The sequence below is a fragment of the Catenuloplanes indicus genome (assembly GCF_030813715.1).
Lineage (GTDB): Bacteria > Actinomycetota > Actinomycetes > Mycobacteriales > Micromonosporaceae > Catenuloplanes > Catenuloplanes indicus.
Map to the genome: position 1 here is coordinate 5,536,687 of NZ_JAUSUZ010000001.1, position 456,777 is coordinate 5,993,463.

Annotated in this window: 402 protein-coding genes, 5 tRNA genes and 13 pseudogenes (2 of these 420 cut by a window edge); 233 read left to right on the plus strand and 187 right to left on the minus strand. The window is 72.3% G+C overall.

Translation table 11 applies throughout. The annotated features are described in order from the left end of the window. The 4 genes in view from J2S42_RS25075 to J2S42_RS25090 are tightly spaced (at most 28 nt apart) and all read left to right on the plus strand, a layout consistent with a single transcriptional unit that may run on beyond the window. Positions 1 to 556, plus strand: the 3' portion of a protein-coding gene (locus J2S42_RS25075) for a hypothetical protein (protein ID WP_307242867.1). Its footprint begins 674 nt before the window's first position; only the last 556 of its 1,230 coding nucleotides appear in the window; the start codon falls outside the window, past its left edge; it ends in the stop codon at positions 554 to 556. A 14-nt stretch (positions 557 to 570) separates the two neighbouring features. Then, positions 571 to 1,422 (plus strand): PHP domain-containing protein, encoded by an 852-nt coding sequence (locus tag J2S42_RS25080; RefSeq protein WP_307242869.1) that lies wholly within the window; start codon positions 571 to 573, stop codon positions 1,420 to 1,422. A 28-nt stretch (positions 1,423 to 1,450) separates the two neighbouring features. Next, positions 1,451 to 2,071 carry a MarC family protein gene (locus tag J2S42_RS25085; RefSeq protein ID WP_307242871.1) on the plus strand — a complete coding sequence of 207 codons (621 nt, stop codon included), beginning with the start codon at positions 1,451 to 1,453 and terminating at the stop codon, positions 2,069 to 2,071. A 21-nt stretch (positions 2,072 to 2,092) separates the two neighbouring features. Then, complete coding sequence (locus tag J2S42_RS25090) at positions 2,093 to 3,028, plus strand: RecB family exonuclease (RefSeq protein ID WP_370879429.1); 936 nt, start codon at positions 2,093 to 2,095, stop codon at positions 3,026 to 3,028. Positions 3,029 to 3,583: 555 nt separating this feature from the next. Here the strand turns inward: J2S42_RS25090 and J2S42_RS25095 are convergent. Further along, positions 3,584 to 4,011 (minus strand): annotated as a pseudogene (locus J2S42_RS25095) (Fur family transcriptional regulator). Positions 4,012 to 4,170: 159 nt separating this feature from the next. Between J2S42_RS25095 and J2S42_RS25100 the strand changes: the two are divergent. After that, on the plus strand, positions 4,171 to 4,638 hold the full coding sequence (locus tag J2S42_RS25100) for a DUF2231 domain-containing protein (RefSeq protein WP_307242873.1): 468 nt from the start codon (positions 4,171 to 4,173) through the stop codon (positions 4,636 to 4,638). Here the strand turns inward: J2S42_RS25100 and J2S42_RS25105 are convergent. Beyond that, positions 4,635 to 4,922 carry a translation initiation factor 2 gene (locus tag J2S42_RS25105; protein WP_307242875.1) on the minus strand — a complete coding sequence of 96 codons (288 nt, stop codon included), beginning with the start codon at positions 4,920 to 4,922 and terminating at the stop codon, positions 4,635 to 4,637. The two genes, J2S42_RS25100 and J2S42_RS25105, sit on opposite strands and share 4 nt — an antisense overlap. 82 nt (positions 4,923 to 5,004) lie before the next feature. Between J2S42_RS25105 and J2S42_RS25110 the strand changes: the two genes are divergently transcribed. Next, the gene (locus J2S42_RS25110; RefSeq protein WP_307242877.1) at positions 5,005 to 5,187 is read left to right on the plus strand and encodes a hypothetical protein; all 183 of its coding nucleotides are present in this window, start codon (positions 5,005 to 5,007) and stop codon (positions 5,185 to 5,187) included. 83 nt (positions 5,188 to 5,270) lie between these two features. On the opposite strand, the gene J2S42_RS25115 is transcribed toward J2S42_RS25110, so the two are convergent. Both J2S42_RS25115 and J2S42_RS25120 read right to left on the minus strand, forming a co-directional pair. Then, the gene (locus J2S42_RS25115; RefSeq protein ID WP_307242878.1) at positions 5,271 to 5,597 is read right to left on the minus strand and encodes an FmdB family zinc ribbon protein; all 327 of its coding nucleotides are present in this window, start codon (positions 5,595 to 5,597) and stop codon (positions 5,271 to 5,273) included. A gap of 95 nt (positions 5,598 to 5,692) precedes the next feature. Next, a complete protein-coding gene (locus J2S42_RS25120) occupies positions 5,693 to 6,307 on the minus strand; it encodes a 5-formyltetrahydrofolate cyclo-ligase (RefSeq protein ID WP_307242880.1) in 615 nt (204 codons plus the stop codon). Between the two features lie 86 nt (positions 6,308 to 6,393). Here J2S42_RS25120 and J2S42_RS25125 point away from each other — a divergent pair, with 86 nt between their 5' ends. The 11 genes from J2S42_RS25125 (at position 6,394) to J2S42_RS25175 (ending at position 19,993) form a co-directional block, all read left to right on the plus strand. Beyond that, complete coding sequence (locus tag J2S42_RS25125) at positions 6,394 to 8,547, plus strand: GGDEF domain-containing protein (protein ID WP_307242881.1); 2,154 nt, start codon at positions 6,394 to 6,396, stop codon at positions 8,545 to 8,547. Between the two features lie 51 nt (positions 8,548 to 8,598). Next, positions 8,599 to 9,528 (plus strand): UTP--glucose-1-phosphate uridylyltransferase, encoded by a 930-nt coding sequence (locus J2S42_RS25130; RefSeq protein ID WP_307242882.1) that lies wholly within the window; start codon positions 8,599 to 8,601, stop codon positions 9,526 to 9,528. Next, positions 9,525 to 10,847 carry a molybdopterin molybdotransferase MoeA gene (locus J2S42_RS25135; protein WP_307242883.1) on the plus strand — a complete coding sequence of 441 codons (1,323 nt, stop codon included), beginning with the start codon at positions 9,525 to 9,527 and terminating at the stop codon, positions 10,845 to 10,847. The genes J2S42_RS25130 and J2S42_RS25135 overlap by 4 nt, the downstream gene beginning before the upstream one ends. A 37-nt stretch (positions 10,848 to 10,884) precedes the next feature. Continuing rightward, positions 10,885 to 11,496, plus strand: coding sequence for a GNAT family N-acetyltransferase (locus J2S42_RS25140; RefSeq protein WP_307249005.1), 612 nt, complete (start codon positions 10,885 to 10,887; stop codon positions 11,494 to 11,496). Positions 11,497 to 11,613: 117 nt separating this feature from the next. Continuing rightward, positions 11,614 to 12,525, plus strand: coding sequence for a divisome protein SepX/GlpR (sepX, locus tag J2S42_RS25145; RefSeq protein WP_307242885.1), 912 nt, complete (start codon positions 11,614 to 11,616; stop codon positions 12,523 to 12,525). Positions 12,526 to 12,607: 82 nt separating this feature from the next. Further along, positions 12,608 to 12,681 (plus strand) — tRNA-Ala (locus J2S42_RS25150). A 1,004-nt stretch (positions 12,682 to 13,685) separates the two neighbouring features. Next, complete coding sequence (locus tag J2S42_RS25155) at positions 13,686 to 15,002, plus strand: glycosyltransferase (RefSeq protein ID WP_307242887.1); 1,317 nt, start codon at positions 13,686 to 13,688, stop codon at positions 15,000 to 15,002. Beyond that, on the plus strand, positions 14,999 to 16,792 hold the full coding sequence (locus tag J2S42_RS25160) for a right-handed parallel beta-helix repeat-containing protein (protein ID WP_307242889.1): 1,794 nt from the start codon (positions 14,999 to 15,001) through the stop codon (positions 16,790 to 16,792). The genes J2S42_RS25155 and J2S42_RS25160 overlap by 4 nt, the downstream gene beginning before the upstream one ends. Continuing rightward, positions 16,789 to 17,895, plus strand: coding sequence for a right-handed parallel beta-helix repeat-containing protein (locus tag J2S42_RS25165; protein ID WP_307242890.1), 1,107 nt, complete (start codon positions 16,789 to 16,791; stop codon positions 17,893 to 17,895). The genes J2S42_RS25160 and J2S42_RS25165 overlap by 4 nt, the downstream gene beginning before the upstream one ends. Before the next feature lie 26 nt (positions 17,896 to 17,921). Next, positions 17,922 to 19,244, plus strand: coding sequence for a UDP-glucose dehydrogenase family protein (locus tag J2S42_RS25170; RefSeq protein WP_307242892.1), 1,323 nt, complete (start codon positions 17,922 to 17,924; stop codon positions 19,242 to 19,244). Positions 19,245 to 19,354: 110 nt separating this feature from the next. Next, on the plus strand, positions 19,355 to 19,993 hold the full coding sequence (locus tag J2S42_RS25175; RefSeq protein WP_307242894.1) for a pyridoxamine 5'-phosphate oxidase family protein: 639 nt from the start codon (positions 19,355 to 19,357) through the stop codon (positions 19,991 to 19,993). On the opposite strand, the gene J2S42_RS25180 is transcribed toward J2S42_RS25175, so the two are convergent. From J2S42_RS25180 to J2S42_RS25195, 4 genes are all read right to left on the minus strand, one after another. After that, complete coding sequence (locus tag J2S42_RS25180) at positions 19,978 to 21,705, minus strand: M16 family metallopeptidase (RefSeq protein WP_307242896.1); 1,728 nt, start codon at positions 21,703 to 21,705, stop codon at positions 19,978 to 19,980. The genes J2S42_RS25175 and J2S42_RS25180 overlap by 16 nt on opposite strands. Beyond that, complete coding sequence (locus J2S42_RS25185) at positions 21,702 to 22,673, minus strand: SRPBCC family protein (protein ID WP_307242898.1); 972 nt, start codon at positions 22,671 to 22,673, stop codon at positions 21,702 to 21,704. The genes J2S42_RS25180 and J2S42_RS25185 overlap by 4 nt, the downstream gene beginning before the upstream one ends. Positions 22,674 to 22,769: 96 nt before the next feature. Continuing rightward, a complete protein-coding gene (locus J2S42_RS25190) occupies positions 22,770 to 23,282 on the minus strand; it encodes a hypothetical protein (protein ID WP_307242900.1) in 513 nt (170 codons plus the stop codon). Positions 23,283 to 23,371: 89 nt separating this feature from the next. Beyond that, entirely contained in the window at positions 23,372 to 25,120 is a 1,749-nt protein-coding gene (locus tag J2S42_RS25195; protein WP_307242902.1) for a peptidase M16 family protein, read from the minus strand. 161 nt (positions 25,121 to 25,281) lie between these two features. Between J2S42_RS25195 and J2S42_RS25200 the strand changes: the two are divergent. Both J2S42_RS25200 and J2S42_RS25205 read left to right on the plus strand, forming a co-directional pair. Next, positions 25,282 to 26,088 (plus strand): annotated as a pseudogene (locus tag J2S42_RS25200) (dolichyl-phosphate beta-glucosyltransferase); the annotation flags it as partial. A 37-nt stretch (positions 26,089 to 26,125) separates the two neighbouring features. After that, positions 26,126 to 28,159 carry a glycosyltransferase family 39 protein gene (locus tag J2S42_RS25205; protein WP_307242903.1) on the plus strand — a complete coding sequence of 678 codons (2,034 nt, stop codon included), beginning with the start codon at positions 26,126 to 26,128 and terminating at the stop codon, positions 28,157 to 28,159. A 103-nt stretch (positions 28,160 to 28,262) separates the two neighbouring features. Here the strand turns inward: J2S42_RS25205 and J2S42_RS25210 are convergent, their stop codons facing one another. Beyond that, entirely contained in the window at positions 28,263 to 29,498 is a 1,236-nt protein-coding gene (locus J2S42_RS25210; protein ID WP_307242905.1) for a pyridoxal phosphate-dependent aminotransferase, read from the minus strand. 625 nt (positions 29,499 to 30,123) lie between these two features. Between J2S42_RS25210 and J2S42_RS25215 the strand changes: the two genes are divergently transcribed. Next, complete coding sequence (locus J2S42_RS25215; protein ID WP_307242907.1) at positions 30,124 to 30,450, plus strand: MerR family transcriptional regulator; 327 nt, start codon at positions 30,124 to 30,126, stop codon at positions 30,448 to 30,450. A 185-nt stretch (positions 30,451 to 30,635) separates the two neighbouring features. On the opposite strand, the gene J2S42_RS25220 is transcribed toward J2S42_RS25215, so the two are convergent. Continuing rightward, a complete protein-coding gene (locus J2S42_RS25220) occupies positions 30,636 to 31,667 on the minus strand; it encodes a LacI family DNA-binding transcriptional regulator (RefSeq protein ID WP_307242909.1) in 1,032 nt (343 codons plus the stop codon). Positions 31,668 to 32,068: 401 nt separating this feature from the next. On the opposite strand from J2S42_RS25220, the gene J2S42_RS25225 reads away from it, so the two are divergent. From J2S42_RS25225 to J2S42_RS25260, 8 genes are all read left to right on the plus strand, one after another. Then, the gene (locus tag J2S42_RS25225) at positions 32,069 to 33,067 is read left to right on the plus strand and encodes an ABC transporter substrate-binding protein (RefSeq protein ID WP_307242911.1); all 999 of its coding nucleotides are present in this window, start codon (positions 32,069 to 32,071) and stop codon (positions 33,065 to 33,067) included. Between the two features lie 80 nt (positions 33,068 to 33,147). Continuing rightward, on the plus strand, positions 33,148 to 34,683 hold the full coding sequence (locus J2S42_RS25230; protein ID WP_307242913.1) for a sugar ABC transporter ATP-binding protein: 1,536 nt from the start codon (positions 33,148 to 33,150) through the stop codon (positions 34,681 to 34,683). Beyond that, positions 34,680 to 35,741 (plus strand): ABC transporter permease, encoded by a 1,062-nt coding sequence (locus J2S42_RS25235; protein ID WP_307242914.1) that lies wholly within the window; start codon positions 34,680 to 34,682, stop codon positions 35,739 to 35,741. Before J2S42_RS25230 ends, J2S42_RS25235 begins: the two co-directional genes overlap by 4 nt. Beyond that, a complete protein-coding gene (gene yjfF / locus J2S42_RS25240; RefSeq protein ID WP_307242916.1) occupies positions 35,738 to 36,733 on the plus strand; it encodes a galactofuranose ABC transporter, permease protein YjfF in 996 nt (331 codons plus the stop codon). Before J2S42_RS25235 ends, yjfF begins: the two co-directional genes overlap by 4 nt. Before the next feature lie 139 nt (positions 36,734 to 36,872). Continuing rightward, positions 36,873 to 37,886, plus strand: a complete 1,014-nt coding sequence (locus J2S42_RS25245; protein ID WP_307242918.1) for a LacI family DNA-binding transcriptional regulator — start codon at positions 36,873 to 36,875, stop codon at positions 37,884 to 37,886. A 151-nt stretch (positions 37,887 to 38,037) separates the two neighbouring features. After that, positions 38,038 to 39,483 carry a glycoside hydrolase family 10 protein gene (locus tag J2S42_RS25250; protein ID WP_307242920.1) on the plus strand — a complete coding sequence of 482 codons (1,446 nt, stop codon included), beginning with the start codon at positions 38,038 to 38,040 and terminating at the stop codon, positions 39,481 to 39,483. A gap of 99 nt (positions 39,484 to 39,582) precedes the next feature. Further along, positions 39,583 to 41,043, plus strand: a complete 1,461-nt coding sequence (locus tag J2S42_RS25255) for a glycoside hydrolase family 43 protein (RefSeq protein ID WP_307249007.1) — start codon at positions 39,583 to 39,585, stop codon at positions 41,041 to 41,043. A gap of 76 nt (positions 41,044 to 41,119) precedes the next feature. Further along, the gene (locus J2S42_RS25260) at positions 41,120 to 42,349 is read left to right on the plus strand and encodes a GAF domain-containing sensor histidine kinase (protein WP_307242922.1); all 1,230 of its coding nucleotides are present in this window, start codon (positions 41,120 to 41,122) and stop codon (positions 42,347 to 42,349) included. Between the two features lie 20 nt (positions 42,350 to 42,369). Here the strand turns inward: J2S42_RS25260 and J2S42_RS25265 are convergent, their stop codons facing one another. From J2S42_RS25265 to J2S42_RS25275, 3 genes are all read right to left on the minus strand, one after another. Next, positions 42,370 to 44,589: a bifunctional polysaccharide deacetylase/glycosyltransferase family 2 protein gene (locus tag J2S42_RS25265; protein WP_307242924.1), complete on the minus strand. Its 2,220-nt coding sequence runs from the start codon at positions 44,587 to 44,589 to the stop codon at positions 42,370 to 42,372. 2 nt (positions 44,590 to 44,591) lie between these two features. After that, the gene (locus J2S42_RS25270) at positions 44,592 to 45,968 is read right to left on the minus strand and encodes a hypothetical protein (RefSeq protein WP_307242926.1); all 1,377 of its coding nucleotides are present in this window, start codon (positions 45,966 to 45,968) and stop codon (positions 44,592 to 44,594) included. A gap of 816 nt (positions 45,969 to 46,784) precedes the next feature. Then, positions 46,785 to 48,404 (minus strand): dolichyl-phosphate-mannose--protein mannosyltransferase, encoded by a 1,620-nt coding sequence (locus J2S42_RS25275; protein WP_370879246.1) that lies wholly within the window; start codon positions 48,402 to 48,404, stop codon positions 46,785 to 46,787. A gap of 86 nt (positions 48,405 to 48,490) precedes the next feature. Between J2S42_RS25275 and rsmI the strand changes: the two genes are divergently transcribed. Continuing rightward, entirely contained in the window at positions 48,491 to 49,333 is an 843-nt protein-coding gene (gene rsmI / locus J2S42_RS25280) for a 16S rRNA (cytidine(1402)-2'-O)-methyltransferase (protein WP_307242928.1), read from the plus strand. A gap of 16 nt (positions 49,334 to 49,349) precedes the next feature. Here rsmI and J2S42_RS25285 read toward each other — a convergent pair whose 3' ends face one another. After that, positions 49,350 to 50,660: a hypothetical protein gene (locus tag J2S42_RS25285; protein ID WP_307242929.1), complete on the minus strand. Its 1,311-nt coding sequence runs from the start codon at positions 50,658 to 50,660 to the stop codon at positions 49,350 to 49,352. A 116-nt stretch (positions 50,661 to 50,776) separates the two neighbouring features. Between J2S42_RS25285 and metG the strand changes: the two genes are divergently transcribed. Continuing rightward, positions 50,777 to 52,573, plus strand: coding sequence for a methionine--tRNA ligase (gene metG, locus J2S42_RS25290; RefSeq protein ID WP_307242931.1), 1,797 nt, complete (start codon positions 50,777 to 50,779; stop codon positions 52,571 to 52,573). 4 nt (positions 52,574 to 52,577) lie between these two features. Here metG and J2S42_RS25295 read toward each other — a convergent pair whose 3' ends face one another. Continuing rightward, positions 52,578 to 53,864, minus strand: a complete 1,287-nt coding sequence (locus J2S42_RS25295) for a hypothetical protein (RefSeq protein ID WP_307242932.1) — start codon at positions 53,862 to 53,864, stop codon at positions 52,578 to 52,580. Between the two features lie 141 nt (positions 53,865 to 54,005). Between J2S42_RS25295 and J2S42_RS25300 the strand changes: the two genes are divergently transcribed. Both J2S42_RS25300 and J2S42_RS25305 read left to right on the plus strand, forming a co-directional pair. Continuing rightward, positions 54,006 to 56,018 carry a PAS domain S-box protein gene (locus J2S42_RS25300; RefSeq protein ID WP_307242934.1) on the plus strand — a complete coding sequence of 671 codons (2,013 nt, stop codon included), beginning with the start codon at positions 54,006 to 54,008 and terminating at the stop codon, positions 56,016 to 56,018. A 70-nt stretch (positions 56,019 to 56,088) separates the two neighbouring features. Continuing rightward, positions 56,089 to 56,931: a TatD family hydrolase gene (locus tag J2S42_RS25305; protein ID WP_307249011.1), complete on the plus strand. Its 843-nt coding sequence runs from the start codon at positions 56,089 to 56,091 to the stop codon at positions 56,929 to 56,931. 7 nt (positions 56,932 to 56,938) lie between these two features. Here the strand turns inward: J2S42_RS25305 and J2S42_RS25310 are convergent, their stop codons facing one another. Continuing rightward, a complete protein-coding gene (locus J2S42_RS25310) occupies positions 56,939 to 57,208 on the minus strand; it encodes a hypothetical protein (RefSeq protein WP_307242936.1) in 270 nt (89 codons plus the stop codon). Continuing rightward, the gene (locus J2S42_RS25315) at positions 57,202 to 57,324 is read right to left on the minus strand and encodes a hypothetical protein (protein WP_306835280.1); all 123 of its coding nucleotides are present in this window, start codon (positions 57,322 to 57,324) and stop codon (positions 57,202 to 57,204) included. The genes J2S42_RS25310 and J2S42_RS25315 overlap by 7 nt, the downstream gene beginning before the upstream one ends. Positions 57,325 to 57,819: 495 nt before the next feature. Between J2S42_RS25315 and J2S42_RS25320 the strand changes: the two genes are divergently transcribed. The 7 genes from J2S42_RS25320 to J2S42_RS25350 all read left to right on the plus strand — a co-directional run bounded on the left by J2S42_RS25320 (position 57,820) and on the right by J2S42_RS25350 (position 63,971). After that, positions 57,820 to 58,707, plus strand: a complete 888-nt coding sequence (locus J2S42_RS25320) for a helix-turn-helix domain-containing protein (RefSeq protein ID WP_307242937.1) — start codon at positions 57,820 to 57,822, stop codon at positions 58,705 to 58,707. Further along, on the plus strand, positions 58,703 to 58,888 hold the full coding sequence (locus J2S42_RS25325) for a DUF397 domain-containing protein (protein ID WP_307249013.1): 186 nt from the start codon (positions 58,703 to 58,705) through the stop codon (positions 58,886 to 58,888). The genes J2S42_RS25320 and J2S42_RS25325 overlap by 5 nt, the downstream gene beginning before the upstream one ends. A 104-nt stretch (positions 58,889 to 58,992) precedes the next feature. After that, positions 58,993 to 59,838 (plus strand): 16S rRNA (adenine(1518)-N(6)/adenine(1519)-N(6))-dimethyltransferase RsmA, encoded by an 846-nt coding sequence (gene rsmA, locus J2S42_RS25330; RefSeq protein WP_307242938.1) that lies wholly within the window; start codon positions 58,993 to 58,995, stop codon positions 59,836 to 59,838. Positions 59,839 to 60,009: 171 nt separating this feature from the next. Beyond that, the gene (locus J2S42_RS25335; RefSeq protein ID WP_307242940.1) at positions 60,010 to 60,960 is read left to right on the plus strand and encodes a 4-(cytidine 5'-diphospho)-2-C-methyl-D-erythritol kinase; all 951 of its coding nucleotides are present in this window, start codon (positions 60,010 to 60,012) and stop codon (positions 60,958 to 60,960) included. 17 nt (positions 60,961 to 60,977) lie between these two features. Next, positions 60,978 to 62,774, plus strand: a complete 1,797-nt coding sequence (locus J2S42_RS25340; protein WP_307242942.1) for an ABC-F family ATP-binding cassette domain-containing protein — start codon at positions 60,978 to 60,980, stop codon at positions 62,772 to 62,774. Positions 62,775 to 62,893: 119 nt separating this feature from the next. Beyond that, positions 62,894 to 63,337: a DUF4383 domain-containing protein gene (locus J2S42_RS25345; RefSeq protein WP_307242944.1), complete on the plus strand. Its 444-nt coding sequence runs from the start codon at positions 62,894 to 62,896 to the stop codon at positions 63,335 to 63,337. Between the two features lie 160 nt (positions 63,338 to 63,497). Then, positions 63,498 to 63,971 (plus strand): DUF4383 domain-containing protein, encoded by a 474-nt coding sequence (locus tag J2S42_RS25350; RefSeq protein ID WP_307242946.1) that lies wholly within the window; start codon positions 63,498 to 63,500, stop codon positions 63,969 to 63,971. Positions 63,972 to 64,591: 620 nt separating this feature from the next. Here the strand turns inward: J2S42_RS25350 and J2S42_RS25355 are convergent. Then, complete coding sequence (locus J2S42_RS25355; protein WP_370879248.1) at positions 64,592 to 65,272, minus strand: TetR family transcriptional regulator; 681 nt, start codon at positions 65,270 to 65,272, stop codon at positions 64,592 to 64,594. Between the two features lie 105 nt (positions 65,273 to 65,377). Here J2S42_RS25355 and J2S42_RS25360 point away from each other — a divergent pair. The 11 genes from J2S42_RS25360 to galK all read left to right on the plus strand — a co-directional run bounded on the left by J2S42_RS25360 (position 65,378) and on the right by galK (position 77,030). After that, positions 65,378 to 65,449, plus strand: a tRNA-Gln gene (locus J2S42_RS25360). Between the two features lie 114 nt (positions 65,450 to 65,563). Continuing rightward, positions 65,564 to 67,042, plus strand: a complete 1,479-nt coding sequence (glmU, locus tag J2S42_RS25365; protein ID WP_307242947.1) for a bifunctional UDP-N-acetylglucosamine diphosphorylase/glucosamine-1-phosphate N-acetyltransferase GlmU — start codon at positions 65,564 to 65,566, stop codon at positions 67,040 to 67,042. Positions 67,043 to 67,121: 79 nt separating this feature from the next. Then, the gene (locus J2S42_RS25370) at positions 67,122 to 68,102 is read left to right on the plus strand and encodes a ribose-phosphate diphosphokinase (protein WP_307242949.1); all 981 of its coding nucleotides are present in this window, start codon (positions 67,122 to 67,124) and stop codon (positions 68,100 to 68,102) included. A 401-nt stretch (positions 68,103 to 68,503) separates the two neighbouring features. After that, positions 68,504 to 69,121, plus strand: coding sequence for a 50S ribosomal protein L25/general stress protein Ctc (locus J2S42_RS25375; protein WP_307242950.1), 618 nt, complete (start codon positions 68,504 to 68,506; stop codon positions 69,119 to 69,121). A gap of 83 nt (positions 69,122 to 69,204) precedes the next feature. Beyond that, a complete protein-coding gene (gene pth, locus J2S42_RS25380) occupies positions 69,205 to 69,807 on the plus strand; it encodes an aminoacyl-tRNA hydrolase (protein WP_370879249.1) in 603 nt (200 codons plus the stop codon). Between the two features lie 315 nt (positions 69,808 to 70,122). Continuing rightward, positions 70,123 to 71,649 carry a sugar transferase gene (locus tag J2S42_RS25385; RefSeq protein ID WP_370879431.1) on the plus strand — a complete coding sequence of 509 codons (1,527 nt, stop codon included), beginning with the start codon at positions 70,123 to 70,125 and terminating at the stop codon, positions 71,647 to 71,649. Between the two features lie 41 nt (positions 71,650 to 71,690). Next, positions 71,691 to 72,524 (plus strand): 3'(2'),5'-bisphosphate nucleotidase CysQ, encoded by an 834-nt coding sequence (locus tag J2S42_RS25390; RefSeq protein WP_307242953.1) that lies wholly within the window; start codon positions 71,691 to 71,693, stop codon positions 72,522 to 72,524. Between the two features lie 38 nt (positions 72,525 to 72,562). After that, positions 72,563 to 73,471, plus strand: coding sequence for a sulfate adenylyltransferase subunit CysD (cysD, locus tag J2S42_RS25395; protein ID WP_307242954.1), 909 nt, complete (start codon positions 72,563 to 72,565; stop codon positions 73,469 to 73,471). 3 nt (positions 73,472 to 73,474) lie between these two features. Further along, positions 73,475 to 74,767 carry a sulfate adenylyltransferase subunit CysN gene (gene cysN / locus J2S42_RS25400; RefSeq protein WP_307242956.1) on the plus strand — a complete coding sequence of 431 codons (1,293 nt, stop codon included), beginning with the start codon at positions 73,475 to 73,477 and terminating at the stop codon, positions 74,765 to 74,767. A 134-nt stretch (positions 74,768 to 74,901) separates the two neighbouring features. Further along, a complete protein-coding gene (galE, locus tag J2S42_RS25405) occupies positions 74,902 to 75,879 on the plus strand; it encodes a UDP-glucose 4-epimerase GalE (protein WP_307242958.1) in 978 nt (325 codons plus the stop codon). Continuing rightward, complete coding sequence (gene galK / locus J2S42_RS25410; protein WP_307242960.1) at positions 75,876 to 77,030, plus strand: galactokinase; 1,155 nt, start codon at positions 75,876 to 75,878, stop codon at positions 77,028 to 77,030. The genes galE and galK overlap by 4 nt, the downstream gene beginning before the upstream one ends. A 74-nt stretch (positions 77,031 to 77,104) precedes the next feature. On the opposite strand, the gene J2S42_RS25415 is transcribed toward galK, so the two are convergent. Together J2S42_RS25415 and J2S42_RS25420 are read right to left on the minus strand one after the other, a co-directional pair. Further along, on the minus strand, positions 77,105 to 78,367 hold the full coding sequence (locus J2S42_RS25415) for a WD40/YVTN/BNR-like repeat-containing protein (protein ID WP_307242962.1): 1,263 nt from the start codon (positions 78,365 to 78,367) through the stop codon (positions 77,105 to 77,107). Beyond that, positions 78,357 to 78,995, minus strand: a complete 639-nt coding sequence (locus J2S42_RS25420; RefSeq protein WP_307242963.1) for an RNA polymerase sigma factor — start codon at positions 78,993 to 78,995, stop codon at positions 78,357 to 78,359. Before J2S42_RS25420 ends, J2S42_RS25415 begins: the two co-directional genes overlap by 11 nt. Positions 78,996 to 79,112: 117 nt before the next feature. Here J2S42_RS25420 and trpS point away from each other — a divergent pair, with 117 nt between their 5' ends. Genes trpS through J2S42_RS25440 form a run of 4 tightly spaced genes read left to right on the plus strand, consistent with a single transcriptional unit; the run spans position 79,113 to position 82,002 of the window. Next, positions 79,113 to 80,129, plus strand: a complete 1,017-nt coding sequence (gene trpS, locus J2S42_RS25425) for a tryptophan--tRNA ligase (RefSeq protein WP_307242964.1) — start codon at positions 79,113 to 79,115, stop codon at positions 80,127 to 80,129. After that, complete coding sequence (locus J2S42_RS25430; RefSeq protein WP_307242966.1) at positions 80,130 to 80,654, plus strand: 2'-5' RNA ligase family protein; 525 nt, start codon at positions 80,130 to 80,132, stop codon at positions 80,652 to 80,654. Continuing rightward, positions 80,654 to 81,562 (plus strand): YihY/virulence factor BrkB family protein, encoded by a 909-nt coding sequence (locus J2S42_RS25435; protein WP_307242968.1) that lies wholly within the window; start codon positions 80,654 to 80,656, stop codon positions 81,560 to 81,562. The genes J2S42_RS25430 and J2S42_RS25435 overlap by 1 nt, the downstream gene beginning before the upstream one ends. 8 nt (positions 81,563 to 81,570) lie before the next feature. After that, positions 81,571 to 82,002 carry a hypothetical protein gene (locus tag J2S42_RS25440; RefSeq protein ID WP_307242970.1) on the plus strand — a complete coding sequence of 144 codons (432 nt, stop codon included), beginning with the start codon at positions 81,571 to 81,573 and terminating at the stop codon, positions 82,000 to 82,002. Between the two features lie 5 nt (positions 82,003 to 82,007). On the opposite strand, the gene J2S42_RS25445 is transcribed toward J2S42_RS25440, so the two are convergent. Next, complete coding sequence (locus J2S42_RS25445; RefSeq protein ID WP_307242972.1) at positions 82,008 to 83,063, minus strand: LacI family DNA-binding transcriptional regulator; 1,056 nt, start codon at positions 83,061 to 83,063, stop codon at positions 82,008 to 82,010. 178 nt (positions 83,064 to 83,241) lie between these two features. Between J2S42_RS25445 and J2S42_RS25450 the strand changes: the two are divergent. Continuing rightward, a pseudogene (locus J2S42_RS25450) lies at positions 83,242 to 84,612 on the plus strand (LVIVD repeat-containing protein); the annotation flags it as partial. A 480-nt stretch (positions 84,613 to 85,092) separates the two neighbouring features. Here J2S42_RS25450 and J2S42_RS25455 read toward each other — a convergent pair. Both J2S42_RS25455 and J2S42_RS25460 read right to left on the minus strand, forming a co-directional pair. Further along, the gene (locus J2S42_RS25455; protein WP_307242974.1) at positions 85,093 to 85,359 is read right to left on the minus strand and encodes a CBU_0592 family membrane protein; all 267 of its coding nucleotides are present in this window, start codon (positions 85,357 to 85,359) and stop codon (positions 85,093 to 85,095) included. Positions 85,360 to 85,381: 22 nt separating this feature from the next. Next, the gene (locus J2S42_RS25460) at positions 85,382 to 86,080 is read right to left on the minus strand and encodes a DUF305 domain-containing protein (protein WP_307242976.1); all 699 of its coding nucleotides are present in this window, start codon (positions 86,078 to 86,080) and stop codon (positions 85,382 to 85,384) included. A 435-nt stretch (positions 86,081 to 86,515) separates the two neighbouring features. Here J2S42_RS25460 and J2S42_RS25465 point away from each other — a divergent pair, with 435 nt between their 5' ends. The 7 genes from J2S42_RS25465 (at position 86,516) to J2S42_RS25495 (ending at position 94,613) form a co-directional block, all read left to right on the plus strand. Continuing rightward, positions 86,516 to 87,580 (plus strand): BMP family lipoprotein, encoded by a 1,065-nt coding sequence (locus J2S42_RS25465; protein ID WP_307249018.1) that lies wholly within the window; start codon positions 86,516 to 86,518, stop codon positions 87,578 to 87,580. 231 nt (positions 87,581 to 87,811) lie between these two features. Beyond that, positions 87,812 to 89,266, plus strand: a complete 1,455-nt coding sequence (locus J2S42_RS25470; protein WP_307249020.1) for an ABC transporter ATP-binding protein — start codon at positions 87,812 to 87,814, stop codon at positions 89,264 to 89,266. Continuing rightward, entirely contained in the window at positions 89,263 to 90,477 is a 1,215-nt protein-coding gene (locus J2S42_RS25475; protein WP_307242977.1) for an ABC transporter permease, read from the plus strand. The genes J2S42_RS25470 and J2S42_RS25475 overlap by 4 nt, the downstream gene beginning before the upstream one ends. 2 nt (positions 90,478 to 90,479) lie before the next feature. Beyond that, positions 90,480 to 91,742: an ABC transporter permease gene (locus J2S42_RS25480; RefSeq protein WP_307242979.1), complete on the plus strand. Its 1,263-nt coding sequence runs from the start codon at positions 90,480 to 90,482 to the stop codon at positions 91,740 to 91,742. 73 nt (positions 91,743 to 91,815) lie between these two features. Then, positions 91,816 to 92,517: a cytidine deaminase gene (locus J2S42_RS25485; RefSeq protein WP_307249022.1), complete on the plus strand. Its 702-nt coding sequence runs from the start codon at positions 91,816 to 91,818 to the stop codon at positions 92,515 to 92,517. Beyond that, the gene (locus tag J2S42_RS25490; RefSeq protein ID WP_307242981.1) at positions 92,514 to 93,821 is read left to right on the plus strand and encodes a thymidine phosphorylase; all 1,308 of its coding nucleotides are present in this window, start codon (positions 92,514 to 92,516) and stop codon (positions 93,819 to 93,821) included. The genes J2S42_RS25485 and J2S42_RS25490 overlap by 4 nt, the downstream gene beginning before the upstream one ends. Before the next feature lie 96 nt (positions 93,822 to 93,917). Beyond that, a complete protein-coding gene (locus J2S42_RS25495; protein ID WP_306835247.1) occupies positions 93,918 to 94,613 on the plus strand; it encodes a DUF4272 domain-containing protein in 696 nt (231 codons plus the stop codon). Here J2S42_RS25495 and J2S42_RS25500 read toward each other — a convergent pair. Beyond that, positions 94,605 to 95,435 carry a putative RNA methyltransferase gene (locus J2S42_RS25500; protein ID WP_370879252.1) on the minus strand — a complete coding sequence of 277 codons (831 nt, stop codon included), beginning with the start codon at positions 95,433 to 95,435 and terminating at the stop codon, positions 94,605 to 94,607. The two genes, J2S42_RS25495 and J2S42_RS25500, sit on opposite strands and share 9 nt — an antisense overlap. Before the next feature lie 41 nt (positions 95,436 to 95,476). Here J2S42_RS25500 and J2S42_RS25505 point away from each other — a divergent pair, with 41 nt between their 5' ends. Then, positions 95,477 to 96,565, plus strand: coding sequence for an adenosine deaminase (locus J2S42_RS25505; protein ID WP_307242982.1), 1,089 nt, complete (start codon positions 95,477 to 95,479; stop codon positions 96,563 to 96,565). Between the two features lie 47 nt (positions 96,566 to 96,612). Here the strand turns inward: J2S42_RS25505 and J2S42_RS25510 are convergent, their stop codons facing one another. Then, a complete protein-coding gene (locus J2S42_RS25510; protein ID WP_307242984.1) occupies positions 96,613 to 97,245 on the minus strand; it encodes a uridine kinase family protein in 633 nt (210 codons plus the stop codon). Between the two features lie 172 nt (positions 97,246 to 97,417). Here J2S42_RS25510 and J2S42_RS25515 point away from each other — a divergent pair, with 172 nt between their 5' ends. The 4 genes from J2S42_RS25515 (at position 97,418) to J2S42_RS25530 (ending at position 102,407) form a co-directional block, all read left to right on the plus strand. Beyond that, positions 97,418 to 100,927: a sensor histidine kinase gene (locus J2S42_RS25515; RefSeq protein WP_370879253.1), complete on the plus strand. Its 3,510-nt coding sequence runs from the start codon at positions 97,418 to 97,420 to the stop codon at positions 100,925 to 100,927. Beyond that, the gene (locus J2S42_RS25520; protein WP_033343732.1) at positions 100,924 to 101,328 is read left to right on the plus strand and encodes a roadblock/LC7 domain-containing protein; all 405 of its coding nucleotides are present in this window, start codon (positions 100,924 to 100,926) and stop codon (positions 101,326 to 101,328) included. The genes J2S42_RS25515 and J2S42_RS25520 overlap by 4 nt, the downstream gene beginning before the upstream one ends. Before the next feature lie 112 nt (positions 101,329 to 101,440). Next, positions 101,441 to 101,818, plus strand: coding sequence for a DUF742 domain-containing protein (locus J2S42_RS25525; protein ID WP_307242987.1), 378 nt, complete (start codon positions 101,441 to 101,443; stop codon positions 101,816 to 101,818). A gap of 16 nt (positions 101,819 to 101,834) precedes the next feature. Then, the gene (locus J2S42_RS25530) at positions 101,835 to 102,407 is read left to right on the plus strand and encodes a GTP-binding protein (protein WP_307242989.1); all 573 of its coding nucleotides are present in this window, start codon (positions 101,835 to 101,837) and stop codon (positions 102,405 to 102,407) included. A 117-nt stretch (positions 102,408 to 102,524) separates the two neighbouring features. On the opposite strand, the gene J2S42_RS25535 is transcribed toward J2S42_RS25530, so the two are convergent. The 3 genes from J2S42_RS25535 to J2S42_RS25545 all read right to left on the minus strand — a co-directional run bounded on the left by J2S42_RS25535 (position 102,525) and on the right by J2S42_RS25545 (position 107,337). Next, positions 102,525 to 103,727 (minus strand): ABC transporter substrate-binding protein, encoded by a 1,203-nt coding sequence (locus tag J2S42_RS25535; protein WP_307242992.1) that lies wholly within the window; start codon positions 103,725 to 103,727, stop codon positions 102,525 to 102,527. A gap of 159 nt (positions 103,728 to 103,886) precedes the next feature. Then, positions 103,887 to 106,244 (minus strand): transposase, encoded by a 2,358-nt coding sequence (locus J2S42_RS25540; protein WP_442320092.1) that lies wholly within the window; start codon positions 106,242 to 106,244, stop codon positions 103,887 to 103,889. A gap of 61 nt (positions 106,245 to 106,305) precedes the next feature. Then, positions 106,306 to 107,337, minus strand: a complete 1,032-nt coding sequence (locus tag J2S42_RS25545) for a SatS C-terminal domain-containing protein (protein WP_307242996.1) — start codon at positions 107,335 to 107,337, stop codon at positions 106,306 to 106,308. 98 nt (positions 107,338 to 107,435) lie between these two features. Here J2S42_RS25545 and J2S42_RS25550 point away from each other — a divergent pair, with 98 nt between their 5' ends. Next, positions 107,436 to 107,768 (plus strand): PadR family transcriptional regulator, encoded by a 333-nt coding sequence (locus tag J2S42_RS25550; protein WP_307242997.1) that lies wholly within the window; start codon positions 107,436 to 107,438, stop codon positions 107,766 to 107,768. 149 nt (positions 107,769 to 107,917) lie between these two features. Further along, positions 107,918 to 109,528 carry an MFS transporter gene (locus J2S42_RS25555; protein ID WP_307242999.1) on the plus strand — a complete coding sequence of 537 codons (1,611 nt, stop codon included), beginning with the start codon at positions 107,918 to 107,920 and terminating at the stop codon, positions 109,526 to 109,528. Positions 109,529 to 109,753: 225 nt separating this feature from the next. Here J2S42_RS25555 and J2S42_RS25560 read toward each other — a convergent pair whose 3' ends face one another. The 10 genes and pseudogenes from J2S42_RS25560 to deoC all read right to left on the minus strand — a co-directional run bounded on the left by J2S42_RS25560 (position 109,754) and on the right by deoC (position 121,289). Continuing rightward, positions 109,754 to 110,407, minus strand: a complete 654-nt coding sequence (locus J2S42_RS25560) for a permease prefix domain 1-containing protein (RefSeq protein WP_307243000.1) — start codon at positions 110,405 to 110,407, stop codon at positions 109,754 to 109,756. 4 nt (positions 110,408 to 110,411) lie between these two features. Next, entirely contained in the window at positions 110,412 to 112,301 is a 1,890-nt protein-coding gene (cydC, locus tag J2S42_RS25565; RefSeq protein ID WP_370879432.1) for a thiol reductant ABC exporter subunit CydC, read from the minus strand. A gap of 281 nt (positions 112,302 to 112,582) precedes the next feature. Beyond that, complete coding sequence (gene cydD, locus J2S42_RS25570; RefSeq protein ID WP_307249025.1) at positions 112,583 to 114,244, minus strand: thiol reductant ABC exporter subunit CydD; 1,662 nt, start codon at positions 114,242 to 114,244, stop codon at positions 112,583 to 112,585. A gap of 5 nt (positions 114,245 to 114,249) precedes the next feature. Further along, positions 114,250 to 115,125, minus strand: coding sequence for a cytochrome d ubiquinol oxidase subunit II (locus tag J2S42_RS25575; RefSeq protein WP_307243004.1), 876 nt, complete (start codon positions 115,123 to 115,125; stop codon positions 114,250 to 114,252). A 3-nt stretch (positions 115,126 to 115,128) separates the two neighbouring features. Continuing rightward, a complete protein-coding gene (locus J2S42_RS25580; protein WP_307243006.1) occupies positions 115,129 to 116,376 on the minus strand; it encodes a cytochrome ubiquinol oxidase subunit I in 1,248 nt (415 codons plus the stop codon). Between the two features lie 99 nt (positions 116,377 to 116,475). Beyond that, a complete protein-coding gene (locus tag J2S42_RS25585; protein WP_307243008.1) occupies positions 116,476 to 117,381 on the minus strand; it encodes a M56 family metallopeptidase in 906 nt (301 codons plus the stop codon). A gap of 23 nt (positions 117,382 to 117,404) precedes the next feature. Then, positions 117,405 to 117,746: pseudogene (locus tag J2S42_RS25590) on the minus strand (BlaI/MecI/CopY family transcriptional regulator); the annotation flags it as partial. Positions 117,747 to 118,038: 292 nt separating this feature from the next. Continuing rightward, positions 118,039 to 118,917 (minus strand): aldehyde dehydrogenase family protein, encoded by an 879-nt coding sequence (locus J2S42_RS25595; RefSeq protein WP_307243010.1) that lies wholly within the window; start codon positions 118,915 to 118,917, stop codon positions 118,039 to 118,041. Then, entirely contained in the window at positions 118,910 to 120,346 is a 1,437-nt protein-coding gene (locus J2S42_RS25600; protein WP_307243012.1) for an aldehyde dehydrogenase family protein, read from the minus strand. Before J2S42_RS25600 ends, J2S42_RS25595 begins: the two co-directional genes overlap by 8 nt. 4 nt (positions 120,347 to 120,350) lie before the next feature. Then, on the minus strand, positions 120,351 to 121,289 hold the full coding sequence (gene deoC / locus J2S42_RS25605; RefSeq protein ID WP_307243014.1) for a deoxyribose-phosphate aldolase: 939 nt from the start codon (positions 121,287 to 121,289) through the stop codon (positions 120,351 to 120,353). Positions 121,290 to 121,409: 120 nt separating this feature from the next. Between deoC and J2S42_RS25610 the strand changes: the two genes are divergently transcribed. After that, a complete protein-coding gene (locus J2S42_RS25610) occupies positions 121,410 to 122,837 on the plus strand; it encodes a glycosyltransferase (RefSeq protein WP_307243015.1) in 1,428 nt (475 codons plus the stop codon). Next, positions 122,818 to 123,450, plus strand: a complete 633-nt coding sequence (upp, locus tag J2S42_RS25615; protein WP_307243017.1) for a uracil phosphoribosyltransferase — start codon at positions 122,818 to 122,820, stop codon at positions 123,448 to 123,450. The genes J2S42_RS25610 and upp overlap by 20 nt, the downstream gene beginning before the upstream one ends. 21 nt (positions 123,451 to 123,471) lie before the next feature. Here the strand turns inward: upp and J2S42_RS25620 are convergent, their stop codons facing one another. Further along, a complete protein-coding gene (locus J2S42_RS25620) occupies positions 123,472 to 123,960 on the minus strand; it encodes an NUDIX hydrolase (protein WP_370879254.1) in 489 nt (162 codons plus the stop codon). 59 nt (positions 123,961 to 124,019) lie between these two features. Here J2S42_RS25620 and J2S42_RS25625 point away from each other — a divergent pair, with 59 nt between their 5' ends. Continuing rightward, complete coding sequence (locus tag J2S42_RS25625) at positions 124,020 to 124,700, plus strand: GOLPH3/VPS74 family protein (RefSeq protein WP_307243021.1); 681 nt, start codon at positions 124,020 to 124,022, stop codon at positions 124,698 to 124,700. A gap of 412 nt (positions 124,701 to 125,112) precedes the next feature. On the opposite strand, the gene J2S42_RS25630 is transcribed toward J2S42_RS25625, so the two are convergent. Further along, positions 125,113 to 126,201 (minus strand): PseG/SpsG family protein, encoded by a 1,089-nt coding sequence (locus J2S42_RS25630; protein WP_442320093.1) that lies wholly within the window; start codon positions 126,199 to 126,201, stop codon positions 125,113 to 125,115. Continuing rightward, the gene (locus J2S42_RS25635) at positions 126,198 to 126,944 is read right to left on the minus strand and encodes a cytidylyltransferase domain-containing protein (RefSeq protein WP_307243023.1); all 747 of its coding nucleotides are present in this window, start codon (positions 126,942 to 126,944) and stop codon (positions 126,198 to 126,200) included. The genes J2S42_RS25630 and J2S42_RS25635 overlap by 4 nt, the downstream gene beginning before the upstream one ends. 79 nt (positions 126,945 to 127,023) lie before the next feature. Between J2S42_RS25635 and J2S42_RS25640 the strand changes: the two genes are divergently transcribed. Together J2S42_RS25640 and J2S42_RS25645 are read left to right on the plus strand one after the other, a co-directional pair. Continuing rightward, entirely contained in the window at positions 127,024 to 128,112 is a 1,089-nt protein-coding gene (locus J2S42_RS25640) for a LuxE/PaaK family acyltransferase (RefSeq protein ID WP_307243025.1), read from the plus strand. Further along, a complete protein-coding gene (locus J2S42_RS25645; RefSeq protein WP_307243027.1) occupies positions 128,109 to 129,305 on the plus strand; it encodes an acyl-CoA reductase in 1,197 nt (398 codons plus the stop codon). The genes J2S42_RS25640 and J2S42_RS25645 overlap by 4 nt, the downstream gene beginning before the upstream one ends. A 128-nt stretch (positions 129,306 to 129,433) precedes the next feature. Here J2S42_RS25645 and J2S42_RS25650 read toward each other — a convergent pair whose 3' ends face one another. Both J2S42_RS25650 and J2S42_RS25655 read right to left on the minus strand, forming a co-directional pair. Continuing rightward, on the minus strand, positions 129,434 to 131,299 hold the full coding sequence (locus J2S42_RS25650; protein ID WP_307243028.1) for a hypothetical protein: 1,866 nt from the start codon (positions 131,297 to 131,299) through the stop codon (positions 129,434 to 129,436). Then, on the minus strand, positions 131,299 to 132,135 hold the full coding sequence (locus tag J2S42_RS25655; RefSeq protein WP_307243030.1) for a hypothetical protein: 837 nt from the start codon (positions 132,133 to 132,135) through the stop codon (positions 131,299 to 131,301). Before J2S42_RS25655 ends, J2S42_RS25650 begins: the two co-directional genes overlap by 1 nt. A 120-nt stretch (positions 132,136 to 132,255) precedes the next feature. On the opposite strand from J2S42_RS25655, the gene J2S42_RS25660 reads away from it, so the two are divergent. The 4 genes from J2S42_RS25660 (at position 132,256) to J2S42_RS25675 (ending at position 138,022) form a co-directional block, all read left to right on the plus strand. Continuing rightward, positions 132,256 to 133,173: an aldo/keto reductase gene (locus J2S42_RS25660; RefSeq protein WP_307243032.1), complete on the plus strand. Its 918-nt coding sequence runs from the start codon at positions 132,256 to 132,258 to the stop codon at positions 133,171 to 133,173. Then, complete coding sequence (locus tag J2S42_RS25665) at positions 133,161 to 133,919, plus strand: SDR family oxidoreductase (RefSeq protein ID WP_307243034.1); 759 nt, start codon at positions 133,161 to 133,163, stop codon at positions 133,917 to 133,919. Before J2S42_RS25660 ends, J2S42_RS25665 begins: the two co-directional genes overlap by 13 nt. A 246-nt stretch (positions 133,920 to 134,165) precedes the next feature. Beyond that, positions 134,166 to 136,814 carry a fibronectin type III domain-containing protein gene (locus tag J2S42_RS25670; protein WP_307243036.1) on the plus strand — a complete coding sequence of 883 codons (2,649 nt, stop codon included), beginning with the start codon at positions 134,166 to 134,168 and terminating at the stop codon, positions 136,812 to 136,814. Positions 136,815 to 136,978: 164 nt separating this feature from the next. Next, positions 136,979 to 138,022, plus strand: a complete 1,044-nt coding sequence (locus J2S42_RS25675; protein WP_307243038.1) for an SGNH/GDSL hydrolase family protein — start codon at positions 136,979 to 136,981, stop codon at positions 138,020 to 138,022. 130 nt (positions 138,023 to 138,152) lie between these two features. Here the strand turns inward: J2S42_RS25675 and pseI are convergent, their stop codons facing one another. The 6 genes from pseI to pseB are packed head-to-tail and all read right to left on the minus strand — an operon-like array spanning position 138,153 to position 144,559. Continuing rightward, complete coding sequence (gene pseI, locus J2S42_RS25680) at positions 138,153 to 139,208, minus strand: pseudaminic acid synthase (RefSeq protein ID WP_307243040.1); 1,056 nt, start codon at positions 139,206 to 139,208, stop codon at positions 138,153 to 138,155. Continuing rightward, positions 139,205 to 139,732 (minus strand): GNAT family N-acetyltransferase, encoded by a 528-nt coding sequence (locus J2S42_RS25685; protein ID WP_307243042.1) that lies wholly within the window; start codon positions 139,730 to 139,732, stop codon positions 139,205 to 139,207. Before J2S42_RS25685 ends, pseI begins: the two co-directional genes overlap by 4 nt. A 22-nt stretch (positions 139,733 to 139,754) precedes the next feature. Beyond that, positions 139,755 to 141,524: a class I SAM-dependent methyltransferase gene (locus J2S42_RS25690; RefSeq protein WP_307243044.1), complete on the minus strand. Its 1,770-nt coding sequence runs from the start codon at positions 141,522 to 141,524 to the stop codon at positions 139,755 to 139,757. 7 nt (positions 141,525 to 141,531) lie between these two features. Continuing rightward, on the minus strand, positions 141,532 to 142,455 hold the full coding sequence (locus tag J2S42_RS25695; protein WP_307243046.1) for a hypothetical protein: 924 nt from the start codon (positions 142,453 to 142,455) through the stop codon (positions 141,532 to 141,534). After that, positions 142,455 to 143,579 carry a DegT/DnrJ/EryC1/StrS family aminotransferase gene (locus J2S42_RS25700; protein WP_307243049.1) on the minus strand — a complete coding sequence of 375 codons (1,125 nt, stop codon included), beginning with the start codon at positions 143,577 to 143,579 and terminating at the stop codon, positions 142,455 to 142,457. Before J2S42_RS25700 ends, J2S42_RS25695 begins: the two co-directional genes overlap by 1 nt. Positions 143,580 to 143,581: 2 nt before the next feature. Next, positions 143,582 to 144,559, minus strand: coding sequence for a UDP-N-acetylglucosamine 4,6-dehydratase (inverting) (gene pseB, locus J2S42_RS25705; protein ID WP_307249028.1), 978 nt, complete (start codon positions 144,557 to 144,559; stop codon positions 143,582 to 143,584). A gap of 138 nt (positions 144,560 to 144,697) precedes the next feature. Here pseB and J2S42_RS25710 point away from each other — a divergent pair, with 138 nt between their 5' ends. The 4 genes from J2S42_RS25710 (at position 144,698) to J2S42_RS25725 (ending at position 147,793) form a co-directional block, all read left to right on the plus strand. After that, positions 144,698 to 144,940 (plus strand): acyl carrier protein, encoded by a 243-nt coding sequence (locus tag J2S42_RS25710; protein WP_307243050.1) that lies wholly within the window; start codon positions 144,698 to 144,700, stop codon positions 144,938 to 144,940. Next, complete coding sequence (locus J2S42_RS25715) at positions 144,933 to 145,640, plus strand: SDR family NAD(P)-dependent oxidoreductase (protein ID WP_307243052.1); 708 nt, start codon at positions 144,933 to 144,935, stop codon at positions 145,638 to 145,640. Before J2S42_RS25710 ends, J2S42_RS25715 begins: the two co-directional genes overlap by 8 nt. Before the next feature lie 34 nt (positions 145,641 to 145,674). After that, a complete protein-coding gene (locus tag J2S42_RS25720; RefSeq protein ID WP_307243054.1) occupies positions 145,675 to 147,141 on the plus strand; it encodes an AMP-binding protein in 1,467 nt (488 codons plus the stop codon). A 175-nt stretch (positions 147,142 to 147,316) separates the two neighbouring features. Next, complete coding sequence (locus J2S42_RS25725; protein WP_307242645.1) at positions 147,317 to 147,793, plus strand: CAP domain-containing protein; 477 nt, start codon at positions 147,317 to 147,319, stop codon at positions 147,791 to 147,793. Positions 147,794 to 147,904: 111 nt separating this feature from the next. On the opposite strand, the gene J2S42_RS25730 is transcribed toward J2S42_RS25725, so the two are convergent. Beyond that, positions 147,905 to 149,530, minus strand: a complete 1,626-nt coding sequence (locus tag J2S42_RS25730; RefSeq protein ID WP_307243056.1) for a phospho-sugar mutase — start codon at positions 149,528 to 149,530, stop codon at positions 147,905 to 147,907. Positions 149,531 to 149,588: 58 nt separating this feature from the next. Next, positions 149,589 to 151,562, minus strand: a complete 1,974-nt coding sequence (locus tag J2S42_RS25735; RefSeq protein WP_307243058.1) for a serine/threonine-protein kinase — start codon at positions 151,560 to 151,562, stop codon at positions 149,589 to 149,591. Positions 151,563 to 151,787: 225 nt separating this feature from the next. On the opposite strand from J2S42_RS25735, the gene J2S42_RS25740 reads away from it, so the two are divergent. Together J2S42_RS25740 and J2S42_RS25745 are read left to right on the plus strand one after the other, a co-directional pair. Then, positions 151,788 to 153,368, plus strand: a complete 1,581-nt coding sequence (locus tag J2S42_RS25740) for an acyl-CoA mutase large subunit family protein (protein ID WP_307243060.1) — start codon at positions 151,788 to 151,790, stop codon at positions 153,366 to 153,368. Between the two features lie 236 nt (positions 153,369 to 153,604). Further along, on the plus strand, positions 153,605 to 155,044 hold the full coding sequence (locus tag J2S42_RS25745; protein ID WP_370879255.1) for an amidohydrolase: 1,440 nt from the start codon (positions 153,605 to 153,607) through the stop codon (positions 155,042 to 155,044). Between the two features lie 492 nt (positions 155,045 to 155,536). On the opposite strand, the gene J2S42_RS25750 is transcribed toward J2S42_RS25745, so the two are convergent. Further along, the gene (locus J2S42_RS25750; RefSeq protein WP_307243064.1) at positions 155,537 to 156,526 is read right to left on the minus strand and encodes a DUF4349 domain-containing protein; all 990 of its coding nucleotides are present in this window, start codon (positions 156,524 to 156,526) and stop codon (positions 155,537 to 155,539) included. Between the two features lie 147 nt (positions 156,527 to 156,673). Here J2S42_RS25750 and J2S42_RS25755 point away from each other — a divergent pair, with 147 nt between their 5' ends. From J2S42_RS25755 to J2S42_RS25765, 3 genes and pseudogenes are all read left to right on the plus strand, one after another. Next, the gene (locus J2S42_RS25755) at positions 156,674 to 157,306 is read left to right on the plus strand and encodes an MBL fold metallo-hydrolase (RefSeq protein WP_307243065.1); all 633 of its coding nucleotides are present in this window, start codon (positions 156,674 to 156,676) and stop codon (positions 157,304 to 157,306) included. Continuing rightward, positions 157,303 to 157,881 (plus strand): annotated as a pseudogene (locus J2S42_RS25760) (hypothetical protein); the annotation flags it as partial. The gene J2S42_RS25755 and the pseudogene J2S42_RS25760, both read left to right, overlap by 4 nt. A gap of 704 nt (positions 157,882 to 158,585) precedes the next feature. After that, positions 158,586 to 159,329 carry an SCO6745 family protein gene (locus tag J2S42_RS25765; protein ID WP_307243066.1) on the plus strand — a complete coding sequence of 248 codons (744 nt, stop codon included), beginning with the start codon at positions 158,586 to 158,588 and terminating at the stop codon, positions 159,327 to 159,329. 4 nt (positions 159,330 to 159,333) lie between these two features. Here the strand turns inward: J2S42_RS25765 and J2S42_RS25770 are convergent, their stop codons facing one another. Then, positions 159,334 to 159,792 (minus strand): gamma-glutamylcyclotransferase family protein, encoded by a 459-nt coding sequence (locus tag J2S42_RS25770; protein WP_306835167.1) that lies wholly within the window; start codon positions 159,790 to 159,792, stop codon positions 159,334 to 159,336. A gap of 102 nt (positions 159,793 to 159,894) precedes the next feature. Here J2S42_RS25770 and J2S42_RS25775 point away from each other — a divergent pair, with 102 nt between their 5' ends. Together J2S42_RS25775 and thrS are read left to right on the plus strand one after the other, a co-directional pair. Next, positions 159,895 to 161,310 (plus strand): NAD(P)H-quinone dehydrogenase, encoded by a 1,416-nt coding sequence (locus tag J2S42_RS25775; protein ID WP_307243068.1) that lies wholly within the window; start codon positions 159,895 to 159,897, stop codon positions 161,308 to 161,310. A 432-nt stretch (positions 161,311 to 161,742) separates the two neighbouring features. Beyond that, positions 161,743 to 162,951: a threonine--tRNA ligase gene (thrS, locus tag J2S42_RS25780; RefSeq protein ID WP_307243070.1), complete on the plus strand. Its 1,209-nt coding sequence runs from the start codon at positions 161,743 to 161,745 to the stop codon at positions 162,949 to 162,951. A gap of 72 nt (positions 162,952 to 163,023) precedes the next feature. On the opposite strand, the gene J2S42_RS25785 is transcribed toward thrS, so the two are convergent. Genes J2S42_RS25785 through J2S42_RS25795 form a run of 3 tightly spaced genes read right to left on the minus strand, consistent with a single transcriptional unit; the run spans position 163,024 to position 165,342 of the window. Beyond that, on the minus strand, positions 163,024 to 163,836 hold the full coding sequence (locus J2S42_RS25785; RefSeq protein WP_307243071.1) for an ABC transporter permease: 813 nt from the start codon (positions 163,834 to 163,836) through the stop codon (positions 163,024 to 163,026). Further along, the gene (locus J2S42_RS25790; protein ID WP_307243073.1) at positions 163,833 to 164,900 is read right to left on the minus strand and encodes an ABC transporter ATP-binding protein; all 1,068 of its coding nucleotides are present in this window, start codon (positions 164,898 to 164,900) and stop codon (positions 163,833 to 163,835) included. The genes J2S42_RS25785 and J2S42_RS25790 overlap by 4 nt, the downstream gene beginning before the upstream one ends. Beyond that, on the minus strand, positions 164,881 to 165,342 hold the full coding sequence (locus J2S42_RS25795; protein ID WP_307243075.1) for a MarR family winged helix-turn-helix transcriptional regulator: 462 nt from the start codon (positions 165,340 to 165,342) through the stop codon (positions 164,881 to 164,883). The genes J2S42_RS25790 and J2S42_RS25795 overlap by 20 nt, the downstream gene beginning before the upstream one ends. A 105-nt stretch (positions 165,343 to 165,447) precedes the next feature. On the opposite strand from J2S42_RS25795, the gene J2S42_RS25800 reads away from it, so the two are divergent. Further along, a complete protein-coding gene (locus tag J2S42_RS25800; protein ID WP_307243077.1) occupies positions 165,448 to 165,675 on the plus strand; it encodes a hypothetical protein in 228 nt (75 codons plus the stop codon). 107 nt (positions 165,676 to 165,782) lie between these two features. Here J2S42_RS25800 and J2S42_RS25805 read toward each other — a convergent pair whose 3' ends face one another. After that, positions 165,783 to 167,528: an acetyl/propionyl/methylcrotonyl-CoA carboxylase subunit alpha gene (locus tag J2S42_RS25805; protein ID WP_307243079.1), complete on the minus strand. Its 1,746-nt coding sequence runs from the start codon at positions 167,526 to 167,528 to the stop codon at positions 165,783 to 165,785. A 90-nt stretch (positions 167,529 to 167,618) separates the two neighbouring features. Between J2S42_RS25805 and J2S42_RS25810 the strand changes: the two genes are divergently transcribed. The 4 genes from J2S42_RS25810 (at position 167,619) to J2S42_RS25825 (ending at position 171,303) form a co-directional block, all read left to right on the plus strand. Further along, the gene (locus J2S42_RS25810; RefSeq protein ID WP_307243081.1) at positions 167,619 to 168,230 is read left to right on the plus strand and encodes a PadR family transcriptional regulator; all 612 of its coding nucleotides are present in this window, start codon (positions 167,619 to 167,621) and stop codon (positions 168,228 to 168,230) included. A gap of 98 nt (positions 168,231 to 168,328) precedes the next feature. Beyond that, on the plus strand, positions 168,329 to 169,270 hold the full coding sequence (locus J2S42_RS25815) for an ATP-binding cassette domain-containing protein (RefSeq protein ID WP_307243083.1): 942 nt from the start codon (positions 168,329 to 168,331) through the stop codon (positions 169,268 to 169,270). 3 nt (positions 169,271 to 169,273) lie between these two features. After that, positions 169,274 to 170,038, plus strand: a complete 765-nt coding sequence (locus tag J2S42_RS25820) for an ABC transporter permease (protein ID WP_307243085.1) — start codon at positions 169,274 to 169,276, stop codon at positions 170,036 to 170,038. Positions 170,039 to 170,055: 17 nt separating this feature from the next. Next, positions 170,056 to 171,303: an MFS transporter gene (locus tag J2S42_RS25825; RefSeq protein WP_307243087.1), complete on the plus strand. Its 1,248-nt coding sequence runs from the start codon at positions 170,056 to 170,058 to the stop codon at positions 171,301 to 171,303. A gap of 390 nt (positions 171,304 to 171,693) precedes the next feature. On the opposite strand, the gene J2S42_RS25830 is transcribed toward J2S42_RS25825, so the two are convergent. From J2S42_RS25830 to J2S42_RS42190, 5 genes are all read right to left on the minus strand, one after another. Next, a complete protein-coding gene (locus J2S42_RS25830) occupies positions 171,694 to 172,338 on the minus strand; it encodes a Maf family protein (protein WP_307243088.1) in 645 nt (214 codons plus the stop codon). A gap of 289 nt (positions 172,339 to 172,627) precedes the next feature. Continuing rightward, on the minus strand, positions 172,628 to 173,731 hold the full coding sequence (gene mycP, locus J2S42_RS25835; RefSeq protein ID WP_307243089.1) for a type VII secretion-associated serine protease mycosin: 1,104 nt from the start codon (positions 173,729 to 173,731) through the stop codon (positions 172,628 to 172,630). Continuing rightward, positions 173,728 to 174,921 carry a hypothetical protein gene (locus J2S42_RS25840; protein ID WP_307243091.1) on the minus strand — a complete coding sequence of 398 codons (1,194 nt, stop codon included), beginning with the start codon at positions 174,919 to 174,921 and terminating at the stop codon, positions 173,728 to 173,730. The genes mycP (J2S42_RS25835) and J2S42_RS25840 overlap by 4 nt, the downstream gene beginning before the upstream one ends. 3 nt (positions 174,922 to 174,924) lie before the next feature. Further along, positions 174,925 to 175,332 carry a hypothetical protein gene (locus tag J2S42_RS25845; RefSeq protein ID WP_307243092.1) on the minus strand — a complete coding sequence of 136 codons (408 nt, stop codon included), beginning with the start codon at positions 175,330 to 175,332 and terminating at the stop codon, positions 174,925 to 174,927. 130 nt (positions 175,333 to 175,462) lie between these two features. Next, a complete protein-coding gene (locus tag J2S42_RS42190; protein ID WP_503128933.1) occupies positions 175,463 to 175,588 on the minus strand; it encodes a hypothetical protein in 126 nt (41 codons plus the stop codon). On the opposite strand from J2S42_RS42190, the pseudogene J2S42_RS42195 reads away from it, so the two are divergent. Both J2S42_RS42195 and J2S42_RS25860 read left to right on the plus strand, forming a co-directional pair. Beyond that, positions 175,550 to 176,580, plus strand: a pseudogene (locus tag J2S42_RS42195) (serine/threonine-protein kinase); the annotation flags it as partial. The gene J2S42_RS42190 and the pseudogene J2S42_RS42195 sit on opposite strands and share 39 nt — an antisense overlap. Positions 176,581 to 178,990: 2,410 nt before the next feature. After that, on the plus strand, positions 178,991 to 179,236 hold the full coding sequence (locus J2S42_RS25860; protein WP_307243095.1) for a hypothetical protein: 246 nt from the start codon (positions 178,991 to 178,993) through the stop codon (positions 179,234 to 179,236). A gap of 90 nt (positions 179,237 to 179,326) precedes the next feature. Here the strand turns inward: J2S42_RS25860 and J2S42_RS25865 are convergent, their stop codons facing one another. Further along, complete coding sequence (locus tag J2S42_RS25865) at positions 179,327 to 179,722, minus strand: hypothetical protein (RefSeq protein ID WP_307243097.1); 396 nt, start codon at positions 179,720 to 179,722, stop codon at positions 179,327 to 179,329. 197 nt (positions 179,723 to 179,919) lie between these two features. Between J2S42_RS25865 and J2S42_RS25870 the strand changes: the two genes are divergently transcribed. Then, on the plus strand, positions 179,920 to 180,657 hold the full coding sequence (locus tag J2S42_RS25870) for a M50 family metallopeptidase (protein ID WP_307243098.1): 738 nt from the start codon (positions 179,920 to 179,922) through the stop codon (positions 180,655 to 180,657). A 100-nt stretch (positions 180,658 to 180,757) separates the two neighbouring features. On the opposite strand, the gene J2S42_RS25875 is transcribed toward J2S42_RS25870, so the two are convergent. Then, positions 180,758 to 182,323, minus strand: a complete 1,566-nt coding sequence (locus J2S42_RS25875) for an acyl-CoA carboxylase subunit beta (RefSeq protein ID WP_307243100.1) — start codon at positions 182,321 to 182,323, stop codon at positions 180,758 to 180,760. A 120-nt stretch (positions 182,324 to 182,443) separates the two neighbouring features. Here J2S42_RS25875 and J2S42_RS25880 point away from each other — a divergent pair, with 120 nt between their 5' ends. From J2S42_RS25880 to J2S42_RS25890, 3 genes are all read left to right on the plus strand, one after another. Continuing rightward, a complete protein-coding gene (locus J2S42_RS25880; protein ID WP_307243102.1) occupies positions 182,444 to 186,286 on the plus strand; it encodes a hypothetical protein in 3,843 nt (1,280 codons plus the stop codon). Positions 186,287 to 186,541: 255 nt separating this feature from the next. Beyond that, entirely contained in the window at positions 186,542 to 187,420 is an 879-nt protein-coding gene (locus tag J2S42_RS25885) for a biotin--[acetyl-CoA-carboxylase] ligase (protein WP_307243104.1), read from the plus strand. 117 nt (positions 187,421 to 187,537) lie between these two features. Further along, positions 187,538 to 188,080 (plus strand): PH domain-containing protein, encoded by a 543-nt coding sequence (locus tag J2S42_RS25890; RefSeq protein WP_307243106.1) that lies wholly within the window; start codon positions 187,538 to 187,540, stop codon positions 188,078 to 188,080. Here the strand turns inward: J2S42_RS25890 and J2S42_RS25895 are convergent. From J2S42_RS25895 to J2S42_RS25910, 4 genes are all read right to left on the minus strand, one after another. Continuing rightward, positions 188,077 to 188,568, minus strand: a complete 492-nt coding sequence (locus J2S42_RS25895; RefSeq protein WP_307243107.1) for a MaoC/PaaZ C-terminal domain-containing protein — start codon at positions 188,566 to 188,568, stop codon at positions 188,077 to 188,079. The two genes, J2S42_RS25890 and J2S42_RS25895, sit on opposite strands and share 4 nt — an antisense overlap. 8 nt (positions 188,569 to 188,576) lie before the next feature. Then, positions 188,577 to 189,215: a GtrA family protein gene (locus tag J2S42_RS25900; protein ID WP_307243109.1), complete on the minus strand. Its 639-nt coding sequence runs from the start codon at positions 189,213 to 189,215 to the stop codon at positions 188,577 to 188,579. A gap of 70 nt (positions 189,216 to 189,285) precedes the next feature. After that, positions 189,286 to 189,777 (minus strand): GtrA family protein, encoded by a 492-nt coding sequence (locus J2S42_RS25905; protein ID WP_307243111.1) that lies wholly within the window; start codon positions 189,775 to 189,777, stop codon positions 189,286 to 189,288. A gap of 13 nt (positions 189,778 to 189,790) precedes the next feature. Further along, positions 189,791 to 190,597: a sigma-70 family RNA polymerase sigma factor gene (locus tag J2S42_RS25910; protein WP_307243113.1), complete on the minus strand. Its 807-nt coding sequence runs from the start codon at positions 190,595 to 190,597 to the stop codon at positions 189,791 to 189,793. A gap of 304 nt (positions 190,598 to 190,901) precedes the next feature. On the opposite strand from J2S42_RS25910, the gene J2S42_RS25915 reads away from it, so the two are divergent. Together J2S42_RS25915 and J2S42_RS25920 are read left to right on the plus strand one after the other, a co-directional pair. Then, complete coding sequence (locus J2S42_RS25915; protein WP_307243115.1) at positions 190,902 to 192,692, plus strand: phosphoenolpyruvate carboxykinase (GTP); 1,791 nt, start codon at positions 190,902 to 190,904, stop codon at positions 192,690 to 192,692. A gap of 164 nt (positions 192,693 to 192,856) precedes the next feature. Beyond that, complete coding sequence (locus J2S42_RS25920) at positions 192,857 to 193,627, plus strand: isoprenyl transferase (RefSeq protein WP_307243117.1); 771 nt, start codon at positions 192,857 to 192,859, stop codon at positions 193,625 to 193,627. Positions 193,628 to 193,903: 276 nt separating this feature from the next. Here J2S42_RS25920 and J2S42_RS25925 read toward each other — a convergent pair whose 3' ends face one another. The 3 genes from J2S42_RS25925 to otsB all read right to left on the minus strand — a co-directional run bounded on the left by J2S42_RS25925 (position 193,904) and on the right by otsB (position 196,637). Continuing rightward, a complete protein-coding gene (locus J2S42_RS25925; protein WP_307243119.1) occupies positions 193,904 to 195,166 on the minus strand; it encodes an IS4 family transposase in 1,263 nt (420 codons plus the stop codon). A 175-nt stretch (positions 195,167 to 195,341) separates the two neighbouring features. Next, positions 195,342 to 195,578, minus strand: a complete 237-nt coding sequence (locus J2S42_RS25930) for a hypothetical protein (protein ID WP_307243121.1) — start codon at positions 195,576 to 195,578, stop codon at positions 195,342 to 195,344. A 243-nt stretch (positions 195,579 to 195,821) separates the two neighbouring features. Next, positions 195,822 to 196,637, minus strand: a complete 816-nt coding sequence (gene otsB / locus J2S42_RS25935; RefSeq protein ID WP_307243123.1) for a trehalose-phosphatase — start codon at positions 196,635 to 196,637, stop codon at positions 195,822 to 195,824. A gap of 485 nt (positions 196,638 to 197,122) precedes the next feature. Between otsB and phoH2 the strand changes: the two genes are divergently transcribed. From phoH2 to J2S42_RS25970, 7 genes are all read left to right on the plus strand, one after another. Continuing rightward, on the plus strand, positions 197,123 to 198,394 hold the full coding sequence (gene phoH2, locus J2S42_RS25940) for an RNA 5'-3' helicase PhoH2 (protein ID WP_307249030.1): 1,272 nt from the start codon (positions 197,123 to 197,125) through the stop codon (positions 198,392 to 198,394). 317 nt (positions 198,395 to 198,711) lie between these two features. Beyond that, positions 198,712 to 199,443 (plus strand): aggregation-promoting factor C-terminal-like domain-containing protein, encoded by a 732-nt coding sequence (locus J2S42_RS25945; RefSeq protein ID WP_307243125.1) that lies wholly within the window; start codon positions 198,712 to 198,714, stop codon positions 199,441 to 199,443. Between the two features lie 99 nt (positions 199,444 to 199,542). Beyond that, on the plus strand, positions 199,543 to 200,355 hold the full coding sequence (locus tag J2S42_RS25950; protein WP_307243126.1) for a S1 family peptidase: 813 nt from the start codon (positions 199,543 to 199,545) through the stop codon (positions 200,353 to 200,355). A gap of 67 nt (positions 200,356 to 200,422) precedes the next feature. Then, positions 200,423 to 201,055 (plus strand): rhomboid family intramembrane serine protease, encoded by a 633-nt coding sequence (locus tag J2S42_RS25955; RefSeq protein WP_307243129.1) that lies wholly within the window; start codon positions 200,423 to 200,425, stop codon positions 201,053 to 201,055. An 81-nt stretch (positions 201,056 to 201,136) separates the two neighbouring features. Then, positions 201,137 to 202,270: a tryptophan synthase subunit beta gene (gene trpB / locus J2S42_RS25960; protein ID WP_307243131.1), complete on the plus strand. Its 1,134-nt coding sequence runs from the start codon at positions 201,137 to 201,139 to the stop codon at positions 202,268 to 202,270. After that, complete coding sequence (gene trpA, locus J2S42_RS25965; protein WP_307243133.1) at positions 202,267 to 203,037, plus strand: tryptophan synthase subunit alpha; 771 nt, start codon at positions 202,267 to 202,269, stop codon at positions 203,035 to 203,037. Before trpB ends, trpA begins: the two co-directional genes overlap by 4 nt. A 132-nt stretch (positions 203,038 to 203,169) precedes the next feature. Beyond that, positions 203,170 to 203,919: a GntR family transcriptional regulator gene (locus tag J2S42_RS25970; protein ID WP_307243134.1), complete on the plus strand. Its 750-nt coding sequence runs from the start codon at positions 203,170 to 203,172 to the stop codon at positions 203,917 to 203,919. Between the two features lie 45 nt (positions 203,920 to 203,964). On the opposite strand, the gene glpX is transcribed toward J2S42_RS25970, so the two are convergent. Beyond that, positions 203,965 to 204,984 (minus strand): class II fructose-bisphosphatase, encoded by a 1,020-nt coding sequence (gene glpX, locus J2S42_RS25975; RefSeq protein ID WP_307243135.1) that lies wholly within the window; start codon positions 204,982 to 204,984, stop codon positions 203,965 to 203,967. Between the two features lie 176 nt (positions 204,985 to 205,160). Here glpX and J2S42_RS25980 point away from each other — a divergent pair, with 176 nt between their 5' ends. From J2S42_RS25980 to J2S42_RS25990, 3 genes are all read left to right on the plus strand, one after another. Continuing rightward, positions 205,161 to 205,733, plus strand: a complete 573-nt coding sequence (locus tag J2S42_RS25980; protein ID WP_307243137.1) for a DUF4245 domain-containing protein — start codon at positions 205,161 to 205,163, stop codon at positions 205,731 to 205,733. A gap of 98 nt (positions 205,734 to 205,831) precedes the next feature. Continuing rightward, a complete protein-coding gene (locus J2S42_RS25985) occupies positions 205,832 to 206,650 on the plus strand; it encodes a hypothetical protein (protein WP_307243138.1) in 819 nt (272 codons plus the stop codon). A gap of 13 nt (positions 206,651 to 206,663) precedes the next feature. Then, on the plus strand, positions 206,664 to 207,482 hold the full coding sequence (locus J2S42_RS25990) for a hypothetical protein (RefSeq protein WP_307243140.1): 819 nt from the start codon (positions 206,664 to 206,666) through the stop codon (positions 207,480 to 207,482). Positions 207,483 to 207,919: 437 nt separating this feature from the next. On the opposite strand, the gene J2S42_RS25995 is transcribed toward J2S42_RS25990, so the two are convergent. The 3 genes and pseudogenes from J2S42_RS25995 to J2S42_RS26005 form a co-directional block, all read right to left on the minus strand. Continuing rightward, the gene (locus J2S42_RS25995) at positions 207,920 to 208,135 is read right to left on the minus strand and encodes an exodeoxyribonuclease VII small subunit (protein ID WP_307243143.1); all 216 of its coding nucleotides are present in this window, start codon (positions 208,133 to 208,135) and stop codon (positions 207,920 to 207,922) included. Between the two features lie 458 nt (positions 208,136 to 208,593). After that, a pseudogene (gene xseA, locus J2S42_RS26000) lies at positions 208,594 to 209,766 on the minus strand (exodeoxyribonuclease VII large subunit); the annotation flags it as partial. A 252-nt stretch (positions 209,767 to 210,018) separates the two neighbouring features. After that, on the minus strand, positions 210,019 to 210,528 hold the full coding sequence (locus tag J2S42_RS26005; protein ID WP_307243145.1) for a hypothetical protein: 510 nt from the start codon (positions 210,526 to 210,528) through the stop codon (positions 210,019 to 210,021). Positions 210,529 to 210,614: 86 nt separating this feature from the next. Here J2S42_RS26005 and J2S42_RS26010 point away from each other — a divergent pair, with 86 nt between their 5' ends. After that, positions 210,615 to 211,592 (plus strand): 4-hydroxy-3-methylbut-2-enyl diphosphate reductase, encoded by a 978-nt coding sequence (locus J2S42_RS26010; protein ID WP_307243147.1) that lies wholly within the window; start codon positions 210,615 to 210,617, stop codon positions 211,590 to 211,592. Here the strand turns inward: J2S42_RS26010 and J2S42_RS26015 are convergent. After that, complete coding sequence (locus J2S42_RS26015) at positions 211,549 to 212,721, minus strand: DNA recombination protein RmuC (RefSeq protein WP_307243149.1); 1,173 nt, start codon at positions 212,719 to 212,721, stop codon at positions 211,549 to 211,551. The two genes, J2S42_RS26010 and J2S42_RS26015, sit on opposite strands and share 44 nt — an antisense overlap. 135 nt (positions 212,722 to 212,856) lie before the next feature. On the opposite strand from J2S42_RS26015, the gene J2S42_RS26020 reads away from it, so the two are divergent. Genes J2S42_RS26020 through J2S42_RS26030 form a run of 3 tightly spaced genes read left to right on the plus strand, consistent with a single transcriptional unit; the run spans position 212,857 to position 215,047 of the window. Further along, positions 212,857 to 213,621 carry a DUF2076 domain-containing protein gene (locus J2S42_RS26020; protein ID WP_307243151.1) on the plus strand — a complete coding sequence of 255 codons (765 nt, stop codon included), beginning with the start codon at positions 212,857 to 212,859 and terminating at the stop codon, positions 213,619 to 213,621. A 45-nt stretch (positions 213,622 to 213,666) separates the two neighbouring features. Next, positions 213,667 to 214,395 carry an MOSC domain-containing protein gene (locus J2S42_RS26025; protein WP_307243152.1) on the plus strand — a complete coding sequence of 243 codons (729 nt, stop codon included), beginning with the start codon at positions 213,667 to 213,669 and terminating at the stop codon, positions 214,393 to 214,395. A 46-nt stretch (positions 214,396 to 214,441) separates the two neighbouring features. After that, complete coding sequence (locus J2S42_RS26030) at positions 214,442 to 215,047, plus strand: hypothetical protein (protein ID WP_307243154.1); 606 nt, start codon at positions 214,442 to 214,444, stop codon at positions 215,045 to 215,047. A gap of 23 nt (positions 215,048 to 215,070) precedes the next feature. Here J2S42_RS26030 and valS read toward each other — a convergent pair whose 3' ends face one another. The 3 genes from valS to J2S42_RS26045 are packed head-to-tail and all read right to left on the minus strand — an operon-like array spanning position 215,071 to position 218,600. Further along, positions 215,071 to 217,611: a valine--tRNA ligase gene (valS, locus tag J2S42_RS26035; protein WP_307243155.1), complete on the minus strand. Its 2,541-nt coding sequence runs from the start codon at positions 217,609 to 217,611 to the stop codon at positions 215,071 to 215,073. Positions 217,612 to 217,662: 51 nt separating this feature from the next. Continuing rightward, positions 217,663 to 218,241 carry a hypothetical protein gene (locus J2S42_RS26040; RefSeq protein ID WP_307243156.1) on the minus strand — a complete coding sequence of 193 codons (579 nt, stop codon included), beginning with the start codon at positions 218,239 to 218,241 and terminating at the stop codon, positions 217,663 to 217,665. Then, positions 218,238 to 218,600 carry a sigma-70 family RNA polymerase sigma factor gene (locus J2S42_RS26045; protein WP_307243158.1) on the minus strand — a complete coding sequence of 121 codons (363 nt, stop codon included), beginning with the start codon at positions 218,598 to 218,600 and terminating at the stop codon, positions 218,238 to 218,240. The genes J2S42_RS26040 and J2S42_RS26045 overlap by 4 nt, the downstream gene beginning before the upstream one ends. Before the next feature lie 275 nt (positions 218,601 to 218,875). Here J2S42_RS26045 and J2S42_RS26050 point away from each other — a divergent pair, with 275 nt between their 5' ends. After that, positions 218,876 to 219,643 carry a DUF3152 domain-containing protein gene (locus tag J2S42_RS26050; RefSeq protein ID WP_307243160.1) on the plus strand — a complete coding sequence of 256 codons (768 nt, stop codon included), beginning with the start codon at positions 218,876 to 218,878 and terminating at the stop codon, positions 219,641 to 219,643. Between the two features lie 186 nt (positions 219,644 to 219,829). On the opposite strand, the gene J2S42_RS26055 is transcribed toward J2S42_RS26050, so the two are convergent. The 4 genes and pseudogenes from J2S42_RS26055 to J2S42_RS26070 all read right to left on the minus strand — a co-directional run. Further along, positions 219,830 to 221,683 carry an ABC transporter ATP-binding protein gene (locus J2S42_RS26055; protein WP_307243162.1) on the minus strand — a complete coding sequence of 618 codons (1,854 nt, stop codon included), beginning with the start codon at positions 221,681 to 221,683 and terminating at the stop codon, positions 219,830 to 219,832. A 34-nt stretch (positions 221,684 to 221,717) separates the two neighbouring features. Beyond that, complete coding sequence (locus tag J2S42_RS26060) at positions 221,718 to 223,400, minus strand: ABC transporter ATP-binding protein (RefSeq protein WP_307243164.1); 1,683 nt, start codon at positions 223,398 to 223,400, stop codon at positions 221,718 to 221,720. Positions 223,401 to 223,572: 172 nt separating this feature from the next. After that, complete coding sequence (locus tag J2S42_RS26065) at positions 223,573 to 224,082, minus strand: methylated-DNA--[protein]-cysteine S-methyltransferase (protein WP_307243166.1); 510 nt, start codon at positions 224,080 to 224,082, stop codon at positions 223,573 to 223,575. A gap of 284 nt (positions 224,083 to 224,366) precedes the next feature. Then, a pseudogene (locus J2S42_RS26070) lies at positions 224,367 to 225,893 on the minus strand (AlkA N-terminal domain-containing protein); the annotation flags it as partial. Positions 225,894 to 225,981: 88 nt separating this feature from the next. On the opposite strand from J2S42_RS26070, the gene J2S42_RS26075 reads away from it, so the two are divergent. After that, entirely contained in the window at positions 225,982 to 226,890 is a 909-nt protein-coding gene (locus tag J2S42_RS26075; RefSeq protein WP_307243168.1) for a TIGR03619 family F420-dependent LLM class oxidoreductase, read from the plus strand. Here J2S42_RS26075 and J2S42_RS26080 read toward each other — a convergent pair whose 3' ends face one another. Beyond that, a complete protein-coding gene (locus tag J2S42_RS26080) occupies positions 226,891 to 227,349 on the minus strand; it encodes a VOC family protein (protein ID WP_307243170.1) in 459 nt (152 codons plus the stop codon). An 18-nt stretch (positions 227,350 to 227,367) separates the two neighbouring features. Between J2S42_RS26080 and J2S42_RS26085 the strand changes: the two genes are divergently transcribed. Then, on the plus strand, positions 227,368 to 228,174 hold the full coding sequence (locus J2S42_RS26085; RefSeq protein WP_307243172.1) for an AraC family transcriptional regulator: 807 nt from the start codon (positions 227,368 to 227,370) through the stop codon (positions 228,172 to 228,174). Positions 228,175 to 228,200: 26 nt separating this feature from the next. Beyond that, a complete protein-coding gene (locus J2S42_RS26090) occupies positions 228,201 to 228,587 on the plus strand; it encodes a hypothetical protein (protein ID WP_307243174.1) in 387 nt (128 codons plus the stop codon). Positions 228,588 to 228,645: 58 nt separating this feature from the next. Here J2S42_RS26090 and J2S42_RS26095 read toward each other — a convergent pair whose 3' ends face one another. The 6 genes from J2S42_RS26095 to J2S42_RS26120 all read right to left on the minus strand — a co-directional run bounded on the left by J2S42_RS26095 (position 228,646) and on the right by J2S42_RS26120 (position 232,804). Continuing rightward, positions 228,646 to 228,960 (minus strand): type II toxin-antitoxin system PemK/MazF family toxin, encoded by a 315-nt coding sequence (locus tag J2S42_RS26095; protein ID WP_307243176.1) that lies wholly within the window; start codon positions 228,958 to 228,960, stop codon positions 228,646 to 228,648. Further along, positions 228,957 to 229,208, minus strand: a complete 252-nt coding sequence (locus J2S42_RS26100; protein WP_307243178.1) for a hypothetical protein — start codon at positions 229,206 to 229,208, stop codon at positions 228,957 to 228,959. The genes J2S42_RS26095 and J2S42_RS26100 overlap by 4 nt, the downstream gene beginning before the upstream one ends. Positions 229,209 to 229,240: 32 nt before the next feature. After that, positions 229,241 to 229,996, minus strand: coding sequence for a nucleotidyltransferase domain-containing protein (locus J2S42_RS26105; protein ID WP_307249031.1), 756 nt, complete (start codon positions 229,994 to 229,996; stop codon positions 229,241 to 229,243). A gap of 8 nt (positions 229,997 to 230,004) precedes the next feature. Next, positions 230,005 to 230,934: a nucleotidyltransferase domain-containing protein gene (locus J2S42_RS26110; RefSeq protein WP_307243180.1), complete on the minus strand. Its 930-nt coding sequence runs from the start codon at positions 230,932 to 230,934 to the stop codon at positions 230,005 to 230,007. Positions 230,935 to 230,936: 2 nt separating this feature from the next. Next, on the minus strand, positions 230,937 to 231,584 hold the full coding sequence (locus tag J2S42_RS26115) for a hypothetical protein (protein WP_307243182.1): 648 nt from the start codon (positions 231,582 to 231,584) through the stop codon (positions 230,937 to 230,939). A gap of 74 nt (positions 231,585 to 231,658) precedes the next feature. Further along, positions 231,659 to 232,804, minus strand: coding sequence for an MFS transporter (locus tag J2S42_RS26120; protein ID WP_307243183.1), 1,146 nt, complete (start codon positions 232,802 to 232,804; stop codon positions 231,659 to 231,661). A gap of 46 nt (positions 232,805 to 232,850) precedes the next feature. Between J2S42_RS26120 and ychF the strand changes: the two genes are divergently transcribed. After that, positions 232,851 to 233,936 (plus strand): redox-regulated ATPase YchF, encoded by a 1,086-nt coding sequence (gene ychF / locus J2S42_RS26125; protein ID WP_307243185.1) that lies wholly within the window; start codon positions 232,851 to 232,853, stop codon positions 233,934 to 233,936. Positions 233,937 to 234,013: 77 nt separating this feature from the next. After that, complete coding sequence (locus tag J2S42_RS26130; protein ID WP_370879260.1) at positions 234,014 to 234,751, plus strand: Type 1 glutamine amidotransferase-like domain-containing protein; 738 nt, start codon at positions 234,014 to 234,016, stop codon at positions 234,749 to 234,751. A gap of 9 nt (positions 234,752 to 234,760) precedes the next feature. Here J2S42_RS26130 and J2S42_RS26135 read toward each other — a convergent pair whose 3' ends face one another. Next, positions 234,761 to 235,123 (minus strand): PH domain-containing protein, encoded by a 363-nt coding sequence (locus J2S42_RS26135; protein ID WP_307243187.1) that lies wholly within the window; start codon positions 235,121 to 235,123, stop codon positions 234,761 to 234,763. Between the two features lie 39 nt (positions 235,124 to 235,162). Further along, complete coding sequence (locus J2S42_RS26140) at positions 235,163 to 235,480, minus strand: 4a-hydroxytetrahydrobiopterin dehydratase (RefSeq protein WP_307249036.1); 318 nt, start codon at positions 235,478 to 235,480, stop codon at positions 235,163 to 235,165. A 206-nt stretch (positions 235,481 to 235,686) separates the two neighbouring features. Here J2S42_RS26140 and J2S42_RS26145 point away from each other — a divergent pair, with 206 nt between their 5' ends. Beyond that, positions 235,687 to 236,103 (plus strand): (deoxy)nucleoside triphosphate pyrophosphohydrolase, encoded by a 417-nt coding sequence (locus tag J2S42_RS26145; RefSeq protein ID WP_307243189.1) that lies wholly within the window; start codon positions 235,687 to 235,689, stop codon positions 236,101 to 236,103. Between the two features lie 27 nt (positions 236,104 to 236,130). Here J2S42_RS26145 and J2S42_RS26150 read toward each other — a convergent pair whose 3' ends face one another. The 5 genes from J2S42_RS26150 to J2S42_RS26170 all read right to left on the minus strand — a co-directional run bounded on the left by J2S42_RS26150 (position 236,131) and on the right by J2S42_RS26170 (position 242,939). Next, positions 236,131 to 237,177 carry a succinate dehydrogenase/fumarate reductase iron-sulfur subunit gene (locus tag J2S42_RS26150; RefSeq protein ID WP_307243191.1) on the minus strand — a complete coding sequence of 349 codons (1,047 nt, stop codon included), beginning with the start codon at positions 237,175 to 237,177 and terminating at the stop codon, positions 236,131 to 236,133. A gap of 4 nt (positions 237,178 to 237,181) precedes the next feature. Continuing rightward, on the minus strand, positions 237,182 to 239,077 hold the full coding sequence (locus J2S42_RS26155) for a fumarate reductase/succinate dehydrogenase flavoprotein subunit (protein ID WP_307243193.1): 1,896 nt from the start codon (positions 239,075 to 239,077) through the stop codon (positions 237,182 to 237,184). Between the two features lie 9 nt (positions 239,078 to 239,086). After that, positions 239,087 to 239,869 (minus strand): succinate dehydrogenase subunit SdhC, encoded by a 783-nt coding sequence (gene sdhC / locus J2S42_RS26160; RefSeq protein WP_307243195.1) that lies wholly within the window; start codon positions 239,867 to 239,869, stop codon positions 239,087 to 239,089. Between the two features lie 181 nt (positions 239,870 to 240,050). After that, positions 240,051 to 240,554 carry a hypothetical protein gene (locus J2S42_RS26165; RefSeq protein ID WP_307243197.1) on the minus strand — a complete coding sequence of 168 codons (504 nt, stop codon included), beginning with the start codon at positions 240,552 to 240,554 and terminating at the stop codon, positions 240,051 to 240,053. 288 nt (positions 240,555 to 240,842) lie between these two features. Next, a complete protein-coding gene (locus tag J2S42_RS26170; RefSeq protein ID WP_307243199.1) occupies positions 240,843 to 242,939 on the minus strand; it encodes a S9 family peptidase in 2,097 nt (698 codons plus the stop codon). A gap of 66 nt (positions 242,940 to 243,005) precedes the next feature. Between J2S42_RS26170 and mshB the strand changes: the two genes are divergently transcribed. From mshB to J2S42_RS26190, 4 genes are all read left to right on the plus strand, one after another. Further along, entirely contained in the window at positions 243,006 to 243,917 is a 912-nt protein-coding gene (gene mshB, locus J2S42_RS26175) for an N-acetyl-1-D-myo-inositol-2-amino-2-deoxy-alpha-D-glucopyranoside deacetylase (RefSeq protein ID WP_307243201.1), read from the plus strand. Next, complete coding sequence (locus J2S42_RS26180; protein ID WP_307243203.1) at positions 243,914 to 244,384, plus strand: hypothetical protein; 471 nt, start codon at positions 243,914 to 243,916, stop codon at positions 244,382 to 244,384. The genes mshB and J2S42_RS26180 overlap by 4 nt, the downstream gene beginning before the upstream one ends. 79 nt (positions 244,385 to 244,463) lie before the next feature. After that, a complete protein-coding gene (locus J2S42_RS26185) occupies positions 244,464 to 246,125 on the plus strand; it encodes a VanW family protein (RefSeq protein ID WP_307243205.1) in 1,662 nt (553 codons plus the stop codon). Next, complete coding sequence (locus J2S42_RS26190; RefSeq protein WP_307243206.1) at positions 246,122 to 246,604, plus strand: hypothetical protein; 483 nt, start codon at positions 246,122 to 246,124, stop codon at positions 246,602 to 246,604. Before J2S42_RS26185 ends, J2S42_RS26190 begins: the two co-directional genes overlap by 4 nt. Positions 246,605 to 247,224: 620 nt before the next feature. Here the strand turns inward: J2S42_RS26190 and J2S42_RS26195 are convergent. Further along, positions 247,225 to 248,187 carry a GNAT family N-acetyltransferase gene (locus J2S42_RS26195; protein ID WP_307243208.1) on the minus strand — a complete coding sequence of 321 codons (963 nt, stop codon included), beginning with the start codon at positions 248,185 to 248,187 and terminating at the stop codon, positions 247,225 to 247,227. Positions 248,188 to 248,271: 84 nt separating this feature from the next. On the opposite strand from J2S42_RS26195, the gene fdxA reads away from it, so the two are divergent. Together fdxA and dapC are read left to right on the plus strand one after the other, a co-directional pair. Beyond that, entirely contained in the window at positions 248,272 to 248,598 is a 327-nt protein-coding gene (gene fdxA / locus J2S42_RS26200) for a ferredoxin (RefSeq protein ID WP_307243210.1), read from the plus strand. Further along, a complete protein-coding gene (gene dapC, locus J2S42_RS26205) occupies positions 248,595 to 249,686 on the plus strand; it encodes a succinyldiaminopimelate transaminase (protein ID WP_307249038.1) in 1,092 nt (363 codons plus the stop codon). Before fdxA ends, dapC begins: the two co-directional genes overlap by 4 nt. A gap of 213 nt (positions 249,687 to 249,899) precedes the next feature. Here dapC and J2S42_RS26210 read toward each other — a convergent pair whose 3' ends face one another. From J2S42_RS26210 to J2S42_RS26220, 3 genes are all read right to left on the minus strand, one after another. Next, positions 249,900 to 251,729, minus strand: a complete 1,830-nt coding sequence (locus tag J2S42_RS26210; protein WP_307243211.1) for a PAS domain S-box protein — start codon at positions 251,727 to 251,729, stop codon at positions 249,900 to 249,902. 110 nt (positions 251,730 to 251,839) lie between these two features. Next, positions 251,840 to 252,475 (minus strand): nucleoside/nucleotide kinase family protein, encoded by a 636-nt coding sequence (locus J2S42_RS26215; protein WP_307243213.1) that lies wholly within the window; start codon positions 252,473 to 252,475, stop codon positions 251,840 to 251,842. A gap of 154 nt (positions 252,476 to 252,629) precedes the next feature. Continuing rightward, on the minus strand, positions 252,630 to 253,124 hold the full coding sequence (locus J2S42_RS26220; RefSeq protein WP_307243215.1) for a hypothetical protein: 495 nt from the start codon (positions 253,122 to 253,124) through the stop codon (positions 252,630 to 252,632). Between the two features lie 615 nt (positions 253,125 to 253,739). Here J2S42_RS26220 and J2S42_RS26225 point away from each other — a divergent pair. Further along, positions 253,740 to 253,943: pseudogene (locus tag J2S42_RS26225) on the plus strand (galactose-binding domain-containing protein); the annotation flags it as partial. 187 nt (positions 253,944 to 254,130) lie between these two features. On the opposite strand, the gene J2S42_RS26230 reads toward J2S42_RS26225, so the two are convergent. The 3 genes from J2S42_RS26230 to J2S42_RS26240 are packed head-to-tail and all read right to left on the minus strand — an operon-like array spanning position 254,131 to position 257,195. Continuing rightward, positions 254,131 to 254,952 (minus strand): MerR family transcriptional regulator, encoded by an 822-nt coding sequence (locus J2S42_RS26230; RefSeq protein ID WP_307243219.1) that lies wholly within the window; start codon positions 254,950 to 254,952, stop codon positions 254,131 to 254,133. 45 nt (positions 254,953 to 254,997) lie between these two features. Further along, complete coding sequence (locus tag J2S42_RS26235; protein WP_307243221.1) at positions 254,998 to 255,948, minus strand: serine/threonine-protein kinase; 951 nt, start codon at positions 255,946 to 255,948, stop codon at positions 254,998 to 255,000. A 32-nt stretch (positions 255,949 to 255,980) separates the two neighbouring features. After that, positions 255,981 to 257,195, minus strand: coding sequence for an MFS transporter (locus J2S42_RS26240; RefSeq protein ID WP_307243222.1), 1,215 nt, complete (start codon positions 257,193 to 257,195; stop codon positions 255,981 to 255,983). A 151-nt stretch (positions 257,196 to 257,346) separates the two neighbouring features. Between J2S42_RS26240 and J2S42_RS26245 the strand changes: the two genes are divergently transcribed. The 3 genes from J2S42_RS26245 (at position 257,347) to J2S42_RS26255 (ending at position 259,506) form a co-directional block, all read left to right on the plus strand. Then, positions 257,347 to 258,132, plus strand: a complete 786-nt coding sequence (locus J2S42_RS26245) for an SGNH/GDSL hydrolase family protein (RefSeq protein ID WP_307243224.1) — start codon at positions 257,347 to 257,349, stop codon at positions 258,130 to 258,132. A gap of 48 nt (positions 258,133 to 258,180) precedes the next feature. Next, entirely contained in the window at positions 258,181 to 259,287 is a 1,107-nt protein-coding gene (locus J2S42_RS26250) for an MBL fold metallo-hydrolase (protein WP_307243226.1), read from the plus strand. A gap of 63 nt (positions 259,288 to 259,350) precedes the next feature. Then, complete coding sequence (locus J2S42_RS26255) at positions 259,351 to 259,506, plus strand: hypothetical protein (protein WP_306835066.1); 156 nt, start codon at positions 259,351 to 259,353, stop codon at positions 259,504 to 259,506. A gap of 12 nt (positions 259,507 to 259,518) precedes the next feature. Here the strand turns inward: J2S42_RS26255 and J2S42_RS26260 are convergent, their stop codons facing one another. Next, complete coding sequence (locus tag J2S42_RS26260; protein WP_307243228.1) at positions 259,519 to 260,685, minus strand: hypothetical protein; 1,167 nt, start codon at positions 260,683 to 260,685, stop codon at positions 259,519 to 259,521. A 236-nt stretch (positions 260,686 to 260,921) separates the two neighbouring features. Between J2S42_RS26260 and J2S42_RS26265 the strand changes: the two genes are divergently transcribed. Continuing rightward, positions 260,922 to 261,506 (plus strand): LURP-one-related family protein, encoded by a 585-nt coding sequence (locus J2S42_RS26265; RefSeq protein WP_307243230.1) that lies wholly within the window; start codon positions 260,922 to 260,924, stop codon positions 261,504 to 261,506. Between the two features lie 3 nt (positions 261,507 to 261,509). Here the strand turns inward: J2S42_RS26265 and J2S42_RS26270 are convergent, their stop codons facing one another. From J2S42_RS26270 to dapD, 5 genes are all read right to left on the minus strand, one after another. Continuing rightward, the gene (locus tag J2S42_RS26270) at positions 261,510 to 262,163 is read right to left on the minus strand and encodes a biliverdin-producing heme oxygenase (protein WP_307243232.1); all 654 of its coding nucleotides are present in this window, start codon (positions 262,161 to 262,163) and stop codon (positions 261,510 to 261,512) included. Between the two features lie 87 nt (positions 262,164 to 262,250). Further along, positions 262,251 to 263,183 carry an LLM class flavin-dependent oxidoreductase gene (locus J2S42_RS26275; protein ID WP_307243234.1) on the minus strand — a complete coding sequence of 311 codons (933 nt, stop codon included), beginning with the start codon at positions 263,181 to 263,183 and terminating at the stop codon, positions 262,251 to 262,253. Positions 263,184 to 263,314: 131 nt separating this feature from the next. Beyond that, the gene (locus J2S42_RS26280) at positions 263,315 to 264,121 is read right to left on the minus strand and encodes an RNA polymerase sigma factor SigF (protein ID WP_307243236.1); all 807 of its coding nucleotides are present in this window, start codon (positions 264,119 to 264,121) and stop codon (positions 263,315 to 263,317) included. A 201-nt stretch (positions 264,122 to 264,322) separates the two neighbouring features. Beyond that, a complete protein-coding gene (locus tag J2S42_RS26285; protein ID WP_307243238.1) occupies positions 264,323 to 264,763 on the minus strand; it encodes a phytochrome family protein in 441 nt (146 codons plus the stop codon). A 72-nt stretch (positions 264,764 to 264,835) separates the two neighbouring features. Continuing rightward, entirely contained in the window at positions 264,836 to 265,822 is a 987-nt protein-coding gene (dapD, locus tag J2S42_RS26290) for a 2,3,4,5-tetrahydropyridine-2,6-dicarboxylate N-succinyltransferase (RefSeq protein WP_307243239.1), read from the minus strand. 24 nt (positions 265,823 to 265,846) lie between these two features. Between dapD and dapE the strand changes: the two genes are divergently transcribed. After that, the gene (gene dapE / locus J2S42_RS26295; protein ID WP_307243240.1) at positions 265,847 to 266,917 is read left to right on the plus strand and encodes a succinyl-diaminopimelate desuccinylase; all 1,071 of its coding nucleotides are present in this window, start codon (positions 265,847 to 265,849) and stop codon (positions 266,915 to 266,917) included. Between the two features lie 36 nt (positions 266,918 to 266,953). Here dapE and J2S42_RS26300 read toward each other — a convergent pair whose 3' ends face one another. Beyond that, entirely contained in the window at positions 266,954 to 267,115 is a 162-nt protein-coding gene (locus tag J2S42_RS26300) for a hypothetical protein (protein ID WP_307243242.1), read from the minus strand. Between the two features lie 207 nt (positions 267,116 to 267,322). On the opposite strand from J2S42_RS26300, the gene J2S42_RS26305 reads away from it, so the two are divergent. The 6 genes and pseudogenes from J2S42_RS26305 (at position 267,323) to J2S42_RS26330 (ending at position 276,886) form a co-directional block, all read left to right on the plus strand. After that, complete coding sequence (locus tag J2S42_RS26305; protein ID WP_307243244.1) at positions 267,323 to 268,120, plus strand: LOG family protein; 798 nt, start codon at positions 267,323 to 267,325, stop codon at positions 268,118 to 268,120. Then, a complete protein-coding gene (locus J2S42_RS26310) occupies positions 268,120 to 268,674 on the plus strand; it encodes an LOG family protein (protein WP_307243245.1) in 555 nt (184 codons plus the stop codon). The genes J2S42_RS26305 and J2S42_RS26310 overlap by 1 nt, the downstream gene beginning before the upstream one ends. Positions 268,675 to 269,343: 669 nt before the next feature. Beyond that, positions 269,344 to 270,663 (plus strand): annotated as a pseudogene (locus tag J2S42_RS26315) (UvrD-helicase domain-containing protein); the annotation flags it as partial. A gap of 150 nt (positions 270,664 to 270,813) precedes the next feature. After that, positions 270,814 to 273,099 (plus strand): annotated as a pseudogene (locus J2S42_RS26320) (PD-(D/E)XK nuclease family protein); the annotation flags it as partial. Then, positions 273,096 to 276,521, plus strand: coding sequence for an ATP-dependent helicase (locus J2S42_RS26325; protein WP_307243247.1), 3,426 nt, complete (start codon positions 273,096 to 273,098; stop codon positions 276,519 to 276,521). The pseudogene J2S42_RS26320 and the gene J2S42_RS26325, both read left to right, overlap by 4 nt. 173 nt (positions 276,522 to 276,694) lie before the next feature. Continuing rightward, positions 276,695 to 276,886 carry a hypothetical protein gene (locus J2S42_RS26330; RefSeq protein WP_307243249.1) on the plus strand — a complete coding sequence of 64 codons (192 nt, stop codon included), beginning with the start codon at positions 276,695 to 276,697 and terminating at the stop codon, positions 276,884 to 276,886. 42 nt (positions 276,887 to 276,928) lie between these two features. Here J2S42_RS26330 and J2S42_RS26335 read toward each other — a convergent pair whose 3' ends face one another. From J2S42_RS26335 to J2S42_RS26355, 5 genes are read right to left on the minus strand one after another with little or no spacing between them, the layout of a single operon-like run. Continuing rightward, positions 276,929 to 277,855, minus strand: a complete 927-nt coding sequence (locus J2S42_RS26335) for a sulfite exporter TauE/SafE family protein (RefSeq protein WP_307243250.1) — start codon at positions 277,853 to 277,855, stop codon at positions 276,929 to 276,931. A gap of 15 nt (positions 277,856 to 277,870) precedes the next feature. Beyond that, positions 277,871 to 278,302: an RrF2 family transcriptional regulator gene (locus J2S42_RS26340; protein ID WP_307243252.1), complete on the minus strand. Its 432-nt coding sequence runs from the start codon at positions 278,300 to 278,302 to the stop codon at positions 277,871 to 277,873. Positions 278,303 to 278,313: 11 nt separating this feature from the next. Beyond that, on the minus strand, positions 278,314 to 279,198 hold the full coding sequence (locus J2S42_RS26345) for an ABC transporter permease (RefSeq protein ID WP_307243254.1): 885 nt from the start codon (positions 279,196 to 279,198) through the stop codon (positions 278,314 to 278,316). Beyond that, positions 279,188 to 279,940 carry an ABC transporter ATP-binding protein gene (locus tag J2S42_RS26350; RefSeq protein ID WP_307243256.1) on the minus strand — a complete coding sequence of 251 codons (753 nt, stop codon included), beginning with the start codon at positions 279,938 to 279,940 and terminating at the stop codon, positions 279,188 to 279,190. Before J2S42_RS26350 ends, J2S42_RS26345 begins: the two co-directional genes overlap by 11 nt. Then, positions 279,937 to 280,992, minus strand: a complete 1,056-nt coding sequence (locus J2S42_RS26355) for an ABC transporter substrate-binding protein (protein ID WP_307243258.1) — start codon at positions 280,990 to 280,992, stop codon at positions 279,937 to 279,939. The genes J2S42_RS26350 and J2S42_RS26355 overlap by 4 nt, the downstream gene beginning before the upstream one ends. Positions 280,993 to 281,307: 315 nt before the next feature. Here J2S42_RS26355 and J2S42_RS26360 point away from each other — a divergent pair, with 315 nt between their 5' ends. From J2S42_RS26360 to nudC, 4 genes are read left to right on the plus strand one after another with little or no spacing between them, the layout of a single operon-like run. Further along, on the plus strand, positions 281,308 to 282,015 hold the full coding sequence (locus J2S42_RS26360) for an LLM class flavin-dependent oxidoreductase (RefSeq protein WP_307249041.1): 708 nt from the start codon (positions 281,308 to 281,310) through the stop codon (positions 282,013 to 282,015). Between the two features lie 10 nt (positions 282,016 to 282,025). Continuing rightward, positions 282,026 to 283,336: a M16 family metallopeptidase gene (locus J2S42_RS26365; protein ID WP_307243259.1), complete on the plus strand. Its 1,311-nt coding sequence runs from the start codon at positions 282,026 to 282,028 to the stop codon at positions 283,334 to 283,336. Then, a complete protein-coding gene (locus J2S42_RS26370) occupies positions 283,333 to 284,700 on the plus strand; it encodes a M16 family metallopeptidase (RefSeq protein WP_307243261.1) in 1,368 nt (455 codons plus the stop codon). The genes J2S42_RS26365 and J2S42_RS26370 overlap by 4 nt, the downstream gene beginning before the upstream one ends. Continuing rightward, a complete protein-coding gene (gene nudC, locus J2S42_RS26375) occupies positions 284,697 to 285,632 on the plus strand; it encodes an NAD(+) diphosphatase (protein WP_307243263.1) in 936 nt (311 codons plus the stop codon). The genes J2S42_RS26370 and nudC overlap by 4 nt, the downstream gene beginning before the upstream one ends. On the opposite strand, the pseudogene J2S42_RS26380 reads toward nudC, so the two are convergent. From J2S42_RS26380 to J2S42_RS26390, 3 genes and pseudogenes are all read right to left on the minus strand, one after another. Beyond that, positions 285,602 to 285,929, minus strand: a pseudogene (locus J2S42_RS26380) (hypothetical protein). The gene nudC and the pseudogene J2S42_RS26380 sit on opposite strands and share 31 nt — an antisense overlap. Positions 285,930 to 286,277: 348 nt before the next feature. Continuing rightward, complete coding sequence (locus tag J2S42_RS26385; protein WP_307243265.1) at positions 286,278 to 287,222, minus strand: helix-turn-helix domain-containing protein; 945 nt, start codon at positions 287,220 to 287,222, stop codon at positions 286,278 to 286,280. A gap of 182 nt (positions 287,223 to 287,404) precedes the next feature. After that, positions 287,405 to 287,647: a mycoredoxin gene (locus J2S42_RS26390; RefSeq protein ID WP_307243267.1), complete on the minus strand. Its 243-nt coding sequence runs from the start codon at positions 287,645 to 287,647 to the stop codon at positions 287,405 to 287,407. A gap of 126 nt (positions 287,648 to 287,773) precedes the next feature. Here J2S42_RS26390 and J2S42_RS26395 point away from each other — a divergent pair, with 126 nt between their 5' ends. The 3 genes from J2S42_RS26395 to J2S42_RS26405 all read left to right on the plus strand — a co-directional run bounded on the left by J2S42_RS26395 (position 287,774) and on the right by J2S42_RS26405 (position 290,949). Next, positions 287,774 to 289,906 (plus strand): ATP-dependent DNA helicase UvrD2, encoded by a 2,133-nt coding sequence (locus tag J2S42_RS26395; protein ID WP_307243268.1) that lies wholly within the window; start codon positions 287,774 to 287,776, stop codon positions 289,904 to 289,906. A gap of 143 nt (positions 289,907 to 290,049) precedes the next feature. Beyond that, complete coding sequence (locus tag J2S42_RS26400; RefSeq protein ID WP_307243270.1) at positions 290,050 to 290,418, plus strand: hypothetical protein; 369 nt, start codon at positions 290,050 to 290,052, stop codon at positions 290,416 to 290,418. A gap of 165 nt (positions 290,419 to 290,583) precedes the next feature. Then, the gene (locus tag J2S42_RS26405) at positions 290,584 to 290,949 is read left to right on the plus strand and encodes a WhiB family transcriptional regulator (RefSeq protein ID WP_033340845.1); all 366 of its coding nucleotides are present in this window, start codon (positions 290,584 to 290,586) and stop codon (positions 290,947 to 290,949) included. A gap of 290 nt (positions 290,950 to 291,239) precedes the next feature. Here the strand turns inward: J2S42_RS26405 and J2S42_RS26410 are convergent, their stop codons facing one another. The 3 genes from J2S42_RS26410 to J2S42_RS26420 form a co-directional block, all read right to left on the minus strand. Then, a complete protein-coding gene (locus tag J2S42_RS26410; protein WP_307243272.1) occupies positions 291,240 to 292,586 on the minus strand; it encodes an ABC1 kinase family protein in 1,347 nt (448 codons plus the stop codon). 4 nt (positions 292,587 to 292,590) lie between these two features. Beyond that, the gene (locus J2S42_RS26415) at positions 292,591 to 293,748 is read right to left on the minus strand and encodes a hypothetical protein (RefSeq protein ID WP_307243274.1); all 1,158 of its coding nucleotides are present in this window, start codon (positions 293,746 to 293,748) and stop codon (positions 292,591 to 292,593) included. 202 nt (positions 293,749 to 293,950) lie between these two features. After that, positions 293,951 to 294,121, minus strand: a complete 171-nt coding sequence (locus J2S42_RS26420; protein ID WP_306835039.1) for a DUF5679 domain-containing protein — start codon at positions 294,119 to 294,121, stop codon at positions 293,951 to 293,953. 440 nt (positions 294,122 to 294,561) lie between these two features. Between J2S42_RS26420 and J2S42_RS26425 the strand changes: the two genes are divergently transcribed. Both J2S42_RS26425 and J2S42_RS26430 read left to right on the plus strand, forming a co-directional pair. Continuing rightward, a complete protein-coding gene (locus J2S42_RS26425) occupies positions 294,562 to 295,092 on the plus strand; it encodes a M48 metallopeptidase family protein (protein ID WP_307243275.1) in 531 nt (176 codons plus the stop codon). Between the two features lie 922 nt (positions 295,093 to 296,014). After that, entirely contained in the window at positions 296,015 to 296,611 is a 597-nt protein-coding gene (locus J2S42_RS26430; protein ID WP_307243277.1) for a hypothetical protein, read from the plus strand. Positions 296,612 to 296,619: 8 nt separating this feature from the next. Here the strand turns inward: J2S42_RS26430 and J2S42_RS26435 are convergent, their stop codons facing one another. Then, entirely contained in the window at positions 296,620 to 297,885 is a 1,266-nt protein-coding gene (locus J2S42_RS26435) for a zinc-dependent metalloprotease (protein ID WP_307243279.1), read from the minus strand. A gap of 119 nt (positions 297,886 to 298,004) precedes the next feature. Between J2S42_RS26435 and J2S42_RS26440 the strand changes: the two genes are divergently transcribed. Beyond that, a complete protein-coding gene (locus J2S42_RS26440; RefSeq protein ID WP_307243280.1) occupies positions 298,005 to 299,012 on the plus strand; it encodes a YlbL family protein in 1,008 nt (335 codons plus the stop codon). A gap of 157 nt (positions 299,013 to 299,169) precedes the next feature. Beyond that, complete coding sequence (locus J2S42_RS26445; protein WP_307243282.1) at positions 299,170 to 302,190, plus strand: UPF0182 family membrane protein; 3,021 nt, start codon at positions 299,170 to 299,172, stop codon at positions 302,188 to 302,190. Between the two features lie 65 nt (positions 302,191 to 302,255). Here the strand turns inward: J2S42_RS26445 and J2S42_RS26450 are convergent. Beyond that, positions 302,256 to 303,475 (minus strand): annotated as a pseudogene (locus J2S42_RS26450) (IS30 family transposase). A 104-nt stretch (positions 303,476 to 303,579) separates the two neighbouring features. Here J2S42_RS26450 and J2S42_RS26455 point away from each other — a divergent pair. After that, positions 303,580 to 303,653: transfer RNA gene (locus J2S42_RS26455), tRNA-Met, on the plus strand. Between the two features lie 204 nt (positions 303,654 to 303,857). Further along, positions 303,858 to 304,181 carry an STAS domain-containing protein gene (locus tag J2S42_RS26460; protein WP_307243284.1) on the plus strand — a complete coding sequence of 108 codons (324 nt, stop codon included), beginning with the start codon at positions 303,858 to 303,860 and terminating at the stop codon, positions 304,179 to 304,181. Here the strand turns inward: J2S42_RS26460 and J2S42_RS26465 are convergent. Then, positions 304,178 to 305,881: an ABC transporter ATP-binding protein gene (locus J2S42_RS26465; protein ID WP_307243286.1), complete on the minus strand. Its 1,704-nt coding sequence runs from the start codon at positions 305,879 to 305,881 to the stop codon at positions 304,178 to 304,180. The two genes, J2S42_RS26460 and J2S42_RS26465, sit on opposite strands and share 4 nt — an antisense overlap. Positions 305,882 to 305,937: 56 nt before the next feature. Here J2S42_RS26465 and J2S42_RS26470 point away from each other — a divergent pair, with 56 nt between their 5' ends. The 5 genes from J2S42_RS26470 to J2S42_RS26490 all read left to right on the plus strand — a co-directional run bounded on the left by J2S42_RS26470 (position 305,938) and on the right by J2S42_RS26490 (position 311,775). Further along, complete coding sequence (locus J2S42_RS26470; RefSeq protein ID WP_307243287.1) at positions 305,938 to 306,540, plus strand: TetR/AcrR family transcriptional regulator; 603 nt, start codon at positions 305,938 to 305,940, stop codon at positions 306,538 to 306,540. A 59-nt stretch (positions 306,541 to 306,599) separates the two neighbouring features. Continuing rightward, a complete protein-coding gene (locus tag J2S42_RS26475; protein ID WP_307243289.1) occupies positions 306,600 to 308,213 on the plus strand; it encodes a hypothetical protein in 1,614 nt (537 codons plus the stop codon). Next, entirely contained in the window at positions 308,165 to 309,214 is a 1,050-nt protein-coding gene (locus J2S42_RS26480) for a DUF4132 domain-containing protein (RefSeq protein WP_307243291.1), read from the plus strand. Before J2S42_RS26475 ends, J2S42_RS26480 begins: the two co-directional genes overlap by 49 nt. 192 nt (positions 309,215 to 309,406) lie before the next feature. Further along, the gene (locus J2S42_RS26485) at positions 309,407 to 310,990 is read left to right on the plus strand and encodes an ABC-F family ATP-binding cassette domain-containing protein (protein WP_307243293.1); all 1,584 of its coding nucleotides are present in this window, start codon (positions 309,407 to 309,409) and stop codon (positions 310,988 to 310,990) included. 89 nt (positions 310,991 to 311,079) lie between these two features. Then, entirely contained in the window at positions 311,080 to 311,775 is a 696-nt protein-coding gene (locus J2S42_RS26490) for a M50 family metallopeptidase (protein ID WP_307243294.1), read from the plus strand. Positions 311,776 to 311,878: 103 nt separating this feature from the next. Here J2S42_RS26490 and J2S42_RS26495 read toward each other — a convergent pair whose 3' ends face one another. Further along, entirely contained in the window at positions 311,879 to 314,161 is a 2,283-nt protein-coding gene (locus J2S42_RS26495) for a glycoside hydrolase family 3 N-terminal domain-containing protein (protein ID WP_307243296.1), read from the minus strand. Between the two features lie 139 nt (positions 314,162 to 314,300). Here J2S42_RS26495 and J2S42_RS26500 point away from each other — a divergent pair, with 139 nt between their 5' ends. The 6 genes from J2S42_RS26500 to J2S42_RS26525 all read left to right on the plus strand — a co-directional run bounded on the left by J2S42_RS26500 (position 314,301) and on the right by J2S42_RS26525 (position 320,941). Then, the gene (locus tag J2S42_RS26500) at positions 314,301 to 315,977 is read left to right on the plus strand and encodes a copper resistance CopC/CopD family protein (RefSeq protein ID WP_307243298.1); all 1,677 of its coding nucleotides are present in this window, start codon (positions 314,301 to 314,303) and stop codon (positions 315,975 to 315,977) included. A 111-nt stretch (positions 315,978 to 316,088) separates the two neighbouring features. Continuing rightward, on the plus strand, positions 316,089 to 317,660 hold the full coding sequence (locus tag J2S42_RS26505; RefSeq protein ID WP_307243300.1) for a hypothetical protein: 1,572 nt from the start codon (positions 316,089 to 316,091) through the stop codon (positions 317,658 to 317,660). 333 nt (positions 317,661 to 317,993) lie between these two features. Then, positions 317,994 to 318,476: a MarR family winged helix-turn-helix transcriptional regulator gene (locus J2S42_RS26510; protein WP_307243302.1), complete on the plus strand. Its 483-nt coding sequence runs from the start codon at positions 317,994 to 317,996 to the stop codon at positions 318,474 to 318,476. 77 nt (positions 318,477 to 318,553) lie between these two features. Next, positions 318,554 to 320,044: an MFS transporter gene (locus J2S42_RS26515; protein WP_307243304.1), complete on the plus strand. Its 1,491-nt coding sequence runs from the start codon at positions 318,554 to 318,556 to the stop codon at positions 320,042 to 320,044. Further along, a tRNA-Met gene (locus J2S42_RS26520) sits at positions 320,022 to 320,095 on the plus strand. Before J2S42_RS26515 ends, J2S42_RS26520 begins: the two co-directional genes overlap by 23 nt. 171 nt (positions 320,096 to 320,266) lie before the next feature. After that, positions 320,267 to 320,941, plus strand: coding sequence for a M15 family metallopeptidase (locus tag J2S42_RS26525; protein ID WP_307243306.1), 675 nt, complete (start codon positions 320,267 to 320,269; stop codon positions 320,939 to 320,941). 118 nt (positions 320,942 to 321,059) lie between these two features. On the opposite strand, the gene J2S42_RS26530 is transcribed toward J2S42_RS26525, so the two are convergent. Then, positions 321,060 to 321,133, minus strand: a tRNA-Met gene (locus J2S42_RS26530). A gap of 205 nt (positions 321,134 to 321,338) precedes the next feature. Between J2S42_RS26530 and J2S42_RS26535 the strand changes: the two genes are divergently transcribed. Further along, positions 321,339 to 321,944: an ATP-dependent Clp protease proteolytic subunit gene (locus J2S42_RS26535; RefSeq protein WP_306835011.1), complete on the plus strand. Its 606-nt coding sequence runs from the start codon at positions 321,339 to 321,341 to the stop codon at positions 321,942 to 321,944. 150 nt (positions 321,945 to 322,094) lie between these two features. Here the strand turns inward: J2S42_RS26535 and J2S42_RS26540 are convergent, their stop codons facing one another. The 3 genes from J2S42_RS26540 to J2S42_RS26550 form a co-directional block, all read right to left on the minus strand. Next, positions 322,095 to 322,766 (minus strand): hypothetical protein, encoded by a 672-nt coding sequence (locus tag J2S42_RS26540; RefSeq protein ID WP_307243308.1) that lies wholly within the window; start codon positions 322,764 to 322,766, stop codon positions 322,095 to 322,097. Between the two features lie 79 nt (positions 322,767 to 322,845). Continuing rightward, positions 322,846 to 323,520 carry a response regulator gene (locus tag J2S42_RS26545; RefSeq protein ID WP_307243310.1) on the minus strand — a complete coding sequence of 225 codons (675 nt, stop codon included), beginning with the start codon at positions 323,518 to 323,520 and terminating at the stop codon, positions 322,846 to 322,848. Positions 323,521 to 323,674: 154 nt separating this feature from the next. After that, complete coding sequence (locus J2S42_RS26550) at positions 323,675 to 324,541, minus strand: spermidine synthase (RefSeq protein WP_307243311.1); 867 nt, start codon at positions 324,539 to 324,541, stop codon at positions 323,675 to 323,677. Positions 324,542 to 324,671: 130 nt separating this feature from the next. On the opposite strand from J2S42_RS26550, the gene J2S42_RS26555 reads away from it, so the two are divergent. Both J2S42_RS26555 and J2S42_RS26560 read left to right on the plus strand, forming a co-directional pair. After that, positions 324,672 to 326,210 (plus strand): DUF1800 domain-containing protein, encoded by a 1,539-nt coding sequence (locus tag J2S42_RS26555; protein ID WP_307243313.1) that lies wholly within the window; start codon positions 324,672 to 324,674, stop codon positions 326,208 to 326,210. Positions 326,211 to 326,243: 33 nt separating this feature from the next. Further along, positions 326,244 to 327,473, plus strand: a complete 1,230-nt coding sequence (locus J2S42_RS26560; protein ID WP_307243314.1) for a DUF1501 domain-containing protein — start codon at positions 326,244 to 326,246, stop codon at positions 327,471 to 327,473. Positions 327,474 to 327,611: 138 nt separating this feature from the next. On the opposite strand, the gene malQ is transcribed toward J2S42_RS26560, so the two are convergent. Further along, a complete protein-coding gene (gene malQ / locus J2S42_RS26565) occupies positions 327,612 to 329,576 on the minus strand; it encodes a 4-alpha-glucanotransferase (protein WP_307243316.1) in 1,965 nt (654 codons plus the stop codon). 56 nt (positions 329,577 to 329,632) lie between these two features. After that, positions 329,633 to 330,892 (minus strand): ABC transporter substrate-binding protein, encoded by a 1,260-nt coding sequence (locus J2S42_RS26570; RefSeq protein WP_307243318.1) that lies wholly within the window; start codon positions 330,890 to 330,892, stop codon positions 329,633 to 329,635. A gap of 168 nt (positions 330,893 to 331,060) precedes the next feature. Between J2S42_RS26570 and J2S42_RS26575 the strand changes: the two genes are divergently transcribed. The 3 genes from J2S42_RS26575 to J2S42_RS26585 are packed head-to-tail and all read left to right on the plus strand — an operon-like array spanning position 331,061 to position 333,150. After that, a complete protein-coding gene (locus J2S42_RS26575) occupies positions 331,061 to 331,306 on the plus strand; it encodes a hypothetical protein (protein WP_307243319.1) in 246 nt (81 codons plus the stop codon). 22 nt (positions 331,307 to 331,328) lie between these two features. Next, on the plus strand, positions 331,329 to 332,159 hold the full coding sequence (locus J2S42_RS26580; protein ID WP_307243321.1) for a phosphoribosylaminoimidazolesuccinocarboxamide synthase: 831 nt from the start codon (positions 331,329 to 331,331) through the stop codon (positions 332,157 to 332,159). A 10-nt stretch (positions 332,160 to 332,169) separates the two neighbouring features. Further along, positions 332,170 to 333,150 carry an acetylxylan esterase gene (locus tag J2S42_RS26585; protein WP_307243323.1) on the plus strand — a complete coding sequence of 327 codons (981 nt, stop codon included), beginning with the start codon at positions 332,170 to 332,172 and terminating at the stop codon, positions 333,148 to 333,150. Positions 333,151 to 333,315: 165 nt separating this feature from the next. On the opposite strand, the gene J2S42_RS26590 is transcribed toward J2S42_RS26585, so the two are convergent. Next, the gene (locus tag J2S42_RS26590) at positions 333,316 to 334,617 is read right to left on the minus strand and encodes a glycoside hydrolase family 16 protein (protein ID WP_307243325.1); all 1,302 of its coding nucleotides are present in this window, start codon (positions 334,615 to 334,617) and stop codon (positions 333,316 to 333,318) included. Positions 334,618 to 334,769: 152 nt separating this feature from the next. Between J2S42_RS26590 and J2S42_RS26595 the strand changes: the two genes are divergently transcribed. Continuing rightward, the gene (locus tag J2S42_RS26595; protein ID WP_307243327.1) at positions 334,770 to 335,708 is read left to right on the plus strand and encodes a ribose-phosphate diphosphokinase; all 939 of its coding nucleotides are present in this window, start codon (positions 334,770 to 334,772) and stop codon (positions 335,706 to 335,708) included. Here J2S42_RS26595 and J2S42_RS26600 read toward each other — a convergent pair. After that, entirely contained in the window at positions 335,689 to 336,072 is a 384-nt protein-coding gene (locus J2S42_RS26600) for a hypothetical protein (protein WP_307243329.1), read from the minus strand. The genes J2S42_RS26595 and J2S42_RS26600 overlap by 20 nt on opposite strands. 28 nt (positions 336,073 to 336,100) lie before the next feature. Further along, entirely contained in the window at positions 336,101 to 336,538 is a 438-nt protein-coding gene (locus tag J2S42_RS26605) for an ATP-binding protein (protein WP_307243331.1), read from the minus strand. A gap of 96 nt (positions 336,539 to 336,634) precedes the next feature. Here J2S42_RS26605 and macS point away from each other — a divergent pair, with 96 nt between their 5' ends. The 4 genes from macS to J2S42_RS26625 all read left to right on the plus strand — a co-directional run bounded on the left by macS (position 336,635) and on the right by J2S42_RS26625 (position 340,203). Then, a complete protein-coding gene (gene macS / locus J2S42_RS26610; protein ID WP_307243333.1) occupies positions 336,635 to 337,753 on the plus strand; it encodes a MacS family sensor histidine kinase in 1,119 nt (372 codons plus the stop codon). 211 nt (positions 337,754 to 337,964) lie between these two features. Beyond that, a complete protein-coding gene (locus J2S42_RS26615) occupies positions 337,965 to 338,600 on the plus strand; it encodes a response regulator (RefSeq protein WP_307249042.1) in 636 nt (211 codons plus the stop codon). Between the two features lie 23 nt (positions 338,601 to 338,623). Next, positions 338,624 to 339,490, plus strand: a complete 867-nt coding sequence (gene folP, locus J2S42_RS26620; RefSeq protein ID WP_370879433.1) for a dihydropteroate synthase — start codon at positions 338,624 to 338,626, stop codon at positions 339,488 to 339,490. Further along, positions 339,487 to 340,203, plus strand: coding sequence for a pyrimidine reductase family protein (locus J2S42_RS26625; protein ID WP_307243336.1), 717 nt, complete (start codon positions 339,487 to 339,489; stop codon positions 340,201 to 340,203). Before folP ends, J2S42_RS26625 begins: the two co-directional genes overlap by 4 nt. A gap of 24 nt (positions 340,204 to 340,227) precedes the next feature. Here the strand turns inward: J2S42_RS26625 and J2S42_RS26630 are convergent, their stop codons facing one another. Continuing rightward, positions 340,228 to 341,214 carry an SDR family oxidoreductase gene (locus tag J2S42_RS26630; RefSeq protein ID WP_307243338.1) on the minus strand — a complete coding sequence of 329 codons (987 nt, stop codon included), beginning with the start codon at positions 341,212 to 341,214 and terminating at the stop codon, positions 340,228 to 340,230. A 157-nt stretch (positions 341,215 to 341,371) separates the two neighbouring features. On the opposite strand from J2S42_RS26630, the gene J2S42_RS26635 reads away from it, so the two are divergent. Beyond that, entirely contained in the window at positions 341,372 to 342,523 is a 1,152-nt protein-coding gene (locus tag J2S42_RS26635) for a glycosyltransferase (RefSeq protein WP_307243339.1), read from the plus strand. A 1-nt stretch (position 342,524) separates the two neighbouring features. Here the strand turns inward: J2S42_RS26635 and J2S42_RS26640 are convergent, their stop codons facing one another. From J2S42_RS26640 to aroA, 4 genes are all read right to left on the minus strand, one after another. Continuing rightward, positions 342,525 to 343,421, minus strand: coding sequence for a hypothetical protein (locus tag J2S42_RS26640; protein ID WP_307249044.1), 897 nt, complete (start codon positions 343,419 to 343,421; stop codon positions 342,525 to 342,527). Positions 343,422 to 343,560: 139 nt separating this feature from the next. After that, positions 343,561 to 344,373 (minus strand): histidinol-phosphatase, encoded by an 813-nt coding sequence (hisN, locus tag J2S42_RS26645; protein WP_307243341.1) that lies wholly within the window; start codon positions 344,371 to 344,373, stop codon positions 343,561 to 343,563. A 32-nt stretch (positions 344,374 to 344,405) separates the two neighbouring features. Continuing rightward, positions 344,406 to 345,392 carry a ribosome small subunit-dependent GTPase A gene (rsgA, locus tag J2S42_RS26650; protein ID WP_307249046.1) on the minus strand — a complete coding sequence of 329 codons (987 nt, stop codon included), beginning with the start codon at positions 345,390 to 345,392 and terminating at the stop codon, positions 344,406 to 344,408. A gap of 55 nt (positions 345,393 to 345,447) precedes the next feature. Then, positions 345,448 to 346,737, minus strand: a complete 1,290-nt coding sequence (gene aroA / locus J2S42_RS26655; RefSeq protein WP_307243342.1) for a 3-phosphoshikimate 1-carboxyvinyltransferase — start codon at positions 346,735 to 346,737, stop codon at positions 345,448 to 345,450. Positions 346,738 to 346,842: 105 nt separating this feature from the next. Between aroA and J2S42_RS26660 the strand changes: the two genes are divergently transcribed. From J2S42_RS26660 to rsrA, 5 genes are all read left to right on the plus strand, one after another. Next, positions 346,843 to 347,571, plus strand: a complete 729-nt coding sequence (locus J2S42_RS26660; protein WP_307243344.1) for an SOS response-associated peptidase — start codon at positions 346,843 to 346,845, stop codon at positions 347,569 to 347,571. Between the two features lie 174 nt (positions 347,572 to 347,745). Further along, positions 347,746 to 348,150, plus strand: a complete 405-nt coding sequence (locus tag J2S42_RS26665; RefSeq protein WP_307243346.1) for a WhiB family transcriptional regulator — start codon at positions 347,746 to 347,748, stop codon at positions 348,148 to 348,150. A gap of 60 nt (positions 348,151 to 348,210) precedes the next feature. Next, positions 348,211 to 348,816, plus strand: coding sequence for an alpha/beta hydrolase family protein (locus tag J2S42_RS26670; RefSeq protein ID WP_307243348.1), 606 nt, complete (start codon positions 348,211 to 348,213; stop codon positions 348,814 to 348,816). Between the two features lie 81 nt (positions 348,817 to 348,897). Continuing rightward, positions 348,898 to 349,743: a sigma-70 family RNA polymerase sigma factor gene (locus J2S42_RS26675; RefSeq protein ID WP_307243349.1), complete on the plus strand. Its 846-nt coding sequence runs from the start codon at positions 348,898 to 348,900 to the stop codon at positions 349,741 to 349,743. A 4-nt stretch (positions 349,744 to 349,747) separates the two neighbouring features. Beyond that, complete coding sequence (gene rsrA / locus J2S42_RS26680; RefSeq protein ID WP_307243351.1) at positions 349,748 to 350,032, plus strand: mycothiol system anti-sigma-R factor; 285 nt, start codon at positions 349,748 to 349,750, stop codon at positions 350,030 to 350,032. Positions 350,033 to 350,091: 59 nt separating this feature from the next. Here the strand turns inward: rsrA and J2S42_RS41995 are convergent, their stop codons facing one another. Further along, the gene (locus J2S42_RS41995) at positions 350,092 to 350,166 is read right to left on the minus strand and encodes a 50S ribosomal protein bL37 (protein WP_369700219.1); all 75 of its coding nucleotides are present in this window, start codon (positions 350,164 to 350,166) and stop codon (positions 350,092 to 350,094) included. A 148-nt stretch (positions 350,167 to 350,314) separates the two neighbouring features. On the opposite strand from J2S42_RS41995, the gene J2S42_RS26685 reads away from it, so the two are divergent. After that, entirely contained in the window at positions 350,315 to 350,530 is a 216-nt protein-coding gene (locus J2S42_RS26685; RefSeq protein ID WP_307243353.1) for a biotin/lipoyl-binding carrier protein, read from the plus strand. Here J2S42_RS26685 and J2S42_RS26690 read toward each other — a convergent pair. Then, positions 350,520 to 352,295, minus strand: a complete 1,776-nt coding sequence (locus tag J2S42_RS26690; RefSeq protein ID WP_307249048.1) for a tetratricopeptide repeat protein — start codon at positions 352,293 to 352,295, stop codon at positions 350,520 to 350,522. The two genes, J2S42_RS26685 and J2S42_RS26690, sit on opposite strands and share 11 nt — an antisense overlap. 278 nt (positions 352,296 to 352,573) lie before the next feature. Here J2S42_RS26690 and J2S42_RS26695 point away from each other — a divergent pair, with 278 nt between their 5' ends. Both J2S42_RS26695 and J2S42_RS26700 read left to right on the plus strand, forming a co-directional pair. Then, positions 352,574 to 353,608, plus strand: coding sequence for an SIS domain-containing protein (locus J2S42_RS26695; protein WP_307249050.1), 1,035 nt, complete (start codon positions 352,574 to 352,576; stop codon positions 353,606 to 353,608). A gap of 399 nt (positions 353,609 to 354,007) precedes the next feature. Beyond that, entirely contained in the window at positions 354,008 to 355,582 is a 1,575-nt protein-coding gene (locus J2S42_RS26700; protein WP_307243355.1) for a PAS domain-containing sensor histidine kinase, read from the plus strand. Positions 355,583 to 355,630: 48 nt separating this feature from the next. On the opposite strand, the gene J2S42_RS26705 is transcribed toward J2S42_RS26700, so the two are convergent. The 3 genes from J2S42_RS26705 to eccB form a co-directional block, all read right to left on the minus strand. Further along, positions 355,631 to 356,914, minus strand: coding sequence for a WXG100 family type VII secretion target (locus J2S42_RS26705; RefSeq protein ID WP_307243356.1), 1,284 nt, complete (start codon positions 356,912 to 356,914; stop codon positions 355,631 to 355,633). Then, on the minus strand, positions 356,907 to 357,281 hold the full coding sequence (locus J2S42_RS26710; RefSeq protein ID WP_307243358.1) for a DUF2563 family protein: 375 nt from the start codon (positions 357,279 to 357,281) through the stop codon (positions 356,907 to 356,909). Before J2S42_RS26710 ends, J2S42_RS26705 begins: the two co-directional genes overlap by 8 nt. A 172-nt stretch (positions 357,282 to 357,453) precedes the next feature. Further along, the gene (gene eccB / locus J2S42_RS26715; RefSeq protein ID WP_307243359.1) at positions 357,454 to 358,869 is read right to left on the minus strand and encodes a type VII secretion protein EccB; all 1,416 of its coding nucleotides are present in this window, start codon (positions 358,867 to 358,869) and stop codon (positions 357,454 to 357,456) included. A 139-nt stretch (positions 358,870 to 359,008) separates the two neighbouring features. Here eccB and J2S42_RS26720 point away from each other — a divergent pair, with 139 nt between their 5' ends. Continuing rightward, on the plus strand, positions 359,009 to 360,199 hold the full coding sequence (locus J2S42_RS26720) for a type VII secretion protein EccE (RefSeq protein WP_307243361.1): 1,191 nt from the start codon (positions 359,009 to 359,011) through the stop codon (positions 360,197 to 360,199). After that, positions 360,196 to 360,897 carry a hypothetical protein gene (locus J2S42_RS26725; RefSeq protein ID WP_307243362.1) on the plus strand — a complete coding sequence of 234 codons (702 nt, stop codon included), beginning with the start codon at positions 360,196 to 360,198 and terminating at the stop codon, positions 360,895 to 360,897. The genes J2S42_RS26720 and J2S42_RS26725 overlap by 4 nt, the downstream gene beginning before the upstream one ends. Before the next feature lie 47 nt (positions 360,898 to 360,944). On the opposite strand, the gene eccD is transcribed toward J2S42_RS26725, so the two are convergent. Then, positions 360,945 to 362,306, minus strand: coding sequence for a type VII secretion integral membrane protein EccD (gene eccD, locus J2S42_RS26730; protein WP_307243363.1), 1,362 nt, complete (start codon positions 362,304 to 362,306; stop codon positions 360,945 to 360,947). A gap of 168 nt (positions 362,307 to 362,474) precedes the next feature. Between eccD and eccCa the strand changes: the two genes are divergently transcribed. The 4 genes from eccCa (at position 362,475) to J2S42_RS26750 (ending at position 368,713) form a co-directional block, all read left to right on the plus strand. Further along, positions 362,475 to 366,428: a type VII secretion protein EccCa gene (gene eccCa, locus J2S42_RS26735; protein ID WP_307243365.1), complete on the plus strand. Its 3,954-nt coding sequence runs from the start codon at positions 362,475 to 362,477 to the stop codon at positions 366,426 to 366,428. A 201-nt stretch (positions 366,429 to 366,629) separates the two neighbouring features. Continuing rightward, complete coding sequence (locus J2S42_RS26740) at positions 366,630 to 366,944, plus strand: WXG100 family type VII secretion target (protein WP_307243367.1); 315 nt, start codon at positions 366,630 to 366,632, stop codon at positions 366,942 to 366,944. Between the two features lie 26 nt (positions 366,945 to 366,970). Next, a complete protein-coding gene (locus J2S42_RS26745) occupies positions 366,971 to 367,252 on the plus strand; it encodes a WXG100 family type VII secretion target (RefSeq protein ID WP_307243369.1) in 282 nt (93 codons plus the stop codon). Between the two features lie 108 nt (positions 367,253 to 367,360). Next, positions 367,361 to 368,713 carry a S8 family serine peptidase gene (locus tag J2S42_RS26750; RefSeq protein ID WP_307243371.1) on the plus strand — a complete coding sequence of 451 codons (1,353 nt, stop codon included), beginning with the start codon at positions 367,361 to 367,363 and terminating at the stop codon, positions 368,711 to 368,713. A 41-nt stretch (positions 368,714 to 368,754) separates the two neighbouring features. On the opposite strand, the gene mycP (J2S42_RS26755) is transcribed toward J2S42_RS26750, so the two are convergent. Continuing rightward, the gene (gene mycP / locus J2S42_RS26755; RefSeq protein ID WP_307243372.1) at positions 368,755 to 369,945 is read right to left on the minus strand and encodes a type VII secretion-associated serine protease mycosin; all 1,191 of its coding nucleotides are present in this window, start codon (positions 369,943 to 369,945) and stop codon (positions 368,755 to 368,757) included. Positions 369,946 to 370,323: 378 nt separating this feature from the next. Between mycP (J2S42_RS26755) and J2S42_RS26760 the strand changes: the two genes are divergently transcribed. The 3 genes from J2S42_RS26760 to J2S42_RS26770 all read left to right on the plus strand — a co-directional run bounded on the left by J2S42_RS26760 (position 370,324) and on the right by J2S42_RS26770 (position 373,910). After that, positions 370,324 to 372,024: a nitrite/sulfite reductase gene (locus tag J2S42_RS26760; RefSeq protein ID WP_307243374.1), complete on the plus strand. Its 1,701-nt coding sequence runs from the start codon at positions 370,324 to 370,326 to the stop codon at positions 372,022 to 372,024. Between the two features lie 294 nt (positions 372,025 to 372,318). Next, positions 372,319 to 373,065: a phosphoadenylyl-sulfate reductase gene (locus tag J2S42_RS26765; RefSeq protein WP_370879435.1), complete on the plus strand. Its 747-nt coding sequence runs from the start codon at positions 372,319 to 372,321 to the stop codon at positions 373,063 to 373,065. Beyond that, positions 373,047 to 373,910 carry a sirohydrochlorin chelatase gene (locus J2S42_RS26770; RefSeq protein ID WP_307243377.1) on the plus strand — a complete coding sequence of 288 codons (864 nt, stop codon included), beginning with the start codon at positions 373,047 to 373,049 and terminating at the stop codon, positions 373,908 to 373,910. The genes J2S42_RS26765 and J2S42_RS26770 overlap by 19 nt, the downstream gene beginning before the upstream one ends. Positions 373,911 to 374,131: 221 nt before the next feature. On the opposite strand, the gene J2S42_RS26775 is transcribed toward J2S42_RS26770, so the two are convergent. From J2S42_RS26775 to J2S42_RS26790, 4 genes are all read right to left on the minus strand, one after another. Then, positions 374,132 to 374,386 carry a WhiB family transcriptional regulator gene (locus J2S42_RS26775; protein ID WP_033345527.1) on the minus strand — a complete coding sequence of 85 codons (255 nt, stop codon included), beginning with the start codon at positions 374,384 to 374,386 and terminating at the stop codon, positions 374,132 to 374,134. 973 nt (positions 374,387 to 375,359) lie between these two features. Continuing rightward, positions 375,360 to 376,313, minus strand: a complete 954-nt coding sequence (locus J2S42_RS26780; RefSeq protein ID WP_370879264.1) for a zinc-binding dehydrogenase — start codon at positions 376,311 to 376,313, stop codon at positions 375,360 to 375,362. 97 nt (positions 376,314 to 376,410) lie between these two features. Then, the gene (locus tag J2S42_RS26785; protein WP_307243382.1) at positions 376,411 to 377,550 is read right to left on the minus strand and encodes an NAD(P)-dependent malic enzyme; all 1,140 of its coding nucleotides are present in this window, start codon (positions 377,548 to 377,550) and stop codon (positions 376,411 to 376,413) included. 193 nt (positions 377,551 to 377,743) lie between these two features. After that, the gene (locus J2S42_RS26790; protein ID WP_370879265.1) at positions 377,744 to 378,040 is read right to left on the minus strand and encodes a S26 family signal peptidase; all 297 of its coding nucleotides are present in this window, start codon (positions 378,038 to 378,040) and stop codon (positions 377,744 to 377,746) included. 87 nt (positions 378,041 to 378,127) lie between these two features. Between J2S42_RS26790 and sodN the strand changes: the two genes are divergently transcribed. The 3 genes from sodN (at position 378,128) to J2S42_RS26805 (ending at position 380,290) form a co-directional block, all read left to right on the plus strand. Continuing rightward, positions 378,128 to 378,532: a superoxide dismutase, Ni gene (gene sodN / locus J2S42_RS26795; protein ID WP_306834967.1), complete on the plus strand. Its 405-nt coding sequence runs from the start codon at positions 378,128 to 378,130 to the stop codon at positions 378,530 to 378,532. Positions 378,533 to 378,690: 158 nt separating this feature from the next. Then, positions 378,691 to 379,080, plus strand: a complete 390-nt coding sequence (locus J2S42_RS26800) for an ATP-binding protein (RefSeq protein ID WP_370879436.1) — start codon at positions 378,691 to 378,693, stop codon at positions 379,078 to 379,080. A gap of 289 nt (positions 379,081 to 379,369) precedes the next feature. After that, positions 379,370 to 380,290: an alpha/beta hydrolase family protein gene (locus J2S42_RS26805; RefSeq protein ID WP_307243388.1), complete on the plus strand. Its 921-nt coding sequence runs from the start codon at positions 379,370 to 379,372 to the stop codon at positions 380,288 to 380,290. 11 nt (positions 380,291 to 380,301) lie between these two features. On the opposite strand, the gene J2S42_RS26810 is transcribed toward J2S42_RS26805, so the two are convergent. From J2S42_RS26810 to J2S42_RS26820, 3 genes are read right to left on the minus strand one after another with little or no spacing between them, the layout of a single operon-like run. Then, complete coding sequence (locus J2S42_RS26810; RefSeq protein WP_307243389.1) at positions 380,302 to 380,616, minus strand: DUF2283 domain-containing protein; 315 nt, start codon at positions 380,614 to 380,616, stop codon at positions 380,302 to 380,304. A 14-nt stretch (positions 380,617 to 380,630) separates the two neighbouring features. Next, complete coding sequence (locus J2S42_RS26815) at positions 380,631 to 380,852, minus strand: DUF4258 domain-containing protein (RefSeq protein WP_307243392.1); 222 nt, start codon at positions 380,850 to 380,852, stop codon at positions 380,631 to 380,633. A 4-nt stretch (positions 380,853 to 380,856) separates the two neighbouring features. Then, a complete protein-coding gene (locus tag J2S42_RS26820; RefSeq protein ID WP_307243394.1) occupies positions 380,857 to 381,276 on the minus strand; it encodes a DUF6941 family protein in 420 nt (139 codons plus the stop codon). Between the two features lie 191 nt (positions 381,277 to 381,467). Here J2S42_RS26820 and J2S42_RS26825 point away from each other — a divergent pair, with 191 nt between their 5' ends. Next, positions 381,468 to 381,899: a hypothetical protein gene (locus tag J2S42_RS26825; RefSeq protein ID WP_307243395.1), complete on the plus strand. Its 432-nt coding sequence runs from the start codon at positions 381,468 to 381,470 to the stop codon at positions 381,897 to 381,899. 345 nt (positions 381,900 to 382,244) lie between these two features. Here the strand turns inward: J2S42_RS26825 and J2S42_RS26830 are convergent, their stop codons facing one another. Next, on the minus strand, positions 382,245 to 383,165 hold the full coding sequence (locus J2S42_RS26830; protein ID WP_442320108.1) for an alpha/beta hydrolase family protein: 921 nt from the start codon (positions 383,163 to 383,165) through the stop codon (positions 382,245 to 382,247). Between the two features lie 229 nt (positions 383,166 to 383,394). On the opposite strand from J2S42_RS26830, the gene J2S42_RS26835 reads away from it, so the two are divergent. Next, on the plus strand, positions 383,395 to 383,577 hold the full coding sequence (locus J2S42_RS26835; RefSeq protein ID WP_307243398.1) for a hypothetical protein: 183 nt from the start codon (positions 383,395 to 383,397) through the stop codon (positions 383,575 to 383,577). A gap of 9 nt (positions 383,578 to 383,586) precedes the next feature. Here the strand turns inward: J2S42_RS26835 and J2S42_RS26840 are convergent, their stop codons facing one another. The 4 genes from J2S42_RS26840 to J2S42_RS26855 all read right to left on the minus strand — a co-directional run bounded on the left by J2S42_RS26840 (position 383,587) and on the right by J2S42_RS26855 (position 391,171). After that, positions 383,587 to 384,684, minus strand: coding sequence for an acetate kinase (locus tag J2S42_RS26840; protein ID WP_307243400.1), 1,098 nt, complete (start codon positions 384,682 to 384,684; stop codon positions 383,587 to 383,589). Beyond that, positions 384,681 to 386,759: a phosphate acetyltransferase gene (pta, locus tag J2S42_RS26845; RefSeq protein WP_307243402.1), complete on the minus strand. Its 2,079-nt coding sequence runs from the start codon at positions 386,757 to 386,759 to the stop codon at positions 384,681 to 384,683. Before pta ends, J2S42_RS26840 begins: the two co-directional genes overlap by 4 nt. A 184-nt stretch (positions 386,760 to 386,943) precedes the next feature. Continuing rightward, the gene (locus tag J2S42_RS26850) at positions 386,944 to 387,123 is read right to left on the minus strand and encodes a DUF6104 family protein (RefSeq protein WP_307249052.1); all 180 of its coding nucleotides are present in this window, start codon (positions 387,121 to 387,123) and stop codon (positions 386,944 to 386,946) included. Positions 387,124 to 387,457: 334 nt separating this feature from the next. Beyond that, positions 387,458 to 391,171: a multifunctional oxoglutarate decarboxylase/oxoglutarate dehydrogenase thiamine pyrophosphate-binding subunit/dihydrolipoyllysine-residue succinyltransferase subunit gene (locus J2S42_RS26855; protein ID WP_307243404.1), complete on the minus strand. Its 3,714-nt coding sequence runs from the start codon at positions 391,169 to 391,171 to the stop codon at positions 387,458 to 387,460. Between the two features lie 409 nt (positions 391,172 to 391,580). Here J2S42_RS26855 and J2S42_RS26860 point away from each other — a divergent pair, with 409 nt between their 5' ends. Beyond that, entirely contained in the window at positions 391,581 to 392,648 is a 1,068-nt protein-coding gene (locus J2S42_RS26860) for a lysophospholipid acyltransferase family protein (protein ID WP_307243406.1), read from the plus strand. 152 nt (positions 392,649 to 392,800) lie between these two features. Here the strand turns inward: J2S42_RS26860 and J2S42_RS26865 are convergent, their stop codons facing one another. Next, on the minus strand, positions 392,801 to 393,553 hold the full coding sequence (locus J2S42_RS26865; RefSeq protein ID WP_307243408.1) for a TIGR03086 family metal-binding protein: 753 nt from the start codon (positions 393,551 to 393,553) through the stop codon (positions 392,801 to 392,803). Between the two features lie 152 nt (positions 393,554 to 393,705). Between J2S42_RS26865 and J2S42_RS26870 the strand changes: the two genes are divergently transcribed. The 10 genes from J2S42_RS26870 to J2S42_RS26915 all read left to right on the plus strand — a co-directional run bounded on the left by J2S42_RS26870 (position 393,706) and on the right by J2S42_RS26915 (position 406,621). Further along, complete coding sequence (locus J2S42_RS26870; protein ID WP_307243410.1) at positions 393,706 to 394,344, plus strand: TetR/AcrR family transcriptional regulator; 639 nt, start codon at positions 393,706 to 393,708, stop codon at positions 394,342 to 394,344. A 103-nt stretch (positions 394,345 to 394,447) separates the two neighbouring features. After that, a complete protein-coding gene (locus J2S42_RS26875) occupies positions 394,448 to 395,335 on the plus strand; it encodes a DUF4097 family beta strand repeat-containing protein (RefSeq protein WP_307243412.1) in 888 nt (295 codons plus the stop codon). Then, entirely contained in the window at positions 395,332 to 396,474 is a 1,143-nt protein-coding gene (locus J2S42_RS26880) for a helix-turn-helix transcriptional regulator (protein WP_307243414.1), read from the plus strand. The genes J2S42_RS26875 and J2S42_RS26880 overlap by 4 nt, the downstream gene beginning before the upstream one ends. 424 nt (positions 396,475 to 396,898) lie before the next feature. Next, positions 396,899 to 397,600, plus strand: coding sequence for a response regulator transcription factor (locus J2S42_RS26885; protein WP_307243416.1), 702 nt, complete (start codon positions 396,899 to 396,901; stop codon positions 397,598 to 397,600). A 6-nt stretch (positions 397,601 to 397,606) separates the two neighbouring features. After that, positions 397,607 to 399,229, plus strand: coding sequence for a sensor histidine kinase (locus J2S42_RS26890; protein ID WP_307243418.1), 1,623 nt, complete (start codon positions 397,607 to 397,609; stop codon positions 399,227 to 399,229). Between the two features lie 81 nt (positions 399,230 to 399,310). Further along, positions 399,311 to 400,867: a S1C family serine protease gene (locus J2S42_RS26895; RefSeq protein WP_307243419.1), complete on the plus strand. Its 1,557-nt coding sequence runs from the start codon at positions 399,311 to 399,313 to the stop codon at positions 400,865 to 400,867. A gap of 216 nt (positions 400,868 to 401,083) precedes the next feature. Next, positions 401,084 to 404,287: a M50 family metallopeptidase gene (locus tag J2S42_RS26900; protein WP_307243421.1), complete on the plus strand. Its 3,204-nt coding sequence runs from the start codon at positions 401,084 to 401,086 to the stop codon at positions 404,285 to 404,287. Positions 404,288 to 404,310: 23 nt separating this feature from the next. Then, positions 404,311 to 404,526: a hypothetical protein gene (locus tag J2S42_RS26905; protein ID WP_306834945.1), complete on the plus strand. Its 216-nt coding sequence runs from the start codon at positions 404,311 to 404,313 to the stop codon at positions 404,524 to 404,526. Continuing rightward, complete coding sequence (locus tag J2S42_RS26910) at positions 404,526 to 405,227, plus strand: hypothetical protein (RefSeq protein WP_307243422.1); 702 nt, start codon at positions 404,526 to 404,528, stop codon at positions 405,225 to 405,227. Before J2S42_RS26905 ends, J2S42_RS26910 begins: the two co-directional genes overlap by 1 nt. Before the next feature lie 113 nt (positions 405,228 to 405,340). Then, positions 405,341 to 406,621, plus strand: a complete 1,281-nt coding sequence (locus tag J2S42_RS26915) for an ABC transporter ATP-binding protein (protein WP_307243424.1) — start codon at positions 405,341 to 405,343, stop codon at positions 406,619 to 406,621. A gap of 352 nt (positions 406,622 to 406,973) precedes the next feature. On the opposite strand, the gene J2S42_RS26920 is transcribed toward J2S42_RS26915, so the two are convergent. After that, entirely contained in the window at positions 406,974 to 408,311 is a 1,338-nt protein-coding gene (locus J2S42_RS26920; protein ID WP_307243425.1) for a serine/threonine-protein kinase, read from the minus strand. Between the two features lie 149 nt (positions 408,312 to 408,460). Between J2S42_RS26920 and J2S42_RS26925 the strand changes: the two genes are divergently transcribed. From J2S42_RS26925 to J2S42_RS26945, 5 genes are read left to right on the plus strand one after another with little or no spacing between them, the layout of a single operon-like run. Continuing rightward, a complete protein-coding gene (locus J2S42_RS26925) occupies positions 408,461 to 409,297 on the plus strand; it encodes a patatin-like phospholipase family protein (RefSeq protein WP_307243427.1) in 837 nt (278 codons plus the stop codon). A 5-nt stretch (positions 409,298 to 409,302) separates the two neighbouring features. After that, complete coding sequence (locus J2S42_RS26930) at positions 409,303 to 410,349, plus strand: 1-acyl-sn-glycerol-3-phosphate acyltransferase (RefSeq protein WP_307243428.1); 1,047 nt, start codon at positions 409,303 to 409,305, stop codon at positions 410,347 to 410,349. Positions 410,350 to 410,359: 10 nt separating this feature from the next. Beyond that, a complete protein-coding gene (gene cutA / locus J2S42_RS26935) occupies positions 410,360 to 410,680 on the plus strand; it encodes a divalent-cation tolerance protein CutA (protein ID WP_307243430.1) in 321 nt (106 codons plus the stop codon). Positions 410,681 to 410,728: 48 nt separating this feature from the next. After that, complete coding sequence (locus J2S42_RS26940) at positions 410,729 to 414,424, plus strand: SCO7613 C-terminal domain-containing membrane protein (RefSeq protein WP_307243431.1); 3,696 nt, start codon at positions 410,729 to 410,731, stop codon at positions 414,422 to 414,424. Positions 414,425 to 414,439: 15 nt separating this feature from the next. Continuing rightward, positions 414,440 to 415,129: an HAD family hydrolase gene (locus J2S42_RS26945; protein WP_307243434.1), complete on the plus strand. Its 690-nt coding sequence runs from the start codon at positions 414,440 to 414,442 to the stop codon at positions 415,127 to 415,129. 13 nt (positions 415,130 to 415,142) lie between these two features. On the opposite strand, the gene J2S42_RS26950 is transcribed toward J2S42_RS26945, so the two are convergent. Continuing rightward, on the minus strand, positions 415,143 to 416,291 hold the full coding sequence (locus J2S42_RS26950; RefSeq protein WP_307243436.1) for an FHA domain-containing protein: 1,149 nt from the start codon (positions 416,289 to 416,291) through the stop codon (positions 415,143 to 415,145). A gap of 39 nt (positions 416,292 to 416,330) precedes the next feature. After that, positions 416,331 to 416,633 carry a 4a-hydroxytetrahydrobiopterin dehydratase gene (locus J2S42_RS26955; protein WP_307243437.1) on the minus strand — a complete coding sequence of 101 codons (303 nt, stop codon included), beginning with the start codon at positions 416,631 to 416,633 and terminating at the stop codon, positions 416,331 to 416,333. Between the two features lie 86 nt (positions 416,634 to 416,719). Here J2S42_RS26955 and J2S42_RS26960 point away from each other — a divergent pair, with 86 nt between their 5' ends. Then, complete coding sequence (locus tag J2S42_RS26960) at positions 416,720 to 417,523, plus strand: hypothetical protein (RefSeq protein ID WP_307243439.1); 804 nt, start codon at positions 416,720 to 416,722, stop codon at positions 417,521 to 417,523. 58 nt (positions 417,524 to 417,581) lie between these two features. Here J2S42_RS26960 and rocD read toward each other — a convergent pair whose 3' ends face one another. From rocD to J2S42_RS26980, 4 genes are all read right to left on the minus strand, one after another. Further along, positions 417,582 to 418,802 (minus strand): ornithine--oxo-acid transaminase, encoded by a 1,221-nt coding sequence (gene rocD, locus J2S42_RS26965; RefSeq protein WP_307243441.1) that lies wholly within the window; start codon positions 418,800 to 418,802, stop codon positions 417,582 to 417,584. 1 nt (position 418,803) lies between these two features. Further along, positions 418,804 to 419,607 carry a dimethylargininase gene (gene ddaH, locus J2S42_RS26970; protein ID WP_307243442.1) on the minus strand — a complete coding sequence of 268 codons (804 nt, stop codon included), beginning with the start codon at positions 419,605 to 419,607 and terminating at the stop codon, positions 418,804 to 418,806. Positions 419,608 to 419,857: 250 nt separating this feature from the next. Then, positions 419,858 to 420,436 (minus strand): hypothetical protein, encoded by a 579-nt coding sequence (locus J2S42_RS26975; protein ID WP_307243444.1) that lies wholly within the window; start codon positions 420,434 to 420,436, stop codon positions 419,858 to 419,860. Between the two features lie 201 nt (positions 420,437 to 420,637). Continuing rightward, on the minus strand, positions 420,638 to 422,482 hold the full coding sequence (locus J2S42_RS26980) for a putative bifunctional diguanylate cyclase/phosphodiesterase (protein WP_307243446.1): 1,845 nt from the start codon (positions 422,480 to 422,482) through the stop codon (positions 420,638 to 420,640). A 221-nt stretch (positions 422,483 to 422,703) separates the two neighbouring features. Here J2S42_RS26980 and J2S42_RS26985 point away from each other — a divergent pair, with 221 nt between their 5' ends. The 4 genes from J2S42_RS26985 (at position 422,704) to J2S42_RS42000 (ending at position 426,905) form a co-directional block, all read left to right on the plus strand. Further along, a complete protein-coding gene (locus J2S42_RS26985; RefSeq protein ID WP_307243447.1) occupies positions 422,704 to 423,510 on the plus strand; it encodes an Fpg/Nei family DNA glycosylase in 807 nt (268 codons plus the stop codon). 179 nt (positions 423,511 to 423,689) lie between these two features. Continuing rightward, positions 423,690 to 424,817 carry a carboxylate-amine ligase gene (locus J2S42_RS26990; protein WP_307249054.1) on the plus strand — a complete coding sequence of 376 codons (1,128 nt, stop codon included), beginning with the start codon at positions 423,690 to 423,692 and terminating at the stop codon, positions 424,815 to 424,817. A 13-nt stretch (positions 424,818 to 424,830) separates the two neighbouring features. After that, entirely contained in the window at positions 424,831 to 426,198 is a 1,368-nt protein-coding gene (locus tag J2S42_RS26995) for an FAD-dependent oxidoreductase (protein WP_307249056.1), read from the plus strand. Between the two features lie 23 nt (positions 426,199 to 426,221). Beyond that, a complete protein-coding gene (locus J2S42_RS42000; RefSeq protein ID WP_370879267.1) occupies positions 426,222 to 426,905 on the plus strand; it encodes an SEC-C metal-binding domain-containing protein in 684 nt (227 codons plus the stop codon). Between the two features lie 10 nt (positions 426,906 to 426,915). Here J2S42_RS42000 and J2S42_RS27010 read toward each other — a convergent pair whose 3' ends face one another. Beyond that, positions 426,916 to 427,254, minus strand: coding sequence for an ArsR/SmtB family transcription factor (locus J2S42_RS27010; RefSeq protein WP_307243451.1), 339 nt, complete (start codon positions 427,252 to 427,254; stop codon positions 426,916 to 426,918). A 212-nt stretch (positions 427,255 to 427,466) separates the two neighbouring features. On the opposite strand from J2S42_RS27010, the gene J2S42_RS27015 reads away from it, so the two are divergent. From J2S42_RS27015 to J2S42_RS27035, 5 genes are all read left to right on the plus strand, one after another. After that, entirely contained in the window at positions 427,467 to 427,838 is a 372-nt protein-coding gene (locus J2S42_RS27015) for a hypothetical protein (protein WP_307243452.1), read from the plus strand. A gap of 394 nt (positions 427,839 to 428,232) precedes the next feature. Beyond that, positions 428,233 to 428,634, plus strand: a complete 402-nt coding sequence (locus J2S42_RS27020; RefSeq protein WP_306834920.1) for a roadblock/LC7 domain-containing protein — start codon at positions 428,233 to 428,235, stop codon at positions 428,632 to 428,634. Then, complete coding sequence (locus J2S42_RS27025) at positions 428,624 to 429,199, plus strand: GTP-binding protein (protein WP_307243454.1); 576 nt, start codon at positions 428,624 to 428,626, stop codon at positions 429,197 to 429,199. The genes J2S42_RS27020 and J2S42_RS27025 overlap by 11 nt, the downstream gene beginning before the upstream one ends. 13 nt (positions 429,200 to 429,212) lie before the next feature. Further along, entirely contained in the window at positions 429,213 to 429,515 is a 303-nt protein-coding gene (locus J2S42_RS27030; protein WP_307243456.1) for a DUF6412 domain-containing protein, read from the plus strand. Between the two features lie 87 nt (positions 429,516 to 429,602). Continuing rightward, positions 429,603 to 430,364 carry a YidC/Oxa1 family membrane protein insertase gene (locus tag J2S42_RS27035; RefSeq protein ID WP_307243458.1) on the plus strand — a complete coding sequence of 254 codons (762 nt, stop codon included), beginning with the start codon at positions 429,603 to 429,605 and terminating at the stop codon, positions 430,362 to 430,364. Here the strand turns inward: J2S42_RS27035 and J2S42_RS27040 are convergent. Both J2S42_RS27040 and J2S42_RS27045 read right to left on the minus strand, forming a co-directional pair. Then, positions 430,318 to 430,968, minus strand: coding sequence for a DedA family protein (locus J2S42_RS27040; RefSeq protein ID WP_307243459.1), 651 nt, complete (start codon positions 430,966 to 430,968; stop codon positions 430,318 to 430,320). The genes J2S42_RS27035 and J2S42_RS27040 overlap by 47 nt on opposite strands. 16 nt (positions 430,969 to 430,984) lie before the next feature. Further along, positions 430,985 to 432,001, minus strand: coding sequence for a LacI family DNA-binding transcriptional regulator (locus J2S42_RS27045; protein WP_307243461.1), 1,017 nt, complete (start codon positions 431,999 to 432,001; stop codon positions 430,985 to 430,987). Between the two features lie 107 nt (positions 432,002 to 432,108). Here J2S42_RS27045 and J2S42_RS27050 point away from each other — a divergent pair, with 107 nt between their 5' ends. Beyond that, entirely contained in the window at positions 432,109 to 433,734 is a 1,626-nt protein-coding gene (locus J2S42_RS27050) for an alpha-amylase family protein (RefSeq protein ID WP_307243462.1), read from the plus strand. On the opposite strand, the gene J2S42_RS27055 is transcribed toward J2S42_RS27050, so the two are convergent. Both J2S42_RS27055 and J2S42_RS27060 read right to left on the minus strand, forming a co-directional pair. Then, entirely contained in the window at positions 433,712 to 434,119 is a 408-nt protein-coding gene (locus J2S42_RS27055) for a hypothetical protein (protein WP_307243464.1), read from the minus strand. The genes J2S42_RS27050 and J2S42_RS27055 overlap by 23 nt on opposite strands. 7 nt (positions 434,120 to 434,126) lie before the next feature. After that, positions 434,127 to 434,537, minus strand: coding sequence for a hypothetical protein (locus J2S42_RS27060; protein ID WP_370879269.1), 411 nt, complete (start codon positions 434,535 to 434,537; stop codon positions 434,127 to 434,129). Between J2S42_RS27060 and J2S42_RS27065 the strand changes: the two genes are divergently transcribed. The 3 genes from J2S42_RS27065 to J2S42_RS27075 all read left to right on the plus strand — a co-directional run bounded on the left by J2S42_RS27065 (position 434,536) and on the right by J2S42_RS27075 (position 436,706). Beyond that, on the plus strand, positions 434,536 to 434,880 hold the full coding sequence (locus tag J2S42_RS27065; RefSeq protein ID WP_307243469.1) for a RyR domain-containing protein: 345 nt from the start codon (positions 434,536 to 434,538) through the stop codon (positions 434,878 to 434,880). The genes J2S42_RS27060 and J2S42_RS27065 overlap by 2 nt on opposite strands. Positions 434,881 to 434,944: 64 nt before the next feature. Beyond that, positions 434,945 to 435,709, plus strand: a complete 765-nt coding sequence (locus J2S42_RS27070; protein ID WP_307243471.1) for a hypothetical protein — start codon at positions 434,945 to 434,947, stop codon at positions 435,707 to 435,709. 103 nt (positions 435,710 to 435,812) lie between these two features. Then, complete coding sequence (locus J2S42_RS27075; RefSeq protein WP_307243472.1) at positions 435,813 to 436,706, plus strand: Gfo/Idh/MocA family protein; 894 nt, start codon at positions 435,813 to 435,815, stop codon at positions 436,704 to 436,706. A gap of 460 nt (positions 436,707 to 437,166) precedes the next feature. On the opposite strand, the gene J2S42_RS27080 is transcribed toward J2S42_RS27075, so the two are convergent. The 3 genes from J2S42_RS27080 to J2S42_RS27090 all read right to left on the minus strand — a co-directional run bounded on the left by J2S42_RS27080 (position 437,167) and on the right by J2S42_RS27090 (position 440,491). Continuing rightward, positions 437,167 to 438,939, minus strand: coding sequence for a putative bifunctional diguanylate cyclase/phosphodiesterase (locus J2S42_RS27080; protein ID WP_307243474.1), 1,773 nt, complete (start codon positions 438,937 to 438,939; stop codon positions 437,167 to 437,169). After that, entirely contained in the window at positions 438,936 to 439,745 is an 810-nt protein-coding gene (locus tag J2S42_RS27085; RefSeq protein WP_307243475.1) for an SAM-dependent methyltransferase, read from the minus strand. The genes J2S42_RS27080 and J2S42_RS27085 overlap by 4 nt, the downstream gene beginning before the upstream one ends. Positions 439,746 to 439,912: 167 nt before the next feature. After that, the gene (locus J2S42_RS27090; protein WP_307243477.1) at positions 439,913 to 440,491 is read right to left on the minus strand and encodes a TetR/AcrR family transcriptional regulator; all 579 of its coding nucleotides are present in this window, start codon (positions 440,489 to 440,491) and stop codon (positions 439,913 to 439,915) included. Between the two features lie 237 nt (positions 440,492 to 440,728). Between J2S42_RS27090 and J2S42_RS27095 the strand changes: the two genes are divergently transcribed. Continuing rightward, positions 440,729 to 441,706 carry an alpha/beta hydrolase gene (locus J2S42_RS27095; protein WP_307243478.1) on the plus strand — a complete coding sequence of 326 codons (978 nt, stop codon included), beginning with the start codon at positions 440,729 to 440,731 and terminating at the stop codon, positions 441,704 to 441,706. Here J2S42_RS27095 and J2S42_RS27100 read toward each other — a convergent pair. From J2S42_RS27100 to J2S42_RS27110, 3 genes are all read right to left on the minus strand, one after another. Next, positions 441,695 to 443,047: an Hsp70 family protein gene (locus J2S42_RS27100; RefSeq protein WP_307243480.1), complete on the minus strand. Its 1,353-nt coding sequence runs from the start codon at positions 443,045 to 443,047 to the stop codon at positions 441,695 to 441,697. The two genes, J2S42_RS27095 and J2S42_RS27100, sit on opposite strands and share 12 nt — an antisense overlap. A 4-nt stretch (positions 443,048 to 443,051) precedes the next feature. Beyond that, a complete protein-coding gene (locus J2S42_RS27105; protein ID WP_307243482.1) occupies positions 443,052 to 445,133 on the minus strand; it encodes an Hsp70 family protein in 2,082 nt (693 codons plus the stop codon). A 154-nt stretch (positions 445,134 to 445,287) separates the two neighbouring features. Next, the gene (locus J2S42_RS27110) at positions 445,288 to 445,890 is read right to left on the minus strand and encodes an HAD-IA family hydrolase (RefSeq protein ID WP_307243484.1); all 603 of its coding nucleotides are present in this window, start codon (positions 445,888 to 445,890) and stop codon (positions 445,288 to 445,290) included. 87 nt (positions 445,891 to 445,977) lie between these two features. On the opposite strand from J2S42_RS27110, the gene sigK reads away from it, so the two are divergent. Together sigK and J2S42_RS27120 are read left to right on the plus strand one after the other, a co-directional pair. Continuing rightward, positions 445,978 to 446,580 carry an ECF RNA polymerase sigma factor SigK gene (gene sigK / locus J2S42_RS27115; protein ID WP_307243486.1) on the plus strand — a complete coding sequence of 201 codons (603 nt, stop codon included), beginning with the start codon at positions 445,978 to 445,980 and terminating at the stop codon, positions 446,578 to 446,580. Beyond that, positions 446,577 to 447,305 (plus strand): anti-sigma factor, encoded by a 729-nt coding sequence (locus J2S42_RS27120; RefSeq protein WP_307243488.1) that lies wholly within the window; start codon positions 446,577 to 446,579, stop codon positions 447,303 to 447,305. The genes sigK and J2S42_RS27120 overlap by 4 nt, the downstream gene beginning before the upstream one ends. A gap of 94 nt (positions 447,306 to 447,399) precedes the next feature. Here J2S42_RS27120 and J2S42_RS27125 read toward each other — a convergent pair whose 3' ends face one another. The 3 genes from J2S42_RS27125 to J2S42_RS27135 are packed head-to-tail and all read right to left on the minus strand — an operon-like array spanning position 447,400 to position 449,460. Next, a complete protein-coding gene (locus J2S42_RS27125) occupies positions 447,400 to 448,068 on the minus strand; it encodes a response regulator (RefSeq protein WP_307243489.1) in 669 nt (222 codons plus the stop codon). After that, the gene (locus J2S42_RS27130; RefSeq protein WP_307243491.1) at positions 448,065 to 449,264 is read right to left on the minus strand and encodes a sensor histidine kinase; all 1,200 of its coding nucleotides are present in this window, start codon (positions 449,262 to 449,264) and stop codon (positions 448,065 to 448,067) included. Before J2S42_RS27130 ends, J2S42_RS27125 begins: the two co-directional genes overlap by 4 nt. Next, the gene (locus J2S42_RS27135) at positions 449,254 to 449,460 is read right to left on the minus strand and encodes a DUF8746 domain-containing protein (protein WP_307243492.1); all 207 of its coding nucleotides are present in this window, start codon (positions 449,458 to 449,460) and stop codon (positions 449,254 to 449,256) included. Before J2S42_RS27135 ends, J2S42_RS27130 begins: the two co-directional genes overlap by 11 nt. Positions 449,461 to 449,699: 239 nt before the next feature. Here J2S42_RS27135 and J2S42_RS27140 point away from each other — a divergent pair, with 239 nt between their 5' ends. Then, on the plus strand, positions 449,700 to 450,035 hold the full coding sequence (locus J2S42_RS27140; protein ID WP_307243494.1) for a hypothetical protein: 336 nt from the start codon (positions 449,700 to 449,702) through the stop codon (positions 450,033 to 450,035). Position 450,036: 1 nt separating this feature from the next. On the opposite strand, the gene J2S42_RS27145 is transcribed toward J2S42_RS27140, so the two are convergent. The 6 genes from J2S42_RS27145 to cpaB all read right to left on the minus strand — a co-directional run. Then, on the minus strand, positions 450,037 to 450,987 hold the full coding sequence (locus tag J2S42_RS27145) for an AraC family transcriptional regulator (RefSeq protein WP_307243495.1): 951 nt from the start codon (positions 450,985 to 450,987) through the stop codon (positions 450,037 to 450,039). Between the two features lie 157 nt (positions 450,988 to 451,144). Further along, a complete protein-coding gene (locus J2S42_RS27150; protein ID WP_307243496.1) occupies positions 451,145 to 452,071 on the minus strand; it encodes a type II secretion system F family protein in 927 nt (308 codons plus the stop codon). Further along, positions 452,071 to 453,693, minus strand: coding sequence for a type II secretion system F family protein (locus J2S42_RS27155; protein WP_307243498.1), 1,623 nt, complete (start codon positions 453,691 to 453,693; stop codon positions 452,071 to 452,073). Before J2S42_RS27155 ends, J2S42_RS27150 begins: the two co-directional genes overlap by 1 nt. Further along, positions 453,690 to 455,090, minus strand: a complete 1,401-nt coding sequence (locus J2S42_RS27160; RefSeq protein WP_307243500.1) for a TadA family conjugal transfer-associated ATPase — start codon at positions 455,088 to 455,090, stop codon at positions 453,690 to 453,692. Before J2S42_RS27160 ends, J2S42_RS27155 begins: the two co-directional genes overlap by 4 nt. Before the next feature lie 3 nt (positions 455,091 to 455,093). Then, entirely contained in the window at positions 455,094 to 456,290 is a 1,197-nt protein-coding gene (locus J2S42_RS27165) for a CpaE/TadZ family protein (RefSeq protein ID WP_307243502.1), read from the minus strand. 29 nt (positions 456,291 to 456,319) lie between these two features. Next, a protein-coding gene (gene cpaB / locus J2S42_RS27170; protein ID WP_307243504.1) for a Flp pilus assembly protein CpaB crosses the window boundary here: on the minus strand, positions 456,320 to 456,777 show its 3' portion. Its footprint extends 274 nt past the window's final position; the window shows 458 of its 732 coding nt (coding positions 275–732); the start codon falls outside the window, past its right edge; its stop codon occupies positions 456,320 to 456,322.

The following is a 456,777-nucleotide window of genomic DNA, read 5'->3' on the forward strand; positions in this document are numbered from 1 at the left end:
CCGCGCGGAGGACGGCGGGCATGCACTGTTCGACCCGGCCGCACCGGCCGAGCCGGTGTTCGACACGCGGGTGCTGGCCGTGCTCGGGCCGCGCGCGGACGGTGCCACCACCGCGCTGGTCCGTGAGGCCGGCGGCGACCGGGTGTGCCTGGCCAGGCTGGCGGCCGGCGGCGTCCGGCTGACCATCGGGACGACCGGCGGCTGCACGCTCGGGCTGACCACCGACGGCGACCCGGGCGTGCGCCTGTCCGCCGACGGCAGCCACGTCTACCAGCCCGGCGACGACGGCTTTTGGATGACCGGTGTGGACCGTGCGCTCGACGGCGACGGCGACGGCGACGGCGACGGCGGCGGCGGCACGGCGGTCTGCGCGGCACCGACCGGCACGGCCGCGGTCTGGATCTCCGCGGACACGCTGCTGGCCGGCGCGGACCGGACCGCGGTCACCTGCCGGGCGGACGGGACGCGCAGCACCGTGGCGCTGCCCGCGGACATCGGCACCGGCTGGGAGTACGTGCCGCGGCTCGGCGCGGTGCCGGGCTCGCGCACCAGGTAATGCAGACTCGATGAGTGACACCGCGCATCGATCTGCACACCCACTCCACCGCCAGTGACGGGACGCTCCGCCCGGCCGAGCTGGTCCGGGCCGGCGCCGCCGCCGGGCTGGCCGTGATGGCGATCACCGACCACGACACCACGGCCGGCTGGGCCGAGGCCGCGGACGCGCGCCCGGACGGGCTGACGCTGATCCGCGGCGCGGAGATCTCCTGCCGGTGGCACGGCACGGAGTCGGGGATCGGGCTGCACCTGCTGGCGTACCTGATCGATCCCGCGGACGCGGCGCTGACCGGCGAGCTGACCCGGGTACGGGCCGACCGGGAACGCCGCGGCGAGGCGATCGTCGAGCTGCTGCGTGCCGACGGCATCGACGTGAGCTGGGCCGAGGTGATGGAGTACGCGGCCGGTGGCTCGGTCGGGCGCCCGCACATCGCGGCCGCGCTGATCCGGGCCGGGTTGGTCGACACCACGTCCGAGGCGTTCGGCCCGCAGTGGCTCGGCCGCCGCTACCGGTTGCCGAAGGCGGACATCGACGTCTTCACCGCGGTCCGCCTGGTCCGCGCGGCCGGTGGCGTGCCGGTGCTGGCGCACCCGCGCGCCACCCGGCGCGGCCGGATCGTGCCGGACTCGATGATCGGCGACCTGGCCGCGGCCGGGCTGTTCGGCCTGGAGGCCGACCACGAGGACCACTCCGCGGAGGAACGCGCGCACGTGCGGCGGCTCGCGGACCGGCTCGGCCTGGTGGTGACCGGTTCGTCGGACTTCCACGGTACGCACAAGACGGTGCTGCTGGGCGCGTTCACCACCGCGCCGGAGGTGCTCGACAAGATCGTGGCGTCGGCGTCCGGAGTCCCGCCGCTCTAGGCCGAGTTGATCACGGTAGCGTGGCCGTGTGGATTTCAAGCTGTTCGGCGAGGTGTTCGTGACCTTGCTGGTCATCGTCGACCCGCCGGGCATGGTGCCGATCTTCCTCGCACTGACCGGCACGCTGCCGAAGCGCGACCGGCGCAAGGCCGGGCGACAGGCGGTCGCGCTGGCGTTCGGCGTCATCGTCGTGTTCGCGCTGCTCGGCCAGACGCTGCTGGACTACCTGCACGTGGACCTGCCCGCGCTGCAGGGCGCCGGTGGCCTGCTGCTGATCCTCATCGCGCTGGAACTGCTCACCGGCAAGACCGACGACGCCTCCGACCGGCAGGCCACCTCGAACGTGGCGCTGGTGCCGCTGGGTGTGCCGCTGCTGGCCGGCCCCGGCGCGATCGTCGCCACCATGCTGTTCGTCCAGAACGGCGAGAACACCGCGGACTACGTGGCGATCGGCGCCGGGATCGTGGCCGTGATGATCGTGGTGCTGCTGGTGCTGCGCTTCTCCGACGTGATCGTCCGGGTCCTCCGGCCGGGTGGCATCGAGGTGCTCACCCGGATCGCCGGCCTGCTGCTCGCCGCGATCGCGGTACAGCTCATCGCGGACTCGGTGGCCGCGTTCGTGACCCAGTACACCGGCCAGGCGATGTAACGGCCGGGCCCGCCTGGCAGGATCGGACGGGTGCGCAGGTCTACGTCCACCGGTGGGTCCGCGGTGCCCGAGCAGCTCGGGTTCCCCGGCATGCCGCAGCGGCTCTTCGTCTGCACCCCCAGCAAGCTCGGGTCGTTCATCGACTGCCCGCGCCGCTACCGGTATGCGTACGTCGACCGCCCCACGCCGCCGAAGGGCCCGCCGTGGGGCCACAACTCGCTCGGCGCGAGCGTGCACACCGCGCTGAAGAACTGGTTCGACCTACCCGCCGGCCGCCGCCGTCCCGGCGTGCTTCCGACCCTGCTCAAGGCGACCTGGGTACGGGAGGGCTACCGCGACGTCGAGCAGGAGCGAGAGGCGTGGCGGGCCGCGCTCGCCTGGCTGGACGGCTACCTGGCCGGGCTGGACCCGGCGTTCGAGCCGGTCGGCGTGGAGCGGACCGTGGCCGCCCGCACCACCGTGCTCGCGCTGAGCGGCCGCGCCGACCGGATCGACGCGCGCGTCACCCCGGACGGGCGCCGGGAGCTGGTCATCGTCGACTACAAGACCGGCCGCTCCGGCACCGGGCCGGACGACGCGCGCGGCTCCCAGGCGCTGGCGCTCTACGCGTTCGCGGCGGAGAAGGTCTTCCACGCCCCCTGCCACCGGGTCGAGCTGCACCACCTGCCGTCCGGCACGGTCGCCGCGCACGAGCACACCGAGGAGTCGCTGGCCCGCCAGGTCCGCCGCGCCGAGGACACCGCGCAGGACATCATGGCCGCGGAGGCCGCGCTTACCGCCGGCACCGACCCGGACGAGGCGTTCCCCACCACGCCCGGCCGGCTCTGCTCCTGGTGCGACTTCCGCGCGGTCTGCCCGGCCGGCGCCACCGCCGAGCCGAAGGAGCCGTGGTCCGCGGTCGAGTCCACGCTCCACCCGGACCCGGCGCCCCGCCCGCGCGCCGCCGACGAGGACTGACGACCTCCTGATCCTCGGTGGCCCGGCACCTCGTCCGTGCCGTGCGCATCGTGCTGGCCGCGCTGCCGCGGCTCCCCGGCCATTCCCGGCTGCTCTGCTTACCTGGCCAAAGCGGGCCAAACCCCCTTCTGAGCCGATGCCGCAGGCACTCTTCCGGCCGCTTTGCTCTGCTTACCTAACCAAAACGGCCCAAAACGCGTCTGCTGCGGCGGCGAAATGTCGGCCCTCCGCCATGGGGCGGCGGGGTCGCGCGGGGCGGCGCTGTGGCGGATCTCCGCCGGCGGCCGGCGGTTCGGACCGGCGGCGGGAGCCGTGCCGCCCTGGCACCGCGTCACTGGCAGGGAGGCCGGCCACGGCCGACCGGTCTCCGGCGGGAGCGACGGGCAGTGATGTGACGCTGACCGGGACGGCAAGATCTTTGGTTTTGTTTCTCGGCGCTTTTGCCCTGCTTACCCGGACAAAACGCCGCGGCCGGCCGACGGTTCGGGGGTTTTTGTCAAGGTAAGCAGAGCAAGGGTGGGCCGCACCTAGTCCCGGGGTGGGGGCGTGGGCGGGTTATCGCTCGGCGGAGCGGCGGGACTGGCAGGCGGGGCAGAGGCCCCAGAACGTGACCTCGGCCTCGTCGACCTCGAAGCCGGAGGCGTGGTGCGGGTCCAGGCACGGTGCCTGACCGACCACGCAGTCGACGTCGGCGACCTGCCGCAGCCGCGGCAGACCACGTGGTGATGGTTGTCGCCGGTGCGGGCCTCGTAGCGGGCCGGGCTGCCGGCCGGTTCCAGGCGGCGGGCCAGGCCGGCGCGGGAGAGCGCACCCAGCACGTCGTAGATCGCCTGGGTGGAGACGGAGTCGAGGCGCAGCCGGACCTGCCGGGCGATCTCCTCGACCTCCAGGTGGCCGCCGGTGGCGAGCACGTCGAGCACGGCGAGCCGCGGCCGGGTGACCCGCAGCCCGTGCGTGCGCAGCTGCTCGTCCGCGGTAGGCATCCAACCATGACAACACGTCACCGCGTACGGCTCAAGAGCGCTGCTCACCGGTGGTGGTCACGGACACATCAGCGGATTGTCAGCGAAGATCGGGAACCGGACCGATCAGGTGGTGACTGTGATGACGTAGCAACCCGCGCAACGGCCTGAGGAGTCATCGTGTTCGAGACCATCAACGGCATGCCCGCGCATGTACTTCTGGTGCATGCGGCGGTCGTCTTCGTGCCCCTGCTCGCACTGGGGGCGATCGTCTTCGCGGTGTGGCCGGCGGTCCGGGCGCGGATCGACTGGGCGGTCGCGCTGCTCGCGGTGGTGGCGCCGCTGTCCGCGCTGTTCTCGATGATCTCCGGCAACGCGTTCTACGAGATGCGGGTGGCGGACGGCACGCCGGAGCAGTTCCTGGACCAGATCGGTGAGCACGCGTCGTACGGTCAGCGGACGTTCTTCTTCTCGCTCGGTCTCGGCCTGGTCACCGGCGCACTGCTGCTACTGCGCCGCCGGGCCGGCACGCCGAAGGCGGTCACCGTCGGGCTGAGCGTGGTCGCGGTGGTGCTCGCGGTGATCACCGGCTACTTCGTGGTGATGACCGGCGACACCGGCGCGGCGATGAACTGGAAGATCTCCTAGAAGAGGACGCGTCCGCAGACGGCGCAGAGCGCGATCACCATGACGACGAGCGCGCCGATCCCGACGCCGTAGCTCAGGCCGCGTGCGCGGGACTCGGCCGCGTCGATCGCCTGCGCGTCCTGCGCCGGCAGCCGGCGCGGTGGCGGGGACGGCCGCACGGTCGGCGGCCGCCAGTCCGGCGCCGGGTACGCCTGTGGCGGCGGCCCGGTGTAGCCGGTCTCCGCGGCGGACGGTGGGGAGCCGGAGACGTCCCGCCAGGGGCTGTGCTCGTCGGGAGTGCTCACACCGTCTGACGCTACCAACGCGTCACCGGAGGTACCCACCGGTGGGGGATGACGGACATCTCCGGGTGAGTACGCTGGGCGCGTGAATCCGGAGCTTGAGCCGCGTGCCGGCATCGACGACGAGCGCACCGTCGACCTGGTCGACGACGACCTGCCCGTGCTGCCGGACCAGACGTCCGACGACACGGATCGGGGCTGGGGAGACTACGGCAGTGGCGGCGGCAACGACGACCGCCTGCTGGAGGAGCGGCCGCCGCACTGGTGAGAAAGTTATCCACAGGCTGGGGATGTCAGCCTGTGGATAACGCTGGGATCTGTGGATAACTCGCGCGTTCTGTGGACGGCGGGTTACGAGCCGCTGGCCGCCGTGCTGCTGGACGTGGTCGTCGAGGAGCTGGTGGAGGCGGCCGCGGCGGGCTTGCTCTCCGACTTCGTCTCGGCGGGCTTGGACTCCGACTTGGTCTCGGCCGGCTTGCTCGACTCGGTCGAGCTGCTGCCGCCGCGCGAGTCGGTGCGGTAGAACCCGGAGCCCTTGAACACGATGCCCACCGAGTTGAACAGCTTGCGCAGGCGACCCTGGCAGGCCGGGCACTCGGTCAGCGGCTCGTCGCTGAACGACTGCACCGCCTCGAGCTGGTGGCCGCACTCGGTGCAGGCGTACTGGTAGGTGGGCACGTTCCCCTCCGGAGGATCTTCGCGTGTCTGGCACTCTGCAATTCCGAGTGCCAATGATCCGTCATCGGGGCGCCCTGCGTCCAGCGAGGTGCCTCTCACCCCACCCGGACGAACCCGCCGGCCGGGGTGATCACGCCCTGCACCCGCCGGTCGTGCGGTTCGGCGGGTAGCTCGCCGACCAGCTCGCCGTCGTGCAGCAGCGCCACCACCAGCGCGGACCCGCAGCGGGCCAGCGCGCGGTCGTAGGACCCGCCGCCCCGGCCGAGGCGCACGCCACGCCGGTCCACCGCGAGCGCGGGCACGACGACCAGCTGCGCGTCCGCGACCGCGGCCGGCCCGCGCCGCCGGCCGGACGGCTCGCGCAGCCCGCGCGCGGTCGGGGTGAGCGACGCGGGCCCGGCGTACTCCGCCCAGTCCAGGTCGAGGTCGGGCAGCAGCACCGGAAGCAGCAGCGTCCCGTCCGGATGCAGCAGGCGGGTGAGCACGTCCGGCAGGCCGGCACCGCCCGGCTCCGCGCCGACCGGCACGTATGCGGTGGCCACCGCGGGTCGCTCCGCCGCTATCAGGTCGCCCAGGGCGCGGCGGACCCGCCCGGCCGCGGCACGGCGGCTCTCCTCCGGCAGCGCCCGCCGGGCGGCCAGCAGCCGGCCCCGTAGCGCGGTCTTTCCGGCCTTCGCCGCGAACTCGTCTTGATCCGAAAAATCCGGCACGCAACACTCCAGTCACAACCCTGGCAATCGGGTCGTCCTGTGCCAGCATCGCAGCTAACGGGCCCGGCGTCATGGGGGGAGAGGCGGTGACCCTGCGCGGACGGTTGACCTCCGCCTTCCTCGCGGTGGTGCTCGGCCCCGTGCTGCTCGGCGCCGTCTTCGTCGGCGGCGCGGTGGACGCGCTCGGCCGGGACCGGGCGCACGAGCGGCTCGACCTGGCCGCCGGCGCGGTCCGCACCGAGATCGGCGCGCTCTGCGAACGGCTCTCCGCCAGCGCGGACGCGCTCGCCGTGATCCCCGACCCCGGCCAGCGCGCCGGGCTGGCCGAACTCGTCGTGTCCCGCGGCCTGGCCTCCGCGGTGCAGGTGGTGGACGCGACCGGTGCGCCGCGGCTGACCACCGCGGGACTGCCCGCGTCGCCGTGGGCCGACTGCGCCGCGCCGGCTCCGTCCGCCGAACCGCCGCACGCGATCGCCGCCCGGGTGGAGATCCGCGACGCGTTCGGGCTGCGGGTGGCCGTGGTCTACGTGGTGCAGGCGGTGGACGCCACGCTGGTGCGCCGGCTGGCGGCCGCGACCGGCGGCGGCGTCACGCTGCTGGACGACGCCGCGGGCACGGCACCGCGGGACGGCGCGGAACCGGCCGGTCCCGCGTCGGTGCGCTGGCTGACCGGCGACGGGACCGCGGTCTCCGGCGACGGCCGGTACGTGCGCCGCCTCGGCCCGGTCCCCGGCCAGCCGCTGCCGCTGTCCGTCTCGGTGCCCGCCCCGGACCGCCGTGACCTGTTCGCCGTGCTGTTCGGCATCGTGCTGCTGGCCGGTGCGCTCGCGGTGCTGGTCGCGGCCGCGCTGGCCCGGTCCACCACCCGCCCGCTGGCCGAACTGGTCCGGGCCGCGGACCGGGTGGCCGGCGGTGACCTGGACACCCGGGTGCCGGTGCGCGGGCACGACGAGGTGGCCCGGCTCGGCGGCGCGTTCAACCGGATGACCCGGGAGACCCAGGCGTACGTGCAGGCGCTCACCGCCGGCCGCGACCAGCTGCGCCGCAACCTGCGCACACTCGGCGAGACGCTGTCCGGCACGCACGATCTGGACCGGATCCTGCGGGTGCTGCTGCGCACCGCGATGGTCGCCACCGGTGCCCGGGCCGGCCTGGTGCTGCTGCACGATCCGGAGACCGGCCACCTGGTCGGCCGGTGCGCGGACGGGCTGGGCGATCGGACGCCGCACGCGGAACCGGCCGCGCTGCGGATCGCGGTCGGTCGCGGCCTGCTCGGCGCGGTCGCCGCGACCGCGGAGCCGCGCCGCGGGCGGGTGCACCCGGACGGTGGGCCGCTCTGCCCGGAGGAGCCGCGCTGCCGTACGTACGTGGCGGTGCCGTTCTGCCCGCCGCACGACGACGCGGCCGCGGACAGCGGGCCGGCCGCGACCGGCGTGCTGGCGCTCTACGACCGTCTCGGCGCGGACGACTTCGACGATGTCGACCTGGGCACGCTGCGCACGTTCGCCGGGCAGGCCGCGGTCGCGGTGGAGAACGTGCGGGTGCACGAGGAGGCGCAGCGGCTGTCGCTGACCGACCCGGTCACCGGGCTGTGGAACTACCGCTACCTGCAGGAGTCGATCCGGCGTGAGGTGGAGCGGGCCAGCCGGTTCGGGCGCACGCTGGCCGTGCTGGTGCTGGACCTGGACCACTTCAAGGCGGTCAACGACACGTACGGGCACGCGGTCGGCGACGCGGTGCTGGTCGAGTTCGCCCGCCGGGTACGGGCCGGGCTGCGCGAGGTCGACCTGGCGTTCCGGCAGGGCGGCGAGGAGTTCGTGGTACTGCTGCCGGAGACGGACTCCGACGGCGCGGCCACGGTCGCGGAGCGGCTCGGCGCGGCGGTGCGGGACAGCCCGGTGCCGGTCTCCGGCGGGCTGCGGGTGCCGGTCACGGTGTCGATCGGGATCGCGGTGTACCCGCGGCACGGCGCGGTCGCGCAGCGCGTGCTGGACGCGGCGGACGAGGCGGTCTACGCGGCGAAGCGGGCCGGGCGGGACACGTACCGGGTGTGTGCGCCGCCACCGGCGGTCACGGTCCCGGCCGTACCGTTGCTGGATCTGGATTCTGAGCTTGATGTCCCTCTTAATCCCGTTTCGGTGGCGGGTGAGGCCGATGGGGCAGATGATGAGGGGGCAGCCGCGACGTCCTCCGGCGTGCCGTCGGGACCGCAGACGCCGCGGCAGAGCCGTGGCCGATAGTCTCGCGGCATGTCGGACCCCACCCTCAGCGAAGGTGCCGTGACCCGAGCCATGACCACGACAGACACCCCGCAGGCCACTCCCGGCCGCCGAGCCGTCAAGGCGGTCATCCCCGCCGCCGGGCTCGCGACCCGGTTCCTGCCCGCGACCAAGGCCGTACCCAAGGAACTCCTGCCCGTGGTCGACCGGCCGGTGCTGCAGTTCATCGTGGAGGAGGCCGCCGCCGCCGGCATCACCGACGTGCTGCTGGTCACCGGGCGCGGCAAGACCTCGATGGTCGACCACTTCGACCGCCGCCCGGACATCGAGGAGCGGCTGCGCAGCAAGGGCGACGACAAGCGCCTCGGCGAGGTGCGCCGGACCAGCGAGCTGGCGGACATCTACACGGTGCGCCAGGGCGAGCCGCTCGGCCTCGGCCATGCGGTCGGCACCGCCGCCTCGCACGTCGGCGACGAGCCGTTCGCGGTACTGCTCGGCGACGAGTTCGTCGAGGAGGACAAGCCGCTGCTGCCCGCCATGCTCGACCTGCAGGCCCGGACCGGCGGCATCGTGCTCGCGTTCATCGAGGTGCCGGACGACGAGGTCTCCCGGTACGGCATCGCCTCGGTCGCCCCGGCCGAGGGCTTCGACGACCTCGGCGACGTGGTGCGCGTCACCGGCCTGGTGGAGAAGCCGGCCAAGGAGGAGTCGCCGAGCAACTACGCGGTGGTCGGCCGGTACGTGCTGCCCGGGAAGATCTTCGACGTCATCAAGGAGACGAAGCCCGGCAGCGGCGGTGAGATCCAGCTGACCGACGCGATGGCCACGCTGCTCGCCGAGGGCACGCCGGTGCACGGCATCGTCTACCGCGGCACCCGGTACGACACCGGCATGCCGCTCGGTTACCTGCAGACCGTGGTGCAGCTGGCCGCGAAGCGGGACGACATCGGCCCGGCGTTCCGCGCCTGGCTCGGCGACTACGTCGGAGGACAACCCGGATGACCGCGACGGCCGACGCCGAGGCGGCCGCTAACGAGCTGACGCCACTCGCCGACTACCTGGGCAGCGTGCTGCGCAGGTTACGGCCGTTGCCCCCGCTCGACCTCGACCTCACCCAGGCGTACGGGAACGTGCTCGCGGAGGACGTGACCAGCCCGCATCCGGTGCCCGCCTTCGACCAGGCGGCCATCGACGGGTACGCGGCGCGCTGGGAGGACATCGCGGCGGCCGGCCGCAGCGGTTCGCACCCCGCCTTCGGCATGCACGAGGGCCGGGTACCGGACCCGCGGCCGGTCCGTCTCAACGTCGTCGGCGACCTGGGCGCCGCCAGCTGGCGCCCGGTCCGGCTCACCCCCGGCGCGTGCTTCTCGGTCGCGGCCGGTTCGCCGCTGCCGATGGGCGCGGACGTGGTGGTCCCGGTCCCGTGGACCGATCAGGGCATGGCCGCCGTCGAGATCTACCAGGCCCCCAAGCGTGGGTACGGGCTGCGCCGCGCCGGCGAGGAACTGCCGGCCGGCTCGGTCCTCGCCCGCGCGGGCTCCTACGTCAGCCCGGCCCTGGTCGCGGTGTTCGCCGCGTCCGGGATCGGGCACGTGGTGGTGCGGCCCAGCCCGCGCGTGGTCGTGGTCGCGACCGGCGACGAGCTGGTCGAGGTCGGCCGGGCCAGCCAGCCGGGCCAGGTCGTCGACGCGAACTCGCACGCGCTCACCGCGGCCGCGGTCGAGGCCGGCTCGCTGGCGTACCGGCTGGGCATCTGCGACGACGACCCGGAGGGCCTGCGCACGCTGCTGGAGGACCAGACGCTGCGCGCCGATCTGCTGATCACCACCGGCGGCACCGGAACCGGGCCCGGCGACATGGTCCGGCGGATACTCTCCCGGCGTGACGTCGGGCGCACCGGACCGGTCACGTTCACCGATGTGGCGCTCTATCCCGGAACCGCGCTCGGATTCGGTACGGTCGGTGCCGAGGAGGTGCCGATCATATGTCTGCCCGGGGACCCAGGCGCCGCGCTGGTCGGTTTCGAGGTGCTGGCCCGGCCGGCGATCCAGCTGCTCGCGGGCGCGGAGCCGGTGTTCCGGCCGAGCGTGCGGGCACACCTGCTGGAGACCGTGTCGTCACCGGCGGGCCTGCGCGAGTTCCGGCCCGCGCATGTGGCCGAGCGGCGCGGCGGGGGCTACACGGTCCAGCCGCTGGCCGGTGGGCCGTACACGCTCTCCGGCATGTCCGAGGCGAACGGCCTGCTCGTGCTGGGGGAGCGGGTGACCAGCGCCGCCGCCGGCTCCACCGTGGACGTGCTGCTGCTCGACCGGCGGCGGTGACCGGGTGATCTGGGGGGAGACTCCCGGGTGGCCGGTGATGCTGGCCGACGGGCCGGTGCTGCTGCGGCCGTACCGGCGCTCCGACGCGGCCGCCTGGTCCGAGGTCCGGATCGCGAACCGGGCCTGGCTGTCGCCGTGGGAATCGGCGCCGCCCGGCCCGTGGCACGAGCTCAACTCCACCGCCGCCTACCGGTACGTGCTGCAGGACATGCGCCGGTCCGCACGCCGCGGCGAGAGCATGCCGTTCGCGGTCTGCCTGCGCGAGCCCGGCCGGCCGGAGCGCCTGGTCGGGCACATCAACCTGGGCAACATCGTGCGGCGCGCGTTCTGCTCCGCGTACGTGGGCTACTGGGTCGACGCACGCGTCGCCGGCCGGGGCATCATCCCGACCGCGCTGGCGCTCACCGTGGACCACGCGTTCGGCCCGGCCGGGCTGCACCGCGTCGAGGTCAACATCCGCCCGGAGAACAAGCCGTCCCGGCGCGTCGTGGAGAAGCTCGGTTTTCGTGAGGAGGCTTACCATGCGCGCTACATGCACATCGACGGCGCTTGGCGTGATCACATCGGATACTCGCTGACCAGCGAAGACGTGGCAGCCGAGGGGGGCCTGCTGCGCCGCTGGCACCGGCTCCGCCAGCACACCGCATGATCTTTTTTACCGGGGTACGGTCGGCGCGCCGTACCGTATTGCCCCTGAGCCCCCCGTAACCTCGAAGAACTGGGACTTGACGGCGATCATGCGGTCGTCGATGGGGTGACGGGAGGGTTGAGGGTGCCGACCTCGGTGCTCCTCGCCGTCCTCGCTGCCGCCGGGCTGCTCGCCCTCGCGCCGGCGCTGGTCCGCCGGTACGACGCAACCGAGCGCCAGGTGGCGGAGCGGGCGCAGTCGACGGCCAGGGTGCTTGAGCGCCGCCGCCGTCGCCGCACCGTGCCCGGACGACGCCCGATCAACCCACCACGGCATCTGATGCCGCCGGATTCCGGCACTTCCGTGCCATCTTCGCCTGATAAGCGTGGTTTGTCCAGCTCTGCGCGGGTCGAGTCCGCCACGCCGGTGTCCGGCCCGTCCGGCATGTCCGGTCCGGGCGGGCGCCGGGGCCGACGGCGCTCACTGCGGCTGGTCCCGGACGCGGCCCGGCGTGCACCGCGGCGCCCCGCGCGCCGGCGGCGGCAGGCCACCGCGGTCACCCGGCGTCGCCGGGTCCTGGGCGCCCTCGCGCTGCTCAACGGCGTGCAACTGCTCGGCGTGGCGGTCGTCGGCCCCGGCTTCTGGATCAGTGTCTCGGTGACCGGCGCGCTGCTCGTGGTCTACGTGGTACACCTGCGGAACCGGGCGATAGCGGAACGCCGCCGGCGCCGCCAGGAGGCGCGAGAGGCCGCATGGCTGGCCCGCCGGCAGGCGGAGGTGCGGCGGGAACAGAAACGGCGTGCCGAGGCCCGCAAGGCCGACCGGCTGCGGCTGGCCGCACAGCGGGAAGCGGTCCGGCGGGCGGCGATGGGCCTGGACCGCGGTCCGGAGACCGACCTGCCGGCCGCCGCGGACGGCATCGCCGGCTCGTCCCCGCCACCCGCCAAGCCACGCGGCGGTTCCGTCTCCTACCGCTCACCGGGCCTGCGCGGCCGCCCCTACCAGGCCGGCGGCGGCCCCAGCCAGATGCGACGGCCGGACTCGGCGTGACACGCGGGGGGTGATTCGCGCGGGGGTCCACGGGCCTGTTAATGTTGTCCACGTTCCGCCAGGGGAAACCCAAGGCGGGGTTGGGGCTGTGGCGCAGTCTGGTAGCGCACCTCGTTCGCATCGAGGGGGTCTGGGGTTCAAATCCCCACAGCTCCACGAGACTCTGGACGCCTCGTGTTCGCGGAAAGCGCGAACACGGGGCGTCTCGTCATTTCTGCTCCGGGCCGAGCCCTGGACGCCTCACGGTGTGGTGGGCGCGAGGTGGTGATCTGTGCTGGATCTGCCGCCGAATCGTCTACGCGGTTGCGGCGGTCTGTTGGTAGGTGGTGGGGCGGCCTCTGCCGCCGCCCTGCTGTACCGAGCCGCGGTTGCGTAGGTTGCGGAGTGCTCTGCGCACGTTGGCTGGTCAGGTCGATTGTGGCCGGGAGTGGCGAGAGCGTGGATGCGTTGCTCGGTCCGGGTGGGCGGCAGCCGGAATCGGGCCGCGCCGATGGTGGAGCCCGGCAGCACGGTGAAGCGGATCCTGGCGTCGATGAACTGGGCGGGTGGCAGTGGGTGACTCGACAGTTCGCTGGCAATCGTGGGGGATGCCGCCGGCGAGGGCCTCGAATGACCCGGCCACCTGCGGGCGGGCCGCCGATGCCGGCTGAGACGTGCGTCATAGTGGGGTGCTGGGGTGCCGGGGAACGTCGTCGTTAATTGCTTTCGGTCCCATTCTTTGTGGGTGTAAAGCGCCAATTGGCATAAGGGTTTCTTGTTGCTTGTTCGACGACCGGGTGACAGGATTTCCGGCGAACGGCCCGGTGGGGGCCGTGGGCGAGGTGTTGATCCGCCGGGCGAGTTGGTCGCCCATGTCCGGTGGGGAGCCAGAGGCGAAACCGACGTCCTTGGGATTGATCCAAGGAGACGCTCTCATGTTTTTTCTGAACCGGGACTCCCTGAGTTCGTGCAGCTCCGGCGTGCTGGCCTGTGCGGCCGCGCATCGTGGTTCGGCGTCTGTCCGCTAAGGACCGCTGACATTGTCGGCGGCAGCGTAGCCACCGGCCGGACTGTTCCCGCGAGATGTGCCTTATCGCGCTGTGACAAGGCGTTGGCCGCGGGTGTGAGCTCTTTCGCCTGACCGCGCACGGAATGCGCGGGGTTTCGACAGGGAGTCGAACGTGCCGGAGTTATTCGACGTCGTCTGGTCGTGGGTCGTGGAGGCGGCGGGGCAGACCTCGTGGCGTGATCTCATGCCGCTCGGGCTCGCCGGGATCTTCGTGTGGTGTCTGTGGCTGTACCGGGCCGTGCTGTCGCGGTTCGCGAGGCCGGTGGTGAACGACTTCCGGACCACCACGAGCGTGGTGGTGCCGGCCTACCGGGAGGACCCGGACATCCTGCTGGAGTGCCTGGACACCTGGCTGGAGCAGGGGCCGTCCGAGGTGATCATCGTGCCGGACCTGGCGGACACCGAGGTGATCCGGCGGCTGCGGGCGGTCGAGGACCCGCGGGTGCGGGTGATCCCGTTCCAGCACTCGGGGAAGCGGTCCGCGCTGGGCGTGGGGATCCGGGCGGCGACCGGTGAGGTCGTGGTGCTGGTCGACTCGGACACCCGGTGGCTGCCGGGTCTGCTGGACGCGGTGCAGATGCCGTTCGTGGATCCGGGGGTCGGTGGCGTCGGCACGCAGCAGAACGTGTACCAGCGGAACACCAGCGTGTGGCGGCGGATCGCTGACTGGCTGGTCAATCTGCGGTACTACGACTACGTGCCGGCGATGGGGCGTGCGGGCGCGGTGGCCTGCCTGTCCGGGCGGACCGCGGCGTACCGGCGGGCGGCGATCCTGCCGGTGCTGGCCAACCTGGAGGACGAGTTCTTCCTGGGGCGGCGCTGTGTGGCCGGGGACGACGGGCGGCTGACCTGGCTGGTGCTGGCGTCCGGTTACCGGACCGTGCACCAGTCGTCGGCGCGGGCGCTGTCGATGTTCCCGGACTCGTTCCGGGCGTTCGTGAAGCAGCGGGTGCGGTGGAGCCGCAACTCGTACCGCACGTATCTGACCGCGCTCTGGAAGGGCTGGCTGTGGCGGGTGCCGATGGTAACCAAGATCACGGTGCTGCAGATCCTGCTGACGCCGGTGACGATGGGCATGGCGCTCGGTTATCTGATCTTCAGCCGGCTGGAGCTGACCGGGCACTCGATCGTGCTGGCGCTGATCTGGCTGCTGCTCGGCCGGGGCGTGCGCGGCTTCTCCCACCTGCGCCGGCACCCGCAGGAGATCCTGCTGCTGCCGGTGACGGCGCTGGTGGTCATCTTCATCGCGCTGCCGATCAAGCTGTACGCGTTCGTGACCATGAACAAGCAGGGCTGGCTGACCCGGACCAGCGAGTCGATCGGCGGCGAGGGGCAGAGCGCGGCGACGCTGCTGGCGTCCCACCCGGCGCCGGAGCCGGCCGCGAGCGTGCCGGCGCAGGCCGTGCCGGTCACGGAGGCGGCGGTATGAGGTACCGGATGATCGCGGCGGTGGCCGCGGCGCTGATCGGGGCCGGCGCGGTCACGGCGCCCGCGTCCGCGGACGACAGCACCACCACGACCGAGGCGGCCGAGCGGCAGGCGGCGCTGGTCGTCGGCGAGGACACCCGGCTGAACGCGGTGCGCGCGGTGACCAGCGTGGCCCGGATGAAGGGCGGCGACTGGACGAAGCCGTACCGGCTGGACACCGGCGACGGCTACACGCTGGTGCTGACCCAGCAGAAGGAGCCGTACACGGTCGCGGACCTGCTGAAGCTGGCGCCGCAGACGTTCGTCCGGCAGCCGGACGGCAGCTACCTGCTGACCGAGAACATCTACCTGAACCTGGGCGCCAAGCTGCGGCTGTCCAACCCGGGCGGGCTGACGTTGAAGCTGGCCAGCAGCGCGACCGGATTCGTCTCGATCGTGTCGTTCGGCGGCGACCTGATGATCGACGGCTCGGTGCAGGCGCCGACGAAGATCATGAGCTGGGACCCGCGGACCAGCGCCACGGACACGCTGGTCGACGACGGCCGGGCGTACATCCGGGCGATCGGCGGGCAGTTCTCCATGACGTACGCGTCGGTCGAGGATCTCGGTTTTTGGAGCGGGCGGACCGGCGGGCTGAGCCTGACCGGCACGGACCGGCCGAACACCGGCGGCGTGGAGCAGACCAAGGTCAGCGGCAACACCGCGCGGGACAAGGCCAAGCAGGAGCGGCGCAACGGTACGAGCGTGGCGCCCGGCGCCGGCGACATCTACGCGTCGCCGACCGGTGACCTGGTCGCGCCGGACACCCGGTTCGACGTGCCCGGCCTGTCCTACGTCTCCGGCTCGATCGACCACGCCACGATCAGCGGCAACGCGTTCGGCCTGTTCATCTCCGGCGCGACCGGCGTGAACATCACCGACTCCACGGTGGCGGAGAGTCTGGAGGACGGCGTGGTCATGCACCGGTTCGCGTCCAGCCTGGTGATCGAGAAGGTGACCTCGCGGAACAACGGCGGCGACGGGTTCGTGCTGTCCCGCGCCGCGCAGCAGGTGCGGATCAGCGACGCGGTCGCGGACCACAACGGCGGCAACGGCATCACGGTCAACGGCCTGCCGCTGGCCGAGGACGCGTCCGCCTCCGGACAGTTCGTCGGCGCGTACGGCTCGAACACGGTCGCGAACAGCGAGGTCAGCCACAACGCGCGGTACGGCATCGAGGTGATCGGCGGCATCAACGTCGACGTGCAGAACAACGAGGTGACCGGCAGCGAGGCCGGCATCGTGGCCCGTCAGGGCGCGGACCGGGTGACCATCACCGGCAACCGGGTGAGCGGCGCGGTCCGGCACGGCATCGCGGTCCGCGACGAGGTCACCGCCGCGACCGTGACCGGCAACATCGTCACGGACGTCGACAACGGCGTCTACGTGCGGGACTCCTCCGCGGAGGTGCGCGGCAACACGGTCGAGGAGGCGACGAACCACGGGATCGCCATGGTGGGCGCGGTCGACGGCTCGGTCGTCTCGCACAACGTGATCTCCGGTGTCGGGCCGAGCGCGCTGGACCTGTCCCGGGCCGACGGCGACCTGACGGCCGCGGACAACCAGGCCGGCGCCTGGTACGACACCAGCTCGTTCTGGGTGAAGTTCCGGCACTACGCCAGCCCGATGACCATGCTGTGGACCGCGATCGTGCTGGCCATCGCGTTCTCCGCGGTGATGGGTGCGCGGCGGCGCCGGACCGGGTTCTTCCACCCGTACGAGAACACCAAGTCGCTGCGGGTGGCGGCATGACGGCATCGACGCCCTCGCCGCGCCGCCGCGCCGCGATGACGGGCGGTGTCGCGGTGGGGCTCTCGCTGCTCGCGGCGATGGCCGGGCTCGGCTCGTGCCGCGCCGAGACGCCGGACGCCGCGCCGGCCACCTCCGCCGCGCCACCGCCGATCGAGACGGCCGCGCCGCTCGCCACCGGCCCGATCGGCGCGAGCACGCCGGCGGGCACCGCCACGGAGTGCCCGGCGGCCACGGTGACCGTGTCGGACGCGGCCGGGCTCACCGCGGCGCTGGCCGCGGCCCGGCCCGGTGCAGTGATCCGGCTGGCCGACGGCGTCTATCAGGACGAGTTCGTCGCGTCGGTGCCCGGCACGGCGGACGCGCCGGTCACGCTCTGTGGCGGCGTCGGTGCGATCCTGGACGGGGGTGGCGTGACCAAGGGCTACGGCCTGCACCTGGACGGTGCCAGCCACTGGCGGGTGCTCGGCTTCACGGTCCGGAACGCGCAGAAGGGCGTGATGGCCGACGGCGTCCAGCACACCACGATCGCCGGCCTGACCGTGGAGCGGATCGGCGACGAGGCCGTCCACCTGCGCAGGTTCAGCTCGGACAACGTGGTCGAGGGCAACATCATCCGGGACACCGGGCGGCGCAAGCCGCAGTTCGGCGAGGGCGTCTACGTCGGCACGGCGGAGTCGAACTGGTGCGACATCACCGATTGCGCGCCGGACACCAGCGACCGCAACGTGGTCCGGAACAACACGATCACCGCGGTCACCGCGGAGAACGTCGACATCAAGGAGGGTACGACCGGCGGCACCGTCACCGGGAACACCTTCGACGGTGCGGCGCTCTCCGGCGGGCACGCCGACTCCTGGGTCGACGTGAAGGGCAACGACTGGACCATCTCCGGTAACACCGGGACGAATTCTCCGCTGGACGGTTTCCAGACACACTCCGTCGTGGACGGTTGGGGCAGGGGCAACGTCTTCTCCCGCAACGTCGCGACCGTCGACGGGCCTGGTTTCGGCTTCAGCCTCACCCCGGTCGAGGACAACCGGGTCGCCTGTGACAACGAGGTCAGCGGCGCCGCCGAGGGCACCTCCAACACCCCCTGTTCCTGATGCAACGACACCTTTGGGAGACGACTGTGACCACCCCTCGCCTCACCGTGATCGGTACCGGCTACCTCGGCGCGACGCACGCGATCTGCATGGCCGTCCTCGGCTTCGAGGTGCTCGGCGTCGACGTGGACGAGCAGAAGATCGCCCGGCTGGCCGCCGGCGAGGTGCCGTTCTTCGAGCCCGGCCTGCCCGAGCTGCTCACCAAGGCGCTCGAGTCCGGCCGGCTGCGCTTCACCACCTCGTTCGCGGAGGCCGCCGAGTTCGGCGACGTGCACTTCATCTGCGTCGGCACGCCGCAGCAGAAGGGCTCGCACGCGGCCGACATGACCTACGTCGACGCGTCGGTCACCGCGCTCGCGCGGCACCTCACCCGCAAGGCGCTGGTGGTCGGCAAGTCCACCGTTCCGGTCGGCACCGCGGCCCGGCTGACCGCGCTGGTCAAGGAGATCGCGCCGGCCGCCGACGAGGTCGAGCTGGCCTGGAACCCGGAGTTCCTGCGCGAGGGCTTCGCGGTCGAGGACACCATGAAGCCGGACCGCCTGGTCTTCGGCGTCGCGTCCGGGTGGGCGGAGGAGCGGCTGCGCGCCGCGTTCGAGCCGGTGCTGGCGCAGGGCGTACCGGTGAAGGTCACCGATCTGGCCACCGCGGAGCTGGTCAAGGTCGCGGCGAACTCGTTCCTGGCCACCAAGATCTCGTACATCAACGCGATGGCCGAGGTGTGCGAGGCGACCGGCGCGGACGTGTCCGACCTGGCCGAGGCGCTGGCGTTCGACACCCGGATCGGCGGTCGGTTCCTGCGGCCCGGCCTCGGCTTCGGCGGCGGCTGCCTGCCCAAGGACATCCGCGCGTTCATGGCCCGCGCCGAGGAGCTCGGCGTCGGCCAGGCGGTCGGCTTCCTGCGCGAGATCGACGGCATCAACCAGCGCCGCCGGGCCCGCACCGTCGACCTGGTCACCGAGCTGGCCGGTGGTGACGTGGCCGGCAAGAAGGTCGCGGCGCTCGGCGCGGCGTTCAAGCCGGACTCCGACGACATCCGCGACGCGCCCGCGCTGGACGTGGCCGGCACGCTGCACCGGATGGGCGCCGAGGTGACCGTGTTCGACCCGGCCGCGATGGAGAACGCCAAGCGCGTGCACCCGGAGCTGGCCTACGGCGAGAGTGCGCTGGACGCGGCCCGGGACGCGGACGTGGTCGTGCTGCTCACCGAGTGGACCGAGTTCCGCGCGATCGACCCGGCCGCGATGGCCGCGGTGGTCGCCGGCAAGTCCATCGTGGACGGCCGGCACGCGCTGGACCCGGCCGCGTGGCGCGCGGCCGGCTGGGAGTACCGGGCGCTCGGCCGCCCCTGACCGGGAACCTGGCGGGAATGTTGCGGCCCCTGTCCGGAAAACGCCTCCGGCGGGGCCGTTCCGCTCTCCTAGACTCGGGGGCCAGTGGGCTACGGGGAGGAGAGCGGGCGATGGATCTCGCACAGAACGCCGTCATCGGCACGCCGGAGGAGCTGCGTGAGCTGCTCGGCGTGCCGATGCCGCGCGCGGTCACCAAGGAGCGCGTCACGCTGCACGAGCGGGACCGGGAGTGGCTGGCCGCGTCGCCGTTCTGCGTCATCTCCACCTCGGACGCGGACGGCAACTGCGACGCCTCGCCCAAGGGCGACCCGCCCGGCTTCACGCTGGTGCTGGACGAGGCCACGATCGCGATCCCGGAGCGGCCCGGCAACCGTCGCGCCGACGGCTACCTGAACGTGCTGAGCAACCCGCACGTCGGCCTGCTCTACCTGATCCCCGGCCGCACCGAGACGCTGCGGATCAACGGCCGGGCCCGCCTGGTGCGGGACGCGCCGTACTTCGAGGACATGGTGGTCAAGGGCCACCGGCCGATCCTCGCGCTGGAGGTGCGGATCGAGCAGATCTTCTTCCACTGCGCCAAGGCGTTCCTCCGCTCGGAGCTGTGGAAGCCGGAGACCTGGCACCCGGAGGTGCTGCCCCGGCATGCCCGGCTGGTGAAGGACGTCCAGCCGGACACACCCGAGACGCTGGAGCAGCTGGAGGCGTACTACGGCCCGAGCTACCTGAACGGGCTCTACCGCAGCAAGTAGCCCGCCAGCCGGCGCAGGCCCTTGACCGCCCAGTCGGTCAGCAGCAGCGACACCAGAAGGATCACCGCGAACACGGTCACCCGCATCGGAGTGTTCCCGTCGAGCGCGTCGATCAGGCGGATGTTCACCAGGAACAACGCGATGATCAGCGTCCACCGCACGCCGTCCGGGACCGAGGCGATCCGGTCCGCGGTCCGGTGCAACGCCCGGTGCAGCACCCGGACGGCCCGGTGGCGTGCGAGGCGGACCCGGGACGGCGGCCGCGGTACGTCGTCCGGGTCCCGGGCCGGCATCTCCACACGCAGCTCCGGCGCCACGGCCGCGTCGATCGCGGCCATCGCGGCCGGCGTCACCGTGAACAGCGCCGGCTCCAGGTGCACGGAGATCGCGTCGTGCCCGATCAGCCGGCGCGCGCCGTCCGGCCAGGCCAGCATCGCGGCGGCCTCGGCGTACCGCACCGTCACCACGCCGTCGGCACCCTGCAGCGACACGCCCTCCGGCCCGACGATCATCGCCCGCTCGCGGTTCGCCCGGAACGGGTGCCGGTCGCCGTGGACCGGGCGGTCCGATTCCGTGGGCGCGGCCGTGAAACCGGCCCAGTCCGGGCCGCGGCCGCCCGGCACCATCAGCAGCGACGACGCGTGCGCCTCGGCGGCGACCGCGGCGACGTCCTCCGGGGTGACCGCGCGCAGTTCCGCGCGCAGCTCGTCCGGCGACAGCGTCCGGTAGCCGAGCAGCTCGTTCTGTACGCGCGTGGGCAGACTGCGCGCCGCCACGTCCGCGCCGTCCAGGGACGACACCGCCTTCGTGACGTACGCGTCCACGTCGGACTGCTCGACCCGGCCGTACCGGAGCGCGGCCAGCACGTCCACGAACTCGCCGAGCAGCGGGTCGCGCTTCTCCGGCAGCATGTCCGCGACCGCGTGGACCGACGCGTGGGTGGCGTCCCGCGGCTGGTAGTCCGCGCCGACGTGGTACGAGTAGCCACCCTCCTGCCGCAGCGACCGGAACAGCGCACGCTCCAGCACGCCCGCGAACACGCCGGCCGCGGTGCTGCGCGCGACGATCCCCTCGTACACCACGGCACGCTCGCTCGGCCCGTGGAAGTACGCGGGCGTCACCGGCAGCGCGGACGTGACCACCGGCGCCGGCATGCGGGTGCCGCCGTCCGGCAGCGTCAGCCGCAGCCCGGCCGGCACCCGGTCACCGGCGATCCACAGCATCGCGTTCGCCCGGGTGAACCAGCGGGCGGCCCACCCGCGCAGATCGTCAGCGGTGAGCCCGGCGAGACCGAACTCGGGATAGCCCACCACGCCGTGACCGCGGGCGCCGTACCGCCAGATCGCCAGCGGCTCGGCGACCGAGTTGCCGCGGCTCGCCTCCTCGGTGCGCAGGATCTCCTTCTCCACGGCCAGCCGGTCCACCGGCAGGTCGGTGAGCGCGCCGCAGACGCCGTTCAGGAACGCCACCACGTCCGCCTCGGTGCCCTGCGACTGGAACGTGGTGGTGATCGGCGAGGTGGCGCCGTTGAAGTGATAGTCGGTCATGCCGAGCCCGTGCAGCGCCAGGTGCTCGATCAGGTGCGTGACGCCGGACCGGGCCAGCGTCTCGTCGGCCCGCCCGACCCGGAAGACCAGCCCGGCCGCCATCGGCCCGTCCATCGGCGCGAGCACGACGGGCACGCCGTCGACCTCGGTGTGCGTGATCGTCATGCCGCCGCCCCCGCTCCCGCGATCGCGTCCGCCCGGCGCCGGACGAACGTCTCGCCGGGGTCCCGGCCCAGGTAGTTCCACGGGGAGCGGCTGGCCAGCGGGCCGAGCGCCGCGAACAGGCCGGCTGCCGCCCGGTGGTCCTCCAGCATCGTGAAGATCCCGGCGAACATGTTCAGCACCCAGACCCAGCCGACGGTACGGCGGAACGCCGGATGCCAGACCGAGCGGTGCGCCGCCTCGTAGATCTCGGCCCGGACCGGCTCCGACGTCAGATAGGCCGCGTCCTCGACGCCCGGCAGGCTGAGCCAGTGCTCTAGGTGCGCGTCCAGGACCAGCACCGCGTTGTGCGCGCCCTCCGGGGCGGCCAGCATGCGCTCGCGGGCGAACGTGTGCGCCTGCTCCCACGAGCCGCTCCACTTCGGACACAGCAGTTGCAGCAGGCTCGCCTGAGCCTTGAGGTGGTGCGGGTCGACGCGGGCCACCCGGTCGTACCGGCGGCGGGCCTCGTCCGCCCCGAGCTGCAAACCCATGGCCGAGGTGATCCGCCACTGCCAGGCGGCCACGTTCTCCGGGTTGCGGGCGGTCGCCTCGATCAGCGCGCCCTCGGCCCGGCGAAGGTGCTCGTGGAAATCGGTGAACTGCCGCTGGGACACGGTTCGTGCGTATCCGGAGCCGCGGATGCGCCAGCCGGCCGAGACCAGGTGCGCGCCGAGCATCGCACCGGCCGCCGGGTCACCGGCGTCCGCGTCCAGCGCGGTCTGCAGCACGATGCGCAGACGCGCGGCCTCGGCCGGCCGCTCGATGTCACTGGCCGCGCTCACCAGATGAGATCGGCCGGCCCAGTCCGCCGCGTCCCAGAGGCGGCGGACGGCCGGCCAGTCACCGGCGCCGAGCGCCGTGCGGAGGGCCGCGATCTCGGGGTACGGGGTCGCGGCGTCGAAGTCCGGTGCCGGCAACGGGGGAAGCATGGCGCGGATCTTAAATGATCTTCAGCCCGTGGCGCAGCCCCGTTTTCCGCCGTGCCACACCCGTCCGGCGGCGTTCCGCCGCAAAGGGCGACGGCGTCAGGCCGTCGCCCCCTGCTGCGCCGTGCCGTCCTGCTGCGCTGTGCCGTCCTGCTGAGTGGTGCCGTCCTGCTGCGTGGTGCCGTCCTGTTGCGTGGTGCCGTCCTGGCCGGGGAAACCGCCGCCGTTCTGGCCGCCGAAGCCGCCGGGACCGCCCTGGCCGTTCTGGCCGCCGCCGGGGAACTGGCCGCCGCCCGGAACCTGCTGCGTGCCGGTGTCGCCGGTGCCGCCGACCGCCTGACCGGCCAGGAACCCGCCGCCGCCGGCGATCAGCGCGGTCGCGGTCAACGCGATGATCACGCGCTTGAGCGTCCAGCCGCCGCCCGTCGTGGAGACCGGCGTGCCCCAGCCGGCGGAGGTGTCGCTGACGCCCGGGGCGGCGGCCGCGGGCGCGTACGGTCCGGTGACCGCGGGTGGATACGGGCCGGTGGCGGCCGGCTGCATCAGCGTGCCCTCGACCACGTCCGGGCGCCGGTCGTCGTACCCGGCCGGGATCGTCTGCTCCGTCGTCATCGCTGCTTCCCTCCGTGCTGCCCGCGATCCGTGGGCGTGCCTTCGGGACCAGCCTGTGGGCCGCGGCTGTCCGGAGCCTGTGCGGCGGCTCAGGACCGGCTGGGACTGGCGGCCGGGACCGGGCGGGCCACCGCGCCCCGCGCGACTGCCTCCCGCCGCGCGGCCTTCCGGGCACGGGTCAGGCGGCGGTGCGCGACCGTGGTGTTGCGCACCTGGCGCAGCCGGAAACCGCCCCAGATCCACGCGATCAGGAAGACGCCGAACAGCGTGACCGGCGCGGACGACGCGCCCGGCGTGATCGCCAGCATCAGCGCGGCCCAGGCCAGCACCCAGGCGACCAGGCCGAGGAAGAGCGCACCGGCGCCGCCGTACCGGATCGGGTGTTTCCCGCGCGGCCGCGGTACCGGGATCGCGTCCGGCGCGCGCGGCGGCAGCGGCACGTGCCGGTCCGCCGGTACGGCCGCGTCGACGGCCGGTATCACGTCCGCCGTGGTCTCGTGCAGCGTCGGCTCGACGTCCACGTGCCGCGCGTCCGCGCCGATCAGCCGCCGGCCGCCGTCCGGCCACTTGAGCAGCACCGCGGTGGACGCGAACGACACGGTCACCGGCCGGGTGTCCGGCCAGCTGCGGGTGATGCCGGTCCGGTCCATGGTGAGCGCGGCCCGGCGGCTCTCCAGCGACCGGAATCGCCGCCCGGCCACCGGTTCCGGGCCGGCCGGAGCCGGGCCGATCAGCCCGTTCCACGACGTCAGCAGCAGCTCCGGACCGCGTGAGGCGGCCACCAGCTCGCCGACCTGGCCGGCGGTGACCGCGCGCAGCCGGTCGCGGGCCTCTTCGACGGACGGCTCCGGCACGCCGGTGAGCAGCCCGAACGCGCGCCGGGGGAGCCGGGTCGCGGCGGCGTCCGGCGCGATCAGCGCCCGGTCCAGTTCCTGCCGTGCGGCTGCGACGTGCTCGTTTGGGACCGGCTGCGCCCGCAACGCGGCCAGCGCGTCCAGGAAGTCACCGGCAACCGGGCCCGGATCGCCGGAGAAGATCTCGGCGAGCACGGTGACCGAGGCGAGTCCGTCGCCACGCGGCCGGTGGTGCGCCTTCACCCGGTACGCCCCCACGCGGGCACCCGCCGCGCCGCTGCCCGCGGCTCCGGTGCCCGCTGCGAAGACGACCCGCTCCAGCACACCCGCGTAGACCTCGGTGACGATGCCGGCCGGTTGCAGTTCGTCGCGGACGATCACGTCGTACGGCGGCGGCCGGAACGCGCCGAACCGGTCCGGCACCGCGGCTGCGTCCGGCACCGGGCGGCGAACGCCGGACGGCAGTGGCAACCGCAGGCCGGCGACCTCCCCGGTGGTCCACAGCACCGCGTTCTCCCGGGTGAAGTACGTGGCGATCCACCGGCGCACGTCCGCGGCGGTGAGCGCGGGCAGTCCCCACTCCGGCAGGCCGGCCAGGCCGTGGTGCCGGGCGCCGTGGCGGACCACCGCGAGCGACTCGAAGATCGTCGGCGTCCGCTGCGCCGCCTCCGCGGCCAGCTCCGTCCGTGCGGCGTCCAGGTGCGGCGCCGGGTCCGCGGCGAGCGCGGCGCAGACGCGCTCGAGGTGCGCGATCACCTCGGCCGCCGTGCCCTCCGCGGCGAACGTGGTGACCACCGGCGATACGCCGCCGCAGGTGCCGCCGGCCCGGCGCAGCACCAGGTGCTCGATCAGGTGCGTCACACCGGCGACGGCCGGTGTCTCGTCCGCCTGACCGGCCCGGAAGACCAGCCCGGCGCGGACCGGACCGGCCGCCGCCGCATGCAGCACCGGGACCCCGTCGATCTCCGGCTCGGTGACCGTCACGCCGGCGCCGCCGGGTCGGGAGTGGACAGCTTCGCAGGCATGGCGCGGATCTTAGAACCACGCGCGGCGGCCGGTGTGCGTGACCCGGATCACCACAGCCCACAGCGCGAGCACAGGGAACGCCGAGCCGCCGGACAGTGCGCCGGCCGATCGTTTCCGGCATGACCACGACGACACACGCCAGTGCGTGCCGCAGCGGGGAGATCGCCTCGGGGAGGACCACGCCGGTCCTCGACGTGGTCATCCCGGTCCACAACGAGGAGAACGACCTGGAACCGTCCGTGCGGCGGGTGCACGCGTACCTGGCCGGCGCGTTCCCCTACCCGTTCCGGGTCACGATCGCGGACAACGCCAGCGTCGACGGCACGCCGGCGATCGCGGCGCGACTGGCCGGCGAGCTGCCCGGCGTCCGGCACGTCCGGCTGGAGCAGAAGGGCCGCGGCCGGGCGCTGCACGCGGTGTGGTCCACATCGGACGCGCCGGTCCTGGCGTACCTGGACGTGGACCTCTCCACCGACCTGGCCGGGCTGCTGCCGCTGGTGGCGCCGCTGATCTCCGGGCACAGCGACGTGGCGATCGGGTCCCGGCTGGCCCCGGGTGCACGGGTGATCCGCGGCCCGAAGCGGGAGTTCATCTCGCGCTGCTACAACCTCATCCTCCGTCTCGGGCTGCGCGTGCGGTTCAGCGACGCCCAGTGCGGCTTCAAGGCGATCCGCGCGGACGTCGCCGCCCAGCTGCTGCCGATGGTCGAGGACACCGGCTGGTTCTTCGACACCGAGCTGCTGGTCCTGGCCGAACGCGCCGGCCTGCGCATCCACGAGGTGCCGGTGGACTGGGTCGACGACCCGGACAGCCGGGTCGACATCGTCGCCACCGCGCGGGCCGACCTGCGCGGGATCGCCCGGATGCGGCGCGCGTTCGCCGCCGGGAGCCAGCCGCTGGAGACGCTGCGCAGCCGCTTCGGCCGCCTCGCCTGACCACCCCCGACACCCCGGAGACGACACGATGACGACGCTGGCACCCCGGAGACCGCCGAAGCACGCGGTCCCGGCCGCACCGCCCAAGGCCCGGAGAGGAGTCCGGGCCGAGCATGTGGCACTGGCCGCGCTGCTCGCCGGCACCGCGCTGCTCTACCTGTGGAACCTCAGCTCCTCCGGCTACGCGAACAGCTTCTACGCCGCCGCGGTCCAGGCCGGCTCGCAGAGCTGGACGGCGCTGCTGTTCGGCTCGCTCGACGCGGGCAACGCGATCACGGTGGACAAGCCGCCCGCGTCGCTGTGGGTGATGGGCCTGTCTGCGCGGATCTTCGGCTTCAACAGCTGGAGCCTGCTCGCGCCGCAGGCGCTGATGGGCGTGGCGAGCGTCGCGCTGCTGTACGCGACCGTGCGCCGCCGGTTCGGCCCGGCCGCCGGCCTGATCGCGGGCGCAGCGCTGGCGCTCACCCCGGTCGCGGTGCTGATGTTCCGGTTCGACAACCCGGACGCGCTGCTCGTGCTGCTGCTGGTGGTGGCCGCCTGGGCGGTAGGCCGGGCGACCGAGACCGCGAGCCTGCGCTGGCTGGTGCTGTGCGGCGTCGCGATCGGTTTCGCGTTCCTCACCAAGATGCTGCAGGGCTTCCTGGTGCTGCCCGGCTTCGCGCTGGTCTACCTGCTCGCCGCGCCGGCCGGGCTCGGGCGGCGGGTGTCGCACCTGCTGGTCGCGGGCCTCGCCGTGGTCGCCTCGGCCGGCTGGTTCATTGCGCTGGTGGAGATCTGGCCGGCGGACTCGCGCCCGTACATCGGCGGCTCGGCGAACGACAGCCTGCTGGAACTGGCGCTCGGCTACAACGGCCTGGGCCGGATCCTCGGCGGCGACGGCAACGGCGGCGGTGGCGGCGGGAACACCGGCTTCGGCGGCTCGCCCGGCCTCACCCGGCTGTTCGGCGACAGCATGGGCACAGAGATCTCCTGGCTGCTGCCGGCCGCGCTGATCGCGCTGGTCGCCGGCCTCTGGTTCACCCGCCGTGCGCCCCGCACCGACGGCACCCGCGCGCAGCTGCTGATCTGGGGCACCTGGCTGCTGGTCACCGGCGCGGTGTTCAGCTTCATGAGCGGCACCATGCACCCGTACTACACGATCGCGCTGGCACCGGCGATCGCCGCACTGACCGGCATCGGCACGGTCCAGCTGTGGCGCGGCCGGGACGGGCTGGCCGCACGCTCCGCGCTCGCGCTGATGGCGTTCGCCACCGGCGTGTGGAGCTTCGTGCTGCTCTCCCGGGACCCGGCTTTCCTGCCCGGGTTGCGCTGGGTGCTGCCGGCCGCCGGCGTGGTGGCCGCGATCGGCCTGGTGGCGGGCGCGGCCCGGCGCAAGCGCGCCGCGGTGGTGCTGGCGCTGGCCGGTGTGCTCGCCGGTGCGCCCGGCACGGCCGCGTGGGCGGTCGCCACGGCCGGTCAGCCGCACAGCGGTTCCATCCCGGCCTCCGGCCCGGCCGCCGCAAGCGGCGGAAACCCAGGATCACAGTCAATCGACGGTACGGGTACCGAGCCCGACGCCACGGCGGAGGCACCCGGCCCGGGCGCCGGGAACGGCGGTACGACGGATGTCCCACCGGGCGACGGCACGACCGGCGGCACCCAGAGCGACGGCACCCAGAGCGGCGGCACCCAGAGCGGCGGCACGCCGGGTGGCGGCATGGGCACGGCTGGCGGGCGGACCAGCGAGGAGCTGGCCGCGCTGCTGACCGCCACCACGGGCACCTGGTCCGCCGCGGTGAACGGCTCCCAGTCCGCGGCCGAGCTGGAACTGGCCACCGGCACCGCGGTGATCGCGATCGGCGGCTGGTCGGGCGGCGACAACTCGCCGACGCTCGCCGAGTTCCAGCAGTACGTGGCGGACGGCGAGATCGGCTACTACATCGCCGGCGGCGGCATGGGCGGCGGTCCCGGTGGTGGCGACGGTACGGACAGCGCCGCCGCACAGATCGCGGCCTGGGTGGAGGCGAACTTCACGGCCACGACGGCCGGCGGCAGCACGCTCTATGCGCTCCAGGCGGGGTGAACCCGTACCGTTGACAAGATCTTGATCTTTGAAACGACGGCCGTGGCTCCCGGCGCCCAATCCGGGAACCACGGCCGTCGTGCGACCACATCCGGCGGTGCCGTCAACGGACCACGGCGTGCATGCCGGTCCCGTTGGTCAGCGCCGCGCGGTTGGCCGGGTGCACGATGAGGTCGGCGTTCTCGTGTTCCGCCTCGACGTGCATCATGCCCTCGCTGTGCAGGTATCGCCCGTACGCGTGCATGCCGTCCACCAGCCGGAGCACGTCCTCCGGCGGGCGGACCACGAAGCGAAGGTACTGGCTGGTCATGCCGAGCTTGTTGCCGCACTCGCGGACGTAGATGCCGTACCGCGAGATGAGGAAGTCGCGCAGCTCCACGCCGTCCCAGCCGGGACCCAGCTTGACCAGCAGGAAGTTGCCCTGCGACGGCCAGACCGTGAGACCGGGGACGCGGGTCAGCTCGTCCGCCATCCGCATCCGGTCACGGGACAGTCGGCGCAGGCTCTCCCGGTACTCCGCCTCGTGGTCCTTGATCATGTGGACGACGGTCTCGGCCAGCGAGTTCAGGTTCCACTTCGGCAGCGCCGAGCCGATCTTCGTGGTCAGCGCCGGGTTCGCCACCATGTAGCCGAACCGGATGCCGTGCAGCCCGAAGTTCTTGCCCAGGCTCTTCAGCACCAGCATGTTCGACCGGATGCCGGCCTCGGCCGCGACGGACGGCTGCCGCTCCTGGTCCACGAAGTCGATGAACGACTCGTCGATCACCACCAGGTCCAGGTCGTGCAGCATGTCGACGAAGCGCAGGATCTCCCGGCGCGGGATGTAGCCGCCGTCCGGGTTGTTCGGGTTGCAGATCACCGCGACCCGGGAGCCGCGCTGCCGGATGAAGCGCGCATAGTCGTCCAGGTCGAGCTGGTAGTTGTCCGCCTCCTGCAGCGGGTACATGTCCACCCGCTTGCCGGTCTCCAGCGGCTGGTCGGTCCACCGGCCGAACGTCGGGATCGGGATCGCGACGCTCTCCCGGATCAGCAGGTGGTCGATCCAGGTGATCAGCTCGGTGGAGCCGTTCGCCATCGCCACGGTCTGCGGGTGCAGGCCGAGCGCGGAGCACAGCTGCTTGGTGATGGTGTCCGCGCTGCTCGGGTAGTACTTCAGGATGCTCTCCAGGTTCGCGGACAGCTCCGCGAACATCTCCGGCGTCGGGAAGTACGGGTTGCAGGGGATGCAGAAGTCGACGATCCGCGCTCCCTCGCCCATGTTCCGCTGCAGCGTGGCGATGGACGCGCTGTGCGCACCCTGCCGCAGGAGACTCAGGTCGATGCTGCTGCCGTGTCGCAATGCATCCTCCAGCTTCGTCGATCGCCAGGCCCTTACCCCGCGTGTCTCGCCGCCCGGTACGGCAGCAAGTACGCACGCCGGCAGGTCCCGGATCAACGATCACCGAAAAACGCCGCAGGCCGTCACGGTTCCCGCCGACGCGTCCGAGAAAAACTAGGTCGGCGGTACTAGATTTTCTCGGCGGTTGCGGTTAGTGTTTCTGGTGTTGACAGTAGGGACTGCTAACGACGCAGACGGTAAGACCAGGCGCAGGCGGGGCTGATGCAGGTTCAGGGCTCCGCCTGACACAAGATCTGCCGCACGTGCGGGGGCCATGAGTTCGCGTGGGGCTTCCGCACCGGCAGGCAGCATCACGAAAATGTGAAGAGACAGAGGAAAGGGAGGGCCGAACACCGTTGGATCGCCCGCCGCGAGAACGACTTCACGGTTCCGTGGCGGCTACCGCAGTATCCATCGAACGAGAGGTGGTCTCCGGTCACGCTTATGCGATCCTCGCACCCCGAGCCGCCGGTGGCGGCGGGTGTGGATACGACAAGCCGGCTTCTGAGCCGGTAGATGGTGTTTACCCATAACCCCTGGGCCCCGGCGCTTCCGCGCCGGGGCCCTCGACATGGAGAGGACGTCTATGGCCCCATCCGATGACATGTTCGGAGACGACGACTATCCGGCCTACACGATGGGCCGCGCCGCGGAGATCATCGGCGCTACGCCGGACTTCCTGCGCCGGCTCGGCGAGGCAAAACTGATAACGCCGCTGCGCTCGGCCGGTGGTCACCGCCGCTACTCCCGCTACCAGCTGCGGCTCGCCGCACGGGCCCGGGAGATGGTCGACCAGGGCACGGCACTGGAGGCGGCCTGCCGCATCATCATCCTCGAGGACCAGCTCGAGGAGGCCCTCCGCCAGAACGAGCAATACCGCGCGGAACGCCGGGACGACGCCGGCGCCGCCTGATCGAGTGCCTGACGGTCCTTCTCCGGCTCCGGGAAGGGCCGTTCGTCATGTCCGTGAGCCTCGCGCTCGGGCCGTGGGCAGCCAGGGGTCGGCGTGGGCTGCGTCGCGCTGGGTGCGCGTCGCGCCTTCGGTGTCCGCCGGCGGCTGCCGGCCGAGGGGCGGGGCTCCCGGGGCGGGGCGTGGGGTCAGGCGCGGGGTGGGGCGGTGGAGCGGCGGATCACGAGCGTCGGCGGGACCACGGCGGGCGGGGGCTCCGGTGAGTCCTCGTCGGCGCCCTCGACGATCCGCAGCAGCGCGGCGATGCTGCGCCGGCCGACCTCGTCGAAGTCCTGCCGGACCGTGGTCAGCGGCGGCAGCATGAACTCCGCCTCCGGGATGTCGTCGAAGCCGACCACGCTGATGTCCTGCGGCACCCGGACGCCGCGCTCGTGCAGTGCGCGCAGCAGGCCGAGGGCCATCTGATCGTTCGCCGTGAAGACCGCGGTGACCGCGTCGCGGCCGGTCAGTGCGGCACCGGCGGTGAAACCGGAGCGGGCGCCCCAGTCACCGGAGATCACCGGCGGGACCGGGCAACCGGCCTCCTCCAGCGCGGCACGCCAGCCGTGCACGCGGTCGCGTGCCTCCAGCCAGTCGCCGGGGCCGGCCACGTGCCAGACCGTGCGGTGGCCCAGCTCGACCAGGTGCCGGACCGCGAGCCGCGCGCCCTCGGCCTGGTCGACCGAGACGGCCGGGAGCACGCCGTCCTGGCCGGTCTCGACCGCGACCGCGGGCAGGCCGCGCGGCAGGCTGTGCAGCGCGGCCTGCGCGGCCATCTGTGGCGCGATGATGATGATGCCGTCCACGCCCTGTGCGGCCAGCCCGTCGACGGCGGAGAGCACACCGGCCCGGTCGACCCGCTCCAGCGCGACGATGCTGACGCCGTAGCCCGCGCCGCGTGCGGCCCGCTCGATGCCGAGCAATGTGGACGCGGGACCGAACAGGATGGTGTCGAAGCTCACCACGCCGAGCACCCGGGACCGGCGGCTGGCCAGGCCGCGGGCCATCGCGTTGGGCCGGTAGCTCAGCTCGGTGACCGCGCGCATGACCCGCTCGCGCGTGTCCGGCCGCACGCTGGGGTGGTTGTTCAGCACGCGGGAGACGGTCTGGTGCGAGACACCGGCGAGCCGGGCGACGTCGGTCATGACCGCCGGTCGCGCCGCGTCGGGAGTCGATGTCACGGCCCTAGGTTATCGCTCACCCGCACGCCGCTGATCGCCCTGGTAGACCGATTTCTCGGTCCGACCTGTAGGTATTTGTGATCATCGTGGCCAAGTTGTGACCCCGGACACCCCTTGACTCATCGATTGTTAGCGCTAACACTACTGCGCAACGTCCTTGTAACGAGGTCGTGACAGCGCCGCCGTAATGCCCGATCGGGCACTTCGCGGGCGCTTCCGGCCGAGCCCTTGCACCACCTGCACATGGCACCACAGCACATGGCACCTGGTTCACGCAACGCGGCACAACGTTTCTCCCTTATCCGGGCCCTGTTCGCCAGGGCCGGCACACCGGTCCGCGCGGGCACACGCGGGCCGGGGCAGCGACGTACACGGCGTTCTTCGGCAGAGGAGTCACAGCTATGCACGCAAGCAGGAGGAAGCTTTTCGCGGTCGTCGCGGCGGCCGGTCTGGTCACCAGTGGCCTGGTGGCCTGCGGCGACGGTACGCGGGACGACGACGCCGGTGCGGCCGGCGGCGACGACAAGATCGTCCTCGGGTTCGCGCAGGTCGGCGCGGAGTCCGGCTGGCGCACGGCGAACACGAAGTCCATCCAGGACTCCGCCAAGGCGGAGGGGATCGAGCTCCAGTTCACCGACGCGCAGCAGAAGCAGGAGAACCAGATCAAGTCGATCCGGGGGTTCATCCAGCAGAAGGTGGACGTCATCGCGTTCTCGCCGGTGGTCAACACCGGCTGGGACCCGGTGCTGAAGGAGGCGAAGGCGGCCGGCATCCCGGTGATCCTGACCGACCGCGCGGTCGACTCGCAGGACACCTCGCTCTACGTCACGTTCATCGGCTCGGACTTCATCCTGGAGGGCAAGCGCGCCGGCGACTGGCTGCTCAAGGAGTACGAGGGCAAGAACGAGACGGTCAACATCGTGGAGCTGCAGGGCTCCCCGGGCGCGGCCCCGGCGATCGACCGGAAGAAGGGCTTCGCCGACGCGATCGCGGCGAATCCGAACTTCAAGGTCATCGCCTCCCAGACCGGCGAGTTCACCAGGGCCAAGGGCAAGGAGGTGATGACCGCGTTCCTCCAGTCCAACCCGGACATCGACGTGCTCTACGCGCACAACGACGACATGGCGCTGGGTGCGATCCAGGCGATCGAGGAGGCCGGCAAGAAGCCCGGCACCGATATCAAGATCATCTCGATCGACGGCGTCAAGGACGCGTTCCAGGCGATGGTCGACGGAAAGATCAACGTGGTCGTCGAGTGCAACCCGCTGCTCGGCCCGCAGCTGATGGACCTGGTCAAGAAGGTCGTGGCCGGCGAGACCGTGGAGAAGCGGATCCTCACCGAGGAGGGCGTCTTCACCCAGGACCAGGCCGCCGCCGCGCTGCCCAGCCGGCAGTACTGACCGCGACGCCGCCGGCCCGTCCACCGGGCCGGCGGCGCCGCTGCACGACGGAAAGGCAGCAAGGAGAGGAGCACGGCGCCATGCCGGACCCACAGCCGATTCTGCAGATGAAGGGCATCACCAAGCAGTTCCCCGGCGTCACCGCGCTGGCCGGCGTCGACTTCCGGCTCTTTCCCGGCGAGGTGCACGCCCTGATGGGCGAGAACGGCGCCGGCAAGTCCACCCTGATCAAGGTGCTCACCGGCGTCTACCAGGCCGAGGCCGGCGAGGCCGTGCTGGCCGGCGAGCGGGTGCACTTCAGCAGCCCGCTCAAGGCGCAGCAGGCCGGTGTCAGCACGGTCTACCAGGAGGTGAACCTCTGCCCCAACCTCTCGGTGGCGGAGAACATCTTCATCGGGCGCGAGCCGCGGTTCCTCGGCCTGATCAACAACTACCCGGCGATGCGCCGGCGGTCCCGCGAGCTGCTCGCCCGCGTCGACCTGGACATCGACGTGACCGCGCCGCTGGCCAGTTACTCGCTGGCGATCCAGCAGCTGATCGCGATCGTCCGGGCGGTGGACATCTCCGCCAAGGTGGTGATCCTGGACGAGCCCACGTCCAGTCTGGACACCGGCGAGGTGCAGCAGCTGTTCCGGGTGATGCGGCGGCTCAAGGAGGACGGCGTCGCGCTGCTGTTCGTATCGCACTTCCTGGAGCAGATCTACGAGATCTCCGACCGGATGACGATCCTGCGCAACGGCCGCCTGGTCGGCGAGTGGCGGACCGCGGAGCTGAGCCGGATCGAGCTGGTCTCCAAGATGATCGGCACCGAGCTCTCCGTGCTGGAGCAGCTGGAGGAGCAGCCGCGGCGCGAGCTGGCCGCGCTCGAGCGGCAGGAACCGTTCCTGCAGGCGACCGGGCTGGGCAAGACCGGGCTGGTGCAGCCGTTCGACCTGTCGATCCACCGCGGTGAGGTGGTCGGCCTGGCCGGACTGCTCGGCTCCGGGCGTACCGAGGTGGCGCGGTTGATCTTCGGAGCGGACCGGGCGGAGACCGGGACGATCGTCATCGACGGCACACCGCAGACGGTGAAGACCCCGCGCACCGCGATCGGGCGGAACATCGCGTTCCTGCCGGAGAACCGCAAGACCGAGGGCCTGGTCGGCGATCTGTCGGTGCGGGAGAACATCATCCTGGCGATGCAGGCGGCGCGCGGCTGGATGCGCCCGGTGCCGCCGCGCCGCCGGGACGAGCTGGTGAACAAGTACATCGAGGCGTTGAGCATCCGGCCGGCCAACCCGGACGCGCTGGTGCGCAACCTCAGCGGCGGCAACCAGCAGAAGGTGCTGCTCGCCCGGTGGCTGATCACCCAGCCCAAGCTGCTGATCCTGGACGAGCCCACGCGCGGCATCGACGTCGGCGCGAAGGCGGAGATCCAGCGGCTGGTGGTCTCGCTGGCCGCGGACGGCATGTCGGTGCTGTTCATCTCCGCGGAGCTGGAGGAGGTGCTGCGGCTCAGCCACAAGGTCGGCGTGCTGCGGGACCGGCGCCTGGTGGCGGAGCTGGCCAACGACGATTCGCTGACCGCCGACCGGATCATGCAGACGATCGCGAGCGGGGAGGGGGACCCGGCATGACCGCGCTGACGAAGCACCGGTTGTTCTGGCCGGTGCTGGTGCTGGTGGTGCTGTTGCTCAGCAACCTGATCGAGAATCCGGACTTCTTCGTGGTCCGGGTGCAGGACGGGCACCTCTACGGCAACCTGGTCGACATCCTCCGGTTCGGCGCGCCGCTGATGCTGGTGGCGCTCGGCATGACGCTGGTGATCGCGACCGGCGGTATCGATCTCTCGGTCGGGTCCGTGGTGTCCATCGCGGGCGCGGTGGCCTGCCTGCACATCAGCCGGCAGGCCGACCAGAGCGCGGTGAGCGCCGTGCTGCTCGCGGTCGCCATGGCGCTCGGCGTGGCGCTGCTGTTCGGCGCGTTCAACGGCGTGATGGTCTCCTGGATCGGCATCCAGCCGATCATCGCGACGCTGATCCTGATGGTGGCCGGCCGCGGCATCGCGCAGCTGATCATGGATGGGCAGATCATCACGATCAACAGTGCGCCGTACAAGTGGATCGGTGCGGGCTGGCTGTTCACGCTGCCGGCCGCGGTGCTGATCGCGCTCGCCATGGTCGCGATCACCGCGCTGGTCATGCGCCGCTCCGCGCTCGGCCTGTTGCTGGAGTCGGTCGGCGGCAACGCGGAGGCGAGCCGGCTGGTCGGTATCCGCGCCCGCAGCCTGGTGCTGCTGGTCTACGCGGTCAGCGGGCTCTGCGCCGGCCTGGCCGGCCTGATGATCAGCTCGAACGTCTCGTCCGCGGACGGCAACAACGCGGGCCTGTTGATCGAGCTGGACGCGATCCTGGCGGTGGTGATCGGCGGCACCGCGCTGACCGGCGGCCGCTTCTCGATCGGCGGTACGGTGATCGGCGCGCTGGTGATCCAGACGTTGTCCACCACGGTCTACACGCTGGGCGTACCGCCGGAGACGACCTTGATCTTCAAGGCGGTCGTGGTGACCATCGTCTGCCTGCTGCAGTCCTCGGCGTTCCGCAGCAAGGTCTTCGGCCGGTGGGGGCCGCGGCGCACGCCACCCCCGTCCGGCAGCCCGTCCGAGCCGACGACGAACGCGAAGGTGCCGGCATGAGCACGACTACGTCCCCGACGGGTGTGCGGCTGGCCAAGGTGTTCACCGGCCGCCAGCGGTACGTGCCGATCCTGGCCACCGCGGGCGTGCTGCTGCTGATGTGGATCGGCGGCTCGCTCACCTACGACAACTTCGCGGACCTCCAGGTCCTGCTGAACGTGTTCAAGGACAACGCGTTCCTGCTGGTCCTCGCGGTCGGCATGACATTCGTGATCCTCAGCGGCGGCATCGACCTGTCGGTCGGGTCGATGCTCGCGCTCTCCACCATGCTGTGCGCCTGGCTGATCACCGAGGAGGGCTGGTCGCCGGGCACGGTGATCCCGCTGGTGCTGGTGGTCGGCGCGGTGTCCGGCGGCGCGATGGGCGCGATCATCCATTTCTTCGAGGTGCCGCCGTTCATCGCCACGCTGGCCGGCATGTTCCTGGCTCGCGGTCTCTGCTACGTGATCAGCACGGACTCGATCCGGATCAGCCACCCGTTCTTCACCGAGACGGCGAACACGATGGTCCCGCTGGGCGACTACCGGATCGACCCGAGCGTGGTGACGTCGCTGATCGTGGTCGCGATCGCGTTCGTGGTGCTGCACTACACGCGGTTCGGCCGCAACGTCTACGCGATCGGCGGCAACGAGCAGTCCGCGCTGCTGATGGGCCTGCCGGTGGCGCTGACCAAGGTCGGCGTCTACGCGGTCAGCGGGCTCTGCGCGACCGGCGCAGGCGTGCTGTACACGTTCTACACCGGTGCCGGCTACAGCAACACCGGCATCGGCATGGAACTGGACGCGATCGCGGCCGTGGTGATCGGCGGCACGCTGCTGACCGGCGGCGCCGGCTTCGTGCTCGGCACGGTGCTGGGTGTGCTGGTGTTCGGCGTGATCCAGACGATCATCCAGTTCGAGGGCCTGCTCTCGTGGTGGACCCGGATCGCGGTGGGCGCGCTGCTGCTGCTCTTCATCGTGCTACAGCGCGTCATCGGCGCCCGTAAGACCTGAGTTCCCGGAAACCGGCCGGTCCTGTTCGAGACCGGCCGGTTCGTCGTTCCGGTACTGATTCGTAAATTGCGGGATCCCCGATTGTGGTGCGACTGGGGCAAGATAGGCGGGACAGTCGTATGCGAAGAGGGAGGCGTCCGTGACCGTCGGCGAGGGGCGCAGGGTCACCATCACCGCGATCGCGGCGGAGGCGGGCGTCTCGGTGCCGACCGTCTCGCGCGTGCTGAACGGGCGGTCCGACGTGTCGCCGCAGACCCGGGAGCGCGTCGAGGAACTGCTGCGCCAGCACGGTTACCGGCGCCGCGCCGCCCGCAGCCGGGTCTCCGCCAGCCTGATCGACCTGGTCTTCAACGATCTGGACAGCCCGTGGGCCGTCGAGATCATTCGCGGTGTGGAGGACGTGGCGCACGCGGCCGGCGTCGGCACCGTGGTCTCCGCGATCCACCAGCGCTCCACGTCCGCCCGGCAGTGGTTGCAGAACCTGCGGGCCCGCGCCACCGACGGCGTCATCTTCGTGGTCTCCGACCTGTCGCCGCCGCTGCTGGCCGAGCTGCGCCGGCTGAACATCCCGATGGTGGTGGTCGACCCGGCCGGCGTGCCCGCGATGGACATCCCGACGATCGGCGCGACGAACTGGGCGGGCGGCTTGAGCGCGACCGAGCACCTGCTGTCGCTCGGCCATCGGCGGATCGGCTTCATCGCCGGGCCGAAGCGGCTGCTCTGCTCGCGGGCCCGGCTGGACGGCTACCGCGCCGGGCTGGAGGCGGCCGGCATCGAGGTCGCGGACGAGCTGCTGTTCCAGGGCGACTTCTACCACGAGTCCGGCTTCGCCGGCGGCGCCGCGATGCTGGAGCTGGACGACCCGCCGACCGCGATCTTCGCGGCCAGCGACCAGATGGCGTTCGGGGTGTACGAGGCGGTCCGCCGGCGCGGGTTGCGCGTGCCGGACGACATCAGCGTGGTGGGTTTCGACGATCTTCCGGAGGCGCGGTGGGCCTCGCCGCCGCTCACCACGGTGCGTCAGCCGCTGGCCGAGATGGGGCTGCTGGCTGCGCGTACGGTGCTGCGGCTGGCCCAGGGCGAGGATATCGAGACGCCGCGCGTCGAGCTCGCCACCCACCTGGTGGTCCGGGACAGCACCGCGCCACTCTGATCGGTTTCCGGGACATTTCCGGTAAGAGATTGACGCTGGAGAGTGGGTCGGCCAATACTTGGGATCGCTCCCATCGATGTGACTCGAACTGAAACGGCGTCTCCACCGCCGTGCCCCGGGAGCGTTCCCCACCAGAGAGGACCGACTCCCGATGACCGACGACTCGAAGCGCCCGCCGAGACGTCGCCGCCGCCCGCTGCTCGCGGCCGCGGCCGTACTGCTCGCCTCCGGTGCCGCGATCGCCGTCCCGCAGCTCGCCGCCGCCGCCACCACGCTGCAGAGCCTGGCCGCGGCGAAGGGCAAGACGGTCGGCTTCGCGCTCACGTCGAGCTATCTGAACGAGTCCGCGTACAAGGACATCGCCGACACCGAGTTCAACCTGGTGGTGGCCGAGAACGCGATGAAGTGGTCGGAGACCGAGCCGTCCCGCAACCAGTTCACCTACGCCGCCGGTGACGCGGTCGCGGACTACGCGGCGTCGAGCGGCAAGCAGCTCTACGGGCACGCGCTGGTCTGGCATCAGCAGTACCCGGGCTGGGTGGACGGGATCAGCAGCGGCACCGACCTGCTCGCCGCGATGCGGAACCACATCGCGAACGTGGCCGGTCACTACGCCGGCCAGGTGGTCGCCTGGGACGTGGTGAACGAGGCGTTCGAGGACAACGGCTCCCGGCGCCAGTCGATCTTCCAGCAGCGGATCGGCAACTCGTACATCGAGGAGGCGTTCAGGGCCGCGCGCGCCGCGGACCCGGCCGCGAAGCTGTGCATCAACGACTACTCCACGGACGCGATCAACGCGAAGAGCACCGCGATCTACAACCTGGTGCAGGACTTCAAGGCCCGCGGCGTGCCGATCGACTGCGTCGGCTTCCAGGCGCACCTGATCCTCGGCCAGGTCCCGTCCGACCTTCAGGCGAACCTGCAGCGCTTCGCGAACCTGGGCGTGGACGTGCGGATCACCGAGCTGGACGTGCGCCTGCCGACGCCGGCCGACGCGTCCGAGCTGGCCACGCAGAAGAGCGACTACCAGAAGGTCTTCACGGCCTGCGCGAACGTCACGCGGTGCACCGGCGTGACGGTCTGGGGGATCACGGACCGGTACTCCTGGGTGCCGGACGTCTTCCCCGGCTACGGCGCCGCGCTGATCTGGGACGACAACTACGCGAAGAAGCCGGCCTACGACGGCGCGGCCGCGGGCTTCGGCGGCACGGTCGCCACGCCGACGCCGACCGGCACCACTGGCTCGCCGACGCCGAACCCGACCACGCCCGGCCCGGGTGGCGCCTGCGCGGTCACCTACGGCGTGAACCAGTGGAACACCGGCTTCACCGCGAACGTGACCGTGCGGAACACCGGCGCCGGCGTGATCAACGGCTGGACGCTGCGCTGGAACTACACGGCCGGTCAGACCGTGACGCAGTCGTGGAGCTCGTCGGTCACCCAGTCCGGCGCCGCGGTCACGGCCACGAACGCGGCCTGGAACGGCGCGATCGCGGCCGGCGGCAGCACGTCGTTCGGCTTCAACGGCACGCACGGCGGTACCAACCCGGCGCCCACCGCGTTCACCCTCAACGGGGCGGCCTGCGCGGTGTCCTGACGCCCAGTCAAGATCAAGACCATGGATTAAGCCGAGATCAAAGGGTACGGTCACGACCGTACCCTTTGATCGATCTTTGAGGTTTGTTGGGAGTTCGCCATCGGCGCTTTTCGGAACCCCGTCGTCTCCGGCTTCTTCCCCGACCCGAGCGTGTGCCGCGTCGGCCAGGACTACTATCTCGCGACGTCCAGCTTCGAGTACGTGCCCGGCGTGCCGATCCTGCACAGCCGCGACCTGGTGCACTGGCGGCAGATCGGCAACGCGCTCGGCGAGGAGCAGCTCGGATTCGGCCCGCGGGTGCCGGCGTCCGGCGGCGTCTACGCGCCCACGCTGCGTCACCACGACGGGCTGTTCTGGCTGATCACCACGAACCTCTCCGGCGGCGGCACGGTGATCGTGACCGCCACCGACCCGGCCGGCCCGTGGTCCGACCCGGTCCGGGTGCCCGGCATCACCGGCATCGACCCGGACCTCGCCTGGGACGCCGAGGGCAACTGCTGGTGCACGTTCGCCGGGATCAAACAGGCCCGGATCGACCCGAAGACCGGCGAGACGCTGGAGACGCCGCGGCGGATCTGGTCCGGCACGCCCGGCGTGCAGTTCCCGGAGGCGCCGCACCTCTACCGGATCGGCGAGTGGTGGTACCTGCTGATCGCGGAGGGCGGCACCGAGCGCGGGCACGGCGTCTCGATCGCCCGCGGCCCGCGCCCGGACGGCCCGTTCGAGCCGTGCCCGGCCAACCCGATCCTCACCCACCGCAGCACCGGCCGGCCGATCCAGAACACCGGCCACGGCGACCTGATCCGGGCGCACGACGGCACCTGGTGGCTGCTCTTCCTCGGCGTACGTCCGCGCGGCGGTGGCCCCGGGTATCACGTGCTCGGCCGGGAGACGTTCCTGGCGCCGGTGACCTGGGCGGACGGCTGGCCGGTGATCGGCGACGTGGCGCCGGTGACCGAGGGGCCGACGCTGCCCGCCGCGCCCTGGCCGGAGTCCGGCGACGAGGAGCGCGACGACTTCACCGGGCCGCGGCTGCACCCCCGGTGGATCCAGCCGCGCGTCGCGACGGCCCGGCTCGACGTCCGGGAGGGCTGGCTGACCGTGCCGGAGGGCGGATTCGCCGGCCGCCGCCAGACCCACCTGAGCTGCCGCGTGCAGACCCGGGCGGACGCGGAGCCGGGCGCGGCCGGCGGCCTGATGGTGCGGCTGGACGAGCGGCACTGGTACGGCGTGCACGTCGACGGCGACCAGGTCGTCGCGGAGGCCCGGATCGGCCCGCTGCGCCAGGTGCTCGGCATCCACCGCCGGCCGCCGGGCCCGGTGCTGCTGACCGTGGCGATCGACGCGGCTGGCCCGGACCCGGACTCGCCCACCGACTCGCCGGACCTGGTCCGGCTCGGGCTGGTCGCGGACGACGAGTTCGTCTCGCTGGCCGAGCTGGACGGCCGGTACCTGTCGACCGAGGTCGCGGGCGGCTTCACCGGCCGGGTGATCGGGCTGTCCGCGCTGCGCGGAACCGTGCACTTCGACTGGTTCAGCTACACCGGTTCGGACGCCTGAGTTCCGGTTCGGCCTGTTCTGCACCTTGCGGCTGATATCTCTGGCAGCGACCCGGAACAGCAGCGGAGGTGGCCGGATGGAAGCGGCAAAGCCGGAGAACGAGGCCGGACGGCTCGCCACGCTCCACGACCTGGAGGTGCTGGACACCGACCCGGAGCAGGAGTTCGACGACATCGTCAAGCTCGCGTCGCACGTCTGCGGCGTACCGATGTCGCTGGTCAGCCTGGTCGACGCGGACCGGCAGTGGTTCAAGGCCAAGGTCGGGCTGGAGGCCGACCAGACCTCGCGCGAGGTCTCGTTCTGCGCCCACGCCATCCTCGGCAAGGACCTGATGGTGGTGCCGGACGTGCACCAGGACCGGCGCTTCGCGGACAACCCGATGGTGGTCGGTGACCCGGGTGTGCGGTTCTACGCCGGTGCGCCGCTGGTCACCAGCGACGGCTTCGCGCTCGGCACGCTGTGCGTGGTCGACTCCGAGCCGCGCCGGCTCACCCTGGACCAACTGCAGGCGCTGCGCGCGCTGTCCCGTCAGGTCACGGCGCAGCTCGAACTCCGGCGGTACGCGAAGGCACTGAACCGGACCGTGGCCCGGTTGCAGGACATCGAGCGCCGCCGGGACGACTTCGCGAACCTGCTCGCCGGTGACCTGCGCGCGCCGCTGCACGAGTTCGGGGCGTACCTGGAGACGGTCAGCACCGACCGGGAGCCGGACCCGGTGCTGGCCGAGGCGCTGGTCCGGACCACCCGGCAGCACCTGGACCCGATGCGGCAGCTGGTCGCGCACCTGCTGGCGATGGCCGACCCGGAGAACGAGGGCTACGAGGCGCTGCACCTGCGCGAGGTCGACCTGACTCGGATCACCGAGCGCGCGGTGCAGGCGGTCCGGCCGATCGCGGCGACCAAGGAGATCTGGATCCTGCACGGGCAGGGACCGCCGCTGCCGATCTACGCGGACCCGGTACGGCTGGAGCAGGTCGTCATGCACCTGCTCTTCGCGACCGTGAAGTACACGTCTCCCGGCGGCCGGGTACGGGTGACCACCGAGGCCGAGGGCGGCCCGGCCGTCCGCCTGGACGACCTGGACCAGCCGGACACCGAGCGGCCCAGCCTGTTCACCCACCTGTACTACAGCGCGGTGGCGCAGCTGGACGACGGGCCGGACCGCGGGCTGGCGGTGGCGAAGCGGATCCTCGACGTGCATCACGCCACGCTCGCGCTCTCCGACCGGCCCGGCCAGGGCACCTCGCTGCGGGTGGTCTTCCCGCCGGTCCCGGCCGCGGCGGGGGCGCTGGAGGGGGCCCGGTAGCACCGGACCCCCTCCGTGACTCAGCCGACCGGGGTCCGGTCCCGGGGCGCGGTGCCGACCAGCGCGTCGCCGGTGCGCTGCAGCTTGTGCCAGCGCAGCCGGGCGCCGGTCAGCGCGGTCACCGCGGACTGGATCAACACCAGATACATCAGCTGCCGGTACGCGAACTGCTGCAACGGCAGCGTCCACAGCGGACGCATCGACTCCCGGTCCAGCCGGAACGCGACCATCGCGGTGACGATCTGCATGACCAGCATCGCGAACCAGGCGATCAGGGTCTCGGTGCGGCCCAGGAACAGCAGGCCGTACAGCGTCAGCAGGTCGATCACCGGCGCCAGCAGTGGCAGCGTGACGCCGAACAGCGCCAGGACGGGCAGCCCGACCCGGCCGAACCGGCCGGACGGCCCGGACTCGACCAGCGCCTTGCGGTGCTTCCACATGGCCTGCATGGTGCCGTACGACCAGCGGTAACGCTGCTTCCACAACTGACCGAGCCGGGACGGCGCCTCGGTCCAGGCGCGCGCGTTCTCCTCGTAGACCACGTGCCAGCCGTTGCGCAGGAACGCCATGGTCACGTCGGTGTCCTCGGCCAGCGTCTCGTCGCTCATCCCACCGGCCTGCTGCAACGCCTGCCGGCGGAACGCGCCGATCGCGCCCGGCACGGTCGGCATGCAGCGCAGCGTCTCGTAGAGCCGGCGGTCCAGGTTGAAGCCGATCACGTACTCGATGTGCTGCCAGCGCGCCACCAGGCTGTTCCGGTTGCCGACCTTCACGTTGCCGGCCACCGCGCCCACGGTCGGGTCCGCGAACGGTTGCACCAGCCGCCGGATCGAGTCCGGTTCGAAGATCGTGTCGCCGTCCACCATCACGATCAGATCGTGGCTGGCGAACGCGACGCCGGTGTTCAGCGCGTTCGGCTTGCCGCCGTTCGGGATCCGGACCACCCGCACGTTCGGCAGGCCCAGCCCTTCGGCGAGCGCCGCGGTCTCGTCGCTGGAGCCGTCGTCGACCACCACCACCTCGATGTGCGGGTAGTCGCCACCGGCCAGTGACCGGACGGCCGCCTCGATGCCCTCCTTCTCGTTGTAGGCCGGGACGATCACCGAGACCGGCGCCGTCACCTCCGGCCCCCAGCGGAAGCCCTTCGCCCGCCGCTTCCGGGCGTGCCGCCCGGCCAGGAGCAGCATCAGCAGGGTACGGATCAGCGTCAGCGCACCGGCGATCACGAACAACACGCCGAGTGCGCCGACCGTGGTGTCCGCGATCCGGATCGCCCACACCAGCGCGGCGCCGCGCCAGATCTCGCCGTCCGAGGCCGCCTGCTCGGTCCGCGCGGTCGCGTTGCCGGCCGGTGCCGCGGACTCCATCGCCTGGGTCAGGCCCTGCGAGACGGTCACGAACCGGTAGCCGCGCTCCTTCATCATCGGGACGAAGCGGTCCAGCGCGGCGACGGTCTGCGCGCGGTCACCACCGGCGTCGTGGAACAGGATGATCGCGCCCTGCGTCCCCTCCGGCGTGGAGTTCGTGATGATCTGGTCGACGCCCGGCCGCGCCCAGTCCTTGCTGTCCGTGTCGTTGAGCACCGGCAGGTAGCCGAGGTCGCCCGCCTCCCGGTAGAGCGGCCAGTTCTCGTCGTCGATCGCGTACGCGTGGGACGAGTACGGGAAGCGGATCAGCGACGTCTTCACGCCGGTCGCGCTGGCGATCGCCATCTGCGTCTGCGAGTACTCGACGCGCCGCTGCCAGCCCGCCATCTGCGTCAGGTCCGGGTGGGTGAACGTGTGCACGCCCAGCTCGTGCCCCTCCCGCGCGACCTGGCGAACCAGGTCCGGGTGCCGCGCCGCGCCGCTGCCGACCACGAAGAACGTGGCGTCCACGTCGTGCTCGGCAAGCGTGCGCAGCACCTTCGGCGTCCACCACGGGTCCGGGCCGTCGTCGAACGTCAGCGCGATGGTCTTCTCCGGCAGCCGGTACGACTGGGTGCCACCCCGCGCGGTGTTGATGATCGGTCCGCCCTCGACGATCTCCGCCGGGACGGCGCCCTGTTCGCCGGAGCTCTCGTGCAGCCCGTCCGGGGAGAGCGCCGCGCCGGCGTACGCGCGGACCATGAGCACGCTGACCAGCAGCACCAGCAGCGTGGTGGCGACCAGCAGGCGCGGGCGCGGGACGATACGGCGAGCGGTCGTGGCGCGGGCGTGCCGCCGGGGCGGTGGGGCGGCGTCCGAGCGGGGCGGCGTCACTATCACGTGTCGATCTCCGGGCTCTCGTCGTCGGTCTCGTCGGCCTGGCTGCCGTCGCTGTCGCCGTCGTTGTCGTCCTCGCTCTCCGCGACGACGGCCTGGAGCGGCACGGCCGGCCGGGCCTCGTCGACGGGTGCGACCGGGACGGCCGGGAAGCTCTCCGGCGCGGGCGCGGGTGCGCTCGGCGGCTGCGGGGCGACATAGGGCGGCTCGGGCTGCGGGTCCGGCGCGGGGAGTGCGCTGCCGCCGCCTGTTCCGCCGGTCGCCGGTGGCTCCTCGACGGGCGATACGACGCCGGCACCGGGGCCGCCGCTGCCGTTTCCGCCGGTGCCGGTGCCGGTCCCGCCCGTTCCGTCGGCGCCGCCGTTGTTCCCGCCGGTCGCGGTGCCGCCGCCGGTCCCCCCGCTGCCGGTGTTTGCGCTACCCGACCCGGTACCGGTGCCGTTTCCGGCGTTACCGCCGTTGCCGGTGGCCGTGCCGCCACCGGCCGTACCGCCGCCGGTGTTGCCGTTTGTGGAGTTGCCGCCGGCCGTACCGCCGGTGTTGCCGTTGCTGGTGCCGCCGGCCTCCTCGCGCGGGCCCCCACCGCCGGCGCCGACGCCTACGCCACCGCCGACGCCACCGCCCTCGTTCGGTGCGGACGGGGTGGGCGTGACCGGCGAGCCGCTCGGTGTCGGCGTGCCGGTCGCCTCCGGCACCCGGCTCGGCGTCGGCGTCACCTTCGCCGACTCCAGCGGCCGTGGTGACGTGGTCCGGGCCGGCGTCGGTGCCACGCCCAGCCCGGCGCCGCCGGACCGGGCCGGGGCCGGCGGCTGCTGTTGCGGCAGTGCGTCCGGGGCCGGGAACGGGTACGCCGGGTACGGGTTCACCGGCTCGCGCTGCGGTTCGGCGGACCGGATCGGCTCCGGCGCGGACGGTGACGGCTCCGGCTTGACGATGCCGGGGACCACGTTCTCCAGTACCTCGGGGAACGGCAGCAGCGCGCGCGGGCTGACCGGGCCGCCGGCCAGGCTGACGCCGACCATGCCGGTGTAGACCAGCGAGAGCGCGCCGACCACGACCGCGAGGCTGCGCAGCCGCCGCCGGCGACGGCCGGTCGTGTCCACGAAGACCGGACCGGCCGACGGCGCGTTGACCGGCAGCACCGTGGTGGCGAGCGTGTCGTCGTCGATGGAATCCGCCGGCAGATCCAGAGAATAGGCCTTCGTGTATCCGAGTTCGATGTGCGCGGTTTCCGCGTGGGCCATTCCGGCCAGCGGAAGATCACTCTCCTCGTGGTGGAGCGTGTGGTCGGGCCCCAGGTCCGCGGAGGCGGTGCGGGTGTCGTCGAGGCCGCTCGGCGTGCTCGACCGGTCAGTGGGGGGATCGTGCTGAGTCACTCCCCGAGATTAGGAAAAGCACAGATGAGAAAGCCTCTCCACTCACTCGCCCGGATGATGGCCGATCGCTTGAAGGAACGGTACGAAAAACCGATGATGGCATTAGTGACGCCCTCGATGAATTTGCCTGTGGCGATTTCTTAAGCGATTGACGTGGCATGTTGCGGCGGCTCGGAAAAGGTTACGGCGGGCCGTGCGACCCTTCGCTGTCCGCAACGCGACTGAGGGAAAAGTCAGCAGACATCCGGTTTGCCGGGCGGGCGGAAGATCCACAGTGTCCCGGACCGGGAGTTGCTGTCCGAAATGTCCGCAAAAATACATTAGTGGCAAATGACGGATTTGGAGCGCGCGATCTGTTCACCCTCCACCCGTTGTGCCGGTGATCCCGGATGGTTAACATCTGTGGTGCGCGCTCCTATCGCCCGCTTCCCCCGTGGCAGGCGATCGGAGCGCGCCCTTTTTTGTGTCCCGGAACGGTCGCCTCCCTGAAAATCCTTACGGTTCGCATTGTCGGCCGATCGGGGGTCGTTCGCCGCGGCGATCAACCGTTGTGCGGCGTTCTGTCGTTTCCTATTCACCACGGTTGACACCCCGGTGCCCGGAAAGCACGCTGATCAGCGTCGGCGGCCGGTAACGGGGGGCGCTCTGCGTCTCACGGCGGGGCCCCGGTCCGCGCCATCGGCCGGGACGGGAGCGCAGGGCGTGCGGCACAGCCGGCACAAAGATCTGGGGCCCGTCCGGATCGGACGGGCCCCAGATCGAACGCGGTCGCGCTGAAGACCGGCGGTCGCGGCGGATCAGCGGTCGCGCCGCGGGTCAGATCCAGCGGCTGCCCAGCCACATACGGGCCGACCAGTCGGAGTACGGGATCGACTCACCCACGAAGACCGGGTAGAAGTACCAGAAGCAGACCGCCACCAGGATCACGTAGACGCCGAGCACCACGGCGCCGATCTTGCGGCGCTCCAGCACCGCCTCCGGGTCCAGGCGCTGGGCGGTGAACGTGGGCGTCATGATCGCGCCGAGCACGTAGACCACGGCCAGTACGAAGAACGGCACCGCCGGCAGGATGTAGAACGAGAACATCGTCCGGCCCTCGGCCACCGCGTAGTAGAACCACGGCAGGAAGCTGCCCAGCACGCCCAGCAGGATGAACAGCGCCCGCCAGTCCCGCCGCGCGATGCCGAACCAGATCAGCGCGAGCACGGCCGGGACGAACGACCACCACAGCACCGGCGTGCCGAGCAGCAGCACCTCGGCCGCGCACTGCGACGCGTCGCACGGCAGGTCGCTGCTCCAGAAGAACGCGACCGGCCGGCCCAGCAGCAGCCACTGCCACGGCCACGACTGGTACGGGTGCTTCGTCACCAGCTGGTTGTGGAAGCCGTACGCCTCGTCGTGGTAGTGCCACAGGTTGACCAGCGCGCCGATCACCGGCGGTTCGGCGCGGCCGCTGTCCGCCAGCCAGTGCCGGAAGTAGCCGTCGTCGGTGACCAGCCAGCCGGTCCAGGTGGTCAGGTAGACCGCGAAGATGATCACGGCGGCGATCAGGCTCCAGCCCAGCGCGTACGGGATCGACTTCAGATAACCCCAGCGGATCCCGGCGGTACGCTGTGCGCCGCCCTCCCAGAGCCACACCAGCAGGAAGAACACCGGCAGGACGGAGAGCGCGCTCCACTTCACGCCGAGCGCGCAGCCGAGCATCAGCGCCGCGACCAGCCGCCACCACGGCACGCCGCCCGGGAACGCGAACACCACCCGGCCGGCCGGCTGCACCGTGCCCCGCTCGATCGCGCGCAGCCAGTACCGCCGGCGGTGGTCCCGGTCCAGCACCAGCGCGGCGAACGCGGCCAGGATGAAGAACTGCAGGAAGATGTCGAGCAGCGCGGTCCGCGACATCACCACGTGGAACCCGTCCAGCGCGAGCAGCAGACCGGCGGTGCAGCCCAGGATCACGGAGCCGAACAGGCGGATCGCCAGCCGGGTCAGGATCAGCACGGACAGGATGCCGGCCACCGCGGCGGAGATCCGCCAGCCGAACTCGTTGTTACCGAAGACCGCCTGGCCGAGCGCGATCAGCCACTTGCCGAGCGGCGGATGCACCACGTACGCCGGGCCGTTGGTCTCCTCGTTCCACTCGATGCCGCGGGACAGCATGTCGTAGGCGTCGGTCGCGTAGTAGACCTCGTCGAAGATCAGGCCCTTCGGCGTCGCGAGCCCGACCAGCCGGACCAGCGCGGCGATCGCCACCACGAAGCCGGTGGCCGCCCACGAGTAGCCGTCGAACCGCCGATCCCACGGGACCAGGCGCCGCCGCACGATCGCGGGGACGCCGCCGTCACCCGTTTGGGCAGGTGAGGTGGCCTTCGCGGGAGCGTCGGGGTCGATCGCCGGGTCCGCGAGGCCTTCTGTCTGCGCTGTTGCCGCCGAGGTCACCGGTCGATCGTAGGCTGCATGGGCGGTGGAGGGGGCAACCCGCCCCCACTTCCGATCGATGGTCGACGGGATTTCGAGGTGAGCTTGTGGCTGACGGCGGACGGCTGATCCTGCTGGGTGCGCCGCTGGGCAACGTCGGGGACGCGTCCGCGCGGCTCCGCGAGGTGCTGGCGTCGGCCGACGTGGTGGCGGCGGAGGACACCCGGCGGCTGGCCCGGCTCGCCCGGGACCTGGACGTGACCGTGGCCGGCCGGGTGGTGTCCTACTTCGAGGGGAACGAGGAGCGGCGTACCCCGGAGCTGGTCGAGGCGCTGCGCGACGGCGCCGTGGTGGCGATCGTGACGGACGGCGGCATGCCCAGCGTGTCCGACCCCGGCTACCGGCTGGTCCGGGCCGCGCTGGACGCGGAGATCCCGGTGACGGCCGCGCCCGGGCCGAGCGCGGTGACCACCGCGCTGGCGCTCTCCGGTCTGCCGAGCGACCGGTTCTGCTTCGAGGGCTTCCTGCCGCGCTCGGGGTCGGCACGCCGGTCCCGGCTGCGCGAACTCGCGGCCGAGCCGCGCACGCTGGTGTTCTTCGAGGCGCCGCACCGGATCTCCGGCACGCTCGCGGACCTGGCGGCGGTCTTCGGCGCGGACCGGGCGGCCGCGGTCTGCCGCGAGCTGACCAAGACCTATGAGGAGGTACGCCGCGGCGCGCTCGGCACGCTGGCCGGCTGGGCCGCGGAGTCCGGGCCGCGCGGCGAGATCACGGTGGTGGTGGCCGGTGCGGTGCCGACCGCCGGGGACCGCCCGTCCGACGAGCGGCTCCGGGCCGAGGTGGCGGAGGAGGAAGCGACCGGCGTGTCCCGCCGGGACGCGGTGACCGCCGTGGCCGCGCTGCACGGCCTGCGCCGCCGCGAGGTCTACAACCTGGTCACCGGCGGCTGAGCGGAGCGGCCGGGCCTCACCAGGCGGCGATCAGGAAGCCGAGGAGCAGCGCCAGCGGCGCGCCGAGGCTGATCATGACCGCGCGGGTACGGGACCGGCGCGTCTCCAGCCGGGTCGCGCCGGTCGCCCGGACGATGCCGAGCCCGCAGAGGAGGACCAGCGCCAGGCCGAGCGACCAGCGCAGGTGCAGGCCGAGACCGTGGAAGCTGGCGTGGGCCCGGCCGGCCCCCTCGTCCACCATCCGCGCGGGCAGCCGGGTGCCCGCGGCGCGGCTGCCGCCGGGCACGCCGAGCAGGGCGACGTCCTCCGCGGTGAAGTGCGCGCTGACGAACGTGCCCGTGCAGCGCTGCGCCAGCGTCGGCCCGGAGCAGTGGCTGACGGTCGCGGTGCCGGGCGTGCCGTGGCCGACGGCCAGCCAGAGCGGTTCGGCGCTGACCCAGGCGAAGAACGCGGTGAGCAGCGCCAGCAGCACCAGCAGCGGCAGGCCGGTGGCCGGGTTGCGCGGCAGCCGGGCCCCGGTGCGCCGCGGTGCGGCCTCCACGGTGGACGGCCGGCCCATGCGCATCCCGGGCGACGGCCATGCGGCGTCGGCGCCGGACCGGCCGGCGGACGGGGACAGCCAGGTGGCGCGCTCGCGCGGCGCGGCGACCGCGGCGCGCTCCGGCGCGGGTGGGACCACCGGCCCGGACGGCGCGGTGCCGACGGCCGCGGTTCGGGCTTCGGCGTGCTCGGGACCCGCGGGTTCGGCGTGCACCGGTTCCGGGGGTGCGATGCGTACCGGCTCGCCGCGGTGTGCCGTGGGCGCGGGGAAGACCGGGCGGCCGGCGGACGGCTGCGCCGGTGCGGGCGGCGCGGCGTCCGCACCGCCCGACCCGGCCACGACCTCGAAACCGGCCTGGCTCTCGCTACCGAGCGCCGCGTCCGCGCTGGACAGCGGACCGGTACCGGCGGCTTCCGGCTCGCCGGACCCGGCGGTTCCGGCGGTTCCGGCGGGCTCGCCGGTTCCGGCGGGCTCGGCGGGCTCGCCGGTGGCGGTGGGCTCCGCGGTGGCGGCTGATGCGCCGGCCTCGATGGATGCGGCGGGCTCGGCCGGGCCGGCCGGCGGGGGAGTGGTCTCGTCGTCCGGGCGGCCGTGCCGGGGGCGCCGGACCATGGTCAGGTCCTCGGTCGGGCGCGTGCTCGTGTTGCCGGTGGCCGGGCGGTGCAGCGGGAGCGGGACGGTGTGCCGGACCTCCGCGGCCGGTGCCTTCGGCGTGACGGGGGTGGCCGCATCGCGTACCGGCGAAGGGTTCGGGGGTTGATCGTGGTTCTGGCTACCCGTCACCATCACATTTGACTACGGATAGTGGCCAAATGAGTGCATATCGTGTGGTGTGTTGCGCGCCGGAGTGGCGGGTCAATAGGTTCGCGGCGTTCCCGGGTGGGTCACTACAGTTGACTGTCATGAGTCACGTTCTCGCGGCGGTTGCCTGGCCATATGCCAACGGCCCGCGCCACATCGGTCACGTTTCCGGCTTCGGAGTGCCCTCCGACGTCTTCAGCCGGTACATGCGGATGGCCGGTCACGACGTGCTCATGGTGTCCGGCACGGACGAGCACGGCACGCCGATCCAGGTCCAGGCGGACAAGGAGGGTGTCACGCCGCGTGAGCTCGCCGACCGGTACAACCGGGTGATCGTGGAGGACCTGCACGGCCTCGGCCTCTCCTACGACCTGTTCACCCGGACCACCACGCGCAACCACTACGCGGTGGTGCAGGAGCTCTTCGAAGGGCTGTACGCGAACGGGTACATCGTCGCGAAGACCACGCTCGGTGCGATCTCCCCGTCCACCGGGCGCACGCTGCCGGACCGCTACATCGAGGGCACCTGCCCGATCTGCGGGTACGACAGCGCGCGCGGCGACCAGTGCGACAACTGCGGCAACCAGCTCGACCCGTCCGACCTGATCGACCCGAAGTCGAAGATCAACGGTGAGACGCCGAAGTTCGTCGAGACCGAGCACTTCTTCCTCGACCTGCCCGGCTTCGTGTCCGCGCTCAATTCCTGGCTGGACACCCGCGAGGGCTGGCGGCCGAACGTGTTGCGCTTCTCCAAGAACCTGGTCGACGACCTGCAGCCGCGCGCGATCACCCGCGACCTGGAGTGGGGCGTGCCGATCCCGCTCGCGGACTGGAAGGACCGCACCGACAAGCGGATCTACGTCTGGTTCGACGCGGTGATCGGCTATCTCTCCGCGTCGGTGGAGTGGGCGCGACGCACCGGCGACCCGGAGGCGTGGCGCCGCTGGTGGTCCGCGGACGGCGAGGGCAAGGACGCGGCCGCGTACTACTTCATGGGCAAGGACAACATCGTCTTCCACTCGGTGATCTGGCCGGCGCTGCTGCTCGGCTACTCCGGCGAGGGTGACCGCGGCGGTGAGCCTGGCCCGCGCGGCCGGCTGAACCTGCCGACCGAGGTGGTCTCCAGCGAGTACCTCACCATGGAGGGGAAGAAGTTCTCCTCGTCCCGGGCCGTGGTCATCTACGTGCGGGACTTCCTGGAGCGGTACGACGCGGACGCGCTGCGCTACTTCATCGCGGCGGCCGGGCCGGAGAGCAACGACACCGACTTCACCTGGGCCGAGTTCCTCCGCCGCAACAACGACGAGCTGGTCGCGGGCTGGGGCAACCTGGTCAACCGGTCGATCTCGATGGCGGCGAAGAACTTCGGCGAGATCCCGGCGCTGGCCGATCCGACGCCGGAGGACCAGGCGCTGCTGGCGACGGTCCGGGCGGGTTTCCAGTCGGTCGGCGAGCTGATCGGCAAGCACCGGCAGAAGGCGGCGATCGGCGAGGCGATGCGGATCGTGGCGGAGGTCAACAAGTACCTCTCCGACCAGGCGCCGTGGAAGCTGAAGGCGGCGGAGGAGAAGCCGCGGCAGGGCACGATCCTGCACGTGGCGCTGCAGGCGGTGAGCGACTGCAACCGGCTGCTCACGCCGTTCCTGCCGCATTCCGCGCAGAAGATCCACGAGCTGCTCGGCGGCACCGGTGTGCACGCGCCGCAGCCGCGGATCGAGGAGGTCGATGACCTGGACGGCGGTCCGTCGTACCCGATCCTGACCGGCGACTACACGGCCGGTGCGAAGTGGGAGCCGGCCGACGTGGTCGCGGGCACGCCGCTGGCCGCGCCGAAGCCGGTGTTCCGCAAGCTCGACCCGTCCGTCGTCGAGGAGGAGCTGGCCCGCCTCGGCGGCTGAGGCATCACGCCGGCGGGTAGGGCACGGTCACGGTCTCGTGGTCGGACAGCTCGCCCGCCGGCGCCCACACCTCGTAGACGCCGCGCTCGTAGCACTGCGCGCCGAGCCGGGCGATCGCGTCCGCGTCCGGCCGGGCCAGCCGCAGCCGGGTCCACCCGGAGTCGGTGTGCAGCACCTGGCAGAGCACGCCGCGCCAGCGGCCGAACGCGGCACGCCGGCTGACGTTCTCCACCGGGTACCGCGCGGCGCGCGTCATGGCCAGCACCCGGAAGCCGCCGGGCAGGTCCGCGACCGCCTCGTACTCGCGCTCGCCGTACGTACCGACCAGGATCGTGGACCGCACGGCGTCGCCGACCGGCAGGTACTCCTGGTCCGGCGGGATCTCCGGGATGCCGGTGACCAGGTGCCGCCACTGCGGCCCGACCATCCGCAGCCAGCCGCGCTGCTCCGGCTGATAGGTGTAGAGCACCACCTCGGTGCCGTCCGAGGTGTACGCGATCAGCGCCGCGTTCGCCGGCATCGGCAGGTCGGCCATGTCCCGCGTGACGAACTCCGGGATCAGGTGCCGCTCGCTGGGCGTGAACCCGGTGCCGAGGACCGGCGCGCCGACCCGGTCGTGCGGCGGCACCTCGCGCAGCCCGCTCTGCTCGGCACCGGCCGGGATCTCGTAGTCGTCCGGCGAACTTGCCCGCCAGCGCAGCGCGTAGACCACCTCCGGCACGCCGCGGCCGGCCTCGCCGTCCGTGCGCAGCAGCATCAGGTCGGCCGGCGTGCGCAGGTGGGCGACGTCGTACTCCCGGTAGCAGAAGCCGTAGGGCAGCCAGCCGCGCAGGTAACCGGCGATCTGGCCGGCGGACAGCGCCTTGATCATGCGGGTGCCGCGCCGGATCGACGCGGTGCGCCGGATGCCGGCCAGCATCGGATCGTCCCGGTACGCCGGGTTCTGTGCTGCCTTGTGTACATCCGTCCAGCGGATGCCGCGGGACAGTGGCACCATCAGCGGCGCGTCCAGCGGGTCCTCCGGCGTGCCGTCGCCGAGCACACCGAGCCCCGGCTGCGCGTGACCGCCGACGCTGACGCCCTCCACCTCGGAGGCGTGCACGAACCGGTGGAACGGCGCCGGCGCACCGGCGCGCGACACCCGGCGGAAGCCGTCCTCCTCCACCGTGCTGAACAGCTCGAACGCGGCACCACGGGCGATCTGCTCGGCCGGGTGGAGGGTGCCCTTGACGGTGACGCGCAGGCCCGTCGGCGCGTCGTTCACGTTACGAGCCTCGGGAAACACGCTCACCTGCCGCAACCTACTTTCGCATGGTAGACGGCCAGTGAACGTAAGGTGACGCGAGCAAGGTTCCTCATTCCGCCTCCGGAGCGGCTCTGACCAGCGGATAGTGTTTTCATGGAGACCGCGGCGCGAATCAGACACGATGCGTTGACCGACCTCACGTCCGCGCTGACGGCCGCTTGCACGCGCGCGGAATCGGTGCTCGAGGTCGCCACCGAGGCCGCCGCCCGGATCGTCGGGGACGGCGGTGGCATCCGGCTGGTCCGGGAGGACGGGCGGTTCGGCCCGATGATCACACACCACCGCACGCACGACGGCCCGGAGATGCTGGGCGAGTTCCTCTGCGGCTTCAGCGACCGGGTCGACCAGGGGCACCTGAACCGGCTGCGGGCCGGCGCCACCATCGTCTTCAGCTCCATGGACCAGCAGGAGTTCCAGAAGCTCGCGCCGCCGCAGCACTGGACGAATCTGGCCGGCGCGCGGATCTCGGCCGTGCTCGCCTGCCCGCTGATCAGCGACGGCGCGTTCCTCGGCTACCTGGCGCTGGCCCGGACCACGGAGGGCGCCACGTACACGGACCCGGACGTGGAGACAGCCCGGGCGATCGCGGAGCACACCGCGGCCGCGCTGCACACCGCCCGGTCGGTCGAGGCGCTACGGGCGTCCGAGGACCGCTACCGGAACATCGTCGAGACGACACTGGACGGCGTCTGGCAGTTCGACCGCGAGGGCGTGACCACGTTCGCGAACGCGCAGATGGCCCGCATGCTCGGGATCTCCCGGGAGGAGCTGCTCGGGCTGTCGGTCCGCGGCTTCCTGGACAACAAGGGGCAGCAGCGGCTCGCCAAGCGGCTGGCCGAACGGCAGCAGGGGCGCTCCGAGGTGTACGAGTGCCGGCTGATCCGCGCCGACGGCAGCGCGCTCTGGGTGCAGATGTCCGCCGCGCCGCTGCTCGGCCCGGACGGCGAGATCATCGGCTCGCTCGCGTTGGTCAGCGACATCACCGAGCGGATCGCCGCGCGGGACATGCAGCGCCAGCTCGACCAGCTGCGCCGGGTGGACAGCCTGGGCCAGCTGGCCGGCGGCATCGCGCACGACTTCAACAACCTGCTGACCGTGATCGCCGGCTCCGCGGAGGTGCTGGCCTCGGACGCGGAACCCGGCTCGGACGTCGAGGCGATGGCCCAGTCGATCATGCGGGCCGCGGCCAGCGGCGCCGCGCTCACCCACCAGCTGCTGGCGTTCGGCCGGCGCAGCCCTACCGCGCACACGGTTTCCGTGCCGGAGCTGCTGGACGGCGCACGCGACCTGCTGACCCGTGCGCTGGGCGAGCACATCGACCTGCGCTTCAAGATCGACGATGACCTGTGGGTGGTGCAGGCCGACCGCGGCGAGCTGGAGCAGGCGCTGGCGAACCTGGCGGTCAACGCGCGGGACGCGATGGGCAGCGGCGGCCGGCTGACCATCGAGGCGCACAACACCATGATCGACCCGGGCGGGCTGGAGGACGAGGCCGCGTCCGGCCGGTTCGTGGTGCTGGCGGTCTCGGACACCGGCAGCGGCATGGACTCCGAGACCCGGTCGCACGCGTTCGAGCCGTTCTTCACCACCAAGAAGGCGCGCGGCGCGGCCGGCCTGGGCCTGGCCACGGTCTACGGCATCGTGCACAACAGCGGCGGGCACATCCGGCTCGTCTCCGACCCGGGCATCGGCACCACCGTGAAGATCTTCCTGCCGGCCAAGGAGGCGACCGAGGAGCCGCCGGTCCTGCCGGTGGAGAACCTGCGCGGCCAGGGGCACGTGCTGGTAGTCGAGGACCAGCCGGAGCTGGCGCAGCTGGTGCGCTACCTGCTGCAGCCGGCCGGCTACACGGTCACGGTCGCCACCGATCCGGCCTCGGCCGTCTCCCACCTGCACGCGGGCGCGCGGCCGGACCTGCTGCTGACCGACGTGGTGATGCCCGGCATGACCGGGTCGGAGCTGGCCAAGGAGATGCGCGCGCACTACCCCGACCTGCGGGTGCTGTTCATGTCCGGCTACACGGCCGGTGTGCTGAACCCGCGCGGGCACCTGGACGAGAACAGCACGCTGATCCAGAAGCCGTTCAACCGGGAGAGCCTGCTCACCGCCGTCGCGAAGGCGCTCGGCACCCGCCGGTGACCGGGGTGGCGTCGCGCGCTGGATAACCTTGGCATTCGTGAGTTCCCGTGAGAAGACCAGTCCGCGCCGGATGGGCGAGTTCCCGGCCGCGCCGGACGCACTGCCGGTGCCGGTGATCGACAGCCACACGCACCTGGACATCACGGTGCACGAGGCCGGCGTGCCCGGCGATGCCACGGACGACCCGGTGCAGCGGCTGGTGGACGCCGCCGCCGCGGCCGGCGTGGACCGGCTGGTGCAGGTCGGCGTGGACGTGGCGTCCTCGCGGTGGAGCGCGGAGCTGGCCGCGACGCACCCGTCCGTGCTGGCCGCGGTCGCGCTGCACCCGAACGACGCGCCCCGGCTCGGCGACCGGCTGGACGAGGCGCTGCGGGAGATCGAGGCGCTGGCCGCGCACGACCGGGTGCGGGCGATCGGCGAGACCGGGCTGGACACGTTCCGCACCGGGGAGGACGGGCGGGCCGCGCAGGAGGAGAGCTTCCGCGCGCACATCGGCTTCGCCAAGCGGTACGGCAAGGCGCTGATGATCCACGACCGGGACGCGCACGCGGACGTGCTGCGCGTGCTGGACGCCGAGGGCGCGCCGGACACCGTGGTGCTGCACTGCTTCTCCGGCGACGCGGAGTTCGCGGCCGAGTGCGTGCGGCGCGGGTACCTGCTCAGCTTCGCCGGGACCGTGACGTTCAAGAGCGCGGAGCACCTGCGCGCGGCGGCCCGGATCACGCCGCCGGAGCACCTGCTGGTGGAGACGGACGCGCCGTACCTGACGCCGGCCCCGTTCCGCGGCCGGCCGAACGCGTCCTACCTGATCCCGCTGACCATGCGCGCGCTGGCCGAGACCACCGGCCGTGACCTGGCCGAGTTGTGCGCCGCGGTCTCCGCGAACGGCGAGCGCGCGTTCGGCGGCTGGTGACGCGCGGTCACCGGAACGCGGCCGGATACCGGGCCTGGGGGACGGACCGGGCGCGCACGTACAGCTCGCGCTGCGCGCCCGGGTCGGACGGCGCCCGCCGGCACCAGGCCCGGATGTGCCACCACGGCTCGTTGTCGAAGTGCACCACGTCCACCACGAACGACACGGTTGCGATCAGCGCGCCCACGCCGAACCGGTAGTCCGGCTCGCGCAGGTGCAGCGTCTCGCCGACGACCGGCTCGGCCGGTGCCGGGCGGCGGGCCGGCGGGCTCACCACGCCGCCCGCCCCGGACGCCGGGTACGGCACCAGCCCAGGAAGCGCGCACCGGCCCGCGCGCACTCGGCGGCCGGCCGGTCCCGCGCGAACCGGTGCAGGTACGTCGCCATCAGCATGGCGAGCCCCACCCGGTCGCGGCGATAGTCGCGCAGAGCGGTCCTTTTGTACGATTCGCACGGCCATTCGGACCGGCAGCGGGCGCACTGCCAGCCTGAATCCGGAATGTGCCGGACACCCGGAGGGCCGGCGTCGGAGGACCTGGTCTGAAATTCATTCATCTTGTCCGCCCAGACAGGTGACGGCGTGCCGAGAATAGGACCCGCGCCGGACCCCGGGAGCGTGAATGGCGGCATCTTCGCCCGTACGGCACCGTGTTACCTCCCGGACTGACTCGAACGGGGCGGCATCGCCTCCCCGTCGTGTGCCGCCCGGCCGCGGCAGTGGACGTCGAGGGCCCGGGAACCGGGCCGCGCCGTCCAATCATTTGGGCAAAGCACCGCCGGTGCAATATTCCGTGGCCGGAAATCGTCCCGCGCCATTGACTTTCGCCTTGATCGGTCGGTAGGCATTCCATGACGGAAGCCAGAGCATTCCCTGAGCGGAGGAAGCCCGTGGACGCCGAGCCGGGATCGACGGTCCCACGCCGCCAGCTGGGCCGATACCTACGCCGCCTGCGTGAGCAGGCCGGTGTCACGGTGAAGGCCGCCGCCGCGGAGCTGGAGTGCTCAATCCAGAAGCTGTGGCGGATCGAGAAGGGCGCGGTGCCGGTCCGGGGCGCCGACGTGAAGGTGCTCTGCCAGCGCTACGGCGCGTCCGAGGAGATGACGCAGGCGTTGGTCGCGCTGGCCAAGGAGACGAAGGCCAAGGGCTGGTGGCACTCGTACGGCGACGTGGTGCCGCGCTGGTTCGAGGTGTACGTCGGCATGGAGGCGGCCGCGTCCCGGCTGCGGATGTACGAGCCGTCCCTGGTCCCCGGCCTGCTTCAGTCCAGGGACTACGCGGACGCGGCGATCCGGGCCGACCAGCCCGGCATGGGTGACGAGGAGCGCCGCCGCCGGGTCGACCTGCGCCGCGAGCGGCAGGAGCTGCTGGCCCGGTCGTTCCCGGAGCCGCCGGCGCTGGAGGCGATCGTCTGCGAGACGGTGCTGCGCCGCGACCCGGGCCCGCCCGGCGTGATGGCCCGGCAGCTGGCGTATCTGCAGAAGGCGGGCGAACAGCCACATATATCGATACGGATCCTGCCGCTCGCGATCGGGTTGCATCGCGCGTCGGTGGCCGGCGCTTTCACGATTTTGGAATTTCCATCCGAGGGAAATGAGCGTAGGGAACCTCCAACGGTCTACAGCGAATCACTCACAGGGGCGATCTATCTCGACAAATCCCAAGAGATCGAGGCCTATGAAGAAGTTTGGGTTAGCCTTGCGGCGTCGGCGCTGAGCGAGGGTGATTCAGCGGCCATGATCGCAAGCCTGATAAAGGAGTTGAATCGCAGTGATTGACTCGTCGGGCGCCCTCTGGCGCAAGTCCAGCCGAAGTGGCGCCAACCAATGCATCGAGGTCGCGGACAATCTCGGTGCGGTCGTCGCGGTCCGTGACTCCAAGGACCCGGCCGGCCCGGTACTGGCCTTCTCGCCCGGTTCGTGGCGCGCCTTCACCACCGGCCTCAAGCACGCCCGCTAGCTCCTCCCTGGGCCGCCTCGCTCCCGAGGCGGCCCAGAGCCTGTGTCGACGTGGGATGCCGAGCTACGGCCCCCAATTCGATACAGGCTCTAGGATCGCACGTCATGGACGGACTACTCGGGCCCGCGGAGATCCGCGAGCTGGCGGCCAGCCTCGGCGTGGCGCCCACCAAGCGGCTCGGGCAGAACTTCGTCCACGACCCCAACACGGTACGGCGCATCGTGGCCGCGGCCGAGCTGACGCCGGACGACGTGGCGCTGGAGGTCGGCCCCGGCCTCGGCTCGCTCACGCTCGGCCTGCTCGGCGCCGTCCGGCACGTGCACGCCGTGGAGATCGACCCGGTGCTCGCCGCCCGCCTGCCGCGCACGGCCGCGGAGCGGCTGCCGGACCGGGCGGACCGGCTCACCGTGCACCTCCTGGACGCGCTCAAGGTCACCGTGCTGCCCGAGCCGGCGCCGACCGCGCTGGTCGCGAACCTGCCGTACAACGTGGCGGTCCCGGTCGTGCTGCACCTGCTGGCCACGCTGCCCAGCCTGCGCACCGGCCTGGTGATGGTGCAGAAGGAAGTCGCGGACCGGCTGGTCGCGGCGCCCGGCTCCAAGATCTACGGCGTTCCGTCGGTGAAGCTCGCCTGGTACGGCCCGTCCCGGCCGGCCGGCAAGGTGCCGCCGAACGTGTTCTGGCCGGTGCCGAACGTGGACTCCGGACTGGTCGCGTTCAGCCGCCGGAAGCCGCCACGCGACGGCGTACCGCGGGAGAAGGTCTTCGCCGTGGTGGACGCGGCGTTCGCGCAGCGGCGCAAGACGCTGCGCGCCGCGCTGGCCGGCTGGGCCGGCGGGCCGGACCTGGCGGAGAAGGCGCTGCTCGCCGCCGGGATCGACCCGCGCACCCGGGGCGAGCAGCTGGACGTCGAACAGTTCATCGCGATCGCGGCCGCAGCGGGTTCCTGAGGCTCCCCGCCGGTGCGCCGGCCGGGCCCCGGCGACGCCCGCACGCCGACACGGAGCCGCATGCCGGATCGGCTTGCCGGTAGAGTTGCGCCGAGCTGAGCGGACGAGGAGGTGGGCGGCCATGATCGACACGGCCGGTAGGAGCGCCGTCCCGGGCCGGGGCGCCGCGCGGTGACGGAGGCCTGGAGGCCGGAGGACGACCGTCCGCGCTCGGCGATGACCGGGCCGGTGCGGGTCCGCGTCCCCTCGAAGATCAACCTGCACCTGGGCGTCGGGCCGCTGCGCGACGACGGCTTCCACGAGCTGAACACGGTGTACCAGGCGATTTCGCTCTACGACGAGCTGACCGCGCGGCGCGGCGACACGCTGAGCCTGACCATGGAGGGCGAGGGCACCGGCTCGCTCGCGCTGGACGGCACCAACCTGATCATCCGCGCGGTGCAGGCGCTGGCCGACTACGCCCGCGTCCCCGCGCACGCCCGGCTGCACCTGAGAAAGCAGATCCCGCTCGCCGCCGGCCTGGCCGGCGGCAGCGCGGACGCGGCCGCCGCGCTGGTCGCCTGCGACGCGCTCTGGGGCATCGGGCTCTCCCGCGACCAGCTGGCCGAGGTCGCGGCCACGCTCGGCTCGGACGTGCCGTTCCTGATCTACGGCGGCACCGCGCTGGGCACCGGCCACGGCGAGACGATCAGCCCGGTGCTGGTCCGCCCGCACTCCTGGCACTGGGTGGTCGCGGTCGCGGACGGTGGCCTGTCCACCCCGGAGGTCTACCGGGAGCTGGACCGGCTGCGCGCCGAGCCGGACGGTCCCGCGCCGCTCGGCACCGCGGACGCGCTGCTGGCCGCGCTCCGGCAGAAGGACCCGGCGGTGCTGGCCGCCGCGCTCGGCAACGACCTGCAGGCGGCCGCGCTCTCGCTGCGGCCGGGCCTGGCCGGTCTGATGAAGGCCGGTCTCGCCGCGGGCGCCTGTGCCAGCCTGGTCTCCGGTTCCGGCCCGACCGTGCTGTTCCTCGCCCGCGACGCCGCGCACGCGGAAGCGCTCACCACGGAGATCGAGGCGTCCGGCCTCTGCCGTGCCGCCGGCACCGCGCACGGTCCCGTGCCCGGTGCCCGCATCCTGTAACAAGCATCTGGGGAGTCATGGCGAACCTGGTCAATCTCGACCGCGTCTCGAAGGGCTACGGCGCCGTCGGCGCGCTGCTCACGAACGTGTCGCTCGGCCTGGAGGACACCGACCGGGTCGGCGTGGTCGGCCTCAACGGGGCCGGCAAGAGCACGCTGCTGCGCATGCTGACCAAGCAGGAGGAACCGGACGAGGGCCGCGTCACGCACCGCCGTGACCTGCGCGTCGCCCAGCTGCCGCAGTCGCTGACGCTGCACGGCGACGCGACGGTGCGGGACGTGGTGCTCGGCACCGCCTGGCTCGACGAGGGCTTCGGCGCGGAGCACGAGTGGGCCGGCGACGCCGGTGTGCGCGCGGTGCTGGACGGGCTCGGCATGGGTCACCTCGGACTGGACGCGCCGGTCGGCCCGATGTCCGGTGGCGAGCGCCGCCGGGTGGCGCTGGCCGCGCTGCTGATCCGCGAGTCCGACCTGCTGATCCTGGACGAGCCGACAAACCACCTGGACGTGGCCGGCGTCAACTGGCTGGCCGCGCATCTGCTCAAGCGGCGCGGCGCGCTCGTCGTGGTCACCCACGACCGCTGGTTCCTGGACGAGGTCTGCACCGCCACCTGGGAGGTCGCGGACCAGACCGTGCGTGCGTACGAGGGCGGCTACGCGGCCTGGACGCTGGCCCGGGCCGAGCGCGAGCGGGTCGCGGCCGCGGTCGAGGCACGCCGGCAGAACCTGCTGCGCAAGGAGATCGCCTGGCTGCGCCGCGGGCCGCCCGCGCGTACCTCAAAGCCCCAGTTCCGGATCGACGCGGCGAACGCGCTGATCGCGGACGTGCCGCCGGCCCGCGACTCGGTGTCGCTGACCCGGCTGGCCACGTCGCGGCTCGGCAAGCAGGTCTACGACCTGGAGGACGTGACGCTGCACGCCGGGCCGAAGGAGATCCTCTCCGACGTGACGTGGCGGATCGGCCCGGGCGACCGGATCGCGCTGCTCGGCGCGAACGGCGCCGGCAAGACCACGCTGCTGCGCCTGCTCGCCGGCATCACGCAGCCCGACGCCGGCGTCTTCCGCCGCGGCCAGACCGTGAAGGCCGCGTTCCTCTCCCAGGAGCTGCACGAGCTGCCCGGACACCTGCGGCTGCTGGAGGCGGTGGAGGAGGTGGCCCGCCGGGTCCAGCTCGGCGACCGGGAGCTGTCCGCGTCCCAGCTGGCCGAGGTGTTCGGCTTCACCGACAAGCGCCTCTGGACGCCGGTCTCCGACCTCTCCGGTGGCGAGCGGCGGCGGCTGCAGCTGCTGCGCCTGCTGGCCGCCGAGCCGAACCTGTTGCTGCTCGACGAGCCGACGAACGACCTGGACACGGACACGCTGGCCTCGCTGGAGGACCTGCTGGACACCTGGCCGGGCACGCTGATCGTGGCCAGCCACGACCGCTACCTGGTCGAGCGGGTCACCGACACGGTTTACGGGCTGCTCGGCGACGGGCAGATCACCCACCTGGTCGGCGGGATCGACGAGTACCTGACCCGGATCGGCGGGACGCCCACCACGCCGACCGCCACCACGAAGGCTGATAAGTCCGATAAATCGGACGCGCTTTCGGCGGCCGACGTGCGGGCGGGCAGGAAGGAGCTCGGCAAGCTCGAGCGCGCGGTGTCGAAGCTGGAGCAGAAGGAGGCGAAACTGCACGAGCAGCTCGCCGCCAACGCCACCGACTACGGCAAGGTCGCGGAGCTGGACGCACAGCTCAAGGCGGTGCAGGCGGAGCGCGCCGAGGCCGAGGAGGCCTGGCTCGAACTCGCCGACCGGCTCGGTGACGGGTAGTGAGGTGTGCCGCGTCCCGCCGGGCTGCGGAGGCGCGGCCCGAGCGGATACGTCACAATCTCCGTTCGGATGATCGCGGCGTGCGACCGGCGTGCGCCCCACTTGGAGGTTGAGGACCGATGGCGTCGCACATGCCCGTCAACCACCCGCTGCGGCCGATCTACCGCATCGTCGGTGGTCTGAGCGGGCTCTACATGATCGTGTTCGGTGTGCTGGGCGCGATCCAGACCGGCGGCGAGTCGCCGCTCGGCATCGGCGTCGGCGAGGTGCTCGGCCAGGGCACGAACCTGGCAAACTCGCTCCTCTCCATCGTGATCGGCGCGCTGGTCGTGCTCGGCACCGTGATCGGCCGGAACGCGGACACGCTCGCCTACACGTACCTCGGCTGGGCGATGCTGGTCATCGGCATGCTGTTCCTGGCGGTCATCCGGACCGACGCGAACGTGCTGAACCACAGCATCATCACCACGATCGTGTGGTTCGTGGTCGGCACGCTGCTGATCACGGCCGGCCTCTACTCGCGCAGCGCCCCGGCGAACCGTTCCGTCGCCACCACGCACTAGTACGTTCCCCCGCTCCGCCGCCGCCCAGGGTGCCCCGCACTCTGGGCGGTTTCGTGCATATGCGCAGGTGCGGTGGGGAAGGATGGAGTGCAGGTGTGGTCCCGCGGACGGTGGGAACACCGGTTCCATGGCCGACGAGCGCGCTAGGAAGGTGGGCGACATGGCTCACATCCCGATCAATCACCCCCTGCGGCCGTTCTGGCGGGCGGTCTCCGGCCTGTGCGGCGTCTTCATCCTGGCGTTCGGCATCATGGGCGTGATGGCGTCCGCCGGCGAGGAGTTCTTCTCCCGGGAGAGCATCTGGGCGCTCTGGCTGAAGACCAACATGGCGTTCTCGCTGCTCTCCATCCTGCTCGGGGCGATCCTGGTGGCCGGCTACGTGATCGGCGGCGACATCAGCCACTGGATCAACTACTACGGCAGCTGGGTGCTGCTGGCCGGCGGCCTGGCCGGCATCGCGGTGATGCGCACCGACCTCAACATCCTCAACTGGTCCATGGTCAACGCGATCGTCTCGCTGGTCCTCGGCACGCTGATCCTCACCGCCGGCCTCTACGACAAGGCCGGCCCGCCCGAGCCCGCCCGCCCCAAGGGCGCGCTCCGCCCCGGCCCCGCCACCCCGGCCAAGGGCTGACCTCCGTCACCGGCCACCGCGGCGACGACGCGACCAGCGTCGCCCCGTCGCCGTTCCTGCCGCCCCGTCGCCGTAGCTGCCGCCTCGTCGCGGCGGCCGCACCCGCCCGGCAGCGACCCGCCCGCCACCGATCGGTCGCAGGCGCTGGGCAGTCGTCCTGCAAGATCCACAGCCCGCGATCGCGCGTCCCTCCCCACCCGCCTTTGCTCTGCTTACCGGGCTCAACATTGCTCCCGCGGTATGCCCGCGGTCCACGGTTCACCCGTGCTGGCTGATCGCTCGCCACCGATAACGACGTCGGCTGCGGCGCCCGGATAAATCGGATTTATCCTGCCACGGCGCGTAGGTAAGCAGAGCAAAGCGGCGTGGGAAAGCGGGTTGGGTGGGGTGAACGTGATCAGACGGGCGAAACGGGCTTCAGGCGGGTGATCAGGCTAATGCGGCCGGGGCGTCCGGTGTGGGTGTAGCGGGGCGGCGGCCCGGGATAGCGGGCGCCGGGGAGTCGTGGGGGTGTGGTGACCGGCGGCGGGACGTGCGGGGAGGAGCGCCGGCGACGACCGGTGCCCGCTGGAGCGTGCGGGTGGTGACCACCCGGGAAGCGGGAAGATCCGGGGTTGGGCCTATCTGGCCGGGCGGGTGATCAGCGTGGGCTTGGCGTCGAGGTTGGAGAGGCCGTTCCAGGAGAGGTTGACCAGGTGGGCGGCGACCACCTCCTTGCGGGGCTTGCGGACCTCCAGCCACCAGCGGCCGACCAGGGCGACCATGCCGACCAGGGCCTGGGAGTAGAGCTCGGCGAGCTTGGGGTCGTAGCCGCGGGACTCGAACTCGTCGCCGAGAATGTGTTCGACCTGGTGGGCGACGTCGTTCATGACGCTGGAGAAGTTGCCGGACGCGGAGAGCAGCGGGGATTCGCGGGTGAGGACGCGGAAGCCGTTCGTCTCCACCTCGATGTACTCCAGGAGCGCGAGGGCGGCCTGTTCGAGCAGCTCGCGGGGGTGACCGGCGGTGAGTGCGGTGGTGATCCGGTCGAGCAGGGAGCGGACCTCGCGGTCGACGACGACGGCGTAGAGGCCCTCCTTGCCGCCGAAGTGCTCGTAGACGACCGGCTTCGAGACCTTGGCGCGCGCCGCGACCTCCTCGATCGAGGTGGCGTCGAAGCCGCGCTCGGCGAAGAGCTGGCGGCCGATCATGATGAGTTGCTCGCGGCGCTGGGCGGCGGACATGCGCACCCGGGAGCTGCCCTTGGTGGTGCGGGCGGATGCTCGGCGGGCCTCCGGGACGGGTGCGGTGTCGTCGGCCATCCGCTCATCCTGCCAGGCTCGCCGATCGTGGCGGTTCCCGGCGGGGCGGGGCAATGTCGATTCCGTACCGGTGCGGGGAGGCGCTAGGCTGACGGGGCGCTGCGATCGGCCGTGGTGTAATTGGCAACACTTCGGGTTTTGGTCCCGACATTCTAGGTTCGAGTCCTAGCGGCCGAGCTCTCCCACGATCGAGACCGCCGTCCGATTCGCGACTGGGGGTTCCCCGGCCCGATCGCCCCTTCTGGCCTAGCATGGGGCCGCACCCCGCTACCGCCTGAATCGGAGCATCTCGTGAGCCAGGCCCGGCCCCGCACCGTCATCGTCCTCGCCGCCGGTGAGGGCAAGCGGATGAAGTCAAGCCTCCCCAAGGTCCTGCACCCGCTGCTCGGCCGCACGCTGGTCGGCCACGTGCTGGCCGCCGCGAGCGCCGCCGGGGCGGACCGCACGCTGGTCGTCGTCGGTCACGGCGGTGACGCGGTGCCGGAGCACCTGGCCGGGATCGCGCCGGACGCGCTGACCGTGCGCCAGGAGCAGCAGAACGGCACCGGGCATGCGGTCCGGATCGCGTTGGAGTCGCTGGACGCCGGGCTGACCGGGACCGTGGTGGTGCTCAACGGTGACGTGCCGCTGCTGCGCGGCGAGACCGTGCGCGCGCTGATCGAGGCGCACGAGACCGCGGGTGCGGCCGCCACCGTGCTGGCCGCGTCCGTGACCGACCCGACCGGGCTGGGCCGTATCGTGCGGGCCGCGGACGGCGGGCTGGAGCGGATCGTCGAGGAGCGGGACGCGTCCGCGGCCGAGCGCTTGATCGCGGAGGTGAACGCGGGCATCTACGCGTTCGACGCCGCGATCCTGCGCACCACGCTGGGCAAGCTCTCCACCGACAACGATCAGGGCGAGGAGTACCTGACGGACGTGTTCGGGCTGCTCGCCGCGGCCGGTGAGCCGGTCGGCGTGCACGTGGCCGCTGACCCGGAGGAGACGCTCGGCTGCAACGACCGGGTCGAGCTGGCCGGGCTGCGCGCGCGGCTGCGCGACCGGGTCAACACCGCGCTGATGCGGTCCGGCGTCGCGATCCTGGACCCGGCCACCACCTGGATCGACGTCACCGCGACCGTCGAGCCGGACGCGACGATCGACCAGAACACCCAGATCCGTGGTACGTCGCGGGTCGCCGCCGGTGCGACGGTAGGCCCGGACACCACGCTGATCGACACCGCCGTGGGCGCCGGCGCGACCGTGCTGCGCGCGCACGCGGTCGAGGCGGAGATCGGGGCGCGGGCCAGCGTCGGGCCGTACGCGTACCTGCGCCCGAAGTCGCGGCTGCACGAGAAGGCGAAGGTCGGCACGTTCGTCGAGACGAAGAACTCGGAGATCGGCGCGGGCAGCAAGGTGCCGCACCTGTCGTACGTGGGCGACGCCACCATCGGCGAGCAGAGCAACATCGGCGCGGCCACGGTCTTCGTCAACTACGACGGCGTCAACAAGTACCGCTCGGTGATCGGCGCGCACGCGCGGACCGGCGCGGACAACATGTTCGTGGCGCCGGTGACCGTGGGCGACGGTGCTTACACCGCGGCCGGATCGACGATCACCGAGGACGTGCCGCCGGGCGCGCTCGGCGTGTCCCGCGCGCGTCAGCGCAACATCGAGGGCTGGGTGGAGCGGCGCCGGCCGGGCACCGCGGCAGCCGAAGCCGCAGGCAGGGCGCGCGCAAGCCAGGGTGAGGCTAATAACGACGTTGCGGACCCCGATGGATCGGACAGCTGACGGGGAGATACTGCATCTGCTGGCGACGATGACGTCCGCTGGTGACACACAGACCCTCGACCCGGGGAGCGTTACGCCGATGGGCAGCATCGTCGCGGAGAACCGTAAGAGCCTGATGCTCTTCAGCGGCCGGGGTTTCCCGGAACTGGCGCAGGAGATCGGCAAGACCCTCGGGGTCGCGCCGACGCCGTCTGACTCGTACGAGTTCGCCAATGGTGAGATCTTCGTCCGCTTCAATGAGTCGGTGCGCGGCTCGGACGCGTTCGTCGTCCAGTCCGTCACCGAGGGTGTCAACCGTTGGGTCATGGAGACCCTGATCATGGTGGACGCGCTGAAGCGGGGCTCGGCCAAGCGGATCACCGTGGTCCTGCCGTTCTATCCGTACGCGCGGCAGGACAAGAAGCACCGCGGCCGGGAGCCGATCTCCGCGCGGCTGGTGGCCGACCTGCTGAAGACCGCGGGTGCGAACCGCATCCTGACCGTGGACCTGCACACCGCGCAGATCCAGGGATTCTTCGACGGTCCGGTCGACCACCTGTTCGCGATGGACACGCTGGCGTCGTACGTCGAGCAGAAGTACAAGGGCCGGCCGATGACCGTGGTCGCGCCGGACTCCGGCCGGGTGCGCGTGGCGGAGCGCTGGACGGACCGGCTGGGCGGCTGCCCGCTGGCGTTCATCCACAAGACCCGCGACCCGCTGAAGCCGAACCAGGTGGTCGCGAACCGGGTGGTCGGCGACGTCGAGGGCCGGGTCTGCCTGATCGTCGATGACATGATCGACACGGGTGGCACGATCGCGAAGGCCGCGGACATCCTGCACGACCAGGGTGCGGCGGACATCGTGGTCGCGGCCACCCACGCGCTGCTCTCCGACCCGGCCACGGAGCGGCTGAAGAACGGCCCGATCAGCGAGATCGTCATCACGAACACGCTGCCGCTGCCGCCGGAGAAGACGCTCGACAAGATCACCGTGCTGTCCATCGCGCCGCTGCTGGCGCGCGCGATCCGCGAGGTCTTCGACGACGGCTCGGTGACCACGCTGTTCGGTGGCCTTTCCTAGGCTTGGTCCGTTTTTCCCGGTGAAAACCCTCCGCCGGTTGTGGCGGATGGTGTGAACTGACTCCGGTAGGACTGTCGCCGGTCGGGCTCCCGACCGGCGACAGGGCGTTCGTGCGGACGGCGCCGGGCTGCCGGAGAGCGCGGAGCAGCGGGGGTCACGTCGGGGTGGCGAAACGCCGTGGGTAAACTGGTCAGGTTGCCACGGCGAGGGTGCCCTGCGGGCCGATGCTGACGAAGCACTGGCCGCATGGAGGCATCGTGATCGACGCGGTGTTCTGGGCCCTTTCGGAGCCCCGGGCCCGTGCCCAGCGCGCCTCTCGCCCGGCACCGCAGCCACTTCATCCGGTCATGATCGGGTGAGCATCGCACACGAGCCCGACGAAAGCATCAGGAGTTACTTCCGTGTCCGAGGTAAAGATCAGCGCCGAGCTTCGCACCGAGTTCGGCAAGGGCGGCGCCCGCCGTACCCGCCGCGCCGGCAAGGTCCCCGCCGTGCTGTACGGGCACGGCGAGAAGCCGCAGCACATCGCGCTCCCCGCCCGTGAGTTCGCCGCTGCCATCCGGCACGGTGGCGCCAACCAGGTCTTCGCGATCGACATCGCCGGTGGCAGCCCGATCCTGGCGCTGGCCAAGGCGATCCAGCGCGACCCGATCAAGGACTCGTTCGACCACATCGACCTGCTCATCGTGAAGCGCGGCGAGAAGGTCACCGTCGACATCCCGGTCACGCTGACCGGTGAGGCCGCGAAGAACACGCTGATCGTGCACGAGAGCGACACGCTCTCCGTCTCCGCCGAGGCGCTGCACCTGCCGGAGTCGCTGGAGGTCTCGATCGACGGCCTCGAGGCCGGCTCGCAGATCACCGCCGGCGACATCCCGCTGCCGAAGGGCACCGAGCTGGTCGCGGACCCGGCGCAGGTCATCGCGCTGATCTCGGCCGCGCCGACCGCCGCCGACCTGGAGGGCGACTCCGCCGAGGCCGGGGCTGCGGCCGAGCCGGCCGAGGCCGCCGCCGAGTAAGACCCTTCGCTTTCGTCGCGAGCCATGTGAGGCGCCCGCTCCCGTGTTCCGCGGGGGCGGGCGCTTCCGCCTGAGAGGGAGTCATGACGGACCAGATCGCCATCGACGACGCCCCGTGGCTGATCGTGGGCCTCGGCAACCCCGGCAAGGAGTACGCGGGTAACCGGCACAACGTCGGTTTCATGGTCGCCGAGCTGCTGGCGAAGCGGGTGGGCGGCACGTTCGGCCGCCACCGGCGCGCGGTGGCGGACGTGGCCGAGGGGCGCCTGGGCATCGGCGGCCCGCGGCTGGTGCTGGCGAAGCCGCTGACCTACATGAACCTCTCCGGCGGGCCGACGGCCGTGCTGGCGCAGTTCTACAAGATTCCGGTCGAGCACGTGATCGCGGTGCACGACGAGCTGGACATCCCGTTCGGCGAGTTGAAGGCGAAGCGCGGCGGCGGCGAGGGCGGCCACAACGGGCTGCGCTCGATCTCGAAGTCGCTGGCCACCAAGGAATACGCGCGGGTGCGGTTCGGCGTGGGCCGCCCGCCCGGCCGGCAGGACCCGGCCGACTACGTGCTCTCCGACTTCGCCGGCGCGGAGCGCAAGGAGCTGGAGTTCCTGATCGACCGCGCGGCCGACTTCACCGAGATGATCGTGGAGAAGGGCCTGGAGCCCGCGCAGAACTACTACCACGGTCGCTAACTCAGCGTTTTGTCCGGTTTTATCCCCCGTAAGTAGCCGTGACGCCGCCGGGTGATCAGGAGTTGGTCACCTGGGCGGGCCGGTAGCGCCGGCCCGTCATGCAGGCTGCGGGGGTGAGGCACGGTGGAGCAGGGGCGGGTGCGCGACGCGGACGCCACCTGGCCGGTGCTCTACCGGGTGACCCCGGACGGCATTTTGGTCGAGGAGGTCCATCCCCCGGACGTCCCGGCCCCGGTGCCGGCCGCGCCGCCCCGGCAGCCCGCGAGACCTCAACTGGACTGGCCGGACTGGGACGACCCGGCCGCGACCGTGTCGATGGAGCGGATCCAGGCCGAGTTCGACCGCACGGTAGCGCCGGTCAGCCCGGTCTCCGACGCGCCGCAGGCGGTGCCGGAACGACCGCGGCGGCCGCTGCGGCGCACGCCCGGCCGGCACGCGGCCGTGTCCCGGCGGTACGGCTGGGAGGGCCGCTACGTACGGCGGCTGCTCGGCGCGGACCTGATCGTCGGCGTGCTGGCCGGCGCGCTCGCGTTCGGGCTGCGCTTCGGCCAGGTGGTCACCGCCCGCAACTGGGTCTACGCGCTGCTCTCCGTGCTGCTGCCGGTCGCGCTGATCGCGGTGCTGGCGCTCGGCCGCTGCTACGAGCGCCGCTTCCTCTACGTCGGCATCGACGAATATCAGCGGGTGATCCGGGCCGGGCTCGGGCTGACCGCCGCGGCCGCGATCGTCTCGTACGCGCTGGAACTGCCGCTGGCCCGCTCGTACGTGCTGATGGCGCTGCCGGTCGCCACCGCGGCCACCGTCTCGGTCCGCTTCCTGCTGCGCAAACGCCTGCACACGGCGCGCACCCGCGGGCAGTGCCTGCGCCGGGTGATCCTGGTCGGCCACGAGCTCGCCGTCATTCACATGAGCCGTCAGCTGCGGCGCGAGCGCTACCACGGGTACGAGGTGGTCGGCGCGTGCTTGCCGCCGCGGCACGACGGCGCGGTCGGGCTGCCGGTCTACGGCACGTTCGACGACGTGGCAGAGGCGGTGGACGCCGCGTCCGCGGACACCGTGATCGTGCTCAGCTGCCCGGAGCTGGACGGGCAGGCGCTGCGCCGGCTGGCCTGGCGGCTGGAGCGCAACGAGGCCGACCTGATCGTGGCCAGCGCGCTGATCGACGTGGCCGGCTCGCGGACCACGGTCCGGCCGGTGGACGGCCTGCCGATGCTGCACGTGGACCACCCGCGGCTGGACGGTGCGACCCGGGTGGTGAAGGAGATCGTCGACCGGGCCGGTGCGGCCGTGCTGCTGCTGCTGAGCGCGCCGCTGCTGCTGGCGCTGGCCGCCGCGGTACGCCTCGGTTCGCCCGGGCCGGTACTCTTCCGGCAGGTCCGGGTGGGACGGGACGGGCGCGAGTTCGTCATGTACAAGTTCCGCAGCATGTACCCGGACGCGGAGGCTCGGCTCGCCGAGCTGCGCCACCTCAACGAGCACGACGGCGTGCTCTTCAAGATCCGTGACGATCCCCGGGTCACGCCGGCCGGCCGCTGGCTGCGCCGGCTCTCCCTGGACGAGCTCCCGCAGCTGCTGAACGTGCTGCGCGGGGAGATGTCGCTGGTGGGACCACGGCCGCCGTTGCCGGCCGAGGTCGCCGCGTACCCGGACGACGCCCGCCGCCGGCTGGTGGTCAAGCCGGGGATGACCGGACTGTGGCAGGTATCCGGCCGCTCGGACCTCACCTGGGACGAGGCCGTGCGACTGGACCTGAGTTACGTGGAGAATTGGTCACTGTCGCTGGATCTGACGATCCTGCTGCGTACGGTGGCCGTGGTGGCCCGCTCCTCCGGCGCCTACTGAACGGCGCCCGCGAGGGGCATCGAGGCGATGGGACTGAGGGCATGGGTGAGAGTCAGGGCGGCGAGAGCCCGCCGGTCATCGACGGTGCGTTCGCCCGGTGGCTGGCCGGCCGCGCCGGTCAGCTGCTGATGGAGGTGCGAGCCGAGGTCGGCCACGACGACCCGGCCGCGCTGAAGGCGGCCGGGGACAAACGTGCCCACGACTTCCTGATGTCGGAGCTGGCCCGGCACCGGCCGGCCGACGCGGTGCTCTCCGAGGAGCAGCAGGACGCGCGCGGTGTGCTGGCCGGCGAGGGCACGCGGCTGGACGCGAAGCGGGTGTGGATCATCGACCCGCTGGACGGCACGCGTGAGTTCTCCGAGGAGGGGCGCGCGGACTGGGCCGTGCACGTGGCGCTCTGGGGCGCGGGCTGCGCGCATCCGAACCGGCTGGCCGCGGGCGCGGTGGCGCTGCCGGCCCAGCACCGGGTGATCGCCACGGATCACCCGCCGGCGTACCCGCCGATGCCGGTCGCGTCCGCCACCGGCGGGAAGCTGCGGCTGGCCGCGAGCCGGTCCCGGCCACCGGCGTTCCTCAGCGGGCTGGCCGAGGAGATCGGCGCGGAGCTGGTCCCGATGGGGTCGGCCGGCGCGAAGATCGCGGCGGTGATCAGCGGCGAGGTGGACGCGTACGTGCACGCGGGCGGCCAGTACGAGTGGGACTCGGCCGCGCCGGTGGCTGTGGCCACGGCCACGGGGCTGCACGCTAGCCGGGTCGATGGTTCTGCGCTGGAATATAACGGCGCGAATCCCCGCCTTCCCGATCTGGTCGTCTGCCGCAAGGATCTCGCTCCTCGGTTGCTCTCTGCACTCCGCGGGCATCTCCAGGTACCGTGATGGAAGCTTCAGCACTTGACCAACCGGAAAGGTCGGGAATGACTCAGCCGACGTACCGGGTGTCGCATCTCGACGCCCTCGAAGCGGAGAGCATCTTCGTGATGCGCGAGGTGGTCGCCGAGTTCGAGCGCCCGGCGCTGCTCTTCTCCGGGGGCAAGGACTCGATCGTGATGCTGCGCCTCGCGGAGAAGGCGTTCGCGCCCGCGCGCATCCCGTTCCCGGTGATGCACGTGGACACCGGCCACAACTTCCCCGAGGTGCTCCAGTACCGGGACCGCCGCGTCGCGCAGCTCGGGCTGAACCTGGTGGTCGCGTCCGTGCCCGAGGCGATCGAGTCCGGCACGGTCCGCGAGCCGGCCGACGGCACCCGCAACCGGATCCAGACGCCGGTGCTGCTGGCCGCGCAGGAGAAGTACCGGTTCGACGCGCTGTTCGGCGGCGCCCGGCGGGACGAGGAGAAGGCGCGGGCCAAGGAGCGGGTCTTCTCGTTCCGCGACGACTTCGGCCAGTGGGACCCGAAGAACCAGCGCCCCGAGCTGTGGTCGCTCTACAACGGCCGGCACCAGCCCGGCGAGTCGATCCGGGTGTTCCCGCTGTCCAACTGGACCGAGCTGGACATCTGGCGGTACATCGAGCGCGAGCGGATCGAGCTGCCGTCCATCTACTACGCGCACGACCGCGACGTGGTGGTCCGGGACGGCATGCTCTACGCGGTCAACGAGTACCTGAAGGCCCGGGACGGCGAGGAGATCGTCACCAAGCGGGTGCGGTACCGGACCGTCGGCGACGCGTCGCTGACCGCGGCCGTGGAGTCGGACGCGGACACGGTGCAGAAGGTGATCGCCGAGGTGGCGGCCACCCGGCTGACCGAGCGCGGTGCGACCCGTGGCGACGACCGGGTGAGCGAGGCGTCGATGGAAGACCGCAAGCGGGAAGGCTACTTCTAGACCATGACTGCACCTGCTCCGGTGGCGGACGACTCCCGCACCGTGGATCTGTTGCGCTTCGCCACCGCCGGTTCGGTGGACGACGGCAAGTCCACGCTGATCGGCCGGCTGCTCTACGACACCAAGTCGCTCTTCACCGACCAGCTGGAGGCCGTCGAGGCGGTCTCCGCGGCGCGCGGCGACGAGTACACCAACCTGGCGCTGCTCACCGACGGCCTGCGGGCCGAGCGGGAGCAGGGCATCACGATCGACGTCGCGTACCGCTACTTCTCCACGCCGCGTCGCAAGTTCATCATCGCGGACACGCCGGGGCACATCCAGTACACCCGGAACATGGTGACGGGCGCGTCCACGGCGGACCTGGCGCTGATCCTGGTGGACGCGCGCAAGGGCCTGGTCGAGCAGTCCCGGCGGCACGCGTTCCTCTGCTCGCTGCTGCGCGTGCCGCACCTGGTGCTGTGCGTGAACAAGATGGACCTGGTCGACTGGGACCAGCAGGTCTACGAGCGGATCGCGGACGAGTTCACCTCGTTCGCGGCGAAGCTGGACGCGCCGGATCTCTCGGTCATCCCGATCTCCGCGCTGCACGGCGACAACATCGTCACGCGGTCCGAGAAGACGCCGTGGTACGACGGGCCGTCGCTGCTGCACCACCTGGAGCGGGTGCACATCGCGTCCGACCGCAACCTGGTCGACGTGCGCTTCCCGGTGCAGTACGTGATCCGCCCGCAGTCCACCACGGTCACCGACTACCGCGGCTACGCCGGTCAGGTCGCGTCCGGCGTGCTCAAGCCGGGCGACGACGTGATGGTGCTGCCGTCCGGCATGACGTCGAAGATCGCCTCGATCGACACCGCGGACGGGCCGGTCGCGCAGGCGTTCCCGCCGATGTCGGTGACGGTGCGGCTGGAGGACGAGATCGACATCTCGCGCGGCGACATGATCTGCCGGCCGCACAACCGGCCGAGCCCGGCCCAGGACATCGAGGCCATGATCTGCTGGATGGACGAGACGCGTCCGCTGACCGTGGGCGGGAAGTACGCGATCAAGCACACCACCCGGACCGCGCGGGCCGTGGTGCGCGGGCTGCAATACCAGATCGACGTGAACACGCTGCACCGCAACGAGGGCGCGACCGAGCTGAGGCTGAACGAGATCGGCCGGGTCCGGCTGCGCACCACGGTGCCGCTGCTCGCGGACGAGTACCGCCGCAACCGCACCACCGGTGGTTTCATCCTGATCGACGAGACCACGAACCGTACGGTCGGCGCCGGCATCATCCGCGAGGCGAGCTGACCTCAGGACGGCGAAGGGGCTGCCCGGATCGGGTGGCCCCTTTCTCGTACCGTCCGATGTTTGAATGTGTTGACTCTTGAGCGATTCTGGTGGAACTATGATCGGTGCATACACCGACTTAGGAGGCCACGGACGTGAAATTGCTCGTCACCGGCGGTGCCGGATACATCGGCAGTGTGGTCAGCCGGCTGCTGCTGGACGCCGGGCACGAGGTGACCGTCCTCGACAGCCTGATCACCGGGCACGCGGAGTCGGTCGCGCCGGACGCGACGTTCGTCGAGGCCGACATCAAGGACGCGGCCACCGTGCTCACGCCCGGCGCCGGGTTCGACGGTGTGCTGCACTTCGCCGGGCTGATCGCGGCCGGTGAGTCGATGACCAAGCCGGAGCTGTACTGGCAGCAGAACGTGGTGCACTCGCTCGCCCTGCTGGACGCGGTCCGTGCGGCCGGTGTGCCCCGGTTCGTGTTCTCCTCGACCGCGGCCTGCTACGGCAACCCGACCGAGATCCCGATCACGGAGACCGCGGTGACGCTGCCGACCAGCACGTACGGTGCGACCAAGCTGGCGTTCGACATGGCGCTGACCTCGGAGGCGTTCGCGCACCAGCTCGGCGTCACGTCGCTGCGCTACTTCAACGTGGCCGGCGCCTACATCCGCGAGGACCGGGCGATCGGCGAGCGGCACGACCCGGAGACGCACCTGATCCCGATCGCGCTGCAGGTCGCGGCCGGCAAGCGGGACAAGCTGACGCTGTTCGGCGACGACTACCCGACGCCGGACGGCACCTGCGTGCGTGACTACATCCACGTCGAGGACCTGGCCCGCGCGCACCTGCTGGCGCTGGAGACGTCGACGCCGGGCGAGCACCGGTTCTACAACCTCGGCAACGGCCAGGGCTTCTCCAACCGTGAGGTGGCGGAGGCGGTCCGCGAGGTCACCGGCGCCGAACTGCCGGTCGAGGTCGCGCCGCGCCGCGACGGCGACCCGGCGATCCTGGTCGCGTCGTCCGCGAAGGCGCGCGCCGAGCTGGGGTGGGTCCCGGCCAAGCCGACGCTGCAGGCGATGATCGGTGACGCTTGGACCTTCTACCGGGAGCACGTGGCCGCATGAGTGAGCTTGCGAACGAATCATCGGCTCAGCGCTTCGAGTCGGTTTTCTCCGGTACGGCCGAGGGGACCTGGGTCGCGCCGGGCCGGGTGAACCTGATCGGTGAGCACACCGACTACAACGACGGCTTCGTGCTGCCGTTCGCGATCCCGCAGCGGACCGAGGTGGCCGCCGCCCGCCTCCCGGAACATTCGTGGGAGGCGTGGTCCGCGCTCAACGGCGAGACCGTCCGGTTCACCGAGGACGATCTCACGCCCGGCGGTGTCCCCGGCTGGGGCGCCTACGTGGCCTCGGTGGTCTGGGCGCTGCGCGAGCGCGGTTACGACGCGCCCGGTGCCCGCCTGGCGATCACCTCGGACGTGCCGCTCGGCGCCGGTCTGTCGTCCTCGGCGTCGCTGGAGTCCGCGGTGCTGGGCGCGCTGGTCGACCTGGGCCGCCTGGACGTGCCGGTCGAGGAGCGCCCCGCGATCGCGCAGCTGGGCGAGAACAAGTACGTCGGCATGCCCAGCGGCATCCTGGACCAGTCCGCGTCGATCCGCTGCCGCGAGGGCCACGCGCTGTTCCTGGACTGCCGGTCGCTGGCGGTCGAGCACATCCCGTTCGATCTGGCCTCGGCCGGCCTGGCCATCTTGGTGATCAACAGCAACGCGCCGCACCAGCTGGTCGACGGGGAGTACGCGGCACGCCGGGCCAGCTGCGAGGCGGCCGCGGCCGCGCTCGGCGTGCCCGCGCTGCGCGACGTCTCCCTGGACGGGCTGGACGACGCGCTGGCCCGGCTGGACGACGACGTGCTGCGCCGCCGGACCCGGCACATCGTCACGGAGAACGACCGGGTGCTGCGCACGGTCGAGCTGCTGCGCGCCGGTGACGTGCGCGGCATCGGCCCGCTGATGACCGCGTCGCACGCGTCCATGCGCGACGACTTCGAGATCACGGTCGAGCAGGTGGACCTGGCGGTCTCCGCGGCGCTGGAGGCCGGCGCGTTCGGCGCCCGGATGACCGGCGGCGGCTTCGGCGGGTGCGTGCTCGCGCTGGTCGAGACGTCCGCGGCGGACGAGGTCCGGTCCGCGGTGGAGAAGGCCTACGCAGCCCGCGCGTTCACGCCGCCGGCCACGTTCGTCGCCACCGCGGCGCCGGGCGCGCACCGCCTCTGAGTCACGTCACGAACGGCCCCGGGCACGCCCGGGGCCGTTCGCCGTGCCGCGCCCAGAAGGGCGGGCGCGGCGGGTCAGTTGATCCAGAGCTTCTGCCAGGTGAGGCCGTCGGTGGAGAACGCGACGTAGCCGGAGCCGTAGAGGTTCTCCGCGACCCAGCCGGCCGTGGTACGGCGCAGGTCGCCGACGTTCGGCAGCGGGCCGGTCAGCTTCGTGAACGTGGCGCCGTGGTCCGCGCTGACCCACCAGGTGGCACCGCCGCTCGCGACCAGCAGCCGGCCGTCCGGCAGCGGCACCGCCTCGCCGGACACCGAGCCCGGCTTGCCGGTGGACCCGGCCGTGCGGGTGGTGTGGAACGAGTCGCCGCCGTCGGTGGAGTGGTGGATCGCCAGCACCGCGTCGTCCTCACCGGTGACGATCACGTAGACGTGCTCGTTGCGGACCGCGACCGAGATGCCCTCGACGCCGCCGGTGCCGAACGAGTGCAGGTCCCAGCTCTTGCCCGCGTCGTGGGTGACCGCGACCGCGGCCTTGCCGGCCTGGTCGACGCCCGCGACCCACCACGCGCGCGAGGCGGTGGCGGCCGGTGCGACCCAGCGCACGTCCAGCGCGGGCTGTGTGGCCAGCGCGACCGCGCGGCCGCCGGTGGACAGCGCCGCGGTCTTGAACGCGCCGCCCTCGGCCTGACGGCGGCACATCACGTCGCCGTCGGTCAGCGAGTGGGCGGACGAGCCCTCGTTCGGTACCCGGGTCCAGTCCCGGCCGGAGTTGCCGGAGACCAGCGACTCGGTCTTCGAGCCGAGCACCACGGTGCCGCCGGCGAACGCGTTCAGCTCGGTGATGTCCAGGTCGGTGTCGACCGGGCTGGTCTCCCACCGCCGGCCGCCGTCCGTGGTCCGGGCCAGCGTGCGGGTGCAGCGCGGGTCGCCGGTGCAGTCGTTCAGCACGTACCCGGTGGTCTTGTCGACGAACGCGACCTGGCCGATCCGGCCGGGCAGCTCGGTGATCTCGGCGCCGTCCTCCAGCCCGATCAGCGTGATGCCGTCGCTGCTGGTGACGGACGTGTCCGCGGACGCGGACGGGCTGGCGGTGACCGGAACGGCCGCGATCGGCGTGCCCCGGCCGGTGTCGCCGCCGAACTGCGGGCGCAGCGCGACCGCGCCACCGGTCAGGACCGCGAGCGTGGCGACCGCGGCGGCGGCGGCACGCCGGCGACGGGTGCGGTGGGCGTGCGCGCGGGCCCGCAGCGCGCCGAGCGGTGGCTGCGAGATGCGGCCGAGCACGTCGTTGCGGGCGGCGTCGAGGCGCTCGTCCAGCGACGGGTCCTCAGCGGGCACGGACCACCTCCACCCCCGCGGCCGCGACCCCGGGCAGCGGGACGGCCGTGCGTCGTACCGGTGCTGGCTTTGGCATCGTCTCGGTTTTCTCCGGTACCGGTTCTGGTGCATGCCCGGGGTAGTCCGCGAGCAGCTCGGACATCGCGGCCCGGCCCCGGTAGAGCCGGGACTTGACCGTTCCGGTGGGCAGGTCGAGCAGCGCGGCGATCTCCTCGACCGGCAGGTCGGCGAAGTAGTGCAACGTGATCACCTGGCGGTAGCCGGCCGGGATCCGGGCCAGCGCCGCGTGCACGTCCGGTCGCTCCGGGCCGGGTGGCGGCGCGACCGCCTCGACCAGCGGGCGGTCCCGGAGCAGGATCGTGTCCAGCAGCTTCCGCCGCCGCCACCGCCGCCGGACCACGTTGATCGCGACGGTACGCAGCCAGGCCTCCGGGTTGTCCAGCGAGGTGAGCGTGCCCGGCCTGGCCAGGGCGCGGGCGAACGCCTCCTGCACCACGTCCTGCGCCTCGGTCAGGTCCGTGGTGAACGCGTAGACCTGCGTCACCAGCCGCCGGTAGCAGGCGTGGTAGATCTCCGTGAGGGCGCGCTCGTCGTCGTCGCCGACTTCCTCGTCGCGTTGTGCCAGCAACCGTGGCCTCCCGGCGTCGTCCGTCAGGTTAGTTGAACCTTCAACCTACTCTCCCCACGCAGGGTACGACCCATACCTGTGTGACAAGGTTCCCGAGGCGCTGACAGAATGGTGTCCATGTCTGAAACGCCGCGTCCCCGGGTGCTCTCCGGCATTCAGCCGACCGCCGACTCGTTCCACCTCGGCAACTACCTGGGTGCGTTGCGTAACTGGGTGCCGCTGCAGGACACGCACGACGCGTTCTACTGCGTGGTCGACCTGCACGCGATCACCGTCCCGCAGGACCCGGCCGTGCTGCGTCAGCGCACCCGCGTCTCGGCCGCGCAGCTGCTCGCGATCGGGCTGGACCCGGAGCGCTGCACACTCTTCGTGCAGTCCCACGTACCCGAGCACGCGCAGCTGGCCTGGGTGATGAACTGCCTGACCGGGTTCGGCGAGGCCGGCCGGATGACGCAGTTCAAGGACAAGTCGGGCAAGCAGGGGGCGGACAGCACCTCCGTCGGACTGTTCACCTACCCGATCCTGCAGGCCGCGGACATCCTGCTCTACCAGGCGGACGCGGTGCCGGTCGGCGAGGACCAGCGGCAGCACCTGGAGCTGACCCGCGACCTGGCGCAGCGCTTCAACCACCGGTACGGCAAGACGTTCACGGTGCCGGCGCCGCACATCATCAAGGACACCGCGAAGATCACTGATCTCCAGGACCCGACCGCGAAGATGTCGAAGTCGGCCTCGTCGCCGAACGGCATCATCGAGCTGCTGGAGACGCCGTCCCGGTCCGGCAAGAAGATCAAGTCGGCGGTCACCGACACCGGCCGCGAGATCATCTTCGACCCGGAGAACAAGCCGGGCATCGCGAACCTGCTGACCATCTACTCCGCGCTCACCGGCCGGACGATCGAGGACCTGACCGGCGCGTACGACGGGAAGGGCTACGGCGACCTGAAGAAGGACCTGGCCGCCGTGGTGGTCGACTTCGTCACGCCGATCCAGGAGCGCACCAAGGCCTACCTCGACGACCCCGCCCAGCTGGACAAGGTGCTGGCCGCGGGCGCGGAGAAGGCGCGCGAGGTCGCGTCCGCCACGCTGGCGGCCACGTACGAGCGCATCGGCTTCCTCGCGGGGAAGGCGTAGGTGCCGCCGCGCACCACGAAGGTCGGCGTCGCGGTCGACATCCCGGAACCGTGGGGCAGCGTGCTCACCGCGCGCCGCGCCGAGGCCGGTGACCCGCAGGCCGCGTTCGTGCCCGCGCACGTCACGCTGCTCGGCCCGACCGAGGTCGACGCGGACGCGCTGCCCGCCATCGAGAAGCACCTGGCGGCGGTCGCGTCCGCGCACCCGTCGTTCGAGCTGCACCTGCGCGGCACCGGCACGTTCCGGCCGCTGACCCAGGTGGTGTTCGTCGCGGTCGCCACCGGCATCGGCGAGTGCGAGCGGCTGGCCTCGGCGATCGCGGCGGCCGAGGAGATCGACCGGCAGCTCAAGTTCCCGTACCACCCGCACGTCACGATCGCCCAGGACGTGACGCCGGAGGCGCTGGACGCGGCGTACGAGGACCTGGCGGACTTCGAGGCGCGCTTCGAGGTCGACGCGTTCACGCTGTTCCTGCACGGTGGCGAAGGCGCCTGGCAGCCCCGACGCGACTTCCCGCTGCGCTAGTGCTGGGCCGGGTGCTCGGCCGGGCGCTGGCGGCCGTCGACGACGCCGTCGTGCGGGTCCGCCGCCGGCACCGCGTCTTCGACCACTTCTGGCTGGCCCAGGAACGGTACGGCGAGGTGCTGGCCGGCCGGTGCGCGGCCGCGATCGCGTACTACTCGTTCTTCGCGCTGTTCGCGATCGGCCTGCTGGCGTACTCCGTCTTCGGCTTCCTGCTCAGCTTCAACCTCGACCTGTTCGACGCGGTCCGGCACTACCTGTCGCAGAACATGCAGATCATCGACCCGAACGCGATCCTGGACAGCCGCGGCCGGGTCGGCCTGATCGGCCTGGTCGGGCTGCTCTTCTCCGGCATCGGCTGGGTCGAGGCGATCCGTTCCTCGCAGCGGCTGATCTGGCGGCTCGACCAGCAGCCGGGCAACCTGATCATCCGGCGGCTGGTGGACCTGGGCGTGCTGCTCGGAATTCTGATCATGCTGGCCGCGTCGATCGCGGCGGTGGACGCGCTGGAGGGCCTGATCGGCTGGCTGGCCGGCGGGCTCAGCTTCCTCACCTCCGCGTACGCCTGGCTGATGCAGTTGATGCTGAACATGCTGCTCGGCGCCGCGCTGCTGGTGGCCGTGCCCCGGCTGCGGATGACGCTGCGCCGGGTGGCGCCGCCGGTGCTGCAGGTCGGCATCGGCGTGACGCTGCTCAACACGGCCGGCCGTTACGTGATCGGGCTCGCCCAGCACAACCCGGCGTACACCGTGGTCACCGGCGCAGTCGGCCTGCTGGTCTACCTCTATCTGCTCAATCAGATGCTGCTGTTCGCCGCGGCCTGGGCGGCGACCAGCCCGCACGGCAAGGTCTGGGACTACTCCGGCGGCCCGGTCGAGAATCATGACGGCGACCGGCTCCACTTGGCATGATGAGGCCCATGGGGGCTTTGGTGACGCTTGACCTGCCGGACGATTCGCCGACGCTGGACCTGCCGTGGATCATCACGATCGGGCCGCTGTCCGATGACGACGAGTGGGAGCCGGTGGTGTGCGGGCCGTACGAGCGGCAGCACGCACTGTCGCTGGCCGAGTCAGTGGTGGCGGACGAGCAGCTGATGGCCGTGGTGGAGCCGCTGCTGCCGGCCACGGCCGCGGCCGAGATCCGGGACGAGATCGAGAAGGCGCGGCGGCTGGCCGAGGAGGAGCCGCCGCAGCTCGGGGACGAGAGCTTCGGCGACGCGGGCCTGTCCGGCCTGCTCGACGAGAACGGCCAGGACCACGACCACGATCACCTGGAGGCGGCCGAGCCGCCCACGACCGCGGAGATCAAGGCGGGCATGCGGCGGATCGCGGCGAAGCTCTCCGCGTAGATGTCTCAGGCCGGCACGGCGAGTGTGGTGCGGGCCGCGGCGGTGGAGCCACGGACGACCAGCTCGGGGCGGAACACGTACTCCGAGCGCGGCGCCGCATGGCCGTTGATCTCGTCGACCAGCGCGCGCACCGCGGCCACCGCCATCGGGTGCACGGGCTGGCGCAGCGTGGTCAGCGGCGGGTCGGTGAACGCGGTCAGCGGCGAGTCGTCGAAACCCACCACGGACAGATCACCGGGTACGGACAGCCCGCGCCGCCGGCCCGCCCGCACCGCGCCCAGCGCCATCAGGTCGGAGCCGGAGATGATCGCGGTGACGCCCGCGTCCAGCAGCCGGGTGGTGGCCGCGTCGCCGCCCTCCACGCCGAACAGCAGGGACAGCGAGATCAGCGGGTCCAGCTCCGGGCCGGGCGTGCCGGTCAGCCGGGTCATGGCCGCGCGGAAGCCCTCGATCTTGCGGCGCACCGGCGTGAACCGGTCCGGGCCGGAGATGAAGCCGATCCGCCGGTGGCCGAGCGCGACCAGGTGCGAGACGGCCAGCTCGGCGGCGTCCCGGTCGTCGCAGGAGATGAACGGCGCGTCCACGTCCGGCGTGTAGCCGTTGATCAGCACGATGGGCAGCGGGCGGGTGGTGAGCCGCCGGTACCGCTCCAGGTCGGCCGTGGTGTCCGCGTGCAGGCCGGAGACGAAGACGATGCCGGAGACCTGGCGGTCCAGCAGCATCTCCACGTACTCGTCCTCGGTGACGCCGCCGGGTGTCTGGGTGCACAGCACCGGCGTGTAGCCGGTCTGCGACAGGCTCGACTCGATCTCCTGCGCGAACGCGGGGAAGATCGGGTTGTTCAGCTCCGGCACGATCAGGCCGACCAGGCCGGCGCTGCGCTTGCGCAGGCGGGCCGGCCGCTCGTAACCCAGCACGTCGAGCGCGGTGAGCACGGCCTGGCGCGTGTCGCCGGCGACGCCCGGGCGATCGTTCAGGACGCGGGACACCGTCGCCTCGCTGACCTGCGCCTGCTGTGCGATGTCCGACAGACGTGCGCGCATTCGAGAACAGTAACTCATCGGCAGGTCGCCACGGGGTCCTGCGCGCCGTGGTTGACCGGCCGCTCAGTTATGACGGTCCTGTTGCGTAACGAACGCAGAGTGGCGGGAAGTTCACAACGGGCTGGTATTTGTGGAGTGCAAATGCTTCGATGTCCAGGTACGGCAGCCGCGCCGTCCTGATCGAAGGGCAGTGTGTATGACCAGCCACACCCCACGAGGGTTACGCAGGCTCAGTCTCGCCGGGTTCGCCGCGACCGCCGCCACGCTCGTGGCCGTGGCCTCGGCACCCACTCCCGCCCTCGCGGCGGAGATACCCGGCGTCGATGAGATCGTCCACAGTGACAACCTCACCCAGCTGGCGAACGTGCCGAAGTCGGCCGCGTTCAGCCAGCTGAACTCCGACCTGGCGTTCCAGGGGAAGTACGCGTTCTCCGGCAACTACAACGGTTTCGTCGTCTACGACATCAGCGTGCCGACGGCGCCCGCGGTGGTCAGCGAGGTGCTCTGCGTGGGTGCGCAGAACGACATCTCGGTCCTCGGCAACCTGCTCTTCCTCTCCACCGACTCGTCCCGCAGCGACGACTCGTGCAACAGCACGGCACTCCCGGCGTCGGACAAGAACGCGTGGGAGGGCATCAAGATCTTCGACATCACGGACAAGGCCGCGCCGAAGTACATCAAGTCGGTCGAGACCAACTGTGGTTCGCACACGCACACGCTGGTGCCGTCCAAGAAGGACGTCTACGTGTACGTGTCGTCGTACTCGCCGTCCTCGACGTACCCGGACTGCCTGCCGCCGCACGACGCCGTCTCGATCATCAAGGTGCCGCTCAGCAAGCCGACGGACGCCGCGGTGATCGCCGCGCCGAACCTGTTCCCGGACGGCGGTAACCCGGGCGGCAACGGCAGCTCCTCGACGACCGGCTGCCACGACATCACGGCGTACCCGGCGAAGAAGATCGCGGCGGGCGCCTGCATGGGCGACGGCATCCTGCTGGACATCTCCAACCCGGAGGCGCCGGTGGTCACCGAGCGCGTCCGGGACCTGACGAACTTCGCGTTCTGGCACTCCGCGTCGTTCAACAACGCCGGCACCAAGGTGGTCTTCACCGACGAGCTGGGCGGCGGCGGCCTCGCCACCTGCAACCCGGAGATCGGGCCGAACCGGGGCGCGGACGCGGTCTACGACCTGGCCGGCGGGAAGCTCGAGTTCAAGAGCTACTTCAAGATCCCGCGAGAGAACGCGTTCAACGAGAACTGCGTGGCGCACAACGGATCGATCATCCCCGCGTTCGGCCGGGACATCCTGGTCCAGGCCTGGTACCAGGGCGGCGTCTCGGTCTGGGACTTCACCGACTCGGCGAACCCGGTGGAGCTCGGCTACTGGGAGCGCGGTCCGCTCAGCGCGACCGGCACGGCCACCGGCGGATCGTGGTCGGCGTACTACTACAACGGCCTGATCTACTCGAACGACATCGCGAAGGGCTTCGACGTGCTGAAGCTCGACGACCCGCGGACGAACAGCGCCGCGGCCGTCCGGTTCAGCGAGCTGAACGTGCAGACGCAGCCGCAGTACCCGGCCTGTGACACGGTGCTGCGCGACGCGTCCCGCGGCATCTCCGCCAAGCGCGGCGTCACCTGCGTCGACGGCGGCACCATCCGCGGCAAGGTGGAGGTGTCCCGCGGCGCGACGCTGCTGGCCTACGGTGCGACCGTGGCCGGCGACGTCCGGGTCACCGGCGGCGGCACGTTCTCGCTGCTGGACAGCAGCATCGCGGGCGACGTCTGGGCGGACGAGCTGGCCCAGGTGTACGTGGCGGGCAACCGCATCACCGGTGACCTGGACGTGCACGACACCGCGGGCGCGGTCGTCATCTCCGGCAACACGATCGGCGGCAGCCTGGAGTGTGAGTACAACAAGGTGGCCCCGGTCAACGACGGTGTGCGGAACACCGTGGACCACCGCGAGCCCGGCGCCTGCGCCGAGCTGTAACCCGGTCCCGCGTCGCGGGCCCGCTCCCATCCGGGGGCGGGCCCGTGCCGTCTCTCAGGCGGTCGGCGCGGTCCGCTTCCGGGCGGCGGCGATGCGGGCGATGGCGACCGTGCCGATCGCGACCCAGACGACGTTCAGCGCGGCGGACGGCCAGGCGCCGAACCAGGCCGAGTTGACGGCGAGCGCGAGGCCACCGGCCAGGTTCAGCACCTGGAACCGCCAGCCGTCGCCGGTCAGACGTTTCGTGGAGACCAGCGCGTAGGCCAGCAGCAGCACGCCGGCACCGGCCCAGCCCAGGATCGCGATCAGCGAGATGTCCATGCCGTCGATCCTGGCGGATGACTCAGCCGATGACGATGGCGCTCATCCGGTCGATCTCGACGCCCTGCTCGTGGGCGACGGAGGTGGCGGTCTGCAGGATCCAGGTGTTGGTGCCGGCGCGGAGGGCCTCGTTGGCCATCGCGATCGCGCCGGCGTGGTGGTCGGTCATCATCTCCACGAAGCGGCGGTCGAACTCGTCGCCCTTCAGCGCGGCCAGCTCGGCCATCCGCTCCGCGCTCTGCATGCCGGGCATCGTGCTGTGGTCGTGGCCGGGCAGGTCCTCGCCGAGGTTGTGCTGGCGCAGCCAGCCGCGGAACGAGCCGATCTCCAGTGTCTGGGTGTCCGAGATGCGCTCGGCCAGCGCGACCAGCTGCGGGTTGGCGGCCCGGCCGGGGGCCAGCGCGGAGATCTCCAGGGCCTGCTGGTGGTGCGGGATCATCTTGCGCAGGAAGTCGGCGTCGGCCTGGTTCCACGGGTCGGTGGCGCCGGGTGCCTCGGAGCCGGGCGGCGGCGGGGTGGGCAGGACGACCCGCGCGGACTCACCGGGACGGCCGGGCAGGAGCGCCGAGCGCTGCGGCGCGGGTGCGGCGGCGCTGGCCGCGGGTGCGGCGCCGGGGCCGTCACCGTCCGGCGTGGACGCGAGCGCGATGCCGGTGGCGGCGACCGCCAGCACCACGAACGCTCCGGCACCGATGAGGACCCGCCGGTCCGTCAGTCGCATGAGGACTCCCCGGGGATGGTCGTTGCATCCACCCGATCCTATCCGTCGCCACGCCCTGACCGATAGTGATCGATCTTGAGTCAAAGAAAGATCGAGACGGCGCGGGGCGCGGGATCGCGCGGGCCCGGGGTGGGGTGGCGCACGTACCGCCGAAGGGTCGTGAATTTGATTTTGAGTTACCGGTTCGTAAAACTTTTTCACGGTGGGTGATCGGTGGATCCGTGCGACATGTGGCGAATTCACCCACGAAGCCCCTGATCGGCGGTGCAATGTTGATCAGGAGAGTTACGTGCGGGTAACGGTGCTCCAACAGGTAGCGCACGGTTGGCCAACCCGTGACCTGGGGCAGCGTACGCTCTCCGTCTCGTGGGATTCACCGCCCGTCGTGCGGTGTGCAGTGATTGGAAGGAGACCCTCTTGCGCGCTGCGCGTGGGATTCAGATTCTTGCGGTGCTGGCGGCCTCCGGGCTCGCCCTCTCCGCGTGTGGCGAGGCTCCGGAGGAGAACGCCGCCGGCGGCGGCGACGCCCCCGCCTACAGCACCTGCATGGTCACCGACACCGGTGGCATCGACGACAAGTCGTTCAACGCGTCCGCCTGGGCCGGCCTGGAGGCCGCCAAGGCCGAGGCCAGCAACATCAGCACGAAGTTCACCGCGTCCAACGCGATCGCGGACTACGAGCCGAACCTGACCGACTTCGCGGCGCAGAAGTGCAACCTGATCCTCGCGGTCGGCGGTCTGATGACCGACGCCACGAAGAAGATCGCGGCGGCGAACCCGGGCTCGCAGTTCGCGATCGTCGACGCGGCGATCCCGGACCAGACGAACGTCTACCCGCTGCAGTTCGACACCGCGCAGGCGTCGTACCTGGCCGGTTACCTGGCCGCGGGCTACTCGAAGTCCGGCACGGTGGCCACCTACGGCGGCATGAACATCCCGCCGGTGACCATCTTCATGGACGGCTTCGTCGACGGCGTCGCGAAGTACAACGAGGTCAAGGGCAAGTCCGTCAAGGTGCTCGGCTGGGACAAGGCCACCCAGAAGGGCACGTTCGCGGAGGACTTCACCAGCCAGGCCAAGGGCAAGGCGATCTCCGACACGTTCGTCGGCCAGGGCGCGGACGTGATCCTGCCGGTCGCCGGCGGCACCGGCCTGGGTACCGCGGCCGCGGCCGCGGAGTCCGGCGGCAAGTACAGCGTGATCTGGGTCGACTCGGACGGCTGCGAGGTCGCGGCGCAGTACTGCTCCGCGTTCCTGAGCACGGTCGTGAAGAGCGTCTCCGGCGGCGTCAAGGACGCGGCGCTGAAGGGCTCGAAGGGCGAGAAGCTGGACGCGGCCGTCGGCTACAAGGGCACGCTGGAGAACGGCGGCGTCGCGCTCGGTGCCTACCACGAGTTCGACAGCAAGGTCCCGGCCGAGCTGAAGACCGAGATCGAGCAGCTCAAGGCGGACATCATCGCCGGCACGATCAAGGTTGAGTCGGCCGCCGCGCCGAAGTGATGATCTGATAGCCGTAACACCCGGCCGCCGCGCGGATCTCCGCGCGGCGGCCGGACCGGATGTGCTGCCGGGCACCCGCGCGCCGGGTGTCCCGCAGCATCGCCGGCCCGAACACCGCCTCGCCCCCAAGCGGCCACCAGCCGCCGAGGCACCGGACTCAGGAGGTCCGCCCTGAAGCTTGAACTGCGTGGCATCACCAAGCGGTTCGGTGACCTGGTCGCCAACGACCACATCGACCTGACGGTGGAGCCGGGAGAGATCCACGCCCTGCTGGGCGAGAACGGCGCGGGCAAGTCGACGCTGATGAACGTGCTCTACGGGCTGCTGCAGCCGGACGAGGGCGAGATCGTGGTCGACGGCGAACCCGTGCAGATCAAGGGTCCGCGGGACGCGATCGCGGCCGGCATCGGCATGGTGCACCAGCACTTCATGCTGGTCCCGGTCTTCGACGTGGCGGAGAACGTGATGCTCGGCGCCGAGCACGTCAAGGGCGGCACGTTGGGCTGGCTGGACCGACGCCGGGCGCGCAAGGAGATCAGCGAGGTCTCCGAGCGGTACGGCCTGCGCGTCGACCCGGACGCGCTGGTCGAGGACCTGCCGGTCGGCGTGCAGCAGCGCGTCGAGATCATCAAGGCGCTCACCCGCAACGTCGACCTGCTGATCCTGGACGAGCCGACCGCCGTGCTCACGCCGCAGGAGACCGAGGAGCTCCTGGCGGTGATGCGCACGCTCAAGGCGTCCGGCAAGTCGATCGTCTTCATCACCCACAAGCTCCAGGAGGTGAAGGCGATCGCGGACCGGATCACCGTGATCCGGCGCGGCAGGACCGTCGGCACCGCGTCCCCGTCCGCGAGCAAGGACGAGCTGGCCGCGCTCATGGTCGGCCGCGACGTGGTGCTGGAGGTGCAGAAGGCACCGGCCACGCCGGGCGAGCCGGTGCTGGAGGTCGCCGGGCTGACGGTCCGCGACGACCGCGGCACCGTGCAGGTGGCGGGCGTGGACCTGACCGTGCGCGCCGGTGAGGTGCTGGGCATCGCGGGCGTGCAGGGCAACGGCCAGACCGAGCTGATCGAGGCGCTGATGGGCCTGCGCGAGATCGAGGCCGGCACGGTCACGCTGGCGGGTGCGCCGATGACCGGCCGCTCCACCCGGCAGGTGCTGCGGGCCGGCGTCGGCTACGTGCCCGAGGACCGCAGCGTGGACGGCGTGGTCAAGGAGTTCTCCGTCGCCGAGAACCTGGTGCTGGACGTCTACGACCAGGCGCCGTACGCGCGCGGCATGGTGCTGAACCCGGAGCGGATCGCGGCGAACGCGGCCGAGCGGATCGAGAAGTTCGACGTGCGCACGCCGTCCGCGGACGCACCGGTCGGCACGCTCTCCGGCGGTAACCAGCAGAAGGTGATCGTGGCGCGGGAGATGTCCCGGCCGCTGAAGCTGTTCATCGCCTGCCAGCCCACCCGCGGCGTGGACGTCGGCTCGATCGAGTTCATCCACGCCCAGATCGTCCACGAGCGGGACATCGGCACCGGCGTGCTGCTGGTCTCCAGCGAGCTGGACGAGGTGATCGGGCTCGCGGACCGGATCGCGGTCATGTACCGGGGCCGGATCCTCGCGATCGTCGGCCCGGACACCCCGGTGGAGAAGATCGGCCTGCTGATGGCCGGCGTTACAGAGGACGCGGCATGAAGGTGGAAGAGTCCCGGCGTGAGCTCACCGCCGGGCGGATCGTGACGGCCATCTGGTCGGCGAACACGGTCACCGTGACGGTGCTGGCGATCATCGCGGCGCTGCTGATCGGCGCCGTGCTGATCATCCTGTCCGACCCGGACGTGCTGGCCACCTACGGCTACTTCACGGCCCGGCCGTCGGACGCGCTGACCGCGAGCTGGGAGCTGGTCAGCGAGGCGTACGCGAACCTCTTCAAGGGTGCGATCTTCGACCCGGACGCGACCTCGGCCACCACCGCGCTGCGGCCGATCTCGGAGACCCTGACCTACGCCGCCCCGATCGTGTTCACCGGCCTCGCGGTCACGCTCGCGTTCCGCGGCGGCCTGTTCAACATCGGCGCCCAGGGCCAGGCGGTCATGGGCTGCATCGTGGCCGCGCTGGCCGGCTTCCTGATCCCGCTGCCGGTCGGTGTGCACCTGGTGGTGGCGCTGGTGGCGGGCGCGGCCGGCGGCGCGTTCTGGGGCTTCCTGCCCGGCATCCTGAAGGCCCGGTTCGGCGCGCACGAGGTGATCACCTCGATCATGCTGAACTACATCGCCGGCCTGTTCCTGGGCTGGATCATCATGCAGCCCGGCGTGCACGACCCGGACCGGACGGACGCGATCAGCCGGCCGGTCGACTCCTCCGCGCATCTGCCCGGCCTGCTCGGCGGCGACCAGCGGGTGCACCTCGGCATCGTGCTGGCCGCGCTCGCCACCTGGGGCGTGTCCTGGCTGCTCAACCGCTCCACGTTCGGCTTCGAGCTGCGCGCGGTCGGTGCGAACCCGGACGCGGCGAAGACCGCCGGGATCAGCGTCACCGCGACGTACACGATGCTGATGGTGGTCTCGGGCGGTCTGGCCGGCCTCGGCGGCGCCACCCAGGTGCTCGGCACCGGGTACGCGCTGAACCCGCTGGTCGCCGGCAACATCGGCTTCGACGGCCTGCTGGTCGCGCTGCTCGGCCGCGGCAAGCCGTGGGGCGTGCTGTGGGCCGCGATCCTGTTCGGCGCGCTGCGCGCGGGCGGCAACCGCATGCAGTCGTACGCCAGCGTCTCGCTCGAGCTGGTCACCGTGCTGCAGGCGCTCATCGTCATCTTCATCGCGGCGCCCGCCCTGGTGAAGGCCATCTTCCGGCTCCGGGCCGCGCGTGCGGCCCGGCTGTCCGCCAGCATCGCGAAGGGTTGGTGACCATGTCCACGACCCTTCTCACGGTGGACGACCTGGCACCCGCTAAGTTCTGGACGCGGGAGCGGAAGAGCGGGGCCGTGCTGGTCTTCCTCGGCCTGCTCGCCGCGGTCGGGTTCGCGCTGCTGGCCGAGTCCGCACCGGCCCGGTTCACGCTCGGTGAGGACGCCACCGGCGCCGCGCTCAGCATCAACGGCAAGGTCGGTGCGGCCGTGTTCGGCGCGCTCACCGTGGCCGCGGGCGCGGGCCTGCTGGCCGGCGTGGCCCGCCGCTGGTTCAACGTGCTGCTGGTCGCCGGCGTGCTCGGCTTCGTGCTGTCGTTCCTCTGCTGGCAGGTGGCCGGCAACTTCCTGCCGCTGGTCGGCACCGCGAGCAGCTCGCTCGGCCTGGCCGTGCCGCTGATCCTGGGCGCGCTCTGCGGCGTGCTCTGCGAGCGCACCGGCGTGGTCAACATCGGCATCGAGGGCCAGCTGTTGATGGGTGCGTTCGGCGCGGCGCTGATCGGCACGATGACCGCGAGCGTCTGGCTCGGCGTGCTCGGCGCGATCACCGGCGGCGTGCTGATCGCGGCGCTGCTGGCCGTGCTGGCGATCCGCTTCCTGGTCGACCAGGTGGTCATCGGCACGGTGCTGAACCTGCTGGCGCTCGGCGTCACCGGGTTCCTCTACGAGCGGCTGATGCAGACCGACGCGGCCGCGTTCAACACGCCACCGCGCATGCAGAACCTGCGGATCCCCGTACTGGCCGACATCCCGGTGATCGGGCCGGTGCTGTTCGACACCAGCCCGCTGGTCTACATCGCGCTCATCCTGGTCGCGGTGATCCACTTCGGGCTGGCCCGGACCCGGTGGGGCCTGCGCACCCGCGCGGTCGGCGAGCACCCGACCGCGGCCGACACGGTGGGCATCCGGGTGCGCGGCACGCGGTACCTGAACGTGCTGCTCGGCGGCGTGGTGGCGGGTCTCGGCGGCGCGTTCTTCACGCTCGTCTCGACCGGTGCGTTCGGCAAGAACATGACCGCGGGGGCCGGCTTCATCGCGCTCGCCGCGCTGATCTTCGGCGGGTTCCGGCCGGTGGGCGCGCTGCTCGCGGCGCTGTTCTTCGGCTTCGCGAACACGCTGGCGATCTACCTGAGCGCGATCGGCAGCCCGGTGCCGAGCCAGTTCCTGAACATGCTGCCGTACATCGCGACGATCGTGGCGGTGGCCGGCCTGGTCGGCCGGGTGCGCGCGCCCGCCGCGGACGGCAAGCCCTACGTCAAGAGCTAGCGTTACGGGATCCGGGCGTCCACTCGTTGGGCGCCCGGATCCGTGCGCATACGTCAGGATTGAGGGCGTGACTATGGAGATCGACTGGGCCGAGCTGCGCGCCGCCGCCGTCGAGGTGATGCAGCGGGCGTACGCGCCCTACTCACGCTTCCCGGTCGGCGCGGCCGCGCTGGTCGACGACGGCCGGGTGATCGTCGGCTGCAACGTGGAGAACGCCGGGTACGGCGTGGCGCTCTGCGCCGAGTGCGGCGTGGTGTCCCAGCTGCACGCGAGCGGCGGCGGCCGGATCGTGGCGCTCTCCTGCGTGGACGCGACCGGTCAGCCGATCATGCCGTGCGGCCGGTGCCGTCAGCTGCTGTGGGAGAACGGCGGGCCGAACTGCCTGGTCGAGGCGTACCCGAGCCCGCTGACCATGGACGAGCTGATGCCGCACGGCTTCGGCCCGGCGGACCTGGCCGTGGTGACCAGCTCGCCGGCACCGAGCGTGCCGGTGCGGCTGTCCACCTGGATCGGCCAGGGCACCGTCTTCATCCATCCGGAGCTGGACGGTGGCAAGCAGGTGTGGACCGGGTACTGGGACCGCTCCAGCGGCGCTGAGGAGTCCGAGCGCGCCGGGATCCTGGAGGAGGGCCCGATCTGGCCGGACACCGAGGACGGTGTGCGGTGGGGCCGGGCGCGGACGCCGCGGGTGATCGTGGTGGACGCGGAGGGCGCGATGTCGTGGGCGGGCGAGGGTGACCCGCCGGCGGCGTTCAACGAGGGGATTCCGGCATGACTTTCGCCGCGGTTGACGTGATCCGGGCCAAGCGCGACGGTGGCGTGCTCAGCGATGCCCAGATCGACTGGGTGATCGACGCGTACACCCGGGGTGCGGTCGCGGACGAGCAGATGTCCGCGCTGGCCATGGCGATCCTGCTGCGCGGCATGACCGGGCCGGAGATCGCCCGCTGGACCGCCGCGATGATCGCCAGCGGCGAGCGGCTGGACCTGAGCACGGCCGGCCGGCCCACCGCGGACAAGCACTCCACCGGCGGCGTCGGCGACAAGATCACGCTCCCGCTCACTCCGCTGGTGGCCGCGTGCGGCGTCGCGGTGCCGCAGCTGTCCGGCCGCGGCCTCGGCCACACCGGCGGCACGCTGGACAAGCTGGAGTCGATCCCCGGCTGGCGGGCCCGGCTGAGCAACGAGGAGTTCCGCACCCAGCTGCGCGACGTCGGCGCGGTGATCTGTGCGGCCGGTGACGGGCTGGCCCCGGCCGACCGCAAGCTCTACGCGCTGCGCGACGTGACCGGTACGGTCGAGGCGATCCCACTGATCGCGAGTTCCATCATGAGCAAGAAGATCGCCGAGGGCACCGGCGCGCTGGTGCTGGACGTGAAGGTCGGCTCCGGCGCGTTCATGAAGAACCTGGACGACGCGCGCGAGCTGGCCCGCACCATGGTCGAGCTGGGCGGCGCGCACGGCGTGAACACGGTCGCGGTGCTCACCGACATGTCCACGCCGCTCGGCCTCGCGATCGGCAACGCGGTCGAGGTCGCGGAGTCGGTCGAGGTGCTGGCCGGCGGCGGCCCGGCGGACGTGGTCGAGCTGACGCTGAGCCTGGCCCGGGAGATGCTGGCCGCGGCCGGCCGGACCGACGTGGACCCGGCGGACGTGCTGGCCGGGGGCGGTGCGATGGACCGCTGGCGGGAGATGATCCGTGCGCAGGGCGGCGATCCGGACGCGCCGCTGCCGGTCGCGCCGGAGATCGAGACGCTGTACGCGGCGGCGGACGGCTACGTCACCGCGATGGACGCGTACGACATCGGGGTGGCCGCGTGGCGGCTCGGCGCCGGCCGGGCGCGCAAGGAGGACGCGGTCAGCGCGGGCGCCGGCATCCTGCTGAAGGTCAAGCCGGGCGACCCGGTGCGGCGCGGTCAGCCGCTGCTGGAGCTGCGCGCGGACGACCCGTCGCGGATCGAGGTGGCCCGCGAACTCGCGCGGGATGCGATTGTCATCGCGGACCAACCGGCCGCGCGGACGCCGCTCATCATTGAGCGGATCGCACTGCCCATGGTGCGGACGTCGCTGACCAGCTAAGGTTTCCGGCCGAGAGCATTGGGGTGCTGTGTCGACAGTCCCGGCGTTCTGTGCCGCAGGTGGGGGAGCGCCGGCGGTCCCGCCGGGCAGGACGCGATGGGGAAGGATGCTGTGGTCCTAGCCGTTCCCGACCCCCAGGCGGTACGTGCGGCCAGTCTCGAGGAGCTGCGCCGTCTGCGTCTTCCGGTGCCGCCGGACGGGTTTCCGCTGGTGTGGGAGCCGGGCGACGAGGTGGAGCTGCGGCCCACCGACCAGGTGGAGGCGCGCGCGGCGATCCTGCACGTCGTGCTGGCCCGGTGTTTCGGGATGCCACCCGACGCCGCGATGAGCTGGCTGCTCGGGTCGCACCTGGTGGAGAGCGTCACCGGCCCGGAGTGGCAGTTCGTGATGGGCGGGCGCGGCGACCACCGGTCGTTCGTGCTGCACCACGACGCGGTCTTCGCGCTGGCCTGGGTGCTGGGCCTGACCAAGCACCTGGACCCGATGGAGCCGCCGGACGGCCGCCTGATGGGCCTGCTGCCGAACCTCGCGGCCGGTGAGACGTACCGGCAGTGGCGGTCCCGCACGCTGGTCGCGCCGCGCGACGCGGTGGAGGCGGCCGCGCTGCTCGATCTCTACTACTGCCTGGACTACGCGTACCTGGAGGCGGAGCGGCTCGGGCTGCCGTCGCCCGGCGCGATAGACGCGAACGCGATCGGCCAGCGGCGGTGGGCGCTGGAGTGGGCGATCGTGTTCCGCGGGCCGTATCACGAGCCGCCGGTCGGCTGGGAGGAGATCGACCTGTCAGTCTGACGGCGCCCAGGTGCTGATCCGGACCGCGGCCGTGACCGTGGCCGCGGTGGTCGCGCCCACGTGCGCGTGCCAGGCGCTCGGTCCCATGCCGACCACCGCGGCCACCTCGGCCGCGGTCAGGGCGAGCACGCGCCGGTGGGTGCCGGCGGCCACCTCGGTGAAGTGCCCGCCGAGGCTGCGGGCTATCTTGTCGGACTTGTCCGGGTCGACCCGGAGCAGGCCCAGCGCGCCGACCAGCTCGGCCAGATGGTCCGGCTCCGGCGTGACCACCAGCAGCCGGCCGCCCGTGCCCAGCACCCGCCGGAACTCCGCGCCGTTGCGCGGCGCGAACACGTTCAGCACCAGGCCGGCCGCGCCGTCCGCCAGCGGCAGCCCGGCCCAGGTGTCGGCCAGCGCGGCCGGGACCCGGCGGGCCGCGCGCCGCAGCGCCGGCTTGGAGACGTCCAGCGCCAGGCCGTCGGTGCCGTTCCGCTCGGCCCGCAGCGTGCCGAGCACGCCGGCCAGGTGCCGGCCGGTCCCGGCGCCGGCGTCCACGATCAGACCCGCGCCGGGGTACGCCGTGCGCGCCGCCTCGCCGAGCGCGTCGATCACGAAGTCGTAGTGCCCGGCGCCGAGGAACTCCTCCCGGGCCGCGATCATCTCGGCGGTGTCGCCCACGTGCGGGGTCCGGCCGGTGGTGAGGTTGACGTAGCCCTGCCGGGCCACGTCGAAGCTGTGCCCGGCCGGGCAGCGCAGCGCGGCGCCGTCCCGGGTCAGCGGGCTGCTGGCGGCGCGGGCGGCGCAGACGGGGCAGCGGAGCCGCGCCAGCACGGAAGCGTTCAAACCGGCCTGATTTCCTCTCCGGGAGGCACTAATGTCTCTCCATGGTCGCAATCCCGTACGACGAGATCGTCAAAGCACCCAAGGCCCTGCTCCACGACCACCTGGACGGCGGTCTGCGGCCCGCAACGATAGTCGAACTGGCCGACGGCATCGGGCACGCGCTGCCCGAGACCGACCCGGCCGCGCTCGGCGAATGGTTCGTCACCGCGGCGAACTCCGGCTCGCTGGAGCGCTACCTGGAGACGTTCGCGCACACCGTGGCCGTGATGCAGACCGAGGAGGGCCTGCACCGGGTAGCCCGGGAGTGCGCGCTCGACCTCGCGGCCGACGGCGTGGTCTACGCCGAGGTCCGCTACGCGCCGGAGCAGCACCTCGAGCGCGGGCTCAGCCTGGACGCGGTGGTGGAGGCCGTGCTGGCCGGCTTCCGGGACGGTACGGCGGAGGCGGCCGCGGCCGGCCGGACCATCCGGGTCGGCACGCTGGTCACCGCGATGCGGCACGCGGCCCGCTCGCAGGAGATCGCGGAGCTGGCGGTCCGGCACCGGGACGCGGGCGTGGTCGGCTTCGACATCGCGGGCGCGGAGGCCGGCTTCCCGCCCACCCGGCACCTGGACGCGTTCGAGTACCTGCAGCGGGAGAACTTCCACTTCACCATCCACGCCGGCGAGGCGTTCGGCCTGCCGTCGATCTGGCAGGCGATCCAGTGGTGCGGCGCGGACCGGCTGGGCCACGGCGTGCGGATCGTCGACGACATCACCGGTGAGACGGCGCCGGTGCTCGGCCGGCTCGCGTCGTACGTGCGGGACAAGCGGATCCCGCTGGAGCTGTGCCCGTCGTCGAACGTGCAGACCGGCGCCGCGGCGTCGATCGCGGAACACCCGATCGGGCTGCTGCGCGATCTGCGGTTCCGGGTCACCGTCAACACGGACAATCGGCTGATGAGCGGCACGTCCATGTCGCGCGAGATGGCGCTGCTCTCCGAGGCGTTCGGGTACGGATGGGCGGAGATGCAGTGGTTCACCATTAACGCCATGAAGAGTGCATTCGTCCCGTTCGACGAGCGCCTCTCGATCATCAACGAAGTGATCAAGCCGGCCTACGCAAAGTTGATCACCGAGCAGCCGCTGTAAAAGATCTGTTACGACTTGCTTTGCGGTTCCTTAGCGAGCCGGCACCGTCAGTTGATCGCGGGCTCGCCGTGCGTCCCGGCCGGGTCCGGGGCGCCGGCCATCGCGCGCACCTCGCGCACGATCCGCCCGGCGCTCGCGGCCCGGCAGCCGAGCTCCACCTGACGGCGCAGCACGACCGGCTCGGCCCGCAGCAGCTGCAGCCCGCGCCGGACCAGGAGGGCCGGGGGTTTGCGCCGTTCCGTCAGGTCCCGGCCCAGCCGGCGGGCGAACGTGACGGTCCGCGAGCGCCGGAGTGCGAATGCGTCGGCCAGTAGCCCTCGGTCCCGAAGCTCGCGTACGATCTCGGCGGCAAATATCCCCTCGGCCATAAAAATTGGCGAACCGGCCAGGTCGAGTAGCCGAGTGGCTATCCGCCGATCTACCCCAAATGCGTAAACCGGCACTTCGGCCCTGCCACTCTCGGCCAGGCGGGCGATCGTCTCGACCGCCATGGCAGAATCCCAGGCTTGAGGCGACTCCCAATCCGTCCCTTCGGCCGTTCGGGGTAGCGTCGGGTCATCGCCATCCTTGTAAAAGTCGTCAAGGCAAAGCACAGGAAATCCGGCTCGCCGGGCTATGTAGGACTTGCCGGACCCCGAGGGGCCGGCCAGCAGAACGACGCGGGCAGGAGAACTGGTCACTATGGGTAGCTCCGGGAAGACACGTTGCAGTCAAACGTCATGAACATCCCACCACACTCCCAGTCCGACCCAACCTGGGCTTTCTCTTTGACACTCGTCGTGATGGAATCTCGAAGGTTCGGCCCACCCGGGTCGAACTATGTTCGGCGGCCACCCACTCGGGGTGGCGCGGATGCTGAGGGGCGGTGACGTGAGCGAGCAGCCAAGGAAGAAGGCGGCGGGAGCCGTCTCTTCACGTCTCCGTTGGCCTGGCAGCCGACTCCGCGACCTGCCGATCTGGTCCAAGCTCGGACTGATCATGATCGTGCCGACCATGGCGACGATCGTCGTGGGCACCAGCGGTCTGATCGACCACATCGAAGAGGCACAGGACGCGGATCAGGCGCGCACGATCGCCCAGCTGGAGCAGTACTCCGGCGAGCTGGTCGACAGCCTGCAGAACGAGCGGGCCGCCGCCGCGCGCTTCCTGAGCACGCCGAACTCCCAGCGTGACGCCAAGGCCGCGCTGCTGGAGGCGTTCAACCAGACGCACTCCGTGGTCGACGCCGCGAAGAAGGACTACTCGCAGCAGCGCACGCTGATCACCGACCTGCCGGACAGCAACTTCGAGTCGCTGCTGGACAGTGCGGACTCCGGGCTCGAGCAGCTGCCCGCGACCCGCAGTCAGGTGAGCAACAACTCCGTGCAGCTGTCGCTGGCCAAGCAGAGCTACGACGGCGTCATCACCGGCCTCCTGCAGATCCGTAACTCCGCCTCCCAGCTCGCCGGTGACCCCGGCCTGAGCGACCGCATGCGGGCCAGTGCCGCGCTGGCGCAGGAGAAGGAGTACCTCTCGACCCAGCGCGTCATCGTGCACAGCGCGTTTGCCCAGGGCGAGATCACCCCAAACCTCCGCAAGGACTACATCGCGACGCTGACCGGTCAGAGCCAGGCGGCCGCCACGTTCGAGACCGTCGCCACCCGCGAGGACCGGGACTACAAGCGCCAGGTCATCGCCGGCCCGGACGAGCGCGAGGCGAAGTCCAACGCCGGTAAGATCGAGGCGAACCAGGACGGTGACATCAACTCGCTCGGCTTCTCCGCGGAGGAGTGGGACGAGGGGATGGCCGGCAAGAACAACCTGTTCCGCACGGTGGAGAAGCGACTGGACGAGCAGACCGTCACCCAGGCCACGACGCTGCGGAACGACGTGCAGCGGCGAGTCCTGGTGGAGACCGGTGTGCTGCTCGGCATGCTCCTCCTCGCGATCCTCTTCGCCTGGCTGGTGGCCCGGTCGATGGCCCGCTCGCTGCGCGAGCTGCGGCACGGCGCGCTCTCCGTCGCACAGTACGGCCTGCCCCAGGCGGTGGCCCGGCTCCGTGACCCGGCGATCTCCGCGCAGCTGTCGCCGGTCCAGGTCGCCAACCAGATCGCCGAGCCGCTGCCGGTCCGCAGCCGGGACGAGTTCGGTCAGGTGACCGAGGCGTTCAACGCGGTCCACCTGGAGGCGGTGCGCACCGCGGCCGAGCAGGCCGTGCTCCGCGCCTCCGTCTCCACCATGTTCGTCAACCTGGCCCGCCGTTCGCAGATCCTGGTCGACCGGCTCATCGGTCACCTGGACCGGCTGGAGCGCGGCGAGGAGGACCCGGACCGGCTGGCCGAGCTCTTCCAGCTCGACCACCTGGCCACCCGAATGCGCCGCAACGACGAGAACCTGCTGGTCCTCGCGGGTGCGGACTCCACCCGCGTGCAGCGCGAGCCGGCCGCCCTGATCGACGTGCTGCGCGCTGCGCAGTCCGAGGTCGAGCACTACACCCGGATCGACTTCGGCAACATCGACAAGGACATCGAGATCTCGGCGCACGCCGTCAACGACCTCGTGCACCTCGTCGCCGAGCTGTTCGACAACGCGACCGCGTTCTCGCCGCCGGACTCGCAGGTCGTCGTCGACGCCCGGATCTACGGTGACCGTGCCACGCTCTCCGTCGAGGACCGCGGCATCGGCATCGCGCCGGACCAGATGCGCGACCTGAACGAGCGGCTGCAGCGTCCGCCGACCGTGGACGTCACGGTCTCCCGGATGATGGGCCTGGTCGTGGTCGCCCGCCTGGCGGCCCGGCACGGCGTCAAGGTGGAGCTGCGCTCGGCCGCCGAGCGCGGCACGATCGCCGAGGTCACGCTGCCCACGGCGGTGCTGGCATCGCACGCGGTCGCCGGTGCCGGCCGTACCCCGGCCGCGGTCGGCGGTGCCCGGCCCGAGCCCGCGGCGTTCGGCGGCGGCCAGGGCGGCTTCGGCTCCCCGCTGGCGCTGGAGGGTGGCAGCGGCCGCTCGCCGTCGCAGCGCGAGTCCGCGCCGTCGCTCGGTGGCTTCGCGAGCGAGCCGCTCCCGTCCTTCGGCGGGTTCGGCAACGATCCGGCGCCCACCTCGGGCGGCCCCACCCGGTCCATGCCGGCCTGGTCCGACCTGACCGGCGCCGCGCCGGGCGGCGGCACCAACGGCGCGAACGGCGGGCCCGCGAACGGCAACAACGGTTTCGGCAGCTTCAACGGCTTCGGTGCCGGCCCGGCCGGTGGCGGTCCGCGCAACGGCCGCGCGACCGACGCGTTCGGCGCCAACGGCAGCCGCGGCGAGGGCCTGCCGCACCGCCCGCGCCAGGACGGCCCGGCGCCGCTGGACGACTTCGCCGGACCGGCGTCGCCGACCATCCCGCGGCAGAAGCCGGCCACGCCGGAGCAGCAGCGCGGCCCGGTGCCGCCGCTCTCCGTCCCGCCGGTCGCGTCGGCCCCACCGGCCAGCGGCCCGGCGTCGGCGCAGTCGGCTCCGCCGGTATGGCCGCCGATCGCCCCGGCGGCGGAGAACCCGGCGCCCGCGGTGCCGGAGCGGCTCGCCTCCTCGCTGGACCTGACCGCCGAGATCCCGCGTTACCGCCCGGAGAACGGTGCCCCCGCGGTGCCGCCGATCGCCCCGGTGGTTGCGGTTCCGTCGTCGGCGCAGCCGATCCCGTCCCCGGTGGCCCCGGCCACGCCGACTCCGTCGGCCCCGCAGGTCACGCCGACTCCGTCGGCCCCGCAGGCCGCGCCGAAGCAGCCGGTGGTGGACGAGACGATGGAGCTGCCGATCTTCCGGGAGCTGGAGTCCGCGTGGTTCCGCACCCAGAAGGCGTCCGGCAAGCCGGCCACCGGCCCGACCGGTGCGGCGGCCACGCCGAGCCCGGCCGAGGCCGCGAGCGCCCCGACCCAGCAGTACGGGACGATCGAGCCGAAGAAGCGTAGTCTTCCCACGCCGGGTGGTGCAGCGCGCACGCCGGAGCCGGTCACCGCCGGGTCCGGGGCGCCGGTCAGCCCCGGTGACGGCGCCACGTCGCAGCGGATCTCCACCGAGCCTTCCGGCTGGCGGACCGCGGCCGACGAGGGCTGGCGGACGGCCGCCTCGGTCGCCGCAGCCGCGGGAGACACGGCGTCGGAGACCACCCAGGCGGGCCTGCCGAAGCGCAAGCCGATGGCACAGCTCGTTCCTGGTGGAATCGAGAAGGGGACCACGGTCGTCAACAAGCGGTCGCCCGAGGGGGTGCGCGGGCTCCTGTCCGCCTACCACCGCGGCGTGCAGCGCGGACGTACGGGTCCCAAGGACAACCCGACCGGTTCAGAGGGAACATTGGACGGGCAGCAATCCTCGCAGGCTGGCAAGGAGCATGAGGGATGACAACAACGCAGGACCTCGGTTGGTTGCTGGCGAACTTCGCCGACCGCGTTCCGGGTGTCGCGCATGCGGTCGCCGTATCCGCCGACGGTCTGCTTCTCGCCGGTTCCCGTGATCTTCCGCGGGACCGGGCTGACCAGCTGGCGGCTATCGCGTCCGGTCTGGTCAGCCTGACCCAGGGCGCGGCCCGCTGCTTCGAGGGCGGCGCGGTGCTCCAGACCGTCGTGGAGATGGACAACGGGTTCCTCTTCCTGATGTCGATCTCCGATGGCTCGTCCTTCGCCGTGCTGGCCGCACGGAGCTGCGACGTCGGCCAGGTCGGGTACGAGATGGCCCTGCTGGTGGACCGGGTGGGCGACGCCCTGACCCCGGCTCCGCGTACCGCGGCAGGGATGGTTGGCTGACAAGCCAGGGCGATGGCCGGCGGGAGCCGGCCGGAGCACTATATAAATGCGACAACGGGTTTCCGCGATCTTGAAACCGCTATCTAGGAAACAGAGGGGGTGAACGGCGACGATGGCCGAACGCGAAGAGCCGACCGGCGCGCTGGTCAGGCCGTACGCCGTTACCCGAGGCCGGACCCGGCCACGGTTGGAGATCGCACTCGAAGCGCTGATTGAGACGACGGTGCGGGGCCGGTCCTCCGGTTCCAACAACGGCGGACACGGTCGAGAGCATCAATACATAGCCGCGCTGTGTGACGGCCGGCTGCAGTCACTCGCGGAGATCGCCGCGCGGATGTCACTTCCGCTCGGGGTCGCTCGGGTCCTCATCGCCGACATGGCCGCCGACGGCCTTGTCGCGGTGTACGAACCGACGTCCCTGGAGGATGCGAACGACGCGGTGGGCACGGAATTGCTGGAGAGGGTGCTGAGTGGACTTCGCAGGCTCTGACACGGCGCACCGCCCTATGGCCGGGCGCGTGACATCGGCGAAGATTGTCATCGCCGGTGGGTTCGGCGTCGGAAAGACGACGCTGGTCGGCTCGGTCTCGGAAATCACTCCGCTGACCACCGAGGCCATCATGACGTCGGCGGGCGTGGGCGTGGACGACACCCGGCAGGTGCCGGGCAAGACCACCACTACGGTCGCCATGGACTTCGGTCGTATCACGATCGATCGCGACCTGATCCTGTACCTGTTCGGTACGCCGGGTCAGACGCGTTTCTGGTTCATGTGGGATGAACTGGTGCGCGGCGCGATCGGTGCGGTGGTGCTGGTGGACACCCGCCGGCTCGCGGACTGCTTCGCGGCGATCGACTTCTTCGAGCACCGGCGCCTGCCGTACCTCGTGGCGATCAACTGCTTCGACGGGATGCAGTACCACAACGCTCAGGATGTGCGGGACGCGCTCGCCATCTCCAGCGAGGTGCCCGTGGTGAGCTGCGACGCGCGTAACCGCGAGTCGACGAAGCACGTGCTGATCTCCCTGGTGGAGTACGTGCTGTCGATGCGGCGTTCGCGCGCGGTCGCGCCGGCCTGATCACCGGGTCCAACGGCGGAACACCCATCAGGGGTACGGGATGATCCCGTACCCCTGCGGGTTTTTCCACGGGAACGAGAAAACGCCCCGCCGGACGGCGGGGCGTTTCGTCGCGCGTCAGGCCGTGCGCACCCAGCTGTTCAGGTTGACGCTGAAGACGCCGAGCGAGTCGGCCTCCATGCCGCCGTGCCGGATCGTGGTCAGCGCGTAGGCGCCTGCCATGCCCTCCAGCGACGAGCGCTCCAGGTAGGCGCGCAGCCGGCCGCGGTCGACGCTCTTCGCCTGGAACGCGGCCTGGATCAGCAGGCTCAGGCCGTCCCCGGCGTACGGGGCGAAGCCCTTGAACGAGCCGTACTGCGTCACGTACCGCTGGATGAGGTCCCGGCGGCGCTGACCCTCCGGGCCGGTCTCGGTCAGCGACGAGGCGCCGAGCGAGCCGGGGCTGATCGCGTACGAGCCCTCCACCGCGTCCGCGTTCTCGTCCGAGAGCGTCTCCTCGGTGACCGCCTCCGGCGTGAAGAAGAACCGGCCCGTGTAACCGGCCGCACGAAGCGCACGGGCGGCTTTTCCGGCGTCGGGCGACATCGCCCATATGACGATGGCCCCGGGGCGTCCCAGGACCGCCTCAGCGGCCGCGGCGGCGAAGTCCTGATCTCCGGCGGGCAGCCGGACCGTGCTGCCGAGCGTGATGTCCCGGCTGGCGAGCGCGGAACCCATGTGCCGCACGCCCGCGTCGCCGTGCCGGCCGGTGCCGGCCAGGATCGACGCCTTCGCGATCTTCTGCCGGTTGATCTCCTGGGCCAGTGCCTGCGCGACGTCCCGGGCGTCCGGCGTCAGCTTGAACGTGTAGGTGCGCTCGGACAGCGGCGTCAGGATGTCGTCCGCGGACGCCAGCGACAGGAACGGCACCTGGAGATCCTGCGCCACGTCGGAGATCGCGGTGGAGGTCTCCGGCACGGTGCCACCGATGAGCGCGTTCACGCCGTCCCGGTTGGTCAGCTGCTGCGCCAGCTCGGCGGCCTTCTTCGGGTCGCCGCCGCTGTCCACGACCTTCAGCTGGAGCGTGCGGCGCTGCGTGCCGACCTGGAAGCCCTCCGCGTTCACCTGGACCTGGAACAGCTCCATGGCGCGGGCCTGCAGCTCGCCCATGGCGGTGCCGGTCCCGGTGCGTTCCAGGACACCGCCGACGACGAGGTCGGTGCTGGAGGCGGTCCTCGGGCCGGTGGACTCGTCGTCACCGGTGCCGCAGGCGGCCACGGTGAACGCGGACGCGGTCGCCACGAGCAGGCCCCGGCGCGTAATGGTGGGCCGGTTGAGCATGGTTCCAAGCCTTTCGCCACGGGGTGGCGACAAGGGATGTGGAGCCGCCACGCCCCCAGCAGAATCGTGCTTGTTATCACGCCCTGTAGTCAATAGCCCGACATGTGGGCAATGACACCGAGGTCAGCGGGCAGATGTATAGAACTACTCAAAGTGACATTATGAGCGGTATGTCGCCGACCGGAATTCGTACTCGTCGTTGTCGGTGTCGTCCACCCGGCTGCCCTGATCGCGGGTGAAGTCCCAGCCACCGGCCGACTCGCGGCCCGGGCGGCCGCCGACCGCGAACCCGCCGATCTCCTGCCCGCGACGCCAGCCGCGGAAGTAACCGGTGGTGTTCGCCGCCAGCGACTGGGCGTCGCGGACGATGCGCAGCTGACGGTCCTCGCGGAGCGCCGAGCCGGGCACCAGGTTGGCCTGCGGCACGCGCTTCGGCAGGCCCGCGTTGGTCTCCGCGCCGACGGCCGGGCGGGCCGCTTGCTCCGCGGCCTGCCAGGCCGAGTCCATCCGGCCCCAGTTCGGCTCGGCCTCGGACTCCACCACCGGGTCTTCCTTGCTGTGCCCGGTGAACCAGGCCGACGCGGTGGCCGAGAAGATCAGCAGGTCGCCGTCGCCCTCGTCGACCGGTAGCGGGGTCGAGCTGTCCAGCGCGTCCGGCACGCGGCGGGCCGGGTCGACCAGACGCAGCGGCGGCGCGTACGACCCGTTGCCGAGCGCCGGGTCGTCGCCACGTCCGTTGACCGGCTCGACCAGGCGCAGCACCGGCGGCTCCGGCGGCAGATCGTCCGACTGCCACGGCGGGCGGACGCGCAGCGTCTCCGCCATCGTCGGCGCCTCCGGGCCGGACGGCCCGCGCAGCTGCGGCTGCTCGCCGGTGTGCGCGCGCTCGTCACCGTCCTGGTGCGTCGGCCACGCGGCCCGGGAGCCAGGCTCCGGCGCCGGCGGCGTGGTGCGGGACGGCGGCATGCCGCCGAGCCTTATGTCGGTGAGGCCCCCACCGGCGGGCGGCGGCGTGTTTATCCCGTTCGCCGCGGGCAGTTCGGGCTCGCGCGAGGTCAGCTCCGCCATCCGCTGCCGGTGCTCGGCGCGGCTGCTGTTGATCGCGGCGGTGGTCAGCGGCGCGCGGAACGGCTCGCCGGAATCGGCCGGGCTCGGCGTACGCGTCGGCGGCTTCGGCCCGGGACGGACACCGGGCTGTATCGGCGTGAGGCCGGGCGGCGGGGGCGGCGGCGCGGAGACCGGCCGGTTGGCCAGGCTGTCCGGGCGGCGGCCGGCCGGGCTGACCGGCACGTTCTCGCCGGTGCCCTCACGCGCGGCACGGCGGCCAACGGCCGGGTCGACGCGCCGGAACGCGCCGGTCGTCGAGTCCAGCTGGATCGACGACGTGTCGGGCCGGCTGAGCGGGCTGAGCGAGGTGTCCGGGCCGGTCATGTCGCTGGACGCGGCGACCGCGAACGGCGGCGGCCCGGCCGGGACCGGCGTGCCCGGCGTCTGACCCTCCGCGGCCTGGATGCGGGCCCGGCGGCTGCCCATGGCGGCCGCGGCACCGCCGCCGCGCACCGGGTGCAGCGGCGGCGCGGCCGGAGCGGCCGCCGGCTCCACGGGCGCGCCGAGCAGGCGGCGGTCCGCGGCCGGTGCCGGCGCGACGATCCGCGATGCGAGCGTGGCGACCAGCGTCTCGCAGGCGGCGTCGCAGGCCCGGACGGCCGCGACAGCCTGGCGGACGGTCTCGGCGACGGTGGGGGCGAGCGCGCGGTTGAGGCCGCGGCGGGCGGCCTCGTTCACCGAGGCCTGCAGCGCGGTGATCGCGGCGTGCACCCGCTCGGCCGGTGCGATGCCGTCCGAGACGATCTGGGAGGCGATCGCCTCGGTGGTGACGGTGACCTCGCGGTCCCGCCCAGGAGCGCCGCCGCCGAGCCGACTCGGCTCGGGGACGGCCGCGAGGACGGCCAGCACGAGCGGATCGGCCGGGTCCGGGTAGGCCCGCAGCGCGGCCGGGTAGAGCTCGCGCAGCACCTCGCGCAGCGCCACCGCGGCGGCGTGCCGCCCGGTGGCGAGCGCGGCGTGCGCGTTGAGGACCGGCTGGTAGCCGACCAGGCCGGCCGGCGGCGCCACGTTTATCGCGGTGAGCGCGCCGGCCTGCAACGCCCGGGCCAGCCCGACCGCGCGGCGTGCCCCGGGGGAGGACGGTGCCTCGTCGCCGGCGAACCGGGAGGCGAAGTCGTCGGCGTCGTCGTCGTCCGCCACGGCCAGCGGGCGCCCCGCGGCCGTGAGCAGCGAGGTGACCAGCAGATCGTCGCTGTCCGCGGCGACCGACACGCTGGGAGAACCGCTGGCGCGCTCCGCGAGCAGCGAGCTGAGCCGGGCGAACCCGGACGCGTCGTCGCTTATCTCGGAGACGTGCAGCTGCCGGCCGGCGTCGTCCACCACGGCCACCATGAGGGACTGACCCTCGGTGGCCCGCCGCGCGGACGAATCCGCCGACGCCAGACCGCAGTACACCCGCACGAGCGCCACGGCGTCGTCCTCCTCCCAGGACACATGTCGTGTGCCAAAGACTGATGCTCCCCGTAAAGGGTCAGTCGCGCCAGTCCACGACAGCAGAGATCTTGCCGATGATGGTGCGCCAGCCGAGGCTCGCCTGTTGCGCACCGATGCGCTTCAGACGGCGCCGGCCCATGAAGCCACCGATGCCACCTCGCGACGCGGACCGCAGCGCCTCGTCCAGGTCGTCCAGCGGAGAGCCCGGTGAGAGCGCGGTCAGCACCGGCGCCAACCGAAGAGCGTAGCCGAGGTCGCGGGCGACCTCGCCGGCCTCGATCAGCAGACCGAGGTCCCACGCGTCGGCGCCACCCCGGAGGTTTTCCACCACCAGGTCCAGGCCGTAGTCGTCCTCCTCCAGCGGAACGACGTCCGCCGGCTGGAGACGCTCTGCCAGTGTGCCCCAAGTATCGAGCTGAGCGAGGTCGTGCGGAGCACCCGAACGGACGAAAGCGACAAGCGATTCGGGGGTCTTGAACAGCAGCAGCTTGCCCTTGTGGGACAGGAAGGCCGGGACCTCCTCGGCTTCCTCCTCCTTCTCGGCGGCCGCGGTGTCCGAGTCGGCGTCCTTCTCGTCCGAGTCGGCGCCGTCGTCGGCCGAGTCGCCGGACTTCTCGTCCTTCTCGGCCTCCTCGAACAGCTCCTTGGCCTCCTCGTCGAGGATGACCACCTCGCCGTCCTCGTCCTCGCCCAGGTCGTCCTCGTCCTCGTCGCGCAGCCGGCGGGCGCGCGCGGCGAACGGGTCGTCGTCGTCCGCGGCCTCGATCTCGGTCGGCGTCACCTCGGTGGACGGCCGGTACGCCCGGAGCGTGTAACCGACGCCGGAGGGCAGCGCGATCGACACCGGGTCGATCCTCGTCTCCTCCCACAGCGAGCGGTCGGCCTCGGCAGCGGTGGTGTCGTCGGCCTCGGCGGCGGTGGTGTCGTCGTCCTCGACCGCCGCACTGGTCACGGCGTCGTCGTCAACGCCGGTCTCGGGCTCGTCGGCATCCTGCCGGTTGGGCGTCTGGGCGGCCACGGTGACCTCCGTATGGCTCTCGTGTTCGGCGCGCTGCGGCGGTGCAGGCATCCGGATCGGTGACGTCGCGCACAGGACACCCTAGTGTGCCGTGGATGAACGTGAACGCCTCACCCCGGTGCCGGGCTCTATTAGTAGCCTAGCTACTTGTGAAGGCGCACTCGCTGCACGGCCACCTCGACGCTCTCCTGCTCGCCGTCCTGGAAGGTGAGACGCTGCACGGCTACGCCGTCATCGAGGCTCTGAAGGCCCGCAGCGGCGGCACCCTCGACCTGCCCACCGGCACCATCTACCCCGCGCTGCGCCGTCTCGAACGCGCCGGGTACGTGGAGAGCGAGTGGAGCACGGTCAACGGGCGCGACCGGCGGACGTACCGGCTGACCGACGCGGGCCGCCGCGCGCTCGCCGGTGAACGAGCCGGCTGGGCCGAGCTGAGCAGCACGATCGGCCGTTTCCTGGGCGGGCAGACCCGGCATACGTGACGGTCGTGACATTCGGTGTGGGATAGCTCTCCACCGGTCAGTTGCGATCACGTTGTACCGCTCGCCCCGCCCGAAGGACCCGCGGCACCCCGCCGAAGGAACACGCGTCACCGTCGTTCCGCACAGGGGGTACCGCCGCTTTGGCTCCGATGTTCTCGCCGCTCCGCGAGCGCAACTACCGGCTCTGGGCCGCTTCCGACATCGTCTCGATCGGCGGCACCTGGATGCAGGTACTGGGCCTGAACTGGCTGGTGCTCAGCGCCACCGGGTCCGCCACCGCGATGGGCCTCATCGTGATGCTCCAGTCGCTGCCGGTCCTGCTGCTCGGCAGCTGGGGTGGCGCGCTCGCCGACCGGCTGCCGTCCCGCCCGGTGCTGGTGATCAGCCAGGCGGTCCGCGCGGTGCTGTCGCTGGCGCTGGTCGCGGCCAGCGTCGCCGGTACCGACGCGCTCTGGCCGATCTACGGTGTCGCGCTGCTGTCCGGCGTGATCAGCTCGATCGAGGGCCCGGCGCTCGGCCGCTTCGGCTCCGCCCTGGTCCCGCGGGACGCGCTCGCCCCGGCGCTGGCGCTCGGTTCCGTGCTCAGCTCCGGCGGCCGCATCGTCGGCATGGCGCTCGGCGGCGTGCTGGTCGGCCTCTCCGGCCCCGGCGTGCTCTTCGCGATCAACGCGGCCAGCTTCGGCGTGGTCATCCTCGCGCTGTCCATGATGCGTCCCGCCGAGATGTACCCGCTGGCCCGCGCGGAGGCCGGCTCCGCCGACGCCGGTGTCCGGGCCGGCCTGCGCTACCTGTTCACCCAGCCGGTCGTGCTGGTGATCCTGGCGCTCGCCTTCGTGATCGGCTCGCTCGGCCGCAACTACCAGGTCACCATGGCCGCCATGGTCGCCGGTCCGCTGCACGGCGGCGCGGGCGGCTACGGCATCACCTCCACCGTCTTCGCGGTCGGCGCGGTCCTCGGCGGCCTGCTGCTGGCCGGCACCGGCAAGGCCACCCACCGGGTGCTGATCATCGCCGGCGCCGTGATCAGCGTGCTCCAGCTGGTCTCCGCGGCCGCCCCCGGCCTGCTCACGTTCTCACTGCTGATCCTGCCGATCGCGGCCGGCGCGGTCATCTTCGACACCGTCGTCTGCACCCGCATCCAGCTGGACACCCGGGAGGACATGCGCGGCCGGATCCTGGCCTCGCTCGGCCTGGTCTCCTCGATGGCCGGCATCGTCGGCGCGCCCGTGCTCGGCTGGCTCTGCGACGCGCTCGGCGCCCGCGGCGCGCTCGGCCTGGCCGGCGCCGTCACCACGGTCGCCGCGCTGGCCGGCGCGCTGGTGCTGGCCCGGGTCAAGGGTGTCCCGGTGCCGGCGCTGCGCACGGTCCGCCGTGGCCTGCGCCGCGTCGTCCGGCGCCGCGTGCCGGCCGTCACCACCGCGGTCGTCCCGACCGACGCCGTCGTCCCGGCCCAGTCGCTGCTCACCGCCGCGGCCGTGGTCGCGGCACCGACCGGTGCGCTCGCCCCGGCCGCCCCGTCCCGCCGCCCGCTGACCGCCGCCGCGGTGGTCCCGGCCCCGCCGTCCGCCCTGCCGCACCACGGCTCGACGCATCCCGGCCCGACCCGCCCGGTCGCGCCGTCCCGCCCCGCCGTGATCGCACACGCGGTCGAGCAGCCGGTGCGCCGCCGTCGCGCGCTGCTGTCGCTCGGCACCGGCCGCCGCGGCCGCACGGTCACCGACGCGGTCGACTACCTCGACCGCCCGGTCACGCTCCGCTGACCCACTCCCGGCGCCCATCGCTTCCCGCGGTGGGCGCCGGTCCCGTCTCCCCACGACCGACAATCCCGCCACGGTACGGCCGCCACCTCCGTCGCGCCCGCACCGAGCCCGTCACGCCCGGTCACTCACCTGAGGGACCCTTGCTCTGCTTACCTGTCCATTCCCGGCGAATCGCCGCGCGATTCGGGCGGTTCGTCCAGGTAAGCAGAGCAAGGCCGGGGTGGATCAGCGGTGGGCGTCACGGAGGGTGCGGAGCGCCAGCCAAGTCATCAGCGCCTGGGTGCCGTGCAGCAGGAGCAGCGCGGCGACCATCGGGGGCCAGGTCAGCGCGGCCGGGTCCGCGGCCAGCGTGTCCGCGGCGGCACAGCTGCCGAACACCCAGATCGCGCCGGTCACCGCCAGGGCCAGCAGGCCGAGCGCGCGGATCAGCCGGCGCGGGTCGGTGCGGCGCCGGGCGTGGCCGCGCAGACCGGCGAGTGCGGCCAGCGCCAGCGCGCCGCCCGCGTAACCGAGCCAGGCGACCGCGTCCGCCAGCGCGAGGAAGCCGTCACCGGCGCCGGAGGTGTCGGTGGGCGCACGCCACCAGAGCAGGTCCGACGTCACCAGGCCGGCCGGGATCAGGAGCAGCAGCAGCGCCACCCGCCGGCCCTGACCAGCGGCGATCTCGATCCGGTAGTCGCGGATCAGTTCGTCCAGCGCGTCCGCGCCGAACTCGGCCACGGCCAGCCGCTCCGCCTCGGCCGCCGGCACACCGCGGGCGCGCAGCGCCGCCGCCGAGTCCGCCAGCCCGTCCCGCGCCTCCCGCAACAGATCGGCACGCCGCCGCCGCGGTCCGCTCAGCCCCGCGTCCAGCCGCCGGAGGAACTCGTCGATCCGCACCCGGTCAGGGTGTCACGGCGAGGTAGCCGCGCTCGGCGGCCTCCTGGGCGAGCCAGGTGTCGGCGTACCAGCCGGGGCGGGTGATCAGGTCGTCGTGGCGGCCGCGCTGGATGATCCGGCCGCGGTCGAGCACCAGTACCTCGTCGAAGCCGGACAGGCCGCGCAGGCGGTGCGTCACCAGCAGCACCGCGGTACGGGACGGCAGCGCGTCCAGCGCCTGCCGGAGCACCCGGTCGGCGGCCTGCGGGTCCAGGCCCTCGGTTGGCTCGTCGAGCAGCAGGTGGCGGGGGGCGGCGAGCAGCGCGCGGGCCAGTGCGAGCCGCTGCCGCTGGCCGCCGGAGAGCTTCGCGCCGCCCTCGCCGACCAGTGTGTCCCAGCCGTCCGGCTGTTCCGTCACCCAGTCCAGCAGGTCGGCGGCGCGCATCGCGGCGGCCTGCTCCGCCGGGTCCGCGGTGTCCCGGCCGAGCAGCAGGTTCTCCCGGACGCCGGCATGGAAGACGTGTGCCTCGGCCAGCAGCCCGCCGACCTGCCGGGGCAGCTCCCGTTCCGGGTACGCGGCGATCGGCACGCCGTCCAGCGTCGCGGTGCCGGACTCCGGCGTGACCGCACCGATCAGCACGCCGAGCAGCGTGCTCTTGCCGGCGCCGCTCGGGCCCGCGATCGCGATCCGGGCACCGGCGGCGATGCGCAGGTCCACGCCGTCCAGCGCGGCCGTGTCCCCGGCCCGGTAGCGGACCACCACGTTCCGCAGCTCCAGCCCGGCACCGTCCGCGCCCACCGGCGCGGCGGCGGTCCCGGCGCGGGCCCCCGGATCGGCCGGTGCGTCCGTGAGCGAGGGGGCGGCCAGCAGCTCGGCGACGCGGGCCAGGCCGCCGCGCAGCTGGGCCCACTGGCGGGCGGAGACGACCAGCGCCAGCGTGGCCTCGACCGCGGCCAGCGTGCCGACCGCGAGCACGCCGACCTCGGCGCCACTCGCGCCGGACCGGAGCGCGGTGATCAGCACGGCGGCCGAGGCCAGGCCGGAGACCAGGACGCCGGCGCCGTCGACGGCCCAGCCGGTCAGCGCGAGCCGACGCTCCAGCCGGGCCAGTTCGGCGGCGCGGGCGGAGGCGGCGGCGAGCGCGTCGCCGGTCGCGCCGAACGCGGCCAGGTCGGCGGCGCCGCGGGTCAGGTCGATCGCGTCCGCGGCCAGCTCACCGCGCAGCGGTGCCATCCGGTCCGCGGTACGCCGGGTCAGCACGACCGCGACCACCGGCAGCAGCAGGCCGGCGACCAGCAGCCCGGCGGCCAGCGGCAGCGTCGCGGCCGGTGCGATGAACGCGGTGCCGGCCAGCGCCAGCACCGCCACGCAGGCCGCGGCGGCCGCCGGGACCACCACGCGGATCAGCAGGTCCTGCACCGCGTCGACGTCGGAGACCAGCCGGCTGAGCGCGTCGCCGGAGTGCGCGTCCGGCGCGGGCGCGCGGCGGGCGGCGAGCGCGCCGAAGACCCGGGTACGCACGTCGGTGAGCAGCCGCAGCACCGCGTCGTGGCCGGCCAGCCGCTCGGTGTAGCGCAGCACGCCGCGCCCGACCGCGAGCGCGCGCACGCAGACGATCGCGATGGTCAGCACCGGCAGCGGCGGCATGTCGGCCGCCGTGATCAGCAGCCAGGTCGCGGTCGCCATCAGCGCGAGCCCGGCCAGCTCGGTGGCCGCGGCCAGCAGCCCCGCGCCGATCAGCCGGGCCAGGTAGGGCCGCGCCATCGCCAGCACGACCGCCTCCGGCCGCCGCACCGCACGCTCCCGGCCACCCGGCACGGTGTCACCGGCGGCCTCGGGCGCGGTGCCCGCCACCACGGTCGCGCCGCCTCCGGCGATCCCGGCCCCGGCGCCCGCGGTGGCCGCGTCAACCATGTCCGCACCGCCGCCCTCGGCCGGCGGGACGCTGCCGCCCCCAGCCGGCGGGGCGCCGTCGCCTTCGGCCGGCCGGACGCCGCCGGTCCCGAGCCCGCCGACCGGGCTCGCCGCTGCGTCGCCGGCGAGGGTGCCGGAGGCGTGGCCTGTGGCACCGCGGTCCGCGGACGCCCCGCGGGCGTGATCGGCCGTGCCGGAAGCCACGCGGGCGTCGTCGGCCGTCCCGGCCGGCGTGGCGGCGGTGCCGGTGGCCGGGTCCTCGGGATCGGACTGCGTGCGGGTCATGTCGTCACCAGGGCGGGGAGTTCGGTGAGGTGGCCGTCCTCGATGCGGATGATCCGGCCGGCCTCGGCGAGCAGTGCCGGACGGTGGGCGACCAGCAGGGCGGTGCGGCCGGTCACCAGGCGGCGGCTGGCGTCCAGGACCGCGGCCTCGGAGCCGCCGTCCAGGCGGGCGGTGGGTTCGTCGAGGAGCAGCAGCGGTGCGTCCGCGCGCAGGAACGCGCGGGCCAGCGCGACCCGCTGGCGCTGGCCGCTGGACAGGCCATGGCCGCGTTCGCCGAGGCGGGTGTGCAGTCCGGCGGGCAGTCCGGCGAGCACGTCGTCGAGCAGCGCGGCGTTCGCGGCGGCGGCGACGTCGGCGTCGGTGGCGTCGGGTGCGCCGAGCCGGATGTTGCCGGCCATCGTGGTCGCGAACAGGTGGGCCTGCTGCGGCACCCAGGCGATCCGGCGGCGCCACTGCTCCGGGTCGACGGTGGCCAGGTCGACGCCGTCGACCAGCACCCGCCCGGAGGCCGGGGTGACGAAGCCGAGCAGCAGTGCGAGCAGCGTGCTCTTGCCGGCGCCGCTCGGGCCGACGATCGCGATCCGGTCGCCGGCGGCCACGGTCAGCGAGACGTTGCGCAGCGCGACCGTGCGGTCGTAGGCGACGGTGACGTCCTCGAAGCGGATCTCCCGGAACCCGGCCGGTGCCGGGTGCGTCGCGGTGACGGCGGCCGGGGCGGGTGCGGCGGAGAGCGTGAACGCGGCGTCGAGCGCGGTCAGGCCTTCCATGCTGGCGTGGAAGCGGGCGCCCGCGGCGCGCAGCGGCAGGTACGCCTCCGGGGCCAGCAGCAGCAACAGCAGCGCGACCTGGAGCGTGAGCGCGCCGTCCAGCACGCGCAGGCCGACCGGCACCGCGACCAGCGCGACGGAGAGCGTGGCGACGAGTTCGAGCGCGAGCGCGGAGAGGAACGCGATCCGCAGCGTCTTCATGGTCGCGATCCGGTGGCCGTCGGCCATCCGCCGGACCACCTCGACCTGGGCCCGGGCCCGGCCGAAGACGCGCAGCGTGGGCAGGCCGGCGACCATGTCGAGGAAGTGGCCGCCGAGCATCGACAGCCGCCGCCACTGCCGTTCGGTCGCGGCCTGGGCCTGCCAGCCGAGGAGCGCGCCGAAGACCGGGATCAGCGGCAGCGTGGCCGCGATCGTGACGGCCGCGGTCAGGTCCACGAAGACCAGCCGGGACAGCACCGCGACCGGCACGGTCACGCCCATGATCAGCTGTGGCAGGTAGCCGGTGAAGTAGTTGTCCAGCGCGTCTAGCCCGCGTCCGGCCAGCGTGGCGATCTCACCGGCCCGCTGGCCGCCGAGCCAGCCGGGGCCGCGGGCGCCGACCGCGCCGAGCAGTTCGGTGCGCAGCGCCGCCTTGACGGTCGCGGCGCTGCGGGCCGCGACCACGCCCTGTGCCCAGGTCAGACCCGCGCGCAGCACGATGACGGCGACGAACGCGGCGAGCGCGGTGGTGTCCAGCCGGCCCTGCCAGGCGGCGGTCAGCGCGGCCGCGAGCGCGGTCGCCTGCGAGATGATCAGAATCCCGGCGGCCACCCCGAACAGTCCCAGCAGGGCGAGGTGGCGCCGGGTCGCGGGCACTCGCCGCAGCAGGCGGGGATCGAACGGGCGCATCACGGTCAAGTCAACCAGAGGCGGCCGAACTCCTGCGAGTGACCTTCTACCTGACTTCGCCGGGAACTTTTCCCGGCCAGCTGCGCGAGCAGCGCCAGCGGGAGCGCGGGCAGCGCGGCCACCGTCAGCAGCCGGAGCGTGGCCGGGTCCGCGAGCGTGTGCCGCCAGGTCTCGCCGGCGCTGCCGTCCGGCCCGGGGAGCAACGCGTAGGGCCAGGTCAGCAGCCCGACGACGGCCACCGGGAGCGCGAGCGCGACCGCGATGCCGCACCGGGCGAGCCGCCACCGGCACCGTCGCGCGGCGGCGGCCGTCACCGCGAGCGCACCCATCAGGACCACGATCAGGAGCATGCCCGCGTACGTGGTGGGAGCGCTCGGCCGTACCGTGGAGAAGATCGGGACCAGGGCGGTGCCGGCGGCGACCACGCCCAGGGTGACCAGTGCGTATCGGGTGGTGTTCGTGGTGTCGGCCCGCAGGGCCGCGCCCTGGGTCGCGGTCAGCGCCAGGCCGGTGGCGGCCAGCGCGACGATGCCGGCCGGCGAGTTCGTGAGCAGCGCGCCGAGCAGCCCGGTCCAGCCGGCGGCCGCGAGCGCGGCGCCGAGCGCGGCGAGCCGGCGGCGGCGCAGCGGGATCGCGACCGTGACCAGCACGGTTCCGGCCAGCGCGGGGGTGACCACGGCGGCGTGCCGGGCCAGCAGCTCGCCCTCCAGCGCGGGGAACGCGCCGAACAGCAGCCCGGCCGTGGCGATCAGCCAGACCTGGCGGCCGAAGAAGCGCGGGTCGAACGGGCCGCGGTCGCCGCGCAGCGCCGGGCCGTGGTCGCGGGCGGCGAGCGTCAGGTACGAGGTGTACAGCGCGCCGAGCAGCAGGATCCAGATCATGGGTCAGACCAGCGCCTTCGCGACGGGCTCGGGGTCGGTGCCGGCCGGGCGGCCGAGCGGCGGATCCTCCAGGCCGCGGCCGGCGACGCGGAGCAGCAGCGTCCAGTCGAGGACGCCGAGCGCGCCGACCAGGACCGTGAAGAGCAGGCAGGACGCGGCGGCCAGCGCGGGGGAGCGGTGCGTCATCGCGTCCACGGCCGGCAGCATCCCGTAGATCGCGAACGGGGCGCGGCCGACCTCGCGCACCAGCCAGCCGCAGATCGCGGCCACGAACGGCAGCGGCGCGGCGCAGATCAGGAGCGTGAGGGACCAGCGCCAGCGCAGCAGCCAGCCGCGGAACAGCAGCGGTAGCAGGTAGCCGAAGATGCCCAGGCCGAACGCGGTGAACTGCATGATCTCGTACGGGATGTCGATCCACCCGGGTGGCAGGTAGTCGGCCGGCTGACCGCCGAACCGGTCCGCGAAGCCGGTGGCGGCCGCGAGCTTCGCCGCCTCGTCGCCGTACTTGGTCGGCTGCACCGCGCCGACCGGGCCGAGCTGCGCCCAGCCGGAGCTGAAGCTGAGATAGAGCCCGCCGAGGCCGGTGAGCAGGCCGAGCCGGGCGGTGCCGCGGAACGCGGCGGTGCGGTGGCGGAGCAGGTGCCAGGCGGAGATGCCGGCCATCAGGAAGCCGCCGCAGGCGAGCGCGGCGCCGGCCACGTGCACCAGCGCGAGCGTGAGCGCCGGGTTGGTCAGCAGTGCCTGCGTGTCGGCCAGCACGGCGGTGCCGTCCGGGCGGATCTCGTGGCCGGCCGGGTGCTGCAGGTAGGCGTTCGCCACCATGATCCAGAAGACCGAGAGGTACGCGGTGAGGGCGACGCCGCAGAGCAGCAGCAGGTGCGCCCACGGCCGGATCCGGTGCCAGCCGGCGATCCAGAGCCCGAGCAGCGTGGACTCCAGTACGAACGCGACCAGCGTCTCGACCGCGAGCGGCGCGCCGATCACGTTGCCGGCGACCCGGGAGATGCCGCTCCAGTTCAGCCCGAGCTGGAACTCCATCGCGATGCCGGACGCGATGCCGACCACGTAATTGATCACGTAGAGCGTGCCCCAGAAGCGCAGCGCTCGCTCCGCGCCGGGCCGTCTGGTGATCACCCAGGTGGCCTCTATCGCCACCAGCAGCGTGACCAGACCCAGCGTGACCAGGACGAACAGGAAGTGCGTCGCCGCCGTCACGCCGAACTGCACCCGTGCCCACTCGACCGCGTCCATCCGCGTGCCCTCCCCGTGGCTCCCTTGTGTCCACAGGCTACATGTAGGCACGCTACCTATGGGATCGGGTTCTACCCGGAGGGGTGGTGCCGGATATCCCTAGGAGAGGAACAGCGAGATCGGCAGCGCGACCAGCATGGCCGCGGCGGCCAGCGTCACCGCGCCGCGGACCCGTGCCGGCCGGCGGCGCACCAGTAGCCGCTGCACGCGCGCCTCCACGTCCCGGTCGGCCGCGCCCAGCGCGCCGCTCGGCGTCAGCCGCGGGCCGGCACCGGCGAACCGGAGCAGCGCCGAGGCCAGCGGGCCCTCCGCGTGCTTGTCCCGCGCCCGGTCGTCCGCGCGCATCTCCACCAGCAGCGCGACCATCGCGGCCGCGGCGTGCAGCCAGCCCGCCCAGGGCAGCGCCCGGCACAGCGCGGTGAACGGCAGCAGCACCAGGTCGTGCCGCTCGTCCGCGTGCGCCCGCTCGTGCTCCAGCACCGCGGCGAGCTGCGCGCGGTCCAGCAGGCTCAGCGTGCCGGCGCTGACCACCACGCGCGGGTGCAGGCCGGGCAGGCAGTAGGCGGCCGCGAGCGGGTGGTCCAGCACCAGTGCGCCGGGCGCGGCCGGATCGTCCCGGGCGACCAGGGTCAGCAGCTCGCGGTGGCGGCGCTGGGCGCGTACCGCCCGAACCAGGCTGTTGATCGTGGTGCCGATCAGCGTGGCGCCGATGCCGAGGCTGACCGCGATCGCGGCGAGATGCCCGACGCCGAGCCCTTCCGGCAGCCGCCCGCCGGTCAGGTCCGCGGCCAGCATGCGCAGCGCGGTGCCGGGCGCCGCGTCATAAGGATCAAGACCGAGCGCCAGCGGTACGCCGATCGCGCTCAGCCCGAAGCCCAGCCCGATCAGCTGCCAGGAGACGATCGCGACGCGCGGGATCCGCCACGTCCACCGGGCGCGGGCCAGCACCCGCGCGGTCAGGTAGGCGAGCAGTGCCCCGCCGGCGAAGTGCAGCGCGTGGATCATCGTGGCCCGCCTCCGGCCTCGTCCGAGAGGGCGCTGCGCAGCACCTCGGCCTCGGTTCCGCTCACCGACCGGGCGAACCGGACCAGCGCCGCGTCCCGGCTGCCGGCCAGGTCCAGCGCGTCCAGCATGAGCTGCGCGATATAGGCCTCGCGGGCCGCGGCCGCCCGGTAGCTCCAGGCCCGGCCCGCGCGCTCGCGCTCCACCATGCCCTTGCCGGCCAGCCGGTCCAGCACGGTCATCACGGTCGTGTACGCCAGCCCTCGGTCCTTCAGCGCATCCGCCACGTCCCGCACCGTGTGACCCCCGCCGGCCCCGTCCCACAGGACGTCCATCACCGCACGCTCAAGGTCACCCAGCCGTATCACGCCGCCAATCCTACCGCCCGTAGTACATCGGCGCCCTCAGCCGAGACCGCCCAGCTCCAGGTCGGTCAGCGTCGACTTCCGGCGCTCGACGTACGCACGGCTGCCGGACATGGTCCGGGCGAGTTCGGATCGCCTTGGCCGTCGAGTGGGTTGGCCAGCCAGTAGGCGGAGACGCCTTGCTCGGCGTACCAGCGCGGCGCGTGGTCTTTCGCATCCGGCGAAGGCGACCACACCTCGACCGCCAGAGCCGTGGTCATCGGCGCTTACCCGTTCGCTGCCCCAAGGGTACGGGCTATACCCCCTTCGGGTGCCAGACGGTCTTGGTTTCGAGGTGGGACTTCAGGCGGCGGAGGCCGGGGTCGGCGAACCAGTCGGTGGGGGTGGGGCGGAGGACGCGCTTGAGCGTGTCGGCCGCGGCGGTCTCCAGGGCGGCCGCCAGGTCGGGATCGGCACCGGCCAGGTCCAGCGTGTTGACGTCGGCGTGGGCGGCGAGCCAGGGCGCGGTCTCGGCGGGGCGGCCGGTGAGGATGTTGACCACGCCGGCCGGGACGTCGGCGGTGGCCAGCGTCTCGGCCAGGGTGATCGCGACGAGCGGATGGGCCTCGGCGGCGAGCAGCACGACCGTGTTGCCGGTGACGATCGCGGGCGCGACCGTGGAGACCGGGCCGAGCAGCGCGGAGTCGACCGGTGCGAGCACACCGGCGACACCGGCCGGCTCCGGGGCGGAGATGTTGAAGTACGGGCCGGCCACCGGGTTCGCGCCGCCGAGCACCTGGGCGATCTTGTCGCTCCAGCCGGCGTACCAGACCAGGCGGTCGACCGCGGCGTCCACCTCGTCGGCCGGCACGCCGAGCGCCTTGAACTCCTTGCGCCGGGCCTCCACCATCTCGGCGATCCGGTAGAGCACCTGGCCGCGGTTGTACGCGGTGGCGCCGGACCAGCCGGGGAACGCCTTGCGCGCGGCGACCACCGCGTCCCGCAGGTCCTTGCGGGAGGCGAGCGCGACGTTGCTGTCGTTCACGGGATAGGTCCGCCCTGACTCGCTGCGCGGGAACTTTCCGCCGATGAAGAGCTTGTACGTCTTACGGACGCTCAGGCGGGAGCCGGAACGTGCGGCCCGGTTCTGGACTCGCGTTCCGGCGTCCGGGCCGTGGCTGGTCAGCTCAGACATGTAGGTATGCCTCCAGGCCGTGGCGGCCGCCCTCGCGACCGTAACCGGACTCCTTGTAGCCGCCGAACGGCGAGGTGGGGTCGAATTCGTTGAACGTGTTGGCCCACACCACACCGGCCCGGAGCTGGTCCGCGACCGCGAGGATCCGCGAGCCCTTCTCGCTCCAGATGCCGGCGGACAGCCCGTACGGCGTGTTGTTGGCCTTCTCGATCGCCTCGGCCGGCGTGCGGAACGTGAGCACGGCCAGCACCGGGCCGAAGACCTCGTCCTGCGCGATCCGGTGCGCCTGCGAGACGCCGGTGAACAGCGTCGGCCGGAACCAGTAACCGCGTTCCGGCAGCTCGCACGCGGGCGACCAGCGCGTGGCGCCCTCCGACTCGCCGATCTCGGACAGCTCCGAGATGCGGGCCAGCTGCTCGGCCGAGTTGATCGCGCCGACGTCGGTGTTCTTGTCCAGCGGGTCGCCCACCCGCAGCTGGGACATCCGCCGCTTCAGGGACTCGAGCAGCTCGTCCGCGATCGACTCCTGGACCAGCAGCCGCGACCCGGCGCAGCACACGTGCCCCTGGTTGAAGAAGATGCCGTTCACGATGCCCTCGACCGCCTGGTCCAGCGGCGCGTCGTCGAACACGATGTTCGCCGCCTTGCCGCCCAGCTCCAGCGTGAGCCGCTTGGACGTGCCGGCCACCGCGCGGGCGATCTCCCGGCCGACCGCGGTCGAGCCGGTGAACGCGACCTTGTTCACCCCGGCGTGCGCCACCAGGTAACGGCCGGTCGTACCGGCGCCGGTGACGATGTTGACCACGCCGGCCGGCAGCTCGGCCTGCTGGCAGATCTCCGCGAACAGCAGCGCGGTCAGCGGTGTGGTCTCGGCCGGCTTGAGCACCACGGTGTTGCCCGCGGCGAGCGCCGGTGCGATCTTCCAGGCCAGCATCAGCAGCGGGAAGTTCCACGGGATGACCTGTGCGGCCACGCCGAGCGGCGCCGGGGACGGGCCGAACCCGGCGTACCCGAGCTTGTCCGCCCAGCCGGCGTAGTAGAAGAAGTGCGCGGCGGCCAGCGGTACGTCGACGTCGCGCGACTCCCGGATCGGCTTGCCGTTGTCCAGCGACTCCAGCACCGCGAACTCGCGCGCCCGCTCCTGGAGCAGCCGGGCGATGCGGAACAGGTACTTCGCCCGCTCGGCGCCCGGCATCGGGCCCCAGACGTGCTCGAACGCGCTGCGAGCCGCGGCCACCGCGCGGTCCACGTCCGCCTCACCGGCCTCGGCGACCTCCGACAGGACCTCCTCGGTCGCCGGGTTCACCGTCTTGATCACTCCGCCGTCCTGCGGGCCGGTGAACGTACCGTCGATGAACAGGCCGTAGGACGGCTTGATCTCGACGACCGACCGGGACTCGGGTGCGGGCGCGTACTCGAAGGCTGCCATGGCTTCAGTCCAGGGTGACGTAGTCGGGGCCGGTGTAGTGGCCGGTGGCGAGCTTGCTGCGCTGCATGAGCAGGTCGTTGAGGAGCGTGGACGCGCCGAACCGGAACAGGTCCGGGTCCAGCCAGGTCTCGCCGGCCGTCTCGTTGACCAGCACCAGGTACTTGATCGCGTCCTTGGTGGTGCGGATGCCCCCGGCCGGCTTCACGCCCACCGTGCGGCCGGTCTGCGCCAGGAAGTCGCGGACCGCCTCCAGCATGATCATCGTGACCGGTGGCGTGGCCACGACCGGGACCTTGCCGGTCGAGGTCTTGATGAAGTCGCCGCCCGCCAGCATCGCCAGCCAGGACGCGCGGCGCACGTTGTCGTACGTGACCAGCTCGCCGGTCTCCAGGATCACCTTGAGGTGCGCGTCGCCGCACGCCTCCTTGACCGCGACGATCTCCTCGAAGACCTCGGTGTAGCGGCCGGACAGGAACGCGCCCCGGTTGATCACCATGTCGATCTCGTCCGCGCCGGCCTCGACCGCGGCCCGGGTGTCGGCCAGCTTCACGCTCAGCGGCGCCTGCCCGGAAGGGAACGCGGTGGCCACGCTGGCCAGGTGCACGCCGCTGCCGCGCAGCACCTCGTACGCGACCGGCACCATGGCCGGATAGACGCAGACCGCGGCGACCCGGGGTGCGCCGTGGCCCGGGTGCAGCGCTTTCTGGCACAGGTTGCGTACCTTGCCGGGGGTGTCCGCGCCCTCCAGCGTCGTGAGATCCACCATTCGGGTGGCGAGATCGATCGCCCATGCCTTGGCGGAGGTCTTGATCGAACGGGTGCCGAGCATGGCCGCGCGCTGGTCCGCGCCGACCTTGTCCACCCCCGGCAGACCGTGCAGGAACGCCCGCAGGCTGGCCTCCGAGCGGGCCACGTCCGCGAGGGCACTCGGTGAAACCGTCATGACCCGGAGTCTACGCAGGTCTCACGTTTCATGATCAATCTCGGCCGGATGGGCAGTCTTCATCGTTCTGAGAGGTAATCGACACTTGACGTTGACCGACGGCTCCGATTGTCTCTCGCTGTGCGAGTAGTGCACTTCTCCGACACGTACCTGCCCCGCCGCGACGGAGTGATCACGTCCATCCGGACGCTCACCACCGCGCTCGCCGAGCAGGGCCACCCCGGCATGACCATCGTGCCGCGCCACCCCGACCAGGTCGCCGAGGACGGTCTGCTGACGCTACGTGCCCTGCCGTGCGGGGTGGCAAACCTCCGGCTGTCGCCGTGGCTGCTCCGGGAGACGGGGGCCGGCGCCACCCTCGACCAGATCGAGGCGTTCCGGCCGGACATCGTGCACGTGCACACGCCGGGGACGATCGGGCTGCTCGGCGTGGTCGCGGCGCGCAAGCTCGGGCTGCCCATGATCCACACGTACCACACCGATCTGCACGCGTACGCGGACGCGTACCGGGTCCCGGCCGGCGCGCTCAACGCGATCACCAAGCTCTACGCGCGCCGCCTCGGCGTGCCGGTGCACGAGCCGCACCTGATCCCGGTCACCGGCCCGCGCGCGGTCCGCTACGCCCGCCGCGCCGCCGCGCGCACCCGCCTGGTCGCCGGCCGCGCCGCCAGCGGTGCGGCCAGCGTCGCCGGCCGGGCCGCCAGCGTGGCCCGCCGTGCCACCGGGCGCCGCCCGGCCCGGATCGCACCGGAGCGGGTCAGCAGCCGGCACGAGGCGGTCGACAACTACAACCGGCTGCTGCTCGGCGATGCGGACGCGGTGATCGTGCCGACCCGCGCCGCGCTCAACCGGATCACGCTGCCGGTGCCGGACGAGCGGATCTTCCTGGTCCCGACCGGGGTGGCCGCGCGGCCCACCACGCCGCAGGCGGTCGCGGCGTTCCGCGCCGAGCACGGCATCGCGGACACCGACCGGGTGCTGCTCTTCGTCGGCCGGGTCAACCGGGAGAAGGGCGTCGACCTGCTGATCGAGAGCTTCGGGCGGATCGCGGCGCGCGATCCGCACGCCCGGCTGGTGCTGGTCGGCGCGGTCTTCGAGCGCCGCTGGCTGGCCGCGCTGATCGAGGCGGCCGGGCCGGACGCCGCGGCCCGGATCACGGTCGCCGGTGAGCAGCCGTCGCACGTGGTCGCGGCCGCGTACGGCAGCGCGGACGCGTTCGTCTTCCCGTCGCTGTCCGACACCCAGGCGCTGGTGCTCCAGGAGGCCGCGCTGGCCGGTGTGCCCGCGGTCATGTGCGACGAGGTGCTGCACGGCCAGGGCCCGCTCGGCGGCGCCGCGGTGCTCGCCCGCCCGGAGCCGGGGCACTTCGCGGACGCGGTCCTGGAGCTGCTGGCCGACCCGGAACGGGCGCGCAAGGTCGGCGAGGCCGCCGCGGTGCAGGCCGCGCGGCACACGCCGGCGGCATACGCGGAGACGATGTGTGAGGTCTACTCGTTCGCGTCGGCCGCTGCCGGTAGGTTGAACGACCGTGGACGTACTCGTCGTTGATCATCCCCTTGCCCAGTCCCGGCTGACCGCGATGCGCGACGCGCGCACCGACTCGGCCGCGTTCCGCGCGGCGCTCACCGAGCTCACCACCATGCTGGTGTACGAGGCCGCGCGCACGTTCGACGTCGAGCAGTTCCCGGTGGAGACGCCGGTGGCGCCCACGGCCGGCACCCGGCTGGCCAAGCCGCCGCTCATCGTGCCGGTGCTGCGCGCCGGGCTGGGAATGGCCGACTCCGCGCTCGCGCTGCTGCCCGAGTCGTCCATGGGGTTCGTCGGCCTGGCCCGCGACGAGGTGACGTTCGAGCCCCGGGCGTACATGGAGTCGCTCCCCGTCGACCTCACCGGCCACCCGGTGCTGGTCCTCGACCCGATGCTGGCCACCGGCGGCTCGCTGGAGCACTGCTGCCGGCTGCTGACCGATCGCGGCTGCACCGACATCATCGTGGTGTGCGTGCTGGCGGCCCCGCCCGGCATCGAGCGCCTGCGCGCCTCCGGCCTGCCGTTGCGCCTGGTCACCGCGTCGATCGACGAGAAACTCAACGAGCACCGGTTCATCGTGCCCGGCCTCGGCGACGCCGGTGACCGTCAGTTCGGCGGCATGCCCCGCTTCTGACCGCGCCCCGCGGGCCGGGCGTCAGACCTCGGAGTAGCTCCAGGACAGCGCGCGGCCCGCGGCGAACGGCATCACGCCGTGGAAGACCCGCGGCTTCTCCGCGAACACCAGCGGCAGGAAGTGCCGGTCGCTCTCCCACATCGGCACCGCGCCGGCCAGCACGTCCTCGACCGGCGTCCAGACCAGTGTGCCCTCCGGGTTCGACGTCAGCGGCGTGCCGGACCACGCGGTGATCCGGAAGACGAAACCGAACCAGTTCTCCCCGTTGCGTCCGAACCCGGGCCACGAGATGGTCCCGGCCAGGTCCAGCGCGTCGCAGGTGAGGCCGGCCTCCTCCAGGATCTCGCGTCGCATTCCGGACACCACGTCCTCGTCCGGCTCGAGCTTGCCGCCGAGGCCGTTGTAGTACCCGAAGTGCACATCGTCCGGGCGCGCGTCGCGCCTGATCATGAGAATTTCCTGCTGGTCGGCGGAGTATACGTAGCCCAGCGTGGCAATGATGGCCTGCACCGGCATCACCCTAGCCAGCCCCTACCGCGCTCTTGGGGGCGGCCACTATGGTCATGGCCATGGCTCCCATTACGTTGCCCGAGGAATTGCTGGTCCTGGCGTACGACGACGAGTCCGGACGCGCCGTCGGGTCGCGGATCGCGCTCGACCTCGGCATGGCCGCGGCGGTCCTGGTGGAGCTGGCCCTGGTGGGCCGTCTGACCATGTCGGGCGACTCGCTCGTGGTGAAGGACAACACGCCGGTCGGCGACCCGATCCTGGACGCGGTACTCGCGAAGATCGACTCGGACACGCCGCACACGTCGTCGTCCTGGCTGCAGCGCCTCCGGCACGGCCTGCGCGACCGGGTGCTGGCCGACCTGGTCGAGCGCGGCGTGGTGCGCGACGTGGACGAGACCGCGATGGGCGGTGTGATCCACCTGCACCGCTACCCGACCGCCGACCACAGCCACGAGCAGGACATCCGCGCCCGCCTCGCCGAGGCGCTGACCGGCCAGTCGCTGCCCGACGAGCGCACCGCCGCGCTGGCCACGCTGCTCGCCGCGACGCGGATGGAGCCCGCGCTCGGCCTGGACAACGAGGCGCTGGAGCAGGCACACAAGCGCCTGGAGGAGATCGCCTCCGGCGCCGGCTTCGGCGGCGGCGTGAGCATGGAGGAATCCACCATCCGCCCGAGCGTTTCCCTGGTCATCGCCGCCCTCGGCCGCGCGATCAACCAGGCCCTCGGTTCCCGCGCCTGAATATCCCACGGTACGGACGGGAACGCGCCGCCCGGGATCTCGCCGAGGCTCAGCGCGCCACGCTGGCCAGGAGGCGCCCCGCGTCACCTTTGCTCTGCTTACATGCCGCCACGCCGCCGCTTGCGGGCGAAATGTCCGCTGCCGCCGCCGTGCCCCTCGGGTAGGCAGAGCCGGGCGGCGTCCCTTTTGTGCCGGTAAGCAGAGCAGAGCCGTGGGCGTCTGACCCGCAGGCGATTTTCGCTTTGTACCGGTAAGCAGAGCAAAGCCGTGCGCGGCGGATCAACGGGCGATTTTTGCCTTTTGTGCAGGTAAGCAGAGCAAAGTGGGCGAGCGGTGCCGCTTTGTGCCGGTCAGCGGCACATGCGGCTGACCGGCGTCTGTGGTGGGCGGGTAAGCGGAGCACAGTGGCCGGTCAGTGCGGGCGGCGGGTGGCCACGGCGGTGAGGAGGGCGTCCGCGGCGCGGACGCGGCCGTCGCCGTCGACCTCGGCCCAGCCGCGGGCGGCCAGCGCGTGCCGTCGCTCCGGGGAGGTCAGCGCCGCGTGCAGCGTGCGGACCGCGGCCGGTGAGGGGAGGTCCGTGATCGCGCCGAGCCCGAGGCCGAGACCGCGCGCCAGCATCGCGTCGTAGCCGAGCCGCTGGTTGTCCGCGACCATGACGAGCGCGGGACACACGCCCAGGCAGAGCAGTTCCCAGGTGGACGTGCCGGCGGCGGCCACCACCAGGTCGGCGCGGTCCAGCAGTGCAGGCAGGTCCGGCGTGTTCGGCACGAAACGGAACGTCTGTCCCGGAGCGGGCGGCACGCCCGCGGCCGCGCTGGAGGCCGCGGTGGCGTCCGGCAGCGCGGCCGTGGGGGAGACGGTGGTGGCGTCCGGTGGCGCTGCCGTGGGGGAGACGACGGTGGCGTGCAGTGGGACGCCGGTGGCGGCCAGCATGCCGGCCAGGACCGGGGCCGCGCCGGCCGGGTCGGTGCCGCCGAAGAAGCAGACCACGGACGGTGGGCCGGCCGGTGGCAGTGGGCGGGGAGCGGGTGGGCGGCGGGACCGGACCGAGTCGCGGAGCAGGACGTAGCGCAGGCCGGCCAGGCGGAGGGTGCCCGGGGGGAGCGGTGGCGCGGCCAGGTCGGCGTTCAGGTTCTGGTCCAGGAAGAGGTCGGGCTGCTGGCCGCGGAGGTCGCCGTCGACGATCGCCAGTACCGTGACGCCGCCGGCCCGGAGCGCGGCGGCACAGCCCGGGTCGGTCACGTACGAGTCGATGACCACGGCGTCCAGGCCGAGGCGCCAGGCGGTGAGCGCGAGCGCGGCCGGGTCGGCGGGGGCGGCGATGACCGGCAGGCCGAGCCGGTCGATCTCCCGGGTGGTCCACGGCACCGTGCCGACGTCGCCGAGCAGCGCCACCTGGCAGCCGCGGGTGAGCAGCTCCTCGGCGAGTGCCAGGCAGCGGACCAGGTGGCCGACGCCCATGGTGACGCCCGCGTCGCAGCGCAGCCCGACCGCGGTCACCGGTCGGCCAGCGCCTTCTGCCGCACCTCGCCGTTCAGCGCGCGGACGTCCGGGTTCGCGTCCAGCCAGGCGGACAGCTCGCGGACCCCGATGATCCGGTCGCCGAAGTGGGCGACGACGGCCTCGATCAGCCGCCAGTCCTCGATCGTGTCCAGCGTGACGCGCAGCCCGGAGCGGTCCGGTGGCAGCGCGATGCCGGTGACCGTGAAGTCCTCCGGATGGGTGTAGACGTACGAGGTGACGTGCGTGCGGTGGAACCCGGTGGCCAGCCGGTCCGCGCGGCGCAGCGCGTCCACCGAGACGATCTCCACGTCGGTGCCGAGCGGCAGCACCCGGTGCAGCGACGTGCTCAGGTAGTCCAGGCCGGGCGAGGCGGTGAAGTGCCGGACCGCGGTGCGGATCACGTCCGGGTCGAGCAGCGGGCAGTCCGCGTTGAACCGCATCACCGCGTCGACGCCGCGGCTCTGCGCGGGCAGTACGCCGGAGAGCGCGCCCACGAAGCGGGTCAGCACGTCCTCGGCCGGGCCGCGGAACACCCGTACGCCCAGCGTGGCGCACTCGGCGGCGACGGCCGCGTCCTCGGGACGGTCGCTGGTCGCCACGATCAGGTCGTCCAGGCAGCCGGCCGTGCGCGCGGCGCGGATCACCCAGGCGAGCACGCTGCGCTCGCCGAGCGGCCGCAGTACCTTGCCGGGCAGCCGTTCGGAGCCCATCCGGGCCTGGACGATTCCGACGATCCGCATCCGTGTCGCTCCCGCTCTCGTTCAACTCCTGGGGCAACAGCCCCGAGGGTCAACGAGTTTCCGAGACGGGGGTGACCGCGTGCCGACCGACACCCTGGGCGTGCCGGAGGTCTTCCGGCTGACACAGCCGGCCAAGGAGGAACGGCTGCTGCCGGAGATCGTCGAGCGGCTGGCGGCGCACCGGGCCGGCTGCCCGCCGTACCGGCAGATCATGGACGCGATCGGGCACGGCGCGGATCGGCGCTACCGGCGGCTGGAGGAACTGCCCTGGCTGCCGGTGCGGATGTTCAAGACGCACGCGCTGAAGAGCATCCCGGACGCGGCCGTGTTCAAGACGCTGACCAGCAGCGGGACCACCGGTACGCCGAGCCGGATCTTCCTGGACCAGCACGCCGCGGCCGCGCAGAGCCGCATGCTGTCCCGCACCATGCAGACCGTGCTCGGCCCGCACCGGCTGCCGATGCTGCTGGTCGACACGCGCGCGATCCTGGCCGACCGGCGCACGTTCTCCGCCCGCGGCGCCGGTGTGCTGGGCATGATGGGCTTCGGCCGGGAGCACGCGTGGGCGCTGGACGCGGACGGCGCGGTCGAGCCGCACACCGTCGAGGCGTTCCTGCACAAGCACGGCGACCGGCCGTTCCTGATCTTCGGGTTCACGTTCATGGTCTGGCTGCACCTCTACGAGCTGGCCCGGGACCGTGGCTGGGACCTGAGCAACGGCGTGCTGGTCCACTCCGGAGGGTGGAAGAAGCTGCAGGACCGCGCCGTGTCGCCGGCCGAGTTCCGGGCCCGGTTCACCGCGGACACCGGGCTGCGGCGGATCCACAACTTCTACGGCATGGTCGAGCAGATCGGCACGGTCTTCCTGGAGGGCCCGGACGGCGGCGGCCTGTACTGCCCGGACTTCGCCGACGTGATCATCCGGGATCCGCGCACCTGGGCCGAGCAGCCGGCCGGCACTCCGGGCCTGATCGAGCTGGTCAGCACGCTGCCCACGTCGTACCCGGGGAACGTGCTGCTCACCGAGGACCTCGGCGTGGTGCACGGCGTCGACGACGGTGCCTGGCCGGGCAAGCGGTTCGAGGTGCTCGGCCGGCTGCCGCGGGCCGAGGCGCGCGGCTGCAGTGACGTCTACGCCGTACCGGCACAGGGAAGGGCCGCACTGTGATCGTTCGTTTCCCGGCGACCGCCGAGGGACTGCTGCCGGCCGAGGACGCGCTGACCGTGGGCGACCCGCGCGTGGTGCAGTTCCTCGGCGCGCTCTCCGCCCGGCTGCTCGCGCCGTCCGTCGCGCGCGCCCACCCGGAGCTGGGCTCCCTCGGCTTCTTCCTGCGCCGTGCCGAACTGGCGAGGACCGCCGCGCACCTTCGAAAGACAGATCCGCACACGGTACGCCGCCCGCGCGGCCTGGTCTTCCACGTGCCGCCGGCCAACGTGGACACCGTGTTCGTCTACTCCTGGGCGCTGAGCGCGCTGGCCGGCAACCGCAACGTGGTGCGCCTGTCCAGCCGGTCCGCCGGTGCCGCGGACGCCGTGCTGGCCGCGCTGAACGACGCGCTCGCGGACGCCGATCCGGTGATCGCGCGCACCCAGCGGATGGTCTCCTACGGCCGGGACGACGTGCTCACCGCGGAGTTGTCCGCCGCCTGCGACCTGCGCGTGCTCTGGGGCGGTGACGCCAGCGTGACCGCGCTGCGCCGGTTCCCGCTCAGCCCGCTCGCGCGTGACCTGGCGTTCCCGGACCGGTCCTCGTTCGCGGTGCTGTCCGCGCCCGGCTGGCTGGCCGCGCCGGGCGACGTGCAGCGCGCCGCCGCGGACGGCTACGCGAACGACGTCTACTGGTTCGACCAGGCCGCCTGCTCGTCGCCGCGCACGCTGTACGTGGCCGGTACGCCCGCGGACGCGGAGAAGGCGCTGGACGGCTTCCGCCGCGAGCTGGCCGACGCGGTGCACCGTCGTGGCTGGACGGTCGACGCGGCGATGGCCGTGGAGAAGCGGATCCGCACGTACGGCCTGGCCGCGGACGGCCGCGCGTCCGGCGTGCGGTTCACCGGCAACGAGCTGACCTGGCTGGACCTCACGGACGGCGCCGAGCCGCCGCGCGGCTGGCTCGGCACCGGCGTGGTCGCGGTCGCCCGCCTGGACGGCCTGCGCGACCTGGCACCGCTGATCACGCCGCGCGACCAGACGCTGAGCCACTTCGGCTTCACCGGCGACGAGCTGCGTGCACTGGTCACCGCGGTCCCGGGCCGCGGCCTGGACCGGATCGTGCCGTTCGGTCAGGCGCTCTCGTTCGCCCCGGTCTGGGACGGCCACGACCTGCTGGAGGAATTCACCACCCGCACCACGATCCGGGTCTGACCGGCCACCGCGGAACCGGGGCCCGCGGGAGCATGCGGAACTCGGCCACGCCGGGAGCGGGAGAAGCGGCTCGTGAAGGGTTTCCGCCCGGGGCGGAGTGCGCGACGCACTCCGCCCCGGGCGTCGTCTCAGATCACGTCGCCGGGCTGCGGGAACGCGAGATCGCGCTTGGCGCGGCGGGCGGCGGCGCGGCGCTTGCTGATCTTCTTGGAGAGTTTGCGGGTGTCGTTGCGGACCAGTTTGTAGCCGCTGCGCGCGACCATCAGGAAGCGGCCCGGCCAGGTCCGGCGATAGAGCTGGATCTCCCAGTCCATCTTGGACAGGTGCAGGTCGCGGGAGCGGATGATCTGCTCGGTCCACTCCATCTGGGCCAGCAGGTGACTGGCCTGGTAGCGCTGCCGCCACAGCGCCTCGGCCAGCTCGCGGTAGCCGGGCACGTCGATGGTGGCGGCGCCGGGCGCGATCGCCAGCAGCTCGCGGCGGCGGCCGTCGCGTTCCGGCAGCGGCAGGCCGGACAGGTCCAGTTCGAGCTCGATCGCGGCGCGCAGCGAGTCCGCGCGCAGCGTACGGTCGATCATGCCGAGCAGCAGGCCGGCCAGGTCCACCGCGCTGCTGGTGATCGGCCACGGGTGCGGCTGGCCGGACGTGATCAGCCGGGCCGCGAACCGCCAGGCGATCCGGGTCAGCACCGTGTCCACCGGCACCGGCTCGTCCGGCGACCAGCGCGGCGGGGCCAGGCCGAGCTGCGCGCCGTCGTCGAGCAGCTCACCGGCGTCGGCCAGCGCCATCGGGCCGGTCACCCAGCCGTCCCGGGCGTGCCCGTCCAGCCAGGCCGCGAGCCGCCGCAGCTCGGTGCGCAGCCCGGGCAGGTCGGCCCGCGCGCACAGCGCGAGCAGCCGCTCCTCCAGCACCACCCCGGCCGGCACCGGGAACGCGCCGTTCACCCGGCGCAGGCCGCCCCGCCGCACCGACTCGTCCGCCGGGATCAGCGTGGTCGCGGTCGCGCCCCAGTCCGCGGTCGTCAGCGTGTACGCGTGCGGCCCGTCCGCGTCGCCGGCCAGCAGCGCGTGCGACGGCACCTCGCCGGACGCGCGGGACACGGTCACCCACGCCGGGGCCAGCACCGCCTCCGCGCCCGCGCGCAGCGCCCGGCCGGCGATCCGGCGCGGGTCGCTGAGCACCGGCCGGTCCCGGTAGGCGTCGGTGAACGCGCGGGCCAGCACGGCCTGCACCGGCCCGCGCAGCGGCACGCCGGCCTCGCCGAGCAGACCCGGTCCGATCAGGACGGCCGGGTTCTCCGGCGTGGGGAACGCGGCGTACCCGGCGGTGGAGTGCAGGCCGAAGATCGCCAGACGGGCGGTCAGCTCGGCCAGCGACGCCGGCCGGTCCGCGGCCGAGCCCGGCGGGTACCAGGCCGAGTCGGACCGCTCGCGCGCGCCCGGGTCCAGCTCGACGGCCGCATGCACGCCGAGCGGGTTCTCGTGCCGGAGCACCAGCGTGCCGTCCGGCGCGACCGCCTTCGCGAGCGTGGCCAGCAGGTCGTCGTCGGTGCGCGGCGTGCCCTCGGCCGAGTTCAGCCGCTCCAGGCCGTCCAGGCAGACCACCAGGTCGTACCGGGTGATCGGGTCCAGCCGGGACGCGGCGCCGCAGAGCACAGTCGTCCCGGGGAACCGCAGCGCCAGCGCCTCCGCGTCGCCGAGCGAGCGGACCAGGCAGGTCACGGCCGCGCCCGCGGCGTGCAGCGCGGTGATCAGCTCGTCGTGATGCGGGCCGGCCACCAGCACCCGCGCGCCGGGCGCCGGTACCAGCGTGTGCAGCAGGTACCGGAGCGCGCCGCCGCACGCCGTCACCGGGTCGGACCAGGCGAACATCTCGTCGCCGATCCGGGTCAGGTTCGCCAGCGCGGCCGCGGCCGGGTTGATCTGACCCGGGATCGGCGGCTCCGGGGCCGCGTGGGCCGGCTCGGGCAGCAGAGCGGCGGGGCGGTCGGACATCAGGCGCACCTCTCCAGGGGCTCCGGCCAGCCGAGCATGCTCCGCAGCTCCGCCGGCCGGGCCAGGTTGTCGGCACCGAGCTCCCGGCGGGCCAGGGCTCGGCAGGTTTCACGGTCGGTGGTGTAGCCGTAGACCTCGGGCCACTGGCGGCGCAGCCGGGGCTCGCCGCCGAACGTCATGTCACCGTCCTCCAGCACCATCGGGTCGCCGTAGACGGCCGCGTCCGCGCCGGTGAGCAGGCCGTACCAGATCGCGCTGCACAGCCGGTTGGACACCACCCGGCGGTGCCGGCGCAGCTCGGCGAGCTGCCGGACCAGGAACTCCCGGTCGTGGTCGCGCCACCAGAACCCGCGGTAGCCGTGGCAGATCACCCGGAAGCCGGCCCGCTCGTAGAGTTTGCGGATGCCGCGGACGCGGTGTTCGTTCCAGTAGAGACAGACCGTGACCGGGCCGTCCTCGACGGACCGCACCTCGTCGATCAGCCGCTGATGGTCGCCCATCACCTGCTGACCCTCCCAGCCGTGGAACGGGTAGAAGATCGTGCCGGCCCGTTCCTCCACGGTGGCGGACGGTGTCATTTCTTGCAGATAGGCGAACGGCGACCCGATCGCGATCACGTTGCGGCGGCCCTGGGACACGGCGCGGCGGCGCGTCTCCTCGGACCAGACGAACAGCGGGCTGCCGTCCACGAACGGCACACCCGGCGCCAGCCCGTCCCCGATGTTCCAGCCGTGCTGCAGGTAGCCCAGCATCCGCGGCGGGTGCGCCGGGTCGGCGAGGCCGCAGTACCGGGCGAGCACGTGCGCATGCCCGTAGTAGTAGTTCGCGTGATGCATGGGCAGGCCCAGCGCTCCCGGGGCTCGACGGCGACGTGTCGCAGTGCCCAACGCGCCGCGCACCCGTTCGGTGACTTCGCCGTTGGGCACTGCATGACGGACCTGCGCGCAGCGTTGCCCGTGCGAGACCGCGGCGGCTACCGGCAGTCGGCGCTCGTGCTCGGCGGCGCCCAGCTCGGCGGCGCCTACGGCATCGCCAACTCGACCGGTGGCCCCACGGACGCGTCCGCCGCGGCGCTGCTCCACGCGGCCTGCGACCTGGGCATCACGCACGTGGACACGGCCCGCGCGTACGGCGAGAGCGAGCGCCGGATCGGTGCGGCCGGCTCCGGGCTGCGCGCGGTCACCAAGGTGGCGCCGCTCGGCGCGGTCGCCAGCTGCGAGTCGTCGCTGGCCCAGGCGGTCACGGCCAGCGTCGCACGCAGTGCCGAGCACCTCGGCGGACCGCTCACCGTCCTGCTGCACCGGGCCGCGGACGCGCTCGCGGTCGGCGGCGCCGCCTGGAAGACCCTGCGCCGGTACGCGGAGAGCGGGCTTGCCGAACGCGTCGGCGTGAGCGTGCAGTCGCCGGCCGAGCTGCGCGCGGTGCTGCGCCTGCCCGGCCTCGGCTACGTGCAGCTGCCGTGCAACGTGCTGGACCGGCGGTGGCTCGCCCCCGACCTGGCGGACCTCCTGGCCGGGCGCCCGGACCTGGTGGTCACCGTGCGCAGCGTCTACCTGCAGGGGCTGCTGGTGGCCGGACGGATGGTGCGCTGGCCGCACCTGGACCCGGCCGCGCGGAACACCGTGGTGGACACGCTGGACCGGGTCGCGCTGGAGCTGGGCCGCGCGGACCGGGCGGACCTGTGCCTGGCGTACGTGCTCGGGTTGCCCTGGGTGACGTCCGTGGTGGTGGGCGCGGACACCGAGGGCCAGCTGCGGGCGAACGCGATGCTGGCGTCCCGGTCTCCGCTGTCCGCGGCGGAGCGCGCGCACGTGCTGTCCGTGCTGCCGAACGTACCGCTGGAACTGCTGGATCCGAGCCGATGGACGCCGTGACCGATCTCTTCGGCCTGACCGGCCGGACCGCCGTGGTGACCGGTGCGACCGGCCGGCTCGGCCGGACGTTCGCGTCCGTGCTGGCCGGTGCGGGTGCCACGGTGTGGGCGGTGTCCCGGTCCGGCGCGGCGGTCCCGGGCACCCGCGCGCTGGCCTGCGACGTGACGTCGGACGCGGCGGTGGCCGCGCTCGGCGCGGCGGTCCGGGACGGCACCGGCCGGCTGGACGTGCTGGTGCACGCGGCACACGTCGGCCGGGCCGGTTCGCTGGCCACGGCCGCGCCGGGCGACTACACGGAGGCGGCGGACCTGGCGCTGACCGCGTTCCAGCGGCTGCTGTCCGCCACCCGGGATCTGCTGTGCGCGGCCGCGGCGGACGGCTCGCCGTCGGTGATCGCGGTTTCCTCCATGTACGGCCTGGTCAGCCCACGCCCGGTCTACGACGACCCGGCCGTGGGCAACCCGCCCTACTACGGCGCGGTCAAGGCCGGACTGGTGCAGCTGGCCCGGTACGCCGCGGCCGAGCTGGGCCCGCTGGGCGTGCGGGTGAACACGCTGACCCCGGGCGCGTTCCCCGGCCCGGGCGCGGATCCGGCCCTGGTCGGGCGGCTGGGCGCGCAGACGCCGCTGGGCCGGGTGGGCGAGCCGGCCGAGCTGGCCACCGCGCTGCTGTTCCTGGCCTCGCCGCGATCGACGTATGTGACCGGTGCGAACGTTGTCGTCGACGGTGGCCGGACCGCCTGGTAGAAGCGGGCCGGAACGGTCGTGATGTGACCGAATCGGGACTTGGCAGCGCAAGTCACGACCGATATGCGCGAAACGCCAACAATCACCCTCTGTGCTGGCTTACCTTACGGAGAGTCTCCGCCGGTCAACTCAGGTGCCGGCCGCACCCACACGGGGGTAGGAAGAATGTCGATAGTCCATGGCGGCGAGCGCGCAACGCGCTCACGCTGGGCACCACGGGAAGGTTTGAGCGCCCGTCTCGGCGCTGTGGCCTTCGCGGGTGCTCTCTCTACAACCCTGCTGGCGGCACCGGCCGCCGCGGCGCTGGCCGCCCCCACCGGGGTGACGGTCACGCCGAAGCAGGCGTCGGTCTGGGTCACGTGGAACGCGATCCCGGGCGCCACCGTCCACCACTACGTCGCCACCGCGACGGACACCGACGGTGACACGGCCACCTGTAACGTCACCACGACCAGCTGCCTGATCGGTGGCCTCGAGCCCCGCAAGACGGTCTCGGTGACGGTCGCCGGTTACGAGACCGCCGAGGAGACGTCGAAGGGCACCTCGGCGAACGCCTCGACCACCGCGACGCCCGGCCCGCCGGACAAGCCGGCCTGGGTGCCCGGTTACCCGACGGTCACCGGCTCCGGCAAGGTGGACCTGCAGTGGTCGTCCGCGGCCGGTGCGGCGTCCTACACGGTCACCACCACGCCGTCCAGCGCCGGCTGCGCCACCTCGGGCACGTCCTGCGTGGTCGAAGGGCTCGACCCGACCAAGTCGTACACGTTCTGGGTGAACGCCATCGGTGGCGGGGACACCGGCATCACGTCCTCGTCCGCGTCGCCGGCGCTCACGCCGGGCCGGCCCGGTGCGCCGCTCGACGTGATCGTGAACGCGACCACGGACAGCGCCGGTGTCGGCTCCACGCACGACGGCGAGGTGTGGTGGACGCCCGCCACGTCCGGCGGCCCGGTGGTGGACTACACCGTCACCGTCGCCGAGACCACGGCGGACGCGCTCACGCCCGACCCGACCTACACGTGCGGCAACGTGCTGATGAGCTGCCCGGTGACCGGCCTGGTGGACGGTAAGCAGTACACGGTGCGTGTCGTCGCGAACAACTCGGTCGGCGGCTCGGACGCGGCGGCCACCACCTACTACGGTGGCTCGCCGTCGATCCCGACCATCCTGTCTCCCGAGCTGATGACCGGCACCGCGATCCTGCTGAAGTGGAACCCGCCGGTCAACAACCCGACCGCGCAGAAGGGTGCGCCGGCGGGCGTGTACTCGGTGGAGGCGTCGCCGACCGTCAAGTCGGTCACCGACACCTGCCAGAACATCACCGCGACCAGCTGCGGCATCACCGGCCTGGAGGCCGGCCGGAGCTACAAGTTCAAGGTGAAGGCGCAGGGCGGTGTGATCAGTGGTACCACCACGAACTACACCGACTCCTACGACGTCGTCGGCCGTCCGGCCGCCCCGACCGGGGTCAAGGTCGAGCCGGTCGACACCGACACGGTGAAGGTCACCTGGACGCTGCCGACCGGTAACCAGGTGCCGGTGCACTCGCTCCACGTGTACAACAGCGCGGAGGGCGACATCTCGGCCCAGTGCAACAAGGCGACCGGCGTGACCGCCACGTCGACCGAGTGCGAGTTCGACATCGTCGGCGCGCCGGGCACCCGCTCCTACTGGGTGCGTGCGCTCTCCGTCGACACGGACTACTACTCGGACAGCGAGAAGGTCACCTCGGCGACCGGTGCGCCGGGCACCCCGTACCTCGCCGGTGCCACGCCGGCCGGTGCGGGCGCGGTCAAGGTCAGCTTCCGCCGGCCGTCCGACCTGGGTGCGGGTATCGCGTCCTACACGGTCACCTCGACGCCGGACGGCAAGACCTGCACCGCGGCCTACGTCTCCACCGACGACGTCGTCAGCTGCACCGTCAACGGCCTGACCGCCGGCACCAGCTACACGTTCGCGATCAAGTCGCTGGGTGTGGCCGGTAACGACGACTCCAAGACCGTGACCAGCAGCGCCGTGGTCGCCGGTCCGCCCGGACCGGTCACCGAGGCCAAGGCCGAGGCCGTCGAGGGCGGCAAGGTCAAGGTCTCCTGGAAGGCGCCGACCAGCACCGCGCTCGCCATCACCAGCTACACGGTGAAGTCGACGCCGGCCGGCCACTCCTGCGAGATCCTGGCCTCGGCCACCCCGCTGGAGTGCACCTTCGACACCGCCACGGCGGGTACGAAGTACACGATCTGGGCGAACACCGCCGCGGCGGGCAGCTCCGAGGTCATGGTCGACGGTCCCGGCACCGTGCCGGGCGGCAAGCCGGGCATCCCGGCCGACGTCAAGGTGACCAACGTGGCGCAGGGCCTGCGGGTCGAGTGGAACGGCGTCACCGGTGCCACCAAGTACCAGGCGATGGCCGTCGCCGGTGGCAAGTCGTTCTGGTGCGCCGCGATCGGTGCCGAGAACAAGGTCTGCACCATCCGCGGCCTGATGGGCGGCACGCAGTACACGGTCACGGTCCGCGCGGTCAACGGTGCGGTCAACGGCGACTGGTCCACGGGTGTCACCGGTACGCCGGACGCCGCCCTGCCGACCATCGTGTGGCCGGCGACCTCGCCCGCCGGTGGCGGTCTGTCGAGCAGCGGCGGGTACGTCCTGTACCGCAACTCGCGGACCACCATCACCGGCTACGGCTGGAAGCCCGGCGAGTCGGTCTGGGTCTACCTGTACTCGGGCACCATGAAGGTCCGGGTCGGCGGCGCGACCGCGAAGGCGGACGGCACGTTCGCCTCGGCCATCCAGATCCCGGCGAACGCCACCAAGGGCGGCAAGCGCGTCCTGGCCGGCGGCTGGGACAAGGACGGCAAGGTCCGCTGGCAGAACGCGTACCTGACCATCAAGTAACCAGTAGTCCTCACGGGGAGCGCCCCGCCGGCCACCGGGCCGGCGGGGCGCTCTCACGTCCGCGCGCCGGCGCGAATGAACAACGGCTGGACTTCCGCTGAGCTGTCGGGTCATGTCAGCCTGCTCGACGGCGTACCCGCGCACGGGTGTGAGGAGAGATGGTCTTGTCTTTGTCTGGTGTTCTTCGCGGTGCCGTGGCCGTCTCGGTCGCGCTCCTGGCCACGGCCGGGTTCGGCGCCCCGGCCCGGGCCGCGGCCCCGCTGCCCACGGTGGACTACGTGGCGCTCGGCGACTCGTACGCGGCCGGCGTGGGCGCCGGGACACCGCTGGACTCCTGCCGGACCACGGCCGGTGCCTACCCCCGGCTGTGGACGGCCGGTGACGCGAGGCTGGTCCGGCTGACCAACGCCACCTGCAGCGGCGGCCAAACGACCGACGCGCTCACCGCGGCCGCCGCGGTCACCGCGGAGACCGACCTGGTCAGCATCACGGCCGGGGCGAACGACCTGGGCGTGACCGGCGCGTTCGCCGACTGCATGACACCGGGCCGGGAGGCGGCCTGCGCGGCCGATCAGGCCGCGATCGAGACGGCGCTGCGGACCACGCTGCCGGCCGCGGTCGGCACCGTGCTGACCACGGTCAAGGAGAAGGCGCCGCAGGCGAAGATCGTGCTCACCGGCTACCCGCAGCCGTTCTCGCCGGCCGGCACCTGCACCGGCACGGACATCCCGGTGGCGATCCGGGAACTGGGCAACCGGGTGATGGGCGGCCTGAACGCGGTGCTGGCCGCGCAGGCGAAGCTCGCCGGTGTGGCCTACGTGGACGTCGAGGGCGTGTTCGCCGGTCACGAGATCTGCTCGGACGCGCCGTGGGTGGCCGGCTTCGAGGGGCAGGCCGACGGCACCATCCTGCACCCGAACCCGGCCGGCCAGACCGAGGGTTACCTGCCGCTGTTCACCAAGGCGGTCGGCACGCCGCAGGACGTGGCGCAGTGGATCGCGGAGCGGGACGCGCCCGCGTCGCCGTCGCCCGCGCCGTCCGGCAGCGCGTCGCCGTTCCCGTCGACCTCCGCGATCGCGGCGCCGCCGGCGGCCGGCACGCCCACGCTGCCGATCACCGGTCCGGACGTGGTGCTGACCGTGCTCGCGGGCGTGGCGCTGGTCGGCGCCGGCTCCGCGGTGCTCCTGCTGGCGCGGCGCGCGCGGTAACGCCTCCGGCGCGGGGCCCGCTTGCAGATCACCATCGACCAGAGACGGATCTTCCCGCTTCCGGCGTGGTGCGGCCCGTGTGCTTTCGCGGGCCGCAGCACACCGGAAGCGGGTGACGGAATCCGGTTCTCTAGACGATGTCCCAGGTCAGCGGCGTGCCCTTGGGGTAGGACGCGCGGAACGTGCGGCCCAGGACCAGGTCGATGTCGCCGGGCGGGAGGCCGCCGGCCGGGCGGATCGAGCGGACGTTGTCCCGGGTGACCAGGTCGCCGGCGGTCACGTCCTCGACCACGTAGAGCGACCGGCGGTAGCGCAGACCTTCCTCCTCGGACTGGTCCGCGCCGATCCGGGGGGAGCCGAGCGCGGCGTGCGCGCGCCGGGCCTCGACCACCAGCGCGGCCAGCTCGGCCGGTTCCAGCGAGAACTCCGCGTCCACGCCGCCCTCGGCGCGGGACAGCGTCACGTGCTTCTCGATCACGGCGGCGCCGAGCGCCACGGACGCGACCGCGACACCGATGCCGGGCGTGTGGTCGGAGAGGCCGGCGATCGTGGCGAACGCGTCGGCCAGCACCGGGATCCGCCGCAGGTTCGCGGCCTCGACCGGCGCGGGGTAGGTGGCGGTGCAGGAGAGCAGGATCGGGTCGGCGCAGCCGGCGCCGCGCGCGGCCCGGACCGCCGCGTCGATCTCCGCCACGCTCGCCATGCCGGTCGACATGATCAGCGGCTTGCCGGTGGACGCGGCCAGCCGGATCAGCGGCAGGTCCACCAGCTCGGACGAGGCGATCTTGTACGCCGGCGCGTTCAGCTTCTCCAGCAGGTCGATCGCGGTCGGGTCGAACGGGCTGGAGAACGCGGTCAGCCCGCGCTCCCGGGCCCGGTCGAAGATCGGCTCGTGCCATTCCCAGGGCGTGTGCGCCCGCTCGTACAGCCGGTAGAGGTTCTCGCCGCCCCACAGCTCGTGGCCGTCGCTGATCCGGAAGCGCGGGCCGTCCACGTCGATGGTCAGCGTGTCCGCGCGGTACGTCTGGATCTTCAGTGCGCTGGCACCGGCGTCCGCGATCGCGTCCACGATCCGCAGCGCGCGCCGCAGATCCCCGTTGTGGTTGCCGGACATCTCGGCGATCACGAACGGCGGGTGCGCCGTGCCGACGTACTGGTGGTCGATGCGGGTCTGGCGGTCCGTCATGCGGGGTCTTCCTCTCGATAGGCAGCGGCCGTGAGCGCGTACCGCAGGACCGTCTCGGTCTCGCCGTCCACCTCGCGCTGGTACTCGCCGGTGACGGTGAAGCCGAAGCGTTCGTGCAGCTTGACCACGGCCGAGTTCTTCGCCAGCGCCTCGCCGCGCAGCTCGGCGTACCCGGCGGGGCCGAACGCGTGGTCGAGCGTGGCGATCTCGGTGGCGATCCAGGTGGGCAGCAGCGCGCGGCGTGCCTCGAGCCCGTCCACGTCCAGGTAGAAGCTCCAGTCCGCGCCGCCGCCGGCCTCGTCGAGGATGACCACGCCGACCGGTGTGTCGTCGGCGCAGGCGATCAGGACGTGCCGGGCGTCGTCCGCGGCGACGCGGGCCCACCAGGCCGCGTGCTCGTCCGGCGCGATCACGTGCGTGGTGAAGCTGGCCTGGCGGACCACCCGGTGGTTGCGCCACGCCAGGACCAGGTCCCGGTCGTCGTCGCGCGCCGGGCGCAGCTTCACGGTCGGTACGGGGCTCACGTGCCGCTCCTGGGACTCGGTGTCATTTGCCGGCGACCTTGCGGACGGTCTGCCGGGCGAGGCGCAGTGGCGCGGTGACCGCCCGGCCGACCATGAAGCTGCGCGAGTTCTGGTATCGGTGCAGGTGACGCTCGTGCTCCCGGTTCGAGGTGCGCACCCGCTCCTCCCACCAGGCGACCTCGTCGCGCGCCTCGGCCAGCTGCGCGGCCAGCCGGTCCATCGCGCCGGTCATCGCGCGCCAGTCGCGGGCGGCCAGCGCGGTGTGCCGGGCGGTGACCGTGCCCAGCTCGCAGCGCAGCTCCTGCTCGGCCTGTTCGGGCAGCAGCCAGCGGGCGGCCTGGATCTCGCACTCCAGCGCCACGGCGCCGCGCGCGGCCTCCCGGGTCAGCGGGCGGCCGGCCGCGGCGGACAGCGACACGGTCAGGCTGTCCACGTCCAGGCTGGCCGGCCACGGGTGCGGCAGCCCGGTGGTGAGCAGCGTGACCGCGAGCCCGCGCAGCGCCCGGGCCAGCACCTCGTCCACCGGGATCGGCGCGGACAGGTGCCAGGACGGGTCCAGCAGCTCGTGCCGTACCCCGTCGGTGAGCACGTTGTCGCAGGTGGCGAACGCGAGGTGGCCGCTCGGCGGCGCGGCGGCCAGCCAGTCCGCGTAGCCGCGCAGCAGCCGGCGGACCGTGGGCAGGTCGTGCTCCGCGCACGCGGCCAGCAGCAGTTCCTCCAGCAGCCGGTCCGGCGCGACCCGGCCGGTGAGCAGCTCCGGCATGCGGGTGACCCGGCCGACCAGGCGCAGCGCGGCGCCGGAGTCGGAGAGCAGGCGGCGCGACCACTGGCCGTCGTCCGCGCGCTCGTAGGCGACCGCGGTGTCCCAGTGCGCGGCGTGTGCGCCACCGGCGATGAACGCGGGCGGCAGCGGCTCGCGCGGGCAGACCGGCTGCCGTCCGGCCGCGACCACCCAGGCCGGTGCCAGCTGCGCGCCGGTCCCGGCGCGCAGCGCGGCCCCGGCCAGCCGGCGCGGATCGTCCAGCAGCGGCCGGCGGCGGGTGGCGGCGCCGAACGCGGCCGCGGCCTCCGCGGCCAGCAGCGGCACCGTGCCGGAGGCGGCGTCCAGCTCGGGCGTACGGGCCAGCACGGTCGGCCGGGCCGGATCCGCGAACGCCGCATAGCTCGGTGCCACGTGCAGCCCGGCCTCGCGCAGCCGTGCCACCAGCGCGCTGTGCCCGACCGGTTCGGCCGGGTCCGGCGCGGGCAGCCCACCGGCCGCGGTCAGCCGGTGCACGCCGAGCGGGTTCTCCACGCCGAGCAGCAGCACGCCGGCACCGGCGACCGCGCCGATCAGCCGGTCCAGCGCGGCCTGCCAGGTCAGCCGGGTGCCGTCCGGGCCGTGCAGCCGGGCCAGGCCGCCGAGCGCCAGCACCAGGTCGTGGCCGGCGTCCGGCGCGAACGCGTCCAGGCTGCCGCAGAGCACCCGGACGCGCGGGTTGCGCTCGTGCCGGCGGGCCAGCGCCTGCGCGTCCGCATGCGAGCGGACCAGGCAGGTCACGGCCGCGCACCGGTCGGCGAGCGCGTCGGTCAGCGCGGTGGTGTGCGGGCCGGCCAGCAGCACCCGCGTCTCCGCACCCGCATACGCACCGGCCAGCAGTTCCAGCGCGGCGCCACCGGCCGCGTGCTCGGCATCGGAGCAGGCCATCGCCTCGCCGCCGATCAGCTTCACGGTTGAGCCCTTTTCCACCGGGTCCACCCCGGCCGGAGACTTGTGCCAGGCGTTGCGCTGACCCGGTTGGGAATCGCTCATCGATTGATCAAGATCTGACACGGGCCGCCCTCGGATCCGGCGTCGACTGTGCGGGGGTGGGGACGTCCTGCGGCCAGCCGAGCAGGTCGCGCAGTTCCTCGGGGCCGGCCAGGTGATCGAGCCCGAGCTCGGTGCGGGCCGCCTCGCGCGCGGTCCGCGGGTCGATCTGCTCGCCGTGCAGCGCGGCCCACTGGCGGCGCACCCGGGCGTGGCCGCCGTACCGGAGGTCCTCGCCGGTGAGCGTCATCGGGTCGCCGTAGACAGCGGGTTCGCAGCCGGCCGCGATGCCGTGGAAGATCGCGGTGGACAGCCGGTTGGACGCGACCCGGCGGTGTCCGCGCAGCTCGGCGAGCTGCCGGTCGAGGAACTGCGGGTCGGTGCCGCGCCACCTCAGCCCGCGGCGGCCGTGGCAGATGACCCGGAAACCGGCCCGCTCGTAGCGGGCGCGTACCCGCCGGTCGTCGTGGTCCTGCCAGTACAGACAGACCGTGACCGGCTCGGTCTCCACCGACCGGATCGTGTCGATCAGCGCGTCGTGGTCGCCGCGGACCGTCTGCTTCTCCCAGCCGTGGAACGGGTACCAGATCGTGCCGGTCCGCCGCATGTCGGCCGGTCCGGGCACGGTCAGCGCCGGTGGGGCCAGCCGGGGCCGTTCCGCCGCCAGCACCCGTTCCGCGTGCGCGAGCAGGTATGCGAACGGTGCGCCGATCACCACGGCCGGCCGCCCGGCCAGCCGCGCCCGCCGAGCCGTGGCCTCCGACCAGGCGAACGTGGGCCGCCCGGCGACCAGCCGGGTGCCCTCGCCCAGGCCGTCGCCGATGTTCCACCCGTGCTGCAGGTAGCCGGCGATCCGCGGTGGGTTCGCGTCGTCCAGCCCGCAGTACCGGGCCAGCACGTGCGCGTGGCCGTAGAAGTGGTTCGCGTGGTGCATCAGCCCAGGACGGCCCGCAGCGCCTCGACGGCCCGCTCCTGGTCGGCGTCCGTGAGATCGGTGAAGAGCGGCAGCGACAGCTGCTCGTCGTAGAACCGTTCCGCGGCCGGGCACATCCCGCGCCGGTAGCCGAGGTCGGCGAAGACCGGGTGCAGGTGCACCGGCAGGTAGTTGACCTGCACGCCGATCCCGGCGGCGCGCATCCGGTCGTAGACCTCCCGGCGGCGGCCGTCCGCGATCCGCACCGGGTAGAGGTGCCACATCGGGTCGGTCCAGGCGCGCTGCACCGGCAGGCCCAGCCCGGGCACGCCGGCCAGCATCTCGTTGTAGCGGGCGACCAGCCGGGCGCGGGCCGTCTTGAACTGGCCGAGCCGGCGCAGCTGACTGAGGCCGAGCGCGCAGAGCACGTCCGGCAGCCGGTAGTTCAGGCCGAACGAGTGCACCTCCTGGTGCCAGCCGCCCTCGTCCGGCGCGCGCAGGTGCTCCCGGTCGCGGACCATGCCCTGGTTGGCGAAGCGCCGGGCCCGGCCGAGCACCGCCGGGTCGGTGGCCGCGACCGCGCCGCCCTCGCCGGTGGTCAGGTTCTTGGTCGGGAAGAAGGACAGCGTGGTGACGTCCGCCAGTGCGCCGACCGGCACGCCGCGGTAGACCGAGCCGATCGAGTGCGCGGCGTCGCCGATCAGCGTCGCGTCCGCGCGCCGGGCCACCTTGGTCAGCGCCTCGTACTCGGCCGGGTGGCCGGCGTAGTCGACCGCGGTGATCGCCCTGGTCCGGGTGGTGACCGCGGCGTCCACCGCGGCCGCGTCCAGGTTCGCGGTCCCGTCCTCGACGTCCGCGAAGACGATCGTGGCACCGTGCAGCGCGGCCGTGGCCGCGGTGGCGGCGAACGTGATCGGCGTGGTGATCACCTCGTCGCCGGGCCGGACCCCGACCGCCGCGTATGCCGTGTGCAGCGCCGCGGTCCCGGACGTCACCGCCACGCAGCCGGTGCCGCCGAGGTGCGCGGTGAGCGCCGCCTCGAACGCGCCGACGGTCGGCCCGGTGGTGAGGAAGTCACCCCGGAGCGCGGCCGTGACCGCCGCGATGTCGTCGTCGTCGACGGACTGGCGTCCGTAGGGAAGCATCGTCAGGCACCTGTGCCGATCATGTCGCGCAGCTCGTCGATGGAGAGCCACAGGTCGTTGGTGTCGGAGCGGTAGACGAAGTCGTCCGCGACCGGCTCGGCGTCGGCCGGCGGGGTGTAGCCCCAGCTGGCGATGGTCGGCTGGACCACGTACCGGTCGGGCAGGCGCAGCGTCCGGGAGGCGTCGTCCAGCGAGATCATCTCTTCGTGCAGCTTCTCGCCCGGGCGGATGCCGATCTCGTACGTGGAGACGTCCGGCGCGACCGCGTTGGCCAGGTCGAGGATGCGCATCGACGGGATCCGGGGCACGTACAGCTCGCCGCCGTTCATCATGTCGAACGAGGTGGAGACGAACCGGACGGCCTGGTCCAGCGTGATCCAGAAGCGGGTCATCCGCTTGTCCGTGATCGGCAGGCTGCGGCCCTCGGCGTGCAGCCGCCGGAAGAACGGGACCACCGAGCCGCGGCTGCCGACCACGTTGCCGTAGCGGACCACCGCGAACCGGGTCGGGTGGTTCGCCGCGTAGTGGTTCGCCGAGATGAAGATCTTGTCGGCGGTCAGCTTGGTGGCGCCGTACAGGTTGATCGGGCTGGACGCCTTGTCCGTGGAGAGCGCGACGACCTTCTTGACGCCGCAGTCGATCGCGGCCTCGACCACGTTCTGCGAGCCGTACACGTTGGTCCGGACGAACTCGAACGGGTTGTACTCCGCGGTGTCGACCTGCTTGAGTGCGGCCGCGTGCACCACGTGGTCGACGCCGTGCATCGCCCGGGTGAGCCGCTCCCGGTCGCGGACGTCGCCGATGAACCAGCGCAGCCGCGGGTCGTCGCCCATCAGCTGACGCGTCTCGTACTGCTTGAGCTCGTCGCGGGAGAACACCACGAGCCGCTTCGGGTTCAGGTGGTCGAGGGCGTAGCGCAGGAACGCCTTGCCCAGCGAGCCCGTACCCCCGGTGATCAGGATTGCCGACCCGGCCAGCACGCTCACGGTGAAAACCCCCTGGTACCTCGACTTTGCGGCGCTTTGCCACCCGACCTAACGACCAAGCATCTTGATCGTTCGTTGGACCGGAGGAAGAAAAGCAGCAGAACGCTAAAAATCGCCGCAAAGGAGTCTTCTTTGCCACCCCTGGACCGCCTGCGCGAGGTGTTTCGCGCGTCGCTCGAACTCCCGGCCGACGCCGAGGTCGACGACCTGGAGTACCGCGGCATCGAGAAATGGGACTCGCTCGCGCACATGGCGCTGGTCGCCGCGCTGGAGCAGGCCTTCGACGTCATGATCGACACGGAGGACGTGCTGGCGATCAGCTCGTTCACCGCGGCCCGCAAGGTGCTGGAGCGCCAGGGGGTCGACTTTGACTAGCCGGGTCGCGCTGGTCACCGGCGCGTCCCGCGGCATCGGCCGGGCCGTCGCCACCCGCCTCGCCGCGGACGGCCACACGCTCTGCTTACATGCCAGCAAAGCGGAGCACGTGGACTTCCCCGACGCGCTCGCGGTCGGCGGCGACGTCGCGGACGCGGGCGCGATGAAGGCGATGGCCCGGGAGATCTTCACCGCGCACCGCCGCCTGGACGCCCTGGTGATCAACGCGGGTACGCACGACGCCGCCATGCTCGGCGCGATGCCGGCCGCGGCCGTGGACCGGCTGTTCGCGGTCAACGCGGCCGGTGCCGCGCACACGCTGCAGGCCTCGATCAGCCTGCTGCGCCGCGGCGACTCACCGGCCGTCGTGCTGGTCTCCTCCATCATGGGTACGGCCGGAGCCGCCGGTCAGGCCGTCTACGGCGCGACCAAGGCCGCGGTCGCCGGGCTGGCCCGCGCCGCCGCGAAGGAGCTCGGACCGCTCGGCATCCGGGTCAACGCGGTCGCGCCCGGCTTCGTCGACACGGACATGCTGGCCACGCTGGACGAGGCCGCGCGCAAGGAGCGGATCGCCGCCACCGCGCTCGGCCGGCTCGGCACCCCGGACGACGTCGCCGCGGCGGTCGCGTTCCTGCTCGGCCCGGACGCGGGTTTCATCACCGGCCAGGTGCTCGGCGTGGACGGCGGGCTGACGGTATGACGCGCACCCGACGCGGCACCGAGGGGGGACGGGCATGAGGCTCACCGACGCGGACCGGCGGAGCGTGCCGGCCCAGGCCGCGGGCTCGGCCGCGACCGGGCTCGCCGACGCGGACGCGGTCACGCTGCCGCACCCGGGCGCCGCGCTGATCGACCCGATCGCCGGACGCGAGCTGAGCGGATCCGCGCTGGTCGCGGCCGTGGACGCGGCCGCGGACCGGTACGCGCAGCTGCCCGCCGGGCCGGTCTTCGCGCTGACCCGCACGGACATCGACTCGGTGGTCCGCTACCTGGGCGCGGTGCAGGCCCGGCGGCCGGTCGCGCTGATCGACGCGGGGCTGCCCGCGGAGACGCTCGGCGACCTGATCGACCGCTACCGGCCCGGCGTGATCACCGGCGTCGCGGACCGGACCCAGGATCGGCTCACCCGGTACGACGTGCGGGAATGCGACGTTCTGGGCCCACTGTGGGCGGGGCCCGGCGGCGCCGAGACGCACCCGGACCTGGCGCTGCTGCTGGCCACGTCCGGCTCGACCGGCAACCCGCGGCTGGTCCGGTTGTCCCGGCACGCGCTGTTCCGGAACGTGGCCTCGGTGGTCGCGGCGCTCGGCATCGACGCTACCGAGACCACGGTCACCAGCCTGCCGCTGTTCTACACGTACGGGCTGATGGTCCTGAACACGCATCTGGCGGCCGGCGGCACCGTGCTGCTCGACCCGCGCGGGCTGCTCGACGCCGGGTTCTGGCGCACCGCGGCGGACCGGCGGATCACGTCGCTGGCCACGGTGCCGTACCAGTGCGAGATGCTGCGCCGGATCGGGTTCGACCCGCAGACCGTGCCCACGCTGCGCACGCTCACCCAGGCGGGCGGACGGCTGCGCAGCGATCTGGTGGTCGACTTCAGCGCGCGCATGCGTACGGCCGGCGGTGAGTTGATCGTGATGTACGGCCAGACCGAGGCCGGCCGGATGGCCGTGCTCCCGCCGGGATTCCTGCCGGACGCAGCCGACTCGGCCGGTGCCGCGATCCCCGGCGGCGCGTTCCTGGTCGACTCGCCGGACGCGGACGGCACCGGCGAGATCGTCTACACCGGGCCGAACGTGATGATGGGGTACGCGGACTCCGCCGCCGACCTGGTCCGCGGCGACGACCTGGCCGGTGTGCTGCCGACCGGCGACGTCGGCCGGGTGGACGAGCGTGGCCTGCTGTTCCTCAGCGGCCGGATCAAGCGGTTCAGCAAGGTCTTCGGCGTCCGGCTCAACCTCGACGACGTGGAGCGGATGCTGGCCGGGCGGGGTCCGGTCGCGGCCGTCAGCGGCGACGACCGGATCGTGGTCTACGCCGAGGCGGCCGACGACGACCTGCGCACGGTCATCCGGCACGACCTGGTCAAGCGCACCGGCCTGCACTCCACCGGCTTCGACGTCCGCGCGATCGACGCGCTCCCGCTGCTGCCCAACGGCAAGATCGACTATCGGTCGCTGAGCGGTATGGAGCGGTAAATCCGTTCTCCGGGAACCCCGTCGGCCCTCGGCCGGCGGGGTTCTTCGCTGTCCGCGGCCGGCAACCCGGCGGGAACCGAGCGCTCACCGCATAGCACCAGGTCGATCTATCAAGGCGTGGCACACCCGGCCGAACTTGACCGGCGTAAGCAACGCCGACCGAAAGGCCGACTCCTTGCGCAAGCTGGTCCGTTCCGCCGCCCTGACCGCCGTCACCGCCGCCCTCGCCATCGGTGGCACCGCCACCACCGCGACCGCCGCCGTCACGCCGGCCACCACGCTGGAGGCCCAGGTCGTCACCGCCACCAACACCGCACGCGCCAAGGCCGGCTGCAAGAAGCTGATCATCTCCCCCGCCCTGACCAAAGCCGCCCGCGGCCACTCCTCCGACCAGGCCAAGCACGGCTACTTCTCCCACACCGGCCGCAACGGCTCCACCTTCACCGCCCGCGTCAAAGCCGCCGGCTACGCCCCCGCCGTCGGCGAGAACATCGCCTGGGGCTACGGCGACACCACCGGCGTCATGACCGGCTGGATGAACAGCCCCGGCCACCGCAAGAACATCCTCAACTGCAAAGCCATCAAGATCGGCGTCGGCGTCGCCCGCGACACCAAGGGCACCATCTACTGGACCCAGGAATTCGGCGGCTGACCACACACCTCCCTCACCCCCCGTTGATCAAGGGATCGGCATCCTCCGGGACGCCGATCCCTTGATCTGTTTCCACGGCTCCGCTCGCGCGCCGAGCCGGCGGAATGTCCGTCAGCCGACGCCGAGGGCGGTGGAGATCTCGGCGCGGAGTGTGGCCAGGGCGGTGGCGGCGCGGTCGCGGGCGGCCGGGACCGGGGCGTCACCGACCGGCTCGACGACCTCGAGATAGGCCTTGAGCTTGGGCTCGGTGCCGGAGGGGCGGACCACGACCCGGGCCGAGGCGGTGCGGAGGACGAGCACGTCGGCGTCGGGGAGGAGGTCCTCGGCCGCGGTGAGCGGCTCGCCGAGCAGCGTCGCCGGGGTGGCGGCGCGCAGCCGGGTCATCATGGTGGCGATCTCGGACAGGTCGCCGACGCGGATCGAGAGCTGGTCGGTGGCGTGCACGCCGAACTCCGCGGCCAGCTCGTCCAGCCGGTCGGCGAGCGTGCGGCCGGCCCGCTTCAGGGTGAGCGCCAGCGAGGCGGTCAGCAGCGCGGCCGTGATGCCGTCCTTGTCGCGGACCAGCGCGGGCGCCACGCAGTAGCCGAGCGCCTCCTCGTACCCGAAGGCCAGCTCGCCGCCGGAGGCCCGCACGATCCACTTGAAGCCGGTCAGCGTCTCGTCGTAGGCGCGGCCCCGGGCCGTGCACAGCGCGCGCAGCATCGACGACGAGACGATCGTGGTGGCGAACAGGCCCTCGGTGCCGCGCTCGATCAGCGCGTCGGCGAGCAGCACGCCGAGTTCGTCGCCGCGCAGCATGCGCCACCCGGTGGCGGTGGGGATCGCGACCGCGCACCGGTCCGCGTCCGGGTCGTTCGCGATCGCCAGGTCCGCCCCCGACGACGAGGCCAGCGCCAGCAGGAGGTCGGTGGCGCCCGGTTCCTCCGGGTTCGGGAACGCGACGGTCGGGAAGTCCGGGTCCGGCGCGGCCTGCGCGGTGACCATCAGCGGCGTGGCGAAGCCGGCCGCCTCGAACGCGGCGGTCAGCACCGGGCCGCCGACGCCGTGCATCGGGGTGTACGCGATCGTCAGCTCGGCCGAGCCGGTCACCGTGGCGGCCGCGGCGGTCACGTACGCGTCGGTGATCCCGTCGTCCAGCAGCGTGCCGGGCGGCCCCAGCGGCACGTCCGCCAGCGGGCCGACGGCGCGGATCGCGGCCGAGATGCCCGCGTCCGCCGGCGGCACGATCTGCGCGCCGTCGCCGAGCGGACCGCCCAGCCCGTTGCCGAGGTAGACCTTGTAGCCGTTGTCCTGCGGCGGGTTGTGGCTGGCGGTGACCATCACGCCGGCGGCCGCGCCGAGCCGCCGGACCGCGAACGCGAGCACCGGCGTGGGCAGCGGGCCGGGCAGCAGCAGCGCCTCCCGGCCGGCGCCGGTGGCCACCCGCGCGGTGCGCTCCGCGAACGCCCGGGAGCCGTGCCGCGCGTCGTAGCCGATCACCAGCGGGCCGGCCGCATCCTGCTCGGCCAGCCAGCGGACCAGGCCGGCGGCGGCGGCGGTGACGACCGCGAGGTTCATCCCGTTCGGCCCGGCGCGCAGCGGCCCGCGCAGCCCGGCGGTGCCGAACGTGAGCGGCCCGGCGAAGCGGTCGGCCAGCTCGGCCGGGTCGTCCAGGACGGCTCGCAGCTCGTCCCGGGTGACCGGATCGGGATCGTCCGCGATCCACGCCTCGGCCTGTGCGATCAGCGAGTTGCTCATCGTGCCTTGATAGCACGACGCCGGGACCGGAAGATCCGGTCCCGGCGGGTGGTGCGCGCTACGACGCGGTGAGCGTGAAGGTCTGCACCGTCTGGTCGTAGATCGGCTTGCTCTCCTGGAACCGGGCCTCGGTGGTGGTCAGGAAGAACGAGTAGACCTTGCCGCCGGACGCGACGAACCGCCGGATGCCGTGCCGGCCGGTGTCGCCCGCGCCACAGGTGTACTCCAGCTCGATCGCCTCGACGCCGGACATCTCCGCCGGGGTGCGCTGCAGCTGCGTGTACGGCTTCGGGCACGAGCTGGAGTTCCCCGCCAGGAAGTCCTCGGCCAGGGTGACGAACCGGTCCAGGTTGGCGCCGTTCTCCACCGTTATGCGCAGCCGCCGGCCCTTGTCCTCCGGGTCGGTGAAGTCGACGTAGACCCGCTGCTCCGCGTCGTCGACCTTCCACCCGGCCGGGACGTCGACCGAGATGCCGCGGTTCGCGTACTGCTCGACCGCGATCGCCGGCGCGGCCGGCTCGGACGTGGTGGTCTGACCACCCGCGACCGGGCCGGGCGTCGGCTCCTCGGCGCCGCCGCCCAGGTTGAACAGCACGATGACGAGGATCAGCGCGGCCGCGGTGCCGGCCGCGGCGATCGCCTGGGTGCGGCGCGGCCACGACTTGACCGTGCCGACCGCCTGAGCGCCGAACCGCTTCGCGGAGTCGAGGGCACCGCCGCCGCCTCGGGACTGCCCGGCGGAGCCGCCGTAGACGCCGCCGCTCTGATGCACGGACGGCATCGCGCCGGTGGGCGCCATTCCCGGGTGCGGAGGCGGGTAGCTGATGTGCGAGTGCGGCGGGATCGGTGCCGTGGTGTCGTGGTGCGGCTGCCACGGCGCGCCCATCGGCGGCGGGCCGGCCGGCATGCCGCCGTACGCCGCCGGGGAGACCGGGGACGCGCCGCCGGACTGCTCGCCGGACTGGATCGCGCGGAGCCGGTCGGTCAGCGACTCGCCCGGCGCCAGCATGGCCGGGCCGCCGATCGCACCGCTCGGCGGCGGCTTCGGCGGTGCCTGCGGCGGCGCGGGCGACATCGGGGCGTTCGGGTTCTGCCGGGGGCGCTGCGCGGGGACAACCGCGTACGGGTCGGTGGCCATGTGCGGCGGCACGTTGCTGGCCAGCGGGCCGGACAGCAGCTCGCGCAGCAGCCGGCGGGCGGTGGTGACGTCCATCCGCCGGGCCGGGTCCTTCTCCAGCAGGCCGAGCAGCACGTTCGCCAGCGAGCCGGCGCGGACCGGCTGGAGCGGCGGGTCCTCGACGACCGAGTGCATGGTCTCGATCGGGTCGCCCTTGTCGAACGGCGGCCGGCCCTCGACCGCTGTGAAAAGCGTCACACCGAGTGAGAACAGGTCGCTGGGCGGGCCGAAGTCCTGGCCCATCGCCCGCTCCGGCGAGATGAAGTGCGGCGAGCCGAGAACCATGCCCGGCGTGGTCAGCTGCACGTCGGTGGGCATGCGGGCGACGCCGAAGTCGGTGAGCACGCACCGGCCGTCCGCGGCGATCAGCACGTTCGCCGGCTTCACGTCGCGGTGCAGCACGCCGGCCGCGTGCGCGACCTCGAGCGCGCCGAGCAGTGCGATGCCGATCTTGGCGACCGCGCGCGGCGCCAGCGGGCCGTCCTCGATGATCATGTCGGCCAGCGAGCGCGCGTCCAGCAGCTCCATCACGATCCACGGGCGGCCGCCCTCGTGGACCACGTCGTAGACCTGGACGACCGCGGGGTGCTGCAGCGCGGCGGCGGCGCGGGCCTCACGCAGCGTCCGCTCGTACATCTGATCCCGGTCGCTGGGGGCGAGCCCCGGCGGCAGGACGACCTCCTTGACCGCGACGTCGCGGCGCAGCAGCGTGTCGGACGCCCGCCACACGGTGCCCATGCCGCCGTGGCCCACCGCGGTGCGCAGGCTGTACCTGCCGCCGATGGTCGCGCCGGGGACGGCGCGGCCTCCGGTCGGGCCGACAGAAGGGCTGTTCCACGTCGGAATCTGTGTCACTGGAAATGCCGCCCGGGGGAGTCGAGGGCCGGAACCAACCCCCCTATCTTGCGGGGTCCCTCGCCGTGAGGAAAGGTGCGGGGTACCAACTCTCCGCGAACTCGACCCAGTGTGTCCGCCGAGTGGCACTCGGTCTATCTTTCATCGCGGCCGCGCAACGATGGCGAAACATGTTGTGCCAAATACCTCACCCATCGACGGTGACGGCGGTCATAGGATCGCGAAATGAGGGATCGTTCAGCGGAGTCTGGTTTTCCGATCAAGCCGGTCTACGACGAGTCCGATCTCCCGCCGGATCTGGCCGGCCGGCTCGGCGTCCCGGGCGCGTACCCGTACACCCGCGGCGTGTACCCGACGATGTACACGGCCCGTCCGTGGACCATGCGGCAGTACGCCGGCTTCGGCACCGCGAGCGAGTCCAACGCCCGCTACCACGCGCTTCTCGCGGCCGGGACCACCGGGCTCTCGGTCGCGTTCGACCTGCCCACGCAGATGGGGTACGACTCCGACGAGCCGATCGCGCACGGTGAGGTGGGCAAGGTCGGCGTGGCGATCGACTCGATCGACGACATGCGGCGGCTGTTCGACGGCATTCCGCTGGACAAGGTCTCCACGTCGATGACGATCAACGCGCCCGGCTCCGTGCTGCTGCTGCTCTATCAGCTGGTGGCGGAGGAGAACGGGATTCCCGGATCAATGTTGAACGGCACGATCCAGAACGACATTCTGAAGGAGTACATCGCGCGGGGCACCTACATCTTCCCGCCGAAACCGTCGTTGCGGCTGGTCGCGGACACGTTCGCGTACTGCCGCAAGGAGACGCCGAAATGGAACACGATCTCCATCTCCGGCTACCACATGGCGGAGGCCGGTGCCACGCCCGTGCAGGAGGTCGCGTTCACCTTGGCCAACGGCGTGGACTACGTGCGCGCCGCGCTCGACGCGGGCCTGGCCGTGGACGACTTCGCGCCGCGGCTGTCGTTCTTCTTCGTGGCTCGCACCACGCTGCTGGAGGAGGTCGCCAAGTTCCGTGCCGCGCGGCGGCTCTGGGCGGCGCTGATGCGTGACGAGTTCGGCGCGACCGACCCGAAGTCGCTGATGCTGCGCTTCCACACCCAGACCGCGGGCGTCCAGCTGACCGCGCAGCAGCCGGAGGTGAACCTGATCCGGGTCGCGGTGCAGGCGCTCGGCGCGGTGCTCGGCGGCACCCAGTCGCTGCACACCAACTCGTACGACGAGGCGATCGCGCTGCCCACCGAGAAGGCGGCCCGGCTCGCGCTGCGTACCCAGCAGGTGCTCGCGTACGAGACGGACCTGACCGCGACCGTGGACCCGTTCGCCGGCTCGTACGTGGTGGAGGCGATGACCGACGAGATCGAGCGCGGCGCGCGCGAGCTGATCGACCGGGTGGCCGCGTTCGGCTCCTCGGTCGCCGCGATCGAGGCCGGCTTCCAGAAGCGGGAGATCGAGACGTCCGCGTACCGGACCGCGCAGGAGATCGACGCCGGCCAGCGTGTGGTGGTCGGCGTGAACCGGTTCGCCGCGGACGCGGAGGAGCCGTACGAGCCGCTGCGGGTGGACCCGTCGATCGAGGCCGCACAGGTCGCCCGCCTGGAGCGGCTGCGCGCGGATCGGGATGGCGACACTGTCGCGTCCGCGCTGGCCGAGCTACGTGCCGTCGCGGCCGGAACCGCGAACGTGCTCTACCCGATGCGGGAGGCGCTACGCGCGCGGGCTACCGTGGGTGAGGTCTGCCACGCGCTGCGTGACGTCTGGGGCATCTATCGCCCGTCCGAGACGTTCTGAGTGTTCCGCGATCACTCGAACGAGTGGCCTTCGGGGAACCGCGTGCGCGGTGTGCGTTTGGCCCCATGGGGTACCAAGGACTCAGCGGCCCACCATGCCGATTCCGCGATAACGGCCCCTTGACCAGGGGTAATTTTGATCAGAACAACCGTTGGCTGTCCGGTGTATACGGGACTCGCCCGAAGTGCACTCGTGTCCCGCGACGCCGTTACGCGTTGTAGAAAGGGAGGTGGCGAGTGCCTGCGCGGGACCACGGCGCAGACGGCGCCCCACCGACCCTCAAGCGTCCTTACCAGCGCTTTCGTGACGGACCGCGACCCGATCACTACCGTAACGAGGTTGCGCAGCGTCACCATGTGAGGTCTAGGCTGTCCGAGTCACCATCCATCCCCATCAACAGTGATCGAGAATTCGACGTGACGAGTGCGTTGACGCTGCCCAGCAGCGAGCTGACGTCGTCCTGGCCCGATACTCCACCCGGGGCCGACCCCCTGCCCGGTCAACTCGACCGATGGCTTGCGTCACGAGGGGCCGAGCTGGTAGCCGTTCGCCGGCACATCCACGCGCACCCGGAGCTGTCCTACCACGAGTTCGAGACCGCGGCGCTGGTCGCCCGCGAGCTCGCCGCCGCCGGCCTGAAGCCGCGGTTCCTGCCCAAGGGCAACGGCGTGATCTGTGACATCGGCACCGGCGACCGGGTGATCGCGTTCCGGGCCGATCTCGACGCGCTGCCCATCCAGGACACCAAGGACGTGTCGTACCGATCCACGGTCGACGGCGTGATGCACGCCTGCGGTCACGACGTGCACACCACGATCCTGCTCGGGCTCGGGCTGGCGCTGGCCAAGCTGAACCAGGAGGGGCAGCTGCCCGGCCGGGTCCGGCTGCTGTTCCAGCCCGCGGAGGAGGCGATTCCGTCCGGCGCTCCGCACGTGATCGCGGCCGGTGGGCTCAAGGACGTGGCCGCGATCTTCGCGCTGCACTGTTATCCGCAGCTCCCGGCCGGTCTGGTCGGCGTGCGCTCCGGCCCGTTCACGGCCGCGGCGGACACCGTCGAGGTGAAGCTGCGCGGCGCCGGTGGGCACACCGCCCGGCCGCACCTGACCACCGACCTGGTGCACGCGCTGGGCCGGGTGATCGTGGACGTGCCCGCGCTGCTGGACCGGCGGATGGACGCGCGGGCCGGTGTCTCGATGGTCTGGGGCACGGTGAACGCCGGGCATGCCTACAACGCGATTCCCGCCGAGGGCTACGCCAAGGGCACCATCCGGATCCTCAGCCGGGAAGCCTGGCGCGAGGCGCCCGAGTTGGTCACCCGCCTGGTGAAGGACGTGGTCGCGGCGACCGGCGCGGAGGCCGACGTGGTCTACACGCGCGGCGTACCGCCGGTGATCAACGACCGGATGACGTCCGCACTGATCTCCGCCGCCGCCGGCGCCGCACTCGGCCCGGAGCGCGTGGTCGAGGCCGAGATCAGCATGGGCGGCGAGGACTTCGCGTTCTACCTGGAACAGGTCCCCGGCACGATGATCCGCCTCGGCACCAGCACGCCCGGCTCCGAGGTCCGCCGCGACATCCACCAGGCCGGCTTCGACGTGGACGAACGTGCCATCGGCTACGGCATCCGGGTGATGACGCACACGGCCCTGGCCGCGCTCGCCAGCGGCGCCTTCTGAAGATCATCCAACGGTACGAACGGGGCGGCGCACCGGACCGGTGCGCCGCCCCGTTCGTCACTCCGTTCCATCGCACCCGCCGGCGGTACGGTTCCACCACGCCCGGCGCTCCAACTCCACCGCGACTCACGGCGGCTTGCTCGACCGTGCCTGGCGGTTTGCTGGACCGCGCTCGGCGGTTCGCTCGACCGAGCCCGGCGGCTTGCTCGACCGCGCCTGGCGGCTTCCTTCACCGCGCCTGGCGGCTTCCTTCACCGCGCCTGGCGGCTTCCTTCACCGCGCCTGGCGGCGGCCTGCTGTCGCGCGTGGTGGTGGCTTCCTTGGCCGCGCCTGGCGGCGGCCGGCTTTCCGCGCGTGGCGACGGCGGTGATGTTCCAGCCCGTGACTGCCGGGAGCGGCGGCTTCGGGGAGGGTGCCGTCGGGCACTCCGTGCCCGAAATTTCGCCATAAAGGAAGCGAAGCGTTGCCCTGCGCGGCTTCGCCGGTTCTGTCTCAGGGAGCGGCGGCCGATGGGGCGGCCGGTGCGGCGGTCACCGGGACGGCGGGACGGCGGCGGCGCAGGCGGCGCCAGAGCAGCACCAGCAGCAGCACCGGGATGCCGACGCCGATCGCCCAGGGCAGCAGCACGCCGACCACGGTCAGCACCACCGCGCCGAACGTCAGGAACGAGTCCCACCCGTTCTTCAGGCCGATCAGGAAACCGCGGTCGTCCGGCTCCTCGGCCGGCGGTGGCGGCGCGGTGTCCTGCACCAGTTCGACCGTGAGCGTGGACAGCGCGGCCAGGTCCTTGAGCCGGTCCCGCTTCGCCTCCAGCGAGGCCAGCTCGGCCTGCCGCCGGGCCAGCTCGTTCTCCAGCGAGACCAGGTCGTTCAGCGACTTGGCCTGGGCCAGCAGCTTCCGGGCGCTCTCCACCTGCGCGCGCTGGCTGGCGATCCGCGAGTCCAGATCGACGACCTCCTCGGTCACGTCCTGCGCATCGATCTTGCGGCTCTCCTGCGTGCCGAGTGCGGAGATCTTGCCGAGTACGTCGTAGAACCCGTCCCGGGGGATCCGCAGCGTGATCGTGGCCTTCTCGAACGGTGTGTTCGCGTAGTTCACGTCGGTGGACCGGGCGTCCGCGCCGACGAACCCGCCCGCGGCCTCGGCCAGCCGGATCGCCTCCTCGGCGCGCGCGTCCACGTCCGTGACGCGGACCGTGACCGAGCCGGTGTAGATCACTTCCCGGTTGATCACCGGGGCGCCGCCGCCGGAGCCGGGTGCGGCCTCCCCGGTGTCGCTGCCGGAACCGGTGGCGCCGCCCGCGGCGTCCTGCGCGGCACCCTCCTGCTGCGGCATCGCCGGTGCGGCGGCCGGCGGACCACCGGCGCTGGTGCTGGAGACCTCGTCCGAGCCGTCCGAGCCGCAGCCGGCCAGAGCCAGCGTGAGCGCCAGACCGGTGGCGCCGAACACGGCCAGTGCGCGTTGTCGTCGTACCGTGGCCATGGTTGTCGCATCCCCTCGTGAGTCCGCGCCGCGGCGGCGCGTGCGTGACCGGTCAGACGCACCCGGCGGATGAACAGGTTCCGCGCGGGAACCTTCGGTAGCGTCACGTTTCGGCTGCGGGACGGCCACGGCCAGAAGGAGGCGTCGATGCGGATCACGAAGTTCACCCATGCCTGCGTCCGGCTGGAACGCGACGGTGCGGTGCTGGTCATCGACCCGGGCGCGTTCAGCGAACGCGCGGCGCTGGACGGCGCGGACGCGATCCTGATCACCCACGAGCACATCGACCACGCGGAGCCGGAGCGGATCGCGGCCGTGGTCAAGGAGCGCGGCGTGCCGGTCTTCGCACATCCGGGCGTGGCGGCCGCGCTGACCGACCTGACCGGCGTGATCACCACGGTGCAGCCGGGCGAGTCGATCGAGGTGGCCGGGTTCGCGGTGAGCGCGCACGGCGGCGCGCACCAGATCATCCACCCCGACATCCCGCGGGTGCCGAACCTGGCCTGGCTGGTCGAGGCGGACGGCACGAACGTCTACCACCCGGGCGACTCGTTCGCGATCCCGGCCGCCGAGGTGGACACGCTGTTCCTGCCGATCTCCGGGCCGTGGATGCGGATGGCCGAGGCCGTCGACTTCGGCCGCGAGGTCAACCCGCGGCGGGCGTTCGCGCTGCACGAGGCGCTGCTCAGCGAGATCGGCCTGACCGTGGTCAACCGGAACCTGAACCTGCTGCTGGACTTCGAGTACGCGCGCCTCGAGCCCGGGACGACCGTGTCGTGAGCCTCGGCGCGGACCTGCTCCGGCGGCTCTACGGCGAGCCGCCGGAGCGTTTCACGGCCGCCCGGGACGAGGCCGTGGCAGAGGCGCGCGCCCGGGGCGACGCGGCCGGTGCGAAGGAGATCGCGGCGCTGCGCAAACCGGTGATCGCGGCCTGGCTGGTCAACCTGCTGGCGATCCGCCGCCCAGAGCTGCTGGCCGACCTGGCCGCGCTGGCCGGCGAGATGCGCACCGCCCAGCGCGAGCTGCGCGGCGCCGAACTGCGCGAACTCTCCGCGCAGCGGCGGCGGGTGGTGGCCTCGCTGGTCGCGGAGGCGCGCGTGCTCGCCGGCGCGGCCGGTGTCCCGACCGGGAAGCTGCCGCTGAACGAGGTGGAGGACACGCTGAACGCGGCACTGTCCGATGAGGAGATCGCCGGGTCGGTACGGTCCGGGCGGCTGCTGCGGCCGGTCTCCTACGCGGGCTTCGGCGAGGTCCCCCGCCCCCGCCTGCGTCTGATCACGGAGGACGCCGGCCCGGCGGCGGACGAGGACGCGGAGCGCCCTGCGGCCCGCGGGCGAGGCTCCCGCACGGCGGCCGGGCGCCGCTCCGGACAGGAGGGCACCGGGCCCGAGGACGACGCCGGACCCGGGGACGATACCGGGCCACATGGCGAGGCCGATCCCGGCGCCGCCGGGCATCGCATCGCCGGGCGCCGCACCGCTGGGCGTCGCGCTGCCGGTCAGCAGCCCGGTGCCGGCCTGGGGGCCGACGCCGCTGAGCCCGGCGCCGCCGGGAACCGCGCTGCCGGCGTGGAGACCCACGCCGCCGACCGCCGTGCCGCCGGGGACGGCACGGCGCGGCGGGCGGGGGCCCGGAAGGCGGAGGCGGCCCGGACGGCCGAGGCGGACGCGCGGCGTGCGCTGGAGCGGGCCGAGCGGGATGCGCTGCGCGACCGGGAACGGGCCGAGTCGGACCTCGCGGCCGCCGAGGATGCCGAGCGGTCCGCGGTCGCCGCGGTCTCGGACCTCTCCGAGCGGATCGCCGCGTTGCAGGCCGAGCGGAACGAGGCCGACCACGAGGTGAGCCGCCGGAAGATGGCGCGCAAGACCGCGGAGCGGGCCGCCAGCGCGGCCCGGCGCCGCCACGGGGACGCCGCAGCCGCGCTGGAGGCGTCCGCGGGCAGCGCCACCGAACCGTTCGTCGAACCTGCGGCGCCGTTCGCCGACGGCGGCCGGCGGAAAGCTGCGGCACGCCGGGGCAGGACTGACCGCGGCGGTCCGGCCAAGGCAGAATCGGGCGCGTGACCCCCGACCAGGCGGCGGCCGCCGCGAAGGCGCACATACTGCGTCTCGGCGGGGCGTTCGCGGAGGATCCGCTGACGCTGCAGCGCGCGCGGCGGCTCGGGCTCTCCGGGTGGGCGTACTACGTGGCCGCGCGCGGCGGCGCGCTCGGCGACGTGCGGGCGGACACGGTGGCCGCCGCGCTGGGCTTCATAGCGCCGGACGCGGTCTCGGACGGCTGGGACGCGGCCGCGACCGTGCTGCCGCCGTCGAAGATAGCGGCCGAGCACCTGGCCGAGTGCGCGCGCTGGGGCGTGGAGCGGCTGTCGACGTTCCCCCGGCTGGCCCGGCTGATCGAGCTGTGCCGGCGGGTGGTGCTGGCCGCGGACCCGGCCGGGCTGCCGCTGTTCGCCGCGTGGCGGGCGATGCCGGTGCCGGACCAGCGGGCCGGTGGCCAGGCCGCGATCCTGCTGCACCTGCTGCGCGAGCACCGCACCGGCGCACACCTGATCGCCGCCCGGGTGAGCGGCCTGAGCCCGCTGGAGGCGGTGATCTCCGGGCCGGAGGGCGAGGCGGGCGCGGTGGCGTACGGCTGGCAGCCGCCCTACCCGAAGGTGCCGCCGCTGATCCGGCGGCGGCTCTGGGCGGACGCGGTCACCGACCGGATAGCGGGCCAGGCGTACGAGGTGCTCTCGCTGGCCGAGCGCGCCGAACTGCTCGGCCTGCTGGAGTCCGCCTCCGCGATCGTCTGGCCCGACGAGTGACGCGCTAGTCCGGCTTCGCGGTGCGGGTCGGGCGGGCGCGCAGCTCGGCCACGTAGTCGTCGGGCGCACCGGCCGCCTGGGCCGCGTTGGCGATCTCGGTGAGGTACCACGAGGTGGGCAGGCCGCCCTCGTACCCGTTGAGCACGTAGACCCATGCGGTGACCTCGCCCTCGAGCGTGGCGACCCGCACGGTCAGCTTCCGGTACGTGCCGGAGTTCACCCCCTCGACCTCGTCGAGCTGGGCGGCGTCGAACTCGTCGACGTCGTAGAGGGCCACGAACACGCGGTCGCCCGGCGACTCCACCACCGTGGTGACGGCGCCCTCCCAGCCGAGGACGTCCTCCCCGGCGAAGGTCAGCCGCCACCCCTCCAGCCACCCGACCCCGATCATGGGCGAGTGCGGAGCGTAAGCATGCATGCGGGCTGGGTCGAGGTTTGAGCCATACGCGGCGTAATGACGCACGGCGATGACGATAGCCCGGCGGAGGGTTGGGGGAGAATATGACCGTGCGTGTCGTATCTGGTTTACGGGGAAAAACCAGATCGTGGTCGGGAGGAACGGGACATGAGCAGTGCGGTGGCTGGTGGAATCGTCATCATCGGTGGCGGTCCGGCCGGATATGAGGCGGCGCTGGTCGCCGCGCAGCTGGGGGCCGAGGTGACGGTGGTCGAGCAGGACGGCGCGGGCGGTGCCTGCGTGCTGTTCGACTGTGTGCCGTCGAAGACGTTCATCGCCAGCTCGGGTGTGGTGACCGCGTTCCGCGACACGGAGCAGTTCGGCATCGACTCCGACGGCCTGGAGGCGGTGACCGTGGACGCGCCCGCGGTGCACGCCCGGGTGAAGCGGCTGGCGCTGGCGCAGTCGTCGGACATCCACGACAAGCTGATCAAGGCGGGCGTGAGCATGGTGTCCGGCCGCGCGCGGCTGGGCGACGACACGCTGGGTCACACTCACCGCGTGCTGGTGACGCCGGACAATGGTTACGCTGAGTATTCAATTGATGCCCGTACGGTTTTGATCGCGACCGGGGCCACGCCGCGCCAGCTCCCGTCCGCGATGCCGGACGGCGAGCGCATCCTGACCTGGCGGGAGATCTACGACCTGCCGGAACTGCCGGACCACCTGATCGTGATCGGGTCCGGCGTGACCGGTGCCGAGTTCGCCAGCGCCTACCTGGCGATGGGAATTGACGTGACGTTGGTCTCCAGCCGGGACCGGGTGATGCCGCACGAGGACGCGGACGCCGCCATGGCGATCGAGCGCGTCTTCCGGTCCCGCGGCATGAACATCCTGAACAACTCGCGCGCCGCGTCGGTCATCCGGGGCGGCGACGGCGTCAAGGTGACGCTGGAGGACGGCCGCGAGGTGTTCGGCTCGCACGCGCTGATGGCGGTCGGCTCCATCCCGAACACCCAGGAGCTGGGCCTCGAGGAGTACGGCGTGGAGGTGGCCCGCGGCGGCTACGTCACGGTCGACCGCACCTCGCGTACGAACGTGCCCGGCATCTACGCGGCCGGCGACTGCACCGGCGTGCTGCCGCTGGCCAGCGTGGCCGCGATGCAGGGCCGGATCGCGATGTGGCACGCGCTCGGCGACGCGGTCCGCCCGCTGCGCCTGCGCACGGTCGCGGCGAACGTGTTCACCGACCCGGAGCTGGCCACGGTCGGCGTCTCCCAGGACGAGGTGGACTCCGGCCGGGTTACCGCGCGCCAGGTGATGCTGCCGCTGAACGGCAACGCCCGGGCGAAGATGGACGATCTGCACGACGGCTTCGTGAAGATGTTCTGCCGGCCGAGCGGGCACATCATCGGCGGCGTGGTGGTGGCGCCGAAGGCCAGCGAGCTGATCCAGCAGATCGCGCTCGCGGTGGAGAACAACCTGACCGTGGACCAGCTGGCCCAGACCATCACGATCTACCCGTCGCTGTCCGGATCGGTCGCGGAGGCCGCGCGCCAGCTCATGCTGCACGATCTTGAGTAGTCGATCTATGCCGTGACTCACCGGGGCGAAACGTCCATATTTGGCGCCCGGCGAGCCGCGTGGCGCGTACCGTAGAGGGGCCCACGACATCGGGTCCCCCGTTCTCGATGTCGGGCGTCGGCACCCACCCCACCGGTCGTTCGCGATGCAGGCCGGTGACGCGCGGTGCCGGGGCCGCCGGCAGGTCCCGTGCCGGCGGCCCGCTCAGCGGACCGCCGCCGGAATTCACTATGGCGGACAACCCCTTCACGGGTACGGTGGACGCCATGCGATACCGCCAGCTGACGACGACGCCGGGTTCTCCCCGGCGGCGACCGTCGCTGCGCTGACGCAGTCCGACACACGCAGGCCCCGGGGCACACGCTCCGGGGCTTCGTCGTCTCCTCCTCGGTGCGTGCGGCCCGGCGGCCGTACCCCCGAAGGAGTCTTGTCATGATCGACCACCGCAGGCTGGGCCGGGAACTCGAGTTGTTCGCGACCGACCCGCTGGCCGGTTCCGGCCTGCCGCTCTGGCTGCCGGACGGCGCGGCCGCCCGGCACGCCGTGGAGGAGTACCTGCGCGAGGAGGAGCGCCGCGCCGGGTACCAGCACGTCAACTCGCCGCCGCTGGGCAAGAAGGAGCTGTACCTGACCAGCGGGCACCTGCCGCACTACGCGGACGACATGTTCCCGGTGATGGCGCTCTCCGAGGACGACGAGTTCGTGCTGAGACCGTCCGCGTGCCCGCACCACGCGCTGGTCTACCGGTCCCGCGGCCGGTCCTACCGGGAGCTGCCGCTGCGGATCGCGGAGCTGGGCGGCATGTACCGGGCGGAGCGGTCCGGCGTGCTCGGCGGACTGAGCCGGGTGCGCGGCATGTGGCTCAACGACGCGCACGTGTTCGCGCCGCTGTCGCGGGTCGCGGACGAGATCGGCCTGGTGCTCCGCATGATCGGCAAGGTGCACGCGGCGCTCGGCGTGAAACCGGCCGGTTTCCGGCTGTCGCTGCGCGGCGACGGGCCGAAGTACGCCGGCGACGGCGCGATGTGGGACCGGGCCGAGGCGATCCTGCGGGACGTGCTGCGCGAGTCGGGCCGCGCGTTCGCCGAGGAGCCGGGCGAGGCCGCGTTCTACGGGCCGAAGATCGACATCCAGGTGGTGGACGCGGGCGGCCGGGAGATGACCCTCTCCACCGTCCAGCTGGACTTCCACCAGCCGGCCCGGTTCGGCCTGTCCTACGTGGACGCGGCCGGTGCGCGGCAGGTACCGGTCATGATCCACCGCAGTCTGGCCGGGAGCATGGAGCGGCTGTTCGCGTACCTCATCGAGGTGCACGACGGCGCGTTCCCGCTGTGGTACGCGCCGCGCCAGCTCCAGGTGCTGCCGGTCTCGGCCGCGCAGGAGGAGGCGGCGCACGAGTTCTGCCGTGCGGCGGTGTACGCCGGGCTGCGCGCGGAGGTGGTGGCGGACGGCTCGGTGTCGTCCCGGGTACGGCGGTCCGCGCAGCAGCGGGTGCCGTACGCGGCGATCATCGGGCCGGCCGAGGCGGCGGCCGGTGAGGTGTCGCTGCGCCCGCGCAACGAGCGCGGCCTGGCTGCGATGCCGGCCGAGGCGGCGCTGCGCCGGCTGCGCGAGGAGGCCGACCCGCACGCCGAGGGGTGACGCTCCGTCGGGTGCGGACCGAGGCGTCCGTCACGTCGTGCTGACGGCGTGGCGGACGCCTCGATCACCGGTTCACGTGACGGCGCGGCGGCGGAAGCCGCGCAGGCCGGTGGCCGTGAACGCGATGCCGAAGCCGGCGAGCGCGAGCAGCGAGATCCACGGGGCGATGTGCGGCACGTGCGGCATCGACGCGGCCCGGACCGCTTCGGACAGGTAGGTCAGCGGGTTGAACAGCGTGACCACCTGGAACCAGGCCATCGAGTCCAGCGACTTCCACGGGTACTGGGTGGCGCCGGTGAACATCAGCGGCGTCATGATCAGCGCGAACACGATGCTGATCTTCGACGGCGGCACCATCGTGCCCAGCGTGAGCCCGATCGCCGCACCGACCCAGCCACCCAGGAGCAGAGCGACGACCATCAGCGGTACGCCGGGGGAGTGCCAGGGCACGTCGCCCAGCACGAGGAAGCCGATCGGGTACATGAGCACCACGGACGCGGCCGACCGGAGCATCGCGAGCGCGATCTTCTCCACCGCGACCGCCCAGGTGGGCAGCGGTGCGAGCAGCCGGTCCTCGATCTCCATGGTGAACGAGAACTCCATGATCAACGGAAACGACACGGTCTGCAGCGCGGTCAGGAACGCGGTCAGCGCCACGATGCCGGGCAGCAGCAGCAGCGAGTACTCCTCCGACACGTACCCACCGGCGTTGAGCACCTTCGCGAAGACGAACAGCATGAACAGCGGCTGCAACGCGGTCTGTGCCAGGAAGACCCACAGCTCCTTGCCGGTGACGAAGACGTCCCGCCAGAGGATCGCGGTGAACGCGCTCAGCGCGGACGGCCGTGGCGGGGCCGCGGGCGTGGTCTCGGTCAGCGTGGTCATCGCAGACCCCTTCCGGTCAGGTCGATGAAGACGTCCTCCAGGCTCGGCTCGCCGATCTGCACGTTCGCCAGCGTGGCCGCGCGCGCGTCGAGCACCGAGACGACCGGGCCGAGCAGGCCGGCCGGCTCCCGGTCCAGGTAGAGCCGCACGGTGATCGGGTCGCCGTCCCGTGGCGCGGCCGGGCCCGGCGGCAGGCCGCCACCGCCGCCGCGCGCCGCGATCATGGTGGCCATCGCGGGCGGCGCCGGGGTCGCACCGCCGCCGCTGACCTGCTCGCCGCGGGCCACGCCGTCGATCTCGGCGAGCGTGGCGATCAGCTTCTCCGGGTCGTCGCCGGGCGCCGGTGTCACGGTCAGCTCCAGCACCGCCTGCCCGGTCAGCCGGCGGGTGAGTGCCTCCGGCGTGTCCAGCGCGAGCAGCTTGCCGTGGTCGACGATGCCGACCCGGTCCGACATCTCCGCGGCCTCGTCCATGTCGTGCGTGGTCAGCACCACGGTCACGCCGCGGTCGCGCATCTCCCGGACCCGCTCCCACAGGAAGATCCGCGACTGCGGGTCCAGCCCGGTGGTCGGCTCGTCCAGGAACAGCACGGCCGGCTCGTGCATCATCGACCGTGCGATCATCAGGCGCTGTGCCATGCCGCCGGAGTAGAAGTCGAGCTTCTTGTTCGCCTGCGCGGTCAGCCCGAACTGCTCCAGCAGTTCGTCCGCGCGGGCGTTCCGGTACGCCCGGGAGAATCCGTGGTAGGCGGCGTGGAACGTCAGGTTCTGCCGGGGGGTGAGCGACCGGTCCAGGTTGCTGCGCTGCGGCACCACCGCGAACGCGCTGCGTGCCCGGACACCGTCCCGGATCACGTCCTGGCCGGCCACGCTGGCGCTGCCGCTGGTCGCCTTCACGCGCGTGGTCAGCACGCCGATCGTGGTCGACTTCCCGGCGCCGTTCGGCCCGAGCAGGCCGAAGATCTCGCCGGGCGCCACGTCGAAGCTGATCCCGTCGACCGCGTTGACCGGTGCCTTCGGATACCGCTTGACGAGGTCTTTCACCTCAACCGCGGGTGTGGTCATCAGGGCCCTCCAAGGTGGAGATGAGTTCCATCAGGAACTCGCGGATGATCGCGGCCTTCGCCGGATCGGTGTCGACCGAGGTCATCGGCGCGTGGAACTCGCGGACCTCGCGGACCTTGACCAGCGCCAGCCGCCCCGCCTCGGTGATGGTGAGCCGGACGGCCCGCCGGTCGTTCGGATCCGGCCGGCGCTGCACGTGCCCGGACTTCTCCAACGTGTCGACGATGCCGGTGAGCGTGGCCGGCTTGAAGAAGCAGGCCTGTGCCACCCGGCTGTGGCTGAGGTCGCCACCGTGCATGCCCAGCGTGGTCAGCACGGCGACGCCGGCCGGCGTCAGATTGTGGTGGGCGGCCAGATAACCACCCCACTGCTGCTGCGCGAGCCGCGCGGCGAGCACCAGCAGGCTGCCCAGCGGCGCGTTCTGCAATCGGTCGGTGTCCACGGGCACACGTTAGCTCCCTGATAGTTAGGTGCCAAACAAATTATTCGGTTGACCCTCGGTAGCCATGCGTCATTGAATCGGCTACACGCCGTTCAGGAGGGCCCGATGCCCCTGCTTCGGATCCAGCTCGACACCGACCGCACCACCGCCCGCCGCGTGATCGACCTGCACCGCGCGGGCCGGACCCACCCGGAGTCCCGCGCCGCCGCCGAGGCCGAGGTCTGGCGCAAGGGCTACACTCCCGCCGCCGTCCCCGTCTTCATCGGCACCACGAACGGCGACCCGGTCCGCCTCGTCTACGAGGTCGAGATCTACACCGACACCACGCCGTGATCGCGGTTCCGGCGACCCGCCGCGGAACCGGCAGGGAGGAGCGCCAGCGACGACCGGGGCCCGCGGGAGCACCGTGACCCGGCCACGCCGGAGGCGGGTGGATGAATTCAGTCCCGGATGGAGCAGATCGGGGCGCCGGCGGTGACCGTGCCGCCGACCGTGGCCGTCAGCCCGGTGACCGTGCCGGCCCGGTGGGCGTTGAGCGGCTGCTCCATCTTCATCGCCTCGAGCACCACGATCAGGTCGCCCTCCGCGACCGTGTCGCCCTCGGCGACCGCGAGCTTGACGATCGTGCCCTGCATCGGGGAGGTGAGCGCGTCGCCGCCGGCCGCGGTGGCGGTGCTCCGGGTGGCGCCGCGGCGAGGGGCGGACCGGCCGGCGTTCGTGGCGATGCCGCCGAGGCCGGCCGGGACGCTGACCTCCAGGCGCTTGCCGCCGACCTCGACCACCAGCGTCTCGCGCGCGGCGGTGTCCGGGGCGGTGGGTGCGCCGGCGGTGAACGGTGCGACGCCGCCGGCCCACTCGGTCTCGATCCAGCGGGTGTGCACGGTGAACGGCTCGGTGGTGAACGCCGGGTCCCGGACGATCAGGCGGTGGAACGGCAGCGCGGTGGCCATGCCGTCGACGGTCATCTCGTCGAGCGCGCGGCGGGCCCGTTCCAGCGCCTCGGTGCGCGTCTCGCCGACGATGATCACCTTGGCGAGCAGCGAGTCGAACGCGCCGCCGATCACGCTGCCGCTCTCGATGCCCGCGTCGACGCGGACGCCGGGACCGGCCGGCAGCGTGAGCGACGTGACCGTGCCGGGCGCGGGCAGGAAACCGCGGCCGGGGTCCTCGCCGTTGATCCGGAACTCGATCGCGTGCCCGCGCGGCACCGGGTCGGCGTCGAACCGCAGCTTCTCTCCCGCCGCGATCCGGAACTGCTCCCGGACCAGGTCGATGCCGGACGTCTCCTCGGTGACCGGGTGCTCGACCTGCAGCCGCGTGTTGACCTCCAGGAACGAGACGGTGCCGTCCCGGCCGACCAGGTATTCGACGGTGCCGGCGCCGTGGTAGCCGGCCTCCCGGCAGATGGCCTTGGCCGACTCGTGTATCTGCGTGCGCTGCGCGTCGGTGAGGAACGGCGCGGGCGCCTCCTCGACCAGCTTCTGATGGCGGCGCTGCAGCGAGCAGTCCCGGGTGCCGACCACGATCACGGCGCCGTGCGTGTCCGCCAGCACCTGCGCCTCGACGTGCCGCGGCTGGTCCAGGTACCGCTCGACGAAGCACTCGCCGCGGCCGAACGCGGCCACCGCCTCGCGGGTCGCGGACTCGAACAGGGCCGGGATCTCCTCGCGGGTGCGCGCCACCTTGAGCCCACGGCCACCACCGCCGAACGCGGCCTTGATCGCGACCGGGAGCCCGTGCTCGTCCGCGAACGCCAGCACCTCGTCCGGTCCGGCGACCGGCTCGGACGTGCCGGGCACCAGCGGCGCACCGGCGCGCTGCGCGATGTGCCGCGCGGTCACCTTGTCACCCAGATCGCGGATCGCCGCCGGCGCCGGGCCGATCCAGGTCAGGCCCGCGTCCAGCACGGCCTGCGCGAACTCCGCGTTCTCGGAGAGAAAGCCATAACCGGGGTGTACGGCGTCCGCGCCGGCCTGCGCGGCACGCTCCAGCAGCTTGCCGATGTGCAGGTACGTCTCGGCCGGCGTGTCCCCGCCCAGCGCGTAGGCCTCGTCCGCCAGCCGCGCGTGCGGCGCGTCCCGATCGGAGTCCGCGTAGACCGCCACGCTGGCCAGCCCCGCGTCCCGGCAGGCGCGGACGACCCGGACGGCGATCTCGCCGCGGTTGGCGATGAGCACTTTGCGCACGGCACGCTCCTGCAGATCCCGGCGATAAGTTACTGATCGGAAGTTTAGTGGCCGGTCAACTAGTCAAACTTGTTTATTACGCTTCATGGCGTGTCTACCACCCGCCTCATGATCCTCGGTCTCGTGCGCTGGACCCAGCCGGTGCACGGCTACGACGTACGCCGTGAACTGCTCAGCTGGAACGCCGACCGATGGGCGAACGTGCAGCCCGGCTCGATCTACCACGCGCTCCGCAAGCTCACCGAGGACGGGATGCTCCGCGAGGTCGCGACCGAGCAGGTCGGTGCGCGGCCGGCCCGCACCACGTACGAGCTGACGCCGAGGGGCGAGGAGGAGTTCCAGAACCTGCTGCGCGGCGCGTGGTGGAACCTGGAGAGCGCGGTCGACCCGTTCTTCGCCGCGTTTTCGCTGCTCCCGGCGCTGCCGCGGGAGGAGGCGGCGGCCGCGCTGCGCAACCGCGCCCGGCTGCTGCGGGCGAACAACGAGAGTCTCCGGGCCGCGATGGAATCCGGCTGGATGAGCGCGACATCCGGCAAGCCGCCGCACGTGGCCTGGATGTGGCAGCTGCAGATGGCCCGCGCCGAGGGCGAGATCGCGTGGTGCGAGCGGGTCGCCGGGCTGGTCGAGAGCGGCGAGTCGTACCTGCCGGCGACCACGCCCTGGCCGGAGGGGTGGGCCGGGTTCGCCGCCGACGTTGAGTAATAATCAAGCTTGATTACCCACGTTATATCGCGTTAGCCTGTGCGCGCGGCCGTCGGGCGTGCACTCATGTCGATGAACCGGGGGAGTTGAGCGGGGAAATGATTGAGACCAAGGGGTTGCGGAAGTCGTTCCGCACCCGCCGCGGGACGGTCGACGCCGTGCGCGGCGTCGACCTCTACGTGCAGGCCGGCGAGATCTACGGATTCCTGGGGCCGAACGGGGCCGGCAAGACCACCACGCTGCGCATGCTCGCCACGCTCATCGAGCCGGACGGTGGCGCCGCCACGATCGCCGGTGCCGACCTGCGCCGCGCGCCGGGCGAGGTCCGCCGCCGGATCGGTTACGTGGCGCAGGGCGGCAGCACGCTCGACGGCAGCATCGCGCGCCAGGAGCTGGTGCTGCAGTCCCGGTTCTACGGCGTGACCAAGGCCGAGTCCCGGCGCCGCGCGGACGCCGCGGTGGCCGCGTTCCAGCTCACCGAGTTCGCCGACCGGCCGTGCGGGACGTATTCGGGCGGCCAGCGCCGCCGCGTCGACATCGCGCTCGGCGTCATCCACCAGCCCCAGGTGGTGTTCCTGGACGAGCCGACCACCGGGCTCGACCCGCAGAGCCGCGTGCACATGTGGGACGAGATCCGCCGGCTCCGCGAGCAGGGCATGACCGTCTTCGTCACCACGCACTACCTGGACGAGGCCGACGCGCTCTGCGACCGGATCTCCATCATGGACCACGGCACGCTGGTCGCCGAGGGCACGCCCGCCGAGCTCAAGCGCGAGATCGCCGGTGACGTGGTCACGGTCGGGGTCGACGGTTCCACCGCCGCGGCGGCAAAGCTGCTGGACGACGCGCCGTACGTGACGAGTCTCGAGCAGACCCCGGCCGGCCTGCGCCTCTATGTCGACGCGGGCGGCACCGCCATCCCGCAGATCATGCGCACGCTGGACGGCGCCGGCATCGCGCTCGGCACGATCGAGCTGCACCGGCCCAGCCTCGACGACGTGTTCCTGGAGAAGACCGGCCGATCGCTGCGGGAGAGCTGACCCATGACCTTCCTCCGGGACATCTGGCTCGTCTTCCAGAACCAGCTGCGCCTGCTGCTGCGCCAGCCGGTCTGGATCTTCATCAACCTGTTCCAGCCACTCATGTTCCTGCTGCTGTTCGCGCCGCTGTTGAAGCCCGCGCTGTCGGCCGGTGGCACGATCAGCGACGCCGAGGTCTACCGCACGTTCGTGCCCGGCCTGCTGGTCATGCTGGCCATCTTCGGCGGCCTCTTCCAGGGCTTCGGCCTCATCTCCGAGCTGCGCGCCGGTGTGATCGAGCGGTCCCGGGTCACGCCGGTCAGCCGCACCGCGCTGCTGCTCGGCCGATCCTTGCAGGACGTGGTGAGCCTGCTGGTCCAAGCCGTGATCATCACGCTGCTGGCGATGCCGTTCGGTCTCCGCGTGGCCATCGGCGACCTACTGCTGGCCTACCTGATGCTCGCGCTGATCGCGCTGATGACGTCCGCGCTCTCCTACGGCGTGGCGCTGCTGCTGAAGAGCGAGGACGCGCTGGCCCCGGTGATGAACACGGTGTCCCAGCCACTGCTGCTGCTCTCCGGCATCCTGCTGCCGCTCACGTTCGCACCGGTCTGGCTGCAACGCGTCGCCGACTGGAACCCGTTCTCCTGGGCCGTCGACGGCACCCGTGCACTCTTCGCCGGCGACCCCGGCGCACCCGCGGTCTGGCAGGGACTCACCATCACGCTCATCCTGGCCGTGGTCGCCACGGCCTGGGCCGCCCGCATGTTCGCCCGCAGCATCCGCTGACCCCCTACCGTGGACCGGTGCCCTTCCACCGCGACCGGACCACCTGGCTGATCTACGTCCAGCTCGGACTCTGGGGCTACTTCCTCTACGGCTTCGGCCCGATCGTCCCGCTGCTCCGCGACGAGCAGGGCACCACCGCCGCGGTCGCCGGCCTGCACAGCACCGCGCTGGCTATCGGCGGCCTGCTCAGCGGCGCGCTCTACCCACCGCTGTCCCGTCACCTCGGCCGGGCGCGCACCATGTGGTGCGCGCTCGCCGGCGTCACCGCCGCCACCCTCCTGCTCATCTCGTTCCACCCGCTGCCGGTCACCCTCACCGCCGCCACCCTGGCCTCCGCCTGCGGCTGGACGGTGGTCAGCTGCGCCGTCAGCACCCTCACCGCCCACCACGGCCCACTCGCCCCCACCGCCATCACCGAGGCCAACGCGGCCGCGGTCGGCTTCGGCGTACTCGCACCTCTGCTGACCGGGCTCAGCCTGCGGCTCTGGGACACGTGGCGCCCCGGCATCGGCGCACTGCTCCTGCTGGTCACGATCACCATCACCACCTCAGCGGTACGCCGAAGCCGTCACCGGCCCACCCCGGCTCTGCCCGCCCACCGTGGCCGGCCCGGCCGTTCCGCCACGCCCGCCGCCCCTGCCGCACCCGCCGTGCCTGCCGCCGGAGGTGACGTCGGTACCGGTGACCATGTCTCGTCCGGGCGGCTTCCCCGGCCGTACTGGCTGGCCTGGCTTCTGCTCTGTGTCACCGGGTCGATCGAGGTATGCCTGTCACTGTGGGCCGCCGACGTTCTCCGCGACCATGCCGGCATGTCGCCCGGCGGTGCCTCCGCCACCGTCGCCGCGATCGTCGGCGGAATGTTCGCCGGGCGCCTCGCCGGCAGCCGGATCGCGCTGCGCGTCCCGCCGGTTCCGCTGCTCCTCGGCGCGCTCGGCGTCTCCGCCGCCGGCTTCGTCCTGTTCTGGACGCCACCGATCGGATGGCTCGCCGCCACCGGCCTGATCGTGCTCGGCTTCGGCAATGCGATGCACTACCCGCTGACCATCTCCCTCGCCCTGGCCACCGCGCCCGGCCAGGCCGACCTCGCCGCCGCCCGGGCCAACTACACCGCCGTGATCGGCTTCGGCGCGGCCCCGCTGCTCCTCGGCGCGCTCTCCGACCACATCGGCCCGCATCCGGCGTTCCTTCTGCTGCCCGTCTTCATCATCACGGCCGCACTGATCACGCTCCGCCTCAGCCGCTCCCTGACCGCACGTCCCGCCTGACCGCTTCCGCACCGGCGCCACCGGCTCCGGCGTGGCCGCTTTGCTCTGCTTACCGCGTGAGGTCAAGATCCGGTCGCTGCGTCATCCGCGTGGGTGCGGCGCCTCTCGGCCGCTTTGCTCTGCTTACACGCGCGGGCGCGGGTCGAGTTCCGGCCGGCCTTTGCTCTGCTTACCTACGTCGGCTCGGGTTGCGGATCCGGTCGATCCTGCGCTGCCTGCCCACGTTCCGCGCGTCTCACGTCCGGCTGCGCCTTGCTCTGCTTACCTCGGCCGTAACGAGCATCGGCGCGCGTACGTGGCTCAATGTTGTGCCCAGTAAGCAGAGCAAGAGCGGGCCCGGAGAGTCAGCGGCGGCAGCGTCTTGAAATCCATGCCGCTCACGCTATTGCGTCAGGCAGTGGTCCAGAAGTCCGTGATGGAATGACCGAGTTCCGCGACCAGCCGGCGCAGCAGCGGCAACGACAACCCGACCACGGTTCCGTGGTCACCCTCGATCCGCTCCACGAACGCGCCACCCAGCCCGTCGATCGTGAACGAACCGGCGACGTGCAGCGGCTCACCCGTACCCACGTAGGTCTTGATCTCTTCGTCGGACAGGTCCGCGAAGTGCACGACCGTCGCCGCGACACCTTCGGCCACCCGGTTGCTGGTCACGTCGACCAGGCTGTGACCGGTGTGCAGCGTCCCGCTCCGGCCGCGCATCGCCTGCCAGCGGCGCACCGCGTCCTCCGCGTCCGCCGGCTTGCCCAGGATCTCCCCGTCGAAGGCCAGCACCGAGTCGCAGCCCAGCACCAGCGTCGCCGGCCCGGTCCCCGGCAGCGTCGCCGCCTCCGTCTGCCGCACCCGGTCGGCCACCGCCGCCGCCTTCATCCGCGCCAGGACCTGGGACAACGTGTCCGCACTGACCGCCTCGACCGCCGATTCGTCGACCCCACTGACGATCACGTCCACGTCGATCCCGGCGGACTTCAGGAGGGTACGGCGGGCCGGGCTCGCCGAGCCCAGGATCAGACGCGGCCGGTTCGAGATCTGCACGGCTCCCCACGCTACCGGTAACCGGGTCTGCCCACCCCAACCGGGCGCGTCACGCATAAATCGGGCAAAAGTTAAACTCGCCTGTAACGGAGAGGAATCAGGCCCGCAAGATTCCTTCCCTAGATTGCTTGACTCGGGAGGGGCTTAACCGCCACCACCCACGGCCTCCCGCCGGGGCGCCTGGTTCAGGTCCCGTCGAGCAACGCCGCTCGACCGCCCCGCATACGGCCGCGGTGCTCGTTCGGGGTCGCATCGCCGCGACCCCGGACGCAGCCGCGCCGCAGATCGGTCAGCCGCCGGTCCCGTTTCTCCGGGCACGCCCCCGCAGGACGATCAGCGCCACCACGAGCGCCACCGCCAGCAGGCTCGCGATCACCGCGACCAGGATCACCGCCACCTGTCCCGGCGTGTTCGGCGTCGGCACCGGTGTCGCCTGCGCGCTCTCGCCGCCGGGCGCCGGTTCCCCAGAGGCCGCGAGCGGCGGGACGTCCGCGGTCAGCGCCGCCACCGGATCCACGATCCCGAACCCATATTCCGGATCCCGTCCTGGCGCCCCTTTGTCCACCGCCGTCGCTGTCATCCGATGCACCACTTCAGCCGCCGACAACTCCGGATACCGACTCCACACCAACGCCGCCACCCCCGACACAATCGCCGCCGCTCCCGAGGTCCCCGTGCCGGTTTCGTACCTTTGATCCTTCGAGGTGCTCAGTAGGTCGACGCCGGGGGCGGTTAGTAGCAAACCCTCTCCGCTTGCTGATATATCTGCGATGACGCCATCCTTGTCGGTGGCTCCGACGGCGACCACGCCGTTGATGTACGCCGGAAAAGCAACTATATCCTGAGCTGGCTTGTTTCCAGAGCTTGCCACGACTATAAGGCCAGCCTTCGTCGCTTCCTCAACCGCTTTCCGTACCTCAGAATTTGGACCGCCGCCACTTGATATATTTACGATCTTTGCTCGACTTCTTATCGCCCATCTGATCGCTTTAGCGGTGGTGTTGCTGTCACCTCTCCCGTTTGCGTCCAGGATGCGTATAGGCAGAATTTTCGAGTTAGGCGCAATTCCTAGGACGTGCCCTGTTCCTCCTTTTCCTGCGATTAAGCCAGCAATTGCGGTGCCGTGTCCCTGGTCATCTTGCTGTCCTTTTGAGTTATCGCCAGGAAGAAAAGATATTCCAGGTAGAATTGCATGTTCAATATCGGGGTGTGGTTGTACGCCGGAGTCGATAACTGCGACGGTGATGCCTTTGCCGGTGGAGATGTTGTGGGCGTTGTGGGCGTGCATGTAATCGACGTGCCATTGCGCTTCTTTTCCGCTAGGTGGAGGAGCCTGCACTGTCGGCAAAATTAGCGTGATGGCTGCGGTGAAGATCGCCGCTTGATTCTTCATCTGTCTATGCCGATGGCGGGACCTGCGGTTATCGGACTGCTGGTCTGATCGATGTCTACAACTGGCGCCACGCCCTCGTCAGTCGACCATAGAGTGTCTAGATCCAGTGGCAAATTCTTGTCGGTCGCCTGTCCTCGCTGGACGGCGCCGTTATTGAAAGCCACAGGGTTGGTGGCGGCGGTACCTGGTGAGGGCTCGACTGACGATGTGCGGATCGTCTGAGCCTGCGATACCGGTTGACTGGAAGGTGGAATTCCGATAATAGCGTCCGGGGTGGCCGCGCTCCTTCTGGGTGTGGAGTTGGTGCTGTTTTGTCCGGCGCTTGGCGGTGCGCCAATTATCTGTGGTGAAGCGAGTGCTGGCCATGAAGCTTTTGTATTTGATTTATGGCCTTCGCTAATGCTTGGTTCTGTGGCGCGGCCTAGATCGTCGATGGGTCCTGCGACACCTGCGAGAGAAGTTTTTGAGGCGTCCGTGGAGAGTATTATTTCTCTCGATATGCCAGGTGGTGTGGCGCTTGCTCCTGATGATGGTGGAATATTGAGTGGGCTAATTTCGGGAATTGAGGGAGGACTAACTCCGATATCACGTGGTGCGAAATACGATCCTGTTTCGTGATACGGCGGGGCGATTTGGAGGGCGGCGGTGGCCTCGATGAGTTCCTGGCTGGCGCGGTACATGATGGATCGCGCGATTCTGGTTAGTTCGGCCTGGCGTTTTTCGGTGTCTTGTGTGGCCAGGAAAGTGGTGGCGGCGGCGCGGCTGTTGGAGGCAGAGGCCATCTGCTGGCGTGAGGATTCTGCGGCGGTGTTGGCGGCGTATTCGTCGGCCAGGGGGCGGAGGGCGGTCTGGGCGTCGGAGAGGATGTGCATGGCGGCGGCGTAGGCCGTGTAGTTGGCGATGCTGGCGTTGAGGGTGGCCTGGGCGTTGGCGATGTCGGTGTCGAAGCGGGACAGGTAGACGGCGGCGGCGGGGCTGCGGGTGGGGGGCCAGGCGATGGCGAGGTTGTCGCGGTAGGTGCGCATGCGGGCGACGTGTGTGGACAGCAGCTCTGTGGTGCGGCGCCAGCCGGCGAGGTGGGTGGCGTAGGCGTCGGGGGTGTGGTGGGCGACGGTGGCCCACATGGACGGGATGTCCCTGGTGTGCCATGGGGTGCCGGTCCAGTCGGCGTGGCCGTTGTCGATCGCCATGGCTCAGGGTGCCGTTTCGGGGAGGCCGGCGCCGGCGGCGTCGAGGGCGTCGCGGACGTCCTGGGCGCGGGCGGCGGAGAAGGCGTCGGCGTCGGCGTAGCGGGTGCTGATGTCGGCGGCGGCGTTGCCGAGGTTCGTGTAGCCCTGGACGTACCAGTAGACGTTGTCGGTGGTGGCGTGCATCGCCTCGCGGTGGGCCTCCAGGAACCGCAGGTGTTCGGTGAAGGTCTCGGCGGGCTGGGGGTGGGCCGACTCCATGTCGGCGAGCACGCGGCTGGCGTGCGGGAGGTAGTGGTCCTGGATCTCGGCGATCAGGCCGTGGGCGAACTGGGACATCGCCTCGATGTCCGCCTCGATCCGGCCGTAGTCGCGCAGCCAGGCCGGGCCCAGATCCTCGTCGGGTGCCGCCATGAGAACCCCTCCCCCAACGCACCGAGAATCGAGATTAACCAATCCTGGGTACGCCTTGGGGGCACCGCGAAGGGGCCGCGGCGAATTGTCCGGAGGATGCGATTTCTCACATGGTTTGGTTACTCATGTGTCATCGAGGCAGTGCGGAGCGTCGCCAAGGCGGTGTGTAGGACGGGCGGGCGGAGCGTCTCCAGGCCGACGCCGCGGAGGGTGCGGCGTGGGGCTGCGGCCGCGTCAGCGCACGCAGCGCGCCCACCAGTGCGGCGATCTCCTCGGGCGTGGGCGTGCCGCGGAGGATCCGGAGATCTGGAGCACGGTCGCCGGAGTGCATTAGGTCAGACTAAGGCCAGAACGCTTGATAACAAACTGATGCGCGTCTCCCTCGATGTGGGTCAATTGGTGTGATGAGGGCGGGTGCGGGTACGTTCCTCTGGATGTCTGCCCCCGAACTGATCGCGAACCGATACCGGCTGCTCCGGCCGCTCGGCCAGGGGGGCATGGGCCGGGTCTGGCTGGCCCGCGACGAGGTGCTGCACCGGGACGTCGCGATCAAGGAGCTGGTCCCGCCGCCCGGGCTGACCGTGGACGAGCGCCGTGAGATGCGGGAACGCTCGCTGCGCGAGGCGCGTGCGATCGCCCGCCTGAACAACATCAACGTGGTACGCGTCTTCGACGTGCTCCGGACGGACGGCGATCCGTGGATCGTCATGGAGTACGTGGCGTCCCGTTCGCTGCAGGACATCCTGGCCGACGTGGGGCCGGTCGCACCGGCGCGCGGCGTCGAGATCGGGCTCGGGATGCTCAACGCGCTCCGGGCCGCGCACCGCGCCGGCGTGGTGCACCGTGACGTCAAGCCGGGCAACGTGCTGATCGGCGAGGACGGCCGGGTCGTGCTCACCGACTTCGGCCTGGCCACCGTGCCCGGCGACCCGAACGTGACCCGCACCGGCCTGGTGCTGGGCTCGCCGGCCTACATCGCGCCGGAGCGCGCCCGGGACGGCACGGCCGGCCCGCAGGCGGACCTGTGGTCGCTCGGCGCCACGCTCTACGCCGCCGTGGAGGGGCAGTCGCCGTACGCGCGCCCGTCCGCGATCGGCACGCTGGCCGCGCTGGCCACCGAGCCACCGCCGGTCGCGCGCAACGCGGGACCGCTGCGCCCGGTGCTGGCCGGACTGCTGCGCAAGGACCCGACGGAGCGGCTGTCCGCCGAGGAGGCCGAGCGCATGCTGATGCGCGCGGCCGGCCGGAAGTCGCGCGCGCCGCTGAACCTGTGGCAGACGCCACGCCGCGGACCCGGCGGCGCCCGGATCGGCGGGGACACGCAGTCCTCGCCCGCGGTGCCCGCGCCGCGCCCGCCGCTGGCCACCGGCCCACGGTCGTCGATCGCGCCGGTGACCGGCTCGCACCCGCCCATCTTCTCCAAGGGCCGCGCGCCCGCCGCGGAGAACAAACCGCCGCTCGACGCGACCCGGCTGGACGGCACGCCGGTCGGCGACGCGACCACGCGCATCCCGGACCGGGACGCGACCACCCGGATCGACCCGCGCACGCTCGCCCGTACCGAGCCCGCCGCGCAGGACACCACCACCCGGATCACCGGCGGTCACCTGCTCGGTGGCCGCGACGCGACCACCCGAATCGACCCGCCGAAACGGCCAGGAGCTGCGGGAACGTCGGTTTCGGTCACCCCGGGCGCGGGCACGCCGGGCGGCGGTTCACAATCGAATGCAGCCGGCGGTACGTCCGCGCCGGACGAGACCACCGTCGTGCCGCCCCTCTCGGGCGCCGACGCTTCGAGGCCGGGCTCCATCAAGCCGGGCTCCGCCGAGCCGGACGCGGCTGACCCGGGTGCAGCCGGAGTCGCCGCGTCCGGCTCGGCCACCGCCCCGGCTGTCCGGAACAACCCCAGGATCGACCCACTGGGTACGGGTGCCAGCGGCGCGTTCCCGGTGATCAGCGGCTTCGGCGGGCGCACCGCAGGCCCGGTCTTCGGCACCGGCCTGCCCACCACTCCCGCGACCTCCGCGTCCGGCGCACCGGCCGCCACCGAGCGCACGGGCGGCACCGGGAGCGCGGCCGGCGCCGGCCGCGCGGGCGCCACAGGAACCGCGGGCGGCACCGGCAGTGCACCCGACACCGGCGGCGACGAGGCCACCGCGGAGAAGCCGGAATCCAGCGGCGACGCCGATTCCACCGGCAACGCCGGTTCCAGCTTCGCTGCGGGTTCCACGGACGAGCCGCGCATCACGGACGAGCCGGCGACCGGGGACAAGCCGAACGCCGGCGATGCGCCGGCCGACGAGGCGGGATCCGCCGAGACGCGCAGCGCGACGGCGGACGACGCCGGCGCGTCCGCGGACGACGCCGAGGCCGCCACCACGGACGCCGACGCCAGCGGCCAGCCCGCCACACGCGAGGCGGCAGCGACAACACCGGCCGCGGCCGGTGACGGCGCGGCGGAGACGCCCGAGGCCGGCAGCGAGACGATCAGCGTCACCGGAGCCACGGGCACCGGCGCCGAGGACACCACTGCTCCGGACGACACCGACGGCACCACGATCATCCGATCCGGCCCGGCGGATGCCACCAGCGTGATCAGCACGCCGGCCGGGTCCGCCGCTCCGGCCCGTACCCCCGATGGGTCCGAAGGGTCTGCCGCGGACAGCGACTGGGCGCGTGCCGCCTGGGCGCGCACCAACCCGGACGCCACCGCGGTGGTCCCGCAGAGCCCGGTGCCGGCGCAGGCCGCGAAGACCGGCCGGCCGAACCGGGGTGACGGGAAGAAGACGCTGGGTGCGCCGCTGGCCCGGTTCGCCCGGTCCGCGCCGCGCGACGACTACGACGACCGTACGCAGGTGGTCGGCACGCCGTCGGCCGGCTACGACGACTACGACGAGAAGCCCGCGCCGAGCGGTCCGTCCCGGCTGGCCGCCGACCCACGCCTGTGGGTGGTGATCGCGCTGGTCATCGCCGTGATCGTCGCGGTGGCGCTGATCGTGCCGCGGTTGACCGACGACGACGGCGAGAACGCGGCGCCCGCGCCGACCTCGCCGGCACCGGCGCCGTCGGCCACGCCGAGCAGTGCGGCGCCGCGTCCGACCGGCAGCCCGGCCCCGGGCGTGCCGGCGCTGACCATGCCGGCCGGCTGGCGCACCTATGACAGCCCCAACGGCTGGAGCGTGCCGATCCCGGCGACCTGGCAGGCGAACAACCTCGGCTCGAGCATCGAGTTCCGGGAGACCGGCGGCGGTGGCCGGTACATGCTGATCACGCAGATGGCGAACACCAACCAGGACGCCAAGGCCGCGGTCACCGGGATCGAGCAGGAGCGCCGGTACGAGTGGGAGCAGTACCAGCTCATCAAGATCGAGAGCGTGGACTACTTCGACAGCGCCGCCGACTGGGAGTTCGCGTACGGGCCGCCCGGTAACTACCGCAACCACGTGCTCATCCGGCACTTCGTGACCGCGCCGGACCGGGCGTACCAGATCTACTGGGGTACGCCGGACAACGTGTGGAACGACGAGGAGAACCAGCGTCAGTTCGATCTGATCGTGGCGCTCTTCAAACCGGACAAGGACTGACGTCCCTCGCTCTCCGCATGCGTAGATCTGCCACCTGGCGGGTATCCACCGTGCAACGGAGAGAGGAGGACGACGTGAGCTACTACAAGCGGCACTGCACCAGAACCGCAGTCGCGATGTGGACGATCGCCGCCACCGTCTTGACGGTGGCGAGCGCCGGCACCGCGTTGCTGATAGCGCTCTCGGCGGTCGTCATCATTTCCGTGGCCGCGGTCGGGTCATGGTTTCTGCTGCACCGTGCGGTGCCGCAGCGGGTGCGGAATGCCGTGCCCGTGGGAACGCCGATGCGGGTTCCCGTTGGCGCACGCCGTCAGGCCTGAAACACCGAAACGGCGACAGCCGGACGATGAGGTCCGCTGTCGCCGTTCGCTGTTCTGCCGAACCGGTTCCGGAACGATTCCCGGGGCGGGTCAGAGCAGGTCGAGGTCCAGGTCGAGGTCCAGATCGAGGTCCAGGTCCAGGTCGATGTCGACGTCGTTCAGGATGCCGTCGTCGTCCCAGTCGCCGCTGTCACCGTCACTGCCGTTGTCGTCACTGCTGCTGTCGTCCAGCGAGTCCGCGACCGCGTCGACGTTGTCCTCGCTGCACTCGTAGTCGTGCGCGGCCAGCCACTTGATGATCAGCCACTTGAGCTTGGCCTCGGCCTCGTCCTCGTCGGAGGACTGCGAGTAGCCGCTGCCGTGCGAGTTACCGTGGCCGTGCGATCCGCCCGCGGACGCGGCTCCGGCGGAACCCAGCGCCATTCCGGTGAAGAGCACCGAGCCGGCAGCGAGCACGGCCAGACGGCGAAGCTTGGTGTTACGCATGATTGTTCGTTCCCCCGTGGGTGTCGATGTGTGTGAGCGTCAGCGCGGCCGCGTGCGGTCCGGTGATGCTCGCCCTGGCCGACTATGCCGCCTGTGCCGGGACCGTTGCGACGAACGAAGGACATTCGGCCGGTACGCGAGAACTCCGCACTTCCTTCCCAGGAGTCTCCGGGCGACCTGGGCTAGGCTGCCGAGCTGTGTCGATCGACAGCCTGACTGATCTGCGGGACCAGCTCCTCGGTGCGCAACCGGACCCGCCGTTCCTGCTCGTCCTCATCACGGCGCTGGTCGCGCTGGCCGTGGTTTTCGTGCGCGTGACCTGGCGGGTGGGCCGCAACGCGATCACGATCGCGCACGAAGGCGGGCACGCGCTCGCCGCCGTGCTCACCGGCCGCCGGCTGACCGGCATCAAGCTGCACTCGGACACGTCCGGGCTGACGCTATCGGCCGGGCGCCCGACCGGGCCCGGCATGACGTTCACGCTGCTGGCCGGCTACGTGGCGCCGTCGCTGATCGGCCTGCTCGGCGCGTGGCTGCTCGGCGGCAACCGGATCACGCTGCTGCTCTGGATCACGGTGGCCGCGCTGCTGGCGATGCTCATCATGATCCGGAACGTGTACGGCATCGTGTCGATCCTGGTCACCGGCGCGATCGTGTTCGGCGTCTCGTGGTACGCCGAGCCGGAGGTGCAGGCCGCGTTCGCGTACACCGGGGTGTGGTTCCTGCTGATCGGCGGCGTGCGGCCGGTCTTCGAACTGCAGTCGATGCGCAGCTGGGGGCGGATGCCGCAGTCGGACGCGGACCAGCTGGCCGGCATCACCCGGATCCCGGCGATCTTCTGGGTCGGCGTGTTCCTGGCGGTGAACCTGGCCGCACTGGCCGGCGGCTTACTGCTGCTCGCCGGTGCTTATCTTCCCGCCATCACGTTGAACTAGCGTGTCGTGCGCGGTGGCCGATGTGTGGTGGTCGTCTGTCTTCCCGCCATCACGCTGAACTAACTTCGGTACGGCCGCTGCCGTACCCGAAGCACGTTCTCTACAGCGGGATGTTGCCGTGCTTCTTCGGCGGCAGCGTCTCCCGCTTGGTGCGGAGCGCGCGCAGGCCACGGATCAGGTGCGCGCGCGTCTCCGACGGCTTGATCACCGCGTCCACGTAGCCACGCTCCGCCGCCGTGTACGGGTTCGCCAGCGTGTCCTCGTAGTCCGCGACCAGCTCCGCGCGCAGCGCCGCCGGATCGCCCGCCGCGGCCAGCTCCGCGCGGTACAGGATGTTCACCGCGCCCTGCGCGCCCATCACCGCGATCTGCGCGGTCGGCCACGCCAGATTCAGGTCCGCGCCCAGGTGCTTCGAACCCATCACGTCGTACGCGCCGCCGTACGCCTTGCGGGTGATCACGGTCAGCTTCGGCACGGTGGCCTCGGCGTACGCGTACAGCAGCTTCGCGCCGCGCCGGATGATCCCGTCCCACTCCTGGCCGGTGCCGGGCAGGAAACCGGGCACGTCCACCAGCGTCAGCACCGGGATGTTGAAGGCGTCGCAGGTGCGCACGAACCGGGCCGCCTTCTCCGACGCCGCGATGTCCAGGCAGCCGGCCAGGTGCGTCGGCTGGTTCGCCACCACGCCGACCGGTCGGCCCTCCACCCGGCCGAAGCCGACCACGATGTTCGGCGCGTAGAGCGGCTGCACTTCCAGGAAGTCGTCGACCAGCCGTTCGATCACGGTGTGCATGTCGTACGGCTGGTTCGCCGAGTCCGGGACCAGCGTGTCCAGCTCGTCGTCCGGGCTCAGGTCCGGGTCCGCGTCGAAGACCGGCGGGTCGTCCAGGTTGTTCGACGGCAGGTAGGACAGCAGCGCCTTGACGTACTCGACCGCGTCCTCCTCGTCGGAGGCCAGATAGTGCGCGTTGCCGCTGGTGGTGTTGTGCGTGCGGGCCCCGCCCAGCTCCTCCATGCCGACGTCCTCGCCGGTCACCGTCCTGATCACGTCCGGCCCGGTGATGAACATGTGCGAGGTCTTGTCGACCATCACGGTGAAGTCGGTGACCGCGGGGGAGTAGACCGCGCCGCCCGCGCACGGGCCCATCACCAGCGAGATCTGCGGGATCACGCCGGACGCGCGCACGTTCCGGAAGAAGATCTCGCCGTACAGGCCGAGGCTGACCACGCCCTCCTGGATCCGCGCGCCGCCGGAGTCGTTGATGCCGATCACCGGGCAGCCGGTCTTCATCGCCAGGTCCATCACCTTGACGATCTTCTCGCCGAAGACCTCGCCCAGCGAACCGCCGAAGACCGTGAAGTCCTGCGCGAACACGCACACCTGCCGGCCGTCGATCGTGCCGTAGCCGGTGACCACACCGTCCCCGTACGGCCGGTTGCGCTCCTGCCCGAAGGCCGTCGAACGGTGCCGGGCCAGCGCGTCCAGCTCGACGAAGGAGCCCTCGTCGAGCAGCATCGCGATGCGCTCCCGCGCCGTTCTCTTGCCGCGTGCGTGCTGCTTCTCGACCGCGCGCGCCGAGCCCGCGTGCACGGCCTCGTCGACGCGGCGATCCAGGTCGGCCAGCCGGCCCGCGGTGGTGTGCGGATTGACGTCGGTGTCGGTCACACCTCGGATCGTATGGCCAATCCGGGCTCCGTGTGAGAGGTGCTCTCGCTCAATCGTTCGGGGGCGTACCGCCGACATTGCCCGTTTCGTTACAAGTGGCGTGACGATAGGGACCCCGCGGTGACGCACTACGGCGTCGCCCTCATCGCCGGCGGCCTGGCCGCTCTCATCGCGCTCAGCCTCGCGCTGCGCGCGGCGTCCCGTGCCGCGGCCCGTCGCCGCGAAGGGTTCGACGAGTCGCTCAGCGACGACGAACGGATCGAGCTGGCCCGCCGCGCCGCGCACATCCCGGCGCGTGAACTGCCGCACCTCGCCGCCGCCGAGGCCGCCCGCCGTGCCAACACCCCGGTCCGCCGGTCCCGCGGCAAGGTCGTCCACCCCCGCGCCGAACAGCGGCGCCGCATCACCGCACCGACCATCCTGATCCCGGTCGTCTCCGAGCTCACCCAGCTCCTCCCCGCGATCGGACGCCGCCCGCACGGACGGCACACGGCCTCCCGGCCGCGCACCACCAAACCCAGAGACCAGCAGCGGTACGACGTGACGCCGCCGCCCGCGACCCCGGAGCCCCCGCTGACGAACGCCTCGGACTTCGAGCCCGCCACCGGACCCGTCGACGGCCGCTGGGACGTGCGCTCCTATCCGGACACCGGCACGTATCCGGACACCGGCACGTACGGTCCCGGCTCCTACGCGGCCGCCGGTTACGGCGACGGCACGCCGGGCCTGCGGCCGGGTGCGCCGGGGAACGACCCCGGTCCGGCCGCGTCCCGTCCCTCGTCGTCGGCGGCGGTGCCGGGCGGGGCGGATGAGCCGGAGGCCGCGGCCGGGGTGCGGCCGGGAGCGCCGCAGGGCCGGTCCGGTGCCGATGCGGTCGCCCGGCCGGTGCGCCCGCGGCCCGCGCCGCGTTCGGCGCCGGACGCGGCGACGCTGTCCTACTGGCCGGATGCCGCGGGCACGGGCGAGGACTCCGGCGCGTTCGCGGCCGTCCGCCCGGTGTCCGGTGCGCACGACGCCGCACCGGAGCGCTACGACGCGGCGCGCGGTTACGAGACGCCCCGCGGACACCAGGCTTCGGTCGGCCACCGTGCGCCGAGCGGTTACGGGACCACGGGCTCCTATGAGGAGCCCGCCGGCTACGACACCTCCGGTGGTTACCGGACGCCGGGAAACCCTGACGTCTCCGGTGGGCCCGAGGCGTCCGCTGAATACCGGCTGGGGATTCCCGGCGGATCCGGTGGCTACCGAGCGCCCGGCAACACCGGCTTCTCGGGTGGACCGGACGCGTCCGGAGGTCATGGAATGCCCAATGGGGTGCAGGCCTCCGCTGGTTACCGGATGCCGGCGAACCATGACGTCCCCGGCGGACACACCGTCCCGGGTAGCAGCCGGCCCTGGCCGGGCGAGGGACAGCCGGAGGAACACGGCACGCGGCCGGGCTGGCCGGCGGGCACGCCGGAGCCGGCCTACGACACCGACGCGTACGGATTCACCGGCTCGCCGGACGCGACCGGAACCGCCGCCGGATACGGCGAGACACCGGCACGCCGCGATCAGCAGCCCGGCGCGACCGCTGAGCGATACGACGCCGAGGCCTCGAACGGCTACGGCGAGGCCCGGACCGACGCCGCCACGGACCGCTTCGACGAGTACGGCACCACCGCGCCCACGGATCGCCACTATGGACCGGACTACGGTGACCCCTACGGCACCGCGCGGCCGGAGCGCGGCGTTCCGGTCCGGGACGACGGCTACGACGGCAGCTACCGCCAGGCCGGCGCTGATGCCGGCCGGGCCGGCTACCAGCGCGGCACGCCCGCCGGGGCCGCATACCGCGACGCGGGCGAGACCGGTGCGGCTCTCCGGCACGCGACCGGCCCGGCCGGGTACGGCCACGGCACGAACGGCGCGGACCGGAACGGCGACTACGAGGCCGCCACGCGCGTAGATCGTGGCCAGGGCCGCTCGGCCCGCGCGGCCGGTGCGGGCACGAACGACGCCGGCACGAGCGCCGCCGGTGCCGGTGGCTTCGGCAGCCCCGGCGATCCTGAGGGGTTCGACCGCCTCGGCGGTGACCGCAGCTCTGGCGGCAGCGGCGCCGGTGGCTTCGACGACGACAGTGGCGCCGGCGGTTTCCCTGGTGGTGGCGGTGCCGATGGGTTCGGCGATGGAGCCCGCACCGGTGGGCTCGACGGTGACACCGGCGCCGACGGTTTCGGGGACGGTACCCGCGCAGGCGGTGTCGGTGGTGACAGCGGCGTCCATGGCACCCACGGTGGTTTCGCCGGTGACGCCGGTCCCGGCCGGCGGAACGGGTTCGGTGGCGAGTCGGCTGACGCCGCCGGAGCCGGTCATCCAGCGGCCGGCGGCCGGCGGCACGGCGGCTACGGTGCCGGGTTCGCGGAGGCGGCGACCGCGGTGCGGCCGCCGGCGACCTGGGACGCGCCGGATCACCGATCCGGTGGTGGGGGCCGGCGGGCCGCCGGCGGGTTCGACGCCGCCGTGGACCGCAACGACTTCGCGGAGCACACCCGTCGTCAGCGCGCGGCCGTCACCCGCTCGCCGGGCCACGACGCCACTCCTGCCTGGGACGCGAGTACCCAGCGCAACAACCGGATGCCACGCACCGCTGCCGCTGTCATGGACCCACTGGTGAGCGGCGATCCGACGGCCGCACGGGGACAGGCCGGCGGCCGATCCCGGCGCACCGGCCGCGAGCTCGCGCAGGACCGGACCACCACGTCCGCCACGCAGTTCGGCGCAACCGGCGATCCGGCCGCACGCCGGGACACGACGGCGGGGTGGGACTTCACCAACGCACGCGAGGTCACCCCGCTCGCACCGCCGAACCCCACCAGGTCCGGCCGCCGCGACACGAACGCCGTGCGGAACACGACCGACCCGGTCGCGAGCCGCGAGCCGGTCGAGACGACCACGTCCGCCGGCATCACCGCGGGCCGGACACCAGCCGGGCGTGACGTCGCGCCGAACCGCGATGCGGCGGGGAATCCTGATCTGGCGCTGGGCCGCGATCTGCCGCCGAACCGCGAGCCGGCAGCGAACCGCGACTTCCCGGCGAACCGCGAGCTTGCGCCGAACCGCGACCTGACAGCGAACCGCGACTACGCGGCGAACAGCGACCTCGCGGCGAGCCGTGACGTGACGGCGTGGGACCCTGCCGCGACCCAGGCTACGGCTAAGGGCGGAGACCCGGCCCCCGGCCGGGACTCGGCAGCCATGCGTGGCTACCCGGAGACGCGAACCGGCTCCACCGGCTGGGCCGGTGCGGAAGCCCGGATCGGTCCCGACGGCCGGGCCGGCTCCACCGGCTGGGCCGGTGCCGAGCGCCGGACCGGTTCCGCGGGCTGGGCCGGTGCCGAGCGCCGGACCGGCTCCGACGGATGGGCCGCTTACGAGGGCCGGACAGACTCGCCTGGAGCGGCCGACCGCGCCAGCGCCCCGAACCGCAACCTCTCCGGTCGTGGCGCGGGGCCGGGCCAGAACCGGGATCTCGCGAGTCGCGGCCCGGTGCCGGGCCAGGCCGGTGCACGCGACGGCGAACCGTACCCGGCACGGCCCGAGAGCCGGACGGACCTGCCCGGCACCACCCGCTCCCCGCAGCCGGCTCCGGCCGGCCGGCGGCAGGCCGGAGCACCGCCCGCAACCCGGCGGACCGGCGCGGCCGCACCACCGGCCGAGGCCGCGGAGAGCGCCCCCAGCCGGGCCGGCCGCAAGGGCTTCGCGAACCTCGGCGATCTGGCCGAACTGGCGAGGATCGCCGCGCTCGCCGAGCGCTCCGGATCCCGCGACAGCCGCCCGCGCGACCTGCCGACGCGGCAGAGCGTCTCGCTGAGCCTGCCCCGCCCAGCCGCAGCCGCGGTCGCGGCGCACCTGCCGGAATACACACCCAGCGCGCCGACCCCCCGCTCGACCATCTACTCCAGCCGCCACGCGGCCGGCTGACCCGGCCCTCCGGCCGTAAGGGCGCCCCGGCTGACCGGCCCGGTCGTCCGGGCTACCTGGCGGCGGCTGACCGGCCTGGTTCGCCGGCCGCTGGCCCGGCCCGGTCGTCCGGCTGCATGGCTGCGGCTGGCCGGCGGGCCTGGTGGTCTGGCCGCCGCACCGCCGGCCACCGGCCACCACTTTCAATATTGAGCCCGGTGAGCAGAGCGATGCGGGTGCGCACGCCGGCCGGGAGGGGCGCCGTAGGCTGGGCGGATGTCGTTCGCCGCGGGCGGGAGCCCGTTCTCGGATCTGGGCCGGCCGCCGTTGAACGAGCGGGCGCTGCGCCGGGCGCTGCTGACGCCGGGTGCGCTGTGGCGGCGGCTGGAGGTGCGGGCCGAGACCGGCTCGACGAACGCGGACGTGGCCGCCGCGGCGCGGGACGACGAGCCGGAGGGGCTGATCGTCGTCGCCGAGCGGCAGGTCGCCGGGCGCGGGCGGCTCGGCCGTACCTGGGAGTCACCGGCCCGCGCGGGACTGTCGCTGAGCGTGTTGCTGCGGCCCAACGTGCCGGACGAGGCGCGCGGCTGGGCGGCGGTGCCGACGGCCGCGTACGGCTGGCTGCCGTTGCTCGCCGGGGTGGCGCTGTGCGCGAGCGTGCACCGGGTGACCGGCCTGGACGCCTCGCTCAAGTGGCCGAACGACCTGCTCGTCCCGGTCGGTGCCGGCGAGGGGAAGACGGCCGGGATCCTGGCCGAGGGCGTGTCCGGCGCGGTGGTGATGGGCGTCGGGCTGAACGTGAGCCTGCGCGCGGACGAGCTGCCCGACCGGCCCACCGGCCCGCCGGCCACCTCGCTGGTGCTGGCCGGTGCACCGGACGCGGACCGGGAGCCGCTGCTCAAGGCGTTCCTGCGGAGCTTCGCGGACTGGTACGCGCGCTGGCGCGAGGCCGGCGGCGACGCGGCGGCGAGCGGGCTGCGGGAGGCCTACCGGGACAGCTGCGGCACGATCGGCAAGCGGGTGCGGGTGCTGCTGCCGGACGGGTCCGAGGTGTCCGGCTTCGTGACCGGGGTGGACGACGACGCGCGCCTGCTGGTCCGCACCCCGGCCGGGGACCGCCCGCTGGCCGCCGGGGACGTCGTGCACCTGCGCTGACCGCGCGCTCGGCGTCCGTACCGTGGATGGGCTGGTTTTCGGACGATCGTGACCCTGCGTCGGAGGCCTGGTACGCACGCGCTACCGTGCTGCGCACATTCCCTAGAGGAGGAACCCGTGGCCTTTCCGGAGGACGTGCTCACCAGTGACGAGCACGTCGTGTTGCACCTGCGCCCGCACTGGAAGGCGCTGATCGGGCCGGTGACCGTCACCGTGCTCGCGGTCGCGGCCGTCGGCGCGAGCTTCCTGCTGCCCGAGGGCTGGATGATCGGCCAGCTGGCGATCGTCGTGGCCGCGGTCGTGCTGGCCGGCTGGCTGGCGCTGTGGCCGTTCCTGGTCTGGCGCAACACGAACTACGTCTTCACGAACGAGCGGGTGATGCTGCAGAAGGGCGTACTCAACCGCGACCGGCGGGACATCCCGCTGTCCCGGGTGAACGACCACTCGATGACGCAGCGCTTCGTCGAGCGGCTGCTCGGTTCCGGCACGCTGACCATCGAGTCGGCCGGGGAGCGCGGCCAGTCGGTGCTGGTCGACATCCCGCGCATCGAGCAGGTCCAGACCACGCTGTACGAGCTGGTCGAGGCGGACCGGGACAAGCACACGCTCGGCGACGACGAGCTGCGGGACGCGCTGAAGGCGCCGGGGAATCCGGCCTAGCCGGCCGGTCTCCGCAGGAACCAGCCCCGGAACCGGAGGCGGAGCACGTCCTCCTCCGGGTATCCGGCCGCGTCGAGGCGGCTCATCGTGCCCTCGAGCGTGACGGTGCCGAGGCCGGGACGGGCGTCGGACGGCCGGCGGCCGAGCACCTCGAGCCGGGTGCCGAGCCGGTCGCCGCCGCGGACCGGAGCGAGCCAGCGCAGCTCCTCGATGCCCGGCGAGGCGTCGGCGGCGGCGTGCTGGAGCAGGTGCTCGACGTACGCGCGCATGAACAGGCTCGCGGTGAACCAGCCGCTCGCGATCAGGCCCCGGTACGGGCTGCGGGCGGCCAGGTCGCCGTCGACGTGGTACCACTGCGGGTCGAACCGCTCCGCGAACGTGATCATCTCGATTTCGTCGACGGCCGTCACCCCGAGGTCGAACACCAGCCCCGGGGTGAGGTCCTCGAAGAACACGTCCGCCGGCTCACCCGTGCCGGACCGGATCACGGCCCCGGTCAGGACGTCGGGTTCGGAACCGGGGTGCTGCTATCCGCGGTCCGCTGCTGAGGAGCGACCGCGGCGACGCCGTTTGGGCGGCCCTCGGCGCTCCCGTCGGCGTCCTGGTGAGTCGAGTGCTCGGCCAGTTCCGCGGTGAGGTCGAGGTCGGCCATCGCGTGCGGGTCGATGTCCTCGATGTGCAGGTGATCGACCTTGCCGGCCGGCACCCGGCGGAACACGAACGTGCGGTACGACCAGAACCGGAACAGCGTGCCGAAGACCTGGCCGCCGAACTTGGCGATGTTGAGCGCCAGCACGGTGTGCAGGCCCAGACCGTACTTGAAACCGGCCAGCACGCCGAGCTCGATGCCGAGCGCGACGCCGTTGAAGAAGAAGAACAGCACGTACTCACGGCGCATGCTCGACTTCGGGCGGTCACGATAGGTCCAGTGCCGGTTCATCAGGTACGACGTGGTGGTCGCGATGACCGTCGCGATGATGTTCGCCTTCAGCTCTCCGCCGCGCATCACGGTCAGGATGAGGATGTTGAAGATGGCGAAGTTGATTCCGAAGTTGACGCCGCCGACGATGCCGAACTTGGCCGCCTCGCGGATCAGCTTCTGCCACCGTTCCGGCAGCAGACGGAGAAGACGCATTCGGCCACCTTACGACAGGTTGTCGGATGTGAGCGTGGGACCGGTCGGTAGCAAATTCATTGCGGCGTCCTTAGTCACGTTCCGTACTTTCCGCAGGTACGGGCGGTGGCGTCGAGGCTGGTGCCGCAGCGACGAAGACGAACGTCCGGTACGACCAGAACCGGACGAGCGTGCCCAGTGCGGTACCCAGGAACTGGGCAGAGATGTAGTCCGCGGCCTCGGTCTGAAATACCGGCCAGATCGAACCGAGCCCATAGTGGGTCAGCGCGAGTGTGCCGAGCGCCACACCGATTCCGACCAGGTTGAAGAAGAAGTAGAGCCCGTACTCGCGGGCGAGGCCGGACCGCTCCCGGTGCCGCCAGGTCCAGAAGCGGTTGCCGAAGAACGCCAGCGTGGCGGCGATCGATGCGGCGATCGCCTTGGCGGTGAGCGTCTCCATCCCGAGGCCCTGCAGGCAGAACGCGTAGATCGCGAAGTCGACCACGAACGCGATGCCGCCCACCACGCCGAACTTGCCGATCTCCTGGACGAGGTGACCGAAGCGAGCCCACAGCTTGTGCATCCGGACAGGGTACTCAGGTGTGCGCGTGCCGCACGCGGACCCGGCATCGACCGCCGTTGACCTCACTCAGTTCGCCCACCCGCAGTGCACACTGCCGGCAGCGGGCCAGGTGGCGGCCCACCTTGGTGCGTTCCCGCGCGGAGAGCCGGGCGCGCAGGTATCCGCCGAGCCGGTCGCTGGTCCACCGGCAGTCCGCGGATGCCGCGCCGGCCAGGTGCTCGCGCAGGTAGCCCTGGCGCAGCCCCTCCCGCGCGCGGTGGGCGAGCACCGCGGCCGCGTTCGGCGTCAGGCCGAGCAGTGGCGCGACCTGGCTGGGCGTGGCGCCCTCCACCTCGGTGCGCCACAGCACCTCCCGCCAGCGGGCCGGCAGCTTGCGGAACGCGCGAGCCGCGTACGCCTGCTCCAGTGCGGCCAGCGTCGGGTCCGGGAACGGCTCGCTCACGTCGTACCGGGTCAGGTCGTCGGTGAACTGGAGCCGCCGGTCCCGGCGGACGCGGTGGTAGCAGACGTGCCGCAGCGTGGTGCTCAGGTAGGCGCGGAACGCGAGCTGTGGGCCCTGCCCGGCGCGCAGCTTCGCGAGCACCTTGGCGAACGTCTCGGCGACCAGGTCCTCGACGTCGGCCGGGTCGCGGACCAGCGTGCGGGCCAGCGCGCGGGCCGCGTCCGAATGGCGCTCCCAGAGCGTGCCGTAGGCGTCCGGGTCGCCGGCGCGGACCGCGTCGAGCAGCGCCGCGTCCTCGACCGCGGAGTCCAGCGACTCCAGGCCGAGCGAGGGCTCGGCCGGTTTGGACGGTGAGTCGGAAGAGTGATCAGTGCCCATTGCTTGCCTCCTGATGACGGGGGTTGGGGAGGTACGCCTGGGATGTCGGATGACTCCGAGCTTATGGCAAAAAGTCCGGATTGTGCAGACCCGGTCTCTCCCCGAAAGTTCTTGCGCGCATCTGCGCGCCCGGCCGTAGGAACCACCGTGAAAGTGCATCCGCACCGTTGTTTGTGCACTTCTTCACGAAGATGACGCGCTGAACTGACTTACGCTGTGGAGAACTCCCGTGCCGGACCCCAGGCGTGCCTACGCCCGGTCTCCGTGCACGCGAACGGTCAGCGTCGACCTAAGGAGATCAGTGATGTCAGCCCCCACCGACCACCGAGACCTGCTGACCTGGGTCCGCCAGGTCGCCGACCTCACCCGGCCCGACCGCGTCGTCTGGTGCGACGGGTCCGACGAGGAGTACCGCCGGCTCACCGACGAGCTGGTCGGCACGGGCACGCTGGTCCGGCTCAATCCGGAACACCGTCCCGCGTCGTTCTGGGCGTGCACCGACCCGACCGACGTGGCCCGGGTCGAGGAGCGTACGTTCATCTGCTCGGCCGACGAGGCCGACGCCGGCCCCACCAACAACTGGGTCGCGCCGGACGAGATGAAGCGCGCGATGACGGAGCTGTACCGCGGCGCTATGCGTGGTCGTGCCATGTACGTGATCCCTTTTTGTATGGGTCCCTTGGACGCCGAGGATCCCAAATTCGGGGTCGAAATCACGGACAGCGCGTACGTCGTGGCCTCCATGCGCATCATGACGCGCATGGGCGGCGCGGTGCTGGCGGCGATGGGGACGGACGCGCAGTACGTCCGCGCGCTGCACTCGGTCGGCATGCCGCTCGAGCCAGGCGAGGCGGACGTGCCGTGGCCGTGCAGCCGGACGAAGTACATCTCGCACTTCCCGGAGAGCCTGGAGATCTGGTCGTACGGCTCCGGCTACGGCGGCAACTCGCTGCTGGGCAAGAAGTGCTACGCGCTGCGGATCGCCAGCGTACTCGCCCGCGACGAGGGCTGGCTGGCCGAGCACATGCTGATCATCAAGGTGACCTCGCCGGCGGGCCAGGTGCGGCACATCGCCGGCGCGTTCCCGTCCGCCTGCGGCAAGACCAACCTGGCCATGCTCGACCCGGTGCTGCCCGGCTGGAAGGTCGAGACGATCGGCGACGACATCGCCTGGATGCGGTTCGGGCCGGACGGCCGGCTCTACGCGGTCAACCCGGAGTTCGGGCTGTTCGGCGTGGCACCCGGCACGGACTGGACCACGAACGCGAACGCGATGCGCACGCTCGCACGCGGCAACGCGATCTTCACGAACGTCGCGCGCACGGACGACGGCGACGTCTGGTGGGAGGGGATGGGCGAGCCGCCGGCACACCTCACGTCCTGGACGGGCGAGCCCTGGATGCCGTCGGCCGGCGAGCCGTCGTCGCATCCGAACAGCCGGTTCTGCGTGCCGATCGGGCAGTGCCCGACGCTGGCCGCGGAGTACGACGACCCGCGGGGCGTGCCGATCGACGCGATCCTGTTCGGCGGCCGGCGCAGGACCACGGTGCCGCTGGTCGCGGAGGCGCGGGACTGGACGCACGGCGTCTACCTCGGTGCCACGCTGTCGTCCGAGACGACCGCGGCCGCGGCCGGGGCGGTCGGCGTGGTGCGCCGCGACCCGATGGCGATGCTGCCGTTCATCGGCTACCACGCGGGCGACTACCTCAACCACTGGATCTCGCTCGGCAAGTCGGCGCCGGACACGGTGCTGCCGAAGATCTTCTACGTGAACTGGTTCCGCCGGGACGACGACGGCGGCTTCCTGTGGCCCGGCTTCGGGGAGAACATCCGGGTGCTCAAGTGGATCATCGAGCGGCTGGACGGGCGGGGCGCCGCGGTGGAGAGCCCGATCGGGCTGGTCCCACCCGCGTCCGCGATCGACCTCAGCGGGCTGTCGCTGCCACCGGGAGCGCTGGAGGCCGCGCTCGCGGTCGACCCGGACGAGTGGCGCGCGGAACTCCCGCTGATCACGGAGTGGTTCGAGCGGTTCGGCGGCAAGCTGCCGGCCGCGCTCTGGGCGGAGCTGGACGCGCTCAAGGCCCGCCTGGGCTGATCCGGCGTGTCACCCGGGGGACGTCCGACCATCCGGGCGTCCCCCATGTGGCCGGATTGTGACGTTTTTAGATTATCCCTAATCCTGACAAATCCGGTTAATCTCGCGCTCCGACGGCCGTCTGGCCCTGGCGCCGCTTGCCACGATGGCTAGGCTGCGTGGTGATGAATCTGCGGGACCTTGTCTACAGCGCCTACGAGCGGCGGCTGACCAGCAAACTGGTCGGCAAGCCGGTGCCCCGGCACGTGGGCGTGATCGTCGACGGCAACCGCCGGTGGGCCAGGGAAATGGGTTTCATCGACCCGAACGACGGCCACCGCGTCGGCGCCGAGCGCATCAAGCACCTGCTCGACTGGTGCGACCAGGCCGGCATCGCGCACGTCACGCTCTACCTGCTGGCCACCGACAACCTGCGGCGCCCCGCCAAGGAACTCGACCCGCTGCTGCGCATCATCGAGGTCCTCGGCACCGAGCTCGCCGAGGACGGCAACCCGTGGCGCCTGCGCATGGTCGGCGCGCTCGACCTGCTCCCGGCCGACACCGCCGCCGCGCTCAAGGCCGCCCAGGAGAAGACCCGCACCCGCTCCGGCGGCGTCGAGGTCAACTTCGCGGTCGGCTACGGCGGCCGCCGGGAGATCGCCGACGCGGTCCGCTCCCTGCTCTCCGAGCACGCCCGGGCCGGCGGCACGATCGAGGAACTGGTCGAGGTCCTCGACGTCGACCACATCGCCGAACACCTCTACACCAAGGGCCAGCCCGACCCGGACCTCATCATCCGCACCAGCGGCGAGCAGCGCCTCTCCGGCTTCCTGCTCTGGCAGTCGGCCCAGTCCGAGTTCTACTTCTGCGACGCCAACTGGCCGGAGTTCCGCCGCACCGATTTCCTCCGCGCCCTCCGCGCCTACGGCGACCGCCAACGGCGCTTCGGCGCCTGAACCCTTTCTTCCTCCCGCTTCCGGCCGCTCATTCGCCGCATGCTCCCGCGGGCACCGGTTCAATGCCACTTAGCTTATTTTGATCTTGATGGTGGGTGGAGGCGGATGGTGGCGGGGCCGGTGTGTCGGGTGCTGGCGGGTTCGTCGCGTCGTTTGGGCCGGTACATGTTGCGGCGGCAGCGTTTGACGGCGCGGGGGCAGGTGCGGTGGCGTCGGGTGGGGTTGAGTTCCCGGGTGATGTGGGTCCAGATGGTGGGTAGCTGGGTGGTCCAGTCCTCAGGGGGAAATGGCCGCTGAGCCGGTGGCTGAGCGGCGGACGAGGCGCAGGGTGTCGGTGAAGCTGATCCGGTCGGGGTCGATCGCGGCGGCGTCGGCGGCGGCGGTGATCAGGACGGTGAGTGCGTGCTGGACGAGCAGCCAGGCCCAAATTTCCTGGTGGACGAGGTCGGGCAGTTTCGAGCGCAGGATCCGGCCGGGCCCGCGGAGGTGGGTTTTGAGCTGGTCGTTGGCGGTTTCGTGTTCCCATCGCAGGTGGTATGCCTCGGCGAGTTCGTCCGGGCCGGCCTGGGCGGGGTCGGTGATGGTGGTGGCCAGGGTGATCAGCTCACCGGTGCCGTTACCGGCCCGGTCCGGGACGTCGTACTCGACGACCCGGACCAGGTGGGCGGCGGGCAGGCCACGGTCGTTGATCGCGTCGTCGCAGGTGTCCAGGGTCCCGCCGGCCGCGGCGGCCAGGATCCGGTCCCGGCGGCCACCGCGGATCGTCTTGTCCATCAACACGGTCAGATAGGTGCCGTCGCCGAGGATCTCGATCACCGGGAGCCTGATCCCGGCCTGGATCCGCCACAGCAGGTCCGCGCCGGTCGCCTGCGCCCGGTCCCACGCCGTAAACGAGTAGAAGGCACGGTCGGCGGTCAGCAGTTCCCCGCGTCGCAGCCGCGAATACAACGGCATGGCCAGGGTCTGTTCGGCGACCGCATACGCGCCGACCTCCGCCGCCAGGAACGCGTGTGTCCCGCACTCGGTCAACGCCACGACCCGGGCTTTCGGGAACGCCGACGGGCCACCACCGGTCCGGGAGTACCCGAACTCGGCCGCGTTCTCCATCGTGTCCGGCACGTCCACGTCGAACCCGTCGATGGCAAGGACCCGCCGGTCCCGCAACCACGCACCTGACGTGACCGGTGACGCGACCGGCCGGGCGACCCGCTCGAACACCTCCGCCAGCACATCCCGGCCCAGCCGCTTCCTGGCCTGAGAAATCCCACCCGGCGTCGGCGCCAACCAGCCCGCATCCCAGCACCCGAACCGGTCCAGTCCACCGGTCACCTTCTTCGCGACCTCGGCATAGTCATCATCCGCGAACAGCCACAACCCCATCGTCAGATACGCCGTCACATGCGGCGGCAACTTCCCATCCGACCGTTTCGCACCCACACCGCACTGCGCCACCGCCCCATCAACCGCATCCCGCGGCACCGCCGTCACCAGCACACCGACCGACACCTGATCCGGCCGCACCCCCACACCCGACACCACACCATCGAAGCAGACAAAGCCACCAGACCACCCACCAGGCAACCAAGATCAAAATAAGCTAAGTGGCATTGGGCACCGGTTGTCGCCGGCGCTCCGCCCTGCCAGTCCCGCGTCCGCTGCAGATCCGACACACCTTGCCCAGCCAGGTGCGGCTTTCCGGCCCTTGGCCCATATTTCACCATTCAGCGGCATCGTCGGTACGTTCACCGCGGGCCTCCGCTTTTGTGTCCGGCATGGCGGCGGGGAGGGCGGTGGCGTTATGCGGAGCCAGCAAGTTCCAGGAAAAATATGATGATATTTCGGGTGTGGAGCGCCCGAGCTTGAGCCCTCGGCTGGTGTCACCAAGCTTGATCGTGGATCTCGTGTCGCGAATCGCTGTCATGCGGTGCTCGAAAGCAATGATCTGGTACACGAGGCCCACACCTCCGGTGCGGCCTGCCTCGCATGACTGAGGGCCGGTCTGGTCGCAGCAGGGAGTAGAGCCCGGCGGGCACGGAGCGGAACATGGTCATATCTCGGGCGGGATAAAGTCCGGCTCGCGCGTTGCGCGCCGGTGGTGCCGGGTGCCGCCGGTGGCGCTGCTGGCGCCGGTGGCTGCCGGTGGTGGGTGGCTGCCCGTGACTGTGGGTACCGCCGGTGGGGCCTGGCCGGGCGGTCAGGAGGCGGCGTTGGCCTGGAGGATTTTGACGGCGTCGGCGAGGAAGGTGCCGACGGCGACCGGGGACTCGATGGTGAAGTCGGCCGCGTCGGAGACCTCCTGGCCGGTTTCGTCGGAGCTGGCGACGGCCACGCAGACGCCGAGGAAGCCGGGCTCGACGGCGGTGCGGGCGCGGAGCGCGTCGAAGGCCTTGATGTCGGAGACGTCGTCGCCGAAGTACCACGCGCAGCCGACGGAGAGGACGGCCTCGCTGATCACGAAGCCCTTGTCCCGGTCGACCGGGGGCTTGAGCTCGATGACCTTGCGGCCGAGTTGGACCTTGAGGCCGCGGCGCTCGGCCTCGGCGTGTGCCCAGGACTCGATCTCGGCGGCATGCTCCGGGGTCTTGCGCCAGTGCAGCGCGACCGAGAGGCGCTTGAACTCGACGTAGGCCTTGTCGCCGAGGGCGGTGCGCGCCTCGGACGCGACCTCCTCGACCACCGGGACCCAGGGGAGCGCGGCCGGCTCGGTGACCGTCTCGCCCTTGCCGTGGCTGCGCTCCAGACCGTACAGCCCGAACAGGTCGACCTCGGAGAGCGTGCCGAAGCGGGCGCGCAGGAAGTCGACCGGGCGCGCGGAGACGATGGCGACGCGGCGGACGAGACGGGAGAGTGCGTCGAGCGCCTCGAGCACCTCGGGCACCGGCTGGGACGCCTCGGGGTCGTCGGTGATCGGCGACAGGACGCCGTCGAAGTCGAAGAAGAGAGCGCAGTCAGCCGCACGGCTCGCGGTGGCCTGCCAGGCCTCGGTGGGGGTTACTCGGTTCGACGACACGCCGGTCAGCGTACCCGCAGAAATCCGTCACGACCGAGTGAACAGGGGCTCATTCACTGCGCCGAAAATCAGTCTTGACACTACGTGAATGTCTTCACTCATCGCTGGCCAGCATCTACGCGGCGGGAAAACGTAACCTTGCGCATCTGGTCGTAGTCGCATTGTGCAGTTAGCGTCTTACTCACGGCACGGGGTTTTCCCGAGCCGGCCGGCCCGGCCCGGACCTGCGACGGAGTGCGCCACGGGGCCCGCATCCGACCCCGTGACATGCAAGGGCCACCGGTGGAGGCGGATTGCGGGTGGGGTTCGGGTGCACGCCCGTTCGGAGCAGGCCTGTGACGATTCGTCCAACCACTTCTCGGGCCGATCACGACCCGACCGCCCTCCCCGTGTCCGAGTCCGCAACCGACGCCGGTGAACACCACGAGGCGGCGGGAAACTCGGACGGGGAGCCTCCTCAAGCCCGATCCACCCAGGTCTTCGTCCTGGACACGTCGGTGCTGCTGTCCGATCCCGCGGCGTTCCAGCGCTTCGCAGAGCACGAGGTGGTCCTGCCCCTCGTCGTGATCACGGAGCTGGAGGGCAAGCGCAGCCATCCGGAACTGGGCTGGTTCGCCCGGCAGTCGCTGCGGCTCCTCGACGATCTGCGGGTGAAGTACGGGCGGCTGGACCAGCCCGTGCTCGCCAACGACGCCGGGGGCACGCTGCGTGTCGAGCTGAACCACTCGGACGACTCGGTCCTGCCGCACGGCTTCCGGAACGAGTCGAACGACGCCCGCATCCTCTCGGTGGCGCTCAACTTCGCGGCCGAGGGCCGCGAGGTGACGCTGGTCTCCAAGGACATGCCGCTGCGGGTCAAGGCGGCGTCCGTCGGCCTGGTGGCGGACGAGTACCGCCACGGTCAGGCGATGGACGCGACCTGGACCGGCATGGCCGACCTGGAACTGTCCGAGGACGAGGTGCAGCGGCTCTACTCCGGTGCGGCGCTCGAACTGGACGAGGTGGCGGGAAAGCCGGTGCACACCGGTCTCGTCGTGCACTCGCCGCGCGGCTCCGCGCTGGCGCGCGTGATGCAGGACCGGACCGTGAAGCTGGTCCGGGGCGATCGGGAGGCGTTCGGGCTGCGGGGCCGGTCCGCCGAGCAGCGGATCGCGCTGGACCTGCTGCTGGACGAGTCGATCGGCATCGTGTCGCTGGGCGGCCGGGCCGGCACCGGCAAGTCGGCGCTGGCGCTCTGCGCGGGCCTGGAGGCCACCATGGAGCGGAACCGGCACAAGAAGGTGGTGGTCTTCCGCCCGCTCTACGCGGTCGGCGGTCAGGAGCTGGGATATCTGCCCGGCTCCGAGTCGGAGAAGATGTCGCCGTGGGCGCAGGCCGTCTTCGACACGCTCGGCGCGGTGGTGCACGAGAACGTGATGGAGGAGGTCCTGGCGCGCGGCATGCTCGAGGTGCTGCCGCTGACCCACATCCGCGGGCGGAGCCTGCACGACGCGTTCGTCATCGTGGACGAGGCGCAGTCGCTGGAGCGGAACGTGCTGCTGACCGTGCTGTCCCGGATCGGTCAGGGGTCGCGCGTGGTGCTCACCCATGACGTCGCGCAGCGTGACAATCTGCGAGTGGGTCGTCACGATGGGGTCACGGCCGTGATCGAGGCGCTGAAGGGTCACCCGATCTTCGCGCACGTCACGCTGACTCGCTCCGAGCGGTCACCGATTGCTGAGGTGGTCACTGACCTGCTGGAGGACATCCCACGATAGAGGGTCTAGATCAACTGGGATATGTCCGCATCTGAAGGCTTTCACGGTGTGGCACATCTCACAAATGCGGGCCAGGATTTCACTTAAGCCTTGCGCTGGGTGAGGGTGTTCGACGGGCGTCCGTCGAGACCCTCGCTGCCGGAGACCGTCTTCCGGCCCACCCGGACCGTTCCGATCCGGGTGGCAGCGGGGCCGGCTCTGTCGAGTCGGGGACGCTTGCGGCGTGGATCCGTCACGCTCCGTGGTTGGCCATCGGGTGCCGATCCGGGCGGCTGATCTCCGCGTCGCGTCCTTGCCCCCGACGAAGGGACCCCTTCGTGAGTCCGCTGTGGAGCCGTTACGGTGTCCGCTCGGCGTCCGTCGCTCTGCTGCTCTCCGGAGTGGTCGGCGGCGTGTACCTGAGCCAGGACCGTGAGATTCAACAGCAGAGCGTCTCCGCACAGGCCGAGTTCGAGGCCACGCTCGCGGAAGAGCAGTACATCAAGGACCGGCACGCCGAGTACACCAAGGTGCACGCCAAGGAGGCCGAGTCCGCGCGGCTCGCCGCCGAGAAGGCCGCCGAGACCGCGCAGGCCGCCGCCAAGCGTGCCGCCGCCGCCGAGGAGTCCGCCAGCCGCAAGGCCGAGCGGGAGAAGGCGGCGAAGGAGGCCGAGGAGAAGCGGAAGGCCGAGGAGGAGGCGGCGGCGAACGAGGACGCCTCCGAGCCCGCGGCGTTCGCCGGTCCGATCCCCGAGTCCTGCGGTGAGTACAGCGGCAACCGCGCCACCGGCTGCGCGATCATGCTGGACTCCGGCTTCGGCATCGATCAGTTCCCCTGCCTGGACAAGCTGTGGACGAAGGAGTCCGGCTGGAACCACCAGGCACAGAACCCGAGCTCCGGCGCTTACGGCATCCCGCAGTCCCTGCCGGGTAGCAAGATGGCGTCCGCGGGCAGCGACTGGGAGACCAACCCGGCGACGCAGATCAGCTGGGGCCTCGGCTACATCAAGGGCCGCTACGGCACGCCCTGTGAGGCCTGGGCGCACTCGCAGAGCGTCGGCTGGTACTAGAAGAACGCCGAGAGGGGCGCGCGGGCGGTTCGCCCGCGCGCCCCTTCGCTTTGCCGGATTTGCGGCAGGCGGCGCATTCGCCCACTTATGCTGCCTGAGATGCGGCACAGCACGAGCAAGACCCTTCGCCGGTACGGATGGCAGCGCGCGCTCCTCGTACCCCCGCTGCTGGTGGCTCTGTTCCTGAGTGCGTCCCCGGCCGCGGCCGGGCGGCACGACCTGGAGGTGGTCGGCGGCGAAGCGGCCCGCACCGGCCAGTTCCCGTGGGTGGTCCGGGTGTCCGCCGGATGCGCCGGCACGCTGATCGCGGCGCGCGTGGTGCTGACCGCCGCGCACTGTGCGGCCGGCCTGCCGGTCGACGGGATCGCGGTCACGGCCGACACGGTGGATCTGGACGCGAAGCGGTCCCGGGAGGCCCGGGTGGTCCGGATGATCGTCGCGTCCCGCTACCAGCAGGTGACCGAGGGGGACGACTGGGCGCTGCTGCAGCTGGACCGCCGGCTGAACCTCCCGACGATCACGGTGAACGACGCGCCCGGGTACGACGCCGGCCGGTTCACCGTGATCGGCTGGGGCGCGACCGGCGAGGACCAGGCGCAGCAGCGCACCCTTCGGTACGCCGAGGTGCCGCTGGTCGCCGACCGTACCTGTGTGAGCGCGTACCGCGCGGCCGGCTACACGTACCGCCCGGACGAGATGCTCTGCGCCGGCTACGTCGCGGACGGCCGGCGCGACGCCTGCTACGGCGACTCCGGCGGGCCGCTGGTCCGGCGCGACGCCTACGGTGCCTGGCGGCAGATCGGCGTGGTGAGCTGGGGGATCGGCTGTGCGCGGCCGGGCCTGCCCGGTGTCTACACGCAGCTGTCGGCGCACGCGCGCGAGCTGCGCGAGGCGCTGGCCCGGCTGCGTTGATGCGCAGGCGCTGTGACCTCGGCCGCCCGGCTGGCGAACCGTGCGACCGCCTGTAACCCTGTGATGTGTGAGCAACTACGCGGACCAGGAAGCCGCCGCCCGCTTCGGCACCGACGCGTTCTACGCCTCGATCGGCCGGGCGTTCGTCGCGATGTGTGCGGTCGTCCCGCTGCTCTTCGTCATCGAGGCGCTGGACGTGTTCCTGCGGCTCGGTCTGGACTACTCGCTGGGCATCCTGCCGTACCACGTGGAGGGCCTGGACGGCATCGTCTTCGCCCACTTCCTGCACGCGGACTGGGACCACCTCTACGGCAACAGCATCCCGCTGATCCTGCTCGGCACGTTCGTGCTGGCCGCGGGCGGTAAGCGGTTCATCTGGTCGACCGCGTTCATCATGGCGGTCTCCGGCGTCGGCGTCTGGTTCACCGGCAGCCCGGACACCGTGGTGGTCGGCGCCAGCGGCGTCATCTTCGGCTACCTCGGGCTGCTGTTCACCCGCGGCATCGTGGAGCGCAGCTGGTGGAACCTCGGCGTGGTGCTGCTGATCGGCCTGCTCTACGGCTGGTCGCTGCTCGGCATCCTGCCCACCACCAGCACGGTCTCCTGGCAGGGGCACCTGTTCGGCCTGCTCGGCGGCGCGGTCGCGGCCATTCTGTTCCGCCGGCGCCGCGGCATGCCATCCGGCTACGACCTGGATTGAACTCACCCCTCAATTGTTCTAGAACTGTTGCGGAAGATGTGACACACTTCCGCAAGAGTTCTATAACTGTGGGGGTGTGGCATGGGCGTGATGAGCGAGCCCGCCGAGCGCGGGCGGTTCGGTGAGTTCGGCGGCCGGTTCGTGCCGGAGAGCCTGATCCCGGCGTGTCAGGAGGTGGAGGCCGCGTTCCGGGACGCGTGGGCCGACGACGGCTTCCGCAAGGACCTGGACGAGCTGCTCGCCGTGTACGCCGGGCGGCCGACCCCGGTCACGCCGGCCCGCCGACTCTCCGCGGAGCTGGGGCTGACGCTGCTGCTCAAGCGCGAGGACCTGGCGCACACCGGAAGCCACAAGATCAACAATGTGCTCGGGCAGGCGCTGCTCGCCCGCCGGATGGGGAAGCGGCGGCTGCTCGCCGAGACCGGCGCCGGTCAGCACGGCGTGGCCGCGGCCACCGCGGCCGCGCTGCTCGGGCTGGAGTGCGTGGTCTTCATGGGCGAGCGCGACATCGAGCGGCAGGCGCCGAACGTACACCGGATGCGCATGCTCGGCGCCACGGTCGTGCCGGTGGGCAGCGGCAGCCGCACGCTCAAGGACGCCACGAACGAGGCCATGCGCCGGTGGGTGGCGGACACCGCGGAGGCCTACTACTGCATCGGCTCGGTGATGGGCCCGCACCCGTACCCGTGGATGGTCCGGGAGTTTCAGCGGGTGATCGGCGAGGAGGCGCGCACCCAGGTCGAGCGGGTGCCGGACGTGGTGGTCGCGTGCGTCGGCGGCGGGTCGAACGCGGCCGGCACGTTCGCCGGTTTCGCGGACACGAGCGCGCGGCTGGTCGGCGTGGAGGCGGCCGGCGGCGCGGCGATGACCGGTGGCTCCCCGGGCGTGCTGCACGGGCACCGGTCGATGGTCCTGCAGGACGCGCACGGGCAGATCGCGGAGGCGTCGTCGGTCGCGGCCGGGCTGGACTACCCGGGCGTCGGGCCGGAGCACGCGCACCTGGGCGCGATCGGCCGGGCGACCTACGCGACGGCCGGCGACGACGAGGTGATCGAGGCCGTGCACCGGCTGGCCCGGACCGAGGGGATCATCCCGGCGCTGGAGTCGGCGCACGCGCTCGCCTGGATCGTCCGCAGCGCCGGGGACCTGGCCGGGCTCACCGTCCTGATGACGCTCTCCGGCCGGGGCGACAAGGACATGGAGATGTTCCAGTGATCTTCGCCGACAACACCACCAAGAAGCTCGTGCCGTACGCGACCGGCGGCATCACCCGCGACTGGGCCGACTGCCTGCGCGCCTATCAGGACCACGGTGCGGACGCGATCGAGATCGGCCTGCCGTTCTCCGACCCGATGCTGGACGGGCCGACCATTCAGGAGGCGTCGGACCGCGCGCTGGCCCGGGGCGCCACGCTCGACCGGATCCTCGCGGACCTGGCCGGGTTCCGGGCCGAGGTGCCGCTGATCGTGATGACCTACGCGAACCTGGCGATCCGGCCCGGGTTCGCCGCCCGGCTCGCCGAGGCCGGCATCTCCGGCCTGATCGTGCCGGACGCGCCGCTGGACGAGGTGGCGCCGATCCGGGACGCGGCGAACGCGGCCGGGCTCGACCTGATCCCGCTGGTCGCGCCGTCCACCCGGCCGGACCGGCTGCGCGACATCGCGGCCGGTGCGCAGGGGTTCGTCTACGCGGTCTCGGTGCTGGGCACGACCGGCGAACGGGACCGGCTCGACGCGGCGGCCGGGCCGCTGGCCACGGCCGTGCGGGCGCTGACCGAGCTGCCGGTGCTGATCGGGTTCGGCGTCTCCACGCCGGAGCACGCGGCCGCGGCGGTCACGCACGCGGACGGGGTGGTGGTGGCGTCCGCGCTGATGCGCCGCCTGCTGGACGGCGCGTCCCCGGCCGAGCTGGGCACGATGACCGGCCGCTTCCGGGAGGCGATGGGGTCCGGGAACGGCGTGCGCGTCCGGGAACCGGTGTAGGCGTGCCGGTTCGTCCCGGCCACCGCGGAACCGGTGCCCGCGGGAGCACGCTGACCGGACCACGCCGGAAGTGGGAAGAGCAGGCATGTGACCTTGGTCTTGGCCTCCGCCGGAGGCGCTAGTGTCTGGCGGGTGGAGACGCGGGAGCGGCGGGAGCCGAAGTATCTGACGATCGCGGCCGACCTGACCGCGAGGATCCGGGCCGGGGAGTACGCGCCCGGCTCCGCGCTCCCGCCGCAGCGGGAGCTGAGCGCGGCGTACGGCGTCACGCTCGCCACGCTGCGCGCCGCGCTGGCCCGGCTGGAGTCGGACGGGCTGCTCAGTCAGCAGGCCGGGCGCGGCACGTTCGTGGCCGAGCCGGCCGCGGCGTACCAGCTGGACTCGCTGCGCAGCCTCGCGGACGACCTGCGCGAGCAGGGCCACGTGGTCGGCACCGACCTGATCGGCATCGCCGCGCGCAAGGCACCGGCCTGGGCCACGGACGCGCTCGGGCTGCCGGCCGGCGAGCGGATCACCCGGGTCGAGCGGGTCCGGCTGATCGCCGGCCGGCCCGCGCTGCACCAGGTGTCCTGGGTCCGGGCGCCGTACGGTGCCGCGCTGCTCGGCGTCGACTTCGCCCGGACCTCGCTCTACCACGCGCTGGCCGAACAGGGCGTGGTCGTGCACCGGGCCCGGGAGCGGCTGCGCCCGGCGCTGCTGGACGCGCCGGTCGCCACGCTGCTGCGCCAGCCGGCCGGCACGCCGGTGTTCCTCAGCGACCGGGTCACGTTCGGCCTGGACGACGTGCCGGTGGTGATGGACCGGGCGACGATCCTCGGCACGGTCATGGAGATCCGCGCGGAGCGCGCCGCCTCCGGTCTGTCGCTGCGCTGGCACGCCTGAGCGGGTTCCGCCGGCCGCGCGGAGCGGCGAGCGGAACCCGGTACGTCAGTCGGCCAGCGGGATCTGGCCGTTGAAGTCGACCGAGGAGTAGTGGGCCAGCTTCTCCAGCCGGTGGAACGAGTCGATGGTCCGGATCGTGCCGCTCTTCGACCGCATCACGATCGACTGGGTGTACGCGCCACCCGACCGGTAGCGCACGCCCTTGAGCAGGTCACCGCTGGTCACGCCGGTCGCGACGAAGAAACAGTTGTCGCCGGTGACCAGGTCGTCCGTGGTCAGCACCCGGTCCAGGTCGTGGCCGGCGGCCAGCGCCTTCTCCCGCTCGGCCCGATCCTGCGGCCACAGCTTCGCCTGGATCTCGCCGCCCATGCACTTCAGCGCGCAGGCCGCGACGATGCCCTCCGGTGTACCGCCGATTCCCATCAGTACGTCGACCTCGGCGTTCTCCCGGGCGGCGGCGATCGCACCGGCGATGTCGCCGTCCGAGATGAACCGGATCCGGGCGCCCGCGTCGCGGACCTCCTTGATCAGGTTCGCGTGCCGCGGCCGGTCCAGGATGCAGACCGTCACGTCCGAGACGCCGCCGCCCTTGACCTTCGCGATCCGGCGCAGGTTCTCCTGCACGCCGGCCTCGATGTCGATCACCGCGGCGTACTCCGGGCCGACCGCCAGCTTCTCCATGTAGAAGACCGCGCTCGGGTCGAACATCGCGCCGCGCTGTGCGGCGGCCAGCACCGCGATCGAGCCGGGCATGCCCTTCGCCATCAGCGTGGTGCCGTCGATCGGGTCGACCGCGACGTCCACCTCCGGCCCGGACTGGTCGCCCACGACCTCGCCGTTGTAGAGCATCGGGGCGTTGTCCTTCTCGCCCTCGCCGATCACCACCACTCCGCGCATCGAGATGGAGTTGATCAGCTTGCGCATGGCGTCGACGGCCGCGCCGTCCCCGCCCTCCTTGTCGCCCTTGCCGACCCATCGGCCGGCGGCCATGGCGGCGGCCTCGGTCACCCGGACCAGTTCGAGCGCCAGGTTGCGGTCGAGATCCTGCGGAATGTTGGCGGTCATGCGGCCTCCTCGCTACGTTGCGGAGTCGGTCGATCGCCTTACGCTGTGCGTTGGGGCGTCTTCACCCGATCCTGGCACGTATGTTCCCCGCAGGGACAGAGGCGCCGGCAGTGGTCTCGGTCGCGCCCGGGTGTGCCGGATGACGGCACCCCACCCGGATCCGTCAGGATGGTGACGTGGACGCGGACCAGAACAGCTCCCCGGCGGTGCCGGCCCCGGCGGCCCCGGCGGCCCCCGTGGCCCGGCGTGAGCGCAACTGGAAGGACATGGTCCTGTCGCTGGCGGTCATCATGGTGCCGCTCGCGCTGATGGTCGCGTACTACCAGTTCTTCCTGGACGGCGCGGACCCGATCGTGCGGGACGTCACGCCGGCCGTCGAATCCGCACGCGCGTCCGGCGCGTTCCCGGTCCTGGCGCCGACCGGGCTGCGCGCGGAGTGGAGCGCGACCACCTCCAGCTTCGGCACGGTCGAGGGCGGAAAATCACTGCGCATCGGGTACGTCAGCCCGTCCGGCGGTGCGGCCCTGCTGGTCGAGAGCTCGGTCCCGGCCGAGACGCTGCTCCCCGCGGAACTCACCACCAGCGCCCGTCCCGGCGAGCCGGTGACCATCGACGGGCAGCAGTGGCAGTCCTACTCGGCGCGCGCGGCCGAGACCGCGCTGGTGCTGCTCACCCCGGATCGCACCATTGTGATCGTCGGCACAGCCGAGCCCGCCGAGCTGCGCGAACTGGCTGACAGCCTGGCCTGACCGCCGCGTACCCCGGCAAAAATCCCGAAAATCTGTCACACCCCGTCGGTACGGTGCTCCCAGCTTTCTTCCAGCACTCTCTGATGGAGAAGTCCATAGTGAAGATTTCACGGGGTTCCCTGGCCGGTGTCGCCGTCATCGCGATCGCTCTCGGCGGCTGCGGCGCGGAGCCGGGCGCCGATCCGGCCGCCGCGCCGGCCTCGGCCACCGCCCCGGCCGTTCCGGCCGACCCCAAGGCCGCGCTCGCCGCGTCCGTCAACGCGATCAACATCGACACGCATTACGCGTTCACCGCCGACTCCGCGGGCATGAAGACGTCCGGCGTCGTGCACGGGCCCAGCCGGTCCATGGCGCTCACCTCGACGATGACCGAGGAGCCGGGCTTCAAGCTGGAGCTCTACTACACCGAGCCGCACGCCACGTACCTGCGTACCGATGTCTTCGCCGTGCTCGCCGCGGCGTTCGGCGGCGGCACCGACAAGCTCACGCCGCTCGGCCTGGACGGCAAGAAGTGGCTGATGTTCGACCCGGCCAAGGCGCCGGAGTTCACCGGCATCTCGTTCGCGGACACCGACCTGGCCGACGTCGCCGAGCCGCTCGGCAAGGGCCTGGTCTCCGCCGAGCAGACCGGTCCCGGGCAGTACAAGGGCGTGGCCAACCTCTACGACCACACGCCGGGTGAGTACGTGCTGACCCAGGAGGGCTCCACGCCGGACGACAAGCTCAAGGCCGTGCCGTTCACCGCGACGCTCGACGACCAGGGCCGGCTCACCTCCCTCGTCTACGACCTGGCCGGCACGCCGCTCACCATCACCATCTCCGAGTACGGTGCGGCCGCCGCACCGGCCAAGCCGGCCGGCACCGACGTGGTCGAGGCCACCGACGAGACGTACGCGCAGCTCAACAGCGAGTCCTGAGGTGGATGCAGACATGCGTCAGTCAATCACCGCGGTCACCGCGGCCATTACGCTGTCGGCCCTGCTGGCCGGCTGCGCCAACCTTCCCGCCGGGGGCGCCGCCGCACCGGCCCCCGCGGTCTCCTCCGCGCCCGCACCAGACCCGAAGGCCGCGCTCGCCTCCTCGTTCGCCGCGATGAGCGAGGGCCGGTACGCCTACGACATCTCCTACGACCCCGGCATGGGCGGCACGGTGCTGGTCGACAACGAGACCGGCTCCGTGCACGCCACCGTCACCGTCGCCGGTGACGCGGACGAGTCGATGACGTTCGAGTACCACATCACGCCCGAGTTCCTGTTCATGAAGATGGACATGCGCCAGCTCCTCGGCGACCTGGGCGGCGCCGGCCGGATCCCGGAGGGCCTCGACGGGCAGAAGTGGCTACGGATCGACCCGGACCAGGCCGGCGGCCTGACCGAGGCGATGGACCAGATCGCGCTGGACCCGGCCTACGTCGAGCGCAGCATCCGGACGATCCAGCAGAACACCCCGCACACGTTCACCGGCACGATGGACCTGACCGCGCTCAGCCCGAGCAAGTTCGGCACCCTCGACCAGGACCCGGACACGAAGATCTTCGAGGACGCCGCGAAGAACGTGCCGTTCCGCGCCGAGACCGACATGGACAACCGCATCTCGGTGTTCCGGGCGGACGTCAAGGTCGGCGCCGAGCGGATGACCATGACGATGACCTTCCGCGACTGGAACCGGATCGGCTTCCCGCCGGTCCCCGGCCCCGGCACGTACGTCGACCCGCCGGCCGGCTTCTCCGGCCAGGACATCACCACCTGACCCACTCCGGTGCGGGCGGCCGCGGCCGCCCGCACCGCGGGGAAGTCCATGCGCGGCACCACCTCAGCCGCCCCCGTCCGGGCCGCGGCTCTCGCCGTCACGCTGACCGGACGCACCGCCGATGACCCGCGCTCCGTCGCCGCGGACGTGACGGTCACCGGCACGACGACGGTAGCCACGGCACGCTGCCGCCGGTCACCGCCGCGGGCGCCTATGCGGACGCGCCGGAGTTCCGCTACGCGCTGGACCTCTCCGGCACCCGCTGACGGCCGGCCGCCACCACCGGCCGTCGGTTCGCCTCCGCCACCGGTTCGTCTCCGCCCCCGGTTCGTCTCCGCCCCCGCGTGAAGGGGCCGCCTCCGGCGGCGGTTGCCGGTGGGCGGCAGCGGCTCGCCGTCGTGCGGTGGCAGTTCGCCTCCGCCGCACGACGGCGACGCTCACTGCGTGCGGGCCTCGCGGGCCGCGTCGAGTTTGGCGCGGGCGCCGTCGAGCCAGCGCTGGCAGAGCGCGGCCAGTTCCTCGCCGCGTTCCCAGAGCGCCAGGGATTCCTCCAGGGAAGTGCCGCCGGCCTCCAGCCGTTCGACGACACGGCCCAGTTCCTCGCGCGCCTGCTCGTAGCTCATCTTCGGCGGCGTCTTCTGCTCGGTCGTCATGCGCTGTCCTTCCGGGACTTCGAGGTGGTCTCGCCGTCGGCGGCGGTCCGGGCGGCCGGTGCCTTGCGCGGCGGCTTCGCCTTCGGCGTGGACGCGCCGGTGCTCCGGGCGCTCGCGGCGGTGCCGGGAACGGCAGCCCCCTCACCGCCGGAAGCCGCGGTCGTGGTGGTCTTCCTGCGCCGCGCCGGTGCGCCGGCGGTGGTGACGTCTCCGGCGGGCGTGGCGTCCGCGGCCGGGGTGCCGTTCCCGGTGGTGGTGGCGTTTCCGGCCGAAGCCGCGTTTCCGGCCGGGGGCGCGTTTCCAGCGGCAGTGTCGTCGCTGGCGGGCGCGGCGTCTGCGGTTTGGGTGGCGTCCCCGGCGCTGGTGTTCCGCGCGGTGGTGGCGGGCTCGCGGGCTGTGGTGTCCGCGTCGGAAGCGGAGTGATCGCCGGGTGTGGTTGCCGCATCGGGAGCGGAGGGCTGGCCGGGGGTGACGACTGCGGGGAGGGAGGCAGTGGTGAGGCGGATGGTGAGGGGGGTGCCGGGGGTGGCGTCGTCAGGGGTGCGGATGACGTGGCCGTCGGTGGTGCGCTGGACGATGGCGTAGCCGCGTTGGAGGGTGGCGGCGGGGGAGAGCGCGCGGAGCCGGGCCAGCGTGTGGGTGAGGCCGGTGGTGGCGGTGCCGAGGCGGTGGGCGAGCGTGCGCTCGGCGCGGTCGCGGAGGGCGGCGACGTCGCCGGCGCGCTGGTCGATCATCACGTGCGGGCGGGCCAGGACCGGGCGGGAGCGCCAGGCGTCGATACGCTGGGACTCGCGATCGAGGCGGTGAGTGACGGCACGGTCGAGGCGGTGGCGGGCCAGCGCGATCAGGCGCTGCTCCTCGGTCAGGTCGGGGACCAGGCGTTTCGCGGCGTCGGTGGGGGTGGAGGCGCGCACGTCAGCCACGTAGTCGAGCAGTGGTGTGTCCTCCTCGTGGCCGATCGCGCTGACCACCGGCGTGCGGGCGGCGAAGACGGCGCGGCACAGTGCCTCGTCGGAGAACGGCAGCAGGTCCTCGACGCTGCCGCCGCCACGGGCGATCACGATGACGTCGGTGCCGGGGTCCTCGTCGAGCACCTTGAGCGCGTCGAGGATCTGCGGTACGGCGGAGACGCCCTGGGTGGCCACGTTGATCACCCGGAAGTCGACGCCGGGCCAGCGGCGGCGCGCGTTGGTCAGCACGTCGCGCTCGGCGGCGGACGCGCGGCCGGTGATCAGGCCGATGCGCTGCGGCAGGAACGGCAGCCGTCGTTTCCGCTCGCGGGCGAACAGGCCCTCGGCGCCGAGCAGGCGCTTCAGCTTCTCCAGCCGGGCCAGCAGCTCGCCGAGGCCGACCTGGCGGATCTCGTCGGCGCGGAAGCTGAGCGTGCCACGAGCCGCGTAGAACTCCGGTTTCGCGCGGAGCACGACGCGGGCGCCCTCGGACAGCTCGGGCGCGCCGACGCTGAGCACCTCGTGGCTGGTGGTGACGGTCAGACTCAGCTCCGCGGCCGGGTCGCGCAGCGTGATGAACACCGTGCCGCTGCCCGGGCGCCGGTTGATCTGCGCGACCTGGCCGTCGACCCAGACCCAGCCGAGCTTGGCGATCCAGGCGCTGACCTTCTGGCTGACCACCCGGACCGGCCACGGCTCCTCCGCCGTGCTGGCGCCCGGAGCACCGGTCGCACCGACGCCGTTGCGTGGCGCGGTGCCCGTCGTCGGTTGCGGCCCGGTCTGTGTCACCCCCACACCCTAGAACCCACCCCCGACATTTCCGCCCGCCCGGGGGTTCGTGGTGACCACCCACCGGACAGGCAGGGAGGCCGCCCGCGGCCGACCGGTGCCCGCGGGAGCATGCGGACGGCGACCACGCCGGAAGCGGGTACATCAGTCTCTGGACAAGCGGACCGCGACCGTGACCAGGGCTGCGCAGGCGAGGCCGCAGTAGGCCCAGAACAACAGGTCGGCGGCCGCGTGGCCCCAGTCGGGACGCCACGGTGCGTCCGCCAGCGCGGCGCGGGCGAGCGGCACCGTCTCGCCCGGCGCGGTCTTGTGCGTCGCGTGCAGCGGATAGCCGCGGCGCAGCGTGTAGGAGAACGCGGCCACCGAGCCCTGCTCGCGGACCAGCAGCGACGACGCGGTGCCGGCCAGGCCGCCGAGGACCGCGGTGAGCAGCGTCCAGCGGTTGAGCACTCCCCAGCGGGCCGCGTAGAGCAGCAGGGCGCCGCCGAGCAGGTAGCCGGTCGCGAGCACGACGAGCCGCGGGCTGGTGACCGAGGTGGCGGACATGAAGAGCAGCCAGCCGCCGGCCAGCATGCTGAGCAGGGCCAGGCTGCGGCGGAGCGCGATCGGAATCGCCGTGCCCAGCGCGGCCAGTTTTCCCTGTTCGTCCGGCATGAGGCTATTTTGTGCCCCGGCGGAATCGGTGTGGGGCAGAACGCACGACCGCGGGAGACGCGGCGGACGTGCGTACCATGGCGGGTGTGAGCGAGACGAGCCGTAAGCGGGTCCTGCTGGCCAAGCCGCGTGGCTACTGCGCGGGTGTGGACCGGGCGGTGCAGACCGTCGAGGAGTCACTGAAACTCTACGGCGCCCCGATCTACGTCCGGAAGCAGATCGTGCACAACAAGCACGTGGTCAGCTCGCTGGAGGCCAAGGGCGCGATCTTCGTGGAGGAGAACGAGGAGGTGCCGGAGGGCGCCACCGTCATCTTCTCCGCGCACGGCGTGGCCCCCACGGTGCACGAGTCCGCGAAGGCGCGGAACCTGCGGGCGATCGACGCGACCTGCCCGCTGGTGACGAAGGTGCACCACGAGGCACGCCGGTTCGCGGCCGAGGACTACGACATCCTGCTGATCGGGCACGAGGGCCACGAGGAGGTCATCGGCACGGCCGGTGAGGCCCCCGCGCACGTGCAGCTGGTCGACGGACCGGACGGTGTGGACAAGGTCACCGTGCGTGACCCCAGCAAGGTCGTCTGGCTGTCCCAGACCACGCTCTCCGTGGACGAGACGATGGAGACCGTGGCCCGGCTGAAGACGAAGCTGCCGCTGCTGGTCTCGCCGCCGAGTGACGACATCTGCTACGCCACCTCAAACCGGCAGCACGTGGTCAAGGAGATCGCGCCGGACTGCGACGTGATGATCGTGGTCGGCTCGACGAACTCGTCGAACTCGGTGCGCCTGGTCGAGGTCGCGCTGCAGTACGGTGCGAAGGCGGGCCACCTGGTGGACTTCGCGCACGAGATCCGGGACGAGTGGCTCGACGGCGTGACCACGGTCGGCCTGACCTCCGGCGCCAGCGTGCCGGACGACCTGGTGATGGACGTGCTGAAGCACCTGGCCGCGCGCGGCTTCGGCGAGGTCGAGGAGATCCTGACGGCGGAGGAGCGGCTGACGTTCTCGCTGCCGCAGGAGCTCAAGCGGGATATGAAGAAGGCCGCGGCTCTTCAGAACTCGTGATCAGCTCCGGCGCCTGCGGCTGACGCGGCGCCACCTCGATCTGCGCGGGCGTCTCCAGCGGAGTGCGGGAGACGCCCAGGTCGGCCAGCTTGCGCGCGCTCACCAGCACGCGTGACTCCAGCGACCCGACCGCCCGGTTGTACGCGGTGACCGCACCCTCGAGTGACGAGCCGAGCCGGGTCACGTGGTCGCCGAGCGTGGACAGCCGGCCGTAGAGCTCGCGCGCCACACCGTGCACGATCGTCGCGTTCCGGGTCAGCTCGGAGTGCCGCCAGCCGTGCGCGATCGTCCGCAGCAGCGCCATCAGCGTGGCCGGGGTGGCCAGCACGACGTTCCGGGCGAACGCGTGCTCCAGCAGCATCGGGTCGCGTTGCAACGCCGCGTCCAGGAACGTGTCGGCCGGTACGAACAGCACCACGAAGTCCGGCGTGTCGTCGAACGCGGCCCAGTACGACTTCGCGGCCAGCGCGTCGACGTGCCCGCGCAGGTGCCGGGCGTGCGCGTCCAGCGCGGTGTCCCGGCTGCGCTCGTCCCGGGCCTCCATCGCGGTCAGGTAGCCCTCGAACGGCGCCTTCGCGTCGACCACCACGGTACGGCCGCCGTGCAGCCGGACCACCAGGTCGGGCCGGACCGTCGCGGTGTCGGTCGCGGCCGTGACCTGCTCGGCGAAGTCGCAGTGCTCCAGCATGCCGGCCGCCTCGACCACCCGGCGCAGCTGGTGCTCGCCCCACCGGCCGCGCACCTGCGGCGCCCGCAGCGCGGCGACCAGCTGCTTCGTCTCGGTCTGCAGTCCGCCCGCGACCGCGTTCATCGCCCGGACCTGTTCGCGCAGCTCCGCGTACGCGTCGACGCGCTCGTGCTCCAGTTCGGCGACGCGCTGCTCGTAGCGGCGCAGCGCGTCGTGCAGCGGTGCGACCGCGCGGGCCACCGCCTCCTGGGACTGCGCGGTCGACTCGAACGACAGCGCGCGCAGCGACGCCTCCAGCCGCTGCTCGCCGTCCCGGGTGGCGTCCAGCGTCGCCTCCAGCCGAGCCAGCTCGGTGGCGGCGCGCGAGCGGGCCAGAAGCCAGCCGAGCGCACCGCCGGTTCCGAGACAGACGATCACCACGACCACGGTCGAGAGCTCCATTCCATCGAGGATGCCCCAGCCGGCGCTCGCGGGCCGGTACCGCCACGGCGGTTATCCGAAGAATGATCGGTTTCAGGAGATTCACAGCCCCGGTGACCTGAGCAGGGCTCGTATATCGGAGCTACCGTTCATCTCATGGAGTTCGTGCTGGTGCTGTTGCTCGTCGTGATGATCGGCGGTTTCGTCCTCTACTGGCAGCGGTCGAGCGCGTCCCGCAGGGAGCGAGAGCTGGCCGACGCGCGCGCCGACGCGCAGCGGTGGTACGAGCGGCTCGGCGGCCAGGTGATGAACCTGCACGGTGACGAGCCCGCCGCCCGGCAGGCGCTGGCGGACGCGTCCGAGCGCTACAACGCGGCCGGTGGCCAGCTCGACCAGGCCCGCACGACCACGCAGTTCCAGCTGGCCCGGGAGACCGCGCTGGAGGGCCTGGCCTACATCCGGGCGGCCCGGGTCGCGATGGGCATCGACCCGGGGCCGGAGGTGCCGCAGCTCGCGGCCGCCCGCGGCGCCGGGACGCTGACCAAGGAGCGCGAGGTCAGCGTGCAGGGCCAGACGTTCAAGGCAGGGCCGTACTCCAGCCCGCAGACGCCGTACTACTACCCGGGTGGCCGGGTGAACGGCCGTCCGGTGCCGCAGGGGTGGTACTCGACGCCGGTCTGGAAGACCGCGCTCGGCACCGCGGCCGGCGTGGTCGGCGGCATGCTGATCTTCGACGCGCTGTTCTCGCCCGCGTTCGCGGACCCGGGCATGGCCGGCTTCGACGAGGGCTACTCCGACGGTTACCAGGAGGGTTTCGAGGACGGCGGCGGCGAGTTCGACGGCGGCGGTGACTTCGGCGGCGGCGGTGACTGGGGCGGCGGCGGTGACTTCGGCGGCGGTGACTTCGGGGGTGACTTCTAGGCGTGCCGGTTGACAGCCTCACCCCGGCTCGACAGGGTGGGGCTGGTGACGCACGGGATCGAGGTCGGCAGGGTCGCCGCACTGTGGCGCTACCCGGTCAAGTCGATGGCCGCGGAGCCGCTGGACCGCGCGGACCTGGGGTGGCACGGCCTGGCCGGTGACCGCCGCTGGGCGTTCGTCCGGGACCTGCCGGCCCGCAACGGCTTCCCGTGGCTGACCATCCGGGAGAAGCCGGATCTGCTGCACTACCGCCCGTGGCCGGCCGAGCCGGACCGGCCGGACGCGTCGCCGGTGCTGGTCGCCACGCCGTCCGGGGAGAAGCTGGACGTCGACGATCCCGCGCTCGCGGCCGAGCTGGGCGACGGCGTCCGGGTGATGAAGCTCAACCGCGGCCTGTTCGACTCCGCACCGCTCAGCGTGCTCAGCACCCAGTCGGTCGACGCGCTGTCCCGGCTGCTCGGCGACGCGGAGGTCGACCCGCTGCGGTTCCGGCCGAACCTGTTGATCGAGGCCGTGGACACCGCGCCCGCGTTCCCGGAGGAGGCGTGGATCGGCGCGACGCTGACCGTCGGCGGCGCCCGCCTGCACCTGGACCGGCGGGACAAGCGCTGCATGATCGTGAACGTGGACCCGGTCACCGCGCGCCGCGACCCGGGCATCCTGCGCGCGGTCGCCCGGCAGCGCGACGTGTGCTTCGGCGTCTACGCCTCGCCGGTCGAGCCCGGGCCGGTCGCGGTCGGCGATCCGGTGGTGCTGACCGTCCCGGAACGGTAGGGCCAGCAGGATGGCCCGGCCCGCCGCGACTTGGCAGAGTCGGCGTGTGACTCATCCCCGGTACATCGCCGCCCTCTCGCTCGGCATCGCGCTGCTCGCGGTCATGGTGTCGAACCTGGTCTGGGACGACACCGGCCGGCCCTGGGCGAACGCGATCCTGGTCCCGGCCGCGCTGATCGTCGCGTCCGGCGCGGTGCTGCTGACCCGGCGCGGCGTCGCGTTCCTCGGCTACCTGGTGCTCTGCGCCGGCCTGATCACCGGCACGGTCGGCGTGCTGCTGATCGCGAAGAGCATGGGCTGGGGCTGGCCGCTGATGGTCACGCTGCCCTGCCTCGCGGTCGCCGGCACGTACCTCTGGGCACCGGCCCACCCGGTCGCCCGCGCGCTGCACCGCACGATCGCCGGGCTGGCGCTGCTCGGCGCCACGGTCGGTCCCGCGTTCTTCCTGTTCCGGGTGGACCTGCCCGGCTGGCCGGAGCGGTGGTGGGCGCTGTACATGATCGCGGCCGGGGCGGTGGTGCTGGGCAACGCGCTGGAGCTGGCCCGGCACCGGATCGGCTACCGCCTGCAGGGCGCCACGCTGCTGGCCGGTCCCGCGCTGGTCACGATGCTGCTCGGCGTCCGGTTCCTGACCGGGGCGCTGCCGCTGTAACGGGCACCCCGGTCAGGGGACGGTCAGAAGGCACAGGCGATGACCAGATCGGGGGTACGGTCCGGCAGCCGGTCCAGCTTCGCGATGTGCGCGGCGGCCCGCAGGTCGCCCTCGACCAGTGCCAGCCGGTCCAGCACGTCCGCCGGGCCGAGCGCCTCGGCCAGCGGGACCTCCGCCTTCATCGACAGCCTGCGCTCCGACTTGGCCCGCCGCACCTGGGACAGCGCGTCACCGGCCAGCCGGAGCAGCGCCGGATCGCCGTCGGCCGGCAGCTCGTGCACGGTCGGCCAGGGCGCGCGGTGCACGGAACCGTACCGCCACCACGACCACGCCTCCTCGGTCGCGTACGGCAGGAACGGCGCGAACAGGCGCAGCTGCGTCTCGAGCGCGGTGGCCAGCGCGGCCCGGGCAGAGACCGCGGCCGGCCCGTCGCCGTACGCCCGCTCCTTGACCAGCTCGATGTAGTCGTCGCAGAACGTCCAGAAGAACGTCTCCGCCGTGGTCAGCGCGCCGGTGTGGTCGTAGCCGTCCAGCGCGTCCGTCGCGGTCCGGACCACGGCCGACAGCGCGGTCAGCATCGCCCGGTCCAGCGGCTCGGTCACCGGCTCGCGCAGCGCACCGGCCGCGCCCAGCCCGAGCACGAACTTGGACGCGTTCAGGATCTTCGTGGCCAGCCGCCGGCCGACCTTGATCTGCCCGGGGTCGAACGCGAGGTCGGTGCCGGGCCGCCCGCTGGCCGCCCAGTACCGCACCGCGTCCGAACCGTGCTGTTCGAGCAGCGCGATCGGGGTGACCACGTTGCCCTTGGACTTCGACATCTTCTTGCGGTCCGGGTCCAGGATCCATCCGGAGAGGACGGTGTCCCGCCAGGGCAGTACGCCGTGCTCCAGGTGGGACCGGACGACCGAGGAGAACAGCCAGGTCCGGATGATCTCCTGACCCTGCGGCCGGAGGTCCATCGGGAAGACCCGGGCGAACAGGTCCTCGTCCCGCATCCAGCCGCCGACGATCTGCGGCGTGAGCGAGGACGTGGCCCAGGTGTCCATCACGTCCGGGTCCGCGATGAAGCCGCCGGCGCGTCCACGGTGAACTTCGACATAACCGGGCGGACACTCGGAAGAGGGATCAATCGGCAACGCGGACTCGTCCGGTGTGAGAGGGTTGTCGTAATCCGGCTCGCCAGCGTTGTCGAGCCGGTACCAGACCGGGACCGGCACGCCGAAGAACCGCTGCCGGCTGATCAGCCAGTCCCCGGTCAGGCCGCCCACCCAGTGCTCGTAGCGGTGACGCATGTGGCCCGGCACCCAGTTCAGCTCGCGCCCGCGGTCCAGCAACTCGTCGCGCAGGCGCGCGTCCCGGCCGCCGTTGCGGACGTACCACTGCCGGGTCGCGACGATCTCCAGCGGTGACTCGCCGTTCTCGTAGAACTTGACCGGGTGCGTGATCGGCCGCGGCTCGCCGGTCATCTCGCCGGACTCGGTCAGCAGCCGGACGATCTCCTTGCGCGCGGCGTTGACGGTCAGGCCGGCGAGCGGCGCGTATGCCTCGTGATCCAGGCCGCCGGGCAGCAGCCGGCCGTCGCGGCCGATCACCACGCGCGTGTCCAGCTGCAGCTCACGCCACCAGGTGACGTCGGTCAGGTCGCCGAACGTGCAGACCATCGCGATGCCGGTGCCCTTGTCCGGCGCGGCCAGCGGGTGAGCGTGCACCGGGACCTCGACGCCGAACAGCGGTGTGGTCACCGTACCGCCGACCAGGTGCCGGTATCGGTCGTCGTCCGGGTGGCAGACCAGCGCGACACACGCGGGCAGCAGCTCCGGGCGCGTCGTGTCGATCGGGACGTCGCCGCCGGGGCCGTGGAAGACCAGCCGATGGTACGCGCCGGGACGCTCGCGGTCCTCCAGCTCGGCCTGCGCGACCGCGGTCCGGAAGCCCACGTCCCACAGCGTCGGCGCGTCCGCGGTGTACGCCTCGCCACGGCGCAGGTTGCGCAGGAACGCGCGCTGCGACGCGGCCCGCGCCGCCTCGCCGATCGTGGTGTACGTCAGCGACCAGTCGACGGACAGCCCGAGGCGCCGCCACAGCGCCTCGAACGCCTGCTCGTCCTCCGCGGTCAGCGACGCGCACAGCTCGACGAAGTTCCGCCGGGAGATCGAGACCGGGTGCTTGCGGGCCTCCGCGGAGATCGGCCGGACCGGTGGCGTCCACGCCGAGTCGTAGGGCAGCGCCGGGTCGCACCGGACGCCGAACACGTTCTGCACCCGGCGCTCGGTGGGCAGCCCGTTGTCGTCCCAGCCCATCGGGTAGAAGACGGTCTTGCCGCGCATGCGCTGGAACCGGGCGACCGTGTCGGTGTGCGTGTACGAGAAGACGTGGCCCATGTGCAGCTCGCCGGATACGGTCGGGGGAGGCGTGTCGATCGCGTACACGTCGGCGCGGTCCTTCGACCGGTCGAACGCGTACGTCCCCTCCTCCTGCCAGCGGCGCGACCAGGTGTCCTCGAGCCCGTCCAGCGACGGGCGCTCGGGGACGCCGGCGCGTGCGAAACGCTCCGTGTCCGTCATGCGCCAAGGGTACGGCCGCCCGGCCGCCGGACCCCACCGGATTTGCGGCGGTCAGCTCGCGGCGGACAGGTCCCGCACCATCGGGTCGCCGGACGCGCCGGGGAACCAGAAGACCACGATGGACGGGTCCTCGCTCCACGGCCACAGCCGGGCCACCCGGTGCTCGCCGCCGACCCGGCCGGTGATCCGGTCCGCGCGGCCCACGTGGTAGCCGAACACCGCGCCGGTCTCGCCCGGCACCGAGAACAGGTGGAAGCCGGGCGCGCGATCCGACACGGCCTCGTCCTGCACCACGAACGACGCGCCCATCGCCCAGCCGGTCCGCAGCCGCAACCGCCCGTCCCCGGCCGGCTCCAGCGCGAACGCCCGGCCGTCCGCCGCGCCGGTGCGGATCATGACGCCGGCGGCCGGGATGGCGGCCGTGACCGGCGGGTGCGGCGCCGGTGACCGGTACAGCGCCGGCACCGCGGCGCCCACGGCCAGCACCGCCGCGGCCGCGCCCGCCATCACCAGGCGGCGGCGCCGGCGCAGTCGCCGTCCCTTTGCGACGATCACGCCGAGGTCCAGCGATCCGGCGTCCGCCCCGAGCGGCTCGCGCAACTCCCGGCGCAGCGCCTCCAGATCCGTCACGTCAGCCCTCCCTTCAGCGCCGGCTCGCCGATCCGCGAGCGCAGCTTCTGCAATGCCCGCGCGTTCGTGCTCTTCACGGCGCCGACCGTGACGCCCAGCTCCTCCGCGACCACGACCTCGGTCAGGTCGAAGTAGTGCCGGAGCACGATCACCATCCGTTCCCGCGGCGTGAGCAGCGCGAGCGCGTCGGCCGGCCAGCGGCGGCGGTTCACCTCACCGGCCACGCCCGTGGACTCCGGCCGGTCGGGCGGCTCCGCGGTGGCGTACTCCCGGATCGGCCGCCGCCAGCCGTCCCGGACGTGGTTGACCAGGACCGCCGGAGCGTACGCGTACGGGTCCTGCGCCGGATCCGCCGCCACGCCGCGTACGTGCGGACCAGCGCCGTCTGCGTCGTGTCCTCGGCCCGGTGCCGGTCGCCGGTGAGCAGAAGGGCCGCGTGCAGCAGCCGCCCCGACGCACCCTCGGCGAACTCGGCGAACTCGGCGAACTCCCGATCGCCACGTGCCACCGTCACCTCCTTCGTCGCCGCCCATGACGGATGAGCCCGGCGAAAGGTTGCCGGTTCCGCCTCTCAACTTTTACGAACGGCGGCCCGTCAACCGGGCAGCTGATCAGGACGACGGGAGTATCGCTCGTGTGGAGAAAAACGCTGGTCACGGCGCTGTGCGCGATATCGGTGAGCGGCTGCGCGACCGCGATGCCGACGGCGGCGCCGTTCGCGCCCGCGCCCACGTTCCCGCCCACGCCGGTCGCGGCCGCGCCGCTGCCCTCGCCCTCGGAGCTGGAGCGGACCCCGGAGATCACCTTCCCGGGCGACGGTAACGGCCGCTGGCGGGTCGCGGACCGGCCCGGTGAGACGGCCGGCCGCTCCGGGACGCTGCTGCGCTACCGGATCTCGGTCGAGGAGGGCATCGAGGGCGTCACGCCGGAGCAGTTCGCGGACGAGGTCGCCACCGTGCTCGCCGACGACCGCAGCTGGATCACCGGCGGGCAGTGGCGGCTGCGCCGCGCCGGTGCGGGGGAGCGTCCGGACTTCACGGTGTTCCTGGCCACGCCCGGCACCCGGGACCGGCTCTGCGCGATGGGTACCGACCGCTACACGTCCTGCCGCAACGGCGACAGCGTGGTGCTCAACATCGCCCGCTGGACCCACGGCGTCCCGCACTGGCGGGAGCCGCTCGCGGAGTACCGCGCCTACCTGATCAACCACGAGATCGGTCACCGGCTCTTCCAGGGGCACGAGCTGTGCCCGGAGCCCGGCGGCCCCGCGCCGGTCATGCAGCAGCAGACGCTCGGCCTGCACGGCTGCACGCCCAACGCCTGGCCGTACCCGGACGGCCGCGACCGGCTGACCGGCCCGTCCGGCGCGTATGACGACCCGCTCCCGGCCGACGCGCAGTAGCGCCGGGGTGGGCGCGGCACGGCGGCGGTGGCGCGGTGTTCCCGGCACCGGGCGGGACCGGCTTCGATGCCGGGTGGCAAGCGGAGCGCCAGCGGAGCCTTGCCGGCCGGCGAGGTCGGCCCGCGGGAGCATGCGGGCCGGACCACGCCGGAAGCGGGAAGATCGAGCACTTGATCTGGGGAATCGTCAGATGAGGGACTCGCGCCACTGGTGGTGGAGGGCGGCGTAGCGGCCGCCGGCGTGGATCAGGGCGGCGGGCGGGCCGTCCTCCAGGACTCGGCCCTCGTGCAGGACCAGGACCCGGTCGGCGATCTCCACGGTGGAGAGGCGGTGCGCGATGACCAGCGCGGTGCGGTCGGCCAGGATGGTGCGCAGCGCGCGCTGGACCAGGCGTTCGCTCGGCACGTCCAGCGCGGACGTGGCCTCGTCGAGGATCAGCACCGCGGGATCGGCGAGGAACGCGCGGGCGAACGCGACCAGCTGGCGCTGACCGGCGGAGAGCCGGCCGCCGCGCTTGTGCACGTCGGTGTCGTAGCCGTCCGGCAGCTTGCGGATGAACGCGTCCGCGCCGATCGTGGCGGCCGCGGTGCGGATCTCGTCGTCGGTGGCGTCCGGGCGGCCGAAGCGGATGTTGTCCGCGATCGTGCCGGAGAAGATGTGGTTCTCCTGGGTGACCATCACGACCGCGCGGCGCAGCTGGGCGTCGGTGAGGTCGCGCAGGTCGACGCCGTCCAGCCGGACCGTGCCGGTGGTCGGGTCGTAGAACCGGCCGACCAGCTTCGCGATCGTTGACTTGCCGGCGCCGGTCGCGCCGACCAGCGCCACGGTCTCGCCGGGCGCGATGTGCACGTCCAGCTCGGGCAGCACCACCTGGCCCGGCCGGTACGCGAACTCGACGCCGCGCAGCTCGACCCGGCCGGGCGGGCGGCCCGGCGGCAGCGGGTGCGGATGGTCCGGCTCCGGCACGGACGGCTTCTCGTCGAGCACCGCGGCCAGCTTCTCCAGCGCCGCGGTCGCGGACTGCAACGCGTTGTAGAACTGGCTCAGCTCCTGCATCGGCTCGAAGAAGCGGCGCAGGTAGAGCAGGAACGCGGCCAGCACGCCGACGTCGGTGCGGCCCTGCATGACCTGCCAGCCGCCGTAGGTGAGCAGCACCGCGATCGTCACGTTCCCGATCAGCTTGATCACCGGGGAGTAGATCGCGATCAGCCGGTACGCGTGCAGCGTGGCCCGCCGGTTGTCGTCGTTGATCCCGGCGAATATCTCCTGGTTGCGCCGCTCGCGGCGGAACGCGTGCACGGCGCGGATGCCGCCGAGCGACTCGCCGAACCAGACGATCAGCAGCGCGACCGCCTCCCGGCTGCGCCGGTAGGCCAGCGACGACGCGCGCGCGAACCACCGCGAGATGAGCAGCAGGAACGGGAACGACAACAGCGTGACCAGGGCCAGCGGTACGTCCAGCCAGAGCAGGATGCCGGCCACCGAGAGCACCGACAGCCCGGCCAGCACCAGGTCGTTGATGCCGCCGTCGAACAGCTCCGCGATCGAGTCCATGTCGGAGGTCAGCCGCGCCACCATCCGGCCGGACGTGTACCGCTCGTGGAAGCCGACGCTGAGCCGCTGGAACGTGTCGTACACGCGCTGCCGCAGGTCGTACAGCACGGACTGGCCGATCCGCGCGGAGAGCAGCAGGAACGCGCGCTTCGTGGCGTACTCGATCAGCGCGGCGGACAGGAACGCGGCGCCGAGGAGCAGCAGCGGGCGGATGTCCCGGCCGATGGCCAGCGGTGGGATGCCCCGGTCGATGATCAGCATGACCAGGAACGGACCGGCCATGCCCGCCGCGTTCTGCAACAGCAGCAGCGCGACGGTGACGCCGAGCAGCCCGCGGTGCGGGCGCAGCAGGTCGCCGAGCAGGCGGCGGCTGCGGGAGCGCAGCCGCAGGACGGCCCGCTCGTCCGGGGCCTCGGCGGCGGCGCGCTCCGCGTCCTCCTCGACGGCGCGTCCGCGCCAGGCTCGTCTTTCCGCGGTGGTGCTCATGCCGCACCGCCGGTACCGGGATCGTTCGCGGCGGTCATGATCCGTGCACCGGTGCGGTCTCGGCGGCCAGCACCGCGCGGTACGCGGGAACGGTCGCCAGCAGCTCGGAGTGGGTGCCGACGGCCGCGATCCGGCCGTCCGCGAGCAGCGCGACCCGGTCGGCGAGCGCGATCGTGGACGGGCGGTGCACCACCAGCAGCGCGGTCGTGCCCTTGAGCACCCGGGTCAGCGCCTCGTCGACCAGCGCCTCGGTGTGCACGTCGAGCGCGGAGAGCGGGTCGTCGAGCACCAGCACGTGCGGCCGGGCGAGCACCGCGCGGGCCAGTGCCAGCCGTTGCCGCTGCCCGCCGGAGAGCGACAGGCCCTGCTCACCGATCCGGGTGTCCAGTCCCCAGGGCAACTCGTACACGTAGCGGGCCTGCGCGACCGTGAGCGCGTCGGCGATCTGCGCGTCGGTGGCGCCGGGCACGCCGAGCGTGATGTTCTCCCGGACCGACATGGAGAACAGCACCGGCTCCTCGAACGCCACGCCGACCATCCCGCGCAGGCAGTCCAGCCGGATGTCGCGCAGGTCGGTGCCGTCCAGCGTGATCCGGCCCGCGGTCGCGTCGTACAGCCGGGGGACCAGCGAGACCAGCGACGTCTTGCCGCTGCCGGTCACGCCGACGATCGCCATCGTCTCGCCGGGCCGCACCTCCAGGTCGACGCCGCGCAGCACCTCCTGGGTGGTGCCCGGGTAGCGGAAACGCACGTCGTGGAAGACCACCCGGCCCGGCCCGGGCTCCACGGTCCGGGCGTGCGGCGTGTCGGTGACCGCGGGCGGCGTGTCCATCACCTCGAAGACGCGGTCGGCCGCGGTCATCGACTCCTGCCCGTTCGCGATGATCCAGCCGAGCGACTCCACCGGCCAGATCAGCATCAGCTGCAGCGACGCGAACGCGACCAGCCGGCCGATGGTCAGCTCGCCGGCCGCCACCGCGATCGAGCCGACCACCAGCACCACGGCCAGCGTCAGGTTCGGCACCAGGTCGAACTTGGCGGACGCGCGGGAGAGCAGCCCGGCCTTGTCGATCGCGATGTCCCGCAGCTCGCCTATCTTGTCCGCGAACCGGCCGGCCATGAACCGGCTGCGCCCGTACGACCGGATGGTCCGCAACCCGACCGCGGTCTCCTCGACCAGCGTGGCCACGTCGCCCTGCTGCTCCTGCAGCGCACGCGACGCCCACAGGTACCCGCGCGCGAACTGCCGGGCGAAGATGAACAGCGGCACCGCGCTGGCGGCCGCGACCAGTCCGAGCGGCCAGTAGAGCCGGAGCAGCATCGCTGTCACCGTCACATAGGTGATCGTGTTGACCACCAGGTAGATCAGCCCGAACGACAGGAACCGCCGGATCACGCCGAGGTCGCTGGTGGCCCGGGACAGCAGCTGGCCGGACTGCCACCGGTCGTGGAACGAGACCGGCAGCCGTTGCAGGTGTGCGTAGAGGTCGTCGCGGATCGCCGCCTCCAGGCCGACCGCGGCGGCCGCGTGCGTCCACCGCCGTATGAAGATCAGTAGAGCCTCGACCACGCCGAACAGCAGCGCCAGCGCACCGAGCAGCAACAGCCCGTGCGCGTCACCACGCGCGACGGGACCGTCCACGACCCGCTGCACCACCAGCGGGACGGCCAGGCTCGCAGCGGTTCCGCCCAGCCCGGTCAGGAGCAACCAGAGCATCTGCCATCGGTACGGGTGGAGGTAACGCCTAATTCGCCATAAATTTCGTGCCGGCTGGCGGCGCGGGCCGCCACTCAGAGTCCAGTGGCGATCACGCTGCACACAGTGACGGTAGCAACTGCGTCGATATTCGACCCCCTGGAGGGTTGCTCACCCCGGTCCGCATGACGGCTCATCGGCGAGCTTCGTGATCCAGCAGCCACTGCTTGACCTCCAGCCCCCACCGGTAACCGCCCAGCGTGGTGTCCACCCGCAGCACCCGGTGACACGGCACGAAGAACGCCACCGCGTTCCGCGCGCACGCGGCCGCGGCCGCCCGGATCGCCGCCGGCCGCCCGGCCATCTCCGCGAACCGGGTGTACGTCACCGGCTCACCCGCCTTGATCCCGCGCATCACCTCCCACGCGTGCGTCATGAACGCACCGTCGGAATACTGCCGCACCGGCACGTCGTCGATCGCGGTCAGGTCGCCGTCCAGGTAGGAGGTCACGCGCGCGGAGATGTCCCCCAGATCCGCGCGTTCGCGCAGCTCGATGCGGTCGCGCAGGCTCGGGTGGATCAGCGCCACCAGGCCGGGTACGTCCGCGGTGAAACCGGTGGCGCGCACCCGCCCGTCGGGTCCGGCCACGATCGTCAGCGGCCCGGCGGGGGTCATCGTCGTCGCGTGGTCCAGTGTGGTCATAGTGATCTCCTTGGCTCCGGGGGTCGGGGGTGGGGGCGGTAGCCGGATCAACGTGCCCGGCCGGTGGCGGCGGGCGCGCTCCCGCGCCGGCCCGCCGCCCGCCCGTTCCCGGCCCGGGCAGCCCTCGCTGTTCCGGAAGCCACCGTCGTGGCCGGGGAAGCCGCCGCGGTGGCGGCGGCACGCCATAGGCGGATCAGGGCGTAGGAGCGCCAGGGGCGCCATTGCTCGGCGCGTGCGGCCAGGGCGGCGGGGGTGTGCGGCAGGTCGAGGGCCTGCGCGCCCTTGCGCACGGCCAGGTCCGTGGGGAGCAGCACGTCCGGGTCGCCGAGCGCGCGCAACGCCACGTAACCCGCGGTCCACGCGCCGATGCCGGGCAACGCGACCAGGCGTGCCGTGATCTCCGCCCGGTCGCCGCCCGGGTCGAGCGTCAGCCCGCCCGCGACGGCGCGAGCCAGCGCCCGCAGCGTCTCCCGCCGCGCGGCCGGCATGCCGAAGGCGTCGTCCGGCAGCTCCAGAAGTCGCTCCGCACCGGGGAAGGGCATCAGCCCCACCCGCGCGCCAGTGATCGGATCACCAGGAAGCACACCGCCGGGCACGGCACCGCCGTGCGCCGCGCCGCCGGACATCAAGCCGGCGGGCATCAGACCCGTGGACGTCAGGCCGCCGGGAATCGCGTCGCCCGGGACCCGGCCGGGGAACGCCGGATCGCCGGCCGGTCCCGCGGACGTCCCCTCGCCGCCGGCCGGCGCGACGGCGGCCGCGCGGATCAGGCGTCTCAGGACGGAGCGGGCGGAGGCGACCGAGACCTGCTGGCCGATGACCGCGCGCACCGCCATCTCGAAGCCGTCCACCGCGCGCGGGACCCGCACGCCCGGCTCGTCCGAGACGGAGGGCGACAGGTAGGGGTCGGCGTCGAGTGTGCCGTCGATCGCGTCCGGGTCGGCGTCGAGGTCGAGCAGGCGGCGGCAGCGGGCCACCGCCGGTGCCAGGTCGCGCATGTCGGCGACCCGCAGCGTGGCCGCCACGTAACCGTCGCGCGGCGTCAGCTCCGCGGTCGCCGGGCCGTGCGGCAGCGACAGCGCCCGCCGGTACGTCGTCCCGCTCGCCTCCTCCACGCCGGGGATCGCGCGGGCGGCCAGGAAATCGAACAGCGCGGGCACGTGCAGTGGCGCGCGATAGGACAACCGGACGTGCACCACGCCGGGGCCGGCGGGCTCGGCCGGGCCGGGCACCGCCCAGGCCGTGCGCTGCCGGCGCGACTCGCGCAGCTGCGACGGGCTGGCGTCGAACACGGCCTGGATCGTCTCGTTGAACTGCCGCACGCTGCCGAAACCGGCCGCGAACGCGATCTCGGTGAGGCTCAGCGCGGTCGTCTCGATCAGGATGCGCGCGGTCTGCGCGCGCTGCGCCCGGGCCAGCGCCAGCGGACCGGCACCGACCTCGGCCACCAGCAGGCGCTGCAGGTGGCGCTCGGTGTAGCCGAGGCGGCGGGCCAGGCCGGGAACCCCCTCGCGGTCGACCACGCCGTCGCCGATCAGCCGCATCGCCCGGCCGACCGCGTCGGCCCGCGAATCCCACTCCGGCGAGCCGGGCACCGCGTCCGGCCGGCATCGGCGGCAGGCGCGGAAGCCGTTGCCCTGGGCCGCCGCGGCGGACGGGTAGAACCGGACGTTCTCCCGCCGGGGCGTGACGGCCGGGCAGGACGGGCGGCAGTAGATGCCGGTCGACGTGACGGCCGTGAAGAACCACCCGTCGAACCGCTCGTCGCGGCTGTCGACGGCTCGGTAGCAGCGCTCGAAGTCCAACTCCATGTCCTCGATCCTGCCCTCGCCGTCCGTACCGTGGCTCGCGGGTTTCGGACATCACCGTGACCGATCGGCCGATCGGTACGGTGGGGCCATGCATGTCGGACTGGGCCTGCCGGTGGCGGGCGCGTGGGCCTCCGCGGATCGGCTGGCGGCCGTGGCCGCCCGCGCGGAGCAGCTCGGATATCACTCGCTCTGGACGTTCCAGCGGGTGTTCGTGCCGGTCGACCCGCAGCCCGAGCCGGTCTACCGCAGCGTGCTCGACCCGCTGATCGCGCTCGCCTACGCGGCCGCGTGCACCCGGACGATCCGGCTCGGCGTCGCGATCGTCAATCTGCCGTTCGTTCCACCGGTGTACCTGGCCAAGCAGGCCGCCACGCTCGACGTGCTCTCCGGCGGCCGGCTCGACCTGGGCCTGGGCAGCGGCTGGTCGGCGCCGGAGTTCGTCGCGGCCGGCGCGGACATGGCCCGCCGTGGCCCGCGCACCGCCGAGTACGTCCGGGTGCTGCGCACGCTCTGGTCCGGTTCCGGCGTGCCGCACGAGGGCGAGTTCTACCGGCTCCCGGCCGGTTACCAGCACCCGCTGCCGGTCCAGCGCCCCGGCCCGCCGATCCTGCTCGGCGGCTCCGCGCCCGCGGCGCTGCGCCGGGCCGGCCGCCTCGCCGACGGCTGGGTCAGCCGCAGCAAGGCGAACCTGGCCGAGATCGGCGACAGCGTGGCGCTGGTCCGTGCGGCCGCGGCGGAGGCGGGCCGGGACCCGGCCGCGATCCGGGTGGTCAGCCGCGGCCCGGTACAGGCCGGCGACGCGCTGCCGGAGGCCGGCCGGCGGCCGCTGACCGGCTCGTACGCGCAGATCCGCGCGGACGTGGACCGGCTCGCCGAGGCCGGCGTCACCGAGGTCTTCCACGACCTGAACTGGGATCCGGCGATCGGCGTGCCGGACGCGGACCCGGCGGCCGCGGCCCGCCGCGCCGACGAGATCATCGAGGCGCTGGCACCCTGATCAGGACGTCCACTCCAGCGCTGCGGCCTGGATCTCCGCCACCGGTACGTCCCGGTCGTGCCGCGCGATGGCCCAGCGCACGCCGAACGGGCAGCGCACCACGCCCATCCGGTCGCCGGAGAACACGTCCGTGACCTCGGACAGCGGCGTCGCACCGGCCGCGACCGCGCGGGCGAACACCGCGTCCGGGTCCGCCACCCACTGGGTGACCGTGAACATGTTGCCCTCCGCCGGCGGCGGCAGGATCCCGTACTCCGGCATCGGCTCGCTGAGCTGGAATCGCACGCCGTTCAGCTCCAGCTCCGCATGCATGATCGAGCCGTCCGGCGCCTCCATCCGCACCAGCACGGTCGCGCCGAACACGTCGCGGTAGAAGTCCAGCGCCTTGGCCGCCTCGTTCACCGTGAAGAACAGGCTGAGCCGGGCATATCCGGCCGGGGACACGTTTTTGTCAGACATGGGGTCCATGCTTGCCGGATGACGGCGACCGCGCTTGGACAAACACGACAGGCCACGGCCTCCACGGGCGGCCTGCTGCCCGGCGGCGACTTCCGGCTGACCCGGCTGCCGCCGTCCGACGCCGTGGCCGAGCTGGTCGAGCGGCACTGGCTGGTCAGCTGGGACCTGCCGGCCGGGCGCACCTCCGCGGCCACACTGCTGCCGCACCCGTGCGTGAACCTGACCTGGCTGCCCGGCACCCCGGTCATGGTCAACGGGGTCGGTCGCGGCCTGTTCACGTACCCGCTGGCCGGAAAGGGTCTGGTCTTCGGGGTGAAGTTCCGGCCCGGCGGGTTCGCGCCGTTCCGGTCCGGCGAGGTGGCGGAGCTGACCGACCGGACGGAGCCGCTGCACCACGCCGGTGAGCTGGCCGCGGAGCTGGCCGCGGCCACGGACCTGACCGGGATGGCCGCGGCGGCCGAGCGCCACCTGCTGACCCGGTGGCCGGCGCCGGACCCGGCGGTCGCGCAGGTCGGGCAGATCATCCGGGCGATGCTGCACGATCCGGACGTGCGGCGGGTGGACGACGTGGCGGCCCGGTTCGGCCTGTCCGCGCGCTCGCTGCAACGGCTGTTCCGGGCGTACGTGGGCGTGACGCCGAAGGCGGTGCTGGCGCGCTACCGGCTGCACGAGGCGGCCGAGCGGCTGGCCGACCCGGGCGCCGGCGGGCTGGCGCGGGTCGCGGCGGATCTGGGCTACTGCGACCAGTCACACTTCATCCGCGACTTCACCCGGGTGGTGGGCCGGACACCGGGCAATTTTGAGTACCGACACTCAGGGCCGTGACCGCGTGCGGCGGCAGGATCGTCCGCATGAGTGGCAAGCAGGTGTTCCTGGGTTCGGCCGGTGCGGCCGTCGTCTTCGCGGTGTCCTGGTTCCTCCCCGCCGGTGTGCTGTCGCTGCTGAGCGCGGGCTCGGCGGACGCGAACATCGGCGCCGGCCTGTTGCTGCTGGCGATCCCGGCCGCGGTGGTCCCGCTCGGCCTCTGGGCGCTGCTGCGCCGGCTGGCCGTGCCGGGCGCCGCCGTGATCGGGGCCGGCGGCATCGTGGTCTACGTGGCGACCGTGATGGTCGCCACCGACCAGGTCGTGCTGGACCCGCTCTACCTGACCGGCGCGATCGGCACCGGCGCCTTCCTGGTCTACGCGGCCCTCGCGGCCGTGCTGGCCGGCGCGATCGCGGGCCGGCGCAACGCGTGACTCCGGGGCGGGGATCGGGTCCGGGCGGCGGGGGGCCGTCCGGACCCACACGCGCTGATCAGAGCTCGAACAGGTCGCGCAGTGCCTCGTTGAGCCGGGCCAGGCTGGCGCCGGTGACCATCCCGACCTTCTCCGCGCCCGCGCTGGCCGGCAGCCGGCGCATCCGGTTCACCACCACCACGCCGGAGAGCGGGTCCGCCTCGGCCAGCGGCACGGCGAACGGCGGCAGCTCCGTGGTGCCGCGCTGACGCACGATCGGCGCGCAGAACGGCGCGGCGCTGGGCCGCTCGTTGTGCGAGTCCCCGGACAGCACCACCACCCGGTACCGCAGGTCGCTGCGGCCCCCGATGGTCCAGATCTCGCCCCGGTTCACGCGGCGTCGGAGAGGTCGTTCCAGTTGGTCTCGAGCTTCTCCGCCAGGCGGTCGAAGCCGTCCAGCTCGTCGCGGACGTCGGGGTTGGCGGTCAGCCACTCCTCGTGGCGACGGGCGGCCTGCCGCAGCGCCTCACGCCGGGCCGCACGGTCCAGCCAGGCCGCGAGCGTGAGACCCTCCTCGGCCGCGGCCTTCCGCGCCCGGGCCAGGGTGTCCGCCCTCAGGCCGAGGATCACCTTTTCCGCCATACGGCGATCGTACGCGCGCCCCGGCCCGAACCCTATCGCCCGGTACGAAGCCGGACGAGCAGGTCGTGCACCGCGTCCTCGGCGGGCGGGCGCTCCGGCAGCCGGGTGACCGTCCGGGCGTCCTCCAGCGCCGCCGCCAGGGCCGCGAGGTCGCCGTCCACGGCCGGTGGCACCAGCCCGGCCGCGGCGCGGTGCTCACCGGCCACCTTCGCCGCGATCAGCTCGGCCAGGTAACCCGGCGCCTCCGGCACCAGCCCGGCCAGCGCCGGCAGGTGCGCGCTCAACTCGCCGGAACGCATCAGGTACAGACCGGTCAGGTACGCCCGGAACGTGTAGAGCAGCGGTTTCAGCTCGCCCGACGTCGCGTACAGCCGCTTCTGGGTCTCGGCGAAGCCGCGGTAGTGGTGCGCGTGGTGCCGGGTGACCGTGCCGGGGCCGAGCGCACGCAGTTCCTCGTGCGCCGGCGAGCTGGTCACCACGATCGGCGAGAGCAGCTGTTCGAGCACGTACCCGTTGCGGCTCAGCAGCAGCCGGAAGAACTTGAACGCGTCGTGCGTGACCAGGTCGATCTCCGCGCCGTTCCGCTCCCACGCGATGTCGACGGTGGCGCGGCCGGCGCGCAGCCCGACCACCTCCTCGATCGGCAGCAGGTGCGCGCCGCGCAGGTCGACGTCCGAGTCCCGGCTCGGGAACCCGTAGAGATGCGCGCCGGAGACGGTCACGAACAGCAGCGGGTACGGCTGACCGGCGGTGATCTCGCGCAGCTCGCCGAGATCGAGCGTGGTCATGTCCCGGCTCACGTCAGGCTCCGCGCCCGCACCGATCGCAGCCAGGCGTCCACCCGGGCCACGTCCGGCACGGCCGGCAGCGGCGTGTGGTCCAGCGCGTCGTCGATCTGCGCGTGCAGCGACAGCCGCCAGGTCTCCACGTCCGCCCAGGAGCGCTCACCGCGGCGTACCCGCAGCAGGCCCGCCCGGTGGTCGCCCGCGTCCGTCCGGAAGTCTCCGGTGGTCAGCACGTCCCGGCACGCCAGCAGCAGCCGGAGCAGGTGCATGACGTGCTTCCAGCGCGGCTCACCGTCCCGGCGCAGGTCCGCTTCGATCTTCCGGAACTGGCTCAGTACGTAGCCGGAGTAGGTCTGGTACACGAGCTGGGACAGGAACGCGCCACGCAGCTCCAGCAGTTCCCGGCCGAGCGGCGTGATCGTCTGCACCAGCGGCGAGTGCAGCACCTCTAGCAGGTTCGGGTTCGCCTTCAGGGCCAGCTCGCAGAACCGCTCCACCTCCCAGGAGAAGTGTTCCGGCGCCGGGCCGTCCACGTGCTGCGGCGGCTTGTGCAGCGACCAGAACGCGTCCGCCGGTGCGGCGTAGACGCCGCGCACGTCGGTGTCCGAGTCCTCGGTGTCCAGGCCGAACGCGCGCGAACCGACCACCGCGGCGTAGATCGTGTGGTCCGTGACGAACCGGTGGTCGGCCGGCGTCGACGCGCCGCCCGGTGCCCGGGTGCCCACGCCGATGTCCTGCTGGTGCGCCTTGCGCAGCGCCAGCTCGCCGCGGGCGGCGGTCACCTGCCGGCCGTCGGTGAGCCGGACCAGGTAACCGCCGGATTCGGAGTCGCCGACGACGCGGCCGGTCGCGCCGCGCTGCACCCGCGCGCCGGCCCGGTCGACGGAGGCCTCGCGGAGCACGACCTGCGTGCCACCGGGAAGGCGAGGAGGATTCGTCATGGTCAGGCGATCGTACGTTCACCCCGGGTGAATCCGGTGCCGGACCAGGTGAACCGGTCGGTGACGGTGAGCGTGCCGCCGGACGCGTTGTCGTCCTGCTGCTGGAACGCGCGTGAGGTGACCACGACCGCACCGTCGTCGATCAGGATCTTCTTGACCCGCAGACCGCGCTCGTCGGTGCCGTCCTTCTGGCTGAGCAGCACGCCGAGCCGCCGCCACTGGCCGGCCGGCGGCGCTCCGTCGTAGGCGTGCACCACGGACGGCCAGCTCGACGTGGAGCCGGTGCAGGCCGCGGCGACCAGCACGTCCGGCACGCCGTCGCCGGTCAGGTCCCGGTTCACCAGCGGGCCCTGCTCCACCGGCAGCGCGGCGGCCGGGCACGCCAGCGCGGCGGCCAGGGCGGACTTCCAGTCGCCGTCGCCGGTCTCGCCGGGCGCGGGGGCACCGCTGGACGGCGCGGCGGCAGTGCCGGACGGCGCGGCGGCAGTGCCGGACGGCGCGGGCGCGGCGGTCACCGGTGCCGTGCTCGCCGTGCCGGCCGCACTGGGGACGGGCGACGGCGCCGGGCCCGTCGCGCTGTCGTCGCCGCTGTTCGTGCAGGCCGTGAGCACCAGCGCGGCCAGTGTGAGCGTGCCGAGTCGTCGGATCATGTCAGTGCCTCCCCGTGTGTGGTTCCCGTACCAACCGCACGCCTCAGACCCGGCGCCGGTTGCAGGCCGTTTTCCTACTCGCGGGTCAGCAGCGCCGCGCCGAGCACGCCGCCCGCCGCGTACACGCCCGCGGACGCGAGGATGAGGCCGTCCGCGCCCGCACCGGCCGCGTACCCGGCGAGCGCGGCGCCCAGCGCGGCCGCGGTCACCTTCAGCCCGGCGCCGAGCGTGAAGACCTGTGTGTGCACGGCCGGCGGCGCGTGCCGGTCCCGGCTGGCGAAGAGCGCGGCCGACTGCGGGCCGAAGAAGAACCCGGCCAGGCCGAACAGCAGCATCGCCGGGAGCACGCCGGGCACGAACGGCACCAGCGCGACCGGCAGCGCCGAGGCGAACAGACAGATCATGACGGTACGTTCGGGACGGCTCGCCCCGATCGGATGGCGCGCGTAGAGCAGCGACCCGGCCAGCCCACCGATCGCGGTCGCGGACAGCAGCGCACCGGCCGCGTACCCGGCGTGGAACTCGATCGCCAGCAACGTCGTGATCACCGGGAACGCGCCGTGCGCGCCCGAGCCGAGCCCGGTCGCCAGCGTCACCGCGCGCAACGGCCGGATCCGCCAGATCGCGCCGAACCCGCCGGTCAGCACGTTGCCGGTGGCCGCCGGCGTGGCCCGGGCCGGCAGCGGCAGGGTGAGCACCAGCAGCCCGGCCGCGAGCGCGCCCGCGCCCAGCGCCAGCGTGGCCGGCCGCGCCCCGGCCAGCTCCGCGATCCCGGCCACCACGGCCGGGCCGCAGATGCCGGCCAGGCTGTAGGTCATCACGTCCATGCCGTACACCCGGTCCCGGCGCTCCGGCGCGAACAGCTCCTTGATCAGGCTGGACAGGCCACCGGTGCCGAGCGGCGCGCAGCAGCCGCCGAGCACCGCGACGACCAGCACCACCGCGGCCGGGACCCGGCCGGTCAGCAGGCCGCACAGCGTGATCGCCACGCCGTTGCCACCGATCAGCAGCAGGTAGACCGGCGCCCGGCGGCGGGCCCGGTCGGCGAGCGCGCCGACCGCGGGCCCGGCCAGCACGTGCGGCACCATGAACGCGGCCGCCAGCGCGCCGCCGAGCACCGTGCTGCCGGCCGCCTCCAGCGCCAGCAGGACCAGCGCGACCCGCGCTCCCTCGTCCGCGAACCGGGCGAGCACCGCCGCGGTCAGATACCGATAGATCATCACCAGGGACGATACGTGTTCGGCGCGGGCACTATCCTGGTGCGTTGTGAGTCTCAGCATCGGCATCGTCGGCCTGCCCAACGTCGGCAAGAGCACCCTGTTCAACGCCCTGACCAAGAACGACGTGCTCGCGGCGAACTACCCGTTCGCCACCATCGAGCCCAACGTCGGCGTGGTCGGGCTGCCGGACGAGCGGCTGGACAAGCTGGCGTCGCTCTTCGAGTCGCAGAAGGTCATTCCGGCGCCGGTCTCGTTCGTCGACATCGCCGGCCTGGTCCGCGGCGCGTCCAAGGGCCAGGGCCGCGGCAACGCGTTCCTGGCGAACATCCGCGACGCCTCCGCGATCTGCCAGGTCGTCCGCGCGTTCTCCGACCCGAACGTGGTGCACGTCGACGGCAAGGTCTCGCCGAAGGACGACATCGAGACGATCAACACCGAGCTCATCCTCGCCGACCTGCAGACGCTGGAGAAGGCCATCCCGCGCCTGGAGAAGGAGGCGAAGCTCAAGAAGGACCGGGCCGGTGTCGCCGCCGCCGCGAAGGCCGCCGCCGAGCTGCTCAACGGAGGAACCACGCTCTACGCGGGCGCCGCCGCGGCCGGCATCGAGGTCGACGAGCTGCGCGAGCTGCACCTGCTCACCGCGAAGCCGTTCCTCTACGTCTTCAACGTCGACGAGGAGGAGCTGGCGAACGAGGAGTTCCTCGCCTCGCTGCGCGAGCTGGTCGCTCCGGCCGAGGCCGTCTTCATGGACGCCAAGATCGAGTCTGAGCTGATCGACCTCCCCGAGGAGGAGGCGCGCGAGCTGCTGGAGTCGATCGGCCAGACCGAGCCCGGCCTCAACCAGCTGATCCGCGTCGGCTTCCGCACGCTCGGCCTGCAGACCTACCTGACGGCCGGCCCGAAGGAGGCCCGCGCCTGGACGGTCCCGATCGGCGCCACCGCCCCCGAGGCCGCCGGCGTCATCCACTCCGACTTCCAGCGCGGCTTCATCAAGGCGGAGATCGTCAGCTTCGACGACCTCACCGCCGCCGGCTCCATGTCCGCCGCCAAGGCCGCTGGCAAGGTCCGCATGGAGGGCAAGGACTACGTCATGCAGGACGGCGACGTGGTGGAGTTCCGCTTCAACGTCTGACCGCACGCACGTCCGCGGGCCGGTGCCGGCGGCGCCGGCCTTCGCGGGCGGTTCGTTCTGTTGTCGATGGGGGAAACGTGGCGGCGGACGAGCCGACGATCGTGGCGACCAGCATGGTGTTCCGGCGGGCGGGGGCGGGACCGTACGACTGGGCAGCGGGACCGGTCTACCGGTATGCCGGGGAGCTGGCGAAGACCGGTCGGCGGCGGCCGCGGCTGTGCTTTCTCGGGCAGGCCGGCGGGGACGACATCGGCCCGCGGGCGGCCCTCTACGCGGCGCTGAACGCGGAGGGGTTCGAGGTCTCGCATCTCGCGCTGTTCCCGATGCCGAATCACCGGGACGTACGCGCGCATCTGCTGGCGCAGGACGTCATCTGGGTCGGCGGCGGCAGCGTGGCGAACATGATGGCGGTCTGGCGGGTGCACGACCTGCCGTCGGTGCTGCACGAGGCGTGGCAGAGCGGCGTGGTGATGGGTGGTGTCTCCGCGGGCAGCATCTGCTGGACGCTCGGCGGGACCACGGACAGCTTCGGGCCGGACCTGCGCGCGTTCACCGACGGGCTGGGCTGGCTGCCGTACGCGAACGGCGTCCACTACGACGCTGAGGAGCAGCGGCGGCCGCTGATGCACCGGCTGATGCGCGAGGGCGTGCTGGCACCGCACGGTTATGCCACGGACAACGGCGCCGGGCTGGTCTTCCGCGGCACCACGCTCGCCGAGGCGATCGCCGACCGGGATGCCGCCGGCGCCTACGAGCTGCGCCGCACCGGCGCCGGCGACATCGTCGAGACGCCGCTGCCGATCGTCCGGATCTGACCCGCTCCGCTACGAGATGTAGAAGAGAATGACGTTGTGCACGTGGTGGGCCTTGTGGTCGCCGCGGAACTCCACCTCGTAGGTGTGCGTGCCGACGTTGATGGCGATGGTGCTGGAGCCGAAGAAGGAGCCGGCCCAGGACGCGTTGCTGACCACGCTGACGCTGGTCACCTTGGAGTACGGGATGCTGGTGATCGCGAACTTCTTGCCCACGAAGGACTTGTCCTGGATGATCACGCGGCGGTTGGTCAGGCCGATGAAGCCGGTGCCGACGCCGACCGCGTCGTAGACGGCGATGATGTCCTCGCCCTCCAGCAGGCCGCTCTCGATCTGCTTCAGCTGTTCCTTGCGGTCATAGGTCGCCTGTGCCATGACGTGAAGGCTAGCCGTGCCGTGCTGTGACCGGGATCACTAGGCGGCGGTCACGGTACGGTACGCATCCTCGATACGTGCGGCAAGCGCGACCTGACCTTCCGTTATGGACTCGGCACCGACGGCGGAGACCCGGATGCGGGTCTCCCCCTCCAGACGCCGGATCTCCGGACGGAGGTGCAGCGCGTCGGCCGCAACCTGGATACGCTCGGTGAGGTCGGCGTGTTGTGCCTCGCTGAGCGCCAGGGTGCGGCTGAGCTGCTGGCCGTCGCGCGTCCAGCCGGACAGTACGGTCAGGGCGTCACTGAGATAATCGCGGTTCGCAGTGCGACCGGTGTTGCTCCAGAGAGCACGCATCGCCACGCCTCCCCCGGGCTGGTCGTCCCGGATGCAGAGCGTCGTTGCCAGCTTGTGGCCGAATCGTCGCCGTGTCGTCATGGTGTCGCCCCTAGTCTTCCCGCTGACGGGCAGGCATGTCCATGGCTACTGGACCACCTCTTTCTCGTACTAAGAGGTGATGCCGTCCACCCGAAATACCGATTGATCTGGCACTCTGGTTGCCCGTGTACACGGAACGGGCCCGGTCGAAGGTCGTCGTCGGCGCTGCCATCCTCTCCGGCGGTCGCGTCCTGGCCTGCGCGCGATCGGCGCCGCCGGAGGTCGCCGGCCGCTTCGAGTTCCCCGGTGGCAAGGTGGAGCCGGGCGAGTCCGAGATCGATGCGGTGGCGCGCGAATGTGCGGAAGAACTCGGCATCACGGTGCGGCCGGGAGCGCGGCTCGGCGTCGACGTGCCGCTCGGCAACGGCTGGGCGGTGCTGCGGGTCTACCTCGCGGAGCTGATCGGTGACGCACAGCCACGCGCGCTGGAGCACCGCGAGCTGCGCTGGCTCGCCGTCGACGAACTGGACTCGGTGCTCTGGCTGCCCGCGGACGTCCCGATCGTCGAGGCGCTCCGCGCCCACCTGACCGCCGCCGGCTAGCGACCCCGATGGCGCCGGGCAGCGGCATCAGTGATGCGGCTCGTCCTCGACCGCCTCGGAGATCGCCTGGGACGGTGTGCGGTCACTCCCGCCACGTACCGGATGGTGGTAATTGATCTCGTCGGGGTCCAGCGGGAACCGGACGTCGTCGCCGAACGGGGAACCCGCGCCCTGGTTCTCGAAGGTCAGCTCCGTGATCGCCAGGTGCCCGGCCGCGTCGATCGCGGGCGCCTGCGGTCCGCGGGCCGGCCGGTGCGGGTCGCGCGCGGGCAGCGAGCCCAGCGCCGGGTCCGGCTCCGGCTCCCGCTCCGCGGCCTCCAGCTGGTCCCGGCGGAAGATCTTGCGGCCGAGCCACACCAGCGGGTCGAAGCGCCGGTCGACCACGCGCTCCTTCATCGGGATGATCGCGTTGTCGGTGATCTTGATGTGCTCCGGGCAGACCTCGGTGCAGCACTTCGTGATGTTGCAGAAGCCCAGCCCCATCGACGCCTGCGCGTACTCCTTGCGGTCGGAGCGCGCGTCCAGCGGATGCATGTCCAGCTCGGCCGCGCGGATGAAGAAGCGCGGGCCGGAGAACGGCGGCTTGTTCTCGTCGTGGTCGCGGATCACGTGGCAGGTGTTCTGGCAGAGGTAGCACTCGATGCACTTGCGGAACTCCTGCGACCGCTCCACGTCCACCTGCTGCATCCGGTACTCGCCCGGCGCGACCCCGGCCGGCGGCGCGAACGCGGGCGTCTCGCGGGCCTTCTGATAGTTGTACGAGACGTCGGTGACCAGGTCGCGGATGACCGGGAACGTGCGCAGCGGCGTGATCGTGACCGTCTCGTCCGGGGCGAACGTGGACATCCGGGTCATGCAGCTCAACCGCGGCATGCCGTTGATCTCCATCGAGCAGGAGCCGCACTTGCCGGCCTTGCAGTTCCACCGGCAGGCCAGATCGGGCGTCTGGGTGGCCTGCAGCCGGTGGATGATGTCCAGCACGACCTCGCCCTCGTTCACCTCGACCTGGAAGTCCCGCAGGTCGCCGCCGTCCGCGTCGCCGCGCCAGACCCTGAAGTTGCGCTTCGTGCCCATCTGCTCATGCCTCCGGCAGCGCGTCGAACTCGGCCAGTTCCTCGTCGGTCAGGTATTTCGACATCTCCGCCCGGTCGAACAGGCGCAGCAGCTCCGGCCGCATCCGCGGGAGCGGCTTGCGGGTCAGCGTCACGTCGTCGCCGTCCAGCGCGCAGACCAGGTTGACCTGGCGCCACGCCGGGTCCATCGCGGGGAAGTCCTCCCGGGTGTGCCCGCCGCGCGACTCGGCCCGCTCCAGCGCGGCACGGGCCGTGCACTCCGAGACGACCAGCATGTTGCGCAGGTCCAGCGCCAGGTGCCAGCCGGGGTTGTAGCGGCGGCCGCCGGCGGCGCTGACGGTGGCGACCCGGGCGCGCAGCTCGTGCAGCCGCTTCAGCGCCTCGGACAGCTCGGCCTCACGCCGGATGATGCCGACCAGGTCACCCATGATCGCCTGAAGTTCCTGCTGCAGGTGGTACGGATTGTCGCCGCCGGTGCGCTCCAGCGGCCTGAGCGCGGTCGCCACCGCGGCCTCCAGCGCCGCGGCGGAGACCCGTGGCCGCTCGCCGCCGGACGCGTGGAAGGCCGCGTGCTCGCCCGCCCGCTTGCCGAAGACCAGCAGGTCGGAGAGGGAGTTGCCGCCGAGCCGGTTGGAGCCGTGCATGCCGCCGGAGACCTCACCGGCCGCGAACAGGCCGCGCACGCCGCCGATCGCGGCCGCGGTGTCCGGGTCGACCTCCACGCCGCCCATCACGTAGTGACAGGTCGGGCCGACCTCCATCGGCTGGGCCGTGATGTCGACGTCGGCCAGCTCCTTGAACTGGTGGTACATCGACGGCAGGCGCTTGCGGATGGTCTCGGCCGGCATGCGCGTGCTGACGTCCAGGTAGACGCCGCCGGCCGGGGTGCCGCGCCCCTCCTTGACCTCGGTGTTGATCGCGCGGGCCACCTCGTCGCGGGGCAGCAGCTCGGGCGGGCGGCGGTTGTTGTCCGGGTCGTCGTACCAGCGGTCGGCCTCCTCCTCGGTCTCCGCGTACTGCTTGCGGAAGACGTCGGGGACGTACTCGAACATGAACCGCTTGCCGTCGGAGTTCTTCAGCACGCCGCCGTCGCCGCGCACCGACTCGGTGACCAGGATGCCCTTGACCGACGGCGGCCAGACCATGCCGGTCGGGTGGAACTGGAGAAACTCCATGTTGATCAGGTTGGCGCCGGCCCGGAGCGCGAGCGCGTGGCCGTCGCCGGTGTACTCCCACGAGTTCGACGTGACCTTGTAGGACTTGCCGACGCCGCCGGTCGCCAGCACCACGGCCGGCGCCTCGAACAGCACGAACTCGCCGGACTCGCGGTAGTAACCGAACGCGCCGGCGATCCGGTCGCCGTCCAGCATCAGTTCGGTGATCGTGGTCTCGGCGAAGACCCGCAGCCGCGCGTCGTAGTCGCCGAACTCGCGGAAGTCCTCCTGCTGCAGGGAGACGATCTTCTGTTGCAGCGTGCGGATCATCTCGAGGCCGGTCCGGTCGCCGACGTGGGCCAGCCGCGGGTACTCGTGACCGCCGAAGTTGCGCTGCGAGATCCGCCCGTCCTTGGTCCGGTCGAACAGCGCACCGTACGTCTCCAGCTCCCAGATCCGGTCCGGCGCCTCCTTCGCGTGCAGCTCGGCCATCCGGAAGTTGTTCAGGAACTTGCCGCCGCGCATGGTGTCCCGGAAGTGGACCATCCAGTTGTCCCGCGAGTTCACGTTCCCCAGCGCGGCCGCGGCGCCGCCCTCGGCCATCACGGTGTGCGCCTTGCCGAACAGCGACTTCGAGATGATCGCGGTCTTCTTCCCGGCGAGGCGTGCCTCGATCGCGGCGCGCAGCCCGGCGCCGCCCGCGCCGATGACCACCACGTCGTACCGGTGCCGTTCTGTTCGCGTCATGATCGGCCCTCAGTTGATGATGCGCAGGTCGGAGAACCAGCCGGCGGCCAGCGCCATGATGTAGAAGTCGGTCAGCGCGAGCGTGCCGAGCGTGATCCAGGCCAGCTGCATGTGCCGGACGTTCAGCGCGGACACGAACGTCCAGAAGCGATACCGGATCGGGTGCTTCGAGAAGTGCTTGAGCCGGCCGCCCGCGATGTGCCGGCAGGAGTGGCAGGACAGCGTGTACGCCCACAGCATGATCACGTTGACCCAGAGGATCACGTTGCCCAGGCCGAGCCCGGTGGCCTGGGCCAGCGCCGCGTCGTACGTGTTGATAACGGAGATGATCGCGGCGGCGTAGAACGCGTACCGGTGCACGTTCTGGAAGATCAGCGGGAAGCGCGTCTCGCCGGTGTACCGCCGGTGGCCGTCCGGCACCGCGCAGGCCGGCGGCGAGAGCCAGAACGCCCGGTAGTACGCCTTCCGGTAGTAGTAGCAGGTCAGCCGGAAGAGCAGCAGGAACGGCAGGGTCATCGCGGCGTCCGGGATGATCCACCAGCCGGGCAGGAACCGGCCGAAGTGGGCCGCCTCCTCGACGCATCGCTCGGTCACGCACGGCGAGTAGAACGGCGTGAGGTAGTGGTACGCCTCGACCCAGTAGTCGTCGTGCAGGAACACCCGGACCGTGGCGTAGGTGACCCAGGCACCCAGACCCACGACCGTGATCAGCGGTGGCAGCCACCACCGGTCGGTGCGGAGCGTCCTGGCCGTGATCGCGGCCCGGCCCGGCCTCGTCGCCGTCGACGTCATTCAGGCTCCCCTGATGCGGTGAACGCGCGCTCGTCTGTGACACACGTTACGCCGTGTGTGACGCAGACCATCCGCAAGGGAGTCTGGGTGTTACGGGCCGACTACGAAACCCCTGCCGGCCCGTTACGACACAATGTGTCCAAGGTCACTGATCAAGATGGACGGATGATCTTGCATAGACCTACAGCGATGGGTTGATCAACCGGCGCAGCGGGCCGGCGCACGCATCGGGACCGTCCGCCAGCAGTTCGTCCGCCACGGGCTCCGCGTCCTGGTCCCGCGGGGCCAGGTAGAACGCGGGATCGCCACCGTCCGCCGCCCGGTCCAGCGCGTCCGCGTAGCTCGCCCGCGCCTCGATCACCTGCCGCCAGCCGTCCGCCCAGGACTGATCCAGCCGGTGGCCGTCGGCGCGCAGCCGCTCCAGCTCCAGCAGGAAGGGCCGGGCCGCCGTGTTCTCGTCCCGGATCGCCTCGGCGCGCGCGGCCGGCCCGGTGGTCGCGCCGGGTGGGATCAGCCGGTTGAGCCGCTCCTCCAGATCGAGGCAGGCCGCGTCCACGTCACCGCGCGCCTCCTCCGCCGCGGCCCGGTCATGCCGCCCCGCGCTGACCGCACCACGCACGGCCGCCGCGGCCGCGATCAGCCCACCGCAGATCAGCAGCAGGATCAGCACCAGCGCCCCGGCCACGATCAGCGTCCAGCCACGCCGGCCCGGCCCACGCCGCCCCGTCCCCGCCGCCGATCCGTGTTCTGATGCGGCCGCCGATCCGGACCCGGGCGAGTCCGGTGCCGGCGACGCGGGCTCCGGTGCGGCCGGGATCTCTGTGCGCGATGAATCCGTCACGTGTCCCAGTACAGCACCGGGATGCCATGAGCCCCAGCCCTCGCCGGAGTCTTGCCGGGAGGCGAGGTTTGCGCGCGGGAGCACTCGGAACGCCACCACCCGGGAAGCGGGAAGAAGATCTGCTGGGGTTCTCTAGAGATGGCGGCGGACGAAGTCCAGCTCCAGCGGGAGCAGACGCTCCACCACGCCGTCCGCGGCCAGCCGGGTCACGCCGGAGAGCGGCAGCACCGCGTGCGGGCGGCCGGCCGAGACCATCGCGGCGGAGAGCCGCAGCGTGTGCGCCGCGATGATCGAGTCGTCCGCCATGCCGTGCACCAGCAGCAGCGGACGTGCGTCCGCGGGGCGCGCCGGTGGCTCGGCGGCGATCTCGACCAGGTTGTGCCGTGCGTAGACCTCGTCGTCCGGCAGGCCCAGGTAGCGCTCGGTGAACGCGGTGTTGTGCAGTGACCAGTCGGTCAGCGGGGTGCGGGCCACGCCGCAGGTGAAGACGTCGGGGCGGCGGAGCACGGCGAGCGCGGCCAGCCAGCCGCCGAGCGCCCAGCCGCGGATCGCCACCCGGTGCAGGTCCAGGTCGGGGTGCTTCTCGGCGAGTGCGTGCAGCGCGTCGACCTGGTCGGTCAGCGCGATGTCGGCGAGCCGCCGGTGGACCACCTTCTCGAAGCTGGGCGCGATGCCGGGCGTGCCCCGGTTGTCGATCGTCACGACGGCGAAGCCGGCGTCGGCCCACCACTGCCGTTCCAGCCACCAGGCGCGCGCGGCCAGTACCTCCTGCCGGCCGGGCCCGCCGTAGACGTCCAGCAACACCGGCAGCCGGCCGCCGGCGTGCTGCCGCGGGTAGAGCACGGCGGCCGGCAGCCGGCGGTCGGTGACCCGGGACAGCGCGGGGCGCGGCGCGAACGGCGGTGGGGACGCGTGCGAGGCCAGTTCGCCGGCGCGTGTCTCGCCCCGCCAGACCGTCCACTGCGTGCCGGCCTGGTCCAGCGACAGCCGGCCGATCGCGATCAGACCGCCGGCCGCGGCCGCGACGTGCCAGCCGGGTTCGGTGGTGAGCCGTTTCGCCTCCATGCCGCCGGCCCCGAGCGTCCCCCGGATCCGGTAGACGTGCTGTTCCGCGGGCTCGCCGTCGGTGCCCTCGACCAGCAGGTCCGGTGCGCCGCCGGCGACCGGGCCGACCACCCGGCGCACGTAGAGCGAGGGTGGCGTGAGCAGGCTGCCGTCCGCGAAGAGGCAGCGCGCGTCGTACCCGTCGTGGGCCAGTTCGCCGCCGACCAGCACCCGGCCGTCCGGGAGGTGGCAGGGCGTGCCCTCGATCGGCTCGACCCAGCGCGGGTCGGTCAGCTCCGCGTGCACCTGCGTCTCGCCGGTGCGCGGATCGACGGAGAGCACCAGGCCGTGCTGCTGCAACCGGCGCAGCACCGCGATCAGCGGGCCGCCGTCCGCCCAGCGCACCGAGACCAGGTACGGGTACGTCTCCCGGTCCCAGTGCACATCCACCCAGCCGCCGTCCAGGTCCAGCAGGTGCAGGCTGACCTGCGGGTTCGGGCCACCGGCGCGCGGGTACGCCAGGCTCGGCGCGGGCTCGCCCGGATCGACCGGGTCGTGCAGGTAGAGCCGGGGGAGCCGGGACGTGTCCACCCGCGCGGCCAGCACGGTCCGCCCGTCCGGCGACCACCAGTAGCCGCGCCCCCGGTCGAACGCCTCACCGGCCAGGTAGTCGATCGCGCCCCAGGCGACCGAGCCGTTGCTGTCCCGCTCACCGGCGAGCATCACGTCGGTGCCGTCCGGCTCCACGATGTGCAGCGCGGTCGTGGCGGTCGGCTCGCCGCGCGCGGTCAGCCCGGGGTGCGCGGTCAGGTACGCGATCCGCTCGCCGGCCGGATCCGGGCGCGGGTCCACGGCCGGCCCGGACGTGGCCACCTCGACCACGTCGCCGTTGATCAGATCGGCGCGGAACAGCCGCCCGGCGATGGTGAACGCCGCGATGTGCCCGTTGCGGTCCAGCGCGTACGACGTGATGCCGTCGTGCCGGTCACCGGTCAGCTCGACCGGCTCCGCGACCAGCCGTTCCGTGCCGGTCGCCGTGTCCAGCATCCACAGGCAACCGGCCGGGTCCTCGGGACCGCTCGATCGGATGAACACCACCCGGCCGCCGTCGCCCGCGACGCTGACCGAGAGCGGGCTTCCGTTGGTGAACCGGCGGGTGCGGGCGGCTAGTCCTGGGTAGTCCACTGTCAGATCATCCTCCAGAAACCGTGCTTTTGGGCTGTTTCTCCGGTGCGCGGGACCCCGCGTAAAGTGTCTCGGGTGACGACGCACAGCGCGGCCCGCCGCCTCCTGCTGGTGCATGCCCATCCCGACGACGAGTCGATCGGGACCGGCGCCACGATGGCTCACTACGCGGCCGCCGGCGCCCAGGTGACGCTGGTGACCTGCACGCTCGGCGAGGAGGGCGAGATCCACCTGCCCGAGCTGGTCGGGCTCGCCGCGGACGCGGCCGACCAGCTCGGCGGCTACCGGGTGGCCGAGCTGAACGCGGCCTGTGCCGCGCTCGGCGTGACCGACCGCCGGTTCCTCGGCGGTGCCGGGCGCTACCGCGACTCCGGGATGATGGGCCTGGCCACCAACTCCGCGCCGCGCGCGTTCTGGCAGGCCGACCTGGACACCGCGGCCGGCTACCTGGTCGAGATCATGCGGGAGACCCGGCCGCAGGTGGTGGTCACCTACGACGACAACGGCTTCTACGGGCACCCGGACCACATCCAGGCGCACCGGGTGACCATGCGTGCCTGCGAGCTGGCCCGCGCCGAGGGCTTCGGGCCTGACAAGATTTACTTCCAGGCCACGCCGCGCAGCGTGCTCGCGGCCGGCATCGAGCAGTTCGGTGCGACCACCGGCAACCCGTTCTCCGGCGTCGACGTGCCGGACGAGTTGCCGTTCGGCTCCTCCGACGAGGAGATCGCGGCCCGGATCGACGCCACCGACTCGGCGGACGCCAAGGTCGCGGCGATGAAGGCGCACGCCAGCCAGATCCCGCTGGACTCCTGGCTCTACTCGATCGCGGGCAACTTCGGCGGCGAGTTCATGGGCGTCGAGTTCTACACGCTGGCGTACGGCGAGCGCGGCCCCGGCGACGGTCCGCACGGCTGGGAGAGCGACCTGTTCGCCGGGATCGACGCCGAGCTGCCCGTCGGGGCGCTGTCGAGGTGAGCGCGCCGCCCCCCTCGCCGTACCCGCACAAGGTCCCGGCGCTGGAGATCGACCCGGAGTGGCTGGAGCCGCTGCCGGAGGCGAAGGGCATGACCGTCACCGACCTCACGCTGCGCATCGCGGGCGGCGTGCTGGTGGTGCTGGCCGCGATCGTGACCGCGATCCTGGAGGTCTTCTACACGCCGCTACGCGTGGGCGGTTTCCTGATCGGCGCGTCCGCGCTCGGCGCGGTCGTGGCGAACGTGGCGCTGGCCTGGTTCGCGCTCCGCGCGGTCGGCGCGAAGTGGGCGGTGGCGTTGCCGGCGCTGGCCTGGTTCGTGGTGTTGATGGTCGCGGCCGGGAGCACCAGCGAAGGGGACATTCTGCTCGTCGACACCAATTGGGTCGGACTCGCCACCATCTTCACCGGCTCGATGGCGTTCGCCGGTGTCGCGTACCGCGTGATTCTTCCGCCAAACCGCCCCTGAGCAGGGGAAACGTTATCCGTTTGTCATAACTCGCGGGCAGCATGGCTCGGGCTGATCCACTGAGCCCGAGGTGCCGACCGTGACCGTTCTCCCGCCTTCCGCGCCCTCCGAGGATGACGCGCCGACCGTGCGGTTCGCCCGCATCGCCGGGTTCGCCCCCGTCGCGCTGCCGAACTCCCCGGCCGAGCAGGCCCCGGCCCGCCGCCGCTGGCCGGTCGTCATGGCCGGTGTGCTGGTCGTCGCGGTGCTCGCCGGAGGCGCCGGCGTGGCGTGGGCCGGCCGCGGCGACATCCCGCGTGGCACCCGCGTGCTCGGCGTCGAGCTAGGCGGTCTGACCAGTGCGGAGGCCGGCGACCGGCTGCGTACCGACCTCGGTGGCGCACGCCGGCTGACCGAGCCGTTCACGGTGTCCCTGGCCGGAGCGGAGATCGTGAAGGTCGACCCGGTCGCGATCGGCCTGGCCGTCGACGTACCGGCCACGATCGCGGCCGCGACCCGCGACGGCCGGCTGATCGGCGTCGCGGACGTGCCGCCGGTGGTCACGGTCGACGAGGCGAAGCTGCACGACGTGCTGCACGCGGCCGCGGTCCGGGCGAAGCTGGCCACGCCCGGCACGCCCGCCGCGATCACGTACGACGGCACCACGCCGGTCCCGGTCTACCCGGAGCCGGAGCGCGGCATCGACGCGCGCGCCGCCGCGGCCGCGGTCACCGCGGCCTGGGCCCACCGGGACGTGGCCCGCGTCGCGCTCACCGAGACGCCGCCGGCCACCACCCGCGCGGACGTCGACCGGCTGCTCACCGAGCTCGCGGTGCCCGCGACCGCCGCGCCGGTCCGCGCGGGCGTGTTCGACGTCGCGCCCGAGGTGATCGCGCAGAGTCTGGTCTTCGACGGCGACCCGCTCACGCCGCGGATCGACGAGCGGCGGCTGCGGGACGGCCTCGCGCCGGTGCTGGCCGGGCTGGAGACACCGGTCCGGGACGCGTCGGTCGACGTGGACGGCGGCTGGCCGCGGATCACCGAGAGCGTCAGCGGCCGCGCCGTGGACACCGCCGCGCTCGCCCGTGACCTGCTCGCCGTGCTGCCTCGCACCGGCGACCGCGCGGTGACCGCGGCGTTCACCGAGACCCGGCCGGCGGTGACCACCGAGGACGTGGAGCGGCTCGGCATCACGGAACGGCTGGCCACGTTCACCACGTACGGCCCGGCCGAGGTGGCGGACCGGCCGGCCGGCACGCTGATCCGGCCGGGCGACACATACTCGCTGCACACCGGTGCGAGCCCGCAGCTCGCCGCGACCGTGTTCCAGGCCGCCTACCGCGCCGGGCTGGAGATCGTCGAGCACCACCCGCACGCGACCTACCAGGAGTACCTGCCGGCCGTGCTGGAGGCGACCAGCGGCCCCGGCCGGGACCTCCGCGTCCGCAACGACACCGGGCACGGCGTGCTGGCCGACGTGCGGGTGTCCGGCCGGGCCGTCACCGTCTCGCTCTGGGGCACCCGCGTGTTCGACCGGATCGACACCGAGTACGGCCCGCGCACCGCCGTCACCGAACCCGCGGTCGAATACCGCGATCCCGGACCGGACTGTGAATTCGAGCCGGGTTCCCGAGGCTTCTCCCAGGACGCGTGGCGTATCTTCCGCAAGGACGGCGAGGAAGCCGGTCGCGAGAAGTTCAGCTGGACCTATGAGTCCCGGCCGCGCATCGTCTGCGGCCAGGGGAGGGGAGCGTCACGATGAGGAACCGCTGGCTGCCGGTTGGCGTGCTCGCCGGTGTGCTGTTCTTGGTCAACGTGGTGGCCCGGCTCGTCGGGCGTTTCGCGTTCGACGACGACCTGAGCGCGCAGGACACGGTCTCGACCATCATGTTCATCGTGATCGGCCTGATCACCGCGGTGCTCGCATTCCGCTGGGGCCGCGCCCGCCCGCTCGACTCGTGGAGCGGCGACCTGGTCGCGATCGTGACCACCGCGATGCTGCTGACGGTGCTGGCCGGCCCGTTCATCAGCGGTGACTCCCCGTTCCGGAACGGTGCGGGCGCGTTCTTCGCCCAGATCTGGCTCTATCTCGGCTTCACCATCGGCGGTGCGATCCTCGGCTACCTGGTGCTGATGGTCCTCGGCTGGGACTACCGCTCCCAGTCCCTGAAGCGCTACGAGGAGAACCGCCTCGCCGCTGCCCGCCCGACCAAGAACCGCCGCAGCACGATCCGCCGCTAGCCGGTCCGGTGCCGGGCGACCCGCCGGTGGGCGATTCGGTGCTGGCCGATCCGGTGCTGGGCGATCGGGCGCCGGGCGATCGGGCGCCGGGCGATCGGGCGCCGGGCGATCCGGCGCCGGCGCTTCGCCGGCAGGGCAGGTTCGCGCGCCGGTGATCCGTCGGCGGGGGGCGTCCCGGCGCCGTGCGTTGTCGTGCGCAAAGGCACAAAAGCGGATTTTCCCGCTTTCGGCGTGGTGACGCCGGGCATGCTCCCGCGGGCCAACCGCGCGGTGTCCTCCGGCTCCGCTGGCGCTCCGCTCCGGACGCCGCGGCGGAGCCGGTTCCGCCGCTGGTCACCACGACCACGCGAGTTCCCCTTGGGCCGCGGCACCCCGCCGCGACCCAAGGGCGCGAGGGGCCGATCCGGCCACCCAATGCCCGAAATATTGCGATATAGATATCCGCACCCCGGGGGGAGAATTCGTTGATCGGTTACTCGCGCGCGTCGGCGACCCCGTACGCGGCATGTCCGATATCTCGTGACAAGGCTGGTGTCTGCGGGGGCTGAGTTCCGCGCCGGAGATGGTGCGCCGTGGTGGGCCGCCGCTGGGCCGCCAGCATGGTGCGGCGAGGCGGGGGGTCAGGCGGGTGCGGTGCGGGTCAGGTAGGTGTGGTGGGTGCTGAAGCCGAGGCGGGCGTAGAGCGCCACCGCGGCCGTATTGTGCTCCTCGACCTGGAGAAAGGCGCGGCGTGCGCCGATCTCCCGGCCCCAGAGCGCAGCCGCTCGCATCAGGTGCGAGCCGAGGCCGCGGCGCCGATGTTCCGGCAGCACGTCGACCAGCGCCACGCCGAGCCACTCGCCGTCGCCGGTGACCGTGGCACGGGTGATCGCGATCGGGGTGCCGTCGTCTCCGTACACCTCCAGGAATGCGATCTCCGGCACCGCGGTCAGCACGTGCCGCGCGACCTCCGGCGGCGTGCCCTTCCGGGCGGACGCGACCGCGAGCCATTCCTCGGTCATCCGGTCCCGTACCCGTACCGCGGGCAGGTCGTGCCGGTCCGGCGCCGCCTCCAGGATCGCGGCGACCTGCGCGGTCTGGAACAGCGTCAGCGGCGCCGTCGTCCAGCCGCGCGCATCCAGCTCCGCGTTCACCGGCGCGGCCAGCGGCAGTGGGATGTTCATCCGCGGTGGCAGCCCGTGCGCGCGGTACCACGCCTCGACCGCGTCGACGGCCGCGGGCAGCGGCCGGTCCGGGTCGCCGATCGGCAGCGCGGTGTTGGCCCGCCCGGTCCAGCCACCGGCCGCGCGGAGCAGCCAGCCACCCTGGCGTTCCTGCACCGGCGCGGGCCAGGCCTCGTTCGCGGCGATCTCGGAGGCGATCACGTCGGCGGCCGTCGGGCGCCGGGTGGGCGGCACCCGCTTGGCGCGGTGCACCTCGTCCAGTGGTACCCGGACCGTACCGGCCGAGGTTGCGATCGTGAGATCGGTCTCGCTCAGCGCGACCAGTTCGCCCAGTGAGTCGGAAAAGAGCGTCCGGCCACCGCGGGAACCGACAATTCGCCGCACTACGACCCGGTGTCCCACATCCTGCCTACGGAGCACGATCGACCCCCTCCCCGGCGAGATACTAGGCTCTTATGCGCCGTGGGTTGTGAAGCGAGCGGCGTTGTATCGGAGGAGAGACCCGTGACCTACATCATCGCCGAGCCCTGCGTCGATGTTCTGGACAAGGCATGCATCGAGGAGTGCCCGGTCGACTGCATCTACGAGGGCAACCGGATGCTCTACATCCACCCGGACGAGTGCGTCGACTGCGGTGCGTGCGAGCCGGTCTGCCCGGTCGAGGCGATCTTCTACGAGGACGACGTGCCGGACCAGTGGAAGAACTACACCTCGGCCAACTACAGCTTCTTCGAGGACCTCGGCTCGCCCGGTGGCGCCTCCAAGGTTGGCAAGATCGACAAGGACGACCCGTTCGTCGCCGGCCAGCCGCCGCGCGGCGAGGGCCACTGACCGGCCTCGCGGCGCGACTGCCGGACTTTCCCTGGGACCAGCTCGTCCCGGCGAAGGCGACGGCGTCCGCCCATCCCGGTGGGCTCGTCGATCTGTCGATCGGCACGCCGGTCGACCCGGTCCCCGCGGTCGTGCGCGACGCGCTGGCCGCGGGGTCGAACGCGCCGGGTTACCCGCTGACCGCGGGTAACCCGAAACTGCGCGCCGCCATCGCGGCCTGGCTCGCGGCCACCTGCGGTGCCGACCTGCCCGGTCTCGGCGTGCTGCCCACGATCGGCTCGAAGGAGCTGGTCGCGTGGCTGCCCACGCTGCTCGGCATCGGTCCCGGCGACACCGTGGTGATCCCGGAGGTGGGCTACCCGACGTACGAGGTGGGCGTCACGCTCGCCGGTGCCCGGGCGGTCCGTTCCGACTCGCTCACCGCGCTCGGGCCGGAGCGCGTGCGGCTGGTGTGGATCAACTCGCCGTCCAACCCGACCGGCCGGGTGCTCCCGGCCGCGCACCTGCGCAAGGTGGTCGACTGGGCGCGCGAGCGCGGCGCGATCGTGGCCAGTGACGAGTGCTATCTGCCGCTCGGCTGGGAGGCGGAGCCGGTCTCCGTGCTCTCGCCCGAGGTGCGCGGCGACAGCTACGCGGGTGTGCTCGCGGTGCACTCGCTGTCCAAACGCTCCAACCTGGCCGGCTACCGCGGCGGTTTCCTGGGCGGCGACCCGGGGATCGTGGCCGAGATCCTGTCCGTGCGCAAGCACGCCGGCATGATCGTCCCGGAGCCGGTTCAGGACGCGATGACCGCGGCCCTCGGCGACGAGCACCACGTGACCGAGCAGCGCGCTCGCTACGAGGCACGCCGGAAGAGGCTGCGGGCGGGCCTGACCGCGGCCGGCTTCCGGATCGAGCATTCCGAGGCCGGGCTCTACCTCTGGTCGACCCGGGACGAGGACTGCTGGGACACGGTCGCCTGGCTGGCCGAGCGCGGGATCCTGGTGGCTCCCGGCGCCTTCTACGGCCCGGCCGGCGCGAAGCACGTCCGGGTCGCGCTGACCGCATCCGATGCCCACGTCGACGAGGCGGTTCGGCGACTCAGCTGACGCATGGGCCCGGCTCGACGGCGCCGGGCCCCGTGCCGCTTCTGACGACCATGAGCGGCCGCTCAGGTGTGCGAAAAGTCGATCCACGGGCGAAGTGGACGGCTTTTCGCACACCCTGAGGCGCAACTCAGGCGCGGCGGACCGGCTCTACTGTGAGATCTCGGCACGAAGTGCCGGACATTCGGGCGCGCGGGGCGGGCCGGCGCCGGTGGCTCACTTGAAGCGGTTCGTGACCGACCGGCGGTTCTTGCCCGGGGCGGAGTCGAGCAGCGCCCGCTGGATCAGCGCCTGTTCCTTACGGTGGCGCCCGGCCGCGTCGCAGAGCGTCAGGACGTAGCCGCGGACCAGGCGGTCGGCGCGCAGGTCGCGGCAGCTGACGTCGAGGACGATGCGGCTGCCGTCGTCGCGGAGCAGGCTCCACTCCTCGCGGACGCCGTCCGTGTTGCCGGAGCCGCGGGCCAGCTCGAACGTGCGATCGATCTGCGGCCGGTCGTCGGACTGGATCAGGTCGGCCAGCGTGCCGAACGCGCGGGGCCGGATGCCGAGCACGATGGGGAGCGAGGGGGAGTAGTAGCGGATGCGGTCCGCCTCGTCGACGATCAGGACCACGTCGCTGGTGTTCTGGACGACCGCGGAGACGTACTGCTCGGACTCGCGGCGGGTCATCTCGGCGGTCAGGAAGATCCGTTCCAGCGCCAGCGTGGCCTGCACCGCGACCACCTCGATGCTATCCTGCAGGGCCCGCAGCACGTGCGTGTCGGCGGAGACGAAGAGCGCGCCGACCCGGGGCGGGCCGATCGTGGCGTCGTCCAGCACCAGCGGGCAGACCAGCGTGCCGGGGAGGTTGCCCAGCTGGTCGGCGAGCGCGGGGTGCAGCGTGTGGGTGCGCAGCAGGCGGGTGCGCCGGGCGGCCGCGGGCGTGGGCAGCGGGTACGGCGTGGGCATGCCGGGACCCCAGACGCTGTTCGCGGCCGCGGGCTTGCCGTCGGCGCGGTGCACGGACAGCACGATCCGGTGGCCGGCGTCGTTGAGCAGCGCCCTGACCGCGCCGCGGATCGCGCGGTCGACCTCGTCCGGACCGGCGGCCGCGACGAGTGCGCCGCAGATCTCCCGCAGGTGCCGCTCGCGGGCGAGCAGCCGGCGGTGCTTCTCCACGGCGTCGAACAGCCGGGCGAAGACCGCGCCGTAGATCACCGTGGCCAGCGCGGCGATCATCACGCCGTCGACGACCTCGCCGCGCACCGTCTCGACCAGCAGCACGCCCGGCGGGATCAGGACCGAGACGCCGAGCAGCACCTTCCACACCAGCCGCAGTTCGCCGGGCTCGGCCGCAGGCGGTGAGGTCAGCCGGGACATCGACGGGTGCAGCGCGGCCTGGCCCCAGGCGGTGTAGAACAGCAGGTAGGCGAGTTCGAACGGGCTGCCCTCCGGCCAGCCGCCGTAGCGCAGGTCGAGCACCAGCCAGGCCACGTCGCCGAAGAGCAGGCCGGCGGCGCCGACGGCGAGCAGCGTCACGGACGCGCTGAGCCGGGTGTCGATGGTGACACCGACCGTGGCCAGCAGCAGGAACAGGCAGCCGAGCGAGTGGGTGGCCGCGCTGGTGACGTCGCCGCCGTCGGTGCGCAGCGCCGGGCCGAGCAGCAGCACCCAGGCCAGCAGCGCGACCGAGGCGCCGAAGGTGAGCCAGTCGATCAGCCGGGAACGGTCGCGGAGCAGCCCGCTCGGCCGGGTCAGCTGGATCAGGCCGATCACGATCAGCGGGAACATCGCCAGGTAGGCCACCTCGGACACGATCAGCCGGGCGCCGTGCGCGTACTGGCCGTAGAACGTGTCGCCGAGCGCCATCACACCGGCGGCCGCGGCCAGCCACCACCACGGCGCGCGGCGCAGCGGACCGTTCCACCGCACCCCGGTGACGATCGCGCCGATCGTGACCAGGCCGATCAGCGCGAAGATCAGCGAGTCCGGCAGCGGGGTGAAGACGGCGGCGCCGAGCACGATCATCACCGCGGCGTGCGCGGCCATCATGCGGCGGGCGGTCACGGGCCTGCCAACCTCCGGATCCGGTCTTGTGTCTGATATCGGTCTGTCAGCCGAAAGGTGTGAGCGCATATCGTCCGCCCGGACCGTGGATCAGGGCAATAGTGCGAATGTCATGTCAGTGGAACGATGAGATCGGCGCGGCCCTTGGTAGTGGCGATCAACTCCGCGTTGGTTTGGTCGCTGCCGAGCGCGTGCGACCGTGCTCTCGCCTCGTCCCGGCCGAACGCGATGTGCCGCGCGATCAGCCGGCGCAGCCGTTCCGGCTCGTCCAGGTCCAGGTACCAGGCCTCGTCCAGCAGCCCGCGCACGCCGGCCCAGACGCCGTCCGGCACCAGCAGGTAGTTGCCCTCCGTGATGACCAGCCGGGTCTCCGGTGGCACCGGGATCGCACCGGCGACCGGCTCCTCGATCTCCCGGCGGAACTCCGGCGCGTAGACCACGCCGCCGGTCTCCGACCGCAGCCGGTGCAGCAGCGCGACGAACCCGGCACCGTCGAACGTGTCCGGCGCACCCTTGCGCGCGTGCCGGCCGAGCCGGTGCAGCTCCGCGTCGGCGAGGTGAAAACCGTCCATCGGTACGACCGTGACGGCCGCTCCGGCCTCGGTCAGCGCGGCGCCGAGGCGTGCGGCGACCGTCGATTTCCCGGCGCCGGGCGGGCCCGCGATGCCCAGGATGCGGCGCGTGCCACCGCTCGCCAGCCGGGTGGCCCGGTCCAGAAGATCGCCCCACTGCATGGGCTCCAGCATAAAATCGGCTCCCCGCTGAGCGGGGAGCCGATCCGGCGTACCGCCAGAGCTGACCGGCACACCCGAGGTCGGGAGTGTCGGCGGTAACAGAGCGTGGGCACCGGTACGCGTCGCGGGAATTTTATCTCGCAAAACCGCGATCGTCGAAAAATTCTCAAGCGGACTGCGATGCCGGCAGGCGAACTCCCGTACCGATGATCAGGAATTGGTAGGTCGCGGTGCGGCAGGCGGCGGACGCCGCGGGCGGCACGAACACCGGAATGGTCCCGGCGTCGACGGTCTCGCCCGGCCCGAGCGTGAACGGCAGCCCGGGCGGCGCGTGGTACGGGCCGACGGTCAGGTCGGACGTGGTCGCGTGGCAGTCCGGCCGGGACACGGTCAGGACGCTGCCGACCAGCGCGTCGATCCGTACCCGGCCGTCGTGCGGGTTGGTCAGCCGGATGCGCAGCGGCGTGGTGGTGCCCGGCGCGGGTGCCTCGACCGGCTCGCTGCGCAGCCGGAAACGGATCGTCTCGGTGCCGCCCGCCGGTGCCACCGGTTTCTCCGCCGCGGTCGCGTCCGCGTGCACCGACAGCCCGCCGAGCAGGGCGGTCATCGCCAGTGCCGCCACCGACATCGCCACCCAGCGCCAGCGGTAGATGGTCCGCATGCGCTCACCTTTCGGGTCCGTCACCGGTAGGGGCGGACGGGTGTCTCCCCAGCCCTTCGCCCGCCCCTACCGGTAGCTCACTGTGCCGGCGTGCCCGGTGGCCGCCGCGTGTCCCGCCGCGCCGCGCGGCCCCCCGGCCGGCACCGGTTGACGACGCGCCGGTGGTGCCTGCGAGCGGGCGGGAACTGGTGCATGGTGCTGGTCCTTCGGGTCCTCGTGCGGGAGCCGTGGCTCGCGCGCCGGTGCGGCGCTGATGACGAATCTGCCGGATCGCGCGTTCGGCGGACATCCGTTGTCCGTGCGGGAAGATTGAGCGCTCAAGCGTGCGGTCCGGCTGACCGGGCTACCCCGATAGGGCTAACGTCCCGCGTCGATGTGCGCCGATCGGTGCCGCGACGTCGGCGAACGGTGTGGACCGCCGCCGTCCGGGCAGGGGCGCGGCCCAACGCCTTCAACGACGCGCCACCCGCGCGGTGGCGGTGGTGCGCCGAATCTCGGCCGGGCGGGGGAGCGCGACACCGGCCTATGTGGATAAAAGCCGCACAGCTCCCAGATATGGAAGCCGATCGTTGACGTGGCCGTAGCGTCTCTGCAACATTTGGCGGCGACCCGGCCACCTACTGGGAGAGCGTGAACCACGTCTGGCCGCAGTGGATCGAAGTGGACCTGGGCACGGCGGCCACGGTCGCCCACCTGGTGCCGCGGCTGCCCACCGGCTGGGAGGCGCGCACCCAGACGATCGCGGTGCAGGACGGCGCGACCGGCGCCACGCTCGCGGCCGCGGCCGCGGCCGGGCGCACGTTCGACCCGGGCAGCTGAAACACGGTCACCGTCCCGCTCTCCGCCACTGCCGGAGCCGAATCAGGGGCCGGCGGTCGGCGCGGCCACGTTCAACGGCCTGCGGCTGGCGAACAACCACCAGGACATCCGCACGACCACGCCACTGCGGATCACGATCAACCCCCGACCGCGGTACGGGGCGGCGGACACCCGCCGCCCCGGCCGTTTAGGCGCGGGTCACCGGCAACTGCACCTCGGTCACCCAGGCGGCACGATCCTCCGGCACCTCCAGGCTCACCTCGCGCGGCGGCGCCGTACCCCGGTAGCCGTTCTGCTCCACCCAGGCACCCAGCGTCTGGTACGCCGCCTCGATCTCGTCCGGCCGGCCGCGGTGGATCACGGTCGCCGCCGCCGGCAGCGCGGGCAGGTCCAGCACGTCGAACGCCGGGTGCGGCGGGGTGCCGGCCGGCACCGGCACTGCCGCGAAGACCGTGCTGCCCTCGCCGGCCTCGGTCGTCGCGTAGTGCGCCACGCCGGGTCCGACGATCCGGATCCCGGCCGTCTCCACCCGCGTGCACAGGTCCTGGAACAGCGGCCCGAGCACCGGGCTGATGTGCTCCGGCCCCCACCCGCCGATCGGTGCGGACAGCTGCGCCACCCGCACCGCCGGAACGTCCTTGATCACGACTTCCTCCGTGGCCATCTGACCCTCGCTCTCGATGAGCCGGAGCCTCGCCGCTACCCGGGCCAGCCGGGCCCGGTCCGCGCTGACCCGCTCCGCCAGCTCCGCCTGGCGCAACCGCAGCATCCCGCGCAGCTGCCCGGCGTCGACCCGCTCGTCGACGATCCGGCCGACCTGGTCCAGGCTGAAGCCGAGGTCCTTGAGCGCGACGATGCGGTTGAGCCGCGACAACTGAGCGGCGCTGTAGTAGCGGTATCCGCTGAGCTCATCCACGCGGGCCGGGCGCAACAGCCCGATCGCGTCGTAATGGCGCAGCATGCGGACCGACAACCGGCCCAGTACGGCGAACTGCCCGATGCTGAACATGACACCCCCAAGGCTTCCGCCTCACACGGTGTCAGAGTCAACGGCTCACGGGTCGGCGCGGTGCCGGCCCGGCGCCTCCAGCACGTCGGTGGCCTGGTCCTCCCACGGGGTGCCGGGCGCGACCTCGCGGACCAGCGGTGCCGTACCGGCCAGTGGCACGTAGACCTGCGCGTCCACCGCGGCGGCCAGCAGCAGCGCGACCGCGAAGCTGGTCGGGCGCTCGGCCGGGTCGCGGGCTATGCACTGCAGGCAGAGCGCGGCGACCTCGTCCGGGAGACCGGGGATCGGCGGCAGCGGGGCCGCCTCGACGCCGGGCGGGATCGCATTCGGCGGTACGCCGGGCAGGTCGGACGGCGTCCACGGGAGGCGGCGCGCCAGGCACAGGTAGAGCAGCACGCCGAGCGCGTAGACGTCCGCGGCCGGGGTGGCCGGCGTGACCGTGTCCGCCTCCAGCCGCTCGGGCGCGACGAACGCGGGCGTGCCGACGATCGTGCCGTCCAGGCCGGTGTCCGGCTCGCCGACCAGCGCGGCGATGCCGAAGTCGAGCACCTTCACCCCGGCCGGAGTGAGGATGATGTTGGCCGGCTTGATGTCCCGGTGCACGATGCCGTGCACGTGCGCGGCGGCGAGCGCGGCCGCCACCTCGGCGCAGACGCGTACCGCGATCTGCCAATCCAGCGGGCCGGCACGCAGATGGTCGGCGAGCGTCTCGCCCTCGACCAGCTCCATCACGATGTACGGCGCGGGCTGTCCGGGCAGCACCGAGGACATGCCGAAGTCGTGCACGCTGGCCACGTTCGGATGGGCCAGCCGCGCGGCCGAGCGCGCCTCGGTGCGCACCTGCTCGACCACGGCCTCCGCCTCGGCGAGGTGCGGTGCGATCAGCTTGACCGCGACCGGCCGGTCCAGCACGTCGTCGTGCCCGCGCCACACCTCGGACATCCCGCCCACGCCGATGCGGTGTTCGAGGCGGTAGCGCTCGCCCAGAACACGCATGGGGAAACTCCTTAGACGAGAACAGCCGTTGATCATCTACCCGTTTGCGTCGCGGGCAAACCAACCTCGAGGGGTGGTTGTGCCCGTTCCAGCATGCGCGACGCGGCGAGGACGACCAGGCCCGCGACGGAGAGAACCGCGCCGACCCAGGCGGTGGAGAGGTAGCCGTAGCCGGCCGCGATCACCACGCCGCCGAGCCAGGCGCCGGCCGCGTTCGCGAGGTTGAGCGCGGAGTGGTTGGAGCTGGCCGCGAGCGCGGGCGCGTCCGGCGAGACGGCCATCAGGCGCATGGTGAGCGCCGTGCCGATCACCTGGCAGGCCACGCCGATCAGGAAGATCAGCGCGATCGCGGCCGGAATGTACTGCGCGGTCGTCGCGAACAGTACGAGCACGGCGAGCATACCGATCATGCCGCCGAGCAGCGTGCCCATGATCGAGTGGTCGGCGAGCCGGCCGCCGAGCAGCGTGCCCACCGTCATGCCGACGCCGAAGACCGCCAGCACCCATGGCACCCCGCTCGCCGGCAGCCCGCTGACCTCGGTGAGCGTGGGCGAGACATAGCTGTAGACGGCGAACATGCCGCCGAACCCGACGATGCCGGTGACCAGCGCGAACCACACCTGCGGGCGGCGGAACGCGCCGAGCTCGGTGCGGATCGTGGCGTGCGCGGCGGCCGGCACCGCGGGCACCAGGAAGTGCACCACGACCATGGTGAGCAGGCCGATCGCGGCGATCATGCCGTACGCGGCCCGCCAGTGCAGGTGCTGGCCGACCGCGGTGGCCACCGGCACCCCGATGATGTTGGAGACGGTCAGGCCCATCATCACGCCGGCCACCGCGCGGCCGGCCCGCTCCGCCGGGACCAGGCGTGCGGCCACCACGGACGCGATGCCGAAGTACGCGCCGTGCGGCAGTCCGGCGATGAACCGGGCCAGGTAGACCAGCGGCGCGTTCGGTGCGATCGCGGACAGGCCGTTGCCGACCAGGAACGCGACCATCAGGCCGAGCAGCAGCAGCTTGCGGTCCAGCCGGGCGGTGAGCGCGGTGATCAGGGGCGCGCCGACGACCACGCCGAGCGCGTACGCGCTGATGCCGTACCCCATCGACGGGATGGAGACGTGCAGCGTGGCGGCCATCTCCGGAAGCAGCCCCATGGCCGCGAACTCGCTGGTGCCGATGCCGAAGCCGCCGAGCGCGACGGCGGTCAGCGCGACGCCCACCCGGCCGGACCTGATCTCCCCACCCATGCCCGGATCGTGGCAGCTCCGGCCTTGCATTCATAGGACGACCGACACAGCGGACAATCAGTTCATGTTACTTGCGGGTAAAGGAAAAATCACTGTCTATCTTTGCTGGTAACACCCGCTTTACGCTCTTCGCACCCCCTAGGAGGTTCGGATGGGCAAGTGGGCACTCAGGCTCTCCGTCACGTTCACCACCGTGCTGGCCGCGATCACCGTCGGGCCGGCCGCGCACGCCGACGCACCCGTGGACTACGTCGCGCTCGGCGACTCCTACTCGTCCGGCACCGGCGCCACCGGTGCGACCGGCAGTTGCATGCGCAGCCCGAACGGCTATCCGCAGCTCTGGGCGAACCGGCACGAGACGTCCTCGTTCGCGTTCGTCGCCTGCGGCGGCGCCACCACCGACGATGTCCGGGCCACCCAGGTGGCCTCGCTCAGCGCCGGGACCGACCTGGTCACCATCACCATCGGCGGTAACGACGCCGGCTTCGCGGCCGGCGCGATCTCTTGCGTGCTGGGCAGTGACCAGGTCTGCCTCGGTGTGGTGGAGGCGGCCCGGGCCTACATCCGGACCGTGCTGCCGGGCCGGCTCGACCGCACGTACGCGGACATCACGGCGCGGGCGCCGTCCGCGGAGGTGGTCGTGCTCGGCTACCCGCGGCTCTTCGAGACCGGTGCCTGCCCGGGCGGGCTCAGCCTGGTCAAGCGGCAGGCGCTGAACGCCGCGGCCGACGATCTCGCCTCCGTCACCGCGGCGCGGGCCCAGGCGGCCGGACTGACCTGGGCGGATACCCGCCCGATCTTCGCCGGGTACGGCGTCTGCGCCGGTACGCCATGGATCAACCGGGTCAACCTGCTCAACCTGACCAGCACGTTCCACCCCAACAACGCCGGATACGCCAGCGGCTACCTGCCCGCGCTGGAGAACTTCACGGGCTGATCCACGGTACGCACGGGGAGCGCCCGCTCCCCGTGCGATCCTGGGCGAATGCGGCTTAGATCCGTATTCGCCCTATTCAGCGACCTTCCGCTCGCGTTCGGCGCCGGTCCGCCCGCCTCGCCCTCCCGGCGCACCGCGCGCCGGCTGCCCGGCGCGCTCGATCGGGCGGACCGGATCGCCAAGTCCGCGCAGTTTCGCGACGGCGCGTTCCGCAACGTGGACCCGCCGGGCCCGCTGCGGCCCGGCACCACCCGGGAGGCGATGCTCGGCATGATCTTCAGCGCCCGGACCAAGCGCCCGGTCCGGCCGGTACCGGTGATCCGGCCCGACTTCGGCACCGCCCGGGACGGCCTGCACGTCACCTGGCTCGGCCACTCCACCTCGGTGGTCGAGATCGACGGCGCCCGGGTGCTGCTCGACCCGGTGTGGAGCGACCGCTGCTCGCCGTCCGCGCTGGCCGGGCCGCGCCGCCTGCACCCGATGCCGTTGCCGGTCGGCGACCTGCCCCGGCTGGACGCGATCGTCGTCTCGCACGACCACTACGACCACCTCGACCTGCGTACCGTGCGCGCGCTCGCGGCCACCCAGGACGCGCCGTTCCTGGTGCCGCTCGGGGTGGGCGCGCACCTCGAACGCTGGGGCGTACCGGTGCGCCGGATCGTGGAGCTGGACTGGGACGAGCACGCGGAGGCAGGCGGCATCCGGTTCACCGCGGCGGCCGCGCGGCACTTCTCCGGCCGCCTCTTCGCCCGGGACGCCACGCTGTGGTCATCGTGGGTGCTGACCGGGCCTCGGCACCGGCTCTTCTACAGCGGCGACACCGGATACTTCGCCGGGTACGCCGCGATCGGTGAGGCGTACGGGCCGTTCCACGCCACGATCATGCAGGCCGGGGCGTACGCCGATCCCTGGCCGGACATCCACATGGAGCCGGAGGACGCGGTCGCCGCGCACCGCGAGGCCGGCGGCGGCCTGCTCATCCCGGTGCACTGGGCCACCTTCGCGCTGGCCGTGCACGACTGGGCGGAACCGCCGGACCGCGTCTGGGCAGCGGCGCGGGCGCACGGCGTGCCGCTCGCGGTACCGCGGCCCGGCGAACGGGTGGACGTGGCGGATCCGCCGCCGGTCGACGGGTGGTGGCAGGCGCTTGTTTAGCGCTCGCGCACCGAGGGGTATCGAAGTCGCCGCACAGCTGTTCCGCACCCCCCGGAGGCTCTCATGTCCATTCAGGCCGTTCTCTACATCATCGCCGTGATCCTGCTGGTCCTCGCCGCGCTGCCGATCGGCACCCGCGGTGTCTCGCTGGCGCTGCTCGGTGCCGCGTCCGCGCTGCTGGCCTACTCCTGGCCGACCATCACCGGCAGCGAGGCGTAACCCCCCGGCCGCTCACTCCGGCCAGTGGTGGGCGAGGAGCGCGTGGAAGCGCGGCTGGTCCCAGTAGGCGCCGTGCGCCGCCGGGAACGGCACGCCCGCGTCGATCTCCTCGTCCACCGCGCCCGGGAAGACCCGTGCGGCACAGAACGCCAGCCGGTCGGCCCGGTCGTAGACGTTCAGCCACGGCGTGAACGCGGCGCCCGGCACGCCCGGCCGCAGGTGGTCCAGCGCGTCCATCAGATACAGGTAGGGCGCCGGTGAACCGGCCGTGACCAGCAGCCGCACCGATCCCGGCCGGTCCGGCCCGGAGAGCAGGTCGACCGCCGCGATCCCGCCCAGGCTGTGCCCGAGCAGCACCACCGGCGGCTCGACGCGCGCCGCCTCGGCGGCGATCAGCGCTCGGACCGCCGCGCCGCGCCGTAGGTAGAACGCGACGTCCCGGACCACGTCGGTGGCCGGATCCAGCAGCGGAGTGCGGCGACGCACCAGGCTCCGGGTCGCCAGCCGCGCGGCCAGTGGGCGCAGCACCCGCCGCACCAGCGTCTCGCCCAGTCCGCGGCTCACGTCCTCGGCCGGTTCCGGGATCGGCTCCAGCGCCGTGACCAGGACCGTGGCCAGCTCGTCCCGGACCGCACCGGCCCGGCCGATCGGCGCGTCCGGCGCCGTCCGCAGCGCGGTCGCGGTGATCGCGCGCGCGACCGCGGCGCACAGCTCCGGATCGGCCGCGTCGCCGACCGCCAGCGCCGCGTCCGTGGTCTCCGGCGCGTCCCGCACCTCGGCGATCGCCCGCTCCAGCGTCGCCCGGTCCACGTGCCCCAGCTCCGGCAGCGCCATCGCGTCCAGCCGCTTGTCCAGCGCGTCCGGGCCGGACGGTCCGGGGTCGAACAGCTCCGCCAGCATGCGCAGTTCCAGCAGCGGATCCGCGAGCAGCAGGTCCCACTCGGTCACCGCGATGTCGGCCGGTGACACCTCCGCGGCCGGCTCCGGTCCCGGTGGCCGCGGCGGCAGCACCGGCGTCACGTCCAGGGCGGCCGGGCCGACCGCGCTGCCCCAGGCCACGCCGTGCACCCGGACGTCGCGGAGCCGACGCTCGGCGGCGAGCCCGGCGCGCAACCGGGAGAGCTCATCGTCGATGTGACGTGCGCCGGTGCCGTGCACGAACAGCAGAGTTCCGGACATGAGTCGCCTCCCGGGATGTAACGGACTCCGTCGTTTATTTCAGGCGTTCAGTGGCTCCGCGTCACTAGTGCTACCAGCGATTTCCCCCGTTGGGACGCGGCCGGGGCGCCGGAAATGGCCGATCGAGCGAGGGCACTCCGAAGATCGGCAGACCCTGGCTTCATGGAGGACGGGAAATGTCGCACGGGTGTGCCAGACTGCGGGCCGACGAAATCCGGTGAGAGGAAACAACAGCGATGACCGACCTTCAGCGGCTCCAGGCGACCCAGCAGTTCCACGTCCGGCAGCGGGTCCGCCTCATGGTCAATCAGTACGAGGTCCGCGCGGTGAACGCGGACGGCTCCGAGGGCGAGATGATCGCGTTCGCGCAGCAGAAGCGGATGGCGTTCAAGGAGCAGGTCACGCTCTACACGGACGACAGCAAGCAGGTCCCGGTGCTCGGCTTCAAGGCCCGGCAGATCATGGACCTCGGCGCCACCTACGACGTGACCGACCCGAACGGCACGCCGATCGGCCTGTTCCGCAAGGACTTCAAGGCGTCGCTGCTGCGCTCGACCTGGATCGTCGAGCAGCCGCACGTGGGCGAGGTCCGCGGCCAGGAGCGCAGCCAGCTGGTGGCGATCCTGCGGCGCTTCGTCGACTCGCTGTCCTGGCTGCCGTACCACTTCGATTTCGTCACGCCGTCCGGCGAGACCGTCTTCTCCGTGGTCAAGCAGTGGGGCTTCCGTGACAAGTACGTGGTGTCCGTGCCGAACCCGCACATCGACCGCCGCCTGGTGATCGCGATGGCCGTGGCGCTCGACGCGCTGCAGTCCCGCTGACGCTCAGTCCGACGTGAGCCGGTGCAGGTCGGCGAAGACGCGGTTGTTCAGGTCGTAGGCGACCAGCACCTCGTCGATCAGTCGGTCCTGCACCGTGCGGTCCCACGGCGCGACGTCCAGCGACGCGCGGTAACGGTTCTTGAACTCGGCCGGGTCGCCGAGCGCGTCGAAGCGGTAGAACCGCACGCCGTCGACGTCCAGGCCGTAGGCGGCGCGGATCGCGTCACCGATGTAGAAGCCGCCGGACAGGTCGCCCAGGTAGCGCGTGTAGTGGTGCGCGACGAAACCGGCCGGGTCGCCGAAGCAGACCTCGGTCATCCGCGCGCGGTAGTCGCGGGTGCCGGGCGTCGCCTCGATCCGGTCCCGCCACTCCGCGCCGAGCAAGAACGCCAGGTCGGCCTCCAGCGCGGGCAGCCGGGTCAGCTCAGGCGCGGCGAACGGCGCCGCGACCGGGTCGGCGCGCATCCGCTCGGCGGCGGACTCCAGCACCTGGTAGATGAACCAGTGCTGGGCCACCAGCAGCGCGTAACCCGCGCGGTCGAGCTCACCGGCGGTCAGCGCGGCGAGGTAACCGGCGCCCTCGGCCGAGCGGTGCGCGCGGCCGGTCTCCTTGCGGAGCCGAAGCGAGAAGTCCTGGTCGGTGTGCGTCGCGGTCATCTGCTGGCGCTCCTGCCGGGCGGGGTCGGGGTGGGATCAATGGTGCTGGCTGTGCGCCGCTCGCGCCAGACCCCGTCCCGGCAAAGATCAAATTCCCGGCGTCGGTACGGGCGTCAGGTACTCGGCCGCGACCTTCTCCAGCACGGCCTCGTCGCCGGCGTACCAGCCGTCCGCGCGCGGCCAGTGCGTGATGACGTCGGTGAAGCCCAGTTCGGCCGCGCGGCCGTGCGCGTCCGCGAACGCGTCCATGCTGCTCAGCGAGAAGACCGGGGCGGAGTCCAGGGACAGGTAGCGGTCCAGCGTGCCGTGCTCCCGGCCGGCCGCGTCGAGCGCGTCGTCCAGCCGCGCGGACAGCTCCTCGACCGTTTTCCACCAGGCGTTCTGCTGTGCCACCAGCTGCGCGCCGGACGGCGGGGTCAGCGACGCGCCGGGCTCGCCGCCGGTGGTCACCCAGCCCTGCGCACGCTCAGCGACCAGGCGCAGGCCGCGCGGGCCGTTGGCCGCCATGATCATTGGCACCCGCGGGCGCTGCACGCAGCCGGGCAGGTTCCGCGCGTCGACCGCGGCGTAGTGCGTGCCCCGCCAGGTCACGTGGTCCTCGCGGAGCAGCAGGTCGAGCAGCTCGGCGAACTCCGCGTACCGTGCGAACCGGGTCTTCGGCGTCAGCTCCGGCACGCCGAGCACGGTGTTGTCGAAGCTGGTGCCGCCGGTTCCCGCGCCCACGCCGAGCAGCAGCCGGCCGCCGCTGACGTCGTCCAGCGCGGTCACCTCGCGGGCGAACGGCACCGGGTGCCGGAAGTTCGGCGACGCCACGAACGTGCCGAGCCGCATCGTGGACGTGACGGTCGCGGCCGCGGTCAGCGTCGGCACCGCGTCGAACCAGGGGCGGTCGACCAGCGTCCGCCAGCCGATGTGGTCGTAGACCCAGCCGTGGGCGAAGCCCCACGCCTCGGCCTGACGCCAGCGGGGCGCGTTCTCCCGCCACGGCCGGTCCTGCAGGAGCACGATTCCGATGCGCATGATCGCCACGCTACCGACCGGCCGGGTCCCCGCATGCAGGAGACCCGGCACCGAATCGGTGACCGGGTCTCCTGACGAAACGCGGGGGCGGAGCTCTCTAGGCGTACCCCCGCTGGCTTGTGATCGTGTTCTCAGTCGACGGCCAGGTGGCCGCGCAGCTTGACCAGCGCCTTGGCCAGCAGGCGGGAGACGTGCATCTGGCTGACGCCGATCTGCTCCGCGATCTGCGACTGGGTGAGGTTCCCGTAGAAGCGCAGGGTCAGTATCTTCTGCTCGCGCTCGTCGAGCGCGGCCATCGCCGGGCCGAGCGCGACGCGCAGCTCGGTCAGCTCGTACTCGTGGTCCTCGTAGCCGAGCGTGTCGCCCAGCTCCATGCCGCCTTCCTCGGTGACCGGCGTGGAGAGCGAGGTCGCGGTGTACGCCCGGGCGCCCTCCAGGCCCTCCAGCACCTCCTCCTCGGTCACGCTGAGGTGGGCCGCGATGTCCGCCACCGTGGGGGAGCGGCCCAGGTCCTGGGAGAGCGTCGCGTTCGCCTCGGAGATGGCCAGGCGCATCTCCTGCAGGCGGCGCGGCACCCGGACGGACCAGGTGCGGTCACGGAAGTGACGCTTGATCTCACCGATGATGGTCGGGATCGCGTAGCCGGCGAAGTCGACGCCGAACGTCGGGTCGAACCGGTCGACCGCCTTGATCAGGCCGATCATCGCGGTCTGGACCAGGTCGTCCATGGCCTCGCCACGGCCGGAGAAACGGAGCGCGAGGTGGCGTGCCAGCGGCAGCCACGCCTCGATCGTCTGCTGGCGGAGCGCCGATCGCGACGGGTGTGTTTCAGGAAGCGCCGCGAGGGCATTAATGAGTTCGGTGCCTTCGGCTGCGGCCGCGTCGTGGTCGTGGTCGAAGCGAGTCGACTGGTGACCACGGGTTGCTGCAACGGTCATGGAGTCCTCCCTCGTTAGGATCTCGACACTAACCTAATGAGCTGGCCGGTGGTAGCCGAAAGTATGAGGTGTCCCAGCGTTTCGGCCCTTTCCCTCCGGCGGTGTGATACCCGGCCGTGTTGCTAATACGGATATGTCGGGTTTCCTGGACGCGCTGAGTGATCATTTTGTATCGGCGGAGTGACGGGTGTGTCGGTGGTCTCAGCCGGTGCGCGCGTCGATCAGCTCGCGCAGGCGCAGCGCCGCGTCCTTGGCGAACCGGACGTACTGCTTGCCCCGGTAGTCCAGCTGCTCGGAGTACCGGCGGTTCTGCAGCGGCTCCAGGAAGTCGAGCACCGTGCCGAGCGGCTCACGCAGGTCGTGGACCGTGGACTCGGCCGCCTCGGCGAGCTTGCGATTGGTCTCCCGGACGCCGGACAGCTCCTGCCCCAGCTCGTCGGCGCGCGTGACGCCGGCCGCGACGTCCCGCTCCAGGCGGGCGACGTCGCGCTCCAGCCCGGCGATCCGGTCCCGGAGGGCCTCGGCGGCCACCCGCTCGGCGCGCATCTCGGCGCGGAGCAGCGATATGCGGGCACGCATGAGGTAGAGCGCGGCCAGGGCGGCGGCGAGCAGGATCAGCGTGACGACCAACGCGACGGTCACACCGAAGACGCTAGCGCCTGCGGGTGGAACGCGCTGCTTCCGGGCCGGGAGTGAACTCCCGGCCCGGCACATTCAGTCGTTGCTGTGCAGCGCGGAGTTGAGCGCGATGCCGGTGCCCTTGCGCGGGCGGGCCTCCAGCGCGCCGGTCAGCGAGTTCCGCCAGAAGAGGACGTTGTCCGCACCGGAGAGCGTGACCGCCTTGACCGCCTCACCGGACGGCAGCAGCACCTTCGAACCGGCCGTGATGTACGTACCGGCCTCGACCACGCAGTCGTTGCCCAGCGAGATGCCGATGCCCGCGTTCGCGCCGATCAGGCAGCGCTCGCCGATCCGGATCCGCTCCTTGCCGCCGCCGGACAGCGTGCCCATGATCGAGGCGCCGCCGCCGACGTCCGAGCCCTCGCCGACCACCACGCTGGCCGAGATGCGGCCCTCGACCATCGAGTTGCCGAGCGTGCCGGCGTTGAAGTTCACGAAGCCCTCGTGCATGACCGTGGTGCCGGAGGCCAGGTGCGCGCCGAGCCGGACCCGGTCCGCGTCCGCGATCCGCACACCGGACGGGACCACGTAGTCGATCATCCGCGGGAACTTGTCCACGCCGTAGACGGTCAGGTGCCGGCCGGCTGCGCGCTCCAGCAGCTGCAGTTCGGCGATCCGGTCGCCGGGGCACGGGCCGGCCGAGGTCCAGGCCACGTTCGCCAGCAGGCCGAAGATGCCGTCCAGGTTCACCGAGTTCGGCGTGACCAGGCGGTGCGAGAGCAGATGCAGACGCAGGTAGACGTCGAACGTGTCCTTCGGCGCCTCGGCCAGCGAGCCGATCACGGTGAACACCGCCACGGTCCGCAGGCCCGGCAGCGCCTTCTCGCCGAGCACCCCGGCCGGGAGGCCGAGCAGCGTGGCACCGTCCGCGTCCGGCAGCGGCGTGTTCGCCGGGTGCTCCTCGGTGGGGGTGCCCAGGCCGAGCTTGCCGGCCGGGTACCAGGTGTCGAGCACCTGTCCCTCGGCCGTGATCGTGGCGAGGCCGATGCCCCAGGCTGCACTAGTAGACACGTCACTCACAGGTGAGAAGGTACCGTGCCACCCATGGCGAACCCGCTGACCCCCGACGTGCTGGCCGACCCGGTCGCGCTGACCCGCGCCCTGGTCGACATCGAGTCCGTCTCCCGTAACGAGAAGGAGATCGCCGACTGTATCGAGCTGGTGCTGGCCGACGCGCCGCACCTGACCGTGCGCCGGCATCAGAACACGCTCATGGCTCGCACCGACCTCGGCCGGGAGCAGCGGGTGGTGCTGGCCGGGCACATCGACACCGTGCCGCTGAACGACAACTTCCCGTCCCGGCTGGTCGACGACCTGATCTACGGCTGCGGCACCGCGGACATGAAGGCCGGCACCGCGCTGGCACTGCACGTCGCGCTGAGCGTGCCGGACCCGCGGTACGACGTGACCTACTTCTTCTACGAGGCCGAGGAGATCGACTCCGAGTTCAACGGGCTCACGCTGGTCTCCAGGGCGCACCCGGAGTGGCTGACCGCCGACTTCGCCATCCTGCTGGAGCCGACCTACGGCGTGGTCGAGGCCGGCTGCCAGGGCACCATGCGCGCGGTCGTCCGGACCACCGGCAAGCGGGCTCACTCGGCCCGGTCCTGGCGCGGCGTGAACGCGATCCACGCGGCCGGTGAGGTGCTGCGCCGCCTTCAGGACTACGCGCCGCGCTCGGTCACGATCGACGACTGCACGTACCGGGAAGGGCTGAACGCGGTCCGGATCCACGGCGGCGTGGCCGGCAACGTGATCCCGGACCGATGCGAGGTCGAGGTCAACTACCGCTTCGCGCCGGACCGGTCGATCGCTGAGGCCGAGGCGCACCTGCGCGAGGTCTTCGCCGGGTTCGACGTGGAGATCACCGACGCGGCACCGGCGGCGCTGCCCGGCCTGACCGCGGCGCCGGCCCGCGAGTTCCTGGCCGCGGTCGGCGAGCGCCCGGCCGCGAAGCTCGGCTGGACCGACGTGGCCCGGTTCGCCGCGCTCGGCATCCCGGCGCTCAACTTCGGGCCTGGCGACCCGAACCTCGCGCACACCCAGGACGAGCACGTCGAGATCGGCCGGATCAGGGACGGCGCCGCGACGCTGCACCGCTGGCTGGCCTCGTAGACGCAGATCGGGCCCCGCTACCGCGGGGCCCGATTCCTACGCTGCGCAATCCTGTGTGGACTTCTCCTCGGACTTCCCGTCCTCGGACTCTGCCGTGGCCGCGCCGTCCAGCAGGGCCATTCGCCGTTCGGCGACGACGTCGCGGATGCGCCGTTGCATCTGACGTCGATGCCGGAGCATCTCGTTCCTGTTGAGCACGGTGGCTCCTCCCCCCGAGGTGACCCGGGCCGGTGCCCGGGCGCCGTGCTGCGCACTTTGTGAATTAAAGACGTTCGTTCCTTAAGTTTGGTTGCGGCCGCCCTTAGTTTCTGTCGAATTTTCTCCAGATCCGCCCGGCCGGGGTCGGCCGGACGGTCAGATAGCCGTCCCTGTCGTGCATTACGGTGATCGCATGAGGGGTATCGCATGAGCGGCCGTGGACGACTGACTCCGGAACGGCATCGTGGGCCGGTCACGCTGCGGCGCGACGCGATCGAGCCGTCCACCGCGGACCAGAAGCTGCTCGACTCCCGGCAGCGTGCGGACTGGAAGACAAGGGACGCATGGCGGGCATTGCGGATTCTTTCCGAATTCGTGGAAGGGTTCGACAGCCTCGCCGATCTGCCGCCCGCGGTCAGCGTCTTCGGCTCCGCGCGCAGCAAGCCGGACAGTCCGGAGTGCGAGACGGCCGAGCGGGTCGGCGGCGCGCTCGCCCGCGCCGGATACGCGGTGATCACCGGTGGTGGCCCGGGCGTGATGGAGGCCGCGAACAAGGGCGCCAGCGAGGCCGGCGGGCTCTCCATCGGGCTCGGCATCGAGCTGCCGTTCGAGCAGGGCCTCAACGAGTGGGTCGACGTCGGCATCGACTTCCGCTATTTCTTCGCCCGCAAGACCATGTTCGTGAAGTACGCGCAGGGCTTCATCGTGCTGCCCGGCGGCTTCGGCACGCTGGACGAGCTGTTCGAGGCGCTCACGCTGGTGCAGACCGGCAAGGTGACGCGCTTCCCGGTGGTGCTGATCGGCACCGCGTACTGGAACGGCCTGCTCGACTGGCTCCGCGGCACGATGGCCGCCGACGGCAAGATCGGCCCCGCCGACCTGGGCCTGATCTGCGTCACGGACGACGTCGACGAGGCGGTTCGCTACATCGTCGAGGCGGACGCCGCGATCGCCGCCGAGCAGGCCGCGACCACCGGCCTCCAGCGAGACGTGGAGGAATCCTGATGGCCGCGATCTGCGTCTTCTGCGCCTCGGCGAACAACCTCGAACAGCGCTGGCTCGACCTCGCCACCGAGGCCGGCCGCCAGATCGGCGCCCGCGGTCACACGCTGGTCTCCGGCGGCGGCCGCGTCGGCATGATGGGCGCGGTCGCGGACGGTGCCCGCGCCGCCGGCGCTCACACGCTGGGCATCATCCCGCAGTCCCTGGTCGACATGGAGGTCGCCGACACCGCCTCCGACGAACTGGCCGTCACCGACGGCATGATGTCCCGCAAGTCCCTGATGATCGAGAAGTCCGACGCGTTCCTCACGCTCCCCGGCGGCCTCGGCACGCTCGACGAGCTCTTCGAGGTCTGGACGACCGCCTCCCTCGCGCTGCACCGCAAGCCGATGGTCCTGGTCAACACGGACGGTTTCTACGACGGCCTGCTCACCTGGCTGCGCACGCTCACCGACACCCATTTCGTCCGCGAGCGCGCCCTGGCCGAGCTGATTGTCGCCGACACGCTGGACGCCGCCTTCGACGCCATCGAGCCACGGCTGACCACGAACCCATGACCCCGGGTCCCGGCCCGTCGGCATCACCTTCCGCCGCTCCCGCCGGAGACCGGTCGGCCGTGGCCGGCCTCCCTGCCACTTCCGCGTCCCAAGCCCAGGCCCGCCCCACCGGGGACTCCGGCTTCGCCGGCCGCTGCGGTCCCGGCCACGCCGGATAATTCGCGGTCTCGGGCGTGCCGGTGCCCGCCGTTCCGGCCTCGCCTGGATACTCACGTGCTCGGGCGCTTCGCATCGGAAATCTCCGTTTATATCGTCATTCGGCGGTCACCTTGTCTGGTCGGCCGCGCTCGACGGATCATTGACCGATACGGAAGGGCGATCGTTTTCGCGGGACCACTTCGCTTTTGTGCCGGTCAATGACCGGTCCGGATTGGTGCCTTGCTCGCGACTCGATACGTGCTGCCGCTGACCTCGGTCGTGCGGCGAGATATCGGCCGCGCTGCGCCTGGTGGATCGCGCCGTGACCGGTGGGCCGCGCCGGAGCGTTTCGGTGCGGGCCGGAGGGCGGCGTCAGGGGCGGGTGCGCGGCCGGGTGGGGCGGGGCGGGTTGGCGGTCCGTGAGGGTTGGCCGCGATCGGTGCAGCGCGCGGAGCAGGCGATCTGTGGTCTGTCGGTGGGGCGTGATGAGATAGCGCGATGACTGTGGTGCCTCGGCGGACGTATCGGCTGGTGCGCCGGCCGCCGGTCGCCGCGCCGGCGCTGCTGGCCGATGCCGCGCATGACCGCGTCGTCGCGCACACGGACGGTCCGCTGCTCGTGGTCGGCGGGCCGGGGACCGGCAAGACCACCACGCTGGTCGAGGCCGTGGCCGCGCGGGTGGAGGCCGGTGTCGACCCGGAGCGAATCCTGGTTCTCACGTTCGGCCGGCGCGCGGCGCAGTCGCTCCGGGAGCGGATCGAGGCCCGGATCGCCGGACTCGACGACCACGACGTGGTGCACCAACCCATGGTCAGAACCTTCCACGCGTACGCCTACAGCCTCCTCCGCCGGGCCGCCGCCGAACGTGGCGAACCGTCTCCGCGCCTGCTCACCGGTCCGGAACAGGACCTGGTCATCCGCGAACTCCTGGAGATCGTCGGCGACCCGGACACCGCCGGCCGGCCCACGCCGGACACCGCCGAGCTCCTGCGCCGCCGCTCGCTCTCCGCACCCGCCACGGACCGCACGCAGACCGGCCAGCCGAGTTCCGGCCAGCCGAGTTCCGGCCGGGTGGCCGACGCCGGTACCCCGGCCGGGGAGCGGCCCGGCCGGGGGAAGCCGGGGGCCGAGCCCGGACGGGCGGATGATGCCGCTCGTGACCCGGGCGGTGCCGCCGCGGGTGAGGCGGTGCCGGAGGCGACCGCAGACGATCCGTACGGGTGGCCGGTGGGGCTGCGGCCGGCGTTGCGGACCAGGGCGTTCGCGACGCAGCTGCGTGATCTCATGCTGCGGGCGGTCGAGCGGGGCATCGGGCCCGCGGATCTGACGCGCCTCGGGGAGCGGCTGGGCCGGAGTGACTGGCCGGCGGCGGCACGGTTCCTGCGGGAGTACGCGGCGGTGCTCGCGCTGCGGGACAGCACCGGGCGGGCCGCGGCGGCCTATGACGCGGCGGAGCTGGTGCGGGCCGCGATGACGCTGCTCGCGGACGATCCCGAGCTGCTGGAGGCGGAGCGGCGGCGGATCGCGTACGTATACGTCGACGAGCTGGCGGACACCGACCCGGCGCAGGTCGCGCTGCTGCATCTGATCGCGGGTGGCGGTCTGCCGCTGATCGCGTTCGCGGATCCGGACTCGTCGGTCTACGGCTTCCGGGGGGCGGACCCGTCAGTGGTGACGGCGTTTCCGGCGCGGTTCCGCACGGCCTCCGGTGCACCGGCCGCCACGGTCACCCGGACGGTCTCCTACCGCGCCACCCCGGAGCTGATCGACGCCGTCCGCCGCGTCGGCCGCCGCCTCCGTGGCCCGATCGTCCACCGCAACCTGACCCCACCGGCTGCGACCCCGGGCTCCGCACCGGAGCCGCCGGCCGGTGCCCCCGAGACAGCGTCCGTCACTGCCGCCACGACGGTTGCCGACACCGATGATCCCGGCGCGACCGGCGCCGGTGCTGACGGCGCTGTGACCGGCGCCGAAGCCGACGAAGCCGGCGCCGCGGACGGCGCCGACACCGCCGTGACCGATGCCGCCGGGGCCGGCACCGAAGCCGACGAGGCCGTCGCCGATGCCGGCGCCGGAACCGGCGTGGTGGAGGCGCTGCGGGTGCGTACGTTCCGGTCGGCGGTGGCGGAGTCGGCGTACGTGGCGCACGCGCTCCGGGAGGCGCACCTGATCGGCGGGGTGCCGTGGGGGCGGATGGCGGTGATCGTACGGTCCGCGCTGCTGCAGTTGCCCCCGTTGCAGCGGGCCCTGCACGCGGCGGGCGTGCCGACCGTCACCTACGCCGAGGATCTGCCGCTGCACCTCCAGCCCGCGGTGGCGCCGTTGCTGCTGCTGCTGCGCTGCGCGCTGGAGCCGGACGCGCTGGACGAGGACGCCGCGGTCACGCTGCTGCACTCGCCGCTCGGTGGCGCCGACCCGCTGGCCGAGCGCCGGCTGCGGCAGGGACTGCGCGCACTGGCGCACCGGGACAACGACCGGCGGTCGTCCGGCGAGCTGATCGTGGCGGTGCTGCGGGACCCGGCGCCGCTGGACGGCGTGGACCGGCGGTGGGCTCGGCCGGTCCGTGCGGTCGCGCACCTGCTGGAGACCGTGCGTACGGCCGCGGCCGACCCGGCGAACTCGGTCGAGGACGTGCTGTGGGCGCTGTGGCGGGCGACCGGTCTGGCCGACCGGTGGTATGCGGCCAGCGTCCGGGGCACGCCGCCGCGGGCAGGGGAGAGCGGTCACGTGGAGCGGGCCCGTGCGGACGCGGCCGACCGGGATCTCGACTCGGTGCTGGTGCTGTTCGACGCGGCCGCCCGGTTCGCGGACCGGCTGCCCGGCGCGCGGACCGAGGTGTTCCTGGATCACGTGCTGGGTCAGGATCTGCCGGCCGACTCGATCGCGCCGTCCGCGGACCGCGGGGACGCGGTGCGCCTGCTCACCGCGCACGCGGCGAAGGGCCTGGAGTGGGACGTGGTGGCGATCGCCGGCGTGCAGGAGGGCGTCTGGCCGGATCTGCGGTTGCGCGGCAGCCTGCTCGGCTCGGAGCGGCTGGTCGACCTGCTCTCCGGCCGGACCGGTCCGGAGGCGGCCGCGCTGGCCGGGCAGACGTCCGCGCTGCTGGACGAGGAACGCCGGCTGTTCTATGTGGCCGCGTCCCGGGCGCGAACGCATCTGCTGGTCACGGCCGTGGAGTCGGCGTCGGTCGGCACCGCGGACGGTGCGGAGCAGCCGAGCCGGTTCCTGCACGAGATAGCGCAGCTGCACGACGTACCGGCGGAGGATTTTGATCTTCAGGCGAGGCGGCTGCCGCGCGCGCTGACGCTGGCCGCGCTGGTGGCCGAGTTGCGGACCGCGCTGACCGATCCGCGGGCGAGCGAGGCGCGGCGGACCGCGGCGGCCGGGGAACTGGCCCGGCTGGCGCGGGCCGGGGTGCCGGGCGCGCACCCGGACGAGTGGTGGGGCCTGCGCCGGCTGTCCGACGACCGGCCGCTGGCCGACGACGGCGAGGCGGTCCGGGTGACGCCGTCCACCATGGAGGGCGCGCTCCGGTGCAGCCTGCGCTGGCTGCTGGAACGGCACGGCGGCAACCCACCGGCCGGGCCGGCGCAAGGGATCGGCAACCTGGTGCACGCGGCCGCGATGCTGGCCGAGGACGCGAACGCGGACCGGGAGCGGCTGATCGAGTACGTGGCCGGCCGGTTCCCGATGATCGAGCTGGCCGCGCGCTGGCTGGCCGGGCCGGAGCAGTCCCGGGCCGAGGGCATGGTGGACAAGCTGCTGCGCTGGCTGGCCGCGAACCCGCGCCGGCTGCTGGCGATCGAGCACGAGTTCGCGGTGCGCCTGGACGACGGCACGAAGCGGCCGATCGACCTGGTCGGCCGGGTGGACCGGCTGGAGGTGGACGACGCCGGCCGGCTGGTCGTGGTGGACCTGAAGACCGGCCGGTCGACCGCGGTGACCGCGGCGGACGTCGCCGAGCACCCGCAGCTGGCCGGCTATCAGGCCGCGGTCGAGGCGGGCGGGTTCGCGGACTTCGGCCTGGAGTCCGGCGGCGCCGCGCTGGTGCAGCTCGGCACGGACACCAAGGCGGCGCGCGAGCAGAGCCAGGGCGCGGTCGCCGACAGCCCGGACCCGGGCTGGGCGGAGGAACTGGTCCGGCGCACCGCGGACACGATGGCCGCGTCCACGTTCTCCGCCGTGGTCAACAAGAAGTGCCGGACCTGCCCGGTGCAGACCGCCTGCCCGGTCTCCGGCCGCGGCCGGCAGGTCGTCGAACCACCCACCAGGAGACCGGGTACGTGACGGATCAGCCCGCCCTCTTCACCGCTCCCGAGCGGCCGCGCCGGATCCGGGCCGACGCCGGGCCCCGGTTCACGCCCGGCGAGCTGGCCCGGCTGCTGCACCTGCACCCGCCCACGCCGGAACAGGCCGCGATCATCTCCGCGCCGGTGGAACCGCTGCTGGTGGTGGCCGGCGCCGGGTCCGGCAAGACCGAGACGATGGCCGCGCGCGTGGTCTGGCTGGTGGCCAACGGGTACGTGCGCCCGGAGCAGATCCTCGGGCTGACGTTCACCCGGAAGGCCGCGGGCGAGCTGGCGCACCGGGTGCGGACCCGGCTCGGCCAGCTGGTCCGCCGCCTGGGCCGGGAGATCGCGGGCGAGCCGACCGTGGCCACGTACCACTCGTACGCGGCCCGGGTGGTCACCGAGCACGGCCTGCGCGGCGGGTTCGAGCCGTCCACCCGGCTGCTCACCGAGGCGTCCCGCTGGCAGCTGGTCGACATGATCGTCCGGAACTTCCCGGGTGACCTGGGCGTGGTCGGCCGCGCGCCGGGCACGATCACGGACGCGGTGCTGGCGCTCTCCGGCGAGCTGGCCGAGCACCTGGTCAGCACGGACGAGCTGGCCGGCTGGACCGGCCGGTTCATCGGCGAGGTCGGTAGCCTGCCGGGCAGTCCGGGCAAGCCGGTCCGGGACGTGCTCGGCCGGCAGCAGGCCCGGCTCGGCGTGCTGCCGCTGGTCCGCGCGTACGAGGCGCGCAAGCTGGAGCTGGAGGCGATGGACTTCGGCGACCAGATGGCGCGCGCGGCCCGGGTCGCGCGCGACCATCCGGAGGTCGGCCGGGTCGAGCGGGACCGCTACCGGGTGGTGCTGCTCGACGAGTACCAGGACACCAGCCACGCGCAGGTGGTGATGCTGCGCGCGCTGTTCGGCGACGGGCACCCGGTGACCGCGGTCGGCGACCCGTGCCAGTCCATCTACGGCTGGCGTGGCGCGAGCGCGGGCACGTTGGACCGGTTTCCCGCCGACTTCCGGCACCGGAACGGGCAGCCCGCGTCGACCAGCGCGCTGACGCGATCATGGCGGAACCGGCCGGAGATCCTCCAGATCGCGAACGCGCTGTCGCTGCCGCTGCGGTCCGCCGGTGCGCGGGTGGCGGCGCTGCGGCCGTCGCCGGGCACGGCGGAGCCGCTCGGCGGGCACACGGTCCGGGCCGCGCTGCTGCTCACGCACGACGCGGAGGCGGACTGGATCGCCGGCCAGATCGTCCGGGCCTGGCAGGCCGCGGGGGAGGACGACACCGCGCTGCCGGAGGAGATCCCGGTCGAGAAGCGGCCGACGACCGCGGTGCTGGTCCGGTTGCGCAGCCAGATCCCGGCGATCGAGGACGCGCTGCGCGCCCGCGGCGTACCGGTGGAGGTCGTGGGTCTGGGTGGGCTGCTGGACACGCCCGAGGTCCGCGACGTGGTGAGCACGCTGCGGGTGCTGGCCGACCCGGCCGACGGCGCGTCGTTGTTACGGCTGCTCACCGGCCCGCGCTGGCGGATCGGCCCGCGCGACCTGGTGGCGCTGCACCGCCGCGCGCAGCGCCTCGCGCGGGAGCGGGCGGTGGACGCCGATCCGGAGGAGGCGGTGATCCTGGATCCGCTGGACGAGGCCACGCTGGTCGAGGCGCTCGCCGACCTGGGCACGCCGCAGCAGTTCTCGGCCGAGGGCTACCACCGGCTGCACGCGTACGCGGCCGAGCTGGAACTGCTCCGGGACCGCCTGGACGCGCCGCTGCCGGACCTGGTCGCGGACGTGGAACGGACGATCGGCCTGGACGTGGAGGTCGCGGTGCGCGCGTCCGCGGCCGGGGACGCCGGCCTGGCCCGCGCGCACCTGGACGCGCTCGGCGACGTGGCCGCGCGGTTCGCCGGTGAGGCGGACGGCGGCACGCTCTCCGGCTTCCTGGCGTTCCTGGCCGCGGCCGAGGAGGAGGAGCGCGGGCTCGCGCCCGGCCAGGTCGACGTGGTCGAGGGCGCGGTGCAGATCCTCACCGCGCACGCGGCGAAGGGCCTGGAGTGGGACGTGGTCGCGGTCGCCGGGCTGACCAAGGACGTCTGGCCGGGACCGGTCCGCGGATCGGACCACTACCTGGCCGGGATCGGCGTGCTGCCGTTCCCGCTGCGCGGCGACCGGGACGGGCTGCCCGCACTGGACCTGTCCGGCGCGGAGACGCAGCGGGACGTGGCCGGGGCGCTGGACCGGTTCGCGCAGGACTGGAAGGAGCACGACGAGCGGGAGGAACGGCGGCTGGCCTACGTCGCGGTGACCCGGCCGCGGCGGTTGCTGCTCTGCTCCGGCTTCTGGTGGGGCGACCGGGTGGTGAAGCCGCGCGGCGCGTCCGTGTTCCTGGACGAGATCCGCGCTTCCTGCCTGGCCGGGCACGGGGACGTGCCGATCTGGGAGCCGCCCCCGGAGCCGGGCGCGAAGAACCCGGGAGCATCCGCGACGGTACGGGTGGAGTGGCCGGCCGATCCGCTCGGCTCCCGCCGGCCCGCGCTGGAGGAGGCGGCCGACCTGGTCCGCGAGCTGCTCGCGGCGGCCGGGCCGGCACCGTCGGCGGAACCCACGGAGCCGGAGATCCACGTGAGCCCGCTGGAGGCCGCGCTCGGCGCGCCGCCGGCACCGGCAGCGGCCGACGAGGAACCGCCGTCGCCGTCCTCGGACGAGGACGGTTCGGACGGGATCGATCCGGCGGAGGCGGCGGAGATCGCGGGCTGGCGGCGGGAGGCGGACCTGCTGCTGGCCGAGCGCGCCGAGCACGCGCGCCGCGACGGCCCGCTGGAGGTGGCGCTGCCCGGCCACCTGTCCGTCTCCCAGCTGGTCACGCTGCGCCGCGACCCACAGGCGCTGGCCCGGTCGCTGCGCCGCCCGATGCCGGCCCCGCCCGCGCCGTACGCGCGCCGGGGCACCGCGTTCCACACCTGGCTGGAGCAGCGGTTCGGCCCGGTGCGGCTGTTCGACCTGGACGAGTTGCCCGGCGCCGCCGACGCCGAGGCCGCGGACGACGCCGAGCTGGCCGAGCTGCAGGCCCGGTTCCTGGCCGGTGAATGGGCGGACCGGACGCCGATCGAGGTGGAGGTGCCGTTCGCGACCGTGATCGGCGGCGTGGTGGTGCGCGGCCGGATGGACGCTGTCTTCCCCGCGCTCGGCGGCCGGTTCGACGTGGTCGACTGGAAGACCGGCGCGCAGCCGTCCGGCGAGGCGGCGGAGGCGGCCGCGGTGCAGCTGGCGGCGTACCGGCTGGCCTGGGCCGCGCTGGCCGGGGTACCGGTGGAGCACGTCCGGGCCGCGTTCTACTACGTGCGGGACGACGTGACGGTCCGTCCGGCGGATCTGCTCGACCGGGCCGCCCTCACCGCGCTGGTCGGCTCCGTCCCGTACCCCGGTGGCGATTGATGTGGTCCGTTTCGCCGATCCGGCCGTAGTGCTGATGTAAGGGGCCGTACGGCCGAGGCGAAGCGTCCGATGGTCGACTGTGCATCGACCCTTGACACGACATGCTAGGCGCTCGGGCGAGACGTCGAGACATGTCGACCCGTCGTCGGACATACGCAAACGGGGGTTCTGCGGTGAGCAACGGAAAGGGCGGGATGGGGGAGATGGCGCTGGTCTTCACGCTGGCGCTGCTGGGAGTCGGGCTGGCGTCGCTGGCTGCGTTCCTGCCCTGGTACGAGTCGTCCGCCGTGGAGAGCGTGATAGTCGAGTTCCGGATCCCGTTCTTCGACGTGCCGGACGCGTCGGCCCAGGGCTCGGAGCCGTGAGGGTGCGGGGGCGGTCCGATCAGGACCGCCCCCGCGTCGTGCTCAGAGCGCCGCGGCCCGCTGCCTCTTCGCCGCGGCGTCGATCGCCTCGACGGTCTCCAGGTCGCGGTACGCCCGGTACTGCCGCCACGAGTAGGCGATCGCACCGGCCCAGATCAGGTAGATCGCCGCGTAGACCGGGTACCGCACCGCGTCCGGCGCGTCGATCCAGTCACTGCGCAGCAGCGACCGGGTGTTGGTCAGCACGATGATGCCGCCGACCGCCGCGCCCAGGATCCGCGGCGGGATGTGCCGGACCAGCCAGGCCGCGATCGGCGCCGCGATCACGCCGCCGATCAGCAGCGCCGCCACCCAGGCGAAGTCGATGTTCTCGCTGCCGATGCCGACCAGGAAACCGACGCTGGCCGCGATCGCCACGATGAACTCGCTGGTGTCGATCGAGCCGATCACCTTGCGCGGCTCCAGGCGCCCGCTGGCCAGGATCGCCGGTGTGCCGACCGGTCCCCAGCCACCGCCGCCGGTGGAGTCGACGAAGCCGCCGAACAGGCCGAGCGGCGTCAGGAACCGCTTGCGCAGCGGCTGGCCGAGCCGGCCCTTGGGCAGGCCCCAGGCGGTGAACCGGACCAGGATGTAGATGCCGAGCGCGAGCAGGATCAGCGCCATCACCGGCGCCGCGACCTCGGTGGAGAGACTGGACAGGAACGTCGCGCCGGCGAACGCGCCGACGCCGCCCGGTATGCCGATCTTCGCGACGACCCGCCAGTCGACGTTGCCGAACCGCCAGTGCGACGCGCCGGAGACCAGCGTGGTGCCGATCTCCGCCAGGTGCACGGTGGCGGACGCCGCGGCCGGGTTGGTGCCGATCGCGAGCAGGAGAGTGGTGGAGGTGACGCCGTACGCCATGCCGAGGCTGCCGTCGACGAGTTGCGCGCCCAGACCCACGAGGGCGAGCAGGATGAGTTTCCGCATGTGCCGCTCCGGTTCCTAGTTGGTTGTCGCTCCTAGCTCCTGGCGGGACCGGGACAGCAGGTCCGCCAGCGTGGCCGTGTCGACGACCTCCTCGATCGCCTCGTGCACGGCCAGCCAGACGTCGGTCAGGCCGGCCGCGACGCCGTGGTAGCCGGCGGCGTCCGCGGGCAGGCCGCGGACCATGGTCAGGGAGCCGCTCACCGCCCGCAGGACGTCGCCGACCGTGATCTCGTCCGCGGGGCGGGCCAGTGCGTACCCGCCCTCGACGCCTCGGTGGCTGTGCAGCAGCCCGGCCCGGCGCAGGTCCAGCAGGATGCCCTGGAGGAAGCTGAGCGGGATGTCCTGCGAGGTGGCGAGCGCGGCGGCCTTCACCAGCTCCCGGCCCCCCAGCTCGGCGATGACCAGCATCGCCCGGACGGCGTAGTCGCTGCGTGCCGAGACGTACATGGCGGTCCCCTTCAGCTGTTGCGGTCCAGCAGTCCCCAGCGGCGCCGGATGGCCCGGTCGGCGGCGCCGAACGCGGCGTCCGCCAGCAGGCCGAAGACCAGGATCGCGATCATGATCGAGATGAGCCGCTCGGTGTCGCTGAGCTCGCGGGCGTACTGCAGCTGCGCGCCGATCGACGTCTTGGTCGCGATCACCACGAGCAGCTCGCCGGCCATCAGGCTGCGCCAGGCGAACGCCCAGCCCTGCTTGAGACCGGCGACGATGGCCGGCAGCGCGGCCGGTGCGATGACGTACCGGTACAGGTTGATGCCGCGAGCGCCGATGTTGTGCCCGGCCCGGCGCAGCAGCGGCGGCACGTAGTCGATGCCGTGGATCACGCCGTTCGCCACCGAGGGCGCGGCGCCGAGCACCACCACGAAGAAGATCGCCTGCTCGCTGAGCTGGAAGAGCAGGATGGCCAGCGGGAACCAGGCGATCGACGGCATGGTCTGCAACGCGGTGATCATCGAGCCGAGCGCGGCCCGCAGGATCCGGCTGCTGGAGACCGCGAGGCCGAGCAGCAGCCCGGCCGCGACCGCGGCCGCGAAGCCGACACCGGCTCGCCGCGCGGTGGTGCCGACGCCGGACCAGAACGCCTCGGACCGCACGTAGTCCCATAGGTCCGGGAAGACCACCGCCGGGCCGGGCAGCGCCCACGGCTCCTTCCAACCGGACCAGACCACGGCCTGCCAGATCAGGATGGCCAGCGCGATCGCGGTGACCTTCGGCCAGGTCTGGAACCAGATCTTGCCGGCCCGGGACGGGCCCTTCTCCCGGCCGGCGATCTCCAGCGCGTCCAGGCCGGAGATCGCCTCGGTCTCCTGCTGCTTCGCCGAGCTGAGTGTGTCACTGGCCATGGCGGATGACCTCCTTGCGCAGGCGGTCGGTTACGTCGGCGGCGATCGCGGCGACCTCGGGCGCGTCGATGCGCCGCGGCCGGGGTGCGTCCACCGTGGTCTCGTGGATGATCCGGCCGGGCCGGCTGGAGAGCAGCACGATGCGGTCGGCCAGCCGGGCCGCCTCGCGCACGTTGTGCGTCACGAACAGCACGGTCAGCTCGCGCTCCAGGTAGATGCGTTCCAGCTCGTCGTGCAGGATGTCCCGGGTCATCGCGTCCAGCGCGCCGAACGGCTCGTCCATCAGCAGTACCGGCGTGTCCAGCGCGAGCGTGCGGGCCAGCGCGACCCGCTGCCGCATGCCGCCGGAGAGCTGGTGCGGCCGGTGCTTGCCGAAGTCGCCGAGGTGCACGGTGCGCAGCAGCTCCGCGACCTTCTCCTGACGCTGCGCCTTGCCCAGCTTGCGCAGCTTGAGCGGCAGCTCCACGTTCGCGCCGACGCTCAGCCAGGGGAAGAGCGCGGACTCCTGGAACATCAGGCCGGGCCGGGCGCCGCCGGCCACCTCGATCGAGCCGCCGGACGCGGTGTCCAGGCCGGCGACCAGGTTGAGCAGCGTGCTCTTGCCGCAGCCGGACGCGCCGACCAGGCAGACGAACTCGCCGGGCCGGACCGTCAGGCTGAGGCCGTCCAGCGCGAGGACGGCCTCACTTCCGCGACCGTAGACCTTGGTCACGTCCCGCAGAGCGACCTGTGTGCTGGTCACGGCTGCGGGACCTCGGCCTCACCGGCGGCCTTCAGGGCCTCGTTGAGGTACGACAGGTCGTAGAGACCCTTGAGGTCGACCGGCTTGGTGAGCTCCACCGCGACCGCGTGGTCCAGGCCGGCGGCCAGCGACGACGCGATCGGGTCGTTGGTGAACTCGATGGTCTTCCAGGCCTGCTCGATCAGCTCCAGGTCCAGCGGCTTACCGGTGATCTTGCCGATGTGGTCGGAGATCGCCTGCTGCGCGTCCGCCTCGTTCTTGTGCAGGTAGTCGTTCGACGCGACCTGGCCGGCCACCAGCGCCTTGACCACGTCCGGGTGCGCCTTGAGGAACTTCGTGCTGACGATCAGGTTGGTGATCACGAACTTGCCGTCCGGCCACAGGTCGCGCTCGTCGACGAGGACCTTGCCACCCGCGTTGACCAGGCGGGAGACGAACGGCTCCGGCACCCAGGCGCCCTGGATCGCGCCGCTGGCGAACGTCTCCAGCGTCTGCGCGTTCTCCTGCGGCACGATCGAGACGTCGCCGCCGCCCTCCTTGGTGGCGGTGAGCCCCTTCTCCTTCAGCCAGTACCGGAACGCCACGTCCTGCGTGTTGCCCAGCTGCGGCGTGGCGATCTTCTTGCCCTTGAGGTCCTCGACGCCGTTGATCTCCGGCTTGACCACCAGCGCGACGCCGCCGGACGCGGAGCCGGAGATCACCCGGACCGCCTCGCCGTTCGACTTCGAGTGCGCGTTGACGGTCGGGTTCGGCCCGATGTAGGTGGCGTCGATGGCGTCCGAGAACAGCGCCTCGACCGCGGCCGGCCCGGCGTTGAACGTCTTGGTCTCGAGCGTGACGTCGCTGCCGAGCTTGTCCTGGAAGATGCCCTTCTCCACGCCCACGACGGCGGAGGCGTGCGTGATGTTCGGGAAGTATCCGAGCCGTAGCGTGACCGGACCGCCGTCCGCGCCGGCGGCCTCGTCGGAGCCACCGCAGGCGGCGAGCGCGCCCACGGTGGCCGTGGCGAGTGCCACGGCGGCGGCCAGGGTTCGCAGCCGAAGAGAGCTCATCGAGATCCAATCCAGATATTGCCTACTTGTTTGATAGGAACAATCGATTCAGTGGGGGTTCCCGGTCAAGGTGACGTCCACATTCTGGGATCGTGCCTCACCCCTATAAACCTAGCGATGAGATAGGGAATTGTCCGGCCTGCGTCCATGCAGCCGGCGCCGCCGGACGTGGGCTGCTGGTGGCGGTGCGCGCCGGGTTCGCACTGCCCACGCTGGTCGTGAACCAGGCCGAGTCGTTCCAGACGATCTCCGGCGGGCGGCTCGCGCTCAATCACCGGCGGCGACCCGGCCGGGCAGCGCGCCTACGGCGACCTGCTGGGCCGTGACGCGCGAGATGCCCGTACCGGTGAGTTCCTCCAGATGTTGCGCTCGTCGCCGGCCGGTGGGCCGTTCGACTTCCACGGCGAGCACTACCGGGTCGAGCGCGGCGGGCTGCGGGCGCCGGCCGGCCCGGCACCGCCGATCTACTTCGGCGGCGCGTCGCCGGCCGCGCTCGAGGTCGACGCCCGGCATGCGGGCGCCTACCTGCTGTGGGGCGAGCCGGTCCCGGCCGTCGCCGCCCGGATCGTGCGGTTCAAGAACGAGGCCGGCCGTCCGGTACGGATCGGGCTGCGCGTCCACGTGATCACGCAAGCGATCGCGGACGAGGCGTGGGCCGAGGCCGCCCGGCTGCTCGCCGGCATGAGCCCGAAGCGGATCGCGGCCACCCAGACGCGCTTCGCCCGGATGGACTCGGTCGGCCAGGCCCGGATGGCGCGGCTGCACGGCGGCAGCACGGACGGCCTGACCGTCGCGCTGAACCTGTGGGCCGGCGTGGGCCTGGTCCGCGAGGGCGCCGGCACCGCGCTGGTCGGCTCGTACGACGAGGCCGCCGCGCGCCTGGACGACCACGCCGCGGCCGGCGTCGACGAGTTCGTCCTCTCCGCCTGGCCACACCTGGAGGAGGCGTCACGGGCCGGCCGGCACGTGCTCTCGCGCACCCGGGCGGGCGCGCTCACGGCCGTTTCCGCCGGAAAGCGCTAGTGTCGGCAGCGTGGCCCGGAGATCCAACAAAATAGCCGCGACGCGGTACCCGGTCGAGCGCCTGACGCTCGCCAACGGACTGCGCGTCGTCCTGGCCCCCGACCGCAGCGCACCCGTGGTCGGCGTGGCCGTCGTCTACGACGTGGGCATCCGCTCCGAACCGGAAGGGCGCACCGGCTTCGCGCACCTTTTCGAGCACCTGATGTTCCAGGGCTCGGCGAACCTGGAGAAACTGGCGCACTTCCGGCACGTGCAGGGCTCGGGTGGCACGTTCAACGGTTCCACCCACCTGGACTACACGGACTACTTCGAGGTGCTGCCGAGCAACGCGCTGGAGCGCGCGCTCTTCCTCGAGGCGGACCGGATGCGCGGCCCCCGTCTCACCGAGGAGAACCTGCGCAACCAGGTCGACGTGGTCAAGGAGGAGATCCGGGTCAACGTGCTGAACCAGCCGTACGGCGGGTTCCCCTGGCTGACGCTGCCGCCGGTCATGTTCGACACGTTCCCGAACGCGCACGACGGCTACGGGTCGTTCACCGATCTGGAGAGCGCCACCGTCGCGGACGCGGCCGACTTCTTCGAGCGGTACTACGCGAACGGCAACGCGGTGCTCTCGGTGGCCGGCGACTTCGACGTGGCCGAGGCGACCGCGCTGGTCGAGCGGCACTTCGGCAGCGTGCCGGCCCGCCCCGCCCCGGTGCGGCCGTCGTTCGACGAGCCGGACCTGACCGCGGAGCGCCGCCAGTCGTACACGGACCGGCTCGCGCCGCTGCCCGCGGTCGCGGCGGCCTGGCGGGTGCCGGACCCGATCACCGACTTCGCCGGCTACCTGCCGTACGTGGTGCTCGCCGAGGTGCTGACCGACGGTGACGCATCCCGGCTGGTCGAGCGCCTGGTGCTGAAGGATCGCTCGGTCACCAGCGTCGGCGGTTACCTCGGGTTCATGGGCGAGCCGTTCGAGGTGCGCGACCCCACCGCGCTGCTGCTCCAGGCGCACCTGCCACCCGGCGGCGACACGGACAAGCTGCTGCGCAGCGTCGACGAGGAGCTGGACCGGCTGGCCCAGGACGGCCTGGCCGCGGGCGAGCTGGCCCGGACCCAGGCGCGGATGGTCACCCACCTGCTCCGGGACACGGACGCGGTGCTCAGCCGTACCCTCCGGATGGCGGTCCTGGAACAGCAACGTGGCGAGCCGGGGCTGCTCAACCAGCTGCCGGTGCTGCTCGGCGAGGTCACCGAGGAGCAGATCCGGGCGGCCGCGGCCACCCTCCGGCCGGAGCGCCGGGCCACCGTCGAGGTCATCCCGGGAGCGGCGCGATGAGTCCTGCCAAGGTCAAGCCGGTGAAGGTCCCCGAGCTGGTCACCACGCTGCCCGGCCTGGGCCCGACCACGAAGCTGCAGCTGCCGAAGGAGGCCGAGGCCACGCTGCCGAACGGGCTCACCGTGATCGCGATCCGGCGGCCGTCCGTGCCGCTGGTCGAGGTCCGGCTGCGCATCCCGTTCGGCAGGGCGCACCCGGCCCGCGCCGCCATGCTCGCCCAGACGCTGCTCTCCGGCACCGACACGATGTCCTCCGTGGAGATCGCGGCCGAGCTGCAGACGGTCGGCGGCGCGCTGAGCGCGGGCGTCGACCCGGACCGGCTGATCCTCGCCGGAAACGGCCTGGTCGGCGGCCTGGAGCGGATTCTGGAGCTGCTCGGCGAGGTGCTCACCGCAGCGCGCTACCCGGCCGAGGAGGTGGCCACCGAGCGCGCCCGCCTGGTCGACCACATCCAGGTCGCGCAGAGCCAGCCGCAGCACATCGCCCGCACCGCACTGCTCAAGCGGATCTACGGGCGGCATCCGTACGCGAACCAGCTGCCCGAGCCGGAGCAGGTCAGGGCGATCCGCCCGGCCCAACTGCGCGCGCTGCACTCCGAGCGGGTCCGGCCGGCCGGTGCCACGCTGGTGCTGGTCGGCGACATTCAGCCGGCCAAGGCGATCGACACCGCGGAGCAGATCCTCGGCGGGTGGGCGATCGGCGGCGACGTGCCGGCCACGAAGTGGGCCGTGCCACCCGTACCGGCGCTGGCGCCCGGTGCCCTGATGGTCGTCGACCGGCCGGACTCGGTGCAGTCGTCGCTGCGGATGGCGCTGCCCGCGGTGCCGCGGACGCATCCGGACCACGCCGCGCTGATGATCGCCAACCTGATCTTCGGTGGCTACTTCTCGTCCCGCTGGGTGGAGAACATCCGGGAGGACAAGGGCTACACCTACGGGCCGCACTCCGCGATCGAGCACCTGGTCGCCGGCTCCTCGCTGACCGTCGCGGCGGACGTGGCCACCGAGGTCACCGGCCCGGCGATGCTGGAGACGCTCTACGAGCTGGGCCGGATCGCCAGCCTGCCGCCGGCCGAGGACGAGCTGGAACAGGCCCGGCAGTACGCGCTCGGCAGCCTCCGGCTCGGCGTCGCCACCCAGGCCGGGCTGGCCGGGCTCGCCACCACGTACGCCGGCTCCGGCCTGCGGCTGAACCACCTGGCCGAGCACTCCGCCCGGCTCGCGGCGGTCACCATGGACGAGGTGTTCGCCGCCGCGACGACCTACCTCGCCCCGGCCCGCGCGGTCACCGTCGTGCTCGGCGACGCCGCCCGGATCGAAGCGCCGCTCGCGGCCCTGACCCCGATCGAGAAAGCACAACCGTGACGCACGAACGCCCGGGCCCGCCGCTGGCCCGGACCACGCTGGACCGCTCCGCCCACCGGCGGCGCGACACCGAATGGCTGGCCGCGGCCTGGGAACGGGCCCGGGTGCTCGTGCTCGACACCCGCTCCGGCGGGCGCACGCTGATCACCGACGACGGCCGGCTGCTGCTGTTCACGCCGGAGAGCGCGCCGGCCGTACCGCCGGAGTCCCGTCTCTTCCTCGGCGAGGAGCCGGATGGCGGGCCGGTGTTCGCGGTCGACGCGCCGCTGCCCACGGTCGCCGGCGCGCGGCCGGCGAATCTGCGCGACGTGGGCCACCGGCTCGACGACCGCGACGCCGGGCTGATGACCACCGCGCTGGCGCTGGCGAACTGGCACGCGGCCTACGGTTTCTCACCGGTCAGCGGCGGTGCAACCAGCGCGCACGAGGCCGGGTGGAGCCGGATCGACGCGGGCGGCAAGCAGGTCTGGCCGCGCACCGACCCCGCCATGATCGTGCTGGTGCACGACGGCGTGGCCGGGCCGGACGGCCGCTGCCTGCTGGGCAACAACGCGGCCTGGACCGGCACGGCCGACATCCGGCGGTTCTCCTGCCTGGCCGGGTACGTCGAGCCGGGCGAGTCGGCCGAGGCCGCGGTGATCCGCGAGGTGGCGGAGGAGGTCGGGCTGCCGATCGCCGGCATCAGCTACGTCGCCAGTCAGCCGTGGCCGTTCCCGGCGTCGCTGATGCTCGGGTTCACCGCGACCGCGGACCCGGCGCTGCCGGTCACGGTGGACCCGGAGGAGATCGTGGAGGCGCGCTGGTTCACCCGGCGCGAGATCCGCACCGTGCTCGACGGCGGTGAGGTGCGCACGCACGACGGGCTGCGCGTCGGCCTGCCGATGGGCGCGTCCATCGCGCACTACCTGATCGCGAACTGGGCGGCGGAGTAGCGGCCGGCCCGATCATCGGGCCTCGTCGGGCAGCGGCTCCAGATCGCGGGCCTGCCAGCCGCGCGGATCACCGACCCTAATGATCTTCACGCGCTGGCGGCCGGACCGCACCGAGCCCATCGCGGACAGCGCTCGCGCGAGGTCCAGCGCGGCCGACCGGTCCTGCGCCAGCACGGTCTGCCGCCGCGGCTCCGGCGTGGTCCGCTCGTCGCGCACCGACCCGCCGTCGGCCCAGACGGACTCCATCGAGTCCGTCTCCACCGGCCGGATATCGGTGCGGACGATCAGATAGCGCATGATCCACTCCCCAGCGACGCCGTGACCCTCGGTAGTGGTCGGGGTGCAATTCCCACCTAAGTGGAAAGTGCGTCGGTCCACCACGGACATGTTCACGGCAGCTATTCGGGCCCGGCAAGCACGGAGATTTCCCGGCGGGCCGGTGCCACCCGATCGAGTGAAGGCCGATCACGGTACGTGACCTCGTCACCGTGCGTGCGTCGCCGCGCCCACGCGCGGCGGCGTGGGTCCTGGTGCCGGGACCGATGCCCGCGGGAGCATGCCCCTGCCGCCGCCCCGGCTCCCACCCCCGAACCGGCGTGAACACCGAACTCCGCCGGAAGCGGGGTGCCGGAATGGGATCAGCTCTTACGAGGACAGGTGCTGGTCCGGAGCGCGGCGCTGGGCCGGGGGCCGAACCGTGGCGTGCAGCGTCTCCGCCGCCTCGATGAGCCACTGCATGGAGTCCTCCGGGGAGAGTGCCGCGTCCCGGAGCCAGTCGTAGACGGTGGCGTAATGGCGGACCTCGTCGGCCTCGTTGACGAACATGTCGCGTTCCAGCGTCTCGACCGCAACCGTCTCCGGGTCCTGCGGGTCGGCGAAGCGGTAGATCGAGAAGCTGGTGTGGGCGAGGTACCAGTTCGCCACCGTGGCGGTGCGGGGCAGCACCCGGATCGTGACGTTCGGCAGCGCGCCGACCCGGCGCAGATGGGCGGCCTGGCCACGAAGAATGTCCGGCGGTCCGCCGCGGCCGGTGAGCGCGGTCTCCTCCAGCACGGCGTCGTAGCGGGGCGCGTCGTGGCGGCGGGTGAGCAGCGCCTGGCGGGCGATCCGGGCGTGGATCTGGTTCTCCAGACCGTCCGGGCTGAGGCCGTCGACCGCGGGGCTGGCCAGCGGATGTGCGGAGACCAGGCGGAGCCGGGCGTACTCCGGGGTCTGGAGCAGGCCGGGCACGTAGGACGGCGCGTACTCCCGGATGTCGACGCAACCGGCCTCCAGCTCGGCCCAGTCGCGCTGCTGCGGCGTCATCACCGGGTAGGCGCGCAGCCAGGCCCGGGTGTTGCCGGCGTCCCGGGTGACCGCGATCAGCTCGTCCCGGGACTCCCCGTCGACACCGTAGAGATCCAGCAGGTCGAGCACGTCACCGAGGTCGGGGCGGCTGCGGCCGTTCTCCAGACGGGAGAGCTTGGAGGCGGAGGCCCAGCCGATCCGCTCGATGACCTGGTCTCCGGTGAGGCCGGCGGTCTCGCGCAACCGGCGCAGCGCCTGTCCGAGCCGGCGTCGCCGCACTATCGGGCTCGGAGCAGGGGACACCGCAACCTCCACGCGTCAGTCTTTGGTTTCGCCACCGCCCATTATGAACCGCTTCATTGATGCGCGGGGGTACGAGTGACACTAATGCCCGAGGCGCAGATCAATAGAAATCAGGCATTCTGCCGAACAAATACGGCCGCCGATCGTAATTGATCACGATCGGCGGCCGGGTATGCGCGTTCTCAGGCGGCGAGTTCGGCGAGATGGGCCTTCACCTGGACGATGGACGGATTGGTCAGTGCCGATCCGTCAGCGAAGCGCAACGTGGGTACGGTCTGGTTCCCACCGTTGACGCTCATCACGAACGCCGCCGCGTCGTCGTCCGCCTCGATGTCCACCACCTCGTAGCCGATGCCCGCGCGGTCGAGCTGCGACTTCAGGCGATGGCAGTAGCCGCACCAGCTCGTCGAGTACATGGTCAACATCGCAGCTTCTCTCCCCTATGACAGACAGTGATGACCCGATCATCGTCCCCAACCAGGGTTGATGTGCGGATAATCCCGCGCCCGGCGTGAGGTTTCCCGCCGTGCGATGACCTAGGCTCGGACGCCGTGGGTGGCAGCGTCATATCCGGGCTCGACCCGGACCAGCTCAGGGCGGTGACCGCTCCGGCCGGGCCGGTCTGCATCCTGGCCGGTGCCGGCACCGGCAAGACGCGGGCCGTCACCCACCGGATCGCGCACCGCGTCCTGTCCGCGGAGATCTCCGCCCGGCACGTGCTGGCGGTCACGTTCACCGCGCGGGCCGCCGCGGAGATGCGCGCCCGGCTGGCCGTGCTCGGCGTACCCGGCGTGCAGGCCCGCACGTTCCACGCGGCCGCGCTGCGCCAGGTCCGCTACTTCGCGCCGCGGATCCTGGACGGCCGGGCGATGCCGCAGTTGCTGGAGAGCAAGGCGCGGCTGGTCACGCTGGCCGCCGGGCGGGCCGGGGTGCGCGCGGACCGGATCGTCGCGCGCGACCTGGCCGGTGAGATCGAGTGGGCCAAGTCGTCGCTGGTCGAGCCGGGGGAGTACCCGGTCGCCGCGGTGAAGGCCACCCGGGAGCCGCCGCTGGCCCCGGAGAAGGTCGCCGCGGTGTTCGCCGAGTACGAGCGGCTCAAGCGCTCGCAGGGCGTGATCGACTTTGAGGACATGCTGCGCGCCGCGGTCTGGGGCATCGAGGAGCACGCGGACGTGGCCGAGGAGATCCGGTCGCAGTACCGGCACTTCGTGGTCGACGAGTACCAGGACGTGAACCCGCTGCAGCAGCGCCTGCTGGACGCGTGGCTCGGCGGCCGGGACGACCTGACCGTGGTCGGCGACGCGAGCCAGACGATCTACTCGTTCACCGGCGCCACCTCGTCGTACCTGATCGACTTCGCCCGCCGGTTCCGCGGCGCCACCGTGGTCCGGCTGACCCGTGACTACCGGTCCACGCCGCAGGTGGTCGGCCTGGCCAACGCCGTGATCTCGGCGGCCCGGGGTGCGGAGGCACGGCTGCGGCTGGAACTGGTCGGCCAGCGCGCACCGGGGCCGGAGCCGGAGCTGCGGATCTTCGCGGACGAGCCGGACGAGGCGGCCGCGGTGGCCCGCCGCTGCGTCGAGTTGATCCGGGCGGGCACGCCAGCCCGCGAGATCGCGGTGCTGTTCCGGACGAACGCGCAGTCCGAGGCGTACGAGGCGGCGTTCACCGACGCGCACGTGCCGTACGTGGTGCAGGGCGCGGAACGGTTCTTCGAACGCACCGAGATTCGCCAGGCGATGATCGCGCTGCGCGCCGCGACCCGGTCCACGCCGTCCGGCACGCCGCTGCGGGCCGCCGTGGTGGACGCGCTCGCCGCGACCGGCTGGACGCCGGACTCGCCCCCGCCGGGCGGCGCGGCCCGGGAGCGGTGGGAGGCGCTGGCCGCGCTGGTGCAGCTGGCGGTGGACTTCGCGGCGGTTCCGGAGATCCAGCCGATCGGCGAGGGCGGCGCGGTGCAGCGGGACGCCACGCTGGCCGGTTTCAACGACGAACTGGCCCGGCGCGCGGCGCAGCAGCACGCGCCCGCGCTGGAGGGCGTCACGCTCGCGTCGCTGCACTCGGCCAAGGGCTTGGAGTGGGACGCGGTGTTCCTGGTCGGGCTGGCCGACGGAACGCTGCCCACCTCGTACGCGCGCACGCCGGAGGCGCTGGAGGAGGAGCGCCGGCTGCTCTACGTCGGTGTGACCCGAGCCCGGCACTGGCTGTGGCTCTCCTACGGGCAGAGCCGGTCGCCGGGCGGGCGGCCGCGACGGCCGTGCCGGTTCATGCCGCGCTTCGAGAAACCGGCCTCCGCTGCCACGTCCCTGGAGAAGCCGAGTCAGAAACCCGACCGCAGACGCGTCCCGATCGCGTCGTGCCGGGTCTGCGGCGCCACGCTGCTGGCCGGTGCGGACCGCAAGCTGGGCCGCTGTCCGGGCTGCCCGAGCGACCTCGACGAGGACCTCTACGACCGGCTGGTGGACTGGCGTGCGCGGGTCGCCGGAGGCCAGAAAGTCCCTGCATACGTGGTGTTGACGGACGCCACGCTGGTGGCCCTGGCGGAGCGCCGCCCGAGCCGGGCCGAGCAGCTGCTGGAGATCGCCGGGATCGGCCCGCGCAAGCAGCGGCTGTACGGCGCGTCGGTGATGGCGCTGATCGGCGGCGCGACCGTCGATGAAGTGACCGCCCAAAAAAACTTCTGAGAACCCGCATTAATTCGTTTGCCCTCTCGCGTAGGAGGGGCATAGCCTCAGATCACACCTCACCGAGCGCGGGTCTTCTTGCTGCTCGGACGGGGTGGAAACCGTATTCGTCAACGGCTAGTCGGAGAGAGAAGGTGACCCCCGTGGAGATCTACACGATGCTGCAGATCCCATCGATGTCCCCTGCCCTCCTGTTGTCCGTTGCCGGTCCGGTCCGGTCCTCGTCCGTGGCGACGCATGTGTCGCCGTGGCAGGTCCGGTCGATCATGTCCGACGTCCCGCAGGTGGATCAGGTCCGCACCCTGGCCGAACTCCGGGTGCAAGACGGCCTGCAGCAGGCGTATGGCGAGATCGAGCTCCAGGGGACCGGTGTGTCCCCGGTGAGCGGCAACGAGTCCCTCAAGGGCCGCAGTGGCTCTACGGGAAGCAACGGGATCACGGGCAACAAGGGCATGTCGAAGCGAGCCTTCGGCGGTGCCCGCGGTGTTCCACCTCGAGGAAGGCCGGTCTGACTCGATCAGACCAACCGGCTCACCTCGAGGCCGCGGAACCCGCTACCGGGATCCGCGGCCTTCGTCATTTTCGAAGCCCGCACACCGGGTTCGGAAATGACTCCGACCCCGACCGAAGTCGGAAAGCGATCTACGAGATCGAAGCGAGAGAGAGGTGACCGGGCGATGAGTCTGGCCCTTGCCGTGCTCGACACGAACGTCGAGCTGGAGGCAAACCTGCCCTGCCGGAAGTTCGACCCCGACCTGTGGTTCTCGGACGTCCCGGCCGAACTCGAGCTGGCGAAGTCGCTCTGCGGGGACTGCCCGCTGCGTGCCGCCTGCCTGAGCGGCGCCGTGGACCGTGCGGAGCCGTGGGGCGTCTGGGGCGGCGAGATCTTCGAGCGTGGCGCGGTCGTTCCGCGCAAGCGGCCCCGTGGCCGTCCGCGCAAGGAGGACGCCGCGCGCGACGCCGAACTGCGCACCGAGGTCGAGGCGCGGATGGCGGCCAACGAGCTGGCCGAGACCCGCAGCAACGTCCGGCTGGCGGCCTGACATGCACCCGATCAACGTCGACGCCGGTTACCTGCCGGCGATGCAACTCGAGATGAATCCCGGAATCACCGCTTCCCTGAACGGAGCCGGCAAGATGCAACTACTTCACGAAGCGCTGTCGAGGGTACGAATGCGATCGCCTCAGTCCGCCATCCGGAGCACTGAGGCACCTCGATCCGCACGTCGCGTCGCGATGGAGGCCCGTCAGCGGGCCGCCCGCGAACTGCGCGGATAACCCCTTGTCCGACGCCCCCGGCCGTTCGCGGCCGGGGGCTTCTCCGTCTTCGTCGTCATGCGGAGAAGCCGGGTAGCCACTCCTCGACGATGCCGCGGTAGCGCGCCCGCGCCTCCAGCTGGGACAGCACGCCGATCGAGCCCATCGTCACCCGGTGCAGCAGCAGGTACGACGGCGGCAGGTTCAGGTGCCGACTGAGCTGGTAGGCCGGGCTCTTCGGACTGCCCAGCCGGACCGCCTCGCCGCGCAACCAGGCCCTGGTGAACTGGAACTCCTCCTCGACCACCGGCGCGAGCATGGGCAGCAGGAACTCAAGCAGTCCGGCCGCGTCCAGGTGGTCGTCGTCCGGCTTGACGAAGCCCTCCTCGACCAGCCCGGCCAGCACCGCGTCCGCGTCGCCGGCCAGCGCCAGCGCCAGCAGCCGGCCGACCGGCTCGGGCAGGCCGTCCGGCAGCCGGGCCACCGCGCCGAAGTCGATCACGCCGAGGCGGCCGTCCGGCAGGATCCGGAAGTTCCCCGGGTGCGGGTCGGCGTGCAGCAGGCCGCAGCGCCGCGGCGCGGAGAAGTGCAGCACGGCCATCAGGCGGCCGGCCTCGTCGCGCTCCTCCTGCGTACCACCGGCGATGACCTCGGACAGCGGGGTGCCGTCGATCCACTCGGTGACCAGCAGATGCGGCGTGGCCCGGATGACCTCGGGGACGTAGACGTCGGGATCGTCCGCGTACCCCGCGTGGAAGGCTCGCTGGGTCTCCGCCTCCAGCTCGTAGTCCAGCTCCTCGGTGATCCGCTCGCGCAGCTCGGCGATTAGCGGCTTCACGTCGATGCCGGGCTGGATCGCGCGGAACATGCCGGCCAGCCGGGACAGCTGCTTCAGGTCGCTCAGCAGCGCGTCACCCGCGCCCGGGTACTGGATCTTCACGGCGACCGTGCGGTCCGGCACCCGCTTGCGGCCCCGGCCCGGAGGTGGCGAGCGCCACACCGCGCGGTGCACCTGTCCGATGCTGGCCGCCGCGGCCGGGACGTCGTCGAACTCGGCGAAATTGGCCCGCCAGTCCTCGCCCAGCTCGGCCGCGAGCACCCGGTGCACGCTGGCGGCCGGCAGCGGGGGAGCGGCCTCCTGCAGCTTGGTCAGCGCCTGACGGTACGGCCCGGCCAGCTCGTCCGGCAGCGCGGCCTCGAACACCGACAGCGCCTGCCCGAACTTCATCGCGCCGCCCTTGAGCTGCCCGAGCACGCTGAACAGCTGCTCGGCGGTGCGCTGCTGGATCTCGGCGGAGATCACGTCGGAGGCCATGCCGGTGACGCGCTTCCCCAGCCCCAGCACCGTCCGGCCGGCGAAGCCGAGCGGGAGGCTGGCGAGCTTGGCAGTGCGAGCGGCCGCCCGTCGGGGGATATCGGTCACCAGATCATTGTGCCTGGCCATCTGTGAAGGTGCCGGGCCGGAAGCGAGGAGATCGGCGATGCCGGCGCCCGCAGTCGCACGACGGATGCTGCGTCCAGCGCCGTCGACGCATCCGGGACGGGCCGGCGATCTCGGTCGCGGCGCCGACCGTCTCCGGAATCCCGCCGTCCAGGTGGGCCAGCACCTGCTCGGCAGCGTAGGCCGCGGCGGCCAGCACGGTGGCGGCCCCACCGGCCGGCGGGTCGTCACCCGGGCGCGGTACCAGCTGCGCGGCGAGCGCGGGCCAGGCCGGGTCGCGGTCGCGCCGGTGCAGGTCGAGGCAGCGCAGGCAGGGCACGCCCGCGGCCGGCACCAGCGGGCCGATGACCATGGTGCCGTCGCGCGCGCCGACCAGCAGGTGTGCCTGCCGGCGCTGCGCGAAGCCGGCGGCGAGGACCGGGGCGGGACGGTCGAGGCCGAGCTGGATCACGAGCGTGGCCCGGCCGCGCGGCACCGGGCCGGTCCGCACGTCCGGCGCGACGCGGGCGATCGCGGCCCGTACCGCGCGGGCCCGGCCTCCGCCCGCGGTGACCGCGCCGGTCCGGCCCTCGTGCTCGACGGCGGTGCCGGGCCGGTGGTCGTCGTCGACGACCGCGCCGCCGGCGCGGTCGCTGGCGAGCACCGGGCCGGTCAGGTCGGCGTGGACGCGGCCAACGCCGGCTTGCGCGAGCGCGACCGCGATCGGCCCGGCGGCCGGGCCCGGACCGGTGATCGCGACGCCGGCCGCGTATCTGCGGCGCAGCACGCGGGCCGGGTTGTCCACAGGCGCGGCGTCACCCAGCGCGATCGAGGCGGCCTCGCCGGACAGCCGGGAGCGGATCTCCGCGGTCAGCCGGGCGGGCAGGAAATGGTGTGCGCCGAACAGCAGACCGGCCTCGTGCAGCACGGTCAGCAGCGCCCGCGCCTCTTCCTCGGTGAGGCCCAGCCGGTGTGCGTGCCGCAGCAGCGTGCTCTCCGACCTGGTGCCGTCCACCAGGTCGAGCAGCTCACCGACGGCACTCGGGGCCGGGGCCAGCACGATGCCGCGGCGGGTGCCGGTGCCGAGCTGCAGCGTGGTCTCGTCCCGCCAGGCCCGGGTCAGCCCGGGAATCAGCATCGGACGGTACGGCGGTGACTCGGCCATGGGTGACACAGTGTCACGCTCGGCCGGACATCCCCCGAGTTATCCACAGGACCGCACGGTTGTGCACCCTGTTATCCACAGGATCCGGGGCGTTATCCACAGCCCTTCGTTATTACTCAACGTGTTCGAACCGTCGCGGTAACGGCTGTGTCCGAGAAAAGCTGAGGGGCGGCCGGAGCCGCCCCTGCTGAAGCGTGCCGCGTCAGGCCTTGTTGGCCTTGCCGAGGATGCGGTTCATCGTCGTACCGCAGACCGGGCACTTGCCCTTGGCCATGTTCATCCCCGTCTTGGACACCTCCACGGAGCCCTCGAAGTCGCGCTTCTCCTTGCACTTCACGCAGTACCCGTTGTACGACTGGGTCTTGGTGGCCACGTGCCCCTCCTAGTTCGGTGACCGGCTTTGCCGCGCCCCGGTGTTCCCGGCGCGGCGACCTATCGGCGCCGGCTGTTCCATGCGACCGCCGCCGTGGGTCTCGGTCCTCGCGGACCCGTACCCAGCTGCGGTCGATTCCATGTCCGGCGCGTACGCCGAGGTGGAGTCTGCCCGCCGAATTGCCCCGTTTTGGGCAGGTTCGCGCGGACACGCCGGAGAAGCTTTGCCCCCCGTCCACCTCGGTGATCAAAAGGGTCCACCCCCGATGCTCAACCGCCGAAACCGGCGGGTAGTCTCGCTGTCGCGACAAATTTTTTTCGGACTTCAAGCCCGAAAGTGTATTTTTCGGGCGGGGCTCACCCGGATGGCTCTTGCGAACCCCTGGCCTCCAGGGATTAGCGTGCCGATGTGAACGGAACCCGGGGCTCCGCGGGCCGGTAATGGCTGCTACGCGGAAGCCGGTCGTCGAGGTGCGGCGCAGTCAGCGTCGTCGCCGGACGGTGTCCGCCTACCGGGACGGCGAACGCGTGGTCGTCCTCATCCCCGACCAGTTCTCCCGCGCCGAGGAGACCGAGTGGGTCGACAGGATGCTCGCCCGCCTCGCCGCCCGTGAGGAACGCCTCCTCCGCACCGACGCCGAACTGCTCGCCCGCGCCCGCCGCCTGATCACCCGCTACCTCGACGACCACCGCGACCAGGTCCTCCCGGACAGCGTCCGCTGGGTCACCAACCAGAACGGCCGCTGGGGCTCCTGCACCCCCGCCGACCGCACCATCCGCATCTCCCATCGCATCCAGGAAATGCCGGAGTGGGTCATCGACTACGTGCTGCTCCACGAACTGGTGCACCTCGTCGTGCCGAGTCACAATGCCCGCTTCTGGCACCTGGTCGGCCGCTACCCACGCACGGAACGGGCGCGGGGCTACCTTGAGGGCATCTCCGCGGCAACCGGCATGGTCCTGGACGATTAGAAATCCTTTTCCCGCCGGGTGAGTGTTCCGCCCGCGCTCGCGGCTTTGCGCGGTGGCCGGGCCGCCCTATGAGCGCAGGGCGGCGGCTGCCGCGGGATGCGTTGGATGGCCGCTCCGGCGGGGACGCCGCCCTTGTGGTCGGACCGGCGCCGCCCTCGCGGGCGGGTCGACGCCGGCGTTCGTGCGCTGGACCGGTCGGCTGCCGGACGGCCAACGGCTGCCTGATGCCCGCGGCCGGGTCATGCGTGCCGGTCGCGTTGGCGGAAAGGCCGCTCCGTGGGTGGACCGCGCCCGGGCTCGGCTCGGGTGCTGGCTCGGCCAGGTGGGCGAGAACGTCGGTGGGCGCTCCGCGCCCGAAATCTCGGCTCGATTCACCCGGCGCCATCAGATGATCACCGTCAATGTCGATCTCATGCGGGTGGCGGAGTATGCGGGGGTGGTTCGGAGGAGTGCGGTTCCGCAGCGGCTGAGGCTGGCTCCCTCACGCGGTGGAACAGCGGTGGCGCACGGGCTGGTGGCACGTGAGCAGCTGCGTTCAGGCGCGTGGCGGCGCCTGTTTCACGGGGTCTGTGTCGAGGCGGCGAGCTGTGCGGCCGGTGATCATCGGATGTGGTGCGAGGCGCCGACTTTGCTGCTGCCGCGGGGCGCAGCGATCAGCGACCAGTGCCGCGTTTCTCCGGGGCACGACCAAGCCTCGCGGAGATGACCCGGTGATCGTCACGCTGGCGCACGGCCGGCGGCTGCGGGCACGGCCTCGGCTGAGTGGCTCCTCCGGTGGTGGCCGGCCTGGGCGCGTCGACCGGTTCGCGCGGCGTCCACCGTTCGCGCGGTGGGGGCCGGCTTGCGCGGTGGTGGCCGGCCTGGCGGCGGTGACCGCATGTGGGGAACCGGGTAGGGGGCGGGGGCGGGATAGCGTGGGGGGATGACGCGGCGGGTGGCGGTGGCGGTGTTGGTGGCGGTGAGGTGGGCGCCGCCGGGGGTGGAGTTGGGGAAGTGGCGAGCGGCGCTTGCGGAGGATGTGGTGGATCTGCTGCGTGGGCTGGCGGTGGTGGATGCGGCGATCGCGGTGACGGCGGCGGACCGGGGTCTGGCGGACGGGATCCGGTGGCCGGGGATGCCGGTTTACGAAGTGGAGAGGCTGGACGCGCGCGGCATTTTCGCGGCGGCGTCGGCGGACGGGTATGAGCAGGCCGCGCTGGTGGCCGGGGATGCGCCGAATCTGCCGGGGCTGACCGTGGGGAAGTTGCTGCGGCCGCTCAGCAGCCGGCCGGTGGCGGTGGCGCGGGCGGACGGCGGGCGAGGGCTGGTCGGGGTCGCGGCGAATCTGCCCGTACCGGCGTGGTTGCCGGATTTTGATCTTGAGGATGGGGACCCGGCGGTGTTACGGCGGGCGGCGGAGCGGCCGGAGCAGGTGGGGGCGGCACCGGAGTGGCGGCGGATGCGGACGCCGGATGATCTGCACGCGCTGGATCCGGCCGTGGAGGGCTGGGACGTGACCCGGGCCCTCCTCGGCGGCTGAGACCTAGGCTAGGACTTCTCGGGGCCGGGATCCGCGTCGGACGGCGGCTCGTCGACGCTGGGCAGATCGTCCAGTTCGGCGATGTCGAAGTCGAGCTGGGAGCGGGCGAAGACCTCCGGGTGGGCGAAGTCGTCGTCCGTGGGGAGCAGGTCGGGGTGGCTCCAGATCGCGTCCCGGCCGGCGACGCCACGGTGCTCGGTGAGCGTGGCCCACAGCGTGCTGGCCTCGCGGAGGCGGCGGGGGCGCAGCTCCAGGCCGACCAGCGCGGCGAACGTCTGCTCGGCGGGGCCACCGGCGGCACGGCGGCGCCGGAACGCCTCGCCGAGCCGGACCACGTTGGGCAGGCGGTCCGCGACGGCGGAGTCGACCACGTGGCAGACCCAGCCCTCGACCAGCGCGAGCGCGGTCTCCAGGCGGTTGAGCGTGGCCTTCTGCTGCGGCGTGTCCTCCGGGCTGAAGATGCCCTCCAGCGCCATCGCCTGCATCGACTCCGGGTTGGCCGGGTCGATGCGGCCCATCGCCTCCTCGATCGCCTCGCGGTTGACCGTGATGCCGGCCGCGTACGACTCGACGGCCCCGAGCACGTGTGCGCGCAGCCACGGGACGTGCTCGAAGAGGCGCTGGTGGGCGGCCTCGCGGAGCGCGACGTAGAGCCGGACCTCGTCCTCGGGGAGCTCGAGGCCCTTGCCGTACGCCGTGATGTTGGCCGGGACCAGCGCGGCCATGCCGGCCGGGCCGAGCGGGAGGCCGATGTCACCGGCGGAGAGCACCTCGCCCGCGAGCGAGCCGAGCGCCTGCCCGAGCTGGCCGCCGAAGAGCGCGCCGCCGAGCGTGGCGACCATCGACTGCATCGGGCCGAGCTGGGCGCGTGCCTCCTCGGGCACCAGGTCGCCCATGGCCGAGACCATCCGCCCGGCGACCGGGTCGCAGAGCTTCTTCCAGACGTCCAGCGTCCGGTTCACCCACTCGGTGCGGTTCCACGCGACGGCGGTGCGGATGCCGGAGGGCAGCGCGGAGGCCGGGTTGAGCCACAGGTCGGCGAGCTGCAGCGCCTCGGTGACCGAGTTGCGCTCGAACGGCGTGAGCGACGAGTCCCCGCTCGCGGCGAGCTGGCTCAGCGCGACCTGCTTGGCCAGATCCCAGTTCACCGGGCCGTTGCCGGGCGACGCGAGGAGCTGTTGCAGCTGCGCCATGAACTGCTGCATCTGCTGCGGGTCGTTGGGGTCGGGCGGCTGTGCGCCCGGCAGGGCGAAACCGAACGGGATGTCAGGCACGTCCTCAACGGTACGCGCGCCGGGGGAGTTCCGGCCGCTCCCGGCCTTGCGCTCATAGCGAATCGGTACCGGATGCACAGGAAACGAACAGCCACGCCGCGATGGGTACGCTCAGCGGCATGAAACGTCGTGGCTTCACGGTCCTTGCCGGTGCGCTCATCACCTTCGTGCTGACCATGGCGGCCGTGTACGCCCCGATCCCGTACGTGATCCTCAAGCCCGGCCCGACCGTCGACACGCTCGGCAAGGACAAGGACGCCGAGATCATCCAGATCTCCGGCACCGAGACGTCCACCTCGGCCGGCCAGCTGCGCCTGACCACGGTCGGCGTCCAGCCCGAGCCGAACCTGGTGAGCGCGATTCTGGGCTGGTTCGACGGCACCGAGGCGGTCGTGCCGCGCGAGCTGATCTACCCGCCGGACGAGACCGAGGAGCAGGTCGACCAGCGCAACGCGGAGGAGTTCCAGGCGTCGCAGACCACGGCGGAGACGGCCGCGCTGCGCGAGCTGGGCCTGCCGATCCTGGTCACCGTGGCGAAGGTCGCGGCGGACGGCCCGTCCACCGGCAAGCTCCAGGAGGGCGACGTGATCTCCGCGGTGGACGGCACCGCGGTCGAGTCCGCGCCGGCGCTGACCGACCTGGTCCGGGCGAAGCCGGCCGGGACCCTGCGCACGCTGGACGTGACCCGGTCCGGCCAGAAGATCGCGGTGCAGATCACCACGCAGGAGATGGACGGGCAGCCGCGGATCGGCGTGGAGATCCAGGAGAAGCCGCCGTTCACGCTGGAGATCAAGCTGGACGAGATCGGCGGGCCGAGCGCCGGCCTGATGTTCACGCTCGGGATCATCGACAAGCTCACGCCGGAGGACCTGACCGGCGGCAAGGTCGTCGCCGGCACCGGCACCATCGACGGCGACGGCAACGTCGGCGAGATCGGCGGCATCCCGCAGAAGCTGGTCGGCGCGAAGCGGGCCGGCGCACAGGTGTTCCTCGTCCCCGAGGGCAACTGCGCGGAGGCGAAGCAGAACGCGGTGGACGGGCTGCCCATGTACCGAGTGGCCACGCTCGATGACGCGCTGTCCGCGCTGGAGGCGATGCGTGCCGGCCGTACCCCCGAGCTTTGCTGAGTTTTTCCTGTAAGAACGCCGTTTGTGAGATCAGAACGTGAGCGAGGCGCGTGACGACTCCTGTGACCACAAGCCGTAGTCTTGTGCGTGTAATCGAGACAACTCCGGCCGGAAGGCACCGGCTGGCGCAGGACCTATAGCGGGCGGAGAACCAACCGTGGTAGTGCGAAATAGTCCCCTACCGAGGATGAGCCGGCGTGGCCGTGCGACCATCGGCGTCCTGATCGGGGTGTTCGTCCTGTTCACCCTGCTCGGCTGGGGCGTCGATGCCTGGACCGACTGGTTGTGGTTCGACGAGGTCGCGTTCACGCAGGTCTTCACCGGCAAGCTGATCACCCAGCTGTTGCTCTTCCTGACGGTCGGTGCGGCCATGGCCGTGATCGTCGGTGGCAACCTCTACCTGGCGTTCCGGCTGCGCCCGATGCTGCGGCCGCCGTCCGCCGAGCAGGCCACGCTGGAGCGGTACCGGATGGTGCTGACGCCGCGGGTCGGCACCTGGATCGCGGTGCTGTCCGTCGTCGTCGGCCTGTTCGCCGGTCTGTCCGCGCAGAGCCGCTGGCAGGACTGGCTGCTGTTCCGCAACGCGCAGCCGTTCGGCGTCGCCGACCCCGAGTTCGGTGTGGACATCGGCTTCTACGTCTTCGAGTTCCCGTTCTGGCGCTATCTGCTCGGCGCCGGCTTCACCGCCGTGGTGCTGTCCGTGATCGGTGCGCTCGCCGTGCACTACATCTTCGGCGGCGTCCGGCTGCAGGGCATCGGCGACCGCATGACCACCGCGGCCCGCGCCCACCTGACCACGCTCGTCGCGATCTTCGTGCTGCTCAAGGCGGTCGCGTACGTGCTGGACCGGCGCGCGCTGCTGCTCAACTACAACAACGGCACCGATCTGTACGGCGCCGGCTACGCGGACATCAACGCGCTGCTGCCGGCCAAGGAGATCCTGGCGTACATCTCGATCGTGGTGGCCATCGCGATCATCGTGTTCTCCAACGCGGTGATGCGGAACCTCACCTGGCCCGGCGTCTCGCTGGCGCTGCTCGGCATCTCCGCGGTCGCGATCGGCGGCATCTACCCCTGGGCGGTGCAGACCTTCGAGGTCAACCCGAGCATCCGGGACAAGGAAGCGGAGTACATCCAGCGCAGCATCAACGCTACCCGGGACGCGTTCGGCGTGGCGGCCAGCGACGTGAAGGGCTTCGGGGCGAACAATCTGACCCCGCCGCCGGAGCTGACCAGCGACTCGGCCGTCGTGCCGAACATCCGGCTCCTCGACCCGCAGCTGGTCTCCGAGACGTACACGCAGCTCCAGCAGGTGCGCGGTTTCTACGACTTCGGTGCGAAGCTGGACATCGACCGGTACGAGGTGGACGGCAAGAGCCAGGACTACGTGGTCGGCGTCCGTGAGATCAACTACAGCGAGCTGACCGACCAGCAGAACAACTGGATCAACCGCCACACCGTCTACACCCACGGGTACGGGCTGGTGGCCGCGCCGGCGAACCGGGTGGTCTGCAACGGCCAGCCGTACTTCGTCTCCGGCTTCCTGAACGAGGCCCAGACGGACCCGGCGCAGGCCCAGCAGCAGCAGGAGTGCAACTCCAACGAAGAGCTGATCAAGGTCGACCAGCCGCGCGTCTACTACGGCGAGCAGACCCGTGAGGAGGCCAACGACTACGCGATCGTCGGCTCCACCTCGCCGGACGACCGTGCCGAGTTCGACCGGCCCGGCGCCAACAACACGGACACGTACTACACGTACACCGGCTCCGGCGGCATCCCGATCGGCTCGCTCACCCGGCGCCTGCTCTACGCGGTGAAGAACGCGGAGACGAACTTCCTGCTCTCCGACGCGGTCAACGACAACTCGCGGCTGATGTACGTACGTGACCCGCGCTCCCGGGTGGAGAAGGTCGCGCCGTTCCTCACCATCGACGGCGACCCGTACCCGTCCGTGGTGGACGGCAAGATCGTCTGGATCCTGGACGGCTACACGACGTCCGCGACGTACCCGTACTCGCAGCGGATCAACCTGCAGACCGAGACCGAGGACGCCACCACCGGCGTCGGCGCGTTCGCGCTGGCCGGGCAGGACGTCAACTACATGCGCAACTCGGTCAAGGCGACCGTCGACGCGTACGACGGCACGGTCACGCTCTACGAGTTCGACACGCAGGACCCGGTGCTCAAGGCGTGGAACAAGGCGTTCGGCGGCGACCTGGTCAAGCCGAAGTCGGAGATCCCCGCCGCGCTCGCCGAGCACCTGCGCTACCCGGTCGACCTGTTCAAGGTGCAGCGGAACCTGCTCTCCAAGTTCCACGTGACCGACCCGGGCGGCTACTTCACCGGTGACGACTTCTGGGCCGTGCCGAACACGCCGGGTCAGTCCGACTCGCAGACCAAGCAGCCGCCGTACTACCTCAACACCCAGCTCGGTGAGCAGCAGCAGACGACGTTCCAGCTCACCGCCGCGCTCAGCCCGGCCAAACGGCAGAACCTCGCCTCGATCATGTCCGGCTGGTACGACGAGGCCGGCAACCCGCAACTGCAGGTGCTCGAACTACCCGACTCCACGCCCGTGCTCGGCCCGGAACAGGTCTTCCAGCGGATGACCACGGAAGGCGACGCGCGAACCGCGATCAGCCAGCTGACCGCGGACGGGGCGGCCCGGATCGACTACGGCAACCTGCTGTCGCTGCCGTTCGGCGACGGCATACTGTACGTCGAGCCGATCTACGTGCAGAGCAACGACGAGAACGCGTACCCGCTGCTCCAGAGGGTGTTGCTGTCCTACGGAGACGGTAAGTACGTGGTGCTCGCGAACAGCATCACCGAGGGCATCAACACGCTGGTCGACCGGGCGCGGCGCGGGCAGACCTCGCCGCCGTCCACGCCGCCGGGCTCCAGCGGCGGCACACCGGCCACCCCGGCGCCGACCGGGTCCGCGAGCCCGGCGGCACCGGCCACACCGACGCCGAACGCGACACCGTCCGCACCGGCCGGCAACGTCAGCCTCGACCAGGCCGCGCAGCGCGTCCAGGACGCGATCACCGAGGTCCGGGCGGCACAGCAGTCCGGCGACTTCGAGCGGTACGGCCGGGCGCTGACCCAGCTCGACGCGGCCATGAAGGAGTGGGACGCGGCGCAGCGAGCCGCCACCACGCCCAGCCCACAGGGCTGATCTCCGCAACGCAAAACGGCCCCCGGCGTACGGGCGGATTCCAGGGGTCGTTGCAACACAGTTGATCAACTGGTTTTGGTTAAGAGTTTAGTGAAGCGCTCGGCTGGGGTGTCCCAGCCGAGCGTTTTGCGTGGGCGTCCGTTGAGTTCGATGGCGACGGCGTCAAGGTGGTCGCGGCCGTGGACGGACAGGTCGGTGCTTTTCGGGAAGTATTGGCGTAGCAGGCCGTTGGTGTTCTCGTTGCTACCGCGTTGCCAGGGTGAGTGCGGGTCGCAGAAATAGACCGGGGTGCCGGTAGCGATGGTGAACTGCTGGTGCAGGCTCATGTCGATGCCCTGGTCCCAGGTCAGCGACCGGCGTAGCTGTGTGGGCAGGTGGCCGATGGTGGCGGTCAGGGCGTCTCGGACGAGGTCGGCGGTGCGGCCGGCCGGCAGGTGGACGAGCATGACGTAGCGGGTGTGGCGTTCGACCAGGGTACCGATCGCGGAGCGGTTGTCCTTGCCGATGATCAGGTCGCCTTCCCAGTGACCGGGCACCGCGCGGTCGTCGGCCTCGGCGGGGCGTTCGCTGATCATGATCATCTCGGTGGCCATCCGGGGAGTGCGCTGCTGAGCCTGGCGGCGAGGCCGGCGGACCGCGCGACCGGTGCGTAACGCGGTGGTCAGCTCGCGGCGTAGCGCGCCGCGGCCTTGTACGTAGAGCGCCTGGTAGATCGTCTCGCGGGCCACGTGCATCTCCGGGCGGTCGGGAAAGTCCCGCCTGAGCGTCGCACAATCTGTTCGGGGCTCCACTTGAGGTCCAGCCGATCCTGGACCGCCTGCCGCAGCTCAGGACTGGCGGCGATCTTGCTGATTTTCGGGCGGGACCGGCGTGCCTGTGCACGCGCCTGCGCCGCGTGGGGCCGGTAGTCACCGCTGACCGGATGCGCGTTACGCCGCAGCTCACGACTGATCGTCGATGGTTCACGGTCCAGTTCCACGGCGATCTGCCGGACTGAGGCCTGTTCGCGACGCCGGTCAGCGATATACAGACGTTCTTCCTCATTGAGGAACCGGCCACGCACCGACGGTGACGGCCCGGCCGTGATCGGCGGTGCCGCCTTTTCACGGCCGGTCGGGTTACGGCCGTTCCGCCAACGCCGGCCGGTCCGGACGTTGATCCCGACGACCCTGCACGCTTCTGCCGTTCCGACACCCTGACCCACGAGCGCAAGATATGCCTCACGCTCGCGGGTCAGACGCCGACGGCCCTGAACAACCGAACGGTCCCGGATCTCGAAGTCCATCGCATTCCCTGAACTGGGGTGTTGCGACGACTGCTAGAACCCAAGCCGCGCCGGGGGCCGTTTTGCAGCTCAGGTGACCACTGGGGTAATGTTCTCAGAGCCGACGCGGGGTGGAGCAGCTCGGTAGCTCGCTGGGCTCATAACCCAGAGGTCGCAGGTTCAAATCCTGTCCCCGCTACGAGGGTCGAGGGGCGTCTGTCCGCGGAGTGCGCGGACTGGCGCCCCTCTTCGCATTCTGCTCCGGGGCCGAGCCCCGGAAGCCCCGCGTGCCTGTGGTTGCGGTGCGTGGTGTGGTGCGGTGGGTGCGTGTGGTGCGGTGGGTGCCTGTGGTGCGGTGCGTGCCTGTGGTGTGGTGCGTGCTTCGGTGGCCGGAGGGGTGTCGGTGGAGCCTGAGCTTGTGGTTGAGGTGGAGCGGCGAGGCGACGGCGTGGTGGGTGTGCGCGTCGTGGGGGATGTGGACCGGGACAGCGCGGGGAGTGTGCTGGAGGCCTTCGAACGGGCGCTCGCGGGGGATGAGCCCGCCCGGGTGGTTTTCGATCTGGGCGGGGTGGGGTTCTTGGACTCGGCGGGGATTCGGGTGCTGGTGACCTGCCGGGAGCGGGCGGAACTCGTCGGTGCCCGGCTCGAGGTGGAGCGGGCGCATGAGAACGTGCGGCAGGTGCTGACGATCACTGACCTGCTGGGCGTGCTGCGGGTGGCACCCTAGGCACGGGCCGGCTCCGGGGTGGTGATCCGGAGTGCCTCGATCAGGGTGCGGTAGAGCGTGTCGGAGGCCAGGAGCTCGGGGTGGGTGCCCTGGGCGCGGATGCGGCCGGACTCGAGGACGATGATGTGGTCGGCGTCCAGGACGGTGGAGAGCCGGTGCGCGATCGTGATCACGGCGCCGGTGCGGGACTGGTCGCGGATGCACTCCTGCAGCGCCTGCTCGGTGAGCGCGTCCAGCTGGGCGGTGGCCTCGTCGAGCAGCAGCAGGTCGGGCGTGCGGATGATGGCGCGGGCCAGGGCGATGCGCTGACGTTCGCCGCCGGAGAGTTCGGTGGACGAGACCGGGTTGTCCAGGCCCTCCGGGAGCGCGGCGACGCGGTCGGTGAGGCGGACGGCGGCGAGCGCGGTGGCCAGCTCGGCGTCGGTGGCGTCCGGGTGGGTGAACCGCAGGTTGTCCCGGATCGTGCCGGGGACCAGCGGCGTCTCCTGCTCGACGTAGGCGATCTGCGAGCGGACCTGGTGGTTCGCGTACGGGATCCCGTTCAGCAGCAGTGTGCCGTGCGTCGGCTCGACGAAGCGCAGGATCAGGGAGAACAGCGTGGTCTTGCCCGCGCCGGACGGGCCGACGATCGCGGTGTGGCCGTGCCGCGGGACGACCAGGTCGATCTCGTGGACCGCGTCCGGGCCGTCCTCGGTGTAGCGCGCGGAGACCTGCCGCAGCTCCAGGACCGGGGCGGACGGCGAGGACGCGGCCGGCAGCTCGGACAGCTCCTCGACCGGCAGCTGCTCGATCGCGCGGAGCCGGGACGCGGCGGCGATACCGGCCTGCAGCGTGGTCAGGTTCTGGGTCATCTCGGCGAGCGGGCCGATCAGCTGGAACGTGTAGAGCAGGAACGCGATCAGGCCGGAGACCTGCAGCAGGCCGGCGTCCACCCGCCACGCGCCGATGGCGAGCACCACGATGATGGCGAGCTGCACGCCGCTCCACGACACGGTCATCACCTCGGCGGCCCGGTGCGCCGCGCGCAGGCTGTGCCGGAACGCGTTCTCCGCCGCGGTCACCACCCGGTCGGACTGGCGATCCTCGGCGCGGCTGGCCTTCACCGTCCGGATCGCGCGCAGGCTGCCCTCCAGCGTGCCGCCGAGCTCGCCGATCGAGCCCTGCGCGGCCTCCTGCGCCCGGCCGATCGACGGCAGCAGCGTGACCATCACCGTGCCGACGATCAGCACCGCCACGATCGTGCTGCCCAGCAGCACCAGGTCGAGCACGGCCATCAGCGCCAGCGTGGCGACGGCCGCGACCGCGCTGTTGATCAGGTTGACCGCGCTGGCGGACGCGTCGTGCAGCAGCTGCGGGTCGGAGGTCGCGCGGGTGACCAGCTCGCCGGTCGGGCGGCCGGTGAGCGCGTCGACCCGGGCCGCGAAGTAGCGCCGGACCACCGCGATCCGCGCCTCGAAGACGACCCGCTCGGCGAGCGTGGCCATCAGCTTCCACTGCCGGAACGAGATGATCGTGCCGACCACGACCAGCGCGAGCAGCGTCAGGACCGGCGCGACCGGGAAGCCGCCGCCGAGCGAATCGATGATCTGCTTGGCGGCCAGCGGCGTGGCCAGGCTCGCCGTGCTCGCGAGAAGACCCAGGACAAGACCGATCACGAGGGTACGGCGATGCGGGCGCAGATAACCGAGTAGGACTCGCATGGGCCAGAGTGGAACATGATTGTTCCGTTCTGGTCAAGCGAGTATCCTCAGACAGCGTGAGGGCCGATGTTCCGGAAACCGGCAGTCGTGCGCGGACCCGCCGGGCGATCCTGGACGCCGCGATCGCGGTGCTCGGGCGCAACCCGGCCGCCTCGCTCGGCGAGATCGCCACCGCCGCCGGCGTCGGCCGCACCACGCTGCACCGATACTTCCCGGACCGCTCCGATCTGCTCGGGGCGATCAAGGAGGACAGCGTCGTACGGATGGACCGCGCCGTGGAACTGGCCCGGCTGCCGGAGGGCACCGGCCGTGCCGCGGTCGTCCGGCTGGCCCGGGAGTATTTCGACCTCGGCGACCTGCTGTCGCTGCTGTTCGCGGACCCGCCGCTGGCCGGTGACCCGACCTGGGAGAAGGACACGGCCGGCTGCGACCCCCGGCTGGCGGAGGTGGTGGTCCGCGGCCACCGGGACGGCACGATCGACCCGGAGCTGCCGGCCGGATGGGTGGAGAGCCTGATCTGGTCACAGCTCTACGCCGGCTGGGCGTACACCGCGGACGGCGCCTCTCGCCACGACACGCTGCGCCTGGTCCTGCGCACGCTCACCGGCGCACTGACCCCGGCCGCACCCGGCCCGGTGCACCGTGCGGGTCGTCCGTAGCGCGCATCCCGTACCCTCGATCGCTCTGTTCCTGTGCTGGTGAGCGAGAGGAAGCCGACGTGCGGATCGTGCAGCCCGCGGCCGACGAGGACGTCATGGTGCCACTGCCCGGCTGGCGACGGAGTCACCGGCTGCGCCGTGGGGGCTGGTGGACCGATCGTCCGATCAGAACAGGCGCCGGGAAGGCCACCGCGGCCGCCACCGCGTTCCTGACCGGGTATCCGGCGCAGACGAAGGCGGTGCTGCGGCTGAAGCGGGCCGATCCGGCGGTGCGCACGGCCGGACTGGCCGCGTTCGCCGACCTGCCGGCCGCGACACCGGCCGGGATGGCAGCGCTGCTCGGCGCGCGATGCATCGTGGACCACCCGTCCGATGCGGAGCTCCGGGCGGTGGCGGAGTACCTGCTCGCGGCGCGCGGGACCGCGTTCGCCGTGCGGGTGGCCGCGGAACTGGCCGGGCTGCGGGCGGAGGGCGGGTACCACGACGGCGAGACCCGGGGTGCCATGTCCCGCCTGACCAGCACGGCCTACACGCAGATCGACTACTTCGACGCGCTGCGGCCGGAGACGTCCGCGGCGTTCCGGCACTGGATCCGCGCGCACCTGGCGACGGGCTCCGCGGACGACTACGCGACGGCGGAGGCGGCGCTGACGCCCTACCGGGACGGCGCACCGCAACAGCGTGCGCTGGCCTCGTTCCTGCTGCCCACCCGGGAGGACTGGGTCGCGGAGGACGTGGCCTGGCTGGCGGCGCACCGGATCGGGAACGATCGGGCGGACTGGTCGTACCCGATCCAGGACGCGCTGCTGTCCTCGGTGCACACGCTTGATCAGCTCGACGCCGTGGAGACTCGTCCGCTGCACCACCGGTGGTTCTCCGGGGCGCTGGAGAACATCGGGCCCGCGGTGCTGCCCCGGTTGCTGCACACGCTGACCTGGTGGGACGACGCGGACAGCAAGCGGACCGTGTTCTCGGCCGTCGCGGTCGTCCCGACGGACGAGGCGTACCGGGCGCTGCTGGACCGGCGTGCGGACCGGGCCGCCCGGCCGGCGCTGCACGACGCGACCGTCCGGTTCCCGCGGCGGGCGCTCCGCCTGCTGGCCGAGGCCGGCGCGGACGACCTGCTCAGCGGGCACGTGGCCCGGAACCCCGGCATCGCGGAGTCAGTGCTGCCGGAGCTGACCGCGGCGGCTGCGGCGCGGGTCCGCGCCGCGCTCGCCGGAGCCGGGACCGATCGGGATGCACCCGCCGGGCGCGTGCCCGCGGATCTGCGCGTGCCGCCGGGCGCGGCCGGGCCCGTGGTCAGCGCGTGGGTGGACGCGGAGACGCTGCCCCGATCGGAGCTGCGCGACGGCTCCGGCGTGCTGCCGTTCGGGAGCGTCCGCTGCCTGATCGCGCTGCTGGCGACCATGGATCCGCGAGTGACCGGCGTGCGGGACACGCTGGTGCCGGGCGCGCTGCGGGAGCTGGGCTGGGAACTGTTCACGCGCTGGCAGGCCGGGGCGCCCCGGCGAACGACGGCTGGGCGCTCACCTCGCTGGCGCTCTCCGGCGACGACGAGACCGTCCGGCGGCTCACGCCGATCATCCGGGCGTGGCCGGGCCGGAGCGGGCACGCGCGTGCCGTGCTGGGGCTGGACGTGCTGGCCGCGATCGGTACCGAGACCGCGCTGATGCACCTGCACGGCATCTCGCAGACCGTGCGATTCCGTGGGCTCCAGGAACAGGCGCGGGCGAAGGTGCGCGTCGTCGCCGACCGCCTCGCTCTCACGCCGGAGCAGCTCGCGGACCGGCTGGTGCCGAGCCTCGGGCTGTCCGCGGACGGCACGCTGCTGCTCGACTACGGTCATCGGCGGTTTTGGGCCGGGTTCGACGAACAGCTCCGGCCGTATGTGACGGATGCGGCCGGCAAACGGCTGGCGGCGTTGCCGAAGCCGGGAGCGCAGGACGACGCGCAGAAGGCCGCGGCGGCGTACGCGCGATATGCCGCATTGAAGAAGGACGTCCGGACGCTCGCGCGTGACCAGCTCAGGCGTCTGGAGACGGCGATGGCCGGCCGGCGCCGGTGGATCGCCGCGGAGTTTCGTGCGCACCTGGCGGGTCATCCGCTGGTCGGGCACCTGGTCCGGCGCCTCGTCTGGGGCGTCTACGCGGACGGCGCGCTGGTCGCGGCGTTCCGGGTGGCCGAGGACCGCAGCCTGGCCGATTCGGACGACCGGGAGATGGTGATCGCCGACGACGCGCTGGTGGGCGTGGCGCACCCGGTGGAACTGGGCGGCGAGTGGAGCGAGGTGTTCAGCGACTACGAGATCCTCCAGCCGTTCCCGCAGCTGGGCCGCGAGGTGTTCACCGCGGCCGGTGCCGAGCTGCCCACCTGGGCGGAGAACCGGGCGCTGCTCGCGCTGGAGAAGCGCGGCTGGCGGCGCGGCGACCCCGGGCCGGGCGGCCAGCAGCAGTCGATCGGGAAGGCGATGACCGGCGACGTGAGCGTCGAGCTGGAGTTGTCACCGGGCATTCCGGTCAACAATCGGCACGACGTCTGGGCGGACAGCCAGGAACTATCCGCCCCGCGCGTCACCGTCGGCAGGCGGCGGAACGTGCCGCTGGCCGCCCTTCACCCGGTGATCGCCTCGGAACTGCTGCGCGACCTGGCCACGCTCACCGCCGCACGCTGACCGCGAGCTCCGGCGGCGGTGGAAATCCGGCTGCCGCCGGACCCGGGTGTGTCTACCATGGCGCGCATGCCATACGTGCTCTACCTGTGAGACGGCCGCCGGCTGCTCAGCCGGCCTCCCCGCCGTCCACGTAAGCCTCGTCGAGCGCCGCCCGCCGGTCATGCGGGCGCGCCGCTCCGTGCTGGGAGAGCAATGCCAACATCGACGATTCTGCCTGCGCGCGCCCGTGCGCAGCTGACCGCGACCGACATCCACATCGCGCGCGGCGGCGTACCCGTGCTGCGCGGCGCCGCCCTGACCGTCACGCCCGGCTCGCGCTGGGGCGTCGTCGGCGAGAACGGACGTGGCAAGTCCACGCTGCTGGCCGTGCTCGCCGGCACGCTCGAACCGGACTCCGGCACGGTACGCCGCTCCGGCACGCTCGGCCTCGCCGCACAGGAACTGCACGCCACCGGCGACGCCACGGTCGGCGACGTGATCGACGCGGAGCTGTCCGATGCCCGGGCCGCGCTACGCGCACTCGACGCGGCCGCGGACGCGCTGACCCGGGCCGACCCCGGCGCGGCCGACCGATATGCCGGGGCGCTGCACGCCGCGGAGGCGCTGGAGGCCTGGGACGCCGACCACCGGGTCGACGCCGCGCTGGCCGCGCTGGGCGCGGAACGGGACCGGACGCGGCCGCTGGCCGAGCTGTCCGTCGGCGGCCGCTACCGGGTGCGGCTCGCCTGCCTGCTCGGCGCGGGGCACGACTTCCTGCTGCTGGACGAGCCGACCAACCACCTCGACGGCGGAGGGCTGGCCTACCTGACGTCGGCACTGACCGGCACCCGGGCCGGTGTGGTGCTGGTCAGCCACGACCGGGCGCTGCTGGCCGCGGTGGCCACCACGATCGTCGACCTGGACCCGTCGCGCGACGGCCTGCCGCGCGTCTACGGCGACGGGTACGCCGGATACCTCGCCGGTCGCGCGGCCGAGCGGGAACGCTGGCAGGAGGAGTACGACAAGCAGCAGACCGAGAACGCGCGGCTGACCGCGAACCTGGCCGGCGCGCGGGACCGCCTGATCGACAACTGGCGGCCGGACAAGGGCACGAACAAGCACAAGCGCGCCACCCGCGCGTCGTCCCAGGTCCGCACGTTCCACCGGCGGCAGGACGAGCTGGCCGCGCACGCGGTCACCATGCCGGAGCCGCCGCTGCGCCTGCGCCTGCCCGAGCTGCCGCGGAACGCGGCGATCACGCTGGACGACGTGACCGTGGCCGGCCGCCTGGAGCAGCCGGTCACGCTCACCATCGGGCCGTCCGGGCGGCTGCACGTCGACGGCCGTAACGGTGCCGGCAAGTCCACGCTGCTGGCCGTGCTCGCGGGGCGGTTGCGGCCGGACACCGGGACCCGGCGCGTCGCGCGGAGTCAGCGCATCGGCTACCTGGCGCAGGAGTCGCCGGAGCCGGGCGGCGCCACCGCGCGCACGTTGTTCGCGGCGGCCGGTGGCACGGTCGAGCTGGAGGGCCTCGGCCTGCTCGACCGGCGGGAGCTGGACCGGCCGGTACGGGAGCTGTCCACCGGCCGCCGGCGCCGGCTCGACCTGGCGCTGGTGCTGGCCCGGCGCCCGCACCTGCTGCTGCTCGACGAGCCGACGAACCACCTGTCGATCGCGCTGGTCGACGAGCTGACCGAGGCGCTGGGCGGCACCCGGGCGGCGGTCGTGCTGGCCACGCACGACCGGGCGCTGCGGGCCGACGTGGCCGGGTGGCCGCGGCTCACCGTGGGACGGTGATCGGCCGCTACGTCAAGCGATTGTCCGGTGACGGATAGCATCCTTGTCGGGGATGGTGATCAATATTGAGCCCTGGATAGCTTGGCGGCATGCCCGGTCTACTGGAGATCGCCGCGGCCGACCCTGATCCGGGAGTCAACAAGGTGGCCTGGGCCGGCGCGCTGCTGGCCTGGCTGCTGGCGGTCCCGGCGTACGTCGTCTTCGGCCTGATCGACACGATCGCGCACGAGGGCGGGCACGCGCTGCTGGCCAAGCTGCTGTTCCAGCGCGTGCGGGCGATCCGGCTGTTCCGGGACGGCGGCGGCGCGACGTACTTCGACGAGGACATGCCATGGGCGGTCGACGTCGCGGTCAAGTTCATCGGGTACGTCGCGCCGTCGCTGTTCGGCCTGGCCGCCGCGTGGCTGCTGGCCCGCGATCTGGTCGACGCGACGCTCTGGGCCAGCCTCGGATTCCTGTTCGTCATGCTGTTCGCGGTGCGCGGGCTGCTCGGCTGGCTGGTCGTGCCGACGCTGATGATCGTGATCTGTTATGTCGCCCTGGCCGTGGAGCCGCCGATGCGCGAACTCTTCGCCCACGTCTGGGCCTGGTTCCTGCTGATCGCCGCCGTCGAGACCATGCTGATCTTCCTCCGCACCCGCGGCTACGACCACAACTCCTCCGACGCCGGCGCCCTCCACCGCCTGACCAGTCTCTCCGGCGCCTTCTGGGCACTCCTGATGCTCCTCGGCACCACCACCGCCCTCATCTACGGCGGCACCCTGATGCTCCGCGCCGCGATCTAGCGGCCCGCGAACCACCACCGGCTACGCCCTCGGAAACAGCCTCGCCCGTCGAGGCCGGGTGCCCGGACCGTGAGACCACGGTCCCGGCACCCGGGGATCTCGTCTAGCGGACCGTGAGGGTGGCGGCGGATTCGCCGGCGGTGATGAGGTATCGGCCGGGGGTGACGCGGGGGGAGTCGGTGGAGATCATGTCGCCGGGGGTGACGGCGAGGCGGGATGCGGGGAAGTTGAGGGTCACGGTGCGGTTCTCGCCGGGGGCCAGCGAGACCTTGGTGAAGGCCACCAGGCGGCGGGGCGGGGCCAGCGGGTTGGCTACCGCCTGGCCGGCGTAGAGCGGGACCACCAGGTCGCCGGCGCGGGTACCGGTGTTCGAGACGGTGACGGTGACGCGGACGTTGTCCTTGGGGCGGACCGTCGGGGACGCGAGTGTGGTGCCGGCCGTGGTGAACGTGGTGTAGGAGAGACCGGCGCCGAACGGGTACGCGGGGGTGTAGCCGGATCCGGTGCCGGCGTTCGTGCCGGGGAGCTGCTGGTAGTAGAGCGGCTGGTTGCCGATCTGGCTGGGCCAGGAGACCGGGAGACGACCGCTCGGGTTGGCGCGGCCGTAGAGGACGTCGGCGATCGCGTTGCCGCCCTCGCTGCCCGGGTTCCAGGCGGCGAGCAGCGCGTCCGTCGTGTTCGCCGGGCCGAGGACCAGCGGGCGGTCGGAGACGACCACCACGATCACCGGCGTGCCGGTCGCCTGCAGACGGGCGACCAGGTCCTGCTGGTCCGGGGCGAGCACCGGGTTCGGCATGTCGGCCTCGCCCTCGGCGGCGGCGCGGTTGCCGACCGCGACCACCACGGCGTCCGCGTCCGCGGCCTGGGCGACGGCGTCGTCGGGGCTGGACGTGCCGACCACGGTGGTGCCGGCCGGTGCGGTGTCGCGCAGACCGGCCAGGATCGTGGTGCCGGGGATGGTGACGCCGTCCGGGATCCGCTGCCAGCCGACGGTCCAGCCGCCGACCTGGTCGGTGAGGTTGTCCGCCTGCGGGCCGGCGACCACGATCCGCTTCGTGTCCGGGCCGAGCGGGAGCGTGCCGTCCTGGTTGCGCAGCAGCACCAGCGACTCGGTGGCGGCCTGCCGGTTGAGCGGGCGGTCCGCCTGCAGCACGGCCGCGTCCGCCGCGGCCGGGTCCACGTACGGCTTGTCGAAGAGCCCGAGCTGGAACTTCAGCGTCAGGATCCGGCCGACCGCCTGGTCCAGCCGCTTCTTGGAGATCAGCTTCTGGTTCACCGCGTCCAGCGCGGCCTGGTGGAAGCCGCGGTCGTCCGGCGGGACCATCGCCATGTCCACGCCCGCGTTGACCGCGGCCGCGACCGCACCGGCGTAGGAGTCGGTGATGTGGTACGCGGTGTGCAGCAGCCGGACGTCGTTCCAGTCGCTGATCACCACGCCTTTGAAGTCCCACTCGTCGCGGAGCAGATCGGTGAGCAGCCAGCGCGAGCCGGTGGCCGGGATGCCGTTGACCGCGCCGGAGTTGACCATCACGGTCAGCGCGCCCGCGTCCACCGCGGCCTTGTACGGCGGCAGGATCGTGTCCTGCAGGTAGCGCGGGGACAGGTCGGCCGGCGTGCGGTCGTGCCCGTTGAACGGCTCGGAATAACCGGCGAAGTGCTTGACGGTCGCGGCGACCGGGCGGCCGGAGGCCTTGTTCTGCAGGCCGGTCACCGCACCGGCGGCCAGCGTGCCGGCCAGCACCGGATCCTCCGCGTACGTCTCGTAGTAGCGGCCCCAGCGCTGATCCCGGGCCAGGTCGGCGACCGGGGCGAAGTTCCACGTGGTGCCGGTGGCCGCGACCGCACGCTGGGTCGACTCCGCGGTCCGCTGGTTCAGCGCGGTGTTCCAGGTGGCGCCGAGCCCGAGCTGGTGCGGGAAGATCGACGCACCGATCACGTTGTTGTGCCCGTGCACCGCGTCCACGCCGTAGACGATCGGGATGCGCAGCCGGGAGTGCTCGATCGCGTACCGCTGAATGCTGTTGACCATTTCGGCCCACGCTCTCGGCGTGTTCACGGCCGGTGCCGCGCCGCCGCCGGAGAGCACCGAGCCGGCGTGCTGGTCCGCGAGGACCTCCCGCATGCAGGTCTCGTTGAGTGCGCCGCCGCTCCAGTTGCAGTCGCCCTGCATCCGGTTGACCGCGATCTGCTGGAGCTGGCCGACCTTCTCCTCCACGGTCATCCGGCGCAGCAGGTCGGCGACCCGGGCCGGGGTGGACGCCTTCGCGTCGAGGTAGCGCTCACCCACGGCGCCGGCGGGCGTGGCGGCGAGCGTGAGCATCAGGACGCCGGCGAGCGCGGGTGCCAGCAGGCGCCGCCGGGTCGTGGGGGGATTGAGCAGTCGCATGGATCCTCCCGAGCAAGGTCAATTCATCGATGCGACGCTATGGCTTGAATGTAAGTGCGTCAATGCGTTGGGTGAGGATGCGGGGAAAAGTCCGGTCAGGCGTTGAACCATGGCAAGGGCCGGATCCGAACAACAGGACATGACATGGGTACGGATGGTCGCCGCGGCGTTTCTCGGTGCGCTGATCGTGCTGATCGGCCCAGTGTCGCCCGCTTCCGCGCACGCGGTCGTGGTGGACACCGTGCCGGCGCGGGGTTCGGTCGTGGGCGCCGCGCCGACCGTCGTGACCATTACGTTCAGTGAGGCGGTCCGGCTGGTCCCGGGGCGGGTAAAGGTGGTCGCGCCGGACGGGTCACCGGTCACCGGCGGTGAGCCCACGCTGGCCGGCGCGGTGATGACGATCCCGGTGACGGCGGCGGAGCGCCCACTCGGCACGTACACGGTCAGTTACCGGGTGGTGTCCGCGGACAGTCACCCGGTCGGCGGCGGTTTCTCCTACTCCATCGGCGCGCGCTCGACGTTCGACGGCGCGGTCACCGGCGACGAGGTCGACCCCGGCGTGACGGCCGGCATCTCGGTCGCGAAATACCTCGGCTACCTCGGGCTCACGCTGCTGATCGGGCCCGCGCTGCTGATGCTGTCACTGTGGCCGCGGCGGCTGCTGCGCACGCCGGCCGGACGGCGCGGGCCGCGGATCATGATGTTCACCGGCGCCGGGTTGATCGCGCTCGGCGCGCTCGCGGCGATCTGGCTGCAGGCACCGTACGCGTACGGTGGCGGGCCGCTGGACGCGACGGCCGACGGGCTGGGCGGGGTGATGATCAGCCAGTTCGGGCTGGCGCACCTGGGACGGCTGGTCGCGCTGGCGCTGGCCGTACCGTTGCTGGCCGGTCGTGCTTTTCGGTGGCGGGGCGTCGCGCTCGGCGTGGTCGCGGCCGCAGGGCTGGTGACCTGGCCGCTGTCCGGCCATCCGATCGCGTCCCGCATGCCGGTCGTCACGGTCTTCGCGGACTTCGCGCACCTGGCCGCGATGGCGGTCTGGCTCGGCGGGCTGATCGCGCTGGCCGTGTTCCTGCTGCGCCGCGCGGACGCCCGCGAACTGCGGGTGATCCTGCCGGTCTGGTCGCGCTGGGCCGCGCTCGCGGTCTACTGCCTGATCGCCGGCGGCGTGATCCAGGTGATGGTCGAGGTCGGTACGGTGTCGCAGCTGGTCACCACGAGGTTCGGGCAGCTGGTGCTGGCGAAGACCGCGCTGCTCGGCGTGGTGCTCGCGGTCGCCGGTGCGGCGCGGCTGCTGGTCCGGCGGATCGTGACCGGGTCCGCGACCGGCTGGGCCGCGCGCCTGGTGCCGGGCGGGCCGCCGGCGATCTGGCTGCGGCGGTCGGTCGCGGTCGAACTGGCGGTGACCGCGGTGGTGCTGGCCGCGAGCGCGGTGCTGGTGCAGACCACGCCGTCACGGAGCGTGGGTGAGGAGGCGCCGGTGGTGGTGCCGGAGACGTTCAGCGAGACGCTGACCAGCCCGATCTACACGCTGCAGTACGAGATCTACCCGGTACAGCGCGGCGAGTACAACACGCTGCACGGGTTCGTCTACACGCCCGAGGGACAGCCGATCCCGATCGAGGAGTTCCGGGTGACGATCGCGCTGCCGTCGGCCGGGCTGGAGCCGATCGACGCGCCGATGGCCATTCTGGACGAGAGCCACGGGCTCGGGCCGGTCAACTTCCCGCTGCCCGGTGAGTGGACGGTGAAGTTCACCATCCGGATCTCGGAGATCGACCAGGCCACGGTGTCCGGCGTGGTCAACGTCCCGTAATTCTCCGATACCGGCCCCTCTTTCGTTTTTCGTCTGAAAAATGAGCCCGTAGGGTATTTGTCTCTTCGGGAAGGGGCGGCGTTCATGACCACCCTCGAAGCCCCGGCCGCCGTGATCGACGACGACATCGACCTGGTCCGGCCGCTGCGAGTCTTCCGGTCCCGCCCGGCGCTCGGCGTGCCGTTCTGGCGCTGGGAATGCCGGGCCTGCGGCGATTCCGGTGGTGGCGGCAGCCATCCGGACGCGGTCGGCCGCGCACTCACCCACTGCGTGGAACATCCGAGCCATCCGTCGTCGCTGGTTCCGCCGGTCAACTGCCGACAGGAGAATCCGCGGGCGCCGCTGCGCACGATCTACGAATGGCTGGTCGCCCGCAGCGCACTGGAACCGGCGGACGCGGACCAACTGCCGCTGCTGGTCGACGATCCGGCCGAGGGAACGGCGGCGCCCGGCGGCGGGACGGATGACGAACTGGCGTCGCTCGGGCCGGTGGACGTCGAGTGGATCTCGGCGGGCGATCCGGTGCCGGCGGCGGATCTGGCGGCGCTGGCATGGTTGGCCGGCGATCATGCCGTGTCCGCCGGCGAGCTCGAGCCGCTTCCCGGCGGCCTGGCGCCGTCCGTCGGCGACCACGCGGCGCCCGGTGACGGGCTCGCGCCGCCCACCGGCGATCCGGCACCGGCCGACGGCGACGGTGTGTTGTCCACTGGCGTTCCGGCGGCGTCTGGCGGCGACAGTGTGTTGCCTACCCGGGATCCGGTGGCGTCCGGCGGCGATCGAGTGCTGTCGGCTGGAGACCTGGCGTCGTCCGGCGGCGATCGTGCGCTGCTGACCGGCGATCTCGCCTCGGGCAAGGGTGCCGCGCAGCCTGGCGGCGACGGCCGGCCGGCCGCCGATGATCCCGCGGGGGCCGGGGAGTCGGACGGTGCGCTGGTGCAGCGGCGGCTGGCCGACGGCTGGGCGCGGGCGCTGCCCACGGGTTGGCCGCCGCGCGAACTCACCGAGGGTTGCGGGCCGGTGATCGTACGGACGGCCGCCGGTATCGACGCTGGCGAAGCGGGATCCGCGGCGGCGGAGGCGGCCGGTTGCGGCGTGTCTTCCGTGCATGGTCAGTCTGCCGGCGGCCGGGGGTCTGCCGGTTACCGCGAGTTCTCCGAGAACCGCGAGTCTGCCGTTGATCGCGAGTCTGCCGGCGGACCTGAGTCCTCCGAGAACGGCGAACCTGACGGTGATGGCGAGTCTGCTGGCGGCCGGGAGTCTGCCGAGAACATCGAGTCCGGCGGCAACGGCGCGTTCACCGGTTCTCCGGAGTCCGCGGACGATCCTGAGTCGGCCGCTGACAGCGACCTCTCCGATGTTGCCGCAGCAGGCTTCGGTTTCGGCGACGAGGAGGCGCTGTCCGCCAGCCAGTCGCTTCCGCCGGCGAACGGCCTCGACGGTGGCGCCGGGCTGCTGGAAGCCACCGAGATCGGATCGGCAGGCGACCGGATCGCCGTGCGTGAGCCGGTCAGCGGCCCCATGCTGCCGAGCCGCCGGTTCCTGCTCCCGACCGCCGGGCTCCTGCCGATCGTGCCGCCGGCCGCCGAGGCCGCTGGGCCCGGCGTGGCCTCCACTGATCAGGCGGCGGAGGAGGCGATCGTGCAGGACGAGTTACCGGGGCTCGACGGCCGCGTGACCGGCTGATCGCCCGGCCCCCGGCCAGCGGCCCCCGCACCGATGATCGGGTGCGGGGGCCGCCGTCCTCCTTCGGTCACCCGGCCGGAAAGCGAGATCAAGCCGTGGTCGCCCGGCATCAGCACGCCGAAGCCGATCACAGGGGGAGGGGCGCGGCGCCGCCGGCGGGAGCGCCCGCCGCCTCGGCCGGCCGTGCTCCCGATCGCGGTGCGGGTGCAGGCGGCCGCGGACATGACCGCGGCGGAGCCGACGATCGAGACGTGCTACCCGCCTGATACGGCGACCGCGCAACTGTTTTGCGCGAGATTATCTTGACCGGGACGATCTGGCTATCCTGGACCGATGACCGCATCGCACCGTGTCGAACCTGACGTGTCGTTCCTGCTCAACCACGCGGCCCACGTGCTGCGGACCCGGATGGCCGCGGCGCTGGCCGAGGCGGGCCTGACCGCGCGCATGCATTGCGTGCTCACGCACGCGATGGGTGGGGAGCGGACCCAGGCCGAGCTGGCCGAGATCGGCGACATGGACAAGACCACGATGGTGGTGACCGTGGACGCGCTGGAGCGCGCCGGTCTGGCGGAGCGGCGGCCGTCCGCCCGGGATCGCCGCGCGCGGATCATCTCGGTCACCGACGCCGGTGCGGAGCTGGCCGTGCGGAGTCAGCGGATCGCGGATCAGGTGCACGCGGACGTGCTGGCCGCGCTGCCCCCGGACGAACGGGAAGTATTCCTGCGTGCGATGAAGCGGCTGGTCGAGGGGCATCTGGCGACACCGGTGGAGGCGCCGGTGCCAGCCCGGCGGGCACGCCAGCGGGAGGGCTGAGCTTCCGTAGCGGATAGTCTGCAACAGAACTATCTGCTACGGTTCAACCTGTCGCATCCCCGGCAGGGAGGACTGCCATGTCCGCCGTACCCGTAACCGCGCCCACGCGCCGCACCTGGATCGCGCTCGGTGTGCTCGCCACCACAACGCTGATGACCATTTTGGACGGCAGTATCGTCACGGTGGCGCTACCCGCCATGCAGGCCGACCTCGGCTTCTCGCCGAGCGCGTTGAGCTGGGTGATGAACGCGTACCTGCTCGGCTTCGGCAGCCTGCTACTGCTCGCCGGCCGGCTCGGCGACCTGATCGGCCGGCGCCGCGTCTTCCTGGCCGGCACCGCGATCTTCACGGTCGCGTCCGTGCTGGCCGGCGTCGCGACCGGCGCCGGCACGCTACTGGCCGCGCGGTTCGTGCAGGGCGTGGGCAGCGCGGCCGCCACCGCGGTCAGCCTCGGCATCCTGGTCGCGCTGTTCGCCGAGGGCCGGCATCGTGCGTTCGCGATCGCGGTGTTCAGCTTCACCGGCGCGGCCGGTGCCGCGATCGGCCAGGTGATCGGCGGCATCCTCACCGAGGCAGCCGGCTGGCACTCGATCTTCCTGATCAACCTGCCGATCGGCGCGGCCGCGATCGGGCTCGGCGCGCTCGTCCTGCCGGCCGACCGCGGCGTCGGCCTCCGCGCCGGTGCGGACGTGCTCGGCGCGCTGCTGGTCACCACCGGCCTGGCGCTGGCGCTGCACACCGTGGTCATCGGCGCCGAACACGGCCCCTCCGAGACCGTCGCGATCACCGGGCTGACCGCCGCCGCGCTGCTGGCCGCGTTCGTGCTCCGGCAGGCGACCGCCACGTACCCGCTGCTGCCCTTGCGGATCTTTCGCCACCGCGCGGTGACCGGTGCCAACGCGGCGCAGATCCTGATCCTGGCCGCCATGTTCGGCTTTCAGGTGCTGGTCACGCTCTACATGCAACGCGTCCTCGGCTGGTCCGCACTCGACACCGGCCTGGCCATGCTGCCCGCCGCGCTGCTGATCGGCACGATCTCGCTCACCGCGTCCGCGCCGCTGATCTCCCGCTTCGGTGCGCGCCGCATCCTGCTGGCCGGCCTGTCCCTGCTCGCGCTGCTGTTCGCCTGGCTCGCCCGTCTCCCCACCGACGGCACGTATGCGACCGACATCCTGCCCGCGATGCTGCTCGCCGCCGGCGCCGGCCTCGTTCTCCCCGCCCTGACCACGCTGGGCATGTCCGCCGCCGGCCCGGCCGACGCCGGCCTTGCCTCCGGCATCTTCAACACCACCCAGCAGATCGGCATGGCCCTCGGCGTCGCCACCCTCTCCGGCCTCGCCGCCACCCGAACCCACACCCTGACCAGCACCGGTACGCCCGAGGCGGAGGCCCTGACCGCCGGCTACCGCCTCGCCTTCCTGGCCGGCGCCAGCCTCATCCTCGCCGCCATGGCCCTGACCACCCTCATCCTCCGCCCGGGTGCAACCCGCGGCCGCTCAATGGATTCGCAGTTTTCGCCAATCCGAGCTAGGGTTGAGAAACCGACGCGGGGTGGAGCAGCTCGGTAGCTCGCTGGGCTCATAACCCAGAGGTCGTCAGTTCAAATCTGGCCCCCGCTACGAGGGTCGAGGGTGTCGTGTTCGCGGAAAGCGCGAACCGGCACCCTCTTCGCATTCTGCTCCGGGGCCGAGCCCCGGAGACCCCACGTGCCGGGGGTGCGCTGCGTGGGGCGGTGCGCTAGGGCGGTGCGCTAGGGCGGTGCGGGGGCGGTGGGGTGGGGTGGTGCTGGGATGATTTTGTTGTCGGATCCGGCTGTGGCGGCGATCGGGGCCGGGGAGAACGGCGAGGAGCTGGTTGACGCGCGTGGGCTGCTGCGCGTCGATGAGCGGGCGGCGGAGCCGAGTGGGCGCTTCGCACTGTTACGCAGCGGTGTGGTGGAACGGCTGTTGAAAGCGCAGGCGGCACTGCCGGGTGGGTTGCAGCTGCTGATGATCGAGGGCTATCGGCCCTACGACGCGCAGCTCGCGATCTTCACTGGCTATCGCGACCAGTTGCGCGGGCGCTACCCGGACTGGTCGGATGAGCGCGTGCACGTCGAGACCACCAAGTTCGTCTCGCCGGTGGAAGTCGCGCCGCACAGCACCGGCGGCGCGGTCGATCTGACGCTCTGCGACTCCGGCGGCCACGAGATCGACATGGGCACCCCCGTCGACGCCACCCCTGACGACAGCAACAACGCCTGTTTCACCGCTGCGGTCAACATCTCGCCTGAGGCAGCCCGTAACCGGCGCATCCTGTCCGACGCACTCACGTCAGCCGGCCTGATCAACTATCCCACCGAGTGGTGGCACTGGTCCTACGGCGAACGCTACTGGGCTCTCATGACCGGCAAATCCACCACCCTCTACGGCCCCATCCGCCTCCAGGACGAACACCGCCCTCGCACCGCCCCCGCACCGCCCTAGCGCACCGCCCCACGCAGCGCACCCCCGGCACGTGGGGTCTCCGGGGCTCGGCCCCGGAGCAGAATGCGAAGAGGGTGCCGGTTCGCGCTTTCCGCGAACACGACACCCTCGACCCTCGTAGCGGGGGCCAGATTTGAACTGACGACCTCTGGGTTATGAGCCCAGCGAGCTACCGAGCTGCTCCACCCCGCGTCGGCTCGGTAACCCTAGCTCGCTGGGGTGGGGATGTGCAAAACGATTGACGCTCGATCGTGTTGTGGCTGGTGGTGAGGCGAGGCGGCGGGGGTGCGGGGTGGAGCGAATAATGGGCGGTGTTCGCTGTGCGGGGAATCGCTTGGTTCGGGGGCCGCGGCGGCGGAGTGTTGACGAGGACGTTGAAACGAGGGGTGGTTTGCGCATGGACAGGGACGAGCTCGTGATGCGTGCGGGCGGCGGCAGCTTCGATGACGAGGTGTTCCAGCGGCTGCTCCGTGAGCGGATCATCTTCCTGGGCAGCCAGGTGGACGACGCGGTGACGAACCGGATCACCGCGCAGATGCTGCTGCTGGCGTCGGAGGACAGTGAGAAGGACATCTCGCTGTACATCAACTCGCCGGGTGGTTCGATCAGCGCCGGCATGGCGGTCTACGACACGATGCAGTACATCAAGAACGACGTGGCCACGATCGCGATCGGCATGGCGGCCTCGATGGGCCAGTTCCTGCTGTGCGCGGGCACGCCGGGTAAGCGGTACGCGCTGCCGCACGCGCGGATCATGATGCACCAGCTGTCCGGCGGTATCGGCGGTACGGCGGCGGACATCGCGATCCAGGCGGAGAGCATGCTGCACATCAAGAAGGTCATGAACGAGCGGATCGCGTTCCACACCGGTAAGACGCCGGAGCAGATCGAGCGTGACTCGGACCGGGACCGCTGGTTCACCGCGGACGAGGCCAAGGAGTACGGCATCGTCGACCACGTGATCAGCCGGGCGAACGCGGGAGCGGGCGCGAACCTGCTCTGACGAGCGAGGAGGGTGGGGGTGGAACCGGCGCCCCCACCCTTGGTTCGCCGGTTCCACACCACACGGGAGCCTCCTCCGCCGGGACCCGGTGGAGAAGCCTCGTCGGACGAGCCAGTGGCAGCCGGCCCGCCGGGGAAAGTCTCGGAGGAGCTAGTGCAGCGCGCGGCTGCGGTGTACGGCCGCGAGCGCGGCGTCCGCGTACTCCCGCTCCTGCTGGAAGCCGAGGAGCAGCGCGCCGGGCAGCGGCACGGAGCCGACCTTGCGCTGGAAGTTGGGGCCGTTCATCAGCCCGCCCAGCGTCGCGATCTTGGTTTCGTTGAGGCCGAGCACGTCGGCGTGCTCGATCCGGAAGCCGGCGATCGCCCGGCGCAGGATGTTGGCCAGGAAGCCGCCGCCGACGTCGCCGCCGGAGAGCGCGAGTGTGGGGCGCCCACCGGCCAGCGCGGCGCCGCAGACCAGCAGCACTTCCTGGGTGGAGTGCACGTAGAGGTGGTACGGCCACTGGTAGAGCAGCTGGCCGACCATGGCCCGGCTGTCCCGGCGGCGGATCCACGCGCGGTGACTCCAGGCGCGGCCGCGCTCGGCACCGTCCTCCAGCTCCATCGGGCCGGCGAACGTGAGGCGCCGGTCGGTGACCATGACGGTCGTCGACGACGGCAGCGTCCAGCGGACGGCGGAGCGGGTCATGGTCTCGCTGTACAGGTGTTCCGCGACGCTCGCCCGGCCGTGCCACAGCAGCTGTTCGCCCTCGTGGAGCCGGGGTCCCTCGGGCAGCCGCGCCCCTTCCGTCAAGCGGAAGTAGGAGGACGAGTGATCGGCCATGAAAGAAACCTCCTCAATGCCCCACTCTGGTGGTTGAAGGCTCCACAGTCATGACACCTGTGCGGGGGTCAACCCCCGTTCAGTACCGATTGGATGCGTTCGACCGATATTCCTGGACATCGTCTGGTTTTATCAGACCGTCCTCAATTGCCCTAGCGAGCAACGCGGCCTTGGATGCGGCCGGGCGACCCGCTTTCGCGTACTTGATCCGGGCGCGGTCCACGTACTGCTTCACGGTGTGCTCGCTGATCTGCATGCGGCGGGCCACCGACGCCTTCGACATCGACTGGAACCACAGCAGCAGCGCCTCGCGCTCCTTCTCGGACAGCGACGGGCGCTCCGGCCGCCGGTCGCCGACCATGGCACCGGCCAGCGAGGGTGCCACGTACGGCTGGTCCATCGCGGCGGCGAGCACGGTGGCGACGCAGTGCTCCTTGCCCTCGTTCTTCGCCAGGAACGCGACCGCGCCGGCCTCGACCACGCGGAGCACCGTGTCCGGATCGGTGTGCTCGGAGTAGACCACCACGCGCAGGCCAGCCTCGCACAGCTCGGAGACCCGGTCGATCACCATGCGGCCGTGCAGGTTCAGGTCGAGCAGCAGCACCTTCACGTCGCCGGCGGCGGACAGCACGTCGTCGATGGAGGAACCGGTCGCGACCACGCGCATCCGCGGGTCGTCGGCGAGCCAGGACCGCACGCCCTCGAGAACCACCGGGTGGTCGTCGACAATCGCCACCGTGACGGGCGTGTCCACAGCGGTTCCTCCTACCGGTCGCAGTGGTCGGCCGAGAAGCCCCGAGTCCGCACTGATTGAACTCTGAATCAAATGGCGGCCGCAAGGTCTGTATTGGAAATGCCTACTTCCGACACATAGGCCATTGGAAGTGCCGCCAATATATCGAACGGTGTCAGAGTTCGGGACGCTCCGGGCGGAGCAGTTCCGGCGGTGGCGGCGAGGATTCCGCGTCCGCGTCGGTGACCACGCGCCCGCCGTCCGCGAAGCGCTCCAGTTCCGGGCCGGCCTCGACCCGGCTCGGGAACCAGTCACCGGCCATCCGGCGGCGCAGCTCGGGCAGCGGCAGCGGCGTGCGGCCCGCGGCCACCACCAGGTTGCCGTACCGGCGGCCGCGCAGCACGGTCGCGTCCGCGATCAGGCACAGCTCGGGCAGCACCGCGCGCACGGTCGCCACCGCGTTGCGGCCGAACCGCAGCGGCGGGCTGTCCGCCATGTTCAGGATGTAGCGGCCGTCCGGGCGCAGCACCCGGGCGACCTGGCCGACGAACTCCACCGAGGTCAGGTGCGCGGGCGTGCGGGCCTCGTCGAACACGTCGCCGATCACCACGTCGTACGCCGCGTCCGGGCTGCCGGTGACCACCTCGCGGGCGTCACCGACGCGTACCCGGATCTTCGCGTCCTTGGGCAGCGGCAGCGTCTCGCGGATCAGCTCGACCAGCGCGCCGTCGATCTCCACCACTCGCTGGGTGGAGCCGGGGCGGGTCGCGGCCAGGTAGCGGGGCAGGCTCAGCGCGCCGCCGCCCAGGTGCAGCACGCGCAGCGGGGTGCCGGGCGGTGCGGTCAGGTCGAGCACGGCCGCGATCCGGCGCATGTACTCGAACTCCAGCGCGGACGGGTCGGCGAGGTCCACATGGGACTGCTGCGTGCCGTCCACGAGCAGCAGGAACGCGTTCTCCCGGTCGCGGTCCGGTACCACCTCGGCCACGCCGCCGCCGCGCACGATCCGGCGGACCGTGCCGTCCCGCTTCTCTCTGCCCACCCGTCAACCCTCTCGCGCCGCGTTGATCTCGCGCAAATATGAGAAAGACAACGGGTGCAGCCCGGTTGCGGCCGGGGGCAGTCCGGTTGCGGCGGTTCAGGTTACCGCCCGGCCCGGCGACGGTGACGGCATGACCGCACAGACCTCACGGCGTACGCTGCTCGGCGCCGCCACCGCGGCCGGCGCGGCCCTCGCGATCGGCACGCCCGGCACCGCCGCGGCCGCGGACACCGGCCCGGCCGGACTGGTCGCCGCGGACCCCCTGCTGCACCTGCTGCGCCGCGCCACCTACGGCCCGACGCCGGCCTCGATCGCGGAGATCCGCTCGCTGGGCGCGACCCGCTGGCTGGACCGGCAGCTGAACCCGGCCTCGATCGCGGACGACGCCTGCACCGCGCTGGTCGCCCGGCTGCCGCTGGCCGGCCGGGACATCACCGCGGTGCGCGCGGCCGCGAGCGCGGGAGTGTTCAAGACGTACGGCTGGGAGGCGATGTTCCAGCTCGGCACGGCCGCGGTCAGCCGGGCGATCTGGAGCAACCGGCAGCTGCTCGAGGTGATGACCGACTTCTGGTCCAACCACCTCAATGTCACCTGCCCGAACGGTGACGTCTGGGACAGCCGGCCGGACTACGACGTGACCGTGATCCGCCGGCACGCGTTCGGCCGGTTCGCGGACATGCTGAAGGCGAGCGCGCGGCACCCGGCGATGCTGACGTACCTGGACAACCGCTACTCGACGAAGGCGAAGCCGAACGAGAACTACGCCCGTGAACTGCTGGAACTGCACACGGTCGGCTTCGGCGCGCACGGCGAGGCGGACGTGCGCCAGGCGGCGCTGCTGCTCACCGGCGCGACCGTCGATCCGCGGACCGGGCTCTACCGGTACGACCCGGCCGCGCACGCGACCGGCGCGGTGACCGTGCTCGGCTTCAGCCACCCGAACGCGGACCCGGCCGGTGAGCCGGCCGTGCTCGCGCTGCTGGACTACCTGGCCACCCACCCGGCCACGGCGGAGCGGATCGCCCGGAAGCTGTGCGTGCGGTTCGTCGCGGACGAGCCACCGGCGGCGCTGGTCAGCACGCTGGCCAAGGTCTACCTGGCGAACGGCACCGCGATCGCGCCGGTGCTGCGCGCGCTGTTCACGTCCGCGGAGTTCGCCGCGTCCGCCGGGCGCAAGCAGCGCACGCCGCTGGAGGACCTGGCCGCCACCGTACGCACGCTCGGCTTCGGCCCGGACGCGTCCGGCACGGCCGGGCTGACCTCGCTCTACTGGGCGCTGGAGGCGAGCGGGCACCAGCCGATGGCGTGGGCCCCGCCGAACGGATACCCGGACGTCGCCGCCGCGTGGGCGTCGCCGTCCGGCCTGCTGACCCGGTGGAACGTGCACATCAACCTGGCCGCGAACTGGTGGTACAAGCAGCTGACCCGGCCGGCGTCGCTGCGGGCCGCGCTGGTCCCGGCCGTGCCCGCGACGTACGGCGGTCTGGTGGACGCGCTCGCGGTGCGGCTCACCGGGACGAAGCTGGCCGCGGCGCACACCGGCGCGCTCGCCGCCTATTTCGGGAAAACGCCGGGAAGCGCGCTGAAATCGACCGATCCGGCGGTGAACGCCAATTTCCCGTACCTCGTCGCTCTCATCCTCGACTCGCCGTATTTCCTGGTGCGCTGACTCCGTACCCCCGATTGATTGGTGTTGACTTCGATGACGCTGCCGACCGAGTGCGGATGTGCGGAGAACAACGGGCTGACCCGGCGCGGGCTGCTGGGCCGCGGGCTGGCCGCCGGGCTCGCCGGGCTGACCGGGGCCGGGCTCTCCAGCCAGCTGGCGTTCGCGGCCGCGCCGCACACCGGTGACGTGCTGGTCGTGCTGTCGCTGCGCGGTGGCTTCGACGGGCTGTCCGCGGTGGTGCCGATCGGCGACCCGGACTACTACGCGGCCCGGCCCGGCATCGCGGTGCCGAAGTCGCGGATCGTGGCCGGTGACGCCATGTTCGGCCTGCACCCGGCGCTGGCCCCGCTGGCTCCGCTGTGGCAGTCCGGGAAGCTGGCCGCGGTGCACGCGGTCGGCCAGGCCGCGCCGAACCGGTCGCACTTCGCCGCGATGGAGGAGCTGGAGCGCGCCGCGGCCGGTACGTCCACCCGGACCGGCTGGCTGGACCGGATGCTGGGCGGCCTCGGCGCGACCGGCGCGCTGGCCGGTGTCGCGGTCGGCTCGGCGCAGCCGCACCGCCTGCTCGCCGGGCCGTCCGGCGACCTGAGCCTGCGCGCGATCGACACGTTCACGCTGAGCGGCGAGTCGAAGAACAAGATGTCCACCGCGCTGTCCGCGCTCTACTCGGGCGTGCCGGCCGAGCTGGCCGCACCGGCCCGGTCCGCGGTCGGCGCGCTGGCCGCGGTCGGCACGGTGCGCGCGGTCACCAGCGACGTGACCTATCCGGACACCGGGCTGGGCCGAGCGCTGCGCGACGTCGGCCGCCTGATCAAGGCGGACGCCGGCCTGGTCGCGGCCGCGGTCGACTCCGGCGACTGGGACATGCACGAGGGGCTGGGCGCGCGCATGCACGACAACCTCGGGCAGCTGGCCGCCGCGCTGGCCGCGTTCGCCGCGGACACCGCGGGCCGCCGGGTCACGCTGCTGACGATCAGCGAGTTCGGCCGGCGGGTGGCCGAGAACGGCTCCGGCGGGCTGGACCACGGCTACGGCAACGCCATGTTCGTGCTCGGCGACGGCGTGCGCGGCGGCACGGTGCACGGCGCGTGGCCGGGCCTCGGCGCCGGCCGGCTGGTCAACGGCGACCTGGCGGTGACCACCGACTACCGGACCGTGATCGCGGAGATCCTGCGGAAGCGTTGCGGCGTCCCCGCGGCCGCGCTCGCCGACGTCTTCCCCGGCGTCACCGGTCCGGAGCTGGGCCTGGTGCTGCCGGCCTGATCACCGGTCACCCGACGGCCGGCACCCCGCGTCTCGCGGGGTGCCGGTTGTTTCCTTCCCGCTTCCGGCGTGCCCGCTTACCCAGTGCTCCCGCGGGCACCGCTTCCGTCGCTGGTCACCGAGGACCCCACGGCGGCGTCAGTGCGTGTTGAGCGTCTTGACGATGCTCTCCACCCGGGGGTCCGCGCGGAACTCCTCCAGCGTGACCGGCAGCGGGATGCGCCAGTTCGGGTACTGGTCGACCGTGCCGGGCAGGTTGGGCTGGCGCAGCTCGCCGAGCACGTCGTACGGCGACGCCACCACCAGGCGGCACGGCGTCGCGGCCAGTGCCTCGTGCATCGCCGCGATGATCTCCTCGACGGACGGTTCCGGCGCGGTCAGGAAACCGTCCGCGCGCAGCAGCGCGATCAGCTGCGCCCGGTCCCGCCGGGCCTCCTGCTCCGCCTCGGACACCGGACCGGCCAGTTGCTTGAGCTCGGCCCGGACCCGGATGTGCTCCTCGGTCAGGAAACCCGCCGCGGTCGGCAGGTCGTGCGTGGAGATCGAGGCCAGCGCGTTCGGCTGCCAGCCGGCCAGCGGGATGAAGCCGTCCGCCCAGGCGTCCGGGTCGCGGGCGAACCACATCACGGCGGAGCCCAGCATGTTGCGCCGCTGCAGGCCGCGGGTCACGATCGGCAGCACGGTGCCCAGGTCCTCGCCGATCACCACGGCACCGGCCCGGTGCGCCTCCAGCGCCAGGATGCCGGCCATCGCCTCCGGGTCGTACGTGACGTAGGTGCCGTCCGCCGCGCCCGCGCCGGGCAGCACCCACCAGAGCCGCCACAGCCCGGCGACGTGGTCCACCCGCAGGCCGCCCGCGTGCCGCAGGATGCCGCGCAACATGTCCCGGTACGCCCGGTAGCCGGTCGCGACGAGCTGGTCCGGGCGCCACGCAGCCAGGCCCCAGTCCTGCCCGAGCTGGTTGAACGCGTCCGGCGGTGCGCCCGCGTGCACGCCGGCGGCCAGCACGTCCTGCAGCATCCAGCCGTCCGCGCCGCCCGGGTCGATGCCGACCGCGAGATCGTGCACGATGCCGACCGGCATGCCCGCGTCCGCGGCGGCCCGGTTCGCGGCCGCGAGCTGGGACGCGCACAGTTCCTGCAGCCAGCAGTGGAACGCGACCCGGTCGTGCAGCTCCGCGGCGAGCGTGGCGACCGCGTCGTTCGCCGGGTGCCGCAGCTCGGCCGGCCACTCCCGCCAGTTCGCGCCGTGCACCTCCGCGATCGCGCAGTAGGTGGCGTACCCGCGCAGGTCCTGATCTTCAGAAATGGTGTAGCCGGCCAGCGGGAAGAGCAGCTCGAGCGCGGCCCGCTTGGCCCGCCAGACCTCGTCGTAGTCGATCAGTTCGCCGAGCGCGGGCCGCAGCGCGTCGATCTCCGCCTTTCTCCCGTCGTAGCCGGGCACGTCCGAGATGCGCAGGTAAAGCGGGTTCCAGAAGCGGCGGCTGGACGGCGAGTACGGCGAGGACGGCACCGGGTGCACCGGCACCGGGGCGTGCAGCGGGTTGAGCAGTGTCAGCCCGGCACCGGACGCGCCGGACCAGGCGGCCAGCGTGCGCAGGTCGCCGAAGTCGCCCATGCCCCAGGAGTCCGCCGAGTGCACCGCGTAGAGCTGCAGCATCCAGCCCCACGCGCGCGGCGCCTCGGGCAGCGCGTCCGGCACCACGACCAGCGTGACCTCCTGGCCGGCGCAGGCCAGCGTGTGCCAGCCGAGCGGCAGGCCGGCGGGCAACCCGGTCCCGACCTCGCGGGACGTGCCGTCCTCGAACGTGATCGTGCCCGGCGACGGCAGCTCCCGCGTGGCGGACTCGCGCAGCACCACGGTCCCGGGCAGCCGGCCCGGGTCGTGGGCGGCGCGGACCGAGGCCAGTGCGGCCGCGACCGCGTCCGGCGTGGATGCGTCCACGCCGAGCAGCCGCAGCGTGCCGGTGACGGCGGCGCGGCTGACGTTCGTCGGCTGCCGGCGCCAGTTCTCGTACCAGGTGGCGACGCCGTGTGCCTCGGCGAGCTCGACCAGGCCGGGCTCCAGGTCCCGATTGACGTACGTCTCCAACGCGCCCTCCACCCGTGCCGAAACCTGCGCCGTGCATACCCTTTCACGGCACCGGCTAACGCGGGTGGTTACTTGAGCGCGGCGTTCGCCTCGGTCACGAACTGGGCCGCGGCCAGCGCCGGTGTCAGCGTCTCGCTCTGCGCGGCCTCGGCCGCCTTGACCAGCGCGGCCCGGATCGCGCCGTGCCCCTTCGGCGGCGGCAGTGGCGCCTTGCCGTACCGGGTGCTCATCTCGTTGGTGTACGCGATCGACGCCTTCATGATCGGGTCGGTCAGCGAGATCTCCAGCGCGCGCCGGTTCCGCAGGTTCGGCGCGAGACCGCGCTCGGTGCCCAGGATCTCCGCCGCCTCCGCGTCGTTGACCAGGAAGTCGATCACGTCGGCCACCACGTCCGCGTGCGCGGTGTCGCGGTACCCGCTCCAGTACATCGAGGCGCGCGCCCAGGCCGCGTCCTCGCCGCCCGGGTACGCCGCGATGCCCAGCTCGCTCTTGGTCTTCTGCTGCATCTCGGGCAGCTGATTGGACCACATGAACGAGGTGGCGGCCTTGCCGGTGACCACGAGCTGCTTGGTGGCGTCGCCCGCGTTCGCCTCGTGCACGACCGGCGCGGCCGGGGTGATCCCCTCGGCGCGTGCGTCCCGCCACAGCGTGAACCAGGCGGTCACGTCCGCCTCGGTGAAGCCGAGCGCAGGACCGGCGTAGAACTCCTTGTCCTGCGAGCGCAGCCAGAGCCAGAACGCCTTGTAGTCGGCGGACGGGTCCATCGTGCCGGCCACCGTGCCCGCGCTCTTCTCGCTGATCTGCGCGGCCCAGGCGAGGTACTGCGGATAGTCCATGCCGTTGGCCGGCGCGGGCACGCCGAGCCGGTCGAGCAGCGTCTTGTCGTAGACCAGCGCGGCCGTGTTCTCCGCCGCGGCCACGCCGACCTGCGCGCTGCCGACCCGGCCGTACCGGACCAGGCCGTTGGAGACCTGGGTCAGGTCGATCCGGTTGTCCGCCACGTACGGCCCGAGGTCGAGCAGGTAGTCGCGCTGCGCGAACTCGGTCAGGTAGTTGTCGTCGATCTGGAACAGGTCCGGCGCGTCACCGCTGTCGATCCGGTCCGCAAGTGTGTCGAAATAGCCCGAATTGGGCTGAGCCGCGACGTCGAACGTGACCTCCGGATGGCGCCGGTGATAGAGATCCAGCACCTTCTGGGTCAGCTCGACGCGCTTGTCGCCGCCCCAGAAGAAGAAGCGCAGCCGCACCTCGGCCCGGTCGCCGGCACCGCCCTGGTCGCAGGCGGCGACACCGAGCGCGAGCAGCACGGCGGCCGTCGCCCGCAGCATGGTTGATCTGGAAATACCCACGATGTCTCCAGCCCGACACGAGTGACGCCTCATCTAGGCCGCGCGTCCTGTTAGCGGCAGATAGTCTCCGCCGTCCGGCGAGTCCTGAAACGACACCCGAACGGGGGTCAGGTCGCCATCCTTGCGAGGGAAGGTCAAGATGGAGGTATGTCTGACCTCAAGCGCTGGGCCGCCCGCCTGGGTGCGCTCTTCACCACCCTGACCCTGAGCATCCTCGTCCCGGCCGCGGCCTGGGCGAGCACCAACGGCGTCGCCGACGCGCTGATCGAGGAGCGTCGCCGGCGCGGCGGAGGCGGTGGTTTCTTCCTCTTCGGCGCGGTCTGCTGCGTCGGTGTCGTCGTCGTGATCGTCGTCGTCCTCCTCCTGGTGTCCCGCGGCCGCCGGCGCAAGTAGCCGCCGTGATGTACTACCGGGCGTGGAGCTGCTGCATTCGGGCAAGGTTCGGGACGTCTACGCGGACGGCGACGATCTGATTCTGGTCGCGTCCGACCGCGTGTCGGTCTACGACGTGGTGCTGCCCACGCCGATCCCGGACAAGGGCAAGATCCTCACTCAGCTCTCGCTCTGGTGGTTCGACCAGCTCGCCGACCTGATCCCGCACCACGTGATCAGCGCGACCGACGTGCCGGCGGAGTGGGCCGGTCGCGCGATCAGGTGCAAGCGGCTGACCATGGCCAAGGTCGAGTGCGTGGCGCGCGGCTACCTGACCGGCTCCGGCATGAAGGACTACCTGGCGACCGGCGTGGTGTCCGGCGTGCGGCTGCCGGCCGGCCTGGTCGAGGCGTCGAAGCTGGCCGAACCGATCTTCACGCCGAGCACCAAGGCGCCGATGGGCGAGCACGACCAGCCGATGACCTTCCCCGAGGTGGAGAAGGAGGTCGGCGCGGACGTGGCCGCCCGGCTGCGGGACATCACGCTGAGCGTCTACCGGCGGGGCGCGGAGATCGCGGCCGAGCGCGGCCTGATCATCGCGGACACCAAGCTGGAGCTGGGCTGGGACGCCGACGGCGTGCTGACGCTCGGCGACGAGGTGCTGACGCCGGACTCGTCCCGCTTCTGGCCCGGCGAGGACTACCGGCCCGGCCGCGTGCAGTTCTCGTTCGACAAGCAGTACGTGCGCGACTGGTCGCTGTCCACCGGGTGGGACAAGACGCCGCCCGCTCCGGAGGTCCCGGAGCAGGTCGTCGAGGTCACCCGCGCCCGCTACGTCGACGTCTACGAGCGGATCACCGGCACCGCCTGGTAAGAAGGCCCTCATGGCGCTCTTCGATCTACCGCTGGACGAGCTGCGGAACTACCGGCCGGAGCCGCACCTCCCCGACGACCTGGACGCGTTCTGGGCCGAGACACTGGCCGAGGCGCGATCCGCCGGTGCGCCCGCGGTCGCCACGCCGGTGGAGACCCCGTTCGCGGGTCTGCGCACCTACGACGTGACGTTCACCGGCTACGCCGGGCAGCCGGTCCGGGGCTGGCTGAACCTGCCGGCCGCCGCGGACGGCCCGCTGCCGGTCGTGGTCGAGTTCATCGGGTACGGCGGCGGCCGCGGCCTGCCGCACGAGTGGCTGCTCTGGGCGTCCGCGGGCTATGCGCACTTCGTGATGGACACCCGTGGCCAGGGCGCCGGCTGGCGCGGCGGTGACACACCCGACCCGGGCCCGGACGGCGCCGGACCGTCGCATCCCGGCTTCATGACCCGCGGCATCCTCGACCCACGCACCTACTACTACCGGCGGCTGTTCGCGGACGCGGCGCGTGCGGTGGAGAGCGCGGCCGGCCTGCCCGGCGTGGACGCGTCCCGGCTCGCGGTGGCCGGCTCCAGCCAGGGCGGCGCGCTCTCGCTGGCCGTGGCCTCACTGGTGCCGTCGCTGGTCGGTGCCGTGGTGGCGCAGGTGCCGTTCCTCTGCCACATCCGCCGGATGGTCACGCTGACCGACAGCGACCCGTTCCACGAGCTGGTCCGGTTCTTCCGGGTCAACCCGGACCGGGTCGCCGCGGCACAGCGGACGCTGGACTACATCGACCTGCTGCACTTGACGCCGCGGGCGACCGCGCCGCTGCTGGCGTCGGCCGCGCTGATGGACGCCACCTGCCCGCCCTCGGGCATCTTCGCGGCGGTGAACGCGTACGGCGGTGCGGAGAAGGACATCGCGGTCTACGAGTGGGACGGCCACGAGGGCGGCCGGGCCGACTTCCAGGGCCGGAGCGTCGCGTTCGTCAACGGCGTGCTCAAGGGCTGACCCCACGACGCAAGAGCGGGTCGCGGCGTCAGCCGCGACCCGCTCCTGCTCTTTCTCGGCCACCCACCCGGCTTGCCGGCAGGAGCGCCGGCGACCGGTGCCCGCGGGAGCATGCGGGCAGCACCACGCCGGAAGCGGGAACGTGAAGTTCCGCTTCTGCGGCCGCTAGGCTCGGTTCCACTTCTGGTTCGGCGTGCCCGCGCAGTCCCAGAGCTGCAGCTTGGAGCCGCCGCCGGTCGCGTTGCCGCGCACGTCGACGCACTTGTTCGCCGCGATGTTGACCAGGTCGCCGGCGCCGCTCAGCGTGAACTGCTGCCAGCCGGAGCCGTTGCAGTTGGCCAGCTGGATGTTCGTGCCGTTCGCGGGGTTGCCGCCGGCCACGTCCATGCACTTGCCGACCGCGGTCAGCGAGCCGTTGCCGTTGAACGTCCACTTCTGTGCCGCGGTGTTGTTGCAGTCCCAGATCTGCAGCGGCAGGCCGTCCTGCGACGCGCCGTTCGGCACGTCGATGCAGCGGCCGGACTGCACGCCCTTGAGCGAGACGCCGCCGGTGGCCGGTGGGGGAGTGGTGCCGCCGTCGTACGAGTAGACCCGTACGTAGTCCGCGACCAGGCTCTGCGGGAACTGGGTGCTGCCGTCCGGGTTGCCCGGCCAGTTGCCGCCGACCGCCAGGTTCATGATCATGAAGAACGGCTTGTCGAAGACCCACCGGTTGCCGTTCAGGTTGGCCGGCGTCTTCCGGGTGTACTCGACGCCGTCCAGGTACCACACGATCAGGTTCGGCGACCAGTCCACCGTGTACGTGTGGAACGCGTCGCCGAGCGGCGCGCTGTGCACCTTGGAGCCGGTCAGCCCGCCACCGCCGGAGTAGCCCGGGCCGTGGATGGTGCCGTAGACGGTGTTCGGCTCCTTGCCGACGTTCTCCATGATGTCGATCTCGCCGCTGTTCGGCCAGCCGACCGAGCCGATGTCCGCGCCGAGCATCCAGAACGCGGGCCAGATGCCCTGGCCCTTCGGCAGCTTCAGGCGTGCCTCGAACCGGCCATACGTCTGGGTGAACTTGCCGTTCGTCATCAGGCGGGCGGACGTGTACTGACACGAGCCGTAGTGGCACTGGTAGCCGGCCGGGTTCTCCCGGCGGGCCGTGATCACCATGTTGCCGTTGCCGTCCAGCGCGGAATTGCTCGCGCTGTTCGTGTAGTACTGCAGCTCGTTGTTGCCCCAGCCGTGGCCGCCGGTCTCCTGCACCCACTTGCTGCCGTCGGGCCGGGTGCCGGCCGCGCCGTTGAACTCGTCCGACCAGACCAGCGTGCTGGCCGCGGACGCCTCGGGTTCGCTGTTGGTCAGGTACAACGCGCCGCCGAGGCCGGTCGCGACGACGGACAGCGCGAGCATCGCGCGGCCGATCTTGCTGCCGATGAACCAGCGGGCACGGTGGGGTCGGTGTGCCCCGGGGATCCGGTGCATGTGGGCGCACCTCCGGTCGAATCAGATGGTTAGCGGAACATCTGGATATGAACTCATCGATGGTCGTGTCGTCAAGAGAGCGCTCTCAAATTTAGGGCAGAGTTAGGCCGGGCCTGCTCAGTGGTGATCAGCGCGTGGTTAAGCTGCTCGCCGTGCGTGACATCGCAGTGTTCAGCGGAAGTGCCCACCCGGAGCTCGCCGAGGAGATCTGCAGCCACCTCGGCGTCCCCCTGCTCCCCACCCGCGTCTCCCGATTCGCCAACGACTGCCTGGAGGTCCAGCTACAGGCCAACTGCCGCGAGCGCGACGTCTTCCTGATCCAGCCGCTGGTGCCGCCGGTCCAGGAGAACCTGGTCGAGCTGCTGCTCATGCTGGACGCGGCCCGCGGCGCGTCCGCGGCCCGGACCACGGTCGTGCTGCCGCACTACGCCTACGCCCGATCGGACAAGAAGGACGCACCGCGCATCTCGATCGGCGGCCGCCTGGTCGCGGACCTGCTGGTCACCGCGGGTGCGAACCGCGTGCTCGCGATGACGCTGCACTCGCCGCAGGTGCACGGCTTCTTCAACATCCCGGTCGACCACCTGCACGCACTGCGCGAACTGGCCGACCACTTCAAGCAGTACGACCTGACCGACACCGTGGTCGTCTCGCCCGACCTGGGCAACGCGAAGGAGGCGGCCGCGTTCGCCCGCATGCTCGGCACCCCGGTCGCGGCCGGTGCCAAGCAGCGCTTCAGCGACGACAAGGTCAAGATCTCCGCCGTGATCGGCGACGTGGTCGACCGCGACGTGATCGTCCTGGACGACGAGATCGCCAAGGGCAGCACCGTGATCGAACTGATGGACCACCTGCGCGAACTCAAGGTCCGCTCGATCCGCCTCGCCTGCACCCACGGCCTCTTCTCCAGCGGCGCGCTGCAGCGCCTCAGCGACCAGCCCGGGGTGGAGGAGATCGTCTGCACGAACACGGTGCCGATGCCGGCACTCAAACGCGTCCCGAAGCTCCGCACGCTCTCGGTCGCGCCGGCGCTGGCGGAGGCGATGCGACGCATCCACAACGGGGAGTCGGTCAGCGCGTTGTTCCACTGAAAGCGCGGATATCTCCGCTTCTGGCGCTGGGTTGGTCCGCGCGTTCCGCGGGCCGGCCCACACCGAGGTCTTCGACTCCACCGCGCCTCGCTCCGCCTGTGGCGGCGTCGAGGCCGATCGCGGCGAGCAGCGGGCGGGCGGGGCCGCGGCGGTCGGCGAGCGTGCCGCCGGTGACCATGCCGACCGCGCCGGCCGCGAGCGTGGCGGCGAAGCCGAGCGTGTAGAGGTCGCGGCCGCCGAGATCGGCCGTGATGATCGGCATGATCGTGGTGACCGCGAGGAACTCGAACGCGGCCAGGAAGACCAGGCTGACCGCGCCGATCGTGGTCAGCAGACGGCGGCGGTCGAGGACACTGTCGATCATCAAGCGACGGTACGGCTTGAAGTGCGATTCAGGTCAAGGCGGAGCTGATCCGCACCGTGGTGCCCCGCGGGCCGCTCGTCACCTCGATCATGTCGGTCAGCTTGTCCGCCAGGAACAGGCCCCAGCCGCCGGGCGTGGCCGGGACCGGTGGTGCGGCGAGCCGCACGGCCGTGACCGGGTCGAAGCCGCCGCCGGTGTCGGCCACCTCGCAGGTGACCGACTTCGGGTCGTGCCAGAGGTGCAGCCGGCCGTGCCCGCCACCGTGCCGGACCGCGTTCGTGAGCAGCTCGTAGACCGCGAGCACGAAGTCGTCGAGACGCTCGCCGCGCAGCCCCGCGACGGCGGCGCGGGCGGCGACGTGGTGGCGGAGCGCGGTCACGCCGGACGCGTCGAACCGGGTCTCGAGCAGCGCGACGGCGCCCGCGGGCGGAACCGCGAGCGGTGCGACGGGGTGGTGGTCGGCCATGCCCAATTCCCCTCGCCTGCTGGTCAAGGGCTTACGGCATCCCCACCGTACGCGTTGCTTCGGTCCGGGGCTCGGCGAGTGTGACACCGTGGCACCGTGCAGCAAGGTCTGGCGGCTCCCATGTGGCGGGCGATCGGCGCGTACCGGATCGCCTCGCTGGTCTATGTGATGGTCCTGATGATCCGCAACGTGGACCAGTACGAGAAGCCGGTCGCGGCGGGCCCGGTGCTCGCGCTGATGGTCGGCTGGACCGCGTTCGCGACCGCCGCGTTCGCCCGCCCGGCCTGGCGCCGCTGGCCGCTGCTGATCGCGGATCTCGCGGTCGCGCTCGCCGTGGTGGTGGCCAGTCCGTACGTGGTGGGTCAGGACGCGCTGAGCGACGGCGTGCCCACGCTGGCCGTCGCCTGGCTCGGCGCGCCGGTGCTGGCCTGGGCGGTCTCCGGTGGCCGGCGGCGCGGACTGACCGCGGCGCTGCTGCTCGGCACCGCCGACGTGGTGGTCCGGGACCGGCTGCACCCGTCCACGCTCAACGGTTTCGCGCTGATGGTGCTGGCCGGTTTCGTGGTCGGGCTGGTGGCCCGGCTCGCGGTCGACGCGGAGGAGCGCATGCAGCGCGCGATCGAGCTGGAGGCCGCGACGCGCGAGCGGGAACGGCTGGCCCGCGACATCCACGACTCGGTGCTCCAGGTGCTGGCGCTGGTCCAGCGCCGGGGCGCGCACCTGGACGGCGAGGCCGGTGACCTGGCCCGGCTGGCCGGTCAGCAGGAGGCGAAGCTGCGCATGCTGATCGCGGACGGCCCGGCCGGCCCGCCGCCGGGTGAGGAGGGCGAGGCCGACCTGCGGGTGGCGCTCGGCCGGTTCGCCTCGGACACGGTGTCGATCGCGAGCCCGGCCACGCCGGTGCCGCTGCCGGTGCGCGCGGCCGAGGCGGTCGCCGCCGCGGTCCGCGCCACGCTCGACAACGTGGACCGGCACGCCGGCCCCGCCGCCCGCGCGTGGGTCCTGCTGGAGGACGACGACGCCACGATCACGGTCTCGATCCGCGACGACGGCCCCGGCTTCCCCGACGGCCGTCTCGAGGAAGCCGCCTCCCAGGGCCGCCTCGGCGTCGCCCAGTCCATCCGCGGCCGCATCGCCGACCTCGGCGGCACCGTCGAGATCTATTCGAAACCCGCCGAGGGTACGGAGGTGGAGCTCCGCATCCCGCGACGCTGACCCACGCCGGGTACGCCCGGGCGGGTCTTCCCGGCCACCGCGGAACCGGCAGGGAGGCCGCCCGCGGCCGACCGGTGCCCGCGGGAGCACCGGGAAGCGACCACGCCGGAAGCGGGAAAAGCGCCCTGCTCCTCGCTTTTGTGATCCCGAGGGTTCGCCGCCTCCACCGGCCGCGCCGCGGCACCACTAGAGTTGCCTGGTGATCCGCGTGATGGTGGTGGACGACCACCCGATGTGGCGGGACGGCGTCGCCCGTGACCTGACCGAGGCCGGCCATGACGTGGTCGCGGCGACCGGGGAGGGGCGGCAGGCGGTGCGCATCGCGGCCGCTGCCCGGCCCGACCTGGTGGTGCTGGACCTGCAGCTGCCGGACATCGACGGCGTCGAGGTGATCAGCGGGCTGCTGGCCGCGCTGCCCGGCGTGCGCATCCTGATGCTGTCGGCCAGCGGCGAGCAGCAGTCGGTGCTGGACGCGGTGAAGGCCGGTGCGACCGGTTACCTGCTGAAGTCCGCCGGTCAGGCCGAGTTCCTGGCCGCGGTGGAGTCGGCCGCGGCCGGTGAGGCGGTGTTCACGCCGGGGCTGGCCGGGCTGGTGCTGGGCGAGTTCCGGCGGCTGGCGACCGAGCCGCCGCGTGCGGAGGACGACGGCACGCCGCGGCTGACCGACCGGGAGACCGAGGTGTTGCGGCTGGTCGCGAAGGGGTTGTCGTACAAGCAGATCGCGGAGCGGCTGGTGCTGTCGCACCGCACCGTGCAGAACCATGTGCAGAACACGCTGGGCAAGCTGCAGCTGCACAACCGGGTCGAGCTGACCCGGTACGCCATCGAGAAGGGTCTCGATCAGTGAGCGGCTTCTTCCAGCCGGAGTTCATCGCGCCGAAGCGGCGGCTCGGCGCCCGCGAGTTCGACTTCTCCCGGCAGGTCGCGGTGATGGCGATCGTCAACCGGACGCCGGACTCGTTCTTCGACAAGGGCCGCACGTTCGCGTTGCAGGCGGCCGTGGACGCGGTGCTGGCCGCGGCCGCGGACGGCGCGGACTGGATCGACATCGGCGGCGTGCCGTTCGGCCCCGGCCCGGAGGTGACCGAGGCCGAGGAACTGGACCGGGTGATCCCGGTGGTCGAGGCGGTGCGCGCGGCCAGCGACGTGGTGATCTCGGTGGACACCTACCGGACCGGCGTGGCCCGGGCCGCGATCGACGCGGGCGCGGACGTCATCAACGACACCAGCGGGTTGCAGGACGACGCGCTGGCGTCGCTGGTGGCGGCGAGCGACGCCGCACTGGTGATCACGCACAGCCTGGCCTCGCCGCCGCGCACGCCGCACCCGAGCCCGGTGTACGGGGACGTGGCCGGGGAGATCGCCGCGTTCCTCGCCGACCGGGCCGCGCGGGCGGTGTCGCTGGGCGTGCCGCCGGAGCGAATCATCATCGACCCGGGCCACGACCTGAACAAGAACACGCACCACACGCTGGACCTGAGCCGGCGGCTGCACGAGATCACCGCGATCGGCTACCCGACGCTGGCCGCGGTGTCGAACAAGGACTTCATCGGCGAGACGCTGGACCTGCCGTCCGGGCAGCGGCTGGCCGGCACGCTCGCGGCCGTGGTGCTGAGCATCGTGCAGGGCGCCCGGATCGTGCGGGTGCACGACGTACCGGCGGCGGTGTCGGCCGTGCGGCTGACCGAGGCGGTGCTCGGCTGGCGGGAACCGGTCTACACCCGGCACAACGTATGAGGGCGCTCGGCTACGCGGAGGCCGACCTGGTCGCGGCCTACGCGGTGGAGCGGCCGTCGCTGCGGGTCAACTTCGTGGCCAGCGCGGACGGCGCGGCCACGCTGGACGGGCGGTCCGGCGGGCTCGGCAACGCGAACGACCAGCACATCCTCGGCCTGCTGCGGCAGCTGGCGGACGTGCTGGTGGTGGGCGCCGGGACGCTGCGGGCCGAGGGTTACGGCCCGCTGGCCCTGGGCGACGACGCGGTCGCGCACCGGCGCGCGCACGGGCTGCCGGACCATCCGCGGCTGGCCGTCGTCTCGGCGCGGCTGCACGGGCTCGGGCCGGAGCACCCGTCGTTCGCGGCCGCGCCGGTCCGGCCGCTGGTGATCACGATCGGTGCCTCGCCGGCCGAGCGGCGGCGCGCGCTGGCCGACGTCGCGGACGTGCTGATCTGCGGCGACGACGAGCTGGACGCGGCCGCGCTGCCCGGTCTGCTGGCCGGCCGTGGGCTGCCCGGCGTGCTCTGCGAGGGCGGCCCGGCGCTGTTCGGCGCGCTGGTGGCCGCGGACGTGGTGGACGAGCTGTGCCTGACGCTGAGCCCGTGGCTGGCCGGTGCCGGCGCGAGCCGGATCGTGGCGGGCCCGCCGTCCGTGCCGCGCGCGCTCGGCCTGCGGCACGTGCTCAGCGACGACGAACTGCTCTTCCTCCGGTACGCCCGGCGGCGCGGCTGACCGCGGCCGGCGCCGCGCCGCGGGTCAGCTCGCGCGCCGCCGCCGCGCGGTGAGGATGGCCGCCGCGCCCACCGCCAGCCCGGTCGCCGCGCCGGTCCGGGCCAGCATGCGGCCCATCCCGTGCCACTCACCCCGTACCCGGCCGGTCGCCAAGCTGCCGGTGAGGTTGCCGGTGGTGTCCGGGGCCGGCCGGTCGCTCAGTACGGTCCGCGCGCCGTACGCGCCGAGAATCCGTTCGGTCAGCCCCGGCAGCAGCCGCCACTGGTAGCCGAGCAGCGCCGCGGCCGCCCCGGCGTAGGTCTCCCGGCGCGGCCGCTCCAGCATCCGGATGATCGCGCGGGCCACCACCTCGGGCGGGTACACCGGTGGCGGCGGGGCCGGCCGGCGACCGGAATGATTCGCGGCATTCGCGAAGAACGGCGTGTCGATCGTCGCGGGCAGCACCGTGCAGACCGAGATCCGCCGCGCCCACGGCTCGTGCCGCAGCTCCTGCCGGACCGTGTCGGACAGCCCGCGCACGCCGTGCTTGGCCGCGTTGTACGACGACATGTACGGCATGGTGATCTCGGCCAGCACGGACGCGTTGTTGACCAGCACGCCGCCCCCGGCCGCGCGCAGGTGCGGCAGCGCGGCCCGCATGCCGTACGCGGTGCCGAGCAGGTTGACCTCCACCACCCGGCGGAACTCCTCCGGCGGCACGTCGGTGAGCAGGCCGTACACGGCCTCGGTGGCGTTGTTCACCCAGCCGTCGATCCGCCCGGTCGCGGCCGCCGCGCGGGTGGCCAGGTCGGTGACCGCGGCCGGATCGGTCACGTCGGTCGGCACCACGAGCGCGCGTCCACCGGCCGCCCGGCAGTCCGCGGCGACCCGGCCGAGCGCCTCGGCGCCGCGCGCGGCCAGCACCACGGACGCGCCCCGGGCCGCGAGCGCGCGGGCGGTCGCCGCGCCGATGCCGCCGGAGGCGCCGGTTATCACGATCGTCGACTCGGAGAGCGCTGCGGTGAGTGGCATGGGCACGGCGTACCCACGGACGGTGTGGGTTATCCGGGGCCGCGATGTTTTGCCGGACCGCCGTGCGGTTAACCAGTGACCGGCTCTCTCAGCTGTACGTCACCCTGCCGGCGGCTGGTTTCTTGGTGTCCGTATGTCGAAACAGCGGAGGTGAGCGATGCGTGTCGGCCTGATCAGGGCCAATGCCCGTCCCATGGAGGCGGGCACGTCCAGGGTGGCGGCCGAACTGGCCGCGCTCGGCCACGATGTGCGAATCTTCGAGTGCCGCGGCTCCGGGCCGGCCGACGGCGATGAGGTCTTCACCGAGAAGGGCTACGCCGTCCACCGGGTGTCGCCGCCGGCGCCGCAGGGCGCGGCCGGCCGCTTCGTGGCGCAACTGGCCGGTGTCGGCCGCCGGCTCGCCGACCGGTGGTCCAGCGGCTGGATCCCGGACGTGGTGCACGGCCACTACTGGCTCGGCGGTCTCGCGGCCGCGACCGCGGCACGCTCGTCCGGGCTGCCGATGGTGCAGACGTTCTACTCGGTCGGGTCCGCGCAGCGGTCGCTGGGCAAACCGGACGCGTGCCTCGGTGAGCGGATCGCGATGGAGCGGGTGCTGACCCGGGCCGCGGACGTGGCGGTCGCGCAGTCGCCGGACGAGGCGGACGAGCTGACCCGGCTCGGTGCGCCGCGCGCGTCCGTGGCGCTCATCCCGTCCGGCGTCGACACCGGGATGTTCGCGCCGGACGGCGAGGCCGAGGCGCGTACCGGCGGGATGGAGCGGATCCTCTCGGTCGGGCTCGGCCCCGGGCACGGTCAGGACCACCTGATCCGGGCGTTGCGCTACGTCCCGGGCGCGGAACTAGTGATCATCGGCGGTGACGCGGACCGGGACGTGGTGCGCGCGCTCGGCGAGCTGGCCCGGCGTTGCCAGGTGGAGGACCGGGTGCGGATCGTCGGTGCGGTCCCGCACGAGCGGATGCCGCACTGGTATCGGTCCGCGGACGTGGTGGCCTGCACGCCCCGGACCGCGCCGAGCGGCACCGTGCCGGTCGAGGCGATGGCGTGCGGCGTCCCGGTGGTCGGCTACGCGCTCGGCGGCATCGCGGAGAGCGTGGTGGACGAGGTGACCGGTCGGCTGGTGAAGCCGGGCGACGTGCGCGCGACCGGGTACGCGCTGCGCGAGCTGGTCGGCACGAAGGTGCAGCGGACCGCGTACGGCGACGCGGCCGTGGACCGGGTGCGTTGCCGCTACACCTGGGAGCGCACCGCGTCCGCGCTGGAGGCGGTCTACCAGGGCCTGCTGACGCCCCGGGCGGTGACCGCCTGACTCAACTCTGAGATCGTTCCGAGCCTACGGTGAGCGGGATGTAGTTCCCTTTGGGAGCGGGTGGCGGCGCCGCCCTCTTCCGGGCCGCCGCGATCTCATGGTGGTGCTGTGGCTCGGCGTACCGGGTCAGGCCGATCACCGCGAGCAGCGTGACCACGAACCCCAGCGTGGCCAGCCACTCGCGGCCCGGCCAGATCCGGTCGCCGAGCAGCAGCAGGCCGATGACCGCGGCGGGCACCGCGCCGGCCGCGTCCATCGCGGCGACCGCGGCCGTGGTGGAGCCGCGCTGCATGGCCAGGCCGAGCAGCAGCTGACCCACGATCGAGTGCACGATCAGCAGGTAGAGCAGCGGGTCACGCAGCACGTCACCGGGCGAGTGCAGTGACGCGAGCGGGCGGGCCGCGACCGCGGCGGCGGAGAACGCGATGCCGGCCAGCGAGCCGAGCGCGACCGATCCGGGCGCCCCACGTAATCGGGCGGCGAGCGCGCCGAGCACCCCGATCACGGGTACGGACAGCGCCAGCGCGAGCACGCCGGCCAGCGGCAACGGCCGGGCGGGCGCCGGCTCCGCGGCCACCACCAGCGCGGTGATGCCGCCGAACAGCACGACGATCAGGCCCACCTCGGCCAGCGGCAGACGCCACTTGAGCAGCGCGACGCCGAGCACGGCGGTCACGCCGAGTCCCGCCGCGACGCTCGCCTGCACCAGGAACAGCGGCAGATCCCGCCGGGCCAGGAACGCCAGCACGAAGCCGAGGATCTGAAAGACCAGGCCGACCAGGTACGCCCGGTGGCCGGCCAGCCGCAGCAGCAGCCCCGGGTCGAACGTGTGGTGCACCGTCGTCCGGGTCGCCGCGATCGATTGAAGCAGGTTGGCGACGCCGTACGCGATGATCATCGCGCCGAGGAAGAGCCATCCAGCCGACATCACCTGGCGAGGATAGACCGCGCCGGGACCCGCCCGCAGTTGCACCGGCGCAACCGGGCTGTTCGGCTGGGTGATCTTTTAGTCGGGTGGTCGTACCGTTACAAAGGGTTCAAAGCGCTCGGATTCCGGGGGACGAGAGCCGTTCCAGGACCTCGGTGTGCAACCGGCCGTTCGTCGCGACCGCACTGCCACCACCGGGCCCGGGCCGTCCGGTCAGGTCGGTGAACCGGCCGCCGGCCTCGGTCACGATCGGGACCAGCGCGGCCACGTCCCAGAGCGACAGCTCCGGCTCGACCATCGCCTCCAGTGCGCCCTCGGCCAGCAGCATGTAGCCGTAGAAGTCGCCGTACGCCCGGTTCCGCCAGGTCTGGCGCATGATGTCCAGCATCGGGGCGAGCCGGCCGGACTCCTCCCAGCCCATCAGGTCGGAGTAACAGAAGCTCGCGTCGCTCAGCCGGCTCACGCCGGAGACCCTGATCGGCGTGGCCGCGGCGGTGTGCTTGCCGGCGAACGCGCCGTGCCCGGTCGCGGCCCACCAGCGGCGGCCCAGCGCGGGCGCGGAGACCAGGCCGACCACCGGCGTGTCACCCTCCATCAGCGCGATCAGCGTGGCCCAGACCGGCACGCCGCGGATGAAGTTCTTGGTGCCGTCGATCGGGTCGATGACCCAGCGCCGGGTGCCTATGCCGGCCGCGGCCTCGGTCTGGCCGTACTCCTCGCCGAGCACCGCGTCCCGGGAGCGGGTGCGGGCCAGCGTGGCACGGATCGCCTTCTCCACCGCCGTGTCGGCGTCGGAGACCGGCGTCAGGTCGGGTTTGGCCTCCACGTGCAGGTCCAACGCCCGGAACCGGGCCATCGAGATGGAGTCCGCGGTGTCGGCGAGCACGTGGGCGAGCGAGAGATCGTCGGCATAGCTGGCCATGGCGGAAAAACTAGCCGATCACGCGGAGCGGGCTAACCTCGGTCGGGCCCTTCCAGCCCGTCGCCGCCCGATCGGGACGCGAGCAACCGCCGGTACGACTCCAGCCGCCGCACGTCCGCGTGCCCGGCCGCGACCCACGCGGGCAGTGCGCACTCCGGGTCGGCCTCGGTGTGCTCGCAGTTCGGCGGGCAGTCGACGGTGCCCTCGACCAGGTCCGGGAAGCCGTGCAGCAGGCTCTCCGCGGAGACCAGCGCCAGGCCGAAGCTGCGCACGCCGGGCGTGTCGATGATCCAGCTCTCGGTCCGGCCGGGGAGCCGTAGCGCGACCGCGCTGGTGGACGTGTGCCGGCCCTTGCCGACCGCGCTGACCACGCCGACCGCGCGGTCCGCGTCCGGTACCAGACGGTTGACCAGCGTCGACTTGCCCACGCCGGAGTGGCCGACCATCACCGAGACGCGCCCGGCCAGCACCTCGCGCAGCGCGCCCAGGTCGCCGTCCGGCGCGGAGAGCACGTACGGCAGGTCCAGTTCCGCGTAGTAACCGAGCACGTCGGCTGGCCCGGCCAGGTCGGCCTTGGTCAGGCAGAGCAGCGGCGTGATGTCCGCGTCGTACGCCGCGACCAGGCACCGGTCGATGAAGCCGGTGCGCGGCGGCGGGTCGGCCAGCGCGCTCACGATCACCAACTGGTCCGCGTTCGCCACCACGACGCGCTCCAGCCGGCCCTCGGCCGTGGTGTCGTCGTCGTCCGCGGTGCGGCGCAGCACCGAGGTGCGCTCGCCGATCCGCACGATCCGGGCCAGCGAGCCGGCGCTGCCGGTGACGTCACCGACCAGCGCCACCCGGTCGCCCACCACCACCGACTTGCGGCCCAGCTCGCGGGCGCGCATCGCGGTCAGCGGCGCGTCGTCCACCATGCAGGTGTAGCGGCCGCGGTCGACCGCGATCACGAACCCCTCGACCGCGTCCTCGTGTTTCGGCCGGGTCCTGGTCCGCGGGCGTGAGGACTTGCTCGGTCGGATCCGGACGTCGTCCTCGTCGTACTCCCGCCGCTTGCCGGTCAGCGTAGATCTCCCTCTATCGATTGCCCGTGGTCATCGCCGACCATAGCGCCGGGAACTCGGGCAGCGTCTTTGAGGTACACGCTACGTCGCTGAGTTCCACGCCGGGTACCGCCAGGCCGATCACCGCGGCCGCGTGCGCCATCCGGTGGTCCCGGTCGGTGTCCACCACACCGCCGCGCATCGGCCGGGGCGTGATCCGCAGGCCGTCGGCCAGCTCGGTGACGCCGGTGCCGAGCCGGCCGAGCGCGCGGGCCAGCACCGTCAGGCGGTCGGTCTCGTGGCCGCGGATGTGCCCGATGCCGTGCAGCGTGCTCGGCGAATCGGCCAGCGCGGCGAGCGCGGCCAGCACCGGTGCCAGCTCGCTCAGCCCGGCGAGGTCCGCGTCCAGCCCGTGCACCCGGCCGGTGCCGCGCACGGTCAGCCCGCCGGTGCCGAGCCGCACGTCCGCGCCCATCCGCCGGAGCAGCTCGCGCACCTGCTCGACCGGCTGCATGCTGCTGCGCGGCCAGCCGGGCAGCACCACCTCGCCGCCGGTGACCAGCGCGGCCGCGAAGAACGGCAGCGCGCTGGACAGGTCCGGCTCGATCTGCCAGCCGCGCCCGGAGAGCCGGCCGGGCGCCACGCTCCACACGTCCGGCGTGGCATCGTCCACACCGGCGCCGGCGGAGCGCAGCATCTGGACCGTCATCCGCAGGTGCGGCGCGGCCGGGACCGGCGGGCCGACGTGCCGCACCGTGATACCGCGCGCGAACCGTGCACCGGCCAGCAGCAGGCCGGAGACCAGCTGGCTGGACGCGGACGCGTCGATCACCACCTCGCCGCCGTGCACCTCGCCGGTGCCGTGCACGGTCAACGGCAGCACGCCGTCCGGCCCGCCCTCGACCCGGACGCCGATCGCGCGCAGCGCCTCGACCAGCGGGCCGAGCGGCCGCCGCCGGGCGAGCGCGTCGCCGTCGAACGCGACCCGGCCGGCCGCCAGACCCGCGACCGGCGGCAGGAAGCGCATGACCGTGCCGGCCAGGCCCACGTCGATGTGGCCGGCCGCGTGCAGTCGGCCGGGGCGGACCACCCAGCGGTCGTCCGCGGCGGTGGAGACGTGGGTGCCCAGCGCGCGCAGCCCGGCGACCATCAGCGCGCTGTCGCGCGCCAGCAGCGGCGAGGAGAGCGTGGACGGGCCGGTCGCAAGCGCGGCGAGCACCAGCGCGCGGTTCGTGACCGACTTGGAGCCCGGGAGCTGCACGGTCGCGTGCACCGGGCCGGCCGCGACGGGCGCGCGCCACGGTATGACTGAGAGTTTTGCCACCGTCACAGTCTGACGTGTCCATCCATTGCTCTCCGTCTCTCTCTCGCTGATCGGGAAACTCGCGGTCCGCGGAGAATGTCGTACCCGCGGCGTAGCGTGGACCGCATGTGTGGCAGGTATGCGACCACCCGGAGTTCGGTGGATCTCAGCGCGCTATTCGGTGCGGAGGACGAGACCGAAATGCCGATTACCGCGCGTTTCAATGTTGCGCCCACCGCGCCGGTGCCGATCGTTCGCGTCTCGCAGCGGCGTGCACAGCGCGTTCTGCAAACCGCGCGGTGGGGTCTGTTGCCCCCGTGGGCGACGGATGTGCGCGCCGGTGCCCGCATGATCAATGCGCGTGCCGAGACGGTCGCGACGTCCCGCGCGTTCGCGCCGTCGTTCGCCCGGCGACGCTGCCTGGTGCCGGCCGACGGCTGGTTCGAGTGGGTCAAGCCCGCGGGCAAGGGCGCGAAACAGGCGTACTACATGACCCCCGCCGACGGTGGCGAGCTGGCCTTCGCCGGGCTCTGGACGGTTTGGGGCGAGGCCGATGCCAAGGTTCTGACCTGCAGCATCATCACCACGGCCGCGCGCTCGACGCTCACCGCGGTGCACGACCGCATGCCGCTGCTGCTGCCGCCGGACCGGTGGGACGCGTGGCTCGCCCCGGCCGCCGGTGAGGAGTCGCTGCTCGCGCCGCCGCCCGACGACTACCTCGCCGGTCTGGAGTTGCGGCCGGTCGGCCCGGCCGTCGGCAACGTCCGGAATGACGGTCCTGAACTCATTGCCCCAATTGCAGCGGATGCGCTTCGCCCCCCACCGGAAGATCCGGCGACATTGACGCTCTTCTGACGCCTCACTCGATTGTAAAAAGATGTGAGCAATTCCCCGATATTGGATTGAAACCCTTGCCTGTCCTATGTGAAGTGCGGTAGAACACAGCGCCGGCGGTTGGCGCGATTGGGGTTTCGGTGTGGTCGCGCCACACGATGAAAACGTTGCCAGCCCCACGGGGGAGGTGGGTGAATGACACGGGCGCGCATGCCACGCCCGCAAGAGGTCGCCGCAGCTCGCAAGGATCCGCGACTGCTCCGCGCCCTCGACGAGCGAAGCCTGGACGAGGCCTGGCGGACCCGGGGGGTCTGTCAGAGCGTCGATCCGGAGACGTTCTTTCCGGCTCCGAACGAGCCGGCGGACGGCGCCATCGCGTTGTGCGGTTCCTGTCCGGTCCAGGGCGCGTGCCTGGCCTGGGCGCTGGAGGTGGGTGACTGCCACGGGGTCTGGGGCGGCACGACCCCGCGCGAGCGCCGGGCCATGCTCCGCGTCTGGCAGGAGCAGGTCCGCGACGACGCGGAGGCCGGCGATCCGGCGGTCCTGACCGGGCCACCGGTCCGCGACAAGCTGCTGGCGCTGGTGCCGGTGGGCAGGTAACCGGTTCCAGCGCGGGCCGTCCCGCACCCGGCGAGTCGGTGCCGTGGTGGGATGACCGGCATGGAGACGATCACGATCGACACGGTGCGCGGGCCGGCCCGGGTGGACCTCGACCGTCCCGGGACCGCGCCCGTGAGCCTGCTGGTGCTGGGCCACGGCGCCGGTGGCGGCGTGGACGCGCCCGACCTGGTCGCGCTCCGCGATGCCGCCTGCGCGGCCGGCGTGACGGTGGCGCGGGTGACCCAGCCGTACCGGGTGGCCGGCCGTCGCGCGCCCGCACCCGCCGGGCACCTCGACGAGGCCTTCACCGGCGTGGTCCGGCGCCTGCGCGCGGACCATCCCGGCCCGCTGCTGCTCGGCGGCCGGTCCAGCGGCTCCCGGGTCGCCTGCCGCACCGCGCGCGAACTCGGCGCGGCCGGGATCGTGGCGCTCGCGTTCCCGCTGCACCCGCCGGGCAAGCCGGAGAAGAGCCGTGCTCCGGAACTGGACACCGGCCGGCCCACGCTGGTGGTCAACGGCGACCGGGACGCGTTCGGCGTGCCGGCGGCGTCCGGTGCGGTGACGGTACTGACCCGGGCCGGGGAGACCCACGACCTGAAACGGGATCCGGCCGGGATCGCCGCCGAGGTGGTGGCGTGGCTGCGGGCGAACGGCTGGGCGAACTGAGCCACAGCTCACTCCGCGGAATGTGGCACCCGCGCTCATGGTTGAAGCCCCCGGAGGCAACGAGCGGAAGGGGTTGATCTCGTGCGATCCGCAGTACGTGACCCGGACCGGCGGACCACCGCCGATTCAGGCGCCGAGCGCGTCAGGGTGCTGCTGAACGGTCCCGAGTGGCCCGCGGCACCGACCGAAGCCGAAGATCGGGGCAAATTGTCTGTGTTGGCGACAACCGGCCGGGTGACACACCTGACACCCGACGTTTCCGAAACCATTGCCGGGGCACTCCACGTATCCTCTGCGGGACAGCGGAGGGGAGAGGAACGGGTGACCCGAGCGGAGACAGCCGAGGAACGGCGCGCGCGCTTCGAGCGCGACGCGATGCCGTTCGTCGACCAGTTGTACGCGGCGGGCCTCCGCATGACGCGGAACCCGGCCGACGCCGAGGACCTGGTGCAGGAGACGTTCCTGAAGGCGTTCGCGGCCTTCCACCAGTTCGAGGAGGGCACGAACCTCAAGGCCTGGCTGTACCGCATTCTCACGAACACGTACATCAACTCGTACCGTCGCCGGCAGCGTCAGCCGATCCAGGCGCCGACCGAGGAGATCACCGACTGGCAGCTGGCCGAGGCGTCGTCGCACGCGTCCACCGGGCTGAAGTCGGCCGAGACCGAGGCGCTCGACCGGCTGCCGGACAGCGACATCAAGAACGCGCTGCAGCAGCTCCCCGAGGAGTTCCGGCTGGCCGTCTACCTCGCGGACGTGGAGGGCTTCTCCTACAAGGAGATCGCGGACATCATGAACACGCCGATCGGCACCGTGATGTCGCGGCTGCACCGAGGCCGGCGTAACCTCCGCAAGCTGCTGGAGCGCTACGCTGCGGACCGGGGTTTCAACCGGTCCCCCGAGTCGGCGGCAGCGCAGGAGGTGTGACGCGGTGAGTTGCGGCGAGCCACACGAGACGGACTGCGATGAAGTGCTCGGCGAGGTCTATCTGTACCTGGACCTGGAGTGCGCCGACGAGCGCCGCGAGGTGATCCGCGAGCACCTGGACGAGTGCTCGCCCTGCCTCCGCGAGTTCGGCATCGAGCAGGAGGTGAAGGCGCTGGTGTCCCGCTGCTGCGGCGACGAGACCGCGCCGGAGGAGTTGCGGACCCGCCTTCGTTCGAAGTTGAGCGAGCTGGTCGTCGAGGCCGGCACCCGGGAGTACCTGCCCGACTGAAGCAGATGAGGAAGCCGCCGTTCCCGTGCCGGGGACGGCGGCTTCTTCGTACCCAAAGCTCAGCTGTTGGGGCGCTTGCCGTGGTTGGCGCCGCTCTTCTTACGGGCCTTCTTCTTACGGGCCTTCTTCGCCATGGCCGCGTCCTTCCGCTCGTCGGTGCGCCGCACCGAGGCGGCGTTGGTCCACCCCTGATGCTAATCGCCCAGCGAGACCGGCCTGCGGGCGCCCGCGCCATGATTGGATGCAGGGTAACGAGGCGCGACGACGGAGGGACCGGGAGCGATGTCCGAGGAGATCCACGCCGAGATGGTGGCCAACGTCTGGAAGGTCGTGGCGAACGAGGGCGACACCGTGGCCGAGGGCGACACCCTGGTCATCCTGGAGTCGATGAAGATGGAGATCCCGGTCGTCGCGGAGGCGGACGGGACGCTGACCAGGGTCGCGGTGCACGAGGGCGACGTCGTGCAGGAGGGCGACCTGATCGCCGTCATCGCCTGAACAGCCGCCGGAGGAAACCGGTCCTGCGCGGTGGCGGCGGGGCCGGTGTCTCCTCCGCCGGGCGCTCAGCCGCGATGATCGCCCGGGCCATCAGCTCGGTCTTCGCGTCCAGCTCCGGCGTGGCCAGCGCCAGCTGCGCCACCGACCAGGCAATGGTGACCGGGCGCTGGCGCACCACGGTCGCGACGTCGGCCAGCCGGTCGCGGATCAGGCCGGCCACGTCCGCCCGCACCTCCGGCGCCACCCACGCGGCCGTGACCAGGGCGAACAGCGCGGCCTCGGTGATCCAGTCCTCCACACCCCAGGCCAGGTCGAGCAGCACGCGACGCCGGGTGCTGCTCTGCCACGGCTCGTCCGTGCGGTGGTGCAGCAGCCCTAGACACGCCCAGACCTGCACGCTGCGGACCCAGAGCGACGGGTCGTGGGCGGCCAGCGCGGCGCCCAGCTCGGTGGCGGGCGGCGCCGGCGGGTGCACCAGCAACGCCAGCAGATCGTCCATGTCCAGCAGCGCCAGCGAGACCGCCGCGTCGTAGGCGGCCTGCGGGTGCGGCCAGGCCGGCAGTGCGATCTGCCGGATCCGCTCGGCCGCGGCCTCGGACGGCTCGCGCAACGCGGGCAGCGCGTCCGTCTCGAAGAACTCCCAGACCGACCGCCCACCGGTACGCCGGGGAAGCCGCAGGTCCGGTTCCGGCACCCGCTCCACGATCACCGCCATGTCCGGCAGCGCGGCGCCGACCGTGCGCATCGCGGACGGCGGCTCCAGGTTGCTCAGCCGCAACCGTCCGCCGGTGATCGGCCCCTCGGTCTCCAGCATCTGCCGCAGCACGTTGATCACCGCTTCGCCCGCGGCCGGCAGCCGCCCCAGCCACGGCCGGTCCTGGCAGCACTCCGCGAGGTCGGTGTGCTCGTGCGAGTCGTCCGGGTGGTGCCGCTGGAAGTCGGCCAGCGCGACCAGGTGCGACAGCCGGCCGTCCCGGCGGTAGCGCAGCCGGTGCGCGGTGTGCACCGCGCAGTCGAACTCCGCGTCCCGGGCCAGTGCGTCGTCTATCCAGCGGATCGCCTCGTCCAGCTGGCCGCTGTCGGCGAGCGTACCGGCGATGTCCGCGTAGACGGAGAGGTCGGCCGGGTCGTGCGCGACGGCCCGGCGGAGCGCGGCGATCGACTCCCGGGTCCGGCCGGCGCTGCGGTACGCGTACCCGAGCCAGACCTCGCCCAGCTTCGTCGGCGCGACCCGGACGCCCCGCTGCGCCCACTCGATCGCGATCGCGGTTTCGCCCATCCGCCGGGCCAGCGCGGACGCGGCGCCGAGCAGCAGCGCGTGCCGGGGGTGCGCGGCCGCGGCGTGCTTGGCCACCCGCAGGTACGGCTGCAGCGGCCCGCGCTGCTCGTCCGGCACCGGGTCGGGCACGCCCGCGCAGACCTGCATGATCGTGCGGGCCAGCTGGTCCGGCTCGATCCGGGTGGCCAGCTCCGGGTCCGCCACCCAGGGCACGCCGGCCCAATCCGCGTTCGGCGCGTGCCCGGTCGCGGCGGCCAGCAGCTCCAGCGCCTCGCCCGGCTGCCCGGCCGCGGCCAGCAGGTGACCGCGGGCCACCACGGCGCCGATGAACACGTGGTCGGCCAGCGGGTAGAGGTCGAGGGCGCCGCCGGTGCGCGCGGCCAGTTTGGCCAGCAGTTCGTGCACCTCGGGCATGGTCGGCGCGTGCGCGAGCGCGCCGGCCACGTGGTCCGCGGCGTGCCCGAAGTCCGCCTCGTCGAGCGCCATCCGGGCCAGGGCCAGTTCGCCCTCCGCGGAGAGGCGTGGGTCGCCTATCCCCTCAGTCAAAGCCTTATGTCCCTTGTGAAGGCGTATGTCCGGCTGTCGAGCTGTCGTTGATCGTTACCCCGCAACCGCAGCCTATGGCACGACGGGCGCCACGCATCCATCCCGGCCGCTGTTGCTCAATACGTTGCGAAACACGCCTCTTTCGTGCAGCATTGAGCACAGAGTCGTCACATCGTGCGCGAGGAGTCGTCATGCCTGAGGTGCAGCCCGGGGCCGGGATGGCCGCCGACATCGCGGAGCAGCCGGCCGGCATCGCCCGCCTGCTGGAGGCGCCGCACGCCGCCGCGATCGCCACGGTCGCGGCCGCGGTCGTGGCCCGCCGCCCGAAGCACGTGGTCTTCGTCGCACGCGGCACGTCCGACCACGCCGCGCTCTACGGGGCATACCTGACCGAGATCCGCCTCGGTCTCCCGGCCAGCAGCTCCTCGCCCAGCGCGATCACGGTCTTCGACGCCCGCCCCGACCTGTCCCAGGCGCTGGTCATCGGCGTCAGTCAGAGCGGCGGCTCACCCGACCTGACCGAGGTCATGCGGGTGGCCCGCGCGTCCGGCGCGCTCACCGTCGCGGTCGTCAACGTGCCCGGCTCCCCGCTGGCCGAGGCCGCCGAACACGTCATCGACGTCGCCGCCGGCCACGAGCGCGCGGTCGCGGCCACCAAGTCGTACGTGGCGGAGCTGCAGGCACTGCTCATGCTGATCGAGGGCATCCGGGCCGGCGACGGCGCGCTGCCGGCCGCCGAGCGCGCGATCCTGGAGACGCTGCCGGCGCACGCGGAGCGGGTGCTCGCCGACCCGACCGCGACCGACCTGGCCGCCCGCTACCGTTTCGCGGCACGCATCCTGACCACCGGGCGCGGCTACGCGTACCCGACCGCACGCGAGTCCGCGCTCAAACTGATGGAGACGTGCTACCTGCCGTCCCTGTCGTTCTCCGGCGCGGATCTGATGCACGGCCCGCTCGCGCTCGCCGCTCCGGACGTACCGGTCCTCGCCGTCGTCGGCTCCGGCCCCGGCGGCGCCTCCATGTCCGAGGTCCTCGGCCGCCTCACCGACCGCCGCGCCGACGTGGTCGCCATCGGCTCCGCCGACGTCCCCGGCGCCTCCGCCCGGATCACCATCCCGTCCCTCGACGAACGCTACGCCCCACTCCTCGACATTCTCCCGGCCCAGCAACTGGCCCTCGCCCTCGCGGTCGCCCGCGGCGAGGACCCGGACGCACCTCGCGGCCTGAAGAAGGTCACCGCCACGCTCTGACCCGGATCAGAATTCGGTCTGCCCGCTTCCGGCGTGGTGGCGTTTCGCATGCTCCCGCGGGCAAACCTCGCCGAGGGCTCCGACTCCGCTGGCTCCGCTCCGCCCGCGGCGTCGGAGCCGGTCCCGCCGTGGGCCGGGAACGAACACGCGATTCCCGCCGCTCACGCCGCGCCACGCGGCCCGGGTTCCACCGCACCGCATCTCGGTGCCCTCGCCGCTCCGCGCCCGCGCCGAGGCCCGCCGGGATGTGCGCGATCTGTGCGGTCCGCGCGACCTGCGACGTGCGACGTGCGCGCCGAAGTTGCTGCCGCGGCCGTGGGATGCCGGGCTGCTGAGGTTCGGTGATGTGACGGTGTGACTGAGGCCGGAGTGGAAACGTGGCTGTGAAAGGCTAGCGGCGTGTCCACGCTGCGCGACCTCGTCGAGGAGCACACCAAGCTCTCCTCCGCTGACATCGATCATCTGCACCGGCTGGCCGGCGACTGGCAGCTGCTGTCCGATCTGTCGTTCGCCGATCTGTTGCTCTGGGTGCCGGTGGGGGACCGGAGCGCGGTGCGGTCGTTCCTCTGTGTGGCGCAGGTGCGCCCGACGACCGGGCCGACGGCGTATCTGGATGATCAAGTAGGGCGGATCATCGGTGGGGCCGAGGTGGCGCACCTGGTGATAGCTCATCACCAGGGGCGGATCTGGCGGGAGGGCGATCCGGTCTGGTACGGCGAGACGCCCGCCCGGCACGAGGCGATTCCGGTGCGGACGCGGGACGACGACGGTGAGCCGGGGGACGTCATCGCGATCATCGGGCGGGACACGAACCTGTCCACCGCGCGGACGCCGAGTCAGCTGGAGCTGAACTATCTGACCACGGCGGACGACCTGGCGCAGATGGTGGCGGACGGGACGTTCCCGCCGCCGCGGCATCCGGGGGAGACCACGTCCGCGCCGCGGGTCGGTGACGGGCTGATCCGGCTCGCGGCGAGTGGCCGGGTCACCTACGCCAGCCCGAACGCGCAGTCCGCGTACCGCCGGCTGGGGTTCTCCTCGCATCTGGTCGGTGAGGATCTGCCGGCGCTGACCGGCCGCCTGGCCCGGGACCCGCTGGACGGCACGGACATCACCGCGAAGATGCTGTCCGCGCTGCGCGGGGAGGCGCCGGCCCGGCGGGAGATGGAGGCGCGCGGTGCGACCGTGCTGCTGCGCGCGCTGCCGCTGATGCCGGCCGGTGTGCCGATCGGCGCGCTGGTGCTGGTCCGGGACGTGACCGAGGTGCGCCGGCGAGATCGTGCGCTGGTCACCAAGGACGCCACGATCCGGGAGATTCACCACCGGGTGAAGAACAACCTGCAGACCGTGGCCGCGCTGCTGCGGTTGCAGGCACGCCGGGTGGACAGCGCGTCCGCGAAGTCGGCGCTGGAGGAGTCGGTGCGCCGGGTCGCGTCGATCGCGCTGGTGCACGAGACGCTGTCGATGACCGGGAACGGCAACGAGACCGTGGAGTTCGACGGCATCCTGGACCGGGTCGCGACCGCGGCCACCGAGGTCGCGGCCACCGATTTCACGGTCGCGATCCGGCGCGAGGGCAGTTTCGGCGTGCTCGCCGCGGAGACCGCCACCAGCCTGGTCATGGTGCTGAACGAGCTGCTGATCAACGCGGTCGAGCACGGCTTCCCGGCGCGCGAGGAGGACGGGCCGGAGCTGGACGAGCTGACCGTGCCGGCGGGGAGCGCGGAGCCGGTCGGCGAGGTGGTGGTCACCGTCGTGCGGCAGCGCAAGCAGCTGCTGGTCACCGTGGCGGACAACGGACAGGGTCTGCCGGACGGGTTCGTGGACGGGCGGGACGGCCGGCTCGGCCTGCAGATCGTGCGCTCGCTGGCCACCGGGGAACTGCGCGGCACGATCGAGCTGCGCAACCGGGCCGGCGGCGGTACCGAGGCGGTGCTGACCGTGCCGCTCGGCAAGCCGGGCACGACGCTGTAGAGACGGTTGATCGGGGCGTCCACGGACGCCCCGATCACGGGTGGTCGATCAGCGGCCGCCGAGGACCGGCGGGGGAGCGGAGCCGTCCTGGCCCCAGACCATGTCGTCCTCGGTCAGCCAGGTGGTGCGCTCGTCCGCGTCGTCGTCCTCGCCGGCCAGGCCACGGCCGCCGGCCGCGCTCTTGGCTCCGGCCGCGGTGCGGTTCTGCAGGCCGTGGTGACCGTCCAGGCCGCCGACGCCCTGCCGGGGCACGCCGAGCCGGTCCTTGCCGCCGGCCGGGCCGGTGCCCTTGCCCGCACCCGCGCCGGTGGTCGTGCCGCCGCCCGGCTTCATGGCCGAGGAGCCGAGACCGCCCGGCCGGGCCGCGGACTGAGCGCTGTTGCCGAGACCCAGCGCGCCCGCGGCGAGACCGCCCGCTCCCGCGGCGAGACCGCCGAGCGCGAGGCCGCCACCGCCGAGGTTGTCGCCGATCCCGCCACCGCCACCGCCACCGCCGCCGGTGCCGAGGCCCGGGGTGGCGGTGCTGAGACCGGTGCCGTTGCCGCCGGTGCCGTTGCCGCCGGTGACGCCGGAGAGGGAGGTGGACGGGCCGACCCCGGTGGTGTCGCCACCGTCGCCCGCGGTGCCGGTGTCCGCGACGCGGGACGGGCTGTCCGGCGCGTCGGCCCGGGCGGTGCCGATGCCCGAGCCGGTGCCGGTGCCGGCCAGGCCGCTGACGTTCCGCGCACCCGGGCCGCTCGTGGTGCCGGGGCCGTCGTTGTGGACCGAGCCGGGCAGGTCCGCCGGGGCGACCGGCGGGTTGACACCGCCCTGGGACCAGGACAGCTGGTAGTCGCCGGCGAGGTTGGAGATGAGCTCGACGGTGCGCGCCTTGGCCTTTTCCCGCTGCTCCTCGTCGCGGTTGTGGCCCCAGACCGCGCCGACCACCGCGCCGGGCACACCGGCCACGGCGCCGCCGGTGAGCGCGCCGCCCCAGGTGCTGGTGTTGTCGTCGGTGTCGGCCGGGTCGTCCACCTTGGCCTGCGCGGTCTTCAGGTCGGCCGCGAACGACGTGAGCGCGAGCTTGACCTGACCGGCCCGGTCCGCGTTGGCCGCGGCGAAGTCGGCGATCACGGTCACCCGACGGCTGAACTCGTCGCCGGAGTCGCTGCTCCACTTCTCGTTCAGCGAGGCGAGGTCGCGGGTCAGCGCGGCGGAGATGTCGTCGAGCGTGCCGGCGACCGTGCTCCAGTCCGCGCCGGCGGCCTCGACCGAGGCCGGGTCACCGTTCTGCAGCTGGTTGTAGAGAGTCTCGTGGCTCTCGTTCTCGTAGTACGACCTCAGGTCAGACATTGCCCGTTCCTCGCAGCGGTGCGGCCAGGTCGCCAACGGTCGACGCGATCTCGTCGGCGCTGACCCGGTTGAGCTCCTCGGTCGTGGTGTAGTTACGCAAAATCTCGGCGGTGGCGGTCTGTGCCGCGACGATCGCGGTGCGCAGTCGGCGTGCGTTCGCCAGGTGCTGGGCGTGCCGGGTCGCGTAGTTCGCGCTGATCGTCGCCGCGTGGTGGAACGTGCCGACCGCCAGCGGTGCGCTGAGCCGGTTGCTGAGCACATTGATCACGTGGTCGGCCTCGCTGAGCCGCTGTGTGAGCTGATCCTGGAACTCTTGCAGTGAATCGACGTCTACAGTGGTGTTTCCACCGCGAGCAGCCGGGCTCATGACCGTTCGCCTCCCCGTCCATAGCGAAATTCGATTCGGCTGGCCTGCAACGGGCCGACGGCGATCCAGCCGTCAACGCATCAGGCATCGACGAACCGCCGCGGTAACCCCGAAGTGCCAGCGTAACCAATGGATGCACGCCGTTGCAGGGGCCGCCCGTCCGCTGTCCGAACTATCCGGTTGTCGCCGTGCTCGTCACGCTTCGGCGCGCGAGCGCGATGTCCAGCGTCGGTCCGGCCGGGATCAGATCGATCAGACTGGCCGGAACCGGCGAGGGGGACGACCCTCCGTAACCGAGTGCGGCCTTCGCGTCACCGTCGTTCGTGCCGAGCGCGTACATCCGGCCCAGGTCGGTCAGCAGGAAGACGGTGGAGCCCGGTGCGGCCGTGCCGTCCGGCAGCACCGGCTGGATCAGCGCGCCGGTGCCGCCGGTCACCAGCACCCGGTCCACGGTGGCGGTCGCGCTGCGGGCCGCCGAGTCGGTGCCGTCCTCCAGGCCCACGGCCAGCTCGGCCGGGCGCGTCGCGTACACCTCCACGGTGTTGCGGTTGGTGCCGGCGTCGTAGAAGTCGCAGATCGCGCTGTTGCTGGCGGTGGTGACGGTCTGGCTCAGCCGCGGCATGTCGGCCGGGAAGCCGTCCGGCTCCACCCGGGTCGTCGCCTGCCGCCGGTCCGCCTCCTGCGCGGTGGTGTTCCGCAGCTCGGCGCCGCCGTCCTGGAGCAGCCGGGCCATCAGGTTCCCCACCGGGGCGAGGCCGGACTCGGCCAGCACGTAGAACCGTTCACCGACCTTGAACACGGTGCCGATCGCCGCGGACCGGCCGTCCACCGGCTCGTCGGCCGGGGTGCCCTGGCCGGGCAGTTGGGCCGGCTTCAGGTCCGGGCCGGCCGGGATCGCGTTGACCAGCTCCGCGGCCACCGCGATCGAGTCGCCGGCGTCCAGGCCGACCAGCGTGGGGCTCGGCACGGCCAGCCGGGTGTTGTTCCACACCAGGTAGTACACCGCGTCGTCGGCGCCCGGGTCGCCGACGTGCACCAGCAGCGCCTCGTCGCCGGCCAGCGTGCCCGCGCCGCTCAGCGACCGGCCCACCACCAGGCTGCTTACCGGTGAGCTGCCCTCGGACGAGGTCAGGTTCGAGCAGACCCGCCAGATCGCGCCGGAGAGGCTCTTCGGGTCCGGCAGCGCGTCCGGCGCGTTCATGATCCCGACGGTACGGCCGCGGGGCAGGTCCTTCAGCGAGCCGGCCGACACACGGCGGATCTCCGGCGCGTCCTTGGCGAGGATCAGGCGGGCGGACGAGTAGTTCGCCACCGGGTACAGCTTGTTCGCGGTGTACACGTACGTCGCGCCGGACTCCTTGTCGATGACCAGCGTGTCGTTCGCCAGCGGCGCCTTGTTCTCGGTCAGCAGCCCGTACGCGCCGAACACGCCCAGCACGATCGCACCCACCAGCACGCTGCCCACCAGCGCCAGCCCGAGCCGCCGCATCGGCAGGTCGTTCGTCTCGGGCTCGCCGGAGACCATCGCCGATACGATGCGGCGGGTGACGAAGCGGTACGCCTGGACCTGATCACGGCGGGTACGCATGCACAATCCTCCTGAAACGGTGCCGCGCCCGCCACGGGTTCCTGCGGTGTCGCGCGCGTCCCTACGATAAGGGTCCGCCGGTAGGGCCGGGGGACCTGCGGTGCACCGCAGGACCGCGAGGCGAGAAGGGCACACGGGGATGACAGTTACCGACACGAGGCGGCGGGGCGCGCCACCGCTGCCGGCCGAACGCCAGCGCGGCCACCTGGGCGGGCTGTCCGTCGCCCAGCTGGTCTGCGTCGAGGTGGCCGTCGTGGCCGTGCTCGCGTCGCTCGGCGGCCCGGCCTGGGCGCTGCCGGTGGCCGGTGTGCTCGCGGTGGTGCTGCTGGTCCTGGCGTTCGCCCGGCGGAAGAGCCGCTGGTGGTTCGAGCACCGCGTGATCAGCCGCCGGTTCCGGGAGCGGGCCCGCGCGGCCGCCGCCAACCCCGGCCGGGAACTGGCCGCGCTCGCACCCGGCCTGGCCGTCATCGAGATCCGTGAGCGGGGCACGCCGATCGGTATCGGGCGCGACGACATGGGCTGGTTCGTTGCGCTCTCCGTGACCGCCGGTGACGACGCCGCCATCGCCGACGTCGGGCTCGGCGTCGACCGGATCGGCCGGATCCTCGCCGAGTCCGCGCTGCCGGTCTCCGCGCTGCAGGTGGTCACGCATCTCGTACCGGCGCCGACGTCGTTCCTCGACCACGCGGCACCGGCCGTCCAGTCGTACCGGGAGCTGCTCGGCGGCCTGCCGATCCCGGCCGACTCGCGCGTCTGGGTCGCGGCCCGGCTGCGGCCCGCCGACGCGCTCTCGGCCAGCGCCAGCCGCGGCGGCGGTCCGGACGGGGTGCACCGCGCGCTCGCCGCGCTGCTCGGGCGGATCGGCAAGACGCTGGACAGCGCCGGGTTCGTCGCCACGCCGCTGACCGCCACCGAGCTGACCGCGGCGGTCGCCACCGTGGCCGGTCTCACCGGCGCCGCCGTCACCGGGGACGGTGCCGCACCGGCGTCCCCGCGGGAGAACTGGGCCGGCTGGCAGGGCACCGAGGCGGTGCACGTGGGCTACCTCGCCACCCGGCTCTCGCCGTCCGGCCTGTCCGTGGCCGCCCGCCGGCTGCCCGAGGTCGGTGCGCTGGCCGCCACCGTCGCGGTCGTCCTGAACCGGCAGCCGGACGGCGACTTGCGCATGCAGGCCATAGTCGATGTCGCCGTGCGCGCCACCACCGCGGCGGAGACGCTGTCCGCGGTCGTCGGGATCTTCACCCAGTGCGGCATCCAGCTGCGCCGGCTCGACGGACAGCATGCCGCGGCGATCTACGCGACCGCGCCGACCGGAGGAGCGATCGGATGACCCAGCTGCACGCCGTCACCGGCCGGTTCACCACCGAACCGGACGGGCTCGCCGCGCTCACCACCCCGGTGCCCCGCGGTGGCCTGTTGCTCGGCCGCGACCGCAACGGCAAGCCGGTACCGCTGGAGGTCTTCGGCCCGTCCGGTGCCGACGTCGCACTGGTCGGCAACTGGTGGGCCGCCCGCCTGGTGGTCTTTCGCGCGCTCGCGCTGGGCGCGCGGGTGGTGGTCAGCTCGCACGCGCCGGAGCAGTGGCAGAACCTGGGCCAGTGGGCCACCGGCCGGCCGGACCGGCTGATGCTGGTGCACGGCCTGGCGAACCCCGGCTCCATCCCGTCCGGCACCGCGATCCAGCCGATCCTGCACGTGGTCGACGTGCACCCGGAGGCCGCGGAGGCGGCGCTGACCGAGCCGTTGCAGCCGTGGCAGGCCCGGCTTACCGTGGTGCAGCAGCTCGTACCGGCCGCCGCGACCGTGCTGCGCGCCGCGAACTACGCGATCGTCCAGCGGCTCAACGCCACCGAGGCCACGGTGGGTGCGGCGCCGCTCCGGCTCACCGGGCGGGACGTCAAGCTGTTCCAGCGGCTCAACGTGGACATGGCGGTGCTGCTGGGGACCGGGCCGGAGGCGCAGTATTTCTGGTTCACGCCGACCAGCATCGAGAAGCAGAGCCTGGGTACGGCCCCGCGCCGGACCTGACCGGCTGGCCGGGGTGGGCCACCGGGCCCACCCCACCTCCACCGGCCTCAGGCCGTGATCGTGGTGATCCAGCTGTAGAGCCCGCACACCCACGCGGCCAGCGGCACCACCGCGAGGATCAGCAGGATCTCCGCGATGTCGAGCAGACGCCCCCAGATCGGTGCGATCCGCTTGCCGGCCACCGACAGCCCGTAGATCAGCGAGATCGCCGCCACCAGGATCAGCCCGCCGAGGACCAGGCCCAGCCGGGTGGCCCAGCCGCCCCAGCCGAAGACGGCGAAGGCGGTCAGGATCAGGCCGGCGCCGCCCGCGAGCAGCGAGGGCAGGCGTTCCCGGCGGCTCGGGTACGGCCGCGCGCGCAGCAGCAGGAGCAGCGCGAGCACCAGGCAGAGCAGCACGGCGCCGAGACGGCCGTCCACCGCGAGCGCGATCTCCGCGCCGAGCACGATGGCGGACACGGTCCAGATCAGCGCGGTCAGGAACTCGTCGGCGCGCTCGCTGAGCCGCAGGACGTGGCGGCCGTCAACGGACTCGTCGTCGGCCTTGAGATCGTCGGGTCCGGTCGGGATGGACGGCACCGGCACCCGGGCCAGGCGGTACGACATCATCGGCAGTGCCGGGTGGAACGCGAAGACGACCGCTGCCACGATCGCGGCCGCGGAGGCGCCGGACAGACCGGCCAGGACGGAGACGGCGGCGCCGAGGGCGAGCGCGACACCGGCCGCGGCGGACCCGAGGAAGAGGGGTGTCGCATACCCGACCGCGAGCGTGGCGATCACGCCGAGGATGAGCAGCACGGCCGCGCCGAGCAGCACGTGCGCCGCGCCGAGCCCGGTGAGCGGGGTGTCACCGGCGAGCAGCAGCAGGCCGCCGATCGTGCCGAAGACCAGACTGACGCCGGCCACCATGGCGCCGCTGCGCCCGTCGCCGGCCGCGCGGGACAGCAGCGTCGCGGTGAGCATGAGCAGCGCGGCGACAGCGAGCGCGGCGACGCCGCCGGGCAGGTGCGGCGGGCCGCTGAAGAGCACGCCGATCGCGCCGGCGAGCAGCGCGGCGGCCGCGAAGCCGACCGAGAAACGCCTGGTCATGGCCGTGTCCCAGCGGCCCTCGCGGTTCTGGGTGGCGGTGGCCACCGCGTCCACGATGTCGTCGAAGACGACCTCCGGACGGGCCGCGGCGCGCGGCGTGAAGTAGAGCATCTCGCCGTCGCGGATCTCCAGCTCGACCGCGGTGCGGGAGCTGTCGAGGGGCTTGCCGCCGAGCCGGGCCAGCGCCCAGCCGCCCTGTGCGGCTCCCTGGTCGGCGACGTCCTCGCCGGCGTGCCGGAGCACGGTCGGCAACAGGTCGGCCAACGGCACGTCCGAGGGCAGCGCGAGATCGAGCCGCGTCCTGGGCGCGACGATGGTCACCCTGCTGCTTCCGCTGGCTGTGGCTGCCAAGGTTGCCTCCCCGTGGATCCAAGGCACTCACGATTCGTGAGGAGCGTACCTACGATGACGAACGCTAGGATGCCCACCCGACGCCAGCCTCGCTGAGGGCTGCCGTCCGACGGGGGAATTCGGGGAGGCGAGACGCGGATGAGTACGGTGCTGTTCCGGCGGCCACCGCGGCGGCAGGGGCCACAGCTGCCCCGGGGCGAGGTGCTCCTGGAGTCACCGCCCGAGCTGCCGGAGGAACTGCCCAAGGGCCTTGGCCAGCTGATGATGATCCTGCCGATGCTGTGCGGCGTGGGTGCGATGGCGTTCCTCTACGCCGGGCGCGGCGGCGGGACCATGATGTGGGTGGCCGGCGGCCTGTTCGGCGTCTCGATGCTCGGCATGGCGGTCGGCCAGCTCGGTGGTGGTGGCAACGACAAGGCCGAGCTGAACGCGGACCGCCGGGACTACATGCGGTACCTGGCGCAGGTGCGCAAGCGGACCCGGCGCGCGGCCGAGCAGCAGCGCGCCGCGACCACGTGGAAGCACCCGGAGGCGGACGCACTGTTCTCGTTCGCGGCGTCCCGGCGGATGTGGGAGCGGCGGATCACCGAGGACGACTTCGGCGAGGTCCGGGTCGCGCTCGGCCCGCAGCAGCTCGCGGTGCAGATCGTCACGCCGGAGACGAAGCCGGTCGAGGACCTGGAGCCGATGTCCGCGATCGCGCTGCGCCGGTTCGTCCGCTCCCACTCGGTGGTGCCGGACCTGCCGATCGCGCTCTCCATCCGCGCGTTCAGCCGGATCGTGCTGCGCGGCGACCGGGAGCCGACGCTGAGCCTGGCCCGCGCGATGCTCGGCCAGCTGACCACGTTCCAGGCGCCGGACGACCTGATGATCGCCGTGGTGGCCGCGCCGGACCGGGCGGCCGGCTGGGACTGGACCAAGTGGCTGCCGCACGCGCAGCACCCGCGCCGCAACGACGCCGCCGGTTCCCGGCGGATGGTGTTCAGCACGCTGCTCGCGGCCGAGCAGATGCTGGCCGAGGAGCTGGCCAGCCGGCCCCGGTTCAGCCCGGACGCGAAGCCGCTGACCTCGATGCCGCACGTGCTGATCGTGCTGGACGGCGGCGAGGTCTCGGCGAACTGCCAGCTGTACGGCCAGGGCCTGCTCGGCACCACCGTGGTCGACCTGTCCGGCGCGGTACCCCGGGACGCCGGCCGCTGGCTGCTCTGCCTGGACGTGACGGCCGACTCGGTCGAGGTGTTCCGCGGCAAGTCCAGCACGCACCTGGGCAAGCCGGACCGGCTGAGCACGGTGCAGGCGGAGGCGCTGGCCCGGCAGCTGTCGCCGTACCGGCTGTCGCAGCAGAGCGCGGCCGCGTCGGAGGAGCCGCTGGCCCGCAGCATGGAGCTGCCGGACCTGCTCGGCATCGGCGACGCCGCGGGCGTGGACGTGAACCAGACGTGGCGCGAGCGCCCGCACCGGGACCGGCTGCGCATCCCGCTGGGTCTCGGCCCGGACGGCAACGTGGTGGAGCTGGACTTCAAGGAGTCCGCGCACGAGGGCATGGGCCCGCACGGCCTGATCATCGGTGCGACCGGTTCCGGTAAGTCGGAACTGCTGCGCACGATCGTGGGCGCGCTCGCGGTCACCCACTCCTCGGCGGAGCTGAACTTCGTACTGGTCGACTTCAAGGGTGGTGCGACGTTCGCGTCGCTGGACGCGCTGCCGCACACCTCCGCGGTGATCACCAACCTGGAGGACGAGCTTCCCCTGGTCGACCGCATGAAGGACGCGCTGGCCGGTGAGATGACGCGGCGCCAGGAGGTGCTGCGCGCGGCCGGCAACTACGTGTCCCGGTTCGACTACGAGAAGGCACGGGCGGCCGGCGAGGAGCTGGATCCGATGCCCAGCCTCCTGATCATCTGTGACGAGTTCAGCGAGCTGTTGCAGCAGAAGCCGGACTTCATCGACCTGTTCGTCATGATCGGCCGGCTCGGCCGGTCGCTCGGCGTGCATCTGCTGCTCGCGTCGCAGCGCCTGGAGGAGGGCAAGCTGCGCGGTCTGGACACGCACCTGTCGTACCGGATCGGTCTGCGCACGTTCTCCGCGGTGGAGTCCCGGATCGTGCTGGGCGTGCCGGACGCGTACGAGCTGCCCAGCGCGCCCGGTCACGGCTACCTGAAGTCGGACACGTCCACCATGCTGCGGTTCCGCGCCGCGTACGTGTCCGGCCCGTACAAGCCGCCGGGCCGCGCGGTGCGCTCGCAGGCCGTGGTGCAGCGCCAGATCCTCGAGTACGGCACCGAGTTCGTCCCGGTGCCGGAGATCTCCGAACAGGTGATCATGGTCGAGGAGGAGGAAGAGGGCATCGGCCGTCAGCAGAGCATGCTGGACGTGCTGATCGAGCAGCTGCAGGGCCGCGGTCCGGAGGCGCACAAGGTCTGGCTGGAGCCGCTCGGCGTGCCGCCGACGATCGACGCGATGCTGCCGCCGCTCACGCCGGACCCGGTCTTCGGCCTGTCACCGGCCGCCTGGCGGAACGCGGCGAAGCTGATGGTCCCGGTCGGCATCGTGGACCGGCCGTACGAGCAGCGCCGCGACCCGCTGGTGGCGGACCTGTCCGGCGCGGGCGGCAACGTGGTCATCGTGGGCGGCCCGCGGTCCGGCAAGAGCACGATCCTGCGCTCGCTGCTGATGTCGCTGGCCGTCACCCACTCGCCACGCGAGGTGCAGTTCATGTGCCTGGACTTCGGCGGCGGCGCGCTGCGGGCGCTGGACGGCCTGCCGCACCTCTCCGGCGTGGCGGGCCGTCGCGACGGCGAGGCGGTACGCCGGACCGTGGCCGAGGTGATGTCGCTGATCGACGAGCGCGAGGCCCGGTTCACCGCGATGGGCATCGACTCGATCAGCACGTACCGGCGGCGGCAGGCGAACGGCGAGGTGCCGGACGACCTGTTCGGCGACCTGTTCCTGGTGGTGGACGGCTGGGGCACGCTCCGCGAGGACTTCGAGGAGCTGGAACAGACGATCATGATGCTGGCCCAGCGCGGTCTGGGCTACGGCGTGCACGTGGTGCTGACCGCGGCCCGCTGGTCCGAGGTCCGGATCAAGATGCGCGACCTGCTGGGTACGCGACTGGAGCTGCGCCTCGGCGACGCGAACGAGTCCGAGATCGACCGCAAGGCCGCGGCGAACGTGCCGGAGCGCGCGCCCGGCCGCGGTCTGACCCGGGACAAGCTGCACTTCCTGGCCGCGATCTCCCGGCTGGACGGCAAGTCGCAACTGGACGACCTGGCCGAGGCGACCGCGTCCGCGGTGGAGCAGATCCGGGCCGCCTGGCCGCATGCGCCGGCGCCGAAGGTGCGCCTGCTGCCGCGCCTGCTCCAGGTGACCGAGCTGAACCGGATGGTCGACCCGGCCGCGCCCGGCCTGCCGCTCGGCGTCAACGAGGCCAGCCTGGCCCCGGTGCTGCTGGACACGGCCGGCGACCCGCACCTGGTGATCTACGGCGACGCGGAGTGCGGCAAGACCAACCTGCTGCGGCTGATCGGGCGGCAGATCACCGAGCGGTTCACGCCGGCCCAGGCGCGGATCGTGATCGGCGACTACCGCCGTGGCCTGCTCGGCGCGATCGAGGGTGACCACCTGCTCGACTACTCGCCGTCCGGTGAGGTGTTCGCCACGAACATGAAGCAGATCCGGAGCGCGCTGCAGGCTCGCATCCCCGGCCCGGACGTGACGCCGCAACAGCTGCGGGACCGGTCCTGGTGGCGCGGCCCGGACCTGTACGTGCTGGTCGACGATTACGACCTGGTGGCCACCGGCGGCAGCAACCCGCTCAGCGCGATCACCGACCTGCTGCCGCAGGCGCGGGACATCGGCCTGCACCTGATCCTGGCACGCCGGGTGGGCGGCGCCGCGCGGGCCGGCTACGAGCAGGTGCTGCAGCGTCTCCGTGAGCTGGACTCGCCGACGCTGCTGATGTCCGGCAACAAGGAGGAGGGCCAGATCGTCGGCAATCTGCGACCCAGCCCACAGCCGCCGGGCCGGGGCACGCTGGTCCGCCGGCGGGACGGGCAGAACTTGATCCAAACTGCCTGGACAGAGCCTTAGAAAGACATTTTGCCCCGATGGCGAAGTCCGATAAAAACGTCTGAATTAGACATATCGTCATCGGGGCTTCGGCCGAGGCTGTAAGCACTGGACCTGGTGCGTTACCGTCAAGGCCAAGTGTCCGTCGGTGGGGTTTCAGACGCCGCCGCGGGGGAGGCGCAGCGACTGGCTGCACTAACGATGACGAAGGGGTGAGTGACCATGGCGGGCCCGTTCGAGGTCGATCACGCGACACTGCATACCGCTGCGAACGACGTGCGGTCCACGCGGAGTGAGGTCGACGGCGAGCTGAAGAAGCTCTGGAATGTGGTGGACGACCTGGCCATCGCCTGGCAGGGTTCGGCGTCCACCGGCTTCCAGCAGCTGATGAATCGCTGGTCGGAGGACACCAACAAGCTCCAGGAGGCGCTGACCAACATCGCTGACCTGCTGGACAAGTCGGGCACCACGCACCAGGTGAACGACGAGGAGCAGCAGCAGATGCTGAACAAGTTCCACTCGGCTCTCAACGGCTGAATCAGCGCGAAGGTAGGAGTGACGTCATGAGCGTTGTGAAAGTTGACTACGCGGTTCTTGAGAGCTCGACCCAGCAGATCAACTCGATCTCGAAGAGCATCGACGAGAAGCTGGACACGCTGCGGCAGATGCTGCAGAAGCTCCAGTGGGACGGTGAGGACCGGGTCGCCTACGAGCAGCACCAGGCCTCCTGGGACGCGGCGATCAAGGACATCAACCAGATCCTGAACGAGATCGGCGGTGCCGTCGGCGTCGCCAAGGACAACTACGTCTCCACCGAGATGTCGAACGCCCGCATCTGGGGCTGACCTCTGCGGAGGTGGCCCGGTTCGGTGATCACCGAACCGGGCCTTTCTGTCTGTGCGGATGACGCGCCCGCTCGTCGCCGGCGCGTGGAACGACGGGGAAAGGGCTCGATGAGGTTCGCGTCGGCACTGGCCACCGCGGTGGTCCTGAGCGGCACCGTCCTGCTGCCGCCGTCAGCGGCGCAGGCCGCGGCGCCGCAGACCATCGGTGAGTACCAGAAGTGGTACTACGACGACTATCTGAAGATGCCGGAGGTGTACAAGGCCGCCGGCAGCAAGGGCAAGGGCGTCACGATCGCGCTGATCGACAGCGGGGTGGACACCACCCGGCCTGATCTGAAGGGTGCCGACCTCAGGGACGGCGGCGGCTACGGCAACTCCGGCGCGGGTAAGAGCGGGCTGGCCGACGAGGGTTACCACGGCACCGCGATGGCCAGCATCATCGCCGGTCAGGGCACGGACGACAACCATCTCAAGGGCATCGCGCCGGAGGCCACGGTGCTGTCCATCTCGATCGGCATCGAGAGCCAGGGCAAGACCACCCTGTCGGAGGCGATCCGGGCCGCGGCGGACCAGGGCGCCGACGTGATCAACATGTCGCTCGCCCGGTACAACAACACCGGCGACCTCACGTACATCAACCCGCTCGACCGGGAGGCCGTGGCGTACGCGCTCGGCAAGGGCGCGATCATCGTGGCCGGTGCGGGGAACACCGAGCAGACCGGCCCGGTGATCAGCCCACCGGCCAACATCCCGGGCGTGCTCGCGGTCACCGGCCTCGACCGGAACGGCGAGTTCTGGACCGGCAGCGCGACCGGCCCGGAGGCCGGCATCGCGGCGCCCGCCACGGACATCTTCATGGCCCAGCCCGAGACGCAGGTCCTCAGCGGGTACGGCACCAGCAGCGGCACCAGCGCGGCGACCGCGATGGTGTCCGGCATCGCCGCGCTGGTGAAGGCGAAGCACCCGGACCTGGACGCGATCAATCTGATCAACAGGCTGACCGCGACCGCGCGCGACGCGGGCACGCCGGGCCGCGACGCGCAGTACGGCTTCGGCGCCATGGACGCGCTCGCCGCCGTGAGCGCGGACGTGCCGGCCGTGACCGCCAACCCGGTCGGTGACCCGATGGACGGCGCCGCCGGTGACGCCACACCGGCGGAGGAGGAGGGCTCGCCGCTCGCCGGTTACCTGTGGATCGCGGTGGCGGTCGCGGTCGTGGTGGTCCTGCTGATCGTGGTGGTCGCGGTGGTCGCGAGCCGCCGCAAGCGCCCGGCCGCATCCGTCCCTGGCTACCAGCCGCCCGGGCCCGGCTTCCCGCAGCCCGGCGCCGGCTATCCGCCGCCGGGCCCCGGCTATCCGCCGCCGGGCCCCGGCTATCAGCCGCCGGGACCCGGCTATCAGCAGCCCGGTCAGCAGCCGCCCGGCTATCAGCAACAGCCACCACCGCCGGGCTACCGCTGACAGATCAGACCCGTCGGGGGGTACGGGTCACCCGTACCCCCTCAGGCGTTGTTGTGGTCCGGGCGCCAGCCGTTGCGGCGGCCGCGGCGGACGAGCGGCGCACCGGCCAGCAGCGCGATCGCGAGCACCAGCACGACCGCGATCGTCCACAGCGCCACCACCCGGGCCGTGGCCGCCGGGTCCACCGGATCGCCGGCCGGCGTGACACCGGCCGCCGGCCGCGCGGACCGCTCGCTGAACACCGCCGTGATCGCCCGGTACGGGTTGACCACGCCGGCGCCGACCTCCTCGTCCCGGCCGAGCGGCGGCGCGTCCGTGGTGGCCAGCAGCCGTTCCCGAACCTCCGTCGCCCTCATGTCCGGGTAGTACGACCGGAGCAGCGCGACCGCGCCGGAGACGTACGCCGCGGCGAAGCTGGTACCGCCCTCGTTCTGGAAGAAGTACTTGTCACCGGTCGGCGCCGGGCCGAACAGGTTGTAACCGGGCGCGGCGACGTCCACGAACGGGCCCCGTACGGACGAGCCCACGTGCTTGCCGGCCTCGTCGACACCGGCCACGGCCACCACCGTCTCGTACGCCGCCGGGAAGACCGCGCCGCTGTCGTTCTGCCCCTCCTGGAGGTTGCCGGCCGCCGCGACCACCACCACGTCGCGCTGCTCCGCGTACGCGATCGCGGCCCGCATCGCCGCGGTGTCCTCGGTCTGCAGCGACAGGTTGATCACGTCCACGTCCTGGTCCACCGCGAACTCGATGGCCTGCGCGATCCGGCCCGGCGCGGACTCGTCCTGGGTGATCCCGAGCTCGTCGAGCACACGCAGCGGCAGAACCGTGGCGTCCGGCGCGATGCCGGCGAACGACGCGTCCACGCCGTCCCGGCCCGCGATGATCCCGGCGACCACCGTGCCGTGGCCGGGGATGTCGCACTGGCCGTCGAAGTCCGGGAAGCCGAAGTCACGCCCGGCGACGACCTTGCCGGCCAGCACCGGGTGGTCGCCGTGCACGCCGGAGTCGATCACCGCGACCGTGATGCCGGCGCCGCGGCTGAGCGGCCAGGCAGCCTCCGGCGCGAGCCGGTTCAGCGCCCAGCTGCGCTGCGCGGGCGGATCGCTGCCCTCGCCGCCACCGCACGGCACGGCGGCGTGGGCGGCACCGGGCAGCACGAGCGGCACCGGCGCGACGAGCAGCGCGGCCAGTGTGAGCCGCGCGAGACGACGGGGGAACGTGAAACTCACGGCCCGAGACTAACGGCTGGTCGCCAGCGCGCACCGCCGTGGATGAACACGGTGTTACCACGTGACGGTAACCACAGCGTAACCGGCATCTGGGACGGCGGGCTCCGGCCCTGGCCGGAGGCCGGGTGATGTGGCAGCATGATGGTCGTGACTACCGCCGCGAACCGTGCCGTGACGCTGGGGCTGACGTCCCGCCGTCACGTCGACTACGGCCGCGTGCGCAGCGCCATCTGTCCGGCCTGCTGACCTCGCCCCGCACCTTTCTGCCTGGGCGTGCATGCGCCGGCCCCTGACGATGACGTCGCTGGCCCTGGAGGATCCGGGGTGGCCGCCGTGCCTGTGCGTCCTTCCACACGAGTTACACCGGAGGACGCCGCGATGGCGGTTAGCACCACACCCACGACCGGCGGCAACGCCCGCCCCGCCCGCCGCCCGCGCGGTGAGGGCCAATGGGCGCTGGGCCACCGTGAGCCGCTGAACCCCAACGAGCGCAGCAAGAAGGACGACAACCCGCTCAACGTCCGCGCCCGGATCGAGAACATCTACGCCCACCGCGGTTTCGACTCGATCGACCCGGCCGACCTGCGCGGCCGGTTCCGCTGGTGGGGGCTCTACACGCAGCGCAAGGCCGGGATCGACGGCGGGCGCACCGCCGTGCTGGAGCCGGAGGAGCTCGAGGACAAGTACTTCATGCTCCGCGTCCGGGTGGACGGCGGCCAGCTCAGCCTGGCCCAGCTGCGGGTGATCGCGGACATCTCCGAGCGGTACGCGCGGGGCAGCGCGGACATCACCGACCGGCAGAACATCCAGCTGCACTGGATCCGGGTGGAGGACGTACCGGCGATCTGGAAGGCGCTGGAGGACGTCGGCCTCTACACCACCGAGGCGTGCGGCGACTGCCCGCGCGTGGTGATGGGCAGCCCGGTCGCCGGCGTCTCGGCGGACGAGGTGATCGACCCGACGCCCGCGATCGACGAGATCGTGGAGCGGTTCATCGGTGACCCGGCCTACTCGAACCTGCCGCGCAAGTTCAAGTCGTCGATCTCCTGGCTGGCCGACATGCCGTACGAGGTGAACGACATCTCGTTCCTCGGCGTGGTCCACCCGGAGCACGGCCCCGGCTTCGACCTCTGGGTCGGCGGCGGCCTCTCCACGAACCCGATGCTGGCGCAGCGGCTCGGCGTCTGGGTGCCGATGGCCGAGCTGGCCGACGTCTGGGAGGGCGTGGTCGGCATCTTCCGCGACTACGGCTACCGCCGGCTGCGGCACCGCGCGCGGCTGAAGTTCCTGGTCAACGACTGGGGCGTGGAGAAGTTCCGCGAGGTCCTGGAGAAGGAGTACCTGGGTCGGGCGCTGATCGACGGGCCCGCGCCGGAGCTGCCGGAGAAGCCGATCGACCACATCGGCGTGCACACCCAGGCGGACGGCAACCGGTACGTCGGCGCCGCGCCGGTCGTCGGGCGGACCTCGGGCGAGCAGTTGCGGAAGCTGGCCGACGTGGTCGAGGCGCACGGCAGCGACCGGGTGCGGCTCACCGCGTACCAGAAGCTGCTGGTCCTGGACATCGCGCCGGAGAAGGTCGACTCGCTGGTCGGCGGACTGCGCGAGATCGGCCTGGAGTCGTTCCCGTCGGTCTGGCGCCGCTCGACCATGGCCTGCACCGGCATCGAGTACTGCAAGCTCGCGATCGTCGAGACCAAGGCGCGCGGCCAGCAGCTGGTCGAGCGGCTGGAGCAGCGGATCGGCGACCTCGGCGGCGAGGACATCTCGATTCACATCAACGGCTGCCCGAACGCGTGCGCCCGCACCCAGATCGCGGACATCGGGCTCAAGGGGCAGCTGGTGATGGGCCCGGAGGGCAAGCAGGTGGAGGGCTTCCAGATCCACCTCGGCGGCGGGCTGGGCATGGCCGAGGGACAGAAGGCCGGCTTCGGCCGCAAGCTGCGGGGCCTGAAGACCACGGCGGACGAGCTTCCCGAGTACGTGGAGCGGCTGACCCGGCGCTACCTGGCCGGCCGCACGGAGGGCGAGCGGTTCGCCGACTGGGTCGTGCGGGTCGAGGAGGACGAGCTGCGATGAGCGAGCTTGCGAGCGAATCATCGGCTCAGTGCCGGCCACCACGCGACCGCGGCCTGGAAGGGAGTCCGGCATGAGCGAACGTGCCGCACCCCTGTACTGCCCGTACTGCGGCGACGAGGACCTTCGCCCGCACGCGGAGTCGCACGGCGCCTGGGAGTGCCGTTCCTGCGTGCGCGTATTTTCCATCAAGTTCATCGGAATACTCCGAGAGGCGGTGGAGACCCGATGAGCCCGATATCCGCGGCCGGTCTCAACCTGATCAAGACCGATGTGGCACCCACGCTGTCCGCGACCATGTCCGCGCTGGTGCAGCCGCTCCCGGAGGCGGCGCCCGTGGAGGAGGAGCGGCGCCGCACGCCGGAGGAGCTCAAGGCGCTCGCGGCCGAGGGCAACAAGCTGCTGGACGGCGCGCCCGCGGAAGAGATCGCGCGCTGGGCCGCCGAGACGTTCGGCGACCGGTTCTGCGTGACCAGTTCGATGGCGGATGCGGTCCTCGCGCACCTGGTGTCCCGCGTGAAACCCGGGGTCGACGTCGTCTTCCTCGACACCGGCCTGCACTTCCCCGAGACGCTCAAGGTGCGCGACATCGTGGCCGCGACGCTGCCGGTGAACGTGCGCTCGATCCGCCCTCGGCTCACGGTCGGCCAGCAGGACGGCGAGTACGGCCCGCGGCTGTTCAACCGTGCGCCGGACGAGTGCTGCTTCCTGCGCAAGGTGGAGCCGCTCAACCGCGCGCTCGCCGGCTACGACGCGTGGGCGGCCGGCCTGCGCCGCGACGAGTCGCCGACCCGGGCGAACACGCCGGTCGTCGGCTTCGACCCGAAGAAGGGCAAGGTGAAGGTCAACCCGATCGCCGCCTGGTCCCAGGCCGACGTGGACCGGTACATCGCCCGCTGGAACGTGCCGGTCAACGAGCTGTTCCGGAAGGGCTACACGTCGATCGGCTGCTGGCCGTGCACCCGGCGCACCAAGGCGGGCGAGGACCCGCGCGCCGGCCGCTGGGCGATGTTCGAGAAGACCGAATGCGGACTTCACCTCTGACCGGCGGCGCCGCGCTGGTCCTGGTCGCCCACGGCAGCCGGGACCCGCGCGCCGCCAACGCCACCCGCGCGCTCGTCCGCGCGGTCGCGGCGCTGCGCCCCGGCGCGGACGTGCGCGCGTCCTATCTGGACCATGCGGGCCCGCGCCCGGGCGAGGTGCTGACCGCGCTGGAGGCCGCCGGGTGCGAGCGGGCGGTCCTGGTGCCGCTGCTGCTCACCGCGGCCTACCACGGCCGGGTGGACATCCCCGAGGTGCTGCGCACCGCGCGCGCCGAGGGCCTGCGGATGCCGGTCGCGATCAGCGAGGTGATCGGCCCGTTCGACGGCGTGGTCCCGGATCTCCTGCTGGCCGGCCTGGTGCGCCGCCTCAGCGAGGTCACCGACGTCCGGCCCGTCCCCTCCGCCGCGGCGGAGACCGGGGTGCCGGCGGCCGGGGAGCGTGGGCCGGCGGAGGCCGGCATCGGTGTACCGGATCCCGGCTTCGACGCGGTCGTGCTGGCCGCCGCGGGCACGAACGACGCGACCGCGCGCGGCACCGTGGCGCAGGCCGCGGTCGCACTGGGCGATCAGCTGGGCGTGCCGTGCACGGTCGCCTACGCGTCCGCCTCCGCGCCGACCGGGGCGGAGGCCGTGACCGCGCTGCGCGCCGCGGGTGCCCGCCGGATCGCGATCGCCGGCTACTTCCTGGCGCCTGGCCTGCTCTACGACACCGTGGTGGAGTCGGCACGGTCGGCCGGGGGAGTGGTGGCGGTCGCCCCGCCGCTGACGGACGCCCGGGACATCGCCCGGCTGGTGCTCTCCCGCGCCGATGCGGTCATTGTGTCCAGCACGGCCCTGGCGGCGTGACGGGCCGCGGCGCTCGTGACCGAGTGACGTGACCACCGGCGGGTAGTCGCCTCGTGCGGGTCGTGTGCGCCGCATCCGTACCATATGGTGATTTTTGGGGTTTTAGCGTTTCGCGCGACCCGATGCGGGGCACTCCGGCCGCGATGAACCGCGCCACCGCCCTCGCACAGCAGAACGCCCCGGGAGGGGTGCTCCCGGGGCGTGCAGCGTGTGTGGGTGGTTCAGGCGGAGTGAGCGCGGACCCGCAGGCCGCCGCGGCGCTTGACGGCACGCCGCTCCTCTTCACTCATTCCGCCCCAGACGCCCGCGTCCTGACCCGACTCGAGCGCCCAGGCAAGGCACTCCTCGGTCACGGGGCAGCGCCGGCAGACCGACTTGGCCTGCTCGACCTGCAGGAGCGCCGGGCCGGACGTCCCGATCGGGAAGAACAGCTCAGGGTCCTCGTCGCGGCAGACAGAATCGTGGCGCCAGTCCATGGCGGCAACACTCCTTGTTCTTCGGATCGGCTTCAGTGAATGCGTAATACCTATTACTTATGCGCGCGCGGCGTTGATCGCGACGGTGTGCAGCCATCGGTCAACAGTGCGTGAGCAGGCGTTTGGGGAGCCCTCGGGTGTGGCGGAGTGGTCGCACTGCGTGCGCCTACCGGCAACATCCGCGTAACTCTTTTCGCTTGTGAATGCTTTCACGAACTCCGGCAAAGTCAAGAGGCGCGCTCCGAAAAAGTTGGGAGCGGTGAGCTAGCTCACGACCTCTTTGTCCGAATTTCGGTCTTCCTCCGACACCCGGCACGCGACAGTCAAAAGTCAATGTAGTACGGTCCCCGCCGCATTGCCGTCATTTCCGGCCCGGTTTCTTGTGCTGGCTGCCACGACCGCGATCTGTTGGATCTAGGTCTCTCAACCTGATATTGGGCGGGTACCCGCTTCCTAGCAGATTACACGCGTCGCGTCCGGGACTTCGCGAAACTGTACTTTCCGTTGCATGCCAAGATACTCACCGTCAAGCTGGTACGGTCGCGGCCGCTCGCCGCCAAGCCGTGTTCGGGCAGGTCATGCAAGCTAAACGCGGGATGGGCCCCGCCGGTCGCGTGCTCCCGGAAAATCTGCCACCAAAGTGCATGCGTGGCCGGAAGCGCGTAACCGGACGATCACCAGTCCCGCGCTATCGCCGAGATCAAATGGCGCATGTGGACTCACGGAAACCGGACGATCACCGTAATGGGCTTGCGCGCACACGATCGACGCGATCCACGCGGCGATGCATCCGGTGGTCGTTCCCTCTCGGACGCGTCCCTAACCGCCGAAGAAGGCGCCGATCATCGGTACGCCGGAGTAGTCGCCCGACTACGCACTCGGCGTCCTTCTCGACCGGTTGCCCACCGGAGAGTCGCGTGACTCTCCGGTTAACTGCCGATTACGCCGCGCGGTTGCGCTCGATCACCGTGCGTCAGCGCGTGTGGTCCAGGACGATCTTGCCGAACGCGACGCCGGACGCCAGCCGCGCGAACGCGGCAGCCGCCTCGCCGAAGCCGAACACCGAGTCGACCACCGGCCGGACGCCGGACTCCACGCAGAGGTCCAGCAGCGCGGCCAGCTCGTCCGGCGTGCCCATCGACGTGCCGAGGATCTCCAGGCTCATCGCGAACACCCGGCGCAGGTTGACCCGGGGCAGATGGCCCGCGGTCGCGCCGGAGACCACGATCCGCGCGCCGAAGCCCGCGCACTTGAGCGAGTGGTCGAACGTGGCCTCGCCGACCGTCTCGATGACCACACCGACCCGCTCGGGCAGCCGGGCGCCGGGCTCCACCGCGGTCGCGCCGAGCGCGGCGATCCGCTCGCGCTTGCCCGGGTCCCGGCTGGTCGCGTAGACCCGCTTGCCCATGGCCGCCGCGAGCACCACGGCCGCGGTCGCCACGCCGCCGCCGGCGCCCTGCACCAGCACCGCGTCCGCCTCCGCGACCCGGCCGCGCGAGGTGAGCATCCGGTACGCGGTCAGCCACGCGGTCGGCAGGCAGGCCACATCCTCGAACGTGAGCGCGGCCGGCTTCGGGATCAGGTTGGCCGCCGGGACCGCCACCCGGTCCGCCAGCGTGCCCTGGTGGTGCTCGGAGAGGATGGAGAGGCCGCGCGGGTCGGCCGGCGTCGGGACGACCGGGTAGACGACCACCTCGCGGCCGTCCGGCGCGATCCCGGCCGCGTCGCAGCCGAGGATCATCGGCAGCTGCTTCTCGGCGAGACCGACGCCGCGCAGCGACCAGAGATCGTGGTGATTGAGCGAGCTGGCCCGCACCTCCACGGTCACCCAGTCGTCGCCGGCGGGCGCGGGCTCGGGGCGCTCGCCGACCGTCAGCGCGGAGAGTGGGTCGGTCTCGTCGATCCTGGACGCGAAGGCAGCACGCATGAAACGCACGTTAGCGCCTTTGCCGACGCGCGGCCGGGCCTCGTGGCCAGGGCGCCGTGCGGCGGTGCGGGCCGGCGGCGCCGCACCGCCACCGGGCTCAGGCTGCCGCCGCCACGGCCGCCGCGACCGCCGGGGCGACCCGCGGGTCCAGTGCGGACGGCACGATCGCGTCCGCGGTGAGCGACGACGCCACCACGCCCGCGATCGCGTCCGCGGCCGCCACCTTCATCGCGTCCGTGATCGTGCGCGCCCGCGCCGCCAGTGCGCCACGGAACACGCCCGGGAACGCCAGCACGTTGTTGATCTGATTCGGATAGTCGGACCGCCCGGTCGCCACCACGGCCGCGTACCGCGCCGCGACGTCCGGGTGCACCTCTGGCGTCGGGTTGGCGAGCGCGAACACGATGCCGCCCGGCGTCATCCGGGCCACCGCCGACTCGTCGATCGTGCCGCCGGACACACCGATCAGCACGTCCGCACCGGCCAGCGCGTTCTCGATCCCGCCGGTCAGCCGGACCCGGTTGGTCAGCGCGGCCAGCTCGTCCTTGGCACCGCCCAGCCCGGACCGGCCCCGGTGCAGGATGCCCTTGGAGTCGCAGACCACCACGCGCTCTGCGCACACGCCGCCGGCGATCAGCATCTTGGTGACCGCGACCCCGGCCGCACCCGCGCCGCTGATCACCACGCGCAGGTCGCCGAGGTGGCGGCCGAGCAGCGTGGCCGCGTTGCGCAGCGCCGCGAGCGTGACGATCGCGGTGCCGTGCTGGTCGTCGTGGAAGACCGGGATCGGCAGCGCCTCGTCCAGCCGGCGCTCGATCTCGAAGCAACGCGGCGCACTGATGTCCTCCAGGTTGATGCCGCCGAACGACGGCGCCAGCGCGGTCACCACCCGGACGATCTCGTCGACGTCCTGGGTGTCCAGACAGATCGGCACCGCGTCCACACCGCCGAACTGTTTGAACAGGACAGCCTTGCCCTCCATCACCGGCATGGCGGCGCGCGGCCCGATGTTGCCGAGCCCGAGCACGGCGGAACCGTCGGTGACCACCGCGACCGCGTTGCCGGTCCAGGTGTACTCGACGGCCAGCTCGGGCCGCTCCGCGATGGCCTCGCACACGCGGGCCACGCCGGGGGTGTACGCGAGCGACAGGTCCTCGCGGCTGGTGAGCGGCACCGTCGACGCGACGGCCATCTTGCCGCCACGGTGCAACGCGAAGACAGGATCAGCGGATGTCATTGGGGACTCCACTCCGTGACTGAGAACGCCCGGCGCGCGCAAGCAGCCGAGCAGGAAAAAGACATGCTCAGCCGGAAGCAGGCCGTGGTCAGCGCTGACCGGCGGAGTGCACGGGGGTCACCCGGTGTAGCGGCCGAGCATAGTGCCCGGCGTGCACCCCACGGGTGAGTGGGGTCGAACTCGACAGTAACGGTCAGCGCCGGAAAAACGAGGGCTTCGGCCAGTATCGAAATGTCACACGACCGCGCACATCGGCCACACCGAACGCCCGGGAGTCGTCCGTGATCAGGGCATTGTCGCCCTCCAGCCACCAGCCTCCGTCCTGCTCCCGCACGGCCCGCTTGACGACCAGCAGCCCGGGCCGGGACCGGAACTCGCCCACCACCACGTCGCCGGGCCGGATGCGGGCACGCTCCCACACCAGCACCGCGTCGCCGTGACGCAGCGTCGGCACCATCGACGGCCCGTGCACCAGAACCGGCAGAATCACGCGTTTCACCTCTCTCGGTCGGGGCACGAATGCCAGGAGTAGTGTTCCCGCTGAGGATCATCGCAACTGCTCACCGGAGGATTCCTGATGCGACTCCCGCGCATGTTTACTCCTCGCACCGTTGCCAGCGCCCACTGCGATCTGCCGTGTGGCATCTACGACCCGGCTCAGGCCCGTATCGAGGCCGAGTCGGTCAAGGCGATCTGCGAGAAGTACCAGGCCAACCAGGACCCGGAGTTCCGCACCCGGGCCCTGATCATCAAGGAGCAGCGCTCCGAGCTGGTCAAGCACCACCTGTGGGTGCTGTGGACCGACTACTTCAAGCCGCCGCACTTCGAGAAGTACCCGCAGCTGCACAGCCTCTTCAACGAGGCCACCAAGCTCGCGGGTGCCGCCGGTGCCAAGGGCTCGGCCGACCCGGCCAAGGCCGAGGAGCTGCTCGGCAAGATCGAGGAGATCTCGAAGATCTTCTGGGAGACCAAGCAGGCCTGAACCGGCTCGCGTTGCCGGCCGGTGCACCCGTTCCGCGGTGCGCCGGCCGGTTTGCCGCATCGACCCGCTGGAAATACCACACCGACACGTTGCACCTCACGGGCGGCGGAAGCGGTAGAGTCGCCGATCGGGGGGATGGCCCGGTGACTGATCTGACGATGGAGCCCACGACGGACGACGACGTCGTGCTGCTCACGGTGCCCGCCGACGGCGGCTACCTCAGCGTGCTCCGCACCGCGACGGCCGGCCTCGCGGCCCGCCTGCACTTCGCACTCGACGAGATCGAGGACCTGCGCATCGCCGTCGACGAGGCCTGCGCCATGCTCCTCGCCATCGCGCCACGCGGCGCCGACCTCGAGTGCCGCTTCTCGGTCACCGACGACGCGCTCACGGTCCAGGTCAGCGTCCCCACGGTCCGCGGTGCCAAGCTGCCGTCCGAGTCCAGCTTCGCCTGGAAGGTCCTGACCGCGCTGACCACCGCCGCCTCCGCCGGCGCCGCCAACGGCAAGGCCACCATCACGCTGCTCACCCGCCGCACCGGCTTCTGATCCTCACCGGTTTCTGACCCCGGCTGGCTTCTGACCCCGGCCGGCCAAAAGGGCAACGGCTTCATTTTCCCGCTTCCGGCGTGGTGCGGCCCGCATGCTCGGAGCGGGCCAACCGCGCGGAGGCCTCCGACTCCGCTGGCTTCGCTCCGGCCGCCGCGGTGGAGCCGGTCCCCGAGTGGTCACCGAGACCCCGCGAGAACCGTGGCCGGTCGCCGTCCGGCGTCGCGGCCGGACTCCCCGGGTGGCGGTGCGGTAGCCGATCGCGGGGTCGCGCGGGCACAATCGGGCGGTGCGCCGCCGTCGTGATGTGCTTGCTCTCGTCGTACCGTTGCTGCTGTTGCTCGCGGGTTGTGGGGTCGACCTGGGCGGCGGGAGCCCGGCGCGGCCGGCCGTGGCCGAGCCGACGCCGGAGGATGCCGGGCCACCGCCGCCCGGTGTCGCGCCCGCGGAGTCGTTCGAGGTCGGGCAGCGCACGCTCGATCTGGCGCGCGGCGAGCGGGAACTCCCGACCACGGTGTGGTATCCCGAGTCGGAGACCGGCGAGTTCCCGGTCGTAATCTTCAGCCATGGGCTCGGCGGCAAGCCGGCCGACTACCGCCAGCTGCTGTCGAGCTGGGCGGCGGCCGGGTTCGTGGTCGCCGCGCCGGCCTACCCGAACACGACCGCCGGCAGTCAGCAGAACGCGCTGGACGTGCTCAACCAGCCGGCCGACGCCGCGCACGTGCTGACCGCGGTGCTGGCGCTGAACGACGAGGCCGGCGACCGGTTCGCCGGCCGGCTGCTCACCGACCGCGTGGCCGCGGCCGGGCACTCCGCCGGTGGGATCACCACGATCGGCCAATTCACCCGCGGGCGGGACACCCGCCTGGACGCCGGCATCGTGCTGGCCGGGAGCACGCTCGGCGTCGGCACCGGCTTCTCCGGCAAGGAGACGCCGATGCTGATCGTGCACGGCGAGCTGGACCAGGTCGTGCCGTACTCGTCGGGCAAATCAGCCTACGACGCGGTGCCGTGGCCGAAGGCGATGCTCACGCTGCCGGAAGGGGACCACGTCGGCGTGCTCTCCCGCGGCGACGCCTTCGAGCTGCTGGCCGCCACCACGACCGAGTTCCTCCGCTGGTCGCTCTACGGCGACGAGGACGCCCGTGAGCGCATCGCCGACGCGGCCACGTCCGGCGGCGACATCGCCGAGTTCGACGATCAGCTCTAGCGAGGCATGTTCTAGCAGGGCACGCGGGCGAGCGGGGTCAGGTCGAGGGACCGGAACGCGTCGCTGATGGAGCACGCACGACGGAAGCTGTCCCCGATCGAGGCGAGCGTGTCGAGGGTGCCCGCGTCCAGAGCGAAACGCTCGCCGATCGCCGCGACCGGCCACTCCCGATGGGGGCGGAGGACCTCGATGCCGAGCGGACGGCCCGCGGCGTCCACGTCGACGAGCGTGCCCGGGCCGAAGTCCACGGTGCGCACCGACGCGCCGGCCGCCAGGGTCACGTAGACCGCGTCGGCCTCCGTGTCGTGCATGGTGCTGATCGCCATCCTGCCCGCCTCCCTCATCGGTTCTCCCATGCGGCCGTGATCACGAATTCCTCCTCGCCCGCCCGTACGCACACCTTCAGCTTCCCCTCCATGGCCGCGTGGCCCCAGATCCAGATCGTGCCGGGCTCCCCGGCCGCCCGCCGGGTCGGGTTCCGGAGCGCCTTCTCGACATCCTCGATCAGGATGTTCCGTTTCCACATCTGCCACAGCGCGTGCCCGGTGAACTTGAGTGGCACAGCCTCACGCCCTTTCCGGCGGCTGATCGACGACCACGAACGGAACGGTTTTGAGCAGGACGCCGCCGACGAGGAACCGCAATCGGTGCCGTCCGAAGTCCTGCAGCGGTAGCGCGATGTTGGCGGCCAGGATTGCCCGCAGCAGATCGGGATGCGCGTCCGCACCGACGTCACGGGCCGAGGACACCCCGCGGAAGCTGACGATCGTGCGGTCGTCCGGCCCCTGGAAGTCCAGCTCCGCGCGGGGCAGGCCGTCCACCGGCACCGCCGCGTCGGCGAAGGTGACCCGGGCCGCGATCCCGATCGGCACGACGCCGGGCAGCTGCTCGACATAGATCCGATCGATGCCGGCGGCGACCAGGTGCACGATGGCTCCTTCGGCGCGCACGTGGTCGCAGAGCATCAGGAAGTCAAGTTCCGGCACGGTAGGCCCTTTCCGTCGTCCGGCCGGCCACAGCACCGGCTATTCGCCGACAACATAGTCGATTATGTGTGATCGCGGAACGGCGGTACCGAAAGTGATGCCCGGCCGTGGACTCACGCGGCGACCGGGCCCACCATAATCGATCAAGTGTGCACGCGGGGGCGGGCCGGTGGGGCCGGTATCGTAAGGGGGTGAGCACTGAGTCCGCTTCCCCCGCGGCCCTGCCGGTCGTTTCGCCGCTGACCCTGAAGGCCGCGGTGTTGCTGCTGAAGGCGCAAGCGGTGGTGGTCGGCGCGATCGCGATCTTCCTGGTCTTCAAGGACCTGACGTCGACGCCGACGGATCTCGGGGTGGCGCTGAGCCTGACGGTGTTCACGGTGCTGGCGTCCGCGGTCATCTATGCGATCGCCCGGGCGCTGGGCAACCACCGGGGCGGCGCGCGGGCACCGGGGATCGTGGTGCAACTGATGCTGCTCGCCATCGGCTACTACATGATCGAGGGCGGCCTGGCGTGGCTGGGGATCGCGCTGATCGTGCTGGGAGTCGCGGTGATCGGCCTGATCCTGGCGCCGCCGTCCACGCGAGCCCTGGGTTACGGCCCACAGGAGAACGACGCGGCCTGAGCCCCAGCCGCGGCATCTGAAGCCGCCGCAACCACGGAAAATGGCACCGCGTCGCAGGAACCCCGCGGTATCCCGGACGCCGGCGCCGGCGGGCGCGGCGCGGCGTCCCGGGCGCGGTACTCGCGGATGTGGCCCCGGGGAAAGGCGCGGTATCCCGGATACGGCGCAGGTGGGCGCGGCAGGGATGGCGACCGGGCACGGATCTCGGGGGGTTTCGGTGGCCGCCCGGGGACCGGCTCCGACGCGGCGGCCGGAGCCGAGCGCCGGCGGAGTCGGAGGGCTCCGCGCGGTTGGCCCGCTCCGGACATGCGGGGCGGGCCGCGCCGGAAGCGGGAAGACCGGTTTTCAGATCTTGCCGGTGATGGTGGAGACGCCGGCCAGCGTGGCGTCGATCGGGAGGCGGGCGCGGGCGTTGCGGTCGCCGTAGAGCGTCCAGCGGAGGAAGTCGGTCATCGTGTTGTTCGCCTCGGAGAAGCCGCGGTTGCCGGGCGTCAGGTATTCGCCGTGGCCCTGGCCGGCGAGCGTGACGAACGCCTTCGGCCAGGGCACGCGGTCGTAGGCGGCGCGCGCCACGTAGGGGGCGACCACCGGGTCGGCGCCGCCGTGCACGAACAGCAATGAGGCCTCCGGGCCGGCGAACGTGCCGGGGAGGCCGCCGCCCGCGATCACGATGCCGGCCCGCAGGCGCGGGTCGTGGCCCTCGATGAACAGACCCGCGGTGGTGAAGCCGCCGGCGGAGTGGCCCGCGGCCGCGACGTGCGCGACGTCGAGGCGGCCCTTGAACATGTCGCCGCCCAGCGAGTTGCGCGCCACCAGGTCCTGGATCACCAGCTCCGCGTCGCCGGGCTGGTTGCGGACGTCCCAGCGCTGGAAGTGCGCGGTGCGGGCGTGAGTGAACGGGTAGGCCGGGGCCGCGACCACGAAGCCGGCGGCGGCCCAGCGGGTGAGCAGCGCGGTGAAGTGCTGCGGCGAGCCCTTGAGGCCGTGGCTGAACAGGACGATCGGGAAACGGCCGGCGGCCGGGCGGGCGTCCTTGCGGATGCGCTGCTCACCCGGGCGGCCGTCGGCCGGGTACCAGACCGTGGTGGGCAGCGGGCGGTCCGGGCCGCGAGTCAGGTCGAGCGTGCGGACGCCCACCGGGTACGGTGTGACGGGTGCCACGCCCGCGGCCCGGCCAAGCACTTCCGGCGCGGCGGCCTGCGCGGCCTGGCACGCGGCGAGCGCGATCAGCAGGGCGGCGGCGAGCAGTACACGCGCGCCCCGCATCGTCATGTCAGGAACGGTAGGTGCGCGGCCGGTCATCGACCCTGGCCGAACGGTTGGTTCTGACAAGGCCGCGTAGATACATTACCTTGAGTATCTAAATCACTACTTTGAGTGCCTAAATGTGACGTAACTCGATGGAAATGTGCCCCATGGAGTGCTTTTTCCGACCACGTGTCGGCTAGGCGTACGGCTGTGCGTGAATGTCGTAGCGCTTCGCTATCGTCGGGGCATGGCAGATGAGTACGAGGACCCGAGCGGCAGCACCATGGCGTTCCGGGCCTACATGAACCGTCAGGAGCAGGAGCAGCAGGCCGAGGCGGCTCCCGCCACGTCCAGCAACCTTCCGCTGATCATCGGCGGGGTGGTGGCGGCGGTCGCCGTCGTGGCGGTCGTGCTCTTCTTCGTTCTGTAGGTTCCCCGGTCAGCCGCCGAGAACGGCGCGGGCCTGCGTGGCGATCTCGAGTTCCTCGTCGGTCGGCACCACGCACACCACGACCCGTGACGCCTCGGTCGAGACGATCCGTTCGCCGCGCTCCGGCGCGGCGTTCCGGTCCGCGTCCACCTCGATGCCGAGCCCGGTCAGTCCGGCCAGCGCGGCCGCCCGCACCGTCGCCGAGTTCTCGCCGACGCCCGCGGTGAACGTGATCGCGTCCACCCGGCCCAGCACCGCGTAGTACGCGCCCACCATCTCCTTGATCCGTCGCGTGTAGACGTCGAACGCGAGCGTGGCCGCCTCGTCACCGCCCGCCCGGCGTGCCTCGACCTCCCGCATGTCGCTGACGCCGGCCAGGCCGCGCATGCCGCTCCGCTTGTTCAGCAGCTCGTCGATCTCGTCCAGCGACATGCCGCCGACCCGGTGCAGGTGGAAGATGATCGCGGGGTCCAGGCTGCCGCTGCGCGTGCCCATCACCAGACCTTCCAACGGGGAGAGTCCCATCGAGGTGGCGACGCTGCGGCCGCCCTCGACCGCGGCCGCGCTTGCGCCGTTGCCGAGATGCAGCGTGATCACGTTGGTGCTCTCCGGGGTCCGGCCGAGCAGCGCGGCGGTGCGGCGTGAGACGTACGCGTGCGATGTGCCGTGAAAGCCGTACCGGCGGATCCGGTGCTGCCGCGCGGTCTCCGCGTCGATCGCGTAGGTCGCGGCCGCCGGTGGCAGCGTGCTGTGGAACGCGGTGTCGAACACCGCAACCTGCGGTACGTCCGGCAGCAGCTTGCGCGCGGTCTCGATGCCGGTCAGGTTCGCCGGGTTGTGCAGCGGCGCCAGCGGGATCAGCCGCTCGATCGCGCGGACCACGTCGTCGTCGATCAGCGTGGGCGCGGTGAAGTCCGGGCCGCCGTGCACCACGCGGTGGCCGACCGCGTCGAGGTGCCCGAGTTCGTCGCTCCGGAACACGTCCTGCAGCGCCGTCCGGTGATCATCGATCTCCTCCACGAGCCCCTTGGCGACCGTGGTGCCGCCGTCGAAGAGTCGGTACTTCAGCGAGGAGGATCCGGTGTTGAGCACGAGTACGCGGGTCACTTCGACTCTCCGGCGGCCTGGATCGCGGTGATCGCGACCGTGTTGACGATGTCCTTGACGGTGGCGCCCCGGGAGAGGTCGTTCACCGGGCGGCGCAGCGCCTGCATGACCGGGCCGACCGCGACCGCGTTCGCCGAGCGCTGAACCGCCTTGTACGTGTTGTTGCCGGTGTTCAGGTCCGGGAAGACGAAGACCGTGGCCTTGCCCGCGACCGTGCTGTCCGGCAGCTTCGTGGCCGCCACGCCCGGGTCGATCGCGGCGTCGTACTGGATCGGCCCCTCCACCGGCAGGTCCGGTCGGCGCTCGCGGACGATCCGGGTGGCGGCCGCGACCTTCTCCACGTCCGCACCGGCCCCGGACGTGCCGGTCGAGTAGGACAGCATCGCCACCCGCGGCTCGATGCCGAACCGGGCCGCGGTCTCCGCGGAGGAGAGCGCGATGTCGGCCAGCTGTTCCGCGTTCGGGTCCGGGTTGACCGCGCAGTCGCCGTAGACCAGCACCCGGTCGGCCAGCAGCATGAAGAACACGCTGGACGCCACGGAGACGCCCGGAACGGTCTTGATGATCTCGAACGCCGGGCGGATCGTGGCCGCGGTGGTGTGCGTGGCGCCGGAGACCATGCCGTCCGCACGCCCGGTGTGCACCATCATCGTGCCGAAGTAGCTGACGTCCCGGACCACGTCGCGGGCCAGCTCCAGCGTCATCGCGCGGTGCTTGCGGATCTCCGCGTACGTCTCGGCGAACTCTTCGGCCCACTCGCTGGTCGCGGGGTTGTGCAGTTCGGCTCGGCCGATGTCGAGCCCGAGCTCACGGGCCTTGCGGGTGATCTCGTCCGGGTCGCCGAGCAGCGTCAGGTCGGCCACGCCACGGCGCAGCAGGATCTCGGTCGCGCGCAGGATCCGCTCCTCGGTGCCCTCCGGGAGCACCAGCCGCCGCCGGTCCGCGCGGGCGCGGTCGATCAGGTCGTACTCGAACATCATCGGCGTGACCCGGGCGCTGCGCGTGACGTCCAGCCGGCGGAGCAGTTCCTCGGTGTCCACCGTGGACTCGAACGCGCCGATCGCGGCCTGCACCTTGCGCGGGTTGCGGCCGTTCAGGCCCGCCTCGATCCGGCTGGCGGCCGCGATCGTGTGGAAGCTGTCGGTCTTCACGGACAGCACCGCCAGGCCGCTGTGCAGGCTCTCGATCAACCGCGCGACCCGGGCGTCCGGGCGCTCACCCAGCGTCAGCACCAGGCCGGCCACCGACACCTCCCCTGCCGCGTGCGCCGCGGCTGCGGCCACCAGCAGGTCGGCCCGATCCCCAGGAGTGATCATCAGACAGCCGTCGGTCAAATGATCAAGCAGCACCGGTACGTGAGCCGCGCCGACCACCAGGTCCAGCACGTCCCGGTCGAGCGCCTTCGCGTCACCGCTGAGCACCTCCGCGCCGAGCGCCTCGGCCAGCTCGGCCACGGTCGGCGCGGAGATCGTCGGCACCTCGGGAATGACGTACGTCGGGACGGTCTGGTCCTCGGGCGCGGCGGTGCCGGCCGGCACCCGGTTCGCGATCACCGCGAGCACGGTGGCGCCCAGGTCCTGCACGCTGTGGTACGCGCCGCGGGCCGCGGAGGCGACCTCGACGGCATCCGCGTCCCGGCCGTCGACGACCGGGATCACCACGCTGCCGAACTCGGTCGCCAGCCGCACGTTGAACGCGAACTCGCGGGGCAGCCCCGGACCCGGCTCGCCGCTGTCGTCGAAGTCACTGCCGATCACCACGACCGCGTCGAAGTGCCGCTCCAGCGCGCGGTAGCGGTCGACCACGCGCGAGATCAGCTCCTCGCGGTGGCCGGCCGCCACCATCGCCGAGGCCTCCGCGAACGTGGTGCCGAACAGCTCCTCGTACGGCCGGTCTATCCGGTACCGCTCACGCAGCAGCGCGAGCATCGGGTCGGCCTCGCCCCGGGTCGCCACCAGCGGCCGGAACACGCCGACCCGCGGCGTCTGCCGGGAGAGGAGCTCGGCCAGGCCGAGCGCGATCGTTGACTTTCCGCCGCCGGGTCCGAGCCCGGCAATGTAGACGCTTCGCCCCACGGGCTCAACCTACCCGTGGTGAGCCGGGGAACACCCAGGTCTTTGTACCTTGATCAACGTCACGGGGGACGTTGATCACCTGGGGTTCGGGTCAGCTCGCCGGCCGGTGTGCTCGTCGCCGGGTGTGCTCTTTGCCGGTGTGCTCGTCGTCCGGTTACTCGGCGTCCGGTTACTCGTCGTCCGGTTACTCGTCGTCCGGGTCGTCCAGGCGGGCGAGCCAGGTGGCGAGGCGCTCGATCGGGGTCTCGAACTCGGGGTTGAGGTCGACGAAATCGCGCATGCGCTCGGCGACCCACTCGATCGTGACCTGCTCCTCGCCACGGCGTTCGGTCAGCTCCTCGATGCCGCGATCGGTGAAGTACATGCTCTTCCTGCTCCTCATGCGGTGCTCCCCGCCGCCGGGGCGGGTGGCGGGGAGCGGTGTTCGTAACCGTGGCGGCTTTGATGGTGCTGGGCCTCGAGGTCTTGCGGGTGTGCGGTCTTACGGCCTTGCGGCTTTGCGGTTGTGGAGCTTTCGGACTGAGGCCCGCGGACTTGCGTTCTTTCAGGCCGTGCCGGACTTTGCGGTCCCACGAGCCTCGCGCCCTGCGAGCCTTAGGGTCCTGCGAGCCTTGCGGTCCTGCGAGCTTCGCGGCCCTGTGAACCTCGCGCCCTGCGAGCCTGGAGCTTGCGCTCCTAGGCCCGCAGGGCTTGCGGTCTTACGGGCGGGGCAGGGACGCCTCGATGAGCGCGGTCTGCTCGGCCTCGTGCAGCTTCGCCGAACCGACCGCCGGTGCGGCCGCGGCCGGGCGGGAGATGCGGCGCAGGCGCAGGCCGTCGAGGTGCTCCAGCAGGTTCAGTGCGATGAAGCTCCACGCGCCCTGGTTGGCCGGCTCCTCCTGGACCCAGGCGAAGTCCTCCGCGTTCGGGTACTTCGCCAGCTCCGCCTTCAGCTCCTCGACCGGCAGCGGGTAGAGCTGCTCCATCCGGACGATGGCCGTGTCGGTGATCTTCCGCTCCGCCCGCGCCTGGACCAGGTCGTAGTAGACCTTGCCGCTGCAGAACAGCACGCGCTTCACGGCCGACGCGTCCGCGATTCCGGCGTCGCCGATCACGGTCTGGAACGTGCCGCTGGTGAAGTCCGCGACGGACGACACGCACAGCTTGTGGCGCAGCAGCGACTTGGGCGTGAAGACGATCAGCGGCTTCCGCTTCGGCGACAGCGCCTGGCGGCGCAGCAGGTGGAAGTGGTTCGCCGGAGTGGTCGGGTTCGCCACCCGGATGTTGTCCTCCGCGGCCAGCTGCAGCCAGCGCTCCGGGCGGCCGGACGTGTGGTCCGGCCCCTGGCCCTCGTGGCCGTGCGGCAGCAGCAGCGTCACCGCGGACTGCTGGCCCCACTTGACCTCGCCGGACGAGATGAACTCGTCCGCGATCGACTGGGCACCGTTCGCGAAGTCGCCGAACTGCGCCTCCCAGAGCACCAGCGCCTCGGTGTTCTCGACCGAGTAGCCGTACTCGAAGCCCATCGCCGCGTACTCGCTGAGCAGCGAATCGTGCGCGAAGAACCGGGCCTGGCCGGCGGCGAGCTGGCTGATCGGCAGGAAGTCCGCGCCGGTGCGGCCGTCCACCACGGCGGCGTGCCGCTGCACGAACGTGCCGCGCCGCGAGTCCTGTCCGGACAGACGGACCGTCACGCCCTGGGTGAGCAGTGAACCGAACGCGATGATCTCGCCGAAGCCCCAGTCGATGTTGCCCTCGCGGGCCATCTTGGCGCGCCGGTCGAGCAGCTGCTGGACCCGCTTGTGCGGCGTGAAGCCCTCGGGCAGGTCGATGTGTGCCTGACCGATCCGGGCCACGGTCTCCGCGTCGATCGCGGTCTCCACCACCGGCTCCGGCTCCTGCACGGCGACGCGCGCCCGCCGGCCGGACGACGACGTGTTCGCGTCGCGGGTGGCCTTGAAGACCTGCTCCAGCTGGCCCTGGTAGTCGCGCAGCTGCTCCTCCGCGTCCGCGACCGTGATGTCGCCGCGGCCGATCAGCTCCTCGGTGTACGCCTTCCGGACGCTGCGCTTGTTGTCGATGATCGCGTACATCAGCGGGTTGGTCATCGACGGGTCGTCGCCCTCGTTGTGACCGCGGCGCCGGTAGCAGACCAGGTCGATCACCACGTCCTTGTTGAACGTCTGGCGGTACTCGAACGCCAGCCGCGCGACCCGGACCACGGCCTCGGGGTCGTCGCCGTTCACGTGGAAGATCGGGGCCTGGATCATCCGGGCCACGTCCGTGCTGTAGAGCGAGGACCGGCTGTACTCCGGCGCGGTGGTGAAGCCGACCTGGTTGTTGACGACCACGTGCACGGTGCCACCGGTACGGTAACCGCGCAGCTGGGAGAGGTTCAGCGTCTCCGCCACCACGCCCTGGCCGGCGAACGCGGCGTCACCGTGCACCATCAGCGGCAGAACCGTGTAGCCCTCCAGGCCGAGGTTGAGCCGGTCCTGCTTGGCGCGGACGATGCCCTCCAGCACCGGGTCCACGGCCTCCAGGTGCGACGGGTTCGCCGTGACACTGACCGTGGTGCCGTACTCACCGTCCGGCGTGGTGAACTTGCCGGTCATGCCCAGGTGGTACTTCACGTCGCCGGAGCCGTGCGCCGACTTCGGGTCCAGGTGGCCCTCGAACTCGGAGAAGATCTTCTCGTACGGCTTGCCGACGATGTTGGCCAGCACGTTCAGCCGGCCACGGTGCGCCATGCCGATCACGACCTCGTCCAGCTGGCTCTCCGCGGAGGCCTGCAGGACCTCGTCGAGCAGCGGGATCAGCGACTCGCCGCCCTCCAGCGAGAACCGCTTCTGACCGACGAACTTCGTCTGCAGGAACGTCTCGAACGCCTCGGCCGCGTTCAGCCGGTTGAGGATGTGCTTCTGCTCCTCCGGCGACGGCTTCTCGTACTTGATCTCGATGCGGTCCTGGATCCAGCGGCGCTCCTCCGGGTCCATGATGTGCATGTACTCGATGCCGACGCGGCGGCAGTACGAGTCGCGCAGCACACCGAGCACGTCGCGGAGCTTCATCTTCTGTTTGCCGGCGAAGCCGCCGACCGGGAACGTCCGGTCCAGGTCCCACAGCGTCAGGCCGTGCTCGAGTACGTCGAGGTCCGGGTGCCGGCGGATCTCGAACTCCAGCGGGTCGGTGTCCGCCATCAGGTGACCGCGCACCCGGTACGCGTGGATCAGCTCGACGACGCGCGCCGCCTTGTCGATCTGGCCCTCGGACGTACGGGCGACGTCGCGCACCCAGCGGACCGGCTCGTACGGCACGCGCAGCGCCGTGAAGATCTCGTCGTAGAAGCCGTGCTCACCGAGCAGCAGCTCGTGCATGACCTTCAGGAACTCGCCGGACTGCGCACCCTGGATAATCCGGTGGTCATAGGTGCTGGTCAGCGTGATGACCTTGCTGACGCCCAGGTCAGTGAGGGTCTCATCGGACATTCCGGCGTACGGCGCGGGGTACTCCATCGCGCCGACACCGATGATCGCGCCCTGGCCGACCGTGAGGCGCGGCATGGAGTGCACGGTGCCGATGCCGCCCGGGTTGGTCAGCGAGACGGTGGCGCCGGAGTGGTCTTCCATCGTCAGCTCGTTGCGGCGCGCGCGGCGGACGATCTCCTCGTACGCCTGCCAGAAACCGCGGAAGTCGAGGTTCTCGCAGCCCTTGACGCTCGGTACGACCAGTGAGCGGGACCCGTCCGGCTTGGCCAGGTCGATCGCGATGCCGAGGTTGACGTGCTCCGGCGTGACGATCGTGGGCTTGCCGTTGGTCTCGACGTAGTTGTTGTTCATCTCCGGGTGCAGCGCCAGCGCCTTGACCAGTGCATAGCCGATCAGATGCGTGAAGCTGACCTTGCCGCCCCGGCCGCGCGCGAGGTGGTTGTTGATCACGATGCGGTTGTCCACCAGCAGCTTCGCCGGGACCGCGCGGACGCTGGTGGCGGTCGGGACCGCCAGTGACGCCTCCATGTTCTGCACGATCTTGGCGGCGATGCCGCGCAGCGGTGCGGTGCCGGGGGTGACCTTGACCGGCTCCTTCTTCGGCTTCGCCTTGGCCGCGGGCGCGGCGGCCTTGGCCTGCGGCGCCGGCTGGGGCTGCGGCTTCGCGGCCGGCGTGGCGGCGGCCTTGGCAGCGTCCTTCGCGGCCGCGGGTGCGTCGGTGCCCACGCGGGCGGCCGACGAGGCTCCGGCGGCCGCGGTGGCCTCCGTCGGCGTCGCGATCGAACCAGCATCCGCCGCCGGCTTGTAATCAGCGAAGAAGTCGTGCCATGCGGAATCCACGCTCGTCGGATCGGCGAGGTACCGCTGGTACATCTCTTCGACGATCCACTCGTTGGGGCCGAAGCCCGCCAGGGGATTGTCCTGCGAAGTTTGCTGGGTCGACACGGCCGGTATCGCCTCTTTCAGAGCGGTTTGTCTGTGTCGCGGTAGGTGACAGGCATTCGTTGACTGCCGCGAGCTGACGTGGGGTCAGACTTCGGTTTCCAGGCTACGCCGTGTGATTCGGCACCTTGTCGTCGACGTCCGTCCGTGTCGAGATTCACAGCATTGGGGTCTTTCGGCCCTGCGTGCACGTTACGTTGCGGCCGGGCGATTCATGTGCCTGCAGGTGCTGCTCAGCATGGTTTTCCGGTCGCCGAGCGGTTTGCCCGGCAGTCTTCCCGCCCGCCTCCTGAGCGATGACACAGAGTCACACCCGTGAGTGATCTTGCCTGCATGCATCGTTCACGTGCTTGACATCGGGATCCGGGGCTCCCGACACGCCGCTGAGGCATCACCCCCTTACACAGTGAACATGGACACCGTTGACCCGTCGGGCGTCCTTCCCGGACCGGCCGTCGTGCCGCCCTGGCGCCCGTCGCTGCCCGCCCCGCTCGCTCAGCCCCGGTCCAACTGCGACAGCGGCTGTCTGCCCGTCCGAGGCTTCCACCGGCGCGTCTCCGTCCCGCGTCAGGCCGTCCGTGCCGTGACGCTGGCCGGCGCGCTGATCGGTGGTCTCGCACTCCTGCCCCTCCTCCCGTTCCTGACCGGCACCGGCCGGCAGGCCGCCGGCCGCTGGTGGGCCCGCGCCGTGCTCGCCGCCGCCGGCGTCCGCCTCGTCATCCGCGGCGCCGGCTTCGTGCCCCGCCGCCGTGCACTCCTGGTCGCCAACCACAACTCCTGGCTGGACACGGTTGCACTGCTGGCCGTCTCCCCGGCCCGGATGACCGCCAAGCACGACATCCGCCACTGGCCGGTGATCGGCGTGCTGGCCACCCTGGCCGGCACCATCTTCATCGACCGTCGGCACCCCCGGACGCTGCCCACCACCGTCGCCCGGATCACCGACGCACTGCGCAAGGACGACCTCGTCGCCGTCTTCCCGGCCGGCACCACCGGCTGCGGCCGCTCCACCGGCCCCGGCCACCGCGCCGACAACTCCCTCACCGGACGCTGGCGCCCCGCGGTGTTCCAGGCCGCCGTCGACGCCCACGCCGCCGTCGTCCCGATCCGCCTCGGCTACCGCGAGGGCCGAACCGGCCCGGACAGCACCATCGCCACCTTCCTCTCCGCCGAAAGCCTCTTCGCGTGCGCCATCCGCGTGATCGCAATCCGCGACCTGACCGCCGTGGTCACGATCGAACCGGCTCTGCACCCCGACCTCGACGCAAACCGCCGTGTCCTGGCCCGCGCCGCCGAGGGCGTCGTCCGCCCCTACCGCCGCCCAACCTCGGTTCCGGCCCCTGCCCCGGCCCCGGCCTCGGCCCCGGTTCCGGCCCCGATGCCGGATCCGGCTTCGGCCTTGGCTCCGTCCTCGCTTCCCGCGTCGAGCGCGGCATCCGCGCCTGCGCCGGTACATGGCCGCTTGGACCTCGCCGCCTGATTTCACCCGACCAAGCCTCCGGCGCCGCACCGATGCGGCCCGGAGGTTTGCCGCATCCGGCCGCGCTGCCCGGCGCGGGCCGGGTGGCTGCGATACGCGGGTATGCGCCAGCGGCCGGGCGCGGATATATGAAGCAGGTTCCCGTTTGCGGTTCAGGCGATGTTGTCGTGGAGGCCGGACGGAGGGCTCCAGATCGGGTTGCGGCCCAGATAGCGAAGTACGGAAGAAGCGTCGTCGTCGGCCAGCTCGCCGGTGTAGGCGCTGCCGAGCGCGCGGGCCTCCTCGATCGGGTCGAAGGGTGATGCGAATGCGCCGTAGGGGCGGAGCGGCTCGACGAGCTCGGTCGAGACCAGGAGCAGTGAATAGGCGATCTCGGGGGTGAGTGGTGACGACTGCCGGGTGGCGACCGCGATGTCCCACGCATGAATCGCGGCGTCGAGCGCGCAGGCCCCGGCGGCCAGCCAGGGAGGCAGCGGACCGGCCGGCAGTGGCGTCGGCACCGCCGGCACGGAGTCGGGCACGGTCGTGAACGCGGCGCGAGCCAGCGCGATCACCTCCATGGTTGCCCCCAGTGGGTCGGTCAGCGGTGCTTCGCTCGGCGCGTAGGGATCCTCAGGCGGCCAGAGGCCCCCACTGATGGTGGCGGCGAACCGTGCCTGGTTGCCCAGCGTGTGCCGCAGGACCTGCCCGACGGTCCACTCCGCGCACGGCGTCGGCAGACTCCAGCCGCCCACCGGCACGCCTTTGACCGCGAACCGGAGTGCGGAATGCGCGTCCGCCAGCACCTCCCGCCAGCGGACCGGCGCCCGCACCGACGCCGCTTCGGGCGGTATCTCCTCCGGAGGAGGCTCGCTCGGCAGCCCGGCGGCGCTCCGTGCGGATGTGCTCAGCTTCAGGTCGCTCATCGTCTCCCCTTCTGTGCTGGCGCAGTGAAGCTTCGTAACTGGCGTGTCCAGGGTTCGTGCTGGCGCGACACCGAACCGCGCTGGAACGGAATCCTTTGTTCCGCCCGAGCATAGCGGAGCGGAATGATCCGTTCCAGTGCTAGAGTGATGTCGTGACGGAAGAATCCAGCCGTGGCCTTTCCGGTCGGCGGGGGCACGCCAAGCGCAACGACGAGGTGATCCTCACCGCGGCGCGGGACGTGTTCGTGAACGACCCGAGCGCCCCCATCTCCGCGGTCGCCGGCCGTGCGGGTGTCGGCATCAGCGCGCTCTACCGGCGCTATGCGGGCAAGGAGGACCTACTGCGGCAGCTGTGCCTGAGCGGCCTGCACCGCTTCATCCTCGAGGCTGAGGAGGCCGAGGCGGAGCCGGATGGCTGGGCTGCCCTGGTCGCCTTCCTGGGTCGGGTGGTCGACGCCGACGTGCATTCGCTGACGGAGCGTCTGGCCGGCGCCTTCACGCCCACCGCCGAGCTGCGGGAGGCTGCTGCGAGGGCCGGCGAGCTGGCCGCGCGGCTCGTGCAGCGCGCGCAGGCGGGTGGGCGGCTCCGGGCGGACGTGACGCCGGAGGACCTGGCATTGGTGCTGGAGGGCTGTGCCGCGATCCGTGTGGCCGACGCCGTCCGGACCGTTCAGCTCCGGCGCCGGCACCTTGCGCTGCTGATCCAGGGCTTGGCCGGCCCGGGCGACCCGTCCCTGCCCGGCCCCGCCCCGCAGCCCGGCGAGCTGAGCCGCTGGCGGCCGGAGGGTTGAAGATCGCCAACGGCCGTGCACCGTCGACTCGTGGCGCCCTAGTTATATCGCGATGTATCGCGTAGGCTGGCGACACGAAGCCGAGCACGCACTGGGGGCCGACATGGCGAGCTGGACGATCCACGAACCCTCGAAGATCACCTGTGCGGCGGACGTGCGTCGGCTGGAGGTCAGCCTGCTGGTGGGGCGGCTAACCGTGATCGGCGCGGACGGCCCCGCCCGAATCGAGGTGTCGAAGGTCGGCGGCCGTGCGGTCCAGGTCGAGCTGGAGGGCGGGGTGCTTCGCGTGCGTCAGGAGGGGGGCAGCGCGTGGCTGGGGCTGCTCTCGTGGATCATGCAGCTGGCCAAGCGGATTGCGGTCGACGTGTCGATTGCCGTGCCGCCCGCGTCCCGCGTAACGCTCGGGTTGATCTCCGGTCGGGTGATCGCGTCCGGGCTGCGTGAACGCACCGACGTCGACGTGACCGCCGGGAGCATCACGCTGATGGGTGTCGGCGGGCTGACCCGGGCGAACCTAGTCTCCGGGCCGGTCGAGGCGGTCGGCGTGGCCGGAGAATTGATCATGGATACGGTCTCCGGCGAGCTGATCCTGGCGGACAGCCCGGTGACCACGGTGCGCGGCACCACCGTCTCCGGCAGCATCACCTGCGATCTGGACGGTGCGGCGGACAGCGACATCCGGCTGGACACCACGTCCGGCAGCATCACCGCGCGCGTGCCGGAGGACAGTGATCTCGCGATCGAGCTGCGTGCCTTGGCGGGCCAGGTGACCAGCTCGTTCCCGGAGGAGCTGGCGGAGCGAACCACGCTCAGCGGCAGCACGGTGAACGGCTGGCTCGGCCAGGGCACGGGGCGGCTCAGCGCCTCCGCGATCTCCGGCAGCATCGCGCTGCTGTCCCGTCCCGCCGTGGCGGCCGAGGACGCCGATCCGAATGATGAGCCCGCCGTTGCCGGGCCGGTGCGCCGTGATCCTGCGGAGGGGTCGGCATGACGGCCGTTTTCAGCCATGGGCGCCTTCGCCTCTACCTGCTCAAACTGCTCGATGACGGGCCCAAGCACGGGTACGAGTTCATTCGGCTGCTGGAGAATCGCTTCCTCGGGCTCTACGCGCCGAGCGCCGGCACGATCTATCCGCGGCTGGCGCGTCTGGAGGCCGAAGGGCTGGTGACGCACGTAGCGGCGGGTGCGCGCAAGACCTACGAGATCACCGAGGCGGGTCGGGAGGAGCTGCGCGGGCGGGCCGAGGAGCTGCAGGCGCTGGAGGCGGAGATCTCCGCGTCGATCAGCGACCTGAGCAGCCTGGCCGGTCAGATCCAGTCGCAGGTGCAGGGCTCGGTTCGTGACCTCAAGCGAGAGCTGCGCGACGCGACCCGGCAGTTCCGCCGGCCCCAGCAGCCCGCCGCCCGCTGGACCCCGCCCGCGCCGCCGCCCCCGGCCGGCTACGAACAGCCACCGCCCGGCACGGCAGGCCCCCCTGTCGAGCCTGGGTCTCCGGGTGCCCCCGGCTACCCGAGCGAGGGCAAACCTCCCAGTGCGCCCGGGGCTGCCGGTGCCGCCGGGGCTGCCGGTGCTTCCGGGGCTGCCGGTGCTTCCCGGGCTGCCGGTGCACCCGGGGCTTCCGGTGCCCCCGGTGAATCGGGTGGCGGTCGGTCCGGCTTCAGCATGCCCGGCGGCGGGGGAGCCCGAACGCCGCCGCTGACCATGCCGAGCGGCATCCGGATCTTCTTCGACAACGGCTTCCCGGAGCCGCCCACGCCGGACACGGTTCCCGGTAGATCCTCCACGGACGCAGGTCCAGCCCGCGCCGAAGACCCGGCCGGTGCGCAAGAAGCACCGGGCGGGCAGGAAGCACCGGGCGGGCAGGAGGCACCGGGCGGGCAGGAGGCACCGGGCGGGCAGGAAGCACCGGGCGGGCAGGAAACACCGGGCGGGCAGGAGGCGTCCGGCGGGAAGTCTGGCCGCGGGACCGAGGAGCGGGAGCTCAGCGAACTGGAGAAGGCGTTGGGTCTCTTCGTCGACGATGCGCAGGCCATGATCGATGGAGTGCGGGCGACCGAGGACCAGGTCCGGGAGATCGGCGAGGTGCTGGACGCGACGCTGACCCGGATCCGCCGCCTCCTTTGTAACTGAGGCCGGAGCGCTCCCGGCCGAGGGGGCCGCTGGCCGGTAGCGCTGCCGGAAAGCAGCGCCACCGGCTGATAGCGCCGCGGGAACCGGCCCATAGCACCGCGGGGAAGCAGCGCGCCGGCCGGTGATGCTGCCGGAAAGCAGCGCCATGAGAAAAGCAGCGTCGCCGGAAAGCGGCGCGGCCGGCCGGAAGCGCGGCCCGGCCGGAAGCGCGGCCCGCCGGAAGCGCGGTCGGCTGGGAGTGCGGTCGGCTGGGAGTGCGGTCGGCTGGGGGCGCGGTCGGCTGGGAGTGCGGTCGCCCGGGAGCGGGCGGTCGTCGTTGGGTGGCTTTGGCCGTACCATCGGAGGCTCTGGGGGTTTGGGTTTTCACAGACTGTTCTCAGTGGGTCTCCAGAAACCCTCCAGAACAGCGCGTAATGATGGCGGCATGGCCGCAACACAGACTGAGGCGCGACTGCTCGTCGTCGAGGACGACCCGAACATCCTGGAGCTGCTGTCGGCCAGCCTGCGTTTCGCGGGCTTTGACGTCGCGACCGCGGTGAGTGGTAGCGCGGCGGTGGCGGCAGCCCGGGATCGGCGGCCGGACCTGGTCGTGCTCGATGTGATGTTGCCGGATCTGGATGGCTTCGAGGTCATCAAGCTGATGCGGGAGGGCGGCACGCGGACGCCGGTGGTCTTCCTGACGGCGCGGGACGCGACCGATGACAAGATCCGTGGGCTGACGCTGGGTGGCGACGACTACGTGACGAAGCCGTTCAGCCTGGAGGAGCTGACCGCGCGGATCCGGGCGGTGCTGCGCCGGACCAGCGCGACGGCCGAGGAAAGTTCCCGCCTGACCTTCGCGGACCTGGAGCTGGACGAGGAGACGCACGAGGTCTACCGGGCAGGGAGCCGGGTGCAGCTGTCGCCGACCGAGTTCAAGCTGCTGCGCTACCTGATGCTGAACGCGAACCGGGTGCTCTCCAAGGCGCAGATCCTGGACCACGTGTGGAACTACGACTTCCGCGGTGACGACAACATCGTCGAGTCGTACATCTCCTACCTGCGGCGCAAGGTCGACACCACGCAGCCGCGGCTGATCCACACGCTGCGCGGGGTCGGCTACGTGCTCCGCAAGCCCGCGCAGTAGGCGACGGTGAAGGCCCGCCTGCGCAGCACGCCGCTGCGGCTCAAGCTGGTCGCGAGCGTGCTGGTGCTGGTCGGCGTGGCGCTCATCGTGATCAGCGTCAGTAGTGCGTACTTCCTGCGGTCCTACCTGGTCCGGCTGGTCGACGACCAGTTGCACCAGATCGCGAACGACGCGAACGCGGCCGCGATGTTCGTCAACGGCGGCGAGGTAACGGTCCCGACCGACTACTACGGCCGGGTCACCGCGATGAACGGTGTCGGCAAGGACCCGGTCTACGACGCCCATCTCGGGCAGGGCGATCTTCCGCCGCAGGTCGAGGGCCGGGAGGAGATAGCCGCGGTGGCCGGCACCGCGTACACGGTGAAGTCGGAGAACGGCAAGATTCGCTGGCGCATGCTGGTCACGGTGCTGCCGAACAACGAGGTCCTGCACATCGGGGAGAACCTGGAGCAGGTCGATCTCGCGGTCAAGCGGCTGATCTGGATCGACGGGCTGGTCGGCGGCGCGGTGCTGATCATGCTGGCGTCGATCGGCGCCGGCATGGTGCGCACCAGCCTGCGGCCGCTGGATCAGATAGAGCAGACCGCGGGCGCGATCGCGGCCGGTGACCTGAGCCGCCGCGTGCCCGACCCGGAACCCGGCATCGACGAGCCGCAGAGCGAACTGGGCCGGCTGTCCCGCGCGCTGAACGGCATGCTCACCCAGATCGAGGCCGGGTTCGCGGCGCGTGCCGCGTCCGAGGCGGCGGCCCGGTCCGCAGAGAGCGTCGCGCGGGACGCGGCGCTGCGCGCGCAGGCGTCCGAGGCCCGGGCGCGCAACTCGGAGCAGCGCATGCGGCAGTTCGTGGCGGACGCGTCGCACGAGCTGCGCACGCCGTTGACCACGATCCGCGGCTTTGCGGAGCTGTACCGGCAGGGTGCGGCCACCGACCCGCCCAAGCTGGTCCGCCGGATCGAGGACGAGGCCGCGCGGATGGGCCTGCTGGTCGAGGACCTGCTGCTGCTGGCCCGGCTGGACCGGGAGCGCCCGCTGGACCTGAGCCCGGTGGAGCTGCCGGTGCTGGCCGCGGACGCGGTGCAGGCCGCGCGCGCGATCGCGCCGGACCGGAAGATCACGCTGGAGATCGCACCCGGGTCCGGGCCGCTGGTGGTGACCGGCGACGAGTCCCGGCTGCGGCAGGTCTTCGGCAACCTGATGACGAACGCGCTCACCCACACGCCGGCGGACGCGTCCGTCACGCTGCGGCTGCGCGCGGAGGCGGACGCGGACGGGCGGCGCGTCGCCGGCGTGGTCGAGGTGATCGACACCGGCGGCGGGCTGACCCAGGAGCAGATCGACCGGGTGTTCGAGCGGTTCTACCGGGCGGACGCGGCCCGCACCCGCACCGCGGCCGGCACCATCAGCACCGGGCTCGGCCTGGCGATCGTGGCGGCCATCGTCTCCTCGCACGAGGGGGTCGTCGAGGTGGAGAGCACGCCGGGTAACGGCGCCACATTCCGGGTAAGACTGCCGCTGGTGCCGACCGAACTCGACGCGGACTCGGACGACGCTGACGAAGAGCTGGAAGACTTCCCGGAGGATGAGGGTGCTGACGCGGTCGCGTCGGATATCCGCCCTGATAAGCCCTGATATATCCCCCGTTTTGGATTCACAGTTAACCTTCAGGGCGATTTCAGGGCCGTCGCAGATGTCGGCGGGAAGGTGGGAGACATGAACGAGCACGAGACCACCCCCGAGGGGCAGCAGGCCCCCGCCGGAGAGGCGCAGGGGACCCCCGCCGAGGGCTACCGGCACCCGGCCGAAGGGCTGCGGGGGCCGTCCGGCTCGAGTGACGAGGCGAACCGGCCCCTCACGTCCGAGCCCGTCACCCAGCCGGTGCCGACCAACCTCGTCCCGCCCGCGGCCACGAGCGAGGCCGGCCGGCCGAATTACGGGCAGTACCCGCCGAGCCCGTGGGCCGCACCGGCCGCCGGCCAGACGTCGCACCTGCCGCCGGCCGCGGCGCCGGCCAGCGCGCAGCCGATGTCGCAGTGGGCGCAGCCGGTCCCGGCCGGTGCCTACCAGCCCGCCGGCTACCCCGGCCAGAGCCACCCCGGCGCGCACCCCGGCCAGAACCACCCCGGTCAGCCGCCGGTGCCGCCGTGGGCCGGTGGGCCGGTGGGACCCGTGCCGCCGCCGCAGTCGTCGCCGGGTGACCGCCGGTTCGGCCGGTTCGCCGCGACCGCCGCCGCGGCCGTGGTGCTCGCGCTCGGTGCCGGCACGGTCGGCGCGGTCACCGCCAACGCGATGGACGACGACACCCCGGGCGTCAACACCACGAACACCGCGAACGGCGAGCCCGCCCCGGTGATCGACCGCTCGTCGCTCGCCTCGATCGCGGCCGCGGTGCAGGACAGTGTGGTCTCCATCACCACGGATACCGGCGAGGGCTCCGGCGTGGTGCTCACCGAGGACGGCTACATCCTCTCCAACAACCACGTTGTCGGCGGCGCGCAGGGCGGCCGGGTCACCGTTGTCTTCGCCGACGGCACGAAGGCAGAGGCCCAGGTCGTGGGTACGGACGCGCGTACCGACCTCGGTGTGGTCAAGGCGGAGGGCGTCTCCAACCTGACCGCCGCGAAGTTCGGCGACAGCGCGGCCGTCAAGGTCGGCGACACGGTGCTCGCGCTCGGCAGCCCGCTCGGCCTTCAGGGCTCGGTCACCGCCGGCATCATCTCGGCCAAGGACCGGACCATCCAGGTCGCCGGCGAGGAGGAGCAGAGCCCGTTCGGCGGTGGCCAGCAGCAGGCCGGCCAGTCCATCGCGGGGCTGCTGCAGACCGACGCGCCGATCAACCCGGGCAACTCCGGCGGTGCGCTGGTCAACACGAACGGTGAGGTGATCGGCATCAACACCGCGATCGCCACCTCCGGTCAGGGCAGCGGCTCGATCGGCCTCGGCTTCGCGATCCCGAGCAACAAGGCCAAGGAGGTCTCCGAGGCGCTGAAGACCGGGCAGAAGGTCAGCCACCCGTTCCTCGGCGTCAGCCTGACCGAGGCGGAGGGCGGCGGCGCGCTGGTCAGCAGCGTCAGCGAGGACAGCCCGGCGCAGAAGGCCGGCATCCAGCGCGGTGACGTTATCACCCAGATCGACGGCAAGGCCGTGAACAGCTCGGACGACGTGATCACCGCGGTGCAGGCGGGCAAGGTCGGCCAGCAGATGACGGTCACCTACAAGCGCAGTGGCGCGGAGAAGACCGCGACCGCGACGCTCGCCGAGGCCTCCTGACGCACCACTCACAGCCGCACCAGGGCGGGGTTCGCCCCGCCTGCTCCCCACGTGGCGGGCGACATGACCGAGGGGGTTGGTCATGTCGCCCGCCACACCCGTGTGCGCTGGTCAGCACTCGCCTCTATCGGTCATGGCGCCTGGTCGATACTCTTCCTGGCGGGGCGGCGGGCCCCGGGTGACGGGGGGTCACCAGGCGAAAACGGAGATCATGCAGTGTCGATCGTTGAAACACGGCTGAGCGTCTGGGAGGCCCTTGCCGGACGCGCTCCCGGCCAGCCGATCGGGCCCTCCGACACCGACGTGTGGTCCGCGGTGATCGACCGGATCAACCCGGCCCGGGCCCGGCCGGAGCTGCGGTCCGGCATCGAGACCGCCGAGCTGACCAGCGTCCGCGGCGTGCCTTATGTGATGCTCCGCTCGCCCGACGACGCCGGTCCGTCGAGCTACCTGCGGCTGAGCCCGGAGGAGTGGCAGCTCGCCGAGCTGATGGACGGTTCCCGCACGGTCGCGCGGCTGGTCGCGGAGTTCGCCCACATATCCGGCCGGCTCGCACCCGACCAGGTCCGCCGGCTCGTCGCCGACCTGGCCGCGAACCGCATGCTCGGCGAGCTGCCGGTGGACGCGTTCGGGCCGCTGGAGCAGGTGCGCCGCCGCCCGCTCGCGCTGCGCGTGGGCGCCGGGCTGCTGGCCGCCGCGCGAGGCCGCCGGATGGCCGTGGCGAACGTGGACCCGATCATCGACGTGCTCTACCGGTTCGGCGGCCGGTTCTTCTTCACGCCGGTCGCGGCCGTGCTGTTCGGCATCGTCGCGCTGGCCGGCTTCGGCCTCTTCGCCTGGACCTGGTGGCGCGGCGACCAGTCCGTCTTCGTGTCGAACGGCTCGTTCCTGGTCGGCGCGATCGTGTTGCTGGCGCTCAACGTGGTGGCGCTCGCCGCGCACGAGCTCGGCCACGCACTGGCCACCAAGCACATGGGCCGGCGCGTCCCGGCCGCCGGCTTCCTGGTCTACTTCGGCATCCCGTCCGTCTTCGTGGACACCAGCGACGTGTGGATGGCCGGCCGTCGCGCGCGGCTGCGCACCACGCTCGCCGGACCGGCCGCCGGCCTGGTGCTGGCCGGCTCCGCGCAGATCGTCGGGCTGATCTTCCCGGCTGTCGCGCCGCTCGCGTTCAAGCTGGCCTTCGCGTGGTACCTGAACGCGCTGTTCAACCTGAACCCGCTGCTCGCGCTGGACGGCTACTACCTGCTGATGGACTGGCTGGAGATCCCGAACCTGCGGGCACGCGGGCTCGCGTTCGTCGCCGGCCGGCTGCGCCGCCGTCCGCCGCGCTGGCGCGAGCTGGACGCGGAGGGCCGGCTGATCGCGCTCTACGGCACGCTCGCGGTGCTGTGGCTGGTGATCGCGGCGAACGTGTTCTACCGCGTCTGGGCCGACCGGGTGCAGGGACTGGTCTCCGGTCTCTGGCACGGCGGGTTCGGCCCCCGGCTGCTGTTGCTGCTGATCATCGGCGGACTGTGCGCGCCCCTGGCGTACCTCCTGGTGGGTTGGCTCTCCCGCCGCCTGCGGCGGTTCCGTGCGATGCGCCGGGAGCGGAAGCGGGCCGAGGACACGCCACACCGGCAGCACGCGCTCAACCGTTCGATGCTGGGCCGGCTGCCCGCGGAGGTGCTGACCCGGCTCGCCCGGCAGGCGCACTGGGAGCGTCCCGGCGACGGCCGCCAGCTGATCGCCGCCGGTGGCGCGCAGCCCACGGTGTACGTGGTGATCGAGGGCGCGCTGCAGGGCCGGCGCCCCGGCGACCCGGGCGGCATCCTGCGCCAGCACGCCGGCCCCGGCTCCACGGTCGGGCTGGACGCCGCGCTCGCCGGTGCCCCGGCCGCCCTGGACTGGTACGTGTCCGGCGACGCCGTGCTGCTCGCGATCCCGTCGACCGCGGTGGCGACCGCGATCGGCCCGCTGCCCGGACCACCGCCCACCGACCGGGCGTACGCGGAAGCGCTCTTCGACGACACACCGGCGCTGACCGGGCTCTCGCCCGAGGGCCGGATGGGCATGCTCGCGGCCGCGCGCTCCTCCGCGGTCAACCCCGGCGACGCGATCCGGCTCGACGGGCCGACCGACGCGGTGATCATCGAGTCCGGCGCGATCGTCCTGCCGGACGGCGGTGAGCTGCGGCGCGGCACCATGATCGGCCCGGTCGGCGAGGGCTACCCCGGCCCGGTCGCGGTCGCGCGCACACCGGTCCGGCTGTGGACCATCCCGGCGATGGCCGGTGCCGCGGCCACGTTCGCCGGCAGCTCCTCGTTCGAGGGTGCGGACCGGCCACCGCTGCGCCCGTCGACCGGCGTGCACTCCGGCGGCGACTACCCGCCGCTGGCCGCGCCGCCCGGTATGCCGCCCGGTGGCGTCGACTACGGGCTGGACGGCCGGTTCGAGCGCAGGCTCTGGTGGCTGGTGCTGCTGGTCCTGCTGCTCGCGCTCGGGCTCACCGCCGCGCAGCTGAGGCCCGCGCCCGCGTGGGCCGAGATGCCCGGCGACCGGGCGCTGCTGACCGCGGAGACCGGCACCGTCGACGTCGGCGTGGCCGGGCGGATGGTCCGGCTCGACGAGGGCAGCCGCTACCAGCTGCCGATCGGTGCGGAGGTCTGGGTCGGCACGGAGTCGCGGGCATCGCTGACGTTCCGCGGCGGTGCGTTCTCCGTGCTGTGCGCGGGCAGCACCGCCGAGATCCGCGACCTGCGCACCGAGGGTGACCGGACCCGCACGCCGTACGCCGGTCTGGAGCTCGAGGACGGGCGGATCCTGTCCGACACGGCGTCGACCAGCGGTGCGTTCCGGCCGCTGTCGCTGGAGATCTCCAGTGCGCGGATCGCGGTCAGCAGCACCGGGGCCGCGTGGTACGCGGTGGAGAACGGGCAGGCCGTGGTGTCCCGGGGCGAGGTGCTGGCGGACCGGGTGAACCAGCCGGAGACGCGCCGCGACCTGGACTGCGCCGACGGCCTGCCGGACCCGCTCCCGACGCCGTCCGGTTCGCCGTCGCCGTCGCCGACGCCGTCGGACTCGCCGTCGCCGTCGCCGTCGCCGTCCCCGTCGCCGTCGAGTTCGCCGTCTCCGACGCCGTCCGTGCCCGGCAACGTGGTGCCGACCGACGACGATGACGACGACAACGGTGGTGGAGTGGTGGTGCCGCCGCCTCCGGTGACGCGTTCGCCGAACCCGCCGCGTCCGACCACCCAGGCGCCGCCGCCTCCGTCGCCCACGACCAACCCGCCGACGACTGAGCCGAGCCCGGACCCGGAACCGACCAACACCGGCGAACCGACCATTTCCAGCGGTACGTTCACCCCGTCCGTACCCGCGGAGCAGTCCTCGGTGCCGGCCGTCCCGTCGGTCTCCGAGACCGTGATCCTGTTCTGATGTCGGTGTCCTGAGGAGGTCACGTGCTCTGCTGGTTCTGCGCCAAGGCCGCGCGCGGCTCATGCCGGTTCTGCGGCCGTGGCGTGTGCGAGGATCACGCGCGCTTCGGCCCGTACCTGCTGGAGGTGCACCGCTCCGACTCGCGCCGCCGCGCCGAGGGCCTGGTCGTCGACGACGCGCTGCAGTGCGGGGCCTGCCACCCCCGCCCGCAGCCCGTCCCGATGCCGGAGCTGGACTGATGCCCGGATTCGACGACGCCCTGGAACGCCTGGTCACCGACCCGGCGTTCGGCACCGCGCTGTCCACCGACCCGGACCGCGCACTGGCCGGCTACACGCTCACCGCCGACGAGGCGGCGCTGCTGCGCAGCCAGGTCTTCACCGGCACCGGCGACACCGGCCACAGCACGGTCGAGTCCCGCACCAACCAGTCGAGCATGTTCGGCCTGCTCGGCGACATCTTCCCGGCCGATGCCGCCCCGGCCGGCCCGTACACCGCCGGGTTCGGCCCCACCGGCGGCTCCTCGACGTCCCTGCACGCCACCGGCCCCGGCGCCCCGGCGGCCGGTTTCGGCACCGGGCCCGGCGTGCCCACAGCCGGGTTCGGTGCCGCGCCCCTCCCCGCTCAGGGCTTCGGCGACGCCACCACGCAGTCCTTCGGCGACGCTCCACCGCCGGTCCCGGACGGCTACGCCACCCGCGTCGACGCGGACGGCGACGGCACCTGGGACCCGCACGGCGTCCGCGGCCGCACCGGCGGCGGCGTCGAGATCCTGGTCGACCGCGACAACGACGGCGGCACCGACTTCACCGGCCACGACGTCGACGCCGACGGCCTCATCGACCACGCCGACTACGACACCGACCACGACGGCACCCCCGACACCCGCCTCACCGACACCGACGACAACGGCTGGCTCGACACCCGGACCCGCCCCTGACGTTCCGGTCCGCCGCGGGCACGAGCCGTCGCGCGGAACCGCTCGGCGCGGAGAGAGTGCCGTCCGTCGATGTGGGGTGGCGGGGTGGTGGGGGAGCGCCTCACCATGTCGGCATGACGGCCGTGGGGCTCGACCACCTGGGGAAGGTGTTCGATGACGGGACCGTGGCCGTGAACGACCTGTCGCTGGACATAGCGGACGGTGAGCTCGTCGTCCTGCTCGGACCGTCCGGCTGCGGCAAGTCCACCGTGCTCAGGCTGGTCGCCGGCCTGGAGGCCCCGACCACGGGGCACGTGCGGTTCGGCGGGCAGATCGTCGACCGGCTGCCCACCCGGGACCGGAACGTGGCCATGGTCTTCCAGCACTACGCGCTCTACCCGCACCTCACGGTCGCGCAGAACATCGGGTTTCCGTTGCGGTCCGCGCCCGGCGTGGCCGAGCTGGTGGCGAACGCGGCGGCGCGCCTCGGGCTGACCGACGTGCTGGACCGGCGGCCCGCGCAACTGTCCGGCGGGGAACGGCAGCTGGTGGCGATGGCCCGCGCGCTGGTCCGGCAGCCGCGCGTGTTCCTGCTCGACGAACCGCTGGCCCATCTGGACGCCGGCCTGCGGGCCGAGCTGCGCGGCGAGGTGGCCGCGACCGCGCGCCGGGTCGGCGTGACCACGCTCTACGTCACGCACGACCAGGCGGAGGCGCTGTCCGTGGCGGACCGGGTGGCCGTGCTCCGCGACGGCGTACTCCAGCAGGTCGGCACGCCCGCCGAGGTCTACGACGACCCGGCCACCGTGTTCGTCGCCGCGTTCCTCGGCACGCCGCGGGCGAATCTGTTCGAGGGAGCGGTCTATCCGGTCGACGGCCGGGTGGCGGTCGACCTGGGCAGCCAGGTGCTGATGTTGCCGGCCGGCGACGCGCGCACGGCGGCGCTGCTCCGGCACGAACGGGTCACGATCGGCCTGCGCCCGGACGCGCTGCGCGCCACCGTGCCCGCACCGGCCGACGGCGCAAGCCTGCACGGTCAGGTCCGGCACGTCGAGAACCACGGTTTCGAGGGCATCGTCCACCTGGACGCGGGCGGCCTGCCGACACCACCCGCCCACACCATGATCGAAACCGCGGACCCCGCCCACCTCGCCGGCCTGCTGGCCGACCCACCCGACCCCGAACCTCGCCGCGGCGTCATCGGCCGCCTGCTGCCACGCACCGAGCCCCCGCGCCGCTACGGCCTCTACCCCGCCTACGAACCACCCGCGGACGCCCGCGACATCGGCGACGGCGACCTGGTGCTCCGCATCCCGGCCGCCGGCGGCCTCCCTCGCCCCGGCGAGTCCCTCACCGTCGCCGTCGATCCGGCCCGCCTGCTCCTCTTCGACTCCACCGGCGCCCGCATCCGCTGAACGTAAGCAGATCATGATCTCGCGCGTCCGGCGCTGCCGGGGCTCGGACAGCCCGAAAGGGCTCCCCGGCGCAACCAACGGGGAGCCCTTTCAACGTGGCGGCAGGGCTACCGTAAGTAACGGGCGGGCTGGGCCGGGGTGGTCATGTCCGCGCCGCGAACCGTGATCTCACGTGTCGTGGGCATGAGGTTTCTTCCTGTCCGTGGAGCGCGCGCGACCCGGCCGATCGGTCACACGCGGTTGACGGCGTGGCGACATGTGGGCGTTCGCCGCTCGCCACGGAAGGACGTTAGCGGTCAACATCAACAACGGCGGGAAGTTAAAAGGTACTTAAGGGAAGGATCACGCGCGTCTAAACCGCGATCGCCAGCCGGTCCAGCGCGGCGCCCAGCTCTGTCGCGTACTCGGTGGAGATCGTGCCCTCGCGCAGCCGGTCGCCCACCTTCACGTGCAGGTTCCGCACCTGGGAGGCCAGGTCGTGCGCGCCGCCCGCGGCCAGGTTCGCCTCCAGGTTCCGCACCAGGTTGCGCAGATCCTGGCCGGCCTCCGCGGTGATCTCGCCGCTCGCCACGCCGTCGTCCAGGATGTGCCCGAGCGCGGCCATCGCCTCGCGCACCGTCGGCACCGGCGCGGTCGCGCTGGCCGGGGCCGGAACCGGTGCCGGTATGACCGGAGCGGTGGACGGCGAGGCCGGTGCCGGGACCGGCGTGGTCGCGTCCGCGGACGGCACCGGCGGTGCGGCCAGATGGTCGTCCGGCGGCGGGCGCAGCAGCGTGCCGGCGAACAGCGCGGCGGAGACGGCCGCGACCGCCACCAGTGCGCCCGTGGCCGGCAGTGCCACCCGGCGCCGCCGCCGTGGCGGGGCCGGCACCGGCAGCAGTCCCCGCAGCGACGCGGCCACCTGGTGCGCGGTCGGCCGGGCCCGCGGGTCCCGGTCCAGGCAGCGCAGGCAGATCGCGGCCACGTCGTCCGGCAGCCCGTCGAGCGGCGGAGCGGCCGTACCGGCCAGCGCCTCGGTCAGGTCGTCCCAGGTCTCCGCCGGGTACGGCACTCGCCCCGTCACGGTCTCGTAGAGCAGCACGCCCAGCGAGTACACGTCCGTGGCCGGCTGCGCCGGTGTGCCGTCCAGCCGCTCCGGCGCCACGTAGGCCGGGGTGCCGAACGTGTCGCCGTCCTCGTCCTCGTCCGGCGCGCCCACGTGGGTGGCGATGCCGAAGTCGAGCACCTTCGCGCCGAGCGCGGTGAGCATGACGTTGGCCGGGGTCACGTCCCGGTGCACGATACCGAGCCGGTGCGCGGCCGCGAGCGCGTCCGCCACCTCGGCGCAGACCCGCACCGCATGATCCCGATCCAGCGGGCCCTGGACCAGCCGTGCCTCCAGCACCTCACCGTGCAGCAGCTCCATCACCACGAACGCGGTGACCGTACCGTCCGGATCGATCTCCTCGCCGTAGTCGTGCACCGCGGTGACGTGCGGGTGGACGAACGCGGCCGCGGCCCGCGCCTCCTGCCGGACCAGCGAGCGGAACCGGGTGTCCGCGGCCAGCGAGGCGGCCAGCACCTTCAGCGCCACCGTGCGGTCGAGAACCTCGTCGTGCGCGCGCCAGATCACCGACATGCCGCCGGAGCCGATTCGATCGATGATGCGATACCTACGGGCCAGCAGCCCGCCGGGGTGCAGCGAGGGCATCTCTCACACCTGATCACCTGGTGGGGACAAGCGGATACATCAGGCTGCGCGAATCCGAACGTGTTGTCAACGGGATGTTACGCGGGCGGACGTACCGTGCGAAACGGGCGACCCCGGACCGCGAGCGGTGACATGTAAGGATGTTTCCCATGGTCAACGGCCCGGTCGCGTTCGTGCTAGGCGGTGGCGGTGTGCTCGGCGCCGTCGAGGTGGGCATGCTGCGTGCCCTGTTCCGCGCGGGGTTCACGCCCGACCTGGTGGTGGGCACGTCGATCGGCGCGGTCAACGGCGCGCTGGTCGCGGCCGACCCCGCCGAGTCGGTCACCGACCGGCTGGTTCGGCTCTGGGCGTCGCCGGAGGCCGGTGAGGTCTACGGCGACTCGCTGGCCCGGCAGCTGCGCCGGTTCGCGGCCCGCACCCACCTGCACTCGCCGACGCCGCTGCGCCGGCTGCTGGAGCGCGAGCTCGGCGAGCAGACCACGTTCGAGGACCTGCGGGTGCCGTTCCGGTGCTGCGCGGCCAGCATCGAACGGGCCGCGGAGCACTGGTTCACCACCGGGCCGCTGGTTCGCGCGGTGCTGGCGTCCGCGTCCGTGCCCGGCCTGCTGCCGCCGTCCGAGATCGACGGTGAGCACTACGTGGACGGCGGCATCGTCAACTCGATCCCGGTCGACGAGGCGGTGCGCTGCGGTGCGAAGCTCATCTTCGTGCTCCAGGTCGGCCGGATCGAGCGGGCGCTGGTGGCACCGCGCCGTCCGTGGGAGGTGGCGCAGGTGGCGTTCGAGATCGCCCGGCGGCACCGGTTCGCGCGCGAGATGGCATCGCTGCCCGATGATGTGGAGGTGCACGTGCTGCCGGCCGGGGGCGGGGAACCCCGGGACGACAGCCCCTGGGCCTACCGTGACATGGCCGCGGCCGGCCGCCGGATCAGCCGCGCCTACACCGCGTCCCGCCGCTACCTGCAGGCCAACGTGAAGACGGAGTAGACCGCATGCCGTTACCCCCACGCTGGTTCCGCAGGCTCGTGCTCGGTCCGGCGATGGTGGCGCTCGCCGCCGTACTGCTGCTGGGTCTTCCGTTCCTGCTCCTGGTGCCGCTGCTGCTGGCGCCGGTGCTGCCCGGCCGGCTGCGGCTGCTGCGCGTGGTCTGGGTCGGTGTCGTCTACGTGGTCTGGGACGCCACCGCGCTGCTCGTGCTGCTGGCGCTGTGGCTCGCGTCCGGCTTCGGGTGGCGGAAGCGGTCGCCGGCGTTCCAGCGCGCCCACTACGTGGTCACCGGCGCGTTCCTGAACACGCTGTACCGGCTGTGCCGCGCCGCGCTCAATGTGGAGATCGAGATCGTCGGTACGGACCCGGACGTGGCCCTGCCCGGCCGTCCCGAGATCGTGGTCTGCCGGCACGCCGGGCCGGGCGACTCGTTCATCCTGATCCACTCGCTGGTCAACCGGTTCGACCGCGAGCCGCGGATCGTGCTGAAGAACACGCTGCAGTGGGACCCGGCGATCGACGTGCTGCTCAACCGGCTGCCGACCCGGTTCATCGCGCCCGGTGACGTGCCCGGCGCGGACATCGAGAAGCAGATCTTCGACGTCACGGTCGGCCTCGACCCGAACGACGCGCTGGTGATCTTCCCGGAGGGCGGCAACTTCACGCCGAAGCGCCGGGTCAAGGCGATCAACCGGCTCCGCTCGCTCGGCCTGGAACGGATGGCCCGGCGCGCGGAGAACATGCGGCACGTGCTCGCGCCCAAGCCCGGCGGCCTGAACGCGGCGATCGACGCGGCACCGGACGCCGGCGTGATCTTCGTGGCGCACACCGGGCTGGACAAGATGGTCACGGTCGGCGACGTGTGGCGCGAACTGCCGACCGACAAGACCATCATGATGAGCTTCTGGTCCGTACCGCCGGAGGAGATCCCGGCCGGCGAGCAGGAGCGGATCGAGTGGCTCTTCGACTGGTGGAAGCGCATCGACGACTGGATCGAGGCCCATCAGCCACAGCCCGCGCGGCCGATGCGTGCGAGGCGCCGCGAGCGGTAGCGTGCGCGGCGTGGAGCAGACACATCTGGTGACCACCACGGTGGACGCCCGCCCGGCCGCCGACTCACTCGCCACCTCCGCCGTCCAGGCCCGCCTGGCCGCGTGCGCGCAGGTCGGCGGGCCGATCACCAGCACCTACTGGTGGGAGGGCGCGGTCGAGACCGCCTCCGAGTGGGTGGTACAGCTCAAGACCACCACGGACCGGCTCGACGCGCTGATCGAACACCTGCGCGCCGTGCATCCGTACGACGTGCCGGAGATCGTGGCGGTCCCGGTCGGCGCGGGCAACCCCGACTACCTGTCCTGGGTGCACGCCACGATCCACGGCTAGGTACGCGAACTCTGTCCGCGCGTTCGTGGAACGCGACAGGATGCCGGGGTGCAGCCTGAACTCGCGCCCGAATATCCGTGCCCCTGGTGCGGTGTGACCGCCACGCTGGACCGTGGATGCCCCGGCTGTGGCCGTGCGCCGAACCCGGTCGCGGCCGAGGTGATCGCGCTGGACGGGCGGATCGCCGTGCTGACGCCGCTGGTCGAGACCGCGCGGCGGGACCTGGAGACGGCCCGGCGGGTCTACGACGAGCGCGCGACCGGCCTGCGGGCGATGCAGCAGCGGCGCACCGGGTTGCTGGCGCAGATCCACGCCGCGCGCGTCACGGTCCCCGCGGCGCCGGTCCATGCGGCGGCTCCCGCTCCGGCGCCGGCCGAGCCGCCCGCGGCCCGGCCGGAGACCACCACCCGGACCGTGCAGAACGTGCTGTTCATCCTCGGCGGCCTGCTGCTCGGCACCGCCGCGATCGTCTTCACCACGATCGCCTGGGCCACGTTCGGACTGGCCGGCCGCGCCGCGATCCTGGGCGGTGTCACCGCGCTCGCGCTGGCCGCGCCGCTGGTCGCGCTGCGCCGCAATCTGCGGGCGACCGCGGAGACGTTCGCCGCGCTCGGCATGCTGCTGATCCTGCTGGACGGCTACGCCGCCTGGTACGTGAACCTGCTCGGCGTCACCGCCCTGGACCCGGCCCGGTACGCGGGCGTGGTCGCGCTGCTCGCCGCGGTGATCGCGGCCGGCTACGGCTGGGCCACCGGTCTCACCGGGCCGCGGCTGGCCGCGCTGCTGCTGATCCAGCCGGTGCCGTCGATGCTCCTCGGCCGCTCCGGCACCTACGCGACCGCGCTCGTGCTGGCCGGTACGGCCGCGATCGATCTGGTCGCGGCCCGCTTCCCGCTTCCGGTCCGCGCCGGGGCGCGTTCCACCGATCCGGGGGTACGGCACGGACTGCGCGGCCTCGCCTGGCTGCTCTTCGGCGGCTGGCTGTTCGCCGCGTTCGCCGCCTCGCTGCTGGCGCTGATCGCGGACGAGCGGGTCCCCGGCTACGTCTCGCCGACCGCGCTGCTGGTCACCGGCCTGCTGCTGGTGGCGGCCTCGATCGTGGCCGGCCGGGCGCGGTTCCGGGCGGTCGCGTCCGGCGTGTTCGTGGTGCTGGTCGCGATCGCGGCGGTCCGGCCGGTGGCCGAGTACGGCGACCGGTTCTGGCTGGTCACCGCGACCGCGGTGCTGGTGGCGATCGCGCTGACCGTGTGGGTGGTGCTGCCCCGGCTGCCGGAGGCGGTGCGGCCGGGCCCGCGCGCCGGTGCGCTGGCCGTGCTGTGCGGCACGTACGCGGCACTGGCGGCCGCGGCCGCGATCGGGCTGCTGGCCACGATCGCGCAGGCGGGCGAGCGGGACCGGCTGGACGCGATCCTGGACTGGCAGTTCCCGCTCGCGCTCGCCACACTGCCGCTGGCGATCGCTCCGCTGCTGCCGGCGTACACCCCGAAGATGTTCATCCCCGCGACCGCGGGCGCCTCGACCCCGATGGCCGAGCCGGTCGCGCCGCGGCACTGGGGTGGTGGCTGGCGCGGCTGGCACGACCCGGTGATCGTCGCGGTGACGCTGGGGATCCTGTCGTTGCCGCTCGGCTTCGGCATGCCGGTGGCGATGGCCGCCGGGCTCGCCCTGGCCGCCGGCGCGGCGCTGCTGCTCACTGCGGCGCGCGCGGATCTCGCGCGCTCCGTGCTGGTCCGGGCGCTGGCCGGTACGGCGTCCGTGGTGAGCGCGCTGGCGCTCGCCGCCTGGTGGCCGGGCACGTTCGCGGTCCTGCTGCCGCTGACCGTGGTGCTCGGCGTGGCGGTGTCGCTGCGCGCCCACGGCCGGAACTCGCTGCTCGGCCGGCCCGCGCTGGGTGCCGCGCTGACCGGCGTGCCGTTCGCCGCGCTCGCGGTGCTCGACGGCACGGTGCCGGGCGCTGCCTGGAACGGGGCCACCGCGGCCCGGCTGTCCTTGGCCGCGGCCGCGACGGTGCTGCTCGCGGTGGCCGCGGTCCGGCGCTGGCGCCCCGCCTACCTGGGCCCGGCCGGTGTCGCGTTCGGCCTGGTGATGCTGTTCGCCGGCCTGCCCCTCGACCCGGGCCGCGACCCCCGCCTCGGCTACGCCGCCGGTGCCCTGCTGCTGACCGCGCTCGCCGCGTACAGCCGGCCCCTGCTCGCCTTCGCCCCGCACTCCACGCCACCGCATCCCGGACCGGTTCCCGCTGTCTCACCGGCTGCTGCCGCCGCGCCGCGGTCTCCCGCTTCGCCGCTGCCTACGGCGACCGATGCCGCGCCGTCACCGACGGCGTCCGGCGTGTCGCCATGGGCGGCACCCGGCGTCCCGCCGACGCCGTGGCCGCTCGCGGCCTGGGGGCAGACCCTGCTGGCCCTCGCCGGTCTCCCGCTGTTCATCGCCGTCCTGCTCGGCGTCGTGGACGCGATCTCCACGGTCGTCCTCGCCCCCTACACCTGGCTCGACCGCGGCTGGTCCGAGGTGCCCACCGGCACCGGTCTCTCGCCGGGGACGGTCGTGCTGCCGGTGTGGAGCGAGTTCGCCGCCGTCGCGCTGCTGACCCCGGTGGTCTGGCTGGCCGTGCAGGTCGCCGACCGGTCCCGGCGCCGCTGGGCCACGCTCGCCGCCGCCGCGGCCGCCGCGCTCGCGACCCTGGTCGGGCTGGCCGCCGCCGGTGCACCGTGGCCGGTGATCCCGGCCGTCAGCGTCACCTTCGGGCTGACCGCGCTGCTCGTCGCGGGGTGGGTGCGGCGGACCGCGGCGCTGCTCGTACCCGCGGGCCTGGTGCTGAAGGGTGCGGCGCTGGCGGGCGCGTCCCCGCGGCCGGCCACCACGCTGGCCGCGCTGGGCCTGTCCCTGATCGCGGGGGTGGTGATCGGCGCGACCGGTCGTGGGCTGCGCGCCAGGCTGAGCGGATGGCTGGGCGCGGTGCTGGCCGCGGTCGCGCTGGCCGGCACGACCGGTGCCGCGGCCGACCTGCCGCTGCGGACCACCTCGCTGATCATCCTCGGCGTCGCGGTGGCCACGCTGACGCTCGGCGCGCTGCTGCGCCGTACCCGGCCCGCCGAGGCCGGCCCGGTCGAGGTGGCCGCGCACGCCACCGCCGTCGTCGCGTTCCTGCTGGTCATCGGCGTGGACCTGCGGTACGCCGCGGCCGTCGCGCTGCTGTGGAGCATCGCGGTCGGCATCCGCGCGATCTTCGGACCGTGGCGCTGGCCGCTCGGCCTGACCGCGGCCGGCTGGCTGCTGCTGGCCTGGTGGCTGCTGCTCGGTGCGGTGCGGATCGGCGTCTGGGAGGCGTACACGCTGCCGGCCGCGCTGGTCGCCGCCGTGGTCGGCGTGCTCGCCGCGCGCCGGTGGCCCGCGCTGACCAGCTGGCGCGCGTACGCGGTCAGCGTCACCGCCGCGCTGCTGCCCAGCCTCGCCGCGGTCCTGCTGGGCGACGCGTCCTGGCAGCGCCGCCTGCTGCTCGGCGCCGGCGCGGTCGTCCTGGTGGTGGCCGGTGCGGTCCGCCGCCGTCAGTCCCCGGTGGTCCTCGGCGGCGGCACGCTCCTGCTGCTCTCCGTGACCGAGGTGGCGCGCGTGTGGGATCTGCTGCCACGCTGGCTTCCGTTCGCCGTGGGCGGCATCGTGCTGGTCACACTGGCGATCACCTACGAGCGGCGGCGCCGCGATCTGGCCCGGCTGCGTGCCGCCGTCGGCCGGATGACCTGAGAGGGGTACGTACGCATGGTTCCGACCCGCCTGGTGCTGTGGGACATCGACGGTACGCTGCTGGACGCGGCCGGGTACGGCTGGCGCCTCGCCGACCGCGCGTTCCGGAGCCTGTACGGTGCGCCGCTGGTGCACCGGGTGCCGATGGCTGGCCGCACCGACCGCGCGATCATGACGGACGTACTGCACGCGCACGGCGTCACGGCCGCCCCGGACGACCTGATCGCCGAGATGGAGGCGCTCGCACCCGCGGCCGACGACTTCCACACCGGCGGCGGCACCATCCTGGCCGGCGCGGCCGAGGCGATCCGGGCGCTGGCGGCCGAACCGTCCGTGGTGCAGTCCGTGCTCACCGGCAACCTGGGCCCGGTCGCGCTGGCCAAGCTCTCCGCGGTCGGCCTCGGCGATCATCTCGACCTGGCCGTCGCCGCCTACGGCCGGGACCATGCGGTCCGCGCGGACCTGGTGACGGTCGCCCGGCGTGCCTTCGTGGACCGCTACCCGGCACCGGCCGGGTTCGGCACGGTCCTGATCGGTGACACGCCGCTGGACGTGGAGGCGGCGCACGCGGCCGGGGCGACCGTGATCGCGGTCGCCACCGGGCGCTACCGCGCGGCCGAGCTGACGGCCGCCGGCGCCGCCGTGGTGCTGCCGGACCTGACCGACACCGCACGCCTGGTCGACGCGGTCCTCGCGGCTCGGTAGGCGGGTCGGGACGCTACGACCGCGGCACGACCCGCAAGCTCATCGTCGGCGCGTCCGTGAGGACCGAGACCGGGTCGGCGACGCCGCCGGAGGTCCAGTTGCGGGCGCGGCCGACGTGCACGCCGGGGTAGAGCTCGACCAGGTCGTTCGGCTCCAGGACGCGGGTCTTGCGCTTGATGATGAGGCGGTCGTCCTCGTCCATGCTGCCGCCGGGCCGGATGCCGGTGCCGTTGGTGCTGACGTCCGTGACGGAGAGTTCACCGCCGCGCAGGTCGAAGCGGACGTGCGCGCGGCTGATCCACTTGCGGGCCTCGTCGGAGAGCCACTGGCCGAGCATGATGCCGCCGTCCGGCGCGCGGCCGACCTCGAGCGGCTCGTTCTCGACGACCACGAAGCGCTGGCGGACCACGCCGCCGACGCGGATCGCGAGCGCCTCCGCGGCCGGGCGCGGACCGGCGTCGGTGAGCCGGGCGCCGTGCCGCGGGCAGGTCGGGGTGCCGTTGCGCAGCGTGGGCGGTGGCTGAGCGCCGGGGCGGGCCTCCTGCTCGGGCTGGCGGAGGTCGGCGAAGAAGCTGTCACCGCCGCCGGCCCCGCCGAAGCTGGCGCACGGGTTCTCCGGGCAGCGCCAGAGGCGGCTCATCAGGCGCACGCCGGCCTGTGACGGCGGGCCCGCCGTGGCCTGGCCGCCGCCGACCCGGGCGACGAGCGCGGCACCGCCGTGGCCGACCACCGGGGCGACCAGCCGGCCGGGGTCGCCGATCCACGGGTACGACCCGCGGAAGCCCTCGAAGCGGTCGCGGCTGAGCACGGGCAGGCCGAGGATGTCCGCGATCTCCAGGACCCGGTCGTTCATCTGCGGTACCACCTCGACGAGCCCGTCGTCGGCCCAGCGCCGGGCGACCATGCGCTCGTTCGAGGTCAGGTCGGCGTCGGAGAGCAGCGCGCGGGGGAGCACCACGTAGACCGGCACGTCCTCCTCGGCGAGCTGGCGGCCGAGCGCGTCGACGACCATGCCGAGGCGCAGCATGCTGGCCGGCCGGCCCTGATCGAGGTCCTGATATCGGACGATCTCCGACAGGTCGAGGACGGCACGCGCCATCGCCGGGTCCACGCACAGCCGCCGCTCGATGGCGTCGAGCACCTTGCTGATCTCGAATCTCACGCTTCAACCTCCCGCCAGAGCAGCTACATCATGCCGGATTCAGCCCTGCTCCAGCACGCGGGCCACGATCTCGTCGATGTGGCCCGCCAGCAGCACGTCCCGGTCGGTGACGCCGCCCGCCGAGTGGGTGGTCAGGCGGAACGTGACCGTGCGCCACCGGATGTCCATGTCGGGATGGTGGTCGAGCTCCTCGGCGATTCTGGCGACGTCGACCACGGCCACGATCCCGGCCGGGAAGCTCGGGAACTCGACGGTCCGGACGATCACCTCCTGATCACCGATCCAGCCCGTGAGCTGCGCGAGTGCCTTGCCTACCGCTGCGTCGTCCAGCAACTGCGCCATGCACCGACCCTAACCCCGCCTGGGATTCGTTTGCTGACCGACGCGGTCGGGGAAAGACATCGACAACGAAGACCGAAGGAGACCAGATGGACCGCCGAATTCTGTGGGTGCCGAGCGTGGCCGTCGCGGGCGCGCTCGCGCTGGGTGGCTGCGCGGAGAACGGGGAGCCCACCATCTCCCTGCCGTCGGTCGGGGTGACGCCGACCGCGGCGACCACCACCGTCCCGCCGAGCGCGGCGGACACCGCGCTGGCCGCGTCGACGCAGGCGCTGGGCACGACCAGCTTCAAGACCACGATGACGATCGGCGACGCGGTCTCGGTGACCGGCCAGATCGACCCGGTGAAGGAGTCCGGCGACACCACGATGCGGCTGACCGGCGCGAACGGCGGCGACATCACGCTGCGGACGCTGTTGATCGGCAAGGACGCGTGGGCGAAGGTGACCGGTCTCGGCGAGGCTCTGCCGGCCGGCTGGATGCACCTGGACGCGCAGAAGGCGTCCGGCACCGGCAACTTCAGCATCGCGCCCGGTCAGACCGACCCGGCGAAGGCGTCGCAGTTCATCGCGGCCAGCGCGGACGTGCAGCAGACCGGCACCAACACCTTCACCGGCACGGTCGACCTGGCCAAGGTCGCGGGCGTGACCGGCCTGGGCAACGTGACGATCGGCGACGGCGCGGCGCAGAAGGTGCCGTTCACCGCCACCACGGACGCCCAGGGCCGGCTGTCGAACCTGACCGTGGACATCCAGAAGGTGTCGCCGGAGGCCGCGGGCCCGCTGAAGATCGACTACACCGACTACGGCACGCCGGTCACGGTCACGCCGCCGAACCCGGCCGAGGTGACCGAGGCGCCGAGCGAGCTCTACAACCCGTTCGGTACGAACTGACGCGCTCGAGCACGGAAAAGGGCCGCCCGACCGGGCGGCCCTTTTCGTCGGGCGGTCCTCAGGGGGAGCTGAGCACCGCCGCCAGCCGGCCGAGCGCGAAGTCGATGTCGTCCTCCGTCACGGTGAGCGGGGGAGCGATCCTGATCGTGGAGCCGTGCGTGTCCTTGACCAGTACGCCCTGCTCCAGCAGCAGTTCGCAGGCGCGGCGGCCGGTCATCAGCGCCGGGTCGATGTCCACGCCGGCCCAGAGCCCGCGCCCGCGTACCGTGATGACGCCCTTGCCGATCAGGCCGGTGAGCCCGGCGTGCAGGCGGGCGCCGAGCGTGGCGGACCGGCGCTGGAACTCGCCGGTGGCCAGCAGGTGCACCACCTCGGTGGCGACCGCGCAGGCCAGCGGGTTGCCGCCGAACGTGGAGCCGTGCTCGCCGGGGCGCAGCACGCCGAGCACGTCCCGCCGGCCGGCGACCGCGGAGACCGGCACGATGCCGCCGCCGAGCGCCTTGCCGAGCAGCACCAGGTCGGGGCGGACGTCCTCGTGGTCACAGGCGAACGTGGCACCGGTGCGGCCCAGGCCGGACTGGATCTCGTCCGCCACGAACAGCACGTTCCGCTCGGTGCAGAGCGCGCGCACGCCGCGCAGGTAACCGGGCGGCGGCACCAGCACGCCGGCCTCGCCCTGGATCGGCTCGATCAGCACCGCGACCGTGTCCTCGGTGATCGCGGCCGCCATCGCCGCCAGGTCGCCGTACGGGACGACGGTGAAGCCGGGCGTGTACGGCCCGAAGTCGTTCCGCGCGTCCGCGTCCGTGGAGAAGCTGACGATCGTGGTGGTCCGGCCGTGGAAGTTGCCGTCCGCCACGATGATGTGCGCGCGCCCGGTGCCGACGCCCTTGACCCGGTAACCCCAGGCCCGGGACACCTTGATCGCGGTCTCCACCGCCTCCGCGCCGGTGTTCATCGGCAGCACCAGGTCCTGCCCGCACAGCTCGGCCAGCCCCTTGCAGAACGCCGCGAACTGATCGTGCACGAACGCGCGGCTGGTCAGCGTGAGCCGGTCCAGTTGCGCGTGCGCGGCCGCGATCAGCGCCGGGTGCCGGTGCCCGAAGTTCAGCGCGGAGTACCCGGCCAGGCAGTCCAGGTAGCGGCGGCCGTCGACGTCGGTCACCCAGGCGCCCTCGGCCTCCGCGATGACCACCGGCAGCGGGTGGTAGTTGTGCGCGGTCCACCGCTCCGCGTCCGCCAGCGCCTTCGGCGTCAGCGTGAGGTCATCGATGATCATTTCAGTCTCCCGCACGGATCTCGAGGGTGCAGCACTTCGGGCCGCCGCCGGCCTTGCGCAGCTCGGACAGGTCCACCCCGATCGGCCGGAAACCGCGGTCCGCGAGCTGCTGGGCGAGGTTCCCGGCCTGCACCGGCAGCACCACGTTGCGGCCGTCGCTGACCGCGTTCAGCCCCAGCACCGCGGCGTCGTCCGCACCGGCCAGGATCGCGTCCGGGAACAGCCGGCGCAGCACCTCGCGGCTGCCGGGCGTGAACGCCTCCGGCAGGTACGCGATCGTGCGCTCGTCCAGTACGCAGAGCGCGGTGTCCAGGTGGTAGTAGTTCGGGTCGACCAGCTGCAGCGACACCACCGGGCGGCGCAGCACCTCCTGCGCCTGCAGGTGCGACTCGTGCGCGGTCCGGAACCCGGTGCCGGCCAGCAGGATCTCGCCGGCCAGCAGGATGTCGCCCTCGCCCTCGTTGACCGCCTTCGCCTCGACCACGTCGAAGCCGGCCCGGCGGAACCAGTTCGCGTACGCCGGGCCCTCGTCGGCCCGCTCCGGGTCCCGGAACTGCACGGCGAGCACGGTGCCGTCGACCACGGTCGCGCCGTTCGCGGCGAAGACCATGTCGGGCAGGCCGGGCAGCGGGTCTATCTCCTCGACCGTGTGCCCCAGGCCGGTGTAGACCTCGCGCAGCGCGGTCCACTGCCGGACGGCCAGCTCCGTGTCGTACGGCGCGGCCGGGTCCATCCACGGGTTGATGGCGTACTCGACGGCGAAATGCGTCGGGCGGCACATGAGGTAGCGCCGGTGCGAGAACATGGCTGCGGCTCCTGGGTTCCTCGAGATCTCACGAAGAACGCTATGACCGCCACCGTTTTCCGATCCACCGATAACGCTTGCGTCGAGCGGCGATTCGTTGCGTGGATCCGCCCCCGGGCGCCGAAACGTTGTCCAGACAGCTTTATGGGGGCGGTGAACCACCGCCCCCAAGCTCGGCATCGGGCGAACCGCCCCTTGCCCCGGCCGTCCCGAGCGAACCGCTCCGTCGTGCCTGGCTTAGATATGCCCGTCAGAACCAGTTCGGAAACTGTGCGTCAAGCCACTCCCGGGCCGGCCGCACCGTGTCGGTGTCCAGGCTCAGCCACGACAGTTCACCGGTCACCGACAGGATGCCGACGACCAGCGCGGCGCCGCTGACCAGCATGCCGATCAGCCCGTCGAACTTGCCGGCCACGTGCCGCCGGCGGGTGGCGACGAACCCGCCGGTCGAGGCGAGGAACGCGATCGCGGCGACCGCGATGCCGTAGCCGCCGAGCGGCCCGGACAGCACCAGCGCGGCCGCACCGACGCTCAGCGCGAGGCCGATCGTGGCCATGATGCTGGTCCGCGCGCGCGGACCTCGGTCGACCACCACGGGCGGTGCCGACGGCGTGGCCGGGCGCTCTATCACCTCGGTGGCCGGCTCCGTGCCGGTGGAGCCCTTCGCGTACGGGGTGCGGTCGTCGACCTTCGGCCGCTCCGCGGTGTCGGCCTGCGCGCGTGGCGCGGTGTCGGCCTGCGCGCGTGGCGCGACCGGCGGCCGGGCCGCGGTGGTCTCGTCGTCGGCGGTGGTCGTGCCCGCCGATCGGGTGAACGTGGGGAGCCGCACGGTGCACCTCCTGGAGTGATATGGGGGTTTCACCTCAGGTACCCGGGTGCGCCGATCGCCACACATCGCTCACCGTTCACCCGCCGGCACCGGTCGTCGCCGGCGATCCTCCCGGTCAGTGTCCGTGTGGGCACGAGAGGGCACGCGACCTCCGCCGGAAGTCGCGGCGGCGGCCGCGAGCCCGTGCCGCTCACGGTGGCGCTACGGCGACGTGAGCGTGGCGGCCAGGTCCTCCAGCGGTGCGGGGCGGCCGATGTGCCAGCCCTGGGCGTGCTCGACGCCGAGTGCGGCCAGCGCCTCCAGCTGGGCCGCGGTCTCCACGCCCTCGGCGGTGACCCTCAGCTGGAGGCCGTGACCGAGGTCGGTGAGCAGCTTGACCACGGTGTGGTCGCGCGGGTTGTCCAGCATACCGGCCACGAACACCTGGTCGATCTTCATGCCGTGCACGGTGAGCGTGGACAGGTGCCGCAGCGTGGTCGAGCCGGCGCCCATGTCGTCCAGCGTCAGGTGCACGCCGGCCTCACGCAGCCGCTCCAGCCGGGCGTGCGCGCCGGCCAGCAGCGTCAGGTCCGCGGTCTCCGGCAGTTCCAGCCGCAGCCGGTCCGGCGGCAGCCCGGTCTCGGCCAGCACGTCCAGCACGGTCTCGTCGAACGGCGTGGTCAGCGTACGGGTGGAGACGTTCACGTTCACCGACGGCGGCGCCGCGTCGCCGAGCCGCTGGGTCAGCGTGACCAGGTCGGCGCACGCGGTCCGCAGCACCCAGCGGTCCAGCGCCGGCATCTGCCCGGTACGTTCCGCGCCCGGCAGGAACCGGTCGGGGGAGAGCCGCCCGAGCCGCGGGTGCTCCCAGCGGACCAGCGCCTCCACGCTCACCACGGACCGGTCCTGGATCCGCACGATCGGCTGGTAGACCAGGCGCAGTTCGTCGCCGGCGATCGCCTGCCGCACCGACCGGTCCACCTGCTCCACGTCGCCCGGCAGTCCGGCGTCCACGCCCAGCACCGTCACCACGTCGTCGCCGCCGGCCTGTTTCGCCCGGTACATCGCCATGTCCGCGGCGCTGAGCACGGTCTCCGCGTCGGCCTGCGCGCCGGACACGGCCACGCCCACGCTCGCCTTGGTCCGCGCGGCCGGTGCCACCGCCGGGTCGGTCTCCGCCGCGGCCGCCCGGTAGCGATCGCCGATCTCCTTGGCCTCGTGCTCGCCCGCCTCCTCCGGCAGCCGGGTCAGCACCGCGAACTCGTCGCCGCCGAGCCGGGCGACCAGCTCGTCCTCCTTAGCGACCGCGGCCAGCCGCGCGGCCAGCGAGGTCAGCACCACGTCGCCGACGTGGTGGCCGAACGAGTCGTTGATCTTCTTCATGTGATCCAGGTCGATGAACGCGACCACCACGCGCGGGCCCGGCTCGTCCGGGTCGGACGCGTCGATGCAGGCCGCCTCCAGCCGCTCCAGGAAGTGCGCGCGGTTCGCCAGCCCGGTCAGCTCGTCCCGGATCACCTTGGCGGACAGCCGCTCGGTCAGCGTGTCCAGCAGCAGCGCGGCCGAGACGGAGCTGAGCCGGGTATCGCCGTCGGAGACGATCACGTCGTCGTAGCGGGCCTCGCGCGGCCGGGTGCGCAGCCGCTGCGCCGCGGTCAGCACGCTGGTGCCGGCCAGCAGCACCAGCGGATGCCAGTCGGTGATCTCGGCGACGGTCTGCCGGTTGGTCAGCGGCCGGCCGTAGCCGAACGCGCCCGACATGACGAGCAGGAACCGTTCCCGCATGATCAGCCCGAGCCGCCCGTCCGGCCCCTCGACCGCGACCGAGGTCAGCCCGGGCTCGCCGCGGAACAGCTCGTCCAGCACCGGGCAGGGCGTGTCCGCCCGCACCAGCCGGAGCGTGGACGCGAGCGACGCGATGTCGTCGCGCGCCTGGTCGGACAGCGTCTCCGCGGCGGGGAACCGGCGGCGGATGATGTGGGCCCAGCGGCCGATCACCCGGTCACCCGTGAGATTCAGCTCCACGGTGTCCCCTCGTGCGGCCCGCTCGATCAGGGTGGCCAGCATACCGGCCGGTACCGTCCCTTGAAGATCGTCGAACCGGGCTTTTTGCGCCGGTGGAAATTCCAGCGGTGTGAGCTGCGCCGCGGCCGATCACAGTGATGTATCGCTCAACCACGCGCTTCGCGCGGCGGTCCGTTGTCCGCCGGGTTGCCCGGTGCGGCCGGCTTCCGGGTCTCGCCTGGTCAGATGGCGGCGCGTGGCGGGACTGGCTACGGTTGCTCACCATGCCCGAGGGACACAGCATCCACCGCCTCGCGATCGCGCACCGCCGGCTGCTCGCCGGGCAGCCGGTGGAGGTGAGCAGCCCGCAGGGCCGGTTCGCGGCGGACGCGGCGCTGGTCACCGGCCGCGTGCTGGAGGACACCTCCGCGTACGGCAAGCACCTGTTCCACCACTACGCCGGTGACCGGATCGTGCACGTCCACCTGGGGCTGTACGGCAAGTTCGCGACCGGGCCGCTGCCGGTGCCGGAACCGGCCGGGCTGATCCGCATGCGGCTGGCCGGCGAGCGCGGCTGGCTGGAGCTGCGCGGGCCGACCGCGTGCGAGGTGCTGGACCCGCACGGCGTGGCGCTGATCCACGCGCGGCTCGGCCCGGACCCGCTGCGCGACGACGCGGACCCGGGGCCGGCCTACGCGCGGATCTCCCGCAGCAACGCCGCGCTGCTCCAGCTGATCATGGACCAGTCGGTGCTGGCCGGGCCGGGCCTGATCTACGCGACCGAGGTGCTGTTCCGCGCCGCGCTGCTGCCGACGACGCCGGGCCGGGCGCTGTCCGCGGCCGCGTTCACGGAGATCTGGGAGGACCTCCGCGCGCTGATGAAGGACGGCGTGGCGCAGGGCCGGATCGACACCGTGCACGTGGCGCACACGCCGGAGGCGATGCGCCGCGCACCCCGGGTGGACCGGCACGGCGGCGAGGTCTACGTCTACCGCCGGGCCGGCCAGCCGTGCCTGGTCTGCGGCACCACCGTGCTGAAGGGGACGCTGGCGAACCGGAACACCTACTGGTGCCCGGTCTGCCAGAAGTAGCCGGGAGGGCGGCCGCCGCCGTACCCCCGGTGGCCGTTGATTTCGGGTTTGTGGCGTAGCCGCTCCCGCGCGCCGCTAGCGTGATCCGGAGGGAAGCGCGGCGTGCGGCGGGTCCGGGAAGCACCCGCCGCCCGCCGGCTCCCGTCTCCCGCGACCCGGAGGGCCGACCTGTGAGCGTGATGCCGACCACCACGGACCGGACGGCCGTCCTCGCGCGCGGCACGCTCGCGCTCGGCGTGGAGGAGGAGTTCCTGCTGCTCGACGCGGAGCGCCTGGCACCAGCGCCGGTCGTCGACGACGTCCTGGACCGCGTCTCCCCGGCGCTGCGCGCGTCCGTGCGGCACGCCTACCTGCGCACCCAGATCGGTGTGGCCGGCCCGCCGGCCGGTGACCTGGACGCGCTGTGGCGGTCGATGGGCCTGCTCCGCGAGGGCGTCGCGGACGCGGCCGAGGCGGCCGGCGCGCGGCTGACCGCGATCGGCGCCTGCCCGCTGACCGGTCCGGACGCGCCCGTCGCGGATCTGCCGCGTTGCCACCGGACGGCGGAGCGGTTCGGGCCGCTGGCGCCCGGCCACGGGCTGAACAGCACGCTGGTCCGGGTCGGCGTGGACGACCCGGAGCTGGCCGTGCAGGTGCTCAACCACGTCCGGCCGTGGCTGCCGGTGCTGCAGGCGGTCACCGCGAACTCGCCGTTCCACCAGGGCGTCGACACCGGGTACGCGAGCTGGCGCTCGATCATGTGGGAACGCTGGCCGTCGGTCGGCCCGGCGCCGCGGCTGGAGTCGTACGCGCACTACCGGCACCTGCTCGACGATCTGATCGCGTCCGGCGTGGTGATCGACGACGGCATGCTGCAGTGGCACGCCCGGCTCGCCGCGGACGGCACCGCGGTGGAGCTCCGGATCGGCGACGTCTGCCCCTCACTCGAGGACACCATGCTGGTCGCCGCGCTGGTCCGGGCGCTCGTCGGCACCGCGATCACGGACGTCGGGGCCGGTCTGCCCGCTCCGGCGATCAACCAGCAGCTGCTGGCCGCCGCGCACTGGCGGGCCGCGCACGACGGGCTGGAGGGCCTCGCGGTCGACCTGGTCAACCAGCGCCCGCGACCGGCCTGGCACCTGCTGCGCCGCCTGTTCGACCTGGTCCGGCCGCAGCTGGAGCGGCACGGCGACCTGGAGATCGCCACTGTCCTGATGAGCCGGCTGCGCTCGCACGGCTCCGGCGCGGCACGGCAACGGGCCGCGTTCGCCAGGCACGGCTCGATCGACGGTGTGCTGACCGCTTTGACCGAGGCCACCCGCGGGTAAAAATCGTTCCGTGGTGATGAAACGGCTGATCGTCGTCGGTGGCGACGCGGCGGGCATGTCCGCCGCCTCCCAGGCCCGCAAGCGTGTCCCGGCCGGCCGGCTGGAGATCGTCGCGTTCGAACGGGGGAACCACGCTTCCTATTCGGCCTGCGGCATCCCCTACTGGATCGGCGGCACGGTGGAGGCGCGCGACGACCTGATCGTCCGCACCCCGGGCGAGTTCCGCGACAACCAGGACATCGACCTTCGGGTACGGCACGAGGTCGTCGCGATCGACCTGCACGCGCGTACCGTGACGGTCCGGTCCGACGCGGACGAGTCCACGCTCGGGTTCGACCACTTGATGATCGCGACCGGCGCGACGCCGGTCAGCCCGCCGTGGGCGGACGTGGACTTCGGCGGCGTCTTCGGCGTGCAGACGCTCGACGACGGCGACCGCCTGGCCTCGTGGCTGACGCCGGAGGTGCGGCGCGCGGTGGTGATCGGCGGCGGCTACATCGGCGTCGAGATGGCCGAGGCGCTGATCAACCGCGGTCTCGACGTCACGCTGCTGGAACGCGGCGACCAGCCGATGTCCACCGTGGACCCGGACATGGGCGCGCTGGTCCGGGACGCGATGGTGCGGCTCGGCATCGACGTGCGCACCGGCGCGGAGGTCACCGGCCTGACCGGCGCGGGCGGCCGGGTCACCGGCGTCACCACCGAGGCCGGCGAGGTGCCCGCGGACGTGGTGGTGCTCGGCCTCGGCGTCCGGCCGAACACGCTGCTGGCCCGGTCCGCCGGTCTGCCGGTCGGCGAGCACGGCGGGCTGCTGACCGACCTGCGCATGCGGGTGCCCGGCCACGAGGGCGTCTGGGCGGCCGGCGACTGCGTGGAGACCCGGCACCTGATCACCGGGCAGTACGTGCACCTGCCGCTCGGCACGCACGCGAACAAGCAGGGCCGGGTGGCCGGCATCAACATCGGCGGCGGGTACGCCACGTTCCCCGGCGCGATCGGGACCGCGGTCACCAAGGTCTGCGACCTGGAGGTGGCCCGCACCGGGCTGCGCGAGCGCGACGCCACCGCGGCCGGATTCGACTTCGTCACCGCGACGGTCGAGACCACGAACCGGGCCGGCTACTTCCCGGGCAGCGCGCCGATGCACGTCAAGCTGCTGGCCGAGCGCCGGACCGGCCGGCTGCTCGGTGCGCAGATCGTCGGGCGGTCCGAGGCCGCGAAGCGGATCGACGCGCTCGCGGTGGCGCTCTGGTCCGGCATGTCGGTGGAGGAGATGACCGCGCTCGACCTCGGCTACGCGCCGCCGTTCGCGCCGGTCTGGGACCCGGTGCTGATCGCCGCCCGGAAGGCCGCCGAAGAGGTACTAGCGGCGGATCGGTGAGAAATGTCCGGTAGGTTGGCCGCATGGTGGTGAGGGACAGCCGGCGGCTGCGGGAGGACGCGCTGGCGGCCGAGGCCGAGGCCGAGGCGTATCCGGCGGACCGCAGCGAGATCCTGCTGGACGCGGCCGCGGCCTGGCGCGCGGCCGGGGAGACCGATCGCGCGGTGGAGATCTACCGCGAGCTCGCCGAGGTCCGCGACCAGCACGGCCTGTACGCCATGATCGAGCTCGCCGAGCACCACCTCGCGCACGACGAGCCGGAGCAGGCCGACGCGCTGCTGCACCGGCTGCGCCGCGACCCGCTGCTCGACGACGGCCACTGCATGATCACCGGCGAGCTGTTCGAGATCCGCGGCGACCTGGTCACGGCGGAGCGCTGGCTCGGCCGCGGCGCCGCGCTGCTCACCGAGGACCAGCTCGACGAGATGCAGGACAGCCCCGCACCGGACGCGACCGTGGCCGGCATGCTGCTGAACTCGCGCCGCCGCGTCCGGCAGGCGCTCGGCCGCGATCCGGACATGCTCGACGATCTCGCGCCGTCCGAGATCCCGATGGATCCGGACGAGCGGATGCGGCACATCGACGCGGCGCTCGGCGCCGCGCACGCCGCGGACGCGGTCGCGCCGAAGGACCCGCCGCGCAACGCGCCCTGCCCGTGCGGCTCCGGCCGCAAGTTCAAGAAGTGCTGCGGAGCGCCCGGATCGTAGGCCGTCGGCGCTACCCGTCCGCGCCCGCGGAGCCCAGTTCGACCAGCAGGCCGTCGCGGTCGGCCAGCACCGCGCGCAGGATCCGGCGGCCGGCCGCGAGCAGGTCGGCCACGTCCGGCGTGCTCAGCGCGTACATGACCAGCGGGCCGTCGCGGTAGGTGAGGACGATGCCGGCGCGGCGGAGGACCGCCAGCTGCTGGGAGAGGCTGGACGCCTCCACGTCGATCTCGGCGAGCAGGAACCGGACCGGCTTGGGTCCGTCCTGGAGCAGTTCCAGCACGCGGATCCGGACCGGATGGCCCAGCGTCCGGAACATCTCGGCCTTCGCCTGGTAGAGCGGCACCGACACGGTGCGACCTGCCTCGTGGTTGGCGGCTTCAGGGTTTGCGCAGTTGCAGAAGTTCGCAACTCGCCGGCCGCGGTCATCCGAAGCTTGTGACACCGCGCGACGCACCGGTCGCACAACCAGTGCGATCGATACCGGCGGAATGACCGCATCCTCGAAAGCCGTAAGCGGCTCATGTGCCGCCCCCTTCACCGCCAGCCCTCGGAGGCACGCAAATGCCAGACATGGACGTCGCACTCAAGGACGCGATGCAGATCGACGGGGCCATCGGCGTGGCGCTCGTCGACTACACCAGCGGCATGGCGCTGGGCATCGCGGGCGGCACCAAGGACTTCGACCTCACGGTCGCCGCGGCCGGCAACACCGACGTGGTGCGCGCGAAGCTGCGCGCGATGGAGATGCTGCAGCTGCGCGACGAGATCGAGGACATCCTGGTCACGCTGGGGGAGCAGTACCACCTGATCCGGCCGCTCAAGTCGCGCTCGGGCAAGGGCCTGTTCCTCTACCTGGCATTGAGCAAGTCACGGGCGAACCTGGCGCTGGCCCGGCACCAGCTGCGCCGCATCGAGGAGTCGGTCGACGTCTGACCCTCCCGCCGAGCCGGTGGGCGTCCCCCGGCCGGGACGCCCACCGCCCGGCTCCGCAGCACTCCCGCGCGGTCACTAAGAGTAGTGGCCGCGCGCTTTTGTCGATGGATCTGTCGGCATTCCGACGCAAGCCCGGGCGACCTTCCACAGAGGAGCGACTGCGGAGCGCGTCGGCGTCGTCACGCACAACGGAAACCGCCTCCCGCCTCGATCTCCTGTTGCGCAACGAGGGATGATGTCCTCGTCGCACGCGAGAACCAGGAAGGGCCGCCGGGATGTCTGCACCGAGAAACGCACCGCGCGCGGGCGCTGCCGCACGCTCGGTGATCGGCGTGCCCGGCGGGGACGGCATCGACCGGTACGACGGTCACGGAACGTTGTGGGAGACTGCGGCATGACGTTGTTCGGCCAACCGGGATGGCTCCTGGACGAGCTCATCGAGAAGGTGCCACACACCCGTCAGGCGGTGCTGCTCTCCGCGGACGGATTGCTGATCGGTGCCTCCCGCGGGCTCTCCCGGGAGGACGGCGAGCACCTGGCCGCCATGGCCTCCGGCTTCGCCAGTCTGGCGCGCAGTGCCAGCCGGCACTTCAACGCGGGCGCGGTCCGGCAGACGCTGCTCGAGATGGAGGACGCGTTCCTCTTCATCAGCACGGCCGGCCGCAGCTCCTGCCTGGCCGTGCTGGCCGGCTCCGAGGCGGACATCGGCCTGATCTCGTACGAGATGGCGCTGCTGGTCACGCGGGTCGGCGACAACTTCTCCGTAGCGCACCGGGCGGGCGTCGATGGCCGCTGAGGAACGGCGTGCCCCGGTCGCGCTCAAGGTGCTGGTGGCCGGCGGGTTCGGCGCCGGCAAGACGACGATGGTCGGCGCGGTCAGCGAGATCCGGGTGCTGCAGACCGAGGAGATGCTGACCGACGTCAGCGTCGGCACCGACGATCTCTCCGGCGTCGAGGGCAAGACCTCGACCACGGTCGCGATGGATTTCGGCCGGATCACCATCGACCAGGACCTGGTGCTCTACCTGTTCGGCACGCCCGGCCAGGACCGGTTCTGGTTCCTCTGGGACGAGCTGGCCCAGGGCGCGCTCGGCGCGGTGGTGCTGGCCGACACCCGCCGACTGGCCGACTGCTTCCCGTCGATCGACTACTTCGAGACGCGGAACCTGCCGTTCCTGGTCGGCGTGAACTGCTTCGACGGCGAGCAGAAGTTCAGCCCGGCCGCGGTGCGGACCGCGCTGGACCTGGACGACGAGGTGCCGGTCGTGCTCTGCGACGCCCGCGACCGCGCGTCCGGCAAGGAGCTTCTGATCGAGCTGGTGGAGTACGTCATCAAGCGGAACAGTTCTCGACGCGGCTAGGTATGGTGGACCGATGCCGCTGACCGGGTTCCTGTGGTCGCTGTGGGCGTGGACCGCCGCACAGCTGACCCAGGCCGCCCCGGCCGGTTCCAGCCCCGCCGAGATGATCGCGCTGGCCGCGGCCGGCCTGGTCGCGGTGGTGCTGGCCATCCACCTCGCCACCGGGCGGCTGTGCGGCCCCGGTTATCCGGCGCCGCACCGCGGTGCCGCCATGCGCGTGCGCGCGCTCAACACCCGCACCCCTCGACTCCGTGATCCGGACGCGGCCGGCCGTTCCCGGCCCCGAGCTCCGGCGGCCCTCCCCTCGGTCGCCTAGCTCGTTCGTCGTCCGACCCGCCCACCGCAACCGCGCGCTCCCGTGCGTACCGGTGCTGCTGGCTCTTGATCTTTGAGGGGTTTCACCATGCTCGCGTTCGCTCCCATCGACGGCGCCGCCGGCGTCGCCTCCACCGTCGTCACCTCGATAGCCTCGTTCGCCGAGCCCTTTGCGGGCACGGCCGCGACCGCGATCGCCATCATCCTGTTCACCATGGGCGTCCGCCTGCTGGTCTCGCCGCTGACCTGGGCGCAGATCCGCGGTCAGCGACGCACCGCCGCGCTCGCGCCGCGACTGCGCGAGTTGCAGGCCAAGCACAAGAACGATCCGGCCGCGCTGCAGGCCGAGATGCTGAAGATGTACCGGGAGGAGCGAGCCAGCCCGCTCGGCGGCTGCCTGCCCGCGCTGCTGCAGATTCCGTTCTTCACGGTCATGTACCGGCTCTTCACCACGCCCACGCTGTCCGGCGAGCACAACGCGCTGCTGGACGAGCGGTTCTTCGGCACCGCGCTCGGCGCGCACGTCAACGAGGGCGGGCCGGCGCTGTTCGCGGTGCTGCTGGCGATGCTCACCGTGCTGGCCTGGTGGTCGTCCCGGCGGATGGCGCTGGTGCAGGCCGCTAACCCGACGCCGGCCGACGCGCCGCCCGGCCAGGCCCAGATCATGCGGATGATGCGCTTCCTGCCGTACGGCACCGTGCTGTTCGCCCTGGTCGTGCCGCTCGCCGCGGTGCTCTACCTGGTCACCACCACGACCTGGACCGCGGTCGAGCGACTGCTGCTCGGCGCGGACCGGCACCTGCTCAGTGCTGCCGCGCCCGCTTCCGCCGGCGAGCCCGGACGCGGTTGAACACCCACGACCCGATCATCCAGGCGAAGATCGCCCAGATGATGTAGTCGAACCACCGGTTGTACTGCTCGATGTCCTGCCAGCGGGAGCCGAGCGCGTAGCCGGCGCCGATGAAGATCGTGTTCCACACGCCGCTGCCGAGCGCGGTGAACGCGGTGAACATCGGCATCGGCATGTGGTTGGCGCCCGCCGGCACGGAGACGAGACTGCGCACCACCGGCACGCAGCGGCCGAGAAGCACGGCCCATTTCCCGTGCTTCTCGAACCAGCGGTCGGCCTTCTCGAGATCGTCCCGTTCAACCAGCGGCACCTTGTCCAGCCAGCGCTTCAGGCGCTCCTCGCCGAGGCCGCGGCCGACCCAGTAGAGCGCGATCGCACCGCCCAGCGAGCCGAGCGTGGCCGCGACCCAGACCAGAACCAGGTTGACGCTGCCCTGATTGGCCAGGTAACCGGCCAGCGCGAGCACCACCTCGCTGGGGATCGGCGGGATGATGTTCTCCAGCGCGACGAGCAGGCCGACGCCGACCTCGCCGAGCGACTCGATGACACCGGCCACCCAGCCGCTGAGTCCGGTCAGGTTCTGCGAAGGGCTGTCGGCGCTCATCGTCACGCTCGATCGACTACCCGGCGACCCCGCGGCCGAAACGAACCGAGCTGTCCCGGATCTCCAGATGGGTGGCCAGCGTCACGGTCGACGGCGGCCGGGAGGGCTCGGCGATCCGCTCCGCCAGCAGCCGCGCGGCGGACCGGCCCAGCTCGTAGGTCGGCTGCGCCACCGTGGTCAGCGCGGGCCGGATCAGCGCGGCCCACGACAGGTCGTCGAAACCCACCAGACCCACCTCGCCGGGTACGGACACGCCGCGGTCCCGCAGGCAGCGCAGCGCGCCGAGCGTCAGCCGGTTGCCCGCCGCGAAGACCGCGTCCGGCCGCTCGTCCAGCGCCAGCAGCGCGCGCATCGCGTCGTAGCCGGCCTGCTCGCGGAAGTCCGCGTGCCGGATCAGCGCGTCGTCAACCGGCCGCCCGTGCTCGTGCAGCGCGGCCCGGTAACCGGCCGCGCGCTGGGTCGCGGTGGAGACCGTGACCGGGCCGGTGATGCAGGCGATGCGGGCGTAGCCGGACTCGATCAGGTGCGCGGTCGCGGACTGCGCGCCCAGCTCGTTGTCCACCAGCACGGTGTCCACCCGCAGGTTCGGCGGCTGCCGGTCGACGACCACCACCGGGACCCGGGCGTCCAGCAGCCGGCGCACGTGCGGCGCGCCCGGGCCGGCCGGTGCCACGATCACGCCGGCCATCTGCTCGGCCAGCGCGGCGTCGACGTACCCGCCCTCCTTCTCCTCGTCGTCGTCCGTGTTGCAGAGGACGACGGAGAAACCGGCCGGCCGGGCCGCGTCCTCCACGCCGCGCACCAGCGCGGTGTAGAAGGGGTCACCGATGTCGGAGATGATCGCCGCCCAGAGCGTGGTACGGCTCCGCCGCAGGTTCCGGGCTACCGCGTTCGGCCGGTAACCCAGCTCCGCCATGGCCCGCCGGACCCGTTCGACCAGGACCGGGTCCACATTGGCGTGTCCGTTGACCACTCGGGAAACGGTCGCGGGGGAGACTTCCGCGCGCCGTGCGACGTCGTAGATGGTCGCCATCGCTCCTCGTTCGTTCTACGTCTCCCTGCGCCGCGCCGGTCCCCGCGCACATGATCTCACCTATGCGTGTCGGTTTGGTGTCGGCACCGACTGGAAACGTCGTGCTCATGAATGAGCGGTGGTATTCCAAGGCCGTCGTCTACTGCCTCGACATCGACACCTTCCAGGACTCGAACGGCGACGGCGTCGGCGACATCCGGGGACTGATCGGCCGGCTGGACTATCTGGCCCGGCTCGGCATCACCTGTCTCTGGCTGCACCCGATCCACCCGTCCCCGAACCGCGACGACGGGTACGACGCCACCGACTTCTACAACGTCGACCCGCGTTTCGGCACGCTCGGCGACTTCGCGGAACTGCTGCACGAGGCCCGTAACCGGGGCATCCGCGTGATCATCGACCTGGTGGTCAACCACGTGTCGAACGAGCACCCGTGGTTCCGGTCCGCGCGGTCGTCGCCGGACTCGCCGTACCGGGACTGGTTCGTCTGGTCGGACACCGAGCCCGCGGACCGCGGTCAGGGCATGGTGTTCCCGGGCGAGCAGAAGGAGACGTGGACGTACGACCGGACCGCGAAGGCCTGGTTCTACCACCGTTTCTACGACTTCCAGCCGGACCTGAACATCACCAACCCGGCGGTCCGCGAGGAGATCAAGAAGATCTGCGCGTTCTGGCTCCAGCTGGGCGTCTCCGGTTTCCGGATGGACGCGGTGCCGTTCATCATCGAGCGCACCGAACCCGGCAACCCGAACTCGCCGAAGGACTTCGACTTCCTCACCGAACTCCGCTCGCACGTCCAGTGGCGCAAGGGCGACGCGATGCTGCTGGCCGAGGCGAACGTCGAACCGGCCGAGCTGACCAACTACTTCGGCGGCCGGCTGCACATGCTCTTCGACTTCATGCTCAACGCGCGGCTGATGCTGGCGCTCGCCCGGGAGGACCCGGAGGGCATCATCGACGCGCTGCGGGACACGCCGGCGCTGCCGGACGGCGGGCAGTGGGCCACGTTCCTGCGCAACCACGACGAGGTCGACCTGTCCCGGCTCACCGCGGACCAGCGCGAGGACGTCTTCGCCGCGTTCGGGCCCGCACCGGACATGCGGCTCTACGACCGGGGCATCCGGCGCCGGCTCGCGCCGATGCTGGGCAACGACCGGCGCAAGATCGAGCTGGCCTACGCGCTGCAGTTCAGCCTGCGCGGCACGCCGGTGCTGCGCTACGGCGAGGAGATCGGCATGGGTGAGGACCTCAGCCTCCCCGGGCGGATGGCGATCCGTACCCCCATGCAGTGGTCCTTCCAGCCGCACGGCGGCTTCACCACGTCGGACCAGCCGCTGCGCCCGCCGGTCAGCGGCGGCGAGTACGGCTGGGAGACGCTGAACGTCACCGCGCAGCGCGGCGACCGCAACTCGCTGCTGTCCTGGTTCGAACGGATGATCCGCACGCTGCGCGAGGCGCCGGAGGTCGGCGGCGGCTCCTGCCAGCACGTGGACGTGCCGGTGCCGCGCGGCGTGCTGGCGCACCGCGCGGTCGACACCACCGGGTCCATGCTGTTCCTGCACAACCTGCGCGGCGACGACTGCGAGGTGGACATGTCGTCGCTGGCCGGCGAGTCCGATCACCCGGTCGAGGTGCTCTCCGACGACGGCTACGACCCGATCAGCGAGGACATGTCCGCGGTGTCGCTGAACGGATACGGCTACCGCTGGATCAGGCTGCGGCGGGGCTGGTGACCCGCGTGCGGTGCAGCCAGAACAGCCCGACCAGGGGCAGCACCAGCGGGACGTAGCCGTAGCCCTGACCAAAGCCGGACCACACCGTCGCGTCCGGGAACGCCGCCGGGTCGAACACGCTGAGCAGGCCGACCACGATCACGCCGGCCAGCTCGATCACGATCGCCGCCAGCGCGACCCGGCGCGCGTTCCGGGCCAGCGCGATCGCCGCCACCAGGTAGATCACGGCGGCGACCGCGGACAGCCCGTAGGCCAGCGGTGCCTCGCCGAACTTCGTTGCGGTCTGCACCCCCGCCCGGGCGCCCGCGGCCAGCGCGAAGATGCAGTAGATGACCAGGATCACCCGGCCGGGCCCGCGCCCGGTCGGGCGTTCTGCGTTCGCCATCGACGTCCTATCCCCAGATCTGTTCCAGCCGGAGCACCAGCACCGGGATCACCAGACAACCCACCGCGATGGTGACCGAGCCCCACTTCGTCGGCTCCATCCGCCCCAGCACGAACGCGACCGCCGGCCAGCAGACCATGGTCACCAGGTAGCCGGCGAACGTCTCCGGCTCGGCCGGCCGCTCGCCGCCGAGCAGCGCCACCAGCGCGATCACGCCCATCGCCAGCACACCGATCTGCAGCACGACCAGCCCGGCGAACTGCACCCGGTCGGGCGCGCGGCCGCGGAAGCCGGCGAAACCGGCCCAGGCGGCGACGAGCAGCGAGGCGATAATGATCGCGAGGTTGAGTGCGCCGATCACCGGGCGTCTCCATGGTGCACGGGGCCACTCTACGCGCGGGTTCGGAAGGGGCGGCATGAGCGTTTTCCCGATCGGCACCGTCGCCGCGGTCTGCCACGCGGCCAACCGCGCGCTGCAGACCGCCATCGGTGACCCGCGGCCGTCGGCCGACATCCCCGAGCCGTGGGAGCGGGCGGCCACCGAGGCCAGCATCCGTGCGGTGCTGGCCGGTGCCACGCCGGAGGAACTGCACGACGCGTGGTGCGCTCTCAAGGTCGACGACGGCTGGCGGTACGGCCCACGGCGCGATCCGGTCACGCGGACCCACCCCTGCCTCGTGCCGTACGACGACCTCCCGGAGGCCGAACGGCGCAAGGACGCGCTGTTCCATGCCATTGTCCGGGTGCTCGCCGGGCCGTGACCGGCACGTGATTTCCGGCCCGGAAGATATGTGGGACGTCCGGGATCGGGGAGGGTCGAAGGCCGTGGGGTTTGACTGGGCCGAGCGCTATGACCTGTCGGTGGCCATGTGGGGGCTGCTGATCGCCGGCGGCTCGGTGATCGTCGCGCTGATCTTCCTCGCGGTGGTCAGCGTGACCACTCGCGAGCAGGTCAAGGGCCCCGACCCGAAGCTGCTCCGCGCCGAGGCCGACGAGCTGGCCGCACACGCCGCCGCGGCGTACGCCAAGGCCGGCCGGGCCGCGGCCGCTGCCGAGCAGGCGCGGGAGGCGGCCGCCGCGGCCGAGCAGGCGCGGGACGAGGCCTGGGCCGCGCAGGAGGTGGCGGACGCCGCCTACGCCGCGGCCCGCAAGGACGTGGAGGACGCGGCCGCCGAGATCGCCGCCGCGGCCGCGCTGCAGTCGCTCGACACCGACGACCCCGATGCCGATCCGGACTCCGACTCCGACTCCGACGACCGGGACCGGACCGTGTCGCGGGCCGCGCTGGGGGCGTACAAGCGCGGTGAGATCTCCGTCGAGGAACTGCGTGACGTCTTCCGGGTGACCACCACCGACCAGTCACCGCTGCAGAGCGAGCGCGAACGGGTGGCCTACCGCTACCAGACCGAGCAGCGCGCCGCCCACCGCATGTACGACCGCGCGGCCGCCGCGTCCCGCGCCGCCGACGAAGCCGCCCGAATAGCCGAGATAGCCGCGATCGCGCTGGCCGAGGAGGCCGCCGAGGCTGCGGCCGAGGCACACGAGGCGATGCTGCTGGCCCGTGAGCACGCCGGCAAGCGTCGCCGCTGAGCAACCGTCTGCTCCACATCGCACCGTGAACCCGCGCGGGTAACGGATTCGTATACCCCTAGGGTGGGGTGTCGACTGACCGGCACGGCGATGAGGAGCGACGATGAGATTCGGACTGCTCGGCACGGGCTACTGGGCCACGGAGACACAGGGCACGGCATTGGCCGCCCACCCGGAGGCCGACCTCGTCGGCGTCTGGGGCCGCGACACCGCCCGTACCCGGGCCGCCGCCGACCGGTTCGGCATCACCGCCTACGACGACGTCGACGCGCTCATCGCCGACGTGGACGCGGTCTCCATCGCACTCCCACCGGACATCCAGGCCGACCTGGCCACCCGCGCCGCCACCGTCGGCCGCCACCTGTTGCTGGACAAGCCGCTCTCCCTCTCCCTCGCCGCCGCCGACCGCCTGGTCGCCGCGGTCGAGAAACACGACGTCGCCTCCGTCGTCTTCTTCACCAGCCGCTTCCAGCCCCCCGTCGAGGAATTCATCCGCGAGGCGGTCAGCACCGGCGGCTGGACCGGCGCCCGCGCCGACCGCTTCGCCTCCATCTACGGTTCCGGCAGCCCCTACGCCGACTCGTCCTGGCGCAAGGAGGCCGGCGGGCTCTGGGACGTCGGCCCGCACGCGCTGGCGGTGCTGCTCGCGGTGCTCGGCATGCCGACCTCGGTGACCGCGCTCCCCGGCGTCAACAACACCACGCACGTGCTGGTCAAGCACATGCTCGGCGCCGTCAGCTCCCTCACGCTGACGCTCGAGGCACCGGAGGCGCTGAAGGGCAACGACACGGTCTTCCACGGTACGGCCGGCGCCGTCGAGGTCCCGGCTCACTCCTCCACCTCCGTCGAGGCCTTCGGCTCCGCCATCAGCCAACTCCTCCAGGCCGCCCAGCACCGCGCCCCACACCCGTGCGGCGTCCACTTCGGCCGCTTGATCGTCGCGGTCCTGGAAGCCGCCGAGACTTCCATCAAGGAATCCCGCACGGTCACCCTGTAACCCCGGCTCCGGTTGGCTTCGGCCGGCCTTACTGCCCACTTCGCTGGCTCCGCGTCACTTCGCTGGCTCCGCGTCAGGGTCTGCTGCACCGATAGGTGACATCTGAGATGGCTTGCCATGACGGTGAGCTGGGAGGATGTTGCTGTGCCCAAGCCCTACCCCCGTGAGTTCCCTGGCAGGTCTTGAGACGGCTGCCATGGGCCTTCGACGGACGAGCGGCCGGGTGGCGCCTATGCGGTCGGGTGGTGTTTCGCCGCGAGTACGTGGCCGGCGAAACGGCCCGCTCCCGATACTTCTCTTACGCACCCGATGACCGCCTCATGTCGGCGCAGGCGTCCGGTCGGTCTGCTGGTGAGCGAAATCGGCACAGGTGAGGCCGTGGACGGACGTCGGGAGCTGATGCCGGTGCCGGCCGGTCTCGCCGACCCGGCGATCGTGAGTGGAGGAGGTGCTGGGGCGGTCAGAGTTCCTCCGCGCTCCACTCGAGCAGCAGTGAAGTGATGGAGGAAGCGGCCTGGGGCTTGCCGAAGTAGTAGCCCTGCACGTGGTCGCAGCCGATCGACTCGAGGTATTCGGCCTGCTGCAACGTCTCCACGCCCTCCGCGAGGGCCGACAGGCGCAGGTCGTGGGCGAGCTTGACCAGGGACGGCAGCAGCGACTTGGTCGACGACGGCTTCCAGTCGCGGACGAACTGCATGTCGATCTTCAACTGGTTGACCGGCAGGTTCTGCAGGTAGCCGAGGTTCGAGTAGCCGGAGCCGAAGTCGTCGAGGGCCAGCCGGACGCCGAGGCCCGCGATGTCGTCGAGCGTGCGGCGGAGTTGCGGGTCGTCCGGGATGGAGGCGCTCTCGGTGATCTCCAGTTGGAGCAGTTCGGGGGCCAGGCCGACCTCCTGGAGGAGGTTGTCGACGGTGCGGAGCAGGCCGGCGCCGTCGCGGAGTTGCGGTACGGCGACGTTGACGCTGACGTACGGTGGGCTGTCGGTCAGTTTGGCCCACTCGCGGGCCTGGCGGCAGGCCTTGTCGAGGAGGCGGCCGCCGAGGCGGACGATCTGGCCGGACTCCTCCGCGAGGTCGATGAAGCGGCCGGGGTTGAGCCGGCCGAGGCGTGGGTGGTGCCAGCGGACCAGGGCCTCGACGCCGATCACGGCGCGGTCCTCGAGGCGGACGAGCGGCTGGTACTCCAGGAAGAACTCGTCGCGGTCGATGCCGCCGGCCAGGTCGGCGGTGAGCGCGTGCTTGGCTATCTCGCGGTCGCTGCGGGCCTGGTCGAACAGCTGCCAGCGGTTCGTGCCCTCGGCCTTGGCCCACTGCAGCGTCATGCCGGCGGCACGCATCACGTCGTTCGCGTCCATGCCGGCGATCGGGCGGTCGACCAGACCGATGCTGGCGGACATCGGCAGCAGATGGCGATCGGTGTGGACCGGGGTGGAGAGCGTGGCGATGATCTGGTCCGCGACGCCGGCCAGGTGTGGCGTGCCTGCCGGGTCCTCGATCAGCATGACGAACTGGTCACCGGCGAACCGGGCCAGCGGGTGGCCGAGCGAGCGGGCCAGCGTGCGGAGCCGGTCGGCGGTGACGGTGAGCGCCTTGTCGCCGAGGACGTGGCCGAACCGGTCGGTGATCGCCTGCAGGCTGGTGATGCCGATGAAGCAGATCGCGACGTGGTGGGCGCCGCCGTTCTCGATCAGGTCGGCGAGCTGCTTCTCGAAGAAGATCCGGTTGGGCAGGCCGGTGAGTTGGTCGTGCACGGCCGCGTGCCGGAACGCCTCCTGTGACTCCCGGAGCGCGTGCTCGGTCTGCAGCTGGGCGAGCACGGTGGCCTGCCGGATGCTCTCCTGCTCGTCCAGCGTGCGCTCGCGCAGGCCGCGGGTGTAGCCGACGGAGAGCGCGCTGAGCAGGCGCATCACCCGGCGGCCGGACGAGTCGAGCGAGGTGCCGGCCAGTGGTGGCAGGCGGTCGGCGAGCACGCTGATGGTGTGGCCGAGCGTCTCCGGCGACGCGAAGTGCGCCTCCACCAGCTCGACGCCGATCTGGGTGGCCGGGCTCGGGTCGAACGGCTGGCCGGTCAGCACGCGCAGCAGCCGGGTGGTGAAGCCGGCCAGCCGCAGCTCGATGTCGACGTGCGCCATCGGTACGTAACTGGCACCGGCGATCGCCCGGGCCCAGGCACGTGCCACCCGGGTGATGTGCGACCCGTCGGTGAAGCCCCGTGGTGCCGGTTCGACGATCACGGTTTGCGCCCCACCCCGGCGACCACCGCGGACTTCGCCGCCTTGATGCCGTCGATGTTGCTGGGCTGGTCGGGACGCCATTGGGTGACCCAGACCAGGCCGGGGTCCACCAGCTCGAAGTCGCCGAAGAACGGCACGACCTCGGCCCGGGTGCGGGACGCGGCCGGTGTGGTGGTGCGGCTGTACAGGCTCTTCACCATCTCCTTGTCGTGCCGCCAGCCGTCGACCACGCCGTGCGAGATCGCCAGGTAGCTGCCGGACGGGAGCGCGCCGCGCAGCTGCGCCATGATGCCGGCCGGATCGTCCTCGTCGCGGACGAACTGAAGCAGCGCGATGACCAGCAGCGCGACCGGCTCGGTGAAGTCGATCAGCTCGCGGACCGTCTCGTGGTGCAGGATGTCGCCGGGTTTGCGCACGTCGCCCTGGATCGCGGCGATACCCTCCTGCCCGCGGATCAGCACGGAGCTGTGCGCCACCGCAACCGGATCGAGATCGACGTAGACCACCCGGGCGTCCGGCGCGACCTCCCGGGCGACCTCGTGCACGTTGCCGAGCGTGGGAATGCCCGAGCCGATGTCAAGGAACTGTCTGATCCCTGACTCGGCCAGCATGTGCACGGCGCGGCGGAGGAACGCGCGGTTCGCCTGGGCGATCAGTGGAATGTCCGGCGCGGTGGCGAGCAGTTGCTGAGCCATCGCTCGGTCCGCCGCAAAGTTGTGTGAACCACCCAGAAAGTAGTCGTACAGCCGCGCTGCACTCGGTCGCTCCACGTCGATGCCCGGCGGGGCCCACTCCGGTCGGTCCATCCCAGCATTATTTCCCGAACCGATTGATCAGCTCCAACCAAAGATCAAGATCTTTTCCCGGGCACGGAATCCGCACCGTTGTCCACGATCGATTGTGGAACTTCCACAGTTCGCCACGAGTGGGCGAAGGCCGGTTGCGCGGCCGAGGAGAGCGGCCGCGCGACACGCTACCGGCCGATGACCGCACCCGCGAAGTCCGCCACCGTGTCCGCCAGGGCGATGAACGGACCGCCGTCCCGGGTGTACGGGTCCGCGGCGTGCAGCAGCAGCTCGTTGATGCCGCCGACCAGCGCGATCGCCAGCGCCGGGTCGAGCGGGGGCAGCGCCGGGTCGGACTCCACCAGCTCCACGAAGAGCGCGGCGAAGCGGTGCTGCGTCTCGCTGCGCATGCGGAACGCGCGCGGCCCCGCGGCCTGCACCTCGACCAGCACCGTGCGGCTGGCCGGACCGGCCGCGTCCAGCGCCGAGAGGTACGCGGTTACCAGCGCGTGTACCCGCTCGCGCCACCCGCCGCCGGTCTGCTGCCCGGCCTCGCGCAGGATGCGCTCCAGCCGTTCCGCGCTCGCCCGGTAGGTGGCCAGCAGGCACGCCTCCTTGTCCGGGAAATGCTCGTAGAACGTGCGTTTGGAGACGCGCGCCGCCGCGACGATGTCCGCGATCGTGGTGGCCGCGTAGCCGCGCTCCGCGACCGCCGCCGTGAAGCCCTGCATCACCCGGATCCGGGCGTCGTCGGCCGCCGTCGTCATGCTCTTCCTCTCCTCGGTGCCCGAAGCTACCGTCAAGGGATCCGCCGGTCGTGGCGCGGCGGATCGACGGCCGCTCGAACGGGGACACCATTCACTGTGGAATGGCGGGATTCCCATGTTGTGCAACGCGATCAGGCCGGGTTCGCCGGACCTCGCGTGTGTCCCCGTGCAGCCATCCTATGTGGACGCTCTGCGGCTCGTGCAGGTGTCCGACCTGCATCGAGAGGGGTCACCGCGTTGATCGCCCGGGCGGAGGCATTCGCGCTGCGGCGGCTGCTGGCGCTGCCGGCACCGGTGCAGCGGTTCATCGGTGGTACGCCGGCGTCCGGGGACGCGGTCGACTCGACGATCGCGATGCTGCTGCGTGTCCAGCGGTGGCGCGGGCAGGCAGGCCTCTCCGCCGGCACGCCGGAGCGCACCCGTCGGCGGATCCGGCGGACGGCCGCGCTGATGGGCGGCCGGCCCACCCCGGTCGGCGCGGTGCACACGGTGACCGTGGCCGGCCGGCTGCGCGGCCGGCACTACGTACCGTGCGACGGGTCCGATCTGCTCGTGGTCTTCTTCCACGGCGGCGGGTTCGTGGCCGGTGATCTGGACACCCACGACGAGACGTGCCGGCTGTTGTGCGCGTCCGGCCGGGTGCGCGTGCTGTCCGTCGAATACCGGCTGGCGCCGGAGTTCCCGTTCCCGGCCGCGGTGGAGGACGCGTGCGCGGCCGTGCGGTGGGCGTTCACCCAGGCGCCGGCGGTGGCGGTGTGCGGGGACAGCGCGGGTGCGAACCTCGCGGCCGTGGCCTGCCAGGCGCTGCGCGGCGGCGAGCGGACGCCGGTGGCGCAGGTCCTGTTCTACCCGCTGATCGACCACGTCGGCGCGTGGCCGTCGCGGTCCCGGTTCCGGTCCGGCCTGGTGCTCACCGCGCGCGATCTCGAATTCTTCCGCCGCCACTACCTGCCCGGGCCGGTGACGAACGACCCGCGGCACTCGCCGCTGCACGCGCCGGATCTCACCGGTCTGCCGCCCGCGATCGTGGTCACCGCCGCGCTGGACCCGCTGCGTGACGAGGGCGAGGCCTACGCGGCCGCGCTGCGGGCCGCGGGTGTGCCGGTGCGCGCGTGGCGGGTGCCGGGCATGGTGCACGCGTTCGCCAACCTGACCGCGGTCAGCGAGGCGGCCCGGCGGGCCGTGACCGAGACGGCGACGCTGCTACGGGCGTGACAGCGCAAGCCACTGCTGGCTGGCGACCGCGTCACCGGCCGGGACCAGCAGCCGCTCGACCGTGCCGGGCACCGACGAGGTGAGGTCCCAGACCGCGCCGGACGGGAGCCGGACCCGGGCCAGCGGCCAGCCCACCGGGTACGTGTCGCCGGGCGAGACGAACCAGCGCAGCAGCTGGCCACCGCCGCCGGGCAGCGTGAAGGACAGCGGCACGGTACGCGACGAGTCCGCACTGGACGTGATGAGCCGCGGGCCGCTGCGGGTCAGCCAGCGCGCCGCACCCTGCACCGTGGCCAGCTCCGGCTCGTCCACCCGGCGCAGCGGACGGTTGAACGCCCTGGTCAGCGCCTCGGCCGCGGCCGGCATGCGGGAGCCGCCGCCGACCAGCAGGATCGCGCTGATCGTGTCCGGGTGGACCTTGTGCCGGGCCAGCAGGTCGGCGCAGCACCTGACCGTGCGCTCCAGCACCGCCTCGGCCAGCAGCGCCAGCTGGGACCGGTCCAGCTCGTACGCCGGGGTGGTCGGCATCAGGTAGTCCTCGACGCTCTCCACGTCGCTGAGCTGGTGCTTGATCCGCTGGGCGAAGTCGGCCAGCGCCATGCTGAGCCGCAGGGCCGCGGGCGTGCCGGGCGCGGTGACCACGGACGCGATCAGCGGTGCCAGCCACTCCTCGCCGTCGTTCTGGATCCTGTTGGCCAGCAGCGCGTCGATGTTCCGGCCGCCGCAGTCGTCGATCGCGTCGTGGCCGAGCACCTCCGGGCCCTCCGCGCCGACTCGCATCAGCGCGGTGTCGAACGTACCGCCGCCCAGGTCGTAGATCAGGATCAGCTCGCCGGGCAGGAACGTCGGTCCGGGGATCGGCGCGTACGCGGCCGCGACCGGCTCGGGCAGCAGCTCCACCGTGCTGAACCCGGCCGCCTCGGCCGCGGCGATCATCTGCGGGCGGCGAATGTCGTCCGGCCCGTAGCTGGCCGGCACCGTGACCAGCGCGCGGGTGATCTGGCCGCCGTGCATGCGCTCGGCCTCCATCCGCAGCGCGGTCAGCACGGACGCGGCCTGCTCGATCGGCCGGAACGTGCGGTCGCCCTGCGGCATCGGCCGGTCGCCCTTGAGCCCGCGCTTGAACTCCACGGCGTACGAGTTCGGGTCGGCCCGCTTGCGGCGCTCGGCCAGCGTGCCGACCAGCATGCGCTCGCCGTCCCAGTAGACCGCGGACGGCCACGCGTAACCGCCGCTGACCGGCTCCGGCAGCAGACGGATCTGCTCGCCGTCGATCAGCGCCGCGGAGGAGGTCGTGGTGCCGAAGTCGATGGCCAGCACCGGGCCCATGTCCGGGTTCACCCGCTCACATCTCCCAAGCGTCGACCAGGCTGCGGTCGGCGTAGTCCCAGTTCGCCAGCAGCAGTTTGCCGTCCGCGGTGAACGACGTCAGCAGCCGTGGCACGAAGCCCTCGGCCTCCGGCGCCGCCGGCGCGTGCACCCGGAACACCTCCAGGCTGCTCTCGATGTCCTGCAGGCTGAGCACGCCGGAGCCGTCCAGGTCGGAGGTGACCAGCGCGCGCAGCCGGCCGTCCGGGCTGATGCTCTCGGTGCTGAACGCGTCCGTCGGGCTGCGCATCCGGAAGCCGGGGTTGCGCTGCTCCCACGTCTCGTCGCCGGTCCGCTCCAGCCGTTCGCCGGTGCGCAGGTCCCACAGCGTGGTGACGCCGCGCCGGTAGCGGCCGACCTGCACCTTGCCGTCCGCCTCCGCGGCCAGCCGCCAGCTCGGCTCGTCGACCAGCACGCGGATTGGGCCGACCGAGTCCCGGAACCGGGTGGAGAGCTTTCCGGTCTCCACGTCCCAGACCGAGAACGTGCCCTCGGTGTCCCACGCGATCAGGCTGAGCCGGCCCTCCGGGTCGAAGAAGATCCGGGCGCCCTGCGCGGTGCCGGCGCCGTAGTCCGGCCGGAACTCGCCGATCAGCTCGCCGGTCGCGATCACGAACGAGCGGATGTGCCGACCGGCGGTGTCGCACTCCACCAGCACCTGCCGGTCCGGCGTGAGCAGCCAGGAGCCGCTGGTGCGCAATTGCAGGCGCTGCGTCGGCGGGTCGGCGGCCAGCGCCGCCGCGTCCCGGGTGGCGGCCGTGACCAGCGTGGCGCCGACCTGGCCGCCGGGCGGCACGGTATGGCCGAGCAGCGCGCCCGCGTGCGTGGCGGTCAGCTGGTAGACGCGCTCGTCGCCGGTGCGCACCTCGGCGACCACGGTGCCCTCGCGGAACGCCTCGCCCTCGCCGACGTTCCAGCGCAGCAGCTTGGCGTCGCCGCCCGGGATGTCCCAGGAGATCGGCTCGATCCGCCAGCTCGGCGCGTCCGCGGCGACGGCGCGGCTCTCCGCGTTCGCCGCCCACTGCGCGGCGCCGCGGACCACGGCCAGCTCCGGCTCGGGCGCGTGTCGCAGCGTGTGGCCGAGACTGCCGGCCAGCGCGGGCTCGACCACCGGGAGCCGGGACGCACCGCCGGTCAGCACCACGGTGGAGATGTCCGCCAGCGTGGCGCCGACCGCGCCGACCACCGCGTGCGCGCTGGCCACCAGCGCCTGCACGGCCGGCTCGGCGAAGGCCTCCAGCCAGGCGCGACTCAACTTGTACGGCGGGGTCAGCGGCGTCAGGTGGTCCTCGACCTCGAGCGAGTCGCCGAGCTGGTGCTTCAGCCGCCGGACGAAGTCGATCGCCTCGTAGTAGGCCCGCAGGCCACCGTCACCGGGCGCGGCGAGCAGCGGCTCCAGCCAGGCCCGGCCCTCGGTGCGCAGGTCCTTGATGAGCAGCGCCTCCAGGTCGTGCCCGGCGGTCGAGCTCTGCGTGGCCAGCAGCGCGGAGTCGTTGCCGGCCACCCGGACCAGCGAGGCCGTCCAGTTCGCGCCCAGGTCGCAGACCAGGACCAGTGAGCCGGGGCGCAGGTCGGCACCGGTGTGCGGGTCGAGCGCGGCGGCGACCGCGTCCGGTATCAGCTCGACGTCGACGAAGCCGGCGGCCTCGCCAATCGCGATCATCGCGTCCCGCCGCGGGTCGCCGGGCAGGTAGCCGGCCGGGATGGACAGAGTCAGCCGCCAGACCTGGCCGCCGTAGACGCGTTGCGCCTCCCGGCCCAGCTCGGCCAGGTAGGCCGCGACCGCCTCGTTGCCGGTCACCTCACGGTCGTCCAGCCGCATCGCGGCCTGCGCGTCCACCGCGCGGCGCGGGCCGTCGATGTAGCGCCGGGGTACGGAACGCTTGCGGCGCTCCGCGGCGGTGCCGACGACGAAGCCGTTGTCGTCCACGCAGACGGCGGACGGCCAGACGAGGGCGCCGGTCAGCGGCTCCTTGAGCAGCGTCGTCTGGTCGCCGACAATCAACGCCGCCGATGTTCCGGACGTCCCGACATCGACCGCCAGGATTGGTTCGGTCATCCCCACCCCTACGTCCTTGCCACAGCGCTCCCGAGCCACAGCACCGAGGAAGTCAGCACCACGGAAGTACCGGCACAGTTTCCTGGAGCACTACCGGTCCCGTCCAGCCGGGTTACGTTGCGAATGCGAACCAGTAGCCCGCATTTCCGGCTCGTCAGTCGAGTAGTTCGAGGATTTCGACCAGATTTGTCACTGTTATGTCGCCGGTGATTCCCGCCACGCCGACCACGCGCATGCCGGCCGCGCGCCCCGCGGTCACTCCCGCGGGCGCGTCCTCGACGACCAGACAACCCGCCGGCGGTACGCCGAGCCGGTTCGCCGCCAGCAGGTAACCCTCCGGGTCCGGCTTCGGCGCGCTGATGTCGTCCGTGCTGATCAACAGCGGCGGGTCGATGCCGACCGCACCCAGCCGGGCCCGGGCCAGCCGCTCGTCCGCGCTGGTCACCACGGCCCACGACACGCCTCGGTCGGCGACGCCCTTGATCAGGTCGAGTGCGCCGTCGATCGCGATCACGTCGGTCAGGTCGTCGTACTCCCACTCCAGCTGCCGCGCCGCCGCCTGCCGGATCCGCTCGGCGCCGAGCCACGGCGCCACCGACTCCAGCGTGCTCCACGCGGGCCGGCCCGCGTGCACGGCCAGGATCTCGTCCAGCGGCAGGTCGTACTCCTCCGCGATCCGGGTCCAGCTCCGGATGATCGCCCCGTGCGAGTCGATCAGCGTCCCGTCCATGTCGAAGAGCACCGCACCGATCTTCATGCCGGACAGCCTCGCACCCATCCGCGCCGCCGCGTGTTCCGAAGCCCCTACTGTGATCGAGCGCGCAGAGAAGGCAAGCTGAGCCGTATGACCGACCATCTGTCCGCGGTGCCGCCGGTACCGCAGCACGCGGCCGGGCAGGCCGAGCCGGACCGGCTGCTGCGCGCGGTGGCGCGCGGCGACGAGGCCGCGTTCGCCCGCCTGTACGAGCTGGTGTCGCCACGGGTCTACGGACTGATCCGGCGCGTGCTGCGCGACCCGGCCCAGGCCGAGGAGGTCGCGCAGGAGGCGCTGGTCGAGGTGTGGCGGACGGCCGGGCGGTTCGACCCGGCCCGCGGCTCCGCCACCGCGTGGGTCTTCACGATCGCGCACCGGCGCGCGGTCGACCGGGTGCGCTCCGAGCAGGCCGGCACCGACCGCGTGCGCCGGGTCGCCGCGGCCGAGGCGGACGTCCCGTACGACGAGGTGGTCGAGGAGGTCACCAGCCGCCTGGAGCAGCAGCAGGTCCGCCGCTGCCTGGGCAGCCTGACCGACCTGCAGCGGGAGGCGGTCACGCTCGCGTACTACGGCGGGCACAGTTATCCGGAGGTGGCCCGGCTGCTCGACGCCGGGCTGCCCACCATCAAGAGCCGCATGCGCGACGGCCTGATCCGGCTGCGCGACTGCCTCGGCGTGGAGGTAGCGCGATGACCATGGACATTCACGCGCTGGTCGGCGCGTACGTGCTGGACGCGGTGGACGACATCGAGCGCGCTGCGTTCGACCGGCACCTCGGCACCTGCAAGGCCTGCTCGGCCGAGGTGGACGAGCTGCGCGAGGCGACCGCGCGGCTGGCGGACGCGACCTGGTCGGTGCCGCCGCCCCGGCTGCGCCGCGAGGTGATGCGGCGGATCGCGATCACCCGGCAGACGACGCCGGTCCGGCCGGCCGCCCGCCGCCGGCCCGCGTGGGGCCGCCGGGTGCTCGCCGCGGCCGCGGCCGTGGCGCTGGCCGCCGGCACCGGCGCGGCCGTCTTCGCCTACCAGGAACAGCGGGTACGTGAGCAGGCGGTGATCGCGGCGGCGGCGCGGGCCGAGGCGGCGCGCGTGCAGGCGGTGCTGTCCGCGCCGGACGCGCGGCTGCGGACCGCGGAAGTGACCGGCGGCGGTCAGGTGACGGTCGTGGTGTCCCGGTCCCTGGACGAGGGCGTCGTGCTGATGGATGGCGCCGCGCCGCCGGAGCCGGGCCAGGCGTACCAGATGTGGCTGATCACCGGCGCGAATCCGGCACCCGCCCCCGTCATGCCGCCGGGCTCGGGCACGGGCGTGGGTTTCGTCTCCTCGGTGGGGGACACGGACGTGATCGCGCTGACGATCGAGCCGGCATCCGGCTCCCGGACGCCCACCTCACCGGTCCGCGCACAGGTGAGACTCTAGCTAGAGCCGGTATCGAAGTGGGATGCCGGGCTGCGGCGAGGCCCAGGCGCCGCCTGGACCGCGCCTCGCTCCGACCCCCACTTCGATACCGGCTCTAGTTCGGGTGGATCAGGCCGGTCTCGTACGCGAAGATGACCACCTGCACCCGGTCGCGCAGTCCGAGCTTGGTCAGGATCCGGCCGACGTGCGTCTTCACGGTCGCCTCGGAGACGTTGAAGTGCGCGGCGATCTCCGCGTTCGAGCCGCCGCGCGCGATCTCCGTCATCACCTCCCGCTCCCGGTCGGTCAGCCGGGCCAGCCGGTCGTCCGGCGTGACCGGCCGGCCGGCGCCGTGGTCGGGAAGGTGCGCGGCGAACGCGTCGATCAGCCGCCGGGTCACGCTGGGCGAGATGATCGCGTCGCCGGCCGCCACCGCGCGGATGCCGGTCAGCAGGTCGGCCGGTGGCACGTCCTTGAGCAGGAAGCCGCTGGCACCGGCGCGGAGCGCGGAGAACGCGTACTCGTCCAGGTTGAACGTGGTCAGCACCAGCACCCGGGTGGGCAGGCCGGACGCGGCGATCCGGCGGGTCGCCTCGATGCCGTCCAGGATCGGCATGCGTACGTCCATCAGCACCACGTCCGGCACGATCCGGTGCGCCAGCTCGACACCGGCCGCGCCGTCCCCGGCCTCGCCGACCACCTCCAGGTCGGGTTCGGACTCCAGCACCATCCGGTAGCCGAGGCGCAGCAATGGCTGGTCGTCGACGAGCGCGACCCGGATCATGCGGACGCGCCGAACGTGAGCCGCGCGCGGACCTGCCAGCCGCCACCCGGCAGCGGGCCGGACTCGACCGTGCCGTCGTAGGAACCGACCCGCTCGGCCATCCCGGCCAGGCCGTGCCCGCCGGTGCCGGGCGAGGTCCGGGCGGGTGCGCGTCCGTCGTCGGTCACCGATAGCTCCATCCCGTGCGGCTCGTAGCGCAGGTCCAGCCGGGCGTTCGTACCCGGACCCGCGTGCTTGAGCGTATTCGTCAGCGCTTCCTGGACCAGCCGGTACGCCGTCAGTCCGGCCCCCGGGCCCCACGCCTCGACCGGCGTGCCGTGCTGGGTGACGGTCACGGCCAGGCCCGCGGTACGCACCTGGGCGATCAGCCCGTCGATGTCGGCGAAACCCGGCTGCGGTGCCCTGGCCTGCGGTGCCGGGGCCGGTGAGTCGGAGCGGAGCAGGCCGAGCAGCCGGCGCATCTCGCCGAGCGCCTGCCGGCCGGTCGCGGAGACCGTGTGCATGGTGTCCGCGGCCAGTTCCGGCGACCGGGTGACGGTGAGCGCGGCGCCGTCGGCCAGCGCCACCATCACGGTGAGATTGTGCGCCACGATGTCGTGCATCTCGCGGGCGATCCGGGCCCGCTCGGCCGCGACCGCGAGCTGGGCCTGCTGGTCGCTCTCCCGTTCCAGGCGGCGGGCGCGCTCCTCCAGCTCGGCCAGGTAGGCGCGGCGGGTCTGCCGGACCACGCCGAGCGACGCGGCCGCGGCCAGCAGCGCGGACGCGAACAGCAGCGCGCCGGAGTACTCCGCCCAGCTCCGGCTGGACGCCAGCATGATCGCGGAGGCCAGCTCACCGGCCGCCACCGCGGCCCAGAGGTGGCGGCGGTCCGGTTCGTACAGCGCGACCGCGTAGATCGCCACCATCAGCACCGCGAACACGAACGGCTGTCGTGGCTCGTACCGCCAGGCGTGCAGGTCGCAGACCACGGCCAGGGCGAGCGTGGCCCAGAACGCCGGCACCGGCCGGGCCCGCCGCCAGATCAGCGGCACGTGCAGCGCGATCACCAGCACCGCGCCCGCCGGGCCGGGCGCGCGCTGGGAGAACTGCACCGCGAGCAGCAGCGCGGCCAGGCCGGCGTCGACCAGCGTGCGGTGCCGGCCGGCGAACCTCCGGCACCGGACCACGACGCCGAGCGTACGGAGATCAATCCGCATGATGCGAGGTGCGCAGCTCGTGAATCGGCGCACCCCACTCGACGGCCAGGTCACCGACCTCGGCCGCGGTCAGCCCGGTGACCCGCAGTAGCCCGTGCCCGGCGACCGTGACGTGACCGCCGCCGTCCGCGAGCGCGCCGCGCAGTTCGCCGGCGTGTGGCGAGCGCACCCAGACGACCTTCCTGGTCATGGTCATAGCAGGACGGTACGTACAACGGTGGTCCGGCCGCGACAGCCCGCGGGTTGATTCGGGCTGTCAGCCGATGGTGGCGCGGCCCTCCTCCCGAGGGATGACGAGCTTCATGCGCGATTCGGACTGTTACTGCGCGGATCGGATCGACTGCGGGCCGCACTTGCGCATAGATTCGGCAGCGGCCTTTCATTGCCCTCAGTGGAACGGCCGGTGACGGAACGAGAAGAGCGGAGGCGTGGGGCGTGGGTCAGCCATCCGACATCGAAGGCGACGCCGCGCGGGCGCTCGAGGCGCTTCGCCGTGCCGCGCACTTCCTCGCGCACTACGAGGCGGCGCAGGCGGCGCTGTCGCCGGGCGTGCCGCCGGCCCGGTCACCGCTGACCGCGCTGGTCGAGGAGGGGGTGGACGCCGCCGACCGGGTGCTCGGCCATCTGCGAGCGGGGTCCCGGGGCGAGTGGTCGGTGATCTCCGGCGGGACCGCACCCTGGTCGGTGCTGACCGAGCGCGGCACCGCCGCACCGGCCCGGGCTCCGGTCGTGCCACGGCCGGCCGCCGGTCAGGGAGACCCGGGTGAATGACTCACGTCTCGCGCAGCGTCTCCGAGGGCAGCAGGCCGAAGCGGCGGCGGTACGCGGCCGCGAACCGTCCGAGGTGGACGAACCCCCAGCGGTGCGCCACCTCGGAGACCGTGATCGCCCCGGGCGCGCTGGTGGACAGCTCCAGGTGCGCGCGCCCGAGCCGTACGTCCTGGAGGTAGATCATCGGGGTGACGCCCACGTGCCGGCGGAAGCCGTCCTGCAGCGAGCGTGCGCTGATCCCGGCCACCCGGGCCAGCGAGGCCGTGGTGAACGGCCGGGCCGGGTCCGCCTCCATCGCGTCGATCGCGCGCTTGACCGAGCGTGGCCGGCTCGGCGCCGCCGGTTCGTTCAGCTCGTCGCTGTACTGGTGGTGCACCGCGAGCAGCAGGCCGCCGAGCATCGAGGCCCAGAGCCGCTCCGCGATCATCGGGCGGTAGATCATGCCGTCCGCCGCGCACAGCTCCGCATGCACCAGCCCGGCGAGCGCGCTCCAGCTGCGGCCCATGCCGCGGGACAGGTCGAACCGGCGGGACAGCCGCAGCGGCCCGCGGACCGGGTGTCCGAGCAGTGACTCCAGCTCCGCCTCCAGCGCGCCGGGCGCGAGCGCGACGGTGACCGGCCGGGTGTCCGGGCGCCACCACGCGCGGGCCGGTGAGCCGGGCCGGTAGACCGAGCCTTCCAGCGTGGTCGCGGTGGTGACGATGCCGCGCTGCTCGGTGAACAGGCGTCCGGCCGGGGCCAGGCCGATGTTGTAGTCGTCCAGGTCCGGCGCGGTCACCTGGACCGCCTCGTCCGCCTCCCACTCGGACATGATCACCGGCCCGAAGCGCAGGACCCGCAGCCGGCACCGCGCGGGGGCGGCACCGATCGCGGTGACCCAGCGCGGCGCCGAGAAGATCTCGTCGGCGAGCTGCTGGATCTCGGCGGTGCTCCCGGCTCGCATGGCGAACATGGGGCTGGGATCCCCGAACGCGGTGCCGGCCGCCGGGAGAAAATGATCTCCCAAGGTGTCGGCTCGCATACACCGAGTATTCGTACTCCGGCGTCGCACGTGCAACTTGCTCGTCCGATAGGGGACTCCCGCCGTCCGGGTGTTGGCCGAAAACAGCTCAGAACGACCTCATGATGGACAGGATGCCCGGGCCCAGCACCACCACGAACATCGCCGGGAAGATGCAGAACAGCACCGGGAAGAGGATCTTCACGGGCACCTTCTGCGCCTGCTCCTCCGCGCGCTGCCGGCTCTTCGTGCGCATCTCGCTGGCCTGCTCGCGCAGCACCGACGCGATCGGCACGCCCAGCTCGCCGGAGTGGATGATCGCCGAGACGAAGCCCTTCAGCTCCAGCACCGTGGTCCGGGCGGCCATCGCGCGCAGCGCCTCGGTGCGGGACTTGCCGATCTGCATCTCCTGCAGCACCCGGAACAGCTCGCGCACCATCGGGCCCTTGCCGTGCCGGGCCACCTGGGCCAGCGCCGCGTCGAAGCCGAGACCGGCCTCCACGCTGATCACCAGCGTGTCCAGCACGTCCGGCAGGCTGCGGGCCAGCTCCTGCTGCCGCGCGCCGGCCCGGTTGCGGACGATCAGGTCGCAGGCGTAGAAGCCGGCGATCGCACCGCCCAGCGCGCCGAGCAGCGCACCCTGTGCGCCGTCCAGCAGCGTACCGATGACCAGCCAGGTCAGCAGGCCGCTGACCAGGCCGATGCCCTTGCCGCGGAGCACCTGGTCGACCGTCATGTTCGCCGGGTTGCCGGCGAAGTCGAGCTGACGCTCCAGCCGCTGCACGCCGGTGCCGGGCGTCAGCGCGCGGCCGAGGTGCTCCAGCCGGTCGCCGAGCGCGCGTAGCCAGGCCGGGACCGCGGAGCTGCGCGCGCCCGGCTCCACCCGGTGCGTCCCGGCCTGGGCCCGTGCCCGGTCGAACGCCTGGAGCGAGCGGACCAGGTTGCCGCCCGCGGTCTCCCGGGCGGGCACCGCGGCCAGCGCGAGGACGACCGCGCTACCGGCGAGCGCGGACAGACCGGCGACGAGCAGCAACATCAGACCTTCACCTCGACGAGACGACGCAGCCAGACCGCGCCGACGGTGAGCAGGACGGCCGCGACCGCGACCATGGCGAGCCCGGCCGGCTCGGTGTATAGCGGGCGGACGTATTCCGGCCGCAGCACCAGCAGCACCGCGGCGATGACGAACGGCATCGCGAACAGGATGATCCCGGAGAGCCGGCCCTCGGCGGAGAGCGCGCGCACGTGCCGGTTGAGCTTGGCCCGCTCGCGCATGGTGTGCACCGCGGTCTCCAGCACCTCGGAGAGGTTGCCGCCGACCTCGCGCTGGATCCGGATCGCCATCACGATCCAGCCAACGTCCGGGTTGTTGTTGCGCTCGCCGACCCGGTCCAGCGCGTTCTCCAGGTCATCGCCCAGCCGGGTCTCGGCCATCGCGCGGCCCAGCTCCGTGCTGACCGGCGCCTGGCCCTCGCGGACCACCGCGTCGATCGACTGGTTCAGCGTGAAGCCGGAGCGCAGCGCGCCGACCATCAGCCGCAGCGCGTCCGGCAGCTGGTCGGTGAACGCGCGGCTGCGCCGCCCGGCCCGGAACGACAGCCACTGGCCGGGGCCGACCCAGCCGGCCAGCGCGCCGGTCAGCAGGCCGAACCAGGAGCCGAACAGCGCGCCGATCGCCACCGTGGAGACCACCGTGATCGCGATCCGGACCAGCAGCCACTCGGCCGGGTCCAGCGCGACGCCGGCGCGCTGCACGGACATCTCGATCGAGGCGCGCAGCTTCGGGCTCAGCCGGCCGTCCAGCCAGTGCAGGATGCCCAGCACCAGCCGGGTCTGCGCGGTGAACCGCTGTTCGTCCGGCACGGTGCCGCGCGCGTCGGTGAACTGCCGCAGCGTGTCCAGCCGGCGTTGGAACTCGTTGCGCCGGCCACCGCCGGAGAACAGCAGCCAGCCGCCGATCGCGGCGGCCGCGGCCAGCGCGGCAACCGCCGCGATCAGCAGCCCGCGGCCGGAACCACGCGCACCACCGGCAGATTCAAGATCATTCGAGGGTACGGATGCGGGCGCACCGGCCCGCTCCGAGACCGACGCGGCCGGCGTCGAGGTGCCCGCGGGCGTCCGCGACGCGCTCACCGGGACGGGAGCCGCCGATCCGGTCGCGTCCGCCGCCGGGCCGGTCGCGCCTACCGCGCGGTCAGTCGCGTCAACCGGGCGGTCAGTCGGGTCTACCGGGCGGTCGGTCGCGCCGACCGCCGGGCCGGTCGGGTCTGCCGCGCGGTCGGTCGTGCCCGCCGACGGGGACGCCGGTGCGCCGGCGAACGAGACGCGCTCGGTCGCCACCGCGAAGTCGTCGTCGCCCGGCACCGCCAGCACCACCCGTACGGTGGCGTCCGTGCCGGCCAGCTCGGCCGGGACGGACGCGCGCAGCCGGCGCCCGTCCAGCTCCGCCGGGAGCGTGCGGTCGCCGACCATCACCCGCAGCCGGGACGCGTCCAGGCCGTCCTGGAGTCCCTGCGCGGTGAGCCGGAACGAGACCTGGCCCGGGGTCACCTTCGTGCCGCTGAGGGTCAGTTCGACCGGGTCCGCGTACGCCGGGGTCGCGCCGATGACCAGCGACAACCCCAGCGCGGCGACGGACAGGGCTGCCGCGCGCCTCATCGGATGGGACCTCCGAACATCTCCGGGTGCAGGACCACGCCGTGTGCTTCGAACCTCTCCGTGAACGTCGGCCGCAGACCCGTGGAGTTGAGCGTCCCCCGGAACCGCCCCTCCGAGTCAACCCCGGCGTGGTAGTCGAAGAGGAACAGGTCCTGGAGCGTCACCACGTCCGACTCCATGCCGACCACCTCGGTGACGTGCGTGATCCGGCGCGAGCCGTCCTTGAGCCGGGCAACCTGGATGATCAGGTCGACGGCGGACGCGACCTGGTCCCGGATCGCGCGGATCGGCAGGTCCATGCCGGCCATCAGGACCAGCGTCTCCAGCCGGGACAGCGCGTCCCGCGGCGTATTGGCGTGCAGCGTGGTGAGCGAGCCGTCGTGACCGGTGTTCATCGCCTGGAGCATGTCGAGCGCGGCGCCGTCGCGGACCTCGCCGACCACGATCCGGTCCGGGCGCATGCGCAGCGCGTTGCGGACCAGGTCACGGGTGGAGACCGCGCCGCGGCCCTCGGAGTTCGCCGGGCGGGACTCCAGACGTACCACGTGATCCTGGCGCAGTTGAAGTTCGGCCGCGTCCTCCACGGTGACGATCCGCTCGTCGTCCGGGATGAACCCGGACAGGATGTTCAGCGTGGTGGTCTTGCCGGAGCCGGTGCCGCCGCTGACCACGATGTTCAGCCGCGCCGCCACGCAGGCCTGGAGCACGTCCGCGGTCTGCTTGGTGAGCGTGCCGAACCGGATCAGGTCCTGCACGGTCAGCGTCTCCGCGGCGAACTTGCGGATGGTCAGCGACGAGCCGTCCAGCGCCAGCGGCGCCACGATCGCGTTGACCCGGCTGCCGTCCGCGAGGCGTGCGTCCACCATCGGGCTGGCCTCGTCCACGTGCCGGCCGACCCGGGACACGATCCGGTCGATGATCCGGCGCAGGTGGGTCTCGTCGGTGAACTGCGTGTTCGCGGCCTGCAACCGGCCGTTGCGCTCGATGTAGACGCGGCGCGGCCCGTTCACCATGATCTCGGAGATGGACGGGTCGCGCAGCAGCGACTCCAGCGGGCCGTGCCCGAGGATCTCGTCCACCGCGTCCTGGGTGATCCGCACCCGGTCCGCGCCGGTCAGCGGCGTCTCCTCGCGGGCCAGCAGCTCCGCGATGGTCTGCCGCACCTGCTGCTCCAGGTCCTCGGCCTCGTCGATCTCGGTGTACAGCTTCGGGCCGAGGATCTCGCCCAGCTCGCGCTGGATCCGCGCGCGCACCTCGTTGACCGGGTCGGCGACCTGACGGCCGACCGCGCGGGCGCGCTCGCCCACCGAGCGCTCCTGGGTGACCGGGCCGTCGGTGTTGCGGAGGATCGCCTCGGCGCCGGACTGGCGCGCTTGGATGATGTCTGCGAGACCCACTGATCAGCCCTTACGCGAGAGGAGGCCGCGACGGCGGCGGGTGACGGGTGCCGCCTCCACCGGGGCGACGCCGGCGATGAGGTCGGCCAGGTTGCGGATGGCCACGCTCACCGGGTGCACGGGGTGGTCGATCACCAGCGGCATGCCCTTGTTCACGCTGACCGGCACGTCCCGGGAGGACGGCATGCGGATGTCGATCTCGGTGCCGATCGCCTGCTCGACGTCGCCGTGGCTCAGGCCGACCTGTGAGTCGGAGCGGTTCAGCAGCGTCCGGACCTTCTCCCGCGGGTACTGCAGCATGTCGAACATGTCCAGCGTGAGCCGCACGCTCTTCAGCGTGGGCAGGTCCGGGACCACGATCGGGACGTACCAGTCGGTCACGTCCAGCGCGGAGAGCACCTGATAGCTGAAGAACGACGGCGTGTCCACCACGATGTAGTCGAACATCGTCCGTGCCACGCCCAGCAGCTCCGTGATCACCTCGCGGGTGACCTGGTCGCCCTCGGCCGGCGTGGTCGGCGCCAGCAGCGTGTCGACGCCGGGCCGGTAGTGGGTGAGCAGCGACCGTACGCCGTCGGTGTCCATCCGGCCGACCATCGGGATCGCGTCCGCGATGCTCCGCTCCGGCGCCATCTGCAGCATGATGCCGACGTCGCCGAACTGCAGGTCCAGGTCGACCAGGCAGACCCGGCGGGCGCCGTTCGCGGCCAGCGCCACGGCCAGGTTCGTGGCGACGACGCTCTTGCCGCAGCCGCCCTTGCCGGCGAACACCGTGACGATCTTGGCGTTCGACGGCTCGTTCGGGGTGACCACGGACGGGCTGATCGTGGTGATCGCGTTCGCCAGGTCAGCCGTGCGCTGGCAGGCCGCGACCAGCGCGGTACGGTCGCCGGCCGGGACCATCTCGCGGACGCCGGCCCGCAGCGCCTCCTGCAGCGTCTCCAGGTCGATCACGTCGCGGATCAGCACCACGCCGACGGACGGCCGGTGCACCCGGTGGTACGCCGCGAACTCCAGTACCGCGCCCAGGTCGACGGTGCTGCCGAAGATCACGACCTTGATGTCGGCGCGCTTGCCCAGCTCCGCGCCCAGCTCCGGGAACGACTCGCACAGCTTGATGCCGTGCGTCACGTAGTCGTCGGCCGGGATGATCCGGGACGAGGGGTCCGCCTCGAGGTACAGCGTGTGCGTCAGGTTCATCGGTCTCGCCTCGTTCCCTTCTCGTGCGGCTAGTTGAAGAGGTCGCGGTCGGTGACGCCGTCGCCGACCGACACCCTGGCGGTCTCGTCGCGCAGCGCCAGGTACAGCGAGCCGGTCTGGGAGGCGTGTACCAGGCGCTCGGCCTGGTCCTGGTCGACCGCGACGGTGAGCATGGTGGTGGCCGGTGCGGTCTCGGCGCCGTTCTGCTGGACCGCGGTCACCGCCGCGCCCGCGCTGCCCCGCTCGCCCACGCCGATCACGTCGACCTCGGGCAGCAGCACCCGGGTGACCCGGCCGTCGCCGGACTCGTAGGTGTTGAAGATGGTGACCGTGGCACCGGGCCGGACGTAGCCCGCGACCTGCGCCGCGGCGCCGACCTGCACGCTGACCGCGAGCTTCCCGGCCGGCACCGGCAGGCCTCCGGTGAGCGCGGTCGGCGTGCCGAACATGCCGGCCAGCAGCAGCTGGCTCGCGCCGACCTCGCCGG

Coding starts and splice junctions, on each gene's coding strand:
- J2S42_RS26120 (WP_307243183.1), bottom strand. CDS start 232,804: ATGATCTATCGGTATCTGACCGCGGCGGTGCTCGCCCGGTTCGCGGAC.
- J2S42_RS25135 (WP_307242883.1), top strand. CDS start 9,525: ATGACCGCGACGGCCGACGCCGAGGCGGCCGCTAACGAGCTGACGCCA.
- J2S42_RS25535 (WP_307242992.1), bottom strand. CDS start 103,727: ATGCTCAACCGGCCCACCATTACGCGCCGGGGCCTGCTCGTGGCGACC.
- J2S42_RS26705 (WP_307243356.1), bottom strand. CDS start 356,914: ATGTCTGACCTGAGGTCGTACTACGAGAACGAGAGCCACGAGACTCTC.
- J2S42_RS26190 (WP_307243206.1), top strand. CDS start 246,122: ATGAGGAACCGCTGGCTGCCGGTTGGCGTGCTCGCCGGTGTGCTGTTC.
- J2S42_RS25445 (WP_307242972.1), bottom strand. CDS start 83,063: ATGAGTTACTGTTCTCGAATGCGCGCACGTCTGTCGGACATCGCACAG.
- J2S42_RS26660 (WP_307243344.1), top strand. CDS start 346,843: ATGTGTGGCAGGTATGCGACCACCCGGAGTTCGGTGGATCTCAGCGCG.
- cysD (WP_307242954.1), top strand. CDS start 72,563: ATGACTCAGCCGACGTACCGGGTGTCGCATCTCGACGCCCTCGAAGCG.
- J2S42_RS26990 (WP_307249054.1), top strand. CDS start 423,690: ATGCCGACCACCACGGACCGGACGGCCGTCCTCGCGCGCGGCACGCTC.
- J2S42_RS25515 (WP_370879253.1), top strand. CDS start 97,418: ATGCTGAGGGGCGGTGACGTGAGCGAGCAGCCAAGGAAGAAGGCGGCG.
- J2S42_RS26265 (WP_307243230.1), top strand. CDS start 260,922: ATGACCGACCTTCAGCGGCTCCAGGCGACCCAGCAGTTCCACGTCCGG.
- J2S42_RS26115 (WP_307243182.1), bottom strand. CDS start 231,584: ATGATCCGACGACTCGGCACGCTCACACTGGCCGCGCTGGTGCTCACG.
- J2S42_RS25475 (WP_307242977.1), top strand. CDS start 89,263: ATGAAGGTGGAAGAGTCCCGGCGTGAGCTCACCGCCGGGCGGATCGTG.
- J2S42_RS27155 (WP_307243498.1), bottom strand. CDS start 453,693: ATGAGGCGCGCGGCAGCCCTGTCCGTCGCCGCGCTGGGGTTGTCGCTG.
- J2S42_RS26720 (WP_307243361.1), top strand. CDS start 359,009: ATGACAGTTACCGACACGAGGCGGCGGGGCGCGCCACCGCTGCCGGCC.
- yjfF (WP_307242916.1), top strand. CDS start 35,738: ATGAGCACGACTACGTCCCCGACGGGTGTGCGGCTGGCCAAGGTGTTC.
- pseI (WP_307243040.1), bottom strand. CDS start 139,208: ATGACGGACCGCCAGACCCGCATCGACCACCAGTACGTCGGCACGGCG.
- J2S42_RS26575 (WP_307243319.1), top strand. CDS start 331,061: ATGTCTGACCTCAAGCGCTGGGCCGCCCGCCTGGGTGCGCTCTTCACC.
- J2S42_RS25655 (WP_307243030.1), bottom strand. CDS start 132,135: ATGCATCACGCGAACTACTACTACGGGCATGCGCACGTGCTCGCCCGG.
- J2S42_RS26670 (WP_307243348.1), top strand. CDS start 348,211: ATGGAGACGATCACGATCGACACGGTGCGCGGGCCGGCCCGGGTGGAC.
- J2S42_RS26800 (WP_370879436.1), top strand. CDS start 378,691: ATGGAGCCCACGACGGACGACGACGTCGTGCTGCTCACGGTGCCCGCC.
- J2S42_RS25230 (WP_307242913.1), top strand. CDS start 33,148: ATGCCGGACCCACAGCCGATTCTGCAGATGAAGGGCATCACCAAGCAG.
- J2S42_RS26895 (WP_307243419.1), top strand. CDS start 399,311: ATGAACGAGCACGAGACCACCCCCGAGGGGCAGCAGGCCCCCGCCGGA.
- J2S42_RS25460 (WP_307242976.1), bottom strand. CDS start 86,080: ATGCGACTGACGGACCGGCGGGTCCTCATCGGTGCCGGAGCGTTCGTG.
- J2S42_RS25205 (WP_307242903.1), top strand. CDS start 26,126: ATGACGACGCTGGCACCCCGGAGACCGCCGAAGCACGCGGTCCCGGCC.
- J2S42_RS26985 (WP_307243447.1), top strand. CDS start 422,704: ATGCCCGAGGGACACAGCATCCACCGCCTCGCGATCGCGCACCGCCGG.
- trpB (WP_307243131.1), top strand. CDS start 201,137: ATGGGCGTGATGAGCGAGCCCGCCGAGCGCGGGCGGTTCGGTGAGTTC.
- J2S42_RS26005 (WP_307243145.1), bottom strand. CDS start 210,528: ATGCCGGACGAACAGGGAAAACTGGCCGCGCTGGGCACGGCGATTCCG.
- J2S42_RS26875 (WP_307243412.1), top strand. CDS start 394,448: ATGGCGAGCTGGACGATCCACGAACCCTCGAAGATCACCTGTGCGGCG.
- J2S42_RS27090 (WP_307243477.1), bottom strand. CDS start 440,491: ATGACGACGGCGGCCGACGACGCCCGGATCCGGGTGATGCAGGGCTTC.
- J2S42_RS27105 (WP_307243482.1), bottom strand. CDS start 445,133: ATGACCGAACCAATCCTGGCGGTCGATGTCGGGACGTCCGGAACATCG.
- J2S42_RS25840 (WP_307243091.1), bottom strand. CDS start 174,921: ATGGCGATCGACAACGGCCACGCCGACTGGACCGGCACCCCATGGCAC.
- J2S42_RS25140 (WP_307249005.1), top strand. CDS start 10,885: ATGCTGGCCGACGGGCCGGTGCTGCTGCGGCCGTACCGGCGCTCCGAC.
- J2S42_RS25800 (WP_307243077.1), top strand. CDS start 165,448: ATGCCCCTGCTTCGGATCCAGCTCGACACCGACCGCACCACCGCCCGC.
- J2S42_RS26710 (WP_307243358.1), bottom strand. CDS start 357,281: ATGAGCCCGGCTGCTCGCGGTGGAAACACCACTGTAGACGTCGATTCA.
- J2S42_RS25440 (WP_307242970.1), top strand. CDS start 81,571: ATGGGGGCTTTGGTGACGCTTGACCTGCCGGACGATTCGCCGACGCTG.
- J2S42_RS26760 (WP_307243374.1), top strand. CDS start 370,324: ATGGCGGTTAGCACCACACCCACGACCGGCGGCAACGCCCGCCCCGCC.
- J2S42_RS25160 (WP_307242889.1), top strand. CDS start 14,999: ATGAGGTACCGGATGATCGCGGCGGTGGCCGCGGCGCTGATCGGGGCC.
- sigK (WP_307243486.1), top strand. CDS start 445,978: ATGACCGACCATCTGTCCGCGGTGCCGCCGGTACCGCAGCACGCGGCC.
- J2S42_RS25625 (WP_307243021.1), top strand. CDS start 124,020: ATGGCTCCCATTACGTTGCCCGAGGAATTGCTGGTCCTGGCGTACGAC.
- J2S42_RS26075 (WP_307243168.1), top strand. CDS start 225,982: ATGCATGTCGGACTGGGCCTGCCGGTGGCGGGCGCGTGGGCCTCCGCG.
- J2S42_RS27075 (WP_307243472.1), top strand. CDS start 435,813: ATGAGATTCGGACTGCTCGGCACGGGCTACTGGGCCACGGAGACACAG.
- J2S42_RS26690 (WP_307249048.1), bottom strand. CDS start 352,295: ATGGCGCTCGACGAGGCGGACTTCGGGCACGCCGCGGACCACGTGGCC.
- J2S42_RS26960 (WP_307243439.1), top strand. CDS start 416,720: ATGGACCGCCGAATTCTGTGGGTGCCGAGCGTGGCCGTCGCGGGCGCG.
- J2S42_RS27030 (WP_307243456.1), top strand. CDS start 429,213: ATGCCGCTGACCGGGTTCCTGTGGTCGCTGTGGGCGTGGACCGCCGCA.
- J2S42_RS27135 (WP_307243492.1), bottom strand. CDS start 449,460: ATGACCATGACCAGGAAGGTCGTCTGGGTGCGCTCGCCACACGCCGGC.
- J2S42_RS25180 (WP_307242896.1), bottom strand. CDS start 21,705: ATGACGATCACGCACACCGAGGTCGACGGCGTGCCCGTCGTGCTCGCG.
- J2S42_RS26510 (WP_307243302.1), top strand. CDS start 317,994: ATGACCGCATCGCACCGTGTCGAACCTGACGTGTCGTTCCTGCTCAAC.
- J2S42_RS26220 (WP_307243215.1), bottom strand. CDS start 253,124: ATGCGGACCATCTACCGCTGGCGCTGGGTGGCGATGTCGGTGGCGGCA.
- J2S42_RS25495 (WP_306835247.1), top strand. CDS start 93,918: ATGGGGAAGGATGCTGTGGTCCTAGCCGTTCCCGACCCCCAGGCGGTA.
- J2S42_RS26725 (WP_307243362.1), top strand. CDS start 360,196: ATGACCCAGCTGCACGCCGTCACCGGCCGGTTCACCACCGAACCGGAC.
- J2S42_RS25815 (WP_307243083.1), top strand. CDS start 168,329: ATGATTGAGACCAAGGGGTTGCGGAAGTCGTTCCGCACCCGCCGCGGG.
- J2S42_RS25385 (WP_370879431.1), top strand. CDS start 70,123: ATGGAGCGGATCCAGGCCGAGTTCGACCGCACGGTAGCGCCGGTCAGC.
- J2S42_RS26590 (WP_307243325.1), bottom strand. CDS start 334,617: ATGCACCGGATCCCCGGGGCACACCGACCCCACCGTGCCCGCTGGTTC.
- J2S42_RS25130 (WP_307242882.1), top strand. CDS start 8,599: ATGACCACGACAGACACCCCGCAGGCCACTCCCGGCCGCCGAGCCGTC.
- J2S42_RS25690 (WP_307243044.1), bottom strand. CDS start 141,524: ATGAGCGATTCCCAACCGGGTCAGCGCAACGCCTGGCACAAGTCTCCG.
- galK (WP_307242960.1), top strand. CDS start 75,876: ATGAGTGAGCTTGCGAACGAATCATCGGCTCAGCGCTTCGAGTCGGTT.
- J2S42_RS26585 (WP_307243323.1), top strand. CDS start 332,170: ATGGCGCTCTTCGATCTACCGCTGGACGAGCTGCGGAACTACCGGCCG.
- J2S42_RS26060 (WP_307243164.1), bottom strand. CDS start 223,400: ATGCTCTGGTTGCTCCTGACCGGGCTGGGCGGAACCGCTGCGAGCCTG.
- J2S42_RS27085 (WP_307243475.1), bottom strand. CDS start 439,745: ATGGACCGACCGGAGTGGGCCCCGCCGGGCATCGACGTGGAGCGACCG.
- J2S42_RS25305 (WP_307249011.1), top strand. CDS start 56,089: ATGGGCGAGTTCCCGGCCGCGCCGGACGCACTGCCGGTGCCGGTGATC.
- J2S42_RS25175 (WP_307242894.1), top strand. CDS start 19,355: ATGGATCTCGCACAGAACGCCGTCATCGGCACGCCGGAGGAGCTGCGT.
- J2S42_RS25185 (WP_307242898.1), bottom strand. CDS start 22,673: ATGCTTCCCCCGTTGCCGGCACCGGACTTCGACGCCGCGACCCCGTAC.
- J2S42_RS26785 (WP_307243382.1), bottom strand. CDS start 377,550: ATGACATCCGCTGATCCTGTCTTCGCGTTGCACCGTGGCGGCAAGATG.
- J2S42_RS26155 (WP_307243193.1), bottom strand. CDS start 239,077: ATGACGCGAACAGAACGGCACCGGTACGACGTGGTGGTCATCGGCGCG.
- J2S42_RS26215 (WP_307243213.1), bottom strand. CDS start 252,475: ATGCTGGAGCCCATGCAGTGGGGCGATCTTCTGGACCGGGCCACCCGG.
- J2S42_RS25755 (WP_307243065.1), top strand. CDS start 156,674: ATGCGGATCACGAAGTTCACCCATGCCTGCGTCCGGCTGGAACGCGAC.
- J2S42_RS25950 (WP_307243126.1), top strand. CDS start 199,543: ATGCGGCACAGCACGAGCAAGACCCTTCGCCGGTACGGATGGCAGCGC.
- J2S42_RS26770 (WP_307243377.1), top strand. CDS start 373,047: ATGCGGACTTCACCTCTGACCGGCGGCGCCGCGCTGGTCCTGGTCGCC.
- J2S42_RS27020 (WP_306834920.1), top strand. CDS start 428,233: ATGACGTTGTTCGGCCAACCGGGATGGCTCCTGGACGAGCTCATCGAG.
- J2S42_RS26570 (WP_307243318.1), bottom strand. CDS start 330,892: ATGCTGCGGGCGACGGCCGCCGTGCTGCTCGCGCTCGGTGTCGCCGCC.
- J2S42_RS26495 (WP_307243296.1), bottom strand. CDS start 314,161: ATGCGACTGCTCAATCCCCCCACGACCCGGCGGCGCCTGCTGGCACCC.
- rsmA (WP_307242938.1), top strand. CDS start 58,993: ATGGACGGACTACTCGGGCCCGCGGAGATCCGCGAGCTGGCGGCCAGC.
- J2S42_RS25885 (WP_307243104.1), top strand. CDS start 186,542: ATGTCGTTCGCCGCGGGCGGGAGCCCGTTCTCGGATCTGGGCCGGCCG.
- J2S42_RS26955 (WP_307243437.1), bottom strand. CDS start 416,633: ATGGCGCAGTTGCTGGACGACGCAGCGGTAGGCAAGGCACTCGCGCAG.
- J2S42_RS26485 (WP_307243293.1), top strand. CDS start 309,407: ATGCCAACATCGACGATTCTGCCTGCGCGCGCCCGTGCGCAGCTGACC.
- J2S42_RS25775 (WP_307243068.1), top strand. CDS start 159,895: ATGAGCAGTGCGGTGGCTGGTGGAATCGTCATCATCGGTGGCGGTCCG.
- J2S42_RS25995 (WP_307243143.1), bottom strand. CDS start 208,135: ATGACGACCGAGCAGAAGACGCCGCCGAAGATGAGCTACGAGCAGGCG.
- J2S42_RS25650 (WP_307243028.1), bottom strand. CDS start 131,299: ATGTCCGACCGCCCCGCCGCTCTGCTGCCCGAGCCGGCCCACGCGGCC.
- J2S42_RS25355 (WP_370879248.1), bottom strand. CDS start 65,272: ATGGCCGACGACACCGCACCCGTCCCGGAGGCCCGCCGAGCATCCGCC.
- J2S42_RS25865 (WP_307243097.1), bottom strand. CDS start 179,722: ATGCGTAACACCAAGCTTCGCCGTCTGGCCGTGCTCGCTGCCGGCTCG.
- J2S42_RS26150 (WP_307243191.1), bottom strand. CDS start 237,177: ATGGGCACGAAGCGCAACTTCAGGGTCTGGCGCGGCGACGCGGACGGC.
- J2S42_RS25845 (WP_307243092.1), bottom strand. CDS start 175,332: ATGGCGGCACCCGACGAGGATCTGGGCCCGGCCTGGCTGCGCGACTAC.
- rocD (WP_307243441.1), bottom strand. CDS start 418,802: ATGATCATCGATGACCTCACGCTGACGCCGAAGGCGCTGGCGGACGCG.
- J2S42_RS26305 (WP_307243244.1), top strand. CDS start 267,323: ATGAGCGGCCGTGGACGACTGACTCCGGAACGGCATCGTGGGCCGGTC.
- J2S42_RS25580 (WP_307243006.1), bottom strand. CDS start 116,376: ATGGACGCGGTCGAGTGGGCACGGGTGCAGTTCGGCGTGACGGCGGCG.
- J2S42_RS25370 (WP_307242949.1), top strand. CDS start 67,122: ATGGGCAGCATCGTCGCGGAGAACCGTAAGAGCCTGATGCTCTTCAGC.
- J2S42_RS26230 (WP_307243219.1), bottom strand. CDS start 254,952: ATGTTCAGCATCGGGCAGTTCGCCGTACTGGGCCGGTTGTCGGTCCGC.
- J2S42_RS25285 (WP_307242929.1), bottom strand. CDS start 50,660: ATGGTGACGGGTAGCCAGAACCACGATCAACCCCCGAACCCTTCGCCG.
- J2S42_RS26015 (WP_307243149.1), bottom strand. CDS start 212,721: ATGGAGCTCTCGACCGTGGTCGTGGTGATCGTCTGTCTCGGAACCGGC.
- valS (WP_307243155.1), bottom strand. CDS start 217,611: ATGACGGACACGGAGCGTTTCGCACGCGCCGGCGTCCCCGAGCGCCCG.
- J2S42_RS26490 (WP_307243294.1), top strand. CDS start 311,080: ATGCCCGGTCTACTGGAGATCGCCGCGGCCGACCCTGATCCGGGAGTC.
- J2S42_RS26405 (WP_033340845.1), top strand. CDS start 290,584: ATGAGTCTGGCCCTTGCCGTGCTCGACACGAACGTCGAGCTGGAGGCA.
- J2S42_RS26250 (WP_307243226.1), top strand. CDS start 258,181: ATGCGGCTTAGATCCGTATTCGCCCTATTCAGCGACCTTCCGCTCGCG.
- J2S42_RS26240 (WP_307243222.1), bottom strand. CDS start 257,195: ATGGGTGGGGAGATCAGGTCCGGCCGGGTGGGCGTCGCGCTGACCGCC.
- J2S42_RS27015 (WP_307243452.1), top strand. CDS start 427,467: ATGCCAGACATGGACGTCGCACTCAAGGACGCGATGCAGATCGACGGG.
- J2S42_RS26540 (WP_307243308.1), bottom strand. CDS start 322,766: ATGGCCGATCACTCGTCCTCCTACTTCCGCTTGACGGAAGGGGCGCGG.
- J2S42_RS26980 (WP_307243446.1), bottom strand. CDS start 422,482: ATGCTGGCCACCCTGATCGAGCGGGCCGCACGAGGGGACACCGTGGAG.
- J2S42_RS25730 (WP_307243056.1), bottom strand. CDS start 149,530: ATGAGCAACTCGCTGATCGCACAGGCCGAGGCGTGGATCGCGGACGAT.
- J2S42_RS26695 (WP_307249050.1), top strand. CDS start 352,574: ATGGCCGCCGACATCGCGGAGCAGCCGGCCGGCATCGCCCGCCTGCTG.
- J2S42_RS26100 (WP_307243178.1), bottom strand. CDS start 229,208: ATGGCGGAAAAGGTGATCCTCGGCCTGAGGGCGGACACCCTGGCCCGG.
- J2S42_RS25250 (WP_307242920.1), top strand. CDS start 38,038: ATGACCGACGACTCGAAGCGCCCGCCGAGACGTCGCCGCCGCCCGCTG.
- J2S42_RS26135 (WP_307243187.1), bottom strand. CDS start 235,123: ATGGCACAGGCGACCTATGACCGCAAGGAACAGCTGAAGCAGATCGAG.
- J2S42_RS27035 (WP_307243458.1), top strand. CDS start 429,603: ATGCTCGCGTTCGCTCCCATCGACGGCGCCGCCGGCGTCGCCTCCACC.
- J2S42_RS25345 (WP_307242944.1), top strand. CDS start 62,894: ATGGCGTCGCACATGCCCGTCAACCACCCGCTGCGGCCGATCTACCGC.
- J2S42_RS27045 (WP_307243461.1), bottom strand. CDS start 432,001: ATGGCGACCATCTACGACGTCGCACGGCGCGCGGAAGTCTCCCCCGCG.
- J2S42_RS27055 (WP_307243464.1), bottom strand. CDS start 434,119: ATGGCGAACGCAGAACGCCCGACCGGGCGCGGGCCCGGCCGGGTGATC.
- J2S42_RS26920 (WP_307243425.1), bottom strand. CDS start 408,311: ATGCCCTCGCTGCACCCCGGCGGGCTGCTGGCCCGTAGGTATCGCATC.
- J2S42_RS25505 (WP_307242982.1), top strand. CDS start 95,477: ATGGTCGCAATCCCGTACGACGAGATCGTCAAAGCACCCAAGGCCCTG.
- sodN (WP_306834967.1), top strand. CDS start 378,128: ATGCGACTCCCGCGCATGTTTACTCCTCGCACCGTTGCCAGCGCCCAC.
- eccCa (WP_307243365.1), top strand. CDS start 362,475: ATGAGTACGGTGCTGTTCCGGCGGCCACCGCGGCGGCAGGGGCCACAG.
- J2S42_RS25455 (WP_307242974.1), bottom strand. CDS start 85,359: ATGGACATCTCGCTGATCGCGATCCTGGGCTGGGCCGGTGCCGGCGTG.
- J2S42_RS26415 (WP_307243274.1), bottom strand. CDS start 293,748: ATGGCCGAGTCACCGCCGTACCGTCCGATGCTGATTCCCGGGCTGACC.
- J2S42_RS27025 (WP_307243454.1), top strand. CDS start 428,624: ATGGCCGCTGAGGAACGGCGTGCCCCGGTCGCGCTCAAGGTGCTGGTG.
- sdhC (WP_307243195.1), bottom strand. CDS start 239,869: ATGACGTCGACGGCGACGAGGCCGGGCCGGGCCGCGATCACGGCCAGG.
- J2S42_RS25920 (WP_307243117.1), top strand. CDS start 192,857: ATGAATCTGCGGGACCTTGTCTACAGCGCCTACGAGCGGCGGCTGACC.
- J2S42_RS25750 (WP_307243064.1), bottom strand. CDS start 156,526: ATGGCCACGGTACGACGACAACGCGCACTGGCCGTGTTCGGCGCCACC.
- J2S42_RS25315 (WP_306835280.1), bottom strand. CDS start 57,324: ATGCTGATGGCGACGTACCTGCACCGGTTCGCGCGGGACCGGCCGGCC.
- J2S42_RS26335 (WP_307243250.1), bottom strand. CDS start 277,855: ATGCGGAAACTCATCCTGCTCGCCCTCGTGGGTCTGGGCGCGCAACTC.
- J2S42_RS26140 (WP_307249036.1), bottom strand. CDS start 235,480: ATGCGTGCTCTCTGGAGCAACACCGGTCGCACTGCGAACCGCGATTAT.
- J2S42_RS25695 (WP_307243046.1), bottom strand. CDS start 142,455: ATGCACCACGCGAACCACTTCTACGGCCACGCGCACGTGCTGGCCCGG.
- J2S42_RS25340 (WP_307242942.1), top strand. CDS start 60,978: ATGGCGAACCTGGTCAATCTCGACCGCGTCTCGAAGGGCTACGGCGCC.
- J2S42_RS26245 (WP_307243224.1), top strand. CDS start 257,347: ATGGGCAAGTGGGCACTCAGGCTCTCCGTCACGTTCACCACCGTGCTG.
- J2S42_RS26850 (WP_307249052.1), bottom strand. CDS start 387,123: ATGTACTTCACCGATCGCGGCATCGAGGAGCTGACCGAACGCCGTGGC.
- J2S42_RS26255 (WP_306835066.1), top strand. CDS start 259,351: ATGTCCATTCAGGCCGTTCTCTACATCATCGCCGTGATCCTGCTGGTC.
- J2S42_RS27110 (WP_307243484.1), bottom strand. CDS start 445,890: ATGAAGATCGGTGCGGTGCTCTTCGACATGGACGGGACGCTGATCGAC.
- J2S42_RS26625 (WP_307243336.1), top strand. CDS start 339,487: ATGAGGGCGCTCGGCTACGCGGAGGCCGACCTGGTCGCGGCCTACGCG.
- J2S42_RS26110 (WP_307243180.1), bottom strand. CDS start 230,934: ATGACGAATCCTCCTCGCCTTCCCGGTGGCACGCAGGTCGTGCTCCGC.
- J2S42_RS26765 (WP_370879435.1), top strand. CDS start 372,319: ATGTCCGCGCTGGTGCAGCCGCTCCCGGAGGCGGCGCCCGTGGAGGAG.
- J2S42_RS25575 (WP_307243004.1), bottom strand. CDS start 115,125: ATGATCTGGATCCTGCTGCTCGGCGCGCTGTACACCTCGTACCTGACG.
- J2S42_RS26370 (WP_307243261.1), top strand. CDS start 283,333: ATGAGTCCTGCCAAGGTCAAGCCGGTGAAGGTCCCCGAGCTGGTCACC.
- J2S42_RS25235 (WP_307242914.1), top strand. CDS start 34,680: ATGACCGCGCTGACGAAGCACCGGTTGTTCTGGCCGGTGCTGGTGCTG.
- J2S42_RS25600 (WP_307243012.1), bottom strand. CDS start 120,346: ATGGCAGCCTTCGAGTACGCGCCCGCACCCGAGTCCCGGTCGGTCGTC.
- eccB (WP_307243359.1), bottom strand. CDS start 358,869: ATGCGTACCCGCCGTGATCAGGTCCAGGCGTACCGCTTCGTCACCCGC.
- J2S42_RS27150 (WP_307243496.1), bottom strand. CDS start 452,071: ATGTTGCTGCTCGTCGCCGGTCTGTCCGCGCTCGCCGGTAGCGCGGTC.
- J2S42_RS26310 (WP_307243245.1), top strand. CDS start 268,120: ATGGCCGCGATCTGCGTCTTCTGCGCCTCGGCGAACAACCTCGAACAG.
- J2S42_RS26235 (WP_307243221.1), bottom strand. CDS start 255,948: ATGCGTGTTCTGGGCGAGCGCTACCGCCTCGAACACCGCATCGGCGTG.
- J2S42_RS26270 (WP_307243232.1), bottom strand. CDS start 262,163: ATGACCGCGACGCACACCGACCAGGACTTCTCGCTTCGGCTCCGCAAG.
- J2S42_RS26930 (WP_307243428.1), top strand. CDS start 409,303: ATGCCGTTACCCCCACGCTGGTTCCGCAGGCTCGTGCTCGGTCCGGCG.
- J2S42_RS26440 (WP_307243280.1), top strand. CDS start 298,005: ATGAAACGTCGTGGCTTCACGGTCCTTGCCGGTGCGCTCATCACCTTC.
- J2S42_RS25490 (WP_307242981.1), top strand. CDS start 92,514: ATGACTTTCGCCGCGGTTGACGTGATCCGGGCCAAGCGCGACGGTGGC.
- J2S42_RS25480 (WP_307242979.1), top strand. CDS start 90,480: ATGTCCACGACCCTTCTCACGGTGGACGACCTGGCACCCGCTAAGTTC.
- J2S42_RS27050 (WP_307243462.1), top strand. CDS start 432,109: ATGAATGAGCGGTGGTATTCCAAGGCCGTCGTCTACTGCCTCGACATC.
- J2S42_RS26885 (WP_307243416.1), top strand. CDS start 396,899: ATGGCCGCAACACAGACTGAGGCGCGACTGCTCGTCGTCGAGGACGAC.
- J2S42_RS27120 (WP_307243488.1), top strand. CDS start 446,577: ATGACCATGGACATTCACGCGCTGGTCGGCGCGTACGTGCTGGACGCG.
- J2S42_RS26830 (WP_442320108.1), bottom strand. CDS start 383,165: ATGCGGGGCGCGCGTGTACTGCTCGCCGCCGCCCTGCTGATCGCGCTC.
- J2S42_RS25190 (WP_307242900.1), bottom strand. CDS start 23,282: ATGACGACGGAGCAGACGATCCCGGCCGGGTACGACGACCGGCGCCCG.
- J2S42_RS27040 (WP_307243459.1), bottom strand. CDS start 430,968: ATGAGCGCCGACAGCCCTTCGCAGAACCTGACCGGACTCAGCGGCTGG.
- ddaH (WP_307243442.1), bottom strand. CDS start 419,607: ATGTTCTCGCACCGGCGCTACCTCATGTGCCGCCCGACGCATTTCGCC.
- J2S42_RS26780 (WP_370879264.1), bottom strand. CDS start 376,313: ATGCGTGCTGCCTTCGCGTCCAGGATCGACGAGACCGACCCACTCTCC.
- J2S42_RS25665 (WP_307243034.1), top strand. CDS start 133,161: ATGGACGCCGTGACCGATCTCTTCGGCCTGACCGGCCGGACCGCCGTG.
- glpX (WP_307243135.1), bottom strand. CDS start 204,984: ATGACCGCCAACATTCCGCAGGATCTCGACCGCAACCTGGCGCTCGAA.
- J2S42_RS25900 (WP_307243109.1), bottom strand. CDS start 189,215: ATGCGTCTTCTCCGTCTGCTGCCGGAACGGTGGCAGAAGCTGATCCGC.
- J2S42_RS27125 (WP_307243489.1), bottom strand. CDS start 448,068: ATGATCCGGGTCGCGCTCGTCGACGACCAGCCATTGCTGCGCCTCGGC.
- J2S42_RS26525 (WP_307243306.1), top strand. CDS start 320,267: ATGATTTTGTTGTCGGATCCGGCTGTGGCGGCGATCGGGGCCGGGGAG.
- J2S42_RS42000 (WP_370879267.1), top strand. CDS start 426,222: ATGGTGGTGAGGGACAGCCGGCGGCTGCGGGAGGACGCGCTGGCGGCC.
- J2S42_RS26390 (WP_307243267.1), bottom strand. CDS start 287,647: ATGTTGACCATGTACTCGACGAGCTGGTGCGGCTACTGCCATCGCCTG.
- J2S42_RS26280 (WP_307243236.1), bottom strand. CDS start 264,121: ATGACCGTTGCAGCAACCCGTGGTCACCAGTCGACTCGCTTCGACCAC.
- thrS (WP_307243070.1), top strand. CDS start 161,743: ATGATCGACCACCGCAGGCTGGGCCGGGAACTCGAGTTGTTCGCGACC.
- J2S42_RS26665 (WP_307243346.1), top strand. CDS start 347,746: ATGACACGGGCGCGCATGCCACGCCCGCAAGAGGTCGCCGCAGCTCGC.
- J2S42_RS25790 (WP_307243073.1), bottom strand. CDS start 164,900: ATGACCACACCCGCGGTTGAGGTGAAAGACCTCGTCAAGCGGTATCCG.
- J2S42_RS25910 (WP_307243113.1), bottom strand. CDS start 190,597: ATGGGCACTGATCACTCTTCCGACTCACCGTCCAAACCGGCCGAGCCC.
- J2S42_RS25485 (WP_307249022.1), top strand. CDS start 91,816: ATGGAGATCGACTGGGCCGAGCTGCGCGCCGCCGCCGTCGAGGTGATG.
- J2S42_RS26560 (WP_307243314.1), top strand. CDS start 326,244: ATGACGCTGCCGACCGAGTGCGGATGTGCGGAGAACAACGGGCTGACC.
- pth (WP_370879249.1), top strand. CDS start 69,205: ATGACGGACCAGATCGCCATCGACGACGCCCCGTGGCTGATCGTGGGC.
- J2S42_RS26275 (WP_307243234.1), bottom strand. CDS start 263,183: ATGCGCATCGGAATCGTGCTCCTGCAGGACCGGCCGTGGCGGGAGAAC.
- J2S42_RS25545 (WP_307242996.1), bottom strand. CDS start 107,337: ATGCCTGCACCGCCGCAGCGCGCCGAACACGAGAGCCATACGGAGGTC.
- J2S42_RS26945 (WP_307243434.1), top strand. CDS start 414,440: ATGGTTCCGACCCGCCTGGTGCTGTGGGACATCGACGGTACGCTGCTG.
- J2S42_RS26925 (WP_307243427.1), top strand. CDS start 408,461: ATGGTCAACGGCCCGGTCGCGTTCGTGCTAGGCGGTGGCGGTGTGCTC.
- hisN (WP_307243341.1), bottom strand. CDS start 344,373: ATGGCCAGCTATGCCGACGATCTCTCGCTCGCCCACGTGCTCGCCGAC.
- mycP (WP_307243089.1), bottom strand. CDS start 173,731: ATGAAGAATCAAGCGGCGATCTTCACCGCAGCCATCACGCTAATTTTG.
- J2S42_RS26500 (WP_307243298.1), top strand. CDS start 314,301: ATGACATGGGTACGGATGGTCGCCGCGGCGTTTCTCGGTGCGCTGATC.
- J2S42_RS27060 (WP_370879269.1), bottom strand. CDS start 434,537: ATGCCGCCCCTTCCGAACCCGCGCGTAGAGTGGCCCCGTGCACCATGG.
- trpS (WP_307242964.1), top strand. CDS start 79,113: ATGTCTGAAACGCCGCGTCCCCGGGTGCTCTCCGGCATTCAGCCGACC.
- J2S42_RS26685 (WP_307243353.1), top strand. CDS start 350,315: ATGTCCGAGGAGATCCACGCCGAGATGGTGGCCAACGTCTGGAAGGTC.
- J2S42_RS26605 (WP_307243331.1), bottom strand. CDS start 336,538: ATGGCCGACCACCACCCCGTCGCACCGCTCGCGGTTCCGCCCGCGGGC.
- J2S42_RS26915 (WP_307243424.1), top strand. CDS start 405,341: ATGACGGCCGTGGGGCTCGACCACCTGGGGAAGGTGTTCGATGACGGG.
- J2S42_RS26860 (WP_307243406.1), top strand. CDS start 391,581: ATGGACACCGTTGACCCGTCGGGCGTCCTTCCCGGACCGGCCGTCGTG.
- J2S42_RS26630 (WP_307243338.1), bottom strand. CDS start 341,214: ATGCCACTCACCGCAGCGCTCTCCGAGTCGACGATCGTGATAACCGGC.
- J2S42_RS27065 (WP_307243469.1), top strand. CDS start 434,536: ATGAGCGTTTTCCCGATCGGCACCGTCGCCGCGGTCTGCCACGCGGCC.
- J2S42_RS26260 (WP_307243228.1), bottom strand. CDS start 260,685: ATGTCCGGAACTCTGCTGTTCGTGCACGGCACCGGCGCACGTCACATC.
- J2S42_RS25635 (WP_307243023.1), bottom strand. CDS start 126,944: ATGCGGATCGTCGGAATCGTCCAGGCCCGGATGGGCTCCGAACGGCTG.
- J2S42_RS27130 (WP_307243491.1), bottom strand. CDS start 449,264: ATGCGGATTGATCTCCGTACGCTCGGCGTCGTGGTCCGGTGCCGGAGG.
- J2S42_RS26535 (WP_306835011.1), top strand. CDS start 321,339: ATGGACAGGGACGAGCTCGTGATGCGTGCGGGCGGCGGCAGCTTCGAT.
- J2S42_RS25915 (WP_307243115.1), top strand. CDS start 190,902: ATGTCAGCCCCCACCGACCACCGAGACCTGCTGACCTGGGTCCGCCAG.
- J2S42_RS26910 (WP_307243422.1), top strand. CDS start 404,526: ATGCCCGGATTCGACGACGCCCTGGAACGCCTGGTCACCGACCCGGCG.
- J2S42_RS25350 (WP_307242946.1), top strand. CDS start 63,498: ATGGCTCACATCCCGATCAATCACCCCCTGCGGCCGTTCTGGCGGGCG.
- J2S42_RS25720 (WP_307243054.1), top strand. CDS start 145,675: ATGAGGCTCACCGACGCGGACCGGCGGAGCGTGCCGGCCCAGGCCGCG.
- cysN (WP_307242956.1), top strand. CDS start 73,475: ATGACTGCACCTGCTCCGGTGGCGGACGACTCCCGCACCGTGGATCTG.
- deoC (WP_307243014.1), bottom strand. CDS start 121,289: ATGACGGTTTCACCGAGTGCCCTCGCGGACGTGGCCCGCTCGGAGGCC.
- J2S42_RS26425 (WP_307243275.1), top strand. CDS start 294,562: ATGGCTGCTACGCGGAAGCCGGTCGTCGAGGTGCGGCGCAGTCAGCGT.
- J2S42_RS25225 (WP_307242911.1), top strand. CDS start 32,069: ATGCACGCAAGCAGGAGGAAGCTTTTCGCGGTCGTCGCGGCGGCCGGT.
- J2S42_RS26340 (WP_307243252.1), bottom strand. CDS start 278,302: ATGTACGTCTCGGCACGCAGCGACTACGCCGTCCGGGCGATGCTGGTC.
- J2S42_RS26635 (WP_307243339.1), top strand. CDS start 341,372: ATGCGTGTCGGCCTGATCAGGGCCAATGCCCGTCCCATGGAGGCGGGC.
- J2S42_RS25530 (WP_307242989.1), top strand. CDS start 101,835: ATGGCCGGGCGCGTGACATCGGCGAAGATTGTCATCGCCGGTGGGTTC.
- J2S42_RS26640 (WP_307249044.1), bottom strand. CDS start 343,421: ATGATCATCGCGTACGGCGTCGCCAACCTGCTTCAATCGATCGCGGCG.
- J2S42_RS26835 (WP_307243398.1), top strand. CDS start 383,395: ATGGCAGATGAGTACGAGGACCCGAGCGGCAGCACCATGGCGTTCCGG.
- cydD (WP_307249025.1), bottom strand. CDS start 114,244: ATGCGCCCGTTCGATCCCCGCCTGCTGCGGCGAGTGCCCGCGACCCGG.
- J2S42_RS25165 (WP_307242890.1), top strand. CDS start 16,789: ATGACGGCATCGACGCCCTCGCCGCGCCGCCGCGCCGCGATGACGGGC.
- J2S42_RS26810 (WP_307243389.1), bottom strand. CDS start 380,616: ATGGCGATCAGCACCATGCACGACACGGAGGCCGACGCGGTCTACGTG.
- J2S42_RS26105 (WP_307249031.1), bottom strand. CDS start 229,996: ATGACCACGCTCGATCTCGGCGAGCTGCGCGAGATCACCGCCGGTCAG.
- J2S42_RS26345 (WP_307243254.1), bottom strand. CDS start 279,198: ATGGCCAGTGACACACTCAGCTCGGCGAAGCAGCAGGAGACCGAGGCG.
- J2S42_RS26775 (WP_033345527.1), bottom strand. CDS start 374,386: ATGGACTGGCGCCACGATTCTGTCTGCCGCGACGAGGACCCTGAGCTG.
- metG (WP_307242931.1), top strand. CDS start 50,777: ATGAGTCACGTTCTCGCGGCGGTTGCCTGGCCATATGCCAACGGCCCG.
- J2S42_RS26880 (WP_307243414.1), top strand. CDS start 395,332: ATGACGGCCGTTTTCAGCCATGGGCGCCTTCGCCTCTACCTGCTCAAA.
- J2S42_RS25820 (WP_307243085.1), top strand. CDS start 169,274: ATGACCTTCCTCCGGGACATCTGGCTCGTCTTCCAGAACCAGCTGCGC.
- J2S42_RS26740 (WP_307243367.1), top strand. CDS start 366,630: ATGGCGGGCCCGTTCGAGGTCGATCACGCGACACTGCATACCGCTGCG.
- J2S42_RS26065 (WP_307243166.1), bottom strand. CDS start 224,082: ATGACCACACTGGACCACGCGACGACGATGACCCCCGCCGGGCCGCTG.
- J2S42_RS25260 (WP_307242922.1), top strand. CDS start 41,120: ATGGAAGCGGCAAAGCCGGAGAACGAGGCCGGACGGCTCGCCACGCTC.
- J2S42_RS25700 (WP_307243049.1), bottom strand. CDS start 143,579: ATGCTTCCCTACGGACGCCAGTCCGTCGACGACGACGACATCGCGGCG.
- J2S42_RS25595 (WP_307243010.1), bottom strand. CDS start 118,917: ATGTCTGAGCTGACCAGCCACGGCCCGGACGCCGGAACGCGAGTCCAG.
- J2S42_RS26600 (WP_307243329.1), bottom strand. CDS start 336,072: ATGATCGACAGTGTCCTCGACCGCCGCCGTCTGCTGACCACGATCGGC.
- J2S42_RS26080 (WP_307243170.1), bottom strand. CDS start 227,349: ATGTCTGACAAAAACGTGTCCCCGGCCGGATATGCCCGGCTCAGCCTG.
- J2S42_RS26745 (WP_307243369.1), top strand. CDS start 366,971: ATGAGCGTTGTGAAAGTTGACTACGCGGTTCTTGAGAGCTCGACCCAG.
- J2S42_RS25215 (WP_307242907.1), top strand. CDS start 30,124: ATGGCCCCATCCGATGACATGTTCGGAGACGACGACTATCCGGCCTAC.
- J2S42_RS25585 (WP_307243008.1), bottom strand. CDS start 117,381: ATGATCCACGCGCTGCACTTCGCCGGCGGGGCACTGCTCGCCTACCTG.
- J2S42_RS25525 (WP_307242987.1), top strand. CDS start 101,441: ATGGCCGAACGCGAAGAGCCGACCGGCGCGCTGGTCAGGCCGTACGCC.
- J2S42_RS25740 (WP_307243060.1), top strand. CDS start 151,788: ATGAGGGATCGTTCAGCGGAGTCTGGTTTTCCGATCAAGCCGGTCTAC.
- J2S42_RS26020 (WP_307243151.1), top strand. CDS start 212,857: ATGGAGTTCGTGCTGGTGCTGTTGCTCGTCGTGATGATCGGCGGTTTC.
- J2S42_RS25520 (WP_033343732.1), top strand. CDS start 100,924: ATGACAACAACGCAGGACCTCGGTTGGTTGCTGGCGAACTTCGCCGAC.
- J2S42_RS27145 (WP_307243495.1), bottom strand. CDS start 450,987: ATGTTCGCCATGCGAGCCGGGAGCACCGCCGAGATCCAGCAGCTCGCC.
- J2S42_RS26430 (WP_307243277.1), top strand. CDS start 296,015: ATGACGCGGCGGGTGGCGGTGGCGGTGTTGGTGGCGGTGAGGTGGGCG.
- J2S42_RS26865 (WP_307243408.1), bottom strand. CDS start 393,553: ATGAGCGACCTGAAGCTGAGCACATCCGCACGGAGCGCCGCCGGGCTG.
- J2S42_RS25905 (WP_307243111.1), bottom strand. CDS start 189,777: ATGCACAAGCTGTGGGCTCGCTTCGGTCACCTCGTCCAGGAGATCGGC.
- J2S42_RS26085 (WP_307243172.1), top strand. CDS start 227,368: ATGACGGCGACCGCGCTTGGACAAACACGACAGGCCACGGCCTCCACG.
- J2S42_RS26515 (WP_307243304.1), top strand. CDS start 318,554: ATGTCCGCCGTACCCGTAACCGCGCCCACGCGCCGCACCTGGATCGCG.
- J2S42_RS26055 (WP_307243162.1), bottom strand. CDS start 221,683: ATGAGCACCACCGCGGAAAGACGAGCCTGGCGCGGACGCGCCGTCGAG.
- J2S42_RS26555 (WP_307243313.1), top strand. CDS start 324,672: ATGACCGCACAGACCTCACGGCGTACGCTGCTCGGCGCCGCCACCGCG.
- J2S42_RS25785 (WP_307243071.1), bottom strand. CDS start 163,836: ATGACCACGCTGACCGAGACCACGCCCGCGGCCCCGCCACGGCCGTCC.
- J2S42_RS26355 (WP_307243258.1), bottom strand. CDS start 280,992: ATGAGCTCTCTTCGGCTGCGAACCCTGGCCGCCGCCGTGGCACTCGCC.
- J2S42_RS26615 (WP_307249042.1), top strand. CDS start 337,965: ATGGTGGTGGACGACCACCCGATGTGGCGGGACGGCGTCGCCCGTGAC.
- J2S42_RS25990 (WP_307243140.1), top strand. CDS start 206,664: ATGCGTCAGTCAATCACCGCGGTCACCGCGGCCATTACGCTGTCGGCC.
- J2S42_RS25555 (WP_307242999.1), top strand. CDS start 107,918: ATGTTCTCGCCGCTCCGCGAGCGCAACTACCGGCTCTGGGCCGCTTCC.
- cydC (WP_370879432.1), bottom strand. CDS start 112,301: ATGGTTGACGCGGCCACCGCGGGCGCCGGGGCCGGGATCGCCGGAGGC.
- J2S42_RS26750 (WP_307243371.1), top strand. CDS start 367,361: ATGAGGTTCGCGTCGGCACTGGCCACCGCGGTGGTCCTGAGCGGCACC.
- dapE (WP_307243240.1), top strand. CDS start 265,847: ATGGCGAACCCGCTGACCCCCGACGTGCTGGCCGACCCGGTCGCGCTG.
- J2S42_RS27165 (WP_307243502.1), bottom strand. CDS start 456,290: ATGAACCTGACGCACACGCTGTACCTCGAGGCGGACCCCTCGTCCCGG.
- J2S42_RS25390 (WP_307242953.1), top strand. CDS start 71,691: ATGGGTGAGAGTCAGGGCGGCGAGAGCCCGCCGGTCATCGACGGTGCG.
- J2S42_RS26465 (WP_307243286.1), bottom strand. CDS start 305,881: ATGCGAGTCCTACTCGGTTATCTGCGCCCGCATCGCCGTACCCTCGTG.
- J2S42_RS26090 (WP_307243174.1), top strand. CDS start 228,201: ATGAGTGGCAAGCAGGTGTTCCTGGGTTCGGCCGGTGCGGCCGTCGTC.